Source organism: Enterococcus sp. DIV1090, from assembly GCF_050537975.1.
GTDB classification, from domain to species: Bacteria; Bacillota; Bacilli; order Lactobacillales; family Enterococcaceae; genus Enterococcus; species Enterococcus faecalis.
Map to the genome: position 1 here is coordinate 1,088,186 of NZ_CP172917.1, position 461,373 is coordinate 1,549,558.

General features: G+C 37.5%; 430 protein-coding genes, 3 tRNA genes, 8 pseudogenes, 5 riboswitches and 1 other annotated feature (2 of these 447 only partly in view). Of the genes and pseudogenes, 283 read left to right on the forward strand and 158 right to left on the reverse strand.

Features of this window, described 5'->3' with window-relative positions:
* A protein-coding gene (locus IGL48_RS05275; protein ID WP_002357869.1) for an LTA synthase family protein crosses the window boundary here: on the reverse strand, positions 1-582 show its 5' end (the start). 1,527 nt of this gene lie to the left of the window's left edge; only the first 582 of its 2,109 coding nucleotides appear in the window; the start codon lies at positions 580-582; its stop codon lies beyond the left edge, outside the window.
* Positions 583-839: 257 nt separating this feature from the next.
* Between IGL48_RS05275 and IGL48_RS05280 the strand changes: the two genes are divergently transcribed.
* Positions 840-2,012 carry a class I SAM-dependent rRNA methyltransferase gene (locus tag IGL48_RS05280; protein WP_282853326.1) on the forward strand — a complete coding sequence of 391 codons (1,173 nt, stop codon included), beginning with the start codon at positions 840-842 and terminating at the stop codon, positions 2,010-2,012.
* Between the two features lie 66 nt (positions 2,013-2,078).
* Here IGL48_RS05280 and rnhC read toward each other — a convergent pair whose 3' ends face one another.
* Positions 2,079-2,996, reverse strand: a complete 918-nt coding sequence (rnhC, locus tag IGL48_RS05285) for a ribonuclease HIII (protein WP_048949612.1) — start codon at positions 2,994-2,996, stop codon at positions 2,079-2,081.
* 218 nt (positions 2,997-3,214) lie between these two features.
* On the opposite strand from rnhC, the gene IGL48_RS05290 reads away from it, so the two are divergent.
* The 8 genes from IGL48_RS05290 to rbfA all read left to right on the forward strand — a co-directional run bounded on the left by IGL48_RS05290 (position 3,215) and on the right by rbfA (position 13,084).
* Positions 3,215-5,635 (forward strand): cation-translocating P-type ATPase, encoded by a 2,421-nt coding sequence (locus IGL48_RS05290; protein ID WP_002393199.1) that lies wholly within the window; start codon positions 3,215-3,217, stop codon positions 5,633-5,635.
* Between the two features lie 141 nt (positions 5,636-5,776).
* Positions 5,777-7,663 carry an Ig-like domain-containing protein gene (locus IGL48_RS05295; RefSeq protein ID WP_048949613.1) on the forward strand — a complete coding sequence of 629 codons (1,887 nt, stop codon included), beginning with the start codon at positions 5,777-5,779 and terminating at the stop codon, positions 7,661-7,663.
* Between the two features lie 205 nt (positions 7,664-7,868).
* Complete coding sequence (gene rimP, locus IGL48_RS05300; RefSeq protein ID WP_002357863.1) at positions 7,869-8,342, forward strand: ribosome maturation factor RimP; 474 nt, start codon at positions 7,869-7,871, stop codon at positions 8,340-8,342.
* 143 nt (positions 8,343-8,485) lie between these two features.
* Entirely contained in the window at positions 8,486-9,685 is a 1,200-nt protein-coding gene (gene nusA / locus IGL48_RS05305; protein WP_002357862.1) for a transcription termination factor NusA, read from the forward strand.
* Positions 9,686-9,705: 20 nt separating this feature from the next.
* On the forward strand, positions 9,706-10,005 hold the full coding sequence (gene rnpM / locus IGL48_RS05310; protein WP_002363794.1) for an RNase P modulator RnpM: 300 nt from the start codon (positions 9,706-9,708) through the stop codon (positions 10,003-10,005).
* Positions 9,995-10,300, forward strand: a complete 306-nt coding sequence (locus IGL48_RS05315) for a YlxQ-related RNA-binding protein (protein ID WP_002357860.1) — start codon at positions 9,995-9,997, stop codon at positions 10,298-10,300. The genes rnpM and IGL48_RS05315 overlap by 11 nt, the downstream gene beginning before the upstream one ends.
* Positions 10,301-10,312: 12 nt before the next feature.
* Positions 10,313-12,709 carry a translation initiation factor IF-2 gene (gene infB, locus IGL48_RS05320; protein ID WP_002357859.1) on the forward strand — a complete coding sequence of 799 codons (2,397 nt, stop codon included), beginning with the start codon at positions 10,313-10,315 and terminating at the stop codon, positions 12,707-12,709.
* A gap of 24 nt (positions 12,710-12,733) precedes the next feature.
* The gene (gene rbfA / locus IGL48_RS05325; protein ID WP_002360497.1) at positions 12,734-13,084 is read left to right on the forward strand and encodes a 30S ribosome-binding factor RbfA; all 351 of its coding nucleotides are present in this window, start codon (positions 12,734-12,736) and stop codon (positions 13,082-13,084) included.
* Between the two features lie 372 nt (positions 13,085-13,456).
* Here the strand turns inward: rbfA and IGL48_RS05330 are convergent, their stop codons facing one another.
* Together IGL48_RS05330 and IGL48_RS05335 are read right to left on the reverse strand one after the other, a co-directional pair.
* Positions 13,457-13,942: a toxin gene (locus IGL48_RS05330; protein ID WP_002382232.1), complete on the reverse strand. Its 486-nt coding sequence runs from the start codon at positions 13,940-13,942 to the stop codon at positions 13,457-13,459.
* A gap of 34 nt (positions 13,943-13,976) precedes the next feature.
* The gene (locus tag IGL48_RS05335) at positions 13,977-14,459 is read right to left on the reverse strand and encodes a helix-turn-helix domain-containing protein (protein WP_002361687.1); all 483 of its coding nucleotides are present in this window, start codon (positions 14,457-14,459) and stop codon (positions 13,977-13,979) included.
* Positions 14,460-14,627: 168 nt separating this feature from the next.
* Here IGL48_RS05335 and IGL48_RS05340 point away from each other — a divergent pair, with 168 nt between their 5' ends.
* The 23 genes from IGL48_RS05340 (at position 14,628) to IGL48_RS05450 (ending at position 34,281) form a co-directional block, all read left to right on the forward strand.
* Complete coding sequence (locus IGL48_RS05340; RefSeq protein WP_073459191.1) at positions 14,628-14,810, forward strand: hypothetical protein; 183 nt, start codon at positions 14,628-14,630, stop codon at positions 14,808-14,810.
* A 45-nt stretch (positions 14,811-14,855) separates the two neighbouring features.
* Complete coding sequence (locus tag IGL48_RS05345; protein ID WP_048949619.1) at positions 14,856-15,611, forward strand: DnaD domain protein; 756 nt, start codon at positions 14,856-14,858, stop codon at positions 15,609-15,611.
* 18 nt (positions 15,612-15,629) lie between these two features.
* Entirely contained in the window at positions 15,630-16,472 is an 843-nt protein-coding gene (locus IGL48_RS05350; RefSeq protein ID WP_002369527.1) for an ATP-binding protein, read from the forward strand.
* Between the two features lie 66 nt (positions 16,473-16,538).
* Positions 16,539-16,931 (forward strand): hypothetical protein, encoded by a 393-nt coding sequence (locus IGL48_RS05355; protein WP_002363798.1) that lies wholly within the window; start codon positions 16,539-16,541, stop codon positions 16,929-16,931.
* A gap of 19 nt (positions 16,932-16,950) precedes the next feature.
* A complete protein-coding gene (locus IGL48_RS05360) occupies positions 16,951-17,358 on the forward strand; it encodes a RinA family phage transcriptional activator (protein WP_002360491.1) in 408 nt (135 codons plus the stop codon).
* Between the two features lie 220 nt (positions 17,359-17,578).
* The gene (locus tag IGL48_RS05365; RefSeq protein WP_002382237.1) at positions 17,579-17,995 is read left to right on the forward strand and encodes a hypothetical protein; all 417 of its coding nucleotides are present in this window, start codon (positions 17,579-17,581) and stop codon (positions 17,993-17,995) included.
* 12 nt (positions 17,996-18,007) lie between these two features.
* A complete protein-coding gene (locus IGL48_RS05370; RefSeq protein ID WP_002369526.1) occupies positions 18,008-18,520 on the forward strand; it encodes a phage major tail protein, TP901-1 family in 513 nt (170 codons plus the stop codon).
* 32 nt (positions 18,521-18,552) lie between these two features.
* Entirely contained in the window at positions 18,553-18,912 is a 360-nt protein-coding gene (locus IGL48_RS05375; RefSeq protein WP_002357848.1) for a tail assembly chaperone, read from the forward strand.
* 17 nt (positions 18,913-18,929) lie between these two features.
* Positions 18,930-19,298, forward strand: a complete 369-nt coding sequence (locus IGL48_RS05380) for a hypothetical protein (RefSeq protein ID WP_002361692.1) — start codon at positions 18,930-18,932, stop codon at positions 19,296-19,298.
* Positions 19,288-22,221, forward strand: a complete 2,934-nt coding sequence (locus tag IGL48_RS05385) for a phage tail protein (RefSeq protein WP_048949614.1) — start codon at positions 19,288-19,290, stop codon at positions 22,219-22,221. The genes IGL48_RS05380 and IGL48_RS05385 overlap by 11 nt, the downstream gene beginning before the upstream one ends.
* A 1-nt stretch (position 22,222) precedes the next feature.
* The gene (locus tag IGL48_RS05390) at positions 22,223-23,149 is read left to right on the forward strand and encodes a distal tail protein Dit (RefSeq protein WP_010824573.1); all 927 of its coding nucleotides are present in this window, start codon (positions 22,223-22,225) and stop codon (positions 23,147-23,149) included.
* 12 nt (positions 23,150-23,161) lie between these two features.
* Positions 23,162-24,619, forward strand: a complete 1,458-nt coding sequence (locus tag IGL48_RS05395; RefSeq protein WP_010824574.1) for a phage tail protein — start codon at positions 23,162-23,164, stop codon at positions 24,617-24,619.
* Between the two features lie 32 nt (positions 24,620-24,651).
* Positions 24,652-26,421, forward strand: a complete 1,770-nt coding sequence (locus tag IGL48_RS05400; RefSeq protein WP_010824575.1) for a hypothetical protein — start codon at positions 24,652-24,654, stop codon at positions 26,419-26,421.
* A gap of 23 nt (positions 26,422-26,444) precedes the next feature.
* Positions 26,445-26,840, forward strand: coding sequence for a phage holin family protein (locus IGL48_RS05405; RefSeq protein ID WP_002357842.1), 396 nt, complete (start codon positions 26,445-26,447; stop codon positions 26,838-26,840).
* 118 nt (positions 26,841-26,958) lie between these two features.
* Positions 26,959-28,083: an SH3 domain-containing protein gene (locus IGL48_RS05410; RefSeq protein ID WP_048949615.1), complete on the forward strand. Its 1,125-nt coding sequence runs from the start codon at positions 26,959-26,961 to the stop codon at positions 28,081-28,083.
* 153 nt (positions 28,084-28,236) lie between these two features.
* On the forward strand, positions 28,237-29,157 hold the full coding sequence (truB, locus tag IGL48_RS05415) for a tRNA pseudouridine(55) synthase TruB (RefSeq protein ID WP_002406331.1): 921 nt from the start codon (positions 28,237-28,239) through the stop codon (positions 29,155-29,157).
* A 25-nt stretch (positions 29,158-29,182) separates the two neighbouring features.
* Positions 29,183-30,133 (forward strand): riboflavin biosynthesis protein RibF, encoded by a 951-nt coding sequence (ribF, locus tag IGL48_RS05420; protein WP_010824577.1) that lies wholly within the window; start codon positions 29,183-29,185, stop codon positions 30,131-30,133.
* Entirely contained in the window at positions 30,133-30,729 is a 597-nt protein-coding gene (locus IGL48_RS05425; protein WP_010824578.1) for a GNAT family N-acetyltransferase, read from the forward strand. The genes ribF and IGL48_RS05425 overlap by 1 nt, the downstream gene beginning before the upstream one ends.
* Positions 30,730-30,878: 149 nt before the next feature.
* Positions 30,879-31,202: a PadR family transcriptional regulator gene (locus IGL48_RS05430; RefSeq protein WP_002357837.1), complete on the forward strand. Its 324-nt coding sequence runs from the start codon at positions 30,879-30,881 to the stop codon at positions 31,200-31,202.
* 3 nt (positions 31,203-31,205) lie between these two features.
* Entirely contained in the window at positions 31,206-31,547 is a 342-nt protein-coding gene (locus IGL48_RS05435; protein ID WP_002357836.1) for a DUF1048 domain-containing protein, read from the forward strand.
* A 25-nt stretch (positions 31,548-31,572) separates the two neighbouring features.
* Positions 31,573-31,833, forward strand: coding sequence for a DUF2087 domain-containing protein (locus IGL48_RS05440; RefSeq protein WP_048949616.1), 261 nt, complete (start codon positions 31,573-31,575; stop codon positions 31,831-31,833).
* A gap of 158 nt (positions 31,834-31,991) precedes the next feature.
* Entirely contained in the window at positions 31,992-33,167 is a 1,176-nt protein-coding gene (locus IGL48_RS05445) for an FtsW/RodA/SpoVE family cell cycle protein (RefSeq protein WP_048949617.1), read from the forward strand.
* A complete protein-coding gene (locus IGL48_RS05450) occupies positions 33,133-34,281 on the forward strand; it encodes an FtsW/RodA/SpoVE family cell cycle protein (RefSeq protein ID WP_002357833.1) in 1,149 nt (382 codons plus the stop codon). The genes IGL48_RS05445 and IGL48_RS05450 overlap by 35 nt, the downstream gene beginning before the upstream one ends.
* Positions 34,282-34,342: 61 nt before the next feature.
* On the opposite strand, the gene IGL48_RS05455 is transcribed toward IGL48_RS05450, so the two are convergent.
* Both IGL48_RS05455 and IGL48_RS05460 read right to left on the reverse strand, forming a co-directional pair.
* A complete protein-coding gene (locus tag IGL48_RS05455; RefSeq protein WP_002357832.1) occupies positions 34,343-35,230 on the reverse strand; it encodes a LysR family transcriptional regulator in 888 nt (295 codons plus the stop codon).
* A gap of 23 nt (positions 35,231-35,253) precedes the next feature.
* The gene (locus IGL48_RS05460) at positions 35,254-36,129 is read right to left on the reverse strand and encodes a LysR family transcriptional regulator (RefSeq protein ID WP_240214304.1); all 876 of its coding nucleotides are present in this window, start codon (positions 36,127-36,129) and stop codon (positions 35,254-35,256) included.
* A 252-nt stretch (positions 36,130-36,381) separates the two neighbouring features.
* Positions 36,382-36,552, forward strand: a riboswitch (M-box (ykoK) riboswitch).
* A 112-nt stretch (positions 36,553-36,664) separates the two neighbouring features.
* Here IGL48_RS05460 and mgtA (IGL48_RS05465) point away from each other — a divergent pair.
* From mgtA (IGL48_RS05465) to IGL48_RS05520, 12 genes are all read left to right on the forward strand, one after another.
* Positions 36,665-39,325, forward strand: coding sequence for a magnesium-translocating P-type ATPase (gene mgtA, locus IGL48_RS05465; RefSeq protein WP_282853327.1), 2,661 nt, complete (start codon positions 36,665-36,667; stop codon positions 39,323-39,325).
* A 243-nt stretch (positions 39,326-39,568) separates the two neighbouring features.
* Positions 39,569-40,717, forward strand: coding sequence for a radical SAM family heme chaperone HemW (hemW, locus tag IGL48_RS05470; protein WP_016615757.1), 1,149 nt, complete (start codon positions 39,569-39,571; stop codon positions 40,715-40,717).
* A 225-nt stretch (positions 40,718-40,942) separates the two neighbouring features.
* Positions 40,943-41,986 carry a heat-inducible transcriptional repressor HrcA gene (gene hrcA / locus IGL48_RS05475; RefSeq protein ID WP_002357828.1) on the forward strand — a complete coding sequence of 348 codons (1,044 nt, stop codon included), beginning with the start codon at positions 40,943-40,945 and terminating at the stop codon, positions 41,984-41,986.
* Positions 41,987-42,040: 54 nt separating this feature from the next.
* Positions 42,041-42,580, forward strand: a complete 540-nt coding sequence (grpE, locus tag IGL48_RS05480) for a nucleotide exchange factor GrpE (protein WP_002357827.1) — start codon at positions 42,041-42,043, stop codon at positions 42,578-42,580.
* A gap of 59 nt (positions 42,581-42,639) precedes the next feature.
* Positions 42,640-44,469 (forward strand): molecular chaperone DnaK, encoded by a 1,830-nt coding sequence (gene dnaK, locus IGL48_RS05485; RefSeq protein WP_002357825.1) that lies wholly within the window; start codon positions 42,640-42,642, stop codon positions 44,467-44,469.
* A 114-nt stretch (positions 44,470-44,583) separates the two neighbouring features.
* Positions 44,584-44,706: a hypothetical protein gene (locus tag IGL48_RS05490; RefSeq protein ID WP_002357824.1), complete on the forward strand. Its 123-nt coding sequence runs from the start codon at positions 44,584-44,586 to the stop codon at positions 44,704-44,706.
* Between the two features lie 54 nt (positions 44,707-44,760).
* Positions 44,761-45,930 carry a molecular chaperone DnaJ gene (dnaJ, locus tag IGL48_RS05495; protein ID WP_002357822.1) on the forward strand — a complete coding sequence of 390 codons (1,170 nt, stop codon included), beginning with the start codon at positions 44,761-44,763 and terminating at the stop codon, positions 45,928-45,930.
* Positions 45,931-46,168: 238 nt separating this feature from the next.
* Entirely contained in the window at positions 46,169-46,903 is a 735-nt protein-coding gene (locus IGL48_RS05500; RefSeq protein WP_010824582.1) for a metallophosphoesterase family protein, read from the forward strand.
* Positions 46,904-47,000: 97 nt separating this feature from the next.
* Entirely contained in the window at positions 47,001-49,193 is a 2,193-nt protein-coding gene (locus IGL48_RS05505) for a Tex family protein (protein WP_002366578.1), read from the forward strand.
* 26 nt (positions 49,194-49,219) lie between these two features.
* Positions 49,220-49,681 carry a SprT family protein gene (locus IGL48_RS05510; RefSeq protein WP_002365561.1) on the forward strand — a complete coding sequence of 154 codons (462 nt, stop codon included), beginning with the start codon at positions 49,220-49,222 and terminating at the stop codon, positions 49,679-49,681.
* 69 nt (positions 49,682-49,750) lie between these two features.
* Positions 49,751-49,834: transfer RNA gene (locus IGL48_RS05515), tRNA-Leu, on the forward strand.
* Between the two features lie 246 nt (positions 49,835-50,080).
* Positions 50,081-51,298, forward strand: a complete 1,218-nt coding sequence (locus IGL48_RS05520; RefSeq protein ID WP_002357817.1) for a pyridoxal phosphate-dependent aminotransferase — start codon at positions 50,081-50,083, stop codon at positions 51,296-51,298.
* Between the two features lie 65 nt (positions 51,299-51,363).
* Here IGL48_RS05520 and IGL48_RS05525 read toward each other — a convergent pair whose 3' ends face one another.
* Complete coding sequence (locus tag IGL48_RS05525) at positions 51,364-51,540, reverse strand: hypothetical protein (RefSeq protein WP_002357816.1); 177 nt, start codon at positions 51,538-51,540, stop codon at positions 51,364-51,366.
* 177 nt (positions 51,541-51,717) lie between these two features.
* Between IGL48_RS05525 and IGL48_RS05530 the strand changes: the two genes are divergently transcribed.
* Both IGL48_RS05530 and nagA read left to right on the forward strand, forming a co-directional pair.
* Positions 51,718-52,545: a helix-turn-helix domain-containing protein gene (locus tag IGL48_RS05530; protein ID WP_002381942.1), complete on the forward strand. Its 828-nt coding sequence runs from the start codon at positions 51,718-51,720 to the stop codon at positions 52,543-52,545.
* Between the two features lie 100 nt (positions 52,546-52,645).
* Positions 52,646-53,794 carry an N-acetylglucosamine-6-phosphate deacetylase gene (nagA, locus tag IGL48_RS05535; protein WP_010824583.1) on the forward strand — a complete coding sequence of 383 codons (1,149 nt, stop codon included), beginning with the start codon at positions 52,646-52,648 and terminating at the stop codon, positions 53,792-53,794.
* 42 nt (positions 53,795-53,836) lie between these two features.
* On the opposite strand, the gene IGL48_RS05540 is transcribed toward nagA, so the two are convergent.
* A complete protein-coding gene (locus tag IGL48_RS05540; protein WP_002357813.1) occupies positions 53,837-54,223 on the reverse strand; it encodes a hypothetical protein in 387 nt (128 codons plus the stop codon).
* A gap of 13 nt (positions 54,224-54,236) precedes the next feature.
* Positions 54,237-54,896 carry a DNA/RNA non-specific endonuclease gene (locus IGL48_RS05545; protein WP_002357812.1) on the reverse strand — a complete coding sequence of 220 codons (660 nt, stop codon included), beginning with the start codon at positions 54,894-54,896 and terminating at the stop codon, positions 54,237-54,239.
* Positions 54,897-55,056: 160 nt separating this feature from the next.
* Here IGL48_RS05545 and IGL48_RS05550 point away from each other — a divergent pair, with 160 nt between their 5' ends.
* From IGL48_RS05550 to IGL48_RS05625, 16 genes and pseudogenes are all read left to right on the forward strand, one after another.
* Positions 55,057-55,758, forward strand: coding sequence for an ABC transporter ATP-binding protein (locus IGL48_RS05550; protein ID WP_002360463.1), 702 nt, complete (start codon positions 55,057-55,059; stop codon positions 55,756-55,758).
* A 9-nt stretch (positions 55,759-55,767) separates the two neighbouring features.
* Positions 55,768-58,404: an FtsX-like permease family protein gene (locus IGL48_RS05555; protein WP_048949402.1), complete on the forward strand. Its 2,637-nt coding sequence runs from the start codon at positions 55,768-55,770 to the stop codon at positions 58,402-58,404.
* A 413-nt stretch (positions 58,405-58,817) separates the two neighbouring features.
* A complete protein-coding gene (locus IGL48_RS05560; RefSeq protein ID WP_000420682.1) occupies positions 58,818-59,132 on the forward strand; it encodes a YdcP family protein in 315 nt (104 codons plus the stop codon).
* Between the two features lie 15 nt (positions 59,133-59,147).
* Positions 59,148-59,534 carry a YdcP family protein gene (locus IGL48_RS05565; RefSeq protein ID WP_000985015.1) on the forward strand — a complete coding sequence of 129 codons (387 nt, stop codon included), beginning with the start codon at positions 59,148-59,150 and terminating at the stop codon, positions 59,532-59,534.
* A 28-nt stretch (positions 59,535-59,562) separates the two neighbouring features.
* On the forward strand, positions 59,563-60,948 hold the full coding sequence (locus IGL48_RS05570; protein ID WP_000813488.1) for an FtsK/SpoIIIE domain-containing protein: 1,386 nt from the start codon (positions 59,563-59,565) through the stop codon (positions 60,946-60,948).
* Between the two features lie 177 nt (positions 60,949-61,125).
* Complete coding sequence (mobT, locus tag IGL48_RS05575; protein ID WP_000398284.1) at positions 61,126-62,331, forward strand: MobT family relaxase; 1,206 nt, start codon at positions 61,126-61,128, stop codon at positions 62,329-62,331.
* 42 nt (positions 62,332-62,373) lie between these two features.
* The gene (locus IGL48_RS05580) at positions 62,374-62,595 is read left to right on the forward strand and encodes a hypothetical protein (protein ID WP_001009056.1); all 222 of its coding nucleotides are present in this window, start codon (positions 62,374-62,376) and stop codon (positions 62,593-62,595) included.
* A gap of 116 nt (positions 62,596-62,711) precedes the next feature.
* Positions 62,712-63,209: an antirestriction protein ArdA gene (locus IGL48_RS05585; RefSeq protein ID WP_000342539.1), complete on the forward strand. Its 498-nt coding sequence runs from the start codon at positions 62,712-62,714 to the stop codon at positions 63,207-63,209.
* 88 nt (positions 63,210-63,297) lie between these two features.
* The gene (locus tag IGL48_RS05590; protein ID WP_000723888.1) at positions 63,298-63,690 is read left to right on the forward strand and encodes a conjugal transfer protein; all 393 of its coding nucleotides are present in this window, start codon (positions 63,298-63,300) and stop codon (positions 63,688-63,690) included.
* Positions 63,674-66,121 carry an ATP-binding protein gene (locus IGL48_RS05595; protein WP_000331160.1) on the forward strand — a complete coding sequence of 816 codons (2,448 nt, stop codon included), beginning with the start codon at positions 63,674-63,676 and terminating at the stop codon, positions 66,119-66,121. The genes IGL48_RS05590 and IGL48_RS05595 overlap by 17 nt, the downstream gene beginning before the upstream one ends.
* A gap of 2 nt (positions 66,122-66,123) precedes the next feature.
* Entirely contained in the window at positions 66,124-68,301 is a 2,178-nt protein-coding gene (locus IGL48_RS05600; RefSeq protein WP_000804748.1) for a CD3337/EF1877 family mobilome membrane protein, read from the forward strand.
* The gene (locus IGL48_RS05605) at positions 68,298-69,299 is read left to right on the forward strand and encodes a lysozyme family protein (protein ID WP_000769868.1); all 1,002 of its coding nucleotides are present in this window, start codon (positions 68,298-68,300) and stop codon (positions 69,297-69,299) included. Before IGL48_RS05600 ends, IGL48_RS05605 begins: the two co-directional genes overlap by 4 nt.
* Positions 69,296-70,228, forward strand: coding sequence for a conjugal transfer protein (locus IGL48_RS05610; RefSeq protein ID WP_001224318.1), 933 nt, complete (start codon positions 69,296-69,298; stop codon positions 70,226-70,228). Before IGL48_RS05605 ends, IGL48_RS05610 begins: the two co-directional genes overlap by 4 nt.
* A 313-nt stretch (positions 70,229-70,541) precedes the next feature.
* Positions 70,542-70,589, forward strand: a pseudogene (locus IGL48_RS05615) (hypothetical protein); the annotation flags it as partial.
* Positions 70,590-70,604: 15 nt separating this feature from the next.
* Positions 70,605-72,524 carry a tetracycline resistance ribosomal protection protein Tet(M) gene (gene tet(M), locus IGL48_RS05620; protein WP_000691749.1) on the forward strand — a complete coding sequence of 640 codons (1,920 nt, stop codon included), beginning with the start codon at positions 70,605-70,607 and terminating at the stop codon, positions 72,522-72,524.
* A 100-nt stretch (positions 72,525-72,624) separates the two neighbouring features.
* Positions 72,625-72,810, forward strand: coding sequence for a cysteine-rich KTR domain-containing protein (locus IGL48_RS05625; RefSeq protein WP_011058338.1), 186 nt, complete (start codon positions 72,625-72,627; stop codon positions 72,808-72,810).
* Positions 72,811-72,869: 59 nt separating this feature from the next.
* Here the strand turns inward: IGL48_RS05625 and IGL48_RS05630 are convergent, their stop codons facing one another.
* Positions 72,870-73,223: a helix-turn-helix transcriptional regulator gene (locus IGL48_RS05630; RefSeq protein ID WP_001227347.1), complete on the reverse strand. Its 354-nt coding sequence runs from the start codon at positions 73,221-73,223 to the stop codon at positions 72,870-72,872.
* A gap of 504 nt (positions 73,224-73,727) precedes the next feature.
* Between IGL48_RS05630 and IGL48_RS05635 the strand changes: the two genes are divergently transcribed.
* The 10 genes from IGL48_RS05635 (at position 73,728) to IGL48_RS05680 (ending at position 79,617) form a co-directional block, all read left to right on the forward strand.
* On the forward strand, positions 73,728-74,150 hold the full coding sequence (locus tag IGL48_RS05635; protein ID WP_000804885.1) for a sigma-70 family RNA polymerase sigma factor: 423 nt from the start codon (positions 73,728-73,730) through the stop codon (positions 74,148-74,150).
* Positions 74,147-74,377 carry a helix-turn-helix domain-containing protein gene (locus IGL48_RS05640; RefSeq protein ID WP_000857133.1) on the forward strand — a complete coding sequence of 77 codons (231 nt, stop codon included), beginning with the start codon at positions 74,147-74,149 and terminating at the stop codon, positions 74,375-74,377. The genes IGL48_RS05635 and IGL48_RS05640 overlap by 4 nt, the downstream gene beginning before the upstream one ends.
* A 460-nt stretch (positions 74,378-74,837) precedes the next feature.
* A complete protein-coding gene (locus IGL48_RS05645; protein WP_000814511.1) occupies positions 74,838-75,041 on the forward strand; it encodes an excisionase in 204 nt (67 codons plus the stop codon).
* A gap of 81 nt (positions 75,042-75,122) precedes the next feature.
* Positions 75,123-76,340 (forward strand): tyrosine-type recombinase/integrase, encoded by a 1,218-nt coding sequence (locus IGL48_RS05650; RefSeq protein WP_001291561.1) that lies wholly within the window; start codon positions 75,123-75,125, stop codon positions 76,338-76,340.
* Positions 76,341-76,625: 285 nt separating this feature from the next.
* Complete coding sequence (locus IGL48_RS05655) at positions 76,626-77,159, forward strand: hypothetical protein (protein ID WP_002357809.1); 534 nt, start codon at positions 76,626-76,628, stop codon at positions 77,157-77,159.
* 16 nt (positions 77,160-77,175) lie between these two features.
* Complete coding sequence (locus tag IGL48_RS05660; protein WP_002357808.1) at positions 77,176-78,645, forward strand: flotillin family protein; 1,470 nt, start codon at positions 77,176-77,178, stop codon at positions 78,643-78,645.
* Positions 78,646-78,791: 146 nt separating this feature from the next.
* Positions 78,792-79,025, forward strand: a complete 234-nt coding sequence (locus IGL48_RS05665; protein WP_002357806.1) for a DUF2969 domain-containing protein — start codon at positions 78,792-78,794, stop codon at positions 79,023-79,025.
* 96 nt (positions 79,026-79,121) lie between these two features.
* Positions 79,122-79,202, forward strand: a tRNA-Tyr gene (locus IGL48_RS05670).
* 9 nt (positions 79,203-79,211) lie between these two features.
* Positions 79,212-79,283: transfer RNA gene (locus IGL48_RS05675), tRNA-Gln, on the forward strand.
* A gap of 154 nt (positions 79,284-79,437) precedes the next feature.
* Positions 79,438-79,617 carry a hypothetical protein gene (locus tag IGL48_RS05680; protein WP_048949431.1) on the forward strand — a complete coding sequence of 60 codons (180 nt, stop codon included), beginning with the start codon at positions 79,438-79,440 and terminating at the stop codon, positions 79,615-79,617.
* A 55-nt stretch (positions 79,618-79,672) separates the two neighbouring features.
* Here IGL48_RS05680 and IGL48_RS05685 read toward each other — a convergent pair whose 3' ends face one another.
* Positions 79,673-80,284: a TetR/AcrR family transcriptional regulator gene (locus tag IGL48_RS05685; RefSeq protein WP_002357803.1), complete on the reverse strand. Its 612-nt coding sequence runs from the start codon at positions 80,282-80,284 to the stop codon at positions 79,673-79,675.
* Between the two features lie 175 nt (positions 80,285-80,459).
* Here IGL48_RS05685 and IGL48_RS05690 point away from each other — a divergent pair, with 175 nt between their 5' ends.
* The 33 genes and pseudogenes from IGL48_RS05690 (at position 80,460) to trxB (ending at position 116,865) form a co-directional block, all read left to right on the forward strand.
* Entirely contained in the window at positions 80,460-84,707 is a 4,248-nt protein-coding gene (locus IGL48_RS05690; protein ID WP_010824586.1) for a 2-hydroxyacyl-CoA dehydratase, read from the forward strand.
* Between the two features lie 205 nt (positions 84,708-84,912).
* Entirely contained in the window at positions 84,913-85,620 is a 708-nt protein-coding gene (locus IGL48_RS05695) for a GntR family transcriptional regulator (protein WP_010824587.1), read from the forward strand.
* Positions 85,621-86,024: 404 nt separating this feature from the next.
* Positions 86,025-86,318, forward strand: a complete 294-nt coding sequence (locus IGL48_RS05700) for a WXG100 family type VII secretion target (protein ID WP_002357798.1) — start codon at positions 86,025-86,027, stop codon at positions 86,316-86,318.
* 27 nt (positions 86,319-86,345) lie between these two features.
* Positions 86,346-89,822: a type VII secretion protein EsaA gene (gene esaA / locus IGL48_RS05705; protein WP_025190715.1), complete on the forward strand. Its 3,477-nt coding sequence runs from the start codon at positions 86,346-86,348 to the stop codon at positions 89,820-89,822.
* 2 nt (positions 89,823-89,824) lie between these two features.
* Entirely contained in the window at positions 89,825-90,322 is a 498-nt protein-coding gene (locus IGL48_RS05710) for a hypothetical protein (RefSeq protein WP_048949432.1), read from the forward strand.
* Positions 90,323-90,336: 14 nt separating this feature from the next.
* Positions 90,337-90,606 (forward strand): EsaB/YukD family protein, encoded by a 270-nt coding sequence (locus IGL48_RS05715; protein ID WP_010824590.1) that lies wholly within the window; start codon positions 90,337-90,339, stop codon positions 90,604-90,606.
* Positions 90,603-91,775 (forward strand): type VII secretion protein EssB, encoded by a 1,173-nt coding sequence (essB, locus tag IGL48_RS05720; protein ID WP_002385952.1) that lies wholly within the window; start codon positions 90,603-90,605, stop codon positions 91,773-91,775. The genes IGL48_RS05715 and essB overlap by 4 nt, the downstream gene beginning before the upstream one ends.
* Positions 91,756-96,186 (forward strand): type VII secretion protein EssC, encoded by a 4,431-nt coding sequence (essC, locus tag IGL48_RS05725; protein ID WP_430601662.1) that lies wholly within the window; start codon positions 91,756-91,758, stop codon positions 96,184-96,186. The genes essB and essC (IGL48_RS05725) overlap by 20 nt, the downstream gene beginning before the upstream one ends.
* Positions 96,183-96,593, forward strand: a complete 411-nt coding sequence (locus tag IGL48_RS05730; protein ID WP_010824592.1) for a DUF4176 domain-containing protein — start codon at positions 96,183-96,185, stop codon at positions 96,591-96,593. Before essC (IGL48_RS05725) ends, IGL48_RS05730 begins: the two co-directional genes overlap by 4 nt.
* Entirely contained in the window at positions 96,594-96,848 is a 255-nt protein-coding gene (locus tag IGL48_RS05735; RefSeq protein ID WP_002394400.1) for a hypothetical protein, read from the forward strand.
* A 12-nt stretch (positions 96,849-96,860) separates the two neighbouring features.
* The gene (locus IGL48_RS05740; RefSeq protein ID WP_002394401.1) at positions 96,861-97,217 is read left to right on the forward strand and encodes a hypothetical protein; all 357 of its coding nucleotides are present in this window, start codon (positions 96,861-96,863) and stop codon (positions 97,215-97,217) included.
* Positions 97,208-98,749: a hypothetical protein gene (locus IGL48_RS05745; protein WP_010824593.1), complete on the forward strand. Its 1,542-nt coding sequence runs from the start codon at positions 97,208-97,210 to the stop codon at positions 98,747-98,749. The genes IGL48_RS05740 and IGL48_RS05745 overlap by 10 nt, the downstream gene beginning before the upstream one ends.
* Positions 98,749-99,648: a hypothetical protein gene (locus IGL48_RS05750; protein WP_010824594.1), complete on the forward strand. Its 900-nt coding sequence runs from the start codon at positions 98,749-98,751 to the stop codon at positions 99,646-99,648. Before IGL48_RS05745 ends, IGL48_RS05750 begins: the two co-directional genes overlap by 1 nt.
* On the forward strand, positions 99,635-100,537 hold the full coding sequence (locus tag IGL48_RS05755; protein WP_010824595.1) for a hypothetical protein: 903 nt from the start codon (positions 99,635-99,637) through the stop codon (positions 100,535-100,537). The genes IGL48_RS05750 and IGL48_RS05755 overlap by 14 nt, the downstream gene beginning before the upstream one ends.
* Entirely contained in the window at positions 100,530-100,862 is a 333-nt protein-coding gene (locus tag IGL48_RS05760; protein ID WP_010824596.1) for a DUF4176 domain-containing protein, read from the forward strand. The genes IGL48_RS05755 and IGL48_RS05760 overlap by 8 nt, the downstream gene beginning before the upstream one ends.
* 92 nt (positions 100,863-100,954) lie before the next feature.
* Positions 100,955-101,932, forward strand: coding sequence for a hypothetical protein (locus tag IGL48_RS05765; protein ID WP_010824597.1), 978 nt, complete (start codon positions 100,955-100,957; stop codon positions 101,930-101,932).
* A gap of 9 nt (positions 101,933-101,941) precedes the next feature.
* A complete protein-coding gene (locus IGL48_RS05770; protein ID WP_239660136.1) occupies positions 101,942-102,790 on the forward strand; it encodes a hypothetical protein in 849 nt (282 codons plus the stop codon).
* A 209-nt stretch (positions 102,791-102,999) separates the two neighbouring features.
* A pseudogene (gene essC, locus IGL48_RS05775) lies at positions 103,000-105,552 on the forward strand (type VII secretion protein EssC); the annotation flags it as partial.
* A 14-nt stretch (positions 105,553-105,566) separates the two neighbouring features.
* A complete protein-coding gene (locus IGL48_RS05780; RefSeq protein ID WP_010824601.1) occupies positions 105,567-106,439 on the forward strand; it encodes a DUF6232 family protein in 873 nt (290 codons plus the stop codon).
* A 12-nt stretch (positions 106,440-106,451) separates the two neighbouring features.
* The gene (locus IGL48_RS05785) at positions 106,452-106,898 is read left to right on the forward strand and encodes a YwqH-like family protein (protein ID WP_002357790.1); all 447 of its coding nucleotides are present in this window, start codon (positions 106,452-106,454) and stop codon (positions 106,896-106,898) included.
* A gap of 19 nt (positions 106,899-106,917) precedes the next feature.
* Positions 106,918-107,190: a hypothetical protein gene (locus IGL48_RS05790; protein ID WP_010824602.1), complete on the forward strand. Its 273-nt coding sequence runs from the start codon at positions 106,918-106,920 to the stop codon at positions 107,188-107,190.
* A gap of 13 nt (positions 107,191-107,203) precedes the next feature.
* Complete coding sequence (locus tag IGL48_RS05795) at positions 107,204-107,848, forward strand: DUF4176 domain-containing protein (protein WP_010824603.1); 645 nt, start codon at positions 107,204-107,206, stop codon at positions 107,846-107,848.
* 15 nt (positions 107,849-107,863) lie between these two features.
* Positions 107,864-109,402, forward strand: a complete 1,539-nt coding sequence (locus IGL48_RS05800; protein ID WP_010824604.1) for a T7SS effector LXG polymorphic toxin — start codon at positions 107,864-107,866, stop codon at positions 109,400-109,402.
* Positions 109,390-110,121, forward strand: a complete 732-nt coding sequence (locus tag IGL48_RS05805; RefSeq protein ID WP_010824605.1) for a hypothetical protein — start codon at positions 109,390-109,392, stop codon at positions 110,119-110,121. Before IGL48_RS05800 ends, IGL48_RS05805 begins: the two co-directional genes overlap by 13 nt.
* 25 nt (positions 110,122-110,146) lie before the next feature.
* Positions 110,147-110,845 (forward strand): hypothetical protein, encoded by a 699-nt coding sequence (locus tag IGL48_RS05810; protein WP_010824606.1) that lies wholly within the window; start codon positions 110,147-110,149, stop codon positions 110,843-110,845.
* Positions 110,842-111,549 carry a hypothetical protein gene (locus IGL48_RS05815; RefSeq protein WP_048949507.1) on the forward strand — a complete coding sequence of 236 codons (708 nt, stop codon included), beginning with the start codon at positions 110,842-110,844 and terminating at the stop codon, positions 111,547-111,549. Before IGL48_RS05810 ends, IGL48_RS05815 begins: the two co-directional genes overlap by 4 nt.
* An 8-nt stretch (positions 111,550-111,557) precedes the next feature.
* Positions 111,558-111,930 (forward strand): annotated as a pseudogene (locus IGL48_RS05820) (T7SS effector LXG polymorphic toxin); the annotation flags it as partial.
* 743 nt (positions 111,931-112,673) lie between these two features.
* Positions 112,674-113,369 carry a hypothetical protein gene (locus tag IGL48_RS05825; protein ID WP_010824608.1) on the forward strand — a complete coding sequence of 232 codons (696 nt, stop codon included), beginning with the start codon at positions 112,674-112,676 and terminating at the stop codon, positions 113,367-113,369.
* Positions 113,357-114,076 carry a hypothetical protein gene (locus IGL48_RS05830; protein WP_048949361.1) on the forward strand — a complete coding sequence of 240 codons (720 nt, stop codon included), beginning with the start codon at positions 113,357-113,359 and terminating at the stop codon, positions 114,074-114,076. Before IGL48_RS05825 ends, IGL48_RS05830 begins: the two co-directional genes overlap by 13 nt.
* Before the next feature lie 239 nt (positions 114,077-114,315).
* Complete coding sequence (locus IGL48_RS05835; RefSeq protein ID WP_002357783.1) at positions 114,316-114,762, forward strand: hypothetical protein; 447 nt, start codon at positions 114,316-114,318, stop codon at positions 114,760-114,762.
* A gap of 8 nt (positions 114,763-114,770) precedes the next feature.
* Positions 114,771-115,220: a DUF5085 family protein gene (locus IGL48_RS05840; protein WP_002361728.1), complete on the forward strand. Its 450-nt coding sequence runs from the start codon at positions 114,771-114,773 to the stop codon at positions 115,218-115,220.
* A gap of 345 nt (positions 115,221-115,565) precedes the next feature.
* Positions 115,566-115,793, forward strand: a complete 228-nt coding sequence (locus IGL48_RS05845) for a hypothetical protein (protein ID WP_229236164.1) — start codon at positions 115,566-115,568, stop codon at positions 115,791-115,793.
* A 157-nt stretch (positions 115,794-115,950) separates the two neighbouring features.
* Positions 115,951-116,865 (forward strand): thioredoxin-disulfide reductase, encoded by a 915-nt coding sequence (trxB, locus tag IGL48_RS05850; protein ID WP_002357780.1) that lies wholly within the window; start codon positions 115,951-115,953, stop codon positions 116,863-116,865.
* A gap of 42 nt (positions 116,866-116,907) precedes the next feature.
* Here trxB and IGL48_RS05855 read toward each other — a convergent pair whose 3' ends face one another.
* The 3 genes from IGL48_RS05855 to IGL48_RS05865 form a co-directional block, all read right to left on the reverse strand.
* Entirely contained in the window at positions 116,908-117,369 is a 462-nt protein-coding gene (locus IGL48_RS05855) for a hypothetical protein (RefSeq protein WP_002355960.1), read from the reverse strand.
* A gap of 196 nt (positions 117,370-117,565) precedes the next feature.
* Positions 117,566-118,066, reverse strand: coding sequence for a plasmid sex pheromone cAM373 precursor (camE, locus tag IGL48_RS05860; protein ID WP_065420516.1), 501 nt, complete (start codon positions 118,064-118,066; stop codon positions 117,566-117,568).
* A 118-nt stretch (positions 118,067-118,184) separates the two neighbouring features.
* On the reverse strand, positions 118,185-120,524 hold the full coding sequence (locus IGL48_RS05865) for an ATP-binding cassette domain-containing protein (protein ID WP_048949368.1): 2,340 nt from the start codon (positions 120,522-120,524) through the stop codon (positions 118,185-118,187).
* 124 nt (positions 120,525-120,648) lie between these two features.
* Between IGL48_RS05865 and IGL48_RS05870 the strand changes: the two genes are divergently transcribed.
* Positions 120,649-121,158 carry a MarR family winged helix-turn-helix transcriptional regulator gene (locus IGL48_RS05870; protein ID WP_002365578.1) on the forward strand — a complete coding sequence of 170 codons (510 nt, stop codon included), beginning with the start codon at positions 120,649-120,651 and terminating at the stop codon, positions 121,156-121,158.
* A gap of 37 nt (positions 121,159-121,195) precedes the next feature.
* Here the strand turns inward: IGL48_RS05870 and IGL48_RS05875 are convergent, their stop codons facing one another.
* The 3 genes from IGL48_RS05875 to IGL48_RS05885 form a co-directional block, all read right to left on the reverse strand.
* Positions 121,196-122,059 (reverse strand): sugar ABC transporter permease, encoded by an 864-nt coding sequence (locus IGL48_RS05875; RefSeq protein WP_002360454.1) that lies wholly within the window; start codon positions 122,057-122,059, stop codon positions 121,196-121,198.
* Positions 122,060-122,062: 3 nt separating this feature from the next.
* Positions 122,063-123,406 (reverse strand): carbohydrate ABC transporter permease, encoded by a 1,344-nt coding sequence (locus IGL48_RS05880; protein WP_002357775.1) that lies wholly within the window; start codon positions 123,404-123,406, stop codon positions 122,063-122,065.
* Positions 123,407-123,491: 85 nt separating this feature from the next.
* Positions 123,492-124,742, reverse strand: coding sequence for an extracellular solute-binding protein (locus tag IGL48_RS05885; protein WP_002382263.1), 1,251 nt, complete (start codon positions 124,740-124,742; stop codon positions 123,492-123,494).
* Positions 124,743-125,001: 259 nt separating this feature from the next.
* Here IGL48_RS05885 and IGL48_RS05890 point away from each other — a divergent pair, with 259 nt between their 5' ends.
* The 9 genes from IGL48_RS05890 (at position 125,002) to lpdA (IGL48_RS05930) (ending at position 139,743) form a co-directional block, all read left to right on the forward strand.
* Positions 125,002-126,768: a glycoside hydrolase family 13 protein gene (locus tag IGL48_RS05890; RefSeq protein ID WP_010824611.1), complete on the forward strand. Its 1,767-nt coding sequence runs from the start codon at positions 125,002-125,004 to the stop codon at positions 126,766-126,768.
* A gap of 27 nt (positions 126,769-126,795) precedes the next feature.
* Positions 126,796-128,421: a glycoside hydrolase family 13 protein gene (locus IGL48_RS05895; RefSeq protein WP_010824612.1), complete on the forward strand. Its 1,626-nt coding sequence runs from the start codon at positions 126,796-126,798 to the stop codon at positions 128,419-128,421.
* 1 nt (position 128,422) lies between these two features.
* On the forward strand, positions 128,423-130,036 hold the full coding sequence (locus IGL48_RS05900; RefSeq protein ID WP_010824613.1) for a glycoside hydrolase family 13 protein: 1,614 nt from the start codon (positions 128,423-128,425) through the stop codon (positions 130,034-130,036).
* A gap of 170 nt (positions 130,037-130,206) precedes the next feature.
* Positions 130,207-130,788 carry a TMEM175 family protein gene (locus tag IGL48_RS05905; RefSeq protein WP_010824614.1) on the forward strand — a complete coding sequence of 194 codons (582 nt, stop codon included), beginning with the start codon at positions 130,207-130,209 and terminating at the stop codon, positions 130,786-130,788.
* Between the two features lie 81 nt (positions 130,789-130,869).
* A riboswitch (M-box (ykoK) riboswitch) is annotated at positions 130,870-131,037 on the forward strand.
* Between the two features lie 223 nt (positions 131,038-131,260).
* The gene (gene mgtA, locus IGL48_RS05910; protein ID WP_080349192.1) at positions 131,261-133,873 is read left to right on the forward strand and encodes a magnesium-translocating P-type ATPase; all 2,613 of its coding nucleotides are present in this window, start codon (positions 131,261-131,263) and stop codon (positions 133,871-133,873) included.
* Between the two features lie 598 nt (positions 133,874-134,471).
* Positions 134,472-135,587: a pyruvate dehydrogenase (acetyl-transferring) E1 component subunit alpha gene (pdhA, locus tag IGL48_RS05915; protein ID WP_002357768.1), complete on the forward strand. Its 1,116-nt coding sequence runs from the start codon at positions 134,472-134,474 to the stop codon at positions 135,585-135,587.
* Positions 135,588-135,589: 2 nt separating this feature from the next.
* Positions 135,590-136,567, forward strand: coding sequence for an alpha-ketoacid dehydrogenase subunit beta (locus IGL48_RS05920; protein WP_002357767.1), 978 nt, complete (start codon positions 135,590-135,592; stop codon positions 136,565-136,567).
* A gap of 142 nt (positions 136,568-136,709) precedes the next feature.
* Positions 136,710-138,329: a dihydrolipoyllysine-residue acetyltransferase gene (locus tag IGL48_RS05925; RefSeq protein WP_002357766.1), complete on the forward strand. Its 1,620-nt coding sequence runs from the start codon at positions 136,710-136,712 to the stop codon at positions 138,327-138,329.
* A gap of 7 nt (positions 138,330-138,336) precedes the next feature.
* Complete coding sequence (gene lpdA, locus IGL48_RS05930) at positions 138,337-139,743, forward strand: dihydrolipoyl dehydrogenase (protein WP_002357765.1); 1,407 nt, start codon at positions 138,337-138,339, stop codon at positions 139,741-139,743.
* 112 nt (positions 139,744-139,855) lie between these two features.
* Here the strand turns inward: lpdA (IGL48_RS05930) and IGL48_RS05935 are convergent, their stop codons facing one another.
* Positions 139,856-140,842 carry a PocR ligand-binding domain-containing protein gene (locus IGL48_RS05935; RefSeq protein ID WP_002382271.1) on the reverse strand — a complete coding sequence of 329 codons (987 nt, stop codon included), beginning with the start codon at positions 140,840-140,842 and terminating at the stop codon, positions 139,856-139,858.
* A gap of 160 nt (positions 140,843-141,002) precedes the next feature.
* On the opposite strand from IGL48_RS05935, the gene IGL48_RS05940 reads away from it, so the two are divergent.
* The 5 genes from IGL48_RS05940 to IGL48_RS05960 all read left to right on the forward strand — a co-directional run bounded on the left by IGL48_RS05940 (position 141,003) and on the right by IGL48_RS05960 (position 145,058).
* Positions 141,003-142,142, forward strand: coding sequence for a glycerol dehydrogenase (locus tag IGL48_RS05940; protein WP_002363858.1), 1,140 nt, complete (start codon positions 141,003-141,005; stop codon positions 142,140-142,142).
* 12 nt (positions 142,143-142,154) lie between these two features.
* The gene (dhaM, locus tag IGL48_RS05945; RefSeq protein ID WP_002357762.1) at positions 142,155-142,553 is read left to right on the forward strand and encodes a dihydroxyacetone kinase phosphoryl donor subunit DhaM; all 399 of its coding nucleotides are present in this window, start codon (positions 142,155-142,157) and stop codon (positions 142,551-142,553) included.
* Positions 142,554-143,537, forward strand: coding sequence for a dihydroxyacetone kinase subunit DhaK (gene dhaK / locus IGL48_RS05950; RefSeq protein ID WP_002363860.1), 984 nt, complete (start codon positions 142,554-142,556; stop codon positions 143,535-143,537).
* 12 nt (positions 143,538-143,549) lie between these two features.
* Positions 143,550-144,152 (forward strand): dihydroxyacetone kinase subunit DhaL, encoded by a 603-nt coding sequence (gene dhaL, locus IGL48_RS05955; RefSeq protein WP_002360441.1) that lies wholly within the window; start codon positions 143,550-143,552, stop codon positions 144,150-144,152.
* Positions 144,153-144,275: 123 nt separating this feature from the next.
* Complete coding sequence (locus IGL48_RS05960) at positions 144,276-145,058, forward strand: hypothetical protein (RefSeq protein ID WP_002398243.1); 783 nt, start codon at positions 144,276-144,278, stop codon at positions 145,056-145,058.
* Between the two features lie 72 nt (positions 145,059-145,130).
* On the opposite strand, the gene IGL48_RS05965 is transcribed toward IGL48_RS05960, so the two are convergent.
* On the reverse strand, positions 145,131-146,282 hold the full coding sequence (locus tag IGL48_RS05965; protein ID WP_048949637.1) for a hydroxymethylglutaryl-CoA synthase: 1,152 nt from the start codon (positions 146,280-146,282) through the stop codon (positions 145,131-145,133).
* Positions 146,283-146,467: 185 nt separating this feature from the next.
* Between IGL48_RS05965 and IGL48_RS05970 the strand changes: the two genes are divergently transcribed.
* Positions 146,468-148,879, forward strand: a complete 2,412-nt coding sequence (locus IGL48_RS05970; protein ID WP_080349235.1) for a hydroxymethylglutaryl-CoA reductase, degradative — start codon at positions 146,468-146,470, stop codon at positions 148,877-148,879.
* Between the two features lie 20 nt (positions 148,880-148,899).
* Here the strand turns inward: IGL48_RS05970 and IGL48_RS05975 are convergent, their stop codons facing one another.
* The 5 genes from IGL48_RS05975 to IGL48_RS05995 all read right to left on the reverse strand — a co-directional run bounded on the left by IGL48_RS05975 (position 148,900) and on the right by IGL48_RS05995 (position 153,634).
* Entirely contained in the window at positions 148,900-149,952 is a 1,053-nt protein-coding gene (locus IGL48_RS05975; protein ID WP_002357754.1) for an AI-2E family transporter, read from the reverse strand.
* A 16-nt stretch (positions 149,953-149,968) separates the two neighbouring features.
* Positions 149,969-151,174 carry a YdcF family protein gene (locus IGL48_RS05980; RefSeq protein WP_048949636.1) on the reverse strand — a complete coding sequence of 402 codons (1,206 nt, stop codon included), beginning with the start codon at positions 151,172-151,174 and terminating at the stop codon, positions 149,969-149,971.
* Positions 151,175-151,328: 154 nt separating this feature from the next.
* Positions 151,329-151,529, reverse strand: a complete 201-nt coding sequence (locus IGL48_RS05985; protein WP_002357750.1) for a cold-shock protein — start codon at positions 151,527-151,529, stop codon at positions 151,329-151,331.
* Between the two features lie 297 nt (positions 151,530-151,826).
* Entirely contained in the window at positions 151,827-152,948 is a 1,122-nt protein-coding gene (locus IGL48_RS05990; RefSeq protein ID WP_002365588.1) for a hypothetical protein, read from the reverse strand.
* A 335-nt stretch (positions 152,949-153,283) separates the two neighbouring features.
* Entirely contained in the window at positions 153,284-153,634 is a 351-nt protein-coding gene (locus IGL48_RS05995; RefSeq protein ID WP_002357747.1) for a helix-turn-helix domain-containing protein, read from the reverse strand.
* Between the two features lie 191 nt (positions 153,635-153,825).
* Here IGL48_RS05995 and IGL48_RS06000 point away from each other — a divergent pair, with 191 nt between their 5' ends.
* The 5 genes from IGL48_RS06000 to IGL48_RS06020 all read left to right on the forward strand — a co-directional run bounded on the left by IGL48_RS06000 (position 153,826) and on the right by IGL48_RS06020 (position 158,886).
* Complete coding sequence (locus IGL48_RS06000; RefSeq protein WP_002369482.1) at positions 153,826-155,259, forward strand: MFS transporter; 1,434 nt, start codon at positions 153,826-153,828, stop codon at positions 155,257-155,259.
* Positions 155,260-155,463: 204 nt separating this feature from the next.
* Entirely contained in the window at positions 155,464-156,138 is a 675-nt protein-coding gene (locus IGL48_RS06005) for a metal-dependent hydrolase (RefSeq protein ID WP_002377640.1), read from the forward strand.
* A 9-nt stretch (positions 156,139-156,147) separates the two neighbouring features.
* Positions 156,148-157,467 carry a DRTGG domain-containing protein gene (locus tag IGL48_RS06010; RefSeq protein WP_002357743.1) on the forward strand — a complete coding sequence of 440 codons (1,320 nt, stop codon included), beginning with the start codon at positions 156,148-156,150 and terminating at the stop codon, positions 157,465-157,467.
* Between the two features lie 13 nt (positions 157,468-157,480).
* Positions 157,481-158,434, forward strand: a complete 954-nt coding sequence (locus IGL48_RS06015; protein WP_002357742.1) for a DHH family phosphoesterase — start codon at positions 157,481-157,483, stop codon at positions 158,432-158,434.
* A gap of 113 nt (positions 158,435-158,547) precedes the next feature.
* Positions 158,548-158,886, forward strand: coding sequence for a zinc ribbon domain-containing protein YjdM (locus IGL48_RS06020; RefSeq protein ID WP_002357741.1), 339 nt, complete (start codon positions 158,548-158,550; stop codon positions 158,884-158,886).
* 60 nt (positions 158,887-158,946) lie between these two features.
* Here IGL48_RS06020 and IGL48_RS06025 read toward each other — a convergent pair whose 3' ends face one another.
* Positions 158,947-159,345 (reverse strand): hypothetical protein, encoded by a 399-nt coding sequence (locus IGL48_RS06025; RefSeq protein ID WP_002382283.1) that lies wholly within the window; start codon positions 159,343-159,345, stop codon positions 158,947-158,949.
* A gap of 55 nt (positions 159,346-159,400) precedes the next feature.
* Between IGL48_RS06025 and IGL48_RS06030 the strand changes: the two genes are divergently transcribed.
* The 33 genes from IGL48_RS06030 (at position 159,401) to IGL48_RS06190 (ending at position 196,105) form a co-directional block, all read left to right on the forward strand.
* Positions 159,401-160,582 (forward strand): VanZ family protein, encoded by a 1,182-nt coding sequence (locus IGL48_RS06030; protein ID WP_002377637.1) that lies wholly within the window; start codon positions 159,401-159,403, stop codon positions 160,580-160,582.
* A gap of 53 nt (positions 160,583-160,635) precedes the next feature.
* A complete protein-coding gene (locus tag IGL48_RS06035) occupies positions 160,636-161,994 on the forward strand; it encodes a DEAD/DEAH box helicase (RefSeq protein WP_002385937.1) in 1,359 nt (452 codons plus the stop codon).
* Positions 161,995-162,540: 546 nt separating this feature from the next.
* Entirely contained in the window at positions 162,541-163,224 is a 684-nt protein-coding gene (locus IGL48_RS06040) for a helix-turn-helix domain-containing protein (protein WP_002381934.1), read from the forward strand.
* A gap of 345 nt (positions 163,225-163,569) precedes the next feature.
* On the forward strand, positions 163,570-166,212 hold the full coding sequence (gene alaS, locus IGL48_RS06045) for an alanine--tRNA ligase (protein ID WP_002357736.1): 2,643 nt from the start codon (positions 163,570-163,572) through the stop codon (positions 166,210-166,212).
* A gap of 202 nt (positions 166,213-166,414) precedes the next feature.
* On the forward strand, positions 166,415-167,131 hold the full coding sequence (locus tag IGL48_RS06050) for a tRNA (adenine(22)-N(1))-methyltransferase (RefSeq protein ID WP_002357733.1): 717 nt from the start codon (positions 166,415-166,417) through the stop codon (positions 167,129-167,131).
* Positions 167,115-168,233: a Nif3-like dinuclear metal center hexameric protein gene (locus IGL48_RS06055; RefSeq protein ID WP_002374954.1), complete on the forward strand. Its 1,119-nt coding sequence runs from the start codon at positions 167,115-167,117 to the stop codon at positions 168,231-168,233. Before IGL48_RS06050 ends, IGL48_RS06055 begins: the two co-directional genes overlap by 17 nt.
* A 29-nt stretch (positions 168,234-168,262) precedes the next feature.
* A complete protein-coding gene (gene pepT, locus IGL48_RS06060) occupies positions 168,263-169,492 on the forward strand; it encodes a peptidase T (RefSeq protein WP_002384579.1) in 1,230 nt (409 codons plus the stop codon).
* A gap of 145 nt (positions 169,493-169,637) precedes the next feature.
* Positions 169,638-169,904, forward strand: coding sequence for a DUF1294 domain-containing protein (locus IGL48_RS06065; protein ID WP_002360427.1), 267 nt, complete (start codon positions 169,638-169,640; stop codon positions 169,902-169,904).
* Between the two features lie 19 nt (positions 169,905-169,923).
* Positions 169,924-170,952 (forward strand): lysylphosphatidylglycerol synthase transmembrane domain-containing protein, encoded by a 1,029-nt coding sequence (locus IGL48_RS06070; RefSeq protein WP_002360426.1) that lies wholly within the window; start codon positions 169,924-169,926, stop codon positions 170,950-170,952.
* Between the two features lie 140 nt (positions 170,953-171,092).
* Positions 171,093-171,668: a molybdenum cofactor guanylyltransferase gene (gene mobA / locus IGL48_RS06075; RefSeq protein ID WP_002361748.1), complete on the forward strand. Its 576-nt coding sequence runs from the start codon at positions 171,093-171,095 to the stop codon at positions 171,666-171,668.
* A 15-nt stretch (positions 171,669-171,683) separates the two neighbouring features.
* Complete coding sequence (locus IGL48_RS06080; protein WP_002357725.1) at positions 171,684-172,508, forward strand: formate/nitrite transporter family protein; 825 nt, start codon at positions 171,684-171,686, stop codon at positions 172,506-172,508.
* Entirely contained in the window at positions 172,498-173,079 is a 582-nt protein-coding gene (locus tag IGL48_RS06085; protein WP_002363879.1) for a hypothetical protein, read from the forward strand. The genes IGL48_RS06080 and IGL48_RS06085 overlap by 11 nt, the downstream gene beginning before the upstream one ends.
* Positions 173,067-173,555 carry an NAD(P)H-dependent oxidoreductase subunit E gene (locus tag IGL48_RS06090; RefSeq protein ID WP_002357722.1) on the forward strand — a complete coding sequence of 163 codons (489 nt, stop codon included), beginning with the start codon at positions 173,067-173,069 and terminating at the stop codon, positions 173,553-173,555. The genes IGL48_RS06085 and IGL48_RS06090 overlap by 13 nt, the downstream gene beginning before the upstream one ends.
* 11 nt (positions 173,556-173,566) lie before the next feature.
* Positions 173,567-174,865: a complex I 51 kDa subunit family protein gene (locus IGL48_RS06095; RefSeq protein ID WP_010777609.1), complete on the forward strand. Its 1,299-nt coding sequence runs from the start codon at positions 173,567-173,569 to the stop codon at positions 174,863-174,865.
* Positions 174,866-174,867: 2 nt separating this feature from the next.
* Complete coding sequence (gene fdhF / locus IGL48_RS06100) at positions 174,868-177,588, forward strand: formate dehydrogenase subunit alpha (RefSeq protein WP_282853329.1); 2,721 nt, start codon at positions 174,868-174,870, stop codon at positions 177,586-177,588.
* Positions 177,589-177,605: 17 nt separating this feature from the next.
* Positions 177,606-178,808 (forward strand): molybdopterin molybdotransferase MoeA, encoded by a 1,203-nt coding sequence (locus IGL48_RS06105; protein WP_010824627.1) that lies wholly within the window; start codon positions 177,606-177,608, stop codon positions 178,806-178,808.
* Positions 178,809-179,215: 407 nt separating this feature from the next.
* Positions 179,216-179,725 (forward strand): cyclic pyranopterin monophosphate synthase MoaC, encoded by a 510-nt coding sequence (moaC, locus tag IGL48_RS06110; protein ID WP_002397254.1) that lies wholly within the window; start codon positions 179,216-179,218, stop codon positions 179,723-179,725.
* Positions 179,722-180,696 carry a GTP 3',8-cyclase MoaA gene (gene moaA / locus IGL48_RS06115; RefSeq protein ID WP_080113401.1) on the forward strand — a complete coding sequence of 325 codons (975 nt, stop codon included), beginning with the start codon at positions 179,722-179,724 and terminating at the stop codon, positions 180,694-180,696. Before moaC ends, moaA begins: the two co-directional genes overlap by 4 nt.
* Positions 180,697-180,698: 2 nt before the next feature.
* On the forward strand, positions 180,699-181,133 hold the full coding sequence (locus tag IGL48_RS06120) for an MOSC domain-containing protein (protein ID WP_002357714.1): 435 nt from the start codon (positions 180,699-180,701) through the stop codon (positions 181,131-181,133).
* Complete coding sequence (locus tag IGL48_RS06125) at positions 181,126-181,608, forward strand: MogA/MoaB family molybdenum cofactor biosynthesis protein (RefSeq protein WP_010824629.1); 483 nt, start codon at positions 181,126-181,128, stop codon at positions 181,606-181,608. The genes IGL48_RS06120 and IGL48_RS06125 overlap by 8 nt, the downstream gene beginning before the upstream one ends.
* 3 nt (positions 181,609-181,611) lie before the next feature.
* Positions 181,612-182,583, forward strand: a complete 972-nt coding sequence (locus IGL48_RS06130) for a molybdopterin-binding protein (protein WP_002398257.1) — start codon at positions 181,612-181,614, stop codon at positions 182,581-182,583.
* 18 nt (positions 182,584-182,601) lie between these two features.
* Positions 182,602-183,402, forward strand: a complete 801-nt coding sequence (gene modA / locus IGL48_RS06135; RefSeq protein WP_002357711.1) for a molybdate ABC transporter substrate-binding protein — start codon at positions 182,602-182,604, stop codon at positions 183,400-183,402.
* 8 nt (positions 183,403-183,410) lie between these two features.
* Positions 183,411-184,082, forward strand: coding sequence for a molybdate ABC transporter permease subunit (gene modB / locus IGL48_RS06140; protein WP_002357709.1), 672 nt, complete (start codon positions 183,411-183,413; stop codon positions 184,080-184,082).
* Positions 184,079-185,083, forward strand: a complete 1,005-nt coding sequence (locus IGL48_RS06145) for an ATP-binding cassette domain-containing protein (RefSeq protein WP_010777613.1) — start codon at positions 184,079-184,081, stop codon at positions 185,081-185,083. Before modB ends, IGL48_RS06145 begins: the two co-directional genes overlap by 4 nt.
* A 121-nt stretch (positions 185,084-185,204) precedes the next feature.
* A complete protein-coding gene (locus tag IGL48_RS06150) occupies positions 185,205-187,307 on the forward strand; it encodes a heavy metal translocating P-type ATPase (protein ID WP_010822784.1) in 2,103 nt (700 codons plus the stop codon).
* 268 nt (positions 187,308-187,575) lie between these two features.
* On the forward strand, positions 187,576-188,019 hold the full coding sequence (gene zapA / locus IGL48_RS06155; RefSeq protein ID WP_010824630.1) for a cell division protein ZapA: 444 nt from the start codon (positions 187,576-187,578) through the stop codon (positions 188,017-188,019).
* A 19-nt stretch (positions 188,020-188,038) separates the two neighbouring features.
* Positions 188,039-188,587 (forward strand): CvpA family protein, encoded by a 549-nt coding sequence (locus tag IGL48_RS06160; RefSeq protein WP_002369463.1) that lies wholly within the window; start codon positions 188,039-188,041, stop codon positions 188,585-188,587.
* 110 nt (positions 188,588-188,697) lie between these two features.
* Complete coding sequence (locus IGL48_RS06165) at positions 188,698-191,064, forward strand: endonuclease MutS2 (protein WP_010824631.1); 2,367 nt, start codon at positions 188,698-188,700, stop codon at positions 191,062-191,064.
* Between the two features lie 97 nt (positions 191,065-191,161).
* Positions 191,162-191,476 (forward strand): thioredoxin, encoded by a 315-nt coding sequence (gene trxA / locus IGL48_RS06170; RefSeq protein WP_002357703.1) that lies wholly within the window; start codon positions 191,162-191,164, stop codon positions 191,474-191,476.
* 164 nt (positions 191,477-191,640) lie between these two features.
* Positions 191,641-193,437 carry an excinuclease ABC subunit UvrC gene (gene uvrC / locus IGL48_RS06175; RefSeq protein WP_002366633.1) on the forward strand — a complete coding sequence of 599 codons (1,797 nt, stop codon included), beginning with the start codon at positions 191,641-191,643 and terminating at the stop codon, positions 193,435-193,437.
* Positions 193,438-193,588: 151 nt separating this feature from the next.
* Complete coding sequence (locus IGL48_RS06180) at positions 193,589-193,846, forward strand: DUF3884 family protein (RefSeq protein ID WP_002366634.1); 258 nt, start codon at positions 193,589-193,591, stop codon at positions 193,844-193,846.
* 104 nt (positions 193,847-193,950) lie between these two features.
* Positions 193,951-194,850 (forward strand): ABC transporter ATP-binding protein, encoded by a 900-nt coding sequence (locus tag IGL48_RS06185; protein ID WP_002357699.1) that lies wholly within the window; start codon positions 193,951-193,953, stop codon positions 194,848-194,850.
* Positions 194,843-196,105: an ABC transporter permease gene (locus IGL48_RS06190; RefSeq protein WP_002357698.1), complete on the forward strand. Its 1,263-nt coding sequence runs from the start codon at positions 194,843-194,845 to the stop codon at positions 196,103-196,105. The genes IGL48_RS06185 and IGL48_RS06190 overlap by 8 nt, the downstream gene beginning before the upstream one ends.
* A gap of 35 nt (positions 196,106-196,140) precedes the next feature.
* Here the strand turns inward: IGL48_RS06190 and IGL48_RS06195 are convergent, their stop codons facing one another.
* Positions 196,141-197,139, reverse strand: a complete 999-nt coding sequence (locus IGL48_RS06195; protein WP_002360405.1) for a LacI family DNA-binding transcriptional regulator — start codon at positions 197,137-197,139, stop codon at positions 196,141-196,143.
* 141 nt (positions 197,140-197,280) lie between these two features.
* Here IGL48_RS06195 and IGL48_RS06200 point away from each other — a divergent pair, with 141 nt between their 5' ends.
* On the forward strand, positions 197,281-198,675 hold the full coding sequence (locus IGL48_RS06200) for a 6-phospho-beta-glucosidase (RefSeq protein WP_010712419.1): 1,395 nt from the start codon (positions 197,281-197,283) through the stop codon (positions 198,673-198,675).
* 25 nt (positions 198,676-198,700) lie between these two features.
* Here IGL48_RS06200 and IGL48_RS06205 read toward each other — a convergent pair whose 3' ends face one another.
* Complete coding sequence (locus IGL48_RS06205; RefSeq protein ID WP_002357693.1) at positions 198,701-199,207, reverse strand: hypothetical protein; 507 nt, start codon at positions 199,205-199,207, stop codon at positions 198,701-198,703.
* Positions 199,208-199,452: 245 nt separating this feature from the next.
* Between IGL48_RS06205 and abc-f the strand changes: the two genes are divergently transcribed.
* On the forward strand, positions 199,453-200,919 hold the full coding sequence (gene abc-f, locus IGL48_RS06210) for a ribosomal protection-like ABC-F family protein (protein WP_025190724.1): 1,467 nt from the start codon (positions 199,453-199,455) through the stop codon (positions 200,917-200,919).
* Positions 200,920-200,959: 40 nt separating this feature from the next.
* On the opposite strand, the gene IGL48_RS06215 is transcribed toward abc-f, so the two are convergent.
* Complete coding sequence (locus tag IGL48_RS06215) at positions 200,960-202,246, reverse strand: NAD(P)/FAD-dependent oxidoreductase (RefSeq protein ID WP_010824633.1); 1,287 nt, start codon at positions 202,244-202,246, stop codon at positions 200,960-200,962.
* A gap of 122 nt (positions 202,247-202,368) precedes the next feature.
* On the reverse strand, positions 202,369-203,427 hold the full coding sequence (locus IGL48_RS06220; protein WP_002357690.1) for a type I restriction endonuclease: 1,059 nt from the start codon (positions 203,425-203,427) through the stop codon (positions 202,369-202,371).
* A 239-nt stretch (positions 203,428-203,666) separates the two neighbouring features.
* On the opposite strand from IGL48_RS06220, the gene gdhA reads away from it, so the two are divergent.
* Positions 203,667-205,013 carry an NADP-specific glutamate dehydrogenase gene (gene gdhA / locus IGL48_RS06225; protein ID WP_010824634.1) on the forward strand — a complete coding sequence of 449 codons (1,347 nt, stop codon included), beginning with the start codon at positions 203,667-203,669 and terminating at the stop codon, positions 205,011-205,013.
* A 181-nt stretch (positions 205,014-205,194) separates the two neighbouring features.
* A complete protein-coding gene (locus IGL48_RS06230) occupies positions 205,195-206,544 on the forward strand; it encodes a glucose-6-phosphate isomerase (RefSeq protein ID WP_002357685.1) in 1,350 nt (449 codons plus the stop codon).
* 65 nt (positions 206,545-206,609) lie between these two features.
* Here IGL48_RS06230 and IGL48_RS06235 read toward each other — a convergent pair whose 3' ends face one another.
* Both IGL48_RS06235 and nrdI read right to left on the reverse strand, forming a co-directional pair.
* Positions 206,610-206,789, reverse strand: a complete 180-nt coding sequence (locus tag IGL48_RS06235; RefSeq protein WP_002357684.1) for a hypothetical protein — start codon at positions 206,787-206,789, stop codon at positions 206,610-206,612.
* A gap of 58 nt (positions 206,790-206,847) precedes the next feature.
* On the reverse strand, positions 206,848-207,291 hold the full coding sequence (gene nrdI, locus IGL48_RS06240; protein WP_010824635.1) for a class Ib ribonucleoside-diphosphate reductase assembly flavoprotein NrdI: 444 nt from the start codon (positions 207,289-207,291) through the stop codon (positions 206,848-206,850).
* A 208-nt stretch (positions 207,292-207,499) separates the two neighbouring features.
* Positions 207,500-207,547 (forward strand) — a sequence feature (sodium ion sensor (DUF1646 type); this cis-regulatory element may regulate processes involved in with the transportation of sodium ions).
* 116 nt (positions 207,548-207,663) lie between these two features.
* On the opposite strand from nrdI, the gene IGL48_RS06245 reads away from it, so the two are divergent.
* The 10 genes from IGL48_RS06245 (at position 207,664) to IGL48_RS06290 (ending at position 216,667) form a co-directional block, all read left to right on the forward strand.
* The gene (locus tag IGL48_RS06245) at positions 207,664-207,987 is read left to right on the forward strand and encodes a V-type ATPase subunit F (RefSeq protein ID WP_002381927.1); all 324 of its coding nucleotides are present in this window, start codon (positions 207,664-207,666) and stop codon (positions 207,985-207,987) included.
* Positions 207,977-209,956: a V-type ATP synthase subunit I gene (locus tag IGL48_RS06250; protein ID WP_010824636.1), complete on the forward strand. Its 1,980-nt coding sequence runs from the start codon at positions 207,977-207,979 to the stop codon at positions 209,954-209,956. Before IGL48_RS06245 ends, IGL48_RS06250 begins: the two co-directional genes overlap by 11 nt.
* A gap of 27 nt (positions 209,957-209,983) precedes the next feature.
* The gene (locus IGL48_RS06255; RefSeq protein ID WP_002363905.1) at positions 209,984-210,457 is read left to right on the forward strand and encodes a V-type ATP synthase subunit K; all 474 of its coding nucleotides are present in this window, start codon (positions 209,984-209,986) and stop codon (positions 210,455-210,457) included.
* 16 nt (positions 210,458-210,473) lie between these two features.
* A complete protein-coding gene (locus tag IGL48_RS06260; protein ID WP_002365627.1) occupies positions 210,474-211,055 on the forward strand; it encodes a V-type ATP synthase subunit E in 582 nt (193 codons plus the stop codon).
* 16 nt (positions 211,056-211,071) lie between these two features.
* Positions 211,072-212,073: a V-type ATPase subunit gene (locus tag IGL48_RS06265; RefSeq protein ID WP_002361773.1), complete on the forward strand. Its 1,002-nt coding sequence runs from the start codon at positions 211,072-211,074 to the stop codon at positions 212,071-212,073.
* A complete protein-coding gene (locus IGL48_RS06270) occupies positions 212,063-212,374 on the forward strand; it encodes a V-type ATP synthase subunit F (RefSeq protein ID WP_002357676.1) in 312 nt (103 codons plus the stop codon). The genes IGL48_RS06265 and IGL48_RS06270 overlap by 11 nt, the downstream gene beginning before the upstream one ends.
* 17 nt (positions 212,375-212,391) lie before the next feature.
* Positions 212,392-214,173 carry a V-type ATP synthase subunit A gene (locus IGL48_RS06275; protein ID WP_002371187.1) on the forward strand — a complete coding sequence of 594 codons (1,782 nt, stop codon included), beginning with the start codon at positions 212,392-212,394 and terminating at the stop codon, positions 214,171-214,173.
* The gene (locus tag IGL48_RS06280; protein ID WP_010824637.1) at positions 214,166-215,542 is read left to right on the forward strand and encodes a V-type ATP synthase subunit B; all 1,377 of its coding nucleotides are present in this window, start codon (positions 214,166-214,168) and stop codon (positions 215,540-215,542) included. The genes IGL48_RS06275 and IGL48_RS06280 overlap by 8 nt, the downstream gene beginning before the upstream one ends.
* Positions 215,543-215,546: 4 nt before the next feature.
* Positions 215,547-216,182: a V-type ATP synthase subunit D gene (locus IGL48_RS06285; RefSeq protein WP_002357673.1), complete on the forward strand. Its 636-nt coding sequence runs from the start codon at positions 215,547-215,549 to the stop codon at positions 216,180-216,182.
* 74 nt (positions 216,183-216,256) lie between these two features.
* On the forward strand, positions 216,257-216,667 hold the full coding sequence (locus tag IGL48_RS06290) for a hypothetical protein (RefSeq protein ID WP_002388088.1): 411 nt from the start codon (positions 216,257-216,259) through the stop codon (positions 216,665-216,667).
* Between the two features lie 50 nt (positions 216,668-216,717).
* Here the strand turns inward: IGL48_RS06290 and IGL48_RS06295 are convergent, their stop codons facing one another.
* The gene (locus IGL48_RS06295; protein WP_025190725.1) at positions 216,718-217,605 is read right to left on the reverse strand and encodes a serine hydrolase; all 888 of its coding nucleotides are present in this window, start codon (positions 217,603-217,605) and stop codon (positions 216,718-216,720) included.
* A gap of 154 nt (positions 217,606-217,759) precedes the next feature.
* Entirely contained in the window at positions 217,760-219,640 is a 1,881-nt protein-coding gene (locus IGL48_RS06300) for a fructose-bisphosphatase class III (RefSeq protein ID WP_010817263.1), read from the reverse strand.
* A gap of 197 nt (positions 219,641-219,837) precedes the next feature.
* On the opposite strand from IGL48_RS06300, the gene lysA reads away from it, so the two are divergent.
* Positions 219,838-221,148 (forward strand): diaminopimelate decarboxylase, encoded by a 1,311-nt coding sequence (lysA, locus tag IGL48_RS06305; protein WP_025190726.1) that lies wholly within the window; start codon positions 219,838-219,840, stop codon positions 221,146-221,148.
* A gap of 145 nt (positions 221,149-221,293) precedes the next feature.
* The gene (locus IGL48_RS06310) at positions 221,294-222,286 is read left to right on the forward strand and encodes an alpha/beta hydrolase (protein ID WP_015543720.1); all 993 of its coding nucleotides are present in this window, start codon (positions 221,294-221,296) and stop codon (positions 222,284-222,286) included.
* Between the two features lie 183 nt (positions 222,287-222,469).
* Here the strand turns inward: IGL48_RS06310 and IGL48_RS06315 are convergent, their stop codons facing one another.
* Complete coding sequence (locus IGL48_RS06315) at positions 222,470-222,814, reverse strand: metal-sulfur cluster assembly factor (protein ID WP_002357660.1); 345 nt, start codon at positions 222,812-222,814, stop codon at positions 222,470-222,472.
* A gap of 275 nt (positions 222,815-223,089) precedes the next feature.
* Here IGL48_RS06315 and IGL48_RS06320 point away from each other — a divergent pair, with 275 nt between their 5' ends.
* From IGL48_RS06320 to IGL48_RS06405, 18 genes are all read left to right on the forward strand, one after another.
* Positions 223,090-224,154 carry a dipeptide epimerase gene (locus IGL48_RS06320; RefSeq protein WP_010777623.1) on the forward strand — a complete coding sequence of 355 codons (1,065 nt, stop codon included), beginning with the start codon at positions 223,090-223,092 and terminating at the stop codon, positions 224,152-224,154.
* A gap of 16 nt (positions 224,155-224,170) precedes the next feature.
* Positions 224,171-225,547: a transglutaminase-like domain-containing protein gene (locus IGL48_RS06325; RefSeq protein WP_010777624.1), complete on the forward strand. Its 1,377-nt coding sequence runs from the start codon at positions 224,171-224,173 to the stop codon at positions 225,545-225,547.
* A gap of 17 nt (positions 225,548-225,564) precedes the next feature.
* A complete protein-coding gene (locus IGL48_RS06330; protein ID WP_010824639.1) occupies positions 225,565-227,217 on the forward strand; it encodes a peptide ABC transporter substrate-binding protein in 1,653 nt (550 codons plus the stop codon).
* A gap of 309 nt (positions 227,218-227,526) precedes the next feature.
* On the forward strand, positions 227,527-228,360 hold the full coding sequence (locus IGL48_RS06335; protein ID WP_002357655.1) for a PRD domain-containing protein: 834 nt from the start codon (positions 227,527-227,529) through the stop codon (positions 228,358-228,360).
* Positions 228,361-228,396: 36 nt separating this feature from the next.
* Entirely contained in the window at positions 228,397-230,394 is a 1,998-nt protein-coding gene (gene nagE, locus IGL48_RS06340) for an N-acetylglucosamine-specific PTS transporter subunit IIBC (RefSeq protein WP_048949490.1), read from the forward strand.
* A 241-nt stretch (positions 230,395-230,635) separates the two neighbouring features.
* Complete coding sequence (locus tag IGL48_RS06345; protein WP_048949491.1) at positions 230,636-232,117, forward strand: BglG family transcription antiterminator; 1,482 nt, start codon at positions 230,636-230,638, stop codon at positions 232,115-232,117.
* On the forward strand, positions 232,107-232,559 hold the full coding sequence (locus IGL48_RS06350) for a PTS sugar transporter subunit IIA (RefSeq protein ID WP_048949492.1): 453 nt from the start codon (positions 232,107-232,109) through the stop codon (positions 232,557-232,559). The genes IGL48_RS06345 and IGL48_RS06350 overlap by 11 nt, the downstream gene beginning before the upstream one ends.
* Positions 232,559-232,876, forward strand: coding sequence for a PTS fructose transporter subunit IIB (locus IGL48_RS06355; protein WP_002357651.1), 318 nt, complete (start codon positions 232,559-232,561; stop codon positions 232,874-232,876). The genes IGL48_RS06350 and IGL48_RS06355 overlap by 1 nt, the downstream gene beginning before the upstream one ends.
* Positions 232,877-232,895: 19 nt before the next feature.
* A complete protein-coding gene (locus IGL48_RS06360) occupies positions 232,896-233,345 on the forward strand; it encodes a PTS sugar transporter subunit IIA (RefSeq protein WP_048949493.1) in 450 nt (149 codons plus the stop codon).
* 108 nt (positions 233,346-233,453) lie between these two features.
* On the forward strand, positions 233,454-234,554 hold the full coding sequence (locus IGL48_RS06365) for a PTS fructose transporter subunit IIC (protein WP_048949494.1): 1,101 nt from the start codon (positions 233,454-233,456) through the stop codon (positions 234,552-234,554).
* A 137-nt stretch (positions 234,555-234,691) separates the two neighbouring features.
* Positions 234,692-235,381: a D-allulose 6-phosphate 3-epimerase gene (gene alsE, locus IGL48_RS06370; RefSeq protein ID WP_048949495.1), complete on the forward strand. Its 690-nt coding sequence runs from the start codon at positions 234,692-234,694 to the stop codon at positions 235,379-235,381.
* 291 nt (positions 235,382-235,672) lie between these two features.
* Entirely contained in the window at positions 235,673-236,290 is a 618-nt protein-coding gene (locus IGL48_RS06375; protein ID WP_002357646.1) for a lysozyme family protein, read from the forward strand.
* A gap of 128 nt (positions 236,291-236,418) precedes the next feature.
* A complete protein-coding gene (locus tag IGL48_RS06380; protein ID WP_002357645.1) occupies positions 236,419-238,755 on the forward strand; it encodes a cation-translocating P-type ATPase in 2,337 nt (778 codons plus the stop codon).
* Positions 238,756-239,071: 316 nt separating this feature from the next.
* Positions 239,072-240,958 carry a DNA primase gene (gene dnaG / locus IGL48_RS06385; RefSeq protein WP_010777627.1) on the forward strand — a complete coding sequence of 629 codons (1,887 nt, stop codon included), beginning with the start codon at positions 239,072-239,074 and terminating at the stop codon, positions 240,956-240,958.
* Positions 240,959-241,066: 108 nt separating this feature from the next.
* Entirely contained in the window at positions 241,067-242,173 is a 1,107-nt protein-coding gene (rpoD, locus tag IGL48_RS06390; RefSeq protein ID WP_002360364.1) for an RNA polymerase sigma factor RpoD, read from the forward strand.
* A 151-nt stretch (positions 242,174-242,324) separates the two neighbouring features.
* Positions 242,325-244,358 (forward strand): cell division site-positioning protein MapZ family protein, encoded by a 2,034-nt coding sequence (locus IGL48_RS06395; protein WP_048949496.1) that lies wholly within the window; start codon positions 242,325-242,327, stop codon positions 244,356-244,358.
* Between the two features lie 73 nt (positions 244,359-244,431).
* Positions 244,432-245,313 (forward strand): CvfB family protein, encoded by an 882-nt coding sequence (locus IGL48_RS06400; protein WP_002361792.1) that lies wholly within the window; start codon positions 244,432-244,434, stop codon positions 245,311-245,313.
* Between the two features lie 115 nt (positions 245,314-245,428).
* Positions 245,429-245,878 (forward strand): Fur family transcriptional regulator, encoded by a 450-nt coding sequence (locus IGL48_RS06405; protein WP_002357640.1) that lies wholly within the window; start codon positions 245,429-245,431, stop codon positions 245,876-245,878.
* A 50-nt stretch (positions 245,879-245,928) separates the two neighbouring features.
* Here the strand turns inward: IGL48_RS06405 and gap are convergent, their stop codons facing one another.
* Positions 245,929-246,939 carry a type I glyceraldehyde-3-phosphate dehydrogenase gene (gene gap / locus IGL48_RS06410; protein WP_002357638.1) on the reverse strand — a complete coding sequence of 337 codons (1,011 nt, stop codon included), beginning with the start codon at positions 246,937-246,939 and terminating at the stop codon, positions 245,929-245,931.
* Between the two features lie 287 nt (positions 246,940-247,226).
* Here gap and obgE point away from each other — a divergent pair, with 287 nt between their 5' ends.
* From obgE to IGL48_RS06435, 5 genes are all read left to right on the forward strand, one after another.
* Positions 247,227-248,543, forward strand: coding sequence for a GTPase ObgE (gene obgE, locus IGL48_RS06415; RefSeq protein WP_002384537.1), 1,317 nt, complete (start codon positions 247,227-247,229; stop codon positions 248,541-248,543).
* A gap of 138 nt (positions 248,544-248,681) precedes the next feature.
* Positions 248,682-248,984, forward strand: coding sequence for a hypothetical protein (locus IGL48_RS06420; RefSeq protein WP_002363933.1), 303 nt, complete (start codon positions 248,682-248,684; stop codon positions 248,982-248,984).
* Between the two features lie 26 nt (positions 248,985-249,010).
* Positions 249,011-250,309 (forward strand): PTS sugar transporter subunit IIC, encoded by a 1,299-nt coding sequence (locus IGL48_RS06425; RefSeq protein WP_002363934.1) that lies wholly within the window; start codon positions 249,011-249,013, stop codon positions 250,307-250,309.
* Positions 250,310-250,527: 218 nt separating this feature from the next.
* Positions 250,528-251,073 carry a TetR/AcrR family transcriptional regulator gene (locus tag IGL48_RS06430; RefSeq protein WP_002365644.1) on the forward strand — a complete coding sequence of 182 codons (546 nt, stop codon included), beginning with the start codon at positions 250,528-250,530 and terminating at the stop codon, positions 251,071-251,073.
* 142 nt (positions 251,074-251,215) lie between these two features.
* Positions 251,216-251,590 carry a YxeA family protein gene (locus IGL48_RS06435; protein ID WP_002357632.1) on the forward strand — a complete coding sequence of 125 codons (375 nt, stop codon included), beginning with the start codon at positions 251,216-251,218 and terminating at the stop codon, positions 251,588-251,590.
* A gap of 43 nt (positions 251,591-251,633) precedes the next feature.
* On the opposite strand, the gene IGL48_RS06440 is transcribed toward IGL48_RS06435, so the two are convergent.
* Complete coding sequence (locus IGL48_RS06440; RefSeq protein ID WP_002374887.1) at positions 251,634-252,383, reverse strand: peptidylprolyl isomerase; 750 nt, start codon at positions 252,381-252,383, stop codon at positions 251,634-251,636.
* 181 nt (positions 252,384-252,564) lie between these two features.
* Between IGL48_RS06440 and IGL48_RS06445 the strand changes: the two genes are divergently transcribed.
* The 8 genes from IGL48_RS06445 to IGL48_RS06480 all read left to right on the forward strand — a co-directional run bounded on the left by IGL48_RS06445 (position 252,565) and on the right by IGL48_RS06480 (position 260,614).
* The gene (locus IGL48_RS06445) at positions 252,565-253,656 is read left to right on the forward strand and encodes a DUF871 domain-containing protein (RefSeq protein WP_002360357.1); all 1,092 of its coding nucleotides are present in this window, start codon (positions 252,565-252,567) and stop codon (positions 253,654-253,656) included.
* A gap of 193 nt (positions 253,657-253,849) precedes the next feature.
* A complete protein-coding gene (locus IGL48_RS06450) occupies positions 253,850-254,779 on the forward strand; it encodes an alpha/beta hydrolase (protein ID WP_002357629.1) in 930 nt (309 codons plus the stop codon).
* 168 nt (positions 254,780-254,947) lie between these two features.
* Positions 254,948-255,838, forward strand: coding sequence for a site-specific tyrosine recombinase XerD (xerD, locus tag IGL48_RS06455; RefSeq protein ID WP_002398286.1), 891 nt, complete (start codon positions 254,948-254,950; stop codon positions 255,836-255,838).
* Between the two features lie 64 nt (positions 255,839-255,902).
* On the forward strand, positions 255,903-256,697 hold the full coding sequence (locus IGL48_RS06460) for a segregation/condensation protein A (protein WP_002381915.1): 795 nt from the start codon (positions 255,903-255,905) through the stop codon (positions 256,695-256,697).
* Complete coding sequence (gene scpB, locus IGL48_RS06465; protein ID WP_002357625.1) at positions 256,694-257,299, forward strand: SMC-Scp complex subunit ScpB; 606 nt, start codon at positions 256,694-256,696, stop codon at positions 257,297-257,299. The genes IGL48_RS06460 and scpB overlap by 4 nt, the downstream gene beginning before the upstream one ends.
* 3 nt (positions 257,300-257,302) lie before the next feature.
* Positions 257,303-258,019: a pseudouridine synthase gene (locus IGL48_RS06470; protein ID WP_002357624.1), complete on the forward strand. Its 717-nt coding sequence runs from the start codon at positions 257,303-257,305 to the stop codon at positions 258,017-258,019.
* Positions 258,020-258,170: 151 nt separating this feature from the next.
* A riboswitch (FMN riboswitch) is annotated at positions 258,171-258,290 on the forward strand.
* Positions 258,291-258,361: 71 nt separating this feature from the next.
* A complete protein-coding gene (locus IGL48_RS06475; RefSeq protein ID WP_002384530.1) occupies positions 258,362-259,027 on the forward strand; it encodes an ECF transporter S component in 666 nt (221 codons plus the stop codon).
* 255 nt (positions 259,028-259,282) lie between these two features.
* Positions 259,283-260,614 (forward strand): zinc ribbon domain-containing protein, encoded by a 1,332-nt coding sequence (locus tag IGL48_RS06480; protein ID WP_048949497.1) that lies wholly within the window; start codon positions 259,283-259,285, stop codon positions 260,612-260,614.
* Between the two features lie 22 nt (positions 260,615-260,636).
* Here the strand turns inward: IGL48_RS06480 and IGL48_RS06485 are convergent, their stop codons facing one another.
* Positions 260,637-260,855 (reverse strand): ferredoxin, encoded by a 219-nt coding sequence (locus tag IGL48_RS06485; protein ID WP_002357617.1) that lies wholly within the window; start codon positions 260,853-260,855, stop codon positions 260,637-260,639.
* Positions 260,856-260,890: 35 nt separating this feature from the next.
* Between IGL48_RS06485 and IGL48_RS06490 the strand changes: the two genes are divergently transcribed.
* From IGL48_RS06490 to IGL48_RS06535, 10 genes are all read left to right on the forward strand, one after another.
* Positions 260,891-261,925, forward strand: coding sequence for a helix-turn-helix domain-containing protein (locus IGL48_RS06490; RefSeq protein ID WP_002357615.1), 1,035 nt, complete (start codon positions 260,891-260,893; stop codon positions 261,923-261,925).
* On the forward strand, positions 261,926-263,368 hold the full coding sequence (locus IGL48_RS06495; protein ID WP_002385918.1) for a RecQ family ATP-dependent DNA helicase: 1,443 nt from the start codon (positions 261,926-261,928) through the stop codon (positions 263,366-263,368). It begins immediately after the preceding gene.
* Positions 263,369-263,443: 75 nt separating this feature from the next.
* Positions 263,444-264,067, forward strand: a complete 624-nt coding sequence (locus tag IGL48_RS06500) for a LysM peptidoglycan-binding domain-containing protein (RefSeq protein WP_002357613.1) — start codon at positions 263,444-263,446, stop codon at positions 264,065-264,067.
* A 235-nt stretch (positions 264,068-264,302) separates the two neighbouring features.
* Positions 264,303-264,983, forward strand: coding sequence for a (d)CMP kinase (cmk, locus tag IGL48_RS06505; protein WP_002357612.1), 681 nt, complete (start codon positions 264,303-264,305; stop codon positions 264,981-264,983).
* A 113-nt stretch (positions 264,984-265,096) separates the two neighbouring features.
* Positions 265,097-266,308: a 30S ribosomal protein S1 gene (gene rpsA, locus IGL48_RS06510; protein ID WP_002357611.1), complete on the forward strand. Its 1,212-nt coding sequence runs from the start codon at positions 265,097-265,099 to the stop codon at positions 266,306-266,308.
* A 173-nt stretch (positions 266,309-266,481) separates the two neighbouring features.
* Entirely contained in the window at positions 266,482-267,792 is a 1,311-nt protein-coding gene (gene der / locus IGL48_RS06515; protein ID WP_002357608.1) for a ribosome biogenesis GTPase Der, read from the forward strand.
* 247 nt (positions 267,793-268,039) lie between these two features.
* Positions 268,040-268,315 carry an HU family DNA-binding protein gene (locus IGL48_RS06520; protein ID WP_002357604.1) on the forward strand — a complete coding sequence of 92 codons (276 nt, stop codon included), beginning with the start codon at positions 268,040-268,042 and terminating at the stop codon, positions 268,313-268,315.
* A 306-nt stretch (positions 268,316-268,621) separates the two neighbouring features.
* Positions 268,622-269,662, forward strand: a complete 1,041-nt coding sequence (locus IGL48_RS06525; RefSeq protein ID WP_002398287.1) for a hypothetical protein — start codon at positions 268,622-268,624, stop codon at positions 269,660-269,662.
* 9 nt (positions 269,663-269,671) lie between these two features.
* A complete protein-coding gene (locus IGL48_RS06530; protein ID WP_010821615.1) occupies positions 269,672-270,928 on the forward strand; it encodes a tetratricopeptide repeat protein in 1,257 nt (418 codons plus the stop codon).
* A 9-nt stretch (positions 270,929-270,937) separates the two neighbouring features.
* Positions 270,938-271,477 carry a ReoY family proteolytic degradation factor gene (locus IGL48_RS06535; protein WP_002360333.1) on the forward strand — a complete coding sequence of 180 codons (540 nt, stop codon included), beginning with the start codon at positions 270,938-270,940 and terminating at the stop codon, positions 271,475-271,477.
* 37 nt (positions 271,478-271,514) lie between these two features.
* Here the strand turns inward: IGL48_RS06535 and IGL48_RS06540 are convergent, their stop codons facing one another.
* Entirely contained in the window at positions 271,515-272,399 is an 885-nt protein-coding gene (locus tag IGL48_RS06540) for a YitT family protein (RefSeq protein WP_002357595.1), read from the reverse strand.
* Positions 272,400-272,522: 123 nt separating this feature from the next.
* On the opposite strand from IGL48_RS06540, the gene IGL48_RS06545 reads away from it, so the two are divergent.
* From IGL48_RS06545 to queG, 32 genes are all read left to right on the forward strand, one after another.
* Complete coding sequence (locus tag IGL48_RS06545) at positions 272,523-272,873, forward strand: nucleotide pyrophosphohydrolase (RefSeq protein ID WP_002363944.1); 351 nt, start codon at positions 272,523-272,525, stop codon at positions 272,871-272,873.
* A complete protein-coding gene (gene dapB, locus IGL48_RS06550; RefSeq protein ID WP_002357591.1) occupies positions 272,866-273,645 on the forward strand; it encodes a 4-hydroxy-tetrahydrodipicolinate reductase in 780 nt (259 codons plus the stop codon). Before IGL48_RS06545 ends, dapB begins: the two co-directional genes overlap by 8 nt.
* Positions 273,642-274,862, forward strand: a complete 1,221-nt coding sequence (locus IGL48_RS06555) for a CCA tRNA nucleotidyltransferase (RefSeq protein WP_025190729.1) — start codon at positions 273,642-273,644, stop codon at positions 274,860-274,862. Before dapB ends, IGL48_RS06555 begins: the two co-directional genes overlap by 4 nt.
* Positions 274,862-275,236: a thioesterase family protein gene (locus IGL48_RS06560; RefSeq protein WP_002398291.1), complete on the forward strand. Its 375-nt coding sequence runs from the start codon at positions 274,862-274,864 to the stop codon at positions 275,234-275,236. Before IGL48_RS06555 ends, IGL48_RS06560 begins: the two co-directional genes overlap by 1 nt.
* Before the next feature lie 89 nt (positions 275,237-275,325).
* Entirely contained in the window at positions 275,326-275,781 is a 456-nt protein-coding gene (locus tag IGL48_RS06565; RefSeq protein ID WP_002357586.1) for a hypothetical protein, read from the forward strand.
* A gap of 487 nt (positions 275,782-276,268) precedes the next feature.
* The gene (aroE, locus tag IGL48_RS06570; protein WP_002363947.1) at positions 276,269-277,135 is read left to right on the forward strand and encodes a shikimate dehydrogenase; all 867 of its coding nucleotides are present in this window, start codon (positions 276,269-276,271) and stop codon (positions 277,133-277,135) included.
* A 36-nt stretch (positions 277,136-277,171) separates the two neighbouring features.
* Positions 277,172-278,197 (forward strand): 3-deoxy-7-phosphoheptulonate synthase, encoded by a 1,026-nt coding sequence (gene aroF / locus IGL48_RS06575; protein ID WP_002363948.1) that lies wholly within the window; start codon positions 277,172-277,174, stop codon positions 278,195-278,197.
* Positions 278,198-278,219: 22 nt separating this feature from the next.
* Entirely contained in the window at positions 278,220-279,296 is a 1,077-nt protein-coding gene (aroB, locus tag IGL48_RS06580; protein ID WP_002369401.1) for a 3-dehydroquinate synthase, read from the forward strand.
* A gap of 1 nt (position 279,297) precedes the next feature.
* Positions 279,298-280,464: a chorismate synthase gene (gene aroC, locus IGL48_RS06585; protein ID WP_002357582.1), complete on the forward strand. Its 1,167-nt coding sequence runs from the start codon at positions 279,298-279,300 to the stop codon at positions 280,462-280,464.
* A 33-nt stretch (positions 280,465-280,497) separates the two neighbouring features.
* Entirely contained in the window at positions 280,498-281,592 is a 1,095-nt protein-coding gene (locus IGL48_RS06590) for a prephenate dehydrogenase (protein WP_010824650.1), read from the forward strand.
* 6 nt (positions 281,593-281,598) lie between these two features.
* Positions 281,599-282,885: a 3-phosphoshikimate 1-carboxyvinyltransferase gene (gene aroA / locus IGL48_RS06595; protein ID WP_025190730.1), complete on the forward strand. Its 1,287-nt coding sequence runs from the start codon at positions 281,599-281,601 to the stop codon at positions 282,883-282,885.
* A 19-nt stretch (positions 282,886-282,904) separates the two neighbouring features.
* Positions 282,905-283,411 (forward strand): shikimate kinase, encoded by a 507-nt coding sequence (locus IGL48_RS06600; RefSeq protein ID WP_010777637.1) that lies wholly within the window; start codon positions 282,905-282,907, stop codon positions 283,409-283,411.
* Positions 283,412-283,418: 7 nt separating this feature from the next.
* Positions 283,419-284,267 carry a prephenate dehydratase gene (pheA, locus tag IGL48_RS06605; protein ID WP_002361812.1) on the forward strand — a complete coding sequence of 283 codons (849 nt, stop codon included), beginning with the start codon at positions 283,419-283,421 and terminating at the stop codon, positions 284,265-284,267.
* 143 nt (positions 284,268-284,410) lie between these two features.
* Positions 284,411-285,583, forward strand: coding sequence for an LCP family protein (locus IGL48_RS06610; protein ID WP_002365661.1), 1,173 nt, complete (start codon positions 284,411-284,413; stop codon positions 285,581-285,583).
* A 75-nt stretch (positions 285,584-285,658) separates the two neighbouring features.
* Complete coding sequence (locus tag IGL48_RS06615; RefSeq protein WP_002382324.1) at positions 285,659-286,507, forward strand: DegV family protein; 849 nt, start codon at positions 285,659-285,661, stop codon at positions 286,505-286,507.
* Between the two features lie 193 nt (positions 286,508-286,700).
* Complete coding sequence (locus IGL48_RS06620; RefSeq protein WP_002357574.1) at positions 286,701-286,895, forward strand: hypothetical protein; 195 nt, start codon at positions 286,701-286,703, stop codon at positions 286,893-286,895.
* Positions 286,896-286,906: 11 nt separating this feature from the next.
* On the forward strand, positions 286,907-287,383 hold the full coding sequence (locus IGL48_RS06625) for a hypothetical protein (protein WP_010777638.1): 477 nt from the start codon (positions 286,907-286,909) through the stop codon (positions 287,381-287,383).
* Positions 287,384-287,460: 77 nt separating this feature from the next.
* Positions 287,461-287,793 carry an ACP phosphodiesterase gene (locus IGL48_RS06630; protein ID WP_002357572.1) on the forward strand — a complete coding sequence of 111 codons (333 nt, stop codon included), beginning with the start codon at positions 287,461-287,463 and terminating at the stop codon, positions 287,791-287,793.
* Positions 287,794-287,828: 35 nt separating this feature from the next.
* Positions 287,829-289,883, forward strand: coding sequence for a cation:proton antiporter (locus IGL48_RS06635; RefSeq protein ID WP_002360309.1), 2,055 nt, complete (start codon positions 287,829-287,831; stop codon positions 289,881-289,883).
* Positions 289,884-290,253: 370 nt separating this feature from the next.
* On the forward strand, positions 290,254-290,547 hold the full coding sequence (locus tag IGL48_RS06640) for a WXG100 family type VII secretion target (protein ID WP_010824652.1): 294 nt from the start codon (positions 290,254-290,256) through the stop codon (positions 290,545-290,547).
* 25 nt (positions 290,548-290,572) lie between these two features.
* Entirely contained in the window at positions 290,573-290,839 is a 267-nt protein-coding gene (locus tag IGL48_RS06645; RefSeq protein ID WP_010824653.1) for a YiaA/YiaB family inner membrane protein, read from the forward strand.
* Positions 290,840-290,920: 81 nt separating this feature from the next.
* A complete protein-coding gene (locus IGL48_RS06650) occupies positions 290,921-291,175 on the forward strand; it encodes a hypothetical protein (RefSeq protein ID WP_010828798.1) in 255 nt (84 codons plus the stop codon).
* A 9-nt stretch (positions 291,176-291,184) separates the two neighbouring features.
* Positions 291,185-291,547: a hypothetical protein gene (locus tag IGL48_RS06655; RefSeq protein WP_002361821.1), complete on the forward strand. Its 363-nt coding sequence runs from the start codon at positions 291,185-291,187 to the stop codon at positions 291,545-291,547.
* Positions 291,538-293,064, forward strand: a complete 1,527-nt coding sequence (locus IGL48_RS06660) for a T7SS effector LXG polymorphic toxin (RefSeq protein ID WP_202518432.1) — start codon at positions 291,538-291,540, stop codon at positions 293,062-293,064. Before IGL48_RS06655 ends, IGL48_RS06660 begins: the two co-directional genes overlap by 10 nt.
* A 2-nt stretch (positions 293,065-293,066) precedes the next feature.
* Positions 293,067-293,537 (forward strand): DUF2247 family protein, encoded by a 471-nt coding sequence (locus tag IGL48_RS06665; protein ID WP_025186309.1) that lies wholly within the window; start codon positions 293,067-293,069, stop codon positions 293,535-293,537.
* A gap of 215 nt (positions 293,538-293,752) precedes the next feature.
* Entirely contained in the window at positions 293,753-293,884 is a 132-nt protein-coding gene (locus IGL48_RS06670; protein WP_258080186.1) for a hypothetical protein, read from the forward strand.
* 133 nt (positions 293,885-294,017) lie between these two features.
* Positions 294,018-294,932 (forward strand): EndoU domain-containing protein, encoded by a 915-nt coding sequence (locus IGL48_RS06675; protein ID WP_174098747.1) that lies wholly within the window; start codon positions 294,018-294,020, stop codon positions 294,930-294,932.
* Positions 294,933-294,950: 18 nt separating this feature from the next.
* Positions 294,951-295,262 (forward strand): hypothetical protein, encoded by a 312-nt coding sequence (locus IGL48_RS06680; protein ID WP_002361825.1) that lies wholly within the window; start codon positions 294,951-294,953, stop codon positions 295,260-295,262.
* An 832-nt stretch (positions 295,263-296,094) separates the two neighbouring features.
* Positions 296,095-297,984, forward strand: coding sequence for an ABC-F family ATP-binding cassette domain-containing protein (locus tag IGL48_RS06685; RefSeq protein WP_002365663.1), 1,890 nt, complete (start codon positions 296,095-296,097; stop codon positions 297,982-297,984).
* Between the two features lie 17 nt (positions 297,985-298,001).
* Complete coding sequence (locus tag IGL48_RS06690; RefSeq protein WP_002357569.1) at positions 298,002-298,949, forward strand: thymidylate synthase; 948 nt, start codon at positions 298,002-298,004, stop codon at positions 298,947-298,949.
* Positions 298,950-298,966: 17 nt separating this feature from the next.
* Positions 298,967-299,461, forward strand: a complete 495-nt coding sequence (dfr, locus tag IGL48_RS06695) for a trimethoprim-sensitive dihydrofolate reductase (RefSeq protein ID WP_002360302.1) — start codon at positions 298,967-298,969, stop codon at positions 299,459-299,461.
* A 23-nt stretch (positions 299,462-299,484) separates the two neighbouring features.
* The gene (gene queG, locus IGL48_RS06700) at positions 299,485-300,654 is read left to right on the forward strand and encodes a tRNA epoxyqueuosine(34) reductase QueG (protein WP_002382325.1); all 1,170 of its coding nucleotides are present in this window, start codon (positions 299,485-299,487) and stop codon (positions 300,652-300,654) included.
* A 13-nt stretch (positions 300,655-300,667) separates the two neighbouring features.
* Here queG and lexA read toward each other — a convergent pair whose 3' ends face one another.
* Positions 300,668-301,288 carry a transcriptional repressor LexA gene (gene lexA, locus IGL48_RS06705; RefSeq protein WP_002357566.1) on the reverse strand — a complete coding sequence of 207 codons (621 nt, stop codon included), beginning with the start codon at positions 301,286-301,288 and terminating at the stop codon, positions 300,668-300,670.
* A gap of 150 nt (positions 301,289-301,438) precedes the next feature.
* On the opposite strand from lexA, the gene IGL48_RS06710 reads away from it, so the two are divergent.
* Both IGL48_RS06710 and tkt read left to right on the forward strand, forming a co-directional pair.
* Positions 301,439-301,681, forward strand: a complete 243-nt coding sequence (locus tag IGL48_RS06710) for a DUF896 family protein (protein ID WP_002382327.1) — start codon at positions 301,439-301,441, stop codon at positions 301,679-301,681.
* Positions 301,682-301,752: 71 nt separating this feature from the next.
* Positions 301,753-303,747 (forward strand): transketolase, encoded by a 1,995-nt coding sequence (gene tkt, locus IGL48_RS06715; protein WP_010826936.1) that lies wholly within the window; start codon positions 301,753-301,755, stop codon positions 303,745-303,747.
* Positions 303,748-303,798: 51 nt separating this feature from the next.
* On the opposite strand, the gene IGL48_RS06720 is transcribed toward tkt, so the two are convergent.
* Positions 303,799-304,989, reverse strand: a complete 1,191-nt coding sequence (locus IGL48_RS06720) for an MFS transporter (RefSeq protein ID WP_002357563.1) — start codon at positions 304,987-304,989, stop codon at positions 303,799-303,801.
* Positions 304,990-305,343: 354 nt separating this feature from the next.
* Between IGL48_RS06720 and IGL48_RS06725 the strand changes: the two genes are divergently transcribed.
* From IGL48_RS06725 to IGL48_RS06740, 4 genes are all read left to right on the forward strand, one after another.
* Entirely contained in the window at positions 305,344-306,204 is an 861-nt protein-coding gene (locus IGL48_RS06725; protein ID WP_002357562.1) for a glucosaminidase domain-containing protein, read from the forward strand.
* Positions 306,205-306,432: 228 nt separating this feature from the next.
* Entirely contained in the window at positions 306,433-307,365 is a 933-nt protein-coding gene (gene cysK, locus IGL48_RS06730; protein ID WP_002357561.1) for a cysteine synthase A, read from the forward strand.
* Between the two features lie 138 nt (positions 307,366-307,503).
* A complete protein-coding gene (locus IGL48_RS06735; RefSeq protein ID WP_002357560.1) occupies positions 307,504-307,947 on the forward strand; it encodes a Fur family transcriptional regulator in 444 nt (147 codons plus the stop codon).
* 297 nt (positions 307,948-308,244) lie between these two features.
* On the forward strand, positions 308,245-309,585 hold the full coding sequence (locus IGL48_RS06740) for an NADH oxidase (RefSeq protein WP_002361833.1): 1,341 nt from the start codon (positions 308,245-308,247) through the stop codon (positions 309,583-309,585).
* 47 nt (positions 309,586-309,632) lie between these two features.
* On the opposite strand, the gene IGL48_RS06745 is transcribed toward IGL48_RS06740, so the two are convergent.
* The gene (locus tag IGL48_RS06745; RefSeq protein WP_048949285.1) at positions 309,633-310,241 is read right to left on the reverse strand and encodes an NUDIX hydrolase N-terminal domain-containing protein; all 609 of its coding nucleotides are present in this window, start codon (positions 310,239-310,241) and stop codon (positions 309,633-309,635) included.
* A 176-nt stretch (positions 310,242-310,417) separates the two neighbouring features.
* Here IGL48_RS06745 and IGL48_RS06750 point away from each other — a divergent pair, with 176 nt between their 5' ends.
* Both IGL48_RS06750 and IGL48_RS06755 read left to right on the forward strand, forming a co-directional pair.
* On the forward strand, positions 310,418-310,918 hold the full coding sequence (locus IGL48_RS06750; protein WP_016626668.1) for a GNAT family N-acetyltransferase: 501 nt from the start codon (positions 310,418-310,420) through the stop codon (positions 310,916-310,918).
* A gap of 19 nt (positions 310,919-310,937) precedes the next feature.
* Positions 310,938-311,465 carry a GNAT family N-acetyltransferase gene (locus IGL48_RS06755; RefSeq protein ID WP_002357555.1) on the forward strand — a complete coding sequence of 176 codons (528 nt, stop codon included), beginning with the start codon at positions 310,938-310,940 and terminating at the stop codon, positions 311,463-311,465.
* 54 nt (positions 311,466-311,519) lie between these two features.
* Here the strand turns inward: IGL48_RS06755 and IGL48_RS06760 are convergent, their stop codons facing one another.
* The gene (locus tag IGL48_RS06760; protein ID WP_002396334.1) at positions 311,520-312,338 is read right to left on the reverse strand and encodes a helix-turn-helix transcriptional regulator; all 819 of its coding nucleotides are present in this window, start codon (positions 312,336-312,338) and stop codon (positions 311,520-311,522) included.
* A gap of 136 nt (positions 312,339-312,474) precedes the next feature.
* Between IGL48_RS06760 and IGL48_RS06765 the strand changes: the two genes are divergently transcribed.
* The 5 genes from IGL48_RS06765 to IGL48_RS06785 all read left to right on the forward strand — a co-directional run bounded on the left by IGL48_RS06765 (position 312,475) and on the right by IGL48_RS06785 (position 319,396).
* A complete protein-coding gene (locus IGL48_RS06765) occupies positions 312,475-314,223 on the forward strand; it encodes an ABC transporter ATP-binding protein (RefSeq protein ID WP_002357553.1) in 1,749 nt (582 codons plus the stop codon).
* Positions 314,216-315,994 (forward strand): ABC transporter ATP-binding protein, encoded by a 1,779-nt coding sequence (locus IGL48_RS06770; protein WP_002363967.1) that lies wholly within the window; start codon positions 314,216-314,218, stop codon positions 315,992-315,994. The genes IGL48_RS06765 and IGL48_RS06770 overlap by 8 nt, the downstream gene beginning before the upstream one ends.
* Positions 315,995-316,082: 88 nt before the next feature.
* Positions 316,083-316,508: an 8-oxo-dGTP diphosphatase gene (locus tag IGL48_RS06775; protein WP_002385906.1), complete on the forward strand. Its 426-nt coding sequence runs from the start codon at positions 316,083-316,085 to the stop codon at positions 316,506-316,508.
* Between the two features lie 139 nt (positions 316,509-316,647).
* Complete coding sequence (locus IGL48_RS06780) at positions 316,648-317,658, forward strand: hypothetical protein (RefSeq protein WP_048949284.1); 1,011 nt, start codon at positions 316,648-316,650, stop codon at positions 317,656-317,658.
* Between the two features lie 301 nt (positions 317,659-317,959).
* Positions 317,960-319,396 (forward strand): catalase, encoded by a 1,437-nt coding sequence (locus IGL48_RS06785; protein ID WP_010777647.1) that lies wholly within the window; start codon positions 317,960-317,962, stop codon positions 319,394-319,396.
* Positions 319,397-319,611: 215 nt separating this feature from the next.
* Here IGL48_RS06785 and IGL48_RS06790 read toward each other — a convergent pair whose 3' ends face one another.
* The 4 genes from IGL48_RS06790 to IGL48_RS06805 form a co-directional block, all read right to left on the reverse strand.
* Positions 319,612-321,045 carry a cryptochrome/photolyase family protein gene (locus IGL48_RS06790; protein WP_048949283.1) on the reverse strand — a complete coding sequence of 478 codons (1,434 nt, stop codon included), beginning with the start codon at positions 321,043-321,045 and terminating at the stop codon, positions 319,612-319,614.
* 132 nt (positions 321,046-321,177) lie between these two features.
* Positions 321,178-322,059, reverse strand: a complete 882-nt coding sequence (locus IGL48_RS06795) for a helix-turn-helix domain-containing protein (protein ID WP_002363971.1) — start codon at positions 322,057-322,059, stop codon at positions 321,178-321,180.
* 272 nt (positions 322,060-322,331) lie between these two features.
* Positions 322,332-324,260: a sucrose-specific PTS transporter subunit IIBC gene (locus IGL48_RS06800; protein WP_010824666.1), complete on the reverse strand. Its 1,929-nt coding sequence runs from the start codon at positions 324,258-324,260 to the stop codon at positions 322,332-322,334.
* Positions 324,261-324,276: 16 nt separating this feature from the next.
* The gene (locus tag IGL48_RS06805; protein WP_010824667.1) at positions 324,277-325,950 is read right to left on the reverse strand and encodes a glycoside hydrolase family 13 protein; all 1,674 of its coding nucleotides are present in this window, start codon (positions 325,948-325,950) and stop codon (positions 324,277-324,279) included.
* A 242-nt stretch (positions 325,951-326,192) separates the two neighbouring features.
* On the opposite strand from IGL48_RS06805, the gene IGL48_RS06810 reads away from it, so the two are divergent.
* The 3 genes and pseudogenes from IGL48_RS06810 (at position 326,193) to IGL48_RS06820 (ending at position 330,126) form a co-directional block, all read left to right on the forward strand.
* On the forward strand, positions 326,193-327,653 hold the full coding sequence (locus tag IGL48_RS06810) for a sucrose-6-phosphate hydrolase (protein WP_025190733.1): 1,461 nt from the start codon (positions 326,193-326,195) through the stop codon (positions 327,651-327,653).
* Between the two features lie 18 nt (positions 327,654-327,671).
* Complete coding sequence (locus tag IGL48_RS06815; RefSeq protein WP_002366709.1) at positions 327,672-328,652, forward strand: LacI family DNA-binding transcriptional regulator; 981 nt, start codon at positions 327,672-327,674, stop codon at positions 328,650-328,652.
* 71 nt (positions 328,653-328,723) lie between these two features.
* A pseudogene (locus tag IGL48_RS06820) lies at positions 328,724-330,126 on the forward strand (IS3 family transposase).
* A gap of 101 nt (positions 330,127-330,227) precedes the next feature.
* Here IGL48_RS06820 and IGL48_RS06825 read toward each other — a convergent pair.
* From IGL48_RS06825 to cls, 4 genes are all read right to left on the reverse strand, one after another.
* Entirely contained in the window at positions 330,228-330,389 is a 162-nt protein-coding gene (locus IGL48_RS06825; protein WP_002361843.1) for a hypothetical protein, read from the reverse strand.
* Between the two features lie 108 nt (positions 330,390-330,497).
* Positions 330,498-331,907, reverse strand: a complete 1,410-nt coding sequence (locus tag IGL48_RS06830) for a glycoside hydrolase family 1 protein (protein WP_010824669.1) — start codon at positions 331,905-331,907, stop codon at positions 330,498-330,500.
* Positions 331,907-333,787 carry a beta-glucoside-specific PTS transporter subunit IIABC gene (locus IGL48_RS06835; RefSeq protein ID WP_010824670.1) on the reverse strand — a complete coding sequence of 627 codons (1,881 nt, stop codon included), beginning with the start codon at positions 333,785-333,787 and terminating at the stop codon, positions 331,907-331,909. The genes IGL48_RS06830 and IGL48_RS06835 overlap by 1 nt, the downstream gene beginning before the upstream one ends.
* Before the next feature lie 283 nt (positions 333,788-334,070).
* Positions 334,071-335,531, reverse strand: coding sequence for a cardiolipin synthase (cls, locus tag IGL48_RS06840; protein ID WP_002371124.1), 1,461 nt, complete (start codon positions 335,529-335,531; stop codon positions 334,071-334,073).
* 180 nt (positions 335,532-335,711) lie between these two features.
* Between cls and IGL48_RS06845 the strand changes: the two genes are divergently transcribed.
* Positions 335,712-336,263 carry a DUF2179 domain-containing protein gene (locus IGL48_RS06845; protein ID WP_002361848.1) on the forward strand — a complete coding sequence of 184 codons (552 nt, stop codon included), beginning with the start codon at positions 335,712-335,714 and terminating at the stop codon, positions 336,261-336,263.
* Positions 336,264-336,321: 58 nt separating this feature from the next.
* Here IGL48_RS06845 and IGL48_RS06850 read toward each other — a convergent pair whose 3' ends face one another.
* From IGL48_RS06850 to IGL48_RS06990, 29 genes are all read right to left on the reverse strand, one after another.
* The gene (locus IGL48_RS06850) at positions 336,322-337,206 is read right to left on the reverse strand and encodes a DUF1803 domain-containing protein (RefSeq protein WP_002379467.1); all 885 of its coding nucleotides are present in this window, start codon (positions 337,204-337,206) and stop codon (positions 336,322-336,324) included.
* 71 nt (positions 337,207-337,277) lie between these two features.
* Positions 337,278-338,204 (reverse strand): manganese-dependent inorganic pyrophosphatase, encoded by a 927-nt coding sequence (locus tag IGL48_RS06855; RefSeq protein WP_002360265.1) that lies wholly within the window; start codon positions 338,202-338,204, stop codon positions 337,278-337,280.
* A gap of 95 nt (positions 338,205-338,299) precedes the next feature.
* Positions 338,300-339,064 carry a pyruvate formate-lyase-activating protein gene (gene pflA, locus IGL48_RS06860; RefSeq protein ID WP_002357530.1) on the reverse strand — a complete coding sequence of 255 codons (765 nt, stop codon included), beginning with the start codon at positions 339,062-339,064 and terminating at the stop codon, positions 338,300-338,302.
* 76 nt (positions 339,065-339,140) lie between these two features.
* Positions 339,141-341,387 (reverse strand): formate C-acetyltransferase, encoded by a 2,247-nt coding sequence (pflB, locus tag IGL48_RS06865; RefSeq protein ID WP_002357529.1) that lies wholly within the window; start codon positions 341,385-341,387, stop codon positions 339,141-339,143.
* Between the two features lie 289 nt (positions 341,388-341,676).
* Positions 341,677-344,139: a DNA topoisomerase IV subunit A gene (gene parC, locus IGL48_RS06870; protein ID WP_002357527.1), complete on the reverse strand. Its 2,463-nt coding sequence runs from the start codon at positions 344,137-344,139 to the stop codon at positions 341,677-341,679.
* A 12-nt stretch (positions 344,140-344,151) separates the two neighbouring features.
* The gene (gene parE, locus IGL48_RS06875; RefSeq protein ID WP_002381887.1) at positions 344,152-346,209 is read right to left on the reverse strand and encodes a DNA topoisomerase IV subunit B; all 2,058 of its coding nucleotides are present in this window, start codon (positions 346,207-346,209) and stop codon (positions 344,152-344,154) included.
* Between the two features lie 204 nt (positions 346,210-346,413).
* Positions 346,414-346,842 carry a CoA-binding protein gene (locus tag IGL48_RS06880; RefSeq protein ID WP_002377361.1) on the reverse strand — a complete coding sequence of 143 codons (429 nt, stop codon included), beginning with the start codon at positions 346,840-346,842 and terminating at the stop codon, positions 346,414-346,416.
* Between the two features lie 87 nt (positions 346,843-346,929).
* Positions 346,930-347,373 (reverse strand): ethanolamine utilization protein EutQ, encoded by a 444-nt coding sequence (locus IGL48_RS06885; protein WP_002357522.1) that lies wholly within the window; start codon positions 347,371-347,373, stop codon positions 346,930-346,932.
* A 12-nt stretch (positions 347,374-347,385) separates the two neighbouring features.
* Entirely contained in the window at positions 347,386-348,486 is a 1,101-nt protein-coding gene (gene eutH, locus IGL48_RS06890) for an ethanolamine utilization protein EutH (protein WP_002357520.1), read from the reverse strand.
* A gap of 12 nt (positions 348,487-348,498) precedes the next feature.
* A complete protein-coding gene (locus IGL48_RS06895; RefSeq protein ID WP_002357519.1) occupies positions 348,499-348,762 on the reverse strand; it encodes a EutN/CcmL family microcompartment protein in 264 nt (87 codons plus the stop codon).
* Positions 348,763-348,774: 12 nt separating this feature from the next.
* On the reverse strand, positions 348,775-349,374 hold the full coding sequence (locus IGL48_RS06900) for a TIGR02536 family ethanolamine utilization protein (protein WP_002369364.1): 600 nt from the start codon (positions 349,372-349,374) through the stop codon (positions 348,775-348,777).
* A gap of 14 nt (positions 349,375-349,388) precedes the next feature.
* Complete coding sequence (gene eutD / locus IGL48_RS06905) at positions 349,389-350,024, reverse strand: ethanolamine utilization phosphate acetyltransferase EutD (protein WP_002357516.1); 636 nt, start codon at positions 350,022-350,024, stop codon at positions 349,389-349,391.
* A gap of 3 nt (positions 350,025-350,027) precedes the next feature.
* Positions 350,028-350,591, reverse strand: coding sequence for a hypothetical protein (locus IGL48_RS06910; protein ID WP_002379469.1), 564 nt, complete (start codon positions 350,589-350,591; stop codon positions 350,028-350,030).
* Positions 350,592-350,658: 67 nt separating this feature from the next.
* Positions 350,659-350,949 carry a BMC domain-containing protein gene (locus IGL48_RS06915; protein WP_002357513.1) on the reverse strand — a complete coding sequence of 97 codons (291 nt, stop codon included), beginning with the start codon at positions 350,947-350,949 and terminating at the stop codon, positions 350,659-350,661.
* Between the two features lie 123 nt (positions 350,950-351,072).
* Positions 351,073-352,551 carry an acetaldehyde dehydrogenase (acetylating) gene (locus IGL48_RS06920; RefSeq protein WP_002357511.1) on the reverse strand — a complete coding sequence of 493 codons (1,479 nt, stop codon included), beginning with the start codon at positions 352,549-352,551 and terminating at the stop codon, positions 351,073-351,075.
* Complete coding sequence (locus IGL48_RS06925; RefSeq protein ID WP_002357510.1) at positions 352,542-353,060, reverse strand: BMC domain-containing protein; 519 nt, start codon at positions 353,058-353,060, stop codon at positions 352,542-352,544. The genes IGL48_RS06920 and IGL48_RS06925 overlap by 10 nt, the downstream gene beginning before the upstream one ends.
* A gap of 13 nt (positions 353,061-353,073) precedes the next feature.
* Complete coding sequence (gene eutL, locus IGL48_RS06930; RefSeq protein ID WP_002357509.1) at positions 353,074-353,727, reverse strand: ethanolamine utilization microcompartment protein EutL; 654 nt, start codon at positions 353,725-353,727, stop codon at positions 353,074-353,076.
* A 13-nt stretch (positions 353,728-353,740) separates the two neighbouring features.
* Positions 353,741-354,652, reverse strand: coding sequence for an ethanolamine ammonia-lyase subunit EutC (gene eutC / locus IGL48_RS06935; RefSeq protein WP_002363986.1), 912 nt, complete (start codon positions 354,650-354,652; stop codon positions 353,741-353,743).
* Between the two features lie 17 nt (positions 354,653-354,669).
* The gene (locus tag IGL48_RS06940; RefSeq protein ID WP_002357506.1) at positions 354,670-356,034 is read right to left on the reverse strand and encodes an ethanolamine ammonia-lyase subunit EutB; all 1,365 of its coding nucleotides are present in this window, start codon (positions 356,032-356,034) and stop codon (positions 354,670-354,672) included.
* Between the two features lie 17 nt (positions 356,035-356,051).
* Positions 356,052-357,500, reverse strand: a complete 1,449-nt coding sequence (gene eutA, locus IGL48_RS06945) for an ethanolamine ammonia-lyase reactivating factor EutA (protein WP_016617362.1) — start codon at positions 357,498-357,500, stop codon at positions 356,052-356,054.
* A gap of 66 nt (positions 357,501-357,566) precedes the next feature.
* Positions 357,567-359,000 carry a sensor histidine kinase gene (locus tag IGL48_RS06950; RefSeq protein ID WP_002357504.1) on the reverse strand — a complete coding sequence of 478 codons (1,434 nt, stop codon included), beginning with the start codon at positions 358,998-359,000 and terminating at the stop codon, positions 357,567-357,569.
* Positions 359,001-359,573: an ANTAR domain-containing response regulator gene (locus IGL48_RS06955; RefSeq protein WP_002357503.1), complete on the reverse strand. Its 573-nt coding sequence runs from the start codon at positions 359,571-359,573 to the stop codon at positions 359,001-359,003. It abuts the gene before it with no gap.
* A 27-nt stretch (positions 359,574-359,600) separates the two neighbouring features.
* Positions 359,601-359,948, reverse strand: coding sequence for an ethanolamine utilization microcompartment protein EutS (gene eutS, locus IGL48_RS06960; protein WP_002345864.1), 348 nt, complete (start codon positions 359,946-359,948; stop codon positions 359,601-359,603).
* 159 nt (positions 359,949-360,107) lie between these two features.
* A complete protein-coding gene (locus IGL48_RS06965; protein WP_002369360.1) occupies positions 360,108-361,238 on the reverse strand; it encodes a 1-propanol dehydrogenase PduQ in 1,131 nt (376 codons plus the stop codon).
* Between the two features lie 292 nt (positions 361,239-361,530).
* Positions 361,531-361,680, reverse strand: a riboswitch (adenosylcobalamin (AdoCbl) riboswitch).
* Positions 361,681-361,724: 44 nt separating this feature from the next.
* Positions 361,725-362,306 (reverse strand): cob(I)yrinic acid a,c-diamide adenosyltransferase, encoded by a 582-nt coding sequence (locus tag IGL48_RS06970; protein ID WP_002360247.1) that lies wholly within the window; start codon positions 362,304-362,306, stop codon positions 361,725-361,727.
* Entirely contained in the window at positions 362,303-362,746 is a 444-nt protein-coding gene (locus IGL48_RS06975; RefSeq protein WP_010707557.1) for a EutP/PduV family microcompartment system protein, read from the reverse strand. Before IGL48_RS06975 ends, IGL48_RS06970 begins: the two co-directional genes overlap by 4 nt.
* A 141-nt stretch (positions 362,747-362,887) precedes the next feature.
* Positions 362,888-363,655 carry an ABC transporter ATP-binding protein gene (locus tag IGL48_RS06980; RefSeq protein WP_002357498.1) on the reverse strand — a complete coding sequence of 256 codons (768 nt, stop codon included), beginning with the start codon at positions 363,653-363,655 and terminating at the stop codon, positions 362,888-362,890.
* Positions 363,652-364,659 carry a FecCD family ABC transporter permease gene (locus tag IGL48_RS06985; RefSeq protein ID WP_010824671.1) on the reverse strand — a complete coding sequence of 336 codons (1,008 nt, stop codon included), beginning with the start codon at positions 364,657-364,659 and terminating at the stop codon, positions 363,652-363,654. The genes IGL48_RS06980 and IGL48_RS06985 overlap by 4 nt, the downstream gene beginning before the upstream one ends.
* Positions 364,652-365,680 carry an ABC transporter substrate-binding protein gene (locus IGL48_RS06990; RefSeq protein WP_002384486.1) on the reverse strand — a complete coding sequence of 343 codons (1,029 nt, stop codon included), beginning with the start codon at positions 365,678-365,680 and terminating at the stop codon, positions 364,652-364,654. Before IGL48_RS06990 ends, IGL48_RS06985 begins: the two co-directional genes overlap by 8 nt.
* Before the next feature lie 118 nt (positions 365,681-365,798).
* Positions 365,799-365,958: riboswitch (cobalamin riboswitch) on the reverse strand.
* Between the two features lie 205 nt (positions 365,959-366,163).
* Between IGL48_RS06990 and plsY the strand changes: the two genes are divergently transcribed.
* Positions 366,164-366,793, forward strand: coding sequence for a glycerol-3-phosphate 1-O-acyltransferase PlsY (gene plsY, locus IGL48_RS06995; protein WP_002360243.1), 630 nt, complete (start codon positions 366,164-366,166; stop codon positions 366,791-366,793).
* A gap of 41 nt (positions 366,794-366,834) precedes the next feature.
* Here plsY and IGL48_RS07000 read toward each other — a convergent pair whose 3' ends face one another.
* From IGL48_RS07000 to IGL48_RS07055, 12 genes are all read right to left on the reverse strand, one after another.
* Positions 366,835-367,710 (reverse strand): aldose 1-epimerase family protein, encoded by an 876-nt coding sequence (locus IGL48_RS07000; protein WP_002390651.1) that lies wholly within the window; start codon positions 367,708-367,710, stop codon positions 366,835-366,837.
* A 33-nt stretch (positions 367,711-367,743) separates the two neighbouring features.
* Positions 367,744-368,526, reverse strand: coding sequence for a GTP-sensing pleiotropic transcriptional regulator CodY (gene codY, locus IGL48_RS07005; protein ID WP_002357492.1), 783 nt, complete (start codon positions 368,524-368,526; stop codon positions 367,744-367,746).
* A 20-nt stretch (positions 368,527-368,546) separates the two neighbouring features.
* Positions 368,547-369,950, reverse strand: a complete 1,404-nt coding sequence (gene hslU, locus IGL48_RS07010; RefSeq protein ID WP_002366731.1) for an ATP-dependent protease ATPase subunit HslU — start codon at positions 369,948-369,950, stop codon at positions 368,547-368,549.
* 14 nt (positions 369,951-369,964) lie between these two features.
* Positions 369,965-370,513 carry an HslVU peptidase proteolytic subunit gene (gene hslV, locus IGL48_RS07015; protein ID WP_002357489.1) on the reverse strand — a complete coding sequence of 183 codons (549 nt, stop codon included), beginning with the start codon at positions 370,511-370,513 and terminating at the stop codon, positions 369,965-369,967.
* Between the two features lie 28 nt (positions 370,514-370,541).
* Entirely contained in the window at positions 370,542-371,441 is a 900-nt protein-coding gene (gene xerC / locus IGL48_RS07020; protein ID WP_002357488.1) for a tyrosine recombinase XerC, read from the reverse strand.
* A 211-nt stretch (positions 371,442-371,652) separates the two neighbouring features.
* On the reverse strand, positions 371,653-372,960 hold the full coding sequence (gene trmFO, locus IGL48_RS07025) for an FADH(2)-oxidizing methylenetetrahydrofolate--tRNA-(uracil(54)-C(5))-methyltransferase TrmFO (RefSeq protein WP_002357486.1): 1,308 nt from the start codon (positions 372,958-372,960) through the stop codon (positions 371,653-371,655).
* Positions 372,961-373,067: 107 nt separating this feature from the next.
* Positions 373,068-375,146: a type I DNA topoisomerase gene (gene topA, locus IGL48_RS07030; RefSeq protein WP_002357484.1), complete on the reverse strand. Its 2,079-nt coding sequence runs from the start codon at positions 375,144-375,146 to the stop codon at positions 373,068-373,070.
* 184 nt (positions 375,147-375,330) lie between these two features.
* Positions 375,331-375,984, reverse strand: coding sequence for a CPBP family intramembrane glutamic endopeptidase (locus IGL48_RS07035; protein WP_010824672.1), 654 nt, complete (start codon positions 375,982-375,984; stop codon positions 375,331-375,333).
* 90 nt (positions 375,985-376,074) lie between these two features.
* Entirely contained in the window at positions 376,075-376,938 is an 864-nt protein-coding gene (dprA, locus tag IGL48_RS07040) for a DNA-processing protein DprA (RefSeq protein WP_002382350.1), read from the reverse strand.
* Between the two features lie 60 nt (positions 376,939-376,998).
* Positions 376,999-377,766, reverse strand: a complete 768-nt coding sequence (locus IGL48_RS07045; protein ID WP_002369352.1) for a ribonuclease HII — start codon at positions 377,764-377,766, stop codon at positions 376,999-377,001.
* A gap of 1 nt (position 377,767) precedes the next feature.
* Positions 377,768-378,619, reverse strand: a complete 852-nt coding sequence (ylqF, locus tag IGL48_RS07050) for a ribosome biogenesis GTPase YlqF (protein ID WP_002357480.1) — start codon at positions 378,617-378,619, stop codon at positions 377,768-377,770.
* Between the two features lie 275 nt (positions 378,620-378,894).
* Positions 378,895-379,836 carry a 2-dehydropantoate 2-reductase gene (locus tag IGL48_RS07055; protein WP_010824673.1) on the reverse strand — a complete coding sequence of 314 codons (942 nt, stop codon included), beginning with the start codon at positions 379,834-379,836 and terminating at the stop codon, positions 378,895-378,897.
* 176 nt (positions 379,837-380,012) lie between these two features.
* Between IGL48_RS07055 and IGL48_RS07060 the strand changes: the two genes are divergently transcribed.
* Complete coding sequence (locus IGL48_RS07060) at positions 380,013-380,903, forward strand: LysR family transcriptional regulator (RefSeq protein ID WP_002357478.1); 891 nt, start codon at positions 380,013-380,015, stop codon at positions 380,901-380,903.
* Between the two features lie 8 nt (positions 380,904-380,911).
* Here the strand turns inward: IGL48_RS07060 and IGL48_RS07065 are convergent, their stop codons facing one another.
* The 8 genes and pseudogenes from IGL48_RS07065 to ptb all read right to left on the reverse strand — a co-directional run bounded on the left by IGL48_RS07065 (position 380,912) and on the right by ptb (position 388,778).
* Positions 380,912-381,964: a PTS sugar transporter subunit IIC gene (locus IGL48_RS07065; RefSeq protein ID WP_002384478.1), complete on the reverse strand. Its 1,053-nt coding sequence runs from the start codon at positions 381,962-381,964 to the stop codon at positions 380,912-380,914.
* Positions 381,965-382,107: 143 nt separating this feature from the next.
* Positions 382,108-383,043 (reverse strand): annotated as a pseudogene (locus tag IGL48_RS07070) (dihydrolipoamide acetyltransferase family protein); the annotation flags it as partial.
* A gap of 192 nt (positions 383,044-383,235) precedes the next feature.
* A pseudogene (locus IGL48_RS07075) lies at positions 383,236-383,406 on the reverse strand (biotin/lipoyl-containing protein); the annotation flags it as partial.
* A gap of 23 nt (positions 383,407-383,429) precedes the next feature.
* Entirely contained in the window at positions 383,430-384,416 is a 987-nt protein-coding gene (locus IGL48_RS07080; RefSeq protein WP_002357475.1) for an alpha-ketoacid dehydrogenase subunit beta, read from the reverse strand.
* 21 nt (positions 384,417-384,437) lie between these two features.
* On the reverse strand, positions 384,438-385,430 hold the full coding sequence (locus IGL48_RS07085; RefSeq protein ID WP_025190734.1) for a thiamine pyrophosphate-dependent dehydrogenase E1 component subunit alpha: 993 nt from the start codon (positions 385,428-385,430) through the stop codon (positions 384,438-384,440).
* Between the two features lie 10 nt (positions 385,431-385,440).
* On the reverse strand, positions 385,441-386,850 hold the full coding sequence (gene lpdA / locus IGL48_RS07090; protein WP_010824676.1) for a dihydrolipoyl dehydrogenase: 1,410 nt from the start codon (positions 386,848-386,850) through the stop codon (positions 385,441-385,443).
* Positions 386,851-386,855: 5 nt separating this feature from the next.
* Positions 386,856-387,938 (reverse strand): butyrate kinase, encoded by a 1,083-nt coding sequence (buk, locus tag IGL48_RS07095; RefSeq protein WP_002360224.1) that lies wholly within the window; start codon positions 387,936-387,938, stop codon positions 386,856-386,858.
* 18 nt (positions 387,939-387,956) lie between these two features.
* Positions 387,957-388,778, reverse strand: a complete 822-nt coding sequence (ptb, locus tag IGL48_RS07100) for a branched-chain phosphotransacylase (RefSeq protein WP_002405354.1) — start codon at positions 388,776-388,778, stop codon at positions 387,957-387,959.
* Positions 388,779-389,060: 282 nt separating this feature from the next.
* On the opposite strand from ptb, the gene IGL48_RS07105 reads away from it, so the two are divergent.
* Complete coding sequence (locus IGL48_RS07105) at positions 389,061-390,092, forward strand: YdcF family protein (RefSeq protein ID WP_002398315.1); 1,032 nt, start codon at positions 389,061-389,063, stop codon at positions 390,090-390,092.
* Positions 390,093-390,151: 59 nt separating this feature from the next.
* Here IGL48_RS07105 and IGL48_RS07110 read toward each other — a convergent pair whose 3' ends face one another.
* Positions 390,152-390,874, reverse strand: coding sequence for a TraX family protein (locus IGL48_RS07110; protein WP_002357468.1), 723 nt, complete (start codon positions 390,872-390,874; stop codon positions 390,152-390,154).
* A 104-nt stretch (positions 390,875-390,978) separates the two neighbouring features.
* Positions 390,979-391,731 carry a DUF7006 family protein gene (locus IGL48_RS07115; protein WP_002385886.1) on the reverse strand — a complete coding sequence of 251 codons (753 nt, stop codon included), beginning with the start codon at positions 391,729-391,731 and terminating at the stop codon, positions 390,979-390,981.
* A gap of 196 nt (positions 391,732-391,927) precedes the next feature.
* Between IGL48_RS07115 and IGL48_RS07120 the strand changes: the two genes are divergently transcribed.
* From IGL48_RS07120 to IGL48_RS07135, 4 genes are all read left to right on the forward strand, one after another.
* Positions 391,928-392,722 carry an SDR family NAD(P)-dependent oxidoreductase gene (locus IGL48_RS07120; RefSeq protein WP_010824677.1) on the forward strand — a complete coding sequence of 265 codons (795 nt, stop codon included), beginning with the start codon at positions 391,928-391,930 and terminating at the stop codon, positions 392,720-392,722.
* A gap of 128 nt (positions 392,723-392,850) precedes the next feature.
* On the forward strand, positions 392,851-393,279 hold the full coding sequence (locus tag IGL48_RS07125; protein ID WP_010824678.1) for a MarR family winged helix-turn-helix transcriptional regulator: 429 nt from the start codon (positions 392,851-392,853) through the stop codon (positions 393,277-393,279).
* Between the two features lie 10 nt (positions 393,280-393,289).
* On the forward strand, positions 393,290-394,252 hold the full coding sequence (locus tag IGL48_RS07130) for a ring-cleaving dioxygenase (RefSeq protein ID WP_033591911.1): 963 nt from the start codon (positions 393,290-393,292) through the stop codon (positions 394,250-394,252).
* 12 nt (positions 394,253-394,264) lie between these two features.
* Positions 394,265-394,867, forward strand: coding sequence for an alpha/beta hydrolase (locus IGL48_RS07135; RefSeq protein ID WP_002361880.1), 603 nt, complete (start codon positions 394,265-394,267; stop codon positions 394,865-394,867).
* 220 nt (positions 394,868-395,087) lie between these two features.
* Here IGL48_RS07135 and IGL48_RS07140 read toward each other — a convergent pair whose 3' ends face one another.
* The 14 genes from IGL48_RS07140 to IGL48_RS07205 form a co-directional block, all read right to left on the reverse strand.
* Positions 395,088-396,056, reverse strand: a complete 969-nt coding sequence (locus IGL48_RS07140; protein ID WP_025190737.1) for an NADP-dependent oxidoreductase — start codon at positions 396,054-396,056, stop codon at positions 395,088-395,090.
* Between the two features lie 90 nt (positions 396,057-396,146).
* Positions 396,147-397,430 (reverse strand): ABC transporter permease, encoded by a 1,284-nt coding sequence (locus tag IGL48_RS07145; RefSeq protein ID WP_010824680.1) that lies wholly within the window; start codon positions 397,428-397,430, stop codon positions 396,147-396,149.
* On the reverse strand, positions 397,431-398,111 hold the full coding sequence (locus IGL48_RS07150) for an ABC transporter ATP-binding protein (RefSeq protein WP_002357457.1): 681 nt from the start codon (positions 398,109-398,111) through the stop codon (positions 397,431-397,433).
* A 192-nt stretch (positions 398,112-398,303) separates the two neighbouring features.
* Complete coding sequence (locus IGL48_RS07155) at positions 398,304-399,035, reverse strand: hypothetical protein (protein ID WP_002357455.1); 732 nt, start codon at positions 399,033-399,035, stop codon at positions 398,304-398,306.
* Between the two features lies 1 nt (position 399,036).
* On the reverse strand, positions 399,037-399,891 hold the full coding sequence (locus IGL48_RS07160; protein WP_002409464.1) for an ATP-binding cassette domain-containing protein: 855 nt from the start codon (positions 399,889-399,891) through the stop codon (positions 399,037-399,039).
* Entirely contained in the window at positions 399,888-400,256 is a 369-nt protein-coding gene (locus IGL48_RS07165; protein WP_002357453.1) for a GntR family transcriptional regulator, read from the reverse strand. Before IGL48_RS07165 ends, IGL48_RS07160 begins: the two co-directional genes overlap by 4 nt.
* A 147-nt stretch (positions 400,257-400,403) precedes the next feature.
* Positions 400,404-400,853 (reverse strand): hypothetical protein, encoded by a 450-nt coding sequence (locus IGL48_RS07170; RefSeq protein ID WP_048949469.1) that lies wholly within the window; start codon positions 400,851-400,853, stop codon positions 400,404-400,406.
* 114 nt (positions 400,854-400,967) lie between these two features.
* Complete coding sequence (gene lepB, locus IGL48_RS07175) at positions 400,968-401,522, reverse strand: signal peptidase I (RefSeq protein WP_002382369.1); 555 nt, start codon at positions 401,520-401,522, stop codon at positions 400,968-400,970.
* Positions 401,523-401,540: 18 nt separating this feature from the next.
* On the reverse strand, positions 401,541-402,983 hold the full coding sequence (locus IGL48_RS07180) for a S41 family peptidase (RefSeq protein WP_048949470.1): 1,443 nt from the start codon (positions 402,981-402,983) through the stop codon (positions 401,541-401,543).
* Between the two features lie 87 nt (positions 402,984-403,070).
* Complete coding sequence (locus IGL48_RS07185) at positions 403,071-403,289, reverse strand: YozE family protein (protein WP_002357449.1); 219 nt, start codon at positions 403,287-403,289, stop codon at positions 403,071-403,073.
* A 5-nt stretch (positions 403,290-403,294) separates the two neighbouring features.
* Positions 403,295-403,810, reverse strand: coding sequence for a peptide-methionine (S)-S-oxide reductase MsrA (gene msrA / locus IGL48_RS07190; RefSeq protein WP_002357448.1), 516 nt, complete (start codon positions 403,808-403,810; stop codon positions 403,295-403,297).
* Between the two features lie 16 nt (positions 403,811-403,826).
* Positions 403,827-404,480, reverse strand: a complete 654-nt coding sequence (locus IGL48_RS07195; RefSeq protein ID WP_002377303.1) for a YpmS family protein — start codon at positions 404,478-404,480, stop codon at positions 403,827-403,829.
* Positions 404,473-405,372 (reverse strand): SGNH/GDSL hydrolase family protein, encoded by a 900-nt coding sequence (locus IGL48_RS07200; RefSeq protein ID WP_002365717.1) that lies wholly within the window; start codon positions 405,370-405,372, stop codon positions 404,473-404,475. Before IGL48_RS07200 ends, IGL48_RS07195 begins: the two co-directional genes overlap by 8 nt.
* A 103-nt stretch (positions 405,373-405,475) precedes the next feature.
* Positions 405,476-406,318, reverse strand: coding sequence for a DegV family protein (locus IGL48_RS07205; RefSeq protein ID WP_002357444.1), 843 nt, complete (start codon positions 406,316-406,318; stop codon positions 405,476-405,478).
* A gap of 131 nt (positions 406,319-406,449) precedes the next feature.
* Between IGL48_RS07205 and trhA the strand changes: the two genes are divergently transcribed.
* Both trhA and IGL48_RS07215 read left to right on the forward strand, forming a co-directional pair.
* On the forward strand, positions 406,450-407,103 hold the full coding sequence (gene trhA, locus IGL48_RS07210; RefSeq protein ID WP_002357443.1) for a PAQR family membrane homeostasis protein TrhA: 654 nt from the start codon (positions 406,450-406,452) through the stop codon (positions 407,101-407,103).
* 193 nt (positions 407,104-407,296) lie between these two features.
* Positions 407,297-407,494, forward strand: coding sequence for a hypothetical protein (locus IGL48_RS07215; RefSeq protein ID WP_002360203.1), 198 nt, complete (start codon positions 407,297-407,299; stop codon positions 407,492-407,494).
* Between the two features lie 105 nt (positions 407,495-407,599).
* On the opposite strand, the gene IGL48_RS07220 is transcribed toward IGL48_RS07215, so the two are convergent.
* The 9 genes from IGL48_RS07220 to IGL48_RS07260 all read right to left on the reverse strand — a co-directional run bounded on the left by IGL48_RS07220 (position 407,600) and on the right by IGL48_RS07260 (position 415,180).
* Positions 407,600-408,112: an adenine phosphoribosyltransferase gene (locus IGL48_RS07220; RefSeq protein ID WP_002357441.1), complete on the reverse strand. Its 513-nt coding sequence runs from the start codon at positions 408,110-408,112 to the stop codon at positions 407,600-407,602.
* A gap of 2 nt (positions 408,113-408,114) precedes the next feature.
* Entirely contained in the window at positions 408,115-410,427 is a 2,313-nt protein-coding gene (gene recJ / locus IGL48_RS07225) for a single-stranded-DNA-specific exonuclease RecJ (RefSeq protein WP_048949471.1), read from the reverse strand.
* 154 nt (positions 410,428-410,581) lie between these two features.
* Positions 410,582-411,049, reverse strand: coding sequence for a LapA family protein (locus IGL48_RS07230; protein ID WP_002357439.1), 468 nt, complete (start codon positions 411,047-411,049; stop codon positions 410,582-410,584).
* 16 nt (positions 411,050-411,065) lie between these two features.
* On the reverse strand, positions 411,066-411,854 hold the full coding sequence (locus IGL48_RS07235) for an SDR family NAD(P)-dependent oxidoreductase (protein ID WP_010824686.1): 789 nt from the start codon (positions 411,852-411,854) through the stop codon (positions 411,066-411,068).
* Positions 411,855-412,796: a ribonuclease Z gene (rnz, locus tag IGL48_RS07240; protein WP_002361891.1), complete on the reverse strand. Its 942-nt coding sequence runs from the start codon at positions 412,794-412,796 to the stop codon at positions 411,855-411,857.
* Positions 412,797-413,010: 214 nt separating this feature from the next.
* Positions 413,011-413,577, reverse strand: a complete 567-nt coding sequence (locus tag IGL48_RS07245) for a hypothetical protein (protein ID WP_002357436.1) — start codon at positions 413,575-413,577, stop codon at positions 413,011-413,013.
* Positions 413,578-413,697: 120 nt separating this feature from the next.
* Positions 413,698-413,943 carry a KH domain-containing protein gene (locus tag IGL48_RS07250; protein WP_002357435.1) on the reverse strand — a complete coding sequence of 82 codons (246 nt, stop codon included), beginning with the start codon at positions 413,941-413,943 and terminating at the stop codon, positions 413,698-413,700.
* Positions 413,944-413,954: 11 nt separating this feature from the next.
* Positions 413,955-414,230: a 30S ribosomal protein S16 gene (rpsP, locus tag IGL48_RS07255; RefSeq protein WP_002357434.1), complete on the reverse strand. Its 276-nt coding sequence runs from the start codon at positions 414,228-414,230 to the stop codon at positions 413,955-413,957.
* A 146-nt stretch (positions 414,231-414,376) separates the two neighbouring features.
* Positions 414,377-415,180 carry a GNAT family N-acetyltransferase gene (locus IGL48_RS07260; RefSeq protein WP_010824687.1) on the reverse strand — a complete coding sequence of 268 codons (804 nt, stop codon included), beginning with the start codon at positions 415,178-415,180 and terminating at the stop codon, positions 414,377-414,379.
* Positions 415,181-415,321: 141 nt separating this feature from the next.
* On the opposite strand from IGL48_RS07260, the gene IGL48_RS07265 reads away from it, so the two are divergent.
* Positions 415,322-415,876, forward strand: coding sequence for an NADPH-dependent FMN reductase (locus IGL48_RS07265; RefSeq protein WP_002377294.1), 555 nt, complete (start codon positions 415,322-415,324; stop codon positions 415,874-415,876).
* Between the two features lie 117 nt (positions 415,877-415,993).
* Positions 415,994-416,749 carry a MerR family transcriptional regulator gene (locus IGL48_RS07270; RefSeq protein ID WP_002377293.1) on the forward strand — a complete coding sequence of 252 codons (756 nt, stop codon included), beginning with the start codon at positions 415,994-415,996 and terminating at the stop codon, positions 416,747-416,749.
* A 74-nt stretch (positions 416,750-416,823) separates the two neighbouring features.
* Here IGL48_RS07270 and ffh read toward each other — a convergent pair whose 3' ends face one another.
* From ffh to IGL48_RS07285, 3 genes are all read right to left on the reverse strand, one after another.
* On the reverse strand, positions 416,824-418,242 hold the full coding sequence (gene ffh / locus IGL48_RS07275) for a signal recognition particle protein (RefSeq protein WP_002360194.1): 1,419 nt from the start codon (positions 418,240-418,242) through the stop codon (positions 416,824-416,826).
* Between the two features lie 4 nt (positions 418,243-418,246).
* Complete coding sequence (locus IGL48_RS07280) at positions 418,247-418,585, reverse strand: putative DNA-binding protein (RefSeq protein WP_002357429.1); 339 nt, start codon at positions 418,583-418,585, stop codon at positions 418,247-418,249.
* A gap of 83 nt (positions 418,586-418,668) precedes the next feature.
* Positions 418,669-419,133: a DUF523 domain-containing protein gene (locus IGL48_RS07285; RefSeq protein ID WP_010824689.1), complete on the reverse strand. Its 465-nt coding sequence runs from the start codon at positions 419,131-419,133 to the stop codon at positions 418,669-418,671.
* A gap of 162 nt (positions 419,134-419,295) precedes the next feature.
* On the opposite strand from IGL48_RS07285, the gene IGL48_RS07290 reads away from it, so the two are divergent.
* The 3 genes and pseudogenes from IGL48_RS07290 to IGL48_RS07300 all read left to right on the forward strand — a co-directional run bounded on the left by IGL48_RS07290 (position 419,296) and on the right by IGL48_RS07300 (position 423,251).
* Positions 419,296-420,006 carry a response regulator transcription factor gene (locus tag IGL48_RS07290; protein WP_002364032.1) on the forward strand — a complete coding sequence of 237 codons (711 nt, stop codon included), beginning with the start codon at positions 419,296-419,298 and terminating at the stop codon, positions 420,004-420,006.
* A complete protein-coding gene (gene pnpS / locus IGL48_RS07295) occupies positions 420,003-421,778 on the forward strand; it encodes a two-component system histidine kinase PnpS (protein ID WP_002413857.1) in 1,776 nt (591 codons plus the stop codon). Before IGL48_RS07290 ends, pnpS begins: the two co-directional genes overlap by 4 nt.
* 70 nt (positions 421,779-421,848) lie before the next feature.
* Positions 421,849-423,251, forward strand: a pseudogene (locus IGL48_RS07300) (IS3 family transposase).
* 84 nt (positions 423,252-423,335) lie between these two features.
* On the opposite strand, the gene IGL48_RS07305 reads toward IGL48_RS07300, so the two are convergent.
* The 4 genes from IGL48_RS07305 to IGL48_RS07320 all read right to left on the reverse strand — a co-directional run bounded on the left by IGL48_RS07305 (position 423,336) and on the right by IGL48_RS07320 (position 429,668).
* Positions 423,336-424,226 carry a phosphate ABC transporter substrate-binding protein PstS family protein gene (locus IGL48_RS07305; RefSeq protein WP_002357425.1) on the reverse strand — a complete coding sequence of 297 codons (891 nt, stop codon included), beginning with the start codon at positions 424,224-424,226 and terminating at the stop codon, positions 423,336-423,338.
* Positions 424,227-424,336: 110 nt separating this feature from the next.
* A complete protein-coding gene (locus IGL48_RS07310; RefSeq protein WP_002396269.1) occupies positions 424,337-425,515 on the reverse strand; it encodes a pyridoxal phosphate-dependent aminotransferase in 1,179 nt (392 codons plus the stop codon).
* A gap of 161 nt (positions 425,516-425,676) precedes the next feature.
* Positions 425,677-428,367: an alpha-mannosidase gene (locus tag IGL48_RS07315; RefSeq protein WP_282852421.1), complete on the reverse strand. Its 2,691-nt coding sequence runs from the start codon at positions 428,365-428,367 to the stop codon at positions 425,677-425,679.
* An 11-nt stretch (positions 428,368-428,378) separates the two neighbouring features.
* Positions 428,379-429,668 carry a glycoside hydrolase family 125 protein gene (locus IGL48_RS07320; protein WP_002377286.1) on the reverse strand — a complete coding sequence of 430 codons (1,290 nt, stop codon included), beginning with the start codon at positions 429,666-429,668 and terminating at the stop codon, positions 428,379-428,381.
* A 156-nt stretch (positions 429,669-429,824) separates the two neighbouring features.
* On the opposite strand from IGL48_RS07320, the gene IGL48_RS07325 reads away from it, so the two are divergent.
* Positions 429,825-430,871, forward strand: a complete 1,047-nt coding sequence (locus IGL48_RS07325; protein WP_002360181.1) for a GntR family transcriptional regulator — start codon at positions 429,825-429,827, stop codon at positions 430,869-430,871.
* Between the two features lie 188 nt (positions 430,872-431,059).
* On the opposite strand, the gene IGL48_RS07330 is transcribed toward IGL48_RS07325, so the two are convergent.
* The 16 genes from IGL48_RS07330 to IGL48_RS07405 form a co-directional block, all read right to left on the reverse strand.
* Positions 431,060-431,989, reverse strand: a complete 930-nt coding sequence (locus IGL48_RS07330) for a LysR family transcriptional regulator (RefSeq protein WP_002361904.1) — start codon at positions 431,987-431,989, stop codon at positions 431,060-431,062.
* Positions 431,990-432,007: 18 nt separating this feature from the next.
* A complete protein-coding gene (locus tag IGL48_RS07335) occupies positions 432,008-432,721 on the reverse strand; it encodes a carbonic anhydrase (RefSeq protein WP_002382382.1) in 714 nt (237 codons plus the stop codon).
* A gap of 182 nt (positions 432,722-432,903) precedes the next feature.
* Positions 432,904-433,536, reverse strand: a complete 633-nt coding sequence (pyrE, locus tag IGL48_RS07340; protein ID WP_010824692.1) for an orotate phosphoribosyltransferase — start codon at positions 433,534-433,536, stop codon at positions 432,904-432,906.
* A 1-nt stretch (position 433,537) separates the two neighbouring features.
* The gene (gene pyrF, locus IGL48_RS07345) at positions 433,538-434,251 is read right to left on the reverse strand and encodes an orotidine-5'-phosphate decarboxylase (RefSeq protein WP_002365730.1); all 714 of its coding nucleotides are present in this window, start codon (positions 434,249-434,251) and stop codon (positions 433,538-433,540) included.
* A gap of 1 nt (position 434,252) precedes the next feature.
* A complete protein-coding gene (locus IGL48_RS07350) occupies positions 434,253-435,179 on the reverse strand; it encodes a dihydroorotate dehydrogenase (RefSeq protein ID WP_048949332.1) in 927 nt (308 codons plus the stop codon).
* A complete protein-coding gene (locus IGL48_RS07355; protein WP_010824693.1) occupies positions 435,176-435,967 on the reverse strand; it encodes a dihydroorotate dehydrogenase electron transfer subunit in 792 nt (263 codons plus the stop codon). The genes IGL48_RS07350 and IGL48_RS07355 overlap by 4 nt, the downstream gene beginning before the upstream one ends.
* Positions 435,968-436,074: 107 nt before the next feature.
* Positions 436,075-439,257: a carbamoyl-phosphate synthase large subunit gene (gene carB, locus IGL48_RS07360; protein WP_048949333.1), complete on the reverse strand. Its 3,183-nt coding sequence runs from the start codon at positions 439,255-439,257 to the stop codon at positions 436,075-436,077.
* A complete protein-coding gene (locus IGL48_RS07365) occupies positions 439,257-440,336 on the reverse strand; it encodes a carbamoyl phosphate synthase small subunit (protein ID WP_002360175.1) in 1,080 nt (359 codons plus the stop codon). Before IGL48_RS07365 ends, carB begins: the two co-directional genes overlap by 1 nt.
* Before the next feature lie 2 nt (positions 440,337-440,338).
* Positions 440,339-441,622, reverse strand: coding sequence for a dihydroorotase (locus tag IGL48_RS07370; protein WP_002357412.1), 1,284 nt, complete (start codon positions 441,620-441,622; stop codon positions 440,339-440,341).
* 8 nt (positions 441,623-441,630) lie between these two features.
* Positions 441,631-442,557 (reverse strand): aspartate carbamoyltransferase catalytic subunit, encoded by a 927-nt coding sequence (locus IGL48_RS07375; protein ID WP_010824695.1) that lies wholly within the window; start codon positions 442,555-442,557, stop codon positions 441,631-441,633.
* Between the two features lie 13 nt (positions 442,558-442,570).
* Positions 442,571-443,851, reverse strand: a complete 1,281-nt coding sequence (locus IGL48_RS07380; protein WP_002357410.1) for a solute carrier family 23 protein — start codon at positions 443,849-443,851, stop codon at positions 442,571-442,573.
* 16 nt (positions 443,852-443,867) lie between these two features.
* On the reverse strand, positions 443,868-444,407 hold the full coding sequence (gene pyrR, locus IGL48_RS07385; RefSeq protein ID WP_411158734.1) for a bifunctional pyr operon transcriptional regulator/uracil phosphoribosyltransferase PyrR: 540 nt from the start codon (positions 444,405-444,407) through the stop codon (positions 443,868-443,870).
* Between the two features lie 338 nt (positions 444,408-444,745).
* The gene (locus IGL48_RS07390; RefSeq protein ID WP_002371061.1) at positions 444,746-445,651 is read right to left on the reverse strand and encodes an RluA family pseudouridine synthase; all 906 of its coding nucleotides are present in this window, start codon (positions 445,649-445,651) and stop codon (positions 444,746-444,748) included.
* Entirely contained in the window at positions 445,638-446,114 is a 477-nt protein-coding gene (gene lspA / locus IGL48_RS07395) for a signal peptidase II (protein WP_002360174.1), read from the reverse strand. Before lspA ends, IGL48_RS07390 begins: the two co-directional genes overlap by 14 nt.
* A 5-nt stretch (positions 446,115-446,119) precedes the next feature.
* Positions 446,120-446,824 carry a CBS domain-containing protein gene (locus tag IGL48_RS07400; protein ID WP_002360173.1) on the reverse strand — a complete coding sequence of 235 codons (705 nt, stop codon included), beginning with the start codon at positions 446,822-446,824 and terminating at the stop codon, positions 446,120-446,122.
* Positions 446,825-446,928: 104 nt separating this feature from the next.
* Positions 446,929-448,599, reverse strand: a complete 1,671-nt coding sequence (locus IGL48_RS07405) for a formate--tetrahydrofolate ligase (RefSeq protein ID WP_010824697.1) — start codon at positions 448,597-448,599, stop codon at positions 446,929-446,931.
* 178 nt (positions 448,600-448,777) lie between these two features.
* Between IGL48_RS07405 and IGL48_RS07410 the strand changes: the two genes are divergently transcribed.
* Positions 448,778-448,984: a cold-shock protein gene (locus IGL48_RS07410; protein ID WP_002357404.1), complete on the forward strand. Its 207-nt coding sequence runs from the start codon at positions 448,778-448,780 to the stop codon at positions 448,982-448,984.
* Positions 448,985-449,088: 104 nt separating this feature from the next.
* On the opposite strand, the gene IGL48_RS07415 is transcribed toward IGL48_RS07410, so the two are convergent.
* Positions 449,089-449,550, reverse strand: coding sequence for an EbsA family protein (locus IGL48_RS07415; RefSeq protein WP_002357403.1), 462 nt, complete (start codon positions 449,548-449,550; stop codon positions 449,089-449,091).
* A 100-nt stretch (positions 449,551-449,650) separates the two neighbouring features.
* Here IGL48_RS07415 and IGL48_RS07420 point away from each other — a divergent pair, with 100 nt between their 5' ends.
* Positions 449,651-450,058, forward strand: coding sequence for a ribonuclease HI family protein (locus tag IGL48_RS07420; protein WP_002364051.1), 408 nt, complete (start codon positions 449,651-449,653; stop codon positions 450,056-450,058).
* 129 nt (positions 450,059-450,187) lie between these two features.
* On the opposite strand, the gene ybaK is transcribed toward IGL48_RS07420, so the two are convergent.
* The 10 genes and pseudogenes from ybaK to tyrS all read right to left on the reverse strand — a co-directional run bounded on the left by ybaK (position 450,188) and on the right by tyrS (position 459,238).
* Positions 450,188-450,703, reverse strand: a complete 516-nt coding sequence (gene ybaK / locus IGL48_RS07425; RefSeq protein WP_025190739.1) for a Cys-tRNA(Pro) deacylase — start codon at positions 450,701-450,703, stop codon at positions 450,188-450,190.
* Entirely contained in the window at positions 450,700-451,461 is a 762-nt protein-coding gene (gene aroD / locus IGL48_RS07430; protein ID WP_010824699.1) for a type I 3-dehydroquinate dehydratase, read from the reverse strand. The genes ybaK and aroD overlap by 4 nt, the downstream gene beginning before the upstream one ends.
* A 155-nt stretch (positions 451,462-451,616) precedes the next feature.
* Positions 451,617-453,401 carry an ABC transporter ATP-binding protein gene (locus IGL48_RS07435; protein ID WP_010821642.1) on the reverse strand — a complete coding sequence of 595 codons (1,785 nt, stop codon included), beginning with the start codon at positions 453,399-453,401 and terminating at the stop codon, positions 451,617-451,619.
* The gene (locus tag IGL48_RS07440; protein WP_048949334.1) at positions 453,401-455,152 is read right to left on the reverse strand and encodes an ABC transporter ATP-binding protein; all 1,752 of its coding nucleotides are present in this window, start codon (positions 455,150-455,152) and stop codon (positions 453,401-453,403) included. The genes IGL48_RS07435 and IGL48_RS07440 overlap by 1 nt, the downstream gene beginning before the upstream one ends.
* A 197-nt stretch (positions 455,153-455,349) precedes the next feature.
* A complete protein-coding gene (locus tag IGL48_RS07445; protein ID WP_002357397.1) occupies positions 455,350-455,568 on the reverse strand; it encodes a YneF family protein in 219 nt (72 codons plus the stop codon).
* Positions 455,569-455,761: 193 nt separating this feature from the next.
* Positions 455,762-456,655, reverse strand: a complete 894-nt coding sequence (locus tag IGL48_RS07450) for a deoxyribonuclease IV (RefSeq protein ID WP_002357396.1) — start codon at positions 456,653-456,655, stop codon at positions 455,762-455,764.
* 10 nt (positions 456,656-456,665) lie between these two features.
* Positions 456,666-457,133: a DUF1801 domain-containing protein gene (locus IGL48_RS07455; protein WP_010824701.1), complete on the reverse strand. Its 468-nt coding sequence runs from the start codon at positions 457,131-457,133 to the stop codon at positions 456,666-456,668.
* Complete coding sequence (locus IGL48_RS07460; RefSeq protein ID WP_002369298.1) at positions 457,133-457,795, reverse strand: YdeI/OmpD-associated family protein; 663 nt, start codon at positions 457,793-457,795, stop codon at positions 457,133-457,135. Before IGL48_RS07460 ends, IGL48_RS07455 begins: the two co-directional genes overlap by 1 nt.
* A pseudogene (locus IGL48_RS07465) lies at positions 457,792-457,971 on the reverse strand (hypothetical protein). Before IGL48_RS07465 ends, IGL48_RS07460 begins: the two are co-directional and overlap by 4 nt.
* A 4-nt stretch (positions 457,972-457,975) precedes the next feature.
* The gene (gene tyrS, locus IGL48_RS07470; RefSeq protein ID WP_002357324.1) at positions 457,976-459,238 is read right to left on the reverse strand and encodes a tyrosine--tRNA ligase; all 1,263 of its coding nucleotides are present in this window, start codon (positions 459,236-459,238) and stop codon (positions 457,976-457,978) included.
* Between the two features lie 184 nt (positions 459,239-459,422).
* Here tyrS and IGL48_RS07475 point away from each other — a divergent pair, with 184 nt between their 5' ends.
* Positions 459,423-461,373: the 5' portion of a transglycosylase domain-containing protein gene (locus IGL48_RS07475; protein WP_025190740.1), read on the forward strand. 458 nt of this gene lie beyond the right edge of the window; only the first 1,951 of its 2,409 coding nucleotides appear in the window; it begins with the start codon at positions 459,423-459,425; its stop codon lies off the right edge, out of view.

Consider the following 461,373-nt stretch of genomic DNA (forward strand, 5'->3'; position numbering starts at 1 on the left):
ATAGTCACGAGAGAATTGACGTCCTAATAATTGGGGACGTTCTGTTTCAGCCATAAATAGATTGAATAAGAAAAAGACAACAGAAAGGAGTGTGACAGAGACTGCTACACGTGCGCGGACTGGACGCGCATCTGTTTTAATTTTTTTCGTTAATAATAATACGCCAATAATAATGAAGTCTAAGAAATAAATGACATCATAAGGTCTAAAGAGACGTAAGGCACTTTCGCCAAGACCGCTAGCTACTTTGCCAGCACCAAGCATCGTATTAACTGTGATGAAGTCAGTAAATTCTCGATAATACACGACATTTGAGAAGAGCAGTAAACTCATCAAGAAGTAAATAATCATCATTGTAATATAAGAAGCTTTTTTACGGCGAACATACAAAGCGATGGCTAATAAAAAGACCGTTGTAGCAATTGGATTAATTAAGAGTATGAAATACTCGTTAATATTTTCCAAACGTAAATGGAAATCAACGGCGTACGCAAAGAGGTTTTTTAGCCACAGTAAGATGGCGATTAGCGAGAATAACCCCAGTCGCGTGTTCAAAATATTTGTTTTAAATAATTTTTTCAAAATAAACGTCCTTTCTAAACGATGATTCTATAAAAGTAAAATTAGGTAAATTTCGTATTTTACAATATCGCTTTAATTTTACTCTTTCACAAATTTTATGTCAATTCTTACCGAAGTGAGGAATGGTGATGTTAAAGAAAACTTACTATTTCCTTAAACTTTTTAGTTCGTTAAATGACGTGAAGCTTGAATCCTTTAAAGACAGATGGGCCTTTTTTTGCTATACTAGATAGGACTTTGAAAAGTAGGTGTACAGAATGAAACTTCAAGTAACTAAAAAAGCAGAACATAAATTTAAAAAAGGATATCCTTTAATTCAGAAAGAAGATTTGCAACAAGTGCCGGCGCCGTTGCCAACAGATTGGCTTACTTTGATTGATAGTAAAGGCCAGCATTTAGCCGAAGGATATTTAGGCGAACAAAATAAAGGAATTGGTTGGTTGCTGTCATGGCATGGACCAATTAATCAATCTTTTTTTCAACAACTCTTTGAAATAAGTCGTGAGAAGCGGACGTCTTTTGAAAAGGATTCGCTAACAACCGCGTATCGATTATTTAATGGGGAAGGGGATGGCATTGGGGGTCTAATCATCGATCGCTATGCAGATTACGCCATTTTTTCATGGTATAATGAAACCCTTTATCAGAAAAAAAACGAACTTTTGACGGCGTTTCGCACAGTTTACCCTGACATTATTGGTGCCTACGAAAAGATTCGCTTTTCCACAAAAAATTTACCCGAATCACAGTTTTTGTATGGCGAACAAGCGCCCGAGCCATTACTTGTCACTGAAAATGGCGTTCAATTTGCTACCTATTTAAACGAAGGATTAATGACAGGCATCTTTTTAGATCAAAAAGAAGTTCGTGGTCGATTAGTAGATGGTTTTGCAGTAGGTAAAACAGTCTTAAATATGTTTAGTTATACAGGTGCTTTTTCAGTAGCTGCCGCTATGGGGGGTGCCGTGGCCACCACTAGTGTGGATTTAGCTAAACGAAGCTTACCGAAAACGACTGAGCAATTTGAAGTCAATCATTTAAATCTTGCCCCGCAAAAGATTATTGTCATGGATGTTTTTGACTACTTTAAATATGCTTCACGTAAAGACTTGCGTTATGACATGATCATTTTGGATCCGCCAAGTTTTGCTCGCAACAAAAAGAAAGTTTTTTCCGTTGCTAAAAATTATGGGGAGCTAGTGAAAGATTCTATTGATATTTTAACGGATAAGGGAACGCTTATTGCCTCAACCAATGCGGCAAATTTATCCTTAGCCAAATATCAAAAAATGGTGATTACTGCCTTGCAAGAGAAAAATGTCCGTTACAAGATTACGGACACGTATCAATTACCGGCAGACTTTCAAGTGAATTCTAATTTTCCAGAGGGGAACTACTTAAAAGTCCTGTTTATCGAAATTGAAAAATAATTTTTTACACCAAGCAAAAGTCCCAGCGCCGCTAATCGGCATTGGGACTTTTGCTTGGTGTTTATTTTATAGTAACTTTTGGGCTTTTTGGGTATTTGCAAAATGCAGCTTCGCGTAATTCGCTAATAAGTCTAGGCCGCCTTTTTTCAAAATACGGGCGGCTACTTGGTCTGATTTGCTGCCGGCACCAGAGGGCACAGAGAAACCCAATTCTGCAGATTCTTTGTCTAACTCTTCTAAAAAAGCAGCGCGGCTAATAATAGAGGCGGCAGCAACGGCAACATGATACTGCTCTCCTTTAGTGACGAAGAACAATTTTTCAGTGACTTGATTTTTTTCATTACGAACATATTTCCGATAATTATTTTCAGGCGTGAATTGGTCAATCAAAATCCCTTCTGGCTTTGTGGGAGCCAACTCTTGTAGCAACAGATAAATCGCTTGGTTATGCAAAGCAACTTTCATGTGTACAGCATTGTAGTTTGGTTGGATCTCATTGTATTTTTTTGGTTCAACGATTAATAACTTGTAAGGAATCAGTTCTTTAATGACATGTGACAATTGAATAATTTGTGGGTCGGTTAATTCTTTGGAATCACGAACACCTAATGATTTTAGTTTGCTAATCATGCTTTTGTCAACATAGGCAGCACAGACAGTTACTGGACCAAAATAGCTACCATTACCGACTTCATCGGAACCTATCACAGACCAGTTGCCAAAATCAGCAGGCAGTGTAGGAGTCTGGGGAGAAATTTTTTTCTTTGGTGTGGTACTCGTTCCTTCCCAACGAGCGGCCTCTTTTTCAGCTTGAGGTCCCTGAAACATGACTTTACCTGATTGATAAGCAGTGATGGTAGTGGTGCCAACCTTGGCCACAAAGACAGTATAAGGGACCGTTTTATTTAAACGATTGGGTTGATAAACAGTGGTCATCTCTGCTAATGTTTTTTTACTAACTTTAATTACGTGATTCTGTGCCATCAATTGTTCCTCATTTCTTGATATTTCTTCTTTACTATAGTAAAGGAAAAACAAGTAAATGAAAAGGTTTTGCGTTAGCTTGTTCCTGAAAATGACAATGTTTAGGAAATGTATAATTTTTTTCTATAGTTGGACGCTAGTTGTTATCTAAATTTTTATTCAGTGCTATACTGTGGGAGAGAAGGAGACGATGAAAGAGTCGACTAGAACAAGGGGTGATGTGTTTGAGAAGAAAAAAAGAAATGCAAGAAAATGAACCAATAGCAGTGACTGCTAACGCGGAACGCTATTATCCAGAAGATAAACAAGGCTTGACGGCCGCACAAGTTGAAGAAAGACAGCGAAAAGGCTTAGTCAATGCCGCCGTCGATACAGAGTTTATCACAACGAAACAGATTGTTATTAATAACGTATTTACGTATTTCAACTTAATTTTTGTGGTACTAGGTGTGTTATTAATGCTGGTACAATCTTATAAAAATATGACCTTTTTGCCAGTAGTAATCATTAATACGGTCATTGGAATTTACCAAGAAATTAAGTCGAAGAAAGTATTAGATAGCTTAAATATTCTAAACGCTACAAAAGTAACCGTTGTAAGGGATGGCCAAGAACAAGAAATTTCGCCAGATGAACTGGTTTTGGATGATGTGGTGCTCTTTAAATCGGGTGAACAGATTTCTGGGGATGCAATTGTCTTATCTGGTGAAGTCCGTGTGAATGAATCCTTGTTAACTGGGGAATCTGATGAGATTACCAAAGTAGCAGATAGCCAACTTTTGTCAGGTAGCTTTATTGTGTCAGGTTCTTGTTATGCAAGAATTGATAAAATTGGCGCTGAGGCCTATGTTCATCAATTAACGCTTGAAGCGAAGTCAATTAAAAAAGGGGAACAATCAGAGATGGTCGGTTCCATTAACCGTTTGGTGAAATGGGTAGGGATTATTATTATCCCGATCGGCTGTGTTCTATTTTTCCAAAGTTATTTCATCAACCATCAAGGGCTTCATGACAGCATTGTCTCCATGGAAGCTGCCTTGATTGGGATGATTCCAGAAGGGTTGTACCTTTTAACAACCGTTGCATTAGCTGCCAGCACAATGCGCTTAGCGAAGCGCGGCGTTTTATTGCACAACATGAAAAGTATCGAATCCTTAGCACGTGTCGATGTGTTATGTGTAGATAAAACAGGAACAATTACTGAAAACACGATGGAAGTCCAAGAGTTGGTTCCTGTGGTGAGTATCGAAAATGATGGTACAGACTTAACCAATGTCGAAAAATTAATTGGCGATTTTTGCCGAACAATGTCAGCTGACAACGATACGATGAAAGCGATGAAAGAATTTTTTGTTACTAATAATCAGAGGGAAGCCGTTAGCTATACCTCGTTTTCGTCTGTCGAAAAATTTAGTAGCGTGACTTTCCCAGAAGCGACGTATATTCTTGGGGCGCCAGAGATGATTTTGAGAGACAATTATGAAATGTATCAATCTGAAGTGGAACATTATACAAGTCAAGGCTATCGCTTATTGGTGTTCGGAAAGTATTTAGGAGAATTTCAGGAAACGTTGACAGCAGAGGTTCAACCTCTAGGCTACATTCTTCTTTGGAATCCGATTCGTAAAGAAGCCAAAGCAACTTTTGAATATTTCGCTGAACAAAATGTGGCCATTAAGGTCATTTCTGGCGATAATCCTTTAACAGTATCCAATGTAGCACAAGCGGCAGGCATTATTGGTGCTGAAAATTATGTGGACGCGCGAACATTAACTACAATGGAAGCCCAGACAGAAGCTTTAGAAAAATACACCGTTTTTGGTCGTGTCACGCCAGAACAAAAGAAACAATTTGTACTATTGTTGAAAAAATTAGATCATACAGTGGCGATGACAGGGGATGGAGTCAATGATATTTTAGCCATGAAAGAAGCAGATTGTAGTATTGCCATGGCTTCAGGAAATCAAGCTACAGCACAAGCCTCGCAAGTTGTGTTGTTAGATTCTGATTTTTCAACGATGCCGGAGGTTGTCTTTGAAGGCCGCCAAGTAGTTAATAACATTGAACGCTCTTCAAGTTTATTCCTTGTAAAAAATATTTTCTCCTTGCTAATGTCTGTCTTTGCTATGATTTTTGCCGTGACATATCCTTTACAACCGACACAAGTCACATTGATTAGTTTATTTACAATTGGGATTCCTTCGACATTTCTAGCTTTGGAACCAAATCATCGTCGCATTGAAGGGAAATTTCTTTTCAATGTGTTATCAAAAGCAATTCCTGGTGGGTTAACGGATATGTTAGTAGTCGGTGCCTTACTAATTTGTGGTGATATTCTTGCACTTCAAAAAACGGACATTTCAACGACTGCAACATTGTTGCTAGTTTCAGTCGGCTTTATGGTTCTTTATAAAATTAGTTCACCAATGAATCGTTACCGCAAGCGCGTAATGATTGGCTGTTTAATCGGAATGGTTATTACAAGTATTTCCATGAAAAACTTGTTCTCGTTAACTTCGGTATCGCCAACAGCCTTGTTACTTTTAGCCATTCTTTTCTTTGCAGCAGACTCAACTTTCCAACATTTATCAACCATTTCTGAAAAAGTTCAATTATGGTTTTATAAGAAAAGACATTAGGAGCAAAACACCGAGCCAAAATTATTTTGGTTCGGTGTTTTTTGTTTTTTATTGTTGGGAAAAATAAAAACACTTGTACCTAGTTAATCCTTGATAGTATAAACCTAACCAATTATTTTAGATAGGAAGGATTGAATAAAGATGAAAAAAAGAAGTTTTGTCTATTGGGGAATGTTTTTCATTCTTTTGTCGACGCTGATAACGCCTTTTCTGAAACTTGAAACAGGATATGCGCAAACGGAACCAACTAGTACCAGTGAAACCAATCAAATTTCTGCTACGCCAAACGTAGTACCGCGTAAACAAGTGGGCAACATTGTGACAGCGATTCAACTAACGGACAAAGAGGGAAACCCACTTGGGATCATTAATCAATATACCGACATCTACCTCCGAATTGAGTTCAACTTACCGGATAATACCGTTAATAGTGGGGATACGAGTGTGATTACTTTGCCCGAAGAGCTACGTCTCGAGAAAAATATGACCTTTAATGTAGTAGATGATACAGGTGCTGTGGTTGCAATCGCACAGACCGATGTAGCAAATAAAACGGTCACGTTAACGTATACAGATTACGTAGAAAACCATGCCAATATTAGTGGGTCTTTATATTTTACAAGTTTGATTGATTTCGAAAATGTCGAAAATGAATCCAAGATTCCTATTTACGTCACGGTTGAAGGGGAAAAAATATTTGCTGGCGATCTTGATTACCAAGGTGAAGGCGATGATGTTAACGAAAAATTTAGCAAGTATTCGTGGTTTATCGAAGACGATCCAACCGAAATTTACAATGTACTACGGATTAATCCAACAGGGCAAACGTATACTGATTTAGAAGTGGAAGATGTGCTAAAAACAGCAAGTTTAAGTTATATGAAAGACACTATGAAAATTGAACGAGGACAATGGACACTGGATGGAAATGCTATTTGGCAGTTCACGCCAGAGGAAGATATAACTGGTCAGTTGGCTGTCCAGTATGGTCCTGATGACCGTAATTTTTCGGTGCATTTTGGCAATATTGGGACTAATGAATATCGTATCACCTATAAAACCAAAATCGATCATCTTCCCGAAAAAGGTGAAATCTTCACAAATTATGCAAAATTAACAGAAAATCAAACGGTGGTGGAAGAAGTCGAAGTGAGTCGTGTCTCACAAACGGGTGGTGGAGAAGCTAATGGTGAACAATATGTTGTTGAAATTCATAAAGAAGATGAAGCAGGCCAGCGTTTAGCAGGTGCAGAGTTTAAACTCATTCGTAACTCAACCAATCAAACAGTAGCCAAAATCACAACAGATCAAAACGGAACAGCGATTGTTAAAGGCTTGTTAAAAGATAACTATACTTTAGAAGAAACCAAAGCACCTACCGGTTACCAGCTTTCGCAAAACAAGATTTCAATAACACCTGAAGACTTTGGTAAAAACTTAGTTGCACTGAAAACTGTTGTGAATCATAAGATTTCATATCAACCAGTCGCTGCTTCATTTTTAGCTGGAAAAGTTCTTTTAGGAAAACCACTGAAGGATGCTGAATTTCAATTTGAATTGTTAGATGAGAAAGGTACAGTACTAGAAACGGTTAGTAACGATACTTTAGGGAAAATTCAATTTTCACCATTAACCTTTGAAACTCCCGGAAACTATCAATACACCATTCGGGAAGTAAACACGCAACAGGCAGGTGTTTCCTACGATACGCACAACCTTCAAGTTCAAGTAACCGTCGAGGCGCTTTTAGGAAATCTTGTGGCGACTACTCAGTATGATGGAGGTCAAGTATTTACTAATCACTATACGCCAGAAAAACCTATAGAAAGTACCACACCACCAACGAGTGGGACAACAGATACTACCACGAATTCAACCACAGAAACTACTTCAATAACCATTGAAAAACAGGCGATTCGTAATAAGGAATTGCCAAAAACAGGAGAAACAAAAGAAAACGCGTTTCTTTTCTTAGGTAGCCTTCTTTTGATTCAAGGATTATTTATCTATTTTAAAACGAAAAAATAATCGCTTAGATAGTTTCAGTAATCGAGACAAAATGTGCAAATTTCGAGAGATTTAGCTTGTTCATTTGAGTTTGGAGTGGTTCTGTGCTATACTATCTTTAGCGTAATGATACTAGTTGGGAGTGAGCGGATTTCTGCTCACTCTTTTTGATGGAAAAGTCATCAGGACACGGTTCGTTACATCAATCTCGAAGGAGGCGAAAATTTTGAGTAGTGCTGTGGAAACTGTAACAAAGTTAGTCACACCAATCTTAGAAGAACAAAATTTTGAACTTGTGGAAGTAGAGTTTGTTAAGGAAGGAAAAAATTGGTTTTTACGAGTATTTATCGATAAAGAAGGTGGCATTGATATTGAGGAATGTGCCTTTGTCAGCGAAAAATTAAGTGAAAAACTAGATGCAATGGATCCAGATCCAATTCCGCAAGCGTACTTTCTGGAAGTTTCTTCTCCGGGAGCAGAACGTCCGTTAAAGAAAGAAAGCGATTATGAACAAGCGGTAGGCAAGTACATTCATATTTCTCTTTATCAAGCAGTTGATGGAGAAAAACAGATTGAGGGTACCTTAGTCCATCTTGATTCAGAACAATTAACATTAAGTGTAAAAATTAAAACCAGAGTGAAGGAAATGACTTTTGAACGTAAAAATATCGCAAAAGCTCGTTTAGCCATTCAATTTTAATCAACAGACTCGAATGTAAAAAAGGGTCCACTAAAAGTTTTACTTTTAGCTAGGCCTGTGACAAGTTTTAACGAGAAGTTTTTCCCTTGGAAGAAGAACCACTCGTTCAGCTTTAACGAATCCATAGGAGGAAAAGAAAAACAATGAGCAAAGAAATGTTAAATGCATTAGACGTATTAGAAGCTGAAAAAGGGATTCCTAAAGATACGGTGATTGAAGCGTTACAAGCAGCTTTAGTTTCTGCATATAAAAGACATTATGGACAAGCAAGCAACGTCGAAGTTGAATTTGAACCAAAAAAAGGCAATATTCACGTGTATGCTGTCAAAGAAGTAACAGAAGAAGTATTTGATTCACAATTGGAAGTTTCATTAAAAGATGCCGTTGCATTAAATGGTGCATATGAAATCGGCGACAAAATTCGTTTTGAAGTTACGCCAAAAGACTTTGGCCGCATTGCTGCCCAAACAGCAAAGCAAGTAATTTTACAACGTGTCCGTGAAGCAGAAAGAACAATTATTTATAATGAATTTAGCGAATACGAAAATGACATCATGCAAGGAATTGTTGAACGTCAAGATCGCCGTTATATCTATGTAAACTTAGGCAAAATCGAAGCAGTCTTATCAAAACAAGATCAAATGCCAAATGAATTTTACCAACCGCATGATCGGATTAAAGTTTACGTATCACGTGTTGAAAACACATCAAAAGGCCCACAAGTTTTTGTAAGCCGTAGTCATCCAGATTTACTAAAACGTCTTTTTGAACAAGAAATTCCAGAAGTTTATGATGGAATTGTTGAAATCGTAAGCGTCGCTCGTGAAGCTGGCGATCGTTCAAAAGTAGCCGTTCGTTCAACAGATCCTAATATTGATCCAGTGGGTACCTGTGTTGGTCCAAAAGGCCAACGTGTCCAAGCGATTGTGAATGAATTAAAAGGCGAAAATATGGATATTGTGGAATGGAACGAAGATCCAGCTATTTATATTAGTAATGCCTTGAATCCAGCTCAAGTATTAGATGTTATTTTTGATCCAGAAAATAGCAAAGCATGTACAGTTGTTGTACCTGATTATCAATTGTCATTAGCAATTGGTAAACGTGGTCAAAATGCGCGCTTAGCTGCTAAATTAACGGGCCATAAAATTGATATCAAATCAGAATCTGATATGGCTGAATTTTATGAACAACAAGCCAATCAAGAAGTTGCCGAAGTGGCAGAAGAAATGGATGAAGCAATTATCCATTCAGATATGACGGCAGATGATTACGAAAACTTGGCTGCTGAAGAAGCAGTTGTTGAAGCAGAAATTACAGAAGAATTACCTGAACAAGAATAACGTTTTTGGAGGGTGAAAAAATGAAAAAGAGAAAAATTCCAATGCGTAAATCGGTTGTTTCAGGCGAAATGAAACCGAAAAAAGAATTAGTCAGAATTACTCGCTCCAAAGAAGGCGAGGTGGCCTTAGATCCAACTGGTAAATTACCTGGACGTGGCGCTTACGTTGATTTGGATCCTGCGGAAGTCCAAAAAGCTTGGGATAAAAAAATTCTTGATCGTGTCTTAGAAACAAAATTAAGTGATGAATTTTATCAAGAACTATTGGATTATGTAACACATCAAAAAGCCCGCAAAGAGTTGTTTGGCGATGGAAAATAAAACCAAAATTTTGAACCTTTTAGGTTTAGCAATGCGCGCCGGTAAATTAGTCACAGGCGAGGAATTAACCCTTAAAGATATTCGTGCAAACAAAGCGAAATTTGTGTTTGTTGCGCAAGATGCCAGTGAGAATACTAGAAAGAAAATCAAGGACAAAAGTTCTTATTATAATGTTCCTGTTAGCGAACTGTTCAGTCAATTCGAGCTCAGCCAAGCGATTGGGCGACCACGAATGGTTATCGGAGTAACTGATGCAGGATTTGCCACCAAAATCAAGGAATTACTAAAAGGTTAGGAAGGTGATTGCATGGGAAAAAAAAGAATTTATGAACTAGCAAAAGAAATGAATAAAGCAAGCAAAGACGTTGTCGATAAAGCGCATCAATTAGGTATGGATGTTAAAAACCATATGGGCGCAATTAGTTCCGAGCAAGAAACAAAGCTTCGTCAAGCATTCGGAGGAGGAAGTACCGTAAATACTCAATCAAAAGCAACAAACAACCAAAAGCAACAAACAACACAAAATAAACCAGCCAATAAGAAACCAATGAACAATAAACCTGGTGAACAAAGAAATAACCAAAATCGTCCAAACAATCAATCAACGAATGGACAACAAAGAAACAACAACAACCAAAATCGTCACGGCCAAAGCAACACACAAAACCGTAGCAATCAAACAAATACAAACAATCAAAACCGCAATACCCAAAACAATAACGGTTCTACAACGAATCAAAATCGGACCAGCCAAAATAACAATGGCGGGAACAACCAAAACCGTGGCGGCCAAAACCGTAACAACAATTTTGGTGGCGGTCAAAATCGTAATAATCGGAATAACTTTAATAACCAAAACCGCAATCGTTTCAATAAAAAAGGGAAAAAAGGCAAACATCAACAAGAATCAGCGAAGCCAGCAGTACCAGCACGTAAATTCCGTGAATTACCAGATGTTTTAGAATATACAGAAGGTATGAACGTGGCGGATATTGCGAAAAAAATCCACCGCGAACCAGCGGAAATCATCAAAAAATTATTTATGATGGGTGTCATGGTTAATCAAAACCAAGCCTTAGATAAAGATACAATTGAATTATTAGCTGTGGACTATGGCATGGAACCGCAAGAAAAAGTTCAAGTTGATATTGCGGACATTGATAAATTCTTCGAACCAGAAGCAGTTGTTGAAGAAAACTTAACCACACGTCCCCCTGTTGTCACAATCATGGGACACGTAGACCACGGGAAAACAACATTATTAGATACATTGCGCCATTCTCGTGTGACTTCAGGTGAAGCAGGCGGTATCACGCAGCATATTGGTGCCTATCAGTTAGATATTGATGGCAAACCAATTACGTTCTTAGATACACCAGGACATGCGGCCTTTACAAGTATGCGCGCGCGTGGTGCCAGCATCACTGATATTACCATCTTAGTTGTTGCAGCGGACGATGGAGTAATGCCACAAACAATCGAGGCGATTAACCATGCCAAAGCGGCAAAAGTGCCGATTATTGTAGCAGTTAACAAAATTGATAAGCCTGGTGCAAATCCTGATCATGTGAAACAAGAATTAAGTGAACATGAATTAATTCCTGAAGAATGGGGCGGAGATACGATTTTCGTCAATATTTCAGCGAAATTCAATCAAAACATTGATGAGCTATTGGAAAATATTTTATTGATTGCTGAAGTAGAAGACTTAAAAGCTGATCCAACGCAAAAAGCAATTGGAACAGTGATTGAAGCGCGCTTAGATAAAGGTAAAGGTCCGGTTGCGACATTACTCGTTCAACAAGGAACTTTACATGTTGGTGATCCAATCGTTGTTGGTAATACTTACGGACGTGTTCGTGTGATGACCAATGACATGGGCCGCCGTGATAAAGAAGCAGGACCCGCAACTCCTGTAGAAATTACCGGATTAAATGATGTTCCTCAAGCGGGTGATCGTTTTGTGGTCTTTGAAGATGAAAAAACAGCACGTCAAGCAGGGGAAGAACGGGCTAAACGTGCGTTGCTTGAACAACGTTCAGCAAGTAGCCGTGTGACATTGGATAACTTATTTGAAAGCCTAAAAGAAGGCGAATTAAAAGAAGTTAATATCATTGTCAAAGCAGACGTACAAGGATCTGCCGAAGCCGTTTCAGCAAGTTTACAAAAAATTGATGTAGAAGGCGTTCGTGTGAAAATTGTTCACGCGGCAGTTGGGGCCATCAATGAAAGCGACGTAACTTTAGCCGCAGCAAGTAATGCGATTATTATCGGCTTTAACGTTCGCCCAACACCACAAGCGAAACAACAAGCAGAACAAGAAGAAGTTGATATTCGTTTACACCGTATTATCTATAAAGCCCTAGAAGAAATCGAAACAGCGATGAAAGGGTTATTAGATCCAGAATTTGAAGAAAAAATTACGGGTCAAATGACGGTTCGTGAATTGTACAAAGTATCTAAAGTTGGCACAATCGCTGGCTGTTATGTTACAGAAGGATTTATTCGCCGCGATAGTGGCGTGCGTGTCATTCGTGATGGTATTGTTATTTATGAAGGTAAATTAGCAAGCTTGAAGCGCTTTAAAGATGACGTGAAAGAAGTCAAACTTGGTTTTGAATGTGGCGCTATGATTGAAAACTTCAATGATTTACGTGTAGATGATGCGATTGAAGGCTTCATTATGGAAGAAATCAAACAATAATTTTAGTAATTGGAGGAAGACACTATGGCAAATTATCGTGACCGTCGTGTAGGTCAAGAAATCATGCGTGAAGTGAATGATATCTTGAACAAACGCATCAGAGATCCACGCGTCCAAGGCATCACTATTACAGATGTTCGTGTGACCGGTGATTTACAACAAGCAACGATTTATTACAGCTTGTTATCTGATTTAGCTTCCGAACAACAAAAAGCTCAACAAGGATTAGACAAAGCCAAAGGACTGATTCGTAAAGAATTAGGACAACGGTTAACCTTGTATAAAACACCAGAGTTGATTTTTGAAAGAGACGAATCTGTCCAATACGGAAATCACATTGATGAGTTGATTCGTAAGTTGAATCAAGGTGAATAATTAAAAAGAAAAAGCACACCAGACGAATGGTGTGCTTTTTCTTTTCATGATTTCTTGATAAAATAGTCATGGAGGTGCAAAGATGAAAAGAATTGTTGTTTTCTATAAAAATGGAGATCGTTATTTAAAAGAAATGGGTTCAGGCAAGAGTTCCCTGTACTTTTTTCTTTTCTTCTTTGTACTACATAGTATGCGGGAACATATTATTCAGTTCATCGGATTTTGGCCGTCATTTATATTCGTCCTCATACTTGTCCCAAATCTTATGCTTGGCGTCGGACATATTAACCATTGGTACCAAAACCGCTCTTGAATTTTCCAGAATACTTTTAAGCATGGAACAAAATCCTTATTGATTTTGTTCCATGCTTTTTAAGTTAACCCAGTATTTAATACCATCACAGAATAATCCCTAAATTCAAAAATCCGTCCTTTATAAAGATAAGTGGCGCCATACTTTTGTCGATAGTACGTAATCACATTTTTTAATGTTTCAACATCGATTTCCAAAAATTCAGCACAAGAATAATGGTTGCTTAAGCCAGCTTCAGAGCAACGAATTAAATCGTCTAATGTAACTAATTGCTCTAAGGCCACATTGCGGGCTTTCAACTCTTGCTTCCGATTTTCTGTACAATTTTGATTTAAAATAGTGCCAACGGATGTTTGATAATGCCCGTATTCCTCGGCTAAAATATTCTTCTTTTGACGGGTACTCAATGTTTTTTCAATATAAATTTTGCCATTTCGATACAACCCATAACAACCTGTTTGATTGTATAAATCAATTTCTAAAACCGTCACATCCTTTTGAATGGAACTGACGAGTTTTTCATAATCATTCACTTTACCATTCACCTGCCATTACTTAATAAAAAGAGTAGATGGGAAGTTAATCCTCTTTTTTGTCAGAAGAAATCGATTGTTGATATTTGGCATCAATTTCATCCAAGTAATCGTGAATTTTCTCGATTTCTTCTTTTGAAAATATCTTTTCTGGATCCCCAGCGTGGGCAGCCAGTGTCATTTCGTCACGGCGAGGGAATGAGAGAATTTCTGCTTGCGTTTGTTGTTCGTGTAATTGTTGTTCGGCAAATTGATAAACGATGGCTTGTCGTTGGGGCTCTAATTTTTTATAAATGCGGTCGATAGTTGAGGCATTTTTTTCCATGGGAACCTCTTGTCCCATCAACCAGGCCTCATTAATGTCTAATGCATCTGCAATGCGATAAACTTTGTCTTGTTTTGCTTCGTAACGACCAGCTAGCCAATCGCTGATCGAAGATTTACCGATGCCAGTTTTTTTCGCTAATTCACTAGGTTTGATGTTCTTGGCTGTTAAAGCCTCTTTTAAACGGACAGCAAAAATGTTCATATTTCCGAACCTCCTATTGCCTCAAAGTATACTATATCTGTTTAGAGAAGGCAAGTAACAATCGCAATTAAAATTAGAGGTTCATAAAACTGAACTTATGAGTTGACAGTGAAAATATTTGATGCTAAGATAGAGCCATTCGAATGTTCGGTTAACTGAACTATTTTTTTGAACATTTTGTTCGGAAAACCGTATTTTTGTAGAAAGGGTGAAGAAATGAGTCGGAATTATAAAAAAACGTTGTCGGATATGTTACTTTTAGCAATTATTTTATTAATAAGCAGTGTCTCAATAAAAATTGGGGCCATCGTGATTGGTATGATTGGCCTCATGGAATTACTAACAGAGTAACAATAATTTAGTCAAAAGGAGAGAAGCGGATTGGCAGAACGACGCATGTTTGCAAAAACGATTATTGATAGTGATGCGTTTTTAGATATGCCCTTATCAAGTCAGGCCCTGTATTTTCATTTAGCGATGCGTGCCGATGATGATGGATTTATCAATAATCCCAAAAAATTGCAGCGAATGGTTGGTTGTGGGGAAGACGATCTAAAATTGCTAATGGTTAAAAAATTTATTCTAGTATTTGAAAGTGGTGTGATCGTTATCAAACATTGGAAAATTCATAATTATATTCGCAGTGATCGTTACAAACCAACCTTGTATCAAGAAGAGAAAAATCAGATTGTTGAAAAAAATAGCAAAGCTTATACGTTTAAAGCAGAATCGTCTGTCAGTGGTCAACCAGCTGACTACCAACGGTTACCACAGGAAAGCATAGTCCAGTCTAAGCTAGGTCAGAGTCAAGGTAGTAGTTCAGAAAACGATTGTTTAAAGATGATTTATCATTTTTATGAGGAAAACGGCTTTGGTACACTGGCCTCAAAAACAAGCCAAGATTTTAAGTATTGGTTGCAAGATTTTATACAAAAAGGGGCTAGACAAGAGGAAGCATGCCAATTAATCTTGCATGCTTTAGGAATTGCCATCGATCGAAATAAACGGAATTATGGCTATGTAAATGCTATTTTGAAAAGTTGGGAGCAACAAAATTATTTATCCGTACATGAAGTTTTGGTAAATGATAAAAAACAAGTGTTGGAGCATACGCCGCAAATTACAGAAGAATATCAAGAGTTAGGTTTTTAAAGAAAGGAGGAAATCAGTATGCATGCGACAGATCAAACTTTTCAAATACTATTGAGTCAATTGTTAGAAAAAGTTGAAGACCGTTGTCCTGAATGTGGCAGTGAACAATATGTTTGGCAACAAAAAAATAAAGATGGCACAGAACGTTGTGCCCCAACTTGTTGGTCGTGTGGGTATAAAATGCTAAAAAAACATGAACAAGAAGCCAATCAACAACGTTCTCAAGAGAGTTTTATGGCACGTACACAAAAATTTTTTCATCAAGGGTCCTTAATTGCTGATGATGCGCTACGGCAATGTCGTTTAACCAATTACCAAACCACTGAATTAGAAACAAGACAAGCAAAAGAACGGGCCTTAGCAGCAGTTTCAGCGATTGTTGAAGAAAAGCCAATTCACGTTATTTTTTCAGGGAAACCTGGTGTCGGTAAAAGTCATTTGGCTATCAGTATTTTAGTTGAAGTCTTAGAACGCTCTGCATATCAAAAGTATTGTTTATTTGTCAGCTACTCTGAGTTATTAGAAAAACTAAAAATGTCCATGAATGAATCGGCCAAAAGCCAAGCAAAGGCTCAAGCGTATATTACTAGAATGAAAAAAGCAGATGTTTTGGTCTTAGATGATTTAGGTGCTGAATTAGGAATTAAAAATAAAGTTAGTACGGATTTTAATAATGACATCTTAAATCGAATTTTAGAAGCTAGACAGAATAAAGCAACTATTTTTACTACTAATTTTTCTGGAAAACAACTGGTGGAGGCCTATGGAACACGCATTATTTCTCGTCTAATGAAGCACGCCAGTGGCTATGTTTTCCAATATAAAGACACAACAGACAAACGAATGAGGAGTGTGAAATAAATATGTTAACAATTATTATTGGGTTTATCTTTTGGACAATGACACTGATGTTAGGTTATCTAATTGGTGAAAGAGAAGGCCGTAAACATGAGTAATTTAACAAAATGTAAAAAAGATTTATTTGAAATGAAAAGCGTTGTATTTAAAGATATTTCAAAGCAACAAAGCGAAAAAGCACAAAAAAGAAAACGACTCTTACAACTAATGAATCAATATCCCGATTGGGCAAGTCAAAAAAATAAACTTATTATGCAGGAAATTCAAGAATTAGGACAAGCAATCGGTAATTGGTCGATGGATCAATCAAGACCCATCCAATCCATCAAGGCCGCATCGTTTACAAAAAGCGAGTATCTCTATTTAATTTGGCTCGGTTATTCAGATGAAGCGATTCGTCACGGCTTAGACATGTCGAAAGAGTGTTATTTTATTTATCGATTAACACTTTTAAATGAATAAAAGTAAAGGAGATTAACCAATGCGTACGTCAACATTTAATTATATCAAAGATATTTTAGCAGACTTTTATAAAACAGATGAGTATATCCGGCAACGGGAAGAAGAATTACGGCACCCTTATCAAGAAGCAGATTTAAATGCTGGTATTAGAGGACAAGGACTTCACTCTGTAGTGACCGAACGAATGGCGATTACGATAGCTATGGATCGTCGTCTGTGGAACTTAGAGAGAAATCGAGACATTATCAAAAATTGTTTAGCTGAAGCGGATGAACAAACGCGCGTGATTATTGAAGAACTATATATGAAAAAACGGCCCTCTTTAACATTAATTGGACTTGCCCAGCAATTATTTATTAGTAAAAGCCAAGCCTATAAATTAAGAAATCATTTCTTTGAAGCGGTGGCGGATGAACTAGGGATGTAAACATGGAAAAAGCGTGGAATTTTTTCAGGTGTCAACATGGTAAATTAATAGTGTCGAAAGAGATAGATAAACGTGAGGCAACCAAAAAATGAAGACACGGAATTCTATAATTTTGACTGCTTTCTTGTGTCAGCTATGAAGGAGCAGAAAATGCCGGCTACTTTCAAAATCCTTCATTTTGACTAGAAGAGAGCCAATTTGTTAACCAATCCTGAATTTTTTGAATGGAAAGGTGGCGCTAAAAATGAATGAAGCGGAACAAGAGTTATATGAAGCCCTTGTTGCAATCTGCCAGACGTCAGGATTTTTGTTGCTAGAGGAACTGCCGACAGATTTACCAGATCAGCCATTTGTTTATTTAGGTGATAGTAAAGAATTACCTAAGCCAACTAAATCAGCTATTTTGGGAGAAATTGAATTAATAATGCATGTTTATGGTGCGTTATCTGAACGACAACAAATTTCTACAATTAAAGGAACGATTTTACGGCAGGCAACCAGTAACTTAAAACGAACGGCTCATTTTAATTGGGGTATCAAACATCAAGAAGTCAAAGCACAAATGGTAAAAGATACCAAACAAATGAAAAAAACAATTTGGCATGCTGTACTACCATTACACATGCAATTTTACTAGGAGGAATTATCAATGGGAGAAGTTATGCAAGGAAAAGACCGTATTTTATTAGTTCGTCGCTTGGATGAAGCAGCGACAAAGAAAGCAATGAAACCCTTATTTCAAATTGAACATGAATGGGAATTCTCACGTGAATCGAGCGGTACGCAAACAAAAGATGGCGTTGCGAATGCTGTTTCTGGTTTAGAAGTTACGTTATCGTTAAGCGGTTTAGCCTCTCGAGATGATGAAAATTTATACATGAAAGACGCAGTTGAAGATGGCATCTTAATGGAATTTTGGGATGTTGATTTAAAAGGTGAAAAAAATGCGGAAGGTAAATATCCAGCAATTTATGCCCAAGGTTATGTAAATTCATGGAGTTTACCAGCCAATGTAGAAGAATTAGTAGAAATCGAAACAGAAGCCTCTATTAATGGCAAACCACAAGATGGTTTTGCAACAGTAGAAGCAGATATTATTGCAGAAGCACAATATGCGTTCCAAGATACCGTTCCAGAGAAAGCACCACAACCTGGCGAATAATCAAAAAGTGTTGAATTTTAGGAGGATAAAAAATGAATTTAGAGATTAACGGAAAAACAATTGAAGTGAAATTTACGATTGGCGCGATTCGCGAATTAGATAAACGTTACCAAATTGAAAATGGCGCTGCCAAATTCGGCATGGGCATCAGTTCAGCAATGATTTATTTACGCCAATACAATCCAGTAATCTTAGTTGACATCATGGAAGCTTTACAAAGTGGGCAATTAAAAATAGGTAAGTCGGAAATTGAAGCATGGTTAATGACCCAAGATGTCAAAAAACTTTCAGATGATTTGCTTAAAGAAATGGGAAAGCAACCTCTTACAAAACCAATGATCGATCAGTTCAGCAAAGAAGCGAAGAAAGCAGAAGCGCAAGCGACAAACTAATTAAAACGAGCGATGACGTGTATCACGACATCGCTCTTTCTGCTTTTCGCTACTTAGGCTGTCGTTCATTTGAAGAAGTGGATCGGATGACCATGTCTGAATTTGAATTACGAATGATTGCTTTTAATTTAGCAGAAGTAGATGAAGAGCGGAAAAGGCACGAGCTTGCCTACTTAAATGTTAAAGCGCAAGCGACAAACAAAAAAGGAAAACCCGTTTTTGAAAGCTTTAAAAGTTTTTATGATTATGAAAAACGAGTTGCTGAAGTTCTGGCAGCTAACCAGCCACAACGAACGAAATTAAATGAGCGGAAAAAAACGCAACTTGCCACTGTGGCAGAGCGTCTACGCCGCTATCGAGAAGGGAGGAGAGTAGATGGAGAATGACAAAGAAAAAACGCCGTTATCGGAGGCAAAGAAAAGCCTTGCAGGCGTCCAACAAGCATTAAAAAGTATGAGCGGTGAGTATGCCTTATTAAGTGGATATTTAGGGAAAATTAGTGCGGGTGTCAATCAGTCAGCCACGGTCATGAACACATTTAAAACCGTCATGCAACAATCTGGAGAAACAGTGAAAAAAACAGGAGACGAAACAGCAAAGGCAGCAGATCAAATGAACACAGCGTTAACAGATTCTGCTGAACAAACCGGTGAAGCAGCTAAAAAAGCGGGGAAAGAAACCTCTGATGGCTTTACTAATGCACAAAATAATATGCTGAGCTTTGGGACGGCCATGACTAGTGCCGTTTCCTTACCTATGCTGAATGTTTTAAAAACAGCTATGGGCGTCGGTGCTGGGGTCAGTGGCGAATTTCAAGGAATGCAAGGACTGATTATGGCTAGTGCAGGAGGGATTTCTGATTCATTGCAGGGCGAGTTGCAAGGGGCATTGACTCAGATGAATCAATCATTTGAAGCGGCGGCACAAGTGATTCAAAGCGTGATGGCTCCAGGAATGGAAATTTTGGTTCAAGTGGTTATCACAGTCGTCAAAGGCATTACAGCTTTGGTGAATTTATTTATCAAATTACCAAAACCCGTCCAAGTTTTTATTGTTGCCATTATGGGCATTTTAGCCGCCATTGGGCCCATGTTGATTATGGTAACGATGGCTCAGCAAAAATTTCAACAGTTTAGTGATGGTTTGGTTCTTATAAAAGGAAACATTGGGAAGTTAGGTGGTGGCTTATCAAAACTAAGTGCTAGTTTTAGTGCCTTAAGTGGAGGACCATTAATTTTAATTGTAGCAGCCGTTTTAGCAGCGGTAGCAGCGTTTGTTTATTTCTATAAAACCAATGAAACATTTAGAAATAGTATCAATAGCTTAGCTAGTGCCATTCAAGGAGCTGTTTCAGCGGCGTTTGGCAAATTGGTAGGATTGCTACAACAGATCCAGCCGGCCTTTCAGCAAGTAATGGCAGTTTTTAAACAATTTTTTGCAGTAGGCTTAGAGAAAATGGCGACTATTTTTTCAACAATTGGTCGTGTGCTAGCAGGCGTTTTTGCCAGCGGTTTGCAATTAGGTAGTAACTTATTAGGGCAATTTGGTGGCACCTTTGACAAAGCTGGTTTAGCGGTTGGTCTTTTGGTAAAAGTTCTGACAAAGGTTGCACTGGCTGCATTAGGAATTTCTGGGCCGTTTGGTCTAATTATTTCCTTGATTGTTTCATTCGTGACGGCCTGGATGAAAACCGGTGATTTGAGTGCGGGTGGTATTACCCAAGTCTTTGATAATTTAGGTAACACGATTACATCGGTTACAACAATGCTTGCGGCTAATCTACCGAAAGTTATACAACTTTTTACAACCGTCTTAACCAGTATTCTCGGGAAAATAACAGAAGCTATTCCAAGCATCGTAACCGCGTTATCTAGTTTAATTACGTTAATTGTTGGTGCGATTGTTGCCAATTTGCCAGTCTTAATTGAAGCGGCAACACAAATTATTACTACGTTGATTCAGGGGATTACAACAGTCTTACCAATGTTGATAGAAGTTGGTTTGAGCTTATTAATGACTTTAGTTAATGCGATTGTCACCGCCTTGCCAACAATTACAACTGCAGCGATTAATATCATCACTACATTAGTGACAGCTTTTGTCACAGCGTTACCAATGCTAGTTACAGCAGGTGTTTCAATTATCACAGCCTTAGTCAATGCATTTGTTACTATGTTACCGTTGATTTTGACTGCTGGTTTACAAATTTTGATGGCATTAATCACTGGGATTATGACGATTTTACCTCAGTTAATTCAATCAGCGCTGACGATTATTCTAGCGTTAGTGACAGCGTTGATAGGTGCCTTACCACAGATTATCAGCGCAGGTGTCAAATTGTTAATGGCGTTAATTCAAGGAATTATTTCGATTTTACCAACCTTAGTTGCGGCAGCTATTACCTTAATTTTGACATTGGTAAATGCCTTAATTGGTGCCTTGCCACAAATCATCAGCGCAGGCGTCAAATTGCTAATGGCTTTGATCCAAGGGATTATTTCAATTTTACCGCAACTGGTTACTGCAGCAATTACGCTCATTACCGCTTTAATGGGTGCGTTAATCAATGCGTTGCCACAGTTATTAAGTGCTGGGATTCAACTGATTCAAGCCTTAATTAATGGTGTACTCAGTCTATTGGGTGCCTTGTTGTCCGCAGCAGGAACATTAATCTCACAAATGATCACGAAGATTGGTTCTTATTTTGGTCAACTGTTAGCTTCGGGCGGACAGTTAGTTGAAAATATCAAAAATGGGGTTACCAATGCAGCCGATCAGGTAAAAAATGCCATTGGTTCTGTAATTGAAGGTGCTTGGCAAGCAATCCAAGGTTGGTTTTCAAAATTCACCGATGCCGGTGCGAATATTGTCGGCATGATTGCTGATGGAATTACAGGCGCAATAGGAAAAGCCAAAGAAGCAATCGATGGGGTCGTCAGTAAAATTCGTAACTTTTTACCATTTTCACCAGCAAAAGAAGGTCCCTTATCTGATTTGCATAAATTGAATTTCGGCGGCACGATTGCTACGGGGATTTATGCAGGCGAAACAGCCGTTAGTAGAGCAATGGCTTCTATTTTAGATTTACCGCTGTTAAATGATTTTGCCTTGGACTTAGCTGGTCGAGGAAACTTCACGGCAACGATTGACCATCGTTTAGAAAATGATGCATACAATCGACCATTATTTGTGACAGTAGAGTCAACGTTAGATGGAAAAATTGTCGCAGCAACTACGGCGCCTTATTTAGCAACAGAGTTACAAAGACAACAAGTGAAACAAAATAACCGCTTAGGAAGGAGAGGATAACATGTATAAATTTATTGATACCAATCAAGCAACTCATTCAACGCCTCTTCCTTCAGAAGCGTTGAATTTTAACGGTCAATTTTTAGAAAAAGTCATCCCTGGCTATCAAACATTATCAGTTTCAGGACGAGAATTAGTTCCAAGCGAAATTGAAAGCTATCAATTAGGGATTCGTGATGGCAAACGCCACGTTTATGCGCGGATTCCAGAACGAGAATTAACAGTCAAATATCGACTTTCAGCTGTGAATAATGAAGCGTTTCGAGATGCATTTAATCATTTAAATGTTGCTTTGTTTGCGGAAAAAGACGTTTCTATTTGGTTTAACGATGAACCGGAAATGCTGTGGTTTGGTAGTAAGTCTTCAGTGAGTGATGTACCCGAAGGCGTTAACCAAGTAACAGGCACCTTTACTTTATTGCTTTCTGATCCGTATAAATACACACGGAGTGATGCGACTAGTGTGATGTGGGGTTCGCCAACCATTACATTTCAAGCAAATTACTTAATGGGGAATACAGGCTCAGGTGCAGTTGATTTTCCAATTTTAATTGAAGGCGGGGCTTATTGGGGATCAACCATGATTACCTTTCAAAATCGGGCCTACACGATGGGGGATTTAGGCAAAGAAGTTCGGCCAATTGAAATTTATCCTACGGTTGAAGGCTTAAAAGTCAAACCGACCATTATTTTAACAGGAACCGGACGTGGTGTTTGGATTAAAACACGGAACGATACAATTAACTTAGGAGACTTTGATCGTTCGGAAATTATCATTGATACTGAAAATTTTTATCTGACAAAAAATGGTGCACCGATGATTCGACCAATGAACGATTTTTACCTATATCCCAATGAACCGCTGTATATTCAAGCCAAAGATAGCGACTTCCGCTTGACGATTCGCTATCCTAACCGATTTGTGTAGGAGGGTGATTAAATGTTAATGGCGCTGGATTTGAAAAGAACATATACGGCAATCTTGGATAATGCCTATCAAGTCAGTTATGAAAAAATAGAGAACAAAATTGGGAGTTTAGATTTTACCATGCCACTAGATGATCCTAAAAATGAATTTATTGAAGAAATGCAATGGGTGGAACTGACCGACAATGAGAATGAATATATTGGTTTATATCGCGTGATGCCAACCACAATTAAGAAAGATGCGAACAATAATCAAATTCACTACTCTGCCACAGAAGCATTATGTACCTTAGGTGATACTGTCCTTTTTGGTTGTCACGAAATTAAAAACAAAACAACGAAAGAGGCCATTCAATTTCTATTGAATAAACAAAAAACAAAGCATTGGGTCCTAAAAAAATGTGATTTTTCAAGGAAATTAACCTATAAATGGGAGAATGAAAACGGGCTAGTCGAGCCTTTATTTAGCATCCCAGCCGATTTCGAAGAGGAATATCTTTGGCAATGGAATACAGAGGTCTATCCTTTTGAACTTTCATTAGTCAAACCGCCAACAGAACCAGTTGCGCGAATTCAAGAAGGTTACAACATGCAAGGATTTGAAATAGAACGTAATCCCAAGATGCTAATCAATCGGATTTATCCATTAGGTTCAGGCGAAGGTGTTAACAAAGTCAATATTCGCTCGGTCAATCAAGGGGTTCCGTATTTAGAGAACAAGGCCGCAATTGACCGTTATGGTTTATTGGAGTCAATTTGGGTGGAACAGCGTTTTTCTGATCCCAAGGCATTAAAGGAAAATGCTTTGCGAATGTTAGAAGAATGGACCAAGCCACAAGTTTCTTGGGTAGTGACTGCAGCTGATTTAATTAAATTAACAGATCAACCTTTAGCAATCGATCGTTTGCGGTTGGGCACGGTTATCATGATTAATACGAATGAGTTTGGGAGTGTCAACCTTCGTATCAAAAAAGAAAGTAAAAAAGATGTTTTTGGTGCCCCCCAAGACATTCAGCTAGAGTTGGGAAATCTGCAAGAAACAATTCATAGTACCATGACAGCTTTCAGTCGGAAACAAGAGATTAGCGAAACTTACGCACAAGGGGCGACGACACTTTTAAATCGTTCAATACAAGGAAAACTTAGCAAGACACAGCCAGTGGAGCTGAATTTATACTTTGACGAGGACATTCTTTATATAAACACCGCAGAATTAACGTTCAAGGCAACTGCTAAAGGACCTTCGCATTCTGTAACGAACATTGATTTGGTAGTGGATGGCAAAAAATTACCCCAACTATCATTGCAACAACAACGGCTAAACATTTTGAGTTATTTACGAAAAACAACAGATGGAAAAATCGAACGCGGCAATCACACGCTTCAATTTTTCTCTCATCAGCCACTATGGTTGGATGCTTCGGTCATCTGTCGTGTGTATATTCAATCCCAATTGGGTGGCCAGTTTTAATAAAATAATGAAAACTAGAGGAGTGTGACGAAATGTCAGTAGAACATATTGAAGAATTAGATACCCTGAATCAAGGTCGCCTTAAAATCAATGCAATCTTGGATCAGTCGAATGCATCAGCTGAGAAAGTAGATGCTTACCAAGTCCAGTTAACGAATGGAATTTCTGAAGCGAAAAACATCGCAGATGAAGCTGGCAAAGAAGCCGTACAAATTGCCACCGATGCAGGCAATCAAGCAAATGAAACAGCCAACCAAGCGATGAACAATGCCAAAACAGCCATCACGATGGCAGGAAATGCAGTTTCAACGGCAAATAATAATAAACAAGAATTTGATACTTTACGAAATGATTTCGATCAATTAGTAGCAGAAGCAGGTGATAGTAATCCAGAAATTGTCCAAGCACGCACAGATACACAAGGCATCAAACAAGCTACCTTAGCGAATCGTCTTCAAATTGATTTGAATGACCGTATGACAAAAGCAGATGGTATTTCTTTATTGGCTAAGCCAACCACTGTCAAATTGAAGTTAGACTTTAACGGTAAAACGGCCGGCAATACAGCCACCAATGCAAACAGTTATTCCACTGATTTTACGGCTAAAATTCTTAAGAAGCCAACAGACGTTTGGGAGGAAGTTTCCCAAGCGGACTACAATAAAATGGCCAGCCGTGATGATGAGGGTGTGAAAACAGGTTCCACCCAAAGCGGCGTGATTCCGCAACAATTAGCGGCCTTCAATCTCGTTGAAGCCGCAAAAAAATTAATTCCACAAATGTTTGAAACATTCACAACTGACGAGGCGGTAGCATTTATCCGCCAGAACGTTCAATTTTTTACGATTAATCAACGTGTGAAAGCTGCTGCGCCCAATAATCAAACGATTAAAATCGCTGCGTATTTACCAACTACGGATAATTGGGTAACTCAAATCCAAGAATCAGCAAAAGAGTTCAGCGATTTTTCAATTCAAATCAATGATCAGAATTTTATCACAGATGAAGGTTTCATTTATTTAATGAGCTATACAGACTCATCGAATGGGGTGACGCCAGCCAGCGTAGAAGTTGATTACGTGGGACTTCATATTGGTCTGTCTGTTGATGCCCAAGCGGTTTTAGCGAAGAGTGGTTTTGTTCAAGCAGAGCAACTCAATACCCATGTGGAAAATCAGGATAATCCGCACCAAGTAACCGCTGAACAAGTGGGGCTAGGCAATGTAGAAAATTATGGCTTCGCATCAGACAGCGAAGCAGTCGCGGGAACTTTAACGAGTAAATATATGCACCCGAAAAACGTTGCGGAAGCGATTAAAGGTCAAGCTGTGACACAAACAGGTGATCAAGAGATTGCTGGGGTGAAGAATTTTGTGACTATGCCAACCGTCAATGGTGTGCCTTTGGAATCCTCTAAAATGGCCATTTATGAAGCTAGTGGAGTCGGTGAAGTCGAGGCAAAATATCAGGCGGCCTTTAATAAAGACAATATGAAATTTGTATTAATTAGGGTAGGAAATCGTGTCGATGCATTTGTAAGATGTAATTTGAGTGATCCGACGAAATTGAATAATAATGTGGTTAAAGTGTTTACTGTTCCAACAGGATATACATTATCGACGAAGATTACAAAGGGAATATGGAATTTGGCGTTAACTGCTATGCAATATACATTCCCTCAACCGAATTGTGCAGGTTTATATGAGATGGGAAATCAAGGAATTCTTTTTGGTGCTAACCGTGCTGGAAATATTTACCTCCAAGGAAGTTGGTACACGGACGATCCGTTTCCGACAAAATAACAAGCTAGTTTAGGAGACTTTTTATGGAACGTTATCTCAACACAATAACAATGCTTTTAAGCATTTTCGGTGGGATTGTCGTACGTTTATTAGGCGGATTAGATCAATTGTTGGATGTCTTCCTCTTTTTAATTATTGTCGATTTCATCACAGGTTGGATTAAGGCAATCGCCACAAAAGAATTGTCCAGTCGGATTGGTATGCTCGGAATTGCGAAAAAAGTGACGATGTTATTTGTGGTTGCCGTAGCGGTTCGTGTTGAAAAAGTTGTGGGGAACAATTTGCCAATTCGGGAAATGGTTCTGATTTTTTACATTGCGAACGAAGGACTTTCTTTTTTTGAAAACATTGCGACCTTTATTCCTATGCCGAAAAAGTTAAAAGAGTTATTTATTCAGTTAAAAAATAAAGATGATTAATTAGAAGTGGTCGGGACAAACGTAGAACTTTCGGCTGATCGCCGAAGAAATTACTTCTGTCCCGCCATTTATCTGCAGTTTTAAGCCGTGGAAGGGAAGTCATTTTGATTTTCCTTCCATGGCTTTTTTTAGAAAGGAGTATGCTATGTTTAAAAAATTAATGATTCAACTTGCTTTAGTGATTGGCTTAAGTTTAACGATTCCGATGACAGCTTACGCTTACACCATCGAAGCGGATCCAATCAACTTTACTTATTTTCCAGGCTCTGCAACCAATGAATTAATTGTTTTACATGAATCAGGAAACGAGCGGAACCTAGGACCACACAGTTTAGACAATGAAGTGGCCTATATGAAACGAAATTGGTCAAATGCTTATGTCTCATATTTTGTCGGATCTGGTGGACGAGTGAAACAATTAGCTCCTACTGGCCAAATTCAATATGGCGCAGGTTCTTTAGCTAATCAAAAAGCCTATGCGCAAATCGAATTGGCTCGCACGAATAATGCGACGACATTTAAAAAAGATTATGCTGCCTATGTAAATTTGGCACGTGATTTGGCTCAGAACATTGGTGCTGATTTTTCGCTGGACGATGGAACAGGTTATGGCATAGTCACTCATGATTGGATTACAAAAAATTGGTGGGGAGATCATACAGATCCTTATGGTTATTTAGCGCGTTGGGGGATTAGTAAAGCGCAGTTGGCACAAGATTTACAAACGGGCGTTTCTGAAACAGGTGAGACTGTCATTATTCAGCCAGGTAAACCTAATGCGCCAAAATATCAAGTAGGACAAGCAATTCGTTTCACTTCAATCTATCCAACACCAGATGCTTTAATCAATGAACATCTATCAGCAGAGGCACTTTGGACACAAGTAGGAACAATTACAGCGAAATTACCGGACCGACAAAACCTTTACCGTATTGAAAATAGCGGACATTTGTTAGGTTATGTGAACGACGGCGACATTGCTGAACTTTGGCGCCCGCAAACGAAGAAATCATTTCTAATTGGTGTGGACGAAGGCGTTGTTTTAAGAGCAGGACAACCTAGCCTGTCAGCCCCAATTTATGGTATTTGGCCTAAAAATACTCGCTTTTATTACGATGCGTTTTATATTGCAGATGGGTATGTTTTTATTGGTGGAACAGATACAACAGGCGCGAGAATTTATTTGCCAATCGGACCAAACGATGGCAACGCACAGAATACATGGGGATCATTTACTAGCTAAAAAAAGCCACAAACTCTGATAAAAGCAGAGTTTGTGGCTTTTTTTGCATTTAGCAGAGATTTTGCCAAAGGGAATAAGCAACGGAGACTGCGAAGCTAGGTACTTTTATGCTATAATGACAAAGTTAGTATTATCGGAACTGGAGGAACTATAATGGACGGCATTTTACCGTTATGGAAAGAACGTGGCATGACAAGTCATGACTGCGTATTTAAATTGAGAAAAATTTTACATACCAAAAAAATTGGTCATGGTGGTACGCTAGATCCGGATGTCGAAGGGGTCTTACCCATCTGCGTTGGCAAAGGAACGAAAGTGATCGAATACATGGTAGATTCTGGCAAAACCTATGAAGGTGAAATTACACTTGGATTTGCTACGACAACCGAAGATGTTAGTGGCGAAATTGTTGAAAAAAAACCAGTTACAGCACCTTTGTCAACTGAACAAATCGATCAAGCAATGGCCGAAATGACGGGGGAAATCACACAAATCCCACCGATGTTTTCTGCGGTGAAAGTCAATGGTAAACGTTTATATGAATATGCGCGGAACGGGGAAGAAGTTGAACGGCCCCAACGAAAAGCAATGATTTATTCATTTGAACGCACTAGTGAACCAATTTTTAATGAATCTGCTCAAACACAAAGTTGGCGGTTTAAAGTGGTCTGTGGCAAAGGAACCTATGTGCGGACACTATCCGTGGATACTGGCAAAAAATTAGGCTATCCTGCCCATATGTCGGATTTAACGAGAACGGCAAGTGGCGGTTTGCAAGCTGCGCAATGCTTAACGTTAGAAGAAGTAGCCAAACAAATGGCTGCTGAAACAATCGATCAATGCCTGTTGCCCATTGAGACAGCAGTAGAACAATTCCCACGAATTGATTTATCAGATGAATTGTATCAAAAAGTAAAAAATGGCATGCGTTTGCACAAAAAAGAATTAGGAATAAAGGCAATGCCAGAATCCTTAGTTGCCTTATTTTACCAAAATCAAGTGGTTAGTTTATACATGCCACACCCAACGCATGATAAATTATTGAAACCAAGTAAAGTTCTACGGAACAATTAAATAAAAAAGAAGGAAGTTTTTGCACATGCAAGTTATTCAACTACATCATCCCTATGAACCCAATCAAATTCCTAATGAAGAAGTCGTGATGGTCCTAGGCTTCTTTGACGGTGTTCACAAAGGCCACCAAAAAGTAATTGAAACAGGCAAAAAGATTGCTGAGGAAAAAGGTTTGAAGTTAGCTGTGATGACCTTCAACCAACACCCATCAATCGTTTTTCAAAAAGTTTTACCAGAAAATATGAAATATTTAACTAGCTTGGAACAAAAAGAACGCCTAATGGCCAACTTGGGCGTTGATATTTTATATATTGTCGAATTTACTTCAGCGTTTGCTCAATTAAAACCGCAAGATTTTGTCGATCAGTATATCGTTAATTTAAATAGTGAAGTGGCAGTCTCTGGGTTTGATTATACGTATGGTCCTAAAGAAATCGCTGGAGTCAAACAGTTACCAACGTATGCGCAAGGCCGTTTTGAAGTGGTGACAGTACCAAAAGAAGAAATGACTGGTGCCAAAATTAGCTCAACAAGAATTCGCGAAAAAATGGAAGCCGGCGAAATGGAGGAGGTCACGGAGTTGTTAGGATATATTTATGAAACAGAAGGAACAGTTGTCCATGGCGATGCTCGTGGCCGTTTATTGGGTTTCCCGACCGCTAATGTCAAAGTGAAAAGCACCGTGCGCTTACCAAGAATTGGCGTCTATGCTGTGCAAATCGAAGTTGGTGGCAAATGGTATGTCGGCATGGGCTCAATTGGTCATAATGACACCTTTGGAGAAGGACGCGATTTAACCGTGGAAGTCTATATTTTGGACTTCCATCAAGACATCTATGGCGAACAAGTGGTGGTTCGTTGGAATCATTATTTACGTGACCAAGTGAAATTCAATGGGGCTGAAGCCTTAATCGACCAATTAAAACAAGATGAACGAGATACGGCTGACTATTTCCAACAATCTGAGGACAAATAATGAAGATTCGTCAAGAAAAACCTGCAGAGTATCAAGCTGTAGAGCGTTTAACGTATCAAGCGTTCAAGGAATTAAACTTGACCGAAAACTGGCGTCCCACAGAGCATTTTATCGTGCATTTATTAAGAGAAAGTGCCGACTTTATTCCGGAGTTGTCCTTAGTCTCAGAAACTGATCAAGGAAAATTAACGGGTCATATTATGTCTTCAAAAGCCAAACTACGATTACCTGATCATACAGAAAAGGCTGTTTTGACCGTTGGGCCGCTAAGTGTCCATCCAGAAGCACAGAACACGGGCGTAGGCTCAGCGTTAATTAAGCATTCTGTGCAGAAGGCCAAAGAATTAGGCGTCGGCGGATTGATTATCCTGGGCCATCCAACTTACTATACGAAGTTTGGTTTTGTTCCAGCGACTACTTTTCAGATTACGTTACCGGAAAAAGAAACATCAGAAGCATTATTGGCTTTGGAATTACTGCCAGGTTATTTTGGCACAAGTGGTGGGGAGTGGCATTTTTCAACATGCTTTGCTTATCCAGAAACACACCCTGCAGAATTAGAAGCCTTTGAAGCAGACCTCGGAATAAATGAATAAAGAATAATAAGACGCGACAACTACTAGTTAAGTACTGGTGGTTGTCGCGTCTTTACTACTTTTTATTACAAAGTAGTTGACAGAACCGGTACTCAGTATTATTATGTAGTGGTACATAGTACTAAAGAGTAGTTTAGGGAGGAAAAGCAGTGAAGCAGACAGAGTTGCTAAAAGGCATTTTAGAAGGTTTAGTTTTAGCCATCATCCAAAGGAAAGAAACATATGGTTATGAAATTACAAAAATTTTAAATGACCAAGGGTTTACTGAAATTGTTGAAGGAACCGTTTATACGATTTTACTGCGTTTAGAAAAAAATCAATGGGTTATAGCTGAAAAAAAGCCTTCAGAAAAAGGGCCAATGCGGAAGTTCTATCGCTTAACCTCATCAGGAGAAGCAGAACTCGCTGATTTTTGGCAGCGGTGGACGTTGCTTTCAAAACAAGTAAACAAGATGAAAAAAATGGAGGGATAGAGCATGTCAAATTTTAAAGCGTTGATCAAAAAAGTTGTTGGGGATAAAAAAGAGTACAAAGAATATAAACGACGGATTGCAGCATTACCAGCAGAGTATCGACAAGTATTTCAAGAAATTGAAAAATATGCATGGCATTTTTCAGATCATAGCGGAGCCAATATGTTCAATGCGTTGACTGATTTACTTGATTTATTTGAAGAAGGAGCTGCTAACGGAACACCTATCAAAAATATTACGGGAGAAAAAGTAGGTGATTTTGCTGAAACAATTGTCAATGAAGTCGCTGGCAAATGGACCGATAAACAGAAAGAAAAACTGAATCATCAATTTTCTAAACAATAGTCAAAACAAAAAAAAGAGAATAAACATGGTTGAAAATTTTTTTAAAGAAGGAAAGTTGCTAGTTATTCCCAAGAAAAATGCGAAAAAAGTCCAAGTGTTTCAACGTGTGGCCAACCAATTTGAATTTGGGAAAGAATATACGGAAAAAGAAGTCAATCATCGACTTAGAGAAATCTATGAAGATTATGCACTTTTGAGACGGTATTTAGTAGATTATCAGTATTTAGAAAGAGATAAGTTTGGAAAAATTTATCAAAAATGTGAGCAACACACAAAAATTATATAAATGGCTTTTTTTAAAAGTAGCGAAACTAGGTGAAATGAACCAAGTCTAGCTACTTTTTGTTATGTAAGCTTAGTAATAGTTCTATAAAAAACTCTCTATTTGTTTTCTAACTCAGACTGGTAAGATTGATTTAATTAGAAAAAGATAGAGGTGAGAGAATGAATCTACGTACTTTAGGTCTAACAAAAATTCTTTTGACCTTTATTATATTAAGTGTTATTGGCGCGTTAATGATTTATAGCGCCAGTAGTTATGACTTGTTGATGCAAGGCGTGAAGCCCACTGCTGTGTTTATTAAACAAGGCATTATTATGTGTCTCAGCTGGGTGCTAATGTTCGTGATCTACAAAGTTCGACTAGAAGTGTTATTTAATAAAAAAATTGCGATTGGTCTGCTTTTAGTTTCGGTACTATTACTGTTAATGGTTCGACTACCTTTTTTTGGTGTAGCAGCGAATGGCGCACAACGTTGGATTTCTCTCTTTGGAATCCAATTTCAGCCATCAGAACTTTGTAATTTTGCGATTATTTATTACTTGAGCTGTTATTTAGGTGAAAAAGAAAATGGCTTGACAACGAAGCAGTTAAGAAAACAATGGCTGTTTGTTTTGGTCGTTGCATTTTTAGTTTTAATTCAACCCAAAGTTGGCGGGGCTATTCTCATTTTAGTTATTGGCAGTGTCTTGATTTTCTCAGCAAGTATTCATGCAAAATTTAGTGTAATTGCTGCGGGGATTGTCGTTGCTAGCGCGGCGTTTCTTTCTAAAATAATTATTTTTCTAGGCGATCACCGCTACTTACCACATTTTTTTGCGCATGTGTATGACCGCTTAGTTGTTTTGAAAAATCCGTTTTTATCCTTTCATGATCGCGGATTTCAGCCTTCAATGGCCTATTTAGCAATGTATAACGGTGGGTTTTGGGGCACTGGATTAGCCAATGGCATGGTAAAAAAAGGTGGCTTGCCAGAAGGTCAAACCGATTTTATTTTTGCGGTGATTGTGGAAGAACTTGGTTTGATTGGCGGCTTACTATTACTATTTCTTTTGTTATTTTTAGCGGCCTCGATTTTGCGGAGTAGTTGTGTAATAAAAAATCATTGTTACGGCTTGTTTTTGTTAGGAGTTGGGACCTTGATTTTAGCTCAAACGGCGATTAACATTGGTGGCGTTTTGGGTTTGATTCCAATGACGGGAATTCCTTTACCGTTTGTTAGTTACGGTGGGACAAGTTATTTAATCTTTTCAGTGGCATTAGGAATCGTCATTAAAATTATTGCAAACGAAAGGCGGCAGTTAAATGGTCAATACAAAAAAATTCAACTTACATCTTAATTATGATTTATTATTGCCCATTTTTTTACTCACACTTTTATCTTCTGGTGTGCAATATTGGATTGCCGTTAATGAAGGAAAAGACGGAACTGTGCCAGCATTAAAACAACTTTTCTTTATTTTTGTTGGCTATGCAGGCATGTTTTTAGCTAGTCGGCTGTCACAGAAATTTATTTGGAAAGTAGCTCCTTTTTTCTATGGGTTTTCATTAATCTTAATGAGTGCTTTGTATTTTTCCTATGACAAAGGAATGTATTTATTGACGGGCACAAAGCGCTGGTTAGATTTAGGGTTTATTAAATTTCAGCCATCAGAAATTGCGAAAATTGCGTTTATTTTAATGTTGGCAAAAATTATTGTCCAACACGAGCAACAAGACTGGTCCGATAAATGGCGTTCAGACAAGCAACTTCTAAAAAAAATCGTTGCGGTTAGTGTCCCTGTTTTTTTCTTGATGGCGGTACAAAAAGATTTTGGAACATCCCTTGTTTTCGTAACGATTATTCTATCTCTTTTAGTTATTTCAGGAATTGATCGCAAAATTTTAATCATTATTTTCAGTGCTTTAGCAACGTTAGGCGTGGTCTTGATTCTGTTAGTCTTTACAGAGTGGGGGCACAAAGTACTCTTCTTTTTACATTTTAAACAATATCAATTGGATCGAATTTTAGCATGGATTCATCCCTATGATTATGTCGATAAAATCTCCTATCAACAAGTACAAGGTTTATTGGCAATTGGTTCGGGTGGTTTATTTGGCAAGGGTGTGCATGGGATTGAAGTGTATGTTCCTGTTCGTGAGTCTGATATGGTTTTTACTTTTATCGGGGAAGCCTGGGGCTTTGTGGGCAGTGCCACTGTTGTTTTTCTCTATTTTTACTTGTTTTATCAAGTTTTAGTAGCTGGCTTGCGGAGCAATTCGCGTTTCTGTATGTACATCTGTGTCGCCCTTATTTTTTCGCTGGTCTTTCAAACGGTGGAGAATATCGGTGCGGTGATTGGACTGTTGCCGTTAAAAGGCATTCCGCTTCCGTTTTTAAGTCAAGGAGGCACTTCGTTAGTGATGGCTATCACTTCTTTAGGATTTGTCAAAGGAAGAGAAGCCGCTACCTGAAAACACAAATAAAAACCAAGACTGGAACTCGCTTGCCGACAAGCTCTAGTCTTGGTTTTTACTATTGAAATTGTTTTTGGCATTCAGCCAAAAGTTGTTGAAGTTGTCGACTCATGTAACGTTCTTTTAAATAATAAACTGCCATGTTTCGTTTAGGTAGTTCTTGGTAAGTCAGTGTATGGATCGAATTGTCTAAAAGTTGAATATTTGTGTATTCGGGGACAATAGCGAAACTATCGGAATGAGACACCAAATGAGTAATAAGCGAAAGAGTATCCACTTGAATGACTTTCTCTGGAGAAAAATTAGAAAACGTAGTATCTAGCCAATTGGTTAATTTGTTTTGCTCGGAAAATTCGGTATTTAAACGGACGAAGGGGTACATTGTTAGTTCTTTTAAAATTTCTTCCGTCGTAGCTTTTGCCAAAGCTGGATGATCGTTTCTTAAAATGAATTGATAATTTGCTGTAAATAAATCAATTTTACCAATATGTTCAGGTAATGGTAAGTCAGCAAAGGAAATACCAAAATCTGCATCCATTGTTTCCAAGGATTGAAGAATATTTTCTGTAATAATAGTGTGGACTTGTAAGTTGGATGAACGATCCGTTAATGTTGTCATTAGTAAGTCATTCAATTTATATTCTAAATCACAGAGATAAGTGGCTACATAAATATGGTTGGAAGAATGATTAATTTCTTTTAGCTCTTCTTCAATTGAGACCAACTCATTGGTGATGCGCCAACAATATTTTTCTAAAATTAATCCAGCTGGTGTTAAGGTGGTAGTTTGGCCTTGGCGATTAAAAAGTTCAGCGCCTAACGTTGCTTCAAGAATTTTTATTTGCTTACTTAATGCAGCTTGAGAAATTGCTAAATTTTCGGCTGCTTTAGTAAATTGTTTCACTTTGCATAACTCTAAAAAATAATGTAAACGAAATAGTTCCATGGGAATTCCTCCTTTTTCTATTCCTAGAATAAATAACGTAATTGTTCAAATAAATAACGGTGTGCTTCACAATGTCCGTGATGATTATTCTGAACTAAATAGATGGCTCGTTCTGGACTATCTTCCAGAGGAATACCAACTAAGTTACGTCTGTTTAGTTCATCAGTGAGTGAATAGGGAAGGATGCTACAGGCTTTTTCTCGTTGGACCATGTCTAAGACTAAATGAAGAGAAGGAAGTTCGATGACGATTTGCCGATTTTCCCAATTGATTTTACGTTCCCAACGTTTAAACACTTTTTTTTCATATACTTGATCGGAATATGCAGCAAAAGGTAAAGAACGAATTTCGTCAATCGTTACGCTATCGGCATGGGCTAAAGGATGATTTTTATTGACACAAAGGAGATAGCTTTCTGTATAAATTAATTCTTTCTCTAATGGAATCGAGGTATCCAAAAATATCCCAATCCCAATGTCAATTAAATCTGTTTCCAAGGCTGTTTCAAGATCGTAATAATACTTAAAATCAATACTTACATACGGATAGGATTGATTAAATAACAACAAGACTTCTCCAAATGCTTTATCTATATCAATTAAGTTTGTTCCAATCCGAATGGTCGTTGTCGATCCTTGGGTCACTAATTCATTAATCTCTTCTTGCGCTTCCTTAATGAGTGCAAAAATCATCTCTGTTCGCTTGGCGACGACTTCGCCTGCTGGAGAAAGCCGACAATATTTCTTGTCTCTTAAAATTAATGAAGCACCTAATTCACGTTCCAACTCCTTGAGCTGGGTACTTAAATAAGGTTGACTCGTATGGAGCTTTTGAGAAGCTAAAGTAAAACTCGCATACTTTGAAACTGCCATAAAATATTCTAGTTGTTGTAATTTCATTTTCCTCACCGCCGTTTCTTTAACTATACAAAAAATAGCAGAAGAAAAGCTTCTCGACAAGGCTATCTGACGGTCTTTAGATTAATTTAACCAGTTATGATTCTATGAATAAATACGAATCATACCAGAAAACCATAGTAAATAAGCGGATTATTTTTCTTTTTGTTACTGAAGGGACAAAAAGTTATCTGCTAAAAACTTTTTCTATATCGTTATTTTTTCAAGGAAGAATTATACTTGCTGTTGTAATTAAATAAGATTTGTTAGGTGAGGCTCCTATACAAACATAGGCTACTGCCCAAAAATGTCGAGAGACGCCAATGGGTAGAACAGGAACTGTCGAATGAAGGCTTTTCTTAAGGTAGCTAAAAGCAATCGCTTTTTACGTTGTATAGTGCTAAAGCTCAACGATAAGAACGATTATTCTTTGACACGTTGAGTTTTCAGCGTGTTTTTTTTGTGGAAAGGGTGAGGAAAATGGAAGATGAACCGATCGTCAATTCAAGTCAACAACAGATAAATGAGGTGAAAGAAAATGGAAAAGAAAATGCGTCACTTGGGCCATGACTATAGTTACAAAAAGTTTGCCCATTCAGAAGTAGAAAAAGTTTTACAACGTTTCGGCTCAACTTGGGATGGCATTAAACACCAAGATATTGAAGAATTACAAGAACGTTATGGCCGCAACAAAATTATGAATGAAAAAAAAGCTTCACGGCTGCGACTTTTTATAAAATCGTATATCACGCCGTTTACTTTGGTGTTATTAGCACTAGCAACGATTTCATTTTTTACAGAATATGTCTATGCTGCGCCAGAGGAAAAAGATGTTACTGGCGTGTTAATCATGTTAGCGATGGTCATCTTAAGCGGCACGATGAGTTTTGTCCAATCAGTCAAATCAAGCAATGCAGTTGAAAAATTACAAAATATGATTAAAGTTACAGCGACAGTCATTCGTGACAAGAAGCAAATGGAAATTCCTATTGAGGAAGTTGTGTGTGGCGACTTGGTCCAACTATCCGCTGGCGATATGATTCCAGCCGATTTACGTTTAATCCAATCTAAGGACTTATTTGTTTCCCAATCATCCTTGACTGGAGAGAGTTTTCCCATTGAAAAACACGCGACTCATCAAAAAGATAGTGATCAAATTGATACAGAATACGACAATCTTTTGTTTTTAGGAACAAATGTAATTAGTGGCACTGGTTTGGGCATTGTCATTAAAGTTGGTAATCAAACTTTATTCGGACGGATGGCTTCTGATAACGGAGAAGAGCAGCAACAGACGAGTTTTGAAACAGGAATTAATAAAACAACCTGGGTGCTGATTCGCTTTATGTTGGTCATTACGCCAACTGTTTTTCTAATTAATGGGTTAACAAAAGGCAATTGGGTGGAAGCGTTAATGTTTGCGATTGCCACAGCTGTCGGCTTGACACCAGAAATGTTACCTATGATTGTAACAACCAATTTAGTCAAAGGTTCTCGAGAAATGGCTAAAGAAGGCACGATTATGAAAAATGTCAATGCCATTCAAAATTTTGGCGGGATGGATGTACTTTGTACGGATAAAACAGGTACCTTAACACAAGATAAAGTAATTTTAGAATACCACTATAATATTGGTTGCCAAGAAGATCAAAAAGTCTTGGATTTAGCATTTCTAAACAGTTATTTTCAAACAGGTTTGCGTAATTTAATGGATAACGCCGTTATTCAAGCGGCAACACAAGAAAGTGATATACAATCAGATGATTTTTATAAAGTAGATGAAATTCCTTTCGATTTCAATCGACGTCGAATGAGCGTGATTATCAAAGAGTTTAAAACGCGAGAAACACGCTTAATTACCAAAGGTGCGGTTGAAGAAATGCTCTTGGTCTGCACACAGGTACTTTTAGATGGCGAAATTGTGCCTTTAACAGAGACGCTGCGTCAAAAAATTACCAAAGACGTTGAAGCTTTAAATCGAGATGGTTTGCGCGTTCTAGCAATTGCCGATAAAAAAGTCGAAGCGGCTGAATGGGAGTATACAACTAAAGATGAATCAGAGTTGATTTTACAAGGTTATCTTGCCTTCTTGGATCCGCCAAAAGAAACAGCAGCGGCAGCTATTCACGCCTTGCATCAACATAATGTAGCTGTGAAAGTATTAACGGGGGACAATCAGTATGTGACGCATTCTGTTTGTAAAGAAGTTGGTCTGGCTGGCGAAAAAATTATTACAGGAAATGAACTTCAACAATTAAACCAAGAAGAATTAAGAAAAACCGTTCAAGCGTATAATATTTTCGCCAAAATTACGCCTGACCAAAAAGTTCGTATTGTAAATGCGTTAACTGAAAATGGTCAAACTGTTGGCTTTTTAGGTGATGGAATAAATGATGCTGGAGCAATGCGTGCTGCTGATGTAGGAATCTCTGTTGATACAGCTGTCGATGTGGCGAAAGAATCGGCGGATGTAATTTTATTGAGAAAAGATTTAATGGTTTTGGAAAAAGGGATTTTATCTGGACGGCGCGTGTTTACGAACACGATGAAGTACGTCAAATTAACAGCAAGTTCTAATTTTGGCAATGTTTTTTCCGTGATCCCAGCAAGTATCTTTTTACCATTTTTACCGATTGCTCCGATTCAATCGCTATTATTAAATCTAATTTACGATACTTCATGTATGTCAGTTCCTTGGGACAAAGTAGATGAAGAATACGTAGAAAAACCAAAAAAATGGGAACCAAAATCAATTGGTAATTTTATGCGTTGGTTTGGCCCAACGAGTTCTATTTTTGATATTGTTACCTATTTATTTATGTATTTCATTGTGTGTCCGGCTATCCTAGGTGGCTCATTCTTTGAATTAAATGGAGCAGATCAATTGCTCTTTATCGGTATTTTCCATGCAGGGTGGTTCATTGAGTCCTTATGGTCCCAAATGCTCGTCTTGCATTTCCTACGAACAGAAAAAATGCCTTTCCTTCAAAGTAGTGCTTCTGGAATTATGACGTTAGTCACTACAGCAGGGATTGTTCTCGGAACTGTTTTACCCTTTACCGCTTTCGGTGCAGAACTAGGATTTGTCGGTTTATCACCAAGCTATTTCTTGTATTTAATCCCGACAATTGTTGCTTATTTAGCACTGGTTGCGTTCATTAAAGTTTTATACGTCAAACGTTACGGTCAATTACTGTAACTGATTTGTACTATTATATATAGAAAAATTTTTTTACTTTTCTTTCAAGGTTGAGGAGGTGTCGGTTTTTATGACAGCTCCTCTTTGTTGTTTTAAGTGACTGTGCGAATTTTTTTATGGATTTATTTGTCATTTACAGTTAGTATGGCTAGTAGAGACTTTCCAAAAAGAACGAGCTTTTTGGTAATAAGGAGATAAAACGAGCTAATGACCAAAACAAACCAACTTTCAACTTCAACGCCGATGTTCGATCGGTCGGCCTATATTCATATTCCATTTTGTGAGCATATTTGTTATTATTGCGATTTTAACAAGGTCTTTTTAGAAGGACAACCAGTTGATGAATATATTCAGAGTTTATTAAAAGAAATTCAACTTACGCAAGAATTGTATCCAGAACAAGAAATGAAAACCATCTATATTGGCGGAGGCACGCCAACTTCATTATCAGCGAAACAGTTAGATGTGCTACTAAAAGGGGTTCGCGAACAGTTAACATTTGATGACCGAAATGAATTTACGGTGGAAGCAAACCCTGGTGATTTAACCCAAGAAAAATTACAAGTCATGAAAAACTATGGCGTCAATCGTCTTTCGATGGGCGTTCAGACATTTGATGATCGTTTGCTCAAAAAAATCGGTCGCAAGCATACCGCCGCAGATGTTTATGAAACAATGAAATTTTTAGAGAAAGAAAATTTTACCAATGTCAGTATTGACTTAATCTATGCTTTACCTGGACAAACATTGGAAAGTTTTCGCGATACTTTGACAAGAGCCTTAGCATTGGACTTGCCACACTATTCGCTTTATTCATTAATTCTTGAAAATAAAACAATGTTCATGAACTGGGTTCGTCAAGGACGGTTACAGCTGCCTGAAGAAGAAATCGAAGCACAGATGTTTGACGAAACGATTGAAGCAATGGAGAAAAAAGGACGTCATCAATATGAAGTCAGTAATTTTGCTTTAACAGGAAAAGAAAGCCAGCATAATCTGGCTTATTGGAATAATGACCACTACTATGGATTTGGCGCAGGTGCCAGCGGCTATCTTGGGCAAACTCGTTACAAAAATCACGGTCCAATCCAACATTATTTAAAACCCTTACGAGAAAATCAATTGCCAATTGTGGAGACCGAAGAATTAACTCGTCTAAATCAAATAGAAGAGGAGTTATTTTTAGGCTTACGTAAAAAAGTAGGCATTTCTAAACAAAAATTCCAACAAAAATTTCATGAACCAATTGAAGCAATTTATGGAGAGGTCATTCAACGCTTAATCAAAGAAGAATTATTAATTGAAGAAGCAGATATCTTACGTTTAACGAAAAAAGGACTATTTGTGGGGAATAATGTTTTTGAAGCATTTTTGTTAAGTGAAAAAGAGTAAAAAAATAAAAAAATCATCGAAGTGTGACAAAGCATTTCGATGATTTTTTTATTACAAAAGTTGGTATTGATGGTTTTTGAAGGTGGTTTGCAGCGATTAGCACTCTTGCGTTAAGAGTGCTAAAAAGTTGCGTATTTCCCTTGACAAAAAGGTAAGGACTTGTTATATTAGTATATGTAGTTAGCACTTAGATGTTATGAGTGCTAATGAAGGGTGGTAATAACGATGATTACAGAAAGACAACAAAATATCTTGAGACTTATCATCCAAAATTACACGAACACGGGCTTACCTGTCGGTTCTAAGAAATTGATGGAGGATGGCATTGCCTCTAGTTCTGCCACAATTCGTAATGATATGAAAGCATTAGAGGAATACGGCTTATTAGCTAAGACCCATTCTTCTTCAGGGCGAATCCCCTCAATGGCTGGTTATCGTTACTACGTGGATCATCTTTTACAACCAACACAAGTAGAAGAGAACGAACTTAGAAGAATCCGTCAATCTTTTGGAAAAGAATTTCATGAGATTAATGATATTATTCGACAATCAGCTGAAATTCTATCAGAATTGACAAGTTATACTGCTTTTTCATTAGGACCTGAAGTGAAAGAACGGAAATTAACCGGCTTTCGAATGGTTCCTTTGAATGATCGGCAAGTCCTTGCTATTATAGTGACAGATAAAGGCAATGTTGAAAACCAAGTATTTGCCATTCCTGCCGCTGTTTCTAGCCAAGATCTTGAAAAAATGACACAAATCATCAATGATAAGTTGGTTGGACAACCTTTGTTGACCGTTTATCATCGTTTGCGGACGGAGATTCCGATGATTTTACATCGCTATTTCCAAACGCCAGAAGGAATGATGAACTTATTCGATGAGATGTTAGGACATGCCTTTGAAGAAAAAGTCTTTGTCGGTGGTCGCATGAATTTGTTAGATTTTGGCATCAAACAAGATATTGAACAATTGAAATCTGTCTATTCCTTTATGCAAAATTCTGATGAGCTGACGCATTTATTAAATGGTTCTGCAACAACAGAAAATCCAATTGTTTTTCGTATCGGCTCAGAGATTGGCAACAATCTCTTAGAAGATATGAGCATGATCACTGCTACGTATGAAGTATCAGGACATGGCAAAGGAACAATTGCCCTGCTAGGACCAACCAGTATGCCGTATTCAAAAATATTCGGTTTGGTAGACACGTTTCGACATGAGCTAGCTTCACAACTAGGTGACTATTACCGTTTTTTAGGTAATTAAGCAAACCTTGTTAGGATAAGAAGTAGATGCATAAAGAGAAAGGAAGTTGCTGAAGTGAGTAAAAAAGAAGAGAAGCAAGAAGAATTACAAGAAGAAATGGAAGCTGTTGATGCTGCAGGCGTTTCTGAAGTAGAAGTTGAAGCAACAGAGATTGAAAATCTTAAAGCAGAGCTTTCCGAAATGGAAGACAAGTTCTTGCGGGCAAGAGCCGAAATTGCTAATATGAGCAATCGAAATAAAAACGAACGAGAATTATTAGTTCGTTACCGCTCACAAGATTTAGGTAAAAAGATTTTACCATCCATTGATAATTTAGAACGAGCAATGGCCATTGAAGTATCAGATGAACAAGGCGAAAGCTTGAAAAAAGGTATTTCGATGGTGCTAGAAAGTATTACTGTGGCTTTAAAAGAAGAAGGAATTGAAGAAATCCCAGCAATGGGCGAAACCTTTGATCCAAATTTACATCAAGCCGTTCAAACAGTCCCTGCTTCTGAAGAAACCCCAGCAGATACCATTGTTGAAGTTCTACAAAAAGGGTACAAATTACAAGATCGTGTGTTACGACCATCAATGGTCATTGTCGCACAATAACAAACGTTAATTAAAAATATATTATTATAGAAAACTAATACAGATTGGAGATATTCACTATGAGTAAAATTATTGGTATTGACTTAGGAACAACAAACTCAGCTGTCGCAGTACTAGAAGGCGGCGAAGCAAAAATTATTGCAAACCCAGAAGGTAACCGCACAACTCCTTCGGTCGTTTCATTCAAAAACGGTGAAATTCAAGTGGGCGAAGTAGCAAAACGTCAAGCTGTTACAAATCCTAACACGATTTCATCTATTAAACGTCACATGGGTGAAGCTGGCTACAAAGTTGATGTTGAAGGAAAATCATATACACCACAAGAAGTTTCTGCAATGATCTTACAATATTTAAAAGGTTTTGCTGAAGACTATTTAGGTGAAAAAGTTGAAAAAGCAGTTATTACAGTTCCTGCATATTTCAACGATGCGCAACGTCAAGCAACAAAAGATGCTGGTAAAATTGCTGGTTTAGAAGTAGAACGGATCGTTAACGAACCAACAGCAGCAGCTTTAGCTTATGGTTTAGATAAAACAGACAAAGATGAAAAAATTCTTGTCTTTGACCTTGGTGGTGGTACATTCGACGTGTCAATCCTTGAATTAGGCGATGGCGTTTTCGATGTATTATCAACAGCAGGTGATAACAACCTAGGTGGGGATGACTTTGATAATAAAATCATTGACTACATGGTTGCAGAATTTAAAAAAGAAAATGGCATTGACTTAGCTAACGATAAAATGGCATTACAACGTTTGAAAGATGCTGCTGAAAAAGCGAAAAAAGACTTATCAGGTGTAACAAGCACACAAATCAGCTTGCCATTTATTACTGCTGGCGAAGCAGGACCATTGCACTTAGAAATGAACTTAACTCGTGCAAAATTTGATGAATTAACAAGTGATTTAGTTGAACGTACAAAAGTACCAGTACGTCAAGCCTTGAAAGATGCTGGTTTAAATCCTTCTGAAATCGACGAAGTTATCCTAGTTGGTGGTTCAACACGTATTCCAGCTGTAGTTGAAGCTGTTCGCAAAGAAACAAACAAAGAACCAAACAAATCAGTTAACCCTGACGAAGTAGTAGCAATGGGTGCTGCAATCCAAGGTGGTGTAATCACTGGTGATGTTAAAGACGTTGTCTTATTAGACGTAACACCGTTGTCATTAGGGATTGAAACAATGGGTGGCGTATTTACAAAATTAATTGATCGTAACACTACGATTCCAACAAGTAAATCACAAGTCTTCTCAACTGCTGCTGACAATCAACCAGCTGTTGATATTCACGTTTTACAAGGTGAACGTCCAATGGCTGCTGATAATAAAACATTAGGTCGTTTCCAATTAACAGATATTCCTGCGGCTCCTCGTGGTGTGCCACAAATTGAAGTAAGCTTTGACATTGATAAAAACGGGATTGTAAATGTTCGTGCGAAAGACTTAGGCACTCAAAAAGAACAAACAATCACGATTAAATCTTCTTCAGGTTTATCTGATGATGAAATCGAACGTATGGTGAAAGATGCTGAAGCAAACGCTGAAGCAGATAAACAACGTAAAGAAGAAGTTGACTTACGTAACGATGCAGATGCTTTATTATTCACTGTTGATAAAACATTGAAAGAATTAGAAGGCAAAGTAGACGCCGAAGAAGTGAAAAAAGCAGAAGATGCGCGTGATGAATTAAAAGCAGCCATCGAAGCAAACGATATCGAACAAATGAAAGCAAAACGTGATTCATTGAATGAAATCGTCCAAAACTTAACAGTAAAACTTTACGAACAAGCTGCGCAACAACAAGCACAAGAAAATCCTGAAGCTGCCCAAGGTGGCGCTGATGATGTTGTTGATGCTGATTTTGAAGAAGTAAATGGTGATGACAAATAATCAATAACAATTGATTTTAGGGACTGGATCATTAGTACAATGACTAATGTCCCAGTCCCTTGTCTTTTGTGAGAAAATCAACCACAATCAAGTTAGCAAGAAACTATTTAGGTTTTGAAAGAACTGTGGTATGATTACAACGATGTTAAACAAGCTGAAAATACCTATTCACAGCTAGTAACACTGATTCAAGGTGTGACAGATAATCCAACCAGAGAGACCGAAAGCAATCGATGAATTTGGCTGGTTCTAAACACATTGTAAAGTTTGAAGAAAGTTGGAGGGAAGTCAATGGCGACGAAACGAGATTATTATGAAGTGCTAGGATTAGCAAAAGGTGCTTCAGATGATGAAATTAAAAAAGCATACCGCAAACTTTCCAAAAAGTACCATCCAGATATTAACAAAGAAGCCGATGCGGAAGAAAAATTTAAAGAAGTTTCTGAAGCGTATGAAGTATTAAGTGATCCACAGAAAAAAGCGGCCTATGACCAATATGGCCATGCAGGAACTGATCCTAATTACGGTGGCGGCGCTGGTGGCTTTGGCGGTTTCGGTGGCGGCGGATTTAGCAGTAGTGGTTTTGGTGGATTCGAAGATATTTTCGATTCATTCTTTGGCGGCGGCGGTGGCCGTTCTGTTGATCCAAATGCACCAAGACAAGGCGCCGATTTACAATATACAATTCAATTGAAATTTGAAGAAGCTATTTTCGGTGTCGAAAAAGAGATTAAGTACAATCGAGAAGATACTTGTGCAACCTGTGGCGGTAATGGCGCCAAACCAGGCACACACCCAGAAACTTGTCATAAATGTCATGGCTCTGGAACAATCAATGTTGAACGTCAAACGCCATTAGGTCGTATGATGAGTCGTCAAACTTGTGATGTGTGTCATGGCACAGGGAAAGAAATTAAAGAACCATGTCCAACTTGTCATGGCACAGGTCATGAGAAAAAAGCGCATACTGTCAAAGTAAATGTGCCTGCTGGAGTAGAAGACGGCCAACAAATGCGCTTAGCTAACCAAGGAGAAGCGGGTACCAATGGTGGACCATATGGTGATTTATATGTAGTCTTTCGTGTTGAAGATAGTGATATTTTCGATCGAGATGGCGCAGAAATCTACTATGATTTACCAGTAAGTTTCGTCCAAGCGGCTCTAGGGGACGAAGTAACTGTACCAACTGTTCATGGTGACGTGAAATTAAAAATTCCGGCTGGAACACAAACTGGCACAAACTTCCGCTTAAGAGGCAAAGGTGCGCCACGTTTACGTGGTGGGGGCAATGGTGATCAACACGTGAAAGTGAAATTAATAACACCAAAAAATCTTAATGAAGAACAAAAGGATGCCCTACGAGCTTTTGCAAAAGCTGGCGGACAAAATGTAACTGAACAACAAGAAGAAGGCTTCTTTGATAAAATGAAAGATGCGTTTGGCGGTAAGAAGAAAAAATAAACCAAACGAGTCAGAGACAAAAGCAGTTAGCTCCAAGTGTTCATCACTCTCGAAGGCTAAATTGCAACGAGTAATTGTAGGTGCTGCTTTTGTTCAACTGATTATTTTAAGATTTAGAGAGTGGGACATAAGTCGTTTTGACTTATGTCCTATTTTCGTTTTTTATTTCCAAACATTTTACGAGAATATTTTAAAATTTAGCGTATACTTAATATAAGCAAGTTAGGAGGGCTTATTTATGAAACCATATGTTTATGTAATCAGTGATATTCATGGACAAGCAGATTTGTTTGATGCCTTACTCACAGACTATGACCCAGTCGAGCATCAGCTAGTTTTAATTGGTGATTTAAACGACCGTGGTCCGGATTCTAAAGCCTGTTTTCTCAAAGGAAAAGAACTTGTCGAGCAACACGGCGCTGTTTATTTACGAGGCAATCATGAAGAATATTTTTTGCAGTTTCTTCAAAATCCAGAGGACTGGTTGGTAGGATATGTTCGCAATGGTGGCAAGGAAACAATTGAAAGCCTCTTGCATCCAGGAGCTACTGCAGAATACTCACCAACAGAAATGGCCTTAATGATCCGTAGTCGCTATCCAGAGTTAATTGATTTTTTAACAAAACGACCACTTTATTTTGAATGGCAGCATTACTTATTTGTGCATGCTGGGGTTGATTTAACGATGGAAGATTGGCGGCAAACAGCACCTAAGGATTTTTTGTGGATTCGCGAACCCTTTCATCAAGGGAAAAATAATACAGGCAAGACCATTGTTTTTGGTCATACCATTACTCCGATGTTACATGGTGATATGCAGACCACGGACCTTTGGCAAAGTGATGGAAAAATTGGGATAGATGGTGGTGCTATTTTTGGCGGCTCTGTGCATGGTGTGATTTTTAATGAAAAAGGGATTGTCCAAGATATCGAATATCAAAAACGCACCCCTGCGTGGCAACCAGAATTTTGATTCCTTAATCGTATGAATCAGTTACCTCACTTCTATATTTAGAAGCAAAAATATGCTAAAATAGATAAGTATGCATAAGAAAAGAGGTATCTAGTTAATGGCAGAAGCTTATAACGAAGAAGTAGTAGCGCTACTTCAAAAAGAATTGACAACGTATCGTTCAAAACAAATAACAACGGTTTTAACTTTATTAAATGAAGGAAATACAGTTCCTTTTATTGCCCGTTACCGGAAAGAAATGACTGGAAGTTTAGATGAAGTCCAAATCCGTGAAATAGAAGAACGTTATCATTATTTACAAAACTTGAAAAAGCGGAAAGAAGAAGTTCTCCGTTTAATTGAAGAGCAAGGAAAACTAACAAAAGAACTCAAAACAGATATTCAAAAAGCAGTAAAAATGCAACAAGTGGAAGATTTATATCGACCATATAAACAAAAACGTCGGACTAAAGCGACTATCGCGAAAGAAAAAGGGTTGGAACCATTAGCAGATTGGTTGCTCTCTTTACCTGAAAACGCGGATATCTTAGCTAAAGCGGCTACTTTTATTAATGAAGAAAAAGAAGTTGCAACCGCCGAGATAGCCTTGCAAGGTGCTCATGAAATTTTAGCAGAACGTATTAGCGATGAACCAAAATACCGAACATGGTTACGTGATTATATGGTTAAACATGCGCAATACGTTAGCGTAGTTAAGGATGAAGAAAAAGACGAAAAGCGGACCTATGAAATGTATTACGATTTTGCAGAACCAGTTAGCAAAATGGTGCCGCACCGTGTCTTAGCAACGAATCGTGGTGAAAAAGAAGACATTCTAAAGGTTTCCCTTGTCGCTGATGAAACAAAAATTAATGATTATTTCCAACGTCAACTAATCGGCAAACAAGCAACAAGCTTAGCTGCTCCATACATTGAGGCTGCTTATTTAGATAGCTATAAACGATTCATTGGACCAGCGATTGAACGGGAGATTCGCAATGAATTAACAGAAAAAGCTGATGAACAAGCGATTGCAATTTTCGGTGAAAATTTACGTAATTTATTATTACAGTCACCACTTAAAGGAAAAGTTGTTCTAGGATTTGACCCGGCTTATCGGACAGGCTGTAAATTAGCAGTTGTCGATGAAACGGGTAAAGTTTTAGCAATTCAAGTGATTTATCCACATAAACCAGCGACTGCTGCGAAACGTGAAGCCGCTGGTCCAGCCTTTAAAAAGATCATTGAAGACTATCAAGTGGACATGGTAGCTATTGGAAACGGAACGGCAAGTCGTGAATCTGAATTGTTTGTGGCAGAGCAATTAAAAGCGGTGAAACGGGACGTCTTTTACGTGATTGTTAATGAAGCAGGGGCTTCCGTTTACTCTGCGAGTGAAGTGGCTCGTAAAGAGTTTCCTGATTTACAAGTCGAAGAACGAAGTGCGGTCAGCATTGCACGTCGTTTACAAGATCCGTTGGCAGAATTAGTAAAAATTGATCCCAAAGCAGTCGGGGTCGGTCAATATCAGCATGACGTATCGCAAAAACGTCTTGCCGAGCAATTGGATTTTGTTGTAGAAACTGCGGTAAACCAAGTTGGTGTTGATGTGAATACAGCGAGTGCTCAACTTTTACAACATATTTCTGGCTTAAATAAAACAACGGCGCAAAACTTAGTCACTTATCGTGATGAAAATGGTGTCTTCACAGCACGAAATCAAGTAAAAAAAGTACCTCGTTTAGGACCAAAAGCATTTGAACAAGCAATTGGCTTTTTACGAATTCCTAATGGCAAAAATGTGTTAGATAACACTGGCATTCACCCAGAAAGTTATCCAGTAGCACAAGCAATTTTAGAAAAAGCAGAGATTGCTTCTAAAGAATTAGGGACAGCAGAAGCTATCGAAAAATTGAAACAGTTACCAGTGAATCAATTAGCTACTGAGTTAGAAGTAGGTTCAGAAACACTCACAGATATTATTGCTAGTTTAATCCAACCAGGTCGTGATATGCGCGATGAGATGTCCGCGCCACTTTTACGTAAAGACGTGTTGACAATGGAAGATTTGAAACCAGGAATGGAAATGCAAGGGACTGTTCGAAACGTAATTGACTTTGGCGCGTTTGTCGATATTGGAGTGAAGCAAGATGGCTTAGTCCACATTTCTAAGTTAAGTACTAAATTTGTTAAGCACCCAACGGATGTTGTTGCGGTGGGGGATGTAGTCACAGTTTGGGTAGAAGATGTTGACTTGAAAAAGGGGCGTATTAGTTTAACTATGTTGCCTCGTGCTGATAGAAAAGAGTAACAATGAAAGAGTCTCAACCAGTCTTGATGACAGATCAAGCGCTTCAAACGCTAGTGGAAAAAATTTCAATCGTATTTTTTCAGAAACCTTTTCTGCATCAAGCTACATTTAATCGGCGGTTAAAAACTACGGGCGGTCGCTATCATTTAGCTTCGCATCACCTGGATTTTAATCCAACTGTCTTTTTAAAGTATGGACAAGAGGAACTGGAAAAAGTCATTAAGCATGAGTTATGTCACTATCATTTACATTTAGCTGGCAAAGGCTATCAGCATAAAGATAAGGACTTTAAAGAGTTATTGGCTAAGACTGGCGGTGCCCGTTATGCACCGCCTCTAGTAGAACGGAAAAAAGCAGTTTTCCATCAGTACCAATGTCAGTCTTGTGGAGAAGTCATCCTCAGAAAACGACGAATTGATACGACACGATATGTCTGCGGAAAATGTCATGGGCGTTTGTCCTGGCAAGCGAAAAAAGAACAAATCTAATAATTACTGGTCTTTGTTATCTTGACAAAGACCAGTAATTATTTTAGGATAAATAAGTGCTCTTAAAATGCAGATGTGTTGGAATTGGCAGACAAGCATGATTGAGGGTCATGTGGACAGATGTCCGTGTGGGTTCGAGTCCCATCATCTGCATCAACTAGTATAACAAGAGGTCGGGACAGAAGTGTTTAACTCCGAGAAATAAGAAGGAGTTGCTTCTGTTCCCGCCGTTTATCAGTTTTTGAGCGTGGAGCAAAAATCCAAAGTGATTTTTGTCCTACGCTCTTGTTTATTACGGAAAAACCATCAATTTTTTATTAAATTCTGATATTTATTATTGCTTTTTCATTATAGTTGGCGTAACTTTAGAGTATAAATTTGTGAAGCGAGGGAGTCCGTGTGAGAAATTTTAAAAAATCTGATAAATTAAATAACGTAAGTTACGATGTCCGTGGTCCTGTTTTAGAAGAAGCAGAACGCATGCAAGAAGAGGGCATACGTATTTTGAAATTAAATACAGGGAATCCAGCGCCATTTGGTTTTGATGCCCCAAATGAAATTGTGCGCGACATGATTGTAAATGTTCGCGATTCAGAAGGTTATTCCGATTCAAAAGGTATTTTTTCTGCAAGAAAAGCGATTGAACAATATTGCCAATTAAAAAAATTTCCTAATGTAACGATTAATGATATTTACACTGGTAATGGCGTGAGTGAACTAATTACCATGTGTATGCAAGGCTTGTTAAATAACGGCGATGAAGTACTTGTGCCAATGCCAGACTATCCTTTATGGACTGCTTCTGTTTCTTTGGCGGGCGGTACACCCGTTCATTATATTTGTGATGAGCAAGCAGAATGGTATCCAGACATTGATGATATAAAATCAAAAATAACTTCGAATACAAAAGCAATCGTTATTATCAATCCCAATAATCCGACTGGTGCTTTATATCCGAAAGAGTTATTACTAGAAATTGTCGAAGTGGCACGTCAAAATGATTTAATTATTTACTCTGATGAAATTTATGATCGTTTGGTCATGGACGGTTTGGTTCATGTACCGATTGCTACATTAGCACCTGATTTATTTGTCGTAACATTGAATGGTTTGTCAAAATCACATCGAGTGGCAGGCTTTCGATGCGGTTGGATGGTGTTAAGTGGAGATAAATCACGAGTAAAAGGGTATATCGAAGGGCTAAATATGCTTGCTTCCATGCGGTTATGCTCGAATGTATTGTCCCAACAAATCATTCAAACCGCATTAGGCGGCTATCAAAGTGTCGATGATTTACTTTTACCAGGTGGCAGAATTTACGAACAACGAGAATTTATTTACAATGCCATAAATGATATTCCTGGTTTATCAGCCGTGAAGCCTAAAGCAGCTTTCTATATTTTCCCGAAAATTGATACGGCCAAATTTGACATTTATGATGATGAAAAATTTGTTTTAGATTTCTTACACAAACATCATATTTTATTAGTCCATGGTGGTGGGTTCAACTGGCAACAACCAGATCACTTCCGTATTGTTTATTTACCGAAGATGGAAGACTTAAAAACTACAGCAGATAAAATGCGTGAATTTTTAAGTACCTACAAACAAAAATAAAAGAACTACCAAAAAATAGCCTCTAACGAAGCTATTTTTTGGTAGTTCTTGTTTTATCAACAATACTATTCTGCGGTTTCACATGCTTTTTTACTAATAATCATTCGGTTGGTATATTTTTCTTCCATATCAGGACTAGGATTTGCTACTACGATGAGATAAGAATTTTCATACTCCTTCTCCACAAAGCCTGAATAATTTGTTTTTTCCCAAATGAAGTGAACCTTTTTCTCTTCGGCCATACAATAACACTCCTTTTTAATAAAAATGAACCTATTTATTTTCTAAGAAAACCTTAGATAATGTTCTTGCAGTATATTATGCAATAAAGTACAATAAAAGCATAATGCGAATTCGCATATTTTGACAAAATCCCCATTTTGCAAGGAAAATGGCCGATATAAATAGGAGCTATTGTGATGAATTCTTTAGGTGCAGTTATTAAAGAAATTAGAAAAAATAGAAAATTGACACAGAAAATGTTATCAGAAGACATCTGTTCGCAAAGTGTTTTAAGTCGCATTGAAAACAATGAGGAGTTGCCAAACGTCCTCGTAATGCAACAACTTTGTGATCGTTTAGGTGTGACTGTTGACCAGATTATGCGTTATAAATCTGGTGATGTGCACGTTGTTACGTATTCATTTGAAAAAATGGCTGAATATTTTCGCCATAAAAAATATCAATTATTATTAAATTATTTAAAGGAAAATCGTATTGAAGAACAATTGTATTTAGATACGGACTGGCAAAAATATTATTATTATTTAGGTAGTTGTGAATTGTTTGTTCTAAATGATTATGAAAAAGCTATTGCTAGCTTGCGTAAAGGGTTATCTTTCACCTATAAAGCCGATAAGTTAAATGTTTCTGATTTAGAGATTCAATTAATTAGTTGTCTAGGTGCTACTTATGGTTACATGGGCAATCGAGTAGAAGCAGAACGATTTTTAAGTTTGAGTATTCATTATTTTAATCAATTGCCAAATGAACGCAGTAATGCAGAATTAACGAAAATATTTTTTAATTATGCTGATTTCTTATTTAAAAATTATACAGAAAAAGATGCCGAAATTTATGTGGATCAAGGAATTACTTGGGCCCGCAAAAAAAATAGTTATTATTATTTAAGTGAATTATTAAATCTAAAATATTTAGTTTTAATGAGAAAGAATAAACACGAAGAAGCAGAACGTTATCTGAACTTAGCACAACAAATGAAAAATGTGGAAAGTGGCAATCTTTAAAAAATCCTCAGAATTGCTTAAAAGGTCTACACCATTTCTTGACTTTTGTACTGATTAAGAGTACTTTTGAAGTAAGTAAAATAAAGAAAGAAGGATGAAGATGAAAACATTTATCTTTGCAGACAAGTTCTTTTTAAAAAGCGATGTTAAAGGACCTGGTTATTTAGAAATCACGGATGGTATCTTTGGTAATTATACAAAAGATGAACCGCAAGGGGACGTAAAAATTATTCGTGAGGAAGGCAAATGGATTGCCCCAGGTTTAGTCGATACTCATATTCATGGTTACATGAATCATGACGTAATGGATAACGATGCAGAAGGCATTAAAGTGATGTCTGAAGGCTTATTATCTTGTGGTGTAACTTCATTTTTACCAACAACATTAACTTCAAGTAAAGAACGTTTAACAGACGTTGCACGTACGATTGGTCAAGTCTACCAAGAAGTACCTGGTGCAAAAATTCAAGGGATTTACTTTGAAGGACCTTTCTTTACTGAAGAACATAAAGGCGCACAAAATCCAAGTTATTTTGGAGATCCAGACCTTGATACATTCCACGAATGGCAAGAAGCTTCAGGCGGAATTATTAAGAAAATTGCGTTGGCACCAGAACGTAATGGTGTGAAAGAATTTGTTGAAACCGTTACAGATGAAGGTGTCGTTGTTGCTTTAGGCCATAGTAACGCGACCTTAGAAGAAGCTGATGTGGCAGTTGAAGCAGGCGCTAGCGTTTTTGTTCATGCATATAATGGGATGCGCGGCTTAAATCACCGTGAACCAGGAATGGTTGGTGCATTATTAACGTTACAACACGTTTTCTCTGAATTAATTTGTGATGGACACCATGTACATCCGCAAGCGGCTGAAGTATTGATGGAAAAAGCGGGCCATGATCACGTTGCGTTAATTACAGACTGCATGATGGCTGGCGGTATGCCAGATGGCAACTACAATTTAGGTGAATTTCCTGTTGTGGTAGCAGAAGGAACGGCTCGTTTGGATACTGGGAACTTAGCAGGTAGTATTTTAAAACTAAAAGAAGCAATTAAAAATGTAGTTGATTGGGGTATTGCAACACCTGCACAAGCAATTATGATGGCTTCATTAGTTCCTGCGATCAGCTGTAAAATTGATGATCAATGTGGCATAATTGCAAATGGTCGCGATGCTGACTTTATCGTATTAGAACCAACCATGGAATTAGCAGCCACTTATTTAGATGGCGTTGAACGTTATCGAGCATAAGACACAAGAAAAAGCTTGCGGAAATTTATCCGCAAGCTTTTTTTATAATTCTTTTGGTAAAATCGCAGAAGTGATTTCTTTGTTCTCGTAGGCAATAAAAAAATCGATTAATTGCTTGTCAAATTGCTCAATATCCTCTTTGTAAAGGGAGCTAGGAATCACAAAGGTTTGCTCTAGGGTGCCTGCTAGATAATCGCCATCTAAACTTTGGGCGACAACTAAAAATTCTTGTTCGCGCCAATGTTCCACATCTGTTTCAGAAATGGTTTCTGGAGAGGCTAAAAATTTACAATTTTCGACAAACTGTTCATCAATTTCTTCACTGAAGGTTAATTCAGCATCCTCTTCTTGAGGTTGAGAGAGGATTGCTTGCAAAAATGTTTGTGGTTTTGCATCGGGTAATGTTTCTTTTAGCTGTTCAAAATCCAATGAAAGTTCCTCCTTATTGTTTGTTTAAAATAGTTACTGAAAAATCAATGGGTGAATTTGTTTTAAGGCTTTTGGCTTCTAAGATGATTTTTTCAGCCAACAAATCGTTTCCGTTATATACAGGTGTCACGCGATAGCGAACAGTTTCTCCGCGATCAAGAGCTGCCCGAATCTGATTTTCATATTTCGTCATATAAGGAGTGTTGACAGGATTCTGATACAAGGTGGTTAAGTTACGTGGATCATCACCACTGCCTCCCATTTGACGGCCGATTAGGTGGCCACGCGAATGATTAGCTTTTCCTGAAATGAAACCAGCTGGTCGAATATCTTTATTAGCGGAAGTTCCTGTATTGACCATTGCGGGTTTTAATAGCGCATCAGCGCCTGTCGCTCGTTTTAGACGATCTAGAGAATGATAAGTAATCCAGCCGTTTGAGTTATCCTTTAATTCCTCTGCTGAAAATGTGGCTTTACCATTTTCAATGGGTCCGGGATTATCTCCTTTAGGTGCTGGTGTGCTTGAAGGGGTGGTTGTTTGTGGTTGAACATTAAATAAATCTTGTAAAGCATCAGGAACTTTAACGCCAACCGCGCCTAAAATTAAAATGATTAATGCGCCAATCAGCATGATGGTTGAATTAAATGGTGGTTTCTTCTTTCTGTTTGCCATAACGTGCTCCTCTAATTTTATACTTGCAATAGTCCAAATTTAAGTGGACCATCTTTTCTATTATACGTAAATTTGCTAAAAAATCAAAAAAGGCTTTTCTTTGAAAGACTTGTTTTCTCAGATATGTTACTATTTTAATGTAGAAGGGAAGGGATAGTGGATGGCCTATATTGAAGTCAAAAATGAATACAAGCGTTACCAAATGGGAGAGACAACTATTACTGCGAATGATGGCATTTCTTTTGAAGTGGAAAAAGGAGAAGTAGCGGTTATTTTAGGCCCCAGCGGTGCTGGAAAATCAACTGTTTTAAATATTCTTGGTGGAATGGACAGCTGTGATGAAGGGGAAATTATTATTGATGGCACAGATATCGCTCAGTTTTCAGAGAAACAATTAACCACTTATCGACGAAATGATGTCGGGTTTGTTTTCCAATTTTACAATTTAGTCCCAAATTTAACGGCAAAAGAAAATGTTGAATTGGCTTCGCAAATCGTTGCGGATGCGTTGGATTCGACCACTGTTTTACAATCGGTGGGTTTAGGGGAACGTTTAGATAATTTTCCAGCGCAACTTTCTGGTGGTGAACAACAACGAGTAACCATCGCCCGTGCGATTGCTAAAAAGCCCAAGTTACTTTTATGTGATGAACCGACAGGAGCACTGGATTATGAAACAGGGAAACAAATTTTAACCATTTTGCAAAACACTGCTCGTGAAACAGGAACGACCGTCTTAATTATTACCCACAATTCAGCCATTGCAGAAATGGCCGATCGGGTAATTCGAATTAATGATGCGAAAGTTCGTGAAATGACTGTGAATGATCAGCCTAAATTGGTTGCTGAAATTGAATGGTAGGTGCCTAAAATGAAGAAAACAGCGCTAATTAAAACAAGCTTACGTGAAATTAGACAATCTACTACACGGTTTTTATCGATTATGGGGATTATTTTCCTTGGTGTAATGGTCTTTGTTGGTTTGAAAGCTACTGGACCAGATATGATTAAAACCGCGAATAATTATTACCAGAAAGAGCAGCTTCCAGATGCGCGAATAATTTCTACAATGGGACTGGAAAAGAAAGATTTAACAACACTACAGTCTTTAAAAGATGTCGAAACAGTTGTGCCGCGGTATACAATAGATGCCACGATTGGGCCGCAAAATAATGCAGTAAAATTGTTTGGCTATCGAAAAAAACAAGCAGGATCGGTTAACTATCAAGTAGTTGACGGTCGGTTACCTAAACAAACAAATGAAATTGCATTAGATACATTAGCGAAAACTAGATATGACTATAAAATGGGTGATAAAATCACTTTAAACGATGCAGCGATTAAAGAAAAAGGGCTGACGCAAACCCATTTTACTGTTGTTGGATTTATCAATTCACCAGAATATATTGATAATACATCCAGGGGAACCACAACGGTCGGGTCTGGAACGTTAAACTTTTTTGGCGTGGTTTCGGAAAAATCCTTTGACAGTCAACGGTATCCAGAATTGCTAATCTCATTTCGTTCATTAAAACATCAAAATACGTATTCCTCTGATTATGAAAAGAAAAGAGAGCAGGCCTTAAATCAGGTAAAAGAGGCACTGAAAAATCGGCCAGAAGAACAGGTTGCCGCCCTGCGTGATTCGGCTCAGCCGGACATTAACCAAGGTCGACAAGCGCTGGAAACGGGAAAACAAGCGCTTGCGCAGTTGGAGCAACAACCAGGAATTCCAGCTGAGATGCTTGAAAAGCAAAAAGACGAATTGGCTAAACAGGAACAACTGTTGGCTGAAAAAGAAACAGAGCTAGCCAATTTGAAAGCCCCAACGTATTATTATTTTACCAGGGAAGACAATCCAGGATTTTCTGAATATCAAGATAACGCTGATCGGATTTCTTCTTTAGCCACGTTGTTCCCGTTGTTCTTTTTCCTAATTGCGGCATTAGTCAGCTTAACTACCATGACACGTATGGTGGAAGAAAAAAGAATGGAAATTGGTAGTTTGAAAGCTTTAGGTTATCGTAATCGTGAAATTGCTTCGATTTTTATTACCTATGCAACGGTTGCTAGCCTAACAGGTGCATTATTAGGATTGGCAGTTGGCTATTATCTATTCCCTAAAATAATTTTTGATGCCTACGGTCAAATGTACAATATTCCTGATTTAGTTACACCGTGGTACTTAAATTACAGTTTATGGGGCATCATTGTAGCCTTAGCTTGTACTGTGGGAGCGGCCTTAGTGACATTAAGAATCGATTTATTAAGTACACCAGCTACCTTGCTAAGACCCAAAGCGCCGAAAGCAGGACAACGGATTTTACTAGAACGAATCCGCCCTTTATGGCAACGCATGAGCTTTATTCAAAAAGTGACCGCTAGAAATCTGTTCCGCTATAAACGACGGATGCTGATGACTGTTATCGGAATAGCTGGTTGTATGGGGCTGTTAATTGTTGGTTTTGGTTTACGCGATTCAATTGTGGATGTCGCTACAATTCAATTTAATAAAATCTGGCATTACCAAGCAGTCGTGACTTTTAAAGAGCAAACAACATCTGAAGAGACAAAAGAGTATCAAGAAACGTTGCGCAAAATGGATGGTTTGAATAAAACAATTCCGTTATATTCAGAAATCTTTAAAACGAAGGGCAAAGGCGCACCAACTCAAAATATTACTCTTTATGTGCCACAAGCTCCTTCGAAAATGGCTGATTTTCAATTATTTAATGATCGAGTCACTGGAGAAAAATATTCCCTCAACGATGACGGTGTAATCATTAATGAAAAATTAGCTAAATTATTTGGCTATAAAGTCGGAGATCAATTAAATTTAGAAAATAGTGATAATCAAACCTATCACGTGAAAATTGCCGCGATTGCAGAGAACTACACGGGTCATTTTGTCTATATGACGCCGAAACTCTACCAGACGATGACGAAACAGAAGCCGGAGTATAATACAGAATTCCTACTTTTTGACAAAAAGTTATCCTCAAAACAAGAAACCTCAATCGGAGAGGCGTTGACAAAACAGCCGAAAGTGTTGAACATTACGTTTTTAACTGCGATGAAAGGTTCGTTTGATGATATGCTGAAAAGCCTTGATATTGTCATTTGGGTACTAATTGCTGTTTCTGGTTCTTTAGCGTTAATTGTGTTATATAATTTAACCAACATTAATGTTTCTGAACGGATTCGAGAACTTTCCACGATTAAGGTTTTAGGGTTTTACGATCGTGAAGTCACTACCTATGTTTACCGTGAAAACATTATTTTAACGTTCATTGGTATTATTGTTGGCTGCTTCTTTGGAAAAATTTTGCATCAGTATATTTTAGCAACCGTTGAAGTTGATTTAATTATGTTTTCGCCAATTATTCATTGGCCAAGTTATCTATATTCCGCAGTCATCACCATGTGTTTCACGTTGTTTGTGATGGTCATTATGCATCGGAAATTGAAGAAAATCAATATGATTGAAGCGTTAAAATCAAATGAATAGCACATTTTAAAAAACGAGGAGTCCGTAGAAGTTCGATAATTCTAGGGCTGCTCGTTTATTGTTGCTTCTTTTATGAGAAAAATAGCATAAAAATCTAGTTATCCGCATAAAAACTGGACTTATCACACTTTATCAAGGTCAAAACCACTCAATTTACTACTAATTTACTACTTATGAATGAGCTTTGATACGACGATTTATCCTTGAAAAGTGAAGATATAAAGATACTTCCAATAAAATTTGAATATTTAATAGGTAGACACTTCAAAAAATGAGGTGTCTATTTTTTTACCCGATTTTGAAAGGAAGTGAACTTATGAAAACAAAAAATCAAGAATCAAAAGGTCGTTCCCCACTCTTTAAGACCATCAAATATTCATTCAGCCAATAAAAAAGAAAGGATAGGTAAAAATATGGAACTTAAATTTGTGATTCCCAACATGGAAAAAACATTCGGCAATTTAGAATTTGCTGGCGAGGATAAAGTCGTTCAGCGAAGAATCAACGGACGGCTAACTGTCTTATCAAGAAGCTATAATCTCTATTCTGATGTTCAAAGAGCAGATGATATTGTGGTGGTGCTTCCTGCTGAAGCTGGCGAAAAACATTTCGGCTTTGAGGAACGTGTGAAGTTAGTCAATCCACGTATTACCGCAGAGGGCTACAAAATCGGCACTCGTGGTTTTACAAATTACCTTTTACATGCTGACGACATGATAAAAGAATAAAGAAAGAGAGGAAAAATGATGAGATTAGCAAATGGCATTGTATTAGATAAAGACACGACTTTTGGAGAATTGAAATTCTCTGCTCTACGTCGTGAAGTGAGAATCCAAAATGAAGACGGGTCGGTTTCAGATGAAATCAAGGAACGTACCTATGACTTAAAATCCAAAGGACAAGGACGCATGATTCAAGTAAGTATTCCTGCCAGCGTGCCTTTGAAAGAGTTTGATTATAACGCACGGGTGGAACTTATCAATCCCATTGCGGACACCGTTGCTACTGCCACCTATCAAGGAGCAGATGTTGACTGGTATATCAAGGCAGACGATATTGTGCTGACAAAGGATTCTAGTTCATTCAAAGCTCAACCACAAGCAAAGAAAGAACCGACACAAGACAAATAGTCGCTAGGTAGAAAGGAGACTTTTTCGCATGAAACAGCGTGGTAAAAGGATTCGCCCATCTGGTAAAGATTTAGTCTTTCATTTTACGATAGCGTCACTCCTGCCTGTTTTCCTGCTGGTTGTCGGACTGTTTCATGTGAAGACAATCCAGCAGATCAACTGGCAGGATTTTAACCTATCACAAGCAGATAAGATTGACATTCCCTATTTAATTATCAGTTTCAGTGTCGCAATTCTTATCTGCTTGCTGGTAGCGTTTGTATTCAAACGGGTTCGCTATGATACGGTTAAACAACTTTACCACCGTCAAAAACTGGCAAAGATGATACTTGAAAACAAGTGGTATGAATCTGAACAGGTCAAAACAGAGGGTTTCTTTAAAGATAGTGCTGGTCGTACAAAGGAAAAGATAACCTACTTCCCTAAAATGTATTATCGACTTAAAAATGGCTTGATACAGATACGGGTGGAAATCACGCTGGGAAAATATCAAGACCAACTCTTACACTTGGAAAAGAAATTAGAGAGTGGCTTGTACTGTGAGCTGACGGATAAAGAGTTAAAGGATTCCTATGTGGAATATACTTTGCTCTATGACACCATAGCCAGTCGTATTTCTATTGATGAAGTAGAAGCTAAAGATGGTAAACTTCGCTTAATGAAAAACGTATGGTGGGAATATGATAAGCTCCCTCATATGTTGATTGCTGGTGGTACAGGTGGCGGTAAAACTTACTTTATACTGACACTGATTGAAGCCTTGCTTCATACAGATTCAAAACTGTATATTCTTGACCCGAAAAATGCTGACCTTGCGGACTTAGGTTCTGTGATGGCAAATGTCTACTATAGAAAAGAAGACTTGCTTTCTTGCATTGAAACATTCTATGAAGAAATGATGAAACGTAGTGAGGAAATGAAGCAGATGAAGAACTATAAGACTGGCAAAAATTATGCTTACTTAGGTCTCCCGGCACACTTCTTAATCTTTGATGAATACGTCGCTTTCATGGAAATGCTGGGAACAAAAGAAAACACCGCAGTTATGAATAAGCTGAAACAGATTGTCATGTTAGGTCGTCAAGCTGGCTTCTTTCTAATACTGGCTTGTCAACGTCCAGACGCAAAATATTTAGGCGACGGAATCCGTGATCAGTTTAATTTCAGAGTGGCTTTAGGTCGTATGTCTGAAATGGGCTATGGCATGATGTTTGGCAGTGACGTACAAAAGGATTTCTTCTTAAAGCGAATCAAAGGTCGTGGCTATGTTGATGTAGGAACAAGTGTCATATCAGAGTTTTATACTCCCCTTGTACCAAAAGGATATGATTTCTTGGAGGAAATTAAAAAGTTATCCAACAGCAGACAGTCCACGCAGGCGACGTGCGAAGCGGAAGTCGCAGGTGTGGACTGATCTTGCTGGCTGGTGTGGCAATAGCCACGCCAGCACTTAACCCCCCGTATCTAACAGGGGGGTACAAATCGACAGGAAACAGTCAAAAAAACATTAGAAAATCCTTTGGTTACAAGGGATTTACAAAATTTCAGCGTATGTCAAATGGGCTTTAAAAGTTGACATACGCCTTTTTGATTGGAGGGATTTTTACTGAATGAACAAACTTGGTTACAGCATTTAAAAGAAAAACGCTTGGCTTATGGACTATCTCAAAACCGTTTAGCTGTTGCGACTGGTATTACAAGGCAGTATCTAAGCGATATTGAAACAGGAAAAGTCAAGCCATCAGAGGATTTACAGCAGTCCCTTTGGGAAGCTCTGGAACGCTTCAATCCCGACGCTCCCCTTGAAATGCTGTTTGATTATGTAAGGATTCGCTTTCCGACAACAGACGTACAGCAGGTGGTCGAAAACATCTTACAACTGAAACTGTCCTATTTTCTTCATGAGGACTATGGTTTCTATTCTTATTCAGAGCATTATGCTTTAGGCGACATATTCGTCCTTTGCTCCCATGAACTGGACAAAGGAGTTCTGGTGGAATTGAAAGGTCGTGGGTGCAGACAATTTGAAAGCTATCTTCTGGCACAACAAAGAAGCTGGTATGAGTTCTTTATGGACGTTTTGGTGGCTGGCGGTGTGATGAAACGCCTTGACCTTGCCATTAACGATAAGACAGGGATTTTGAATATCCCTGTACTCACTGAAAAGTGCCAACAGGAAGAATGTATCTCCGTCTTCCGCAGTTTTAAAAGCTATCGCAGTGGCGAACTGGTACGCAAAGAGGAAAAGGAATGTATGGGAAACACCCTCTATATCGGTTCATTACAAAGTGAAGTTTATTTCTGTATCTATGAAAAGGACTACGAGCAGTACAAGAAAAATGATATTCCCATTGAAGACGCAGAAGTAAAAAACCGTTTTGAGATTCGATTGAAAAATGAGCGTGCCTATTATGCAGTCCGTGATTTACTCGTCTATGACAATCCAGAGCATACCGCCTTTAAAATTATCAATCGGTATATCCGTTTTGTAGATAAAGACGATTCCAAACCTCGTTCTGATTGGAAACTGAATGAAGAATGGGCTTGGTTTATTGGGAACAATCGTGAACGATTAAAACTAACCACAAAACCAGAGCCTTACTCCTTCCAAAGGACGCTGAACTGGCTATCTCATCAAGTTGCCCCGACCTTAAAGGTTGCGATTAAACTTGATGAAATCAACCAGACGCAGGTTGTAAAAGACATTCTCGACCATGCGAAACTGACAGACCGACACAAGCAGATTTTGAAGCAACAGTCAGTAAAAGAACAGGACGTGATAACAACAAAAAAATAACTCAAATACAAATTCATTGAATATAGAGAGGAGAACATTTTTATGAATTTTGGACAAAACCTTTATAACTGGTTTCTATCAAACGCTCAATCACTGGTGCTTTTAGCAATCGTTGTGATTGGCTTGTATCTTGGCTTCAAGCGTGAGTTTAGCAAACTGATTGGCTTTTTAATTATTGCGATTATTGCGGTTGGCTTAGTCTTCAACGCTGCTGGAGTAAAAGACATTTTACTAGAGCTATTCAATCGCATTATTGGTGCTTAAATAAAACCGTTCTTTTGTGGAATATAAGTGGTTTTCTTATGTTCCGCAAAGGAATGGTACACCAAACGAAGTGCGGTAGGGATTTTTGAATCTCTACAAAGAAAGGACGTGAATATATGGACGATATGCAAGTCTATATTGCGAATTTAGGCAAATACAATGAGGGCGAATTGGTCGGTGCGTGGTTTACCTTTCCCATTGACTTTGAGGAAGTCAAAGAGAAAATCGGCTTGAATGATGAATATGAGGAATACGCCATTCATGACTACGAGTTACCCTTTACGGTTGACGAATACACTTCCATTGGCGAACTCAATCGACTATGGGAAATGGTATCGGAATTACCCGAAGAATTACAATCGGAGCTATCTGCTCTGCTCACTCATTTTTCAAGCATTGAAGAACTAAGCGAACATCAAGAGGATATTATCATTCATTCCGATTGTGATGATATGTATGACGTGGCACGCTACTACATTGAAGAAACGGGTGCTTTAGGCGAAGTACCAGCTAGTCTTCAAAACTATATTGATTATCAAGCCTATGGTCGGGATTTAGACCTTTCAGGAACGTTTATCTCAACCAATCATGGGATTTTTGAAATCGTCTATTAAATCTGTCGGTACATTACTACTGGCAGATTTTCTATTTTACGGGGTGGCTCAATCAGCTACCCCTATTTTTTATGAAAGGATTGATTACATGAAGAAAATACGAAGCTATACCAGTATCTGGTCTGTGGAAAAGGTACTGTATTCTATCAATGATTTTAGACTTCCGTTTCCCATAACCTTTACGCAAATGACATGGTTTGTCGTGTCACTCTTTGCAGTGATGATACTTGGCAACTTGCCCCCTCTTTCCATGATAGAGGGAGCATTTCTCAAATACTTTGGGATTCCTGTGGCTTTCACATGGTTTATGTCTACAAAAACTTTTGATGGTAAAAAGCCTTATGGATTTTTGAAGTCTGTCATTGCTTATGCACTGCGACCAAAGCTGACCTATGCAGGAAAAAAAGTAACGCTTGGCAGAAACCAGCCACAAGAAGCCATTACAGCAGTTAGGAGTGAATTTTATGGCATATCCAATTAAATACATTGAAAACAATCTCGTCTGGAATAAAGACGGGGAATGTTATGCTTACTATGAGCTTGTTCCTTACAATTACTCATTTCTAAGTCCAGAACAGAAAATACAAGTGCATGATTCTTTCAGACAGCTTATCGCACAAAATCGTGATGGCAAAATTCATGCTTTACAAATCAGTACAGAATCCAGCATACGTTCTGCACAAGAGCGTTCCAAAAATGAAGTCACTGGCAAGCTCAAAGCGGTTGCCTATGACAAAATCGACCAACAGACAGACGCTTTAATATCCATGATTGGCGAAAATCAAGTGAACTACCGTTTCTTTATCGGCTTTAAGTTGCTTCTCAACGATCAGGAGTTTTCTATGAAAAGTCTTACCGTTGAAGCAAAAAATGCTTTGTCTGATTTTGTCTATGATGTGAACCATAAGCTGATGGGCGATTTTGTTAGTATGAGTAATGATGAAATCCTGCGTTTTCAGAAGATGGAAAAGCTCTTAGAAAATAAAATCTCTCGTCGTTTCAAAATCCGCAGGTTAGATAAGGACGACTTCGGCTATCTGATTGAACACCTTTACGGACAGACAGGCACTGCCTATGAAGAGTATGAGTACCATCTATCAAAGAAAAAGCTGGATAATGAAACGCTGATTAAATACTATGACTTGATTAAGCCTACTCGCTGTTTGGTGGAAGAAAAACAGCGATATTTGAAAATCCAGCAGGAAGATGAAACCGTCTATGTAGCTTACTTTACCATTAACAGCATTGTCGGAGAACTGGACTTCCCGTCCTCTGAAATCTTCTACTACCAGCAACAGCAATTTACATTCCCGATTGATACGTCAATGAATGTGGAAATTGTAGCGAATCGTAAAGCCCTATCTACTGTCCGCAATAAAAAGAAAGAACTGAAAGACTTGGATAACCACGCTTGGCAAAGTGATAATGAAACCAGCTCCAATGTGGCGGAAGCTCTGGAAAGTGTGAATGAGCTGGAAACCAATTTAGACCAAAGCAAGGAATCTATGTACAAGCTGTCTTATGTGGTAAGGGTATCAGCAAATGATCTTGACGAACTCAAACGTCGTTGTAATGAAGTGAAAGATTTTTATGACGATTTAAGCGTAAAACTGGTACGACCATTTGGGGATATGCTCGGCTTACATGAAGAATTTTTACCTGCCAGCAAGCGTTATATGAATGATTATATTCAATACGTGACCTCTGATTTCCTCGCTGGTTTAGGTTTTGGTGCTACTCAAATGCTGGGGGAAAATGAGGGGATTTATGTTGGCTACAGCTTAGATACTGGACGCAATGTCTATCTGAAACCTGCTCTTGCCAGTCAAGGGGTTAAGGGTTCAGTAACCAATGCGTTAGCGTCGGCTTTTGTTGGTTCGCTGGGTGGTGGTAAATCCTTTGCGAATAACCTTATCGTCTATTATGCGGTGCTTTATGGGGCACAAGCAGTGATTGTAGACCCAAAAGCAGAACGTGGCAGATGGAAAGAAACCTTGCCAGAGATTTCCCATGAAATCAATATCGTCACTCTGACTTCTGATGAGAAAAACAAAGGCTTACTTGACCCTTATGTGATTATGAAAAATCCCAAAGATTCTGAATCACTGGCTATTGATATTCTGACATTCCTTACGGGGATTTCCTCTCGTGATGGGGAACGCTTCCCAATCCTTAGAAAAGCCATTCGTGCAGTAACCAATAGTGAAGTACGAGGGTTGATGAAAGTGATTGAGGAATTACGGGTTGAGAATACGCCACTAAGTACCAGTATAGCCGACCATATCGAAAGTTTTACAGACTATGACTTTGCACATTTATTATTCAGTAATGGTTATGTGGAGCAGTCTATCAGCTTAGAAAAACAACTGAACATTATACAGGTTGCGGACTTGGTACTTCCCGACAAGGAAACTTCCTTTGAGGAATATACCACTATGGAGCTTTTATCCGTTGCTATGCTGATTGTCATTAGTACCTTTGCTTTAGACTTTATCCATACAGACCGAAGCATTTTCAAGATTGTAGATTTAGACGAAGCATGGAGCTTTTTACAGGTAGCACAAGGAAAAACACTATCTATGAAGCTGGTTCGGGCTGGTCGTGCTATGAACGCTGGGGTATATTTCGTGACCCAAAATACAGACGACCTCTTAGATGAAAAACTGAAAAATAACCTCGGCTTAAAATTTGCATTTCGTTCCACTGACCTTAACGAGATTAAAAAGACCTTAGCCTTTTTTGGTGTAGACCCAGAGGACGAAAACAATCAGAAGCGATTGCGTGATTTGGAAAACGGGCAATGCCTTATCAGTGATTTATATGGTCGTGTCGGTGTGATACAGTTCCACCCTGTATTTGAAGAACTGCTCCATGCCTTTGATACCAGACCACCTGTGCGAAAAGAGGTGTAAATGTGAAACCATCAATAGTAAACAGAATAAAATCAAACTGGACGCTGAAACGTCTAGGTAAAGTGGCAATGACAGTGGCTTTCACACTTGTGATTGCCATTTTTCTTTTAGCCATGCTGGGAACGGTGGTTCAAGCTGCGGGCTTGGTAGATGATACGGTCAATGTGGCAAATGAATACAGCCGATACCCACTTGAAAACTATCAACTGGATTTTTATGTGGATAATAGCTGGGGCTGGCTTCCGTGGAACTGGTCGGACGGGATTGGAAAACAGGTCATGTATGGACTATATGCCATTACCAATTTTATTTGGACAATCAGTTTGTATGTTTCCAATGCGACAGGTTACTTAGTACAGGAAGCCTATTCCTTAGACTTCATTTCCGCTACAGCAGATTCCATTGGTAAGAATATGCAGACCTTAGCTGGTGTGAGTGCAAACGGATTTTCAACAGAGGGTTTCTATGTTGGATTCCTCTTACTCTTGATTTTGGTTCTTGGGGTTTATGTTGCCTATACGGGACTGATAAAGAGAGAAACCACAAAGGCAATTCATGCCATTATGAATTTTGTGCTGGTGTTTATCCTATCGGCTTCCTTTATTGCCTACGCTCCCGACTACATTAAAAAAATCAATGACTTTTCATCAGACATCAGTAATGCCAGTTTATCACTTGGCACGAAGATTGTCATGCCCCATTCCGATAGTCAAGGCAAGGACAGCGTGGACTTAATCAGAGATAGCCTGTTTTCCATACAGGTTCAGCAACCGTGGCTACTGCTTCAATACAACAGTTCAGACATTGAAAGTATCGGTATTGACCGTGTGGAAAGCCTGCTCTCCACCAGCCCAGATTCCAACAATGGCGAAGACAGAGAAAAAATTGTTGCGGAAGAAATTGAAGACAGAAGCAATACCAATCTAACCATTACAAAGACCATTAACCGTTTAGGTACAGTCTTCTTCCTATTTGTCTTCAATATTGGGATTTCCATATTTGTATTCCTATTAACAGGAATCATGATTTTCTCGCAGGTACTTTTTATCATCTATGCTATGTTTCTGCCTGTGAGCTTTATTTTAAGCATGATTCCATCATTTGATGGTATGTCAAAACGAGCCATAACAAAGCTCTTTAATACCATTTTGACACGAGCTGGAATCACATTGATTATTACGACAGCATTTAGTATTTCAACCATGCTCTATACCTTATCGGCTGGTTATCCGTTCTTTTTGATTGCTTTTCTACAGATTGTGACCTTTGCAGGAATCTACTTCAAGCTGGGCGATTTAATGAGTATGTTTTCTCTACAGAGTAACGATTCTCAAAGTGTGGGAAGTCGTGTGATGAGAAAACCTCGTATGCTTATGCACGCTCACATGCACCGTCTACAGCGGAAACTTGGACGTTCCATGACTACTCTAGGGGCTGGGTCTGCCATTGTTACAGGTAAAAAAGGACAGTCGGGTTCGGGGAGTTCTGCAAGGACACAAGCAGATCACTCCCGACCAGACGGAAAGGAAAAATCAACACTTGGAAAACGTATCGGTCAAACCATCGGTACAGTAGCTGATACCAAAGACAGAATGGTAGACACTGCTAGTGGTTTGAAAGAACAGGTTAAAGATTTGCCGACCAATGCAAGATATGCAGTATATCAAGGAAAATCCAAAGTAAAAGAGAATGTCCGTGATTTAACCAGTAGTATTTCTCAAACCAAAGCGGACAGAGCCAGTGGACGCAAGGAACAGCAGGAACAAAGGCGAAAAACCATTGCGAAGCGTCGCTCTGAAATGGAACAGGTCAAACAGAAAAAACAGCCTGCTTCTTCTGTTCATGAAAGACCGACTACAAGACAAGAACAATATCATGATGAACAGACCTCAAAACAGTCTAATATTCAGACTTCATATAAGGAATCTCAACAAGCCAAACAAGAGCGTCCAGCAGTTAAGTCCGATTTTTCAAGTCCAAAAGTGGAACGCCAAGGCAATACCGTTCAAGAAAAAACCGTTCAAAAGCCAGCAACTTCAACCACTACAGCAGATAGAACTTCACAACGTCCAATCACAAAAGAACGTCCGTCTACTGTTCAAAGAGTACCACTACAAAATACAAGAAGTAGACCACCAATCAAAACCGCCACCATTAAGAAAGTCGGTAAGAAACCATGAAGTTGAAAACTTTAGTGATTGGTGGTTCTGGATTATTCTTGATGGTCTTCTCACTGCTTCTGTTTGTTGCCATTTTATTTTCAGATGAACAGGACAGCGGAATTTCCAATATTCATTATGGAGGTGTGAATGTTTCCGCAGAAGTGCTGGCTCATAAGCCTATGGTAGAAAAATATGCCAAAGAATATGGCGTTGAAGAATATGTCAACATACTTCTTGCGATTATACAGGTGGAATCGGGCGGTACTGCGGAAGATGTTATGCAGTCCTCGGAATCCCTCGGTCTTCCACCTAATTCATTGAGTACAGAAGAATCCATTAAGCAAGGTGTGAAGTATTTCAGTGAATTATTAGCCAGTAGCGAAAGGCTCAGTGTAGATTTAGAATCGGTTATCCAGTCCTACAATTATGGTGGTGGTTTCTTAGGGTATGTGGCTAATCGTGGAAATAAATATACCTTTGAACTGGCTCAAAGTTTCTCAAAAGAGTATTCAGGTGGCGAAAAAGTGTCTTACCCCAATCCCATAGCCATACCTATCAATGGGGGCTGGCGATACAACTATGGCAATATGTTTTATGTGCAACTGGTAACGCAGTATCTTGTCACAACAGAGTTTGATGATGATACGGTACAAGCCATCATGGACGAAGCACTGAAATATGAGGGCTGGCGATACGTTTACGGTGGAGCTTCCCCGACTACTTCTTTTGATTGTAGCGGACTGACACAATGGACGTATGGAAAAGCTGGAATTAACTTACCACGAACCGCACAACAGCAATATGATGTGACCCAGCATATCCCACTATCGGAAGCACAAGCTGGCGATTTGGTTTTCTTTCATTCTACCTATAACGCTGGCTCTTATATTACTCATGTTGGGATATACCTTGGCAATAACCGTATGTTTCATGCAGGCGACCCAATCGGTTATGCCGACTTAACAAGCCCCTACTGGCAACAGCATTTAGTGGGAGCAGGACGAATCAAACAATGAGAAAGGAAGATTTAATGATGAAATTTAGAAAAAATCAGAATAAAGAAAAACAGATACCAAAGGAAAAGAAACCTCGTGTCTATAAGGTCAATCCTCATAAAAAGGTTGTGATTGCCTTGTGGGTACTTTTAGGGCTTAGTTTCAGCTTTGCGATATTCAAGCACTTTACAGCTATAGATACTCATACTATTCACGAAACAACTATCATAGAAAAGGAATACGTTGATACTCATCATGTAGAAAATTTTGTAGAGAACTTTGCGAAAGTCTACTATTCATGGGAGCAATCCGATAAGTCCATTGATAATCGAATGGAAAGTCTAAAAGGCTATCTGACAGATGAACTTCAAGCTCTCAATGTTGATACAGTACGCAAAGATATTCCTGTATCGTCTTCTGTAAGAGGATTTCAGATATGGACGGTAGAGCCAACTGGCGACAATGAGTTTAATGTAACCTACAGTGTAGACCAGCTCATTACAGAGGGAGAAAATACAAAGACCGTCCACTCTGCTTATATAGTGAGTGTCTATGTAGATGGTTCTGGAAATATGGTACTGGTTAAGAATCCGACCATTACCAACATACCTAAGAAATCAAGTTATAAACCAAAAGCCATTGAAAGTGAGGGGACGGTTGATTCCATTACAACCAATGAAATCAATGAGTTTTTAACGACGTTCTTCAAGCTCTATCCTACAGCGACAGCCAGTGAACTTTCCTACTATGTGAATGACGGGATATTAAAACCAATCGGAAAAGAGTACATCTTTCAAGAACTGGTAAATCCTATTCACAATCGTAAGGATAATCAAGTCACGGTATCGCTGACAGTGGAGTATATCGACCAGCAGACCAAAGCAACGCAGGTATCTCAATTTGATTTGGTACTTGAAAAGAACGGGAGTAATTGGAAGATTATAGAATAACAAATATTGGTACATTATTACAGCTATTTTGTAATCACGTACTCTCTTTGATAAAAAATTGGAGATTCCTTTACAAATATGCTCTTACGTGCTATTATTTAAGTATCTATTTAAAAGGAGTTAATAAATATGCGGCAAGGTATTATTAAATAAACTGTCAATTTGATAGCGGGAACAAATAATTGGATGTCCTTTTTTAGGAGGGCTTAGTTTTTTGTACCCAGTTTAAGAATACCTTTATCATGTGATTCTAAAGTATCCGGAGAATATCTGTATGCTTTGTATGCCTATGGTTATGCATAAAAATCCCAGTGATAAGAGTATTTATCACTGGGATTTTTATGCCCTTTTGGGCTTTTGAATGGAGGAAAATCACATGAAAATTATTAATATTGGAGTTTTAGCTCATGTTGATGCAGGAAAAACTACCTTAACAGAAAGCTTATTATATAACAGTGGAGCGATTACAGAATTAGGAAGCGTGGACAAAGGTACAACGAGGACGGATAATACGCTTTTAGAACGTCAGAGAGGAATTACAATTCAGACAGGAATAACCTCTTTTCAGTGGGAAAATACGAAGGTGAACATCATAGACACGCCAGGACATATGGATTTCTTAGCAGAAGTATATCGTTCATTATCAGTTTTAGATGGGGCAATTCTACTGATTTCTGCAAAAGATGGCGTACAAGCACAAACTCGTATATTATTTCATGCACTTAGGAAAATGGGGATTCCCACAATCTTTTTTATCAATAAGATTGACCAAAATGGAATTGATTTATCAACGGTTTATCAGGATATTAAAGAGAAACTTTCTGCCGAAATTGTAATCAAACAGAAGGTAGAACTGTATCCTAATGTGTGTGTGACGAACTTTACCGAATCTGAACAATGGGATACGGTAATAGAGGGAAACGATGACCTTTTAGAGAAATATATGTCCGGTAAATCATTAGAAGCATTGGAACTCGAACAAGAGGAAAGCATAAGATTTCAGAATTGTTCTCTGTTCCCTCTTTATCATGGAAGTGCAAAAAGTAATATAGGGATTGATAACCTTATAGAAGTTATTACTAATAAATTTTATTCATCAACACATCGAGGTCCGTCTGAACTTTGCGGAAATGTTTTCAAAATTGAATATACAAAAAAAAGACAACGTCTTGCATATATACGCCTTTATAGTGGAGTACTACATTTACGAGATTCGGTTAGAGTATCAGAAAAAGAAAAAATAAAAGTTACAGAAATGTATACTTCAATAAATGGTGAATTATGTAAGATTGATAGAGCTTATTCTGGAGAAATTGTTATTTTGCAAAATGAGTTTTTGAAGTTAAATAGTGTTCTTGGAGATACAAAACTATTGCCACAGAGAAAAAAGATTGAAAATCCGCACCCTCTACTACAAACAACTGTTGAACCGAGTAAACCTGAACAGAGAGAAATGTTGCTTGATGCCCTTTTGGAAATCTCAGATAGTGATCCGCTTCTACGATATTACGTGGATTCTACGACACATGAAATTATACTTTCTTTCTTAGGGAAAGTACAAATGGAAGTGATTAGTGCACTGTTGCAAGAAAAGTATCATGTGGAGATAGAACTAAAAGAGCCTACAGTCATTTATATGGAGAGACCGTTAAAAAATGCAGAATATACCATTCACATCGAAGTGCCGCCAAATCCTTTCTGGGCTTCCATTGGTTTATCTGTATCACCGCTTCCGTTGGGAAGTGGAATGCAGTATGAGAGCTCGGTTTCTCTTGGATACTTAAATCAATCATTTCAAAATGCAGTTATGGAAGGGATACGCTATGGTTGTGAACAAGGATTGTATGGTTGGAATGTGACGGACTGTAAAATCTGTTTTAAGTATGGCTTATACTATAGCCCTGTTAGTACCCCAGCAGATTTTCGGATGCTTGCTCCTATTGTATTGGAACAAGTCTTAAAAAAAGCTGGAACAGAATTGTTAGAGCCATATCTTAGTTTTAAAATTTATGCGCCACAGGAATATCTTTCACGAGCATACAACGATGCTCCTAAATATTGTGCGAACATCGTAGACACTCAATTGAAAAATAATGAGGTCATTCTTAGTGGAGAAATCCCTGCTCGGTGTATTCAAGAATATCGTAGTGATTTAACTTTCTTTACAAATGGACGTAGTGTTTGTTTAACAGAGTTAAAAGGGTACCATGTTACTACCGGTGAACCTGTTTGCCAGCCCCGTCGTCCAAATAGTCGGATAGATAAAGTACGATATATGTTCAATAAAATAACTTAGTGTATTTTATGTTGTTATATAAATATGGTTTCTTGTTAAATAAGATGAAATATTTTTTAATAAAGATTTGAATTAAAGTGTAAAGGAGGAGATAGTTATTATAAACTACAAGTGGATATTGTGTCCTGTATGTGGAAATAAAACACGATTAAAGATAAGGGAAGATACTGAATTAAAAAAATTCCCCCTCTATTGTCCGAAATGCAGACAAGAAAATTTAATTGAAATAAAGCAGTTCAAAGTAACTGTGATTACAGAGCCAGACGCAAAGACGCAGAGCCGATAAAATGAGATTAATACAATCTCATTTTATCGGCTCTTTCCGTTATGTATGGATTCTTTTAATTAGTCTTCGATGTTTCTTGCTTCGTTGATACCGCTGGCTAAAGATTCCATTAAGGATAGTTCTTTGTCTGTAAAGCTATCCATGTATTTCTCTATCTGTAATCGTCGGGTGCTTTTTACCAAGTTATTAGCAGGTAAGAAAAATTCATCAACGGAAACATGAAGTAACGATACAAGGTCATAAAGAACTTGTATGCTGGGGTGTTGCCCTTTATTTTCAATATTAGTTAAGTACCGTGGGTCAATTTCAATCAATGCTCCCACTTGTTCACGAGTTAAACCTCGTTTCAATCGAGCTTCTTTAATGGCTAAACCAAAGGCTCTAAAATCATATTTATCTTCTTTTTTACGCATAGTAGACCACCTCTATACATTTTATTGTTCCTACTGAATTAAAAACAGGTATAGAAAAACGTGTTATATGGTTTATAGGTTTATATTTAATAAAAAGCACTACTAAACGCCAATAAAAAAAACCGTTATATGGTAGTGCTATTTACGCTGTTAAAATATTGTATATTACTTCCAAATGGCGGTTTGTTGGAGGTCAACGTCGCCATGAAGTACATCATATACAATAAATTTCCTTACATTGGGTTCTTGTCAAAAAAAGTCGTCTATCTGCAATAGATAAGTACGTCCACCAATGTGGTTTTATAAATCATATAGATAGAATAACAGAAGCATGTAAACAGAGAAATAAATCTGTTTATATGCTTTTTTGGCTATTCAGAACTTTTTTACAAAGTTTATTTATCAGTAATGCAACAAATCCCCCTTTCACATTGGGACTAAGAGTGAAAGGAGATAAACGAGCAAGGCTCACTTCCTTTCCTAGACAGAAAGGGGGTGAGAAACATGAAACCATCTTCTTTTCAGACCACAATAGAAAATCAGTTTGACTATATCTGTAAACGTGCTATGGAAGACGAGCGAAAGAATTATATGCTTTATCTTTCAAGGATTGCAAAGCGTGAGGTGTCCTTTTCGGATGTTGGCGATTATCTTGTTAGCCAGTTTGCGACAACAGATAACTATTCAACTGACTTTCAGATTTTTACACTCAATGGGTTATCAGTAGGCGTTGAAAATGATTTGTTGAGTGAAGCATTACGTGAGTTGCCAGACAAGAAACGTGAAATTCTACTGCTGTTTTACTTTATGGACATGAGCGATTCAGAAATTGCAGACCTGTTGAAATTGAACCGTTCTACTGTCTATCGGCATAGAACCAGTGGACTAGCCTTAATTAAAAAGTTTATGGAGGAATTTGAAGAATGAAAACACAATATCCTATGATTCCCTTTCCTCTCATTGTAAAGGCAACAGATGGCGATACCGAAGCGATTAACCAGATTCTACATCATTACAGAGGGTACATAACGAAGCGTTCCCTACGACTTATGAAAGATGAATATGGCAATCAAAGTATGGTCGTTGATGAAGTCTTACGTGGAAGAATGGAAACCAGACTGATTACAAAGATTTTGTCATTTGAAATTAAGTAATATCCTCTCTCCTTTCGTGGAAGCGTGCTAAACCATTCCACGCTTCCCGAACAGGGAGGTTTGTTATTCCACCAAAGCATATTGAGCTTTCAATGTGTTTTGATAGGCTAACGAGCCATTGTTCTTTGAAAACTGAATAAAAGTAATCGAATACGTTTCGATAAGAAAAGAGCCAACGGAACTAACCGCCATGACCTATCTTATAAAGATAGCGAGCGATTCATGTTAGTGATCCGAGAAGCAATCTTTAGCAGGATTGCCTGCAACGACATTCTTATCGTGATAATGATACTCCCATACAGTCAATAGTCCGAGCGTGATAAAACCGTCGCAGGCAATGAGTATGGCTACATGAGAACCATGCAGGGGTGGAACTCCCGTGAGCTTTGCTAAAGCTGTTCGATTGCTGGTAAAACAACTTTTATGAAATCCAAATAAGTGATTTGGAAAGGAGGATTTTATGAAGCAGACTGACATTCCTATTTGGGAACGTTATACCCTAACCATTGAAGAAGCGTCAAAATATTTTCGTATTGGCGAAAACAAGCTACGACGCTTGGCAGAGGAAAATAAAAATGCAAATTGGCTGATTATGAATGGCAATCGTATTCAGATTAAACGAAAACAATTTGAAAAAATTATAGATACATTGGACGCAATCTAGCGTCGCCAAAGGGTCTTGTATATGATAAAATAGTATTAAGTCGTATCAAGGCTCTTTCCATAAAGGAAAGGAGCAAATGCCATGTCAGAAAAAAGACGTGACAATAAAGGTCGAATCTTAAAGACTGGAGAGAGCCAACGAAAAGACGGAAGATACTTATACAAATATATAGATTCATTTGGAGAACCGCAATTTGTTTACTCGTGGAAACTTGTGGCTACAGACCGAGTACCAGCAGGAAAGCGTGATTGTATCTCACTTAGAGAGAAAATCGCAGAGTTACAGAAAGACATTCATGATGGTATTGATGTTGTAGGAAAGAAAATGACACTCTGCCAGCTTTACGCAAAACAGAACGCTCAAAGACCAAAGGTTAGAAAAAACACTGAAACTGGACGCAAATATCTTATGGATATTTTGAAGAAAGACAAGTTAGGTGTAAGAAGTATTGACAGTATTAAGCCATCAGACGCTAAAGAATGGGCTATTAGAATGAGTGAAAATGGTTATGCTTATCAAACCATCAATAACTACAAACGTTCTTTAAAGGCTTCATTCTATATTGCTATACAAGATGATTGTGTTCGGAAGAATCCATTTGACTTTCAACTGAAAGCAGTTCTTGATGATGATACTGTCCCTAAGACCGTACTAACAGAAGAACAGGAAGAAAAACTGTTAGCCTTTGCAAAAGCTGATAAAACCTACAGCAAAAATTATGATGAAATTCTGATACTCTTAAAAACAGGTCTTCGTATTTCAGAGTTTGGTGGTTTGACACTTCCAGATTTAGATTTTGAGAATCGTCTTGTCAATATAGACCATCAGCTATTGAGAGATACTGAAATTGGGTACTACATTGAAACACCAAAGACCAAAAGTGGCGAACGTCAAGTTCCTATGGTTGAAGAAGCCTATCAAGCATTTAAGCGAGTGTTAGCGAATCGAAAGAATGATAAGCGTGTTGAGATTGATGGATATAGTGATTTCCTCTTTCTTAATAGAAAGAACTATCCAAAAGTGGCAAGTGATTACAACGGCATGATGAAAGGTCTTGTTAAGAAATACAATAAGTATAACGAGGATAAATTGCCACACATCACTCCACATAGTTTGCGACATACATTCTGTACCAACTATGCAAATGCAGGAATGAATCCAAAGGCATTACAGTACATTATGGGACATGCTAATATAGCCATGACGCTGAACTATTACGCACATGCAACATTCGATTCTGCAATGGCAGAAATGAAACGCTTGAATAAAGAGAAGCAACAGGAGCGTCTTGTTGCTTAGTAGTACAAATGAATTTACTACTTATTTACCACTTCTGACAGCTAAGACATGAGGAAATATGCAAAGAAACGTGAAGTATCTTCCTACAGTAAAAATACTCGAAAGCACATAGAATAAGGCTTTACGAGCATTTAAGAAAATATAAAAAGATAATTAGAAATTTATACTTTGTTTATTAAGAAAAAATAGGTCTTAAGATGTATCTTTTGAGATTTATTTGGAAATTACTACTCTTTTTATTTAAAAATTGGTACACTATTACTAGGTTATAGCACAGAAAGGAGTGTGGGAAAAGTGTTAGAAGGTCTACCATTGGAAACGGTTTATTTTTATGCATTAGTGGGGAGCGCGGTCCTCGCTTTTTTACTAATTATTTTTGGGGATGTTTTTAATTTTGATGGACCGGTGGACCCAATGCTGATTATTCCATGGATTGCTTTCACCTCGCTGTTTGGGTACCTTGGGGAAGAGTTAACAGCGGTGAATAGTTGGCTTATTTTAATTGTCAGTGGTATTCTTTCAACCATTATTGTTTTCTTCCTAAATTTTTATGTGTTGGTCCCTTTGAAAAATTCGGAGGCCACAATTTCTATTTCGGAAAAAGACATGGAGGGTCGTGTTGCTACTGTGATTACCCCAATTCCTGTCCGGGGAATGGGCGAGATTCAATTGAAGAGTGTCACAGGTTCGTTAAGTCGACCAGCAGCATTTTATGTGCCACAAGAAGTGGCTGCGCCAAGAGGTAGTGAGGTATTGATTATTGAATTGAAAGAACGGGTTTGTTATGTCATTCCTTACGAAGGCAGTCTAAAAATATAGAGTAGGAGAGAAGAAAATGGGAATTTTGTTACCGATTATTATTGCAGTTTTAGTATTATTAATGTTATTAATTGTGTTTGTTTCTAAATATCAGACAGCCAAACCTGATGAAGCGTTAATTATCAGCGGGAGCTATCTAGGCTCTAAAAATGTTCATGTAGACGAAGGTGGCAACAAAATTAAAATCGTTCGTGGCGGTGGTGCGTTTGTCTTACCAGTGTTCCAACGTTCAAATCGAATTAGTTTGCTTTCAAGTAAATTAGATGTTTCTACACCAGAAGTGTACACAGAACAAGGGGTTCCTGTAATGTGTGATGGGACATCAATCATTAAAATTGGTTCGTCAGTTGAAGAAATTGCGACAGCAGCGGAACAATTTTTAGGAAAAACAACGGAAGAATTAGAAAATGAAGCACGTGAAGTATTAGAAGGACATTTACGTTCGATTTTAGGTTCAATGACAGTGGAAGAAATTTACCAAAATCGTGATAAATTTAGCCAAAGTGTACAAGAAGTTGCCAGTGTTGACTTAGCTAAAATGGGCTTAGTTATTGTGTCGTTCACAATTAAAGAAGTTCGTGATAAAAATGGATACTTGGATTCATTAGGGAAACCAAGAATCGCTCAAGTTAAACGTGATGCAGATATTGCTGAAGCAGAAGCCTTGAAAGAAACTCGCATCAAAAAAGCGGAAGCAGAAAAAGAATCACAACAAGCGGAATTGCAACGTCAAACAGAAATTGCAGAAGCTTCAAAAGAAAAAGAATTGAAATTAGCGTTATACAAACAAGAACAAGATATTGCCAAAGCCAAAGCAGACCAAGCCTATAACTTGGAAAGCGCGCGTGCACAACAACACGTGGTGGAACAAGAAATGGAAGTCAAAGTCGTTGAACGTCAAAAACAAATTGAGTTAGAAGAAAAAGAAATTACGCGTCGTGAAAAACAATACGACTCAGAAGTGAAGAAAAAAGCCGATGCAGATCGTTACGCACGCGAACAAGAAGCTCTTGCTCAAAAAGCACGCGAAGTGGCAGAAGCCGAAGCAGAACGCTTCAAAGTTGAAGCATTAGCCGAAGCGGAAGCCAATAAAACGCGTTTAACAGGTCAAGCGCAAGCCGAAGCTATTTTAGCTCGTGGTGCAGCGGAAGCCGAAGCCAAACAAAAGATTGCTGATGCCTTTAAAGAATATGGTGAAGCAGCTGTGTTAAGTATGGTGATGGAAATGTTACCACAATTAATGAAAGAAGCAGCACAACCATTGGGCAACATCGACAAGATTTCAGTGGTAGATACAGGCGCAGGTGGCGAAAATTCTGGCGCCAACCGTATTACCAATTATGCAACAAACTTGTTGGCTGGTACACAAGAAACACTAAAAGAAACAACGGGCCTCGACGTGAAAGAGCTAATTGAAAACTTTTCTAAAAAAGGTACCTCAAATAGCGTGAACTATCATGCAACAGAAGGTTCAGAAAAAGAATAGAAATCAGCCTTTAAGGAGTAGCGAATCGCATTTCGTTACTCCTTAATGCTGCATTGAAACGATAAACGAACAATCTGACAGAGAAATAGCGAGTGCTTGTTTTGTTTCAAAGATTCTGATAACATAGAGTTCTTGGAGGGATAGAGATGTCAAAAAAGAATAAAGATATTGAAGTACGTGTTGAAGAAGAAAAAGCCCAATACAATGGAGCAAATGTTTTAATGAACAAATTATTTATTGGTAAAAAAGAAATCGGTCGTGTCATTCCGCAAAATGATAAAAAATTCATCATTGAAATTGATGGCAAGCAAGAAGGTACAGCAAAAAATCTGGACGAAGCCTTTGAAACAATTATTCGTCAATGGAATTTAAGTGAATAAAAAATAAATAACAATTTTTTAAAAAAAAGGGTTGCTTTTTTCTGGAAAAGATTGTATTATAACTAAGTCAGGTCGTTACAGCGACAATGACTTTTTGGAGGAATAGCGAAGTGGCTAAACGCGACGGACTGTAAATCCGTTCCTTAGGGTTCAGTGGTTCGAATCCACTTTCCTCCATTTTCTTTTTGGGGTATAGCCAAGCGGTAAGGCAACGGACTTTGACTCCGTCATGCGTTGGTTCGAATCCAGCTACCCCAGTTTTCAGAACATTTCTGGTAGAGAGATGTTCTTTTTTTGTATAATTATATAACAAAAATGAGGTAAGATTTTCCTCATGTACAGGCTAGAAAAGTTTTCATTTATATAAGAATATGCTAAAGTATTAAGAAAGAATAGTCTGGAGTTGATAAGAATGAACTTTAAAGAAAAAATTACAGAAATGGTTGAAAATGTTTACGATTTAGCACGCGATGGTAAGTATGATGTCAAAGTTGACTTAATTCCTCGTAAAAAAGGCAACATCAAAAGTGGTGTTAAAATCACTTCTTCAAGAAATACAGCCCACAATATCAAGTGGCGTTCAAAAAACTAATTCGTCTTTAACAGAAACACCGGAGCAGACAAAATTATTGTCTACTCCGGTGTTTTTATTTTTCTAATTCGATACCTAAGACAGTTAAATGCCCATTACCAACTAATTTGATAACTAATTGGGCTAAGTGGTTGGGTGTCATATCTGTTTCGCTAGTAATCCACCAATGAAGGGTACCGATGAAGATAGAGGTCATGTATTCAATAACAAAATCTATCGGTACATCAATATCATTTTCGGTAATACGCAACTGCGAAAAAATCGTCGCATATTTTTCTTCGATAATTTCAGCTAAGCGTTTTCGAAAGTGTTCGTTGAAATTATTGTCCATGATAGTTAAGAAGAAAGATTTGTTCTCTTGAATATTAATATAGAGTTGCGTCAGAAGTTCTTCAATGTGCTTCACACGGACACGGTTGCCATTAACCAGTTGTTGCGAATCAAGAATAGCGGTAAAAGCACTAAGCGTAAAGGTGAATATTGCATCATATAAATGCTGTTTGTCTTTAAAATGAGCATAAAAAGTCGCACGATTAATCATAGCTTCATCAGCAATATCCTGAATCGTCACCGCTTCGTAGCCTTTCGTTTCTACAAGTTTAAAAAAAGCTTCAATAATCATTTTTCTGGTTCGTTGTACTCTAAGGTCTGTTTTCTTTGCCATCATAAATTCCTTTCGAGATAGTCAACATTCGCGGAAACTTTGTTGTTTATCTCACAAAATAGGGTAAATTGCTTGTTGCAAATCATTTAGAACCTTTCTAAAATAGGTATATCTATTATAACAAACAGTTTGTATAATAATCAACAAACTGTTGGGAAATGAAGGGGTATTTTAATTGATGGTTATGAGAGCAGGGATTGATGTTGGGTCAACGACAGTAAAATTAGTATTTTTAAATAAACAAAATCAGCCTATTTTTACAAAATATGAACGCCATTTTTCAGATGTCAAAGCAGCAACGGAACGCATTTTAAAAGAAGGGCTAGCAAGGATCGGTGCAGACCAACCTGTGACAATGAGCATAACTGGCTCTGGTGGTATGGGGCTGGCTGAGGTATTAGGGATTCCCTTTGTTCAAGAGGTTATCGCGTGTACACGAACTGTTGAAACAATAATACCAGAAACGGATGTTGCTATTGAACTTGGCGGAGAAGATGCAAAAATCACTTTTTTTGATGGTGCTTTAGAGCAACGAATGAATGGTAGTTGTGCAGGTGGGACAGGCGCCTTCATCGATCAAATGGCTGTTTTACTTAAAACGGATGCCAATGGAGTGAATGAATTGGCGAAGAATTATCAAACTATTTATCCGATTGCTTCCCGCTGTGGGGTTTTTGCCAAAACGGATGTTCAACCTTTAATCAATGAAGGAGCAGCGAAAGAAGATATCGCGGCGAGTATTTTTCAAGCGGTAGTTAATCAAACAATCGCCGGGTTAGCTGCTGGTCGCAAAATTAAAGGTAAAGTAGCGTTTTTAGGGGGACCTTTATTTTTCATGTCAGAATTGAGAAAACGGTTTGTTGAAACCTTAGCAATTCAGCCAGAAGATGTTATTTTTCCAGAACAACCGCAACTGTTTGTAGCAATGGGTGCAGCACTTTATTCAGAAGATGCAGCCGAATGTACATTGGAAGAATTAATTCAGCGCTTAGTGAACAGCCAGGCTACTGATTTACAGCCGAGCGACACGTTACCACCGTTATTTAACAGCGCAGAAGATTTGGCAGATTTTCGAGAAAGACACGCGCAAGCTCAAGCAACGGAGAAACCTTTATCTCAACATACTGGCGTGACCTTTTTAGGGATTGATGCAGGCTCTACAACGACAAAAGTCACATTGATTGATGAAGATGGTCATTTGTTGTTTTCTTTTTATGGTAATAACCAAGGGCAACCTTTAGAAACCACCATGACAGTACTGAAATCACTTTATCAACAACTGCCTGAAGAAGTTTTTATCGGAAAAGCGGCTGTTACAGGATATGGAGAACAGCTAATAAAAAATGCGTTAAAAGTCGATATTGGTGAAGTTGAAACGATGGCCCATTACAAAGCAGCCAACCATTTTCAGCCAGGTGTGGATTTTATTTTGGATATCGGAGGACAAGATATGAAAGCGATGACCATTAAAAATGGCGTGCTTTCCTCGATACAATTAAATGAAGCTTGTTCTTCTGGGTGCGGTTCCTTTATCGAAACCTTTGCGCAATCTTTAAAATATAATGTGAAGGATTTTGCTTTGGCGGCTTTAGAATCGCAAGCGCCTGTTGATTTAGGTTCTCGGTGTACTGTTTTTATGAACTCAAAAGTGAAACAGGTTCAAAAAGAAGGGGCCTCTGTCGGCGATATTTCTGCTGGACTATCTTATTCAGTCATCAAAAATGCCATTTATAAAGTCATTAAGGTTCGCCGACCTGAAGAATTGGGAGAAAAGATTGTCTGCCAGGGAGGAACATTTTACAATGAAGCGGTCTTGAGAGCTTTTGAAAAAATTAGCGGTCGTGAAGTGGTTCGTCCATCTATTGCTGGTTTGATGGGGGCCTATGGAGCAGCGCTGATTGCTTTGGACGCTTATGAAATTGGGGAAGAAACCACGCTTCTTTCTTTAGAAGAGTTAGCGGCATTTACCTCTGAAAAGGAATTTACTCATTGCGGCTTGTGTGAAAACAATTGTCAATTAACGGTCACAGTGTTTTCAGATGGGCGCCAATTTATTACGGGAAATCGCTGTGAACGTGGTGCACGAATTAAAATTAAACGAGAAGAACGCAAAGTGAATTTGGTTGATTATAAGTACCGCAAGTTATTTAAGTACCGACCTTTGCGGGAAAATAAAGCGTTTCGTGGGCGCGTGGGTATCCCTAGAGTCCTAAACATGTATGAAAATTATCCTTTGTGGCATACATTTTTTACTGACTTGGGCTTTCGGGTCGAATTATCGCCACGTTCTAATAAACAAATCTATGAACAAGGCCTTGAAACGATTCCCAGTGATACGGTTTGTTACCCAGCGAAAATGGCGCATGGACATATTCAAGCATTAATTGATGCGCAAGTGCCAATTATCTTTTATCCTGGTGTCGTTTTTGAACAGCAAGAAACATTGGAAGCGGATAATCATTTTAATTGTCCAATTGTGCAAAGCTACCCAGATGTCATTCGAAATAATGTGGATGCCATCAGAGAGGGCCAAGTGGATTATCGAAATCCCTATCTTAATTTAGCGAATGAAGCTGCAGTTGCCAAAGTTTTAGCTGAAAATTTTGCTGATTTAGGGATTTCCTTAGAAGAAATTCAAACAGCGCTGCATCATGGTTATCAAGAATTAGCAGCTTTTAAAAAAGAAATTCAAGAAAAAGGCGAAGAAACGTTAGCCATGTTAACTGAAAAAGGCCAGAGAGGAATTGTCTTATCGGGACGACCGTATCACTTGGATCCAGAAATTAATCACGGCATTGCCGAAGTCATTACACAGGAAGGATTCCATGTCTTGACAGAAGACAGTATCTCGCATCTTGGAGACGTGCAGAATTTACGTGTGGTGAATCAATGGGTCTATCATTCTCGCTTATATGCGGCGGCTAAAGTAGTGGCTAAGACGAAAAATTTAGAACTTGTCCAACTGAATTCCTTTGGTTGCGGCTTAGATGCTGTGACAACCGATCAAGTAGAAGAAATCATGGATCGGTCTGGCAAAATTTATACAGTCCTCAAAATCGATGAAGGTGCGAATTTGGGCGCAATTCGTATTCGGTTGCGCTCCTTGAAAGCGGCTGTCAATGAGCGGGAGAAGCAACAGTTTGTTCCGCATATGCAAATGGAAGAGCCGGAGAAAATTGTGTTTACAAAACAAATGAAAAAAACACATACCTTACTGTTACCAATGCTTAGCCCGATTCATCAATCTGGATTAGTCGATGTAGCATTACAAGCTTCTGGCTATCATGTCGTCTGTTTGCCTGCGCAAGACAAAGAAGCTGTGAATGTCGGGTTAAAATATGTCAATAATGATGCGTGTTACCCAGCAATTATTTCCATCGGACAACTAGTTGAAGCTTTGGAAAGTGGTCAATATGATTTGGATAATGTCAGTGTCTTAATGACGCAAACAGGGGGCGGTTGCCGCGCAACGAATTACATTCCATTATTACGAAAAGCTTTAAATGATGCTGGTTTTTCTCAAGTTCCTGTAGTTTCAGTTTCGATGGGCAATAAAGGAGTCGAATCCAATCCAGGATTTAAATTTACGTTGCCAATGATCAAGCGCTTAGTAGTTGCCTTTTTATATGGTGACTTATTCGAACGAGTAGTTTATCGAACAAGACCTTATGAAACAGAAAAAGGAATGGTGGATCAACTGCACCAAGATTGGCTAAAAAGAGTGGAAGCCAATGTCCGGAATGGTTCGCTGACACAATTTAATCACTTCATGAAAAAAATTATTCGGACGTTTGATGAAATTCCTTTACAAGAGATAAAAAAACCAAAAGTCGGTGTGGTCGGGGAAATTTTAGTGAAATATTCGCCGACAGCGAATAATGATATTGTGCGTTTGCTAGAAGAAGAAGGTGCTGAAGCAGTTGTGCCAGATATTGTTGGCTTTATGAACTATTCTTTGTACAATCAAATTTGGAAATACGAAAATATGGGCATGTCAAAACAAAGCAAACGTTTAGCAGAATTTGCGATAAAAATCATTGAATTGGTAGAAAAACCAATGGATAAGGCATTGAGAAAATCTGTTCGTTTTGATGGTATTCATTCCATTTATGATATGGCAGCAGATGCAAGTAAAATTTTATCAATTGGCAATCATACGGGTGAAGGTTGGTTTTTAACAGCTGAAATGATTGAGCTCTTAAAACACGAGGTGAATAACATCGTTTGTATGCAGCCGTTTGGGTGTTTACCAAACCATATTGTTGGAAAAGGGGTCGTGAAAGAGCTACGACGTCAATATCCGCAAGCAAACATTGCGGCGGTGGATTATGATCCAGGGGTATCTTTGGTCAATCAGTTGAACCGAATCCGTTTGATGATGGCCACAGCGAACAAGTTGTTGAAAGAAGAAAATGTAAAAAGATAATAACTAATAGAAATTCGTTTAAAAACATTTGACTTGGTCACTTTTTACTGACTAAGCCAAATGTTTTTGTTATAAAAGAAAGTATGCAACTAGACCAACTTTGATAAAAATTCCAATTTCTCTTTTATTTATCATTTTTTGGTTGTTTACAAGGTCTATACCAGTTATAATAGAAGAGGAGATGAACGAAGAGGAGGAAGCGTAAATGGTTCAAAATATACCAATTTATATTCAAATTCACGATAAAATCAAAGAAGATATTGAAAAAGGTGTCTGGAGTATCGGGGATCGTTTGCCCTCTGAGCGAGAATTAGCCTTGAAATTTGATGTTAGTCGAATGACCTTACGCCAAGCCATTCAGACTTTAGCAGACGAAGGGATTTTAGAACGAAAAATTGGTTCAGGAACGTATGTAGCACGTAAGAAAGTTCAAGAAACAATGACAGGTACCACTAGTTTTACAGAAATTACCTTGTCTCAAAATCGCGTTCCTTCTAGTCGGACGGTGTCTTATTTTGTAGCGAAACCTAGTTCTAGTGAGATGGAAAAATTACAACTAGGTCCAGAAGATTCAATTTTACGAATGGAAAGAATTCGTTTTGCGGATGACATTCCGATTTGTTTTGAGGTGGCGAGCATTCCTTATTCATTGGTCTCGCAATATGGCAAATCTGAAATCACGAATTCTTTTTATAAAACACTTGAAGCCAAATCTGGCCACAAAATTGGCCACTCTAACCAAACAATCTCTGCTGTTCAAGCATCGGAACAGATCGCAGAATATTTAGAGATTAAACGAAGCGATGCGATTCTGCGTGTGCGCCAAGTATCCTATTTTGAAAACGGACTACCTTTTGAATATGTTCGTACGCAGTATGCAGGAAGTCGATTTGAGTTTTATTTAGAGAAGTAGAGAAAAAGAATGAATAAAAGATAGGAAAACTTATCACATTGATAAGTTTTCCTATCTTTTAATTTTTTTTGCTAAAGAAATAAATTGTTTTTTTTAATAAAATGTATATTTACTTATTAATTTATCTGACGTTAAAAAATAACGATTTAATGGAATTTATTTATTTTTTAAATATTTTTTAAATAATTTTTATTTATCAGTTATTTTTGTTTTTATTTTGATAAATATTGATTTGGATGGTTTTGTAATGTTGTTTTTAAGAGTTTTTATTTGTTTATTTTATTGTTATAATTATTTTTATGCGAATACGTATATTTTTAAATAGTTGTTGACTATATTTTTTATATATAGTTATAATATTTGTAACAGGTAATAAAACTATAAAAAATGTGGAGGGATTACTTATGGCAGGATCAATTGCTGTAACACCAGAACAACTGAAATCACAAGCGAAAGTATATTCGCAAGCATCGTCTCAAATTCAAGATGCAATTCGTAAAGTGAATTCAATGAACCAACAAATTTCACAACAATGGAAAGGGCAAGCATTTCAAGCGTATCTGGAACAGTACAATCAATTGGAAGGTAATGTCAAACAGATGGAAGAATTATTGATTAGTATTAATCAACAATTAAACAAATATGCAGACACTGTCGCAGAACGTGACCGTCAAGATGCAGGATCATTTGGCTTTTAATTGATCAAAGATTGAAGCGCTAGCGCAATGAATTGCACTAGCGCTTTTTCTAAAGGAGAGAAGATAATGGAAGGGAAAATAAAAAAAGGTATCCCTTTTGCCTTAGCAATTGGAGCAACTTTCTTGTTATTACTTTTTTTCATTCATTTAGGGTTTAAAGATGAGAACGTGACTCGAAGTAGCAAAGATCAGACAACAAAGATGCAGTACGCATTAGTTAATGAAGATAAAGGCGCAAGTTTTGAAGGAAAACGTTATGCATTAGGTTCTGATTTTGTCACATTAATTAACAAAGATACAGCTAATCGATGGGAAACAACGACTCGGAATATCGCAACATCTGGGGTTGAAAATGGACAATTCGATGCCCAAATTATTATTCCGCAAGATTTTTCGGAGAAATTATTGTCACTACAAGCTGTTAGTCCAGAGCAGGCTTCTGTTGAATACCAAGTGCGAGACGGACAAAATGAATTGACCAATCAAGCAATTCAAGACAAAGTAAATACTATTTTGAAAGATTTTAACCAACGCGTAATTCAGATGTATTTTTCCAGTATTGTTGGAAATTTAGTTATCGCACAACAAAACGTTAACCAAATTACTGATACGCAGTTGCTGTATCAAGATCAATTAGAAGAAACAATTCAGCAACCATTTAAAGAAATTCCCATGAATTATACGACAGTATTAAGTACGGCTAGTATTTTAGATGAGGACAATAAATTATTTACAAACGAGCAAGAAGCGTTTGTAAAATCAGTACAAACCTTATTAGAAAGCAATAATCAGAGCTTAGAATCAACTAGTAAGACAACGGAAGATACGAAAAAATCAGTGGGCGAGTATTCGAAAGAAGCAAATGAAAAAATAAAAAAATCAATTGCACAATTTAATGAACAGTTTGAGAGACAAAAACAAGAATTGACTAATCAATGGGAAAGTGACACGACAGTATACAAACAACAATTCGATCAACTAAATGGAACGGTAATCAATCAGTTTAGCTCCTTCTACACACCAAGTGAACAAGGAAGCTCAGGGATTTATGCTGACTTTTTATCAGAATCTAAATTATTTCAAGAAACACAAAGCAATCGCATTGGCGAACTACAAAAAGAAATCGCAGAACTACATATGCAAGTAGAACAATTAACTGCGTTAAAAAAGCAAATTGCGGCTACATATTATAATGATCTTGAAGCAACACCTGAGATAGCAACAGACACTCAAATTAAGCAAGCGATTATTCAGTTAATTACGAACGAAAAAGAAAATATACCTAACTTAGATAAAAATTATCAGGAAAGATTGGAAGAATCACTAAGTGAAATTTCTTTTGTAAGTTTAGAAAGACTCGTTAGTGAATTAGAAATGAATAATAGGATTTCAGTTGAACAAGGCAATCTTTTCCGTGATGAGTTACAAATTATTCAGCGATATGCAGAACAGCATGAACTTGATTTCACCAATTCAAGCCGCTTTATGTATTTGGAACCTAAACAACTTCATGAAGATACTATAGCGATTCCACAAGAAAAAGTAACTTTTTCACTAGCGACAAATCAAGAGTCGGTTATTTCATTACGACAAACCAATACACAAAATGGCGAATTGTCATTTCTTTTAGATGATTCAAAAGTTCAAACAATTAAAACATCTTTGAATCAGCAGTTAGCAGGTGCAGGTTACAGCATTGATATTTCAGCAATTACCCCGACACAGCTAACAATTACCAAACCAGTGAAAATACAAGCTGAGATTCCTGAGAATGATGAAGTGAACGAAGAAAATACGCAAGAAGAGTTGGCAGAAGAATCTGAAGAAGAATCTGAAAAAGTAACTGAGCCAGCAAATGATTTGCCCCCACTTCCAGAAAAACTTTCCTTAACGATTGACTTACCAATGGCTTGGCAACTGACACCAGAACAACAAAAAACAGCATTTAATCAGATTGATTATTCTTGGTGGGTAAATAATGAGCTTCAAAATGCACGTTCGTTCGCTGTGTATATTGCAATGGACCAACCATTAGTAACCGATATTCCTGAAATCATGAAGCAATTTCAACTTTTAGATACTGTATCACAACAAATTGTGACTTTATATGGTACGCCTAATCAAAGTCTATCTATTCAAGAGTATGCAGCAATGTTAACCGCTCCTGAAAATCAGGATAAAACAATTGAAGAGTTAGCAGGTGAGACATCCATTTATTGGATGTATGACAATATCACTGAAAACGAGCAAACCATGATGATTACAGATAAATTATTAGACGAATATAAAAAAACAGGAAATCAATTATATCGAGAAACAGATGAACAAATTAATCAATTAAAACAATTAATTGGTACTGAGACAGATCAAAATGCAGACGGACGACCTACAACACTTTACGGAACATTAAATTTAATGACAGTCCCTGAAAAATTATTACGAGAAGCGGAGAAATTAAATACATGGTTTGATGAAGCAACAAAACAAGTAAATGCGACATATGCTACTTGGCAAGAAGCTGGAAAAGTGGGAGCTACTTCTGTAATTGATGAAAGAAATCCACATCCAGAAGAAAATCAAACCACCACTTTAGATGTAGAAACAGAAAATTTAGTTAAAATGATGCAAACGTTAATGCAAACAACGAAAGAAACTAGTCTAACAACAGCTGATTCAGCAGCCAAAGTCAAAGATGTTGCCCCGACTATCAAAGAATTGAAAGCCTCAACAACCAAAGTTCAAGATCATGCGCAAAATATCTTAGCAAACTTAAATGATTCAATTGATGAGTCAAAGAAAACAACCAAAGAAAATGAAGAGTATGCCAAAACATTTGAAAAAGTATTGGCTAATACAAGAGACGGCGGTGCTGATAATCCACGGGTATTTAGTTTCCTTGCGAGCCCAATTCAAGGAGAAGGAATCTTTGGCGAAACACGACAAGTCTCTTTAATTCCCTATTACGCTACCTTGATTGTTAGTATTTTAACATTCGTTATTGCGCTAACTTTCCAAGGCTTTATGAAGAAAAGAACAGTTACTGTAGCGGATGCGTTGGTTGAACCAACCAGAGTTTGGCAAAATATACCAAATCTGTTATTACTCTTGATTACGGTTATTTTGTTTGGAAGTGTCTTTTCACTTCTACTGGTGTTCAATGTATCTCAAATAAATCGATTCGCTTGGTTTAGCTATAGTTTCTTAGTATTTGCTAGCGGTGCACTTTTGGTTTGTGCTTGTTTGCGCCAATTTAAAAAACTTACTTTATATGTTTATGGAGCTATGCTGGGGTTATTTTTCATGTTGACACCTTTATTAGGCATTGCAACAAAGGTAGGCTCATTAAGCAATTGGCTCTATCGTTTATCGCCGCTTCAAAATATCCAAAATGGCTTTACTGCTTTAGTAAATGGGATACAAATTAGTTGGGTTAGTTACCTTATTTTAATCGTTTTACTTGTTTTAGGTGTTGTCCTTAACTTGTTTGTACGACCGGAGGAATAGCCATGAGAAAATTAATAAAAATAGTGATTGTTTTAAGTGTTAATATGCTCTATTTGTCATTGTCATCAACAAAAACAAAAGCAGAAGAAGTAGGCGCTTTAAAAATAAATAATCAAGTGATCTACCAAGACAATCAGCAGAAAAAAAATGTAGAAGTGAATTTCATTATTCCAGATTTGTTTTTGCCGATAAAAGCAGAGAGAGAAAAAGAAGTCAATCAAAGTAAAGCGAGGGTTGTCAACGAAGCAAAAAATGATGTATTTAGGACAGAACAGAATGCAAAAACATTAGCAGTTGATAAAAAGGTAAGGCCTTTTCTGTTCAAAGAGACGGCAACGGTCACTTCTCCTGAAAGCATTGAATCTCTTGAGGTTCACCGAGAAATATCCATAAACTTTTGGTTGTACAGTGGTATTTTTTTAGGAAGTATAGTTATTTTATTCGTTGGTGTTTTTCTAGGAAACCGTTTTTCATATCATCGTGCACAAAGCGGAAATTAAGGAGTGAAAGAAACATGAACAAAAGAACATCGATTGGTATCGGCTTACATGTGTCGAATCAAATTATTGATTTGCAAATCCCTAATCAGGTATCAGTTGCACGTTTAAAAGAATTGTTACTCGAATCGTTTGAGCTGTTGCCAAACCGTTTGCCAGCATCATTTGAATTGGTTGTTTTGAATAAACCAATTCATTTAGCTGATAATCAATTAATTGTAGATTATCCATTAGGGAATGGCGACCAACTAGTAGTAAAAGAAATTATAAAGGAGACACATGGATGAGCGAGTTAAAGGATATTTCAGAGACAATCACTTTAGAAGCAACAAAAGAATATGTTCAAGTAACATTACAAGCAAATCAATATCAGTTAGAAAGACTAGAACAGTTTCAACAATTTTTAAAATCAAGTCGTGGATTTTTATCGGGAAAAATAATACAAGCAACGGAAGAAGCGTTAGTGATTCAATACCATAAGGATCAATATATGCAATCCATTTTACAAGCGATAAAAAAAATGGATCAATATGAGCGATTATTGTTAGCGCAAAGAGTTCATTATTTGGTTGATTTCTTAGGTACGCCGGTCCAACCCTTTATTCATCCAGAAAACATCTATATCTTGGGAGAAGAATTATTAATTGCTCATCGTGGTTTTATGCAGGTCATTGTGCCTTATTCAGCAGATGAAAGAGAATTTTTTAAACAATATCGAGCGCTGATTTTAGCAATCTTACATCCAAAGTATGAGTATGAACAATTGATTCAAGGGAATGGCACCCTGAAAGATACGCTATCTAAACAATTACAAGAGGCGAAAACAATTAATGAAATTGAGCAAATCATTGGTGAACAAATCATTCGTCAAAAAGCTAAGCGTGAAGCAGAAACCAAATTAGTGAGTAAAAAAAGTTATTTAACCTTTAAATGGGCCAGCTTAGTGTTATTGGCTTTAACGCTACTTTTTGCAACTACAACAGGTATTTATGTCTTAAAAAAATTACCAGCCCAAGAGCGAGTGAGTTTGGCAGAAGCGCAGTATATTTCTAATGACTATGCAAGTGTTACGAAAACATTAAAAGAAGATACACCAGAAGAATTACCGATAGGAGCTAAGTATGTTGCTGCTGTTAGTTCTGTCCAACTAGATAATTTATCAAATGAACAAAAAACAGCAATTTTAAATAATTTATCTCAAAAATCTAGTGAAAATACCTTACTTTATTGGATTTATATTGGCAAAGGAGACTTTGAAAAATCATTAGATATTGCCCAAAATTTAGGCGATAACCAATATATATTACATGCCTATACAAAATTATATGATGCAACCAAAGCCAATAACAAAATGAACGGCGAGAAAAAACAAGCATTGTTAACAAAATATGAAGAAGCGATTGATAAATACATGAAAATCTTGGGAGGAAAAACGGATGACAACGAAAATCAGTAAAAAATTGGTCTCTGTGAATGATCAAATTCATACATCTAGCATGATTTATTTTGACATTTTTTATTTTGGTCCCCAACTTCTTCACCGTCAAATTACGGCTAAAAACCCAAGTGTTTCAATCAATCAACAATTATTTTTTTACGAAAATGAAGAATTATTCTGTAATGGTGAAACCTTTAATTCTGCTGAAAATTTTTCTGTTTTTCCCCACGAAGAATTGATTACTGTCACCACCAATAAACCGCAGAAAGATTTTTTAATTGCCTCTGCCAAAAATGCTGCGATTTCATTAGAAACAGATGCCATCATCAATATTACACTAACATCAGAAACTGGGGAATATACAGCAACGATTTATCCCGGAGAAGATACGATTTATTACAATCATTATTTAGTTGAAAAAGGAAGCTATGCTTTTGCAGTCGGTGATCAATTAGTTGTCAATGGCTTAATCATTGAAGTTCGGGAAAAACAATTAAAGTTAACAAGTCTAGGAGTTACATATTCCCTGAATCCTTGGCAAATTGTAGAAGAGGAGGTTATTCCAGAATATCCTGTCGATTTCCCGTCATTTCGACGAAGCCCACGGATTCACTTGAAGGAGCCAAAAAAACAAATAGAAATTGCTGCCCCAAAAGCCAAGCAAACAGAAGGGAAAAATGAACTGTTACGGACGATTGTCCCACCTTTAGGAATGGTCGTTTTGAGTGGCGCAACAAGCTTTTTAAGTGGGGGCAATCCAATTATGATGCTTAGTATGGGCGGAGCGAGTTTATTGACGGCTGGTTTTTCAGTCTCTAGTTATTTCACCAATAAAAAAGAAACAAAGCAAAAGAATATCGAACGGACAAATAGCTACGAACAATATTTAATACAAGAGAAAGCTCATTTAAGTATACTGCAACAAGAACAAAAAGAGGCCTTGGAATATATGAATCCTGCCATGAACGAATTAGCCTTAATGACAAAAGAGTATCATGCGCGAATATATGAACGCATGATGACTAATGAAGATTTTTTGACAGTTCGCTTAGGGGTTGGTGAAATTTCTTCAAGTTTTACGACAAATTATCAGTCAACGGAAGATGATTCACTAAGTCAAGAAGCTGAAGAACAATTAGTATGGCCATATAAACAATTAGAAAAGGCGCCGATTGTTGTACCACTAATGGGACAAACCTTAGGATTGGCGGGAACACCTGCTGTTTTAAGGACAGCCATTCAAACGTTGTTATTTCAAGTGTCTGTTTTACATTCCTATCGTGACGTAGAGTTTGTTACTTTAGTACCAGAGGAAGATTATCAGAAAGATTGGCATTCTTGGCGTTGGTTGCCACACGTCAAAATCCGCAGCCTGAATTTGCGTGGGATTGTTCACGATCCTCAAACAAGGGATATGGTTTTAAATTCTTTCTATCAAATGATTACGAAACGTCGTCAACAAGTGCGCGAAGCCGGCAATGAAAAAGTTCACTTTCAACCACAGTACATTCTGTCGATTTTAGAAGAAAGCTGGTTGTCAGGGCATGGCTTAAATGAATTTTTAGCTGAAGATATGAGTCAATATGGTGTGACAGTTATTTGGGGAAAAGATGCTTTAAATATGTTACCAGAAACGACAACTACACTGATTGAGTATCAAAGTAGTGAAGCGGCGACTTTAATTAATCAAAATAATAAATATGTGAACCAAAACTTCGTTCCTAATCATTTACCGACTGCTTATCCGCTTGCTTATGCGATTCAGCGCTTGGCGAATTTGCAGCATGTGGAAGTGGAGAAGAATGCGGTGCCAGAAAGTCTGAGTTTACTTGAGCAATACGAAGTAACAAGGATTGAAGAATTAACTATCGATCAACGTTGGTTGAATGCGCAGCCAAATAAATCAATTCGTTCACTAATTGGCTGGCGTGGTAAATCAGATTATGTCTATTGGGACTTACACGAACGTTTGCATGGGCCTCATGCACTTGTTGGAGGGACCACAGGCTCAGGAAAATCAGAATTTTTAACAACTTATCTAATTGGCTTAGCGATTAATTTTTCTCCTGAAGATATCGGCATGTTGATTATTGATTGGAAAGGTGGCGGAATAGCCAATACATTAGATAAGCTACCGCATTTTATGGGCGCTATTACCAATTTAGACGGAGCCGGAACAGCTAGAGCCTTAGCCAGTATCAAAGCAGAATTGGATAAACGTCAACGAGAATTCGCCAAATATGGTGTGAATAATATCAACGGATATATGAGTTTATACAAACAACGACACGAACCGAAACCTGATATTATCTATCCTACTAAACCATTGCCTCATTTAATTTTGGTTTCTGATGAATTTGCGGAATTAAAAGCGAATGTTCCAGAATTTTTAGATGAGCTAACTTCGGTGGCGCGGATTGGCCGTTCATTGGGTGTTCATTTAATTTTGGCAACACAAAAACCAAGTGGTGTGGTAAATGATCAAATTGAAGCCAATAGTACCAGCAAAATTGCTTTGAAAATGGCTAGTGTCCAAGATTCTAATGAATTATTAAAAACACCAGATGCAGCTCAAATTACCAATCCTGGTCGGGGGTATTTAAAAGTTGGGGAAAATGAAGTTTATGAAATGTTCCAAAGTGGTTATGCGGGGGTTCCTTACGATCCTGACCAAGTGATGGAAGAAGTGGTGGATGAACGGCTATATCGGATCAATGATTTAGGACAAACTGAATTGCTTTATGATCCAGGTGAAGAAGTGGTTCAAGGAAAAGATAAGAGCGACTTACCAACCCAATTGGAAGCTGTTATTACTACGATTGGTGAAATTTTTGAACAATCAACACTGACGATTCCAGATAAACCGTGGTTACCTAATCTTGAAGAAAAAATAGCAACACCAAGTATTGGAAAATCAAATGATCGTAGCCTTAAAGTACCAATAGGCTTACTTGATATTCCTGCAAAGCAAGCTCAAGAAGTCTATGAATATGATTTGGAGAAGTCCAGCCATACAGCAATTTTTGCGAGTCCAGGATATGGGAAATCGACGATTTTACAAACGATAGCAATCAATCTTGCCCATAAGAATACCCCTGAACAAGTTCAATTTAATTTAATTGATTTCGGAAATAACGGCTTATTGCCACTAAAAGATCTACCTCATGTAGCCGATATTGTGACTTTAGAAGAAGCAGAAAAATTACAGAAAATGTTGGATCGAGTTAGCCAATTACTAGCGCAAAGAAAGCAGCTATTTAAAGAAACTGGTGTAGCTAGTCTAATCCAGTATGAAGCGAAAACGCAGCAAAAATTACCAATTATTATTAATTTGCTAGATAGCTATGATGGTTTAAGTTTAGAAGATCAACGGAAAGACGGGATTGACGAGCTACTTTTACAACTCTTAAGAGATGGTGCTAGTCTTGGCGTTTACTTAATTTTTACTGCGAGCCGTTCTGGCAGTATTCGGATGAATATGATGAGTAATATCGCAACTAAAGTCGTTCTTTATTTAAATGACGAAAGTGAAATAGGTAGCTTGTTAGGTAGAGATGCTTTAATGGCTCAAGCAATCAGCGGACGTGGGCAAGTCATGTTGGATACGCCAACGGCGATTCAATTTTACTTGCCAGCAGAGGGTGAAAATAGTGCAGAATTATTAGAAAATTTAGAAACCAAAGTGGCTACGATGAATCATGACTGGGTGGGAATTCGTCCTGAAAGAATTCCAATGGTTCCTGAAAAATTATCACATGAACAATTCCAACAATTTGTGCCAGAAAAAGAATTGAATCAGTTATATTTGGGATTAAACAAATTAAGTGCTGAACCAGAAACGTTACCCTTATTCCAAAGAAAAACGCTAGGTATTTTTCCAGAATCTACTAAACAATCCCAACTAATCTTTCCATGGTTTATGCAGCAAATCAGTGAATTAACTGTCAATTATGAAGTTGTCTTGATTGATGTAGCGGGGAACTTAGAAGAATGGTCTGAAAAAGTATCCCTTTATATTCAACGAACACAAGTAGTAAAACAGAACGTGGAATTGAAAGAAGCGTTAGAAGCAATGTTAATTGATGAAACGACACAACGAATTGTGATTATTAATGGCTTGGCAGACTTGGTCGATAAATTATCATTGGATATTGATAGTCTGGCTTATATAACAAATAGTCCTATCGGCAAACTACAGTTAATTTTATTAGATACTTCAACAAAGCTTACATCTACTTACAGTAGTTTTATTTCGACAATCAAAGAAAACACAGAACAAGTTCTTTTCGGAGGAACATTGCAAAATCAATCATTTGTTGAAAATGTTCCTTATGATCAGCAAAATCTTCCTGTCCCTAAAAATGTGTTACATCGCTTAAAAGAAGAAGTATTAGATAAAATTGTTGTGCCAATGGAGGTGAACAAATGAGTGAAGATTTAACTACCCCTTTTTTACCATTGGGGAGTGTGTTGAAGTTAAAAGATACAACCAATGATACATTATATTATTTCATTGTTGCTCGAGCGATTGCCAAAAATGGTAACGGAGAAATTGTTTCTCGTTATAAAGTTGCACCACATCCTTTTGGGGATATACCAACACAAGAAGTCTTTTCAATTGAAGTAGAGCAAATTATGGAGGTTTTGTTTGAAGGTTTTTCTGATAAAACGGATGAAGAGTTTTTGGAAAATTTACTTTCACAAATGAACGGGAGTGCAGAATCGTTTCCAAAGGATTCTGAATCGGAGGTTGAAAAAAGTAGTGAACTAGAAAAAACGGAAATGGAAACAAATGGAGACCCATTTTATTATTTTAGAAAAGGAGGAGAGGACTAGATGGGAAAGATTGCCTCAAATCAAGGAGCCGCACAAGCGGCGGTTTCTGGGATTAGTAATGTATCGGTGAGTGGAGGCGCTAAATGTCAATTAGGAAAGAGTAATCTTTCTGGTATGAAAAAAGGTGCGCAAGTCAGTAATCAGCTTGTAGCTAACGTATCAAAGATGGTGGAATGTGTAAATAATCAAGCAAGTAAGTTTCCTAAATTAGCCGCAGTCATCGCAGCACGTGATAGCAGGACAAGATTTAAATAAGAGGATTATAAAATGAAAAATAATGAGCAGTTACGAGCGGAATACAATCAAAAAATTATTGAAAAAGAGCAAGAAATATCTTCAATTTCTAGTGTAAAAAGACAAGTTCAAAACTTATTTGACACATTAGAAGGAGATTTAACGCGAAATATACGTAAGTTAGAAAATCTGAATCATGAATTAGCTAAGAATGGTAATCAAGAAGCAAGATGGCTACAAGAAGATTATCTTCAGAAGCAGCAAAAGCAAACCTCTACTTTTCAACAAGTTCATCAGGAATTTTATCAACAATGTGTCAGAAAAAATGAACAATTAAACGAAGAACGTCTTGAATATCAAAAAGAAAGGAATGAATTGCCATGGGATTAATCTATTCAAGTAGTGACAGCGATGCCATCAAAAGTTCATTAGCAACGAATCTCTCTATTGCTCGGACAGCAGTCAGTAATCTAAACTCTGGTAGTCAGCAATTAATCGCAGCAATCGATGGCCAGACATTAGCAGGAGCAGCGTATACCGCAGGGAAAGGGTTATTTTCAGAGTTAGTGATTCCAACAATCAAACGTGTTTCGAGTGCAGTAGATAATGTTCAAAGAGATTTGAATACGTTCTCTTCAGCGGACAGTTTTATTGCCAGTGAAGGTTATTTGGAAGAAGACAACTTAAATGAACAATTAACATTATGTAAAAGTTCAAAGACAGCTTTGGAGAACGCTGAACGTACAGCCAACATGATTGCCAATGCATTGCCAGAGCCCTTACTATCAGAAATGATAAGAGGGATGCAGCGAGATTTCGCGAGGCGAGCGCAAGACTGTCAAAAGGATATTCAACGGATTGAAAAAAAGTTGAATAAGCTAAGAGAATTTAATGGCAAAATAAGTGGGCTGTTTCAAGGAAGTCTAGCTGAATTTAAACTGGCTATGCAAGGCATAATGGTGTTGAATGGAACAACAATTCATGCGGATGGTAGTTATACATTGCCGAGTGGTGTGGATAAAAGTTGGTTTAATCAAATAAAACCTAAAGCTAAGGAGCAAATAGCGACAAATAATAGTAATGCTTTTTTAGAATTATATACACAAGTGAAACAATTGATGAACCCATTAACCAGTGGTAAAACGGATAACATGAAACGAATGGAACAATTGTTGGCTATGTATCCCAAGGCATTAGTAGATAAGCTGATGAAAAATGATGAATTTTGGATGCTTGCCAATAAATTACCGTCAAAAGTCCGAATAAAATTGATTAGTGGTTTAGAAAAATATAAGGCCTTTGGGCAAGCGATAGCACATGGAAAGTGGATTCCTAAAATAGATACCCTAGGTAAGGGATATCAATGGTTTAGTAAAATGACAAATCCAATAAAAACCTACGTAAGTGAAAGTCTGAAACATTCTAAATTTATTCAAAGGGCCAAAAGTTGGGGTGTAGCTAAAGGGCTAGGAACAGCTGCTCAAGTGGCAACATATGTACAATTAGGTGTGACATTTGTGTCTAGCACTGTTAATGAATACGGTAAAACAGGTAGTATCGGCAAAGGTGTTATTGGTGGAGCGATAGATACAGTGAAAAGTGTAGGTCCGTTGGAGGGGATGACGATAGGAGGAGCTGTGGCAGGACCACCTGGAGCTATACTAGGTGGAATAGTCGGAGGTGCAAATAAAGTTGCACAATTTATATGGCCGAATGCGTATGATGATATTAAGGATGGGGCTTACAAGCTATATGATAAATCAACTAAAATTATAAATGGTGTATCTAAGAAAGTGGGGAAAGCAGCAGAACAGAGTTTTAACACAGTAAAACAGGTATACGATGACGTTCAGGAAGTAGGAAAAACAATTGGAAAGGCACTATCTTCGGTTGAAATACCTAAGATTAGTTTTAGTTGGTGATGAGTGTGAAAAAAATATTCAATGCTACCTTTGAACAAAGTTTAAACTTATTAGATGATCAACTAGTTATGTATATGATAAAGGATACTGAAAAGAGATCGTTATATAATGGAAAAAGAAAATTCTTATTAGTAGTCATAGCTATCATTTTGGTAGCCGTTCAATATGGATTTGTATTAGCGACTGACTATGGAATGAAACATCCGGATAAAGATAGTTTTGTTCCAGCAGCCGAAGTAAATTTGTTGCCAAAAGCTATTTTTTGGATATTTTTATCTGGATACTTGTGTATATGGTTATATACAAGACATAAGAATGACAAAAATATTAGCACAAAAATCTTTGTTACAATGGGTACCTGTAATAACTATTTATTATGGTTTCTATTAGAAGCGAATTTATTCTTCATTACTTTTTTTCTAAAGGCACTAAGTTTAATTGGAATGGGAATTTATTTATTATTAATATGTATAATTGGATATCTAATTATCAGAAGTAAGGTAAATTTTCTAAATAAGAATATGCTTGAAATGAAAGTAAATGAAAAAACTAAAATAGATAACTTTATAGAAACAATTATTCAATTAGTAATGAAATACGGTTGGGTAATAGTTATAGTGGTTATCGTATGGAAATTTTTCTTTCCTAGTGGCGATGGGATAAAATCAGATATATTTGGTTTTATAAGTGTTTTAGGCATGTGGTTTGCATGTAATATAGCATTTATAGCAGCAGAAGCCTACCTATTCTTCCCATATCTTTTACACGGCTATTACAAATATAAATACCCAGAAGAGTATCGAGAATGGGAAGGCAAAACACAATTGGAATGGTATGGAAAAAAATACTTTAATAAGCATATTAAAGGTACGGAGAAAGAAGTGGATGAAGAAAAATAAATTATTCAATGCAACTTTTGAACAAAGTTTAAATTTAGAAGATGATCCTTTTATTATTTTTATGAATAAAGATGTGAATAGATTACCTGATCCAGAAGGTGGAAGAAAAATATTTGCTAGGATAATAGGGATTTTCTTACTTTTCTTTTTAGTAGGACTTAATTTTTTGCTAGCTTTTGTCTCTACAGAAGCTAGTGAAGGGAAATTTTGGGAGAACTCATTTCCTAAACCAGAGATTAATTTTTTACCAATGTGGTTATTCTATTTTCTATTTTTTATATGGGTCGTTTTAGTAATAGTTTTTAGAGATCGAGGTGAATACTACTTTTCAAGAATACGAGGTCAGTTTAATCTAAATCTGTATATAATTTGGTTATTTATAGAAATGAATCTTTTGTTCGCAACAGTGTTTTTTAAAATGCTAACAATAATAGGAATGATTGGTATATCAGGGTTGCTAGGATTATTAGGATATATCATCTTTAGAAGTAAAAAGAAATCGGTAGAAAAAATGCTATATGAAACAGAAGCAAAGAAAGAAAAAATTGATGAAATAGTGGAAAAGATACTAAAACTAATAATGAAATATGGCTGGATAGTTGTAATTATAGTTATGTTATGGAAACTGATTTTTTCTAGTGGTAATGAGGTACGAACAGATATTGTGGGTTCCATTGGAATAGTAAGTATGTGGATAGCGATAGATGTAGGGTTTATTGTGGTAGAAGCTTATCTATTCTTTCCTTACTTACTACACGGCTACTACAAATATAAATATCCAGAGAAATATCGAAAATGGGAAGATAAAACGCAATTGGAGTGGTATGGAGAAAAGTATTTTAACAAACATATTAAAGGTACGAAGAAAGAGGAGAGCGGAAATGATTGAAAATAAAGAGCTATTGCCATTGGGAAGTATTGTATTGTTAGAAGAAGGGCTACAGAAATTAGTAGTAGTAGGTCGAGGTGTTGTATACACAGATCAAGCGACGGATAAAGATACGTTTGCAGATTATATGGCGGTACTATATCCAACGGGTTTAAATCCTGAAACAACTATTTTCTTTAATCACGAAAATATTGATAAAGTAATTTTTAAAGGATTTTCAGATGAAGAAGAAACGCGCTTTTTAGAGGTTTATCTTGAATGGAAAAGTGATTTAGATAAATCCAGAAAGGAAGAAAATCAAGAAAGCGAGATTTTTGGTTTTTAGTTATTTACAGATAAAAAATAGCAATGATTTTCTAAAAGGAGAAGATTTTTTCTCCTTTTAGAAGTACATACACAAAAACAAGTAGTTATACATTGCCAGAAAGAACCAGTAAAGAATGGTTTACAAAAATTCAAGGGATTGAAAGCTTAGAAGAAGCAAAGAAAAATCAACAAAATATGGCAAAAATGATTAATGACTTATTTAAGAAGAATCCAGCGGCAGCTATCGAAAAAGTCAAAAAAGATAAACGATTGTTTAACTATATTATTACTGCCTTGGATTCAGATAAAGTACCAGAGAAACTGAAAATGGCAGCATTAGAAATATTTATTTTTCAAGAAAATGTGAATGATTGGCCTAAAGAAAAAGCGCTGAAAGTTTTAAGAAGCTCTGAGCTGGCTATTTTGGTAGAAAAATTACCGCTAGATAAACAAGCTCAGTTATATGGGGTATTAATTAAATTAAGTGAAAAGGGTTGGGAAGTTTTAGCACCAATGGGCCAGTTGACGGGTGTTTTGTCAAAAAGCTCATTGGGTTCACGAATCATTGCAGGTTCCAAAGTAGGTTTAGCTGAGTTTAAAAAATTGAAAGCTGTTTCTGATTTTTTAAAAGCATATCCCATACTGAAAGAAGGACTATTATATATAGGAGATGGTTTAACCTTACTTTCTTATGCCTATGAAGAATATATCAATCCAAAAAGTCCAGCATATGGAGATGTAAGTAAGGCCATTTATGGTGGGATTAATTCATTTGCTTGGGACATGGGGCCGCTAGAAGGAGCAGAATATGGAGGACCTGTTGGAGCTGTGTTGGGGATGGTGAATACTACTGGTCGTATGGGAAAAGATATTATTAATTCTATTCCCAAAATATGGGGAGATAAAGATGGATTTGGTTGGTCATCTTCTGCAGAAGATAAAAGAAAATGGTTAAATGAACAATATAAAAAACATGGAGAATATGAAGTGATTCCAACGGATAAAGAATATAAAATAGGGGTGCCTGCTCATAGTGGCAGCACTAATATTAACCCGCAAATGAATAACAAAATTTATAAAAGGAAGTGAGGTGCGTTTATGAAAAGTTTAAATAACATGATAAATATAATAACCTTTGAACAAGCAAAAAAAAATATAAACTACGACATACTTTTAGAAAATATATCAGGTGAAAAGAATACGTTGCTCAGCTATTCTATCAAAAAAAAAATAATTTTGCTTGGGTCGATGATAATTCCTACTATATTTCTAATTGCAATGTCAACATACAATTTTAAAGATGTATCAAAACAAGGATATCCAATTTTTATGGCAATTATTGAAATATTTATAGGCATTGTCATTTTGAGTTGCTATTTATATTTCAAAATTTCTAAAAAAAATCGTTGTATAGGATTGAATCGATTTAATTATAAAATGATACTGTTTTCATTGAGTGAAGTTAGCGTATTTGGCTATAGTGGGATAATCGTATTTGCGCAATTTCAACAGTTGAACACATATATCAGACTGTTATTGATAGTGCTTTACTATATTTTACTGTATAAGTTAGTAGTAATAATAATTGTTACCGATACAAAAAAAGTATTGAATGATACGTACGGTTTTGTATTACCCGTAAAAAAATGGCAACAAGGACTTCGTCGGTTTCCAGCTAGATTGATTATATTTACTATTGTGGGTATGCAAGTATATAGAATAACAAAATCTTTCTTTATATTATCTGATATAAATAACATAACTAATTTTCTTTACGGTGTCGTTGGAGGATTTGGTGTTATACTCGGTGGTTTTTGCGTAGGTTTACTTCCAACAACCTTTTTTGATGGGAATGAATTTATTCAAGGTGCATTAATAAAAAAATATTCAGAAGAATTTCGTAGAACGTTTTTTTTTGATAAAGAAGAATGGTATAGGAACAAATAATAATAGTTGCAAACATTTAAAATATATGAAAACTAACAGAAGATATTCATAACGATTTTTTCAGTAATAAATAAAAGTAATCCGGATAAACTTCTATGAATGAGACCAGAATAGTTATGCCAATTCTAAAAAAAGTTGAGATTTTGGAGTTGCAATATAACTTCTGGCCTTTCTACATAATATAGCATTAAAACATATACTATTTGGCAAAGAGCGATACTTCTAAGTCTTTAGCAGTTCCTCTTGGTGTTCGTGGCAAAGATGACATTGTTTACTTGAACTTACATGAACGTGCCCATGGACTTGTCGCAGGAACGACTGGCTCTGGTAAGTCTGAAATCGTTCAAAGTTATATGTTGTCATTAGCTGTTAATTTTGCTCCAGAAGATGTAGGTTTTTTACCTATTGATTTTAAAGGAGGCGGAATGGCTAACTTATTTGCAAAATTACCTCATTTGTTGGGTTCGATTACTAACTTAGATGGAGCTAGTTCAGCTAGAGCATTACAAAGTATTCGTGCAGAACTACAAAAACGGCAACGAAAATTTGGAGAATACGGGGTTAACCACATCAATGGTTATACGAAATTATATAAACAAGGAAAAGAAATTACTGACCCAGAAGAAAAGAAAAACTATCCAAGTGAGCCATTACCCCATTTATTTTTAATCAGCGATGAATTTGCTGAATTAAAAGCCAATGAACCAGATTTCATGGCAGAACTTGTCTCTACTGCACGGATTGGTCGTTCGTTAGGTGTACATTTAATTTTAGCGACACAAAAACCAAGCGGCGTAGTTGATGACCAAATCTGGTCAAACTCACGGTTTAAGCTGGCATTAAAAGTTGCTGACGCCAATGATTCCAATGAGATTATTAAAACCCCAGATGCTGCTAGTATTACTCAACCGGGTCGTGCTTATTTGCAAGTAGGGAATAATGAAATTTACGAATTATTCCAATCTGCTTGGAGTGGTGCTAACTATGATCCATTCGCTACCAAAGAAGAAAAAGTGGATGAAAGGATTTGGTCAATTAATCAATTAGGACAATACGAATTATTAACTGCCGACCTTTCCGAAGAAGAAGAGGTTTCTATTAAAACGGAGGAAGAGTTAACACAATTAGACGCAATTGTTGAAGAAATTGCCAAGCATGCGGAAGAAAGTCAAGCAACTTTACCAGAGAAACCTTGGTTACCTCCATTAGCAACAGAAATTGTTTCACCACTTTTTAAAACGCAATGGCAAGAACAATGAGAACTTTCTGTTCCTTTTGGTTTTATGGATATTCCAGCAAAACAAGAACAAGTCAATTTCAATTTCGATTTGCACGAATTAAATCATACTGCCTTATATGGTTCACCAGGGTTCGGTAAATCAACAGCTTTGCAAACCCTAGTAATGAACTTTGCTCGTAAAAATACACCAGAACAAGTTCAATTTAATTTGTTTGATTTTGGTACAAATGGGTTGTTACCATTGAAAAAATTACCACACGTTGCTGATTTAGTCCGTTTGGAAGAAGAGGAAAAATTAGTTAAATTCTTAAAACGAATTCGTAAAGAAATTCAAGAGCGTAAAGATGCCTTTACTGAATACGGTGTTGCTAGTTTAAATCAATACGAAGAAAAATCAGGACAGAAATTACCAGTGATTGTTACGATTGTAGATGGGTTTGATGCAGTCAAAGAAAGCCCATTAGAAGATCCAATTGAATCTGTTTTAAATCAATTGCTACGAGAAGGAGCAAGTGTTGGCTTGTATACCATTATTACGGTCCTAAGAACAAATAGCTTTAAAATGAGTATGACAAGTAATATCCCAACACATATCGGTTTGTATTTAGTAGAAGAAGATGCGATTCGTGATGTTGTTGGACGAGAAGCTTTGATTCCACAAGAAATTATGGGACGTGCACAAGTGAAATTGGAACAGCCGCAAGAAATTCAAATCTATCTACCAACAGAAGGGGAAAATGATATCGCTCGTTTAAACCGTTTAGAACAAGAAATTGAAAAGATGAGCCAAAAATGGGGCGGTGAACGACCGCTACCAATCCCAATGTTACCGAAAACAATCGCTATGGCGAATCTATACAATCATCCACACGCTCAACAAATGCTGGAAAATATGGAGTTCCCTATTGCCTTTGATAAAGAAACGACTAACATAGTGGGCTTCAAACCAACAGAACATGGTTATTTTGTGATTGGTGAGGATACACCACAACAAAATGAATCTGTTGAAAAAGTGATTATCGAAGACATGAAGCATTTTAGAGGGCGTGCCGAACGGATTATCTTTAACCATAGTGACCGTTTTGGCGGTTATGCAGATAGCTTTGATACAGTGATCGCAGGAACTGAATATGGAAACTTTGTCAATGAATTACTACAGGAAATTGAACAACGACAAATGATTAGTGAGTATGAACCGATGTTGATTTATATTCCCGAAGCGCAACAATTTGTCGAAAAATCCTTTATTAGTGCTGAAAACCTAAATATCCTACTGAAAAAAGGTAGCAAAGTCGCGATGTATTTTATTTTCCAAACCAATCAAAAATTATTGGAAAACAGTTTTAATGATGCCGATAAATTATTACGTGCTAATATCCCAGCGGGTATGGTTGGTACCAGACTCGCAGACCAAAGCTTTGTTAAAACGAAAAGTGATTATAATGAACCTGCCGTGGAATTGGATGAATCTCATTTCTTTGAAGGTCGAACAGCAATGCGGGTGAAGTTAGTAAGTGAATAAAAAGGAGTGGAATTATGAATAATGAATTGTCAAAATTAATTGATATGAAAAAGAGCGAAGAAGAAATTGAAACAAATCATTTTATTATCAAAGATAACATTTTAAGGTTTGATCATCTAACTTTACAATTAAGTAACATTTCCAGAATATATGCTGGAACTAAGCGGATGAGAATTCCTGTGATGGCGATAAGCATTTTTGTTTTAGCTTTTGGAACTATTCGGTTTGAAGGATTACGTTGGATTAGTTTAATTATTATGGGATTGACAGGATTGTATATCTATATGGTTTATCAAAGACATCAAAGTAATAAAGAATATTTAATCTTTCAACTAAATTCTGGAGATAATTACTCCCTTTATTTTCAAGATGCTGAATTTTTAAACAAAGTCCGTAATGCAGTTGAAGCAGCATTCAATCACAAAAATATGTATTCAGAAATCAATATTGCGGAACAAAAAATTATTCAAGGAAATCACCATGTAATTCATGGCAACCAGGCCAACCTAAACACAGGGATTCAACAAGGCAATACAATGCATTCGAATAATCATGAAGAACATTCGTCAACTACTGTTGGGGATATCACAGATAGTACTATTCATCATTCGATATTTGGCAACCAGAATCATCAAAAAAATGAACAACCTGTTTATGATTGGCCGGTACTTGAAGCTAATTTTAAAGCAGTCATCACTTCATTGAAAAATGAAGACGAAACAAAACAAGTCAACAGGCAAGCGCTAAAAGCTGTTGAAAAAAAAGACGCAAAACAATTTGAGACAATCATTAAAATGAATCGGAAAATTTTTACGTCCAATCTATTTTTAAATACTGCTAGTGGTGTATTGGCTCAAGTGATTTCAACGATTTTAGGGATTCGATAAAGGAGGAACCTCATGAGTGATGAAGCAATAAAAGCGCAAAAAAGAGCACTGGCAGCCGGAAAGCGTGCTGAAGCCAGTCATTTAAGTAGTCAGGTCAACATGGCACAAGCCAACAAAAATCAAATTGATCAGAAAATTCGAGAATTAGAAAAAGCAATTCGTGAATTAAGTCGAGAGATTCTTAGTATTCATCAATTGAAATCAACCGTTTCTAGTCAGTTAAAGAGTATTTCTGGAAGTAATTTTAAAGGCACACGACGGAATAAGTATAATGAAAAAGTTAGAAAAGTAGATAGTGATTTATCAAAATATGCCACAAAAAATCAAGAAAATTTACAAACGTTTCAACGGAAATTGTCTAACTTACAAGAAGAAGCGCAACGTGAAGCCATGACAATCAGTTCATTAAATTCACAAATTTCGGCACTATTATCAATAGCAATGAGTTTGGATTCTTAATAAAGGAGTGAAAAAAATAATGAAAAGCGGTGTAAATTTATCGGAATGGATGCAATCTGTCAATAAAGCAAACAGCACAATTTCAAGAATTGGCAAAATGAAAACTGTATCTTTTTCTCAAACAAATGCGCGACCTTTTACAGAATTCAAAACAATGATAGAGCAAATCAATTCTTCTCTAGAAAGTTACAAAGAATTTGCAAAAGGAAGCACCAATAAAATGATTGCTGCCGGAAAAAATAAAGCCAATGATGATAAAGCGGGAGCTGCTACTATGAAAATTAGTCAATAAGGAGTGAAGAAAAATGAATCAACAACAAAAGGAGTTGTGGGTGGCTACTATAGAAAGTAGTAACCTGACTGGAGAAATAACAAAGGACACCATAAACGAACTCGGTTTAATTTTGGGCGGTCAACCCCAATTAGCTCAAAATATTTATCAAAGTTTCCTCAATCAAACCACAAGTTATGAACATAAACAAAGAATTGGCGCGATTATTCATATTAGTTTTGATTACGAAAAGGAAAGAGTCACTTTTGCTTGGTTAAAAAAACAAGTTGTATTGACCGTGCCACAATTTAAACGATTTATGGGTTTCGTTGATACAATTTTTACAGAAATCTATCCAATTGGAACCATTGTCGAATTAGATGAAGAATTATTAACCGAAGATGTTAAAGCGCTTTTTACTACAGATGAATTAGGTTTATTTGTTTCTGTTCAAGGGAGAAAATTAACCATTCCAGAAACGCAAATGATGATTGATTACGTAGGAACTTTATGGCCATTTGGATTACAAGCAGAGGTGGAGCCAATTTATTTTAACTCGGTCATGGTAAAACGAGTTATCTCAGAAGGGCCTACTAATGCGTACGAGGAAAAGTTTACTTTTGAAGTTTTGAGAAAACAATTGGTGCAAGATGAAAAATATTCGTGTACGTATGTCTAATGAGGAGGTGGACAAATGAAAATTAATATGCGTGAAGTGATGGAAGCTAAAAACAAAATTACTTCTTCTAGAAATAAACTACAAGCAGAAATCAATCGTGCCAAAAGCGATTGGAAAACAGTCCAAGGAAGTGATGCTTTATCTGGAAAAGTCAAAACAGCTATTAATGGTGAAATTGGTAATTATCAACTACCGATGCTAACCAATTATTATGATCTTTTACATACAATAGCACAAGAAATGGAAAAAACAATTAGTGATTTTAAAGCTAGTGTGAAGGAAAATAGTGAATCAGCCATCATTGATACAGATGCCTTAAATGAAGCGAAAGGAAAATTTTCAACATCGTTATCAAATTTTGCGAAATTAGATAAGAAAATTAGCAACATCTACAGTTCTGTAGCACATATCGCCCCTATTTCCGCACCATCCAATCAATTTAATAAAAAAATGGAAGAGGCTAAGAAAATTTTGACGGAAACGCTGAAAGGCATGGATACCTTTAACGGACACAAAGCAGACAGTGCTGTTAAAGACAAACTAGCCCAACAATCCAGCCAAATCGCGAAAGTCGGAGGATTAAGCTATACCAATCCCAAATCATTGGAAATATTTACGGATAAAACATTTAAAAATGAAATAAAAGAAGCGCATAAAAAAGTCCAGGAAGAAGAAAAAGATAGACTTGCTTTTGAAAAAGACCATCAAATTTTAATGGCTATGGATGGTAATTTAACAGAAGAAAAGTTAGACGAACTAGATAAATTAATTAAGCATGCGATAGCAAAAGGTGTTGTTTCAGGAAAAAAATATATAAACCATATGAAAAAATTATACATTTCTAGTCGTATCAAACGTCTGCCAAATGGAAAATTGGTAATGAGACGAGCAAAAGGCTGGCTAAAAAAATTAGATCAATTAGCAGATATTGATGATTATGTGCCAAAAGGTCACCGGTCATTAAGTATCACTGCATCGGGGACCGCAAAGGAATTTACTAAACTAGGAGATAAATTATTAGGCAAATTAGATTTAGTAGATAAGAAGTCTATTCTAAGAGAATCTGGTGAAGCTTTTAGTAAAGCAAGTATTAAAGGAGTCGCAAAGGGAACTCTAAAATCAATGGGTAAATCGTTAAAGAAAGGGGTTTCTTTTGGCGTTAACGGTGTTGTGAAAGATGCCAAAGCATTAATCAATGCAAAAGGTGCAGGAAAAATTATTCCCGGATTAAACATAGCGGCAGGTGCTGTGGAGGTTGTGCAAGGAATAAGCAAGAGTGAGAAACAAGCCAGAAAAGACGGATTGAAAGGGCAAGAAATTACCGCAAGTAAAGTTGGCGGTGCATTGGTGGATGTCGGGAAAGTGGCGGTGACAACGGCGGCGATAGGAGCGGCTGGGGCAGCTTTGGCTACAGCACCAGTATGGGGTGTTGTAGTAGCAGGCATAGTTGCGGGTTCACTAGTTAATTATGTAGATTCTAAATGGAAAGTAACTAAAAAACTTAAATCAGGAGTTAATTCAATGATAAAAGGAGTGTCTGGATGGTTCAAATAAAAGAAATCTTTAAAAACTTCCTTCCAAACTTTTATAAAAAAACTAGCAAAAAAATATATACAAAAAAATCTTTTTTGATTGTTGTAGGATCTTATTTTTCCTTTCTTATTTTTTGGTTAGTGGGTAAGTGGGCAGGAAATTCAGAAGGAGTTATATCTAAGGCATCTAATAGTTTTATCAATACTTTTTCGTATTTAATGATATTAATTATTTTATTTAATATCATTGGCTTTCTTTTATTTGATAAAAAGATTGAATTTCAGAAATATTTTGCTTTAGGTTTGTATTTTTCGGGAATGTTCTTTTGTGTATGTATAGTCGCTTTATTAACTTCTTTAGTGAATGGGTCTTATGAAACTTTTATCTTTAAATTGTTTTTTGTAATCATTCTTGTAACTATAGAGGTTCTATATAATTTTATACTGGTGAGTATTTCGCTGTCTAAATCAAATTTGTCTATTCGAGATAAAGGAGCCAATTACTATATAAATTTGATAACAATAATAGGTGGTATTTTGATTGTTTTAGCAACTCAAATAAATAATGAAAATCTTCTTCATACTGGAATGTTAATGGCAATAAGTAGTTTTTTATGTGTTGGAATTTTCCATTTCCCTCGCGTAATACGATATTGGAAGAAACCACCAGAGATTGACCTAAACAAATCTATATATGGAAATTCCATTGAAATGATGAAGAACAAGAAAACAAAAAAATAGCTATATTTCTTCCAGAATTAAACGAATGTCAGACGGCACTTTAGTCATCAAAAAAGCCGGGAAATGGTTGAGTAAGTTTGATAAACTAACCGGAATTGATAAATATATGAGAAAAGGCAAAGACTTTACTCGGCTAAGCACCTCAGGCGGTTTAAAACAATTTACTGATTTAGGTGATTCATTACTGGATAAATTGAAGTTAGTGGATAAAAATGTTGTATTAAAAGGATCAAAACAAGCATTCAAAGAATCAGTTAAAGGAATTGGCAAAGGAACTTTAAAGAGTGCTGGTGGTGCGTTGAAAAAAAGCGTAAGTTTTGGGATTAATGGTGTTGTGAAAGATGCCAAAGCATTAGTCAATGCAAAAGGTGCAGGAAAAATTGTGCCAGGGTTGAACATAGCTTTAGGAGCTGTAGATGTCGTTCAAGGAATAAGCAAGAGTGAAAAACAAGCCAGAAAAGACGGATTGAAAGGGAATGAAATTACCGCAAGTAAAGTTGGCGGTGCATTGGTGGATGTCGGGAAAGTGGCGGTGACAACAGCGGCGATAGGAGCGGCAGGTGCTGTAGCAGGATTTTTTGGCGCTCCTGTTGTGGTTGTTGTAGGAGCAGGTATGCTCGTAGGGGCATTGGCTGACTTTTCTATAAAAAAAAGCAAAGTTGTTAATAAAGCAAAGAAAGGTGTAAACTCCTTAGTAAAAGGAGTTTCAGGATGGTTTAAATGAATAAAATTATAGACAATTTCATACCAGATTTTTATAAAAAAATTAGCAAGAAAGAATTTAAGATGAATTCGTTTTTATTAGCTGTAGGTGGTTACGGTACATTAATTACAATTCTATTAATCTTTCAATTGACTGATACAAGATCTATTTTTGACAATTCTTTTTCTAGAAATTTATTTGTAGGGATGACAGGAATATTATTAATAAATTTAATTTGTATATTTTTGTTTAAAAATAAGCATATACAAAAATATTTGGTAATAGTTGTCTATTTGTCTGGGGTAGTATTTTTATTTTTTATGCTTGCTACAGTAACGTTGTTGATAGAGAATTCTTTAGAAGTATTTTTAAAAGAAAGTATAGTTATTTTAATTGGAGTAGTAATTGGTTTTCTGTACAATTTATTTTTAGTAAAAATTTCTTTAAAAAAGCAAGATTTCTCAATTAGAGATTTATTTGCAAATTACTATATGAATATTTTAGGAGGAATAGGTACAATTATCTTATTATTATCGACAACAATTGATAATACAAAATTACTTTTTATAGGTGTGCCATTTGTTGTAATATCGTTATTATGTTTAAGCTTTTTTCACTTTTCACGAGTAGTAAGCTATTGGAAAAAAGAGTCAAATATAGAGTTAGATAAATCTATTTATGGAAATTCCATTGAAATAATGAAGAAAAGGAAAAATAAAAAGTAGTAACTACTATAAGTTTGGGGATTAACGGTGTCGTGAAAGATGCCAAGACCTTAGTCAATGCAAAGGGTGCAGGAAAAATTGTGCCGGGGTTGAACATAGCTTTAGGAGCTGTAGATGTCGTTCAAGGAATCAGCAAGAGTGAGAAACAAGCAAGAAAAGACGGATTGAGAGGGCATGAAATTACCGCAAGCAAAGTTGGCGGTGACAACGGCGGTGATAGGAGCGGCTGGTGCTGTAGCAGGATTTTTTGGCGCTCCTGTTGTGGGTGTGGTAGGAGCAGGTATTGCAATGTCCTGGGGAATAAATTTCTTAGATAAGAAGTTTAAAGCAACAGAAAATTTAAAACATGGAGTTAATTCAATGATAAAAGGCATTCGGGGTGGGGAAAATGAAAGATATAATAAAAAATTACATTCCAAATCAATACAAAATAAGGAGCAAGAAAAAAATAACAACCAGAACAATAAAAAGAGGCTTGTATATACTTTTAGCTACATTCTTATTGCAGATTTTTTATTATGTATTTGGTAATGATATAGTAATTGATAAGCTATTTCTAGATATATTAACCTTTATCACTATATTTATAATAGTTGTAAATCTAAGTATATATTTAAATTATGTTTTCAAAAGCAGTATAAATAAGTGGGCAGGAATTTTTTTCTATGTATCTATGATAGTGGATATATTTTTGATACTAGGTTGTATATCATTTTTATTAGATAATTCTTTTGAAACTTTTGTCGAAGTTAGTATAGCTACTTTAGTTACATTTGTAATAGCTGAAATTTTATATCTATTCTCTATTAAACGCTCAGTTATCAAAAATAATTATAAAATAAGAGATAAATTTTTTAACTTTCTGCTCAATGGAGTTAGTTTATTAGGGATAGTATTTCTGTTTATATCAGATTTTACAGATAATTGGTTTTTGGGAATCTTAGGTTGTGCATGTATTTTAATCATGACTCTTCTTTTAGCAACTATTCATTTAAATAGAATCCTTCTTCTGTGGAAACCAAATAATTCGAATAATGATCAAACGTCAATCTATGGTAATTCAATTGAAATGATGAAGAACAAGAAAACAAAAAAATAGCTATATTTCTTCAAGAATTAAGTGAATGGCAGATGGTAAGTTGGTCATAAATAAAGCTGGAAAATATCTAAGCAAACTAGATAAATTAACAAGGATTGATAAATACGTAAAACAAGGGAAATCATTTACACGCCTAAGCACCTCAGGCGGTTTAAAACAGTTCACTGATTTAGGCGATTCATTACTGGATAAATTGAAGTTAGTGGATAAAAATGTTGTATTAAAAGGATCAAAACAAGCATTCAAAGAATCAGTTAAAGGAATTGGCAAAGGAACTTTAAAGAGTGCTGGTGGTGCGTTGAAAAAAAGCGTAAGTTTTGGGATTAATGGTGTTGTGAAAGATGCCAAAGCATTAGTCAATGCAAAAGGTGCAGGAAAAATTGTGCCAGGGTTGAACATAGCTTTAGGAGCTGTAGATGTCGTTCAAGGAATCAGCAAGAGTGAGAAACAAGCCAGAAAAGACGGATTGAAAGGGCAAGAAATTACCGCAAGTAAAGTGGGTGGTGCATTGGTGGATGTCGGGAAAGTAGCAGTGACAACGGCGGCGATAGGAGCTGTATCGGCGGGTGTAGCTACATTTGCACCAGTTTGGGCTGTTGTGGGGGCAGGGATAATAGTTAGCCAAGGTTTAAACTGGGCTGATAAACAAATGAATATAACAAAAAATATAAAATCAGGAGTTAACTCTATGATAAAAGGAGTATCTGGATGGTTCAAATAATATCTAATTTTATACCAAAATTTTATGAAAAAAATAGCAAAAAGAAATATACTATAAAGTCTTTTTCGTCAATGTTGGTTTGTTATATAGTGTTTATCACAATTTTTTTGTTAACTTATTGGTCAGGAAATAAAGAAAAAATATATAATCGTCATACAATAATTTTTGCTAATGTTCAATTAGGGATACTTATATTTTTTGTTGTATTAATAGTAACGGGTACAGTCGTATTTAAAAGTAATCAAAAACAAAAGTATATAGTAATAATTCCGTATATCTCATTGGTAATGTTGCTACTTCTCACAGTATCATATTTCTCGATTTTACTAAGTAATACTGTTGAAAAATTTATTGTTGGTGAATTAATGGTTTTATTACTTTGGATATTAGGGATAATCATCAATAGTATATTAGTGTATCTCTCCCTAAAAAATAATAATTTTGATATCAGAGATAAGTATGCAAACTATTATATCAATTGTTTATCCATTTTAGCTATAATAGGTGCCATGGCTTCTACTGCATTGGATAATATTAATCTTTTTTATTTAGCATTGGTAGTAATGGTATCAGCCTTGCAATTTGCTTTAACTTTTCAAATACCAAGAATATTACAATATTGGAAAAAAGAATCAGAAAAAAATGAAAATACATCTGTATATGGGAATTCAATTGAAATGATGAAGAACAAGAGAACCAAAAAATAACTATATTTCTTCCAGAATTAAACGAATGTCAGACGGCACTTTAGTCATCAAAAAAGCCGGGAAATGGTTGAGTAAGTTTGATAAATTAACTGGCATTGATAACGATATGAGAAAAGGCAAAGACTTTACTTGACTCCAAGCACGCAAGGAGGCTTAAAACCAGCCTTCAAAGATTCAATCAAAGGAATTGGTAGGTATTGAAAAATTTAAAAATAGATCGATTTTAGGAAATTAATTTAATGAAAAGAGGGAAAAAGATGATTGAAAAAGTTTCATTGGAAATGAACAATTTAGTGTATATTGAAAAACGAGCAACAACAGATCAATTAGTGGATTTAATTTTACAATCAGAAGAATTAACTTATGAAGAAGGTTTTTATAAAAATGGACCAACAATGATTGAACTAAAACCAACTGAATTAAGTGAAGAAGAACAAACGTATAAATTTTATATTCCTGTGAATGAGCCAGTTGAAAGTGGCGAGATTTTTACTGTAGAAAATATTCATTATGATCATCTAGTTCGTAAAAGAATTCCTTTTGATGATGAACTTGGCGCTAATATTGAGGAAATGACGGATTACTTGCTGGAACAAAAGATTGAATTTGATGATAAATTATTGTTGGTAATGACCTTAGTTTATGATGAATATTGGGTAGATGTTTTAATCCCAACAAAAGAGTAGGTGAAAAAATGAGAAAAACGATTGGCTATAAACAATCATTACATTATCAAAATGTCATCAGTCGTTATTATGTAACGACTTCAGAGGAGATGGGTCGTTGTTTAGAAGATGCTTTGGAAACAATTTTTGAAGCAGATTATTCTTTATCAGACAGCTTTTTCTATTCAATGAATTCTGACATTCGTGAAGAAGAATTGCTGATTCAAGTTTTTTTACCTGTCAATGAAGAATGCCAAGAGAATCTTCCAGCAGAATATCGTTTCCAATCTTATTTTCAGGTGAACAATATGTTAGCAACTAGAGCAAAAGGCGATAAGTTATCTGAATTCTCTAAAGCATTAGAAGAGTTAATCACTATAGTTGTTCAGGAAGATTTGACAATTGTTTCACCAATTTTCTATTGTCCGCAAGTAATAGATAATAAGGTATACACTGATTTGATGATTGGTGTTAAATAGTTTTGTACTGATTAGAGTTTTGTCGTAAGGAAAGAGAAGATAAAAGTTTATAAATGAGGAAGAGATATTTGAAGTGAGACTGACTAAGGCAGATGGGTACAAAAAAATTGGTATAGGACTAGGTGTTATTTTTGTCACACTTAGTTGCTTGGTATGGTTTTACTTTCCACTCTATAAAAATCCAGTGACAAGTAATATAATTTTTTTGTTTTTTTAACAGTAGTGGCTATACTAATCAGTGCTTTATCCTTACTTAAATTAATATGTATGTTTGCTTTTTTGATAATCGAAACTGGGATTAATGAGACTAAGTATATCAGAAAATATGGTGGCATTTTATATAGAATGGACAGTCATGGTTTGTCATATCATGAAAAGGGATTTCTAATAGTGCGTGGTTGGTCGGAGGTCATTGATGTAGGACTTTTCAGACAAATGGAAAGTGAGGTTATTTATAATTATCAAATAAAATTTAGTGATGGTGATAGACACACTTTTGATTTAAGAGGGAATTATCCAACGATAGCATTCAAAGAAAAAATTGAAGAATTCTGGTTTAAATACAATAGCTAAATTAATCTTCCTTCCCCCTCCTAGAAAACACAAAACCGTGGTACAATAACTTACGTAATAGACACACCTACTCCGAATGTCAAAAAAGGGCAGAAAAGTAGACAAGAAATTGTTTAAGGAGTAAAGTAAACTTACTTAAAATTTTGGGGGAAATAAAATGTATGATGTAATTATCATTGGTGCCGGTCCTGCTGGGATGACGGCAGCACTTTATGCATCACGGTCTAATCTTTCTGTATTGATGATTGAACGCGGTGCGCCTGGTGGGCAAATGAACAACACTGCTGAGGTAGAGAATTACCCAGGCTTTGATTCTATTATGGGTCCAGAATTGGCCTATAAAATGTATGAAAATGTAGAAAAATTTGGTACGGAAAATGCGTATGGCATTGTGATGGGCATCGAAGACCACGGATCCTATAAAGAAGTGATTTGTGATGACAAATCTTATGAAGCTAAAGCGGTAATTATTGCAACAGGCTGTGAACACCGAAAATTGGGTGTAAAAGGCGAAGAAGAATTTGCTGGCCGTGGTGTTTCTTATTGTGCCGTTTGTGACGGTGCCTTCTTTAAAAATAAACGCTTAGTAGTTGTTGGTGGCGGCGATTCTGCAGTTGAAGAAGCAATCTATTTAACACAATTTGCTTCTGAAGTAGTGATTGTTCACCGCCGTGATGAATTGCGTGCGCAAAAAATCATTCAAGATCGTGCCTTTGCAAATGAAAAGATTTCCTTTGTTTGGGATACAGTTGTCGAAGAAATTGTTGGCAATGAAATGGTCGTGACAGGTGTGAAAGCCCGGAATGTCAAAACAGATGAAGTTTCTGAAATTGAAGCAAACGGCGTGTTCATTTACGTGGGGCTAGATCCATTAACAGAACCATTTAAGAAAGCTGGTATTACGAATGAGGCTGGTTGGATTGAAACAGACCAAGAAATGAGAACAAAAATTCCTGGTGTTTATGCCATTGGTGATGTCCGTGAAAAAACATTGCGTCAAATCACGACAGCGGTCGGTGAAGGCGGTATTGCTGGACAACAAGTATTTAACTATATTGAAGAATTAAAATAAAAAAATGCTTTTGCCTTTAAGAATAAGGGCAAAAGCATTTTTTTAATAGGTTCCTTTAATGACAAAATAAGAGCCGCGAATGGTTCCAGCTAATTTTGATTTTTGACGAGCAAATTTGAATTTTCCTTCAAATTCTGCAGGGATTGCCATACCATCTGAAAGTTTAAACCCAACGGCGCGTTTGCCTTCCTCAGCTAATGTGTACATCACGTTAACTGCTAAGCCGTTTTCATAAAATACATAGGCCATTTTTATGCCATCTAAAGTGAAAGAAGAAATTTCAAGTGGCTTGTAAGGGAAATGTAATTCTCGTTCTAATAAAATTTTTTCAATCCAGGCCAATGTTTCTGGAGCTTCAGAGGCAGGGACGGTCGTAAAGCGATGTTTGTATTTATTCCAAAAATAGCGAGCTTCATTCGCTCTTAGTCCAGCAAGGGCAGGTGCCACTGGTGAACTTTCTAAACCAATAGTGGCTACTTCTTTAAAATCAACTGTATAAACCATGAATTGATACTCCCATCTTTTCTTTTAAACTAAGTATAACGGTAGCAGGGGTAATGAACAATTATTATTACTTAAAAGAATGAAATTGGGACAGAACGATCGGCTTCAGAAAATGTTAAGGTTTCCGAATGCGTAGGTTCTGTCCCAAAGAGTATTTTAAGATTTGGTTATTTCGTGATAAGTTATACGCTTGTGCTTATTTATTGGCATCTAAGGTAACTTTTTCATCTGCCTTAGTCGTTTTAACATCTACTGTATAAACAAGTTTATTGTTATTTTTGGTTAACTTCCAAGTCAAAATACGTGGAGAAAGTCCTCCAACTTCTTTTTTTGCTTTGGCTAAGACGTCGTTAACAGCGCCTAATTCTTTGACTTCAGCAGCTGAAAAGGCTGTCTCGTTTTCGCCAAGTTGATTTGCTTCAGTATTTTTGGTGACTTTTCCTGTTTCAGGATTCACGTAAAGTGTTTCTGTATCGTTGGTAAAGATATAGCTGTAGTCACTTGCTGGTTCTGTATCAAATTGGACATTTACTAATGGTTTGCTGTTGCCAGCTTCTTTTTCGTAGATTTCAGCAGCTTGCTGCAAACTAACTTTGTACTTAGTATCTGTGACAGCATCTTTTCCTATGCCACAACTAGCTAAAATAAAAATAGCTCCTAAAAGTGAAAAAAATAGTAAAAATGGTTTTTTTAACATGAAATTACCTCGTTTCCTTTTATTAAGTATTCACAATCATTTAGTATACGGAGGTTTTATAAAAATTACAAACAAAAAATAATCCTTTAAGAGAAATTAAAGGATTATTTTTTGTTATTTATTCTGCACGTAAAGCAACTGCCGCATCTTTTTTCGCTGCCATTCGGGCAGGAATATGGCCACCAATCATGGTTAAGATTGTGCTAATTACAATCAAAATAATCCCGTGAATTGGATTTAAGGTGGCAACATTTTCTAAATCAGTCAGGTTATAGAGCACTGCATTGATCGGAAATGTTGCGAGAAAGGCAATGACAACACCAAGAATACCAGAGGCAACGCCTAAAATAGCAGTTTCGGCATCGAACACCCGGGTAATATCTTTTTTACGAGCTCCTAACGCTTTCAGAATACCGATTTCTTTGGTCCGCTCAATGACAGAAGTATAGGTGATAATCCCAATCATAATCATACTTGTAACAAGGGAAATCCCAGCAAATGCAATCAGCACATAGGTGATGGCATCCATTAAACCACCTGTTAAGCGGGTCATTGTTCCAGCTAAATCAGAATAGATGATTTGGTCTTTTTTATCTTTTCCTTTGTTATAAGCATCTAAATAATCAAGAATTTTATCTTTTGATTTGAAATCGTTTGGATAAATCATAATACTTGAAGGGATTTCGTTCGCTCCTAAATAAGACAACAGGTTTTCTTTCGCGGAAGCATCTAATGTTTCGTTAGTCATAACGTTAGTGTTGCTGGCTTCTTGCGCTTTAACAATGTCAGAGGTTTTGTTTTTGGCAATCATATTAGTTGAAAGTGCATCGCTATAAGCAATTCCAGGTGCTAATAGATTCATTGTTGAAGAATCTTTAATTCGCAAAATCCCTGAAATTGTTAATTCGGTATTTTCTGGATTACCGTAAACAGCTTGCAAATCTTGGTTAGGAATGAAGTTGCCTGTCGGTAATTTGGTGTAAAATGCATTATTATTGGCTAATTTCATTTTTGTGCCAACAATGTCTGAAAAGGCAATCTTTTGATTATCTTTCACGTCAAAGCCAAGATTTTTTAAAGCATTAATATTGGTGGTATTGTTACTATCGACGATTAAAACGACATCGGTTTCTTTTTCTGGATAATTTCCTTCAAGCAACGAGTAATTGTCTTTTAAGAAATTGTTTTTTCCATTTTCTAGTTGTTTAGGAAAAGCAGAAACGCCGACGCCAGTTTGGGCAGCCATCATAGAAGCCATCGCGTTTGATTGGCCGTCGGGTGCATCGTTTGAAAATTTGACAGCTTGTGCTTTCCCGTTGATTTCTCTTAATAAGTTCATATTGACTAGACGAGTATAGCCGATATTATTACTTAATTCAGGATCAATGTGATTGACATAGTCAATAAACTTTTGATCAATTAAATTCGTGTGTTGCGCACGGTCCGCATCGCTAATTTTAGCAGTCACTTCTTTTTCTTTCGGGAAGGTGCCTTTTTTGTCCTGATTATTGAAACTTTCTGGATCTTGATCTGTCGCTATTTTAGAAATGGTAATCGGAAATTGCGCTAACGTTTCCGACTGAGTTTTATCAATTTGTTTCTGGAATCCTGTTGAAAGAGAAAGGACAATCGCGATACTGATAATTCCGATACTTGAAGCAAAGGCGGTTAAAAAAGTTCGCCCTTTTTTAGTGCGGATATTATTAAAAGATAAACGCAGCGCAGTCGTGAATTTCATTTTGGTGCGTTTCAATTCGAAAGGTTCTTTTTTTTCATGTTCAATATGAGGACGCGAGTCATGACGAATTTGGCCATCTGAAAATTCAATAATTCGATCAGCGTATTCATGAGCTAATTCAGGATTGTGGGTCACCATAATGACTAATTTTTCTTTCGAAAGTTCTTGGATAAGTGCCATAATTTGCAGGCTAGTTTCTGAATCCAATGCACCAGTTGGTTCGTCACAAAGTAAAATATCGGGATCATTAGCTAAAGCACGAGCAATGGCAACCCGTTGCATTTGACCGCCAGATAATTGGGAAGGTTTTTTATGGATATGGTCCTTCAAACCGACACGGATGAGTGCATCTTCGGCTTTTTGGCGTCTTTCTGCTTTTGAAATACCACTCAGTGTCATACCAAGCTCGACATTATCCAAAATCCCTTGATGACTAATTAAGTTGTAACTTTGAAAAATAAAACCAATTGAGTTATTCCGATAAGCATCCCAGTCGGCTTCTTTAAAATTTTTTGTTGATTTGCCGTTAATGATTAAGTCACCAGAATCGTAATTGTCCAATCCGCCAATCACATTCAACATCGTCGTTTTACCAGAGCCGCTGGGACCCAGAATGGCTACAAATTCTTGTTTTCGAAAAGCGACAGAGACGCCATCTAAAGCTTTAGTGGTCGTTCCGCCGACAGTATAATATTTTTTTATATCTTTGAGTTCTAGCATATTTTTCGCATCCTTCTTCCAATTTATCAACAACACAACCTTAAGTTAGTGTATAACGTAACATAATAGTTAACAAAAATCAATCATTACCATTTGATAATCAAGTGAATTTAGTATACACTAGGTGGGAAACGAGGGAGAACATATGGATAAAGAGAAGCATTCATCAAATTTAGATATTAGTGTCTTTACTGAAATTTTTTCATATATGAGCCAATTGCTTTTTAAAGACCTAGACTTGGAGGATCTAAAATTAACCAAGTTAGACATGTTAATTTTATTAATTGTGGCAACAAATGAAGGAATTAGTATGACGGAGTTAGCCAACCAAGTAGGAACGTCGAAAGTTCAAGTGAGTCGCTCTATTGCGGGGTTAGAAGAACGAGCGATTGTTCAACGTCGCCATAATCAAGAAAATCGCCGCGTGGTTAATGTTTATACGACAAAAGAAGGCGAGAAGCTCTTTAAGCAAAAAGAAAATCAAGTAAAACAGCAACTATCTGAAACGCTTAGTGTTCTTTCCTTAGAGGATTATCAAGAGGTCAATCAACACTTTTTGGCGGTCATGAAAATTTTGTCCAATTATCAAGCGCTACGAAGAAAAACGTGTAAGGAAAACAACGCCAAAAAATAAAAAACATCGTTTGGCTATAAACCAAACGATGTTTTTTCTAGCCTTTGACAGAGCCAGAAGTCACGCCTTCTACATAGAAACGTTGCATTAATATAAATAAAATAGTAATTGGAATGGCAATCAGCACACATCCTGCTGTAAAAGCCATGAATAGTGAATTGGCTGTTGATTTGGTCATCATCGAAAAGAGACCAATCGCAACGGTGTAATTTTCAACTTTATCACCCATAATAACTTTTGCGAAAATAAAATCCATCCAAGGGCCCATGAAGGCGGTTAAAGAAGTATAGACAATAATTGGTTTCGACAATGGCAACGTAATTTTTGTGAAAATTTGCCACTTGTTGGCACCGTCAATCATAGCCGATTCGTCTAAAGCCATCGGAATGGTATCGAAGAACCCTTTGGCGATGTAAAAACCTAGCGCCGAGCCTGCAGAGTAAACCAGAATTAAAGCGAATAAACTTTCAGTTAAATTTAAGGCTTTTAAAATATAGTAAACGGCAATCATGCTCATAAAACCAGGGAACATATTTAAAACGAGCGCCACTTTTAAAAATGGTTTTCTTAAGCGGAAACGCAACCGTGACAGCGCATAAGCCATTGCGATTGTAATAAAAGTTGATAACAGACAGCTTGCGATGGAGACGAACAAGGTGTTCAAAAACCAACGGACAAAGGGGAAGTTGCCAGTCTGATTTGTTAATAATACTTTATAATTTTCTAAAGTGAATGTTTTGGGAATGATATAGGGAACAAATGCACCGCCTTCGCCACGAAAACTTGTTAAGATAATCCACACAATGGGGAACATCCAAAAAACTGCTAAAATGGTTAGAATGATATAAACGCTGGTAAGTGCAGTGCGTTGTTTTTTCTGGTAACTTTTTGCTTTAGCCATAAGTTACGCCTCCTTAAATGAATTCGTCCGTGTATAGGCAATTAAACTGAAGACTGCGGAGAGAATGAAGATTAAAATACCAATCACAGAGGCTAAATTGTAATCCATTGTATCGACAGTCAATTTGTATAGCCAGGTAACTAAAAGGTCAGTTGAGCCTGCACCGTAGAAGTTAGAATTGGCTGGCCCACCGCCTGTTAATAGATAAATGACATTGAAGTTATTGATGTTGCCAATAAACTGTTGAATCAGCGCCGGGGTCATCACAAATAGAATTTGTGGAAACGTAATACTTTTAAAAATTTGCCATTTATTTGCACCGTCAATTCTAGCTGCTTCGATTTGATCTTCAGGAAGGTTTTGGATAATCCCTGTAGAGATTAACATCGTAGCAGGAATACCAATCCACATATTGACAACAATAATGGTTAATTTTGCCCAATTCGGATCTGTTAAGAAGGGGATAGAAGAATCGATTAAGCCCCAGTTTAACAACAGAGCATTGATAGGTCCGGAACCATTTAAGAGGTTTCGCATAATTAAAAGTGAAACAAACGGAGGTACGGCCATCGTGATGACAAAAATAGTCCGCCAAAACGCTTTATATTTTAAGCCTTTTGTATTGATAAGCAAGGCTAAAATGATTCCAAAAAAGAAACAAGTTGCGGTTGCGAAAACAGCCCAAATCAAGGTCCAGCCAAGTACTGGAAAGAACGTTGAAGCCATATCGCCTGTGATTACATTGCCTAGATTTGCCAATCCAACCCAAGTAAAAAGGTTTTTCGGTGGCAAATGGTTATGGTCGTAGTTGGTAAAGGCAATGGAAATCATATATAACAACGGCAAGATGGTAAAGAAAAGAACGCCTAGTAAGGGAATCGTCATTAAAGTTGCATGGAAACGTTCGTTTAACAAGCTACGTAAATCATCCATAGTTGTTGGAATTTTTTTGCCGGCTGTCTTTAATTCATATAGGTGACGGGCGCTTTTTAAATTGATTACATATAAAATGATTAGCGATAAACAGACTAAAATTGCTGCAATTCCGAATAATAATAAGAGCATTGAATTATCGCCTTCTTTTAGAACTTCAATCCCTAAAGAATCATCATATACTAATCCTTGCTGTTGGGTCCCTAGTGTTCCTAGCATCATTAATGCGTGGAAACCATTACGGATTAACCAATAGATAAAGCCAATTTCAGCTGTTAAAAAGATGATTCCCTTTAACCACTGCTTGTTGGCGAAGTTTGCAGCACCCATAACTAAAAAAGATAGTTTTGTAGCGAAGTCGCCTTTTTTAAAGACCTCTCGAAATGACGTCTGGGCTTTCTTTTTCTTGAACATCTTCGTTCACTCACTTTCTACTTAAATAAAAAAGATAGAGGAAATGGGACAGCAGATTGAAGCTCGTCCCATTTCTTTACTCTTTTTATTCTTTTGCTTCTTTTGATGTGTCTTGGACTAATTTATCTAATTTTGCTTGATAGTCCGCAGGTTTGATATTGCCTTTGTACGTATCATTGATCACTGCATCCATCGCAGGCCAGAATGAAACGATTTCTGGGATTTTTGGCATTACCACAGAGTGGGTTGGTTGCGCCATTTCTAAGATAGCTTTTGCAACAGTATCTTGTGTGATTTCTTCGTTTGTTTGTAATTTTTTGTTTGAAGGGACAAAGCCGATTTCTTTGAAGTAAGTCATTTGTGCTTTTTCACTGGTTAAATAGTTTGCTAATGTCATTGCGGCCAATGGTGCTTGTGTTTGTTGGTTGACAGCAAAACTACGAACGCCCAAGAAAGCTTTCATTTGTTTTTCTCCATTGCCAAAATCAATGGTTGGGTAGGCAGCGGCCCCCATTTTGTCGCCAAGAGCTTTTTCTACATCGTTTTTAGACCAAGGGCCGGAAAGGAAGGCATCCGTTTTGCCAGAACCTAGATTAGACAATGCTTCTGTATTTGATTGGATCACACCAGGATTATTTTTTTGATCGGCAATCCATTGTAATACTTCTATACCTTGTTGGTTGTTAAAGTTGGTACCTTTTGGATCTTCGCCATTTTCACCATATAAGTAATCGCCGTTACTCATAAATAAAGGACCAAAGATATAATTTGCGCCATCTTCGCCAAAATTGGTACCGATTTTGCCTTTTTCAGTTAAAGACTTCCAAGTTTTGATTTCCTCTGGAGAATACGTATCTTTGTTATAATAAAGAACTTGTGACTCTACGGCATAAGGGTAGGCATAGACTTTGTCTTTCCAAGTGACCCCTGCAACTGCTGAGTCGATATTGTTTTCTTTGACTTCTTTTTCATATTTTGTGTTAGGGTAAATCAGACCAGCTTCTGCCATTTGACCAATTTGATCATGTGGCATCATGAAAACATCTGCGGCAGCTTTAGGATCTTTTGCAATGTCTTTTTTAGCATCTGCCGAATTTCCAGCAGTTAAGTTAACTTTAATATCGGGGTTTTCTTTTTCAAAATCGGCGACAACTTTTTTAAAGACGCCCATATATTCAGTATCAACCCATAATTTTACGTCACCAGCTGCTTTATTTGCTGAACCGCTTTCATTTTCAGCTTTCGTTTTTTCTGCACCACCACAGGCAGTAAGTAAAACCGCGGAAGCACTTAAAAGGATACCGCCCATTAAAATCTTTTTCCAATTCGCTTTCATTTTTGAACCCTCCAAAAATTATTTTTTACAAGTCTTATTATGCAACCGATTGCGGAAATAATCAAGTGTTTTTCATCGAGAAAGTTAAAAAAGTTTTTTTGTTATAAATAACATACTGTTTATTTAAAGTGGTGTATACCACTAATTGAGCATTTTAAATAAAAAAATAAAAAAGGGTATACAAATGCAATCGTTTGCGCTAAAATGTGTTCGAGTATTAGAAAATACACGAAAAGCGACAATTAAAGGAGAGAATTAAATGAACACTGCTGCAATCTACCATCGTCCAGAAAGTGAATTTGCTTATCTTTATACAGAAGAAACAATGCATATTCGTTTGCGTACGGCAAAAGGCGACATTGCCTCTGTCCAATTAGTGCAAGGAGATCCTTATCTTTTAGGGAAAGAAAAGTGGTACCAACAGTCGTTAACCATGGAGAAGTTAGTATCTACGGAGTTATATGATTACTGGTTTATTGCATTAAGTGCAAAATTTAAACGCCTTTCATATGCTTTTACTTTAGTAGGGACGGATGGCTTGACGGCGTTTTATGGCGAACACGGCATTTATCCTTTAGAAGAAAAGTATTTAGAGATGGCGAATAATTATTTTCGGATGCCGTATTTTCATGAAGTCGATCGTTTTAAAGCACCTGAATGGGTGAAAGAAACGGTTTGGTATCAAATATTTCCAGAGCGTTTTGCAAATGGTGATCCCACCAATGATCCTGAAGGGACGTTGCCGTGGGGATCTAAAAGACCAGATCGACAAGATTTTTTTGGTGGGGATTTGCAAGGGGTGCTAGATCATCTTGATTACATTGAAGATTTAGGTGTTAACGGCTTATATTTTTGCCCAATTTTTGAAGCGTTTTCTAATCACAAATATGATACGATTGATTATTTAAAAATTGATCCAGCTTTTGGTGATAGCACTACCTTTAAGCGTTTAGTCGAAGAGTGTCATCGACGGGGCATTAAGATTATGTTGGACGCCGTTTTTAATCATATGGGGGACACTTCGCCTCAATGGCAAGATGTGTTAAAAAATGGCCAGGACTCAATTTATGCCGATTGGTTCCACGTAAATGAGTTTCCAGCTAGCTATGAAGAAAGTGCTGATTTTGAAGAAGCAAGCAACATTACCTATGATACTTTTGCATTCACTCCGCATATGCCTAAATTAAATACAGCAAATCCAGAAGTGCAAGCCTATCTTTTAGAAATTGCTCGTTATTGGATTGAGGAATATGATATTGACGCCTGGCGTTTAGATGTGGCAAACGAAGTGGATCATGCGTTCTGGAAAAAATTCCGGCAAACATGTGATGACGCAAAAGAAGATTTTTATATTTTAGGAGAAATTTGGCACTCGTCGCAAAGCTGGCTCCAAGGAGACGAATTTCATGCAGTGATGAATTATGCATACACAGATGCGATTATGGGCTACTTTGTCAAGCAAGAACTGTCCTTGGAAAAGATGCTCTCTGAAATGAACAACCAGTTAATGCTCTATCGACAACAAACGAATCAAATGCAGTTTAATGTTTTAGATTCCCACGATACACCACGCTTATTGCATGAAACGAAAGAGGATAAAGAGCTGATGCGCCAAGTATTAGCGTTTACGTATATTCAACCAGGCGTCCCTTGTCTTTACTATGGTGATGAAATTGGTATGACAGGTGATATGGATCCTGATTGTCGTCGTTGTATGGTTTGGGAGGGAAATCAGCAAGATTTGGATTTGAAGGAATTTGTAAAATCATTGATTGCCCTTCGCAAAAAGTATGCGGCTGTTTTTTCTGGTGGAACAATCGATTGGACAGGAACTTCTTTTGAAACGGGGTTGATTAGACTCGCTTGTCGTTTGGAGGAACAAACGATCTATGGGATTTTTAATACTGGCCAAGAGACACAATTTGTTGATAGAACTGATCGAGAAGTTTTGCTAAGTTCTTCTATCGAAACTGCTTCAGAACAGATAATGGTTTTACCAAAAGGTTTTCTTTTATATCAAGCATAATAATTAAGCAAAGGAATGTGAAGAAGAATGGAAAAACATTGGTGGCAAGAAGTCGTGGTTTATCAGATTTATCCTCGCAGTTTTAAGGATAGCAATGGAGATGGCATTGGAGATTTACCAGGAATTATTGAAAAATTGGATTATTTGGAAACGTTAGGCATTGGGGCTATTTGGTTATCACCAGTTTATCAATCACCCAATGATGACAATGGTTATGACATTTCTGATTATGAAGCGATTATGACAGAGTTTGGGACGATGGCGGATATGGATCGTCTAATTGAGGAAGCGAAAAAGCGAAAGATTGAAATTATTATGGATTTAGTGGTTAACCATACGTCAGATGAACATCGTTGGTTTATTGAAGCGAAAAAAAGCAAGGAGAACCCCTACCGAGACTATTATGTATGGGCTGATCCTGCTTCAGATGGCGGTGTGCCTAACCGATTGAAATCTGCCTTTTCGGGTTCGGCGTGGACGTTTGATGAAGCGAGTGGGCAATACTATTTGCATTTGTTTAGTAAAAAACAACCAGATTTAAATTGGGAAAACCAACAAATGCGTCAGTCGGTTTACGAGATGATGAATTTTTGGATTGATAAAGGAATTGGCGGTTTCCGTTTAGATGTAATTGACTTAGTGGGTAAAATTCCAGGAGAAGAGATCACCGCGAATGGACCTCATTTACATCGTTATTTACAAGAAATGAACGCCGCGACATTTGGTGGCAAAGAGCTGTTAACTGTAGGTGAAACATGGGGGGCCACACCTGAAATTGCAAAAATGTACTCTAGTCCAGAGCGTCATGAATTATCCATGATTTTTCAGTTTGAACATATGAGCTTGGATCAACAACCAGGTAAAGAAAAATGGGACCTTCAGCCAATGGAAGTTGCCAAGTTGAAACAGGTTTTTGCAAAATGGCAAACAGAATTAGGAAATGATGGCTGGAATTCTTTATTTTGGAATAACCATGATTTACCGAGAATGATTTCACGTTGGGGAAATGATCAGGAACATTGGTTGGAAAGTAGTAAGTTATTCGCTATTTTACTGCACATGATGAAAGGCACACCTTATATTTATCAAGGGGAAGAAATTGGTATGACCAATACGCCGATTACAGATATTCGTGAAGCACGGGACATCGAAACGATTAACATGTACCATGAGTATCTAGAAAAAGGATATTCTAAAGAAGAAATTTTGCTGAAAATTAATACTAAAGGTCGCGACAATGCACGCCGGCCTATGCAGTGGACCGCTGAAAAAAATGCTGGCTTTACGACTGGAACACCTTGGATTGATATTAATCCCAATTATCAAACGATTAACGTCGCTGCTGCTTTGGCAGATAAAAATTCACTATTCTATACGTACCAAGAAATGATTCGTTTGAGAAAAGAACATCCTTTAATTGTTTGGGGCGACTTTGAATTGCTGGAAACAGTGGACGAAGTGATTAGTTTTTATCGTACCTATGGTGAGGAACGCTGGCTTGTTGTAACGAACTTTTCTGACAAAGTTCGGCCATTTTCTGCAGACGTTCATGTAGAACAAGTAATGATTGAAAATATGCCGACAGATGTCACTGCTTTAGCAGACTATTCGTTAGCGCCTTGGCAAGCATTTGTTGTGAAAGTGAGTCAATAAGATGGAACAATGGTGGAAAAATGCTGTCGGTTATCAAATCTATCCTCGGAGTTTTAAAGATAGCAACGGGGATGGCATTGGTGATTTGCAGGGAATTATTGAGAAATTACCGTATTTAAAAGAACTAGGGGTCGATTTTTTATGGTTAAATCCGATTTACACTTCGCCAAACGTTGACAATGGTTATGATATTGCGGATTATCAAGGGATTCAGCCAGAATTTGGTACGATGGAAGATTTTCAAGAACTTTTGGACCAAGCGCATCAATTAGGTTTGAAGATTATTCTTGATTTAGTGGTCAATCATACAAGTGATCAACATCCGTGGTTTGTAGAAGCGAAAAAAAGTTTAGATAATCCGTATCGTGAGTATTATTTATGGGCCGATGCGACACCAGATCGTATGCCGAATGAATGGCAAAGCTTTTTTGGTGGCTCGACTTGGACGTATGACGCGGGTACAAAACAAGCATATTTTCATGTGTTTGCAAAAGAGCAACCTGATTTGAACTGGAAAAATCCTAAAGTTCGTGAAGAGATTTATGCGATGATTCGCTGGTGGTTAGATTTGGGAATTGATGGTTTCCGATTGGATGCGATTAGCCATATCCAAAAAGAACCTTGGGATTTTAAAATTACCACGAATCCGTGGGCTCCCTTTATGAATGTAAAAGGCATTGAAGACTATATGTTGGATTTGAAAGCTATTTTTGCTGAGTATGACATCATGACAGTGGGGGAAGCTAGTGGCGTTTCAAGTAAAAAAGCGGTGGAATGGACCAATGATGCGGGCTATCTGAATATGATTTTTGAATTAGAGCACAATGTTCGAGAAGGGAAGCCAGGAGAAGAACGGTTAAATATTTTAGGCTATAAAAAAGTAATGGCTCGCTGGCAAAAGCATTTAGGGACAGAAGGCTGGAATGCATTATATGTAGAAAATCATGATAATCCCAGAATCAATTCAATTTTAGGCAATGAAACCTCTCATTCTGCTAAGGCGATTGGAACAATCGCCTTGCTCTTGCGAGGAACGCCGTTTATTTATCAAGGACAGGAAATCGGCATGGTTAATTATCCGTTTCAACAGATTGACGAGTTAGATGCTAAAGATTCCCATAACCATTATCGTTTGCTTATAGAAAATGGCTACGATGCGAAACAAGCATTGAAAGAAGTGGCGCATTGGACGCGGGACCATTCGCGTACGCCTATGCAGTGGACGAATCAAGAGGCAAGTTCATTCACCTCGGGGCATCCGTGGTTAGCAATTCATCCCAATTTCAAAGAAATAAATGTGGCTGACCAAGAAACGGATGCGCAATCCGTGTTGAACTATTATAAAAAGTTAATTGCGTTGCGGAAAGACAATCCGGTCTTTACAGATGGACAGTTTGAACTATTAGCGCCCAATCATCCGTCTGTTTTTGCTTTTTTAAGAAAAACAACTGAGGCAACAGCGTTAGTGATTGTCAATTTAAGTGGAGAAAAGTGCCAATTTGACTTGCCGAATAAATTACTGGGCAGAAAGTGGCAACAATTATTAGGGAATCAAGATTTTACGGTGAAGAAACGGATGCAGTTAGCACCTTATCAGGCAGGCGTATTCCGATAACTGATTTGTTCTATAACGAGTGCAAGAGGCTTACTTTTAAGTGGGGCTCTTGCACTCGTTTTTAGGAACTTCAACAACCGAGAGACTTCGTAAATAATTGAATTTTTACAGAAATGCGTTATACTTACTTTGAGTAAGTTATTTAATTTTTATGAAAGTAGGGGGAAATGATGCCGAAAACACGTGTAGAAGCATTTACAGATGCAGTGATTGCGATTATTTTAACGTTATTAATTTTAGAATTAAAAATTCCTGAAAAAGCAGATTGGTCTGCTCTGACTCAATCTGGACACAAAATCATTATTTATTTAATTAGTTTTGTTACTTTATTAATTTACTGGAACAATCATCATCATTTATTTCAAAGTGTCCGTAAAATTGATGGACGTGTCCTTTGGATGAATAATTTTCTAACTTTGACGTTGACGTTTTTCCCGTTTGTTACTGGTTGGGTGGGTGAACATCCGTTTTCTTGGCCGCCACAAGCTTTGTATGGCTTAGTAGTATTAGGAGCTGATGTTGCTTATTATCTAGTGGTGCGGGCATTGATTCAGGCAAATGGGCCCAAATCCGAAGTACAACGTTTGTTTGGCCACTATCCAAAATTAACGCTTTCGATTGTGTTGAATATTATTGCGTTGATTGTAGGCAAACTGGTAGCGCCAATCGCTGTCCTGATTATTGATACGATTGTTTTAGTCATGTGGTTTATTCCTGAGCGAAAAGCAGAAATAAAGGAAATTTTAAAGTAGTTATTTTTTATTTATAACAAAAAAGTCATAAATCTTTTGACAAGAATGTCAAACTCCTCTATTATAAGAAGTGGATAAAAATTGAATAATTGTTAGGTGAGGCTCCTATTTGGACAAATGCTGCTGCCGCGAAAGGATCGAGAGACCCTTAGTTGGTTGAACAGGAATAATCGTGAAGGTTATTCATAATGTAGCTGATACATGTTATCTACGCCCTATAGTGCTAAAGCTCAACGATAGAGAATCTTATTTAAAGATGGTATTTTGGGACGTACTCTATTGTTGAGTAGGTCCTTTTTTGTGTGTTTGGCAAAAAAGCAATTATTCACTGGAAGTATAAATAAGAAAAAGAAAGGATGACTGTCATGGAAGACCCTGGAAGTGAACAGAGAAACAAAATACAGTCACCAATGAAAGGAGAAGATTTTAGCACTCTTTTCGGCAGGTGACCACAACCTTGGAGGAAAAGAAAATGATGAACAAAAAAACAATGGATATGAGAAAAGCCACCAAAGATCAAGAATTACGTAAATTGGCGTTGCTTTCTGAACGGGAATTAATGATGGAATTACGGACATCTGAAAAAGGACTCTCGAATGAAGATGCCGAAAAAAGATTAGAGGAATTTGGACCAAACGAAGTTTCTGCACAAAAGCCAACCCCAGCAATTATTTTATTTTTAAGTGCATTCAAAGATCCATTTGTCTATGTCTTAGCCTTATTGATGGTCGTTTCAACTTTAACGAAAGATTTCGAAGCCGCTATCGTGATGGGCGTGATGATTTTAGCCAGTGTCTTGATTGCTTTTATACAAGAGTATCGTTCTCAAAAAGCGAGTTTGGATTTAAAAGAATTAATTGAAAACACCGCTGCAGTGACACGGGAAGGGATTACGAAAGAAATTCCAATGGACGAAATTGTTCCAGGAGACATTGTAACTTTAGCTACAGGAGACATGATTCCTGCAGATGCCGTGTTGATTTGGACCAAAGATTTATTCGTTAATCAATCGTCGCTAACAGGCGAATCCATGCCTGTCGAAAAATTTGTGGATGCAGGTGTGGATCGTCAACAAACAGAGGTTTCTGCATTAGATATGCAAGACCTAGTGTTTATGGGTACAGATGTCTTGAGTGGACAAGGAAAAGCGATTATTTTAAAAACTGGGCAACATACATTTTTTGGTGATATTGCTAAAAATGCTACAACACAACGAGGAAAAACTAGTTTTGACTTAGGCTTAGCAAAAGTCAGTAAGTTTTTATTACGAATGGTAATGATTTTGTTTCCAATCGTTTTCTTGATTAATGGTTTAACTAAAGGTGCTTGGGGCGAAGCGTTTTTCTTCGCGATTGCCGTTGCAGTTGGTTTGACACCAGAAATGTTGCCAATGATTGTTACGAGTAACTTAGCCAAGGGTGCATTATCCTTATCGAAACATAAAGTCATTGTTAAAGAATTAGCGGCTATCCAAAATTTGGGTGGTATGGATGTGCTCTGTACAGATAAAACTGGAACGATTACCGAAGATCGTGTAGTTTTGGTTCAACATTTGAATCCATTAGGTGATTTGAGTGACGAGGTTCTAAATTTAGCCTACTTAAATTCTTCTTATCAAACAGGTTGGAAAAATTTAATGGATATTGCCGTTATTAATTTTTATGAAGAGCATCAATGGAAAACGCCGTTTAAAAATGTCACTAAAATTGATGAAATTCCTTTTGATTTTTCCAGACGCCGCTTAACGGTTGTCGTGAATGCAGATGATCATCAATTGATGATTACGAAAGGCGCCGTGGAAGAAATGGAAGAAGTGTGCACGCATGCGCAAATTAATGGCGAAATTGTACCATTAAGCATTGCTGTACGAGAAGAACTACGCCGAGTGAATGTTCAAATGAACAAACAAGGGATGCGTGTGTTAGCGGTAGCTGTAAAAAAAGATGTCCATAAAGAAGCAGTTTATTCAGTTGAAGATGAAAAAGAGATGACATTGATTGGGTTTATGGGGTTTCTTGATCCAGCAAAAGAGTCAGCTGTCAGCGCTATCCGCTCCTTACATGAACATGGTGTCAACGTGAAAGTGCTAACGGGCGATAATGACATTGTCGCCAAAAAAGTCTGTAAAGATGTAGGCATTGAAGTTTCCCATGTGTTATTAGGTTCTCAAATTGAAGCAATGACAGATGAAGAGTTGCGGGCGCAAGTAGAAGAAACTAATTTATTTGCCAAATTAAATCCGATGCAAAAATCTAAAATCATTGAATTGCTACAAGCGAAAGGTCATACGGTTGGTTTTATGGGGGATGGCATTAACGATGCACCAGCATTACGAAAAGCTGATGTGGGCATTTCAGTAGATACTGCAGCTGATATTACTAAAGATGCTAGCTCGATTATTTTACTGGAAAAAAGTTTAAATGTACTGGAATCTGGTGTGATTGAAGGACGAAAAGTATTTAGCAATATGATGAAATATATTAAAATTACCATCAGTTCTAATTTTGGGAATGTCTTTTCAATTTTAGTAGCCAGTGCCTTTTTACCATTTCTACCAATGCTTTCCTTACAACTCTTGATTCAAAATTTGATTTATGATGTGGCTCAGTTGACAATTCCTTGGGATAATGTCGATGAAGAAGAGTTATTAAGCCCTGTTCGGTGGGAAACGAACGGACTAGCGAAATTTACAGTATGTATTGGCCCGGTAAGTAGTATTTTCGATATTCTAACGTATCTTGTCATGTGGTTTGTGTTTAGCGCCAATAGTTTGGCAACTCAACATTTATTCCAAACAGGTTGGTTTATGGTGGGACTTGTTAGTCAAACGTTAGTTGTTCATATGGTCCGGACGCGGAAAATACCATTCATTCAAAGTCGTGCGTCAATGCCTGTGATGTTAAGTAGTTTAGGCGCAATTTTACTCGGTTTCTTGATTGTAGCAACGCCTATAAGAGAGGTTTTTGACTTTGTGAAACTTCCGGCTAACTACTGGCCATGGTTCTTTGGAATCATCATTGCGTACATGTTAACTGTTGAAGTAGCTAAACGTTTATATATTAAAATTACCAAGGAATGGATTTAGTAAAATCTACTGAAAGAGAAAAGAATTTGCTAAGCTGTATTACTCGTTTTGCGAAAATTTGGTGATTTTAAGCAATGAATGTTCGTGATAAAACCTAAGGTAAAGTATTTGGCAAAAAAGCGAGCCGAAAAAAATAAAAATTAACGAAAAAAACTTTGTTCTCTAAAAAATAAAAAACCGCATGCTGAGTAGGTTACTCGGCTGACGGTTTTTATTTTTTGGTTTTTTCAAGATAATTTTCATGAAAACGCAAAGTTCGGAAATCAGATTACTAGCCAGCTCGGGGATGAGGGGGCTCGGATTAATAGAACTGTTATATAATATTTTCAAAATAGAATATAACAGTTAGGAGAAAAATAGTACAGAAGAAGTGTGGAACAGAAACCGTTTTCTTGTTTGTGAAAATCATCACTAAACTGCAAAAACATGCGGTTTTGCTCTTTTGTGAAAAAATGAAGAAATTAGAGTTTTTTTCTTGCGCTTTTTCGAATTTAGTGATAATTTGTTAAGTGTAGTCGATAAAAAGTAATACAGTTTCGCACTCTGTTTTACTTTTATCGAAATTAAAGAAACGTAATAGAGAGGATTGTGTGACAAAATGGCAAAGGCTAAGAAACAAAAACCTATTGACTTTAAAGAGCTAATGGCTAAAGTCGACGCTGATTTCCCAACTTTCCAAATCTTGGATCAAGATGGAAAAATTGTGAATGAAGATTTAGTACCTGATTTATCGGATGAGGAATTAGTTGAATTAATGACACGCATGGTTTGGTCTCGTGTGTTAGACCAACGTTCTACTGCATTAAACCGTCAAGGACGCTTAGGATTCTTCGCGCCAACAGCTGGACAAGAAGCAAGCCAATTGGCAAGTCAATTTGCAATGGAAAAAGAAGACTACTTACTACCAGGTTACCGTGATGTACCTCAATTAGTACAACATGGTTTACCATTAAGAGAAGCTTTCTTATGGTCTCGTGGTCACGTAGCAGGGAACTACTACGCGGAAGATTTAAATGCATTACCACCACAAATTATCATTGGTGCTCAATACATCCAAGCAGCTGGTGTTGCTTTAGGATTGAAAAAACGTGGAAAAGAAAATGTTGTCTTCACTTATACTGGTGACGGCGGTTCTTCACAAGGGGACTTCTATGAAGCAATTAACTTTGCTGGTGCTTACCAAGCAAACGGTGTCTTCATTATCCAAAACAATGGTTTTGCGATTTCTACACCTCGTGAAAAACAAACAGCGGCTAAAACTTTAGCTCAAAAAGCTGTTGCAGCAGGAATTCCTGGTATTCAAGTTGATGGTATGGATCCATTAGCAGTTTACGCAATTGCAAAAGAAGCACGCGATTGGTCAGCTGCAGGAAACGGTCCAGTTTTAATTGAAACATTAACCTATCGTTATGGTCCACATACTTTATCTGGAGACGATCCAACACGTTACCGTTCAAAAGAAATGGATGACGAATGGGTACAAAAAGATCCATTGACTCGTTTCCGTAAATATCTAACAGATAAAGGCTTATGGTCTGAAGCAAAAGAAGAAGAAATTATTGAAAAAACAAAAGAAGAAATCAAAGTAGCGATTGCAGAAGCGGATAAAGCGCCAAAACAAAAAGTTTCTGATTTCTTGAAAAATATGTTTGAAGTTCAACCTCAAACAATTAAAGAACAAATTGCATTTTATGAAGCGAAGGAGTCGAAATAAAAATGGCACAAAAAACTATGATCCAAGCAATTACAGATGCCTTAGCTCTTGAATTAGAGAAAGACGAAAATGTCTTAATCTTCGGTGAAGACGTTGGTAACAACGGTGGGGTTTTCCGTGCAACTGAAGGTTTACAAGAAAAATTTGGTGAAGACCGCGTCTTCGATACACCTTTAGCTGAATCTGGTATCGGTGGATTGGCTTTCGGTCTTGCCTTGCAAGGTTACCGTCCAGTTCCTGAAATCCAATTCTTTGGTTTCGTTTTTGAAGTATTTGACGAAATCGTTGGTCAAATGGCTCGTACGCGTTACCGTATGGGTGGAACTCGTAATATGCCAATTACTGTTCGTGCCCCATTTGGTGGTGGTGTTCATACACCAGAACTTCACTCAGATAACTTAGAAGGATTAATCGCACAATCACCAGGTGTTCGTGTTGTTATTCCATCAAACCCTTACGATGCAAAAGGACTATTAATTTCATCTATTCGTAGCAACGATCCAGTTGTCTACTTAGAGCACATGAAATTATACCGTTCATTCCGTGAGGAAGTGCCAGACGAAGCTTATGAAGTGCCTTTAGATAAAGCGGCTGTAACTCGTGAAGGAACAGACGTATCAATCATCACTTACGGTGCTATGGTTCGTGAAGCGATTAAAGCAGCTGATAGCTTAGCGAAAGACAATATTTCAGCAGAAATCATTGACTTACGTACAGTGGCTCCTTTAGATGTGGAAACAATTATTAACTCTGTTGAAAAAACTGGCCGTGTGGTTGTCGTTCAAGAAGCACAAAAACAAGCTGGCGTTGGCGCTATGGTTGTTTCTGAAATTTCTGAACGTGCCGTATTATCATTAGAAGCACCAATCGGACGTGTATCTGCTCCAGATACAATATTCCCATTCGGACAAGCAGAAAATATCTGGTTACCAAATGCGAAAGATATCGAAGCAAAAGCTAGAGAAATCGTCGAATTTTAATAGTTATTCGAAGTAGATAAACGAAGAATTAAACAGGTGGAATACGGCTATAGGCATGAAATGTTCAGCTACTATAGTCGTTTCCCCGCGTTTTGCTCCTAAGAAAATAGACAGATCCAACGAAGAAGGGAAGACTTAAAAAATGGCTTATCAGTTTAAATTACCGGATATCGGTGAAGGGATTGCCGAAGGCGAAATCGTTAAATGGTTTGTAAAACCTGGCGATACAATCAACGAAGACGATACGTTATTAGAAGTACAAAATGACAAATCAGTGGAAGAAATTCCATCACCAGTAACAGGTACTGTAAAAAATATCGTTGTACCAGAAGGAACAGTTGCAAACGTTGGTGACGTGTTAATCGAAATCGACGCACCTGGTCACGAAGATAACGATGCAGCACCAGCAGCTCCTGCACAAGAACAAACACCAGCACAACCTGCTGCTGTACCAACAACAGAAGCAGCTGGCGGATTTTTCCAATTCAAATTACCAGACATCGGTGAAGGAATTGCCGAAGGCGAAATCGTTAAATGGTTCGTTAAAGCTGGCGACACAATTAATGAAGATGATTCATTATTAGAAGTACAAAATGACAAATCAGTAGAAGAAATTCCATCACCAGTAACAGGTACTGTAAAAAATATCGTTGTACCAGAAGGAACAGTTGCCAATGTTGGTGACGTGTTAGTTGAAATTGACGCACCTGGTCATAATTCAGCAGCACCGGCAGCCGCAGCACCAGCTACTGACGCTCCTAAAGCGGAAGCATCAGCTCCAGCCGCTTCAACAGGCGTAGTTGCAGCCGCTGATCCAAACAAACGCGTTTTAGCAATGCCATCTGTTCGTCAGTATGCGCGTGAAAAAGACGTTGATATTACACAAGTAACTGCAACTGGTAAAGGTGGCCGTGTCATTAAAGCGGATATTGATGCCTTTGTTTCTGGTGGTTCTCAAGCAGCACCAGCTACTGAAGCTGCCGCAACAGAAGCAGCACCTAAAGCGGAAGCAGCTGCACCTAAAGCAGCGCCAAAAGCCTTTACTTCTGATTTAGGCGAAATGGAAACACGTGAAAAAATGACACCAACACGTAAAGCAATTGCTAAAGCAATGGTTAACAGCAAACACACTGCTCCTCACGTAACATTACATGATGAAGTAGAAGTTTCTAAATTATGGGATCACCGTAAGAAATTTAAAGATGTTGCTGCTGCAAATGGTACAAAATTAACATTCTTACCATACGTTGTAAAAGCATTGACTTCAACTGTTCAAAAATTCCCAATCTTGAATGCATCAATCGATGACGCAGCACAAGAAATTGTTTACAAAAATTACTTTAACATTGGTATCGCTACTGATACAGATCATGGCTTATATGTACCAAATGTTAAAAATGCTAATACGAAGAGCATGTTTGCTATCGCTGATGAAATCAACGAAAAAGCAGCATTGGCTATCGAAGGCAAATTAACTGCACAAGATATGCGTGATGGTACAATCACAATTAGTAACATTGGTTCAGTCGGTGGCGGCTGGTTTACACCAGTAATCAACTACCCTGAAGTTGCTATTTTAGGCGTTGGTACAATTGCACAAGAACCAGTTGTTAATGCAGACGGCGAAATCGTTGTGGGACGCATGATGAAATTATCATTAAGCTTTGACCACCGTATCGTTGACGGCGCAACTGCTCAAAAAGCAATGAACAACATTAAACGCTTATTAGCTGATCCAGAATTACTATTAATGGAAGGATGATTAACAAATGGTAGTAGGAGATTTCGCCATTGAACTAGATACAGTCGTAATCGGAGCTGGACCTGGAGGATACGTTGCTGCAATTCGTGCCGCAGAAATGGGTCAAAAAGTTGCGATTATCGAACGTGAATACATCGGAGGCGTTTGTTTAAACGTTGGATGTATTCCTTCAAAAGCTTTAATTGCTGCTGGACATCATTACCAAGAAGCACAAGATTCTTCAACTTTTGGTGTAACAGCTAAAGGAGTCGAATTAGACTTTGCAAAAACACAAGACTGGAAAGATAACACAGTTGTTAAATCATTAACAGGCGGCGTTGGCATGTTATTGAAAAAACACAAAGTGGAAATTATTGAAGGCGAAGCATTCTTCGTTGACGAAAATACATTGCGTGTTATTCACCCAGACTCAGCACAAACTTACTCATTCAATAATGCTATTGTAGCAACAGGTTCTCGTCCAATTGAAATCCCAGGATTCAAATTTGGCGGACGCGTGTTAGATTCTACAGGCGGTTTAAACTTAAAAGAAGTTCCTAAAAAATTCGTTATTATCGGTGGCGGTGTCATCGGTGCTGAATTAGGTGGCGCTTATGCTAACTTAGGTTCAGAAGTAACAATTTTAGAAGGTAGCCCATCAATTTTACCAACTTATGAAAAAGATATGGTTAAAGTTGTCACAGACGACTTCAAGAAGAAAAACGTAACAATCGTGACTTCTGCAATGGCTAAAGAAGCTGTTGACAATGGCGATAGCGTCACTGTTAAATATGAAGTTAACGGAAAAGAAGAAAGTGTTGAAGCAGATTACGTAATGGTCACTGTTGGACGTCGTCCAAACACAGACGACTTAGGCTTAGAACAAGCGGGCGTTGAAATTGGCGAACGTGGTTTAATCCCAGTTGACAACCAAGGACGTACTAACGTGAAAAACATCTTCGCAATCGGCGACATCGTACCAGGTGCTGCGTTAGCGCATAAAGCAAGCTACGAAGCAAAAATTGCTGCTGAAGCAATTTCTGGTAAGAAAGTTGCAGTTGATTACAAAGCAATGCCAGCTGTTGCCTTTACTGATCCAGAATTGGCAAGCGTTGGTATGACTGTTGCAGAAGCAAAAGAAGCGGGAATCGAAGCAAAAGGCTACAAATTCCCATTTGCTGGTAACGGCCGTGCAATCTCTTTAGATAAAACTGAAGGATTCATGCGTTTAGTTACAACTGTAGAAGACAATGTCATCATCGGTGCACAAATTGCCGGTGTCGGTGCAAGTGACATGATTTCTGAATTAGCTTTAGCTATTGAATCTGGCATGAATGCAGAAGATATTGCTTTAACAATCCACCCACACCCATCATTGGGCGAAATTACTATGGATACAGCTGAATTGGCTTTAGGTTTACCAATTCATATTTAATAGTATCACTTTGTCGCACGACAGATATAATGCGCCTTTTGCACTTGTTGCATTAGCCACAGCAAGAGCAAAAGGTGTAAAAAAACAACGACTTCTCGGAGTCGTTGTTTTTTTATGCTCTGTTCTTTCTTTTACGGTATTTAAGAGGTGTTTCACCCGTTTCTTGTTTAAAGATACGGACAAAATAGCTATCTTCAACAAACCCTAAATCTTCACTGATTTGGGCAATTGTTTTATCTGTCTCCAAAAGAAGCTGTTTAGCCCATGTGATTTTTAATTGTCGATAAAATTGACTAAAGGGAATACCAAACTCCTCTTTTAATAAACGACTTAAATACGTCGGTGTCAAATGAACAAGGTCTGCCAGTTCTTGTAAATTTAAACGCAGCGATTTGTTTTCCCAAAGGGCATCTAAAACCGGTTGTAATTGCTTATTTTTAGTTTGATAGGCACTTGAAGGAGTTAATTGAGCAGTTAATAAAGTTTGTTGAATATCTTTTTGGATCATATTCAATGGCTCCAGCTCTTCTTTTCGCGAACTAATCTGTAAGGATTGTTTGTACGTATTGATTAGATAATCTTTTTTGATGGCTTCAGAAATAATATATTGGCTTAAATCTGCGATTAATGTCGCGCTCTTTTCTAAGTCTGCTAGTTCTAAAACAGGGTATTGTTGATACAGCTCTTGGTGTGTTACTAAAAATTCTTGAATGAAGGCATCATTCATGGTTAAAACCTGTTCTAACTCTTCTTGGTGATCTTCGAGCAAAACTTCACCAGCCATAATGGCTCCTACATACTGGTCATCAACAATAATGGGGATGGCCATATCAACGATGTTAAAGTGACAACGGTAGATAAAAGGCTGACCAGTGCGAACGGCTTCCAAGCCACCACGAGCATCACATTTTTCACAAAGTTTCGAGAGCTCAGGGGAGTGACGTACCAGTTGGCAAAAGGGTTGAACTTGACTATGTTTCGTCACAGGTCGCCCTTTATAATCGACTAAAATAATGGCTAAACGAGTGCTTAAGGCCAATGATTCTTGCAATTTTTCCCACTTTTCTAAATCTAAAATATTTTTTAATTCTACAGTCATAAGGCAATCCTTCAATCTAAAGTTTAAAAATCATAATATTTTATTATTTCACAAAATAATTCTATCATTTTTTGCAAGAAAACGATACCAAAAGTTCAATGCTTTTTGAATGAAAGCGTTTTATACTATGTATGTAAACAAAATATAGGAGGCTATCAACATGAGAAAAGCATTGATTTTACCAACGAAATATGTTCAAGGGGAAGATGAATTACTAAACTTAGGTTACTTCGTTTCAACTTTTGGAAAAAAAGCGTTACTAATTGCAAATCCTGCTGACGTTGATCGTGTACGTCCACAATTGGAAGAAACAGCGAAAAAGTTTGACATTACCTTCGTAGAGGGTGGCTTTAGTGGAGAAGTAACGCGTGAAGAAACAAAGCGCTTGCAAAACGTTGGACAAAAAGAACAAGCAGACTGTATCATTGGTTTAGGTGGCGGTAAAGCAATCGATGCTTCAAAAGTCGTAGCAGAAGGTGAAAACTTAATTATTGTACCAACGATTGCGGCTCAAGATGCACCAACTTCGCATTCAGCTGTACTATATCATGAAGATGGCTCATTTGATGATTATGCTTACTTTAAACAAAGTCCAAGCGTCGTTATGGTTGATACAAAAGTGGTTGCCAAAGCGCCAACTAGATTTTTAGTTGCTGGAATGGGGGATGCCTTATCCACATATTTTGAAGCACGCGCAACACACAATTCATATTCTCGGGTTAATGCTAGTTTGCCAATGGGTTCAAGAGAAGGCTTAACGCCTGCTGCTAGCGGCACATATGCAGCTTTGGCCATGGCAAAACTTTGCTGGGAAAACCTCCAGGAAGATGGGTTAAAAGCGAAATTAGCTTGTGATGCAAATGTGGTTACTGAATCATTGAATAAGATTATCGAAACAAATATCTTACTTTCAGGCTTAGGTTTTGAAAGTGGCGGTTTAGCTGCAGCGCATGCGATTCATAACGGTATGACAGTCTTACCTGGTGCGCACAGTTATTTACATGGTGAAAAAGTAGCTTTTGCAACGATTGCACAACTTGTATTAGAAGATGCAGCAAAAGACGAATTAGAAGCTGTTTTAGACTTTAGCGCTTCTGTAGGTTTACCATTAACGCTTTCAGACATTGGTGTCGATGAAATCACTTATGAAGAAGCGTTGGAAGTAGCCAAAATTGCTTGCATTCCAGAAGAATCAATTCATTCAATGCCATTCCCAATTGTCGTTGAAGAAGTAGCGAATGCAATCATTGTTGCAGATAAAGTCGGACAAGAATATAAAACAAGACATAAATTAGATTAAGGAAGTGTCCACATGAAAGCAGATATTTTACTCGTTTCACATAGCAAAATGATTACAGATGGTATTAAAGAGATGATTGAACAGATGAACGCCAGTGAAGAAATTACAATTCATTCACTTGGTGGTACATCAGATGGTTCATTAGGTTCAGATCCAATGAAAATCATTGACACGATTAACGAAGCGGACTCTGACCGAGAATTTTTAATTTTTGCCGATTTAGGCAGTGCCGTTTTAAGTTCAGAATTAGCTTTTGATATGCTAGAAGAAGACCAACAGAAACATTATCATTTAGTCGATGCACCATTGGTTGAAGGTGCCTTTGCGGCAGCAATTACTGCAGGTGTCTCAGATGATTTGACGCAAATTTTAGCAGAAGCTCAAAATGCTGGTAAGAAAGGGTGGAACTAAATGAAAAAAATTATTAATGAACCTGGTAAAATTGTCGAAGAAATGCTCCAAGGAATTGTGAAAAGCTATGGAAACCTTGTTCATCAAGTCGAAGATTCTCGCGTGATTGCTCGCAACGACTCAAACAAACAAGTTGGGTTAGTATCTGGTGGCGGAAGTGGTCATGAGCCTGCACATGCTGGGTTTGTTGGTGATGGAATGTTAAATGCCGCAGTTTTAGGTGATGTCTTTACTTCACCAACACCAGATCAAATTTTAACAGGGATCCAAGCGGCAGACCAAGGGGCCGGTGTTCTGTTAATCGTAAAAAATTATACAGGCGATATTTTGAACTTTGAAATGGCCAAAGATATGGCTGATATGGAAGACATTCATGTAGAAATGGTCGTTGTCGATGATGATATTGCTGTCGAAGATAGCACCTATACCGCTGGAAAACGCGGCGTTGCCGGGACTGTTCTTGTCCATAAAATTTTAGGACATCATGCCCGCCAAGGTGCTTCTTTAGAAGAGCTCGTTTCTTTAGGAGAAAAGATTGTATCAGCCACGAAAACAATTGGAGTGGCTTTAAAAGCAGCCACTGTGCCTGAAGTTGGCAAACCAGGTTTTACTTTACCAGAAGATGAAATTGAATTTGGCGTAGGGATTCACGGAGAACCAGGCTATCGTCGTGAAAAAATCCAACCATCGAAAGAGTTAGCGAAAGAATTAGTTGAAAAAACATTAAGTAGCTATGAGCAACAACCACAAACAGTAGGGGTACTTGTCAATGGCATGGGTGGCACGCCATTAATGGAACAATTTGTATTTATGAACGACGTGCTAACATTGTTAGAAGATAAAGGTGTTCAAGTGACCTTCCATAAAGTGGGTAACTATATGACGTCTATTGACATGCAAGGATTATCTTTAACGATGATTGACTTGGCGACAAAAGACTGGCAAACAGCGCTAGAAAGCAATGTAACAACAATTTCTTGGTAAGGGTGATAAAAGATGGAATTAACAGTAAAAGACATTCAAACATGGTTAGACAATTATTCAAAAGTTATTGAAGAAAAAAAAGACTATCTAAGTGAATTAGACACGCCGATTGGTGATGGGGATCACGGTAACAACATGGCTCGTGGTATGGCTGAATACAAAATTGCGTTTGACAAAAAAGTACCAACAACAATCACGGAGACATTTAAAGTCCTATCCATGGCTTTGATTTCAAAAGTTGGCGGAGCTTCTGGTCCTTTATATGGTACTGCGTTTATGAATATGACTAAAGCGACAAAAGATTTGGAAACCATCAGTTCGCCAGAGCAATTAAAAGAAATTGTTCAGCAAGGTCTAGCTGGGATTCAGATGCGCGGCAAAGCTGAACCAGGAGATAAAACGATGGTTGATGTCTGGGCACCTGTTGCTGAAGTAATTGGAACGGAACAATTTAATGAAGAAAAAATTGAACAATTTGCTGAAGCAACAAAAGATTGGGTGGCGAAAAAAGGACGTGCCTCTTATTTAGGGGAACGAGCAATTGGTCATATTGATCCAGGAGCAGCATCTAGTGCATTATTATTTGAAGAACTAGTCAAAGTAATCAATCAATAACAGTGAGAAAAAAGTTTAGCAAGTGCCTCTCTTGAAGCGCTTGCTAAACTTTTTTATAAATAATGGTTTCTTTTGTTCATCTATGGGATAATTTAAGTAACAAAAAATAACAAAGATAGACAAATGGGGGATTTAAAGATGAAAAAGCATGTGATTGTGGGATGTTTATTAATCGTTAGCTCAATGTTTGTAAGTGCTTGTGGAAATTCATCAGACGTGACCACGGAAAAAACCAGTGTCACAAAACAAGTCGAAGCTACGGGACAAAGCACATCATCTTCCGTAGACCAAACCAAGTATGATGCCATTATTACAGAAGCTAAAAAGTTAACGGCAGAGGGGCAATATAAAGAATCAGAAGAAAAATTAGCTACGATTCCTGTTAGCGATTTAGGGAAACCTCATTATTCAATCGTTAAAGAAACGGTTGAGAAACTAAATAATCAAAATAATGAAGGTTTAAAAAGACAAGAAGAAGTCGCGGTTGAAAAGCAAACGAAGTCGAGTCCGGCACCAACGGAATCACTTAAACCAATTCCAGATGAATTTGCTAAATGGGCAACCACGTATCTTTTTTATTATCCACGAGGAGATCAAAAGCAAGCGGGGTTAATCATTGAAGCGAATGGAGCGGTCACGCAGACGAATACGAATGGCGAAATTTACACAGGAAAAGCCGAAATAAGTGGAGTTTCGGGCACTATTTTAAGTTATGATACGACTAGTTATCGCCCGACGACCCAACCAGCTACAAAATCGATTACTCCAAATGTTAAAATCACTGTTACTTGGAACAATGGCGGCGGTGTTGATGTTTATTATGGCTACGTTTCTTATTCACAACGTTTAGCTTTGACAGATGGTATCGCCGTGACAGACGGGGTCAAAGAAGTTTGGCTTTCATAAAAAGAGCTAGGCATTCAAGCAAAAACTTGAATGTCTAGCTCTTTTGTTGATTGAATCGGGGGATTTAAATACTTAGTTTCGATAAGAACGAACGGTATTATTAATAGCAGAAATACTATATTTTAATTCATCTTCTAACGTTTGATCAATGTCTGTGTCTAAAGTTTCTGCAAACATGGCTTCATATTCAGCGATAGAAAGTTCTGTCCGATTATCCAGCAGTGCTAAATGAGTTTCTTTTTGTAAATGATTTTGATAACCAGCTACTAATTCGCCAGTGAAAAATTCAGCGACAGCACCAGAACCATAACTGAATAAACCAATTTGATTGCCTGCGGTTAAAGTCGTTGCATTTTCTAAAAGGGAAATGAGTCCCAGATAAAGTGAACCCGTATACAAGTTTCCTACGCGGCGACTATAGATGATGCTTTCTTCATAACGAGCTAAAATTCGTTCCTGTTCTGCTTCAGATTGATCGGAGATTTTTGCTAATAAGGCTTTTTTACCCATTTTTGTGTAAGGAATATGGAACGCTAAAGCATCATAATCTGCAAAATCAAGACCGGTTCTTTTTTTATGTTCATCCCAGACTTGGGCAAAAGATTGGATGTAGGTTTCGTTTGACAAAGGACCATCGACCATAGGATACGGGTGGCCTGTTGGACGCCAAAAGTCATAGATATCTTGCGTCAGCATCACATTATCCTCTTTTAAAGCCAAGATGCGCGGTTCACTAGAAACTAACATTGCAACCGCCCCAGCTCCTTGTGTAGGCTCACCGCCAGAATTTAAGCCATATTTTGCAATATCTGCTGCTACAACCAAAACTTTTTTATCTGGATGTAAGGCGACGTGATTCTTAGCTAACTGTAAGCCTGCTGTTGCTCCGTAACAAGCTTCCTTGATTTCGAAAGAGCGAGCGAAAGGTTGAATCCCCATTAAACGATGTAAGACAACTGCGGCCGCTTTTGACTCATCGATACTGGACTCAGTCCCGACAATCACCATATCAATGGCCTCTTTATCTTCTTTGGTCAAGATCGCTTCTGCGGCATTGGCTGCAAATGTCACAATATCTTGGCTGATTGGGTTCACCGCCATTTGGTCTTGCCCAATACCAATATGAAATTTTCCAGGGTCTACATTTCTGGCTTCAGCCAGTGCCGTCATATCAATATAATAAGGGGGCACAAAAAAACTAATTTTATCAATCCCAATTGTCATTTCTTTAACTCCTTTACGATAAATAGATTCATTATATAAAATAGCACGAAATGAACCAAAATGGGGAATTTTTGTATTAACTTCATAGATTATTAAAAAATATCTTATAAGTCTGTTAACATTCAGTAATTGGCACTTGTGATTCTGGGATTTTATGATATATTTCAAGATGGAGGTGCATTTAGTTGAAAACAGTAGTTATTATTGATGCATTACGAACACCAATTGGAAAATATAAAGGCAGCTTAAGTCAAGTAAGTGCCGTAGACTTAGGAACACATGTTACAACACAACTTTTAAAAAGACATTCCACTATTTCTGAAGAAATTGATCAAGTAATCTTTGGAAATGTTTTACAAGCTGGAAATGGCCAAAATCCCGCACGACAAATAGCAATAAACAGCGGTTTATCTCATGAAATTCCCGCAATGACAGTTAATGAGGTCTGCGGATCAGGAATGAAGGCCGTTATTTTGGCGAAACAATTGATTCAATTAGGAGAAGCGGAAGTTTTAATTGCTGGCGGGATTGAGAATATGTCCCAAGCACCTAAATTACAACGTTTTAATTACGAAACAGAAAGCTATGATGCGCCTTTTTCTAGTATGATGTATGATGGATTAACGGATGCCTTTAGTGGTCAGGCAATGGGCTTAACTGCTGAAAATGTGGCCGAAAAGTATCATGTAACTAGAGAAGAGCAAGATCAATTTTCTGTACATTCACAATTAAAAGCAGCTCAAGCACAAGCAGAAGGGATATTCGCTGACGAAATAGCCCCATTAGAAGTGTCAGGAACGCTTGTGGAGAAAGATGAAGGGATTCGCCCTAATTCGAGCGTTAAGAAGCTAGGAACGCTTAAAACAGTTTTTAAAGAAGACGGTACTGTGACAGCAGGGAATGCATCAACCATTAATGATGGGGCTTCTGCTTTGATTATTGCTTCACAAGAATATGCCGAAGCACACGGTCTTCCTTATTTAGCTATTATTCGAGACAGTGTGGAAGTCGGTATTGATCCAGCCTATATGGGAATTTCGCCGATTAAAGCCATTCAAAAACTGTTAGCGCGGAATCAACTTACTACGGAAGAAATTGATCTGTATGAAATCAACGAAGCATTTGCAGCAACTTCAATCGTGGTCCAAAGAGAACTGGTTTTACCAGAGGAGAAGGTTAACATTTATGGTGGCGGTATTTCATTAGGTCATGCGATTGGTGCCACAGGTGCTCGTTTATTAACGAGTTTAAGTTATCAATTAAATCAAAAAGAAAAGAAATATGGAGTGGCTTCTTTATGTATCGGCGGTGGCTTAGGACTCGCTATGCTACTAGAGAGACCTCAGCAAAAAAAAAACAGCCGATTTTATCAAATGAGTCCTGAGGAACGCCTGGCTTCGCTTCTTAATGAAGGCCAGATTTCTGCTGATACAAAAAAAGAATTTGAAAATACGGCTTTATCTTCGCAGATTGCCAATCATATGATTGAAAATCAAATCAGTGAAACAGAAGTGCCGATGGGCGTTGGCTTACATTTAACAGTGGACGAAACTGATTATTTGGTACCAATGGCGACAGAAGAGCCCTCAGTGATTGCGGCTTTGAGTAATGGTGCAAAAATAGCACAAGGATTTAAAACAGTGAATCAACAACGCTTAATGCGTGGACAAATCGTTTTTTACGATGTTGCAGATCCCGAGTCATTGATTGATAAACTACAAGTAAGAGAAGCGGAAATTTTTCAACAAGCAGAGTTAAGTTATCCATCTATCGTTAAACGGGGCGGCGGCTTAAGAGATTTGCAATATCGTGCTTTTGATGAATCGTTTGTATCTGTCGACTTTTTAGTAGATGTTAAGGATGCAATGGGGGCAAATATCGTTAATGCTATGTTGGAAGGTGTGGCCGAGTTGTTCCGTGAATGGTTTGCGGAGCAAAAGATTTTATTCAGTATTTTAAGTAATTACGCAACGGAGTCGGTTGTTACGATGAAAACGGCTATTCCAGTTTCACGTTTAAGTAAGGGGAGCAATGGCCGGGAAATTGCTGAAAAAATTGTTTTAGCTTCACGCTATGCTTCATTAGATCCTTATCGGGCAGTCACGCATAACAAAGGGATCATGAATGGCATTGAAGCTGTCGTTTTAGCTACAGGAAATGATACACGCGCTGTTAGCGCTTCTTGTCATGCTTTTGCGGTGAAGGAAGGTCGCTACCAAGGCTTGACTAGTTGGACGCTGGATGGCGAACAACTAATTGGTGAAATTTCAGTTCCGCTTGCGTTAGCCACGGTTGGCGGTGCCACAAAAGTCTTACCTAAATCTCAAGCAGCCGCTGATTTGTTAGCAGTGACGGATGCAAAAGAACTAAGTCGAGTAGTAGCGGCTGTTGGTTTGGCACAAAATTTAGCGGCGTTACGGGCCTTAGTCTCTGAAGGAATTCAAAAAGGACACATGGCTCTACAAGCACGTTCTTTAGCGATGACGGTCGGAGCTACTGGTAAAGAAGTTGAGGCAGTCGCTCAACAATTAAAACGTCAAAAAACGATGAACCAAGACCGAGCCATGGCTATTTTAAATGATTTAAGAAAACAATAAAAAAAATAGTTCAGCAGAAATTATTCTGCTGAACTATTTTTTTTCACATTAGGTAGCCGTTTCAGGCCACGAATTGGTTTTACTTTTAAGACATCTAAGAAGAAAGTGAACACAGGGATTCCTACAATAAGTCCCCATACACCAAAGAGACGCTCACTAACTAATAAGATGACAAACGTATAAAAGATTGGTAACTCTGTTTTACTAGACATGAATTTAGGATTTAGCACGTAAGATTCAAATAAATGGACGATTGTAATTAAAGCTAAGATATAAATCACATCGTTCAAGCCACCTTGGGAATAAGCGATGAAACTTAGCGGAATGCAGGAAATAATCACACCAGCAACTGGGACTAAGCTCAAAATGAAGATCATAATGGCTAAACTAGGTAACTGAGTAAAGCCGATTATCGCCAAGGCCAAAGTAGTAATGACTGTGTTCACCACAGCAATGAAAAACTGAGCTTCCATTACGACACCAAATGTGTTGACGAACTTGTTGGCGAAATAATAGATATCCTGAAAAAACCAATCAAAATCACTTTTTAAAAATAACTTAGAAAAATCGGCCATTTGCTTCTTCTCAATCATAAAGAAGAAACTTAAAATAAAGGACATGACAAATGATAAGCCGACAGCGCCAATATCTTGAATGTAGCGTAAAATCATTGAAGCGCCATTCTGGAGTTGAGAGAGTAAGTTAGATTTTTCCAAGTATTGATCAATAAATTGCAATACTTGATTTGTATCTGTATGTGGACTTTGATAAAAATCAACTACAGAATTAATCATTTGAGTCGTTTGGTTAACTAGAACGGGAACATATTTAGTAATCGCTAAATAGATTAGAAAAACAACCAATGCATAGGTTAAGAGAACGATGACAATCGTCGGGATTTTCATATAGCGTTGAACAAAATGGACCAAACGAACAGCTAAATAGGTAAAGATAAATGTTAAAAGAATTGTTGTAATCATACTTCTGGATAAATAAAGCACAAAAATAATCAAAGCAAGGACGCAAAAACGTCGCAAACGTTCATTTTGAATAAATTTTTGATACAAACTCATAGGGGAAACTCCTTCTTTACTGAATAATCAATCCTGTTAAGAATAACATAACCATACCGATGGCAGCTAGGCCGCAAACAATAATATGGCGGCGTTTGTACATCACTACAATGGCGATGAACTCTCGAATAAACGCGTTAGGTAAAAAATAAAAAGCGGTTTTTGCACCAATGCCATCAGCTTTTAAGCCAGCCATTCGAGCGAAAAGACCCGCTCGGAAAAGGTGATAATTGTTTGTAGTAAAAATGGCTTGGAAATTAGCATTTCCAAAATCCTCAATCATTGTTTCTTTGGAAAAACGCATATTTTCTAGTGTGTTTTTTGAATGAGCTTCTACTAAAATATCATCATCAGGAATACCTTGTGTCAAAGCATACATTTTCATCGCGACACTTTCAGGAAGTAATTCATCGGGACCTTGGCCACCAGACATGACGATTTTTGGCGGATTTAACGTTGCGCGATTTTGAGCCTTGTAAAATTGAATGGCTTTGTTGATGCGGGCTTGCAATAACGGCGGCACAATCTCACCATTGATTAACCCCGAACCTAACACAACAATATAATCCTGTGTATATTTTGGCTGATTAAATTGATACAACGTAGAAACAGTTAAAAAATTATAAAAAACAAACGCGAAATAAGTCAAAATAAATGGCGCAATAGTTAATGGTAAGGAGAGCCACGTTGGTAACAACGATTGAAAAAAGAAATTATAAATTAATAGTAATGTTAAGCCAATTGCCAGCAACAACGTCAACAAGTTCCCTAGAGACCGACCTTCTTTTCTCATAACAACGACCGCATTCCAATAGAGGAAAATAATTAAGGCATAGAGTCCTAAAGCCAAAGCGATAAAAATTGCCAGCAGGGCAATAATTGCTAAGGTGATTAGAAAGTAGTTGTTTGTACGAATCGCAGTAATCCCTAAATAAGTCGCTAGAACCACAAGAAAAATATTAAATAATGTTCCATTCAGTAAACGCCTTTTTTCTTTGAAGTAGAAGAGCGCAAACAAGCCAAAAAAAGCAATGGGAATTAAAAAGAAGGCTGTGCCACGAATGATTTCTAAATATAAAACATATGAGAAGAACATAAAGACAGTCCAGCCAAACATCCACGGCAACCAATCGTGTTCTTTTTTCTTTTTCCGCCACGAGGGAATGAAAAAGAGACCCAATAAATAAACACCTAAAAAGGTTAAATCACTATAAAATTGCATAAATAAACTCCTTTAAAACATTTTTCCTCTTCAGTATAACGAAAACTCTTCAAAAAAAATAGAGGAAGCACTTAGTTTCAGAAAGTTTTCTTGTTCTTTTTTTATAAAAAAAACCTGACGATTAACGTCAGGTTTTTGAGTCAGTATTGTTTAATTAAGCTTTAGTAACGTTAGTTGCTTGAGGGCCACGTTGACCTTCTTCGATTTCGAAAGTTACTGCTTGACCTTCTTCTAAAGTTTTGAAGCCGTCACCTTGGATAGCTGAGAAATGTACGAATACATCGTTTCCGTTTTCTGCAGTGATGAAGCCAAAGCCTTTGTCTGAGTTAAACCATTTTACTGTACCTGTTTCCATAATAAATATCCTCCTAGATGTGTGTTATAACACATTCATATTTTGCAATTACTTGAAAGGTGAAAAATGTGGAAGATGTTTATTTGAAACAGCTACCCATATTACCGAACAAAAACTACATCTATTACTATAGCATACTAACTGGTTTTTGTATAGCGATAACCTTATTTTCTTTTTTATCGGATGTTTTTTAAAAACTAGAAAGTGAAGATAAGGCTGTTATAGTGCTGTTTCAATAAGGCTCAGAAAAAAAGCCCATTGTAAGGCGCTTTCTTACAATGGGCTTTTTGCCTGTTTTTAATAACGGAGGATAGCCGCTAAAGATTTTTCATCTGGTGCAGCTTTTTGGTCTAAAACAAAAACTTGACCGCCGTTTTGAATGACTTGGTAAGCAATGGTGTTTAAAAGTTTGCGACGATCATACTCTTCAGATGACATTTCATTGTTTTCAGTAACAAAGAGTGACGTTGCAATAAAAAGATGGGAAATTTTGCCGTCAGCTGCCGCTGGCGAAATATCTGTAAATTGATCTAAGAATTTACGATCTAGTAATTTGTTATAAGAAGCTGTTTCTTTTTCTGTTAACTCTGCAGCTATTTTTTCACTAGCGCTGCGGATATCTTGAATGGTTGCTTGTGCAGGTGAAGCAGCAACTGAAATTGAGCAATCATAATAAGGATTTTTAGCAATCTTTTTAAAGAGTGTTTGGTTTTCTGGTAAAGCATAAAGATAAAGCGGTAATTTTTCAGGATTATCCAGTTGATCTTTTAAGAAAGTATCGACTGCTTGATAGTAGTTCACCCAATCAATTTCAACTTCTTTATCTTTAGTATTGATGCTATGATAAGCGACACCTTCTTTAGAACCGTTAGAACTACCTTGAGTTGAAAAGTTTAAATTACCACCCGTTAATTCATCACCTAAAGCTGTGACCACGTCTGTTGGCGCGTCTTTAGGCAATTCAACAGGAGTCACAGTCGTATGATCAACCTTGTAAAGTTTCATTGAATCGCGATTTAGAGCAAGTAGGTAATAATGGTAGTTAAATTGTTTGTCTTTGACTAGTCCAAGTAAATAAGGAATCGTGTCCACGTAATATTGATCGTCAACGGGCACATCTAATCGTTGAACAAAGGTGTTTTCTGGAGATAAGATGATTGAAACACTTGCTGTGCCGTTGCGCCAGAAGGAAGCATCAGCTAGAAGTGCGTCAATTTTTTCTTGGAAAACAGACCATTTTTCCTCAGGAAATTTTTTTTCAAAGCGTGTTTTTGCCGCTTTTGCAAAATTTTTCAAAACAAGCGAATCTTTTTCTACGTTTTGATGAGCGACATGGGTGTTAAACAAGAAAGTAACAAACGGTCCATGAACTTCTTCAGAAAATAATGTTGATAAGCTATCTTTTTTTTGATTTGCCATAATAAAATCCCCCTTCTAAAAGTAAGTGTAGCACAGGAAATCGAATGTTTAAAACAATATGTTCAATAAAAGAAAACGCTTTAAATAATCTAAATAAAGGACTGTTAATGGTGTTCTAATAAAAGTTTTATAAAAAATATAGCTGAAACTCATGATAAAAAAGGCACAAACCACTATACTTACGTTATGCCAATTATCCCGAATTGGTTTTTTCATACTTACTCCTACCAAGAGTAAATAACAACCTTCATTTCCACCACAGACGACGGTCGTGGTGGTTTTTTTGTTTAGGTTCTAGTTTTTGCTATCAATTGACTAGGAGAAGTGAACGTTCTTTAAGAATTTGTCATTTCAAATTTACGGAACCGCAAGAAACGATTTGCTTCTTCCTCTAACTGAGTAATTTCTTCTTCTGTTAACTCTTCCGTAGTAATGTGAATATGTAACTCTTTTTGTGTGCTTGTCATAGGTGCCTGATGATTGATCTCTGTTTGTTGGGTGCGGCCCATTAAATAGTCCAAGGAGACAGAAAAATAGTCTGCTATTTTTAAAAGATTCTCTACTTTAGGCGAAGAGGTATCCCAACGACGAATTTGTCCATTGGAAATGCCGACGTTTCTTTCTAATTGGGCGAGGGTTAATTGCTTTGACTGAGCTAGTTGTTTAATGCGAGAAATTAAGGTCATTTCAAGTCCTCCTTGCGTTTTCCGTTTGCTAATTTTAAATTAGCGTAAAAGCGAATGGTTGTCAATTGCGAGCGTGTAATAAGAAGGTGAACATCTCATGAGTGATTTTTTAGAAAATTTCCGATGAAAAAAAGAAGAAATAGAGTTATTATTAGTAAGTAAACTGTTTTGGAGCGAGAGGGGATGAATCAATGGAGAAAATTAAAAGTTACCAAGAGGATTCTGAAGTGCAGAAAAATCGTTGGTGGATCTTAGTTTCTGTGGCTATGTTTACCTTCATGTCTACATTAGATTCCAGCATTGTAAATATTGCTTTACCGACTATTTCAAAAGAAATGTCCGTACCCATGAATCAAGCGGAATGGGTCGTATCTATTTATTTAATGGTTGTCTGTGCTTGTTTATTATTATTTGGAAAAATTGGCGACAGTTTTGGAAAAATAAAAGTTTATCGAATTGGCACGGTTATTTTTACGATTGGTTCATTACTTTGTGGCTTTAATCAATCGCTGAGCTTTCTATTATTTGCGCGAGTCGTTCAAAGTATTGGTGCTAGCATGACCATGGCGACCAATTCAGGAATTATTACGGAAGTATTCCCTTTAAATGAAAGAGGGCGGGCGCTTGGTGCAGTAGGTGCCTTTGTCTCTTTAGGCGCGATTGCTGGTCCTGGGATTGGTGGATTGATCTTATCAAACTTTTCTTGGTCGTATATTTTTTGGATTAATGTTCCTGTGGGGCTAGTTACAATTTTAATTGGCGAAAAGTTCCTACCAAAAGATATTACAAAAACAAAAGAAAAAATCGATTTTCCAGGATTTGCTTGTATTGCCATTGCGATTATGACATTCTTCGGCGGGATTTTCCTCGGACAAGAGAGCGGGTTTGGCTCGTTACAATCCTATTTATTGTTCATTATTGCAGTAATCGCATTAGGATTATTTATAATGGTTGAACGGAAAAGAAAAAGCCCGCTTATCAAGTTCGCAATTTTTAAAAACAAAATTTTTACTTTAAGTTTATTGTCCGCCGTTTTAATTTTTGCCTCAAACTTTTTTGTAAATGTTGTCATTCCATTTTATTTGCAGGATGCACGCAAACTAAGTGCTAGTTATGCTGGTCTATTAATGATGGTATTTCCGTTATTAATGGTGGTTGGGGCTCCTCTGAGTGGCTATTTGACGGATAAAATTGGCCCAGGTATTTTAACATTTGGCGGATTGTTGCTTTTATGCTGTACGTCGTTAATGTATATGTTTTTAGATATGAATTCGCCCATCTGGTATTATGTGATTGCAACAGCCATTATGGGCTTGGGAAATGCACTTTTCCAGTCTCCAAACAATACAATGGTTATGAGCAGTGTTGAAAAGCAAGATTTAGGTGTAGCAGGAAGTATGAATTCTTTTGCTAGAAACTTAGGAATGGTTATTGGGATTGCGTTGTCAACGACCATTTTATATCGTGGCATGAGCGAAGCCTATGGTGAACGAGTAACCACGTATCTGGCTAATCGCCCAGATATATTTATTGTGGGAATGCGTGAAACCTTTTTTGTCGCCTTTCTATTATGTGTGGCGGCCTTTATATTAACGATTTTACGTTTTCGGAAAACAACCAAATAAGTAAAAAGAAGCAGACGAGAAAGATTCATGATTTTTCTCGTCTGTTTCTTTACTAGCTAAGAAAATAAGCAAATGCGATTGTATATTTCTAATTCTCTGTTACAATAAAGAAAGTAAACTGTACTAAACTGTACTACTTTTAAGAATGAATTTGACGATTAATTATCATAAGAGTGTGTAGAAAATACCGTAGGAGGAATACAAATGGAACTGATAGGACATGGACATTCATGTATTGAAATTCGTCTAAACGACGGCACGAACCTTTTATTTGATCCTTTTATTAATGGCAACCCTTTAGCGGACGTTTCACTTGAAGATTTACACCCTGATTACATCTTAATCACCCACGGACACAGCGATCATATTGGCGATATGCTAGCAATTGCTCAAGCCAACAAGGCAACGATTATTGCGATAGCTGAAGTGGCTACGTATGCACAGTCGCAAGGGGTAAAAGCGCATGGAATGAATCTAGGTGGGCGTTATGTCTTTCCTTTTGGTTCGGTTAAATTTGTGCCAGCTTTGCATAGTTCCGGTTATGAAATAGACGGCGTAATGACCTACATGGGCGAAGCAAGTGGGATTATTTTAGAAGCAGAAGATAAAAAAATTTATCACGCTGGTGATACGGCGTTGTTTTCAGATATGCGCCTTTTTGCAAAAGACAAATCCATTGATGTAGCGTTCTTACCAATTGGCGATAATTACACGATGGGACCAGAGGATGCGCTAGAAGCAGTCTCTTACTTAAATCCCAAAATAACCATTCCAATTCATTACAATACCTTTCCTGTTATCCAACAAAATCCAGCAATATTCGTAGAGCAAGTAGTTGGCGGGAAAGTATTAAACCCAGGAGAGACGATCCTAGTTTAGGAGGAAATTATGGCGACGAAACATGATCAAATTTTAAAACATATTGAAGAATTACCGATTGGCGATCGAATCTCTGTTCGAAGCATTGCCAAAAGTTTAAGTGTTAGTGAAGGAACAGCGTATCGGGCCATCAAAGATGCAGAAAATATTGGGCTTGTTTCCACCATTCAACGTGTTGGTACGATACGAATTGAGCGGAAGTTAAAAAAACATATTGAAAAATTAACATTTGGTGAAGTGGTCCGTATTATTGAAGGGGATGTGTTAGGCGGTAGCTCTGGTCTAGACAAAGTCCTTAATAAATTTGTAATTGGTGCGATGACAGAAACCGCGATGACGCGATATATTACTCCCGGATCCTTAATGATTGTTGGTAACCGCCAAGGCGTGCAAAAGCTTGCTTTAGAAAATGGGGCAGCCGTTTTAATTACAGGTGGATTTGAAACATCTGAAGAGATTGCGCAGTTAGCAGATCGTCTGGGTATGCCTGTCTTGAGAACCACATATGATACATTTACTGTGGCTACTATGATTAACCGTGCTTTAAGTGATCAGCTGATTAAAAAAGACATTTTACTCGTCAGTGATATTTATACAGCGCTTGAAAAAACCAATTATTTGTTGACAACTCAAACGATTGCAGATTATCAGGCATTATCTGAAAGTACCCATCATTCTCGTTTCCCAGTAGTAAATAAGAAATTACGTTTAGTGGGGATTGTCACAGCCAAAGATGTCATTGGTAAAAGTGAACATTTAACCGTGGATAAAGTCATGACAAAGGATCCCAATGTTGTGAAAAAGATGATGAGTGTAGCGAGTGTCAGTCATCAAATGATTTGGGATGGTCTAGAAGTCATGCCGGTGGTGGAAGATGATTTAGCGCTTGTTGGGATTGTTTCTCGCCAAGATGTGATGAAAGCTATGCAATTGGTGCAACGACAACCACAAATTGCAGATACAATTTCAGATCAAATTTCCGGGGAAGTGATGCCTGTTGAAGAAAATGGCAAAGAAACAACCCGTTTTCGTTTTTCGGTTGCGCCCCAAATGGTTAACAGTGTTGGTACCATCTCGTTCGGTGTCCTAAGTGAAATTATTTCTAACGTGACACAACGAACAATGTTGATGAATCAAAAAAGAAATGTACTAATTGAACAAGTGAATCTACATTATTTGCGGCTAATCCAGTTGGAAAGTGAATTGGACATTCGTCCACGGATTTTAGAAATTGGTCGTCGCTCTGCAAAATTAGATATTGAAGTTTATTTAGAAAATGTCATTGTGGCAAAAGCAATTGTTGTTTGCCAAGTGATGGAGAGAACGTAGGAGGCTACAAAGAATGGACGTAGTAAAAGAAATTATGGCAGCAATTAAACAATATGAAACAATTATTATTCATAGACATCAAAGGCCCGACCCAGATGCAATTGGCTCACAGGTTGGGTTAGCAGAACTCTTAAGAGCGAGCTTTCCTGAAAAAAATATTTATCAAGTAGGCGGACCAGTGGAAGGCTTAGAGTTTTTAGCTGAAATGGACGTTATTACTGACGATGTCTATCGAGGTGCATTAGTCATTGTAACAGATACTGCAAATGCTCCAAGAATTAGTGATGCGCGTTTTTCTTTAGGCGATCAATTAATTAAAATCGATCATCATCCGAATGATGAACCTTATGGAGATTTAGTTTGGGTGAATACAAATGCAAGTAGTTGTAGTGAAATTATTGTTGATTTTTGGCAACAGCATTTAGCAGAATTAACGATGACAGATAATGCAGCTCGTTTATTGTATGCTGGGATTGTGGGGGATACAGGACGTTTTCTTTATCCTTCCACTTCGGCGCATACACTCGCTGTCGCTGCGCAATTGCGTACGTTTAACTTTAATGCCGCAGACTTAAATCGTGAGTTAGACCAAATGCCTTTAAAGGTTGCTAAATTAGCGGGTTATATTTATCAAAATTTAGAAATCGACGCAAATGGCGCTGCTCGTGTCGTTTTACCACAAAGTATTTTAAACAGTTATGATATTGTCGATTCTGAAACGGCAGCCATTGTTTCAATGCCAGGAAAAATTGAAGATGTTCTCTCATGGGCAATCTTTGTTGAACAGCCGGAAGGTTATTATCGCGTTCGGTTACGTTCCAAAGGACCAATCATTAATACAATTGCTAAAAAACATCATGGCGGCGGCCATCCTTTGGCAAGTGGCGCTAATGCACGTGATGCGGCTGAAATTGAAGTGATTTACCAAGAAATCCAAGCAGCTTGCCAAGAGTGGGCTCAAAAATAAATAAGTAATTAGAAAGTAGTTATCGGACGTTGATAAATCATTAGGACTACTTTTCATTCACTAGAAAATAAGGTAAAATGAAAAAGAATTATTTTTTACAAAGGAGAACGTTAATGACAGAGCAATTACCAAACTGCCCTGAATGTGGGTCGGCATATGCCTATGAAGATCGCGGATTATTTATTTGTCCAGAATGCGGTCATGAATGGTCACCAACAGAAGAAGTTGCAGAAGAAGGCTTAGTAGTCAAGGACTCAAATGGCAATCTTTTAGCGGATGGTGACAGTGTTACTGTAATCAAAGATTTGAAAGTTAAAGGTGCCAGTGGCGCAATTAAACAAGGCACAAAAGTGAAAAACATTCGTTTAGTGGAAGGTGATCATAACATCGACTGTAAGGTAGATGGCTTTGGTCCAATGAAGTTAAAATCAGAGTTTGTTAAGAAAAATTAAATTTCATTTGAATGATGAGACAGTAAGAGTCTAGGACACAACCATCGTCCTAGACTCTTACTAATGTTTATCGGTCTTGTATTTTATCATTGTACGAAGGCCGTGCCAAGCGTTGTAAAGTGTGAGGATTAACCCGATACCTAAAGGAATCCATAACCATTGCGGAGAATAAGCGGCATCTTTTAACGTTTCAGGGTTGATGGTCCATGATTCTTGCAATACTTGGAAACTAAAAACCATGAGAAATGTTGAAATAAGTAACAAAATAAACCGTAAATAATGAATCGTTGTTTGACGGTGAATCAGTGCAAAGAGTAAGTAGAGCACAAGTAAAAATAGCGGCACTCCAAACGCAAAATATGGCTGTAACATGAGAACGTCCTCCTTTTTCTTAATGATACTGCAAAGGAGAGGATTTGCAAAATAAAATTTATTGTTGGTACATTTTTTTAGAAACAAGTATAGTGTTATTGAGGCATTCATACTTGAAATTGTTTATCTTGGAGGAATTTTTATGGCAGTATATAGCGAACCAATTAAATGGGCAATCATTATTTTCCCGTTTCTAGCATTTTTTATTTCTGGGGCATTATTAATCTATGAATACCGCAAATATGGTTCCTTTGTTTGGACACGAGCAATGATTTTGTATTCATTTGTTTTTTATTTATTATGTGCCTATTTCTTGGTAATTTTACCGTTGCCATCTCGGGCAGAAGTGGCTCAATACACAGGACCAACAATGGAACTGCGGCCTTTTCATTTTATTTCAGGGATTTTAAATGAAACTGTTTTTTCGCTCAAAGATCCTAGTACGTATTTGCCAGCATTAAAACAGCATGCCGTTTTAGAACCACTGTTTAATGTTTTATTAGTTTTACCTTTTGGTGTGTATTTACGGTATTATTTCAAATGTTCATTTTTAAAAACAGTTCTTGCGAGTTTTTTATTGTCATTATTTTTTGAATTAACACAGTTATCTGGCCTTTATTTTATTTATCCACGTTCGTATCGCCTGGCGGATGTCAATGATTTAATTAATAATACCGTCGGAGGCATGGTCGGTTATTGGTTGACGCCGCTCTTTACCTTTTTATTGCCAACAAGAGAAGAAATTGATGCCACCTCTTATGAAAAAGGTCAGACAGTTAGCCTGTTAAGACGTTTCTTTGCATGGGGGATTGATTGGTTGGTGATTGGCTTTGTGCAAGGCCTGCTCGTTTTTGGACTAAATTTCATTCCAGCTTATAAAAATTGGGCAACCAATTATCCGATTTTTTCAGATCGGATGTGGTTCTTTATCATGGTGTTTGCGGTCTTTATCGTCATGATGAAACTGACAAATGGTCAAACGTTAGGGAAAAAAGTTGTTCGCATTCGGGTGGTTGAAACAGGACATGAAAAAATTCGTTTAAAAGCCTTGTTTGTTCGCTACGGTTATTTGTATTTTGTGTATGGTTTAATTAGTATTTATCTAGCTAATGCCACTGATTTATTGAATTCTTCTAATCGGATGTTGCAAATGGTGTCGTTGCTTCTGTATTTGTTCTGTTTAATTTTATATTTACTATTTTTGATCAACGTTTTGTTAACCTTGATTCGTAAAAAACGGCGGTTGTTTTATGAAAAAGCCAGCCATACTTATACAGTCAGTACATTAGAAGTTGCGAAAACAAAGGAATCAGCAGGTGAGTAAAAGTTGTTTTTGTGTTATAATGCCAAAGTGCATAAAGAATTTAACGAGAAGAGGTGAGGCAAGTGCCTTCATTTAAACAATTTCAATTTCAACCTTTTATCAACGAAGCACTCGCAGAAAAAGGGTTTGAAGAACCAACAGAAGTCCAAGAAAAATTGATCCCAATCATTAAGAAAGGGAAAAGTGTCATTGGACAATCGCAAACAGGAAGTGGAAAGACGCATACTTTTTTACTTCCATTAATGGATAAAGTTAAGCCAACTATCGACGAAGTACAAATTGTGATTACTGCGCCTAGTCGTGAATTAGCCAATCAAATTTATCAAGAAGCGCAGCAACTGGCTCGTTTCAGTCAACCAGAAATTCGAGTGTCAAATTTTGTTGGCGGAACAGATAAACAACGTCAATTAAATAAATTAAAGCATCAGCAACCTCATGTGGTGATTGGTACACCAGGGCGTATTTTAGATATGATGAATGAACAAGCCTTGAAAGTGCATACGGCTTTTGCCTTTGTTGTCGATGAAGCAGACATGACATTAGATATGGGCTTTTTAGCAGAAGTCGATCAAATTGCGGGTCGTTTGCCAGAAAAATTACAAATGCTCGTTTTTTCTGCAACCATTCCAGAAAAATTACGACCATTTTTAAAAAAATATTTAGAAAATCCAGTGATTGAACATATCAAACCAAAAGCAGTTATTTCAGAAACAATTGACAATTGGTTGATTTCCACCAAAGGAAAAAACAGCAATCAAATAATTTATCAATTATTGACTATCGGGCATCCTTATTTAGCGATTGTTTTTGCAAATACTAAACAAAGAGTTGATGAAATCACCGATTACTTAAAAGATCAGGGCCTAAAAGTTGCCAAAATTCATGGAGACATTACACCACGCGAAAGAAAACGTGTGATGCGTCAAGTTCAAAATCTTGACTACCAATATGTGGTAGCTACTGATTTAGCCGCACGTGGGATTGATATTGAAGGAGTTTCACATGTCATCAATGCAGAAGTTCCACATGAATTGGACTTCTTTATCCATCGGGTTGGCCGCACAGGACGTAATGGATTGAATGGGACTGCCATAACATTATATTCACCAGCAGATGATGAAGCGATTACTCAGATTGAGCAGTTAGGTGTTTCTTTCAAACCAAAAGAAATTAAAAATGGTGAGATTGTAGAGACGTATGATCGCAACCGTCGAACAAAACGAGAAAAATCTCGAGAAGAATTAGACCCAACGTTAATTGGTTTAGTGAAAAAGAAAAAGAAAAAAATTAAACCAGGATACAAGAAAAAAATTAATTGGGCAATTGAAGACAGCAATAAGAAAAAACGTAAAATTGAACGTCGTCAAAAAGATCGTTCTGCTAGAAAAGCAAAAAAGAATTCTTCTAACTAAAAACGTTGTGGATTATAAAAAGTAAGGGACTAGAATCGTAAAGATTTTAGTCCCTTACTTTTTATATGATAAATATTTAAGTCACTTTTAAAATAACTCTTTTTTAAAAGTAATTATCGTTAAAAGTAGAGAAAATTACCGATTAATTGTAAAGATTTTTGTCGAAAACATCAAAATGTTAGTGTTAAACATCAACATTTTGATGTTTTCTCAAGAAAAAAATAATAAAATTACAGAATTTTTGGCGTGTTTTAGCAAAAAGTAGGAAGTTTCGGCACTTTTTTTGTTAAAAAATCAGCTTTATTAGTTGATATTAAAGGAAATTCATTTTTTTTTACGGAGGATAAAAAAATTTTACACACAAAAAAAATCATTTTCTAATATAATATAAATAACCACCAAAATAAAGAATAAAGGAGCGAAGAGAGATGAAGATAAAAAGGTGTTTATTAACCAATCGATGGAGAAAACACGCGATTTGGTAACGTATTTTGATTGGTGCGTTTAGTTATTGGTAGCAGAAAGAGTTCTAGGAGGAAAGAAGAAATGAGAAGGATTTTGGTATTAACAAAGAACATTTTAGTTGAGCAAACATTTCAGCAGCAATTACAACATTTAAATTATGAAGTCTTTTGTACGAACTGCTGTGAAGAAACTATAGAACATGAGTTAACTTTTTTTAATTATTTTGATGCAATTGTATTAAGCGAAACACTTTCTCAGAACGATTGCTTGAGATTATTAGGAAGTCTTTCATCGTTAGAGAAGCCGATTTATCGACGTTCACAATCGATGTGTAATAAACGTGAAGCAGAGATTTGGCAGGAAAGAGGTATTATCCGGTGGTTAGGCCTCAAAGATTCATTGGAAGATATTCGTGAAAAAATTGACACTGTCGATCAAAGTTTTGCCGAAGTCACAGCCGAGCTACTTGATGACCAAGTAAAAAAGATTCGCTTTACAAAAAACGAGCAACGCTTTTTAAAAATCTTGTATCAGCATGCCCACGAAGGGTTGGATCGTGATCAAATTTGTCGCTTGCTTTGGCAGAAAGAGCCAGATGCTTCTACAAAATCGCAGCTGTCTTTCGTATGTAAACGAGTGAAACAAAAATTTAGTGATGCAGGTATGAACGAAGAGATTATTACAACCTCTTGGGGAAAAGGGTATCAAATAAATGAACAAATTTTGCCTTATTTAGAGCAAACGTTATTTGAAACAGCTCAGTAAGGAAAGATTCCTACGAAAACAATTGACTTTTTAGCAGATCTTTCTTATACTTTTGACTATAAGCTAAAGGATATGAGGAATCTTATTTTGATCACAGAAAGCCGTTCATTGCTGAGAGAAGGGCATCAGATAAATTTACTTGCTCCCTTTAGATGGACTTGATAGAAATATCAACGCGACTCTGCGTTATAGAGCTTAAGAGGTAATGATCCAACATCATTGCAATCAAGGTGGTACCGCGAGCAATCGTCCTTGACTGCAATGGTGTTTTTTGTGTTCACAATCTGCCACTTAAGAGGGTACAAAACATAAATAGTTAATTATTAATAGAAAGTAGGAAAATCAATGAAAGAATTAACAAGTAGTCAAGTTCGTCAAATGTATTTAGACTTCTTTAAGTCTAAAGGACATTCTGTAGAACCAAGCGCTTCTTTAGTACCAGTAAACGATCCAACATTATTATGGATTAACTCTGGTGTTGCGACCTTGAAAAAATATTTTGATGGCTCTGTTGTGCCAGAAAATCCAAGAATTACGAATGCTCAAAAATCTATTCGTACAAATGATATTGAGAATGTTGGGAAAACGGCTCGTCATCATACAATGTTTGAAATGTTAGGGAACTTCTCAATTGGAGATTATTTTAAAAATGAAGCGATTCACTGGGCTTGGGAATTTTTAACTGGTGCTGAATGGCTTGCTTTTGACCCAGAAAAATTATATGTGACTGTTTATCCGAAAGATACAGAAGCAAAACGCATTTGGCGTGATGAAGTTGGTTTATCTGAAGATCATATTATTGATGTAGAAGATAACTTCTGGGATATCGGTGCTGGTCCAAGTGGTCCGGATACGGAAATCTTTTATGATCGCGGCGAAGAATTTTTAGATATTCCAGAAGATGATCCAGAAAATTATCCTGGTGGCGAAAATGAACGCTATTTAGAAATTTGGAACTTAGTGTTCTCTGAATTTAACCATACACCAGAAGATACGTATGAACCATTACCACATAAAAACATTGATACGGGCATGGGCTTGGAACGTGTTGTATCTATCATTCAAGATGCACCAACAAATTTTGAAACTGATTTATTTATGCCAATCATTCATGCGGTAGAAGCTTTAGGAACCAACGTGAAATATGGAGATGCACCACAAACGGATGTTTCCTTTAAAGTGATTGCTGACCATATTCGTGCCTTATCCTTTGCAATTGGTGATGGTGCGCTTCCTTCAAATGAAGGTCGTGGCTATGTGTTACGTCGTTTATTACGTCGTGCGGTAATGCACGGGAAAAAATTAGGCATTAATGAAGCCTTTTTATACAAATTAGTGCCTGTTGTTGGCGAAATCATGGTAAGCTACTATCCAGAAGTATTACAACAAAAAGACTTCATCGAAAAAGTGGTTCGGACAGAGGAAGAACGTTTCCATGAAACCATCAATGAAGGTTTAAGCATGTTAAATGAGGTTATTAAAGAAGTTAAAGATGCAAAAGGCGATACATTAGATGGAAAAATTATCTTCAAACTTTATGATACTTTTGGCTTCCCCGTAGAATTAACGGAAGAAGTTGCGGAAGATGAAGGCTTGAAAGTCGATCATGCTGGGTTTGAAACAGAAATGGAAGCACAGCGTGAACGCGCTCGTTCTGCCCGCAGTAAAGAAACTTCAATGGGTGTTCAATCTGCTTTATTAACAGATATTAAAGTAGAAAGTAAATTTGTTGGCTATACAGAATTAACACATGATAGTGAATTATTTGTTATTATTCAAGGTGACGCACTAGTAAATGAAGCATCTGCAGGAACAGCCGAATTAATTTTTGCTGAAACACCATTTTATGCTGAAATGGGTGGACAAATTGCTGACCGCGGCTATGTAAAAAATACCGCAGGGGAAGTCGTTGCCAACGTGGTGGATGTGAAAAAAGCACCAAATGGTCAATTTTTACACAAAGTAGAAGTTTTGGCGCCATTAGCAGAAGGCCAAATTTATCAATTGCAAGTGGACGAACGGATGCGGACACGTATTTTGAAAAATCATACGGCAACCCATTTATTGCATCGTGCTTTAAAAGATGTGTTAGGGGAGCATGCCAACCAAGCAGGCTCATTAGTTGCACCAGGACATCTACGTTTTGACTTTACTCATTTTGGGCAAGTTACATCAGAAGAACTAGCGCGGATGGAAGCCATCGTTAACGAAAAAATCTGGGAAGCTATTCCTGTTGTCACAATTGAAACAGATATTGATACAGCGAAAAACATGGGCGCAATGGCGTTATTTGGCGAAAAATATGGCAAAGAAGTCCGTGTAGTTAATATTGGGGATTACTCTATCGAATTATGTGGTGGAACACACGTTGCTAATACAGAAGATATCGGGATTTTCAAAATTGTTTCTGAATCTGGAATTGGTGCAGGAGTACGCCGTATTGAAGCAGTGACGAGTAAAGAAGCGTATCAACTTTTACAAGAAGAAGAACGTCAATTGAAAGAGATTGCTACATTAGTTAAATCACCTCAATTAAAAGAAGTGGTTACGAAAACAGAGCAATTGCAACAACAATTACGTGATCTACAAAAAGAAAACGAACAATTGGCAGGCAAATTAGCGAACCAACAAGCTGGTGACATTTTTAAAGATGTCAAAGACATCAATGGTGTTCGTTATATTGCCGCTCAAGTCAATGTTAAAGACATGAATCAATTACGCCAATTGGCTGACCAATGGAAACAAAAAGAATTGTCTGATGTACTAGTTCTAGCAACTGCACAAGATGAAAAAGTAAGCTTGTTAGCGGCTATGACAAAAGACATGAACGGAAAAGGCTTAAAAGCCGGTGACTTAATCAAAGCAATTGCGCCAAAAGTTGGCGGTGGCGGCGGTGGTCGTCCTGATATGGCTCAAGCTGGTGGGAAAAATCCAGCAGGGATTGCGGATGCCTTAGCAGAAGTTGAAAACTGGTTGGCAAATGCCTAATTAAAAATGTTTTCCCTATTATTAATATAAGGAGAATGCTCTTTATAGCAATAATGACAGCCCTCTTCAAAGTTATGAAATTGATTTTGAAGGGGGTTCTTTTTTATAAGTGATTAAGGAGAGAAAACAGTAGATTGCACGAATGTGTAAGTTTTCATCTTCAATTGACAATGGTATAATAAGCAACGGAGGAATCAAAAATATGAATGAAAATCAATTATCAAAACGTCTCGCAACGGTTGGTGATTTAATCCCTAGAGGAAGTCGCTTAGCAGACATTGGTTCAGACCATGCTTATTTACCAGTTGCTTTAATGTTAGAAAATAAACTGTCTTTTGCTGTGGCTGGGGAAGTGGTAGAAGGACCTTATCAATCTGCCAAAACCCAAGTCAGTAAATCCAATTTGACGGATAAAATTATCGTACGTTTAGCGAACGGGCTAGATGCAATTGAACCTGAAGATCAAATAGACGTCATTAGTATTTGTGGAATGGGCGGCACATTAATCCGAGATATTTTAGAAGCTGGACGCAAAAAAAATCGTTTAACAGGGAAGGAACGCCTTGTTTTACAACCGAATATTGGTGAACCAACTTTACGCCGCTGGTTAATGGCAAACGACTACAGTATTATTGATGAAACAATCGTGGAAGAAAACCGTAAGTTGTATGAAATTATCGTAGCCGAAAAAACAGAGCAATCCGTTTCTTATACGGACCAAGAATTACTATTTGGGCCAGTTTTAATTAAAAAACAAGGACCCGTTTTTACCAAAAAATGGCAACGAGAATTAAAACAGCGCAAAACTGTTCTTGCACAACTAGCAAAAGCAAGTGGAGAACATATTGAAAAGCAAGCGAAACTACAGCAAGACCAACAATTAATTGAGGAGGTACTGGCCAATGGCTGTGAACGGTAAGACATTGATTCGACGCTTCAATGACTATTGTCCCGAATGGTTAGCAGAAACGGGAGATCCTGTGGGCTTGCACATTGGTACGTTAGATAAACCAATTGAAAATGTGATGGTTACCTTAGATGTTCGTCCTGAGGTCGTTGCAGAAGCAATTGAGAAGCAGGTTGATTTAATTATTGCGAAACACCCACCTATTTTCCGCCCAGTTAAGCGATTAACCACAGATAATTTTCAAGAAAAAATGTACGCTGATTTATTAAAACACGATATTGCTGTTTACGCAGCGCATACTAATATGGATATTATTGACAATGGGCTAAATGATTGGTTTTGTGAATTATTGGGAATTAAACAGACCACCTTTTTAACTAAAACACATACTGTTCCTTATAAAAAATTAGCCGTTTTTGTGCCAATTGATGAAGCTCCGCAAATGAGAGAAGCTTTAGGTCTAGCTGGCGCCGGGTCTCAAGGTGATTATTCTAAAACAAGTTACTCTTTAATTGGAACAGGACGTTTTACACCAACACAAGGAGCAAATCCCACGATTGGCGAAATTGGTCAAGAAAGTGTCGTTCAAGAAGCAAAAATCGAAGTGATTTTCCCTGAAACTAAGCAAGAACAAGTTCTTGCAGCTATGTTACAGGCGCATCCTTATGAAGAACCGGCGTATGATGTTTATACCATTGAAAATCAATCAAAAGAATTTGGTTTAGGTCGGGTTGGAGTATTAGACAAGCCTGTGAGACTCTCTGATTTTGTACAGCAAGTCAAGGAAGCTTTCCAATTGGATGGCTTGCGGGTCATTGCAAAAGATGATACTAAAATGATTCAACGGGTAGCCATTTGTGGTGGAAGTGGTGAAAAATTCTATCATGATGCATTACGTAAACAAGCCGATGTCTATATTACTGGTGATGTGTATTATCATACGGCACATGACATGATTGCTGAAGATTTACCAGTTATCGATCCTGGTCATTACATTGAAGCGCTTTGTAAGCCAAAACTTGTGGAATTAATGAATCAATGGAAACAAGAAAATGAGTGGGCTGTATCCATTTTTGAATCAGAAGCGAATACCAACCCATTTCGTTTTAAATAAAAAAATGAAGATTAAAGGAGTGTTCTTTTATGTATGAAAATCTATTACCTCGTTTTTTACGCTATGTGAAAACAGAAACACGCTCAGATGCAACAAGCACAACGACACCATCAACACAAACGCAAGTAGCCTTTGCACAAACCTTAAAAAAAGAATTAGAAGAATTAGGGATGAGCGATGTTATTTATAACGAAACAAATGGTTTTGTGATTGCTACGTTACCTAGTAACGTGGAGAAAGACGTTCGTTCAATCGGCTTTATTGCCCATATGGATACCGCTGATTTTAATGCAGTGAATGTTTCTCCGCAAATTGTTGAGAACTATGACGGAGAATCAACGATTCCTTTAGATAAAGAAGGCAAATTCACTTTAAATACGAAAGACTTTCCTAACTTAAAAAATTATCGTGGTGAAACACTTATCACAACCGATGGTACCACTTTATTAGGGGCTGATGATAAATCAGGTATTGCGGAAATAATGACAGCCATGGAATATTTAATTAATCACCCAGAAATTAAACATGGCACCATTCGTGTGGCTTTCGGTCCTGACGAAGAAATTGGTGTAGGTGCCGACAAATTTGATGTCGCTCAATTTAACGTGGATTTTGCTTATACAATGGATGGCGGACCAGTAGGTGAATTACAATTTGAAACGTTTAATGCGGCGCAAGCAGAAATTACAATTCAAGGGAAAAACGTTCATCCAGGAACAGCAAAAAATACAATGATTAATGCGTTACAATTAGGAATTGATTTCCATAATGCCTTACCTGCTGACGAAGTTCCAGAAAAAACAGAAGGTGAAGAAGGCTTTTATCATTTAGCAGCGTTTGCTGGAACGCCAGAAGAAGCTACAATGACGTATATTATTCGCGATCACAATCGCGAGATTTTTGAAGCACGTAAAGCTAAAATTAAAGAAATTCAGCAAACATTGAATGCACCATTTGATGAAGAACGAATCAAAGTTGATTTATTTGATCAATACTATAATATGCGAGAAGTGATTGAAAAAGATATGTCCATTGTCGAAATTGCTAAACAAGCAATGGAAGAATTGTCAATTCAACCAATTATTGAACCTGTTCGCGGTGGAACGGATGGCTCAAAAATTTCTTATTTAGGGATTCCAACACCAAATATCTTTGCTGGTGGCGAAAATATGCATGGCCGTTTTGAATTTGTTTCATTACAAGCCATGGAAAAAGCGACCAATGTGATTATTAAAATTGCTGAATTAAATGCAAAATAAATGAGGCACTCAATAGGAAAGTAAGAAAACGGGCAACCGAGAACTTACTTTCCTGTTGTAGTTTCATGAGTCATTGAAAATTTTTTTGCAATTAGAATCAGAACAAGGTATCCTAGTACAGTAACTAGTTAGGAGGCCAGAAAGGATGCTTCAGTGGATAGTAATCATTTATTTCCTCGTCATTAATTTAGTATTGTTTAGTATGATGGGTTATGATAAAAAACAAGCAAAACGTGGGAACTGGCGTATTCCAGAACGCCGCTTATTGACGATAGGACTTGTCGGTGGCGGTCTAGGTGGGCTAATGGGACAAAAGAAATTTCATCATAAAACCCAAAAACCAGTTTTTGCATTGTGTTATTCAATTGGCGTAATCGCGATGATTAGTTGCATCTATCTAACGTTTAAGTAAGAACAAAAAAGGAGAAGCGATGAAAGGAAAAGTAAAAATTGGCTTAAATATGTTGTTAATGATTATCGTTTTAGGCGTAATCTTTTATGTCATGGATAATTCATTAAGTGATATTTTTGCTCAACTGATGGAAACGAGTTGGCTGGTGCTGATTGCTGTTATTTTTTTTGGAGTAGTTTATCAATTTGCAGAAGGGCGCTCAATCAAGGAAATAGCTCGTTATTTTAACAAAGACTTTACGACAGTGGATGGTTTTTTTACTTCTTGTTATGTAGCATTTTATCGGATTATTTCATTTGGCACGGGAACCTTGCTTTCAGAAATTTATTTTTATAAGAAAAAGGGAATTCCTGTTTCTAAAAGTGTAGGGATAACGGCATTACATATGATTATGTACAAAGCAGCCGTGATTTTTTTAGCAATTATTGGTTTGATTATTCAATTTTCCCTGTTTTATGAAAATGCGCCTAAGATGATTCCATTCATTTTAGCAGGTGTTATTTTAACATTAGTAATAATTGCAGCATTACTTATTTTATCTAGTAGCTTAAAGTTGCAAGTTTTATTGGTTAAGTTTGCCAATCGTTGGTTTAAACGACCAAAACTAAGAGATTGGGTGGATAATTGTAATTTACAAATCTATTCCTTGCGGGCTGCTGTCCAAACAATTACACAAGATCGCTCAGCGTTGCTTCGAATCTTTTCATGGAATGTATTTAAATTATTATTTTGGTACATTATTCCTTACATTGTTTTAGTAGAAAATCACCCGAATATTGATTTATTATTAGTGATGTCCTTTACCAGTTTTGCTGTTATTCTTTCAGGAGTTATTCCAACACCTGCTGGCATTGGCCCATTTGAATTTGTTTACTTATTGTTGTTTAAACCATTGGTCGGCAATGTTGATGCTGTAGCATCTGTTTTACTGTATCGATTTGGTAGCTTTGTGTTACCCTTTTTGATTGGATTGGTTTATGTCGCCATTGAGAAACGAAAATCATTACGCATTGAGATTGAAGAAATAAAACGTCAAACAGATGAATAAGGTAGAACGAGAAAAAGAGTCGCTCTTTTTCTCGTTCTTTTTTTTTAAAAGGAATTGACTTGTACGAGGGATGTCTTATAATAGACTTAATACATGACTAAAAAATATTTTTTTGAACTAATAAAAATTATGGTAAAGGGGTGGCGAAAATTATTGCTGATTGTACAGCAGTGCTGTTATGCGGCGGGAAAAGTTCACGGATGGGATTTGATAAAGCATTATTGAAAATTCAAGGGCAATACGTGATCTTGCAAACAGCTGAAAAGTTAATGGAACTGTTCGAAGAGGTTATTTTAGTAACGAATGATAGTCAAAAATTTCCTAAGGCGTTTAGAAAATGCACAATCATTCAAGATATGTATCTTGGAAAGGGGCCATTAGGTGGGATTGTGACAGCAATGAACTATACTCAGAAAGCTGAAGTGTTTGTAATTGCCTGTGATATACCAACTTTTTCTCCTAAACTTGTGTATCAGTTAGCCTCTAAGCGTGGACAAAATCAAGTAACAATCTTTGATTTTGAAGGTCGTCAAGAACCATTATTTGGCTTTTATCGATGTTCTTGTTTACCAACATTTCAAAAACAGCTTGCGCAAAATAACTATCAGATTCGGCAAGAATTTGAGCATCTATCTGTAAAAACGGTGCAACTATCAAAAGAGAATCAACTTAAAAATGTCAATCGAAAAGAAGAATTGTCTCAGTGGTATCGATAAAAAGGAGGAATCGTAATGGATTTTTTCAGTAGTGAAGAAATAGTTGCAAGCTTAGGTGATAAGGCAGAAATGAAAGGGAAATTATCGTTTGTTCGACTCTGTATTTTAGGCATCATGGCTGGTTTTTGTATTGCACTGGGTTACTTGGCGTTTATTCGTATCACTGGAACCGCCCCCACAGAATGGGGAAGTTTTAACAACTTTCTGGGTGGAGCTTTATTTCCAGTTGGATTGATAGCGCTTACTTTTGTTGGTGGTGAGTTAGCAACAGGCAATATGATGGTAATGACATTAGGCGTATTACAAAAAAAGGTTCGAGTGGGCGCTCTTTGTTATAACTGGATAGTTGTTTTATTGACCAATTGTCTAGGCGGATTTCTTGTGGCGTATTTATTTGGCCATATTGTTGGGTTAACTGAAGGTGCGTTTCTGGATAAAACAGTCGCAGTTGCTCAGGCGAAAATTGCTGATCCACCGCTAGTTGCTTTTGTTTCAGGGATTGGCTGTAATATTTTTGTTTGTTTAGCGGTTTATCTCGGAGCGTTGGCAAAATCATATTTAGGTAAAATGTTTGGCTTGTGGTTTCCTGTCATGGTTTTCGTTGTTTGTGGGTTTCAACACGTGGTCGCCAATGCGTTTATTATTCCAGCGGCAATTTTTTCACAAAGCACCACAATTAGTTGGTGGGATTATTTGCAAAATACACTATGGGTATTTTTAGGCAATGCGGTAGGGGGCAGTCTTTTTATGGCTGTACCATTGATCTTTATGACAAAACCAGCAACTGTCAAACCAAGAGTTGAGAAAACGATTCAGACGGAGGAGCTCTATGGCAATTGAGGTACCAAATATGATTCAAATTGGATCTACTGGTCGGAATAGTGGCAAAACGACATTAGCCGAAGCTCTTATTAAACAGTACCAAGAAGTCTATCCAATTTATGGCTTGAAGATTATTACGATTAGTGGTCAACGAGGGGTGTGTCAACGAGGCACAAAAGGATGCGGAATTTGTACCAGTATTACAGCTGGTTATGAATTAGTAGAAGAGCAAGAGACGATTGGCAATAAAGATACCATGAAATTATTAGCTGCAGGCTGTCAAAAAGTTTTTCTATTGAAAGTTTTTCAAGAAAATTTGGCGGAAGCCATTCAGCAATTTCTGAAAGCTGTGCCGGCCCAAGCATTAATCATTTGTGAATCAAATTCATTACGTAATGTTGTGCAGCCAGGACTATTTCTTATGATGAATAACCAGAATCGTCAAAAAGAATCAGCAAAAAAAGTCATAGATAAAGCCGATTTTTGTTTACTATCTGCTGAAATACCAAAAGAATTGCGTATCTATTATCAAGGAGAACAACTTCAAGTTTCACTAAAAAGGGGGAATAAAAAGGAATGTGTGCATTAAGCTTAATTGAAAAAGAAGCGATTATTCTAGAAAACGATGCTGATCCACAACGAATTTTAAATATTTTAATTGAATTACAATTTGCTTCAGAGGAAGGGTATATCGATCAGGAAACAGCTCAATTAGTTGCAGAGCATCTACATTTAACGGAAGCGCGAGTCTATGAAATCGTCAGTTTTTATGCCATTTTAAAGACGGAACCGCAAGCGAAGTATGTCTTGAAGATTTGTAACAGTACGCCGTGTCATTATACTGGTGGAGCGATGGTTGCAGAGGTTTTAGAAACCATTTTAGAAGTGCCAGAGAATCAGCCGACACCAGATGGCTTATTTATGTATCACAGTATTCCTTGTATCGGGGCTTGTGATTTAGGTCCAGTAATTAAAATTAAGGACACCGTTTTTAGTCAACTAACAGAAGAGAAAATTTATCAATTAATTCAACATTTACAAAATGATTGCTATGAAGGATTGTAGGAGGTGAGTCAATGCTTAAGAGAAACCAACCAATGTTATTAGAGAGAATGGGGAAAATGCAATCTGCGACCGATGTTTCTGAATATTGTAAATACGATGGATTTGATGGTTTAAAAAGAGCAATTTCACTATCGGATGAAGAAATTTTAAACGAACTGGATGTTGCTCACTTAAGAGGTCGCGGTGGAGCAGCCTATCCTTTAGGAAAAAAATGGCGCCATCTTTATCATGCAAAAGGAACCACAAAGTACATTGTTTGTAATGCTGATGAAGGCGAACCAGGGACCTTTAAGGATAAAGTACTTTTATCTGAAGATCCATTGAGTGTGATTGAAGGAATGATTATTGCTGGCTATTTATTTTCAGCAAAAGCAGGTTATATTTATATGCGAGGAGAATATCGCAGAATCCAAAAAACATTTCAAGAAGCACTCGATAATGCACGACAAGCTGGCTTTTTAGGGGAAAACATTTTAGGAATTGAAGGATTCAATTATGATATTACGATTATTTCTGGTGCTGGCGCCTATATTTGTGGGGAAAATTCAGCACTTTTAAATTCAATTGAAGGAAAAACGGGGCGGCCGCGTGTCAAACCACCACACTTAGCAGATGTTGGTTTATATTTGCAACCAACATTAGTAAATAATGTTGAATCATTTGCAAGTGTTCCTGTAATTTTACGAGAAGGTGGACAAGCCTTTTTAGAGATGGGTACTGCCGATGGTGGCGGCACAAAGCTAATTTGTTTGTCTGGACATATTAAAAATCGGGGCTTATACGAGGTCAACCTTGGAACACCATTAGAAGAAATAATTTATGGCGAGCAATACGGCGGAGGCTCTGCAACTGGTCGAGCATTAAAATTTATTCACTTCGGTGGACAATCCGGTCCAATTGGTGCTGTCGCAACGTTAAGAGATTGTTTGTATTCCTACGAAGATTTATGGGCCCATGACTTATCTGTCGGCTCTGGTGCAATTGTAGTAATGGATGATTCAGTCAATGTTGTGGACTATTTAGTACACGTGGCGGACTTTTTTGCTCATGAGTCCTGTGGTAAATGCACCCCTTGTCGATTGGGAACAACTAGGATTTTGGAATTATTGAGTAAATTCAATCGGAACGAGGCAACAGCTAGTGATTTGCCGCGATTGGAAAAGATGCTCACGCATGTCACGCGATTATCAGCTTGTGGTTTGGGCCAATCCGTCGCAAATCCAATGAAGAGTGCATTGGCTTTGTTTCCAGAAGAATTTGAAACGACTGCTGAAACAGAAATCTATGCCACCAGCAAAGGAGGTTGGTAAAAATGAAAACAAAGTTGCATACGCAAACAGTTACGTTGTCTATTGATAACCAAGAAGTAACTGTGCCTAAAGGGACTACTATTCTCGAAGCAGCGAAAGCGCTAGGTGTTGAAATTCCAACGCTCTGTCATTTAAAGGAATTAGCACCTGATGGTTCTTGTCGGATGTGCGTGGTTGAGGTGGAAGGCGGCCGACGTGGTGGCTTAACAACTGCTTGTACGGCACATTGTCAAGAGGACATGGTTGTGTCAACACATTCTGAAAAAGTTGCTGATTCCAGGCGTTTTATTCTTGATTTATTATTGAGTAATCATAAATTAGAATGTTTTTCTTGTGGAAAAAACGGGGATTGTCAATTACAACAGTATGCGCTAGATTATCGGATTGATGCCACTAGCTTTACCGAGGGGAAAAGAATGCCTTGCCACCAAGAAGATACCAGTAATCCATTTTTCTCTTATGATCCAGAAAAGTGTATCATGTGTCGTCGTTGTGCCCGTGTCTGTCAATTGCGGCAGGGAAGAGATGTACTTAGTATTGCTAATCGTGGCTTTGAAACAAAAATGATGCCGAGTTATGGGCAGGCGTTTGATCAATCTATCTGTGAATCATGTGGCAATTGTGTCTCTTCCTGTCCTACAGGAGCGTTAACAGCAAAAGATACAAAAGAGTACCGCAAATGGGAAACCCAGAAAATTCCTACAACTTGTCCACATTGTGGGACAGGCTGTCAGATGAATTTACTCGTTAAAAACAATCGTTTGGTGGGTGTTGAACCCCTAGATGGACCAGCTAATAAAAATTTACTTTGTGTGAAAGGAAAATTTGCTTCATATAAATTTGTTGGGTCAGGAGATCGCTTAACGGAGCCATTAATTAAACGGAATGGGATTTTTGAACCTGCTTCTTGGGAAGAAGCCTTAACGCTTGTTTCGTCAAAATTTAACGAAATTAAAGCAGAAAACGGCGCGGATGCTCTTGCTGGTTTTTCGTGCTCTAGAGCAACAAATGAAGATAATTATGTCTTTCAAAAAATGGTGCGTGCTGCTTTTGGTACCAATAATGTTGATAACTGTGCCCGTGTTTGTCATTCGGCTTCGGTCCATGGTTTAGCCCAAACCTTAGGCTCTGGTGCGATGACCAATCCTATTGCTGATATCACTGAAGATGTCGACATGATTTTATTAGTAGGTTCCAATCCAGAAGAAGCTCATCCAGTTATTGGTGCGCAAATTCGCCAAGCCATCCAAAGAGGAACACAAGTTGTTGTTGTTGATCCGCGGAAAATTAACTTAGTGAAGGATAGTGCACTGCATTTACAAGTTCAGGCGGGAACGAATGTCGCATTTGCTAATGGCATGATGCATGTGATTTTGAAAGAAGATTTAGCAGATCGCCACTTTATTGAAGAACGGACAGAAGGATTTTCAGATTTAGAAAAAATGGTGGCTGATTATACGCCGGAAAAAGTCGCAGAAATTTGTCATATTCATCCAGAAGATTTAATTCAAGCAGCACGCATGTATGCAAAAGCAGAGAAAGCACCAATCATTTATTGTTTAGGCGTAACGGAACATTCGACAGGAACTGAGGGTGTTATGAGTATGTCTAATTTGGCAATGTTGGTTGGTAAAGTTGGAAAACCAGGCTGTGGTGTCAATCCTTTGCGAGGTCAAAATAATGTTCAAGGTGCTTGCGATATGGGCTGTATGCCTTATGATTTCCCAGGCTATCAAAAAGTCAATAATCCAGAAGTAATCGACAAATTTGAAAAAGCTTGGCATGTGCCGTTAAATCGAAACACAGGTTTAACTTCTACTAAAGTCTTGCCAGCAGCAGCGGCAGGAAACGTCAAAGGCCTTTATATTTTTGGAGAAGATCCAATTGTTACGGATCCAGACACAGGACATGTTCGTCAAGCTTTAGAAAGTTTAGACTTTTTAGTTGTTCAAGAATTATTTATGACAGAAACGGCTGCTTATGCAGATGTCGTTTTACCAGGCATCAGTTATGCAGAAAAAGACGGGACATTTACAAATACAGAACGGCGCGTGCAAAGAGTTCGTAAAGCTGTTGAACCAAGAGGACAAGCGCGAGAAGACTATGAAATTTTTTGTGAAGTCATGACACGAATGGGCTATCCTTGTGCGTATGAATCTGCAAAAGAAATTATGAAAGAAATTTCAGCTGTGACGCCTTCGTTTGGTGGAATTAATTATGAACGATTAGAGAAGGAGAGCTTACAATGGCCTTGTCGTAGCTTGACAGATCCAGGTACGCCGATTATGCATGTGGGCAGTTTTGCTCGTGGGAAAGGTTTATTTAAAGCAATTCCGTATAAGCAAGCACAAGAATTACCAGATGAAGAGTACCCGTATTTAATGTCGACAGGCCGAATGCTTTACCATTACAATACCCGAGCAATGACAGGACGAACGGAAGGGATTAACCAAATAGCGAATCACTCTTATATTGAGATAAATGCAGTCGATGCACAAGCTCTGGGAATCCAAGAAGGTGACAAAGTTGAAGTTCATTCTCGACGTGGCAAAATCGAAACCTATGCGGCTGTCGGAAATCGAGTATTTCCGCAAGAAGTCTTTATGACATTCCACTTTCCAGATGGGAATGTTAACGAAATCACCAATGCTGTATTTGATGATATCGCCACAATTCCTGAATATAAAGTTTGTGCCGTTGCGATTAAACCAGTGAATAAATAAAAAAGGATGGTTAAAACATGATCGAGTTGGAAGAAGCACGAGAGAAAATGACCCAACATATGAAGAGTCAATGTGAAACAGAAGAAGTGGCGCTGCTTGATTCCTTGGGGCGGATTAGCGGAGAAACCATTTTTGCAGAGACAGCGATTCCTCATTTTCCTCGTGCCGGGATGGATGGGTATGCCGTTCGTGCAGTAGAAACACGAGGTGCGACTGCTGAAAGCCCAAGTTGTTTAAAAGTCGTTGGTTCTTTAGTGGCAGGGGATTCCATGTTTTATTGTAATCAGACGAATAACTGTGCGATTAAAATAACGACAGGTGCTTTTATTCCAACCGATTTTGATGCTGTAGTGCCACAAGAATGGACGGATTTTGGGCAGGACCATGTTAAAATTTTTCGCTCTGTCACTGCGGGCCAAAACTATGCGGAAATTGGAGAAGATATTGCTTTTCAGCAAAAAATTTTAGCAAAACATCAACAGATTAATAGTCGCATGATTGGTCTGTTGGCAATGCAAGGGATTGATAAAGTTGTTGTATTGAAGCGCATGAAGGTGGGGATTTTAGCGACGGGTAGTGAGTTAGTTTCTTTGGAAGAACCGCTGTCAGTTGGGAAAATTTATAATAGTAATCTCTACATGTTAGCAGCTTTTGTCAAAGCGAGTGGCAATGAAGTAATCCACCTAGACCATTGTTCAGATGATCCTGAAGAATTAGCGAAGAGGCTGATTGAGATTTCACCAAAACTTGATGTATTAATTACTTGTGGTGGTGTTTCGGTAGGTGAAAAGGACAATTTACCTTTAGCGATTAAACGTATCGGAGGAACAGAGTTGTTTCATTTTGTAAATATGAAACCTGGAACCCCAGTTATGGGAAGTCAATTTCAAAAAACACTCATTTTAAGCGTTTCAGGCAATCCGTTTGCGGCAATGGTTAATTTACATCTTTTTTACTGGACATTATTAGCTACTTTTTTTAATTGTGTCGAGTTAAATCTAAAGGAACGAACAGTAATTTTAGCGCATGAATTAGCCCCCAGTAGACTACGTCGATTTTACCGAGCGAAAGAAATAGATGGCACAGTAAATTTAGTGACAAAAAGTCATCTTTCATCCAATTTATCAAATACTTTAGAAACAAATTGCCTGCTAGAACAACCAGCTGGTGTACTACTCAAAAAAGGCGCGCTTGTAAAAGTCTATTATTGGCAAACTTGATGACAACCTGACCTAAGATTAGTATGAAAGTAAGAGCCTGGAACAAAAATCACTTTGGATTTTTGTTCCAGGCTTAAAAATTGATAAACGGCGGGAACAGAAGCAACTCCTTCGGAAATAAGCCGAAATTCTCCAAAAATTAAAGAACAATTTTCGGAAATTACTTCTTATTTCTCGGAGTTAAGCACTTCTGTCCCGACCTCTTATTGCTTATCAAGTTTTAAGACTTAGACAAAAGTCTGGTCAGGCTAAGCGAAGCACGTAATTTTTGTCGCTTAACTTTTTTAACTTCGATTTCTCGCTAAAAAAAATTGTGGATGCCAGATTGTTTTTTTGATGCAAGAGTGATACACTTGAAAAAGAAGTATTGTGTAAACGTTAACAAATGTCAAATGTGAGGTGGAGAAATGGTTCAAAGTAAGGAATTTACGCACTTGAATACACAAGGAGAAGTGCATATGGTTGATATTTCGGAAAAAAATGACACTGAAAGAACAGCCCTCGCTTATGGAGAAATTCACATGTTAGAAGCGACAGCAGAAGCGATCCAGACCCAAATGATTAAAAAAGGTGAAGTATTACAGGTAGCAAGAGTCGCTGGGATTACCGCCGCAAAACGAACGTTTGAATGGATTCCTTTGTGTCATTTGGTTGCTTTGACAAAGTGTGAAATTCAGTTTAATTGGCGCAATCAAACTTGTTTAGAAGTACGTTGCTTTACAAAAACAGTGGGTTCAACTGGCGTTGAAATGGAAGCGCTAACAGGTGTGCAGGCAGCACTCTTAACAATTTATGACATGTGTAAAGCAATTGATCGAGGAATGACAATGACAAACATTGGTTTATTAGAGAAAAATGGTGGACGCAGTGGTCATTTCATTCGTTCTTCAATTAAATCAAAGGAAAGTGATGAGTGAACAGCATGAAAGATGCATTTAACCGTGAAATTGATTATGTTCGTTTGTCTTTAACAGATCGTTGTGACTTACGTTGCACGTATTGCATGCCAGCAACAGGTCTTTGCTTTTTAAAAAAAGAGCAGCTTCTAACAGATGATGAGATTATTTTTTTATTGAGGATATTAGCGAAAGAAGGCATCAAAAAAGTTAAATTAACAGGTGGTGAACCGCTTGTTAGACCGAATTTACTCTCTTTAATTAAAAGGATAAAGCAAATCTCAGGCATCGAAAAAGTAACCCTAACGACTAATGGCATGAAGTTAGCTCGTGAGGCTCAAGGATTAAAAGAGGCGGGCTTGGACGGCGTTAATATTAGCTTAGACACTTTGGATCCAGAAGAATTTCGAGAAATAACAAGAGTTGGTCAGTTAAGGAATGTTCTGGCGGGCTTAGAACAAGCGATTGATGCGGGACTACCTAATATCAAAATTAATACTGTAGCTAGGAAAGAGCTAAGTGAAGCAACAATTGTAGAACTGGCTGAAATCGCTAAGAAAGAGACTGTCCATCTTCGTTTCATTGAAATGATGCCAATTGGATTAGGAAAGGAGCATCCGGGTAAGCAGCAAGAAGAAGTAGAAGCCATTTTAACCAAACATTATGGAATGTTGCAACCATACCAAAAACCATTGGGCAATGGCCCTGCTAGTTATTACGCCTTAAAAGATTTTAAAGGGAAAATAGGTTTTATTAGTGCATTAGGGCATTGTTTTTGCGAGACGTGCAATCGAATCCGAATTACTGCAGACGGCCATTTAAAAACGTGCCTGCATTCTGCAGACGGCTACTCGTTAAAGGAAGCTTTAGCTAAGGAACAAACAGCAGAATTGTTAGGGATTATCAAGAGTGGCATTGCCTGTAAGCCTGAAAAACATCTTTTCTTGGAACAACAAGGAGAACAACGATTTATGTCACAAATAGGAGGGTAAGTATGAAAACAGGAGAAATTATTGCAATAAATATTAGCCCGCGAAGAGGCACACAGAAAAAGGAAATTCCTGAAGTCAACTTAATTAAAGGTTTCGGATTAGAAAATGATGCGCACGGCGGGAATTGGCATCGACAAGTCAGTTTGTTATCTTTTGAAGAAATAACGGCTTTCAATGAAAAAGGAGCTCGGGTTGGCAATGGTGCTTTTGGGGAAAACATAATCGTCTCAGGGATTGATTTACGTCAATTACCTGTTGGAACGAAAATGAAAATAGGCGATTCCGAATTGGTGGTTACTCAAATTGGGAAAGAGTGCCATAAACACTGTCAGATTTACGCGCGAGTGGGCGATTGCATCATGCCTAGAGAAGGAATCTTTGCAGTCGTTGTGACAGAAGGTCATATTAAAAAAGGAGACCAGTTAGACGTTGTTTAAAGTGGGCATTGTAACATTAAGTGATCGTTGCTTTCAAGGGCTTGCTGTCGACCAATCGGGTCCCTTGATTCGTGAACAGTTACCTGTGCTCTACCAGGTAACCAAACAAACCATTTTACCAGATGAAGAAAATCAATTAGTAGAACTATTGCAAGAGTGGTCTAAGACCTGTGATTTGATTTTAACGACAGGCGGCACAGGGTTGAGTGAACGGGATCGAACCCCAGAAGCTACCTTACGTGTAGCAGAGCGAATCATTCCTGGGATCAGTGAGGGCTTGCGTCAACTTAGCTTGGAAAAAACACCATTTGCTATGTTAAGTCGAGGCGTTTCTGTTCAAAGAGGACGCACGCTCATTGTTAATTTGCCTGGTAGCCCGAAAAGTGTAACAGAACATTTGTATTTTTTGTTGCCTGTTTTGCCCCACGCTTTGGATTTAATCACAAATAAAAAAATCATACATGATGAGGAATAAACCATGAAAACAATTCGAACAGAAGAGGCAGTTGGCCTTCCATTGAGTCATGATATTACGCGAATTGACTATGGGAAGACCAAGGAAGTGTGTTTTAAAAAAGGACATATAGTTGTTCAAGAAGATATTCCAATTCTTTTATCATTAGGGAAAAAACATCTGTTTATTTCCTTGGATCCAGCAGAAATACATGAAGAAGAGGCAGCGACATTTTTGTATAACCTGTTAACAGATGACTCATGTCAGCCGAGTGAAGTCCATGAAGGAAAAATTGTTGCTAAAGCTAGCACGAGAGGTCTTTTAAAAGTCAATCGAGAAAAATTAATTGCTTTAAATGAAATTGAAGGTCTCGCCTTGTCAACTAAAGTTACCAATATAGAAGTTCAGAAAGATGAAAAAGTTGCAGCCTTTCGAGTGATTCCACTAACAATTTCTAAAAGCCAATTAGAAAAGGCATGCCAGTTCAGCACGTCTGAGCCACTAATCTCTGTGAAACCTTTCAAAAAAATACGGGTCGGGATTGTAACTACTGGCAGTGAAGTTTACACAGGATTGGTTGAGGATGCTTTTTACCCTGTGTTAAAAGCCAAGTTCTCCGCGTATCCTTTAGTTACGATTGTCAAGCAAGAAATTGTCGATGATCAGCCGCAAAAAATTACTGTTGCGATCAAAAAGATGTTAGCACAAGGGCTTGATCTGATTGTTTGTACAGGTGGTATGAGTGTAGATCCTGATGATTTGACACCGTTAGCAATTAAGCAGACAGGTGCTGAAATCGTAACCCATGGGACACCAGTCTTACCAGGCTCAATGTTTTTGCTGGCTTATAAAGGAGAGCAAACGATCATTGGCTTACCAGGTGGTGTTTTATTTTCAGAAAAAACGGTTTTTGATTTGTTGTTACCAAGATTAATGGCCAAAGAAGTGATTAAAAAATCTGAAATTATTGACTTGAGTTATGGCGGGTATTTATAAAAGAAAAGAGGCGTTCAAATGTCTAAACAAAAAAAGACTGTGTTCTTGCTTAGTTTATTCAGTTTAGTTGCCCTAATTGCTGCATGTACAAATCAGCCGCAAAAAGAAACAGTTTCAACAAAAAAAGAAGAAATAACCCTTGCGGCAGCAGCTAGCTTAGAATCAGTCATGGAGAAGAAAATTATTCCAGCCTTTGAAAAAGAGCATCCAGATATTCAGGTAACTGGAACCTATGATAGTTCTGGAAAATTACAGATGCAAATTGAAAAAGGCCTAAAAGCCGATGTATTTTTCTCGGCTTCGACAAAACAAATGAATGCATTGGTTGCAGAAAAACTAATTAATAAGAAAAGTGTCGTTCCTTTATTGGAAAACCAGCTTGTTCTTATTGTGCCTAACCAAGATCAAGCAAAGTGGCATGATTTTTCTGATTTAAAAAAAGCCCAAATGATAGCAATTGGTGATCCTGCAAGTGTTCCAGCTGGTCAATATGCCGAAGAAGGCTTAAAAGCTTTAGGCGCTTGGTCTTATGTAGAAAAACACGCAAGCTTTGGCACGAATGTAACAGAAGTCCTTGAATGGGTGGCTAATGCAAGTGCAGAAGCTGGCTTGGTTTATGCGACAGATGCAGCAACCAATTCAAAAGTAGCGATTGTTGCGGCCATGCCTGAAGCTGCTTTGAAAAAGCCAATTATCTATCCAGTTGGTAAAGTTGCCGCCTCTAAGAAACAAAAATCAGCGGATGCTTTTTTAAATTTTTTACAGAGTCAACAATGCAGAAAATATTTTGAAAATATTGGCTTTAAGTTAACAAAGTAGGTGGGAAAATGGATGTTCGACCAATTCTTTTATCTTTTCAGACAGCAATAATCGCCATTTTATTTACTTTTGTTTTAGGAACAGGCGTTGCGTATATTGTTTTTCGTTTGAAAAATCGTAAATTAAAAATTCTTTTGAATAGTTTATTTACGTTGCCATTAGTTTTACCGCCGACGGTTTTTGGTTTTTTTCTCTTAACTATTTTTGGTGTTCAGCAACCAGTGGGCCAGTTTTTACTTGATTTTTTTGCCATTCAAGTTGTTTTTTCATGGCCAGCTACGGTTATTGCTGCCGTTGCTGTTTCATTTCCTTTAATGTATCGTTCAGCCTTAACGGCGTTTGAACAAATGGATAGTGAATTGTTGGCTGTGGCCCAGACACTCGGATTTTCGGAAAGTCGATATTTTAGAAAAATTGCGTTACCTTTGTCGATGAACGGTCTCTTGGCCGGTGGCGTGTTAGCCTTTGCCCGTGGGTTAGGCGAATTTGGAGCGACGACAATGTTAGCGGGGAATATTGCTGGCAAAACAAGAACGCTTCCTTTAGCTATCTACTCTGCTGTAGCAAGTGGGGATTGGCGTTTAGCCAATCAATATGTTGTGATTATGTTATTACTTTGCTTGATTATTTTATTTTTTACGGAATTTTTTAGTCAGCGCGCTTGGAGAAGATCGGAATGAGATTAATTGTTGATATTCAAAAAGAATTGAAAAGTCATACTTTGCAAATTCAGTTTGAAACAAAGACGCAAACAACGGGAATTTTAGGTGCTTCTGGTTGTGGCAAGAGTATATTATTAAAATGTATTGCGGGTGTTGAGACTGCGGATAAAGGTCAGATTGTTTTAAATGATCAAGTCTTATTCGATGCTGAAAAAAAGATCAATTTGTCGCCGCAACAACGAAAAATTGGTCTTTTGTTTCAACAGTATGCGTTGTTCCCTCATTTGTCGGTAGTAGAAAATCTGACGTGCGTGACAAAAGATTTACAATTGGTCACTCAATTGCTTGCATCTTTTCACTTAACTAAAGTCCAACAACAATATCCTAGTCAACTTTCTGGAGGACAAAGACAGCGAGTGGCTTTTGCACGAATGCTAGCGGCTCAGCCGGCTTACCTGTTATTAGATGAGCCATTTTCCGCATTAGATGCACCCTTAAAGGAAGAGCTGCAAATTGAACTTCAACAGCGATTAAGTAATTTAAATCAACATGCCTTAATTGTGAGTCATAGTTTAGATGAACTGTATAAGTTATGTCAGAGTTTAGTGATAATCACAAAAAACCAAACACTTTTTGGTGCAACAAATCAATTATTTAACCAACCTCAAACGATTGAAGCAGCTAAACTCACTGGTTGTAAAAATATTTGGCCTGTCAAACGCATAGATGCGCACAGAGTCCAAGTGATTGGCTGGCAACAAACACTAACGGTTACACAAGAAGTTCCTATTTCTTGTCATTCTATTGGAATTCGGGCCCATGATTTCACAACAGAACCGCAGGCAACCAATCAGATCGAAGTGCATCACTTACAAACATTGTCAGCACCTTTTGAACAAAGTGCTTGGTTTCAACACCAACAAACCAAAATTTGGTGGAAAGGCAGCAATAGACTCAATCCGAAAGTTATTACTCAGTTATCCATTCCACCTACAGCAATTATGCCATTATGTCTATAAAATAGAAAAAGATTACGTGAAGCGGTTGACATATGATTGCATCTTCATTTATAATAGATTCATGAAAGGTTATTCATGTAAACGGAATAATCGCTATTATATAGGGAGTGAAGGTGTTTAAATGCAAAAGAGTTATAAACTAGAAGGACTTGATTGTGCAAGTTGTGCAGATAAAATTGAAAAATCTGTCCAAAAAATTCACGGAGTAGAAAAAGCGCGTGTAGACTTCATGGCTGAAAAAATGACACTGGAAGTTGAATCAGGACATGATTTAGAAGTCGAAAATGAAGCGCGTGCAGTGATTGGTAAGTTAGAACCAGATGTCAAAGTTATTTCTTTAAAAGATGTCAAAGAAGAAGAGGGACGTAATCCAAATAAGAATCGCTTAATTCGTATCATTATTGCATTTGTTTTATTTTTAGCACTTATTATCATTAAGCCAAGTAATAATTGGGTTGCTTTGGCGTCTTATTTAGTCGTTTATGTCTTAATTGGTGGCGACATTGTCAAACGAGCGGTAACGAATATTTTTCGTGGGGAAGTGTTTGATGAAAATTTCTTAATGTCTGTGGCAACGATCGGGGCATTCTTTATTGGGGAATATCCCGAAGCTGTGGCAGTAATGTTGTTCTACCAAGTCGGCGAATGGTTCCAAAGTGCTGCGGTTGATCAATCCAGAAAATCAATTGCCAAATTAATGGATATTCGTCCAGATTCAGCAAATCTTTTAGTAAATGGACAAATAAAAGCGGTCGCTCCAGATACAATTGAAATTGGGCAACAAATATTAGTGAAACCAGGTGAAAAAGTTCCGTTAGATGGCCACATTATTGATGGATCAAGCATGGTAGATACCTCTGCGTTAACTGGTGAATCCGTTCCAAGAACGGTCAAAGTCGGCGATGAAATCTTAGGTGGTTTTATCAATAAAAATGGGGCCTTGACCATTAATGTTACGAAAAAATTTGGGGATTCAACAGTTAGCAAAATTTTAGATTTAGTTGAAAATGCTAGCAGTAAAAAAGCCCCTGCAGAAAACTTTATTTCTAAATTTGCTCGTTACTATACACCAGTTGTCGTTGTTTTAGCTGTCTTATTGGCAGTGATTCCACCATTTATTTTCCCTGATACTTCTATTAATGAATGGGTTTATCGGGCATTAACGTTCTTGGTTATTTCTTGTCCATGTGCCTTAGTCATTTCTGTTCCTTTAAGTTTCTTCGGTGGAATTGGCGGAGCCAGCAAACTAGGTGTTTTAATTAAAGGAAGCAACTATTTAGAAATTTTAGCGAATACGGAAACGATTGTTTTTGATAAAACTGGTACGCTAACAAAAGGAAATTTTGTGGTTCAAAACATAACTAGTGTTGTTTTACCTGAAGAAGAGTTGTTACGTTTAACAGCAACAGCAGAACAATTATCCACTCATCCTATTGCTATTTCTATTAAAGAAAGCTATGGCAAAGAAACTGTTCCAGCAACAGCAATTGAAGAGGTTGCCGGACACGGTATCAAAGCCACAATTGAAGGCAAAACAGTTTTAGTCGGTAATGCGAAGTTAATGAAACAATTTGGTATCGAAGCACCAGAAGTGAAGGAAGCGGGAACTTTAATTTTTGTCGCTATTGATAATCAATTTGCAGGCTACTTAGTGATTGCGGATCAATTGAAACCAGATGCCATTTCAGCAATAAAAGAATTAAAAGCTGAAGGGGTCAAACAAACTGTTATGCTGACTGGAGACAATCAACAAGTTGCAGAAGCTATTGCAAAAGAAGTTGGTGTTGACAAAGTTTATGCAGAACTTTTACCAGATGGCAAAGTGGATCGTTTAGAAGAGTTGTTAAAAGCATCCTCACCTAAAAACAAAGTTGCCTTTGTTGGTGACGGCATGAATGATGCACCTGTTTTAGCCCGGGCTGATGTTGGGATTGCCATGGGTGGTTTAGGAAGTGACGCGGCAATTGAAGCTGCTGATGTGGTGATTATGAATGATGAACCAAGTCGTATCGCCTCTGCGATTAAATTATCAAGAAAAACATTGAGAATTGTTAAACAAAACATTATCTTTGCGATTGCTGTTAAAATCATTGTTTTGGTACTAGGTGCATTAGGCTTGGCTTCAATGCAAGCAGCAGTGTTTGCTGATGTTGGTGTAACTATTATCGCTGTTTTAAATGCTATGCGTTGTTTACGTGTAGAAAAGATGAAAGATAATAACTAAGCCTTAAAAAGTACAGCTGAGACAAACGTTTTTAGCTGATTATCAGGTTTTGAGCGTGGGACAAAAATCACTTTGACTTTTTGTTCCACGCTTTTTCTCCTACACAATTTCTATTCGTTCTTAAATTGCCAGAGTTCTTGTAAAGAAATCTTTAAATTTTTCGCTTTGTGGCATATAATAAGAGAGAATTTGTACGAAAATTGCGCTTCGCTTTTTTTTCATGGTACAATAAGCAAGAATGGATTGATTTACAGGAGGGAACCTCAACATGGCATCAAATGAAAAAACACGATATAAAGCAATCATTGCAGACCATACGTATACAATTATTGGCCAAGAGTCAAAACAACATATGGATTTAGTCACAAAAATTGTCAACGAACAACTGGCGGAAATTAAACATCTTTCTCCGCAAACTGATACGGAACAAGCTTCTGTTTTATTAGCAATTAATGCAATTTCAGATCAACTAAAAAAACAAGAATATGCTTTAAAATTGGAAAAACAAGTAGCAGATTTAAAACAGAAAACCATTCGTTTGGCTGAATTAGAGAATCGTGTGCGCCGAATGGAAATTATCGAAGAAGAAGCACGGGATGTTTTGAAAAAGAATGGACAAGAAGATGTAGAAATTCATAATCATGTGGAAGCCCAACAAATTTTGAATGAAAATCGAAAACAGCGGATTCAAAATAAAGGTGTTTCGGAGTAGTTCCTGAAAGGATGACAAGATGTTAACAATACTTATTTTATTACTTTTAGCCTTTGGATTTTATACAGGAGCTAAACGAGGCTTGATTTTACAAGTGCTCTATTCGGTAGGTTACTTAATTTCATATTTTGTTGCTCGAACTTATTACAAAGAGGTCGCCTCTCATTTAGAATTGTATATTCCATATCCATCGGTTACGCCAACGTCAAAGCTTGTCTTTTTTAATCAAGAGATTTCTTTAGACTTGGACAAAGCCTTTTATTCAGCGGTTGCGTTTTTATTATTGCTGTTTGCAGGCTGGTTGGTCGTTCGTTTTTTAGCGATCTTTTTACATGGATTAACATTTATTCCAGTTTTGAAACAGGTAAATGGACTATTAGGTGGCGTATTAAGTGTTCTTGTGTTATACGTGGGTCTTTTTCTAGTGTTAGCTACGGCGTCAATGATTCCGTCAGATGTTGTCCAAAATCAGTTTCGGTCAAGTGGCTTGGCACGAGGCATTGTAAAAAATACCCCAATTCTAACAAAACAAGCATATGAATTATGGGTTGAACCAATTACGAAATAAAGCTGAATGGGACTGAGATAGAGATAAGAAGTAAGTGAGCAAAGCGAAACTTCTTATGTTATGTCTCAGTCTTTTCAACAAATGAAAAAGTTAGAAAAGTAGGTGGAAAAATGAATCAGCGTATTCTATCAACATTAGGGTTTGATAAAGTAAAACAACAGTTGTTGCAATTTATTGTGACAGCTCAGGGGACAAACGAAGTTTCGGAATTATTACCGATTGCTGATGAAAATAAAATTCAATCATGGCTAAATGAAACACAGGATGGTTTAAAAGTTCAACGATTACGTGGTGGAATCCCCATTCCTAAATTAGAAAATATCCAACCACACATGAAACGGATTGAAATTGGTGCGGATTTAAATGGCATAGAATTAGCACAAGTAGGCCGTGTCTTGTCGACTACTTCAGAACTGACTCGTTTTTTTGATGAGTTAAGTGAAAATGAAGTGGATTTTGAACGTTTATATATGTGGCGAGAGCAACTAGAAGTTTTGCCTGAATTAAATCGCCAACTCAAACAAGCCATTGATGATGATGGCTACGTCACAGATGAAGCTTCGCCAGCCTTAAAGGCAATTCGGCAAAATATTCGACGTAGTGAGCAGACCATTCGAGAAGAACTAGATAGTATTATTCGTGGGAAAAACGCACGTTACCTTAGTGATGCCCTTGTTACTATGCGAAATGAACGCTACGTGATTCCAGTCAAACAAGAATATAAAAATATTTTTGGTGGCGTGGTTCATGACCAAAGTGCTTCAGGACAAACCTTATTTATTGAACCTAAACAAATTTTAGAAATGAATAATCATTTGCGACAACAACAAATTGCCGAAAGAAATGAGATTACTCGCATCTTGGCAGAACTGTCGGCTGAGTTGGTTCCTTATCGCCGAGAAATTACGCATAACGCTTATGTCATCGGTAAACTTGATTTTATTAATGCTAAGGCGCGACTAGGAAAAGAACTAAAAGCAGTTGTTCCAGAAATTAGTCAAGCAAATCATGTAGTTTTTAAACAAGCCCGGCACCCACTATTGGATCCAGAAAAAGCTGTAGCCAATGACATTGTGATTGGTGAAGAATATCAAGCAATTGTGATTACGGGGCCTAATACCGGCGGGAAAACCATTACTCTGAAAACGTTAGGTCTTTTACAATTAATGGGCCAAGCTGGATTACCTATTCCAGTGGAAGAAGAGAGTAAAATGGGTATTTTTACAGAAGTATTTGCGGATATCGGGGATGAACAATCGATTGAACAAAGTTTAAGTACTTTCTCTTCACATATGACGAATATCGTGTCTGTCTTAAAGAAAGTCGATCATCAAAGTTTAGTACTATTTGATGAATTAGGTGCTGGGACAGATCCGCAAGAAGGGGCCGCTTTAGCGATTGCCATTTTAGATTCATTGGGCGCTAAAGGAGCCTATGTGATGGCAACAACCCATTATCCTGAATTAAAAGTGTATGGCTATAATCGAGCTGGAACAATCAATGCCAGTATGGAATTTGATGTAGATACTTTGAGTCCAACCTATCGTTTATTAATTGGCGTGCCTGGCCGAAGTAATGCTTTTGAAATTTCGAAACGTCTTGGATTAGACAACAGTATTATTGAAGCTGCAAAACAAATAATGGACGGTGAAAGTCAAGATTTAAACGAAATGATTGAAGACCTGGAAAATCGTCGCAAAATGGCCGAAACTGAATATTTAGAAGCTCGCCACTATGTCGATGAATCGGCCGCTTTGCATAAAGAACTGAAAGAAGCCTATCAAGTATTTTTTGAAGAACGAGAAAAAGAATTACAAAAAGCGCGGAAAGAAGCAAATAAAATTATTGCAGAAGCGGAAGAAAACGCAGAAACCATTATTTCTGATATTCGCAAAATGCAATTGGAAAGTGGCCAACAAGGTGGTGTCAAAGAACATCAGTTAATTGATGCGAAAACACAACTTTCTCAATTACACCATGAAGAAACCAAGCTTGCTAAAAACAAAGTGCTGAAGAAGGCGAAAGAGCAGAAAAAATTAAAAGCTGGCGATGAAGTAATTGTCAATACTTACGGCCAACGAGGGACCTTATTAAAAGACAACGGCAAAGGACAATGGCAAGTCCAATTAGGCATTTTAAAAATGAACGTATCTGAAGAGGATATGACGCCTGTCGCTCCACAAAAAGAAGCAAAACCAAGAGTTACAACGGTTCGTTCTGCAGAAAGCAGTCATGTTGGCACACAACTAGACTTACGTGGCAAACGCTACGAAGAAGCATTGGCAGAAGTTGACCAATACATTGATGCTGCGATTCTAGCGGGCTATCCACAAGTAACCATTGTTCACGGCAAAGGAACAGGTGCATTAAGAACCGGAATAACGGAATTTTTAAAAAATCACCGCAGTGTGAAAAGCTATGAATTTGCGCCACAAAACCAAGGTGGTAATGGTGCGACTGTCGTAAAATTCCAATAAATAAGGACTTACAATAAGTAAGCAGAACACTCGCTATCTTAGAGATGACGTGTTATACTAAGCATGTAATAAGAGTAAAGAGTAGGAGGTTTGTGAAATGACACAAGCAATTACCGATAAAGATTTTGCAACAGAAACAGATGAAGGATTAGTCTTAATCGACTTTTGGGCAACTTGGTGTGGCCCTTGTCGTATGCAAGCACCCATCTTAGAACAATTATCTGAAGAATATGATGAAGACGAAGTGAAAATCGTCAAAATGGATGTGGATGAAAATCCTGCAACACCAGCAAGTTTTGGAATCATGAGCATCCCAACATTGCTATTGAAAAAAGATGGCGAAGTTGTTGAAAAAGCAGTCGGTGTTCATACAAAAGACCAATTGCAAGCAATGATTGCCAAACACTTATAAACGTTGATTAGTCATTACGAATAGTCTGATTCAGTCTGAAGAGAAATCATTAGCGATTGTCTTTTCAGGCTGTTTCTTTCGTACATAAAGTAGCGGCTTTTTTTGTTTAATTACAAAAAGAGGTGTATAATAGACGAAGCATTTTGTTAGAAAGGAAGTATCGTATGAACGAACGAATAAAAAATAAATTAGCACTGCTTCCTGATCAACCTGGTTGTTATTTAATGAAAGATAAAAACGGCACGATTATCTATGTTGGGAAAGCCAAAATTTTGAAAAACCGTGTCCGATCTTATTTTCGTGGTAGCCATGATACTAAGACAGAACGATTAGTCAGTGAAATCGATGATTTTGAATATATTGTGACAGAATCGAATATTGAAGCACTTTTATTAGAAATTAATTTAATCCATAAAAATAATCCCAAATATAACATCATGTTAAAAGACGATAAAACCTATCCTTTTATCAAAATCACAAACGAAAAATATCCTCGTTTAATGATTACTCGAAAGGTTTTAAAAGATAAAGCGTTATATTTCGGGCCATATCCAGATGTAAATGCAGCGAATGAAACAAAGAAACTGTTAGATCGGCTTTTTCCTTTGCGAAAATGTAATCCGTCGCAAAAAACACCTTGTTTGTATTATCATTTAGGACAATGTCTGTGTCCCTATGCTTTTGATGTGGATCCGCAAGTCTACAAAGATATGGTGGAAGAGATTAAAGGGTTTCTCTCTGGTGGACATACAGAAATTCAGGACCGCTTACAAGAAAAAATGGCTTATGCAGCTGCACATATGGAATTTGAAAAAGCTGCAGAATTTCGCGATCAAATTAAAGCGATTGAAACAGTTATGACCCGCCAAAAAATGACGAATGTAGATTTAATTGATCGTGATGTGTTTGGTTATGCTGTTGATAAAGGCTGGATGTGTGTTCAGGTATTCTTTGTCAGACAAGGAAAATTAATCGAACGTGATGTATCGATTTTTCCATTTTATGATGATGCCAGTGAAGCATTTTTAACTTTTATTGGACAATTTTATCAAGAGAATGAGCATTTTGTGCCAAAAGAAGTCTTGATTCCTGATGACATTGATAAAGAAAGCGTCGAAGCTTTATTAGCTACGAAAATCTTGCAGCCGCAACGGGGAGAAAAGAAAAAACTGGTTAAATTAGCCAGTAAAAATGCTGCAGTTGCTTTAAATGAAAAATTCGATTTGATTGTACGGAAACAAGAACGAACAATTGGCGCAGTTGAAAAATTAGGCAATGCGATGAACATACCTGCGCCCATTCGAATTGAAGCATTTGATAATTCAAATATTATGGGAACAAACCCTGTTTCTGCGATGGTTGTGTTTATTGACGGACGGCCAGCTAAAAATGAGTATCGAAAATATAAAATAAAAACCGTCCAAGGTCCTGATGATTACGCTTCTATGAGAGAAGTCATTTATCGCAGATATTCACGAGTTTTAAAAGAAGGCTTGCCTTTTCCTGATTTAATTTTAATCGATGGTGGTAAAGGCCAAGTCGATGTTGCTAAAGATGTGTTAGCCAATCAACTAGGAGTCGATATTCCTGTAGCTGGATTAGCCAAGAACGACAAGCACAAAACGAGTGAACTTTTATTTGGTCCAAACTTAGAAGTTGTACCATTGGAAAGAAACTCACAAGAATTTTTCTTGTTGCAACGAATCCAAGATGAAGTCCATCGTTTCGCCATCACATTCCATCGTCAATTACGTAGTAAAAATAGTTTTGCTTCCAAATTAGATAACATTGAAGGCTTGGGACCGAAACGCAAAAAAAATCTTTTAAAAGAATTTAAATCGCTTAAAAATATTACGGCAGCCAGTGTTGAAGAATTAAGAAAAGCTGGGTTACCTGAAACTGTCGCAAAGAATGTGTATCGTCATTTGCACCAAGAAACAACCTCTGAGATAGAAAAATAAATGAAAATGAACCAGACCAATTAGGTGCTTTTCCTAATTTGTCTGGTTTTTTTATTCAATTTTTTCATGAAAAGTTGAACTATCAAGAAAATATGATAACGATTTCTTTCGTGATATACTAATACTAACTTAAAAGAGAGGACGTCTGATCATGAAAATACTAACACCCGTTTATCAAATAAAATTTAAAAAAGTACCAAATCAATTACTGATTGATGAGCGTTTAATGAATGAATTGGGTAGATGGCTGAATCGTACAGGTCGAATTTGGGCCTGCCAATCATCAAAATCGGCAAAGGAATTTAAAAATACATTTTATGAAAGCACAGGCTTGACCGCAAATGAAGTGCATATTTCTACCGAGACGGATGGCCTTTTTCGTTTAGCAGAAAATAAAGCGTCTGATTAAAGTGCAACATCTTTCCATAACGATTGTCATTGACAAGCCAACACAGGAAAGATACGATATGAGTAACTAAACAGCGGTTTAGAAAAAGTGAAGGGGGCGTTTATGTGTTAGAGGTAAAAGAGTTAGTCAAAACCTTTGGGGATTTTAAAGCAGTTGATCATGTATCCTTTACGATACCGGACGGGAAAATTTTAGGATTAATTGGCCAAAATGGTGCCGGAAAAACAACTACGTTTCGCTTGATTTTAAATTTTTTAACACAAGATAGCGGGTCGGTTTTATGGAATGGCCAACCATTAAACGAAAAAGAATACAATATTATTGGTTATTTACCAGAAGAACGGGGTTTATATCCTAAAATTACGATTGAAGACCAACTAATTTATTTCGCTTCGTTGCGGGGAAAAACTAAAAAAGAAATTGAACCTAAAATTGACTTTTGGATGGAAAAATTTCAAGTTAAAGGCAAAAAAACGGATAAAGTTAAATCTTTATCAAAAGGAAATCAACAAAAAGTTCAATTGATTGCGACACTTATTCATGAACCGAAGTTAATTATTTTAGACGAGCCTTTTAGTGGCTTGGATCCAGTTAATGCAGAATTATTAAAAGACGGCATTATTGAATTGAAAAATCAAGGTTCTTGTGTCATTTTTTCCAGTCATAATATGGACAATGTGGAGAAAATCTGTGACCATTTAGTCATGTTAAAAAATGGACGCATGGTTTTAGATGGTCAGGTTCATGAAATTCGACAACAATTTGGTCGAACAAAATTATTTTTAGAATCACCGTTATCTGTTGAGGAAGTTGCTGCTACAGCAGGTGTGAAAGAAGCACACTTGCGACAAGATGGCGTCTTAGAAGCGACATTAGAAAACGCTGAAGTGGGCAAAGTGTTGTTTGATAAAGCGACAGCCAACGGCTACATTCCAATGTTTAATCAACAACCACCAACATTGGAAGAAATTTTCAAAATGAAAGTAGGTGGGCAAGATGAGTAAATTTTGGATTATTGCGACTGATGTCTATAAGAAAAATGTGAAGTCGCTGTCTTTCTTAATCATGATTTTAGCGCCATTTCTTCTTGTAGGAATTGTTTACTTAGCGGGCTCTCTAGCTAGCGGTTTTTCAGGAGATACTACCATTGGTCTGGTTTCGGAAAACCAAGCGCTGGTTAAAGAGTTGACAAAGAATAAAACAGAGGACTTTTCTTTCAAAGCTGTTTCTTCTGAGAAAAAGGCCCAAGAACAATTAAAAGACGAGAAAATTGATGCCTATTTACTTTTGGACACTACAGATAATCAGATTTCTGGTCAGCTTTACTCTGAACGCTCTTTAGGAAATGCAACCGAGATGCTAATTCCTCAAATGTTAAACCAATTACAAACAATGGCGAATGCCAATCGTTTAAACCTAACAGCTGAGCAAGTTGCCATGTTGAATCAACAAGCAACATTTAAAAAAGCCAAAATTAGTTTTGATGAAAATGGCAAAATAAAAACAGGAGAAGATAACACAGGGATTCAAATGGCGTTAGCAATGGGGATAACAATTTTGTTATTTGTCTTCATCAGCAGTTATTCTTCAATTATTGCCCAAGAGATTGCTTCTGAAAAAGGCACTAGAATCATGGAAGTTATTCTCTCTAGTACAAAAGCGCAAACCCATTTTTATGGCAAATTAACTGGGGTTATTCTAGTAGCTTTAACACAAATTTTCATTTACGGAGTGGCGTTTGTTCTCGGCTATTCTCAATTGAAAAATCTTGATTTTATGAAAAGTCTATTAAGTGGTATTTCACCACAAAGTATTTTTTCATCAACCTTTATTTTTACATTAGGCTTTTTCATTATTGGTATTCTCGTTTTTGCTGTTTTGGCAGCACTTTGTGGTTCTCTTGTTTCCAAACCAGAGGATACAGCAAAAGCAGTTCAGCCCATCATGTATATTGGTTTAATCGGTTATATGATTGGCATTACGTTTGGGACGAATGATCCGCAAAATATCGTGGTGAAAGTGACTTCCTTTATTCCGCTGATTTCGTCATACATTATGCCAGTACGCTTGGCGACCGAAACGGCATCAACAATGGAAGCAATTGTCTCATTAGTGATTTTGGCAGTTTTTGGAATTATTTTAACAATCTTCTCTGCTCGTTTATACAAATCAAACGTTCTTGTATACAGCGAAGGCGGCATGATTCAATCCTTAAAACAGTCAATTTCTATTTTAAAAAATGAACAAAAGCATAAATAATTTTTGTTTAACTCTAAAAGGACCCGGTAAATCAGTCAAAGTGACTGATCTGCCGGGTCTTTTTTAGGCACCGTTCGTCGTTCAACTAGACGAACGGTTAATTTTTTTTCAGGAATGTTCGTCTGATTTAATTGGTTGTATAGGTAAATAAATGAGTTTTCGGCTTGATACTGAATGGCATAATCAACAGTCGTAATATGCATCAATTCACTGACATAACTATTATCAAAGCCAATGACAGCGACATCGCGAGGAACGGCATAATTTAGATTTTCAAGTTCTGAAATAAACTCAGCTGCTACGTGATCATTATAAAAGGCCAAAGCTTCTGGCTTTTCGGTTAATTGTTGCCAGTAATGGGCAATTTTGCGACCAGAATGGTTAGTATACTGATCATTAATCAGCCACTCAGCTTGCCAAGGTGCCTGAGTGTTTTCATAAAAATCTTTCATTGCACGTTTTCGTGCGTGCGTGTTTAAATTTTCGGGATTACCGAGGACATGACCAATTTTTTGGTATCCTTGTTGTTGTAAATATTCTAAGGAACGATAATAACCAGAGTAATGATCAATGTAGGAAGAATATATATTGGGTGAATCGATACGATGCCAGGTTGCTAAAGGGCCATACGCGCTGTAAGGCTCAATCACCGACCATTCATTTGTTCGTGTCAATAAAAACAAGCCATCTAATTGTTTGTATTTTAATTGGTTCAAGGCATCAATTTCTTTCTGCTGATCGCCATCTGTAAAAAATAAGGTTACGGAATAATTGTATTTTTTGGCAATTGAAATAAAGCGATTCAAGAAAATACCTAAGGAACCTAAATAGCTAGGGGCTAAAAAGCCAATGGTTTTTGTGGCACCTGCTCGTAAATTCCGCGCCACATAATTCGGGGTATAATTTAATTCTTTCATTGCTTTGAGAATTTTTTCTTGACTATCGGCACTTACATATCCTTTTCCAGAAATTAAGCGAGAAACAGTCGATTTCGAGACACCGGCAACTTTTGCTACATCAATGATAGACGTCATTTTTTACCTCCAAAGTGGAATGTATTCTTATAAGAAGTATAGCATACATTTTTTTGAAAATAGTGCTTGACATGGGAACATTCCCATAATTTATCCTAAATATGTAAACGATAACAATTTAATCAAGGAGGAAGAAGACGGATGACAAGAGGAGCATTAAAAATTGCAACAATTGGTGGCGGTTCTAGTTATACACCTGAATTAATTGAAGGATACATTAAAAGAAAAGATGAACTGCCAATTAAGGAAATTTGGTTAGTCGATATTGAAGCTGGTAAAGAAAAATTGGAAATCGTTGGTGCAATGGCGAAGCGCATGATTAAAGCTGCTGGTTTAGATTGGGAAGTTCATTTAACATTGGACCGTGAAGCAGCCTTAAAAGGGGCGGATTTTGTTTCAACACAGTTTCGTGTAGGATTATTAGATGCTCGCATTAAAGATGAACGGATTCCTTTGTCCCATGGGGTATTAGGCCAAGAAACAAATGGCGCTGGAGGAATGTTTAAAGCATTTCGAACAATTCCTGTCATTTTAGCTATTATTGACGATATGAAACGTCTTTGCCCAGATGCTTGGTTAGTGAATTTTACCAATCCAGCTGGAATGGTTACGGAAGCCGCAATTAAACATGGCGGTTGGAAAAAAACAGTTGGCTTATGTAATGTGCCGATTGGTCATAGAAAACAAGCGGCCGAAATGCTGGGAATTCCAGAAGAAGACTTATTCTTTAAATTTGCTGGAATTAATCATTTCCATTGGCACCGCGTTTGGGACAAAGAAGGACAAGAGCGAACACAAGAACTCATTGATTTAATTTACGGGCCTAAGCAAGAGCAAGAAAGTCATTTGAAAAATATTTTTGATGCGCCGTTCCATTATGAACAGTTGAAAGATTTAGGAATGTTACCATGTGGTTATCATCGCTATTATTATATTGAAGATGAGATGTTGAAGCATTCCATCGAAGAGTATGAACGGGGCGAAACAAGAGCACAAGTGGTTAAAGAAACGGAAAGTCGTCTGTTTGAACTATACAAAGATCCCAAACTAGATTACAAACCAAAAGAATTAGAAGAACGGGGCGGCACACACTATAGCGATGCAGCTTGTGAAATGATTGCATCAATTTATAATGATAAACGAACGGATATGGTTGTTTCTACTGAAAACAATGGGACAATTACTGATTTACCGTATGATTGTGTTGTAGAAGTGTCTGGTCCTGTGACAGCACATGGCCATGAACCTTACAACTGGGGAGCCTTTCCGCCAGCAGCACGAGGAATTATTCAAAATATGAAAGCTATGGAAGAAACGGTTATTCGAGCAGCCATAAATGGTGATTACGGCGCAGCATTGCATGCTTTCACTATTAATCCATTAGTTCCTGGCGGCGTCATGGCGAAGACCTTGTTGGACGAATTATTAATTGCCCACAAAGCGCATTTACCGAATTTTGCAGATGCGATTAATAAAATTGAAGAAACACAACCAGAAACAGTCACATATGTGGCCGAATTAATGAAAAGTAATTAAAAAGTATCGCACGCTAAAGATTCGTTTAGTGTGCGATACTTTTTTTAGAATAGGAAGCAAAGGATTCCGTTTTTTTCTTGACAGTAAAATGATAGGTTTGTTGGCGGAACAGCCACTGAATACCAGAGTAAATTAAAATTTCAGCAATAATAAATGTCGAAAGTTTCTGTGCGGAAAGGAATAATAGCGTTAAAATTAAAAATAAGACGACACAGGTATAAAAAACGTGTTGCAATTTTTTAGAATTGATAATCGTGATTTCTTTGGTATCTTCAGTAACTTCAATGCGCCGATAAAACTGGAACCAGCCTTCATAGAACGTTAAAACATCCCCAGGATCAGCCTCAATTTCAATAGGTACATTAGTAAAAAGTTTCCCTTGATGCACACCATTTTTATAAAATGTAAAATAGCGTAACGCGCCCCAAGCTGATGTTTTTCGTGTCAATGTAATCTTCATGGTTTTCACCTCCGTCTTTATTTTGCCATAGTTTCGGTAAAATTGTATCCTACTAAAGTCCGATTCTCTCATTTTAGGGTCAGAATTGACAAAAGAAAGCAGAGGTGTTAATGTGGGAGTAATTAAACGAGGAGGTATAATTGTATGTTGGCATCTATCAGAATTTGGATTGACTTTTTGACAAAATAAATTGAATAAATCTTATCAAAAAGTCTGAAATTAAAATTCATGGGTGGCGTGTGTACTTTTATACGAAACTACAAGGATAGCGATTAGGCTGTCCTTTTTTGCGTACCCAAGATTCTTTCGTTTCAGAAATGAAAGAAGAGGGCAAAATGAAAAAATTAAGTATTCATCTGAAAGACGTAAGTATTCACTTTTCGGGAAAACCAATTCTAGAAATTGATGAATTATTTGTATATGAAAATGAAAAAATTGGGATTATTGGTAAAAACGGCGCAGGAAAATCAACACTGCTCAATTTAATTATGGGTAAGATTCAATCAGACAAAGGAAAAGTTCAAAGATTGAACGACTTTCATTACTTGGCACAAGTAGCTGAAGAAATAACGAATGAATCAGAGAAAACTGATAAAAACTGTTTGCTAAATCAGAAAAATCAAAAACTAAGTGGTGGCGAAAAAGTCCAAAAACGCTTAGCAACATTATTTTCAGAGTATCCAACCGGGGTTATTTTAGATGAACCAACTACACATTTAGATAAAGAACATCGTCAGTTGTTAGTGGCAGATTTAACGTATTATTATGGGACTGTTTTATTTGTTAGTCATGATCGCTTTTTCTTGAATCAATTAGCAGAGAAAATTTGGGAAGTTTCGGATGGACATGTCAAAGAATATTTAGGAAACTACGATGCCTATTGTCGTCAAAAAGAATTGGAACAGCAAACACGATATAATGTCTATCATCAGTATCAAAAGGAAAAGAAAAAATTACAGGAATCTTACACAAAGAAACAAGCACAAGCGCAAAAATCTAGTCATGTTTCAAAAAAACAAAAACAAAAGCAAATTAAACCTAGTCGTTTAGCTGGTTCTAAACAAAAAGATACCGTACAAAAAGCACTCCAAAAACAAGCGAAAGCGATTAATGCCAGAATTGACAGATTACCCGATGTTGCGCAAGCAAAACAAGAGCGAAAAATTATTTTTCCTACTAATAATCAGTTCTCTTTATACAATCCATATCCAATTAGAATTGAAAATTTAACTTTCGCTTATGAGAATCGAACAATTCTTAACCAAGTGAACGTTCAAATTCCTTTAAACGAAAAAATAGCACTTTGTGGAAAAAATGGTGCTGGGAAGAGTACCTTCCTTCAACAAATTGAAGCTCGTCACCCGGCCATTTACTTTTCTCCCAAAGTCCGGTTAGGAACATATCATCAATTAGATTATCGATTAAAAAATGATGAACCACTGTTGACTTATTTATTGAAGCGGACAAATTATTCTGAAAAGATTGTGCGTTCACTTTTATATCGACTAGGTTTTCAACAAGAAAATTTACAGACAAAGATATCTTCTCTAAGTGGTGGCGAAGCCATAAAAATTACTTTGGCTCAATTATTTATAGAACCAAATAATATCATCTTATTGGATGAACCCACCAATTTTCTTGATTTAGAGACAATCCAAGCACTTGAAGAATTTATAAGTGCCTATCAAGGAACAGTAATTTTCACTTCGCATGATGAAACGTTTGTGGAAAAAGTAGCCACCCGCACTATTTATTTAGAAAACGGGAAAATTATTGATAAATAAAAAAAGTAAACAAAAAGTCGCTATTTTAGCGACTTTTTGTTTAGACTTCTTCAATTGGTAAATAGGTGTATTCTGCAATTTCTGCGGCATGGGAGCCAGCAACATGTCCAGTGACAAATGCAGCTGTAACATTGTAGCCTCCAGTATAGCCATTAATATCTAAAAGTTCACCAGCAAAAAATAAACCATTGACTAATTTGCTCTCCATTGTTTTAGGGGTCACTTCTTTGAGGGAAATCCCACCGCCTGTGACAAAAGATTTTTCCAAAGGCAATGTTTTCGTAACAGTGAACTGAAAGTCTTTCAGTAGTTCCACAAAGGAAAGACGTTGCTTTTCTGTTAGTTGTTTGGCAGGCACTTCTTCAATTGCTAGTTTCTCTAGATAAAAAATGAGCAGACGTTCTGGTATTAAAGAATGAAAGGCATTTTTTGCCACTTTATTTGGCTGTTCCTCAATCATGCAATCAACATTTTTCAGCACTTCTTCAAAAGATTTTGTCGGAAACACATCCAAGGCTACCGTGACAGGCTGATTGCCGTTGCGAGTTAATTCTTGGTTAATAAAACTAGAACAGCGGAGCGCCGCAGGTCCTGAAATGCCAAAATGTGTAAACAGCATATCCATTTGATGATTAACTAAAGGTTTTCCTTTTTGGTTCAAAACAGTTAAATTAACATCTTGTAAAGAGAGACCTTGCAACATTTTATCAAGGATAAAACGTTCTTCAGAAATAACAGGCGATTCGGTAGGGTAGAGCGGGCTGATGGTATGCCCCATTTTTTTGGCTAGTTTATAGCCATCACCAGTTGCTCCTGTGGAAGGATAAGTGCGGCCGCCAGTTGTTAATACAACACACGGTGCATAAATTTTTTCCAGTTCGGTTTCAACGCCAATTATTTGATCGTCTTTTCGTAGTATTTTTGTGACCTGTGTTTTTGTAAAAACAGTGACTCCTAATTCGTTAATGCGGTTAAATAGCGCATCAACAATTGACTTCGATTTATCTGTAACAGGGAACATGCGTCCGTGATCTTCTTCTTTTAAGTGAATACCATTGGATTCAAAAAAGTTCATGATATCATAGTTATCAAATTGTGAAAATGCGCTGTACAAAAATTTTCCATTCCCAGGAATAAATGAAATGATTTCTTCTGCGGGCCGATTATTGGTTACATTACAGCGGCCGCCACCAGTCATTAATAATTTTTTCCCAACACGGCGATTTTTTTCAATCAATAATACTTGAGCGCCAGCTTCTGCGGCCGCAATCGTGGCCATCATACCACTCGTCCCAGCACCGACAATAATTACATCAAATTTCTTCATAGTTCTCCTCCAATTCAATAGGTAGTGTACCATAATTACGGGATTTTTTCTGGATTTAAGGAAAAAAATAAATAAAACTAAGGAACCAGCTAATTGAAAATTTACTAACTGGCTCCTTAGTTTTATAAGAACTCGTTTACAATTTTTATTATTTTTTCTGAATGATTAGACACATCTAATGGTGATTCGATTGAAATTAATTCTTTTAATCCGTTGTTTAGTTCTATTTTCATACCATTATTATTCATGTAAAATCTTAAAATCCATTTTCTGATATTATTATCTAGGAGTACATTAAAGTAACTTTTATTATCTCGGTAAAATATCCTATCCAACACTACTGTATCTTTTAAAATGAGTTTAGAAATTGTGTAAACTTCTAATTCTTCAGGAGTAGTAACTATATTATTCTCGATTTCATCTTCAGGCTGTTCAGACAAATCATCTTCTTTGTCCGAAACAGAAGTATTTAATGCAGCACTTAACTTTTCATTTACTTTTTCATTGATAAATTGATTTATTCCTTTTTTTATTATAGGTGTAAACTTATCTAATGTTTGTTTAGTTTTTACTCCGCCATAAATTTCTCCAACAAAATATTTTACAAAATCTTCTGAAGGGTCTAAAAGCTGATCTGATAAGAAAGCTTTAAATTTATTTAAATATTTCAATTCAGAAGCGCTACTTGTAATTTTATCAATATCAAATGTGTCTTTATGGAATTTAGCAATTTCTGGTATTTGTGTATCCTTCAAATTAGTTATATCAATAGTTAAAAATGGAGAGACGTCCATTTTGTTGGGTTCTTCCAAATCGGTAAAAAATTTATATTCTTTACCATTTGTTAATATTCCAAATTTTGATGTCGTAGTCCCAAAATATCTAAATAATTGAGAATCATGTTTTGTTAATTGCTCGTTGACAGATTTTGCTTCAATTAACATAGTAGGAATACTATCAATTACTATCGCATAATCTACTTTTTCCCCTTTCTTAATCCCTACATCAGCAGTAAATTCTGGAACGAATTCCAAAGGATTAAAAATGTCATAACCCAGTATTTGAAAGAAGGGCATAATTAAAGAAGTTTTGGTTGCTTCTTCGGTAGCAATATTTTCCTTTAATTTTGTTACTCTTTTACCTAACGATTTTAAATCATCTTTAAATTTTTCCATTTCCATAAATATTCCTCTTTTCTTTAAATACATCTTGATGTATAAGAGTGTATTTAATGCAAAATATCAACAAATTTTTATCTTTGCTTACTAATTTTATATTACATACTTTACAAAAATATGTCAACGCTTTCATTAGCGCAATAAAAATGCAAAAAAGAAATAAATAAAAAAATAAACGTTTGACTATGGTAATTTTTGAATTTTCAGTTAAAATAAACCTATAACAATGAGAGGATGATTAAATGGACGCAAAACAATATGTTAAAAATATTCAAGAAAAAATTCACCAATTAGACCAAGGTCAAACAGAATATTTACAAGCAGTCGATGAGTTTTTACCAACCGTAGAAGGTTTTTTAGAAAAAAATCCTCAATACATTGAAGCAAATGTTTTAGGTGTCTTGATTGAACCTGAACGTATTTTTCAATTTCGTGTGCCGTGGCAAGATGACCAGGGCAATTGGCATGTGAACAGAGGCTATCGTGTCCAATATAATTCAGCGATTGGGCCATACAAAGGTGGTTTGCGGTTTCATCCAAGTGTGAATTTAAGTGTGATGAAGTTTTTGGCCTTTGAACAAATTTTTAAAAATAGTTTAACTGGTTTGCCAATCGGTGGCGGCAAAGGCGGTAGTGATTTTGATCCAAAAGGTAAGTCAGATGCTGAAGTGATGCGCTTTTGTCAAAGTTTCATGACCGAACTTCAAAAACATATTGGTCCAAGTACAGATGTTCCAGCAGGCGATATTGGCGTAGGCGCTCGTGAAATTGGTTATTTGTTTGGCATGTATAAACGCTTGCGCAACTATGATGCAGGAGTGTTGACTGGAAAACCTTTAGGATACTGGGGAAGCCAAGCAAGAACAGAAGCGACGGGTTATGGAACGGTTTATTTTGTTAAACATTTATTAGCAGATAAAAACGATACGTTTGAAGGCAAAAAAGTCGCTGTTTCTGGTAGCGGGAATGTCGCAATTTATGCCATGGAAAAAGCAACTGAGCTAGGCGCCACAGTAATCACATGTTCCGATTCGTCTGGTTTTGTCTATGATCCAGAAGGAATTGATGTGGCGTTAGTAAAAGAACTAAAAGAAAAAAATCGTGAACGCATTTCAAAATATGTTGAAACACGTAAAGGCGCAACTTATTATGACAAAGAATCTGTTTGGGATTTCGAAACAGCGTATGACATTGCGTTACCATGTGCAACACAAAATGAAATCAACGAAAAGCAAGCTGCTATTTTAGTGAAAAACGGAGTGAAAGTCGTGGCAGAAGGCGCAAATATGCCTTGTACACTAGAAGCAGTCGCCGTTTTTGCTAAATCAGCTGTAATTTATTGTCCAGGCAAAGCCGCTAATGCAGGTGGTGTTGCGGTTTCTGCCTTAGAGATGAGCCAAAATGCTGAACGTTTAGCTTGGTCCTTTGAAAAAGTTGACGGTATGCTAGATCAAATTATGCAAAACATTTATGAGATTTGTCGTGATACGGCTAACGAATATCAGGCACGAGATAACTTTGTTTTAGGTGCGAATATTGCTGGCTTTGAAAAAGTAGCGGCAGCGATGCTAAGTCAAGGACTCGTTTAATAACAAAAAATGCTAGGATTTCCTAGCATTTTTTCTTGGTTTGTTTGATTAAGAGAATAAATATCTCTAATTAAATAGTTAAAATTAAACAATTGGTCTATCCAAAAGAATTTGCTTGAAAAAATGTCTAAAAACACGTAAAGTATACATGTAGTAAGTTTACTTTCGAGGAGGAAAAGGAATGTCACACATTCAATTAGATTATTCCAAATTAGCACCATTTGTTGCTGACCATGAATTGGAATACATGCAAACACAAGTCACTGCAGTGGACAAAGCATTACGTGAAGGTACAGGAGCTGGTAATGATTTTACTGGCTGGATTGATTTACCAGAAAACTATGACAAAGAAGAATTCGCGCGCATTAAAAAAGCAGCAGCAAAAATTCAATCTGACTCTGAGGTATTAGTAGTCATTGGTATCGGTGGTTCATATTTAGGTGCCCGTGCAGCAATTGAATTTTTGACACATTCATTTAATAATCTATTATCCAAAGAAGAACGGAAAGCGCCACAAATCTTCTTTGCTGGAAATAGCATCAGCTCAACTTATTTAGCTGATTTAATCAATGTGATTGGTGATCGTGATTTTTCTGTCAACGTTATTTCAAAATCTGGAACTACGACAGAACCAGCGATTGCTTTCCGCGTCTTTAAAGAGTTATTAATTAATAAATATGGCAAAGAAGAAGCCAATAAACGTATTTATGCGACAACTGACCGTGCTAAAGGAGCAGTAAAAGTTGAAGCTGATGCGGAAGGTTGGGAAACATTTGTGATTCCTGATGATGTGGGCGGCCGTTTCACTGTTTTAACGCCAGTAGGTCTTTTACCAATCGCTGTTAGCGGTGCGGATATTGATCGTTTAATGGAAGGTGCAAATGATGCACGTAAAGAATACGGCGCAACGAGCGACTTAAAAGAAAACCAAGCCTATCAATATGCTGCGTTACGTAACATTTTATATCGTAAAGGCAAAACAACTGAAATGTTAATTAACTATGAGCCTGGCATGCACTATTTCTCTGAATGGTGGAAACAATTATACGGTGAATCAGAAGGAAAAGATGGCAAAGGTATTTTCCCAGCAGCCGCAGACTTTTCAACTGACTTACATTCTATGGGTCAATATGTTCAAGAGGGTATGCGTAACTTATTTGAAACAGTGGTTAAAATTGAAAATCCACGCCATAGCATTTCAATTCCAGAACAAAATGAAGACTTAGATGGCCTAGGCTATTTACAAGGAAAAGAAATTGACTTCGTCAATACAAAAGCGTTCGAAGGTACGTTGCTTGCTCACACAGATGGTGGTGTGCCAAACATGATCGTTAAAGTGCCAACAATGGATGCTTATTCATTAGGTTATGTTATGTACTTCTTTGAAATTGCGGTGGGCATCTCAGGTTACTTAAATGGGGTTAATCCATTTGATCAACCAGGTGTTGAAGCTTACAAACGCAACATGTTCGCTTTATTAGGTAAACCAGGTTTTGAAGAATTAGCAAAAGATTTAAATGCACGTCTATAATTTGTAAATAACAGAAGAAAAGAGCCAGAAACATTTACGTTTCTGGCTCTTTTCTTCTGTTTAAATTATTTTTCCAAAGGTTCGTTCCATTTTTTAGGACTCCAAATGGTTCCTTCCAATGCAACTTGAAGACTTTCATTATCATCTTCTAATTGTTCAATATATTTGATGGTTTCCTCGATAATAAAAGAGTTGGGTTCTTCGCTGATTGACTGAAGTTGTTCTGCTAACCATGTATTTCTCATTTTTCTTCACCTCAAAATGTAGTCTATCATAGGTGAGCTTTTTAGTAATGAAACTTGCTTATTGGTTTTCCTTTAAAATAGCATAAATTCGTTCAATATCCGCTTGGGTACCTCTTAATTCATAATCAGCTAAGAAGGGGAAGTTAAATTGTTCCGCATACTGTTTAGCTGTCAGGCAGTATTGGTGGTTAAAGTTTTTATTGCCGCTGCCCACCACGCCAGAGCAATAACGATAATTATTTTCAAAAGTAAGATATTCTCGCATGACTTCTGTTAAAATTTCGGTATTGCCGTTGTTGATGCCATCGCCACCATCTAAATAGGTAGGCACAAAGGTAAAAAATGGTTCTGTTTCTACTTCTAACGGAGAATTTTCCGAAATTTCTTTGAAAGTAATCGTAGGATTTTTTTCGTTGTGCTGATGTTGCTCTTCAGCATAAGTTGTTAAACGTTGAACAAATGAGCGTGTATTACCAGAGATTGAAATATATCGTATATTCATCAGAGATCCCTCCAAATAAATTTAATTGTTTACGTAAGTATAGCACATCTATGTGAAAAAAATTCAAGATCAATAATTATAAAGCGAAAAAAATAATGCCTTTTTATTACCTATTATAAAAGTGAAAATTTGTTATTTTAATTCATTTGGGTAAGTATTGAATTTTGCGAAAAACTTTGCTAAGATGGTAGAGTATTGAATAAAGAATGGTTGGGCGAAAGCTTCAAGGATTCAGTTCTTCAAGGGGTGAGAAGAACAATTTTTGAGTTTGCGCCTTTTTGCATACCTAAAACAAAAGGGCTGAGCGTATCTCTATTTCGCTAGTCCTTTTTCTTATATGCTAAAGGTGTAAAAACTAAGGAGGTGGAGACAATGGTACAAGAAGTACTAGAGCAAATCAAGGCAGCGGAAGATGCGGTGGAAGAGCATCGGCAACAAGCTAAGATGAATTGTCGTTTATATGAAGAACAGAAGCAAGAACGTTTAGCTGAACTACGTCAAGAGAGTGAAGAAGCTGTTGAAAAAGTGCTGACGGATTCACTAGCAACGCAAGAAAAGATGTTACAACTTGAAAAAGAACAACTTTTAGATGAAACAAAGCGCACAGAACAAGCGCTTCACGAACGTTACGAAGCGAACAAAGAACAAGTCATTGATTCAATTATTGAGAGGGTGAAAGACGTTTATGGCAGTTAGTAAAATGGAAAAAATGACAATAATTGCCGCTGCCGAAAAAGAAGCAGCAATTCTACAAGCCATTCAAGGCTTGCAAATTGTCGAAGTAAAACGGATTTTTCATTCGCCTGAAGAAGAACAAGCCTTAAAGAGTCAATATTCTTTTTTACAAGCAGAACAGTCAACTGAACAGCTACGTAAATATGAAACGATGCTACAACAATTGCAAGAGCTTCTTTTATTTTTGACACGCTCTTCAGGAAAAGGGTTAAAGATAAAAAGAAAAGTCTACACCTTAGAAGAGTTGGAACAAACCTTTGATGAAAAAACATTACAAAGCTATTTGACGGAATTAAAGAATATTCAAGAATCTTTGAAACAAATTCAAACGGATCGTCAAGGGTTAGAAGCAGAAGAAGAATTATTAGGCCGCTGGCAATATCTGGATGTTCTACCACACAAACAGCAGTTAAAAAGTAGTCATGTCGTTCATGGTTCGATAAATCTAGCCAATAAAGCCAGTTTCTTGAGCGTTTTGTCTCAATTGCCAACGGTTTATTTTGAAGAAATTTATCAAAGTATGCATCATAGTTATTTTACACTCGTTTACCTGAAGGAACATCAGCAGAGTGTAACCGAGTTATTAAACCAATATAGTTTTGAACCACTCCAATACCGTTATGATGTTCCGCCTAAAGAGGCATATCAACAAGTCAAAGAACGATATGAAATTTTACAAAAAGAAGAAAAAGCCTTAAAGCAACAACTGGCTTCTTATCATGATTTTTATGAAACGTTTTGCTTGGCTGAAGAAGTCTTATTGGCGGTTATCCAAAGAGAACAAGCGCGTCAACATTTGTTAAATGCTTCATCATTTTTCATCTTGCAAACGTGGATTCCAGTCGAAGAAAAAGCCGATATTTTGACAGCGATTGAAGAAAAAGTTCCTAAGGACGAAATAGCTCTTACTTTTGAAAATCCTACGAAGGCGGAAATTGAGACGGATATACCAGTTAAACTAGCGAATAATAAATTGGTGCAGCCGTTTGAAATGTTAACAGAGATGTATAGCTTACCAAAATATGAAGAAGTTGATCCGACACCTGCGATGATGCCGTTTTATCTAGTCTTTTTTGGCATGATGGTAGCAGATATTGGCTATGGCTTACTGATGCTGCTCTTGTCTATTATTGCGTTGAAAGCATTTGTTTTACCGAGAGGCATGAAACGTTTTGCCGACTTTTTCTTGATTTTATCATTTCCAACAATTATTTGGGGCTTCATTTATGGTTCGTTTTTCGGTGCAGCATTACCGCCAACAATGTTTGGAATCAAATCACCATTTCCGATTTTATCAACGACCGAAGATGTAAATACGATTCTTATTTTATCGGTTATTTTTGGGTTTATCCAATTGGTTGTCGGTTTAATGATTAATGGGATTCAGTTATCAAAACAAAAGCGCTATTTAGATAGTATTAACGAAAGTTACGCTTGGTTAGGGATTTTGTTTGGTTTAGCATTGTTAGTCGTTGGTAAATTAGTGGTTAAAAATGAAGGCTTATTTACAGCAGGTGCGATTTTAGCTAGCCTTTCTGCCATTGCAATTATTGTGATTCCAATGATTCAATCGAAGGCCAAATTAAAAGGTTTAGCCAAAGGACTGTATGGACTATACGGTGTGACAGGTTATGTCGGTGATTTAGTTAGTTATACACGTTTGATGGCGTTAGGAATTGCTGGGGGAAGTATTGCTTCAGCGTTTAATATGCTCGTTGAGTTCATGCCGCCAGTTGCCCGTTTTAGCGTGGGCATCTTGCTGTTAATTGTTTTACATGCGTTAAACATATTCTTATCGTTATTAGGTGCTTATGTTCATGGCGCACGTTTGCAATATGTTGAGTTCTTTGGAAAATTTTACACAGGCGGTGGCCGGGCGTTTAATCCGCTAAAAACAAAAGAAAAGTATGTCAATGTTGAGAAAAAATAGAAAATTATTTATTGGAGGAAAATAGAGATGATGGATTACTTAATTAATAATAATGGTGGAATTGTTTTTGCAGTATTAGGAATGGCAATGGCGACAATTTTTGCTGGGATTGGATCAGCCAAAGGGGTTGGCTTTACTGGGGAAGCAGCAGCAGCTTTAACGACGGAGCAGCCAGAAAAATTTGGTCAAGCGTTAATTTTACAGTTATTACCAGGTACACAAGGACTATACGGTTTCGTTATTGCTTTCTTAATTTATATTAACTTAGGAAACGATATGAGTATGGTTCAAGGATTGAACTATTTTGTAGCAGCTTTACCGATTGCCTTTGCTGGATTGTTCTCTGGGATTGCCCAAGGTCGTGTAGCCGCTGCGGGGATCCAAATTTTAGCGAAGAAACCAGAACATGCAACAAAAGGAATTATCTATGCTGCCATGGTTGAAACTTATGCCATCTTAGGGTTCGTAATTTCCTTCTTACTTGTATTGAACGTCAAATAATTGAGGAGGCAGATGGATGGATGCCATTGAAAAAATCATCAGTGAAATTAAGCAACAAGGAAAGCAAGAAGTCGAAGCCTATGTCACCAGTGAACAAACGCGCATCGATCAAGAATTCCAAGCAGCACAACAAGAAATTTTGCTGAAGCAAGAACATGAAATAGAAAAACGACAACAACAATTATTAAAAGAATTTAAACAACGCCAACAACGGCAAACACTAGAAATTCGTCAGGATGCATTAAATAAAAAACAAGCATATCTTAACCAATTATTTGATGAAGTGGTCTTAAAGATGAGTGAATGGTCAGCGGAAGAATTTCAACAATTTATGAAAGCACAATTAGGTTCACTTGAATTAACAGGAAAAGCGACCATTCTTTTAGGAGAGTATTCTCAAACGAAAGTGACGCAAGAATGGCTGACCGCTCTTTCTGATGCTACTGTTCAATGGGAGCTTTCAGAGGAAGTTGTTCCAAAAGAAAGTGGCTTTATCGTTGCAAAAGACGGTTTGGATTATAATTTTCTCTTTTCAGCATTAGTTGAAGAGATTCAAAAAACAGAAGGCTTTAAAGTAGCAGAAAAACTTTTCAGTTAAGAAGGGAGGACGTAGCATGAGAAAACCAACGTATCATCAAATTAATCCGCTGATTCGTTTAAAAGAAACGGAGCTGCTTTCTGAGCAACAGTTTCAACAACTTTTAGAAGCGGAAACAGTTGAAGACGTTAAAAATATGTTAAAAAGTACGGTTTATCAACCTTATTTAACCGAAACTTTTGAAGAAAAATTTGACTACCATTCTTCTGAAGCGCTGGGAAGTCTTTATCGCTGGTTATATGAAATGGCTCCAGAACCAGCTGTAGTAACGTTGTATACGATGCGTTTTACCTTCCATAACTTGAAAATTTTGACGAAAGCTGAGCAAACAGGTAAAGATTTTGATTATCTTTATTTAGAAGATGGTCGTTATTCTCTAAACACAGTCAAAAGTGCCATTCATACAAAAAACTCTTCCGAACTTGAGCCAGCATTATTAGAAGTGATCCGTGATGTTTTTGCCTATCTGGAAGAAGGCGGTTTGCCGCAAGCAATTGATATCCTTTATGATCGAGCATTTTTACAGCAACAGCGAAAATTAGCGGATGAATTGGGCTATGAAGAGTTAACGAAGGAAGTCATCGCTTTTATTGATTTAACCAATCTATCAACGATGGCTAGAGGGATTGTTCAACATCAAAACAGCAACTTTTTATCAACCGTGCTTTCTAGCGCTGGCAGTCTCTCAAAGAAAGAGCTGTTGACCTATGCGGAAAAGTCACTTGTAGAATTTACAGCATTTGTCAGAACAACGAATTACGGACAACTATTAGAAAAGATTATCAATAAAGAAACCAATGAATTAAATTTATTGGCTTTTGAAAAACTCAAAGATGATTACCTGACCTCAATGTATGAAAACGGGCGAACGGTTGCTTTTGGGCCGCTCCCATTACTAGCCTTTTTGAATGCGAAAGAGGTTGAATGGAAAAATCTACGTTTAATTTTGGTCGGAAAACATAGTGGGTTTTCAAATGAAAAAATTCGAGAAAGGATGCGAAAAGTCAATGGGGTATAAAATTGGTGTCATTGGAGACAAAAATTCAATCTTACCATTTAAACTGTTTGGCTTTGAGGTCCATCATGCCATTTCAGAAATGCAAGTTAGAGAAGCCATTGAAACTATGGCAAAAAATAAGTTTGGGGTCATTTTCATAACGGAAGAAGCCTCTACTTTAGCAGAAGAAACGATTGAACGATACAAAGAACAAGTGACACCAGCGATTATTTTAATCCCAAGTCATAATGGTACAATCGGAATCGGTTTAAGTGAGATTGAAAAAAATGTTGAAAAAGCAATTGGACAAAATATTTTATAATGCAAAGGAGAATGAGCGTGCAAATTGGAAAAATTGTCAAAGTTTCAGGCCCTTTGATTTTAGCTGAAAACATGTCAGATGCTAGTATCCAAGACATTTGTCATGTAGGAGATTTAGGCGTTATCGGAGAGATTATTGAAATGCGAGGCGACGTCGCTTCGATTCAAGTATATGAAGAAACAACAGGCATTGGACCAGGAGAACCAGTTATTTCAACAGGAGAACCATTATCTGTTGAATTAGCCCCAGGTTTAATTGCCGAAATGTTTGATGGTATTCAACGACCATTGGATACATTTCAAGAAGTAACCCACAGTAACTTTTTAGGCCGTGGCGTTAAAATTGATGCGTTAGATCGTGAGAAAAAATGGACGTTTGAACCGACTGTGGCAGTTGGTGAAGAAGTGTCGGCAGGTGACATCGTCGGTGTGGTTCAAGAAACACCGATTATTCAACATAAAATTATGGTGCCTTTCGGCGTTTCAGGAACGATTGCCGAAATTAAAGCAGGTGACTTTGCCATTGATGAAACAGTTTACTCAGTGGAAACGGCTAAAGGAACGGAAAGTTTTAGCATGATGCAAAAATGGCCCGTTCGGCGGGGACGTCCCATTTTAGAAAAACTAAGTCCCAAAGTACCGATGGTGACCGGACAACGCGTAATTGATACCTTTTTCCCAATTACGAAAGGCGGAGCGGCAGCAGTTCCAGGACCATTTGGCGCTGGAAAAACAGTCGTTCAGCACCAAATTGCTAAGTGGGCCGATGTCGACTTAGTCGTTTACGTTGGTTGTGGGGAACGCGGGAATGAAATGACAGATGTTTTAAATGAATTTCCAGAATTAATTGATCCAACAACTGGTGAGTCTTTGATGAATCGGACGATTTTAATTGCGAATACGTCAAATATGCCGGTAGCGGCACGGGAAGCCTCGATTTATACAGGGATTACCATTGCAGAATATTTCCGTGATATGGGTTACTCAGTCGCAATTATGGCGGATTCTACTTCTCGTTGGGCAGAAGCGTTACGAGAAATGAGTGGCCGGTTAGAAGAAATGCCTGGTGATGAAGGCTATCCAGCCTATTTAGGTAGTCGCTTAGCTGAATATTATGAACGAGCAGGACAAGTCATCGCGTTAGGAAAAGATCATCGTGAAGGAAGCATTACAGCGATTAGTGCGGTTTCGCCATCTGGTGGGGACATATCAGAACCTGTCACCCAAAATACGTTACGCGTTGTTAAAGTATTCTGGGGCTTAGATTCTCAATTAGCACAAAAGCGTCATTTTCCTTCTATTAACTGGTTGCAAAGTTATTCTCTTTACTCCACAGAAGTAGGGCAATATTTAGACTTGGAATTGCAAGGAAACTGGGCCGCTATGGTAGCTGAAGGGATGCGGATTTTACAAGAGGAATCTCAACTGGAAGAAATTGTTCGCTTGGTTGGGATTGATTCCTTGTCGGATAAAGACCGTTTAACGTTGGAAACAGCCAAATCATTACGGGAAGACTATTTGCAACAAAATGCTTTTGATGACGTGGATACGTTCACTTCTCGAACCAAACAAGCGAAAATGTTGCAATTGATTCTAACTTTTGGTGAAGAAGGTCAAAAAGCCTTAAGTTTAGGCACTTATTTCTCTGAGTTAATGGCGGGAACAGTTGAAATCCGTGATCGCATTGCTCGTAGCAAGTATTTACCAGAAGAAGAATTAGAAAAATTGGATCGTTTACAAGCAGAAATTAAAACAACGATAAAAGAAATCATTGCTGAAGGAGGAATGACGAATGATTAAAGAATATCGCACAATCAATGAAGTCGTTGGTCCTCTGATGATTGTTGAAAAAGTGGCAGGCGTAAAGTACGAAGAATTAATTGAAGTACGCATGCAAAATGGCGAAATTCGCCAAGGGCAAGTTTTAGAAATCAATGGAGATAAAGCGATGGTCCAAATATTTGAAGGAACGAGTAACATCAATATTCGTGATTCAAAAGTTCGCTTTCTGGGACATCCTTTAGAATTAGGGGTTTCGCCAGATATGATGGGGCGCGTTTTTGACGGCTTAGGTCGCTTAAAAGATAATGGACCAGAATTATTACCTGAGAAAAAATTAGATATTAACGGCGAAGTTATCAATCCAGTCGCTCGTGATTATCCCGATGAGTTCATCCAAACAGGGATTTCAGCGATTGACCATTTAAATACCTTAGTTCGTGGTCAAAAATTACCTGTTTTTTCAGCATCTGGCTTACCTCATAAAGAATTAGCGGCACAAATTGCCAGACAAGCCAACGTGTTAAATAGTGAAGAAGAATTTGCCGTAGTTTTTGCGGCCATTGGGATTACCTTTGAAGAAGCGGAATATTTTATGGAAGATTTCCGTCAAACAGGCGCAATTGATCGTTCAGTCTTGTTTATGAACTTAGCGAATGATCCAGCCATTGAACGGATTGCAACACCTAGAATGGCTTTGACAGCCGCTGAATATTTAGCTTATGAAAAGGGCATGCATGTCTTAGTTATCATGACGGATATGACCAATTATTGCGAAGCGTTGCGAGAAATTTCAGCAGCACGCCGTGAAGTTCCAGGACGTCGTGGTTACCCAGGTTATCTTTACACGAACTTAGCAACGTTGTATGAACGAGCAGGCCGAATTCGTGGCTCAAAAGGTTCCGTAACACAGATTCCTATTTTAACAATGCCAGAGGAGGATAAAACACATCCAATTCCCGATTTAACTGGCTATATTACAGAAGGGCAAATTATCTTGTCCCGGGAACTATATAAGAGTGGTATCCAACCACCAATTGATGTATTGCCATCACTTTCCCGTCTTAAAGACAAAGGAACTGGCGAAGGCAAAACGCGCGGGGATCACGCAGCGACGATGAATCAATTGTTCTCAGCCTATGCACAAGGGAAACAAGCCAAAGAATTAGCTGTCATTTTAGGAGAATCAGCTCTTTCCGATGTCGATAAAATTTACGCAGCCTTTGCCCAACGTTTTGAAGAAGAATATGTCAACCAAGGATTCGATATAAACCGTTCGATTGAAGAAACGTTAGATCTTGGGTGGGAACTATTAAGTATGCTACCGAGAACAGAACTAAAACGAATTAAAGAGGATATGCTCGATCAATATTTAACTGAAGGGAAGTAGAAAAATGGCTCGATTAAATGTTAATCCAACCCGTATGGAACTTTCCCGATTGAAAAAACAGTTAACTACGGCCACGAGAGGTCATAAGTTGCTGAAAGACAAACAAGATGAATTGATGCGACGGTTTATTGCGCTAGTCAAAGAAAACAATGAGTTACGTATTCAGGTTGAACAAGAAGTGACGGATGCGTTATCAAATTTTGTATTGGCAAACGCAACGTTGAACGAAGCCTTTATTGAAGAGTTAGTGGCAATTCCAGCCGAAAAAGTTGAATTAGAAATTATTGAACAGAACATCTTAAGTGTGCCAGTTCCTAAAATGATTTTTGATTACGATGAATCGGTTCAAGAAGCACCCTTAGATTATGGCTACGTGAATTCAAACAGCGAGCTTGATCAAGCTTTTGCTAAAATTTCAAGCATTTTACCGAAATTATTAGCACTTGCAAATGTTGAAAAGACGTGCCAATTATTATCAAAAGAAATTGAAAAAACGCGTCGTCGTGTCAACGCCTTAGAGTATATGACGATTCCGCAATTAGAAGAAACAATTTACTACATTCAAATGAAATTAGAAGAAAATGAACGTGGCGAAATTACACGTTTAATTAAAATTAAAAGCATGAACAAAGAAAATTAGTGGTTAGAAAGAACGAGTGCGAAGCCAGTTGGTAGCTTTCGTGCTCGTTTTTAATAAAAAAGGGAGTGGAAAAAATGAAAAACGAAGAACGCCGCAAAGCGATTGCACTGAATTGTCAAAAGTACGAAAGTGACTATGCTCGCTTGGTGGAACCAATCAATGAGCTACTGTTAAACTTGGGAGCGGCTATTTCAGAAGAAGCCGCGAAGCAAATCATTCTGAATGTAAAACGATATCATCACGGCGTGAAATATCTTCCTGAGTGTCATTTAGATGAAAGTAACCAGTTTATCGAAGATGGGCTTGAAGCTCTTAAAAAGGGAGATTTAGGCAACGGTGCGTTACAACTATTTGGGGCTGGCTTAAACTTTGCTAGTTTTGCAGCAAAAGCACAAGGAACCAAAAAAATTGATGCCCACCAAATGTTGGCAGAACGTTTTACGAAGTTGTTGTCTGTACAAATGGATAATGATAACAAACAATAAAAAAATACCCTTGGTTTATTAAGTCATCTTAATAAACCAAGGGTATTTTCTTAACTGTTATCATTAGGATATTCAGACACCTGTAATTGCCATAACTTATCTGTCACTGAAGCAATAAACGCAGCACTCTTAGCATTATCAGGTCCTTTAGTAAAAATTGCTAAAGCAAAGGGGTGAGGTGTTTCTAAAATCCCCATATCATGAATAAATTCATCATAGGAACCAATTTTATGAGCAACTTTTCCTTGAGTTGTGGGAGTTTCCATTCTTTCATGGAAAACACTTTGTTTCATAGAATCATAAATCGCTTGGTAATCTGGTTTTGTTGCTTTTTCAGTATATAATTTTTGTAGAATAACAAGCGCATCTTCAGAAGAAAATTGTGGCTCTTCAATCGAAGGTGTCTTGTGCAAATAACGCTGATACATTTCTCGTTTTGCTTTTGCATCACCACCCAATGTATCATAGAGCATATTTTTAGCGATATTATCAGAATAGGTGATGGCATATTCTTGTAACGTTTTTAATGGATATTCTGGTTGGATATTATAGGCAATGATCCCAGTTCCTTCTTCATAATCTTCTTCGGCGTTATAGGGAATCAGGTCTGTCCATTTTTTTTGACCAGAAGCAACCGTGTCGGCGACTAGCATCGTCAGGGGCACTTTAATAGTACTAGCTGTATAAAATTCATGTTGGCCATTCACAGAACGTTGTTCGCCAGTTTCCAAATCTAAATAACTAATCCCGACCGTTCCTTCAAATTCTTTGACAGAAGCGACGAGCAGGTCATTTATTTTATCAAAAAATACTGTATTTGCTGAATTGTTTTCTTCCTTGTCTTTCGTATGTTTCTCATGTTTGGAGGAATCAATTGTAACTTTTTGTTCAGATTCTTTGGCATAATCTTCGCCACGACTTGAGAAGAAGAAGCCCACAATTAGGAAAAAGCAAAGAAAGAAAATGGTGCCGTAAAGTGAGAGTTGCTGTTTCTTCAATGTAAAACCCTTTCCGTTTCTCTAATAGATATTTTTCTCAACTCCTCCATTTAATCATTTTTCGGATAAGAGCGCAAGCGTCTTTTTAACGGCACTACTGGTTTTGTTTCATTTGTTTTTGGAGTGCTTGCGATTGCTTTAATAGCTCTTTGCCGATAGTGGTATCTTTCACTAATAGCCGCTGTAAGGGGCGATCGATGACTTGTTTGATGGAATGAATGTCTTGATTATTTAAAATGGCTGTTTCTTTACTAGAAAAAGATTTATGCGCGGTCAGTTGTAACCCGAACGAGTTGTACAACAATGTATAACCAGCAATTCCAGTAATTGTCTGATAAGATTTTGAAAAGCCGCCGTCAATTACGAGAAGCGTGCCATTTGCTTTGATTGGCGATTCGCCTTTTGTTCGTTTAACTGGTGTATGGCCATTAATGATATGTCGATTTTCACCAGTCACTTCAAATTCATCTAGGATTCTTTCACAAACTTCAACCGTATCACGCAAAGAGTAGTAAGGATTCTTTTCTTCATGATGTGTTTCTTTTTCAGCGAGAAAATAACGCTCAAAGGTTTTCATAGCTCGTTTGCCAAATAATGAGGAACCTTCGCCACACCAAAGATACCATAAACAATCTGTCGCATAGTCATCTGTAATAGCAGGCTGAGCGTATGCTTCTTCTAACATTTTCTGAAAGAAGTCAACTAAAGCTTTTCCTGAATAGGAGTGGCCTTTAAATGTGTAAGCTTGAAAAGTACCGTCCGCATTCAGAGGCAGACAGCCATGAATCAATAAATTTTGATTATACACAAGGTAAAGAGAAGCTTTTTCCATTAGAAAGCGCATGTGTTTTGTTAACCGCGGCGAAGACTGAAATTGCGTTAATAAATCATCAATTATCTGTTTTTCCTCACGTGTTAATTGGTAAGGCTGCTCTTCAGAAACGGTTTGGAAACAGCTGTTAATTAATGTATAACGACATTCGTCAAAAGTAATAGTTTCCCCTTGAATCTTATCTAAGCGTAGCCGATGTGCCAAGTTAAAATCAGGACGTCGACCAATAATTTGGCCTTCTAGTTTTTCTTGAATAATGGCAATGGCTTGTTGCACACGCATCGCTACTTGTTTTTCATCTTCAGTTAACGCACGATAGGGATTTTTCTTGGGTGCAAAAGCAGGATTTTCTTTATACGTTTCTAAACTAAATTTTTTTAAGGCGGTTAAATCGATAGCATAACGTTCTTCTAACAGATCTAAATTTCCATAGCGAGCACAAATACGTACTACATTGGCTAAACAAGCCAGTGAACCACTATAAGCAGCCAGCCAAATCATATCGTGATTGCCTAGTTGAATATCCAAGGAGTGATAGGACATTAATCGGTCCATAATTTTATCTGGTGCTGGCCCCCGATCATAGATATCACCAATAACATGTAGGTGATCAATAATCAGACGTTGGATTAGATAAGCTAATTCTGTCACGAAACGTTTGGCTTCACCTAGTAAAATAATTTTTTCAATAATTTGTTGATAGTAACCGTTTTTGGTTGTTGTTTCATCATATTGATAAATCAATTCTTCGAGAATATACCCATAGGTTTCAGGAAGGGCTTTGCGAACTTTAGAACGTGTGTACTTCATCGAAGAAGAACGGACGATTTCAACCAGACGGCGAATCGTTAATAGCCACCATTCATAAGAGAGGGCGCTTTCATTTTCTAAAAGTGTTAATTTTTCTTCTGGATAGTAGATAATAAAACAAAGCTCGTCCATCTGATGGGCATTTAATTCTTGTTTAAATAAAAATTGAACTTTTTCTCGGATTCGCCCAGAACCATTTCTTAAAATATGGTCAAAAGCTTCAAATTCACCATGTAAATCACTGACAAAATGTTCTGTTCCTTTCGGTAAATTCAAAATTGCTTCCAAATTAATAATTTCTTCAATTTGTTGATCGCGGTTCAGTGTAGCCAAGTCATCTGCCTTCTTTCTTTTTCGTATATACCAATTTTGATTTAAAAGATTAAAGTCTTGATAATAAAGGTTTTTTATCCGTATGCCAATTATTGTAGGCTATTTGGCGAGAAAAAGCAACAGGAGAAAGTCAGAGAAAAATGTGGAAAATTATAGGAAGCTACTGGGTTTTATGCTATGATTTTTAATAAAACAAAATGAAGGGGCGGGAAAACATGTTATTTGGTACAGCAAAAATGAATCGGGAAAATCATTTAGAAGTCGGTGGTTGTGACACCGTAAAGTTGGCGCAAAAATTCGGGACGCCGTTATTTGTTTATGATGTCGCTCATATTCGCGCGCAGGCACGTGGTTTTAAACAAACGTTAAATCAATTAGGTATAAAAAATAAAGTGGTTTATGCAAGTAAAGCATTTAGTTGTTTAGCTATTTATCAAGTGTTAAAGGAAGAAGATATTGCTTGTGATGTTGTCTCTGGTGGAGAACTATTCACAGCTTTAAAAGGGGGCATGGAGCCAGCGGAAATTGAGTTCCATGGAAATAATAAAACCCCTGAAGAATTACGTTATGCTTTGGATAACAAAATAGGTACAATTGTCATTGATAATTTTTACGAAATTGACTTGTTGGAAGAATTATTAGCTACACGAAACCAAACACAAAAAGTTCTTTTTCGGGTGAGTCCTGGTGTGGATGCAGAAACACATGATTACATTTTGACAGGCCAAGAAGATTCAAAATTTGGTTTTGATGTTGCAAGTGGCCAGGCAACAGAAGCGCTCGTTCGCCTTTTATCAAATCCCTCTTTTGATGTGCAAGGGGTCCATTGCCATATTGGCTCGCAAATTTTTGCTGTGGAAGGCTTTTTAGCTGCTGTTGAAAAAATGTTCACTATTTTAGAAGACTGGCGGCAAGTCCATCAATTTACAGCACGTGTTTTAAATATGGGTGGTGGTTTTGGTGTGCAGTACACGCAGCAAGATGAGCCATTAGCACCAGCAACATTTGTTGAAAAAATTGTTTATTCCTTGAAAGGTCATTGTGAACAATTAGGGTATCCACTGCCTGAGCTTTGGATTGAACCAGGCCGCAGTTTAATTGCCGAAGCGGGCACAACGATATATACAGTTGGCGCGCAAAAAGAGGTTCCTGGTGTTCGTCATTTTGTTTCCGTAGATGGTGGCATGGGTGATAATATACGGCCTGCTTTGTATCAAGCGGTTTATGATGGATTTCTAGCGAATCGTGATGGGCATGATTCAATCAAGAAAGTCACAGTGGTTGGTAAATATTGCGAATCAGGAGATGTCTTACTTCGAGATATTTTATTGCCAGAAGTTAAAGCAGGGGATTTATTGGCCATTAGTAGTACGGGGGCTTACGGTTATTCAATGGCAAGTAATTACAACCGAAATCCTCGACCAGCGGTGGTTTTTGTCGAAGATGGACAAGCAAAATTAGTTGCTCGCCGTGAGACATATGAAGATATGACAACGTTGGATTGTTGATAGATTAAAAGTAGCCGCCTCTTTTTGAGCCGGCTGCTTTTTTTCAAAAAATAACAAAATGTAAGGGTGATTTCTTTCAGAAATGAAAAATCCATAGTATATTAAATGAAGAAGGAAATACTTTAGAAGAGGGTGTGATTTGCAGATGAAATGGCTCCTCGGGTTACTGATCATTTTTGCAATGATTGGCGTTGTTTTTTCTGTTTACATTGCCAATTATTTTTTGAAAATTGCGTTGCTTAAAGACAACCCTTGGTATCATAAAAAAGGGCATCGGTTATTAAATCCTGATAATTTTCAAGAACGTGAAACAAGATATACAAAAATAGAAGAACAACAAAAACAAGAAGGCGAAGCTTTTTGGACAGAGTCTTTTGCTGAAGATCGTTGGTTGAAAATTAAAGATGAAACATTGTATGCACGGTGCTTTATTCCTTATCCAGATAACCATCGTTGGGCGATTTGTGTGCATGGTTATCGTTCAAACGGAAAACGCGATATGGCATATACTGCATTACGTTTTGCAGAAGAAGGCTACAATGTTTTAGTTCCCGATTTGCGTGCGCACGGGAAAAGTTCAGGTAATAAAATTGGGATGGGATGGCTGGATCGGTTAGATTTATTAAGTTGGCTTAGTGAAGTTCTTGCCATTGATATGGAAGCAGAAATTATTTTAGTGGGCGGTTCCATGGGAGCGGCTACTGTCATGATGGCAAGTGGTGAAAAGTTACCAACGAATGTCCGCGGATTAATAGTGGATTGTGGCTACACTTCTGTTTATGATGAATTTAAATATGTCCTACATGAATCTTTTCATTTACCCGCTTTTCCTATTTTAACAATTGCTAATCAATTAGCATTAAATAACTATGGCTTTCAATTGAAAACCGCTTCTTCCGTGAGACAATTACACAAAAATACGTTGCCCACATTCTTTATTCACGGTACAGGTGATCGCTTTGTTCCAATGACAATGTTTGAAGAAAATTTAGCGGCAACTCAGGGGATAAAAAAAGGTCTCATTGTTGCTAAAGCACCACATTTATCTTCAAGTGTCTACGAACCTGAAAATTATTACAGTAGTATTTTTGAATTTTTGGAAGAAAACTGTCCTGCAGTAAAAACAACATCCGACTAAAAAAGACATGGATTTTCATGATTCCATGTCTTTTTTTTGCCTGACTCGTTTAGCTAAATTTAAGTGCTTAAAAAGAAAAATAATAAAAGTTGGACTAGCAAACTATTAGCTAAACAAAAAACCACATAAAAAAACTAATCAGTCAGTTCTTTCAGGCGGTTTTTATCATTAGTCTCGAAATAACTAGCGAATACCCAAAGCAATTCGTGCGTAACGGCTCATTTTATCCGTTGTCCAAGCAGGGTACCAGACTAATTTTACTTCGATATTATTCACTTCAGGAATATCTTTTAAAACACCATGGATTTGTTCTGTTAAAACATCTGCTAACGGACAACCCATTGTGGTTAAGGTCATTTTGATGACAGTATCACCAGTTTCTTCTGCAAATTCAACTTCATAAATTAGTCCTAAATTAACAATATCGATGCCTAATTCAGGGTCAATCACTGTTTCTAATGCAGTTAAAATATCTTCTTTAATTGCTTCAACTTCTTCGGTTGAACGTTGTTGAGGTTGTTCACTCATTCGTCTTCTACTCCTTTGCAAGTTGCCTCTTTACTATCATACCTTTTTTAAGAATGTTTGTAAATGAGAAGTATCTCACATGTCATGGAATTTACTGATTTACTAAAAAAGCTCATAAAATTCGAAATTCATTTTATTTTAATCAAAATCTCATTATTTTGTTGACATTAGAAAACAATGAGTTTAGAATGATCGATAACAATCTAAATTTAATTTTTGGATATTTTTAAAAAACTGAATTTTCAGTCAATTGAAAATATCAAAGGGAGGATTTTATGAAAATTAAGCAGGTACATGTTAGGGCATCAAAAATCAAGCTGAAAGAAACATTTACAATCGCTTTGGGGACGATTGAATCCGCGGATAGTGCAATTGTGGAAATTGAAACAGAAGAGGGACTTATTGGATATGGAGAAGGAGGGCCAGGCATTTTTATTACCGGTGAAACGTTGGCTGGCACGCTTGAAACGATCGAATTATTTGGCCAAGCAATCATTGGCTTAAACCCCTTTAATATTGAGAAAATTCATGAAGTGATGGATAAAATATCTGCTTTCGCTCCAGCGGCAAAAGCAGCAATCGATATTGCTTGTTATGATTTGATGGGTCAGAAAGCTCAACTGCCTCTTTATCAATTGTTAGGCGGCTATGATAACCAAGTAATAACGGATATTACACTAGGTATTGATGAACCAAATGTGATGGCACAAAAAGCCGTCGAAAAAGTCAAACTAGGTTTTGATACATTAAAAATTAAAGTCGGAACAGGAATTGAAGCTGATATCGCAAGAGTAAAAGCGATTCGTGAAGCAGTTGGCTTTGATATCAAGCTCCGCTTAGATGCGAATCAGGCTTGGACGCCCAAAGATGCAGTTAAAGCGATTCAAGAATTAGCAGATTATCAAATTGAATTAGTGGAACAGCCAGTTAAAAGACGCGATTTAGAAGGTCTAAAATACGTTACTTCACAAGTTAATACGACAATTATGGCTGATGAAAGCTGTTTTGATGCTCAAGATGCGTTGGAATTAGTTAAAAAAGGCACAGTCGATGTTATCAATATAAAATTAATGAAGTGTGGCGGCATTCATGAAGCGCTGAAAATTAATCAGATTTGTGAAACAGCAGGCATCGAATGCATGATTGGTTGCATGGCGGAAGAAACAACCATTGGCATCACGGCTGCTGCCCATTTAGCTGCTGCTCAAAAGAATATCACACGAGCAGATTTAGATGCGACATTCGGTTTAGAAACTGCGCCCGTAACTGGGGGCGTATCCTTAGAAGCAAAACCATTATTGGAATTAGGAGAAGCAGCTGGATTAGGCATTTCTCAATAAAAAAGGAGTAAAACAAATGAAGTATGATTTAAAGTATCTTAGTGTCCCTTTGCCTGAGGAAATTCAAAGGGTGAAAGAATTTGGCGATTTTGCAAGTGCGGATATTGCCATTGATTTTTGGTTGACAAAAGAACTTCCGCAGGCATTAAAAGAACGTTTGATAATTGAAAAAGATGTCATTAAAATGATGCGTATGAATGAGTATCCTCATAGCTTTGCAAAAGCTGATCAAATGATGAGAGACACTTTTCAGGATTATCAAACAGAGGAATTAATTCGTTTAAAAGAAACGGGTTTAGTGGACTGGGTTTATATTGACGGTGAACCGTATTTCCAACTTCGATTTTTGGCCAATTTAATTAAAACAAATGCGGCATATGTTGCACGTTTGCAGGAAGCAGAAAGCAATCAATTAGAAATTCTCCGCAAAAAAGAACTAAAAGAGAACATCGAACAAATGCAAAAAAACGGTGGTAGAAAAGTGAGAACAACAATTAAAGCCACCATTCAGGTGAAAAAAGAATTTGAGCGTCCAGGTGAGCGTGTTCGTGTCCATTTGCCGCTGCCCAAAGCGTGTCAACAACAATCAGAAATTGAAATCCTAGCTACGTCACCTGAAGCAACCTATATTGCGGCAGAAGATGCGCCTCAACGAACACTGTGTTTTGAAACAATCTTAAAAGAAAATCAAACGTTTACAGTTGAATATTGTTATGTTAATCGGATGGTTTACCAACAGTTAGAAAAAAATAACGTAGACAAAATGCAACCAAGCTTTGATTTAGAGGAACAGTTACCGCATATTCGATTCACGCCTTATTTAAGAAATTTAGCAGATGAGATTGTGGGCGATGAAAGTAATCCCTTAAAAAAGGCACGCTTGATTTATGACTTTGTGACGACAAAGATTCATTATTCTTTCATGCGTGAATATTTTACAATTTCCAATATTTCAGAGTATGCTGCAACTAATTTAAAAGGTGACTGCGGCGTGCAAGCGATTTTGTTTATCACGCTTTGTCGGATTGCAGGGATACCAGCCAAATGGCAATCGGGATTATATGTTTCTACACATTATACAGGCTGTCATGATTGGGCACAATTTTATATAGAACCGTACGGCTGGCTCTTTGCGGATTTATCTTTTGGCGGAGGTGCTTACCGAGACGGGGATAGACAGCGGTGGAATCATTATTTCGGCAATTTAGATGTTTTTAGAATGGTCGCAAATAGTGAGATCCAGGCAGACTTTCAGCCGGCAAAAATGCAATTGCGTGCAGACCCAATTGACAACCAGCGGGGAGAATTTGAGTACGAAAATGAGGGCTTGCCCTACGCATGCTTGATAGTTTCGCAAGAACGGCTTTCCATGGAAGAGTTGCCGTTTGATTGACACATAGGGGGAATAGTATGAAAAAGTTAAAAATGATGGGGATTATGTTATTTGTTAGTACGGTCTTGGTAGGTTGTGGCACAACAGCAGAAACAAAAAGAGACGAGAAAACAACTGAGAAAACCAGTGTCTCGAAAAAAGTTTTAAATTTAATGGATAACTCGGAAATCGGTTCAATGGATTCTATTTTTACACAAGATGAAGCCAGTATTAACGCACAGTCCAATGTCTTTGAAGGGTTATATCAATTGGATGAAAAAGATCAACTAATACCTGCTGCTGCTAAAGAGATGCCAGAAATTTCTGAGGATGGCAAACGATATACCATTAAACTAAGAGAAGATGGCAAGTGGTCCAATGGTGATGCTGTAACAGCCAATGATTTCGTTTTTGCTTGGCGTAAATTAGCGAATCCCAAAAACCAAGCCAATTACTTTTTCTTGTTAGAAGGAACGATTCTGAACGGAACAGCTATTACAAAAGAGGAAAAAGCACCAGAGGAATTGGGTGTCAAAGCGCTTGATGATTATACTTTGGAGGTTACTTTGGAAAAGCCTGTACCGTATTTTACGTCGTTATTGGCATTTTCTCCATTTTTCCCACAAAACGAAGCATTCGTGAAAGAAAAAGGACAAGCCTATGGCACTTCTAGTGAAATGATTGTATCTAATGGTCCGTTTTTAATGAAAAATTGGGATCAGTCAGCGATGTCGTGGGATTTTGTGCGTAATCCCGACTATTACGATAAAGAAAAAGTAAAATCAGAAACGATTCATTTTGAAGTTCTTAAAGAAACCAATACCGTTTATAATTTGTACGAATCAGGTGAATTAGATGTGGCTGTCTTAACAGGAGATTTTGCTAAACAAAATCGAGACAACCCAGACTATGAAGCAATCGAACGGTCAAAAGTCTATTCCTTACGTTTAAACCAAAAAAGAAACGAAAAACCATCCATTTTTGCAAATGAGAATGTCCGCAAAGCTTTAGCTTATGCTTTGGATAAAAAAAGTTTAGTCGATAATATTTTGGCAGATGGTTCAAAAGAAATTTATGGGTACATTCCAGAAAAATTTGTATATAACCCAGAAACGAATGAAGATTTTCGTCAAGAAGCAGGCGTCCTTGTCAAAACAGACGCCAAAAAAGCCAAAGAGTATTTAGATAAAGCAAAAGCAGAGCTAAACGGAGATGTAGCCATTGAACTTCTTTCAAGAGATGGTGATAGTGACCGAAAAGTTGCTGAATTTATCCAAGGCCAGTTACAAGAAACGTTGCCTGGTCTCACTATTAATGTCAAAACAGTTCCTTTAAATAATGCGATTGAATTAATGAGAAAAGGGGATTATGAATTGTCTGTTGGCATGTGGGGACCCGATTATCAGGATCCAATGACTTTCTTAGAAAGCTCAGTTAGTGGTAACCGTATGAACTATTCTAGCCCAACGTTTGATCAACTAATTGAAGAAGCAACAACTAAATACGCAAATGATCCTGAAACTCGTTGGCAAACATTAATTAAAGCTGAAAAAGTATTGGTGGAAGAAGATGCCGCTTTAATTCCTTTATACCAAGAGGCTCGTAGTCAGCTTATACGACCAGGTGTCAAAGGTATTCAGTATCATAACTTCGGTGCAACGAGCACATATAAGTATGCCTATAAAGAATAAATTAGTGAACAAAAGTACCTTTAGCTGAAGGTACTTTTTTCCCGATAAGAGCTTCTTTTTTGTTAATAGTCAACAATTAATAAAAAAATAATTGAAAAAGGTTGACAAAAATAATGATACTCGTTAGAATAAGCACTGTTAACAAATGAATAGCGTTTTCATGTGACTAGATAATACTAGGCATGGAAGAATTTCGTAATACAATGTGGTGTACAATGGTTACGCAACATGTTTAACGGGATTGTTCTATGCTTTTTTTGTTGTTTTCACTGAAAATGTTAGAATTACTTCTGCAGAAGAGGGTCATTTATGAAAATTAAAAAGGTGCTAAATCAAAATGCTGTACTTGTTCTTGACGAAGGACAGGAGAAAGTAGCTGTCGGTAAAGGCGTCGGGTTTAATAAGACTAAAAATGATGTCTTATCTCGACAATTGGTGGAGCGGATGTTTGTGATGGAGCCAGAAGGACTGAAAAAACTTCAAGTACTGCTATCACAAATTGAAGACAAATACTTTTTAGCGAGTGAAGAAATTATCCAACATGCTGAAACGGTATTGGGTGAAAAGTTGAATGAACATATTAATATTGGGTTGAGTGATCACATTGCTTTTGCAGCTGAAAATATTCAAAATAATATTATTGTTCGGAACAAGCTTTTAAGTGAAATTGAGATTTTATATAGTGAAGAATTTGCTATTGCTCAATGGGCTGTAGAATATTTAACACAAACCTTAGAGATTCCATTTAGTTATGATGAAGCGGGATATATTGCAATTCATATCCATAGTGCTCGCAGCGGGCGTACTGATAATAGTAAAAGTATCCGTGAAGTTACAATCGTTTCTGAAATTATTCATTTAATCGAGCAGGAATTGGCTATTGATATTCATGATGATAAAAATAGTCTCAGTTATTCACGTTTGGTGAATCATTTACGTTTGTTTATTCATCGTTTCCAACAAAATCAATATGCTGTTTTAGATGAAGAAATTTTGGAAGTCGTAAAGAAAAAGTATGCTGAAAGCTATGAAATCTCAAAAAAAGTACAAGTCTTATTAATGAGAAATTTTCATTATCAAGTACCAAATGAAGAACTTGGTTATTTATCGATTCACATTGAACGATTAAGAATGACCAAATAATAAAAATTAAATAGTTTATGTGAGGAGTTACGTATAATGAAAGCGTATATGCAAAGAATGGGACGTTCGTTAATGTTACCAGTTGCTGTATTACCAGCGGCTTCTTTATTAGTCGGTATTGCCAACTGGATCGTGGGAACAATCGGCGCTAGTCCAGCCACAACTTTTCTAATGAATGGTGGTTTGGCTATCTTAAACAACTTAGCATTGTTATTTGCGGTTGGTTTAGCGTTAGGAATGTCAAAAGATAAAGATGGATCGGCAGCATTAGCTGGTTTAGTCGCTTATTTAGTGCCAAAAACTGTTTTAGCGCCTGCTTCTATCCAAGCCATTAAAGGCTTCAAGGATATTGCTGAAGTAAACCCAGCCTTCAACAGCATGGACAACAATGTCTTTGTCGGGATTGTCGCTGGTTTAGTTGCCGCGGCAATGTATAATCGTTTCTCTGGTGTGAAATTGCCAATGGCTTTATCATTCTTTAGTGGAAAACGTTTAGTTCCTATTATGTCAGCTATTTCGATGTTAGCAATCTCAGCTGTCTTATTCTTCTTCTGGCCAGTTGTTTATAACGGATTAGTTGCTTTTGGTAAAGGAATCTCTAGCTTAGGTTTCATAGGAGCTGGCTTGTATGGTTTCTTTAACCGACTATTAATTCCAACAGGGTTACACCATGCCTTGAATTCTGTTTTCTGGTTTGATGTTGCTGGTATCAATGATATTGGGAACTTTTTAGCTGGTCAACAAGCGTTAGATACTGGTAAAGCAATTGTAGGACAAACAGGGATGTATCAAGCTGGTTTCTTCCCAGTAATGATGTTTGGTTTACCAGCAGGCGCTTTTGCTATTTATCAATGTGCGCGTCCTGAGAAGAAAAAAGTTACAGCTTCATTAATGTTAGCTGCTGGTTTTGCGGCCTTCTTTACAGGCGTAACTGAACCTTTAGAGTTCTCATTTATGTTCGTTGCTTGGCCTTTATATGTTTTACATGCAGTCTTTACAGGTATTTCTTTAGCATTCGCTGCGTTTATGCATTGGACAGCTGGCTTTGCCTTTAGTGCAGGTTTTGTAGACTTCTTCTTAAGTTTGAAAAACCCAGTCGCGAATCATCCAATGATGTTGGTGGTTCAAGGACTTGTCTTTGCAGCAATTTACTACTTCGGTTTCCGTTTTGCAATCACTAAGTTTAACTTAATGACACCAGGACGTGAAGAAGGCGATGGCGAAGAAACGCCAGATGTTGCAGAAGGTGACAACAAATTTGCTTCTCTAGCTCGTCGTATTTATGATGGTTTAGGCGCTGATGCTAATGTAACTTCTATTGATAACTGTACAACTCGTTTACGCTTAACAGTGAAAGATACAGGCAAAGTGGATCAAGCAAAAATTAAAGCAACTGGGGTTCCTGGTGTGAAAGTCATTGATGACACCAATATCCAAGTGATTGTTGGTACGGAAGTACAATTTGTTGCTGACGAAATGCAACGATTATATAACCACCAAGCGCCAGCAACACCAGTCAAAGAAACACCTGTTTCTAAACCAGTTGTTGAAGAAAAAGCACCAGTTTCAACAAAAGAAACTGAATTATATTCTGTAGCGAATGGGAAAGTTATTCCTATTTCTGAAGTACCAGATGATGTTTTCTCAGCAAAAATGATGGGTGACGGTTTTGCTGTCGTACCAACAGACGGCGAAGTTTCAACACCCGTTGCTGGTAAAATTACTAGCATTTTCCCAACAAAACATGCGTTAGGTATCCAAACAGATTCAGGCATTGAAGTATTATTACACATGGGTCTAGATACTGTTGAGTTACAAGGTGGACCATTTACATTACATGTTGAAGAAGGCCAAGTTGTAAAACAAGGCGATAAAATTGCAACCATTGATTTAGCCGCATTAGAACAAGCTGGCAAAAAATCAGATTTAATTGTTGTTTTCACAAATCAAGATATCGTTGCTCAATACGATTTACAAAAAGCAGGTCAAACGACTTCAATGAATGATGTAATCGGAAATGTTACCGTAAAATAAAAGTAAAAAAGGGCTAGCCGCAAGGCAGCCCTTTTTTTGTATTCTTTGAAAGTATTAGTGTCTGTAGAGACAGTAATTCAAAATCGCTTGCTCTACAGGTTTTTATTTATAAATAGCCTTAGAAAGTTTCGCATAATTGAACACTTCAACCACTCACAAAAATGGCCAATGTAACGGACAGAAAACAAGGAAGCGTTTTCTTTTATATGGATTATAATAAATATATCAAGGAGGGGTTGCTATGAGTTCGAAAAAAGAACGTGGACAAAAATTGTTGTTACTTCTCTCAAAAAAACAAGATTATATGACTGCAGAAGAATTGGCAAACTGCCTAAGTACTTCTCCTAAGACAGTTTATCGTTTGATAAAAACAATTAACGATGAATTTTCAGAAGGTTCACTCATATTATCTGAGAAAGGACGAGGATACAAGCTAGACTATGAACGATTTATGAAACAGAATCGACATTTAGTCGAAAAAGAAAGTGATTTTTCGCCAAGGGAAAGACGCAATCGAATTCTGGAGGAATTGTTGTTAGCTTCTCCACAAGCTAAAAATGTTTATGAATTATTTGCAAGATATTATGTTGGCGATTCTGTGATATTTAGCGATGAACAACAATTATCCGAAGATTTAAAGAAATATGATTTAACACTCAAACGGAAAAATCGAACGTTGGCAATTATCGGTGAGGAAAGAGCTATCAGGAAAGCCATTTCCGATAGAATACAACTGTTGAACATTATCGATATTGAGGACCTTCGAAACAACAAAGCATTAAATTTTAATAATTATGATGTCCTTTTTACGTTAGATCAAGTCAGGAACATTGAAAAGAAACTGGATATTACTATTCCACATCCATATAACGTAAACATCTTTTCGCATCTTTATATCTTAATTAGTCGTTCACGAAAAGTAGCTATTTCTGAAAAATACCAATTATCTAACGAAGAAGAACAAGAATTAACAAAGGACTTAGTACTCAAAAAGGTCGCGCAAACAACGATTCAACAGATTGAAACTTATTTAAATAAGAGACTGCCTAACGTTGAAATTTATTACTTATATCAATATTTGGTTTCTTCTAGGATGCAAGGTTCATTTAGTAAAGTAACTAATTTTTCTTTCAAAGTAATGCAAGTTACTCAATTTTATTTAGAGGAAATGAGTGCACAACTAAAAATTTTAACTGATAATGATCAGCTACTTCTTGAATTGGCTAGTCATATAAAACCAATGATAAATCGTCTTGAAAACGGCATACATGTTAAGAATAGTTTATTGGATCAAATAAAAATGACGTATGAAACAATTTTCGGAAAAATTGCGCAAGTTTCTAAGCAAGTAAGTAAAAACTATCAACTGCCGGCTATAAACGAAGATGAGAATGGGTTTATTACATTGTATTTTGCGCGAATGATTGAAACCAATCAGTTACCTATTCGTACTTTGATTATGTGTACCACTGGAATTGGAACTTCAGAACTATTGAGAGTAAAAGTTGAAAAGAAATTCCCTGAATTACAAATTGTTGAAATTATTCCCACACGAAATATAAAGAAATCATTAAAAGATTATTCTGATATTGAATTGATTCTTACAACGATTCATTTACAGGAAAAGGTCCCCATTAAATCATTGTTGGTAAGTGCCATGTTTACAATGGATGATCAGTATCGATTACAAAGAAAAGTTGAGGAAATCTATCATGAACGTTAATCCTTTATACCAAGTTTTCCTAAACCAAGAACTTCTTTCAAAACAGCAAGTATATCAATTCATTGCAGAAACAGCAGCACCTTTGTTAACGCCCGAAGAAAAAAAGCAGATTGAGGAATCTTTGGTAAATCGTGAGAAGATGGGAAGTAATCAGATTGCAGAGCAAATTGTCTTGCCACATTTAGAAAATGCACTCTTGAAAAAAAGTGAAATATATCTGATTGGCTTAAAAACAGAAATCCAAGAATGGACGGCAGACATTAAGCAAGTGAAATTAATTATTGTCATCTTACTAAAAGAAAATGAACGGTTAAAAGTAAAAAAAGAAATCAGTCGATTTACTAGAAAATTAGCAAATGAAGACTTCTTAGAAAAGTTGTTGCGTTTAAAAACAGAAACAGATTTTTATAAAAATATAGAAAGATTTGAGGAGGAAAAATAATGAAGATAGTCGGCGTAGCAGCCTGCACAGTAGGAATTGCTCACACATATATCGCACAAGAAAAATTGGAGAACGCTGCAAAAAAAGCAGGAGTTGAGATCCATGTAGAAACACAAGGGACCATTGGGATTGAAAACAAACTAACGGATGAACAAATTAAGGAAGCGGACATTGTTATATTAGCCATTGATGTAAAAATTTCTGGAAGAGAGCGTTTTGATGGGAAACGAATCATTCAAGTACCTACAGAAGTTGCTGTAAAATCACCCACTAAACTAATTGAAAAGGCAGAAGAAGTTATGACACAAGAAAAGTAACCTTCTAGGAGGAATTGTAATGGAAGTAAAGGATATCATTGACTTAAAAACCGTTAAAACGAATATGAATGTAAATACAAAAGAGGAAGCGTTAAAAGAATTAGCCAATCTTTTGCTTGAAAATGGCAATATTTCAGATGAAAAAGGCTTTATAAAAGATATCTATGATAGAGAGGCGGAAGGCCAAACGGGCATCGGAAACTATCTAGCCATTCCACATGGCAAAAGTGCGTATGTAAAAAAAATAGGCGTGGCCATTGGTATTAATAGTACAGAAATTCCTTGGGAATCTTTAGATGATAATGGCGTAAAAGGAATCATTCTTTTTGCTGTGGGCAATGATCATAAAGAAACAACTAGCCATCTTAAACTATTATCATTGTTTGCCAGAAAACTCGGAAATGATGAAGTAGTGAAAGAACTCCTTCAATCAAAATCGCCAGAGGATGTAGTGAAGGCATTCTCTTAATGAAATTACTGAGACAGCATATTGTGGATATTTTCTACAGAAGAATTCATAACAGCAATTTTTTTAAATAGAAAATAAAATAAAAGAACAATGTTTAGGAGGATAAAAATGAAAAAAATAAAAGAGTTAAATCTTAAAGGTCATTTATTAACAGCAATCTCATATTTAATTCCAATTGTCTGTGGAGCTGGCTTTTTAATTGCAATTGGTATGGGGTTTGGTGGCTCAAGTCAAGGAACCTTGGTACCAGGTGAATTTTCGCTTTGGGATGCTTTAGCTACTATGGGTGGCGCTGGCTTAGGCTTATTGCCGGTTGTTATATCTACTGGCATTTCCTTTTCAATCGCTGGTAAACCTGGAATTGCTCCAGGCTTTATTATTGGTTTAACTGCGAATGCAGTTGGCGCTGGCTTTATTGGTGGTATCTTAGGTGGTTACTTGGCAGGATATCTTGTATTAGCTATTTTAAAATATGTGAAATTACCAAACTGGGCGAGAGGGTTAATGCCAACATTAATTATTCCATTTTTAACCTCAATTACTGGTGGATTAATCATGGTATATATTATCGGGACCCCAATAACGGCATTTACTTCATTATTAACGAACTTTTTAGATAGCTTAGGTAACTCGTCATTATTAATTTTTGGTGGTGTAATTGGTTTATTAAGTGGTATAGACTATGGCGGACCCATTAACAAAACTGTTTTTGCCTTTGTTTTGACAATGCAAGCGGAAGGACTTAATGGACCAATTACAGCATTGCAATTAGTAAATACAGCAACGCCAATAGGCTTTGGATTAGCTTTCTTCTTTGCTAAATTATTTAGAAAAAATATTTATACAAAACTAGAAGTTGAAACGTTAAAGTCTGCCGTACCAATGGGCGTGATTAACATTGTTGAAGGTGTTATTCCTTTAGTTATGAATGATATTGTCCGAGGAGTCATTGCTACAGCGATTGGTGGCTTCGTGGGTGGCGCAACAACAATGATCTTAGGGGCAGATGCGACTGTTCCATTTGGCGGTGTTTTAATGATTCCAACAATGAGTAAACCGCTGGCTGGTGTTATTGCAATTGTTGTAAACGCTGTGGTTACCGGTTTAGTTTTAGCGATTATTAAGAAAGATGTAACTGAGAAAGATATGGAAGCTTTAGTAGAAAAAGAAGAAGAGGAGATAAACTTGGAAGATATTCAGATTTTCTAAACAAAATGAAAAAGCGCAACAAAATTAATGCAATTTATATTGCCTGTCAGAGATGTGTCAACGTCTGAATATAACGAGTTAGAAAAATTTTCAAAAACATCAACCAAATAATCAGATAGAAAGAGTTGAAAATTAGAATGAACAAAGTTGAATTTTCTCCGTCACTAATGACGATGGATTTGGACAAGTTTAAACAACAAATCACCTTTTTGAATGATCATGTTGCTTCGTATCACATAGACATTATGGATGGTCACTATGTGCCAAACATTACATTATCTCCGTGGTTTATTGAGGAGTTAAGAAAAATTTCGAAGCTCCCAGTATCTGCCCATTTAATGGTTACGAATCCAAGCTTTTGGGTACAACAACTAGTAGATATCAAATGTGAATGGATTTGTATGCATGCAGAGGTTTTAGATGGTCTAGCATTTCGCCTAATTGACCAAATTCACAATGCTAATCTTAAAGCAGGGATCGTCCTTAATCCCGAGACGCCTATTGAATCAATCTTTCCATATATTGAATTGTTGGATAAAATCACAATCATGACCGTTGATCCAGGCTTTGCTGGCCAGCGATTTATTGAAGGAACACTTGATAAAATTGTTGCTCTTCGTCATTTACGTGAAGAAAAAGGGTATCGTTATGTAATTGAAATGGACGGCTCATCGAATAGAAATTCATTTAAGCGAATTGATGCTGCAGGACCTGATATTTATATTGTTGGTAGAAGTGGATTGTTTGGATTGAATGAAGATATTGAAAAAGCTTGGAGAATGATGAGTAGAGACTATGAAGAAATGACTGGGAAAAAAATTCCATAAAACATTTGACTGTTTGTTAAAAGAATAGATAAGTTGTATAAAGTCAAGCCTAGAAAAGAATTTTGTTCATTCTTATCTGGGCTTTTTTTGATGCAATAAATAAGCGTCAATAGAACAAAATTACTTGTTATTCTATTCTAGGTGAAAACGTTCAATCTTGCGAAGTTACGGTTTGTTCACAAAAAAGTTACTTTTATTAAATAAAACTAAAGAAGTAACAAAAACTTCGCTTTTTTCAGTTATTTCAAGTAACATAGAACGTATCTTAAAAGAAAAAGTTTGGATGATTCGATGCGTAGAGTAAGAAAAATAATTTATAAAATCATGCTACTTTTGTTTGTTGGTTTAGTTGCTGGTCTTGGCTATCTTGGCTATAAAATACATCAAAATGTTGAAACGGTAATGACCTTTGAAAAACAAGTAGAAGCAGAAGTCAAAAAAAATAAAATACCCGAATACAAAACATTAGCTTTAGCGATTATCTATACAGAATCTAAAGGGAAATCTGGCGATATTATGCAGAGCAGTGAAAGTGTTTATGGACAACAAGAAGTGATTGAAACACCAGAGGAAAGTATCGCACATGGCGTCAAATTTCTCGCGGAAGCGTTAGCGAAAGCAAAAGAAGCTGGCTGCGATGAGTGGACAGGCGTACAAGCATATAATTATGGACTGGATTATATTCAGTTTGTTAAAGAACGCGGCGGGAAACACACGACAGAGTTAGCAGAAGAATATTCAAGAGAAGTCCTTTCACCGTTGCTAGGGAATGACCAAAATACGAAATATCGTTATTATCGTTGGCAAGCGTTAGTTTACAATGGTGGTTACCTTTATCAAAATGGTGGCAATATGTTCTATGCGGAAATTGTCAAAATGAATCGTTGGTTTATTGAAAAGTTAAATTAAAACGAGAAAAGTCTAAAGAATTCTTTCAACTTACAGGAATTTTTTAGGCTTTTCTTGCAGTTTCATGAAAATGCAAGTAAACTAGAAGGGATGTAACTGATTAATTGAAAAGGTAGGGAAAGAGCTGGATGTTGAATAAAGTCGACCTGAAAAAAGGGTTAAGTACAGAAGAAGTTGCCAAGCAGAAAGAGTTAGGCCTTCAAAATAATTATGAGGAAAATGTAGCAAAATCTACAAAAGATATTATTTTTGATAACGTCATGACGTTATTCAACTTTTTAAACTTTGCAATCGCTGTTTGTTTACTATTTGTCGGAGCGTATTCCAATCTGGCTTTCTTAGCGATTATTATTGTGAACATGTCAATCGGGATTTTCCAAGAAATTCATGCCCGTAATTTAGTTCAAAAATTATCTATTGTGGCAAAAGAAAATGTTCATGTTGTTCGAAATGGTGTACAACAAGAAATTGATACAAAAGAACTAGTTATGGAAGATATTGTTATTATCTCTGCAGGGGAACAAGTTCCTTCTGATATGGAAGTTATTGACGGTAAAGTCGAAGCGAATGAAGCGTTGTTAACAGGCGAATCAGATTTAATTGAAAAGGAAATCGGCGATACCTTGCTTTCTGGAAGTTTCATTGTTAGCGGACAAGCCTATGCCCGTGTTATCCACGTTGGTGCCGAAAACTATGCTGTGAAAATCACCCAAGAAGCCAAAGTGCATAAACCAATTCAATCAGAGTTAGTCAATTCGATTCGTAAAGTCTCTAAATTTACAAGTTGGGTGATTATTCCTCTGGGGATTATTTTATTTGTTGAAGCTTTTTGGTTAAGAGATGCTGGCATTAAAACATCTGTTGTTGCTTCTGCAGCTGCTTTGTTAGGGATGTTACCAAAAGGATTAGTACTATTAATTAGTATTGCGCTGACAACAGGTGTCATTAAGTTAGCCAAAAAACGTATTCTAGTACAAGATATGTACTCAATTGAAACATTGGCCCATGTGGACACTTTGTGTTTAGATAAAACTGGAACGATTACAGAAGGTAAAATGAAAGTGCAAAAGGCGATTATCTTGCATGACAAATATGAAGAACTCTTCCCGCAGATTATCGGAAGCTACCTATCTGAAAGTACGGATAATAATATTACAATGCAAGCAATTCGTGATCATTATGAAGTATCCAATCGATTTGGCGCAAAAGAAGTCTTGGCTTTTTCTTCTGAACGAAAATGGGGAGCTATTGAATTTCCAGAAATTGGGACAGTTTATTTAGGGGCTCCTGAGCGTTTGGTAGACGATAGTCGGTTGCCAGAAGCTGTTTTTACAGCACAAGAGAATGGGTATCGCGTCTTGATGTTAGCCATTGCGGAACAACAACCGTTAAACGAAACCAAAATGCCTTATTTAGAGCCATTAGCAATTCTAGAAATTGACGATCCAATTCGCCAAAATGCCAAAGAAACACTGGCTTATCTAAAAGAAGAAGGAATCGACTTAAAAGTAATTTCTGGTGATAATCCGGTAACTGTTTCAAATATTGCTCGTCGTGCTGGGCTACCCGGTTATGAGTCTTATATTGATTTGTCGACCAAAACGACAGAAGCAGAAGTGCGTGAAGCAGTTCAGCAATACACAGTGTTCGGACGTGTATCGCCTCAGCAAAAACGAACCATTGTACGTGAGTTGAAAGACACAGAGCATGTGGTGGCGATGACCGGCGATGGCGTCAACGATGTTTTAGCGTTACGAGAAGCGGATTGTAGTATCGCCATGGCAGAAGGAGATGGCGCTACTCGGCAAATTTCTAATCTAGTTTTGCTAGATTCTGATTTTACAACGTTACCAGATGTCTTGTTTGAAGGACGACGTGTGGTAAATAATGTAACCCGAGTTTCCAGTGTTTTCTTCATTAAAACGATTTATTCGTTTATTCTCTCAATCATTTGTGCCTTAACGGCCATCGCGTTCCCGTTCATTCCGATTCAAGTGACCTTGATTGATTTAGCAATTGAAGGGTATCCAGCCTTCTTCTTATCTTTCGAAGGGGACAAACGAAAAGTTGTCGGGAAGTTTTTACCAACGGCTTTGAAAAATGCGTCTGTTAATGCGCTTTTAGTTGTAGCGAATATCATTGCTGTTTATCTGATTGGACAAAATCAAGGATTTTCTTCTTTAGACACCACGACGTTAATGTATTATTTATTAGTTGGAATTAGCTGTATGGCTGTTGTTCGAGCATGTCTGCCTTTAAATCCATTACGCATTTTCTTGGTTTTCAGTACCATTATTGGTATTTATGTAGCAGCTATGTTATTCCACAACATTTTAGAAATTGGTTTCTTAACTTCGCAAACAATGGGTCTCTTCTTTATTATGATGGCCATTAATATTGTAGTGCGTGTAACAATTGGTTTCGTACAAATGAAACGTGCTGGAAAAACAATTAAAGATTTATAAAAAGCAGAGGTTGAGCTAAAAGCATTCGTCTCCAGAAATGCAGTTCTTCTTTAAATCTTGAAGGAAGTCGGAGCAAGCTTGATGTTTAACTGATTATTTTAAGAGTTAGTGTCTGGGGCAGGAGTCAGGATGACTTTTGTCCTAGATACTTTCTTTTTTTGTTGAGTTGAAACAAGATACTTGAAAAACAGCGATTATGTGATACAATAAATCATGTGTAAATGTGTCCATTGGAATTCGCACTGAAATGACAGTGCGTTTTTTAAACGGTCAATCACATGAGTTAGCACAATGCTATTCTTAGGAGGTGAGGACAATGGCACAACGCATTCCTCAGGAAGTCATTGAGGAAGTTCGTCACCGAACGAATATAGTAGATATTATTGGGCAGTATGTCCAGTTAAAAAAATCCGGTAAAAATTATATGGGTTTATGTCCGTTTCACGAAGAACGTTCCCCTTCATTTTCAGTAGCAGAAGACAAACAAATTTTTCACTGTTTTGGCTGCGGGAAAGGTGGAACTGTTTTTAATTTCTTGCAAGAAATTGAAGGCATTAGTTTTCCAGAATCCGTGAAACGTGTTGCAGATTTGGAACATTTATCTGTGGACTTTGATTGGTCAGAGCCGCGTGAAGTAGCGGATACCCCAGAAAACCAACAAAGACGGAGTTTGTTACAACTGCATAGTAAAGCCGCAGAACTTTACCATCATATTTTAGTGAATACTAAAATTGGCGAACCCGCATTAAACTATTTATTAGAGCGGGGGTTAACACAAGAACTAATTGAGACCTTTCAAATTGGATTTGCGCCGCAAAAACGTGATTTCTTAAGTCAAGTTTTTAAAAACGAACAACTGGATGAAACGCTTTTTGAGCCTTCTGGGCTGTTTGTCCAAAGAGATAACGGTACGTTTTTGGATCGTTTCTATCAACGAATCATGTTTCCAATTAATGATCCCCAAGGCAATGTTATCGCCTTTTCTGGTCGCTTGTTAAAAACAGCTGATTTTCCAGGGGATGAGATGCCTAAATACTTGAATAGTCCTGAAACAACACTTTTTAATAAGCGAGAAACGCTGTTTAACTTTGATAAAGCCAGAAAAGAAATTCGTAAAGAAAATACAGTCTTGCTTTTTGAAGGATTCATGGATGTTATCGCTGCTTGGCAATCAGGCGTAAAAAGTGGGGTGGCTTCAATGGGGACTAGTTTGACCAATGAACAAATTCGGCGTTTGGAGCGGGTCGCTAAGGAAGTAGTTATTTGTTACGATGGCGATAATGCCGGTGTTCAAGCCACAAACCGTGCGATTCAATTATTGCAAGAAAACAGTCATTTTGAATTGAGTATTGTCAGCATTCCTGAAAAGCTGGATCCTGATGAATATGTGCGGAAATATGGCGCAGAAGCTTTTCAAAATTTAGCCAATCATGGCCGAGAAACAGTTTTTAGTTTTAAAATGAATTATCATCGGTTAACTAGAAACATGAATAACGAAAAAGAACAATTGGATTATGTGAACGAATTGTTACGGGAGTTAACCAATGTTCAATCTCCCTTGGAACGTGATCGTTATTTAAACCAAATTGCTCAGGAATTTCAGCTTTCTGTTCATAGTTTAGAAGAACAATTCAATCAATTGAAGCAAGAGCAACGTTCAGTCCAACGGCAAGAAAGGCAACAATTTTATCAAGATGAAATGATGCCACCACCAATGGAAGAACCTGTTTTTGAAGAGAATCACGTCCAAAACAAGTTACCGTTAACACAAGTTCAAAAAGCAGAACGTTCTTTATTATTTCGTTTAATGAATGAACAAGGAGTACGGCAAACCGTTCAACAATTGCCAGATTTTTCGTTCGCTCATGATGAATACCAAGAATTATATTTCTTGCTAGAAAGTTATGCGACACTGCATCAAAGTTTCGACATTGCCGATTTTATTAATTTCTTGCAAGATAATCAAACCAAACAATTAGCAATTGAAATTGCGTATCAGAATTTATCGGAAGAAAGCTCTGAGCGAGAAGTTGCCGATTTATTACATGTAATTGCCTTATCAAGTATTGCAGAGGCAATTGAGCAGAAAAAGATTCAACAGCAAGAAGCAAAACGAGTGGGCAACCAACAGCTTGAAGCCGAATTAACAATGGAGATTATCCAATTGGCTCGACAGCTTAAAGCTCAACGAACATTTACTTAAGCAATATAATGAATAGAACTAAGCGTTTTGTTCATTTTATTTTGATAAGTCCCAGTGATTTATCAGTTATTTCAAGCGTGAACCGAAAAATGAAGGGGGCCTTCTTTCATGGAAAAAGAAACAAGTAAAAAATATGAAGCTGCAGTGGCAGCATTTATCAAAGAAAACAAGCCTAAAGGAACAGTGGTTTATGATGATTTAGCGAATCAATTAGCCACACCGTATACTTTGGATGCAGAAGCTATGGAAAAATTGATCCAAAAAGTTGAAGATGCTGGTATCAGCGTGGTCGATGAAAATGGAGACCCAAGTGAACATAGCTTGAAAAAAGATGAAAAAGAAGCGGAAAAGGCCCAAGCAGAAGACTTATCTGCGCCAACAGGTGTTAAAATTAATGATCCCGTGCGTATGTACCTAAAAGAAATTGGGCGCGTTCAATTATTAACTGCCGCAGAAGAAGTTGAATTGGCACTTAAAATTGAAGAAGGCGATCAAGAAGCAAAACAACGTTTAGCAGAAGCTAACTTACGTTTGGTTGTTTCAATTGCCAAACGATATGTAGGTCGTGGTATGCAATTCTTGGATTTAATTCAAGAAGGTAATATGGGCTTAATGAAAGCTGTTGAAAAATTTGACTACCGTAAAGGGTTCAAATTCTCTACGTATGCTACTTGGTGGATTCGTCAAGCGATTACGCGGGCAATTGCGGACCAAGCTAGAACAATTCGAATTCCTGTTCACATGGTTGAAACAATCAATAAATTGATTCGGATTCAACGCCAACTATTGCAAGATTTAGGTAGAGAACCAACGCCAGAAGAAATTGGTGCGGAAATGGATTTACCAACAGAAAAAGTTCGTGAAATCCTAAAAATCGCACAAGAGCCAGTCTCTTTAGAAACACCAATTGGTGAAGAAGATGATTCACATTTAGGTGATTTCATTGAAGACCAAGATGCTACAAGTCCTGCTGAACATGCAGCTTACGAATTGTTAAAAGAACAACTAGAAGATGTTCTGGATACTTTAACAGACCGTGAAGAAAATGTTTTACGTTTACGTTTTGGTTTAGATGATGGTCGGACACGTACGCTAGAAGAAGTCGGAAAAGTTTTCGGTGTCACTCGCGAACGTATTCGTCAAATTGAAGCAAAAGCGTTAAGAAAACTAAGACATCCTTCTCGTTCAAAACAATTAAAAGACTTTTTAGAATAAACATACCGTTTAGCGGCTCTTTTCGTGCATGCGAGAAGAGCCGCTTTTGTTTTTTAAAAAGTCTCTAAATGTCATTGCTAGTTATTGGAAGAAGGCGCAAGTTGTGGTAAATTAGAAGTAATGGAATATTAGCAGAATGTGAGGCGGAAGAATGACAAAAAAATGTCCGAAGTGCGGGAACGAATTCGATGCAGAATTAACGACCTGCCCAACATGTGGCTATTCACTAACTGACACAACAGTTGATAAAGAAGAAGTGGAAACGACTTCAACAAATATAGATTTTGAAACACAGGAAAATGAACAACACGAAGATCAATTAAATGAGAATATTGAATGGTCTGAGTTAAAAGATATGAGCTTAGGCCATGTGATGGAACTGTTTGGCGAATCACCAGAAGAAGAAAGTAATGATGACAAAAAAGAAGAGTCGATAGAAGATAACTTAATAGGCTCTGATTCAGAAGCAGCGCTTCAAGAAGGGGCTAGTGAGGAGACTCATGATTCGGTGGAGGAAACGATACCAGCGACAGAAGCGACGCCTACTCATTCAACAGAAGAAAAACTAGCAACGGACGAAGCAGTTAATTTAGAAGAAACAACTACTGTTGAAGCAGAAACAGCTGAGGTATCTGAGACGGTGAAGTCAGAAGAGGAAGCTTTAACAGAGATTTCAGGAACTGAAGTTATCTCTACCACTTCTGAAGAAGAAATTTTTTCACAACCACCGATAGAAGATCAAGATGTAACACCAAACGAAACTTTGCAAGCTTATATTCAAGCGCATCGAGCAGATACAGAAATGTCTGAAAATCCATCAGAAGAAACAGCAGAGACCCAAGAGTTAGAAAACAGCGGTGAGGCAGTATTAACCCAAGCCGAAACACCAACTGAATCCATTTCAGATTCTGAAGAAGGGTTAACAAGTGCAGCGTCGCTAGAGGCACCGAGCGACGCTGATGCAACCGAGGAAAAAGTTTCAGATTCAGGTGTGATACCACCGATGAATGAAACTGGGAATGCTCAACCAGCGCCTGCTCCGAAGAAACCATCAAAAAAAGTAGTTTTCGTTGCGCTTGCGGTTGTTTTATTAGCTGGAGGTAGTGCTTGGGCGTATCATGATCAAACGCAAAAAGCTGCCGCACAAGAGGCGGCGGCACTAACCAAGAAAACAGATACGCTGAAAGATGAACTAGCAGCCTTTTATACCACGAAGGAGCAAGTTTTTATTAAACCCGATATGGTGACTGTTAGTCCAGAAAAACTCTCAAAACAAGTCGCGGAAATTAAAGATTCAGAAGAGTATTCTCAATTAAATAAACAAATTCAAACATTGAAAGAGAAGCAACAAACCATTCAACAAATCAACCAATTATTTGAGGCGCCGATTGTCAATGGCAATGAGTTGAAACCGGCGATTCTAGCTGCTGATCAACCAATTTCCGTAAAGAAATTAACAGAAAATGATCCATTTGACCAATTGATGAACCAAGCAATCGATCAAGCGAACCAACAATACAACCAATTACAAAAAGCTAAAAAAGCGGTTGAGGTCATTTATAAAGATGGAAAAACTACCAATCAGCTGAATCGAGACACGTATCAAGCTGCTAAGGCAGAAGTAGATAAAGTAACAAGTGATAAGCTGAAAAAAGAACTGGTCAAACAAGTCACGACAGCTGACCAAGCGTTAACCAAGGTTGAAGAAGAACAGAAAAGAATTGCAGAAGAACAAGCTGCCGCAGAGCAAGCAAAACAAGCAGAAGAACAAGCAAAACAAGCTGCTGCCGCGAAAAAAGAGAACGCTAAGAAGGAAGAACCAGCAAAAACAGAAGCGAATGGCTACACGGCGCCGAACAGTGACGGGGTTTACACTAGTCCGCTTTATGCGCCAGATGCTGCTGATATCGCTGATAGTAGCAATCCAGCGTGGACATGGGCACCAGGTGTGAAAGAAAAAGTCTTAGACACAGTGATTGCTCGTGGCTATGTGGTTCCTGGCGGATATTCTTTAGAACCTGCCAAAATTGTGAATGGCGAAGGTTACTACAATCTTTATGCAACAAACAATCAATCAAAATTATTAGAAGGCACTACAGAGAAAAATGTTCACATGTATTTAGTTACAATCAATGCTAAAACAGGTTGGTTCAAAGGGAACGCTTCTCGTAATGCAGGGCAATAAAAGAAAATAGAAACAATCGAACGAAAGCGGAAATCTTTTGTTCGATTGGCTTTCCTTGAGGAGTTAATGATAAATGAGAGAATTACTAGCAACAACATTTACCGGCATTGTGGTCGATGAAAATGAACAATTTTATTTTGTTCAAAAAAATGGTATCACATTCCGTTTAAAAAAAGAAGAAGGTACGCATGCTATAGGGGAGGCTGTAGAAGGCTTTGGTTATTTAAATCAAAAACAAGAGCCAGCACTGACAACTACAATTCCTACTGTGCGCATTGGTAGCTATGGCTTTGGTACTGTCACAGGAACGAGACGTGATTTAGGTGTCTTTGTGGATGTTGGCTTACCAGATAAAGATGTCGTTATTTCGTTGGATGAATTACCAACCATGCGGGAACTTTGGCCTAAAAAAGAAGACCGAGTAATGGTTACTTTAAAAGTGGACAGTAAAGACCGCATTTGGGGCGAATTAGCAGATGAAAAAGTCTTTAAAGCCATGGCAAAACGCGGGAATGCTGAAATGCAAAACCAAAACTTAACCGGGCATGTGTATCGTCTGAAACTTGCAGGAACGTATATTTTAACTGATGATTTATACATTGGATTTATCCATCCTTCTGAACGATTCCAGGAACCACGTTTAGGTGAAAAAGTAGTGGGGCGTGTGATTGGCGTGCGGCCGGACGGCGTATTGAATCTTTCATTAAAACCAAGAAGTCATGAAGTAATCAGCGATGATGCGTTAATGATTCTAACTTTCTTAGAAAGAGCAAACGATCACCAAATTCCTTTCACCGATAAATCAAGCCCTGATGAAATTAAACAAACCTTTGGCATTAGTAAAGCTCAATTTAAACGCGCCTTAGGCCATTTAATGAAACAAAAATTAATTAAACAAGAAGATGGTAAAACAATTCTAATTGGCTCGTTGGAACAATCAAAAGAAAAAAATTAAGGTAGCTAATTGAGAATATCTTGCAAATTACAGTTATTTCTTTTATAATTATTTTAATTTGATTGATAAATTAAGTTTCTTAATTTGTAATCATTCTAAACAAGGAGCTGTAATAATGGATTCGACTGCTGCTTTAAAAAAGACAAAAAAACAATTACATGAATCAGGCTTTAAATTAACACCACAACGGGAAGCAACCGTACTTGTATTATTGGAAAATGAAAAAGATCATTTATCAGCAGAAGAAATTTACTTCTTGGTAAAACAAAAAAGTCCGGAAATTGGTCTAGCAACAGTCTATCGAACGCTAGAAATTTTAACAGACTTAAAAGTCGTTGATAAAGTGAGCTTTAACGATGGTTTAGCTCGCTATGATTTAAGAAAAGAAGGCGCCAAACACTTTCACCACCATTTGTTATGCTTAGAATGTGGCACAATTGAGGAAGTGGAAGAAGACTTGCTTGGTGAAGTAGAGCAAATTGTTGAAAGTCGGTATCATTTTTTAGTCAAAGATCATCGCTTAACTTTTCATGGTATTTGTCAAAGTTGTCAAAGTAAACATTAAAAAAACTGCCTTGCATTAATTTATGCAAGGCAGTTTTTTATTCATTGGAATTATAAATTAGCGAATTTTTCCAATAAGCGAATCATTTGGCAAGTAAAACCATATTCATTGTCATACCAAGCCACAGTTTTCACTAATTGGAAATCGCCAGCTGTCGTTACTTCTGTTTGCGTTGGGTCAAAAATCGAACCTTCTGTCGTGCCGATTATGTCTCCAGAAACAATTTCACGATCATCATAACCGAAAGAAGGGTTATCAATGGTGTGTTTTTTCATTGCTTCATTTACTTGATCAGCTGTTACTTTTGTTTTTAAAATGCTAACTAATTCTGTTAAGGATCCATCCACAACGGGAACACGTTGGGCATGGCCTTGTAATTTTCCATTAAGTTCTGGAATAACTAAGCCAATTGCTTTAGCAGCACCAGTTGAATGGGGAATAGTATTGTCTGCAGCAGAGCGTGCCGCACGAAGATTTCCGCCACGAACAGGGCCATCTAATAGCATTTGTGTTGATGTGTAGGCATGAACAGTTGTCATGGTACCAACTTCAATACCAAATTCATTATTTAAAAAGTAAGCCATCGGTGCTAGACAGTTTGTCGTACATGAGCCGGCAGAAATGATTTTATCGTTGGCATCAAGTGTATCATCATTGACGTTATAAACGATTGTTTTCATTGCGCCTGCAGGAGCAGAGATAACCACACGTTTCACACCTGCATCTAAATGAGCTTGTGCTTTTTCTTCAGAGGTATAAAAACCTGTACATTCAAGGACAATGTCTACTCCGTTTTCTTTAACCCAAGGGATTTTACTTGCATCTGGTTCTGCGTAGACACGGGTTTCTTCGCCGTCCACAACAATGCCATTTTCAGTGGCTGTCACGGTGCCAGGATAGGTGCCATGCGTAGAGTCAAATTGTAATAAGTGAGCCAACATTGTTGGGCTAGTCAAATCATTGATTGCCACAACTTCAATATCATCAGAAACTTCTTTTATTCGGCGAAAGGCTAAACGACCAATTCTTCCAAAACCGTTAATTCCTACTTTGACTGTCATAACAAAAATTCCTCCTTTAGATGTTTGTGTTTCTTTGGACCCTTGCTGAAAAAGTGATTTTCTTCAACTATCTATAGTATGAACCTCTAAAATTTTTTTGTCAAAAGACTGATAGCGAAGCGACAAAAAGAAAGCGAAAGATTCATGAGAAATTTTGCTTTTTCCAACGATAACTAACTAGAATTGCTAGACAAACGGTTGTTTTCCCGATACAATAATAAAGACTTTCGAATCACGCTTTTTGAGGTGATTAAAGATAGTAGAAGTAGAATAGGAGGACAAATTATATGTCCATGTTTTTAGATCAAGTGACGATTGATGTCAAAGCTGGTAAAGGCGGCGACGGAATGGTTGCTTTCCGTAGAGAAAAATATGTACCAGACGGGGGTCCCGCTGGTGGTGATGGCGGTCGCGGTGGCGACGTTGTTTTAGTTGTTGAAGAAGGATTACGCACATTAATGGATTTCCGGTTTAATCGTCATTTTAAGGCGACACCTGGAGAAAATGGTATGAGTAAAGGAATGCACGGTCGTGGGTCAGAAGATTTACTTGTCAAAGTTCCACCAGGTACAACAGTTCGTGATGCAGAAACTGGAGCCTTAATTGGGGATTTAATTGAGAATGGTCAAACCTTAGTAGTAGCAAAAGGCGGACGCGGTGGTCGCGGGAATATTCGCTTTGCTTCCCCAAGAAACCCTGCACCAGAAATTGCCGAAAACGGCGAACCGGGCCAAGAACGTAAAATCGAATTAGAATTAAAAGTCTTAGCAGATGTTGGCTTAGTTGGGTTTCCTTCTGTAGGGAAATCAACGTTACTCTCTGTTATCTCGTCCGCTCGTCCGAAAATTGGTGCCTATCATTTTACGACGTTAGTTCCAAACTTAGGGATGGTGACTACTAGTGACGGTCGAAGCTTCGCTGCAGCAGATTTGCCAGGCTTAATTGAAGGAGCTTCTCAAGGTGTCGGCTTAGGAACACAGTTCTTACGCCACATTGAACGGACGCGTGTTATTTTACATGTCATTGATATGAGTGGCATGGAAGGACGCGATCCTTACGAAGATTATTTGGCAATCAATAAAGAATTGGCTTCACACAATTTACGTTTGATGGAGCGACCTCAAATTATTGTTGCCAATAAAATGGACATGCCTGAAGCAGAAGAGAATTTAGCGAAATTTAAAGAGCAACTTGCGAAGGAACGCACCGATGAGTATGCTGATGAGCTACCTATTTTCCCAATCTCTGGGGTTACTCGTAAAGGTATTGAACCTTTATTAAATGCAACAGCTGACTTGTTGGAAGTAACGCCTGAATTCCCATTATATGAAGATGAAGTGGTAGAGGAAGAAACCGTTCGTTATGGCTTCCAACCAGAAGGTCCAGAATTTACGATTGATCGTGAACCAGATGCTTCATGGGTTTTATCTGGTGAAAAATTAGAAAAATTATTTGAAATGACGAATTTCGATCATGATGAAACAGTAATGCGTTTTGCACGTCAATTACGTGGTATGGGTGTCGATGAGGCATTACGAGCACGTGGCGCGAAAGATGGCGACATTGTTCGGATTGGTAATTTTGAATTTGAATTTGTCGAATAAGCATAAAACCAGTTCACTCAGTGAACTGGTTTTTTATTTTAAAATTAGTATTAAATCAGCGAATAGATTGAAATAATATTTTTAATAGCTTATAATTTTAAATGTAACAAAATAACAAACGAAAGGAGCGAAATTGAAATGGAAAACAATCAAGCAATGGTTCCTAAGTTTTCAGTTAAAAGTGCCGGTTTTCTTTTTAGTATGGGGCTCTTATGTGGTGTCCTGTTGCCGAGTGTTTTATTATGGACTTTCAGTCTGCCGTTTAATATTGGTGCCATGATTTTTTTGCCTGTTGGGATTGCTTTTGCGTTAGCGTATAGTCATTATTTTATTGAAACGAAAACAGGTTTTTGTAAGCGTTTTATTTGGTTGTTTTTAATTTCTCTTATTTTATTAGAGCTTATCTCTTATTTATGGCTGATTAAAGGAGTTATTTTTTAAGAGAAAAACAGAGGAGAGTGTTATTTATGTTAGATAAACTGACTGTTTGGATTGAAAATCATCTAGCTGGACCAATGGCTAAAATTGCCAATCAGCGCCATTTACGTGCGGTGCGGGATGGGATTATTGCGACATTACCTTTAATTATTGTCGGTTCTTTTTTTCTAATTATTGCGTTTCCGCCGTTACCAGAATCTTGGGGCATTACTCAATTTTTAACAAGTAATGCTGCTACAATCTTATTGCCTTACCGAATGACAATGTACATTATGGCGTTATATGCGACTTTTGGCATTGGCGCTAGTTTAGCGAAATCATATAATCTTGATCAAGTCTCTGGAGGGATTTTGGCTACGATTGCTTTTTTATTAACATTAGTACCTGTAGCGATTCCTGAAGAAGCCAGTAAAGCAGCTGGCGTTTCTGGGTTTGTTTTACCAATGGCTAATTTGGGTGGTGCAGGGATGTTTGTCGGGATTGTGACGTCAATTATTGCTGTCGAAATCTATCGAGTAACAGATAAGTCTAAGTTCAAAATTACAATGCCTGATAACGTTCCACCTGCTGTTGCTCGTTCATTTGAATCGTTGACTCCGACGTTAATTGTCATGTTATTGATTGGTTCAATCACTTATTATTTAGGCTTTGATTGGCACACATTTGTAGGGAACTTAGTAGGACCACTAGTTCAAGCAGCGGACTCTTTATTGAGTGTCTTGTTGTTAGTCTTTTTAACAACATTTTTCTGGTTCTTTGGGATTCACGGCGCTTCAATCGTAGGATCGTTGGCGCGTCCTCTATGGCTACAACTATTAGAGGAAAACACGACTGCTAAAGCAGCTGGCGAAGCATTACCTCGGATTGCGGCAGAACCTTTTTACCAATGGTTCATTTGGATTGGTGGTGCTGGAGCCACAATTGGTTTAGCTATATTATTAGCCTTTCGGGCAAAATCAGAATATGGTTCAAAACTAGGAAAAGCTATTTTAGCACCGTCTATTTTTAATATTAATGAGCCAGTTATTTTCGGTGTACCGATTGTCTTAAATCCGATTTTAATGATTCCTTTTATCTTTGCACCAATGGTTTTAGCAACGATTGCTTGGTTTGCCACAAAATTAGGTTTAGTAAGTGAAGTTGTCTTTACCGCTCCTTGGACCTTACCAGGACCAATTGGCGCCTTTATGGCGACAGGCGGCGATTGGCGTGCTGCTGTTTTGAATATTGTTTTAATTCTAGTGGCCATCTTGATTTACTATCCGTTCTTTGTAGCTTATGATAAAAATGAGCTTGCCAAAGAACAAGGCAAACAAATAGAAGAATAAAGAGTGCAGCCGTTTAGTGTCCAGAACAAAAGGTGATGACCTTTTGTTCTGGACCTATTTGTTTATAGGTGATGAAAATTCTCAATTTTTTCGAAATGTATAGAAAATTTTGAGAAAAGAAACGCATAAAAAAGTGTAAAATATTATATATATAATGAAAATGGTTTTCTTTTGTGTGAACATAATAAAGTTATTGTTAACTAAAAGAGAAAAGGGGTATGAAAATGGTTAGAACGAAGGTATATACAAAGGAAAAAATCTTAAACGTAGCTGAAAAAATTTTAGTAGATAAAGGTTTTTCTAATTTAACTGCTAGAAATATTGCAGATGCTATGGGGATTTCTACGCAGCCAATTTATTTAGAATTTGTCAACATGGACGATTTAAAACGAACCTTAATTAAATCGTTATTTCATCGTATGCAATTATTTTATAAAGCAGATGTCGGTGCCTCAGACCCAGTGATTGCATTGGGTCTGAACTTTATATTATTTGCCCAAAAACATCAAAAAATCTATACGGCGTTATTTATGAAAGCACATGGTTATGAAGAAGAATTGCAGCAAATGCTTCAAACTTTTTTTGAAGAGCGTTTATTATTGGATAAAAAATATGTACAAATGGACAAAGGAAAATTTGTCGAATTATTTCCTAAAATGGTGGTAATCTATTTAGGTTTAGCCACAGCGGTTACAATGAAAACAATTGACTTAACTAAGAATCAAGAAATTCAATTATTAAGTCAATTATTGATAGAAGAGTAGTGTTTTGTTATTTATTCAAAATAACAAAAATACGACATAAGTCTGAGGAAAAACTGGTCGTTGCGCCCGAGGAAGGATTGTTTAAAACTTGCTATACTTTGGAAGAAGTAACAGAGAATAATTACTCGGGAGGATTTATGTGATGAAATTTATTAAATTTTTAGTGGTGACAGCAATTGTTATTGGTGGTGGTTTATTTGGGGCCAAGTTTTACGCAGAGAAGAACTCTGGCGAATTAGCTGGTGTGTTAGATCAATTAAATCCATTGGTTAAAGAAGGAAATGTGTATGTTAAAACAAAGAAAGCCGATAGCGTTAATGGCTATGGAATTGCTAGTTATACGCAAGTAGCCGCAGATGAGGAAGGCAAAACGCGAGAAATAACTTTCACAGCGGACCATGAATTAAAAACAGATCATTATCTAAAAGTCTCAAATAAAGGGGCCCACATCAATACGTATGAAGAGGTCAATCAAGACCAAGTACCAGAAAAGGCATTACAAGCGATTCAAAAATAACAAAAAGTCAGAACGTATCTTCAGCGTACGTTCTGACTTTTTGTTATTTTTTTGCTTCTTGAAGAATATTGATTTTTTCAATTTTAACATCAGTTTTTGGTTTATCGTTGGCACCAACTTCGACTTTGGCAATTTTATCGACAATATCCATTCCTTTGGTTACTTGACCGAAAACAGTATGTTTTTTATCAAGAGAAGGATAGCCGCCTTTTTTGTAAGCATCAATGATTGCTTTTGGATAATCATCATATAAAAGACCATCAGATTGATCATCTGTATTTTGGACAATAAAGAACTGACTGCCGTTAGTATTAGGTCCTGCATTCGCCATTGATAACGCGCCACGAATGTTATATAACTGGTTTGAAAATTCATCTTCAAATGGTTTATTCCAGATGCTGTTTCCGCCAGTTCCATCACCGCTAGGATCGCCACCTTGGATCATAAAGTTATTGATGACGCGGTGGAAAGTCAAGCCATCATAATAGCCATCTTTGGCATGTTTCATAAAGTTCTCGACAGTTTTTGGAGCCTGTTTAGGAAATAGTTTGATTTCAATATTTCCCATTGAAGTAACCATTTGGACTAAGTCTTGATCTTCGGCAACTTTGTCATCTAGTTGTGGTAAATCTAGTGAATTTAAGTCGACCGAATCCTTTGTTTTGCTTTCACTGGATTTAGCGACAGAATCACTCGTTGCGGTCGTGCCTTTATTATTGGTTGTGTTACAGCCTGCTAAAAGCAAGGTGAATGCTGCAACTGAAGCAACAGCAAGCATTTTCTTATGTTTCATCTGTTTTCCTCTTCCTTTCACACTGACAATTAGGTTCTTTTTTATCATAACAAAAGAGAAGATAACAAACCAGTGGAATTTTTATAAGATTTCCTATAGGAAAGGTGTAGACCACTTTTGTTTTTTTTGTTACAATGTAAGCAGATACATTATTATGTTTTACAATTTAGGAGGCAATCACATGGGAAAATTAGGTATTTCAATTTATCCAGAACGTTCAACATTTGAAAAGGACAAAGCATATTTGGATTTGGCTCATAAATACGGCTTTAAGCGTGTCTTTACTAGTTTATTGCAAATCAATGATGATCGGGAAAAGGTATTAGCAGAGTTTAAAAAAGTCGTAGATTACGCCAACCAATTAGGTATGGAAGTGATGGTCGATATTAATCCTGCATTGTTCGAACAATTAGGCATCTCTTATGATGATTTATCATTTTTCCATGATATGGGCGCTTACGGTATTCGTTTAGATCTTGGTTTTACTGGGCAAGAAGAGGCGAATATGACAAGAAACCCTTATGGCATTAAAATTGAAATTAATATGAGTTCAGGGACAAGTTATGTAGATAATATTATGGCCTACTCACCAAACACAGAAAATTTACTAGGCTCACATAATTTCTATCCACATCGTTATACAGGCTTAGGCTATGAGCATTTTGTTTATTGTTCAGAAAAATTTAGAAAATATAATTTAAATACGATGGCGTTTGTGAACTCACACGATGCTACATTTGGGCCATGGCCGACACAAGATGGGTTATGTTCTTTGGAAGACCACCGCGATTTAGAAATTGCAACGCAAGTTAAGCATTTAGTTTTAACAGGATTAATCGATGATATTTCTGTCGGAAATGCTTATGCCTCAGAAGCAGAATTAGCAGCAATGGCAGAAGCCTTTCATGCACCGTATCCTTCGATCAAAGTGGATACAGAACCAGAAATCACAGAAGATGAAAGAATTGCATTGTTCGATAACTTACACAGTTATCGTGGAGATCGTTCTGATTACGTTTTGCGTTCAACAATGACACGTGTTTACTATAAAGATCGTCCTTTCCCAGCTCATACAACGAGAGATATTGTTCGAGGCGATGTCTTGATTGACAACGTTGGCTATGGACAATACAAAGGGGAAACACAAATTGCTTTAAAAGAAATGAAAAATGATGGCCGTGTAAATGTGGTTGGTCGTATTTCTGATGACGAACGTTTCTTATTAGAATTTTTGAAACCATGGTCAAGTTTTAAACTTATTGAAAATAAATAATTTTTAGTTTCCTATAAATAGATAAGTGGAGCATAGCGTAAAAGGTAATATTTTTGTGCTATGCTTTTTTGTCGCAACAAAATTGTCCCATTGTAGTGGTAAAGAAAGATGGCTGAATCTTTGAATGGTAGTTGTCAAAAAAAGGGCGACAACTTATAATGAATCATACAGTTTAAATAAAAGGAGTACGTAGATGAATCGATGGTTAAAAATTTTGATTGCGCTTATTGTAGTAATTGCAATTGGTTTAATTGCGGCAGGCTTATATTTTTATAATTATGCAGTAGTTCCAGGAAAGAAAGACTTTATAAATGAGAATACCCCAGGGTCAAAAGTGGTCCAGACACCTGAAGGCGCGTGGTTTAAAGATGACAAAAATCGACAAGAATGGTCAATTACTTCGGAAGATGGGCTACGTCTAAAGGCCATTTATTTACCAGCCGACAAAAAAAGTAATCGTACCGTTATTATGGCGCATGGTTATATGGGTTCGGCAGAAACGATGTCTGTCTTTGCGAAAATGTATCATGATTGGGGCTACAATGTGTTAGCGCCAGATGCGCGTGGTCACGGGAAAAGTCAAGGAGATTATATTGGGTTCGGCTGGCCCGATCGTAAAGATTATGTCCAATGGATTGAGAAAGTTTTAACCGAAAATGGTCAGCAAGAACAAATCACTTTATACGGTGTCAGTATGGGTGCTGCTACAGTCATGATGACGAGTGGGGAAAAATTACCAGATAACGTGAAAGCCATTGTGGAAGATTGTGGCTATTCTACAGTCAATCAGGAGTTGCAATATCAATTGAAAGAGCTTTTCAATTTACCAAGTTTCCCATTAGTTAATGTTACTAGCGGGATTACGAAACTTAGAGCTGGCTATTTCTTTGGGGAAGCAAGCGCTGTTAAGCAATTGCAAAAGAATCATTTACCAATGCTCTTTATTCATGGTGAAAATGATACGTTTGTGCCGTTTAGTATGTTAGACGAAGTTTATAATGCAACCCAAGGACCTAAAGAGAAATATGTCGTGCCTGGAGCAGAGCATGCGAAAGCTTATAATAAAAACCCAGAAAAATATAAGGAAACAGTAGCTGCTTTTCTAGATAAATATATAAAATAACAAATTTATTCTTTACTAATAGTAGCAAAAACAAAAGACTTGTTCTTAAGTTAACGACTTAGTGAACAAGTCTTTTGTTGTCAGTTGATTTTTTTTAATAAGTTGGAATTTACCCATGCAATCTAGGGCATAATCTGATAGGATAGTACTAGAAATGAGGGAAGGATAATGGAAGAACAATTAGTCGATTATTTACACTATTTACAAATAGAGCGGGGCTTATCAAATAACACACGACGGAGTTACGAACGAGATTTAAAAAAATACGTAGCCTTTTTACAAGAACAAGGCCTGCATTCTTGGGACGAAGTTGACCGTTACATGATTACAGAATTTTTGCAATCCCTTCACGAAGAACAGCAAGCTTCAGCAAGTGTGATTCGGATGATTTCTAGTTTGAGAGGATTTCATCAATTTTTACGTCAAGAACGCTTAAGCGAACATAATCCGATGCAACATATTGACTCCCCCAAGAAAGTTCAAAAATTGCCAAGTACATTATCTGTTGACGAAGTGACTCGATTAATTGAAACGCCTGATACAAGTAAACCACTAGGTATGCGGAATCGTGCTATTTTAGAAGTGATGTATGCAACGGGCCTGCGAGTTAGTGAGCTAATTGAAATAAAATTAGGGGATCTGCATTTATCCATTGGTTTATTGCAAACAATCGGAAAAGGGGACAAAGAACGAATTATCCCTTTAGGCGATTATGCGATTCAATGGATTCAGCGCTATATGAACGAAGCCAGACCTCAATTGATTAAAAACCATCCGAATGAAACACACCTGTTCGTTAATCATCATGGCGAACCGTTATCTAGACAGGGCATTTGGAAAAATTTAAAACAGATTGTCCGAGAAGCCCAGATAGAGAAAAATATTACGCCGCATACATTACGGCATAGCTTTGCGACACATTTGTTGGAAAATGGCGCAGACCTTAGAATCGTTCAAGAATTATTAGGACATGCAGATATCTCCACGACACAAATTTATACACATATTACCAAACAACGAATGGCAGATGTTTATAAGGAACATTTTCCTCGGGCTTAATTTGCGAGAATGCCCACAAACGAATAAATTTATGGTAAACTAGGAAGTCGAGAAAAGAAAGTAGGTGTCGTTTTTGCAAGAAATTAATTTAAAACTAGATGTCTTTGAAGGACCACTGGATCTTCTACTACATTTAATTCAAAAATTAGAAATCGATATCTATGACATTCCCATTACAGCAGTAACTGAACAATACATGTCTTATATTCATGCGATGCAAACCTTAGAGTTAGAAGTCGCTGGAGAATATCTAGTCATGGCTGCCACCTTAATGGCTATTAAAAGTCAGATGTTGCTTCCAAAACAAGAGCTTGAGATCATTGATGATGAAAATTTTTTTGAAGAGGAAGACCCACGGGAAGCTTTAGTAGCTCAGTTATTGGAGTATCGGAAATTTAAATATGCAGCGACTGTTTTACATGAAAAAGAAGAAGAACGTAAACTCTATTATACAAAAGAACCAATGGATATGGATGATTATAAAGAGGAAGATACAACACTACCGCCTAATCAAATCAATACAATTGATTTATTTCTAGCCTTTCACGCCATGTTAGAAAAGAAAAAAAATCGCCAGCCTGTTGAAACAACTGTTGCTAGTGACGATGTTTCCATCGAAGAAAAAATCACCGCTATTTCAGAGCGTATGCGCCAAGTACAGAAAGGGAAGGCAGTGTCGTTTGATTCTTTCTTCGATTCTTATTCCAAACAAGAAATTGTGACAACGTTCATGGCTCTTTTAGAATTAATGAAAACAGGCGTGATTTATGCTGAACAAGAAAATAATTATAGTGAAATTTTGTTATTTAATACAGAAACCCAGCAGGAAGATACAACAGAGGTGGAGGAAACACAGTGACATTAGTTAGTCAAATTGAAGCAATTTTATTTGTGGTTGGCGAAGAAGGAATTGGCTTGGAAGAGCTGGCGTACTTATTAGAGAAGTCAACAGCAAAAACCTATGAAGAATTAACGAAATTGAAAGAACATTATGCTTCTGACAATAAATCGGCGTTAAATATTTTAGAAGTCGGCAATCATTTTGTCTTAACAACGAAGAAAAAATATGCCTCATTACTAAAAAAATATGCGCAATCGCCTATGTCGAACGCCTTATCACAAGCGGCGCTAGAAACATTATCCATTATTGCTTATAAGCAACCAATTTCGCGTATTGAAATTGATGAAATTCGTGGCGTACAGACTTCTGGCTCTATCCAAAAGTTAGTTGCCCGTCAGTTGATAGAAGAAAAAGGCCGCGTCGATGGTCCTGGTAGAGCGATTTTGTATGGCACAACGAAGTATTTTATGGATTACTTTGGGTTGAAAAGTTTAGATGAATTACCAGATATCCAACAAATGGAAGATGAATTAGAAGAAGAACTACCAATGGATCTATTTTTTGATCGTTATCAAGAAACGAACCCAATGTCTGAAACAACAGAAGGCGAGGAAGCTTAAAAAATGGAAAGATTACAAAAAGCAATTGCTCATGCTGGGGTGACTTCGCGTCGCAAAGCAGAGGAATTAATTGTCAAAGGCCGCGTAAAAGTCAATGGCCAAGTGGTCAAAGAATTAGGAACGCAAGTAAGTAAACAAGATACTGTTGAGGTTGATGGTGTACCAATTTATCAAGAAGAATATGGTTATTATTTATTCTATAAACCAAGAGGGGTTATTTCTGCGGTGTCTGACGATAAAGGCCGTAAAGTAGTAACGGATTATTTTACAGATGTTACTGAGCGAATTTATCCAGTCGGTCGTCTGGATTATGATACTTCTGGGTTGTTACTTTTAACGAATGATGGAAGTTTTTCACAAAAATTAACCCATCCTAAACATGAAGTAGATAAAGTCTACGTAGCAAAAATTAAAGGTGTACCTACTAAACGGGATCTATTGCCATTAGCCAAAGGCATTCGCATTGATGGCAAACGCACAGCACCAGCCAATTTTCAAATTCTTTCAGCGGATATTAAAACAGGTAGCAGTGTCGTGGAATTAACGATTCATGAAGGACGTAATCATCAAGTGAAGAAAATGTTTCAAGCTGTTGGTTTCCCTGTTCAAAAATTAAAACGTGAACGTTATGGTGAGTTGACCTTACAAGGTTTGCGACCAGGACAATATCGTGATTTAACTAAAAAAGAAATCAGTCAATTATTAAATCAAGCTAAATAAGATAAAATGACTCGATCTCTTCGCGCTTATGGCGAAGGGATTGTTTTTTTTGAGAAATGAAACAATCAATGAAATTTAATAAAAAAGCTTAGTTAGTTGCATTCATTGTTCAAATCGGTTACACTAAGTAAGTAAAAAAATATAATACAAGGTTCGTCTTCAGGGGCAGGGTGTAATTCCCGACCGGTGGTTATAGTCCACGACTCGTTTTTAACGATTGAATTGGTGTAATTCCAATACCGACAGTATAGTCTGGATAAAGAAGATAGGGCTTATTTGAGACGCTTTTTCATCAGATAATCCTACTCTATTTTTCCCTGCAGAAAAATAGGGTTTTTTTGTATGACAAAGAAGCGAATCAAAAAGTTCGTTGAAGATGGGTCCTTAATTGGAGGATTTCAGATGAACAACAAGGTACAAAAAATGGTCAGCATTGCAATGTTGGCTGCAATCGGTACAGTATTACAATTTGTGGCATTTCCGATTATGCCGGCGTTTAGTTTTTTGAAAATCGATTTTAGTGATATTCCGATTCTACTCGGAATGTTCTTGTACGGACCGTTAGCAGGAGTAATTACTGCTTTTGTTCGTTCGTTGCTACACCTGTTCTTAACCGGACTAGCACCGCAAAATATGGTGGGAGATTTCGCTAGCTTTTTAGCAAGTAGTATCTTCACCTTGCCAATTTTTTATTTCTTTGGTAAAAAGAAAAATATCCGTACAAATCGGATAGTGGGCCTAGTAAGTGGGATCTTAGCCTTGACGATTTTCATGAGTATTGCGAATTATTTTGTCATTACACCAGTTTACTTACAATTATATGGTGTGACCACACAACAATTTTTAGGAACATCTTTAGCAAGCTATGTGGCGATTGGTATTGTGCCATTCAACCTTATTAAAGGCCTCTTAGTCAGTGGTGTTTTTCTAGTACTACATGCGAAGTTATTGCCATGGCTATCAAAAAAACAACATACTATTCAGAAAAAAACACCGTTAACAAAATAAATGATAAAAAACCTGCTGTTGAACAATGTTTGACAGTGGGTTTTTAAAATTTACGCCTAAAAGAAAAGAGGTTGTCATAATCTGTCATCATTCTGTTAAAAAATACTAAACCATCTGCATTGTAATTTTAACTTTCCCTTGGTATGATAGAAATCATCAAAGAAAGAGGAGTTTTCCTGAGTGAAAAAGTGTAAAAATTGTCGTCACGTGAATCGTGATACGGAGTCCTTTTGTGAAGAATGCGGCGCTCCGCTAATGAATGAATCAATGCATCAAGAGGAAAACCAAGCACAACCATCAATGAATAAAGGGAACGAATCTACTCCTCTCAGATCAAAAAGAAGCTGGATCTGGGCGTTTCTTTTTGTGTTCATCGTTCTTGGAGCGGGTAGCTATTTTCTCGGGACGCATTATTTTTCTAAGGAACAACAAATTTCTTATTTTATTGAAGCGATTGAGAATGGTGATGCCCAAGAATTAAGTAAAAAAATGAGGACGAACGAGTCTGAATTTCAAGTGAATCCGCAAAGCATTAAGCCTTTAATCACTTATTATCAAAAAAATCCAACTGAGCTAAAAAAATTAGAAAAAGCGCTATTAAAGGATAAAAAGTTACATGGTTTAACTATTCGTGAAACAAGTCAAACAGCATTTTTCTTTCACCGTTATCAATTCATTTTAACGCCTGTTTCTGTTCAGTTAACGACGAATCAGCGCGGTGTGACGCTGGCAATGAACGGGCGGGAAGTGGGCACTTCCGACTCAACCACTTATCAAAAGGAATTGGGCCCCTTAGCGCCAGGACAATATACTTTTACAGCCACAGTGAAAGATAGCACCGGCGAACCTGTTATCACAGAAGAGTACCGTTTATTAGAAGAGGAAAATTATATTTCTAGTATTCCTTTAGATTTTAAACGAATGAATTTTGTTGTGGAAAGCAATCTGCCAGACGCAGATATTTATATTAATGATCGGAAAGTTGGTACGCTAACGAATGGAAGCAAAACGATTGGCCCTTTGTTCTGGTCCAAAGGGATGACGATTCAACTTAAAAAGACGATTAATGGAGAAGAAATTCAAACATCAAAAGAAACGATTGGTGAAAATGATTTTGTCGAAGCGCTCTCCGATAATCCAACGCTACAATTGAATTTTCCGTTAGCTAGCGACTATGATGCCCGCAAAGCGCTAGAAACCTTTTATCAAGCATTTGCCAAACAAGTGAAAAGTCATACGGATAGTACAGAATTTGCTAAAAAATATCTCGTTGGTGGGGAAAATAATCCTCAATTTCCTTCTTTTATAGAAGCACTTGAACGATTACGTGAAAAGAAATCGACCGATGTTTCACCAGATTTTGAAGTGACCATTAATACGCTACAATTGGATGGTAAAGAAAATTACCATGTCAATTATTATTTAGAAGCTAAAAATTCTAAAGCAAAAGAAAATGGTCTTCGTTATGAATGGATCAATGGCCTAAATGATCAAATTCATCTAGTCAAAGAACCGCTAAAAGAAGGACAATTACAGTTTGTTTCGATAGATGAACAAACACTTGCTTGGCTCGAAAAAATACTCTAAGCAAAAATGAGTGCTAAATTATTTAGCACTCATTTTTGCTTATTTCTATTGCACGCGTGGGACATTTGCGGTACGCTTTTAACACATTCTCGCGTTCGTTTTCTGGAATAAATTGTTGTCGAGCATGCGGCTCGTCTTTAAAAAGGACAATCCCATGATCATCATAATCAAATATATTGGGCGCATAAACTTGACAAAGTCCACAAGCAATACATTTTTCAGGAACTAAACGTGATTGCATAAACAGTGACACATCCTATCTAAAAGAGGTTTACTATGGAAGCAACTTTTATTTTAGCGTTATTATCTCATGGATACAAGGTACGTGCATCAACTTTGTATCATCTTTTAAAAGGCAAACGGACTAGTTCTGTTTTGATTTATGGTTTTTTATATGATTGTTTACGGTTCATTGGCTGGTGGCCAACGATTTCCGAACAAGCCTTTTTTCAATTTCTTGAAAAACTTTCGAAGGCGAAACAAATTCAGTATCACAAAGAGACAAATGAAATTCAACTAACAAAAGAAGGGCAACTATTTTTAAAGGAGCACCATTTTTCGTTGCTGGATTATCCTGCAATTGATCTTTATCGTTTTGGCAGAAGTGATCGAGAAAGTTGGCAACTCATTCAATTTGCCGTGCAAGTGACTTCGTATTTATCATTTGAGGAAAAACAGTATATTCCACTTTTATCAACACCGATTCCGCAACTATATTTGAAACGATGGTTACAACAAGACAAGAAAGAGCAGCGCGTTCAATCAATCAAAGAAGAACTGTTGCGAGGGTTTGAGTTACTACCTGAAGCAGAAAGCGACTATTTGGTTGCGCAACTTTCTGGTTATCAGCAAACTGGCAAAGTTCCTCAGCAATTAACAAGCCATAAGACAGCTCTTGAACAGCGTTTGTGGCACACGCAAGCGGTTCATCATTTACTGCAGTTGATAATGTACGGAGGAAACTATCCTGCTTTACAAACGCTTGTATGGCCGTATCTAGAAAAAAATCTAAACCAAAGTATGCAAGAAACCCAACGATTGTTAACGGAAGGCAAGACGCTTCAAGAAATTGCTGAGCAGCGAAAAATAAAACCGAGTACCATTCATGACCATCTATTAGAGTTGGCTATTCAAGGGCAGCTGCAGGCGTCTGTTTATCTTGAAAAGGAGGCAATGCTCCAAAAATTGGCTCAAATAGAACAAGATCCGCGGTTGTGGGTGTATCGGGATTGGCGAGCGCAAGAAGCGACGCTTTCTTATTTAGATTTCCGCTTATATCAAATCCAACAAATTTGGCAAGAAAAGGAGTGAGTGTTGTTGACATTAGAACAAGAATTATTCACTCGATTTGGTTATGCAGCGTTTAAGCCTGGTCAAAAAGAAGTGATTACAAACTTACTTGACGGTATGAATACATTGGCTGTTTTGCCAACAGGCACCGGTAAATCATTGTGTTATCAATTTGTGGGCCAGAAGTTAGAGGGACTAACGGTAATTGTTTCTCCTTTACTTTCGTTAATGGAAGATCAGGTGCGTCAATTACAAAGACAAGGAATTAAAGGTGCGGTTGCCTTAAACAGTACGTTACAGTATTCAGAAAAGCGTTATATTTTAGCGAAAATGTTCCAATATGATTATCTGTTTTTAAGCCCAGAAATGCTTTTGCAGCAAGAAGTACTTAGTGTGTTACAACGCCAAAAAATTGCATTATTTGTGGTGGATGAAGCCCATTGTGTTTATCAGTGGGGCGTCGATTTTCGCCCTGAATATAGTAAATTAGATCTGGTCCAAAAACAGCTAGACTTTCCTTTGACCTTGGCGTTAACTGCCACAGCGACACCCGTTGTACAGCACGCAATTATAAAACAATTATTTTCTCATGGTAGCTATCAAGAAGTTCTTTCTTCAGTGAATCGAAAAAATATTGGCTTGTTCGTGAAGGAAACGTTAGAAAAAGAAGAAGTATTACTAGATTACTTATCTAAAACGGCTGGTAAAATCATTATCTATTGCGCCACGCGCAACAAAACAGAACAAATCAGTCAACTTATTCAGGCGAAAACCAGTTTTAAGGTAGCCTATTATCATGGGGGCTTGGAGGCTAGTGAACGTAGTCGCTTGCAAGAACAATTTATTGATAATCAAATCGATATTCTTTGTGCAACGAATGCTTTTGGGATGGGAATCGACAAACCTGATGTTCGTGGAGTGATTCATTTTGATTTGCCTGATAGCTTAGAAAATTACCTGCAAGAAATCGGGCGAGCTGGACGTGATGGTCAAAAAAGTTGGGCGCTATTATTGTATAAAAAAGGGGATGAATTTATTCATCGGTTTTTCTTAGAAGAGACAAGAGCGAATCGAGCGACATTAAAATCGCTGATTGAAGGAGAAGAACAAGCAGGTTTGTTAGAAAATGCCACCGAGTTACAACAAAAATGGGTTCAAGGCTATTTAGCCAAGGATTATTCTTTTGAAGAGCTAGAGCATCGTTTAGAGGAGAAAGAAAAAGATCGTCAAGCGCAATTAAGAGGGATGCTGACGTATATTGAAACCACAACCTGTCGAAGAACGTTGATTCAAACTTATTTTCAAGAACCGATTGTCAAACAATCACCGGAAACTTGTTGTGATAATTGTGCGTTATTCTTTGACATTTACCAAGATTCAATAGTAAAATCGAACAAGACCAGCAATCAAAATGAAGGAGGTTGGCGTTCTAAATTTCTAAAATTATTTAAAGAACGTGATTAATTCATTTTTTTAGTCGGCAGTTGGCAAAAGCTATGATATAATAACAAGCGAGAGAAGTTTAGGAGGAAATTAGCAGTGAGTAAAAAGGACAAAAAGAAAAACCAAGCTCGTGAGCCATGGGAACAATCAATTTATGAACCTGATCAAAATGGTGGTGGTTCTCGTTTAGCAAAACGCCAACAGCAACGAGGAAATTCATTATTTCTAACTGTTTTAGTTATTTTGCTATTATTAATTATTGCCATTCCAATTGGGACTTTCTTATGGATGATGCAAGACAAGAAACCGAACGAAAGTGCTAGCAAAAATAGCCAGCCATCTTCTTCATTAGTCCAATCATCATCAAAAGAGAAGAAAAAAGAAAGTACGTCAAAATCAGTGGAAAGCTCAGAACCAGCAAGCAGCCAACCAGCTGAAAATACAACACCTTCAAGTTCTGATGCTGCTGCACAGCAACAACAGGACCAACAAGCACAACAGCAACAACAACAACAACAAGAGCAGCAACAACAAGAAGCTCAAAATCAACAACAGCAACAAGCGCAGAACCAACAACCTGTTTATGATACCGTTCAAAGTGGCGAAGGGGCACGTCAAGTTGCCGAACGTAACGGAATGACATTAGAACAAATTTTAGCGTTAAATCCTGGGATTGATACATCTGTGTTTTATCCAGGACAACCATTACGTATTAAATAATCCAGAAAAAGAGGTTTGGACAGCACTTTCAAGGCTAAACCGCGACGAATGATTACATGAGAATGCCAATAAGCAGAAATTTCCGAAAGATGTTTTGCGTCTTTCGAGGGATTTCGGCTTATTGCTTTTTCGTTAGAAACTCGTCATCAGTTTAAATCCAAGTTCTTTTCTTCTGATTTTAATATAAAAGAAGAAGCGCATTTTAAAGGATGCATATCAGTTAAGGAGTTTTTTCATGGGGAAAATCAGTATTGCTATTGACGGACCAGCTTCGTCAGGCAAAAGTACAGTTGCAAAAATTTTAGCAAAACAATTGAATTATGTGTATTGTGACACGGGGGCCATGTACCGAGCGATTACGTATTTGGCCTTGCAAAATCAAATCGACATTCAAGCGGAAGAGCCATTAGTAGCGCTTTGTGTCAACCACACTATTTCTTTTCAGCAAGCAGAGAATGGCCAACGTGTTTTTATCGATGGTCATGAAGTGACCGAAGCGATTCGCCAGCCAGATGTAACGAATGCTGTTTCAGCTGTTTCAAAACATGCAAAAGTTAGAGAAGAAATGGTGGCGTTACAACAGAAAATTGGTCAAGCCGGCGGAGTTGTCATGGATGGTCGAGATATTGGTACTGCAGTTCTACCAAAGGCCGAAGTAAAGATATTCTTGGTGGCTAGCGTTGAAGAACGTGCAGAACGTCGTTTTAAAGAAAATCAAGAAAAAGGGATTGAGACGGATTTTGAAACCTTGAAGGCGGAGATTGAACGTCGGGATTATTTAGATTCAACCAGAGAAGTATCACCCCTTGTCCAAGCAAGTGATGCTGTGAAAATCGATACAACAGGGTTGACGATTGAAGAAGTCGTCGCCGCCATACAAAATGTGATTAAACAAAAAGGTTTTGAACTTTTTTAAAGAATTTTAAGAAAAATAGAAGAAATCGCTTTATTTTTTTACAAAAATCTCGTACTATGTAAGTATATATAGCTAAGTTTTGGAATTTTTGTTGGCATAGGAGGATAAGAGGCATGACAGATTTTGAAGACAAACAAGTAGCAAACAACGAAACAATGGAAGATGCAATGAACAGCGTTCAAGAAGTCAGTGTTGGCGATATTGTTAAAGGCGAAGTTTTAGCCATTGAAGACAAACAAGTTGTTGTCGGCATTGAAGGAGCGGGCGTTGAAGGCGTTGTTCCTGCAAAGGAATTATCGACTTTACCAGTTGAAGATGTACACGAACTTGTGAAAGTCGGTGATGTGTTAGATTTAGTTGTTATCACATCAATTGGCAAAGATAAAGAAAACGGCAGTTATTTACTGTCAAAACGCCGTTTAGATGCTAAAAAAGTTTGGGAAGAAATTGAACAAGATTTCCAAGCGGGCAAAGTAATCGAAGCACCTGTTACAAATGTTGTTAAAGGTGGTTTGGTTGTTGATGTTGGTGTTCGCGGATTTGTTCCTGCCTCAATGGTTGAAGATCATTTTGTTGCAGATTTTTCTGAATATAAAGGTCAAACACTAGCATTTAAAATTATTGAAATCGAACCTTCAGAAAACCGCTTAATTCTTTCACATAAAGCAGTTGTTGAAGCTGAAAAAGAATCGAAAAAAGAAGAATTACTTTCTTCTTTACATGACGGAGACGTTGTTGAAGGGAAAGTAGCTCGTTTAACAGATTTCGGCGCATTCATTGATTTAGGTGGCGTGGATGGTTTAGTTCATGTTTCTGAAATTGCTCATCAGCATGTGGGCAAACCAAGTGATGCGTTAACTGTTGGCGAAGACGTTCAAGTAAAAATTCTTTCAATTAATCCAGATGAAGGACGTATTTCTTTATCTATTAAAGAAACATTGCCTGGACCATGGACAGATATCGAAACAAAAGCAGCCGCTGGGACTGTTTTAGATGGCACAGTAAAACGCCTAACAAGCTTCGGTGCCTTTGTGGAAGTTTTCCCTGGTGTGGAAGGATTAGTGCATATTTCTCAAATTTCTCACAAGCATATTGCAACGCCTCATGAAGTCCTTCATGAAGGGGATCAAGTACAAGTGAAAGTTTTAGAAGTTAATCCAGAGGAACATCGTATTGCTTTAAGTATCAAAGCGTTAGAACCAAAACCTGAGTCTCAAGAAGAACCAAAAGAAGAACAGGAATATGAATTGCCTGAAGAAAATACTGGTTTTACCATGGGCGATATTTTAGGTGACGCTTTATCTGACGCGAAAGAAGAGGAATAACCCGTTACTTTCTTGAAATTTATGAGTTTGACATAGCCGTAAACAGATCGGCTATGTCAAACTCATTTTTTCTTGAATTGGTTAGAAAATCAGCAGAAACTAAAACTTTTCTTGCACTTTAAGGTTTGATTAGGTAAACTAGTAAGGATTGAAATTCTCAAGGAGGGAATCAAATGGCAAATCCAACTATTGCGATTGTCGGTAGACCGAATGTCGGTAAATCGACTATTTTTAACCGCATTGCCGGTGAGCGTATCTCGATTGTAGAAGATACTCCTGGCGTAACACGCGACCGTATTTATACAACTGGAGAATGGTTAGGGCGTGAATTTAGTATTATTGATACCGGTGGGATTGATTTAGGTGACGAACCATTTATGGATCAAATCAAACACCAAGCAGAAATTGCGATTGATGAAGCAGATGTGATTATCTTTGTTGCTAGTGGTCGTGAAGGAATTACTGATGCAGATGAGTTAGTAGCAAAAATTTTATATCGTAGTAATAAACCAGTGATCTTAGCTGTTAATAAAGTTGACAATCCTGAAATGCGTAATGATATTTATGAATTTTATGCTTTAGGACTAGGGGATCCTTTCCCAGTTTCTGGTAGTCATGGTTTAGGCATTGGCGATGTGTTAGACGAAGCAGTTAAACATTTTCCTAACACTTCAGAAGAAGAGGACGAAGATACAATTAAATTCAGTTTAATCGGGCGTCCAAATGTCGGTAAATCATCATTGATTAATGCTATTCTTGGTGAGGATCGCGTGATTGTTTCAGATATTGAAGGAACAACGCGAGATGCAATCGATACGTATTTTGAATCTGAAGAAGGTCAAAAGTTCTTAATGATTGATACGGCTGGTATGCGTAAACGTGGGAAAGTATACGAATCAACTGAAAAATATAGCGTCATGCGCGCAATGCGGGCGATTGAACGCTCAGACATTGTTTTAATGGTCTTGAATGCAGAAGAAGGTATTCGTGAGCAAGACAAGCGTGTGGCGGGCTATGCCCATGAAGCAGGTCGCGGTATTATTATCGTGGTCAACAAATGGGATACAGTCAAAAAAGATACAAATACAATGCGTGATTTTGAAGCGGAAATTCGTGATGAATTCCAATATTTAGATTATGCACCCATTATTTTTGTGTCTGCATTAACCAAACAACGTTTAAACAAACTGCCTGAACTAATTGAAACAGTAAGTATGAATCAAAACTTACGGATTCCTTCAGCGTTGTTAAATGACGTTGTAATGGATGCTGTAGCAATTAATCCAACACCAACCGATAAAGGAAAACGTTTGAAGATTTTTTATGCAACACAAGTGGCAGTCAAACCACCTACATTTGTTATTTTTGTCAACGAAGAAGAACTAATGCACTTTTCTTATGCCCGGTTTTTAGAAAATCAAATCAGAAAAGCATTTACGTTTGAGGGCACGCCAATTAAAATCATTCCGCGACGCCGAAAATAGTGCATTCTACCATACTTTTTTTAGATATTCAAATAAATTTATCAACTTTGAGAAAAAATGATTATTTTTTGAAAAAACTGGTTAAAATACACTAAAAACCTTGCTATTACAACTTTCTTATGCTATCTTGTTAACAGAATATTGAACCAGATCAATATTTGCTGTCTGTTTTTGGACCACTCAAAAATAGACGGAACTTTAGGTGTGTAAAAACATCGTATCTCTTATAGAGGAGGTGAAATGATCCATGGCAAATAAAGCAGAATTAATCGAAAACGTTGCATCTTCAACTGGTTTAACTAAAAAAGATGCTACTGCAGCAGTAGACGCTGTCTTTTCAACAATTCAAGAAACTCTTGCTAAAGGTGAAAAAGTTCAATTAATCGGTTTTGGTAACTTTGAAGTTCGCGAACGCGCAGCTCGTAAAGGACGTAACCCACAAACTGGACAAGAAATTCAAATCGCTGCAAGCAAAGTACCTGCATTCAAACCAGGTAAAGCATTGAAAGATGCAGTGAAATAAGACAGACAATTAGAACCCTTGGTTTCCAAGGGTTCTTTTTTGAATCATACATAAAAAATGTTATTTTAAGAGGTGGTCGAAACAGCACGCTAAAAGGCTAAATTGTAACGAACCTTGGGTGAGAAAAACGTGCTTCGCTCCGAGAATCAAGCGGGAACGGTTCGACACTCGCTCCTTGCTTTTTTGATAAAAAGAGAAAGATTTATGAATGAAGGACAAAAATAAGTTGTTGCCAGTAGCTGTTTTTTAGTGGTTATGCTAGACTTGGGGTGAAGGAAGAGGAAACAGTCTTAAGGTGGTGAATCAATGAAATACAACTATTCTAGAGGGGAAAACAAGGTCGCTATTATTTATGGAGAAACATTTGCTTCCGTCCTAAAAAAACGACCAGTAACGACGGAGTCAATCGTTGTTTTGGCGAATCAGCGTTACTATGATCTTTTTTCGGAGAAGATTAATTATGCCTTTGGGGAACAGTTGGGATTAAACTGGTATATTTGTCGCAATGATGTTCATTGCAATGACTTATCAGAATTAGAAAGTGTGTTACGTTTCTTAGCTGATTGGCCAGAAAATCAGGATGTTTTATTGATTGGTTTGGGTAATGAAGGGGTACTACAATTAACCGCATTTTTGCACCAAGTAAGTGAGTGTTCCTCCAAATGTTGGCTGATGCCTGTGTCTGTTCAAGCGTTACGCCAAGGACTTTTACCAAGTGTCACAATTCAGCAAGCACAGCATGCAACTATGCATATAGAAAATCATTCAGAAGAAATTTTGTTTGATAGTACCTTGACCAATAAAAAAGGTGCCGCTCCTTTAATTGATTTGCTCGTTTTTATTCGAGCGAGTCTTGTCTGTGATTATGCTTATTTACAAATGCTATACCAAACGTATCCAGATAAAAAACGGTTGAATCAAACGTCATTTAATGGTATTTTAGACGAGTTGTTATCCTTTTATGAACAAGCAGGGGAAAAAGTGGATCAATTTGGCCGAGTTTTTGAAGCGGCCTTTGCTACAACCGAAAATGGCCATTTGTTATCAGGTCCCATGAAACGATTATTGGGATTATTGTTACAAGTTTTATGGAGCCAGCAAGTCAATCACTTTGACTTTCAATTTAAAAATTTTATCGTTTGGTTTATTCGCTTAGGTTTTCCGGTGGCGTTTCCAAAAGAAATTTTAAGTGCTGATTACGCAGAACAAGTCTTGGCTCACACAGAAACACTAGGTCCTCCTATGGTGTTGGAAAAAATCGGTCAACTAGGAGCAACTTTAAAGCCAACGCCCGATCAACTGTTAACAACGATTGAAAGATACCAAGAAATTTTAAAAGAGATTTGAGGGGAAATTATGTCATATAGTGAAAAAATGGTTCAAGCATTACAAGCTGAAAATTTAGCAGAAGCACAGTTGATGTTTGAAGAAGCATTAAAGAAAGATGATGAAAATACCTTAGCTGATTTAGGGGAAACGTTATTATCTTTAGGTTTTCTAGAAGAAGCCAAACAAATTTTCCAACAATTGTTGGAAAAATTTCCCGATGCAGATGGCTTAAACATTCCATTAGCAGAAATCGCCATTGAAAATAATGAAATAGATGACGCATTCATCTATTTAGAAAAAATTCCAGAAACTAGTGACAGTTATGTCCAAAGCCTCTTAGTTACTGCGGATTTGTACCAAGTTTTAGGGATTCCAGAAGTCAGTGAAGCGAAATTAAAAGAAGCAGCCAATCTTATGCCAGAAGAGCCGTTAATTCAATTTGCTTTGGGAGAACTATACTTTACAAATGGTCAATTTGTCGAGGCTATTACTCGTTATCAAAGCATTGTAGAAAGCGGGACAGCACAAATCTCTGCTATTTCCTTGAATGAACGCTTAGGAAGTAGTTACAGCATGTTAGGTGATTTTGAAGAAGCAGTTCCTTATTTGGAAGCCGCGGTCAAAGAAGAACAAACAGACGATCGTTTATTCCAGTTAGCTTTCACTTATTTACAGTTACATGAGAATCAAAAAGCCATTGCGTTGTTCCAGCAATTAAAAACACTAAATCCACATTATCAATCACTTTATCTATATTTAGCGGAAGCGCTCCAAGAAGAAGAGCAATTAGAGGAAGCAAAAGCGGTGATCGAAGAAGGAATTGCGGAAAATCCCTTCCAAGTAGAGTTATACCAATTTGCCTCTGAAAATGCCTATCGCTTACACGATATTGCTGGTGCTGAAAACTGGTTGTTAAAAGCTTTGGAATTAGGTGAGAAAACAGATGAAAGTCGTTTGACCTTAAGTAATCTCTACATCACGGAAGAGCGTTTTGAGGAAGTAATTACTATTTTAAATGATTTAGAGGAAACGGATCATCCTTATGCTGAATGGAACTTAGCAAAAGCGTACAACGAATTAGAAGACTTTGCCGTCGCTAAAGTTCATTACGAACAAGCAGCGCAAGAATTGTCTCACGAACCAGAATTTCTAAAAGAATACGCATTGTTCTTACGAGAAGAAGGCGAACTTGAAAAAGCAAAACACTTGTTGCACCATTATTTGGAACATGAACCTGGTGATGTCGACATGCAATCTGTGCTAGCAGATATGGAAGAAAGATAGGAAACGACGATGTTTGTTAGTTTATCAGAAAAGAAAAAATTTTTAACTTGGTTAGTGAATACCGTGCCTTTTGGAAGAAGAGAAGTACTGTGGATTTTAAATTACTTATTAACGCACGATGCGATTTTAAATAATGTTCATTTTGTTGAGAACGTAGAAAAAACCGATCGGGGGATTCGTGTGGTAGCGGATGGTTTAGGTAAGGAGCCGTTATTGCTTTTTATCCAAGCACAAGAATTTACAGATCCGGAACAAATTTTTCACGAGATTCGGATGAATTGGCGGAAAGCTCTTTATTTAGAATGTGTATTTCCAGAGGCTTGGCAAACGAGCCAGTATTTATCTGTTTTAGAAGATAATCCGTTTGCGCCATGGAATGAACAAGTGGATCAGGAAGTTGCCAGAGCGATTGATCAATACTTTAAGCAAGAAGAACAAACGCAACGAATGGCATTACTTAAAGCTCAAATTGATGATGCTTTAGAAACAGGCAACAAAGAAGCGTTTTTAGAATTATCCGATGAATTAAATCGTTTGAAACAACAATAAATAAAACCCAGCATTTTCAATAAATGCTGGGTTTTATTTATTGTTTTAATTTAAAGCGCCGTTGTTTGCTGGGTTTTGCATAAGTAAAGCCTTCGCCAATTGCTTCATGTACGTTAATGATGGACACAAAGGCTTTTTCATCTATTTCATTAGCAATCCGTTTGACTTCCATTATTTCTCGAGGACTGACTACCGTGTAGAGAACCCGTTTTTCCACTTGTGAATAAGCACCTTCACCATTTAAATATGTTACTCCGCGTTCTAAAGAAGCCATTAAACTTTGACCGATTTCTTCGGAATGATTGGAAACAATTAAAATTCCTTTCGCAGCATAGGCTCCATCGAGTACAGAATCAACAACACGACTGAAAACAAAGGACACAATTAAAGTATACATCATTCGTTTGACATCAATATAGGTTAACGAGAGGAGTAAGACTGCAACATCAAAAAGTAACAACGAACGGCCCATGCTAATCCCAAAGTATTTTTCGAAAATGCGGGCAATGACGTCGGTCCCACCAGTGGTTCCGCCTACGCGGTAAACAAGGCCACTCCCGAATCCTGCGGCCAAACCAGCTAAGAGAGCAGCAATCAATAAATCATGATCTAAATTAATTTCAACAGGAAATTTTTGCCAAAACCACAAAAATACCGATAACGACACGGTACCAATTAGCGTATAATAGAGGGAACGTTTGCCTAAAATTTTACCACCAATTAATAAGAGCGGAATATTGATTAATAATGTCGTATATGCTGGGTTAAAATGAAATAAGGCTCTTAAAATCAAAGTAATCCCCGTGACACCACCTTCGGCCAGGTCATTGGCAATATTGAAAGTAACCAAACCAAAGGCATAGATACAGCTTCCTAATACAATAAATAACACATCTTTAAAATAAAATCTTTGTTCTTCCATTTAATCACGTCCTTTTACAGTATAAACTGTATCATTCTCTATATAAAACAACAAGTAGAACCTTTCCAGATAGCCAAGTTTTTGATAAGATGTAGGAGGTAGAGTAAGAAAGGTTGGGGTAAAATGTCAGAATCAGAACAACGTAGTTTGCAATCGATGCAAACAGAAGTTGATGATTATATTCAACAGTTTAAAACAGGCTATTTTTCACCATTAGGACAAATGGCTCGTTTGACGGAAGAGGTCGGAGAATTAGCCCGTGAAGTCAATCATTATTATGGTGAAAAACAGAAAAAAGCAGACGAAAAACCAAAGACAGTATCAGAGGAACTTGGAGATGTCTTTTTTGTATTGATTAGCATGGCAAATTCTTTAGAGATTGATTTAACCGAAGTTTTTGAAGAAAATATGGCCAAATTTAACAAGCGGGATCGCTATCGCTTTGAAAGAAAGGATGGGAAAACACATGATTAAAATAATTGTCGCTGGGTTTAAAGGACGGATGGGCAGTACTGCTACACAAATGGTCTTAGAAACCGCAGACTTTGAATTAGTAGGTGTGTATGATCCTCATGAAGCACAAGAAACTGTTTCTTTCAATGATGAAACAGCAATTCCCGTTTTTCAGCGCTTAGAAGAAGTCCTAGCTGTCAAACCAGATGTTTGGATTGATTTTACGGTTCCTGAAGCCGCCTATCCAAATACGCGTTTTGCGTTGGAACACGGTATGGCGCCTGTTGTTGGGACTACAGGCTTTACGGAAGAACAAATCAACGAATTGACAAACCTATCTCGAGAAAAAGCCATCGGCGGCTTAATTGCGCCAAACTTTGCAATTGGGGCAGTTTTAATGATGCAATTTGCCCAAAAAGCGGCGCAGTATTTTCCAGATGTGGAAATCATTGAATTACATCATGATAACAAATTGGATGCACCGAGTGGAACGGCTATAAAAACTGCAGAAATGATTCAAGAAGTTCGGCCAGCAAAAAAACAAGGGAATCCGCAAGAGGTAGAATCAATACCAGGGGCACGCGGGGCTGATTTCGAGGGTCTGCGAATCCATAGTGTCCGCTTACCTGGTTTAGTGGCACACCAACAAGTCCAATTTGGCAGTGTAGGTGAAGGGCTCACTATTCGGCATGATTCTTATGATCGGCGTTCATTCATGACAGGAGTAGCGTTAGCTTGTCGGCAAGTGGTACAGAGAACAGAACTACTTTACGGATTGGAACAGATGCTATGAAATTGACAACTATTCCAAACGAATTTAAAGAAGCCGATCCCGTTATTCGTGAAATCAATGCACAGGGCTTTGAAGCGTATTTTGTCGGGGGCAGTGTCCGTGATGCTTTATTAAATAAACCAATCCATGATGTCGATATTGCGACAAGTGCCTATCCAGAAGAAATCAAGCAAATTTTTAAACGAACCGTTGATGTGGGTATCGAACATGGTACAGTCCTTGTATTGATGGAAGACCAACAGTATGAAGTAACAACCTTTCGTACCGAGTCAACTTATCAAGACTTTCGCCGACCAGATGAAGTCACCTTTGTTCGCTCCTTGAAAGAAGATTTAAAACGGCGAGATTTTACGATTAATGCCTTGGCGCTTGACAGCACAGGCGAAATCATTGATTTATTTGATGGTATCGAAGATTTAACTAATCAAACCATTCGTGCAGTCGGTAATCCCCATGAGCGGTTTCATGAAGATGCTCTGCGGATGATGCGGGGCTTACGCTTTGCTAGCCAATTAGATTTTAAAATTGAAGAAAAAACCTTAGCCGCTATCGCTGAATTTCATCCTTTATTGGAAAAAATTTCAGTAGAACGCATTACAATTGAATTTGTAAAAATGCTTTTAGGGGTTAATCGACAAGGTGGCTTAGCTCCGTTTATTGAAACAGAATGCTATCAATACTGTCCAAAATTACGAGAACAAGGGGCTGGACTTTTTCGTTTAATGGACTTGCCTGCTCGTCAAATTGAAACAGAAGCAGAAGCGTGGACGTTACTTATCCAATCATTGAATTTACCAGAAGCAGAAATTCGCTCCTTCTTAAAGGCTTGGAAACTTTCAAATCAATTAATCCAAAACGTTTCACAATTAGTACGCGGTTTGCGTTTTCGCTTGAGTAACGACTGGCAGCCAATGATGCTTTATGAATTAGGCGAAGAATCAGCAGTACTTGTTGAAAGGCTTTTATATTATTACCAACAAGAGAGTCAAGTACAAGTAACAAAAGAGTTAGTTAAGGCATTACCCATCCACCAAAGACATGAATTGGCCATAACAGGAAAAGACCTTTTAGCCGTCTTAGAAGAAACACCAGGCAAATGGTTAGGGGAACTGATTGCTGAAATCGAGCAACACGTTGTTGAAGGTAGCTTAGAGAATAAACAAGAAGTTCTGCTTTCGTTTGCCAAAAAACAACGTTCAAAAGGAGAGAAAGCATAATGCCAACAGAAATGTTTACAAAAGAATTTTTGGTGAAAGAATCACAAACGGCTAAAATGCTCGGTTCTGGTGACTTAGAAGTTTTAGGAACCCCTGCTTTAGCTGCCATGGTTGAACAAACAGCCAAAGAAGCTGTGAAGGAGCAATTATCAGTTGGGGAAACAACTGTCGGAACGGTGTTAGAATTGCGCCACTTATATCCATCCGCGGTAGGGGCGACAATCGTTGTTACGATGACCAGCATTGAACAGACTGCACACAAAATACGCTATGAATTTGTTGCTTATGAAGGAGAACGACAAATTGCCAAAGGTTCTCACCAACGTGCAGTAGTTGAGATTGATTCTTTTTTAAAAAGAATAACAAAAGATTAAGAATCTACAGCGAAAGTTTGTGACCGTTTATCAAAAGTATGGTAAACTAATAATGTAAGAAATTATTTTTAAGTAAGGAGATTTGTGCTATGGCTAGAGAAATGACAGGACTTAAATTTTATTTCAGAAATGGTGAAACTTGGACGATTGATCGTCGTTTTATTGGTGATTTATGGATCAAACATATTACAACAAGTTTTGGCCGTATCCATGGTAGTGAATTTGTTGAAATTCATCCATGTGAAGGGTTCAAAATTGAAATTTTCCAAGAAGGAGATCATGTTCAAACCCACGATATTAACTTAGGTGGCTTAGAATTAGGGATGTTCTCTCGTGCTTTAAAATATGAAGATATCGAACGTATGGAAATTCTTTACAAAAATGGCACACCAGATTTAGTTTATTTCCCTTACAAAGATAAAACAGATGAGGGCTTGGATAACATCTATCAATCTACAAAAGTCAGCGAAAAAACTAAAAACTTATACATTGTTATCGACCCAACACAAACAGTTGACGATGTATACGCTGAAGAATTAAAATAATTTTTGCCCCACAGGAATCAGTGAAATGACTGGTTCCTGTGGCTTTTTTAGTCTTTTGGCGAATAAAATAACATTGGTTTTAATGAAATAGTCAAAAAAATAAGGGAATAAGTGTTGACACATGTTTTTTCTAGCGGTATACTGTTAACAATTCTTAATTAAATCAGTTTTGGAGTGATTCTTATGACAACAACGAAGAAAAACCATACACAACTGAATAACTTTTACTTTAGCTATTTTAGATAGGTTTGTATTCATAACATTATGGGTACAGACAACAAACGTTTGTATCTATAATGGCTAGGGAAATTTAAGATGACTTTCAGCCATGTAGATTTAAGAAAATCTATAGTGGCTTTTATATTGCTTTTTTGTAGGGTATTCACTGTAGATTTTTCTTAAAATTTACTGTGAATATCCTTTTTGTTTGGCCAAAAATTAGGATTTCAGAAACTTACTAAAAAAATTTCGTAAAGGAGCACACAGGATGAAAGAAATAACTGGAGCCACTCGTTTAGCTGGGCTATTCGCGAAACCCAGCCGACACAGTATTTCACCGTTGATTCATAATACAGCATTTCAAAATTTAGGAGTTGATGCTCGGTATCTGGCGTTTGACGTTGGACAAGAGACATTGCCACAAGCAATTGAAGCGATTCGAACGTTTCACATGTTAGGGGCCAACTTATCAATGCCCAATAAAGTGGCGGCTGTAAGTTATATGGATGAACTAAGTCCTACCGCTCAACTGGTTGGCGCAATTAATACGATTGTCAACAAAGATGGAAAACTTTACGGAGACAGCACGGATGGTACTGGTTTTATGTGGAGTTTGAAAGAGAAAAAGGTTGACGTTTTTCAGAATAAAATGACCATCTTAGGAACAGGTGGTGCAGCCTTATCAATCATTGCCCAAGCTGCTTTAGATGGCGTGAAAGAAATCGCCGTTTACAACAGGAAAAGCGCGGGCTTTAACGACAGTCAAAAAAAACTGGCAAATTTCACTGAACGAACCAACTGTGTAATTCATTTAAACGATTTAGCGGATACTGAAAAACTAGCAAAAGATGTTGCTGAAAGCGTCTTGTTAGTTAATGCAACGAGTGTGGGTATGCATCCACATGCGCATAGTAGTCCTATAGAAAATTATGCAATGATTCAACCGAAGTTATTTGTGTATGATGCTATTTATAATCCCAGAGAAACACAGTTATTAAAAGAAGCCCGTTTACGTGGTGCAGAAACAAGCAACGGCTTGGACATGCTACTTTATCAAGGAGCTGCTGCTTTTGAACAATGGACAGGACAAAAAATGCCTGTATCAGTCGTAAAACGTAAAATTGAAAATAGATAAAAAGAGCGCCGTTTAAAGGCATGAGGAGAGAATATAATGATCGTAATTATGAAAGAAAATGCAACCGAAAAGCAAATGAAACAAGTCATTGATTTAGTAACAGGTGCAGGCTTAACTACTCAAACAAGTCAAGATAATGGAAAAACAGTGATAGGCTTGATTGGTGATACAGAAAAATTAGTTGAAGCAGAGTTAACAGCATTAGAAGGCGTGGAAAAAAGTGTTCGCATTTCGTTGTCTTACAAACTAACGAGTCGTTTATTTCATCCAGAGAATACAGTGGTTGATGTGAACGGTGTTAAAATCGGTGACGGCAGTATGACCATGATGGCGGGCCCTTGTTCAATCGAAAGCTTAGATCAGATTCGTGAATGTGCGCGAATTGCTAAAGCTGGAGGTGCAACAATTTTACGAGGTGGTGCATTCAAACCTAGAACGTCGCCATACGCTTTCCAAGGACTAGAAGAAGAAGGACTGAAATACATTCGCCAAGCGGCTGATGAATTAGATATGCAAGTCATTACAGAAGTGATGGATGAAGCGAATTTAGAACTTGTCGCAAAATACAGTGACATTTTACAAATCGGTGCGCGCAACATGCAAAATTTCAAGTTATTACAAGCGGTTGGTAAAACTGGAAAACCTATCGGCTTAAAACGCGGGATTGCTGGTACGATTGATGAATGGCTAAACGCAGCTGAATACATTGCTGCGCAAGGAAATTTCAATGTGATCTTCATTGAACGTGGGATTCGTACGTACGAAACCGCTACGCGCAATACACTTGATTTAAGTGCGGTGCCTTTAATTAAAAAATTAAGTCATTTTCCAATTATTGTTGATCCGAGTCATGGTGTTGGTATCTGGGATTTAGTACCGCCAATGGCCCGAGCAGGTGTTGCTTCAGGTGCGGACGGCTTGATTGTAGAAATTCACCCAGATCCAGCGAATGCGTGGTCAGATGGGCCACAATCCTTGAATGAAAAAACTTACCTACGTATGATGAAAGAAGTTCATATCATCGAAAAAGCAATGAAAGAAATTAATGCTTTAGAAGATTAGTAAAGACAGAGGAGTAGAGGACATGAAATTAACCGTAACGTTACCTACACATTCATATGATTTAACCATCGAAACAGGTGCCTTAGATAAAATTGGCACCTGGGTACGTAGCCTGTGGCAGCCACAACGGGTAGCGATTATTACCGATGAAACGGTGAATAAATTATATGGCGCAGCTGTTGAGAAAGAATTGCAAGCTGCTGGTTTTGAAACATCATTGATTGCTGTAGCGGCAGGTGAACAAAGTAAGAGCCTCGAAACAGCTCAGCTTCTTTATGATTTTTTAGCGGAACAGCAATTGACTCGAAGTGATGGTCTAATTGCTTTAGGTGGAGGCGTTGTGGGAGATCTAGCTGGATTTGTCGCTTCAACCTATATGCGCGGTATTCACTTTTTGCAAGTACCAACAACCTTACTGGCACAAGTAGATAGTAGCATTGGAGGTAAAACAGCGGTTAACACTAAAAAAGCCAAAAATCTTGTCGGTACTTTTGCCCAACCAGATGGGGTTTTAATTGATCCTAATACACTTAAAACATTAGAACCTAGACGTGTGCGTGAAGGAATTGCAGAAATTGTAAAATCAGCAGCTATCGCTGATGTTGAATTGTGGCACCGTTTATCCTCTTTGGAAAATGAACAAGATTTAGTGGCACATGCAGAAGAAATTATCACGGCCTGTTGCAAGATTAAACGTGATGTCGTCGAAGAAGATGAATTAGATTTGGGCTTACGTTTGATTCTGAATTTTGGGCATACGATTGGCCACGCATTAGAAAATACAGCTGGTTACGGGGTGATTGCTCACGGTGAAGGCGTTTCTTTAGGAATGATTCAAATAACTCAAGTCGCAGAACAACGAGGGCTTTCCCCACTTGGGACTACCCAAGAGTTGGTCACCATGCTAGAAAAGTTCGATTTACCAGTAACGACAGATCGTTGGCCAGAAGAACGTCTCTATCAAGCAATTACACATGATAAAAAAACACGTGGGGGACAGATTAAAATCATTGTCTTAGAAAAAATTGGTCAAGCGAAAATTGTCTCTTTACCAACGGAAGAAATTCGAGCATTTTTAAACAGAGAAGGAGGAATTTAAGATGCGCTTTATTACAGCAGGTGAATCACATGGACCTGAATTAACTGCTATTATTGAAGGCTTACCAGCCGGCTTGCCTTTAAGTAGCGAAGAGATTAACCGAGAATTAGCAAGACGTCAAGGCGGTTACGGTCGTGGGGGACGGATGAAAATTGAAAAAGACCAAGTACGTATTACTTCGGGCATTCGGCATGGTAAAACACTTGGCTCACCAGTAACGTTGATTGTCGAAAACAAAGACTGGAAAAATTGGACCTCCGTGATGTCAGTAGAGCCAGTTCCTGAAAAACAAAAGAAAATCCGCCGCGTCAGCAAACCACGTCCAGGACATGCTGATTTAGTCGGTGGCATGAAATATCAACATGATGATTTACGGAATGTTTTAGAACGGTCTTCGGCACGAGAAACAACGATGCGTGTGGCGATTGGTGCGGTTGCTAAAAAACTCTTAGCTGAACTGGATATCCAAGTCGCTGGGCATGTCGCGGTATTAGGCGGGATTGAAGCTACGATTCCTGAAAATTTAACGATTCGTGAAATTCAAGAACGATCTGAACAATCTGCCGTTCGCGTATTAGATCCTTCCGTAGAAGAAAAAATGAAAGAACTAATTGACCAAACCAAGAAAAATGGCGATACAATTGGTGGGGTAGTAGAAGTACTTGTGGGCGGCGTTCCAGCTGGTTTAGGTAGCTATGTTCAATGGGATCGTAAACTAGATGCCAAAATTGCGCAAGCTGTTGTAAGCATCAATGCTTTTAAAGGTGCTGAGTTTGGCATTGGATTTGAAATGGCGCAACGCCCTGGTAGTCAAGTGATGGACGAGATTGTTTGGGACGAAAGTACTGGTTATACCAGAACTTCCAACAATTTAGGTGGTTTTGAAGGAGGAATGACCAACGGAATGCCAATCATCGTTCGTGGTGTCATGAAACCTATTCCAACCCTTTATAAACCATTACAAAGCGTGAATATTGATACAAAAGAGCCTTATAAGGCCAGCGTTGAGCGCTCTGATAGCACGGCGGTACCGGCCGCTAGCGTTGTTTGTGAAGCCGTTGTTGCAACGGAAGTAGCGAAGGCTATGCTCGAAAAATTTGATAGTGACTCATTTGAACAAATGAAAGAAGCAGTGAAACGTTATCGTCTATATACTCAAAACTTTTAATGGAAGAAAGTCGCAAGTATATGGAGGGAAAAAATGAAGAAACGTATTTTAATCGTAGGATTAGGGCTAATCGGGAGTTCACTGGCTTTGTGTATCAAAAAAGGGCATCCAAACAGTGAGATTATCGGTTTCGATAATCAAGCGGAGTCAACTGAATTTGCTAAGAAAACGGGTCTAATTGACGAGGTAGCTGAATCTTTAACAAGTGGGGCAAGACGAGCAGAGATTATTTTTCTTTGTTCCCCAGTTAAAGCAACTTTAGTACAACTAGAAGAATTAAACCAATTATCACTAGAAACTGCTCTGATCACAGATGTGGGTAGTACCAAGGTGGAAATTAATCAGTTAGCAACAAAGCTTAACATGAAAAATTTTATTGGTGGTCATCCAATGGCTGGTTCACATAAATCCGGCGTAACAGCCGCTGATGAACGTTTGTTTGAAAATGCCTACTATATTTTTACCGATGACCATGGCGAAAAAAGCAAACAGATTCAGGAGTTACAAACGTTACTAAAAGGAACGCATGCGAAGTTTATTACGATGCCTGCACAGGAACATGATGAAATTACTGGTGCTCTAAGTCACTTGCCACATATTGTTGCCGCAGCTTTAGTGAACGAAAGTCAGCAACTGAATACCACTTACCCTAGAGCACAGCAGCTAGCGGCTGGAGGATTTAGAGATATTACTCGAATTGCTTCCTCTGATGCAACGATGTGGACGGATATTTTATTAAGCAATCGCTTAGTATTATTGGACTTACTAGAAAATTGGCAAAAAGAGATGACTACTGTTTGCCAATGGTTAACAGAAAAAAATGCCCCAGCTATTCGTAATTTTTTTGATAAGGCCAAAGAAACACGTGCTCAGTTGCCCATTCATAAAGAAGGCACAATCCCAGCTTTCTATGATCTGTTTGTTGATGTACCAGATCAAGCAGGAATCATTGCTGAAATTACGCAAATTTTAGGCGAAGCGGACCTTTCTCTTACAAATATTAAAATTTTAGAAACGAGAGAAGAAATCTATGGGATTCTTCAATTGTCTTTTAAAAATCAACCAGACTGCCAAGCTGCAAAACAAATTTTATTTAAAAAAACGAACTATACGTGTTACGAAAAATAAGAGGTGATGAGGGTGCAACTACGTACAAATGTGAAACATTTACAAGGGACTCTGATGGTTCCTAGCGACAAATCGATTTCCCATAGAAGTATTATGTTTGGAGCGATTTCTTCTGGAAAAACGACGATTACAAATTTTCTAAGAGGCGAAGATTGTTTAAGTACCTTAGCGGCGTTTCGTTCTTTAGGTGTGAACATTGAAGATGACGGGACGACAATCATCGTTGAGGGGCAAGGATTTGTAGGCTTAAAAAAGGCGAAGAATACAATTGATGTTGGAAATTCAGGGACAACAATTCGTCTGATGCTGGGCATTTTAGCTGGCTGTCCCTTTGAAACGCGCCTAGCTGGTGATGCGTCTATTGCCAAACGACCGATGAATCGTGTGATGCTTCCTTTAAACCAAATGGGAGCGGAATGTCAAGGGGTTCAGCAAACGGAGTTTCCGCCAATTTCTATTCGCGGGACTCAAAATTTGCAACCGATTGACTACACAATGCCTGTTGCAAGTGCTCAAGTGAAATCGGCTATTTTATTCGCCGCTTTGCAAGCCGAGGGCACTTCTGTAGTGGTTGAGAAAGAAAAGACACGTGATCATACAGAAGAGATGATTCGACAATTTGGTGGGACACTTGAAGTAGACGGTAAAAAAATTATGTTAACTGGACCGCAACAATTAACAGGTCAAAATGTGGTAGTTCCTGGTGATATCTCTTCTGCAGCTTTCTTTTTAGTTGCGGGTTTAGTAGTCCCAGATAGCGAGATACTTCTGAAAAATGTTGGCTTAAATCAAACGCGGACAGGTATTTTAGATGTGATTAAAAACATGGGTGGTTCCGTCACTATTTTAAATGAAGATGAGGCCAATCACTCTGGCGATTTACTTGTAAAAACGAGTCAATTAACAGCTACAGAGATTGGTGGCGCTATTATCCCACGTTTAATTGATGAGTTACCGATTATTGCTTTGTTAGCTACTCAGGCTACTGGCACGACAATCATTCGAGATGCAGAAGAATTGAAAGTCAAAGAAACCAATCGGATTGATGCAGTAGCGAAAGAATTAACAATTTTAGGCGCCGACATCACGCCTACTGATGATGGCTTAATTATACATGGACCAACTTCTTTACATGGTGGAAGAGTTACCAGTTATGGGGATCATCGTATCGGGATGATGTTACAAATTGCTGCATTACTTGTAAAAGAAGGCACTGTTGAATTAGATAAGGCTGAAGCAGTTTCAGTTTCTTATCCAGCATTTTTTGACGACTTAGAACGTTTAAGTTGTTAACGAAGGAGGATAACGAACCATGGAAAGCATTGTTTTAATTGGTTTCATGGGTGCGGGTAAAACAACTATCGGCCAAAGTTTGGCCAATAAACTAAAGATGCCTCATCTTGATTTAGATACAGCGTTAATTGAAAAAATAGGACGCTCAATTCCTGACTATTTCGAAAAATATGGTGAAGCAGCTTTCCGAGAACAGGAAACCCAACTTTTAAAGGAGCTGTCAAAAAATACAGCCGTCCTTTCAACTGGTGGCGGGATTGTTGTCGGACCAGAAAATCGTAGCTTATTAAAATCTTTTCAGCAAGTGATTTATTTACATGCGACACCAGAAGAGCTGTCAAAAAGAATCGCAGAAGATACTGAAAACCAACGCCCCTTAGCTATAGAACGTTCTTCAAAAGAAATCATTACTTTATTTGAGTCTCGTAAAAATTTTTATGAAGAATGTGCGAAGATGACAATTGATACGACCAATCGCTCACCAGAAGAAATTATCAATGAAATTCTGCAACAATTAAAGGAGTAGAGAAACGATGAAAGTTGGTTATTTAGGCCCGATTGGTTCCTTTACGTACAGTGCAACGTTGGCTGCTTTTCCTGATGCTACATTGATACCGTACGCATCGATTCCAGCTTGCTTGAAAGCAATTGAACAGCAAGAAGTGGCATGGAGCATTATCCCAATAGAAAACACGATTGAAGGAACCGTTAATGCATCGATAGATTATTTGTATCATCAAGCGCAGTTACCTGTCCAAGCAGAGTTGGTTTTACCAATTCAACAACAATTAATGGTGGCAAAAGAGAATCAATCGATCTGGCAACAAAGTCAGAAAATTTTATCACACCCGCAAGCATTAGCTCAATCGCAGATGTTTCTAGCGAAAAACTTTCCTGAAGCGATTTTAGAAGCAACGCCTTCAACAGCTTACGCCGCCAAATACATTGCAGAACATCCAGAATTACCTTTTGCAGCTATTGCACCAAAACTTTCTGCGGAAATGTATGATTTGACCATTGTTGAAAAAAATATACAAGATTTATCGGTAAATCAAACCCGATTTTGGGTTCTTGGTTCTGAAAATTTAGCGATTTCTTTCCCGCTATCTGAGAAAAAAATAACGCTGGCGATTACGATGCCAAGTAATGTTCCTGGCTCTTTACACAAAGCATTAAGCGTGTTTAGTTGGCGAGGGATTAATCTTAGCAAAATAGAATCGCGGCCGTTGAAAACAAAGCTAGGAGAGTACTTCTTTTTAATGGACTTAGTGAAAGATCAACCAGAAAAATTAATTGAAGCAGCTTTAACAGAACTGGAACTGATTGGCGCAGAAATAAAAATTTTAGGGGATTACCCGATCTATGTTTTGTCCACACTTTAAAGAGTTAAAAATGAAAATGAAGCTTACTTATTAGATAAAGTGAGTTTCATTTTTTATTAAATTACATATTTGTAATAGGAATTTCCTGCGAAATGAGGTATCCTAAGAAAGGTGATAAAACACAGAGGTAAAGGAGTGACACGATGAGTCGTGTAGATCGTTATAAACATATTCATGAAAAATCGAGACCAGCAGAGCATAAAAAGACCTTTAATCCCCGAAAATCAATGGGTGAACATAGAGAAGAAGAACCAGAAGAGCTAGCTGAAAGCCTTCAAGAGCCAGTTTACGAAGACAGCTATACTGAGGACAGTCGCAGAAGTGAGAGGCGACATCAAACAGATTCAGGTGGTGGCAACGGTTCTGACCAACCACCCCGCGGAAAAAAAGACAAGAAACCAAAAAAGAAACGTAAAAAATCAAAAACAAAACGCTTTTTCAAATGGCTAGTGATCCTATTGATTCTGTTATTTGCCTATAGTACAGTCATGTTTTTAAAAGGAAAATCTGCAGCAGAACATGATGACTCGTTGCCTCAAGAAAAAGTAGAAACATTTAATGGTGTCAAAAGTAGCAACGGGGCTAAGAATATTTTAATTCTTGGCAGCGATACACGTGGGGAAGATGCTGGACGAGCCGACACAATAATGGTTCTCCAACTAAATGGACCATCAAAAAAACCGAAATTAATTTCATTTATGCGTGATACATTCGTGGACATTCCTGGTGTCGGGCCGAATAAAATTAATGCCGCATACGCTTATGGCGGTGCTGAATTGGTTCGTGAAACGTTAAAACAAAACTTTAATTTAGATACGAAATATTATGCTAAGGTAGATTTCCAATCATTTGAAAAAATTGTTGACTCTATGTTTCCAAAAGGTGTCAAAATCGATGCAGAAAAATCACTGAATTTAGATGGCGTTGATATTGAAAAAGGGCAACAGGTCATGGATGGACATGTCTTACTTCAATACGCTCGCTTTAGGATGGATGAAGAAGGCGACTTTGGTCGGGTTCGTCGCCAACAACAAGTTATGTCAGCTGTAATGAGCCAAATGAAAAATCCAATGACTTTATTAAGAACCCCAGAATCACTTGGGAAATTAGTCGGCTATATGTCGACAGATGTGCCTGTCAGTTTCATGTTAACGAACGGACCATCATTGCTGATTAAAGGAAAAGCAGGGGTTGAGTCATTATCGGTTCCGGTACCAGATTCTTGGAATTTTGGTGAATCCTCTTATGCAGGCAGTATTTTAGAAGTAGATGAACAAAAAAATGCTGACGCCATCGAAAAATTCCTGAACGAATAAGGAAAGCATTTTAAAATATCCTTTTTTATGCTATATTAGAAACAACGTGGAAAATTAGTGAAACGAGGTTACAAAATGAAAATTGCTATTGTGACAGATAGTACAGCTTATTTACCCGAGCGCATTAAAGATCATCCGAATCTTTTTGTAATTCCCATCCCAGTCATTTTAGATGGAAAAATATACAACGAAGGCATTGACATTGAAGCAGATGAATATTATGCATTGCTAAATAATAGTAAAGAATTTCCGACGACTTCACAACCTGCTTTAGGAGAAGTGTTAGAGCTTTACAAATCAATCGCTGAACAAGGGTACGACACCATCATCAGCATTCATCTTTCTTCAGGAATCTCTGGTTTTGTTCATACATTGCACGGACTTACTGATGAAATCCCAGGCGTTGCTTTGTATCCATATGACTCAAAAATTACAAGTATGCCAATGGGACACATGGTAGAAGCTGCTTTAGATTTAACAGAAGAAAAAGCCAGCTTAGAAGAAATTTTTGCCAAATTAGATTTAATTCGTGATAATACGTATGCATATCTAATTGTAGAAGATCTGAACAACTTAGTTCGTGGCGGTCGCTTAACGAATGGCGCAGCCTTGATCGCTGGGCTATTGAAGATTAAACCTATCTTGACTTTTGAAGATGGAAAGATTGTATTATTTGAAAAAATCCGTTCAACAAAGAAAGCTTTTGCTCGTGCAGAAAAGATTATTGGTGAACGAAACGCAGGGATTGAAGCGCCAGTTAAACTGTACGTGATTCATGCCAATAACCGCATCGTTGCTGAAAAAGAACAAGCAAAATTACAAAAGCTATACCCAAATGCAGAAATTGAAATCGGTCATTTTGGTCCAGTTATCGGGACCCACCTAGGGGAAAAAGCAATTGGTTTAGCGATTTCAGCTCAATAATAAAAGATGAGACAAAAGTAAACTACTTCTGTCTCATTTTTTATTCTATTATTTTATCGTTCGCTGCTGTTACTCAGCCGGATACTTTTTGTTTATAAGAAAATGTAAAATTACTTCTTTTTATTAGAAAATATCTTGCAAATTAAGCAATTCCTTACAAAGTAATGTATACTAAGGAAGAGGAGGCGGTTAAATGAAAAGAAATATAGCCTTGTTGCAAAGCGAAAAAATGAAAAAAGTTCAAGCTTTAGCAAACTACTACCAAGAATCAATTGACTTACCGCCTGGAAAAAACCGTGAGGCGGTTATCAAAAAGATTAACGAATCAAAAAAAGAAATTAAAGAAATAAATGATATATTAACAGATATTCAAAAGAAAAAGAAATAAAGGAGTCGTTTGTGATTATTGATGGATTTACGTTATTGCTATTTTTATTTGTCGTCGTTATGTATGGTTACTTTTACTTCGTACGTAAAAGTATTGTAATTCCGGCTGTAAAACATCCTACAACAAAATATTTAGTTGCTTTTTTTAGTTTAATGATTCTGGCCAATGCATTTTCGGCAGGAGATAAAATTGAAATGATTCGAAGTGTGTTATATATTTTGATTATCTTCAGTTTTCTTTACGATGCAAGAGGTTTTGCGGAGGACTGTATTATTACGCATCCTTTTGACAATCGGGGTACGGCCTTTAAAGATATCGAAAAGATTGTCCTTGTTCAAAAGCCGAACGGTATTCGTTTAGGGTATTTAAAAAAAGGCAGAAGAGGGGTGGTTTTACGCTTTTCTGCGCCACTAGAAGAAATGGTTCTTTTTCTTTCAACACGGATGAATGAAGAGGCAGAAATTGATATTATTGTTAATGAAGATTAACCATGTTCAGCTCCTAGAAATCAGCTTTTCCCGCGTTAAGTTTTGTCTGAATTTCTTTTGAAAAAAAGAAAGCAATTTTGCTTGTACTTTTGGTAAAATTTGTTATAATTAGTCAGATTAAATTTTGGAAGGAAGTTGTTTCGGTGAGTGAAGAATTTGAAAAGTGTGTCGCTGACTTGAAAAAGAAATATCAAGCAATCCCTGAAGAAAAACGACAACACTTTGCAGAACGTATGCAAAAGAAAAATTTCTTACGCTACAAAAAAATTGAATTAATTAAAGGAGAACTTCTTCGTTTAGAAGCACGACGCGCTCAATTGGAACTTTGCGAACGCAGTTCTGAGTTAGAAGAAGTCGAAAAGAAAATTATTCTTAAAAAGAAAAAATTACTTAAATGTTTTGATCGGTAAGTCAATAAAAATTTAATATAGAAGGGAATGATAGGATGGAATTTACCTTTCTAATCATTGTTTTTGCACTGTCTATTACCTTCTCAAACATATTCAACCGGATTGTTCCCGTCATTCCGCTGCCAATTGTGCAAATTATTGTAGGCGTTCTAATTGGTTTAACTAAAATGGGGCAGGAAATTGAATTTGAGCCTGAAGTGTTTTTAGTAATGATTATTGCACCGCTTTTATTTAGAGAAGGGGAGCTAATCAATCTGAAAGCAATGATGAAAAATTTCGGGATGATTCTTTTCTTGGCCTTTTTTGGTGTGTTAATTACCTTAGTCGGAGTCGGCTGGACCCTGCATATGATTTTGCCTACTTTACCATTAGCCGCTTGCTTCGCTTTTGGAGCGGCTCTAGGGCCAACGGATGCGGTGGCGGTAGGTTCGTTATCAGGTCGAATTGACATTCCTGAACGTTCGATGAACATTTTATCTGGTGAAGGACTCATTAATGATGCATCAGGCGTTACAGCCTTTCAATTTGCATTAGCGGCTTTATTAACGGGGTCATTTTCGCCGGTGGAAGCGGCAGGGACCTTGGTTATTTCCAGTATTGGTGGAGCGGTAGTCGGAATCGTGTTAGTTCTATTAAAACAGCAAATTGTTCATTTACTTGAAACTGCAGTGGCAAAAGATGTTACAGGCTACTTGTTGATTGAATTACTCTTGCCATTTATTGCTTATTTAATTTCAGAGTTGATTGGCGTTTCTGGAATTATTGCTGCTGTGATTGCTGGAATTATGCAAGCGTCTAGTTTGAAAAAAGTTTCGCTTTTTGAAGCAGAGCTGTCAAATGTTGGCGAAAGTATTTGGAGTATGATTGAGTTCACTTTAAATGCCTTAGTTTTCTTATTCTTAGGAATTGAACTTTCTCAAGTGTTTTCGCCAATTTGGATTGACCAACAATATTCAAACTGGTTCCTACTAATGGTTGTTCTAATTATTAGCGCCGTTGTCTTTTTGATTCGTTTCTTAGCCATTTTCAGTGTTTACACGCTTCAACATGGACTTAAGAAAGTTAAAAACGCAATGAATGAAATGCTGATTTTAACTTTTGGCGGTGTTAAAGGAACAGTGAGTTTAGCCACCATCTTTATTTTGCCAACAGCGATTAACGGGGAGCATTTTAAAGAACGACCGTTATTACTATTCATTACGGCTTGTGTTATTTTGGTGACTCTGATTGGTGGGATTCTAGTTTTACCATTTTTAACTGATTCAGAGACGGAAGTGGAAAATGAAGAGTCAGTCGAAATTGATTTATTACGTGATGTCATTGATGTCTTAAAACAGCAAAATGAAGAGAATCCTCGTGGTGAAATGAATGCGGTCATTGAAAATTATCAAGATCGTTTAAAAGAATTGTATACCGAGCAGCTAAGTGCGGAACGAAAACAAGAAGTGCAAGAGTTGCGGACGTTAATTGTGTCCATTGAACGAGACGGCTTAGAAGAAAGTCTAAAACAAGGAGAAATTAGTGTCAGAAGTTATCGTATGTATCAACGCTTGATTACACGGATGCAACGGTCGATTGCCAAACAATTATTATCGATTGTAGGCTTTTGGTTATTATTTGCTCGACAAATCATTTCGATTCTTTTACATCCTAAGCTATTTTTCAATCGTGGTGAAGCTTCTGAAGAAGAAAAAGAATTACGAAATGAAGAACTAGAAAATATTCGCCAAGTTTTTCTAAGAAATTCTCAAGTTATTCTGAAGAGTTTAGATAATTTGCGCGGTGTTTATGATGATGATTTAATTGATTTCTTCATTGACGGACGCTTGGATTTAGCCCATAAGTTTGAAAAAGGCGAATTTATTGATTCGTATATTGTTCATACGGAGACAGACTATGTCAAAGACCTATTATTAGGCTTCCAAGAAGAACGACGGATGATTGATCATTACGAACAATCTGAACGCATTTCAATTATCGAAGCGAACGAGTTACGAAAAAATGTCAATTTATTAGAGAGTTATTCGATTAGCGGCGAAGTGAATAACGTTCCGCTGAAACGATTTGTTAAAAATTTTAATAAAGAATAAGTAATAGTGTATGAGAAGAGTTGATATCTCCTTCAAAATTTAAAAATCCTATAACTAAATTTTAAGTACAGACTAAAAACCACCGTAAAATTTTTTATTTTAAAGAATTTTTACGGTGGTTTTTTCTTTATAATAATTATACATTTAATTAAAAATAATAACAAAATCCATTGATAGATATAATTTTTAATAAAATAAATATTTTAATGATTATTCGCAACGTTTGTTTATATTTCTTGATATATGCCTAAAACGTTATTTAATAACAATTTTTAATATTTCGTTAAAAAAACCCTTTATTTATGTAGTGTTTGTGTGTACAATTTAATTATTGTAATAATAAATATACGATTAAAAAGGAGTGGTGAAAATGGTGGGGACAGTTGCGGTAACTCCAGAACAACTTAAGAGTCAAGCTAAAGTTTACGCACAAGCCTCGAATCAAATTAACGATGCAATTCGCAAAGTTAATTCAATGAATCAACAAATTTCGCAACAATGGAAAGGCGAAGCATTTCAAGCGTACTTGGAACAATATAATCAATTAGAGGGTAACGTGAAAAAAATGGAAGAATTACTTATTAGCATCAATCAACAATTGAACAAATACGCTGATACTGTCGCACAACGAGATCAACAGGATGCACATTCATTTGGTTTTTAAATAATTATAGTTGTTGGAGGGGAAAATGAATAATCATTTAAAGAAAAAAGCTTATCGAAACACACCAGCTTTTGTGATGTTAGCATGGGGTTCGTTTCTGTTCTTTGTGGTATTAATTTTGGTGGGACTTTATACATTAAAGGAGCCTTTAATGGTAAAGGGATATTATTTAATGGGATCGGTAGGGTTAATTTCTTCTTCATTCACTTTATCTAAAGTCATTAGAGATAATCAAGAAGATGAAGAAAGATATAATCAGATGTTTCGAGCACATGAAGACTCAGAAGAGTAAGAAATTTCTTCTGATTTTTAATGAATTGAAAGGGCATTCTTTTGAATGCTCTTTTTATATAATAATTAAAGGAGGAAGTTGATGGTAAAAATTGCATCCAATCAAGGCGCTGCCCAAAAGGCAATTGCCGGGATCAAGAATGTATCTGTGAATAAAAATCAAACATGTCATTTAGGAGAAAGCAATATTTCAAGCATGAAAAAAGGGGTTAAAGTCAGTAATCAACTGCTCAATCAATTAGCAAAAGTAGTCAATGGTGTCAACGCACAAGCCAATAAATTCCCCAAATTAGCGGCAACGATGGCGGCTAGAGATAGCCAAACAACGTTTAAATAAGGAGAATCGATGGGAAAGGATACGAATGAAAAATTAAGAAGGAACTATGCGGAACAGATTGTCGAAAAAGAACGAGCGATGGATCAATTGTCGAAGGAAAAGAAGCAAATCCAAACCATTTTTGGTACACTAGAGTCTGAACTAACTAGAAATTTTCGCGAACTTGAGCAACTCAACGCAGAAGTGATTCATAAAGGCGGTAAGTCGACGCGTTGGGAGCAAGAGGAGCTCGCTGGAAAACAACGCTATTTAAGGGGCTTTTTACAACAACAGACACATGAATTAAGTCAAAGATACACAAAAGCAACCGCACAATCGAATGAAGAACGACTACAGCTCCAAAGAGAAAGGAGTCGGTTGTCATGGGATTAATCTACTCCAGTAGCGATTCTTCAGCAATGATGCGCGCGCTGTCCAGCAACCTAGCAGTTGCCCGAACAACCACCAGTGAGCTAACAGCAGGTTGTCAGCAACTAATCGCAGCTATCGACGGTCATACATTGTCTGGTGCTGCCTATAATGCGGGAAAAGGGCTATTTTCAGAATTAGTGATTCCGACGATTCATCGAATGACTGCCGCCGTTGATAATGTCCAAAGTGATTTGGCCAAATACAGCGCTGCGGATGCGTTTATTGCCAGTGAAGGTTTTTTAGATGAAGATAAACTCAAATTGAAAATAAAAATCATGAAAGCCAACCAACAATTATTGCACGATTCTGCTAGGGCAGTCGCCACGCTAGCCCATAGTCAGCCAATTCCAGGAATTTATGAACTCTTACAAAATGCCCAACGGACCTTTATTAAGATGGCAGAAAGCATGCAACAGGACATTGATAAGCTCCACAAGCAAATACAAAAGCTCAATGAGTTTGACCGACAAACCAAAAACCTATTCGCCACTAGCTTAGAAGAAATGCAGTTGGCGATGCAAGGCATCTTAGTCCTAAATGAAACAACTGTCAAAAGCAACGGCCTCTACACCTTGCCAAGTGGTGTTGATAAAAGTTACTTTACGGAAATTAAAAAAGATACTAAAAATGAAGTGACTGACAAACAGCTGTTAGCGGGTTGCACCATTCTTTATGTTCATGATAAAAAGAACGGTTTCAATTATTACATGCTAGAAAAGGACGGCTATTCCTACCGAATAGACGAGGAAAAACTATCAGGAGACTTGGCTTCTCTAGTAAAAAAATACGACTTAGATGTAGTAGAATTGACCCCGAAAGAACTGACAACACGAGCCAATAACCAACAGAAAAAAGGCTATAATTACTTTGAAAAAGATGACAGAGTAAGAGGATTAGGTCTCCTGTCAAAAGGCCAAGGAGTCATGGATGAAATCCAAGAGTCAGGTTTGTGGGATTCCTTGTGGACGTTAGGAATGGGCGTTGCATCGGTAAGGAATGCGCAGACATTTTCTAACGGAGTTAAAGGAACGGATAACGCTGCTTTAAGAGGAAGCAAAAACGGAAAGACTTATGTGTTAGATAAGCCTAAAAGTACTGGGAATGTGACTTATAAGAAAGCTAGTGTACCTGAAACAACTTCTAAAGACTTGTCTCAATTTGAAAAGCTAAAAGGAGAGTATGCTTCTAAAGAAATACCTAATGCTGATAGGATTGGTAGTGGATTAAAAGATGATTCAAGCCATAGAGCTGCAAGTTTTATCACAGAAGAACAGTTGGCAAAAGGAAGAGTTACGAGTTTTACTGGTAGCGATAATAAATCTTACTCCATACTTCAAATAAATGAAGATTTTAATGGACTAGATGGCATATATGAGTATATTTTAGATTCAACAGGAAAAATAACTCATCAAAGATTTATTGAAGGTGGCAAAATCACAGGTTTTCCAAATCAAAAAGTTCCTAAAGGAGGATATTAAATTTGAGTAACAAGTATGATTTTTTTAGTTTTTCTCAAACAAAAACTAACTGGAGTTGGCAAGAAATACTATATGGGATGGAAAACAAAATAATTGCCCGAAGTGATGTTATAAATTATGCTACACGTATTCTCGATGAAGGCATACTAGGGTTTGATTGGGTTCTAAAAATAGCGATAGCTGATGAATATGAGGACATATTACCATATATTTATGAATTGGGTAATTTAGAAGATAGTGAAGATGATAGCACGATACAAGATAAATGGAGATACTTTATTTTGAAAGAACTATATGCTAAGAAATCTAATTATGAAAATTTTAACGAAAAAGTTGAAGAAATCTATGCTGATTTTGATTATCCAGAAGACATGGCTGGATTTATTGGATATATGCCTTCATTAGATGGAAAAAGTATGGAAGAATCTTGGCAAGAATATTTAACTAGTTCTAAGGGGGAATTTGAAAACTAAATAAAAAAGGCACTCTATCACTCGAAGAGAATCGAGAAGATAGAGACTTGAATAGTAAGCCATAACTCACTAATCAAGTTGCCAATGGCACTTATACCTTACTTATAAATATACTAACAGGTACGTTGCAGGAGATGGGTTTATCTTATTAGTAAACTTATCAATTTGTTGGAGGATAAACATAGTTTTAGACTTTAAAAGGGAGGAGGAATCTCATGGAACTTTTTATGAAAATTATTCCATTAGCAATGGTTCTAGCAATTGTCTATTGGCTAGTGAAAGTATCGAAAGTATATAATAAAAGTGAATATGCAAAGAAGAACGATGAAGAAACTAATTGTGAATAGAAAGAAATAGCTAAAGAAAATGATAAGTGATTCTAACTGTAATTATGGTTAGAATCACTTATTTAAATATATAAGTGAAATACATAACAAATGTTAGTTTTTTTATACTAATATCAACAGATAGTTATCTAGCTTGGTAGATATAGCAGACAAATTACCAAGTGATGTCGATAAAAGTTACTTCACGGAAATAAAAAAAGATACTAAAAATGAAGTGACTGACAAACAATTATTAGAAGGCTGTACGATTATTCGTGTTCAGGATAGATCACGCGGCTTTGAGTATTACATGTTAGAAAAGGACGGCTATTCCTACCGAATAGACGAGGAAAAACTATCAGGAGACTTGGCTTCTCTAGTAAAAAAATACGACTTAGATGTAGTAGAATTGACCCCGAAAGAACTGACAACACGAGCCAATAACCAACAGAAAAAAGGCTATAATTACTTTGAAAAAGATGACAGAGTAAGAGGATTAGGTCTCCTGTCAAAAGGCCAAGGAGTCATGGATGAAATCCAAGAGTCAGGTTTGTGGGATTCCTTGTGGATGTTAGGAATGGGCGTTGCGTCGGTAAGGAATGCGCAGACTTTTTCTAAGAAAGTCAGTGAAAGTAAGGTGCCTAAAGTTGAAATTCCAGAACAAAGTTTGAAACATTCGAATGTTGGAGATTTTACTGTTAATCCGTCAACAGGAAAAGTGTCTAAAATGAAAGGTGGCGGGCATGGTCAGTCTAACATTAATTACCTAAAAGAAAATGGGTTTGAAGTAAATATTGAAAAAACTTATCCTAATGGTGTTAGGACTGGGAATGTACCAGACCATAAGGTTAAAGTTAAAAGAACTGGAAATAATCAATCATGGTTTCCAGAAAATTGGACGAATAAAGATATAGAAAATGCAGGGCAACATGTTGCTAGTCAACAAAATTTTGCTAGTGCTAAAGACGGGGAAGCTGTTTTTGGTGAGTTTAATGGTGTACGAGTTGGAGTAATAAAAACTGATGGAAAACCTGCAACTGTATTTCCAGATGGAACAAAACAGCCATAAAGTAGGAGGAGAAGATTCATGGAATTAAAAAATAAAATGGAAGCTATTTTAAAAGAAAGAAAAGGTTTAAATATAAATGATGATTACGGAATAGAAAAGTGTTGGAATGAAATGACGATACTTTTAACTCAAAACGAAGATGAAACAATAGATTATCTTAATGAATGCAATGAGGAGAATCTATACTATATCAGTGAAATTTTTGAAGATATATCTGAACAACTTCAAAGTAAAAGATTTATTACTTGTTTAAGAAATCTTGATAAAAAATTTCCTAAGTTAGACATGACTAAAGATATTGATATTGCTGAAAGTTACATTGGAAATTAAATAAAAAAACACTTCACTATCTGATAGTGAAGTCTTGATTAATAAGGCTAAATTTACTAATCCAGTTGCCAATGGCTAATAAAATATAGCTGTATCTATCAGAAAAAACAGAGTGATTGTGGTCAATTTAAACCGCAATCACTCTGTTTAAAATAAATATAGAACCTGGATTTAAAAATTATTAATACACGATAACAAAACTTACATAATACCAATCTACAAGTCGCAACCTTCAAGACATTGACAAACTCCACAAGCAAATACAAAAGCTCAATGAGTTTGACCGACAAACCAAAAACCTGTTCGCCACTAGCTTAGAGGAAATGCAGTTGGCGATGCAAGGCATCTTAGTCCTGAATGAAACAACTGTAACTTTTGGGATGGACTGTTCTCCTATGAAATCTTATCTGAAAAGAGCATTTCAGAAATGATTAAAAAACATGCAGGAAATGAAAAAGAACATTACGGACTTGGAATTTGATTGGTAAATCCAACAAAAAATCATACGCATATTTATATTGAAGGTTGTGATCCCAGTGTTTCCTGTATTTCACTGTTCAATCTTTTGGGAAAAGATATATACACAGTTTTTAGTAATTATGAAGACAATGTTTGGGAGCTTGCTCGAGGCTATTTATCAAGAAAATAAAGAACATACAGAACCTTGGACAAAACGGGTTTGAATTTTTATCCAAGGTTAAGGTTCGCTACATATGAAATTCTCTCTTGACGAAGATTATTCTGAACGTCTATAATTTATTTTTTTGGTAGCCGCATACGCTGATTTTTGATACAATAAGCAAGACCAAAATAGAAGGAGTTGGTAGTGTCGGTGAAAGAATTAAAAGTAACAGATTTAACCAAAACATATGGGGAAAAAACACTATTTGATCATCTTTCTTTTTTGATTCATGAAAAAGATCGCATTGGTTTAATTGGGATTAACGGCACAGGGAAAACCAGTTTATTAAATATTATTGCTGGCGTAGATAGCGGTGATGGTGATCTTGCTGCAATTCAGCAGCCAAGTGATTATCAAATTGGGTACCTTTCCCAGAATCAAACATTTGACGAGAATATTACGATTGCAGAAGCCGTGTTTCAGGGAGACAGCCCGATCATAAAAGCGGTCAAAAATTATGAATTAGCGTTAGCTGCTTTAAGTGAGAATGGTTTAGACGAAGGGGTTCAAAGACGTTACACGCAAGCAGAAGAAGCCATGAATAAACAAGATGCTTGGACAGCAGATACCAATGCAAAAATTATTTTACAAAAATTAGGCATTCCCACATTGGAAAAGAAAATAGGTGAGCTTTCTGGCGGGCAGTTAAAACGAGTAAGCTTGGCGCAAGTCTTAATTGAAGCGCCCGATTTACTGTTATTGGATGAACCAACGAACCATCTGGATTATGAAACGATTGAATGGCTGGAAAACTTTTTAAATAACTATCGTGGCGCGGTTTTAATGGTGACCCATGACCGCTACTTTTTAGATCGAGTAACCAATCGGATTTTCGAACTTTCTTTTGGAAAACTGTATGAATACAAAGGAAACTATGAAACGTATGTGATGGAAAAAGCCGAACGTGAACGTGTCGCTGTAGAACAAGAAGAAAAAAGAAAACGCCTCTTCAAACAAGAACTTGCGTGGATGCGAGCAGGCGTTCAAGCACGAGGAACGAAACAGCAAGCAAGAATTGATCGGTTTCAGGATTTAAAAGAAAACTTGCATCAGGTACAAACCAATGGCACCTTAGAAGCAGACTTTGCCACGCAACGTTTAGGGAAAAAAGTTCTGGAAATCAAGGAAGGAAATTATGCCATTGATCATAAACAGCTTTTGAAAGACTTTAATTTACTCATTCAAGCAAACGATCGAATTGGCATTACTGGTAAAAACGGTGCAGGCAAATCCACATTATTAAATATTTTAGCTGGCCGCATTCCTTTAGAGAGTGGCCTATATAGTATCGGTGAAACCGTCCGAATTGGCTATTATACCCAGCAAAACGAAGAAATGGACCCTAATCAACGGATGATTGCTTATTTGCAAGAAGCAGCAGAAGAAGTGAAACGAAGTGATGGAAGCAGCGTTGGGGTCGCTGAAATGTTAGAGCGCTTTTTATTTCCTCGTTTTATGCATGGCACACTGATTGGCAAACTGTCTGGTGGAGAAAAACGCCGGTTATATCTCTTAAAATTATTAATTAGTCAGCCTAACGTGTTATTATTGGATGAGCCAACCAATGATTTGGACATTGATACGTTGACCATTTTAGAAGATTATATCCAAACGTTTAAAGGAGCGGTAATTGCGGTTTCTCATGACCGTTATTTCTTGGATAAAACAATGGATAAATTGTTAGTTTTTCAAGGAAATGGTCAGATCCTATCATTTTATGGCACGATGAGTGAATATTTGGCGAACCAAAAAGAACAAGAAAAGGTCAAAGAAAAACCGCTCAATAAACCAGTAAAAGAAGCATCGACAGAAAAGAAAGAAAAAACAAAGCTGACTTATATGGAACAAAAAGAGTGGGCAACAATTGAAGAAGACATCACACAATTAGAAACGAAATTAGAAACATTAACTGAAGAAATGAATCATCAGGGTGATGATTTTGTTCGTTTACAAGAATTGCAAGAAGCAGTAACAGCAACGGAACAATTGTTAGAAGAAAAAATGAATCGTTGGGAATACTTGAGTGAATACGCGGATTAAGAGACGGAGGGAATAAGATGGAAGAAGCATACTTAGCGCTAGGAAAAAAGATTTTAGAAGAAGGTCATTTTAAAGAAGACCGTACAGGAACTGGGACGTATAGTTTATTTGGCTATCAAATGCGTTTTGATTTGGCCAAAGGATTTCCCTTACTAACAACCAAACGAGTACCGTTTGGCTTGATTAAAAGTGAGTTATTGTGGTTTTTAAAAGGCGACACGAATATTCGCTATTTGTTAGAGCGAAATAATCATATTTGGGATGAATGGGCGTTCGAACGTTACGTAAAAAGCGCAGATTATCAAGGACCAGACATGACGGATTTTGGGCATCGTGTCTTACAAGATCCAGCGTTTGCAGAACAATACAAAGAAGAACATCAAAAATTCTGTGATGCCATTTTAAATGATGCAGAGTTTGCAGAAAAATATGGTGAATTAGGGAATATTTATGGTGCACAATGGCGTCACTGGGAAACCAAAGATGGTAGCTTTATCGATCAATTAGCTAATGTGATTGAAATGATTAAAACCAATCCTGATTCTCGCCGTTTAATTGTTTCCGCTTGGAATCCAGAAGATGTGCCTTCAATGGCGTTGCCGCCTTGTCACACTATGTTTCAATTTTATGTAAATGAAGGAAAATTAAGCTGTCAACTTTATCAGCGCAGTGCCGATGTTTTTTTAGGTGTTCCTTTTAACATTGCAAGCTATGCTTTATTGACACATCTGATTGCGCATGAAACAGGTTTAGAAGTGGGGGAGTTTGTACACACGCTAGGAGATGCCCACTTATATCAAAATCATGTGGAACAAATGCAAGAACAATTATCACGAGAAGTTCGTTCTTTCCCAACGCTCGTTTTGAATCCAGACAAGGCTTCTGTTTTTGATTTTGATATGGAAGATATTAAAGTAGAAGGCTATGACCCACATCCAACGATTAAAGCGCCGATTGCCGTATAAAAAAGGAGAGAGAAGCTATGTTAGCAGCCATTTGGGCCCAAGATGAACAAGGAGTGATTGGTAAAGAAGGCAAATTGCCTTGGCATTTACCCAACGACTTGAAATTTTTCAAGGAAAAAACAATTCATAATACATTGGTTTTAGGACGTGCAACTTTCGAAGGTATGGGATGTCGTCCGTTACCAAATCGAACAACGATTGTTCTTACCAGTAATCCGGATTACCAAGCTGAAGGCGTTTTGGTTATGCATTCCGTAGAGGAAATTCTTGCGTATGCTGACAAGTATGAAGGCGTGACCGTTATTGGTGGAGGTTCTGTCGTTTTTAAAGAATTGATTCCCGCATGCGATGTCTTATATCGGACGATGATTCATGAAACGTTTGAAGGCGACACCTTCTTTCCAGAAATCGACTGGTCTGTTTGGGAAAAAGTTGCCACTGTTCCCGGCGTCGTGGACGAGAAAAATCTCTATGCACATGACTATGAAACGTATCATCGAAACGATAAATAATAAAATGAAGGGAGTCATGAGCAATGCCGACATTGAAAGAAAAAATTATTCAAGAGAGTCAACGTTTAGGCATCGATAAAATCGGCTTTACTCATGCTGAACCATTTATTGAATTAGAAGATTCTCTGCATGAACAACGAGAGCGAGGATATAACTCGGGATTTGAACATCAAAATGTGGAAGAACGAATTTACCCAGAAAAAACGTTTGAGCATCCTAAAAGTATTATCTCCATTGCTTTAGCTTATCCCACCAAAGCTCAGGAAAAAATGCCTAGAGATGAAAAGCGTGGACAATTTGCGCGAGCCTCTTGGGGAATTGATTATCATCACATTTTGCAGGATCGGTTGCAAAAATTAATTGCTTTTATTGAAGAGCAAGCTGCCACTGAAGCAGAAAAAGAACACTGGCGCTTTCGGCCGCAAGTAGATACTGGCGAATATGTTGACACCGCTGTTGCTCAGCGGGCGGGTTTAGGATTCATTGGTAAAAATGGTCTACTGATTACCGAAGAATTTGGTTCCTTTGTATATTTAGGTGAGGTGACCACCAATATTCAATTTGAACCAGATGAACCTGTTCCAAATGGTTGCGGTGATTGTACTCGTTGTATCACAGGGTGTCCTACAGGGGCTTTGTTAGGGGACGGTCGAATGAATGCTCAAAAATGTTTGTCTTATCAAACGCAAACAAAAGGCATGATGCCTGAAGACTATCGGAAAAAAATGCGTAACGTCATTTATGGTTGCGACATTTGTCAGCTGGTTTGCCCTTATAATAAAGGAAAAGATTTTCATTTTCATGAAGAGATGGAACCAAAGATTGAAGAAGTTTATCCCAAATTAGCACCGTTATTAACTATTTCCAATAAAGAGTTTAAACAGCAATTCGGACACTTAGCAGGCTCTTGGCGTGGTAAAAAACCATTGCAACGGAATGCTTTAATTGCGTTAGCGAATTTGGGCGGCCGTGAAGCTATCCCACAAATTATTCTCTGTTTAAATGATCAGCGTCCTGTCATTCGCGGAACAGCTGCTTGGTCGTTAGGTCAGCTCGCAAAAAGAGAACCCGAGCAAAGTTTAGAAGCTTTAAATTATCTACTTTCTGTAGAAACTGAAGAAGAGGTTATCGAGGAAGCCCAAAAGGCTATTCACTTGTTAACAAGCAAAAAAGGAAGCCGCTCAACGGAGTGACTTCCTTTTTTTATTAAATATGATTGCGATATAAACCAACAACTTTACCTAAAATTGTAACGTTATCTAAAAGAATAGGCGCTAATGCATCATTTTCAGGCTGCAAGCGGATATGATCTACTTCTCGGAAGAATCGTTTACAGGTTGCTTCATCTTCATCGGTCATTGCGATTACGATGTCGCCATTATTGGCATTCGATTGCTTACGAACAATCACTTGGTCGCCATCTAGAATACCTGCGTTAATCATACTTTCTCCTCGAATCGTCAACATAAATAAAGCATTTTCTTCTGTACGTAAATCAGGAGGTAACGGGAAGAAATCTGATGCTTCTTCCACCGCTAAAATTGGTTCACCAGCAGTTACGACACCTAACATCGGAATAGTTGTCGGCTGAATTCCGATCTTTTCCAAGCCTTCTGGTGTTAATTCGATTGCTCGCGGTTTTGTTGGGTCACGTAAGATTAGACCCTTTTTTTCAAGACGAGCTAAATGTCCGTGAACGGTAGAAGTTGAGGATAAATCAACAGCCTTCCCAATTTCGCGAACGGTTGGCGGATAGCCCTTTAATTCGACTTGTTCGTATATATATTTAAGTACTTCTAATTGTCTTGTTTCTGTACGTTTCGCCAAAACCCGCACCTTCTTTCAATTGATAAAATTAGTGTACCATAAAATGCGAACGAAATCAAACAAGCGTTCGTGTTTTATAAATATCAGAATATAGTTGTTTTTTTAAGGCAGTTCTTATAATATAGACAGTGAGAGTAAGGAGGGATTTTGATGTTATCGAAAGAAAAAATTGCCCGTATAAATGAATTAGCGAATAAAGCAAAAGTGGAAGAACTTAGTGCGAAAGAAAAAGTCGAACAACAAGAATTACGTAAAGAGTATTTAGAAGCATTTCGTGGAGGGATGCGTCACCATATCGAAGGAATGAAGGTCGTGGATCAAGAAGGGACCGATGTGACTCCTGAAAAACTAAAAAAAATTCAGCGTGAAAAAGGACTTCACAACAGAAAGTAATTGCTTTCATTGTCGAAATAAGCTACACTATGAATAAAGGTAAAAAAAACCTAAATTAGGAGATGATTTTTTTGTTTGACAAGACAGATCAATTGGGCGTTAATACAATCCGGACATTAAGTATTGAAGCCGTACAAAAAGCGAACTCAGGACATCCTGGTTTACCAATGGGTGCTGCCCCAATGGCGTATGCACTTTGGACAAAACATTTAAAGGTGAACCCAACAACTTCTAGAAACTGGGTTGATCGTGATCGTTTTGTACTTTCAGCAGGCCACGGCTCTGCAATGTTGTACAGCTTATTACATCTATCAGGATACAACGTAACAATTGACGATTTGAAAAATTTCCGTCAATGGGATAGTAAAACACCAGGGCATCCAGAAGTGCACCACACAGATGGTGTTGAAGCAACAACAGGACCTCTAGGACAAGGGATTGCTATGGCTGTTGGTATGGCAATGGCTGAAGCGCATTTAGCTGCAACTTATAATCGTGATAGTTTCCCTATTATGGATCATTATACGTACGCAATTTGTGGTGATGGTGATTTAATGGAAGGTGTTTCTCAAGAAGCAAGTTCAATGGCTGGTCATATGAAATTAGGTAAATTAATTGTCTTGTACGATTCAAATGACATCTCATTAGATGGACCAACTTCTAAAGCCTTTACTGAAAATGTTGGGGCTCGTTATGAAGCATACGGATGGCAACATATTTTAGTTAAAGATGGCAATGATTTAGATGAAATAGAGGCTGCGATTGAAGCGGCTAAAGCTGAAACGGATAAACCAACATTGATTGAAGTTAAAACAGTCATCGGTTACGGAGCACCAAAAGAAGGAACATCTTCCGTTCACGGCGCGCCAATTGGTGAAGAGGGCATTACAGCGGCTAAAGCTGTTTATGGTTGGGAATACCCTGACTTTACTGTGCCAGAGGAAGTCGCTGCTCGTTTTAAAGAAACGATGATTGACGAAGGCCAAAAAGCTGAAGAGGCTTGGAATGAGATGTTTAAGAACTATGAACATGCGCATCCAGAATTAGCCAAACAATTTAAAGAAGCTTTTGCCAACCAATTACCTGAAGGTTGGGAACAAGAATTACCTAAATATGAACTAGGAACAAGTGCCGCAAGTCGTGTAACAAGTAAAGAAACGATTCAAGCTATTTCAAAAGTTGTTCCAAGTTTCTGGGGCGGTTCAGCTGATTTATCTGCCTCAAATAATACAATGGTTGCTGCAGAAAAAGATTTCGAACCTGGTCAATACGAAGGCCGTAATATTTGGTTTGGTGTTCGCGAATTTGCAATGGCTGCAGCAATGAACGGGATTCAATTACATGGTGGTAGCCATGTTTATGGCGGGACATTCTTCGTCTTTACTGACTACTTACGTCCAGCAATCCGTTTAGCCGCTTTACAAAAAGTTCCTGTAACTTACGTCTTAACGCATGACTCTGTTGCGGTGGGTGAAGATGGGCCAACACACGAACCAATTGAGCAATTAGCAAGTGTTCGTTGCATTCCAAATGTTCATGTGATTCGTCCAGCAGACGGCAATGAAACTGTTGCTGCTTGGAGAATTGCTATGACTTCTACGGAAACACCAACTATTTTAGTTCTAAGTCGTCAAAACTTACCTGTTTTAGAAGGAACGTTAGAACACGCTTCTGATTCTGTTCAAAAAGGTGCTTATGTATTGTCACCACAAAAAGGTGAACAACCAGCAGGGATTTTAATTGCGACTGGTTCTGAAGTAAATCTAGCGGTGGAAGCACAAGCGAAATTAGCGGAAGAAGGCATCGATGTATCTGTCGTGTCAATGCCAAGTTTTGATTTATTTGAAAAACAATCTGCTGAATATAAAGAAAGTGTGTTACCTAAAGCTGTGACAAAACGTGTGGCGATTGAAGCTGCAGCAAGCTTTGGTTGGGAACGCTATGTAGGGACGGAAGGCAAAACAATTACAATTGATCACTTCGGCGCTTCTGCACCTGGCGGTCTAGTTCTTGAAAAATTCGGCTTTACTCCTGAAAATGTGGTTAATACCTATAAATCACTATAAATAAACGATAAAAAACCTGAATGCTTGTGATAGCATTCAGGTTTTTTTGCTTCATTTCTTTTTGGGAGCAAAGAGCATAAAGTGAAAAAATAATGCGAACAATTGGAACCCAATACCAGTTAAAGTAACACCAGACCAACCATAGTTTTGCCACATTAATGTACCAATCAATGAACCCAGTGAACCGCCGATGAAATAGAAAAACATAAAGACGGTATTGTTACGATTGCTGGCTTCTTCTCCCAAATTTTGGACGCGTGTTTGATTGGCTACTTGCCCAAATTGAGTACCGATATCTAAAACAATAATTGCTAAGATTAGTAAGACCACATGTGTTCCACCTAGAAAAAGTAAGATAAAACTACCGAACTGCATCAACAGGCCAATCAAAACAATCTTCCGCTCTGGATAATAATCGGATAGACGACCAATGATGGGTGCTACGAATGCTCCCGATAAACCAAAAATTGCTAAAATACCGACTTCTTTCGGTCCCCAATAATAAGCTGGACTACTAACAAAGAAAATTAATGTAGACCAAAAGATTGAAAAGGTTGCAAACATAAAAAAGCCATTGACAGTTGCTTCTCTTAACAAAGGTTGCGATTTGATTAGCTTAGGAAGACTTTTCAAAGAACCTAAATAAGTTAATCGATTTGAAGTTTGAGTATGTATCACTGTTTTGGGCAATTTTAATTGAAGTAGAACGACCAATGCTAACACGAATATTACGGCGATTAGGTAGACTGTTCGCCAAGAAGCTGCACTAGCAATGAAACCCGAGATCGTTCGAGACAATAAAATTCCTGTCAATAGTCCGCCCAGCATTCGACCTGTTACTTTACCACGGTTCGCTGGTCCCGCCATGACCGCAGCATAAGGAATAATAATTTGGGCGACAATAGAGAGCAGCCCGATAAAAAAAGAAGAGAGTGCAAACAGGAGAAAACTTGGTGCAAAAAATGCAGCACTTAGAGACAGCGAGGAGAGCGCGGCTACTCGAATGATTAATTTGCGACGATCAACGACATCGCCTAATGGAACAAGAAAAAGTAAGCCTAGCGCATAGCCTAATTGGGTCAGCATAGTAACAAAACCAATAGAACCAATACTGACTTGAAAGGCCTGAGCAATTTGGGTGCCAATTGGTTGAATATAATACATATTGGCGACCACGACCCCGCAAGTTAACGCTAATAAAAACGTCACTTGATTTGTTAAACCCGATTGTTGTTTCTTCATCTAACCACCTACATTTCTATGTAATTCATTTTGTAATACAACAACTACTCGGCAATAGTTGTTTTGATTACAAAAACAGACTTCTCTTATAAAGTTTGTTCAAAAAGTGACAAGTCCATTAAAAATTTTATCACAATAAATAAAGAAAAGTAAGAGGATAAATAACAAAAATCTCATCAAATTGAAAAGAAGAAGTGGTTGTTTTCACAAGTGTGAAGAGGGTTAATTAAATACAAACAAGATTTCAATTACATTACAGAAATTTTAAAACTCAAAATTTAATACGTTTATTTCTTGTTTCAATAGGAAATTAACGGTAAAATAGAAAAGTGAGACAGTGAGGAGGAAAAATGAATGAGCGAACAGTTAACAAGAAGTAGTAAACATATTCAAAAAGCTCTTAAAAAGCAAAAAGCTTATAAACGTGCTACCGCCGTTGCGGGGACTTCAATGATTTTAGCACCTGTGGTTGGTGCTGCGGTACCTGCCCAAGCAGAATCAAGCCAGCAAGCATTTATTAATGAAATCGGAAATTCAGCAGCAGCCGTTGCCAATAGCAATGATATGTATGCTTCCGTCATGATTGCTCAAGCGTTGCTAGAAAGTAGTTATGGTAGTTCTGGGTTAGCATCTGCACCGAACTATAACTTGTTTGGTGTAAAAGGAAGTTATAATGGACAATCTGTTTATATGCCAACAAAAGAATATTTAGACGGACAATGGGTGACCGTCACAGCAGCATTTAGAAGTTATAATTCTTATGCGGAATCGTTCCAAGATCATGCCAATGTTATTCGTTCCACTGCTTTTGGGGATACATACCATTATTCAGGCGTTTGGAAGAGTAATACTAGCAGTTATCGCGATGCAACAGCCGCTTTAGCTGGAAGTTATGCAACTGATCCAGGCTATGCCGAAAAATTGAATTGGTTAATTGAAGCATATAATTTAACTCAATATGATTGGGGAGCACCAGTCGCTCAAACCACTAGTTATTCAGATACAACGGGAACCGTTGATACAACAATCGATACAGCGGCTTCTGCAACAGCAACAGCAGAAACTGTAGCTAGTCAAAGTTACACTGTCGCAAACGGCGACACATTGTGGGACATTGCTGCACGTTTTGGAACGACAGTTGATAATTTAATGTCACTAAATGGATTAACATTGGATTCTGTTTTATCGGTGGGTCAAACCATCCAAATCGGTTAATTCTGCAATTATTTAGTTGAAGAAAGACCTTACAAAAGCAGTAGTTTTTGTAAGGTCTTTTATCGTGAAAATAGGTAGGGCTAGCAGCAATTATTTGATGAGCCTAATCCGTTTTTTTATTTAATTTTTCACAAACTAAAATTCGTTTTTCTGGTAGAAATCGTTTTTTTGAGCTATGCTTAGAGAAAGAATTATTATATTGTTTGTAAAATTGGAGGATGTAGGATTATGACTAAAGGTTATGTAAAATCAGTAACAGAGTTAATTGGTCAAAGCCCAGTTGTGAAATTAAAACGGATGGTACCAGAAGGAGCTGCAGATGTTTTTGTTAAACTAGAGTTCTTTAATCCTGGTGGCAGTGTGAAAGATCGAATTGCTTTAAGCATGATCCAACAAGCCGAAGCAGATGGTCGCCTAAAACCTGGACAAACGATTATTGAGCCGACTAGTGGTAATACAGGCATTGGGTTAGCAATGGTAGGTGCTGCGTTGGGATATCCAGTTAAGATTGTGATGCCAGATACTATGAGTATTGAACGCCGCAAATTAATGCAAGCATATGGGGCTGATCTATTATTAACCCCTGGTGCCGAAGGAATGAAAGGGGCAATTGCAAAAGCTACAGCATTAGCAGAAGAACACGGGTACTTCATGCCTTTGCAATTTAATAATCCAGCTAATCCAATGGTACATGAACAAAAAACAGGAAAAGAAATTGTTGATGTCTTTGGTAAACGTGGCTTAGATGCGTTTGTTTCTGGTGTTGGCACTGGAGGAACCGTTACAGGAGTTGGCCATGAATTGAAACGGATTTTTCCAGATATTGAAATTGTTGCAGTAGAACCAACAGAGTCGCCTGTTTTAGAAGGTGGCGAACCAGGTCCACATAAAATCCAAGGAATAGGCGCTGGTTTTGTCCCAGAAGTTTTAGACACCACCGTTTATCAAAAAGTTGCCGCTGTTTCTAGTGAAGACGCATTAGAAACTGCTCGTTTAATGGGGCCAAAAGAAGGTATCCTTGTGGGGATTTCAGCAGGGGCAGCAATTAAAGCTGCCATTGATTTGGCAGTCGAATTAGGCGCAGGCAAACGTGTCTTAGCGCTGGTTCCGGATAACGGTGAACGTTATCTTTCGACAGCTCTTTACGAATTTCCAGAATAAAAAACACGCCAAAAAACGAGCATTTCTCTTAGTTTAGTAAAATGCTCGTTTTTTCCACGAGAATCCTACAATAATTCTTGTCAATCGTAATAAGAAATAGTATTATTTAAGAAAGATAGACAGGGGAGGGATACAAAGATGGACAACGTATTGGTTAAAAATGCACTTGCTGAATTAAAAGAAGCCAATATCCGAATTACTCCGCAACGTTATGCTATCTTGGAATATTTAATCGAAAATCATACACACCCAACAGCTGATGAAATTTATCGCGCACTAGAAGATCATTTTCCAAATATGAGTGTAGCAACGGTTTACAACAATCTACGTTTATTTACTGAAATCGGTTTCGTTCAAGAAATGAGTTATGGCGATGCATCTAGTCGTTTTGATTTTAGTTCGAAGAAACATTATCACGTGATTTGTCAAAAATGTGGTAAAATCGTTGATTTTCATTATCCAGGGTTAGAGGACGTTGAAATGGCCGCTAGTAAATTAACAGGCTTCGAAATTAATGAACATCGTTTAGAATTATATGGATTATGTCCAGATTGCCAACAAGCACAACAGGAGAATGTGTAAAAAATTACATACTGTTAAAAATTTATCAAAAGATAAGTCACTTGTCTAGGCAAATTTCACAAGCGTAAGAGTTTTCACTCTTATGCTTGTTTTTTTGTGTGGTTATTGACTTTTAAATTCTTAAAAACAAAAAATTAACTAGCTATTATTAAGAATTAGCAACAGTTTGTGAATTTTTTTATATGCGATTCACAAGCATAGAACTCGAATAAGCTTGATTCCTCTGATATATTTTAAACAGACAGAGGGAGACGTCACCTCTGCAAAACAAAGATTGTGAAAGAAGGGATTTACAACATGAAAGTCGTAGTCGTAGGATGTACCCATGCTGGAACTTCAGCAGTTAAAAGTATTTTAGCAAATCACCCGGAGGCGGAAGTCACTGTATATGAAAGAAATGACAATATTTCCTTCCTATCTTGCGGAATTGCCTTGTACGTTGGAGGCGTAGTTAAAAATGCTGCTGATTTATTTTATTCAAATCCAGAAGAACTGGCTTCTTTAGGAGCAACAGTGAAGATGGAACACAATGTTGAAGAAATCAACGTGGACGACAAAACTGTTACAGCGAAAAACTTACAAACGGGCGCAACTGAGACCGTTTCTTATGATAAATTAGTAATGACAACTGGTTCTTGGCCAATTATTCCACCAATTCCAGGAATTGATGCTGAAAATATTTTATTATGTAAAAACTATTCACAAGCCAACGTGATCATCGAAAAAGCGAAAGATGCCAAACGTGTCGTTGTCGTTGGTGGCGGTTATATTGGTATTGAATTAGTAGAAGCTTTTGTAGAATCAGGTAAACAAGTTACTTTAGTTGACGGGTTAGACCGCATTTTAAATAAATATTTAGATAAGCCATTCACAGATGTTCTAGAAAAAGAATTAGTTGATCGTGGCGTTAATTTAGCTTTAGGTGAAAATGTCCAACAATTCGTAGCAGATGAGCAAGGAAAAGTAGCAAAAGTCATTACACCAAGTCAAGAATTCGAAGCAGATATGGTGATTATGTGTGTTGGTTTCCGTCCAAATACAGAATTATTAAAAGATAAAGTTGACATGTTACCAAATGGTGCAATCGAAGTCAATGAGTATATGCAAACAAGCAATCCTGATATTTTTGCTGCGGGTGATAGTGCAGTTGTTCACTACAACCCAAGTCAAACAAAAAATTATATCCCATTAGCAACGAATGCTGTTCGTCAAGGTATGCTAGTAGGTCGTAATTTGACTGAACAAAAATTGGCTTATCGTGGCACACAGGGAACTTCTGGTTTATATTTATTCGGTTGGAAAATTGGTTCAACAGGTGTGACAAAAGAAAGTGCCAAATTAAACGGACTAGATGTCGAAGCGACTGTTTTCGAAGATAACTATCGTCCAGAGTTTATGCCAACAACTGAAAAAGTTCTGATGGAATTAGTCTATGAAAAAGGAACACAACGCATTGTTGGTGGTCAATTGATGTCTAAATATGATATCACACAATCTGCCAATACTTTATCATTAGCGGTCCAAAATAAAATGACTGTCGAAGATTTAGCGATTTCTGATTTCTTCTTCCAACCACATTTTGATCGCCCTTGGAACTACTTAAACTTATTAGCCCAAGCCGCTTTAGAAAATATGTAATTAATAATAGAAAAAGGATGAAGAACAGAAGTTCTTCATCCTTTTTGTTAGTCACTAAGCGCTCCAGTTGTTTGGTTCATTAATGCCATTAATTGCTCTTTCGTTGTTCGTTTGATAGAAAGAGAGGGGAGATTATCTAAAGAAAAATAAGCACAATTCGAGGTTTCAATGTTTTTTTCAAAGGGATGATTTTCTAAAATCTCACAAGAAAAGATCATTTTATAGTACTGAAATAGTTGAGGAATGTCTTTTCGTTTATCTGTATCATAAACAGCAAGCAATTCTTTTGCTGTAACAACTAAGCCAGTTTCTTCCAATACTTCTTTTTCAATATTTTCTTTAGGGGAGCAGCCAATTTCGGCATAGCCACCAGGTAATGACCATTCTTTGGTCCGTAAATCTTCAACTAATAAAAAACGATTCTCTTTTTTTATTAAACCGCGAACATCTACTTTCGGTGTTGGATAACCTTCCTCTTTAGTTAAGATTTTTTCTAAGTCGGGCAAAACAGCCGCTTCGTGTCCGGTTGTGCTAATAAGTTGTAACGTAAGTTCTCGTAGTTCTTGGTAACGTTCTTGATCAAAAGCATCTTTCCCGTAAAAAAGACCTGCATCTGCCAATGCTAGCAACCGCTTATAGGTGTTCAGATAATCCATATACGCACGCTCCTCATAGACTTAATACGTTTAGTTTAACAGAAAAAAACAAAGGAAGGGCAGATTTAGCGAGAAAAGGCGTCGTTTTAAGGAAATAATAAAGAATAAATGACTAACTTACATTTTTAAACTACCTATGCTATTATTTAATAAAAAAGATTGGGTATACAATAATTTTGTTATGTAAACAAAAAGGAGGTTGTAAATTGAAAGAATTTATAATTATAAGGGAAAAAAATGCAGATAAAAAGACTCAGGCAGCACAAGAAGTATTGTTTAATCTTCCAGAATGGTTTGGCCTTGAAAAAGAGACCCGCAAGTATATCGATATAGCTAGCACTTTACCTATGTGGGTGGCAAAGGATGTAGAGAATAAAATACTCGGTTTTATAACACTTTCAGAAACAAGTAAAGATACAGTAGAAATCCATTGTATGGCAGTTAAAAAGCGGTATCATCGCAAAGGTATCGGCAAGTTATTGATAGAAAGCGTGGAAACGTATTCTAAAAATAACTATTTTTTTATTCAAGTCAAAACAGTTGACGAAGGAAATTATTCCGTGTACGATCATACTATTCGTTTTTACGAATCATTGGGTTTTAAGCGCCTTGAGGTTTTTCCGACATTATGGGACGCTTGGAATCCTTGTTTAATTTTAATTAAACAGTTGATTTAATCTACAAAGGAGTTTTAGTATGTCAGTATTTATTAGAGAGTGTACCGTCGCAGACGTACCAGAATTAGAGGCCATTTGCCAAGAGACTTTTGCAGATACTTATGGAGATGGCGAAAACGAAGAGGATTTACAGGCACATTATGAGAGGAAATTTAGTCCAGCAGTTTTAGAAAGCGAAATCTTACATAAAGATTCGCAATATTTCTTTGCTTTTTATAATAATGAACTTGCAGGTTATGTGAAATTAAATCACGGTGATGCTCAGATTACCTATCAACATCCACAAGCGTTACAAGTTGAGCGCATTTATATTCGTAAATCTTTTAAGCGTTTAGGCTTAGGCAAACATTTGATTACGAAAGCAATTGAATTAGCAGAAGAAGCAGAAAAAGAGACGGTTTGGTTAGGTGTTTGGGAACATAATCATCCAGCGCAAAAATTCTATCAATCATTAGGCTTCGTCAAAACAGATGAACATGATTTTTATATGGGAAATGAACGCCATACCGATTATACAATGACGAAACAGTTAAAAGAGTCAACGTAAAGCAAAAACAAGGAAACGGACGCAACGAAGCCGACGATTCCTTGTTTTTTTATCTTAAAATTGTGAAGGGGATTTTCCATAATATTTTTTGAATAATTTACTAAAATGATAGGCATCTTCGTAACCAACCGTTTTTGCCACTTCTTTGACACTTAAGGAATCATTTTTCAGCAATTCTTTCGCATGGTTTAAGCGGATTTGAATTAAATAATTGATTGGCCCAACGCCTGTGGCCGCTTTAAAGGTTTTCGACAAATAAGTCGGGGTCACATATAACATTTCAGCTAACTGTTCCAAAGTAATTTCTTCGTCATGGTGCGTTTCCAGATAATAAATCGTATGATTGACTAAATTTCGTTTTCTTTTTTCCGTTTTCGATAGCCGAGTTTCAATTTTATTTTCTTGATCAACTACTAAACTTCTTAAAATATAGACCAATAGTTCAATAACTAAAGCTTTAATTTGTAACGCTGATTCAACTTCTTGATGGTTTAATTCATGAACAATTTGCCAAGCTTTTTCTAAAAAAGCACCATGTAAATGACTTAAATCTAATAAAGCTGATTTATTTGGAAATACGTTTCGCGCTAAGCCTTCTAAATAGAGATTTGAAATGCCAATGTGTAGTTGATGTGAGTAAGTTCCTGCTTTTTGTTGCTCACCATGTTCCGTTCGCGGATTAAAAAGAAACACCGTACCAGCAGTGGCATGGTACTGTTGCCCTTGAACAATATATTCAGATTCACCTTCTAAAAGAATAGATATTTCCAGAAATTCATGATGATGACAATTATAAGGGTGGGTCTCTTCGTTCCAAGGATCGAAGGCATATAAAATTTCAGGATTAAACGTTCGACTATTTGTGTAGTTCATAAAAAATCACTCCTACTTGTATCCGCTTTCTATACTATATTGTACATCAAAATATACAAGAATGCCCATTTCTTTTCCTATAAAAAAACAGTAATCTTATACACGTCCATAAAAACAAGAGAGAGTAGGGGAGAAAATGAATAGTTTTGAATGGATTTGGCAATATGCTAAAAAAAATAAGAATAAGTTACTGCTAGCTGTTATTTTTGTCGTTATTAACGCTATTTTAATTGTTATTATTCCATTGTTATCTGGCAGAATTGTAGACCAAGTAATCAATCAGGGGAAAACTGAAGAGCTTGTCCCAATTCTTGGGATTATGATTGGGGTGACCGTTATTCGGACAGTTGTTCGTTATAGTTATCAAGTCTTGTTTGAATCGGTTGGACAATCTGCGTTATTTGACTTAAGAAAAGATATGTATGTCAAACTTCAAGAATTAGATTTTGATTTCTTTAATCATACACGTGTTGGCGATATTATGGCGCGAATGACAGGGGATACAGACGCTATCCGCCATTTTGTTTCTTGGGTCACTTATAACCTCTTAGAATGTATTTTATGGTTCATCGCAGCCGTGATTGTGATGGGGACGATCAATTGGCAATTGATGCTGGCATTAATTTTAATTACACCTTTGATTTTTCTGTTAACACAAAAAATGTCGAAGGAATCGCATCCGGTATTTTTTGAGATCCGGGAAAGTTTTTCTCGGTTAAATTCAATGGTCGAAGAAAATATTGGTGGAAATCGGGTGGTTAAAGCTTTTTCACAAGAACCTTATGAAATTGAAAAGTTTAACAAGCACAATGAAGACTATAAAAAATGGAATATGGCTTCCGCAGATGTCTCTAAAAAATATTTACCGTGGTTAGACGGTTTTGCAGGTAGTTTAAATGTTATTGCCTTAGTTCTTGGTGGCCTCTTTGTAATTCAAGGTCGGATGACAATTGGTGATTTAGTTGCCTTTAACGGCTTTCTCTGGATGTTGAACATGCCGATGCGAATGAGTGGCTGGTTGATCAATGATGTGCAACGCTTTACGGCATCGTCCATTAAAATTCGTCAGTTATTAGCAACGAAACCGAAGATTCCCATTGCTCGGGAAAAAGAAGCAGAACCAATCCAAGGTTATGTGACGTTTGATCACGTGTCCTTTCATTTTTCAGATGATCCAGAAACCCCTATTTTATCGGATGTTTCATTTTCAGCAAAACCTGGTGAAACAATTGGTATTTTAGGGGAAACTGGTTCAGGCAAAACCACTTTAGTTAACTTAATCGCTCGGTTCTATGATCCAACAAAAGGCACTGTTTATATTGATGGAAAAGATGCTAAAAGCTATTCTGTTCGTAAATTGCGAGAAAATATCTCCATGGTTATGCAAGATGTCTTTCTTTTTTCCAATACAATAGAAGATAACATTGCTTTTGGTAACACATTGGCTAACTTGGAACAAGTGCAAATGATGGCTGAAATTGCTGATGCCCATAGCTTTATTTCCAGAATGCCCGAAGGTTATGCAACAATTGTTGGTGAACGCGGCGTTGGCCTATCTGGTGGCCAAAAACAGCGGATTTCACTGGCCCGTGCCTTAACCAAAGATCCAGCTATTTTAATTTTAGATGACACAACTTCCGCTGTTGATATGGAAACAGAATCAAAAATTCAAAAAGAACTAGGTCGTTTGACGGAAAAGAAAACGACATTTATTATCGCCCACCGAATTTCTTCTGTGAGAGAGGCCAATTTAATTTTGATGATGGAAAAAGGCCGTGTGGTGGAAAGCGGTACGCATAGCGAATTAGTCGAACAAAAAGGCAAATATTTTGACGTATATCAAAAACAATTAGGTCTGACAAAGGAAGGTGAGTCGCGTGGCTAGAAATACGTTTGATGTGGATGAGACTTTAGAAAAAGAATTTAATTGGTCCCACTATAAACGATTAGGCGCCTATATTAAGCCTTACAAAAAAGCTGTTTTTAAAACATTATTTGTCATCATATTAGCTAATCTGGCAAGTATGTTAGGCCCTTACTTTACTAAAATTGCGATTGACCAAGTAATTCCACAAAAGAATCTCTCGTTACTCTTGATACTAGGAGCTATTTTCCTATTTTCCTTGGTGATTATTGGTTGGTGTATGCGTTATCGGATATATGCCATCACAGAAATTGGACAAGATATTTTAAAAGATATGCGTTTTTCAATTTTTGAGCATCTACAAAAATTACCATTTTCTTACTTTGACAGTCGGCCGCATGGAAAAATCTTAATTCGGGTGGTCAATTACATCAATACGTTAAGTGATTTATTAAGTAACGGATTGATCAATTTAATTTCTGATTTATTTAATGTGATTATTACCTTAATTTTCATGTTATTTATTGATGTGAAATTAACCTTATACAGTTTACTGCTATTGCCTGTGTTGTTCGTGATGGTTCTGTTTATCCAAGGGAAACAACGGAAAGCTTACCAAGAGCTTAGCAATAAACAATCAAACTTAAATGCCTATATTCATGAAAGTATTTCAGGAATTAAAATTACACAATCTTTTGCACGAGAAGATGAAAATTTCCAGATTTTTAACGAGGTAAGCGAAGAATATCGTCAATCCTTTATGAAAGCTGTGCGTGTCCAGTATTTATTATGGCCAGCAGTGCAAAATATATCCGTCATTACGACTTGTTTTATCTATTTCGTAGGAATCCGTCAATTAGGTGTGTCCGTTACCACTGGGACGCTAATTGCTTTTATCGGTTATATCAATAACTTTTGGAATCCAGTCATCAATATTGGTAACTTCTACAATTCTCTGATTACTGCAACTGCCTATTTGGAAAGGATTTTTGAAACGATGGATGTTGTTCCAGAAATTCAAGATGCGCCGCACGCTATTGCGTTGCCGCCAATTAAAGGAACCGTCGACTTTCAGCATGTTTATTTCCGTTATGAAGAAGGAAAAAATATTTTGACCGATGTTAGTTTTCATATTGAGCCAGGACAAACAATCGCCTTGGTTGGGCCAACAGGTGCGGGTAAAACAACAATCATCAATTTGTTAAGTCGTTTTTATGATGTGAATGAAGGGGCCGTTAAAATTGATGGTTATGATGTTCGCGATGTGACACTCCGTTCGTTAAGGAAACAAATGGGGGTAATGCTTCAAGATACGTTTATTTTTTCAGGAACAATTATTGAAAACATTCGGTACGGAAATTTAACAGCCACAGAGGAAGAAGTTATCCAAGCCGCAAAAATTGTTCGTGCGCACGACTTTATCAAGGATTTAAAAGATGGCTATGAAACAGTTGTGGAAGAGCGGGGTAGTACACTCTCGGCAGGACAACGCCAATTAATTTCATTTGCTCGTGCTTTACTGGCAGATCCCAAAATTTTAATTTTAGACGAAGCAACCTCCAGTATTGATACAAAAACAGAAGAATTGTTACAAGAAGGACTACAACAACTTCTAAAAGGACGGACATCGTTTATTATTGCTCATCGACTTTCTACCATCAAAAATAGCGATAAAATTTTCTATATTGATGGTGGTCGTATTGTGGAAGAAGGATCTCATGATCAACTAATGGCAAAACATGCGTTATATCATCATTTATATCAATCGCAATACGACTTATTAAAGAGTTAGATGATAAAACAGAGAAAATTATTAGTTGAATCTTTCTCTGTTTTTCTGTATCGTAACCTTAACAAAGGAAAAAATGATGAGGTGCCAAATGAATCGGAATTTTGAAGTAGAATTAACAACATTATGTATGATTAGAAATCAGAAAAATGAAATCCTTGTGCAAGAACGACAAAAAAAGGATTGGCCTGGTTGGACGTTTCCTGGCGGACATGTTGAAAAAAACGAGGGCATGGAAACAGCCATGGTTCGCGAACTCCTTGAAGAAACAGGATTAGTGCTGAAGCCACAATTAGTAGGTGTTGCAGAATGGCTGAATGATTGTTCAGGTGCGCGGGAATTAGCCACATTATTCATTGCAGAAACAGCGGATGAACTACCAGAAGAAACGGAACAACCCTTGTTTTGGGTCACTGAAAAAGAATTGCGAGAAGGTCCTTTAGCTGGCAGTTTAGCAGAACTTTTCCCAGTATTTTTTGGCGAAAAGCAATTTTATTTTAAAAATAATACAGCTTAATGATTCAAACCTAAAAGATTAAATCAATCCCACTTATTAAAAGAGAGGAAATCTAAAATTAAACATTGCTATTTATAAGCAATGTTTGCTATTCTTAATAAAAGGGAATTAATTTTTTATATAATGAGGGGGAAAAAGTGTGTTAAAAAGAAAAGTGGGGATTGTCGCAGGCGTTTTCTGTTCAGCTTTGTTACTGACAGGTTGTGGCAAAAGTGCGAAAGATGAGTTCATTCAAGGGATTGGCAATCAAAACGCACAAGAATCTGGGGTTTGGGATTTCTCTATGTCAATTAGTGACATGAAATTTTCACAAGAAGATAGTGCACAAACGAATCCTATGATTGGGATGCTCATCACGCAAATCAAAAACGCATCGCTTTCTGGGAAGATTCAAGTAGATGCCAAAAAAGAAAAAGCATTCAACTTAGAGATGAAATTAAAAGCGATGGGAATGGATGTACCGATTTCATTGGTTGGATCAGTAGATAACGAAGGCAAAGAGCCAAAACTCTATTTAGCAACAGATATGATGGAATATATTGTCGCTGTCGCAGACTCAATGACTGACGGTGCTATCGATAGTTCTCAGTTAGATACAGAAAAACTAAAAGGAAAATACATTGATCTTTTAGCCATGAACGAGGAAAGTACGAAAGAATGGCAAGATACAATCAAAGAGTATCAAGAATCGGAAAAAGAACGAAAACAGTCTGCTAAGGAATACAAAGAGTTTTTAGAAGGATTAGACAAGGATACGTTCGAGAAAAAAGGGGACACCATTACCCATACGTTTACAAAAAAAGAATTACAAAAGTTAATCAAAATTACGACAGAAACATCTGAAAAAGGTAAAGAACAAGATCCTTTCGAAAAAATCAAAGATGTTTCTGCCAAAGTTTCTGTTAATACAAAAGAAAATAAAACAAATATGTTGATTAATGTGAAACCGCAGCAAGACAAGAACGTTGACATGGGACTTGAATCATTATCTAGTAAAATTAGCATTACACAAAAAGCCAAAAAAGCGACAATTTCAATGCCTAAGAAAGAAAATATTTTATCAGAACAAGAAGTTGAAAAAATATTTTCCGATAGCACCTCTATGACAGGTCTATCGACTGAAGACACGACTGTTGCGATCAATCAATAACGCTGAATGACCAATAAAAACGGTCGCTCAAAAAAGTAACGAAAGACCTAGCATGATTGGGATGCTAGGTCTTTTTTGAATAAAAAAACAGCATTTTAGTTTTCTTTGAATTATTGGTTGTTATTTTTAATGGCGTAAACAGTTTAAAGTTAATACATTTGTTTTTGATTTAAATTCTACTGCTATTTTTAATCATTCTATTAAATAACAAATGTTTTCGAGTGTTTTTAAGCATTATTTTTGTTATGCAGAGTGGTTTTTTTATACAATGAGTATAATTTTAGATGAAGGAGTGTTTTAGGTGAAAAATCAACATTTAACTACGTCACAAGGAAGTCCAGTTGGCGATAATCAAAATTCGCTAACTGCAGGAGAATTTGGTCCTGTCCTAATCCAAGACGTTCATTTATTAGAAAAATTAGCTCATTTTAATCGTGAGCGCGTGCCAGAACGGGTTGTTCATGCCAAAGGTGCTGGTGCTCATGGGATTTTCAAGGTGAGCCAATCAATGGCACAATATACTAAAGCCGATTTTTTATCTGAAGTTGGCAAAGAAACACCTTTATTCGCTCGTTTTTCAACTGTAGCTGGAGAGTTAGGTTCATCAGATACATTGCGTGATCCTCGCGGTTTTGCGCTTAAATTCTATACAGATGAAGGAAATTACGACTTAGTTGGCAATAATACGCCCATTTTTTTCATTCGTGATGCAATTAAGTTTCCAGATTTTATTCATAGCCAAAAAAGAAATCCGCGGACGCATTTGAAAAGTCCAGAAGCAGTTTGGGATTTTTGGTCTCATTCACCGGAAAGCCTTCATCAAGTAACAATTTTAATGAGTGATCGTGGCATTCCGTTGTCGTTCCGTCACATGCATGGTTTTGGTAGCCATACATTCAAATGGGTCAATGCTGCTGGAGAAGTATTTTTTGTTAAATATCACTTCAAGACGAATCAAGGAATCAAAAATCTAGAGAGTCAATTAGCAGAAGAAATTGCTGGGAAAAACCCAGATTTCCATATTGAAGATTTGCATAATGCAATTGAAAATCAAGAATTTCCTTCTTGGACATTATCTGTGCAAATTATCCCGTATGCAGATGCGTTAACAATGAAAGAAACACTTTTTGATGTAACAAAAACGGTTTCTCAAAAAGAGTATCCGCTGATTGAAGTTGGCACGATGACTTTAAATAGAAATCCAGAGAATTATTTTGCAGAGGTTGAACAAGTAACCTTTTCACCAGGGAATTTCGTTCCTGGTATTGAAGCTTCTCCAGATAAATTATTGCAAGGACGTTTGTTCGCTTATGGGGACGCACATCGTCATCGCGTGGGCGCTAATAGTCACCAATTGCCAATCAACCAAGCAAAAGCGCCTGTAAATAACTACCAAAAAGACGGCAATATGCGTTTTGACAATGGCAATAGCGAAATTAATTACGAACCAAATAGTTATACTGAAACACCAAAAGAAGATCCTAAGGCGAAAATTAGTTCCTTTGAAGTTGAAGGAAATGTTGGTAATTATAGCTATGATCAAGATCACTTTACACAAGCAAACGCTTTGTATAATTTGCTGCCAAGCGAAGAAAAAGAAAACTTAATTAACAATATAGCGGCATCTTTAGGTCAAGTGAAAAATCAAGAAATCATCGCGCGTCAAATTGATTTGTTCACTAGAGTAAATCCAGAATATGGAGCACGTGTCGCACAAGCCATCAAGCAACAAGCATAATTTATATAACGTACGTGACAAAAAACCAGTCTAGATAAACTTAAAGACTGGTTTTGTTTGCTTTTCAATGCTTTTTACTCTACTTTGTATAATGTATATTATGTAAACTAGAATAAAATAAAAAACTTTAGCCGATAAATTGCACTTCTCTTTCGACTAATTAATTTACCCAACTAACCTTACAAGTTGTTTGCTAAGCTAGTTGGGTTTACTGTTTATTGAAACCTTGGATTGTTCATTTCTTGATGAATTTCTTTGCTCGCTTCATATAGAAACAATGTTTGTTTTTTACTTGATGCATAATCGACAATGGGTTTTGGATAATTTTCTCCTAAATGTACATGATATTGCGTTTGTAAGGCTTCGTTCATTAGATTTGGTTGATGAATATACTTTTGTGGCACTTGCTTAAGTTCTGGAACATATTTTTTGATGAACTGGCCGTCATTATCAAATTTTTTTGACTGGATAATTGGATTAAAAATCCGAAAATACGGGACAGCGTCCGTTCCTGTCGAAGCAGCCCATTGCCAGCCACCGATATTATTGGCGGCATCATAATCAATCAACATTTTTTGAAAGTATTTTTCACCCCAACGCCAATCGATGTGTAAATTTTTAACTAAAAAAGAGGCAGTTATCATTCTTAAGCGGTTGTGCATCCAACCAGTTTGATTCAGTTGTCGCATGGCGGCATCAATTATAGGGTACCCCGTCTCCCCTTTTTGCCACTTGACAAACATTTCTGGGTCATTTGTCCATTGAATATAACGAAATTTTTCTTGAATAGCTTCCTCTTTTTGTTGTGGAAACGTACTATAGATCATATTGTAAAAGTCGCGCCAAGCTAATTCTTTTTTGAAGGTTTCTTTACTTAAGCTAGAAGGCGCAGATGCAAGCTCTTGCCAAATAGTGCGAATCGAAAGTTCTCCCGTTCTTAAAAAAGTAGACAGATGACTCGTTTGATCCTGATAAGGAAAATCACGCTTATTTTCATAGGATTGAAGTTTTTGATCAATAAAAGTATTTAAGCGCCTTCTGGCTGTTTTTTCGCCGACACTATAGTGCTTTAAAGGAATCCTCGCAATCTGTTCCCCATATGCTGCTTCCTCTTCTGGAAAAAGACACGCACTAAAAATTTTTTCAGCTGTATAGGAAACAGGAATCGGGGTTTCTTTAGGCGCCTCTTTCCATTTATTGTAATAGGGCGTAAACACTTGGTACTTGCTGTCATCGTTCTTCTTAATTTCTTCAGAGCCATGCAAATAGGCATCTTGAAAAGAGAAAGACTGAATATTATTTTCTTCAAAAAAGCGCATAGCTTGCTGGTCCCGCTTTGCCCCAAAGCCACAAGTATCTTCATTAAAATAAATGACCTGCCAATCGGGTAATTTGCGTTTCAAACGTGAAAATAAATCTAATGGTTCGCCGACCATGATTTGTAAATGTGCCTCTTGATCGATTCGTTCTTTAAACGAGGCTAAACTTGCAAAAAAAGCGTTATAATTAGCACTTTCTTGAATAAATTGTTGAGGATTCATTTGGAATAATAAAATCAATTCATCAGCTGCAGAATTTTGTAACGCGTGTGCTAATGCTTTATTATCTTGTAATCGTAAATCACGTCTAAACCACATTACTCTTTTCATTTTTAAATCCTCCTAAATACTTCGTCTTGCTTATCGTAACCGTGACTGCTGATTTTTAAAAGCAACTTGCCTAGACTTTTCAAAAAGCCGATAAAAACTGGATTTTCAGCTTTTATCGGCTTTTTGATTAAATTAATAGGAAATATTAAAAGCTTTCATATCTTTCTCAATATATTGTAGGACTTCTGTATTGCCAAAAAATTGTGTAAAATAATAGGCTTGACGATAGTCATCGGCTGTGTCTTCCCCGAGCATTTGTTTGTTAAAGGCTTTTTCATATAAAAGATAATCTAGCAAATAAATGGAGTGTTTGTCACGACAAATCTGAATCCCTTTTTCGCTTAAAATGACACTTTTTTGGTAGTCTTTCATTTCCGAGTAGAATTTAGCAGAATTATAATAAATTCTACAACGCTCCAAGGAACATTCTAATTTAAATTGTTCCAATTCTTGTAATGATTTTTCGTAATATACTTGCGCTTTTCTCATATCTTTTTCCAGTTCATATAGCGTACCTAGCGCATTAAGGCTTAAAATGTTGTAAATATTGACTTTACGGTCAATTTCCGCGCCCCGGTATAGGTAAAACAAGGCCTCTGCTTTATCTTTTTTTCCTAATAAACAAGTAATTCCCTTATAATATAACAATTTAGTCGTTAGTTCATTATTAGATAAGATAAGACCTTCAGGCACTTCTTGTAATAAATTGTAGGCCTCTAAGTGAAATAACCGTAAAGATAAATCCTCGACTTTGTTTAGTAGATTTTCAATTTTCTTTTCTTCAGAAATCATCATGCATTCTTCTACTTCTAAATCTAATCGGAGGCAAATAGATGAGAAAATATCTAAACTGTCACATAGATTACGGTTTTCAATATTACTAATTGTTGCTTGCGTACAGATGCCGTTAGCCAGCTCTGATTGTGTGATTTTTTTAAGTTTTCTCGCTTGTTTTATTTTGTCTCCTGCTACCTTCACGAACAGACCTCCACTTGTATTATTATGTAAATTCATTAAAAGATGTTATACTTTGATTATCAATTAAAGGAGGTACATGCTATGTTTGATTTACTTGCATTATTGACTGGAACATCAACTTATGGCAACGTTCCCCATGTTTAATTAGTCAATGCGTGTCAAGTATGGTTTTCCATACTTGGCATGTTTCCTTTAAAACTGACTCAATCATACTACAAACGGATAGACAAATACAACTGAAAATCATTGGTTTTTTATTAAGAAAAAGAACAGCAAGAAGTGAAGAATACTTCTTGCTGTTCTTTTGTTTAGTTAGGTGTATTTAGATTTAAAATGATTTGTTCCGGCGTAATTTCATTATGATCTGACATCGTTGGCTCTACGCTTAAATAACTTGAAGTATTTGTAATAATAACCATGACAGTTGAGTCAAGCCCAGCTTCTTTAATGGCTTTTCGATCGAACGTTCCTAAAAGATCTCCTTTTTTAACACGGTGACCTTGGGTTACTTGTGTCTGAAAGACCTCCTGCCCCAATGTGACAGTATCAATTCCTATATGAATTAATACTTCAGCTCCTGCGTCCGTTTGGATACCATAAGCGTGTCCAGTTTCTGCAACCAAGTTTAATAAACCATCTGCAGGCGCGTAAACCTTGTTCGCTGTTGGCATGATTGCTAAACCTTTGCCCATCATCTCGCTTGAAAATACCGGGTCATTAACAGCAGTAAGATTCATTGCGTAACCAGTTACTGGAGAAAAAAGTTGTTCATCTAAGGTATTGTGTTGCATTTCAAAGACTTCGCGTTCTTCCTCTTCGATTACTTTATCTGAAATCAAAACTTCTTGCGGAATTGCAAATAGACTGGTTAATGCATAACATACACCGACAGATAAAAGTGCGACTAATAAATAGATCACTAATTGATGTGCACTATAGATATACATTAAGAAAGAAGGAATAACGGCTAATCCATAAGAATTTGATTGAATATGAAAAATAGCTAAAATTGCTCCGCCTAAACCTGATGTAAACAAGACACATAGCAGCGGTTTTAAGTTCCAACGAATAAGTAATCCGAATAACACAGGCTCACTAACTCCAAATAATTGAGACAACATAGAACCGATGGCCGTCGACTTCACTTTGCTATCTTGCGCTTTTTTCGCAAAAGCTAAACAACTGCCAACGTTGGCAAACCCATACATGGCACATATTGTAATCAATGCATTAAATCCTGTATTTGCTAATAATGATGTTTCTACCATAGTTAGTGTATGATGAATACCAATCAAAACCATTAAAGGATATGAGGCACCAATCACGAAACCACCTAGTCCTAAGGGCAACCCAATCAACCATTGGACAACATCTACCATGCCTAACTCAACGGTATGCAAAATTGGGCCAATTCCGAGAATCATGATTAAAAAAGTAATTAACATAGTCATAAAAGGTGTAAAAATTTGATCAAGAATATTCGGCATCTTTTTTCGGAAAAAAAGTTCAATCTTTGCGCCAATTATACCAGCAGCAATTGCACTTAAAACGGAACCTTGTGCACCGACAACTGGGATAAAACCAAAAGCCATAATAGCTTTCACGCCAGAATCTGGTGTTGCAACTGCATAAGCGTTTGGTAAAATGGGTGATACCATCATTAAACCAATAACAATCCCGATTACAGGTGTCGCATTAAATGCTTTAAAGGTAGACCAAACAATCAAAGCTGGCAAAAAGGCAAAGACGGTATCTGTAATGACAGAGACAATTTGTTGAAAGCTTTCAGGAATATTGGCTACACTTGCTCCGAATAATTGTAAAAAAGTGTCGTTAAAAATAACACCTTTTAACCCTAGGAACAATCCTGTTGCTGCAATTACTGGAACAATTGGAATGAATATTTCACTTAAAATGCGCATTGTTTTGCGCATGCCCGTTTCATTATTTTTTAAAATTGCTGTTTGCTCTGCTTTTGACACAACATTGATTCCAAGTTTTTCTATTTCATCATACACTTTAGTCACAATACCAGTTCCTAAAATCACTTGGTATTGACCACCATTATAAAAAACACCCTTGACTAAATCGATTTTTTCTAGTTGTTTACCATCTACTTGTTCGTGGTCCTTCAAAATAAAACGTAACCGCGTTTGACAATGGGTGACCGATATAATGTTATCCATACCGATTAATTGAATAATGTCTTTGGCTGCCTGCTGATAATTTTCTGCCATGTTATACTCCTCCTAGCTACTCATTTATAGTAATCAATAGTCCTTGATAGCTTTTTAATAATGTTCCCTGCTGAACTAATTGCTCTCGTTCTTCAGACTGTGTATCAAAAATAACTGTGCCATTAACTAAATAATGAGGGATTGGAACCGCCTCACCAAAATTAAAAAAGGCGTAAATCGTTTTTTCATTTAATTTGCGTTTATAAGCAATAACATTATCTGGAAGATTTGATAGTCCCTCAAATGTTCCATAAAGTAAGATGTCTGTATAGGGACTCTTTTGACGAAATGCAATCATCCGCTTATAGAAATGAAAAATACTTTGACTATTTTTTATTTCTGCTTCGGCATTGATTTCTTTATAATTATCCACCATTCCTAACCAAGGTTTGACGCTTGAAAAACCGCCATACATAGAATCATTCCATGGAAAAGGCGTGCGGGCATTGTCTCGACTACGCAAATTGACAAGTGACAAGGCTTCTTTGGGCGTAAATCCTTCTTTTATTGCTCGATAGTATTGATCAATGCTAGAAATATCATCGAATTCATCAATCGAACCCCTTTCAAAATTGGTCATTCCTAATTCTTGTCCTTGGTAAATAAAAGGCGTGCCCCTTAAAAAGAAATACATGGCGCCGAATGTTTTAACCGCATTTGGCTGTTGAGCCTGTTCTTTTAAATATTTCGTTGTCGCTCGAGGTTGATCATGATTTTCAATAAAATTTGCACTCCAACCAGCCTCTTGCATGGCTTCTTGCTGTTTGAAAATTAATGTGCGTAAATCATTCCAAGACCAATTGATTCTATAAAACCATTCGCTTCCTGATTTCACATCCAAATCAGCCCATTTGAAGTCAAAAATCATGTCGAAATACCCTGTTTCTCCAATAAATTCTGATAAATTTGGATAATTGACGCCGGCCGCTTCAGCAACTGTGACAATATCAAAACCAGCAAAAGCTTTTTCTCTTAATTCGTTCAGAAAGTCACTCATTCCTGGCATGTTTCTACTAGCTTTTGTTACTTTGGCTAATTGATCTGCCCCATCAGCAGGTAAGTTTGTCCAAGTCAAATCTTTCTTAATAAAATTAATCGCATCTACACGAAAACCAGCAATTCCTTTGTTTAACCAAAAACGAATCATTTGATAGATTTCTTTGCGTAGTTCAGGATTTTCCCAATTTAAATCCGGCTGTTTTTTATGAAAGGCATGAAAGTAGTAGGCATCTTCCCCAGGTAATTTTTCCCAAACACTACCACCGAAGTTAGACCGCCAATTTGTAGGTGCTTCTTGTCCTTCTTTTATAATATAAAAGTCTCGAAAACGACTTTGAGGATTTTTTAAAACATCTTGAAACCAAGCATGTTCATCAGATGTATGGTTTACCACCAAATCTAAAATAACTTTTATGTTTCGTTTTTTTGCTTCTTCAATGAGTTCATCGAAGTCTGCCATTGTACCAAAATCGCTAGAAATACCATAATAGTCTGAAATATCATATCCATTGTCAGCCATTGGCGACGGGTACATTGGACTCAGCCAAATCAGCGTAATTCCTAAATTTTCTAAGTAATCCAGTTTTTGAATAATGCCTTGTAAATCACCAATTCCGTCATTATTACTATCCGAAAAGCTACGTGGATAAATTTGATAGGCCACTTCTTTTTTCCACCAATTTCTGTTCATTCTGGTTCTCCTCACTCTTAAACTAGTCCTGTTAACTTTTTCTGTAACCGTTTTTACATTTTGTATGATACTCGTTTTTGCGTAATATGTCAAACGTTTATCATAAATAAATTTAAATTATAATATTCTTTTGATTTAAATAGATTTATATATGTTATACGTTTGACTTTTTTCTGATTTGTTTATACTATTAGACTAACTACTATTTTCTAATAAAGGAGACATTACTTATGTCAAGCATCATGAACCAATGGACTGATGAATTACGTTATGCGCCTTATTCTTCTTGGACATCTGCTCACCTCGAAAATCTAACTTCTATTATCGCGCAATCTAGTTGGCGTTTTAAGTATCATATTCAACCACAGACAGGACTACTAAATGATCCCAACGGTTTTTCGTATTTCAATAACCAGTGGCATTTATTTTATCAAGCGTTTCCTTTCGGGAGTGTTCACGGACTAAAAAGTTGGGCCCACTTAACTTCCTCCGACTTAATTCACTGGGATTATGAAGGAATTGCCCTTTATCCCGACTCTGAATATGATTCTCATGGCGTCTATTCAGGCTCAGCTTTACCAATAGATAACCAACTATGTTTATTTTATACAGGAAATGTTCGTGATCAAACTTGGCAACGATTTGCATATCAAAATATTGCATGGCTGAATTCTTTAGGTGCGATCACAAAGGAATCAACACCATTCCTACCTATTGACCCCAATTATTCTTCCCATTTTCGTGATCCGATGGTATTTCCTTATCAAGAAGGACTTGTTTTATTAATTGGTGCTAGTGATTTAAATGGACAAGGAAAAATTGTGGTCTATTTTTCTAAAGATCGAAACGTACACAATTTTCATCAACTTGGCGAATTGACGTTCACCGACCAAGAATTAGGCTACATGGTTGAATGCCCCAATTTGGTATTTATTGATGGCCAGCCTGTCTTATTATTTTGCCCACAAGGTCTATCTCCATCTGTAAAAAGTTATCAGAATATCTATCCGAATATGTACACATTGGCCGAAACGTTTGATTTGGAGAATCTTTCTTTAGTTCAGGCTAGGCCTTTTGAAAATTTAGATGAAGGATTTGATGTCTACGCCACTCAAGCCTTTAATGCGCCAGATGGTCGTGCACTTGCGGTCAGTTGGATTGGATTGCCAGAAATCACTTACCCAAGTGATGTGGAGGGTTGGGCAAATGGCTTAAGTCTGGTTAAAGAACTCACAATTCACAACGGGAAACTATTTCAATATCCAGTTTCTGAAACAAAAATGCTTCGTCAATCCGCCACTACTTTATCAAATGGCTGCCATTTTTTATCTACTGCTTCTTTTGAATTAGAAGTGGATATTCCCAAAAATGAGATTGCTTTTATTCGGCTTTTAGCGAACGAAACGGGTTCAAAAGGACTTTTAATTACAATTGATACGATTCATGGTAAAATAACCCTTGATCGAACATTTGCTGGCCAACCTTTTGCTGAAAAGTATGGCACAATTCGTGAAACTAAAATTAGGAAAAATAAGTCAGTTCAGTTAACTATTTTTGTTGATTGCTCTGTTGCAGAAATCTATGTAAATAAAGGTGAAAAAACGATGACTGGTCGCTTCTTTCCAGATAAAGCGCAACAGTATCTTCATCTATCCAAGACGGCAAAAGCTTGTTTTTATGAGCTGGAAAATACGAATAATTAGGAATGATGGTGAATTTTGATGGTGGTTAAATTAACGGATGTAGCAAAGCTTGCTGGGGTGAGCCCGACAACGGTGAGCCGCGTGATTAATAATTATGGTTATCTTAGTCAAAAAACAATTGATAAAGTTCATCAAGCGATGGAAGAATTAAATTATCAACCTAATGGATTAGCCAGAAGCCTCCAAGGAAAAAGTACGCAGCTGATTGGTTTAGTCTTCCCTTCTGTTAGTCATCCATTTTTTGGTGAATTAATTGAAACACTGGAAAGAAAGCTCTTTGTTCAAGGATATAAAGTGATTTTATGTGATAGTGAAAAAGATCCAGAAAAAGAGCGCGCCTATTTACGAATGCTCGCTGCAAATAAAGTGGACGGTGTAATCACTGGTAGCCATAACTTAGCTATTAACGAATATGAAAATGTTTCACTACCTATTGTTTCCTTTGACCGTTTCTTGGCACCTGGCATTCCAATTGTCTCTTCGCAAAACTTTCAAGGTGGCCAAAAAGCCACTGAAGCCTTATTTGCAAGTGGTGCACAAAAGATTGCAATTATTACTGGTGCTAATAACACAGGCGCACCTAGCGATTATCGATTGGCTGGTTATAAACAAACGATGGAAAAATATGGCGCAGAAAAAACGATTCTACAAATTGATAATGGAACCTCTACAACATTAAAAAATCTAGAAATCGAACGTTTGCTTCAAAATAAAACTGTAGACGGCATCTTTTGTACCGATGATTTGACAGCAATTACAGTTATGAATATTGCTCAAAAATTGAAGATAGCCATTCCTGAAGAATTAAAAGTAATTGGTTATGATGGGACAAAATTAATCAAAAGAATTGCCCCACAACTATCAACCATTGTGCAGCCAATCGACGAGATGTGTGACGTTATGATTGACTTACTGCTTCGTAGAATGAAGGATCCTGATGTTGCGCTCGAGGAAAATTATCCTATTCCAATTCAGCTATCATTGTCTGAATCCTGTTAAAAAAGACACCTGAAAATGAGCCGACCCCCAAAAGTTAGACCTAGAAATCTAACTTTTGGAGGTTTTTTTGTATGGCAAAATACAGTTTTGAATTTAAACTTAAACTTGTTCATGACTACTTATCTGGTCAAGGAGGTCTAAGGTTTCTCGCAAAGAAGTATGGGTTTAAAGATAGTTCTCAAATAAGCAAATGGATAAATGCCTATAAAGAACTTGGTGAAGAAGGCCTACTTCGCAGTCGAAAAAATAAGAATTACTCTGTTCAATTTAAGCTAGATGCGATAGAGTTATATTTAACAACAGAGTTGTCCTATCAAGAAGTAGCTAATCTTCTAAAAATGAACAATCCATCATTGATTGCGAATTGGCTTAGAACGTATCAGAAGTTTGGTATAGAGGGACTCTCTAAACAGAAAGGACGTCCACCTACCATGTCTAAAAAGAAACGAAATGAACCCCAACCACTACCAAGTGAACGATCTCAAGTAGAGAAACTAGAAAAAGAAAATAGAATGTTAAAAATTGAGAATGCCTATTTAAAAGAATTGAGGAGACTGCGTTTAGAGGACGAACAAAAAATGAACGAATCGCACGAATCATTCACAGTCTCCGAAGACACTTTCGATTAAAAGATATTTTGGAAACCCTAAGGTTTCCAAAATCTACTTACATGTACTGGCAAAAACGCCTCGACAGAACAGCTTCAACACAAATCATTGAAGAAGAAATTCAAGCGATTCGTAAAAAACATCAACATTATGGCTATAGAAGGATGACCCAAGAATTGAAACGACGTGGATTTCAAGTGAATAAAAAGAAAGTCCAGCGATTAATACAAAAGTTAAAGTTACAAGTCAAAGCTTTTACTAAGAAATCAAGAAAATATAATTCCTATAAAGGAACCGTTGGTAAAATCGCTAAAAATTTGATTCGTCGCCGATTTAAAACTTCTGTTCCTCATCAAAAAATTACAACTGATACAACTGAATTTAAGTACTTTGAAGCAGATAACGCAGGCATCTTTCGTCAGAAAAAACTATACTTAGATCCATTTATGGATATGTATAATAGTGAAATTCTAAGCTATAGCCTTTCTACTCAACCAAATGGTAAAACAGTTATGGAAGGTCTGAAAGAAGCAATTTCTCAAACAAATGATTGTCCCTATCGGCGCACCTTTCACTCTGATCAAGGCTGGGCTTATCAAATGAATGTCTATATACAAACATTAAAGGACAACAATATCTTTCAAAGTATGTCTCGAAAAGGAACCTGTTTAGATAATTCTCCTATGGAGAATTTCTTCAGTATCCTAAAACAAGAAGTGTACTATGGAAAAATCTATCAAAGTCAAAATGAATTGAGAGAAGCAATTGAGAACTACATTTATTATTACAATCATCACCGAATCAAGGAAAAACTTAACTGGAAAAGCCCAGTAGAATTTCGACAATTCAATCAAAAAACTGCATAAAAATAGAGTGGAAAAATCCACTCTATAAAAAGTCTAACTTTTTGGGGTCACTACAAAAGGTGTCTTTTTTTATTCTTAATTCCTCATTTGCCCATTTTCCCTTAATTCCAAAGCACAGAGATTAAATAATACAACAACATGATCCCTACAAATACACCGAGCATTAGTAAAACATACCACCAATTTTTGGCGCTATAGGTTTCATTTTTATCTTTTTCGGTTCGTTTCCCGGCAGCCCATTTCCATAAATCGTAATTATTCATCTCTCTCACCACCTTTAATGGGTTTATTAATTTAAGTCTAACACGGAATGACAGAACTTGAAAACAAAAGGATCACCCACTTATGCAATGGATGATCCTTTTTGGTTACTATTCTTCTGGTAACCCATTATTTTTAATCACTGATTGGTACCAATAAAAACTATCTTTTTTAATGCGTCGTAAATCTTTTAACTCATGGTCTTCACGATTGACGTAAATAAAACCGTAGCGTTTTTTGAATCCTTGATGAGAACTTAAAATATCCATGACCGACCAAGGGCAATAGCCAAACAACTCAACGCCGTCAGAAATAGCCGCATGACAAGCAGCAATATGATCATGCAAATACGCAATTCGATAATCATCATGAATTTTTCCGTCCTCTGTTAGGTGATCTGGTGTGCCTAAGCCGTTTTCTGTAATGATTAACGGCAAACGGTATTGACGATAATAATCATTTAAAACTAAACGTAGACCAGTTGGATCAATTTGGGCACCATACTTAGAGGTTTTTAAATGTTGATTTTTTTCGATTTTAAAATAACCGTATAGATCAAAATCAATGTCCTTTTCTTTCGTACCCAATGGGTGTTGCTCATCTGTCGGTAAATAGCTAGCGACTAACGTCCGATAATAATTAAGAGCGATAAAATCTGGTTTAGCGGCTTTCAAAATTGCTTGATCTTCTGGCTGTGTTTCGGGATAAATGCCACATTTGGTCAAATACTCTTGATAGTAACCTGGGTATTCGCCAAAACAATACATTTCTAGAGCGTAATTCGTTTTAAAGTTATCATTCATACGAGCCGCCCAAACATCTTCAGGCTTATTAGAACTAGGATAAGTCATCGTTGAGGAAACAGAGGGACCGACTTTTCCCCCAGCGACCAATTGGTGACAATCATTCGTCGCTAACGCATGGGCAACAAACATATGGTAATCCATTTGTGCACGAATTTTTTCAGCATTTTCTGGTGCAACGTCGTACATATTCATTCGTTCATCGACACGAATCATTAAGTTTTGTTCGTTTGTAACTTGCCAATTTTTGACTCGATCACCAAACGCTTGATAACAGACTTGCGCATAGCGTTGAAATGCGGAAACGCAGCGACGATCCGCCCAACCATTGTATTTTTCCACCAACGCAAAAGGTAAATCAAAATGATAAAGTGTGACAAACGGCAAAATATCGTTTTCTAAAAGTGTATCAATGACGGCATTATAAAAATCGATGCCGGCTTGATTGCTTTCGCCATCACCTGTTGGAATGATTCGTGCCCATGAAAGAGAAAAACGATAGGTTTTTAAGCCTAATTCTTTCATTAACGCAATGTCCTCTTTGAAACGATGGTAAAAATCGCTGGCGACTTTCGTATCTGCTTGTACAGCTGACTTTTTAAAAGAATTGTAATCAGCAACTGTTAGGCCTTTGCCGTCCTCATTCCAAGCGCCCTCAATTTGAAAAGCGGAGGAAGAAGCTCCCCATAAAAAATCGTTCTTAAATTGTTTAACCATTAGTTTTGCTCCTTTACTTGCATGAAAAATAGATTTGTTTGTGGTGTAATCTCTGTTTGTTTGGTTGTCTCAATTATAGCCATTTCCGCAGTATTTGTTACGATGACTAAGACGGTTGGATCATAACCAGCAGCTTGGATGATTTGTTTATCAAAAGAGAGCAGTTTTTGTCCTACTCTGACCCTTTCTCCTGCTTTTACGAACGTTTCAAATCCCCGCCCTTTTAATTCGACTGTATTGATTCCAATGTGAAGGAGGATTTCAGCACCATTGTCTAACTTTAAGCCAATTGCATGATGAGTTGGATATAAAGCCGTCACTTGCCCATTTCCTGGTGAAACAATTTGTTCCTCTGTCGGATAAATAGCTAGTGTTTTTCCCATTTGTTGAGAAGCAAAGACTTCATCGTTGATTTGGTCTAAAGATACGAGTTGTCCTTGAACAGGTGCTTGAATCCGTTGTTTTTCTTTGACGGTCGTTGCCTCGGTCTTTAAGCTGGGTTCTTGACGTGACTCGTCAAGCGGTAAATCATTAAAGCCTAGAAAAATCGTTAATAGAAATGCACCAAAAAAAGCAATGCCACAACCTAATAAATAACAAATAAAGGCTTTGGTTCCTGCTTCTGCGTAAACTGGGATGGTCAAGAGTCCTTGGTTAGCGAAGGCTGTCCCGTAGGAACCGCCCCAGCCCATTAAGGCCCCACCTGCTGCTCCGCTAGCCACCGCATAAATCATCGGTTTTTTTAACCGCAAGTTTGCCCCATAAATGGCTGGTTCTGTGATACCAAATAATGCAGTCACTGTTGCAGAGGCAGCAACAGCTTTCAAGTCTTTATTTTTTGTGCGGACAAACACGCCAAATGCGGCGCCCGCTTGAGAAAAGTTCGCTGCACCAGCAAACGCTAGCAAATTTTGCCGTCCTGTTCGAGCGACATCATTAATCCCAATTGGCACAAGCCCACGGTGAGCCCCAAAAATGACTAAGACACACCAAATTCCGCCGATAAAACCGCCTAACAAGATGGGACTCAAATTCATTATATAATAATACAACCAATTCACGCCGTCACCTAAATAAATCCCTATTGGTCCAAATAATAATAAAGTGGCTGGAATCATTAAAAGTAATGACAGCGTAGGAACCATAATGATTTTTAGAACTTCTGGAATCACTTTTTCCAAAAAGCGTTGCACATAAGCTAACATAAAAATTGCAAGAATAATTGGAATTACCGTGGAAACATAATTGGCTTTGGTCACATGTAATCCAAACAAGGTAACCGCTGATTTTTCAGTCATTAATGAAACGATGGTCGGATAACATAAGGTAGCACCAATTACCATGGCGATATATTCGTTTGTTTTGAAAACCTTAGCAGCTGAATAACCTAAAATAACTGGCATAAAATAAAAAAGTGCATCGGAAGCGGCGCTTAAAATAATATACGTATTCAAAGGTTTTAAATCGACCTCGTAAAAATTGTTTGCGACCATCACAGCAATAGCTAAAATTCCTTTTAACATGCCAGAAGCGGCAATTGCTGGTACGACAGGCGTGAAAATCGCGGCAACAGTATTTAAAATTCGATTGCCTAATGAATTTTTTTCTTTTGTGGATGTTTTGGTCGTAAGTTGCTGAGCCAACAAAGGTTCTAGAGCATTATAGACATGCGCGACTTTATTGCCTAAAACCACTTGATACTGCCCGCCGCTTTCAACAACAGAAATGACACCTTCTGTTTGTAGTAAGGCTTCTTTGTTCGCTTGTTTCGTGTCTCTCAATACGAAACGCAATCGTGTATAACAATGTGTGACATCCACGATATTGTCTTTGCCACCTACGTCTTTCAAAATTTCTTTTGCTATTGCTAGGTAGTCCATGGTGACCACTCCTTATCTATAAAATAACAGCTCAATAAAAAAGACCAAATCACACATGCACGTTTCAGCAAACACACTCAATATTTGCTCGTCGTGAATGTCCCTTTGATCTGATCTACGTAATAACTATGTTTCTCACGATAGAATAGCTGATTGAATTTATTTTTAATTTACCATTATTTAGAGGGATTATCAATGAATTAGGTAGACCACCTCAGTGTTTTGTTACTAAAAATCAGCAGTGAAAATAGTAGTTTACTACATTCACTGCTGATTTATTTGATTACAAGACTGGGGACAACAAGCGTGAAAAGTTTTGCTTGAAGCGTAGCCAGTACCCTTGTTTTTTAATTATCTCGTCGGTTAGTAAGACACTTTTTTCTATATCTTCTTCAAAGACTTGCGCTAACATCCACGCAATGTCGGGATTGTAAATAAACGTACTTACCTCGAAATTCAATGAATAACTGCGAATATCTTGGTTTGTTGTGCCAACCATAGCTAATTCATCATCAATTACCATTGTTTTTGCATGAATAAACCCACTATCATAAATATAAATTTTAATGCCGCGTTTGTGTAAGTAATTTGCGTAATATTGTGTTGCACGGTAAATAAAGGGATGGTCAGGCATACAAGGAATCATAATTCGCACGTCGACACCCGAACGAACCGCCACTAACAACGCATTAATCATACTATCATCAGGGATTAAATACGGTGTTTGAATCCAGACGCTCTTTTCTGCAGAAAAAATCATCCGAACAAACCCGCTTTTCAAAATTTCTTCTTCTGAATCAGGACCATCTGAAACAACTTGTAAGGACAAATGCTCCACTTCATGATCTTCTGGTAATTTAAAATATTTTTCATGATACGTCATACGTTCTTCAGGATATTTGACTGAAGCATTCCAATCCATGATAAATATCTCTTGCAATGAAAATACGGCCGTCCCGACCAAACGAATATGGGTATCTCGCCAGTAACCAAATTTTTCGGTGACATTCAAATATTGATCCCCAACATTGAACCCGCCGGTCCAGCCAATTTTCCCATCGATGACAACAATTTTCCGATGCAAGTGATAATTTAGACGTGTTTTACGGATCATATCACGAGAAGTAATAAAGGGAGCTACTTTTCCTCCAGCGTCAACGTAACGAGCAAAAAACTTTTTATTTGCGCCGGGTGAACCCCAAGGATCGTAAATTAAGTAAACTTCCACGCCTTCATGCAACTTTTCGATTAATACATCTAAAAATTGATTGCCAATTGTGTCATTAAAAAACGCATAATACTCCACATGAACGGTTTCTTTCGCTGCACGAATATCTTCAAATAATGCTTGGAATTTTTCTTGGCCATCTGTGAATAATTGCAAACTATTTCTTTTGGCCAACGGTGATGCGTCCATATTCCGGAAATAACGATTTAAAACTTTCGCATCATAAAGTAAATCATAACGTTTATCGCGCCCTGCTTTTTTGTTATCAACGTCCACTTTTTCTTTAATTCGTTGAACCATTTGTTTTTCATCATCAGACAATTTAAAAACTTCTTGTCCATCGATACCTCGCCCACAGAATAAGTAAATAATAAAGCCGATACCAGGCAAGAAAATCAACGTCATCATCCATGCTAAAACGCTGGAAATACTACGAGGTTTTCTAAAAACAGTAATTAAGGCAGCAATAACGTTAATTACTAATAAAAATAACAAAATCCAAACAAAAATTTTCATCGCTTACCTCCTTCTTACTTCATACTAAGATTATATCAAATAACAGTTAAATTAGGCGAATAATATGAGCGAGTATTCAAAAAAGAATTCATTTCTATAAGTGTTTCGCCTTTGATTCTCAGTTTTTCTGTACTATAATGAGGGCTGGATGTAAAGATTTTGAAAAGAGGTACTTATTTTATGGTCGTTGATTTGAAAATGTTAGCTATGATTTTTATCATTAATTTTGCGTATATTACCTTAAATACTATTCGTTTTATGTTAACGATGAAAGGTTATCGGGTTATTGCACCGCTGGTTAGTATGGCTGAAATAACAATTTATGTCTTAGGGCTGAGTATGGTTCTGAATCGGTTAGACAATCCTTTAAATTTACTTGTTTATGCGCTTGGTTACGCTGTTGGCATTAGTGTAGGAATTAAAATCGAAGACTATTTGGCCTTGGGTTATATTATGGTATCGGTTATCCTCCCTTCTACTACTGAACAATTTCATTTACCAGAAACACTTCGTGAACACGGCTATGGTGTTACGCAAAGTGTCGCCTACGGACGCGAAGGAGAACGAATGGTTTTAGAAATCCTTTCCCCAAGAAAAAACGAACGTACATTGTACAAATTAATCAATCAATTAGAGCCGAGAGCATTTATCATTTCCTATGAGCCTAAGTTCATTTCCGGTGGTTTTTGGACGAAAAAAGTTCGCAAAAGAAATGACGCCATTTCTCACTAAGAAGCGGCGCCATTTCTTGTTATTGATTTTTAGTTTACATAATAAAATTATCGTAACTTTAATTTATTCTAAGATAACTTAGAGAGTTCGTACCTAGTTGCTCAATCAATTGTTGCATAAAAACTAAGCGTTCGATGGCCGATCGGTTAGCAATTTTTTCATAATAAAATGCTAGAATATCCGACTGTGCTTCTAAAGGCTCGGCTTGTTCCGTTGCTACTGGTAAAAGGAGTTTTAAGTGGTCCTGGTCAATCGTAATCACTTGGGTCAAGTGCAAACTTTCTTGAAAAATATTAGGCACAGTACTGACTTTGCGGCCTCGCAGAGCTTGTTTAATGACTCTTCTCGCTTGCGAAAGATAGTATTCAGGATTTACGTCCCCTAGCAAGTCATATAAAGCGCTGAAGGCTTCTGGCAAGGATTGCTCTTTGCCCAAGTAATCAAAATAACGAGGCATTGTTGGAACCTCTGTCTTTTCTTTTTCAAGCGTAATTATAGATAGTTGTGCCGAGGCCAATCTTTGTTTTTGATAAAATGTGAGGCCACCGCTCACGCCAAAAAAATAGTCTTCCTCTTCTGGAAACACTTGTGGCCAAAAAGATTCAGCTAGCCAAAATAATTGCTCTGTTACAGTTCCTTTAAACTTAGGAAGTTCGTCTTCAGCCAAGGGCAAACTCGCAACTTCAGCTGCCGTATAAATAGGAAAATTCAAACGATATTGACGATTTTCCCGAATGATTAACTGACAATCAATCATTTCTGATAAAAATTGTTCTAACTTGGCTTCTGTTGCAAAAGCCGCTTTTAATTGTCTTAAAATGATTCTTTCTTCCCGATGTTCATACATAAAAGTAACAAGAGGGAAAAAAAGTGATTGGTTGAGCAAATGATTGTATTGTTTCGTTTGTTGCGGAGAATGATAGTAAATTGCTAAATCATTCATGTTAACGCCCCTTTACTATTGAAGCGCCTAAGCAACAAGGAATTTATCGCGTTGCTTAGGCGCTTACGGTTTTAGTTAAAGACTTCTGTTAATTGTGGTACTACTTGTTTTTTACGAGAAACAACGCCGGGTAAGAACGCACGATTGTTAACTAATGTTACATTGAACGCTGCTTCAATTTTGGCTTGTTCCGCACCAATCGCTAATAATTCAGAATCACTGTCTAGGATATTCGTAATAATTAAGACAAACAAGTCATAATTATTGGCTGCATTTTCTGCGGCCATAGCTGCTTCTAATTCAGCTTGACGATCTAAAACTTCTGCTAAATCGACGGTATTTACTTGGGCAACGCGAACTGTTTTGCCGTTCATTGGGAAGCTCTTAGCATCTAAATCTAAAAGGACTTCAGCTGATTTATCGCTTAAATTTGTTCCTGCTTTTAATAAGTCAAGACCATAGCCTTCTAAATTGATTTCAGCAATATCAGCTAGGGCGTGCGCTGCATCGATGTCTTCTTGTGTGCAAGTTGGTGATTTAAATAATAATGTATCAGAAATAATCGCTGAGACCATCATACCAGCAATTTGAGCTGGAATTGTCACGTTATTTTCTTTAAACATTTTATAGATGATTGTACTGGTACACCCTACTGGTTCTGCACGATAATACAATGGATCTGCTGTTTCGAAGTTGGCAATCCGGTGATGATCCACTACTGCTAAAATGTTTACTTCAGCGATATCTGAAATGCTTTGTTGGAATTCGTTATGATCCACTAACATGACTTGGTTTGTTTCGCTAGCTGCTTCAGTGACAACACGTGGTGCTTCAATATTAAAATAATCTAAGGCATATTGAGTTTCTTCACTTGGTGTTCCTAAAGCGACAGCTTCTGTCTCTTTTCCTAATTCTTTTTGTAAGTAAGCAAAACTAATTGCTGCTCCGATAGCATCTGTATCAGGATTTTGGTGTCCAAAAACTAAAATTTTTGACATAATACACACTCCTTGGTTTTGATTCACTCTTAATGATAACAAAAAATAGAAAAGAAACAACAAAAAAATTGTCTTCTTTTCTATTTTTTCGTTTGTTAACGTGCTAGATAACCTTGATAGTCCTCGACATGTAGTAGTTTTTTCGCATTTTCAACACGATCATTTTTAGGAGGCTCAATTCCTTCTAATGGATAAGGAATACCTAGTTCTTCCCATTTGTACTTGCCCATCGTATGGTAAGGAAGCACTTCAACTTTATCTACATTGTTTAATGTTTTTATGAAGGCATCCAGACGGATTAAATATTCGTCGTAATCACTACGTTGAGGCACCAATACGTGGCGAATCCAAACAGGTTTGTCAATTTCAGATAAATAGGTAGCCATCTCTAAAATATTATCATTTGATTGCGTTGTTAACAGTTTATGTTGCTCGTTATCAATATGTTTGATGTCAAATAAGAGTAAATCTGTATACTTCATCAATTCATCAAATTGACTAATGAAGGGTTCTTCCCGAGTAAAAGGCTTGCCACACGTATCTAAGGTTGTATGAATGCCTTGTGCTTTGGCTTTTTTAAATAAATCGATCAAAAAGTCCATTTGCAATAGCGGCTCACCACCACTGACAGTGATACCACCCTTTTCGCCCCAATAAGAGCGAAAACGTAATGCTTCCTCTAATACTTCGTCAGTCGTCACCACACGACCACCGGAACCAATTTTCCAAGTATCTGGATTATGACAGAATTGACATCTCATGCGACACCCTTGTGTAAATACGATAAAACGGACACCTGGGCCATCAACGGTACCAAAATTTTCTGTTGAATGAATTCTACCTGTAACTGGTGTTGTCATAATGATCCCTCTTCTTTCAAACGAAAAGGATGACACGTTGAATGTCACCCTTTCAGTTAAATAATGTAAATGTTTTTTATAGTCTGTCGTGTGAAGTTCTTGAGATAACGTCTGCTTGTTGTTCAGGAGTTAAGTCACGGAATTTCACGGCATATCCAGATACACGGATAGTTAAGTTTGGATATTTTTCTGGATGTGCTTGTGCATCTAATAATAATTCGTTTGTAAATACGTTTACGTTTAAGTGGTAACCACCTTTATCGAAGTAGCCATCTAATACGTTACGTAAGTTGTTAATTCTTGTATCGTCGTCTTTACCTAAACCATTAGGGTTGATGGTTTGTGTATTAGAAATACCATCTAAAGCGATTGTATATTCTAAACGAGCTGTTGAGTTTAATGAAGCTAACAAGCCATTTTTCTCACCTAAGAATTTACCGTCTTGATAACTTGGGTTCGCACCTGGTGCAAGAGGTTTGCCGGCACGACGTCCGTCAGGCGTGTTCCCTGTTGCTTTACCATAAACAACGTTTGAAGTGATTGTTAATAATGAAGTCGTTGGTTTAGAGTTACGGTATGTGTGTTGACGTTTAATTTGTGTCATAAAGTAATCTAAAATCCAGTTAGCCATTGCATCGGCTTCTTCGTTATCGTTTCCGTATGTTGGGAATTCTTTTGTTGGTACATAATCAATTGCCATACCATCTTCGTCACGGATTACTTCTACTTCACCGTGTTTAATTGCCATGATACTATCAGTCGCATGAGAGATTCCGGCAATACCAGTTGCGAATGTCCGTTGTAAATCAGTATCCATTAAAGCTAATTGTGGTGCTTCATATGCATATTTATCATGCATGTAATGAATAATATTTAATGTGTTAACGTACAATTCAGCTAACCAGTCTAAGATGTCTTTATAGCGTTCCATGAATTCGTGGTAATCTAATTTGTCACCAGTCATTGGACGATATTTTGGTGCTACTTGCATTTTAGTTTTTTCGTCGACCCCGCCGTTAATTGCATAAAGAACAGCTTTCGCTAAGTTCGCACGAGCGCCGAAGAATTGCATATCTTTACCCATAACTGTTGCAGAAACACAACATGCGATTGCACAGTCGTCAGAGCCCCAGTTTTCACGTAATAAGTCATCGTTTTCAAATTGGATAGATGAGCTTTCTTTCGCGATTTTAGCTGCATATGTTCTGAAACCTTCTGGTAAGTGAGAAGAATACAATACAGTTAAGTTAGGTTCTGGAGATGGTCCCATGTTTGTTAAGGTGTGTAAGATACGGAAGTCATTTTTGGTAACTAATGAACGACCGTCAATACCCATACCAGCAATAGATAATGTTGCCCAAATTGGATAACCAGAGAATAATTGGTTGTATTCTGGTGTACGTGCAAATTTAACCATACGTAATTTCATGATTAAATGGTCAATCATTTCTTGTGCTTCAAATTCAGTGATTAAACCTGCTTCTAAGTCACGTTGGATATAGATATCTAAGAATGCTGAGATACGACCAATTGACATTGCCGCACCATTTTGAGATTTAATGGCACCTAGGTAACCAAAGTATAACCATTGGATTGCTTCTTGCGCATTTGCAGCAGGACGAGAAATATCGAAACCATAAGAAGCAGCCATTTGTTTTAAGTCATTTAACGCACGGTATTGTTCAGAAATTTCTTCACGTAAGCGAATAACATCGTCTGTCATTTCTTTGTTACCAGTGTTATCATGATCTTTTTTCTTTTGTTCCATTAAGTAGTCGATACCATATAATGCGATACGACGATAGTCACCGATAATACGGCCACGGCCATAAGCATCTGGAAGACCAGTAATGATTTTGTTTTTACGTGCTAAACGCATTTCAGCTGTGTAGGCATCAAAAACACCTTGGTTATGTGTTTTTCTGTATTCTGTGAAGATTTTTGTCATTTCTTCGTCAGTTTCATAACCATTTGAAACTAAGGCATTGTTCGCCATTTTAATACCACCGAATGGCATAAATGCTTGTTTTAATGGTACATCTGTTTGTAAACCGACAATTTTTTCTTCTTCTTTGATTAAGTAACCAGGTTCATGTGACGTAATAGTTGCTGGGATATCGCTATCCATGTCATAAACGCCATTTTTTTCATGTTGGATTTCAAATAATTCTTGTAGTTTTGTCCATAATTTGTCAGTGCTCGGAGCGATTGGTTCTAAGAAACTGTCGTCGCCTTTGTACTCTGTGTAGTTGTTTTGAATAAAATCACGAGTGTCAACGCTTGTTCTCCATTTGTCGCCTTTAAAGCCTTCCCATTGTTTCATGAAGTGTTTGCCTCCTTAGTTAACTGCTACTTGATTGTATGTAACAGCTTTATGTGATTAGTATAACACATAACCTTTTAGATGCAAGCGTTTTTTTATTATTTATTGCACTTTCTTAATAAATAAATGGGGAACGAAGATTCTAAACGCTGATATATAAACATTTATACTTGTGAAAATAAGAACGATTTATAGTTGTTATCACTTGTGAAAAATGTACTTCTGTATTAAAAACAGCAGCCATCTGTATTAATACAGATGGCTGCTGTGGAGATATTTATAACACAGTTTAGTTTGTTTGTTCTTCTTCAATCACTGCAGAATGCATCTCGTGGACTTCCATTACTTGGCCATCTTTTTGTTCATCGATGACAAAGGAACCGTTGGATGTTCGTTCACTGATTGGATAGTTTTTCGACTGAATAACTTCTTGTGTGCCTTTTTGCGTAGTAACTAATAAATCTAAATCGGTACTTTCAGACATAAAGACAACACGATGTGGATTTTTCTTCAATTCCCGCAAGACCATTAGTCCACGTTTTGCTCGTCCTAATTGTGTTAATTCTTGGGCTAACATGCGTTTAACACCGCCACGTTGGGTAACGATGACAATCGGTGTATCCCCTTCAGAATGAACCAGTAAACCATTAACGACATAATCGTCTTCTTTGAGGTTCATTGATTTAACTCCAGCCGCTTTACTACCCACGACTGGTACTTCATATAATGGATAACGTAAGCCAAAACCGCGATTGCTAACGAGGAAAACATCCAATAAGTCTTGATCATTTGTTAAATAAACATTGGTAATTTCATCTTGGTCTGATTTTAATTTCATACAAGATGTCGGGCGGCTCTTATAAGTGCGCCAAGGCTCAAAATCAGCCATTTTGGTCTGTTTAATCATGCCAGCTTTTGTAATGAAAACAAAGGTTTTTGTCGGACTTAACTCTTTATAAGGATATACAGCAATAATCGATTCATCGATAGCAAGATTTAAAATGGTTTGAGAAATATGTTCGCCAATTTCTTTCCAGCGTAAATCTGGCAACTCATGGACGGGGCGATAGATCATATTCCCTTTATTTGTTACTAGTAAAAGATGATCTAATGTATTGACTTCGCCAGCATATAGTAAAAAGTCGCCTTCTTTCATGCCGATTTCTTCTGGTTTTGATGCTGTATAAGAACGAATACTACTCCGCTTGATATAGCCTTCGTGCGTCACGGTTACGACCACGTCTTCCTGCGCAACTAACACGGCTGTTTCAATCTTGATTTCTTGGATTTCCTCTTCAATTTGAGTTAAGCGCGGATTGCCATATTGCTTTTTAACTTCGCGAAGTTCTTTTTTCATGACTGAGAATAGTTCTTTTTCATTGTTTAAAATGTTCAATAACTCAGCAATTTGTTGTTCTAAAGTTTTCGCTTCTTCTTGTAAATCAGTAATATCCGTATTGGTTAAACGGTATAGCTGTAAAGTAACGATTGCTTCAGCTTGTTCTTCAGTAAACGCATAGTCGGATACTAAGTTCTTCTTCGCATCTTTTTTATCTTTACTTCCACGGATTGTTGCAATCACTTTATCTAAGATAGACAATGCTTTAATTAAACCAGCAACAATGTGCTCACGTTTGCGAGCTTTGTCCAACTCAAATTGACAACGGTTAATGATAACTGATTTGCGGTGCGTAATGTAACTTTCTAAAATCCGTTTTAGGCCCACTTGTTGCGGGGTCATGTTGTCGATGGCTACCATGTTAAAGTTGTAATTGATTTGCAATTCAGTGTTTTTAAATAGATAATTTAAAATACCTTCTGCATTGACATCTTTTTTTAGTTCAACAACAATTTGCAAGCCAGTTCTGTCACTTTCGTCACGAACTTCGGCAATGCCGTCTACTTTTTTATTTAAACGGATTTCATCCATCTTCTTCACTAGCGTTGCTTTGTTGACTTCATAAGGAATTTCAGAAATGACAATTTGTTGTTTGCCGCCTTTTAAGGGCTCAATCTTTGTCTTCGCACGTAAAATTACTTTACCACGGCCGGTTTCGTAGGCTTTTTTAATTTCTGCTTTTCCTTGTAGGATCCCACCTGTTGGGAAATCTGGTCCTGGAATGTATTCCATTAATTTCTCTAAACTTGCATTAGGATGATCAATTAAATACACAGTTCCATCAATGATTTCCGCTAAATTATGCGTAGGAATTTCTGTTGCATAGCCTGCTGAAATCCCCGTTGAGCCGTTTACCAATAAATTAGGATATTTGGCTGGTAAAACAGTGGGTTCTTTTTCTGTATCGTCAAAATTCCAGACGAAATCGACGGTATTTTTGTCGATATCTTTTAACAACTCACCACTTAACTGTGATAAACGAGCTTCTGTATAACGCATCGCCGCTGGTGGGTCGCCATCCATACTTCCGTTGTTTCCGTGCATTTCAATTAGTACTTCCCGTAATTTCCAGTCTTGACTTAGACGCACCATCGCTTCATAAATACTACTGTCGCCATGGGGATGATAATTCCCCATAATGTTTCCGACAGATTTTGCTGATTTACGAAAGCCTTTATCAAAGGTATTGCCGTCTTTATTCATTGAAAAGAGAATGCGGCGTTGTACTGGTTTTAGCCCATCTCGAATATCTGGTAGGGCCCGTTCTTGAATGATGTATTTGGAATATCTTCCAAAACGATCGCCCATTACTTCTTCAAGGGTTAATTCTTGAACTTCTTGGCGTTTTTCCAAAATTGTCACTCCCTACTCTATGTCAAACAAACTGATTTCAGTGTCATCGGTTTGTTCTGCTTCTTTTGTTTTTTCCGCATCTAAAAGACTTTCTCCTGTTGGTGCAGAAGTGTCTTCTTCTGAACGATCTAAAATACTGCCATCTTCTTCCAATGTAAATTGAACATGTTGTTCAATCCATTTTCGACGAGGTTCGACTTTGTCGCCCATTAATGTGGTCACACGGCGTTCTGCTTGAGCTGCATCATCAATCCGAACACGAATTAAGGTTCTAGTTTCAGGATCCATCGTTGTTTCCCAAAGTTGTTCTGCATTCATTTCCCCCAGACCTTTATAGCGTTGGAGCATATAGCCTTTACCAACTTTATCAATCACTTCTGCCAATTCACCATCGGTCCAAGCATACTCAATGACTGATTTTTTTCCAGTTCCTTTAGAGACTTTATAAAGTGGTGGTAAGGCAATGTAGACTTTGCCAGCTTCAATTAATGGTTTCATATAACGATAGAAGAACGTTAATAGCAACACTTGAATATGGGCACCATCGGTATCCGCATCGGTCATGATGATGATTTTATCATAATTACAATCTTCAATTGAAAATTCAGGACCAACGCCTGCGCCAATCGTATAGATCATAGTATTGATTTCTTCATTTTTCAAGATGTCTTGCATTTTCGCTTTTTCCGTATTAATGACTTTTCCTCGTAGCGGTAAAATGGCTTGAAACTTCCGATCGCGTCCTTGTTTTGCTGAACCACCGGCCGAGTCTCCTTCGACAAGATATAGTTCATTTTTCTTAGGATTTCTGGATTGAGCCGGGGTTAATTTTCCAGAAAGTAACGATTCACCTTTTTTCCGTTTTTTACCGTTCCGGCTTTCTTCACGGGCTTTACGAGCCGCTTCACGGGCTTCACGGGCTTTAATCGCTTTCCGAATTAATGATTGACTCATTTCACTGTTTTCTTGTAAATAGAAGCCCATTTGTTCGCCTACGACGTTGTCGACAACGGTTCTTGCTAAAGGTGTACCTAATTTCCCTTTGGTTTGGCCCTCGAACTGTAGTAAGTTTTCTGGTACTCGAATAGAAAGGACGGCTGCTAAGCCTTCACGGAAGTCGCTACCTTCTAAATTTTTATCTTTTTCTTTTAATAGTCCCACTTTCCGTGCATATTCATTGTACGCCTTTGTCATTGACGTTTTCATACCGACTTCGTGGGTACCGCCATCTTTTGTGCGGACATTGTTAACGAAAGATAAAACATTTTCAGAATAGCCATCGTTGTATTGGTAAGCTAATTCAACTTCAATACCTTCTTTGGCTCCTGAAAAATAAACAACGGGTGTTAATGTATCTTTTTCTTCATTTAGATAGGCAACAAATTCTTTAATGCCTTCTTCATAGTGGAAGACTTCTTCTTTGGGTTCTTCCCCACGTTCATCTGTTAAAGTAATTTTGACGCCTTTTAATAAGAAAGCTGATTCTCTCAAACGTTCTGCTAAAATTTCGTAAGAAAAATTTGTCGTAGAGAAAATGGTGTCGTCAGGTAAAAAAGTAACGGAGGTGCCGTTGCGTTTTTTTGTTTTGCCGATTTTTTTTAAGGTACCAACTGGTTTACCGCCGTCCTCAAATCGTTCCATGTATTCTACGCCATCACGAACAATATGAACTTCTAACCACTTAGATAAGGCATTAACAACACTGGCACCTACCCCATGGAGTCCGCCTGAAGTTTTATAGCCACCTTGGCCAAACTTACCACCCGCATGTAAGACAGTAAAAATTACTTCTACTGTTGGGATACCAGAAGCATGCATCCCTGTTGGCATTCCGCGGCCAGAGTCTGCAACACAAATACTATTATCTTTTTGGATAGTTACGTTGATTTCATTCCCGTAGCCAGATAACGCTTCATCGACTGCGTTATCGACAATTTCATAGACTAAGTGATGGAGTCCACGGCTATCGGTTGAACCGATATACATACCAGGTCTTTTCCTCACTGCTTCCAATCCTTCTAGGACTTGGATAGAGGCATCATTGTACTCATTGTTAATTTTTTTAGCCAAAGAAAAAACTCCTTATACTTAGATTCTCGTTTAGTTAATAAGCGTACATTAACTATTTCTTAAAGAATTAGAAGAAGAGTGAGCGGGTTTCTTGCGTTTTCCGTTCGCTCCTTCTAAAACCATCATTACAATAATACTCTATCTGGGTCAAAAAAAAAAGAGCTTTCCGTTCAGGACGCTCTTTCTTTATAAAATTACACGTGTTTATTCAGCATCTGCCATTTTTGCCAATTCAATTTTAATACAACGGTCCATAATAACTTGACGACCTTCATTTAATAACAAGTTCGCTGCCTCTTCATTTTCCAAACCTAGTTGGGCCCAAAAGACAGGCGCTTCTGTTTTCAATGTTTCTGCGGCCACTTCTGGCAAAAATTCACTCCGCCGAAAGACGTCAACAATATCAATCTTTTCAGGAATCTCTGTTAATGCCCCATAAACCGTTTCGCCAAGCACCGTTTCGCCTTTTAAAACTGGATTGACAGGTAACACACGATAGCCATGTTGCTGTAAAATTTCTGCAATTTTGTAACTTGTGCGGTCGGGCTTGTTACTCAAACCAACCACCGCAATATTTTTTGCTTGTTTTAGAATATCAAAAATTTGATTTTGACTTGGATTCTCAAATGTCATTCACTCAACCCCTTTTTTCGTTCTTATTTATTATAACGCTGAGTAAAGGGTTTTGGCAAAATTATTCTCTGAATACCGACAAAATAATTATTGGCTTTGCCAATCTGCTGGATAAGTCACGTAGACAAAGCGGGCATCACCCGTCACTGAAAATTGAATTTTGCTACTTTTCGGGATTAAAATAATTTCGCCGGCTGTTGCAGAAATTTTACGTCCGTCAATCAGTATATCCAGTTGTCCTGAAATAATATAATCAATTTCATCGTATTCTAGTGTCCAATCGAAGGTGGTATCTTTCATCACCATTAAACCGCAACCAAGGCGCGGGCTTTCTTCTAAAGAAAACAGATCTTTTGTGTAAACAATGTCCGCTGGGTTGCCTGTATCTAAGCGATCGTCTTCTGTTACGTCAATTTCGGGTAATTTGATGGACATAATTCCACTGGGATCCACTTGTTTAGTCGGCATTAATTTTTCTGTGACAATTTGTCGAACAAGCGTTTCAATCATTTCACGATTTAATTCTGTCATATTTACACCTCATTATTTCACTTCTGTTTCGGGTTTCCCTAGCATTCGATTTGCCATAAAGATAGCCACAAAAATGGCGGTAATCCCTCCAACTAATTTGCCAACAATCATTGGAAAAATCATTTCTTTTGCTACGCCTGCAGTAAAACCAAGGTGGTCACCTAAAACGAAAGAAGCCGAAACAGCAAAAGCGATATTAATAATTTTTCCTCGATTATCCATGTCTTTTAACATTTGGAACATAGGAATATTGTTAGCTAATGTAGCAACCATTCCTGCAGCCGCTACTTCATTCATTCCTAAAACTTTTCCTAGTTTCATCAATGGTTTATTAAAGACTTTCGTAATCACTGCTACTAAACAGAAAGCGCCAGCTAAAGTTAAAGCAATCCCGCCAACGACTTCAATTCCTTCAGTAACTGGTGCGATACCAGGAATAACTGTAATTCCTAATAATAGTTGAATCGCCCCGACAACTAAACCAAAGATAGCGACAATCACTACGCCTTGGCCAAAAATTTGGAAGCCTTTAATCATGCCCTTTGGCGCTAACCATAAACCTAAAATAATTAAAGCGGCAACAATAATAATTGGAATTAAGTTAGGAATAATCAATGACAATGGCATGCCAGCTGTTAAACCACCTGCTAATAAACCAAAAGGAATTGTAATAATCCCGCTCAAAACACCTGTTGCTAAGAATTGTTGGTCGTCCTTTTGGATAATGCCAAGCGCTACTGGAATTGTAAAGACTAACGTTGGCCCCATCATTGCGCCTAAGATTGCCCCCGCAAATAAACCAGCTTGTGGATCATTGGCTAATTGTTGCGCTAACGCAAAGCCGCCCATATCATTGGCCAATAAGGTTGTGGCAAACATTGCTGGATCAGCCCCTAGTAATTCATAGACAGGAACGACAATCGGACTTAAAAGATTGGCTAAGACAGGCGCTAAAGTGATAATCCCTACCATAGAAAGCGCTAGAGAACCCATAGCCATAATCCCTTCCTCAAATTGCTCCCCTAAACCTAGTTTGTTGCCAATACATTTATCGATTCCTCCAATAATCATGAAAAGAACCATAATATACATAATAATTTCATTAATGCTCATGTCTCGTCCTCCCTATTCTTCCTCTGTAGAATCAATGACACCAACAATCATTGCATCAATTGGGACATTCGGATCTTCTGCCGAAATACGGGCAGCATTGCCTTGACTAATTAACACTTTGTCCCCGACACCAGCTCCAGCGTTGTCAGCAGCAATTAGAAATCCTTGCTTTTCGTCCTCTTGATTCAAAATATCAACCATCATAAATTTCCAGCCATTTAATTTTTCATCTTTTCTTGTTGACCAAAGGCTACCAGTCACTTTTCCTAAAAGCATCGTTTTTCCTCCTTACGTCAGCAATTGATGTTTCCTAGCATAATCTTTCGCTAACGGGGTTAAATAGGCGTTTTTACTTAAAGAAACACCTGATTCTGTCATTCTTATCAATTGTTTTTCAGTAATGTAGGTTCGTTTGGTCTCAGCTAAAGAACGAAGTTGTTTTTGACAGGCCGCCTGAAACACAGCGTAATTTTCTGAATCATGATAAAAAATCAGCCCAAACTGTTGGCACATGTCCACGTTTTCCTGAATCGTTTGTTTCAAACGATACTTCAATCGTGAATTTTTACTCACTGAAGGTATTGGGGTTAAAACCAATACCGGCTTACCTTCAAATAAGAATGCTAAGATGTTTTTGACTAATTCATCCGTTTCCTGTAAATGCGCAATCGCATTTACTTGGGAAATCGTTAGCCTCTTTACAACCAAGCCTCGTGCTAGCTTCTGCTCCTTGGTTACCCAATTTACATCAGGAAAACGAACAAACATTTCTTCAGGAAATGCTTCTTTTGCTTCTGCTAAAGCCACTGAATAAGACGACGACAGCAATTGTTGGCAAATTCGATCAGTAATCTGTTGAATCAAATTTTCCATTTCAGAAACGTTCATTGTCTTGCCTCCTTTTACTTAAGAATATAGCCACGAGCTCCTTTGGTTAAGCCGCAAGCGTTGGCTTCATCGTAGTCAATGTGCATGTACGTTGCAAATCGCGGACTGATTCGCACAACCACATCATCAAAGATTAACGGACGTGTGCCTTCCACTTTGACTTGCACAATTTGGCTATTGCTTACTTTATTTTTCAAGGCGTCTTCAGGTGTCATGTGAATGTGACGTTTGGCAACAATTAAGCCGTGACTTAATGTCACAACTGCTGATCCGTTCATCAGCGTGACGCCAGGTGTCCCTTCTGTCTTGCCACTCTCTCTAACTGGGGCATTAATTCCTAAAATACGCGTATCCGTCATAGAAACTTCGACTTGTGATTCGCTACGTTCAGGGCCTAAAATAACCACATTTTGAAAAAGTCCTTTAGGTCCAGCAACCGTAATTCGTTCTTTACAAACGAACTGTCCAGGTTGTGATAAATCTTTCACTTTTGTTAGTTGATATCCTGGTCCAAATAATGCATCAATCTCTTGACGAGACAAATGAACATGTCGGCCAGAAGCTTCAACTTCAAAAGTATTTTGTTGTTGTTGCTGAATTCGTTTAACAACTTCTTCAACAATTTCATTCATTGAATCCAATTTGTTCATCTCCTAGTTTCGTGATATTTCAGCCATGGTGCTAATTAATTCTGTAGCCCAAGATTGAAAAAGGCCGAACAGTTGTGATTCTCCTTTTAACTGGAGAATAATTTTATCTAGTTGTAATTGAATTTCTTTTGAGGAATAGCGCCATTGTCTCTGTTGGTTAGTTAGAATAGTTACCTTTGATTCCAAAATGACTGGTTCCATTACAAGCGACTGTTCTAAAATAAATTTCTCTAACCACTGTTGTTGTTGTTCGAAATATAACCAACCTTCTGTTGATAACGCTTCATTCGTTAAGAAAGGCAAATACAATAGATGGCTTAAGTGCCGAATCTCATAAATTGTTTCTTTCGATAAATGTTCTTGTTTTTGTGAGGAGGCCTTCACTGAATGAACCTCAGAAAGCAATGGGTTTGTTGAAGAGAAGCTGCTATTAATCTGATGCTCGCGTAGATAGCTTTTGGCGGCTGGCGTCAGAAAACTGCCTACAGGAAACACAAAATCCGTGCCATCTTCTAGTTCTTTTTTTAGCCTTTTGATGCGAAGCATATCTTCTGTAATAACTGTCATAACACCCCTCCTCAATGAAAGTTTAGGACAGAAGTAATGAACCTACCTCTGCCCCAAAAAATCAAAATTATAATTCAGTTGTTGCGTGTGGTAAAATAGCGTCTACTTCCGTATGTGGACGTGGAATTACATGGACAGATAATAATTCGCCAACACGTTCTGCTGCAGCAGCACCAGCATCTGTTGCTGCTTTCACGGCACCAACGTCACCGCGAACCATTACTGTAACTAAACCGCCACCGACTTGTTCTTTTCCAATTAAAGTAACGTTTGCCGCTTTCACCATTGCATCGGCTGCTTCAACAGCACCTACTAAACCACGAGTTTCGATCATTCCTAAAGCATTTGTACTTGACATTATAATTTCCTCCTAAGATGTATGTTTTATTTTTAAAAATTTGGGACAATTATCAATTTGACTTAGGTCCCAAACCCTAAATCCAATAATTCATTTGTTTTACTCTTACTCGCTCGTTTCTTGTTAGTTTAAGCGAGCTAAAACTTGAGCCACCACGGCATTTACTAGTTCTTCTTGATTGGTTGTTTCGCAAGAAGTAGCCACAGATGTGGTTGATGTTTGACCAAATTCTTGACGAATCTCTTCTAAATCACGCACGCCATATGCAACACGACGTAAATTGAACAGATTTTCAACTCCAATATTATCAGAAGTTGAGCTGCCACCAACTGCGCCACAACCTAGTGTTAATGCTGGCACTAAGTTAGTTGAAGCACCAATTCCGCCAAGTGTACCAGAGGTGTTAACAAGCAAACGAGAGACGGGTTTTCTTAAGCCAAATTCACGAATGACTTCTTTGTTTTCTGTGTGAATACCCATCGTATGACCCGCACCTTCACCTTTCAAAATTTCAATTGATAACGCGCAAGCTGCTTCCCAGTTTTCAACTGTATAGAAAGCAATAATCGGTGCCAATTTTTCTCTTGAAAATGGATATTTCAAGCCTACATGTGTTTCCTCGGCAACAATTAAGCGGCGATCTTTTGGAATAGATAAACCGACTAATGAAGCAATATGTTGAACGGAACGTCCTACGATTTGCGGGTTCATTGTACCGTTTGGTCGTAAAATAAATTTAGCTAATTTGTCGGCTTCGGCTGGACTTAAGAAATACGCTCCCTGCTTAATTAACTCTTCTTTGACCGCTTCACGGTTGACAGTTTCAACAATAATTGATTGTTCCGATGCACAAATTGTACCGTTATCGAAAGTTTTTGAATCCATTATTTGTTTCACTGCATGAGGAACATTTGCGCTTCGTTCGATGTAGGCTGGTCCATTACCAGGCCCAACACCGATTGCTGGTGTTCCAGAAGAGTACGCGGCTTTAACCATTGCGTTTCCACCAGTAGCTAAAATTAAATTTGTTTCTTTATTTTTCATTAATTCGCTGGTCGCTTGCATAGTTGGCGTTTTGATGACCGAGACACAACCTTCTGGTGCCCCTGCAGCAATAGCCGCTTTTTGGATAATTTCCACTGTTTCAATAATCGATTTCAACGCATTGGGATGTGGTGAAAAAACAATGCTGTTGGCAGCTTTTAATGAAATTAATGCTTTGTAAATGACTGTTGATGTCGGGTTGGTAGAAGGAATTAATCCTGCAATTACACCCACTGGGACAGCAATTTCAGTGACTTTTTTGGCAGCATCATCATGGATCACACCAACTGTAGCTTTGTCCTTCATTTCGTCATATACTACTTTTGAAGCGAAAGCATTTTTGATGATTTTATCTTCATAGATACCAAATCCTGTTTCTTCATTGGCCATTTTCGCTAACTTTTCTCGTTGGTTAAATGTAGCCTCTGAAACCGCTTGAACAATCGCATCGATTTGTTTTTGCGAAAATGTTGCTAATACTTGCTGTGCCTCTTTGGCTTTTCTGATTAAATTTCTTGTTTCTTGGATGGAACGTAAGTCTTTATCTACTAATTCCACTCGTCTTCACTTCTTTCTATTTCAGCCATGATTGCTTGAATTAAAGCTTCTTTATTGGCAAATTTAATCTCACTTTTCTTTAAACTACTTAGGTTCATTTTGTAGGCTTGTTTGCGTAAATCAACCACGCGTTGTGTTTCTAATTTTTGGCGTGTGCCTGTGTGTTCTTCCAAATCTGGTGTTTCAATCTCTTCTTCAATTACTTCTACTTGTTCCATCGGTTCAGGTGCTGACTTGGGTTCTGGATCTGATAAAATCACTTCCGTTTGAGCATCAACCCGTGAGATCACATGATGAGCAATTAAACAATTTAATTCTTTAGCTACTTCCGTACCTACTTCAACGGCAGCTTGAACCGCGGCAACGTCACCAATCAGTTCCACAGTTGTTAAACCGCCATTAATAATTTCAGCTTTTAACAAAGTAACGTCGGCGGCTTTCAATGCCGCATCGGCCACACTAATGGCACCTAAAAATCCTTTGACTTCGACCATTCCTAATGCTTTCATTCAGGTCACATCCTTAATAACTCAACGGATTGTCAGCGATATTTTGAATGACTTGTTCAAACGCACTGCAAGCAGCTTTACATGCAGATTGACTACCTGTCAATAAGGCGCCGCCAAAGTTCGTTTCAGAAGGTGGGCCATAAAAGACACCCATTTGAACATCGGCAGCTTTCATTGCTGCATCTAAGCCAACCATTGCTTCTAGCGGTGGTGCAATCAGATAAGCAATCGCTTCACCTTCAGGAATATTCGCTTGTTCAGATAAAAAGCTACCCGTTCTTGATACTACATGTGCAAAATAAACAATGCTGTCATCTTCGTTAGCACTATAGAAGCTGGCTTCTTCTTCAATGACTTGCGTAATGACACTCAAGCCACTATTGACTTCGGCAGGACTCGGACCAGCAATAATGCCAATCACTTCACCGGCTAATTTGGTTGAAGCATTTGCTGCGCCAGCATACATACTTTTACCGTAAACTACAGTAACATCGGCGGCTTTGGTTGCTTCATCTAATGCAACATAAGTGACATCATCACAATCGGAAGTAACAATTCCTAATGAGCGATGTTCTGGTTTCAATGATAATTCTTTTGCTAATGCCGGATCGACATTGGGAATGACTTTCATACTTAGGACATTTGCGCCTAGACGATCATTTTTCATGAGAAATCCTCCTTTATTCAGCTTCTTTTAAATCAATACCAGATTTTTTCTTGTCTAACATTTTTTTAATAATTTCGGCAATGTAGGCCCCTGCTTCAACAGCCGGTGTCCCACCTTTGTGAATATTTGAAATAACTGTCCGCCGTGCTTCTGGCATACCGACAGTTGGTTTGTAAGCAATGTAGGCACTCATAGATTCAGCTGTTACTAAACCAGGACGTTCGCCAACTAGCAAGCAAACAACATCAGCGTCAGTGATTTCACCAATTTTATCCATTGCTGGCACGCGACAATATTTAACAAAAACTACATTGTCGAAATCTAAGTTGTACATGTTTAATCCTTGTTTAATTGCTGGTAGGACTTCTTTAATATTCGCTTCGATAGCAGCTGAACTAAGGCCATCCCCTACGACCATTTGGATTTTGGCTTTTGGTGTCGTATTTTTCCGAATGATTTCACTATTTTCTTCATCAAATTGACGACCATAATCTGGACGTGTTAAATATTCATCTTTACTGTTACAGATTGTTTTTGTAGAAATAAAATTCATTTCTTTTACCAAGTCTTCGCTTACGTCTGAAAAGACTGCATCTTGTGCTGCCGCATGGTCTGCTCGGAAACGTAATGTTGAACTAGTCATATAACGCGTCCCTGCACGACCAACGCCTAAACGAGCTGGCGAGAAAGCTTTCATTTTTAATAGTGCTTCAGGATCTACGGCATTTTTCAATAGTAATTGTTTACGTAAATCTACTTCAGTAATGTCAGGAATTAGGCCTTCTTCAATTTCTGTCGTTTCAGTGACGTGTGTTGTGACTGGTTTTTCTTCAGCAGTCACAGTGGCAGTCGAAACCGCTTGATTGTCAGCGACCATTTCTGTTAAAATTCCGGCAATCATTTCTTTTAATTCTTTTTCGTTCATTTGTATTCTCACCTCGTTTATTTAATAAATACAGATGCATCGCCAGCGCGACTTGTTAATTTTCCGTTTTCCATTAAGCCCATTTTTTCCATCCATTCTTCAAATTCTTTAATTGGACGTAAGCCTAATGTTTCACGAATCGTCGCAGTTTCATGGAACCCAGTTGTTTGATAATTTAACATGACATCATCGCCATGAGGAATCCCCATGATATACGTACAACCAGCTGTTGCTAATAACATTGCTAAGTTTTCCATATCATTTTGATCAGCTTTCATATGGTTGGTGTAGCAGACATCACAACCCATTGAAATTCCTGTTAATTTGCCCATGAAATGATCTTCTAAACCAGCGCGGATGACTTGTTTTGAATCGTAAAGATATTCTGGTCCAATAAAGCCAACAACGGTATTTACAATATACGGATCAAATTTTTTGGCTAAGCCATAACAACGCGCTTCCATTGTCACTTGGTCTGCGCCAAAGTTCGCTTCAGAAGAAAGTTCTGAGCCTTGACCTGTTTCAAAATACATCACATTAGGACCAGCTGCTTGACCACTGTGAAGCGCTAAATCTTGTGCTTCAGCTAAAATTTCTGCATTTAAACCAAATGCTGTGTTCCCTTTTTCTGAACCAGCGATGGATTGAAAGACTAAGCCAGTTGGCGCGCCTTGACGCATGGCTTCCATTTGTGTCGTTACGTGAGCAAGCACGCAAGTTTGTGTTGGAATTTCCCATTCGCTGCGGAACTCTTCAAATTTGTTTAAGATCCGTTTAACACTTTCTGTAGAATCATCAACAGGATTCAAACCAATTAAAGCATCACCGGCGCCATAAGAAAGACCTTCCATAACTGATGCCATAATGCCATCGACATTATCGGTTGGATGGTTCGGCTGTAAACGATTTGAAAAAGTTCCGGGACGGCCAATTGTTGTGTTGGCGGTTTTTTCAATATTGATTTTTTTTGCGCCAACAATTAGATCCATGTTGGACATTAATTTACAGACAGCAGCAATCATTTCTGAAGTTAGTCCACGGGAAATTCGTTTGATATCAAAATCGGTTGTTTCCGAAGATAAGATAAATTCGCGTAATTCTGCGACTGTCCAATGTTTAATACTTTCAAAAATTCGCATATTGACTTGGTCAATAATAATGCGTGTCACTTCGTCTTCGTCATAATCAACAACGGGATTGTTAAACAAGTCATTTAAGGACAATTCCGATAAAACGACTTTTGCTGCCACGCGTTCTTCGGCCGAATTAGCAGCTACGCCAGCTAACTTGTCGCCAGACTTTTCTTCATTGGCTTTGGCTAAGACTTCTTTAACGGATGTAAATTGATAGACTTTGCCAAATAGTTTGGTTTTTAAAATCATCTTTGTGTCGCTCCTTTTTAATTAAATACTAAGGTCTTAACAATGACTGGAAGGACGGCTCCTTCTGCCACTGGTAAACCGATATCTACATAATCACCGTTTTCTACTTTGACCGAGTCAAGACAGATAAACGGATAGTCTTTTGGCAGATGGGCACTTAAGGCATGCCCTAAAGCTTTCGCCATGTCTTCATCCACCATAACAATAATGGGAATTTGTTCAGCAACTAAACTAGCTAATCCTTCCACAATCCCTTGACCATAGCGTTGAATATCAGCAAATGTTGGATTACTCATGCCTCTAATTGCTAGAGCAATCTGGGGCGTTTCTTCAATACGATGCCAATTGAGTTTTTCTTGGATTCGCTGGCCTAATTCTGTCACAGTAAGGGTTTCATCCTCTTGCGCTAATTTTAGAATTGGGATATTTTTTACCGGCAAAATTTGCTCACGATAAGCGATCGTACTTCCGCTAATTTCAGCAGTATGTGAACCTGCTCCGACGACCGTCGCTCGGATTGTTTCTGCGCTTTCTAAGACTTCTTTTTCCGAAAAAATTAGTGACTTTCTCAAGTATTTCCCTAAAAGTAAGCCGATGTCCCCATATTTAAAGAGATTCGTACTTGTCGTATTTAAGCAATCAGCCACACCACCAGAAAATGTTACAATTGGTAATTCCTCAGCTTTTCGTAGTGGATGGTTGGTTACTAATAACTGGTAGAACGGACTTTGTGTCCCCAAGCCAATGCTATTTTCTAACACGGCAACTAATTCCGAAATAATTGGCAGTAAGTTTTGTTCGGTGGCTTGGTCACCAAGGTGCAAGGTTAGCCCTTTTTTATTTATAATTTCTTGAATCTTCGGAGCTATATAGGTGATTTTTTGTTGTTGATCTAATTTAATTAAGCGTCCGCCAATGTCAAAACAAGCCGTGTCAATCACTTCGCCATCTTTAAAGACAGCTAAATTTGTCGTTCCCCCACCAATGTCTAAATTAACCACCGGTTTGCGTTTCGTTTCAGAATAAGTTTGAGCACCAGCGCCTTTCCCGGCAATGATACTTTCTAAATCAGGACCAGCCGTAGCAACGACAAAATCACCTGCATAGCCACTAAGTGCTCGTAGCACATTGTTGGCATTGCTTTTTCGAGCAGTTTCACCTGTGATAATTACCGCACCCATTTGAATATCTTGTTTATGAATGCCTGCTTGGCGATATTGCTCCGCTACAAACGCTTTGATAGGTTCTGCATCAATTTCTGATTGGTTAAGTAAGGGTGTAAAGATAATGTCACTTCGGTAAATGACTTTTTTATCAGAAATGCTGATACGTGGTACTGTAAACGCAGAGGCAAAATTTTCAACAGTTAATTCTGACAAGACTAATTGGGTTGTAGACGTCCCTAAATCAATCCCTACGGTTAAAAGTGTTTCCTTCGACATCGCCTGACTCGCCTCCTTTTGCATACAAAAAGGCACTTAAAGAATCGTTAGAAAATTTCTTTCTACTTTTCTTTAAGCGCCTTTGCTTAATCAATGAACAACATCACTGGTGTTCTGTTCGAAATAGAAACAGGTTTTAGTTCCCTGTTTATTGGATTCAATTGTAATTTTTCCTTTTAATTTATCTTTTACGTAGCTTTTGACAATCATCAAACCTAAACTGGTCTCGTTACTTTGATGAACGTCATAGCCTTTACCATTATCTGTAACAGTAATGGTAATCATTTTATTATCTAATGTTCCACTAAGTTTAACAACGCCACTTGTTTGTGGCTCAAATGCGTGATCAAAAATGTTTTGTAATAGTTCGTTGACAACAAGGGAAATGGTGACCATTTGTTCGCTAGAAACCATAATGGCTGGATCAACATCCATCATCATCTCAATGGGTTGTGCGCCTTGAAAAAGATGTCTAAAATTATACATCACTGCTTCCAATGTTTGCCGTAAAGCAACGTCATCTTTGACTTGTTTTGACAGCAATTCATGGGTGGCTGCAATCGCCATAATTCGATTGACACTTTCATGAAGGACTTTCTTTGCTTCGGGGCTTTGCGTTCGCCGTTCTTGAATACGCAATAAGGAAACCACCGATTGCAAGTTATTTTTAACACGATGATGAATTTCACGAATCGCAACAGATTTGGAAATAATTTCCGCTTCTTTTTCTTTAAATTCTGTATTGTCTTGAATAATCATAATCAGTTGTTCTTCTGATGCCAACCACACTTTCCGAACCTTAAAATAATAATTAAGGTAGGTCGTTTTGCTTTCAATTGGTTGATTACTCATTTTATATTTCATTTGATACAACACATATTCAAAAGTTGTATAATCGATGGACAAATTGTCATAGCTCATTCCAATGATATTGTCCCGATAACCAAGTTTGCGATAAAGCTCTTGTGCATTGTGATTGGTAATTAATAAGTGACCCGCCGCATCAAAAATCAAAACGGCTTCTGCCAATTGATCAATAAATAATGCATCGACTTGACTAGTTGATTTCGCTACTTTTGCTAACTGGCAGTTATTTAGCTCCTCTTTTTGTAAGTCCGCTTGAATCTCTTCATCTGCCGCAATCTCGACAATAATGACACCAATCGTTCGATGTTCATTGCGAATGGGATAGATATTTTGCTTAATCAAACGATTTTCCTGAGTCACTGCTAACAAACCAATGCTATTTAAGCTAGTCTGCATGGTACGAAGAACACCAGGTTCATTTTTTAATAAAGCTTCCATCCCGACGACATCTCCGCTATATAAAGAAGTTGTCTTCGCAGGCGGCTTATGATAAACGACTAGTGCTTGCTGTGACATTTCCTTATACACATCAATAAAAACATCTGCACTTTGATAGAGTGTCGTCGAAGAAAGATAACGTGCTGTACGTTGTAATTCTTTAATGTCTGATTCTGAAAGATTGGTATATTGGTGACATAATTGCTCTAATCGTTTCATTTATTCATCATCCATTACAATCAATTCTGCAATTTCACTCATACGTGCGCGTTTGTTCATACTTAACGTACGCAACATTTGGTAGGCTTCTTCTTCCGATATATGATTTTCTTTTACAAGAATACCTTTGGCTTTTTCGATAATTTTACGTTCTTCTAATTTTAAACTTAATTTATCGATTTGATTTAGTAACAGCTGCGTTTGTTTGCCTCGTTCAATGCTCATTTCAATTGTAGGTATTAATGATTTTTCATCTAGAGGTTTAACTAAATAACCCAGTGCGCCTAATTTTTTAGCCTTGTCCGTATTTTGTACGTCACTGTATGCAGATAAAAAGACAATACTACTGGCTAGTTGGTCTTGAACAATTTTTTTACCTGCTTTTAGACCATCTAAAATTGGCATTTGAATGTCCATTAATACTAGGTCAGGTTGTGTTTTTTTACATACTTCAATTGCTTCAAAACCATCGGCTGCTTCACCGACTACTTCGTACCCTGCTTCTATCACAATATCACGAATATCGAGTCTCGTAATAGGTTCATCATCGACTATTACAATTCGTCCATCCATTTTCTTCACGCCCTTGTCCTTTCAACGCTATGTTCTGGTAATTTTACAAGTTACAGAAAAGTTTAAAATCTGTTGTAAACCTTCAATCACCGCTTGTAAGGCTGCTTCCACTGAGCTTACGTCACCAGAAATGACTACCGATCCAGAAAAACGATCAATAAAACCGATTTGGATATCTCCGCTTTTAGTCGCAATATCAACAGCGATAATTGCCGCTTCGCTCGGAGTGATTGTCAAAATACCTAGTGCATTGCTGGTGCCTTCTGGCAACCCTAATTTTGTATAAATTTCTTTATTAGGACTAGCAATGATGTGCGCTAACGTTACTTGTTTCCCAGGAACATATTCTTGAATCATTCGTTGTTTTTCTTCCAACCAGACTCGCTCCTTTAATTTAGCAAATAAAAAATCCTCAATAAAAAACGTAAAGGTTCCACTTTCGCTTTCTACTAAGGAGCTTCTTTGCTCTTAAATTTTGAAGCACGCCGTTGTGCTACCCACATTATATGTTATCGATTTCATCCTGTCAATCGCTTATAAGATAGAATTTAAAATTTTTGTCACTTCTGCTGCTGTTGGTTGGACAGGATTTGTTTTGGTGCAACCATCCATCAATGCGCCTTCAGCTATTTTTGGGATCGCAGCTTGGACTTCTTCTTTTGGTAAACCATAGTCACTAAAAGTGGCAGGCATGTTTAATTTTTGACGGAGTTGCTTGATTTGTCGAATAAATTGTTGAACACCAATCCGTGCATTGGTTGTCTGTGTATCATTTAGACAATTTGCTAACTGCGCATAACGTTTAGCTGTTGGTTCGTTGGTGACTTTGCCATTCGCTAAGCCACTGTTATATGCAATGACTTCCGGTAAGAGCATTGCATTCATTCGTCCATGTGGCACATGTAAACGCGCACCGGCCGCATGAGCAATACCGTGATTCAAGCCTAACGAAGTAACATTAAACGCCATCCCTGCCATACATGAAGCTAAATGCATATTTTCACGGGCTTGTTGGTTGCTACCCTCATTAAAGGCTATTTCTAAATTGTCGAATACTAAGCGAACGACTTTTTCGCACAACGCATCTGAAATCGGATTTGCTTCTGTTGAAACATACGCTTCAATAACATGCGTTAAGACGTCCATTCCTGTATCCGCTGTGATTTTTGGTGGCACACTCATCACTAAATTTGTATCTAAAATCGCAATTTCTGGTTGAATTTCATCCGTTACAAGCGGGATTTTGGTGCCAGTTTCTGCAACCGTAATCACTGAAAAATTCGTAACTTCTGAACCAGTTCCACTAGTTGTAGGAACCGCAATAAACTCAGCAATCTGAGTTTGCAAAGTACGTTTGCCAAAAAATTTCATTGCTTTGGCCGCATCAATAGCGGATCCCCCACCTAAAGCTAATATCGTATCTCCTTGAAATGCCGCTAACTGCTTAATTCCCGCAGCAATCTTATCAATTGGTGGATCGGGGATGATGTCACTAAAAATTTGCCATTCACTTTTTGTTAAATGCTTTGTCACTTCATTCACAAATCCAGAATCAACCATGAATGGATCTGTGACAATGAAAACACGTCTATCATGAAGTGTTTCCAAATTGGCTAATGCGCCTTCTCCTACCCATAGTTCGGTAGGGAAATGAATTGTTCTCATCTCAATTCCTCCTTAATAAAATACAAAAAGACACTTCAAACAAACGAAAAATCATCTGTCTGAAGCGTCTTTGCTTCCTTATGTATACGCCATTGTACACGAAACCTTATCCATAGAGTACAACGCCTTTAATTAATTGTCAATAAAAAAAGGGAATATAGCAGTACGTCATTGTACCTGAAATCTCCTTCAACATTGAAAGACCAGCCCAAAATTCCCAAAAGCACTTCCTCGTGCCATTAATTGGATTAATACAAATATCTTGGGCTGGATTTTCAACACAAGCGTTGTTAAGAAACATCCTGTTTTGCCTCGAAACAGCATGCCCAATAATGAAAAAATGAAAAGACCTGACTTAAAAGCAACCTTGCTTCTTCACAGTGGCGGGACCGTGCCAGATTCTCACTGGCTTCCATTCATATTTTTCATAAAATATTCGTTTAATCTATCTGAAATTTACCATAAGTTTTTTAGAAAAGCAACTGTTTACAATCCATCTTCTTTAATTTTATGGAAAACCTTTTCGCTTCGTTCATAAAAAACATCAGGTCGTTGTGCTTGAACATTTAAATAGCGAGCCAACGCATAAAAATAATCTGATAAACGATTGGTAAAAATTAATACCTCTTCGTTAATTTTGGCTGTCCAATTTAAACGAACAATGATGCGTTCTGCGCGCCGTGCAATCGTCCGAGCCACATGAACCATACTGGCTGCTGGGGTTCCGCCAGGTAAAATAAAACGATCAATATCTGGTGATTGTGCAGTGTAGAAATCAATCCGCTGTTCTAGCCAATGCACACTTTCCTTTTGTAATTTAAATGGTCGTTGTGCTTCAATCGGTGTTGACAAATCTGTTCCCGCATCAAAAAGTAAATGTTGTAAAGCTTCTAGTTCTTCTTTAATTTCTTGATTTTCTTGTGGAAGTTGGCTGATAATATAGCCGACCCAAGAATTCAATTCATCAATCGTTCCATAACTTTCAACTCGATCAGAATCCTTAGCGACGGTTGAGCTGCCGACTAATTTCGTCATTCCCTTATCGCCAGTTTTTGTATAAATTTTCATTCTGCTTCATCCTCCTCTAAATAATCTACTAATTCTTGCAAGCCAATTTTTTCAACAGAAGAAATTTCAAAAATTCTTGTTGCACCTGCACTTTTTAATTGTTGCCGAACAATCTCTAACTGCTGAGAATCTTGTGCTAAATCAATCTTGGTTAAAATACCAATGATTTCTTTCGGGAAAATACTACCAAATCCTGGTGAAAAAACTTGTTGTGTTTCTACAGCACTTTGAACCAAACCGATCACATCTGCTTCTGCCGCTGTGACGTTTAACGCATTATAATATTGCCGATGCAAAATAAACTCGCCCGGTGTATCAATCATTTCTGCATGAAATTCCACCGCCTGTGTTTTATCATAAATTAATTCTTTGCCTTGCAGAGCTTGACATAACGTGGTTTTGCCACACCCGATAGCTCCCATTAAAATGATTCGTTTCATCGCTACCTCCATAAAAAAGGAGCCCAAAGCAAGTACCATCACGTACTTAGTCTTGGGCTCCTTTGCCGATTTGTTAAAACACGCCATTGTGTTTCTGATTCTTTGCCTTTATCTTACCTGTTTCCAAAAAACTTGTCAAAATTATTGAATAGTTTCCCAAACTTTATGTTGTTTCTGAAAATAGGAGACAATATCTGTTTCAAAAATTGTTTGTAAAAATTCTTTGGAAGCCAACGTTTGAAAATCACCTTGCGCGGCCACTTTCCCTTGCTTCATAAACACAATTTTTTCACTTAGCGTTAACGCTAAACGGATATCATGAAACACCCCGATTAACGTTTTCCCTTCTTGCGCACTCCACTCATTTAACTGCTGAATCAATTCTTGTTGATACCGAATATCCAAATGATTATTGGGTTCATCCAATAAAATAATTTCTGGATCTTGTACAAATAATTTAGCCAAAAATACTCGTTGTTGTTGTCCTCCTGAAAGCTGATTGACAACTTTATCTTTTAAAGGCAATAAACCCGTGCGTTCTAAATAATAAAGGACTCGTTCTTTTTCTTGTTTAGAAACAATAGGTAAAAAACGTTGTGCTTGTTGTCGATACGCCCCCATCAAAACTGTTTCGTAAACCGTATAATCAAAAGCAACTGTCGTGAATTGACTCATCATCGCTACTTTCGTTGCCAATTCCTTCCGCTTTTGTCCATGAACTTCTTGACCATCAATTAAAACAGAACCACTATAAGGGACAAGTCCGGCAATCGTTTTTAAAAGTGTCGTTTTACCGCAACCATTTGGACCTAAAATACAAGTTTTACTACCTGTCGGAAAAACGAGGGAAATATCTTTTAAAATGGGGGTTTGTTGGAGTGTTACAGCTGTTTTTTTTAATTCAATCATGCAGCAACGCCCCTTTTTTTAAAGTAAATATACAAGAAGAATGGCGCTCCAATCAAGGCTGTTACGGCCCCGATGGGAATTTCTCTTGGTGATAAAATCGTGCGAGCAATTGTGTCCCCTATTACCATGATGGTCCCACCTAAAATTGCCGAACCGGGAATCAGCCAGCGATGAGTCGCCCCTAAATAGCGACGGACAATATGTGGTGCTATTAAATCAACAAAACCAATCACACCGACAAATGAAACCGCACTTCCTGCTAGTAAACTAGCCAAAAGAATAATGCGTAGTTTTGCTGTTTTGACTTCTACTCCCGCTAACATCGCATGTTCTTCTCCTAAACCGAGAACATCCAATGCGTTGGCATCAAACCAAAGAAACAGACAGCTGACAAGCAAGATTGGACAATAAATAGCAATTTTTTGCCAATTACTGCCAGAAAAACTACCCATTTGCCAAAAGACTAATTGTTTCAAATAATCTTGGAAAAGTGCTGTAATCAACGTCAAAATAGCACCGACAAATAAGGTCATAATCATTCCCACTAAAACAACTGTTTGATTGGACATTTGACTATCCATTGTTTGCGTAAATAACAAAACTAAAAAGACCGTTGCTAAGCCAAAGATAAAACCAGTTAAAGGCAATAAAAATGCCCCTAAGATCGAAGCAGTTACTCCAGTTACCATGATTAACGCAGCGCCTAAGGATGCTCCCGCTGATACACCCAAAGTATACGAAGAAGCTAAAGGATTACCTAAGAGTGATTGCATCACCGTGCCACTTACTGCTAAGCCTGCGCCCACGAGATAGGCCATCACGACACGTGGTAACCGAACATTCCAGATGATTCCCTCTAAAATCCCGTCTTCTGAAACCGTCTTTTTCACTAAAATTTGAAGCAAATCCGTTAACGAAATCTGAACACTTCCAATTTTAATACCCAAAAAGAGCATGCTCATACTGATCAAGAGCATCAGTATGAGACACGTTTTTTTACTCATCTTTTAAATCCTTGTATTCCTCTGGATAAACAGCTTTTGCCATTTGTTTTAATGCTTTGGTAATGTGGTTATTTGGTAAAGAGCTAGACATGTTATCGATTTCGAAAACTTCTTTGTTTTGAACTGCAGGAACGTTTTCCCAGTTTTTACGAGCTAAAATTTCTTTGGCGGGATCTTTCATATAGTTAACATTGGTTAAAATGACTTCTGGTTTTGCAGCAATGGCCGCTTCTTCTGTCACTGGTAACCAGCCTTTTTCATTTGCCAAAACATTTTTTGCCCCAATTGTTTCAATCATTTCATTTAAAAACGTCCCATTACCAAAGCTATAAATGTCTGGTAAGGCAGCTACTTCAAACAAAACAGTTTTTGGTTTTTTAATAGTTTTCCCAATTTTGGCTACTTCGTCGATTTCTTGATCCATTGTTTTGATTAACTTTTGTCCTTTTTCATGTTCAGATAAGCTATCCGCGATGAATTGGACGTCTTCTTTGATTGCTTTGATACTTGTACTAGTGGGGATATTAACGACTGTAATTCCAGCATCTTCCACTTGTTTCCAAACACTTTCTGAGCTAGCTAAATTGATGTCATTCACATAAACAATTTGTGGTTTCAAGGCAATCAATTTTTCTGCATCGACAGCCATCATATCCATTTGTGGTAATTTTTTTAAATCAGTCATCATTGTGCTACTTTGAGTATCAACTGCGATTAATTGATCGGTTTTACCTAAGTCTTCAATCACTTCTGTTGTTGATGGCACTAGGGAAATAATTTTGGTTGCCTCTTTGGGTAAAGTAATTTCTTTGCCGCTACGGTCTTTGGTTGGTAACGTTACTTCTGTTTTTTCAGAAGAGGTAGTTGCTTTCTTTTCCTGTTTACCACACCCTGCTAAGCCAAGTGTTGCTACTAAACCTAAAGTCATCATTGTTAAAGTAAATTTTTTCATTTTTTCATCCTCGCATTCGTCTATTTTATTTTGGGGAAAATTTTCTGAAATGAACCTCCTTTGTCTCAACGTCAAAACAATACAAAAAAACCACTTTTTTCTCCAATAGAAAAAAAGCAGTCACTTAACTATGCTAATGATATACTCAGCCAGTTATCTTCAAAGCCCCTTCTTTTTCCTACAAAAGAATGATTAGACTTATCAAGCCGGTATCCTGACTTAGCTTCTTCTTACTCCCAATCCTTCCAGAATAATCTGTGGTCTTATTGGTTTCATCCACCATACAGTAGGTAGGTCTGTAGAGGATTCGCACCTCTTTCCCTGACACTTCATAAGTACATATATATTGTATCTTCGTTGATAACTAATTTTCAAACCAGTGATTAGACGTCTTTGTCTAATGACACACATTTATTATAACGGTTATCAACCATTTGTCAACGCTTCCTCAAGCAAAAGAAAAACTTTTCTTGTTTTAGTTATTAGACGTTGTTCCGTTTTTCTATTCATGATAAAATAAATCCTAGTTTGAATAAGAAAGAGGTTAACTTGATGAAAATCGTCATTTTGTTACTTGTTGCCTATTTATTAGGTTCGATTCCCTCAGGTGTTTGGATTGGTAAACTTTTCTTTAAAAAAGATATACGCCAATTTGGGAGTGGGAATACAGGAACAACCAATACATTTCGTGTCTTAGGGAAACCTGCCGGAATTACGGTATTATTAATGGATATCTTGAAAGGAACGTTAGCCACTTCATTACCCTATTTGTTTGGTTTACAAGGCGTGAATCCGCTCTTCTTTGGGGTAGCAGCTGTTTTAGGGCATACCTTCCCTATTTTTGCCAATTTCAAAGGTGGTAAAGCCGTAGCCACTAGCGCTGGCATGTTATTAGCATACAGCCCCACATTTTTTATTTATTCTGCTCTTATTTTTGTGATTTGTCTGTATCTAACCAGTATGGTGAGTTTAACAAGTATGATTAGCGCTGTACTAATTACACTTTCTACTATTATTTTGCCTTTCACTGTCCCAGCAATTTTACCAACATTTAACTGGTTATTAACCGTGATTGCGATTGCTTTGACTACTTTTATCTTTGTCCGTCATCGTGAAAACATTCAGCGAATTAAAAATGGAACAGAAAGTCGCCTTTCTTTTGGCTTACGTGCAAAAAAATAAAGAAAAAGGCTGTGAGCAAATAATGTTCACAGCCTTTTTCTTTATTTTACACTAATCATATACTGTGTTTTAAATAGTTCGTTAGCTGGTAACTTATTGATGCCAAATTTTTCAGCAAGTTGGCCAGTTGCGTCGACAGCATCAGCAATCCCGCACCAAGGTTCGATACAGACAAAAGGCGCTTCTTTCGGTGTCGGTGACCAAATCCCCACAAAAGGCATTTCTGGATAACTCAAAGTGACTTGATGGTCACTTTCGTCTGTGGCAATCGTAATTGCTGTTTGACCTTTTGTTTCAAAAATCATTGCATCATTTTCAAATAATTGATGCGTTAAGTCAAAGCTGGTATTCGTTTGGGCTAGCGTTTTATTCGCTAAATCAATAAACGGGCCTGCTAAGGGAATCTGTGTCCGTGATTTTTTAGGTGAAAAACTTAGATAATAATCTTCAAACGTTAGTGAAGATTCTAAAGGTACATTAAAGGCGGGATGACCACCAATCCCAAAATACATCTCTTCTTTCCCTGTGTTTTCTACTTGGTAGTTTACAGTCAATTCTTGATGTTCTAATGTATAAGTAATCACTAGTTCAAAATCAAAAGGATACTTCTTCTTGGTTGCTTTTGTTGATTTTAGTGAAAAAGAAACTTCTTCTCCACCTTTTTCAATCACATCAAATACTTGATCACGAGCAAAACCATGTTGAGTTAAATGATACGCTTGATTTTGGTACATATACGTATCTTCTTTTAGACGACCGACAATCGGAAAAAGTACGGGCGCATGGCGGGCCCAAAATTCAGGATTTCCTTGCCAAATATATTCAATGCCGGTTTCTTTTGATTGTAAACTTACTAATTCTGCTCCTTCTTCAGCAAATGTTGCGATTAGAAATTCATTTTCAATTTGTACAGTCATTGCGTTGTCCTCCTAGTTGATACGAGCTATTGCTTATTTTTCCAACTCTTTAATAAATTGTTGATTTAATACTTTTAAATAAGTCCCTTTCATACCAAGAGAACGTGATTCAATAATTCCAGCTGATTCTAATTTTCTTAAGGCATTCACAATTACGGAACGAGTAATGCCTATTTCGTCTGCAATACTTGAAGCGGTTAAACGACCTTCTTCGCCATCTAAGGCTTCAAAAATAGCATGGACGGCTTTTAATTCACTATAGGAAAGAGTGTTGATGGCCATTTGCACGGCAGTCGCACTGCGAACTTCTGCTTCAATTGTTCTGGATTGATGATACAAAATTTGCATGCCGACAACGGTCGCACTATATTCAGCTAACACTAAATCATCCTCGTTAAAGGATTTTTCAACACGCGCTAAAATAATCGTACCCAAGCGTTTGCCAGCACCGTACAAAGGCACAATAGTGGTTAACCCAAACGGATACAGCTCTCGTGATTCAAAAGGAAATGCAGTTAAATCACTGTCTATTGGAATATTGGCTTCGGTTACTTTGAGCATATCCACGGCCTCGGTGTATCCTTGAGGAAATTTTTTCTCTTTAAACATATTTTTGATACGGGCATTATTAACATCTAATTTTTCAGTATACCCCAACAAATCCCCTGAACTGCTAATAATATACGCATTACTTTCTAAAATATCCCCTAAAATCATTGCCATTTTGTTGTACGGAAGTTCTGCTTGTACGTCAAACAAATTATTTTTTTGCAAAAGCTCGTTCACTTGACGTGTTTTTTCTAATAATGTAGCCATCTTTTCTCCTCCAGCCTTTTTTATAAGATGTAACGACTTAAATCTTCATTTTGAACAATGTCATTCAATTTTTCATTGACATATGCTTCGGTAATCGTAATTTCACCCATTTGCATATCTGGTGCTTCATATAATAAATCTTCTAATAAACGTTCTAAAATTGTGTGTAAACGACGCGCCCCAATATTATCTGTATCACGGTTTACATCATAAGCGATGTGTGCTAACCGTTCAATTGCTTCTTTTGTAAAGATGACTGAAACATTTTCTGTACCGATTAATGCTACATATTGTTTAATTAAAGCATTATTTGGCTCAGTTAAGATACTTACGAAGTCATCAGCCGTTAAATCATCTAATTCAACTCGAATTGGGAAGCGGCCTTGTAATTCTGGAATCAAGTCACTTGGTTTTGACAAGTGGAAAGCACCTGAAGCGATAAATAAAATGTGATCCGTTTGTAAAGGACCATACTTCGTGTTAACTTGGGAGCCTTCAACAATCGGCAAAATGTCTCTTTGTACTCCTTCACGAGAGACTTCGCCCGAATTTTGTTGACTTTTAGAGGTGATTTTATCAATCTCATCGATAAAAATAATTCCGCTTGATTCAGCTAAACGAATCGCTTCACTATGAATATCAGCATCATTGACAATTTTTGCTGATTCTTCTTTCACTAATAATTCTTGTGCTTCTTTCACCGTTACAGTACGTTCAATTTTTTTCTTTGGTGACAGAGCGCCTAACGTTTCATTTAAGTCGATACCCATTTGTTCTAGGCCATTGTTCATAGCTGGCATCGTTTTCTTCGGTTCTTCAATTTCAATTGTTACTTCACGATTATCTAATAGACCTTTTTCCAGCTGTTCCAAAATTGTTCGGCGATTCGCTCGAATATCTTCCGTTACTTCTTCTTGTGCTTCTTGCTGTTGCTGAGCCATGTTAAACATGTTCATCATTTGTTCAAATTGATTACCGCCAGCCTGTTTTTGTTCTTTTTTAATTCCAGGCACTAATACTTTGACTAAACGTTGATTGGCCTTTTTCAACGCTTGCGCGTACACGCGACTGTATTGTTGTTTTTCAACAATTTGGATCGCATTTTCTACTAAATCCCGAACCATTGATTCGACATCCCGACCGACATAGCCTACTTCTGTAAATTTGGTTGCTTCAACTTTTACAAAAGGCGCATTGACAATTTTTGCGAGACGACGAGCAATCTCAGTTTTACCAACACCTGTTGGTCCAATCATTAGTAAGTTTTTAGGCGTAATATCTTGTTGCATATTTTCTTCTAATTGCAAGCGACGATAGCGGTTACGTAAAGCTACCGCCACTGATTTTTTGGCAGCTTGCTGTCCAACAATATATTGATCTAGTTCTTTGACTATTTCTTTTGGTGTTTTGTTTAATTCATTCATGGATTTTCCCTCGCTTATAATTCTTCTACAATGATATTATGATTCGTAAATACACAGATATCTGCAGCAATATTTAAGGCATTTTTAGCAATCTCTTTCGCTGGCATTTCTTTATCGCCAAAGTTTTTCATGGCTCTTGCAGCGGACAAAGCAAAATTACCGCCTGAACCAATTGCTAAAATACCATCGTCTGGTGTAATGACTTCCCCAGTTCCTGAAACTAAGAGCATTTCTTCCTTATTCATCACAATCAGCATAGCTTCTAATTTTTGCATAGACTGTTGTGTACGCCACTCTTGGGCTAACTCAACCGCAGCTCTCGTTAAGTTTCCGTTGTATTCATTTAATTTTCCTTCAAACTTTTCTTCTAATGTAAAGGCATCTGCCACACTTCCTGCAAAACCGACAACGACTTCATCATTGTAAATACGGCGCACTTTTTTGGCCGTACCTTTCATAACGACAGATTCGCCCATTGTTACTTGGCCGTCACCAGCCATTGCAAATTTTCCATCTTTTTCGACTGCACAAATTGTTGTAGAGTGAAATTGTGATTCAACCATTATTGTTCCTCCTAGACGTTTACCTCCATTATGCACGAGGATGAAACGTTCGATAATTTTTTTGTAAACTTTCTTTTGTCACATGCGCATATATCTGAGTTGTTGATAAATTAGCATGTCCTAATAATTCTTGAACTGTCCGCATATCGGCGCCATTATTTAATAAATGTGTCGCAAATGTATGGCGTAACATGTGGGGATGAATTTCCGCATTTAATGAACTTTTTTTAATTAGTTGGTTTAAGACATATTCAATCCCTGTTGGCGTGATTTGTTCACCATGATGATTAACAAAGACATACGGATGTTTTTTTTGATATTTTGTCATTAATAGCGCGCGGCCATTCTCTAAGTAATCCTTTAAGGCGTCTTGTGCAAATGAACCAAAAGGCACATAACGGTCTTTATTTCCTTTTCCGTGAACCAATAAAACAGAAGCTTGAAAGTCAACTGCGTCCACCGTTAAGTTCGCACATTCACTGACCCGAATACCAGTCCCATACAGAACTTCTAGCAACGCTTGATTTCTCAAATCAAGCGGTTGCTCGCCTTGTGCGCTCTCAAATAATGCATCCATTTCTTTTTCATAAAAAAAACGGGGCAACCGTAACTGTTTCTTTTTCATATGAACATAGGAAAAAGGATTCTCTTGGATTGCTTCATTTTTTAATAAGAATTGATAAAAAGAACGCAAACTGGCAATTTTTCGACTAATCGAATTACGGCTATATTCCTGATCGTACAATTCGCTCAAATAAGCCCGAACATCCAAATGTTCCACAGTCAAATAATTGTCATTACCTGAAGTCTTTAAAAACGAAAAAAAATGTTGTATATCTTCTTGATATGCTTTTTTTGTTTTTTCTGAATAGCCTCTTTCGACAATAAGATAACGAGCAAATAACTCAGGCCAATTCTTTTCTTCCATGTGATAGCCCTCCTCATTCGATTACAAAGTAACTTTAGCATAACCTTTTTCAAAAGACAATTAAGTTGTCAGAATTTAATCAATATTTCTAAATATGTTCACAATTTTAACTATTCTTTAGCTTTTGTTATTTTTTTCTAAAAATTAAAAGACTGAGTATCATCGCATTTCTTAGCAATGATGCTCGGTCTTTTCTCATATTTTTTCTACTTTAGTCTAAAGATTGGATAACTTGAGCTTGGACATCTAAGGCCCGATTAGCAATTGCTTCATAGCGTTCTTTTTTGTCACGAATTCGTTCAGGTAACTCTGGGAAAAGCCCAAAGTTTGCATTCATTGGTTGGAAATGTTTGCCTTCTGCATGTGTAATATAATAAGCCATACTTCCTAAAGTCGTTTCGCGAGGGAATTCAATCGGCTCTTCCCCTTTGGCAAGACGAGCTGCGTTAATACCTGCGAGTAAACCACTTGCCGCGCTTTCAACATATCCTTCAACACCAGTCATTTGTCCAGCAAAAAACAGATCGTCACGTTTTTTTGATTGGTAGGTTGGTTTTAGCAACTCTGGAGAATTCATAAAACTATTACGATGCATGACGCCATAGCGAACAAATTCAGCATTTTCTAATCCCGGAATCATACGGAATACTCGTTTTTGTTCACCCCATTTTAAATGCGTTTGGAAACCAACAATATTGTATAAAGAAGCTGCAGCATTGTCTTGACGTAATTGAATTACAGCATACGGGCGTTTACCTGTTTTAGGGTCTTCTAGTCCGACAGGTTTCATTGGGCCAAACAACATGGTTTTAATGCCACGTTGCGCCATTACTTCGATGGGCATACAGCCTTCGAAAAACTTCTCTTTTTCAAACGTGCGTAAAGGAACCACTTCTGCATTGACTAGCGCTTCATGAAAAGCATTGAACTCTTCTTCAGTCATCGGACAATTTAAGTAAGCCGCTTCCCCCTTGTTATAACGAGATTTTAAATAAACTTTATCCATGTCAATTGTTGATTTATCAATAATTGGTGCTGCTGCATCGTAAAAATAAAAGCCTTCAGAACCATTAAATTCTTGAATTTTTTGAGATAAGCTTTCAGAGGTTAAGGGACCCGTTGCAATAATTACAATCCCTTCCGGAATATCGGTGATCTCTTCATTTTTGATTGTAATTAATGGATGACTTTTAATTTTTTCAGTGATTGTTTCAGAAAAAGAATCACGGTCAACTGCTAAGGCGCCGCCAGCTGGTACAGCGGTTTGATCTGCACTACCAATAATGATTGAATTTAAACGGCGCATTTCTTCTTTCAAAACACCTACCGCATTGGTTAAACTATTTCCACGTAATGAATTAGAACAAACTAACTCTGCAAAATTTTCTGTTTGATGCGCTGGTGTCTTTTTGACAGGGCGCATTTCATATAAATCAACTGGTACGCCAGCATTGGCCACTTGCCATGCCGCTTCACTTCCAGCTAAACCGGCACCAATAATTGTGACTTTTTTTGTCATGTATAAAAATTCCTTTCTATGTCAAGAAGTTAAGAGCTGTCTCTTACAAACTCAATTCATTTTACTAAAAGAGAAGACCGAAGTAAATTCTTCGGTCTCAATTTTTCTTATTTTTGGACGTTTTCTTCATAATCGCCATTGATACAAACGACTTGTTTGCCGCCTTTAACTTTTTTCTCTACTAAATATTGCCCACATTTTGGACATGGTCGGCCTACTGGTTTGTCCCAAGAAGTGAAGTCACACTCTGGGTACCGACTACAGCCATAGAAAATCCGATTTTTCTTTGATTTGCGTTCGATAACTTGTCCTTCGTGACACACAGGGCACGTCACGCCAATTTCTTTAACGATCGCTTTTGTATTCCGACAATCTGGGAAATTACTACATGCATAAAATTTCCCGTAGCGACCCAGCTTAATCACCATTGGATGTCCACATAGTTCGCAGTCAAAGCCTGCTGGTTCATCTTTAATTTGGATTTTTTCAATTTTTTCTTCGGCATTTGTTAATTCTTTTTCGAAGGGCTTGTAGAAACGATCGACAACTTCAACCCATTTTTCTTGGCCTTCACCGACTTTATCTAGGTCCGTTTCCATTGTCGCTGTAAAATGTGTATCGACAATTTGTGGGAAAAACTCTGAAACTAGGGAATTCACAATTTCACCTAATTCCGTTGGTTCAAACCGTTTATTCGTTAGCTTCACGTAATAACGCCGTTGAATGGTTTCTAATGTTGGCGCATACGTTGATGGTCGGCCCACACCATTTTCTTCTAAAGTCCGGATTAACGTGGCTTCACTAAAACGAGCCGGTGGTTGAGTAAAGTGTTGTTTCGGTTCGATATCGACCGATTTAACAACGTCACCTTCTACTAATTCAGGTAAAATATTTTCCTTGTCTTCTTTACCATCATCGCGTCCTTCAACGTATACTTGCATAAACCCTTTAAATTTCACTTTGGAGCCATTGGCAATAAACGTTACGCCGTTTTGTTGAAGCGTGACCTTCATGGTATCTAAAATCGCTGGTGTCATTTGACTAGCAACAAAGCGCGACCAAATAAGAGTATATAATTTTAATTGATCTTTATCTAAATACTTCTTCATTTCATCGGGTGTTCTTAAAACGCTTGACGGACGAACCGCTTCATGGGCATCTTGTGCACCTTGCGTATTTTTTGCTTTGCGGCCGCCATGTGCTGAGAACTCATCTCCGTAGGTCTTTTCAATGAATTCAGCAGCTTCTGCTTTGGCGGAATCAGCAATTCTGGTTGAGTCTGTACGCATGTAAGTAATCAGCCCCACAGTGCCTTGTTTCCCTAAAGCAATTCCCTCATACAATTGTTGCGCAACCATCATGGTTTTACGGGTACGGAAATTTAATTTACGTGCCGCTTCTTGTTGTAAACTACTGGTTGTAAAAGGTAATGCAGGATTACGTTTCCGTTCTTTTTTCTCAACTTTTGTAACATCGTAATCTTTACCGTCAATCCGAGAAGTGATTTCTTTCACCGCTTCTGCATTTGGTAATTTTTTCTTTTTACCATCTACGCCCCAGAAATTTGCTTTGAATTTCTTGCGACCTTTTTGGAAATTCCCATCAATGCTCCAATATTCTTCAGGTTTAAATTCTCGAATTTCATTTTCTCGATCAATAATCATTTTTAAAGCAACAGATTGCACACGACCAGCACTCAAACCTTTTTTGACTTTACGCCATAAAATAGGACTAATCGAGTATCCAACTAAACGGTCTAAAATGCGCCGTGCTTGTTGTGCATCAACTAAATCAACGTTGATGGTTCTAGGTTCTTTAAATGCCGCTTTTACTGCTTCTTTAGTGATCTCATTGAATACCACACGGTTTTTATCTTTTAAATCAAGGCCAAGAAGATAAGCTAAATGCCAAGCAATTGCTTCACCTTCTCGGTCCGGATCGGCTGCGAGATAGACTTTTTCAGCTTTTTTTGCAGCCGCTTTTAAACTTTTGATGACATCGCCTTTTCCGCGAATCGAAATATAATGAGGTTCATAATTATTTTCAATATCAATCCCCATTTTACTTTTTGGTAAATCGCGAATGTGACCAACACTGGCAACCACCTTGTAGTTTCTTCCTAGATATTTTTCAATTGTTTTGGCTTTGGCAGGTGATTCTACAATCACGAGATACTTATAGGCCATTCAATTAGCTCCTTTCGCGTTCGCTTTCCTACTATATAATATATGTAAAAAACGCACAAATCGTAATACATCATATGCTATATAGAATAGGTTTGTCAAGACTAGGCTTTCTAACATTTCTGTCATTTCTGTTTGACTGTCCGAATTTATAAATAAAAAATGCCTATGATTTATAGATTTTATCCTAAAGCATTAAAATACCCAAAACATTCCAAATAAAATGAGTCAAGACAGTAGCTTCAAAGCGACCCGTGCGTAGATAGACCCAACTTAAAGCTAAACCCATGCCCCAATAAATAACAAAACTACCTATATCTGTGGGCGTGTGCACAAGTGCAAATAAAATAGAAGAAACGAGTATGCCTATTTTTGAAGCTGGCTTGAAAAACGCTTGAATCCCGACACGAAAAATTCCCTCTTCGAAAATTGGCCCAATCACACCTGCAAAAATAAGTATAAGTCCTTTAGGAATGGCTTGGACAATTTCTTCAACACTTTGTTGGTTAGAGGTCGTCTCTAGTCCTTCCAGACGTAATAAGAAATCACCAAATATTCCCACACAAAAGATTATCACCAAACCTAACAAGACCACTGGCAAGGTTTCTTTGATTCCTAAAAAAGTCCAAGTTATGAGCTTTTTCTTTTTCAAAAAAGCAACAAATAGATAGACGAAATAGGCACCAAGTCCAACAGCCACTAATCCACTAACAAAGCGAAACCAAAAATTTTCTGTAGAAAATTGAACAAGTGAGACCATCATCAAAGGAATTTGATCCAAAATCAAAAAGCCCAGTAGCTGCATACCAAACAACCATCTTTTTCTAACAACCGTTTCCATTTAGACACTCCTAACTACCAACCAAAAGATTAAAATCTGATTAAATAGTACCGAAGTGAACGTAGGTTGTCAATTCACAATTAGTAAAAGTCACAATTCTTCACAAATATCATCAATTGTCTGAACACATTTAGCGCCGTCCTGAATTAATTCATGGCAGCCTGTTGAAAAAGACTGGAAAATACTTCCCGGTACGGCAAATACCTCGCGCCCGTAATCCATCGCCGCTTGTGCAGTAATTAAAGAGCCACTATTCTTACGAGCTTCCATCACGCAGACCCCTAAAGATAATCCAGCAATAATGCGATTACGTGCAGGAAAATGATATTTTTTCGGCCCACTCCCATTCACATATTCTGTTAAAACAAGCTGATTCTGCTTCATAGTTTGCTGTAATTCTTTCTTTTCATACGGATAATATACATCTAATCCAGTGCCTAAAATTCCAATTGTCTGACCCCCGTTCTGGATGGCCATCTCATGGCTACGACTATCGATACCTTTGGCAAGACCGCTGACGATTGTGAACCCTTCTTTGACTATTTTAGGAACCAGAGCTTCAGTCACTCTTAACCCATACGAAGTGGCGTAGCGAGCGCCGACGATGCCAATTTTCCTTCTGCTCAACAATTGTAAATTTCCTCTATAAAAAAGAATTGCTGGTGGATTATAAATTTCTCGTAATAATTTAGGATAGACGGCATCTAAAATTGTCATAAATTGGTGTTGGCATTGTCGTATATATAACGCTTCACTATGAATCGTATGGTGTAACCAAGATTGTTCAAATAATTCACGATATTTCTTGATTTCAGCAATTCTAATAATTTCTGTACTGGAAAAATCAACACGCTTTTGTGCGATAGCTTCTTGTAACACTTTTAAGATCCCTAAATTGCCAATTCCTTGGCATACCGCTAATTTAAATAATAATTGTCGTTGTAAAATTTCCAACAAAAAACACCTCTTTCACATCTTCTTAAAATAAGAATACGTAAAAAAAGTGTTTTATTTTTAAATCATATCTTTTATTGGCGCAAACGTACGTCGATGAATGGGTGTTACACCGTATTTTTCTAACCCGAGAAGATGTTCTTTTGTTCCATAACCTGCATTGTTTTTAAATCCATATCCAGGATATAATTCATCATATTCTTCCATTAATCGATCTCTTGTTACTTTTGCAATAATACTGGCTGCTGCAATTGAAATGGACCGTGCATCCCCTTTAATCAAACTTTCTTGTGGTTGGGGAACGTCTAACTGCATTGCATCAATTAATAAATAATCTGGTGTAAAAGCTAAATCGTCAATTGCCATTTTCATCGCTTGTTTAGTTGCTTGATAAATATTAATCTGATCAATAACTCCTTGATCAGCGATACCTAACCCGATAGCGACAGCCTGTTCTTGAATCTGGTTATATAACGTTTCCCGTTTTTTAGCAGATAGTTTTTTTGAATCATTTAAGCCTAATAATTGACAATCTTTCGGCAAAATAACTGCAGCTGTCACAACAGGACCAGCTAATGGTCCGCGGCCTACTTCATCAATTCCTGCAATTAAACGATGGCCTTTTTTATAGGCCGCTTCCTCAAATTGACTCATTTCTTTAAAAAGTTGCCACTCTTTTTCTTTGGCTAACTGGCGACGTTCCCATTGTTTGATCGCTTGTTGCACTCCTGAACGTTCATCTTCTCGCCAGCTTGCTAATCGTTCATCGGTTGCATCAGTGACCGTTAACAACGCTTCTTTGATTGCCTGAATCGACTCTTTTGCCATGTTATTCGTCTCCTAGTTCTTCCCAGCGGTCCAAAGTATACGTACCTAATTTTCCACTGCGAATTTCTAAAATAATCATTTCGCTGGCTCGATTATAATCATCTCTAAAACCACGTTTTTGGCTAATTAACATCAACTGTTCTGGGGCAGGTAAAAATAGCTCTTCCTCTGTTAAACCATATCGTTCCGTCAAACGTTGCGGATAAAAACGTGCAAAAAATTCTAATCCATAAATCGCCAAATCATCTAAATGCAATAATTGATCTTTTATAGCGCCAGTTAAAGCTAATTTTTTCCCAATTTCTTCATCTTCAAATTTTGGCCAAAGAATTCCTGGTGTATCCAGTAATTCCAATTGGGAACCAGAGCGTAACCATTGTTGTCCTTTTGTCACACCTGGCTTGTTCCCAGTTTGCGCAATTTTTTTTCCGACTAAACGATTCATTAAGGTTGACTTACCAACATTGGGGATCCCAATACACATGGCACGAATCGCACGCGGTTTCAAGCCTTTCGCCTGTTCACGAGCCAATTTTTCTTTTAACGCTTCCTTGGCTGCTGGCACAATTTTATTGATTCCTTTATTTTGTTGGGCATTGATGACTAGGGTTTGGTATCCTTTCTTTTGAAAGTAATGTTGCCATTTTTTATTTTGGTCGTTATCTGCTAAGTCCCCTTTATTTAAAAGGACTAATCGTGGTTTTTGTTGGACAATTTGGTCCATCATTGGGTTACGGGAAGAAAGCGGTAACCGCGCATCAACTAGTTCAAATACAATATCGACATATTTGATTTTTTCAGAAACTTCTCTTCTTGCTTTGGCCATATGGCCGGGAAACCATTGAATGGTCATAATCTGTTCAAATCCCTTCTTTAACACATTGTTTCTTTGATTCAATTCTTCAACGAGTCCTGTGTTCCGCGTAGATTCTTGCGAAAAAACACCTTCTCTAGTTTAACATATTTTTCACGGATTTGATGTATTTTCTGTAGTGTTCTTAAAAAAACAAAAAAGCTGAAACAAACTCACTTTGGATTTTGTCTCAGCCTTGTACACTGGCAAAGTATAGAAAGAAGTAGGTCAAGCTCTTCTCAAGCCCGACTCAAGAGTATTTCTGTTTTTACTCGTTATTTCGCATGAAGTAAATTTTCTTTACAATGAATTAACTCTGTTAAAAACTGACAGTACGGTGTAGCAATCCCATAGGCTTTCCCTTTGCGAACAATTGCTCCATTGATATAATCAATTTCGGTTAAACGATGATTGGTTATTAAGTCCTGATACATCGATGGATGGTGCAAACCAATTGTTTCTCGATTATAACACGAGCGGATTTGTTGAAGAACTGCTTGTTTATCTAACGTAACTTGTTCCACTTCAGCGACTGCTAAAAATTCATTAACTATTTGTTGAACAATTTGATCTGCTTGCTCTGTTTCGCCAAAGTCTGCCATATTACAATCCAACAAAGTACATAAACCATTCATTGTTCCATTCACACAGGCCTTCTTATAAATGGATGATAAAATATTCTCAGAATAACGTGCATTTAAGCCAGCGTTATTTAATACCTTAATGACTGCTTCTGCTGCTTGTTCACTTTGCGCTCCTAAATTTTGTAAATCAATCGAACCATTGCCAAATAATTTTACTTTACCCGGTCCTTCTAAACCAGCGGTCCACATTGTGTTTCCTAATAAAATATTTTCGTAAGGCACGTATTTTTTGATAATATCTTCGTGACCAATTCCATTTAACAAGCATAAAACTTTTGTATTTTTATTAAGGAAATGTTCTAATGCTTCAAGCATTCCTTCCAGTTGCATTGCTTTTGTAAATAGGATAACTAAGTCTGCTGTAAAATCGATGCTTGCTACTTCTGTCTGAGGATAGATAGGAATTTTAGCGGTCACCACTTCGCCATTAAAATCAGCAACTAACCCGTTTTTTCTTATTGCTTCAATATGTTCTGGCCAACCATCGACAAAAATAACATCATTTCTTGCTTGATGTAACATTAGTCCAAAGCGACTGCCCATAGCGCCAGCACCTGCGATAATAATCTTCATTTCTTTTCCTCCGTTCAATTTTTTATTTTTAGGTAAAAATCTGCTAAGAAAATCTCTATCTCTTACTTTTATAGCAATAAAAAGGCAAAACATATGTTATATTATAAGTGATCTATTTGTTATTTTTTATCCAAGCGCATTTGTGTAAGCGCTTTTAAAAAGAAAGGGAGTTTCTGATGAATATTCAGCTTTTAAAGTACTTCATTGAAATTGTTAATACCCGCAGTTTATCGGCGGCCGCTCGCAATTTATTTGTCACCCAACCAACACTTTCTTTAGCATTGAAAAAAATGGAATCTGAGTTAGGCACAGCGTTGTTTGATCATTCTGATCAACCGTTTCAATTAACTGATACAGGTGTTTATTTATATGAACATGGCCAAGAAGTTGTTTTTCAATTCGATCAATTGGTAACAGATATTCGTGAAATGAACCAGAAACCAGTTAAAAAGCAATTGCGTTTAGGGTTAACTACTTTATTTGCTGTACAATTTATGAAAGAAATTTCACGATTTTTAACAACCCATCCACATGTGAATTTAATATTACAGCAAGACGGCTCGCCAAAATTACAAACGATGTTAGCAAATAAAGAAATTGATATGGGACTAATTTCTTTCCCAAATACCTTACCTGAAATTATTCATATTGAACCTTTAGAAACGACTACCAAAGGCTACCATGTTTATGTCGTGGTACCAGAATCAAATCCTCTCTCCCAATATGAAAAATTAACTTTTAAAGATTTGAAAGATCAACGATTTTCATCGTTAAGTGATAATTTTATGATTGGTCGCCTACTACTAGATCGGACTCGGAGCTTCGGTTATGAGCCGAATATCATTTTGCATAACGATGATTTACAAGTACTTCTTTATAGTTTACAAAAAAATAATTCGATTTGTTTGCTGCCGATTGAATATTATGAAGTGGGAAAAAGTCAGGGACTGAAATGGATTCCTTTAAAAGATAAGTTTGACTATTTCCCCATCGGCATTGCTTTGCGCCGCGATTTTAGTATGACAGAAGATGTTAGAGATTTTATCCAAATCATTAAAGAAAATTAATGGATAGCCTAGCCTTGATAAGCAAAGACGACTTTACTATCATAAAGTTTCAACACTTTTTCAAATAAGAATTTTGAGAATAAACCCGCGACAATTGGAACAACAAACCAAGAAAAGAGTAAGGGTAAGATCCCTAAGCCCGCATCCAATGAAGCAAGTGGCCCCACGAGTCCAACCAAGCCAAATCCAGCCGATTGTGGGGTTCCTGAAATGTTGAATAGAACCACAGGAATTGCTGAAATAGTCGCTGTAAATAAACAAGGAATTAAAATAATTGGGTATTTAAATAAGTTAGGCATCATCATTTTCATACCGCCCAAAGAGACAGCCAGTGTCACTCCCGATTGGTTGACATTCCAAGAATTAATCACAAGAACAACAGTTGTGGCTGCAATTCCCATTGCGGCAGCACCTGCAGACAAGCCATTCAACTGAATCGCCAAACCGATTGCCACAGTAGTGATTGGTGAAATAATCAGTGCAGCAAATGAACAAGCAATTAAAATACTCATGATAATTGGCTGGAAATCAGTAAAATTGTTAATCACTTTCCCGATGGCGACCGTGATCTGTGTCACATATGGGTAAATCAACATGCCAAACAAGCCTGCACCTACTCCAACAACGATCGGTAAAGCAATGATTTCCACTGAACCGAATTTTTTATCGATGACTAATAAAAGTAAGACTGCAACAGAAGCGGTAATCATAATATTAATGATGTCACCAGTGCCTGCACCAATAAAGCCTTTCACTTCTGAATTAAATTTAATCACGCCAGAGCCAGCAAATGCTGCACCGCCAGCAATCATCATTTTTTGTGGCGTTAAGCCAAATTGAAAAGCAATCAGTCCACCAATAATTAAAGGGGTGGCTAGTTGGAAAATTTGCGCCGCATGAATAATCATTTCGATAATCTTGTATTCTGCAAAATATTTTAAAATGGCTCCTAATACAGCATTGGGAATTAAGGCGATAATGGTGCCGGAAGCTGTTCCAGCTAACACTTTGTTAAAAAATATTCTTGGGGTTAATTGAGCATCCAGTTTATCAGTGGGCATTTTCAACACTCCTATTGATTATTTTTGTTTTTTTAGAACAAGTTTGAGAATGATTGAACTTTCTATTAGATAAAGAGCGGCCTCAAAGAAGAGCGCTTATTTCTTTGAGGCGCTTTTTATTTAACTAAAGCAAGGAACGATTTTTAATATACATCCGTATCCGCATTATATTTCGCTAAATTATCTTTAACATCTCGCAAGAACTTACCTGCTTGTTGTCCATCTAAAATTCGATGATCAATAGAAAGACATAAATTAACCATATCTGCCACTTTAAAGCCTCCATCTGCGGTTGGCACAAGGCGTTTATTAATTGACTCTACTTGTAATATCGCAGCTTGTGGATGGTTAATAATTCCCATCGATTGGACGGAACCTAGTGTTCCAGTATTATTAAGAGTAAAGGTCCCTCCTTGCATTTCTTTGCTTGCTAGCGTTCCTTGTCGGACTTCTTGTGCCAAGCGATTGATTTCTTTAGCTAGCCCTGCAATCGAATAGTTATCCGCTTGTTGAATCACTGGCACGTAAAGATGCTCGTCTGTCGTTACAGCTATGGATAAATTAACATCTTTATGATAAATAATTGAGCCATCATCCCAAGATGTATTGATTTTTGGATTTTTCTTTAACGCTTGAATGACTGCTTTGGCAAAAAATGGGAAGAAGCTTAGAGACAGGCCTTCTTGTTGTTTAAATTCATCTTTTAATGAATTTCTAAGTTGGACTAAGTTGGTCACATCCGCTTCCACCATTAACCAAGCGTGAGGGATTTCGTTGACACTTTGGACCATTTTTTTAGCAATTGCTTTACGTACAGGATCTGCAGAGACAATTTTATCTGTGGTTGTTTCAGTTGGACTAGCTGTTGCGGCGCTTTCATTTTGCGAAGCAACTGGCTCCTCTGAAATTGAAGGGCTAGTTCCTGGACTCACTGTTTTCTCAGGCGTTCTTGCCTGTGTTGGTGTAAAGTTTGTAACATCTTTTCTAGTAATTCGACCATCACGACCTGTCCCTGTAACTTGTGTTAAATCAATCTTTTTTTCTTGGGCAATTTTAAGGACTGCTGGGGAATAACGACCATTATTTTTTTGATGGGACGTCGCAGTGCTTGTTGTTTCAACCGTTTCATGTTCTTGTGCTTGTTCCGCACTTGCTTCTTTCACTGGTGCTAAAGTAGCTTCTTCTGTTTTTTCGGTTGTTTCTTCTGTCTCTAACGTCATCACCGCTGTTCCGATGGGCACATCTGTATCTAGAGAAATCAGAAATTCTTTTACTACACCATCAAAATCTGATGGGACTTCCGTGGTGACTTTATCAGAAACGACTTCCATTAAGGGATCATAACGTTTCACTGAATCTCCTGGTTTAACTAACCATTGGACAATGGCTGCCTCTGTGACACTTTCGCCTAGATGAGGCATTTTGATTTCTTTTGTGGCCATTTATTTTTTCCTCCTTGCTTCAATTAAAATTCTGCTAATTCTTTCATTGCTGCTAATACTTGCTCTTCATTGATTAAAAATTCTCTTTCTAAAGGTAATGCATAAGGCATGCTTGGACAATCAGGTCCTGCAAGTCGTTGAATCGGTGCATCTAAATCAAAGAGAGCATCTTCTGAAATCATTGCCGCAATTTCACTCATCACGCTGCCTTCTTTATTGTCTTCTGTTACGAGTAAAACCTTCCCTGTTTTCTTAGCTGCAGCTACTAATGTTTCGCGATCTAAAGGATATAATGAGCGAACATCGACGATTTCGGCATCAATTCCTTCAGCGGCTAGTTTTTCCGCCGCAGCTAAAGCTAATTGCAAGGTCATGCCGTAACTAATCACGGTTAAATCACTACCCGTTCTAACGACATTGGCTTTGTCAATTGGTACGATATAATCATCTGCAGGCACTTCATCTTTTAGTAAACGATATAAACGCTTATGTTCGTAAAAAATGACTGGATCATCGGAACGAATCGCTGCTTTAATCATCCCTTTTGCATCATAAGGATTAGAGGGGGTCACCACTCTTAATCCTGGTTGTCCACAAAAAACTTTTTCTGTAGACTGAGAATGATACAGCCCACCACGAACACCGCCGCCATAAGGGGTCCGATAAACGATCGGCGCAGTCCAATCGCCTTTTGTTCTGTAGCGCATTGTCCGAGCCTCTGATAACAATTGATTGGTTGCAGGCAAAATGTAATCCGCAAATTGAAATTCACCAATTGCGCGATAGCCCATTAAACCTAAGCCGACAGCTAAACCACCAATTAAGCCTTCTGTTAACGGTGTATTAAAACAACGCTCGTCACCGTATTTAGCAGCCAAGCCCTTTGTTACACCGAACACGCCGCCTTTGTCGCCGCCGACATCTTCCCCAAAAATAACTACTTTTTCATCACGAGCCATTTCTTCAGAAATTCCTAAGTTAATTGCTTCTAAATAAGTCATCTCAGCCATTATATTTCTTCTCCTCTTCTCTTATTTTGCATACACTTCTTCTAAAATTGATGTCGGTACAGGATCTGGCATTGCTTCTGCTTCATCCGTTGCTTGATTGATTTCTGCACGAATTTCTTCATCAATTTTGGCAATGTCTTCGTCTGTTAAATAGCCCTCTTCTAATAATTGTTTTTCAAAAAGCTTCACTGCATCGTTCTTTTTCATCTCTTCAATTTCTTCTTTTGAACGATAAACAGATTGATCATCATCAGCGGAATGAGAAGTCAAGCGAGAAACCATTAATTCAATCAATTTTGGTCCTTTTTTCCCGCGAGCCGCTTTTACTGCTTCTTTAAATGCTAGATAGACTGCAGTAAAATCACTACCATCAACGGTCACACCTTCAAAGCCATAAGCTTTCGCGCGATCGGCCATTCGTTTATTGGCATACTGTTCTTCAATTGGGACAGAAATCGCATATTCATTATTTTCAACAACAAAAATGACGGGTAATTTTTTTACGCCTGCAAAGTTCATAGCTTCTTGGACTTCTCCTTGATTGGCAGAGCCTTCCCCAGTGGTGGTCAATGCAACAAAATCAGTTTTTTGAAGTTGCGCTGCATAACCAACACCTGTCGCTAATGGCATTTGTGTACTTACTGTTGAAGAGAAGGAAACAATATTATGCTCTTTTGAACCATAATGATTCGGCATTTGACGACCATGGGAAGAAGGATCCGCTTCTTTTCCAAAAGAACCCATTAAAATATCTTTGGAGGTCATGCCCCAAACCAAGCACGCGGTCATATCACGATAATACGGTAAAAAATAATCTTTTTGAGGATCAAAAGCCATCGCCATCGCTACTTGTGCAACTTCTGCCCCTTGACCAGAAATATTGAAAGAGGTCTTACCAATCCTTGTTAATTGCCACAACCGTTCGTCTAAACGACGTCCTCGTAGTACTTGACGATATGCCTGAATCAATTCTTCTTTTGATAAACCTGTTTTTTTAAGCGCTTTCATTTTCATCAACCTTTCTCTATTTGTGAATCGCTAAGCCATAAGTATCTAAGGCTGCTTCTTGCAATACTTCTGTCATTGTTGGATGCGCATGGATTGCTTCACCAATTTCAATGGGCGCGGCATCTAAATACATGGCAGTACTTGCTTCGGCAATTAAATCCGTGACATGTGGCCCAATCATAGAAACCCCTAATAAATCATCGGTCTTCTTGTCACGAATTACTTCTATAAAGCCATCTGTTTCTCCATAAACAAGTGATTTACCATTACCATTAAAATTAAAGGTACCAATCACTACTTCTTTATCTGCTGGTAAAGTTTCTCTAGTATAGCCGACACTTGCTATTTCAGGATTTGTATAAACACCTCGAGGCACGTTTGTATAATTTAAAGGTTCAACTGTCTCGCCTAAAAGATGCTGAACAGCTAGCTCTCCTTCTTTCATAGCCACATGCGCTAGTTGAAGTGTATCGATACAATCGCCAATCGCATAAATATGTCCTTCTGTGGTTTGATAAAATTCATTTACTTCAATGCCTTTGTCAGTATATTTCACTGAGGTATTCTGTAACCCTAACTTATTGATATTGGGCTGACGTCCAATTGCTACCATGACTTTGTCAACGGTGAGGGTTTCTTGTCCTGCAACTTCTATTTGAACCTTCTGCCCGGTAACTTTCGCTTCTTGGACTTTGCTACCTAATAAAATGTTAATTCCTCGTTGCTCTAAACGTTTCTTTAATTCTTTAGAAATTGTTGCACTCTCATTTATAAGTAACCGATCCAAAAATTCAATGATAGTTACGTTGACACCTAAACTATTTAATAAAGAAGCCCACTCGACACCAATAACGCCACCACCAATAATTGCAATTGATTCTGGTAGCTCTTCTAATTCAAGCATCCCATCAGAAGATAAGATAAATTCTTCATCCAATGGCAAATTAGGTAACGTTTTAGGACTAGAACCTGTCGCAATAATGACATTTTTAGGAACGATAATTTCTTCTTCCCGTGTTGGATCATTAAACGTAACTGCCACTGCGCCAGAGACTGGTGAAAAAATAGAGGGACCTAAAATCGCACCTTCGCCTGCTAAAATTTTGATTTTATTTTTTTTGCATAAGCCTTCAACACCTTTGTGTAACTGCTCAATAATTCCTTCTTTCCGTTGTTGTATTTTAGAAAAATCAATGGACGCTGCCTCTGTTTCAATCCCAAAAGAAGCCGCTTGTTTTAAGGTATCAAAAACCTCTGCGCTTCTTAATAAAGCTTTTGTAGGGATACAGCCTTTGTGCAAACAAGTGCCACCTAATTTGTATTTTTCAACAATTGTGACTTTTAGCCCTTTTTGTGCGGCTCGAATTGCTGCTACATAGCCTCCTGTTCCGCCACCTAAAATCAGTAAATCTGTTTGTTCCGCCATTTTGATCACTCCTGCTCAATTTTTGCTTCACTATAATTTAAAGCTTGTTCTTCCCCTGTTAATACTCGATTGACGCCTTCATATAAAGCAGCCATCTCCATTTCACCTGGGTAAACCTTAATTGGTGCAATCCAAGTGACTTTTTGACTAATTTCTTGAACAACGGTTTGCGAATAGGCTGCGCCCCCTGTTAAAATAATTGCATCAATTGTGCCTTCAAGAACCACGGCCATCTCGCCAATACTTTTTGCGATTTGGTAACACATTCCTTTTAAATAGTAATTTGCTGTTTGATCACCTGCAGCTATTTGTGCTTGGATATGCCGTAAATCTGTTTCACCTAGGTATGATTTAAGTCCGCTATTTCCCGCAATTAGCTTTTTCACTTGGCTAATCGTCAACTCCTGTTCAAGTATCCATTGTGCAAATTCAACGAGCGGTAAGGCACCACTGCGTTCTGGCGTATAAGGACCTTCACCATCAAGCCCATTTACCACATCCACCATGCGGCCTTTTTGATGCGCCCCCAAGCTAATGCCCCCACCTAAATGAACAACGATAAAATTGCTTTGCTCATATGTTTTTCCTAAATCCTCAGCGATTTTTCGAGCGACCGCTTTTTGATTTAAGGCGTGACCAACGCTACGCCGGTGAATGCCTTTTAATCCGGAAATCCTGGCTAATGGCTGTAGCTCATCTACAACAACAGGATCGACAATAAAGGCTGGCACGTGATATTTTTCTGCAAACTCATTAGCTAAAATCGCCCCTAAATTTGAAGCATGGGTATTAAAGCGTTCTGTCCGCAAGTCTTCTAGCATTTGTTGATCGACAAGATACGTACCGCCAGGAATAGGCTTAAGCAAACCACCACGCCCTACGACAGCGGCTAATTGTGTGATGTTATGTGTTTCTAAAAATTCCGCGATCATTTGTTTTCGAAATGGTGTTTGACTGACAACATTTTCAAAAGGTGCCAATTCTTGGACGCTATGTCTAAGCGTTTCTTCCGCCAAGCAATCATGATTAGCAAAAAGCGCTAACTTCGTGGAGGTCGATCCAGGATTAATAACCAATACTGTTTCCATTGTTTTCTGCTCCTTTTTTTAAACTTGTCTCATGGCAAATCTTAATGAATGAAATTTGCTTTCTGTCGAATCACTTCTAGATGTTAAAACGACTGGGACTTTTGTGCCAACAATCGTTCCTCCCACCTTGGCGTGCCCAAACAAGGTTAATGATTTGTATAAACAATTGCCAACATCAATAGTTGGGACCACTAAAATATCTGCATCCCCCATGATAGGACCGCTGTAACGTTTATGCGCAACCGCTTCTTCAGAGGTCGCTAAATCAAGCGAAAGTGGCCCAAAAACCGTAGCCTCTTGTTGATCATTAAAATGTGCCGTGACTTCTTTTGCTAAAACAGACGAAGGCATTTTAGGATTAAAATTTTCCGCTGCGCTTAACAAAGCAATTTTCGGGTGGTGCAGTCCCAATTTTTGGGCGACTTCTTTAGCATTTGCAACAATTTCAATGAGTGTCGCTTGAGTGGGGGCGATATTCATCGCACAATCGGTTAACAAGAAGGTTTTTCCCGCAGGCAGCTCCACCATTGCTACATGGGAAAGAATCGGTTTATTTTTTAATTGATGCTCGCTTTTCAACATTTCTTTCAGTAATGTGTGAGTCTGAATAATTCCTTTCAATAAAATTTGTGCTTGACCGGTTGCAACTAGACTGACAGCTTCCTGTGCTACCGCGGCCTCATCTGAGCAATGAACATATTTCCAGAGATTTTCAGTATCAAGATTTTCATTTGTATCAAATACAATAAACTGCAACGGTTGCTCGGCTTCTTTTAGCGCTTTTTTAACTAGCTGTAAAATCTCTGGTTGTGAACCTCCTGCAATTGAAACAGTGATCATTTTCTCACCTCATTTTTTCTTCTTTACACTTTAAATCTACCTTAGTATGTAAGCGCATACAAATTGTTAATTTTTATGTCCTTATTAATATTTTTTATAGAGAAGGAAAAGCTCAGTAAATCAAGCTTTTCTTTCTCTAAACAATTGTTATCTAATTTACTTTTCATGAAAAAACTTCTTTTCTAAGAATGAAAGGAAAACTTATGCTTCGGCACAGCTGTTTATTCATGTCAGATTCTAAACCATGTTATACTTTAGATACTTATTTTTAGGAGGAATTAAATGGCACTACTATTCTTTTTGTTTATCGCCCTACTAGGATTTGGTATATTAAAAATTAATAACCGCAGTATCCTCGGCGGTATCACTTTGGCTTCTGGCACCTTATTGTCATTAGTCACCTTACTATTTATCGGACTAGACAAAATTTATTTACATTTTAAGAATGGCGACCTCATTACCTTAGCCATTGCTTATCTATTAATTCCCGCTGTGTTTATCGGCATTTGCCTTTACTTTATTTTTAACTCACGTACGATGCAAACGAAAGAAGGCAAAAGTGTCACGGCTAAATTGTCGGCGGGCTTAGGGTTGAACTTATTAATTGCTTTACCAGCCTTTCTTTATTTATTATCGATTGGTACAATGCAAGTACCCTATGTCCTTTTTCTGTTCTTACTTTTTCTATTGTTAATGGATCTTTTGCTGACCTTTCTATTTGCTGCTTACGTCTTGTATTCATGGATGTACCAAATGATTCCTTTAAAAAAAGCGGTTGACTATATCATTGTTTTAGGCTCGGGAATTCGTAGCGAGGAAGTACCTCCACTTTTGAAGAGTCGATTAGATAAAGGGATTGAATATTATGAAAAAAATCCCACCGCTAAATTTGTAGTCAGCGGGGGTCAAGGTCCTGACGAACCTGTGGCCGAAGCTTTCGCAATGAAAAAATATTTGCTTTCACAAAATATTCCTGCAGAAGCAATTTTGATGGAGGACCAATCCACAACCACTTATGAAAATATGTTGTTTTCTAAAGCAATAATTCAGGCAGATTGGCAAAAGATGCCGTCTGATTCTAAACAACCCTCTGTTATTTTTTCAACAAATAACTATCATGTCTTACGAGGAGCTATGTATGCCCATCGTGTCGGCTTAAAAGCTGAAGGTGTCGGGGCGCCAACTGCCTTATATTTTTTACCAACTGCTCTAATCCGAGAATACATTGCCTTACTGGTTCATGATAAGCGAATTGTGCTTTTTGTTTTTCTACTTGTCACTCTTCTTTTAGGAATCAGTATCTTACCCATCTAAAAAAATAGCGACTCACATTTTTGTGAGCCGCTGTTTTTATTCTTTTAATATAAAAAGGTTTAATGAACGTAATTGGCTATCAATGCAATCAGCCATAAATGAAGCGGATAGAATCCGTAAAATAAATATTTGAAAAATGGTGCTTTGCTCCCTCTCTCACCATTGTAAAGCGATATAAATGGTAACACAGTGATAAACATAAAATCAGAATTATAAGCTAACATTTCAATTGTCGTTGGCCAATCTCCCAACCATTGAAAACTTGTAACTAAGAAAAAGAGCGCTAATGCACCATATAAACAGTTCCGTAAGACAAGTCTCTTTCTGGCTAGATACGTAATCAACATAAAAGGTAACATCACAATGCCACCTTCAGCAAACATTGCTCCTATTCCTAAAATTGCTAATATACTAATCAATAAAACAATTTTTAAACTGATTTTTGGCATCTCTAGCATCGCTTTTGTCACAATTAACATACTGACACCAAGGGCTAAGGTGAAGAAAATATTGTTGTGAACAGCGACAGCTGGATTATTCACTAAATGATTTAGAAGCGTATTTCCAACAAACATGATTGCTGCCCAAATATACAAACGACCATTGTAGCGATAAACATTCCGTGTATAGTTGAAACCTTCTACAGCCATGTAACCAAAAAACACACCGACACAACGAGTAATTACATGAAAAATCAGTGCCCATTCTGGCGGAACAAAATAACTAATATGGTCAAGAACCATTAACCCCATCATCAATAACTTTAAGCGATTTGCGTTCATGAATCGTCTCCTTTATTTTTTCTACAGAAACTATCATATCTTTTTATATAACAGAAAACAACGAACATTCTTGTTAGATTCAACCATTCTTTTTGTCACTTTCGTTAAACTTGGTACCGCAAAGATAAATCTTCAAATAAATAATGTTGGTATTTAAATTGTTCAAAATGAATTTTTCGAATTTCTTGCTTAATGGCTATTAAGCATTCATCGACCGTCATCAATGATTCTTCTTTTAGAAGCGCCTCTTCTATTAATAATTTACATTGGCAATCAATCAATAAAAGTTGACTATAAAATGTGTAAAATGTTTCTTTATTTAATTTTTCAATCAAATTTTTAGCTTGATTCTGTAGCTTTTGATAACATTTGGTCAATTTTTGGTAATCCATTAAATCAACTAACTGACCTTGTTTTAACATGTTACTAAAGTCTAAATCCCAAAGCATTTCTTTAGTCGGCTGTTGCAATAAATAATACATAGAATGACTACTAATAATTTCAGTGGTCGGTTCTTCAATTGTTTCATAAAAAGTCACAAAATATTCTCGCTCAATCACAGTAATAATTTCTTCTTCTGAAAGCTCACAATCTTCTAAATTTTGATAGAATATCAATAATTTAATCCGCTCATCTATTTTATTCAGCGAAGCGACTAATTCAGGAAAAAGAACCGACTGACAATTCTCTACTAATTCTCTTGCCTTATTTTGTTCATTTTTATAAAAGTTGTATAACTTTTTCCGCTGTTTTAACGAGTTTAATAAGTTATCGGGTATATTCCAGTAATATTGTTTCTTCATAGCATTCCCACTCTTCTTTTTTATGTACAATTTTACAAAATTGGTCTTAGCCAATTTCGTCTCTAGTTATTCTATCAAAAAAGTGACGCTTTTTTACTGACAATAATTACTCGTTTTACGCCCAAAAAGTGAAAACTCAGCTGTTAAGTAATTATTGGGGCTTGTTTCCCTAGGGCCGAAAAAACTTTTTCCTTTTAAAAGTCCAGAAAAAGACCTACACTAGAGATAGACAAACGTTGGAGGGATTTAAATGGATTTACACTTAACGAATAAATTAGCATTAATTACTGGTTCAACCAAAGGAATTGGCAAAGCAATTGCGATTGAAATGGCTCGTGAAGGGACCGATGTCATTATCAATGGGCGCAATGAAGCCGAAGTAACTAAAGTTGTTAAAGAAATACAAACAATGTTTCCAGACACTCATCCTCAAGCAGGGACTGCCGATATTTCCATTGAAAGTCAACGAGCTACTTTGCTTGAAAAATTCCCTAAAGTCGACATTTTAGTGAACAATATGGGGATTTTTGAGCCAATGGAATACTGGGACATCGATGACGCCACTTGGGAAAAATTTTTTACTGTGAACGTGTTGTCAGGCAATGCATTAGCAAAAGCTTATCTACCTAAAATGCTTGCACAAGATTTTGGTCGCATTATTTTCATTGCTAGCGAAGAAGCGGTGATGCCTTCTGGCGAAATGCCCCAATATAGCATGACAAAAACGATGAATCTTTCCTTAGCTAAAAGTTTATCCAACTTAACTGTCGGCACACATGTCACCGTTAACACGGTTATGCCTGGCTCAACCCTTACCGAAGGTGTAGAAAAAATGTTGGAAGATATGTACACTGATTCAGACATTCCCAAAGAGGATTGGGAAAAAGATTTCATGAAAAATCATCGTTCTCGTTCACAAATCCAACGGCTCATTCGACCAGAAGAAATTGGTCGTTTTGTTACCTTTGTGGCCAGCCCGGATTCTTCTTCCTTCTCAGGCGAAGCCTTAAGAATCGATGGCGGCTTAGTTCCAACGATCTTCTAAATTAAACAAAAAAGACAGCCAGCAAAAATTCACATTTTTTGCTGGCTGTCTTTTTAAGCATATTAATTGATTGCTTACCAAAAGTAAGTTATATTTATCTCGAATTCGAAATAAAAAGAGGTGAAACAATGAGCCAACAGCAAGAAGCTTTAAAAGCCTATATCGGTTTATTAAGAACCAGCCATCAACTAGAGCAACTTGCCAAGCAAGATGTCACTTGTTATGACTTAAACATTACAGAATTTTCAGTATTAGAGCTGTTACTCCATAAAGGTCCTCAGACCATCCAAAAAATTAAGGAGAAAATTTTAATTGCTAGCAGTAGCACCACTTATGTTATTGACCAATTACATAAAAAAGGCTATGTAACGCGCACCCCCAGTGAAAAAGACCGACGCATTACTTACGTTGAATTAACAGAAGCTGGAAAAACATTAATTAAAGAAATTTTCCCGACGCATGCAAAGCGAATTGCAGAAGCATTTGAACAACTCTCTTCCGAAGAATTAACACTTCTTCAAAAAACTTTACGAAAAATAACAAATGAAACGAAATGAGGAAATAATGATGAAAAAAGAAGATCAATTATTAGGAATCCACCACGTTACAGCTATGACAAGTGATGCAGAAAAAAACTATCACTTCTTTACGGATGTTTTAGGGATGCGTTTAGTCAAAAAAACAGTGAATCAAGATGATATCTATACTTACCATACCTATTTTGCTGATGATTTGGGTACACCAGGTACAACCATGACCTTTTTCGATTTTCCCAATAACCCTAAAGGATTAAAAGGAACCAATACAATTTCAAGAACAGGGTTCCGGGTTCCTTCAGATGCAGCTTTGACTTATTATGAAAATCGCTTCAATGAATTTGCGGTCAAACACACAGGTATTTCTGAAGAATTTGGCAAAAAAGTCCTTCGCTTCTGGGATTTTGATGATCAAGCGTATCAATTAATCTCTGATGAATTAAATCAGGGCGTTGCAGCGGGCACCCCTTGGAAAAAAGGACCTGTTCCAACAGAATTTGCGATTTATGGCTTAGGACCTGTCGAAATAGCTATTTCCTATTTTCATGAATTCAAAGAAGTCTTTGAAGAAATTCTAGGCTTTCACCTAGTGGCACAAGAAGGCAATCGCTATTTACTAGAAGTTGGCCAAGGTGGCAATGGTGCCCAAGTCGTTTTGGTAGACGATGATACTAGCTCACAAGCGCAACAAGGATATGGTGAAGTACATCACGTTGCGTTCCGCCTAGCGGATCGTAAATCACTTGGGACTTGGCAAGCGCTCTTTGATCATTTAGGCTTACAAAACTCTGGCTATGTCGATCGTTATTATTTTGAATCATTGTATGTTCGCATTGGGCATATTTTAGTCGAATTAGCCACCGATGAACCAGGATTTATGGGGGATGAACCTTACGAAACATTAGGAGAAAAGTTATCTCTTGCACCATTTTTAGAAAACCGTCGTGAGTATATTGAGAGTGTTATCAAGCCTTTCAATACAAAACGAGCCTAAGGAGGAAAAAACATGCATTCAATTTTTAAAAAAGGACATCCTGAAGCACCTGTCTTTGTGCTACTTCACGGTACAGGTGGTGATGAAACATCTCTCCTACCAATTGCCCAAGAACTAAATAAACAAGCTACTGTGCTAAGTATTCGTGGTGATGTTTCAGAAAATGGAATGAATCGTTATTTTAAGCGCCTAGCGGAAGGTCATTATGACTTAGAAGATCTAGAAAAACGCGGCGAGGCGCTTCATAAGTTTATTCAACAAGCCGCTAACGAGCATCAATTTTCATTGGATAAAATTATTTTTATTGGCTATTCAAATGGGGCCAATATCGCTATTCAATTATTGCTTACTCATCCCGATAGTTACCATCAAGCTGTCCTCTATCATCCCATGTTTCCTGTTGAATTGACCAATCAACCAGACTTGACCGACACTTCTGTTTTATTATCTCTAGGAGAGCATGACCCGATTGTCCCACTTCCTGAGAGTATGCGTGTGATTCAACTATTTCAGAATCATGGAGCAACCGTACAAGAGGTTTGGACACAAAGTCATCAATTAACTTATCAAGAAATTAAGGAAACACAAACTTGGTTGGCACATCTGTCCTCTTAACAAAAAAGTGAGGTCGGGACAGAACCGTTTAGCTCCGAGAAATAAGAAGAAATTTCCGAAAATTGCTCTTTAATTTTTGGAGAATTTCGGCTTATTTCCGAAGGAGTTGGTTCTGTTCCCGCCGTTTATCAGGTTTTGAGCCTGGGACAAAAATCTCTTTGGATTTTTGTCCCAGGCTCACTTTTTCTATTTTAAGATAATTCACTGTCTGATCTTCTTTTTATTCTGCCATTTGAACAACTATTTTACCAACTGCATGGTGCGTTTCACTGAGTGCATGTGCATCATAAATCCCTTGTCTAGAAAAAGGGAAAACTTCACCAATAATTGATTTCACTTTTCCAGCTGCCATCAAATCAGCAATTTTTTGTAATTGTTCTCCATTTGGTTGAAGCCAAATACTTTCAGCAGAAATATTTTTTTCGGCTGCCAATTGTTTATCTTCAATGCCCACAATTGAAACAAGACGACCTGTGTTTGGTTTTAAGACGTCAAAACTATTTTTTTGAACCTCACCACCCATTGTATCAAAAACCAAATCAACATCAGTTAATACCTCTGCAAAATTCGTTGTATGATAATCAATCACTTCATCTGCACCAATTTTTTTCAGTAAGGCATGATTTTTTGCGCTAGCGGTCGTGATGACATGTGCGCCCGCTTCTTTTGCTAGTTGAATCGCATAAGTACCGACCCCACCTGCACCAGCATGAATTAAAACAGTTTCTCCTTCTTTAAGGTGACCATGATCAAACAATGCTTGCCAAGCGGTTAAACCAGCCAACGGAACGGCAGCCGCTTCTTCAAAGCTAATTGTTTCAGGGATTTTTGCTAATAAATAATCATCCACAATCGTTACTTCTGCATAGGTACCAAAACGAGTAGTTTCAGGACGAGCAAAAACTTTATCGCCAACTTGCCAATCCGTTACTTGACTCCCCACCTCTGTAATCACACCAGCGACATCCCAACCAAGAATAATCGGAAAGGACCAATCAAACATCTGTTTTAAATATCCTTCACGCAATTTCCAATCAATCGGATTAATTGATGTCGCGTATTCTTTTACCAACACTTGATGTTCCGATAATTCTGGCAGTGTTACTTCTGCTTCTTCAAGTACCTCTTTACTTCCGTACTGATTAATCACAACAGCTTTCATAAACCAACTTCCTCTCATTTGTTTCATTTTTCACACTTTTAGTATACGCCTATTGCCTTCTTTTTATATAAGAATATGCTTTAGTTAAATTGAGAGAAAGTGGCTGTTTTTAGTCTATTATTCATAACGTAAAGATTCAATTGGATCTAATTTTGCTGCTCTTCGAGCTGGTAAAGTTCCTGCTAAAAAAGCAATAAACATAATAACTAAGATAATCGTTAATGAAGATGGCAATGAAAATTGAATTAATTTAAATCCTGTTAAAGCCTTTAAAAAAGAATCCGTTGACAAACGATTAACTAGATTTCCAACCCCAACAGCTCCTAAAATGCCTAATATTGAGCCAAAAAAGCCAATTAAAGCCGCCTCAACACTAAAAATTGTAAAGACTTTCCCATTGCTAAGTCCCATGGCTTTCATTAAACCAATTTCTCGCGTTCTTTCTTGGACAGACATATACAGCGTGTTAATAATGCCAAAGCTTGCAGCTAACAAGGCAATTGCACCAAACATGGTTAAAACGCCAGTGATTGCATTGATTATATTACGAATCATGCCAATTTCATCTTCGACAGTAGTCGCCAAATAGCCAGCTTTGTCTAAATCTTTTTTGATGTCCTTAATCTGCTCTGGCGTGCTGTCTTTTTTAACTTCAGCAATAATCATCGCGTATTGATTTTTTAAATGTTCTGGAAGATCTGCTTGATTGATTGAGACAACTTTATCAATCAATGCTTTATTCATCAGCGAGAGCCCATTTTGAATGACACTGGCATTTCTAACTCCAACAATTTTTGCTTCAATAACTTGCTCTTGTCCTTTCAAGGAACTTGAGATACCTAATTGAACTGTTTCTCCCACGGCAGCTTTACTAGATGTATAGCCGAGCGCTTTTACATATTCTGGTGACAAATTAATTTCGAAGTCCTGGCTCGTTTGCGAAACTTTACGGCCAGCCTCTAAATCAATGGTCATCTCATCTAGCGCAGAAGTTGCTGAAAATACATATTTATGCTTATCTGCTCCTTTTATATAATCGATAGCAACGGATTTCATTGGTTCAACTGATGTAACATCCGAGATTTTTTTAATCTTCTCAATATCTTTTTCAGCAAGCATACTTTGTTGTTGAATCGTACTGGTTTTTTTCTCTGGATTATATTTACTTGGTTCTGTTCCGTTACCAACATTCATCTCCATTTTTGGCTGAATAAATAACTGATTTGCACCACCGACACTGCCGACTTGTTTGTCAATATAATCATTTACACCAATATTGACTCCTGTAGTTAAAGCTATGGTAAATGCTCCAATAAAGATTGCAATAATGGTCAATACGGTTCGACCTTTATTACGCATTAAATTGGTACTAGCTGATTTTAAAATATCTCTAAATTTCATTTACTCATCTCCTCCTACAATCAAGCCGTCTCGAACATGAACTTGCCGATCACAACGTGCTGCTAAGTCTGGATCATGTGTCACAATAATTAAGGTAATTCCTTTATTTTTATTTAAATCAAATAACAATTCTTCAATTTTCTTCCCAGTGGCAGAATCTAAATTCCCTGTAGGTTCATCTGCAAAAATAATTTGCGGATTATTAACTAAAGCACGCGCTATACATACCCGTTGTTTTTGGCCACCAGATAAATTATTCGCTTTATTTTGAACTTTATCTTCCAAACCGACTGCTTTTAACGCATCTAAAGCCATCTTTTTCCTCTTGCTACCGGAAATACCACCAATTTTTAATGGTAAAAGAACATTATTTAAAACTGTATCCTTGGCATTCATAAAGAATTGTTGAAAAACAAAACCAAATTCTTCATTTCTCGTTTTATTCAGCACTTTCTTTCTAATACTAGTAACATTTTTACCATTTAAATAAATATCTCCTGAAGTTGGTTGATCTAACAATGCCAAAATGTGCATAAATGTTGATTTCCCAGAGCCACTTTTACCAATTATGGCCACAGATTCACCTTTTTCAACTTTTAAATCAACACCTTTTAACGCATCAAATTTTGTTTCGTTCTTTCCATAACTTTTTTTAATATTTTTTGCTTCAATTACCGCCATGTTACCCCTCCATTTTTCATTCTTTGTCGTTTACTTATTTACAAAGTTTTTTACTCTTTTCATACTCCTTTCTTCTCTTTCTATTTTGACGGAAGCCCTTTCCTTTGTCATGGTACTTCCGATGTATCTCTTAATTAAAACAATAAGAACATGTTCCAAATTCACCTCATTGAACATGTTCTTATTAATTAGTTATGCATTTACGCGTTTAATTTCACGATGTTTATTCAATAAATAGGCCAAACCAAGATTAATGCCAACAAAGCAACTGATTGTCAGAAGAAGTGGTAGGACAGTAAAACCAGTGGATTGATAACCAACCATTGCTTGCAAGACATGGAGCATTCTCAGGCGCATTGGTGCCCCCCCTAATTGTGCAATCGTGCCCAGTAAAATAGGAATCATTAATAACAGCAATAAAACAATGAGTTTTTTTACGCCATCTATCCGATCATTAAAGACACCTGCTAACAAGCCAAGTGAGCCACTAAGCATTAGTAAGATAAAAAAGAGCAACCACGACATGAAAAAGTTTCCTTGCGCATAGACATCAATTAATTTCATTGATAATTGAAAATGAGAAATGAAATTGCCGCTAAATACTTTAATCAGTACAAGTACAGCCAAGGATCCAACCAAAGATAAAATAGCATTACTTACAAAATTCACCAAAAAAATCGTCCAGCGGGAAAGCCCGTTTTGAATAAACAGTTTAAAATCTGTGTTTACCCCTAAAAATGATAGTATCCCCATAAAAACCAGACAAGGAATTACTGCATCAGAGCTGACAGTATTTACGTCGTTAGAAAAGAGCAAGCCAATAAGAGGAAAAAGAATGCCGAACAAAGCATAAAAGCCAAAATAAATTGCTAAAGAACGGACTTGATAAATAACACGATACTGCAAAGCTGTTTTAAATTTCATTTTACTTTTCCTTCTTTCTATTGGTTAATTGCACAAAATATGTTTGTAAATTTAGCGGCGCAATTTGAACCTCTGCTTTTTCAGTCGGCAAGTCGCCGTACACGTAAGCCGTAACTGCCCCACCTAAAGTGTCCATGCCTAAGATTTCCAATGACTGAGTATAGCGCTCTACTTGTTCTTTCGGCCCAGAAACAATGCGACCGTTTTTCAAAATTGTTTCAATAGATTCTGCGCGAATCAATTTTCCTTGATCAATGATGATAATATCTTCTAATAAATTCGCAATTTCTTCAATCAAATGGGTAGAAATCACAAACGTACGGGGACGTTCTTGGTATGTCTCAATTAAATAAGTATAAAATAATTCCCGATGATTGGCGTCTAAACCTAAGACTGGCTCATCTAAAAAAATATACTCACAGGGGACGGATAGCGCCACTATTAGTTTAGCAATACTCCGATAACCAGTTGATAATTTTTTGAATGTCTTTTTACTATCTAAACCAAAATCGCTTAACATTTGTTCGGCTAAAGACCAGTCAAAGGATCCATAAAAACCTTCAGTCGTTTTAAAAATATCTTTAATTTTTAACTGAGGAGGAAACAAATTATCTTCACTCATTAAGTAAATATGAGTCAAAGCAGCCTCATTATCGGTCACTGTTTCTCCCGCCAATTTAACGGAACCTGAAGTGGCAAAACTTCGATTATTTATGATATTTAATAACGTACTTTTACCAGCCCCGTTTCTGCCTAAGAGCCCATAAATCGTTTCTTTTTCAAAAGTAATTGAAATATTATCTAGTGCTTTTTTTTGATGATATTTTTTGCTTACTGATTCCACCCGCAAACTCATGCGTCATACCCTCTTTCAATTAGTTGTTTTAATTGTTCAGCTGTAATCCCTAATTTTTTAGCTTCTGCGACAACTTCTAAGACTTCTTTATTTAAAAATTCTTCTTTCCGTGCACTTCTTACTCTCTCTTGAGCGCCTGGTAAAACAAACATGCCAATCCCCCGTTTCTTTTCAATCAGCTGTCGTTCTACTAATAAATTCATTCCTTTTAAAACGGTGGCTGGATTGATTTGGTAACTTTTTGATATTTCTGTGGTTGAGGGAATTTGTTCGCCTTCTAAGTAAGCGCCATTAAAAATTCCTTCGGCAATCTGATCGGCTACTTGCTGAAATAAAGGCTTTTCCCCCGAAAAATTAAATTCCATTTTTACACCTCGCTTAAATGGTTAACTGCTTATGTAACTAACTATATATCCTAGAAATTCTTTTGTCAATAAAAAACCATTGTTTCCAAAGAAATTTTTCTTTGAAAACAATGGCGATACTTTTGAGTTTATTGAATGGTTTCGTTCTTATAGGGTTCCATTGTATAACAATTCATCGGTTGTTTCGTTGACAATTTTTAAGCGATTTTGCTTTTTTATCAAAATACTTTTATAGGTCGTTCCTGTAGCCTTTTCTTCCATCACAAGAACGCGTTTATACTCATTATCAGTGACTTTCTTAATCGTTGTTTGATTTAAGGACGGAATTTTTTCTTTTAGCGTTTTTTCTTCCGCCAGACCTTTTAACATTTCTGATTCTGTAGTGGAACTTGTGGATTTACTAGAATCGCTTGATACACCTTCGTTATTAGACGCACTTTCAGATGACTTGCGACTTGATTCGGTTACTTTAGACTGTGATGATTCACTGGTATTGGTTGAATTCATTTGGTTTTGGGTTTGGTTTCCACATGCACCAATCAGTAACCCAACGCCTAAGATAGAACTTGCTAAAATTGTTTTTCTAATCACTTGCATGACCTCCTACATCTATCATTACTTTAACCTTAACATTTTTCAGCTAAGAGAACAATTTTTCAGATTAGAAAAGACCACTAGTCGTTATTTAAATAAACGAACTAATGGTCTTACTTATTTAGGAATGATCTTCATATGAGTGAGTGGGTAATAAACAAATTGTGCTTTCCCTAAGATTTGATCTGCATGTATTGCACCAAAAGAACGGCTGTCTTTGGACATACGGCGATTATCACCAAGCACAAAATAGCTATCTTTAGGTAATTTTTCTTGCATTAACAATTCTTTTGAATCAAAATTCGTAGTGTAAGGCATCGTTTCATGATCTTTTTTTCTGTTTTTAGTTAAATACGGTTCAGCGATTGGCTGATTATTGACATATAATTGATCGTTTTCGTAACGCACAGCTTCTCCTGGTAAACCAATCACACGTTTAATCAGAATCGATCCTGTGTCTGTTTTAAAGACCACCACATCAAACCGTTTAATGGCGGAGAATTTTTCCATCACAATCATATCTCCTTGATTCAAGGTTTTTTGCATGGAATGGCCATCCACCCGAACAGGAATCAGGAAAAATCCTCTTAAAATAAAAACGGCTACGATTGCAGGTACTAAGATTTTCAGAAAGTACATTAAATACCCAACATAATCACGTTTCTTCTTCAACTTCGTGCCACCTTTTTTCTAGTTTTTTTGAATTTCTTTGACTGCTGTATCGTAGGCAGCGTCATTTTCAAGAATTAATTTACCTAAAGTGGCTTCAATTTTTGTGGCTGTTTCATTGTCGATTTCTCCAGTTACAGGCAAGCCATTTTTCTGTTGAAGATCGCTAACCGCTGCTTTTGTTTCTGCGGTGTAGTTTGCATTGTTTTCATCAACAGGATACGCTAATACAGCTAAAATAGCATTTAAGTTCTGAATATCTTCAGATTGATCTCCTTCTTTTAGCGTTTTATCGCGAGGAATCAATTTTAAATAGGCATACTCGGGGTAATCAGCTTTGATGGTTGGTTCAATTCCTTTTTCGTTGATCCATTCGCCTTTTGGTGTTAACCATTTTAAAACAGTCAATTTTATTTCGGTTTGGTCATTTAAATCCTTCACCGTTTGGACCGTTCCTTTGCCAAATGTTTTCGTTCCAATTAATGGGAAATTCGCAGATTCATGCAGTGCTGCAGCAAAAATTTCGGATGCACTGGCACTATTGCCATCAATGATAACTGCAACAGGTTCTTTTACTTTAAAGCCGTCGTCTAATTCTTTGGAAGCAACTTCTTTCATCGTACGACCTTTTTTGTCTTCAAATTGAACAATTGTTTCGCCATTTTTTAAAAACATACTGGCCATTCGCTCTGCTTGATCTAGCAGTCCACCAGGGTTTTGGCGTACATCAATTACAAAGGATTTAGCTCCTTTGTCACGTAAATTCGTGATTGTTTCTTTCAATTCTTGATATGTTTTTTTACCAAAGGACGAAATTTTAATCGAGCCAATTTGTGCATCTTTTTTGTCTAACTCACCTGTCACTGTTTTAACGGGAATTTTCCCACGTTTGATTAAGATATTTTTAGTTTCTCCCTCTCTTTGGATAGTCAATTCAACGGAAGTTCCTTTTTTACCTCGGACTTTTGAGACGACTTCTGCTAGTTTCATCCCTTTTGTAGCTGTACCATCAACTTTTTCAATAATATCGCCTTCTTTGATTCCCGCTTTTTCAGCTGGGGAATCTGCTACAGGGGCCTCTGCTACAACTGGTTCGCCATCTTTCATTGTCATAGTGGCACCAATTCCTTCAAAATCGCCAGATAAGCTTTCGTTTAAATCATTGGCAGCAGATTCATTTAGATAAGTTGAGTATGGATCTCCAATGGCTTCAGACATGCCTTTTAAGGCGCCTTCAACTAATTCATTTTTATCTACTTCACCTACATAATTGGTACTAATTTCATTATATAAATCCTGCACTTTGCTTAAATCAGCATTGGTAATTGCCCCTTCTTGACTCATCTTTTTAACACGATGATCAAAATAAATATAACTACTTCCTCCAGCTAAAAATGCGACACAGAGGAGCGAAATAATATATTGATAAAAAGGAACAGTTCGTTTGTTCTTCATAGATTTCATCTCATTTCTAACAAATTCGTCACTACTTTTGTTTACTATAACATGAATGAAAAAAGAGGAAAAGCTTTGTTTGCTTTTCCTCTGGATTTATTTATTGTTTTCAAGGTACTTTTCCCATAACTCATCAAAGATGTCCATGTTACTTAAATAGTCAGCATTCATTTCTAAATAAGAAGAAAGTTCATGATAATCCTCGGTTTGTTTTGGAAACTGAATATCTTTGGCCGCTTCATTGGCAAAATCAGTTTCAGGATCTTTAGCCGGACCTTTTAATGTCATTAAGTAATGGTAAAAGCTTCGTCTCATGTAAATTAATCACTCCATTTTTCTTCGATAAATTCACTTCTACGTTGATGGGACAATCCATAACGCAAAGCGTCTTTTTTATAAAAGTCTTGATGGTATTCTTCAGCAGGATAAAATGGTGCTGCTGGTTCGATAGTGGTAACAATTGGTTCTGTAAAACGGCCGCTATTAGCTAGACGTTCTTTACTTTTCTCAGCAATTTCTTTTTGTTCTTGAGAACGATAAAAAATAACTGGCCGATAATTATCGCCGCGGTCTTGAAACTGACCGAAAGCATCAGTAGGATCCGTTTGTTGCCAATAAATATCCACTAATTGTTCGTAAGAAATAATCGCTGGATCAAAAGTGATTTCTACTGCTTCCGTATGGCCTGTTGTGTGTGTTAGAACCTGTTCATATGTTGGATTAGGCACATGCCCACCTGTATAACCCGAAACAACTGAGATAATCCCTGGTTGTGTGTCAAAAGGCTGCACCATACACCAGAAACAGCCGCCTGCAAAAATTGCTTTTTCTTCCATCTCTAACACTCCTTTTTTATTTCTCTTTTGGCAAGTATATATTCATCCGAATGTCATCGTCAACTAAATTAATCTTTTCTGCTCGAACAAATAGACCATTTTGCATTCTAAACTGATCTAAACGTAATAAAACAGTTTGATCATCTGGATTGATTTCAACCCATTTAGGTAGTTTGTAAGAACGTTTAGCAAATTTCAATACTTCTTTAATTGGCAAGCCTAACGTTCCTATAGATAAACTTTTTGCTTTTAATTGTACATTACCATTCGCCATCACGTAAGGATCAAAATATAAGTAAAAAGGAATGTCATGCCCTAACACCTGAAATGTTCCATTTAATAAAGCATCATTTTCTAAATAAAATTTATATTTGATCTCCGAGCCTTTTTGAAAGTCGGCTAAATAAAAGTCAATCAGTTTGTTCACTTGTTGTTTTTTTGACTGAATGGTGACGACTGGCTCGCCTTCTTTTTCAACAATTGCTGGTATTTTCTTTAAATCTGGTTCGCGAACTTGTGTTGCTCGAAATGTCACGAAAGCTACACTACCAATGACTAAACCCACTAGAACAAGAAAAGCGATTTTCCAGGGATTTCGTTTAGGATTGGTTGGTTGTGTCTTTTTAATTGATTTACTTGTTTTTGGCTTTTCTTCATTCATTTTATTCACTACCTTCTGATTTTGTTATCCATTCTTTCTCTGTCTTGACCATTTCATCCCGGACAGCTCCGGCCATAATTTGGTAGCCAAGATTATTTGGATGGAAGCGATCTTCTTCATATAACAAATTGTTTAAATCCTCTTTGCTAGCACTACTTCCTGTAGTTTCTGAGTCGCCACCAGTTACGCCAACTTCATCGCCACGACCTTTATAGAGTAAATCATTGATAGGAATGAAATAGGCTCGTTTTTGCTCTTGAACCATTTCTTCGGTTGCTTGATTCCAGTTATCAACGATTTCTTGCATTTCTGTAATTTCGGAAAAGTTTAAGTAGAAGGGATTGTAAATTCCTAAGACATAAATAGGGGCCTTCTCGTTGTACTCTCGGATTTCTTCAAGTAGTCGTCTTACTCGGCGTTGATAGGCTTTTTGTGGACGATTGAACGAGCTGACTTTCAAGTCGAAAATATTACTACTAATTACTTTCATTAAGTCATTTCCACCAACCGTTAGCGTAATCACGTCCGCAGAGGCAAGGCCCTTTTGAATTTCAGGTTTTTCTTTGATTCGTTTTAAAATTTGGTCACTACGATCCCCATTTTTCCCAAAATTGTCTGTTTGAACACCGTTCAAGTTGTAGTGTTCTTTTAAATCATCTGCCACAATAGGAACAAAACCTCCACTATTCGTCAAATCGCCAATTCCTTCAGTTAAAGAATCACCGATTGCTGTATAATGAATGACTTCTTTTTGATTTTTTTGAGCAGTTGTGGCCACTTTCTCTTGCTTTAATAGTGGCTTTGCTTTGGGGATGGCCACACTTAACAATGTAAAAACACCTAGCGCAATGAGGATAGGTGTTAAGACGGTCAGCAAAATATGCTGTGTTTGTTTTTTCATCTTCGTCACTTCCTTTTAAATAAACTAACAAGAAATTTTCCTTTTCTTGTTAGAAAGAGGTTGCGTCTACTCATTTAAGAGTGAGACCCAACCTCGTTATTTCTTAGTCTGTATAGTACATAATAGCAAAGGCATTTTTTCCTGTATGTGTTGCAATGACTGGATTCGTATGTAATACGGGAATATCCATGTCTTTAAAGATTGCTTGTAATCCTTCTTTGAATCCATTTGCTAGTTCTAGCCCATCCGCATGAGAAATGCCAATTTGTCGAACATTTGGAATCTTACTTAATTCTGATTTCAATTCGTCAAACCATTTATTAAACGTTTTAACGCCGCGGCCTTTCGCTACAGGAATCAATTCCGTATTTTCAAAGTCCATGACAACTTTCATATTAAAAATGTTTGATAATAATCCTGTTGTACGGCTGATTCGTCCACCTTTAACCAAATTATCCAATGTTGAAATGCCAATGTATAATTTAGTATTTTGTTTGACGCGTTCAATTTCAGCTAAAATTTCTGGAACACCCGCTCCCGCTTGTGCCAATTTTGCTGCTTGAATGACTTGGAAAGACAAACCTTGGTCTGTAAAATCGCTATCAATCACCGTTACTTTACTTGATGATAAGTTGCTAGCTTGACGGGCCGCTTCAACCGTTCCACTTAAGCCTTTTGTCATGTGAATCGAAATTACTTCACTGCCATCTTCACCTAAGCGATCATATAATTCTACAAATTCACCAATTGGTGGTTGACTGGTTTTGGGTAAGGCCTTCGCATTAGCCATCATGTCCATAAATTTTTCGCCTGGCAAATGATCATCATCTGGATAAACAACGCCATCAACCATAATTGATAAAGGCATCATATGGATATTTAATTCATCTCTAAGACTTTTTTCCATCGTACATGAAGAATCCGTTACGATTTTAACGTTTGTCATAAATTTATCACTCTTTCTTTAAAAGGAACCTGTTTTCATGGTAGAATACCATTAAACGGTTAATTATCTAGTTATAGTATAACAGACACTGCCGAATTTTTCATCAAATTAAAATAAAGGAAGTGAATTTATTGGAAAAAACGCATTTCTCAAAAAAATACCTAATCGTGAACGAAGTCTTAAATGCAGTTACACATGGCATAGGCGCAGGTTTAAGTATTGCTGGCTTAGTCATTTTACTTGTTAAAGGAGCTCGTTTAGGCTCACCGATTCACGTGGTATCTTATGCTATTTATGGCTCCATGTTGATTCTACTTTTTTTATCTTCAACGTTATTTCATAGTTTAATTTTTACAAGAGCCAAAAAGGTCTTTCAGGTCTTCGATCATAGTTCTATTTTCTTATTGATTGCTGGCAGCTATACGCCGTTTTGCTTAATTAGTATTGGCGGTTGGTTAGGTTGGACCTTATTTAGTTTAGTCTGGTTAATCGCCATTGTCGGTATTGTCTATAAATCCCTCACGTTGCATAAACAAGAAACAGTGAAAAACATTTCAACGATTATTTATATTGTTTTAGGTTGGCTCTGTATCATCGCTGCTCGTCCGTTATATGAATCTCTTGGGTTTACAGGAACAGCGTTATTGGTCGCAGGGGGTGTGTCTTACACATTAGGTGCAGCCTTCTATTCATTGAAAAATGTGCGGTTTATGCATGTGGTTTGGCACTTGTTCGTCATGCTTGCAGCGATCCTCATGTATTTTTCTGTTCTCTTTTATACGTAATCACAGCACAATAAGAACACGATGCTCAAAGCATCGTGTTCTTTTATTGCCCTAAATCTCTTTATTATAAAGGATTATTCTTCTTTTCGAATTATTTTAACATAAATTAGTAGAAAAGACTTTACAAAACGAACATACATTCGTATAATAACAATACGAACACTCGTTCGAATCAAATGAAGAGGTGATACACATGGAAGCAATTCGTCGTGTTGGATTTTTATTTTTTGTATTGGTTATAGGTATTTTTTTGGGAACATTAGGATTACGTCTTGCTTTTATGATCGTGACGCCGTTATTTATTCTTTGGTTTATGTCATGGGATGAGAAGCGTTATACACGTACACGTAAACAACAGCAAGCAAGATACGTTTATCGTAAGTTCCCTTAATAAATAATAAAACGGTGTGTTCCCCCCAAGCTACGCTCCGTTTTTATAAATATGTCAAAGAAAGAGCGAAGGATTAAATCCTTCGCTCTTTCTAATTAAATTAGATTAGTATTCCATTAAGGTAACAATATCGTAGCCATCAATTTTATCGCGGCCATGTAAATCCATTAATTCAATTAGGAACGCACAACCAACCACAATACCACCTAATTGTTCGACTAATTCGATGGTTGCTTTAATTGTACCACCAGTTGCTAACAAGTCATCACAAATCAAAACACGTTGACCTGGTGTGATGGCATCTTTGTGCAACGTTAATGTATCTGAACCATATTCTAAGTCATAAGTCACTTCGATGGTTTCACGAGGAAGTTTTCCTTTTTTACGAACCGGAGCAAAGCCAACCCCTAGTTCATAAGCCACTGGACAGCCGACAATAAAGCCACGAGCTTCCGGTCCTACAACCATATCAATTCTTTTTTCTTTCGCGTAATCCACGATTTGTTTTGTTGCTTCACGGTAGGCATCCCCATTAGCCATTAATGGAGAAATGTCACGGAACACGATCCCTTTCTCAGGATAATCTGGAATGCTTGCAATGTAATCTCTTAAATCCATTTTTATTTGTCCTCCTCATTCCACAGCCATTGTTGTATTGTTTGACAATCACTGTAAAGTAGAAATTCTTCTGTTTTTATTTTTTTCAATCGTTGTTGGTACACTTGACTTTCAGTCAATGGTCGATTGTCGGGTTTCTCAATACTGTTTAAAACACCGCTTTCTATTGTAACAAATCCTAAGTCAAAAAACACCTGTATCATGAAAATTAATAATTTTTCTTGGATATTTAAGTAATTTGCCACCTTCGATAGCTGGGAACGTAGATTTACTTCTTTTTGCTGCAAAATAAATTTATACAATGTTGCAAATTGTTCACGTGAAGCCATACCGTTTAAATAAGCTTCTTCTGGTGAAATAAACATCATGTATATACGTTGTATCTCAGTCGCTTCAACAATTTCTTTAACCGTGATTGCTTCCACAGGACAGTCGACAAAAACCAGTTGTTCGATTTGATTTTGAGAAACAGCTTCCACCAATTCTTCTTGGTTTGACCAAACAATAATATTAGCGGTTGGATCTGAAATGAATTTTTGATTTTTTTCATCAAACAAAAGATAAGCTGTTGCTTCTGAAGGAATTGGTTTCGTTTGATTATTTTTGCCACGAAAATCAAATAATTGTCTTCCCGATACAGCAAAATCAGTCACCATTAATTGTGGTTTCTTACGACCATTCCATTCATTGATAGAAAGTTGGCCTGCCACATCGGCGGTTCCTTGTGCTAGTTCATCCGCTTGAGGCCCCATTTGAAAAGCAATTGCATCCAATTGTGCCCCTTCTTGATTCATTTGAAATTTCAGATGTGCATTATCTGCACCAATTTGACGAATTTGCGTAGGCGTGATTTCCTTAAATACAAAAGTTGGCACAGTATTATCAGTCCCAAAAGGCGCCAAAATACGCAATTGATCAATAAAAGCAGTCGTTGCCTGCGAAACCGCTAAGCTCTCACTAATGAGCAACTCTTGTCCATTAGCCATATCAATTTGATTTTTTTCAATAAAGTGTGCCAAATGTTCTTGAACAAAAGGAATATTTTCAACAGGTAAAGTCATTCCCGCTGCCATATGATGCCCACCAAAATGAGTGAATTGCTCACGCACTTCGTTCAACGCCTCATAGAGATTCAATGCGCTAATGCTACGTCCAGAGCCTTTAGCGGTCGTACCAGATTCATCTATTGCTAAAATAATGGTTGGTTTCCCTGTTTCTTGCATAATGCGGCCCGCGACAATCCCTAAGACGCCTTCATGCCAGCCTTGTTTCGCTAAAATATGGACCGGCGCATTCGGGTCGATTAAATCCAGCGCTTCTTTGGCAATCGTCGTTACAATGTCTTTTCGTTCATTGTTTTGTTGATCAATATATTTAGCGATTTCCAGTGCTTGCTCTTCATCAAATGTAGTCATCAATTCAACACCTGGTGCGGCTTCCCCTAATCGACCTAACGCATTTAAACGGGGTCCGATGGTAAAGCCAATTGATTCTTCTGAAACAGCTTCCTTTTTCACACCCGCTTCTTGTAGTAAAACGTCTAAACCAATTCGATCACCAGTTTGAATCATTTGAAGGCCCATTTTGACAAACGTTCTATTTTCATCGGTTAATGAAACCAAGTCAGCAATCGTCCCAATTGCTACCAAATCTAATAACTCAATTGGCAATTCACCAAGTAACGCAGTAGCGACTTTGAAAGCCACGCCAACACCAGCTAAATCTCCAAAAGGATAGTCACCTTGCGGATGTCTAGGGTGGACAAGCGCATAGGCCTCTGGTAATTGTTCAGGCAATTCATGATGGTCAGTAACGATTACATCTACTCCTTGTGCCATAGCGTAGTTAATTGCTTCATGTCCGGCTACACCATTATCAACGGTTACAATTAATTGGACTCCTTGTTCAATTTGTTCGGCAAATACGTCTTTATTAGGTCCATATCCATGAACAAAACGATTTGGTAGAAAGTACTGAACCATGCCACCGACTAATTCGATTGCTTCTTTCATAACCGTGGTACTAGTGATGCCATCTGCATCATAATCCCCATAGACAAGGATTTGTTCACCCGCTTCGACGGCTTGCTGGATACGGGCTACCGCTTTCTCCATATCATGCATTAAGAACGGATCATAAATATCTTCGATAGTCGGATGTAGAAACTTACGTAATGCTTCTTCTGTCCGGATATTGCGGTGCCATAAAAGTTGGCCAATTAATGGATTAATTTCTTCTTTTTTTAATTGTTCTATAAATTCTACAGGTAATTCTGTCTTTGTCTGTAACTGCCATTGATAGTTTGATTTTTTCACGACGTCACTCCTAACCAAGTAATTATAGCAAAATTTTTCCAAAAACTAAAGAAAGCATTTTTTTAAATCTGAGAAAAAAACTGTGATATCTGTTAGATAAATAGCAGATATCACAGTTTTATTTTAAAAGAAACTTAGTGATAAAGTCTCTTCCTTATTTTTGTTCCTCTTCATTCACACGAGGTTTCACATAACGATCAATACGACTACCTGACACAGGCGTTGCGTCTACTTCTGTGTTTGATGTTTGTTCGTTGACCACTGGTTCTGCGACTTGTGGTGCTGCCGCTTGTTTGGCTTGCAAATCAGCCAATTGATTATCAAAAGAACGTTGAACTTTTTCCGTTTCTTCTTTGACTAATTTATCCATATCATTTTTATAAATATCCAACTCTTTTTGTACAGCTTTTAATTCCTTACGTTGGTTCCAAATGGTGGTTGTGGAGGTTAGTAACCCAACTAGTGCGCCAATAATTGCAGAACCTAAAATAATTAAGATTAACGGTCCACTAATTTTAGTAAAACCAAAGTTTACTGGAACAGCTTGATTATTTAAAACAGCAAAAATAACAACAATTAAGACCAACACAAGGCCCAAAATAACACGCCATTGATTTTTCATGACTTGATCGACTCCTTTATTTTTTATTTAAAATATTTCCCGCTATGAAATCTCCTAAATGTGGAAACAATGTATAAAAGCGGGCAGCCGCTTCCATGACAAACGGACGATTAATCTCACGTCGAGAAGTCCCCATACTCCCAACCACTTCTCTCGCTAATTTCGTAGGGTCTAAAACAATTTTATCCACCGCAGCTAGATAAGTGCCTGTCGGGTCCGCTTTATCAAAGAATTCTGTTTGGATTGGTCCTGGATTGACAGTCGTTACTGCTACACCCAACGGTTTCAATTCTAAACGTAAAGCATTTGAAAAACCTAACACAGCAAATTTCGTTGCAGAATAAACGGTTGATTTAGCTGTAGCCATCTTCCCAGCCATTGAAGCAACGTTGATAATATGTCCTTGTCCAGCTTCAATCATTTTAATAGCTACTTTTTGAGTAAACGTCATCATTCCTAAAACGTTGACATCAAACATTTGGCGCGCAACAGCCAAGTCAATCTCAACAAAATTTTCAAACAAGCCAAAACCAGCATTATTGACTAAAACATCTATAGAACCAACTTCTGCTGAAATAGCTTCAACCACACGTTCAACGCTTTCTGGATCGGCAATATCTAATTGATAAGAAAATGCTTCTCGTCCGCTTAAAGCGGCACACTGCTCGCGAACTTTACCAATCAAATTAATTCTGCGGGCGCAGACAACGACGACTGCCCCTTGTTTAGCTGCTTCATAACAAATTTGTTCACCTAAACCAGCTGAACCTCCAGTTACGACAACGACTTTATTTGTTAAATCCATCTAAGCTCCTCCTTCATTGGCAAATGGAATCTCAATGATATCCATATCTTTCACGATTTTTGTATTGGGGAAAATTTCTTGGGCTTCTTCTTGAAGCTGATAGGCCTCTTTGGTTAAATAACGGGCACTAATATGCGTTAAGATAAGTTGTTTTACTTGCGCTTCTTTTGCAACTTCAGCTGCTTGTTGACTGGTTGAGTGGAAGTAGGCTTTTGCCATTTTTGCTTCGTGTTTATTAAACGTACTTTCATGGACTAAAACATCCGCTCGTCGTGCTAAGGTTACGCTATTTTTGGTTTTGCGAGTGTCTCCTAAAATCGTCACGATTCGTCCAGGTTTACGCTCTCCCACAAACGCTTGTCCATTAATTTCCTGTCCATCAAAAACAATCGTTTCACCACGTTTGAGTTTGCCATACAATGGCCCAGAAGGAATCCCTAAAGCTTGAAGTTTCTCTACTTGTAATTCTCCTTCATGCGCTGCTTCCTCAATTCGATAGCCAAAGCTCGTGATGCCATGGTCCAAGATATTACAGCGAACAGTGAATTGTTTATCTTTAAAAATAACGTCATTTTCTTTCGTTAATTCAATAAATTTCAGTGGATAGGACAACCGCGATTGCGAGACCCGTAAAGAAGTCTTGACAAAGTCAGCAACCCCAACTGGTCCATAGATTTCTAAAGGTTCTGTCCCGCCCTGAAAAGAACGACTACTTAACAAACCAGGTAAACCAAAAATATGATCCCCATGTAAATGTGTAATAAAAATCTTTTCAATTTTTCTTGGGCGAATACTACTTTTTAAAATTTGCAATTGCGTCCCTTCCCCACAATCGAAGAGCCAAACTGCATTTCGTTCATCTAATAATTTCAACGCAATCCCTGTGACATTGCGATGTTTTGCTGGCACACCAGCGCCTGTTCCTAAAAATTGTATTTCCATCTGCTACCATACTTTCTTTTAAACTTCCTTTTTATTTTAGAAGAAGTTTGCTCCTTTAGCAAATAATAATTTATCCATTTTCTCAAAGTTTTCTTCTTAGTTTACCGTATTTTACGATAAAATAACAAAAAATTAGCAAACTACCATAAAAAACCGTGATTTCTTAGTATTTTAAAAGACTGTTTCCCTTTATTCAGAAAACAGTCTTTGCTCCTTATTCTTCTTTCGATGTCGCTTCTTTATGTTGTTCTTTTTTTGCTTGCCACGATTGTTTCGCTTCATTTGCAACTTCGTTCGCATCGTTAATTTCTTGTTGGACTTCCTCTAAATCAAGCCGCGTGATTTCGCCACCTAAGTCAAACATAACCAATTGGTTGAGCGGACGATTGTCTTCTTCTTCTGCAATTAATAACAATCCCGTTTGTCCTTCATCAATCTTTTGAATCACATGTTCAAAAACCGTTTGTGCTTCTTGAATTTCTTTGGCGTCTTTGCTTGCACCATACATACTTCCAGCAAACCAGCCAAAAAGAATGCCCAGAGGACCACCTAATATGCCTACTAGCATTCCAATCATGCTATCTTTTGATGTATGATTGTTGCCTGTAAAATCGATAAAATCATTGATTTTAAATTGATGCTGGCCATCATTAACATGCGTAACAACCGCCATTTGCTCACCTTTAAGCTGTCTTTCTGCCTGCATCTTTTTTATTTCGGAAAATGCTTGGTACGATTTACTTTCAATATCAAAGTTCATAATGATAATTCGTTTTGCCATACAAATCGCTCCTTTATTCTGGATACATCTATTTTAGCAAGAAAGGCCTGTTTCTAGCAATGAAAACTTTTTGGTTATGTATAAAAAAAGAAGATAGCTAGGCTACCTCCTTGTTAATGCTTATTTACCATCAAGAATATTTAAACGGACCTTTTTCGGACCATCGATACGTACACTATAAACAATTGTCCGAATTGCTTTTGCAACACGCCCTTGTTTACCAATGATACGTCCAATATCTTCTTTGGCCACAGTCAAATTATACTCGAGGAAATCAGTTGATTCCTCAATTTCTAATGAGACTGCTTCAGGTTGACTGACTAACGGACGGACAATAGTTAAAATTAACTCTTTCACATCTGCCATATTCAATCACCTTATTTCTTAACGTTTTTAGCTTCATGATGTTTTTTCATAACGCCTTCTTTTGAAAGGATGTTACGAACTGTATCAGAAGGTTGCGCACCTTTAGATAACCAATCTAAAACTAAATCTTCTTTTAAAACTACTTCTGCAGGGTCTTTCAAAGGGTTGTAAGTACCTACAGTTTCGATGAAACGTCCATCACGAGGAGAACGAGAATCAGCTACTACAATACGGTAAAAAGGACTCTTTTTAGAACCCATACGTTTTAAACGAATTTTAACTGCCATTATTAAATACACCTCCATTAACTTAATCACAAGAGTTAGTTTAACAGATTAACAACAACCTGTAAAGAGTTTTTTCTTGACACCTTTACTTTTTTTCAATTTTTTTAGCCAATTTGCAGGAAAACAAACGAAATAATGAAGAATTTTTACAAAATTTGATAATAGTTGTACTGGTTTCTCACTTGAAAGCCTTCTGTTTGATAGAGATGAAGCGCTGCTTGATTTTCTGTTTCAACTTCTAAAAAAATAGTCGCTGAGGCTGAATTTTCTAAAATCATTCGGAGTGCAGACTGTAACACTTGACGGCCAAGGCCACGACCTCGTTGCGTTTTTGTCACAACAAAGCCATAAATCCCCCATTCGTTTTCAAAATGATCCAAACGTAGCGTGGCTAAAAGTTGATTGTTTTCTTTATAAATAAGTGTTCGTTGAAGGTCCTCCGGCAAAGGCGTACCTTCGAGTAACCTAGCCAAGGAATCCAAATCAGCCACTTGTGGTCGGAGAAGTGTCAGCTTCGCCAACGCCTGTGAGTAAGTTTCTCTTTGAAAAACCAGATACTGTTCTGAAAAAGCTGGCACAATTCCTTGTCTATTAAAATAATTCAGGCCAACAGATTGCTTGTCGTCCATCACGAGAAAGACTTCTTTCATTCCCCACAAAGCTGCTTGCTTTTCGAGTTCTTGAACAAGTTCTTCAAAAAATGGTCCTACATTTGGCGCAACAATCGTCGCTTCCAAGGTTTCCCCATCAAAACAATACCCTACGATATATGCTTGAATGGTTTGTTCCTTCCTGTATAAACCATAATAAGTATAAGCTGATTCCTCAGGAAATGTTTGTTCCAATTTATAAAAAGTTCCTTGTTTAATCATTTCCTTGTTTTTTAATTCAGTCAATGTCTGTTTCTCCAACTGTGTTAACTGTCGGCGCCATTTTATTTTTTTATTCAAGCAGTTGCTCCTTTACTCGTCCTTTTACTAGCTATTATACGTGAAGTTACGAAGTTCAACAATGTACAAGGATAAAACGTTTGCGCTTTTTTTGAAAAAGTACTATCATAAAGTAAGTAAAAGAAAAATGGAGGGATTTACATGACAAAAAAAATTGGTATTTTTGTAGGGAGTTTAAGAAAAGATTCATTTAACAAATTGGTAGCAAAAACAATGGCGGACTTATTTCCAGCTGATTTCGAACCTGTTTTTATTAACATTGGTGATTTAGAGTTATACAACCAAGATTTGGATGATGAAGGAACCCCCACCGAAGCTTGGACAACATTCCGTGAAGAAGTTAAACAAGTAGATGGCGTGATGTTTGTAACACCAGAATATAACCGTTCAGTACCAGCTGTTTTAAAAAATGCATTGGATGTCGGTTCACGTCCGTATGGCGAAAGCGTTTGGGATAAAAAACCCGGACTTGTGGTGAGTGTTTCACCAGGTGCAATTAGCGGATTTGGTGCAAACCATCATTTAAGACAATCATTAGTCTTCTTAAATGTTCCAACTTTACAACAACCTGAAGCCTATATTGGCGGTATTACGAACTTAATTGATGAAGATGGTAAAATTATTGATGGCACTGTTGGCTTCTTACAATCAATTGTAGATGCTTACGTGGATTTCTTTAATCGCTTAACTGCCTAATTGAATCAATCGAGAAAAAGTGAGGCAACTTTTTACAGGTTGTCTCACTTTTTTTATTTTTTTGCTTGACCTTCTCGTTACGTAAAGGTTTATGATAGATTTTGTCAGGAGGAATGAATGATGGAATATACAATTAAAAAAATGGCTTCACTATCTGGCGTCAGTGCACGGACGTTACGATATTATGATGAAATTGGTCTTCTTCAACCAGCCAGAATTAATTCTTCTGGTTATCGAATTTACGGGCAAGCCGAGGTGAATCGTTTGCAACAAATTCTTTTTTACCGTGAATTGGATCTGAAACTAGATGAAATTAAAGAAATTTTGGAGCAACCTGACTTTAATGTTGAACAGGCTTTATACGAGCATCAACAAAAACTATTGGAAAAGCGCAATGAAATTGATCGTCTTTTAGCCTCTGTTCAACAAACCTTACACCATTACAAAGGAGAGATAAACATGTCAGATCAGCAAAAATTCGAAGCATTCAAACAACAACGAGTTCAAGAAAACGAAGAAAAATATGGTAAAGAGATTCGGGAAAAATATGGCAACGAAACGATTGAACAAGCCAACAAAAAATATTTAAACTTGACGGAAAAAGACATGCAAGCAATGCAGAACGTGGAAAAAGATTTATTTTCTAAGTTAGCCATGTATCAAAAATCACCCAAGTTGACTAGTCAACTTGCGCAAGAAATTTTCCAATTACACAAAGATTGGTTAATGTACTCTTGGTCAAGCTATTCGCCAGAAGCACACAAAGGCTTAGGCCTTATGTATGTTGGCGATGAACGATTTACGTCATATTATGAACAACACGGCGCTGGTTTTGCCGAAGCGTTAAACGCAATTATCCAAAACTACGCTTAAACAGAAAGTGCGCCATCAGTCGAAGAGACTGATGGCGCACTTTCTGTTTATTATGATAATTAACTAAAGCCTGTTTATCTTTTTTTCTTTTTCTTCTTTTTGTTTTTCTTCATCATACGATTCATGGCCATTTTACCTAGCTTGCCTTTAACGCCGCCACCTAGCATTTGATCCATACCAGGAATGTTCATATCCCCTTTGGACATTTGTTGCATCATTTTTTTGGATTCTTTAAATTGTTTAATCATACGATTGACTTCAACCACACTATTTCCTGAACCAGCTGCAATTCTACGGCGGCGACTAGGATTTAATAGATCAGGATTTTCACGTTCTGCAGGGGTCATTGATAAGACCATCGCCCGTTTCCGTGCCACATCTTTTGGATCGACTTTGACATTTTCAATACCAGGCATGTTACTCATTCCAGGGATCATTTTTAATAAGTCTTCAATCGGTCCCATGCCCATAACTTGATCCAATTGCTCAATGAAATCGTTAAAGTCAAAACTGTTTTCTTTCATTTTTTGAGCAAGTTCTTCTGCTTTTTTCTCATCGTAATCTTGTTGCGCTTTTTCAATTAGCGTCAACATGTCCCCCATACCTAGGATACGACTTGACATACGATCGGGATGGAAAATTTCTAAATCGGTTAATTTTTCACCAGAACCGACAAATTTAATCGGAGCCCCCGTTACTGCCCGAATTGACAGCGCAGCCCCCCCACGAGTATCGCCGTCCATTTTGGTAATAACAACCCCAGTAATTCCAAGCTGTTCATTAAAACTATCTGCAACGTTGACAGCATCTTGCCCCGTCATCGCATCAACAACTAACAGAATTTCATTGGGATTAGCCAACTCTTTAATTTGTTTCAATTCGTCCATTAAAGCTTCGTCAATGTGTAAACGGCCGGCCGTATCAATTAAGACATAATCATTTTTCTTTTCTTTTGCTAACGCTAACCCTTGACGAACAATTTCCACTGGATTAGCATCGGTTCCCATATCAAAAACGGGAACTTCTAATTGTTGACCTAAAACCTTCAACTGATCAATCGCTGCTGGACGATAAACGTCACCAGCGATTAAAAGCGGACGAGCGTTTTCAGTTTTCATTAAGTGTTTGGCTAATTTACCAGTAAAAGTTGTTTTACCAGCCCCTTGTAACCCTGTCATCATAATCACTGTTGGGATTTTTGGAGATTTATTCAGTTCAACCGTTTCTGAACCTAACGTTTTCGTTAATTCTTCATCAACAATTTTTACAATTTGTTGGGCTGGTGATAAGCTTTCTAATACTTCGACTCCTACTGCCCGTTCTCTGACACGTTTTGTGAAATCTTTGACCACTTGTAAATTAACGTCGGCTTCTAATAAAGCCAAACGGATTTCTCGCATCATTTCTTTTACGTCGGCTTCGGAAACTTTTCCCTTACGACGGATTTTACTCATTGCCTGTTGTAGGCGGTTTGTTAAACTCTCAAAAGCCATAGTTTCATTCCTCTATTTCTTGAATTTGTTCAATATATTTTTTGATTTCACTATCTTTGGGATAAGTTTCTTGAACATACTGCTGTAGTTGTTCAAGATATTCTTTCCGTACAACATAGTTTGAATAAAGATGTAACTTTTTTTCGTATTCTTCTAAAATTTTTTCGGTTCGTTTAATGTTATCATAAACCGCTTGGCGACTAACCTCATATTCTTCCGCAATTTCTCCTAAAGAAAAGTCATCAGCATAGTAAAGCTCCATATAATTCATCTGCTTTTCCGTTAATAATGTCGAATAAAATTCAAATAACGCATTCATGCGGTTTGTTTTTTCCATTTCCATGAGCCGTGCTCCCATCTTCAATCCCTTATAGGTTACCGATTTCATAGGGAATAGTCAATCTTTTTTTACTAAGTTTTTACCTTTTAAAAAGAAATGTCCGCAAGTTGCCATGTTTCTTCAGAATAAACGGTCATTCCTTGTTGAATAAAATAAGCAGTTGCGACTCCAACTCCAGCTTTTTTAATGCCAGAAAATTGTCCATCATAAATCAGCTGGCTGCCACAGCTGGGACTTTTTTCTTTCAAAATTAAGGTTGTAATTTGTTGGGCTTTTAATTTTTGATACGCGCGTTGTGCCCCTGCTTTAAATGCCACAGTCACATCTTCCCCGTTATCCGTATATACATAAGCAGTATTCGCCCAAACATCAAAGCCGTCCCCGCCAATGATTTCTGCTGGCGGACGTGGAATGGGCAACTCTCCTAAAACTTCGGGACAAATCATTATTGCTTTTCCATTAGTTACAAGTTGTTTTAACGCTTCTTGTTCTTGAGATTTTCCATCGTAACGGCAACAAATCCCACCTAAGCAACTACTAATACCAATCATTCGCTTCTCCTCATTTCATTTCTCTATTATACCATGAGTTGACTTTTCTCAAAAGTAGCATTCTCGCTTACTTTAAAGTACGTTCTTCCTCTAAAAATATGTTAAACTAACAATAGTGAAATATACACTTATTTTCAGAAATTTCTTGAAGGAGTTATGTAAATGAAAAAAGTTCTTGTCGTCGATGATGAACCATCGATTTTAACTTTGTTAACCTTTAATTTGGAAAAAGAAGGCTATCAGGTGACTACTTCCGAAAATGGTAAAAACGGCTTCGAATTAGCTTTGTCTAATCAATATGATTTTATAATTTTAGATGTAATGCTTCCTGGTATGGATGGCTTAGAAATTACCAAGGCACTTCGTCGAGAAAAAATTGACACGCCTATTTTGATTTTAACTGCCAAAGATGAACAAGTAGATAAAATCATCGGCTTAGAAATTGGGGCAGATGATTATTTAACAAAACCTTTTAGTCCCAGAGAAGTCCTAGCACGCATGAAAGCTATCTTTCGTCGTTTAAAACCTACCACGACCGAAACGCTTCAAGAGGACACACCTAAAGCTCCGCTTGTGATTGGCGAGATTCGTGTGGATGAACAAAATTATGAAGTCTTTGTGCGCAATCAGCCCATTGAGCTAACACCGAAAGAATTTGAATTACTCGTTTACTTCATGAAACGCAAAGATCGGGTCATTAATCGGGAAACCTTGTTGGAGCGAATTTGGCAATATGACTTCGCTGGACAAAGTCGCATCGTCGATGTCCACATTAGTCATTTACGTGATAAAATCGAGCCCGATCCCAAACGGCCCGTTTACTTAGTAACTGTCCGTGGCTTCGGCTACCGTTTTCAGGAGCCAAAACGATGAAAAAGAGACTGCGGATTGAATATTTTTTAGTTGCGGCAGTCATGCTTTTATTATTTGTCGGGAGTATTGCAGCGACCAATTTTTTCTTTCAAAAAGAAATGGTTGCTCAGCAAGAAACCTATTTAAGAAGAAAAAATACCCTTTTAACAGACCAGTTGCCCCCTTCCGTTTTCGAAAAAGGGCAACTGACAAACCAACAACAACTCCTTGTCACCCATGCGTTAGATGATGCAGAAGAACGGGTAACTTTGTTGCAAAAAAATGGTACCGTCTTTTTTGACAGCAGCCAAAATGAACCGCTAGAGTCGCACAAAAAACGGCCTGAAATCGCTGCGGTTCTATCAGGAGCTACCTATGGTTCAGCTTTACGAAAGAGTAAAACGTTAAATAAAGAACTTCTGTACGTTGCCACGCCTGTTTTAAAATCAGGAGAAATCGTTGGCATTATTCGGATTTCGGAACAAACTGCGCTATTTTCTAAAAATATCCAATCTTTTCGTCGCTATATTATCTTTACATTTGGCATCTTGTTCCTCCTAATTACCTTGTTTATCTTTTTACTGTTACGACAAAAAAATCAACCGCTAGTGACTGTCTTACCGATTCTGAAACGAATGCTTAAACATCCAGATGAAAATCGATCCATTATCCAGCAATCTTCTGAATGGAATGAACTTTACGAAACTATTAACTTACTGAGTCAACAAGTAAGTCAAACGTATAAAGCGTATACGTCTGCGGATGAGCAATTTCACGAACTTTTAGATGAGCTGATGATTGGTGTCTTTATCATTGATACGCAAGGACGGCTTCGTCTGTTGAATCCTAAAATGCAAGAAATGTTAGGACTCTCTGCTAAAAATATGCAAAGCAATTATCTTGAAGTGATTCAAGACGCCGATTTGATTCATTTAATCCATCAAGTCGTTGCTGAAAAAAACAGTTTACATCAAGAAATCACTGTGACACAAGGACCAACACCTTTACGATTAGATCTCTCTCTTCGTTACTTGGATGATCAAAGCGCCAATGATTATCAAGTGTTAGGAATTGCCTATGATTTAACGCGCGTTCGCCAACTAGAAAAAATGCAAAAAGATTTTGTATCAAACGTGTCTCATGAATTAAAAACGCCTGTCACTTCTCTTTTGGGCTTTACCGAGACACTCATAGATGGCGCCAAAGAAGATCCGAAAGTCCTTGATCAATTTTTGCACATCATGCAAAAAGATGCCCAGCGTCTGCAACAATTAATTCAAGAAATTTTAGAACTTTCTCGGGGCAGCGCAACAATTCCTTATGCAGAACAAGAAATTACTTTAGAAAAATTTATTACAGAAATTCTCGGTTCTTATCAGCAACAATTGGCAGCAAAACAGCTGAAAACAGTCGTTCATGGTCTGCCAGAGAGCCAGTTTTTCACCAAATACGAATTGTTTTATCCAATCGTGAAGAATCTAATTGAAAATGCCATACAGTATTCCCAAGAAAATGGACAGATTACTATTTCTTATGCTATTGAAAATCAGCAATTACGTTTATCTGTTCAAGATACTGGCATTGGCATTAGTCAAAAAGACCAAGAACGGATCTTTGAACGGTTCTATCGTGTCGATAAAGCACGTAGCCGTCATTCTGGTGGCACCGGTCTAGGTCTAGCTATTGTCCAAAATTACACAGAATTATTAGGCGGTAAAATCGCCATTGATAGTCACTTAGGCTTAGGGACCACTTTTACAATCACCTTACCTTTAACAAAAAAAGAAGCCTAAAAAAACTCAGCCAATTGAGCCGACCCCCAAAAGTTAGACCTAGAAATCTAACTTTTGGAGGTTTTTTTGTATGGCAAAATACAGTTTTGAATTTAAACTTAAACTTGTTCATGACTACTTATCTGGTCAAGGAGGTCTAAGGTTTCTCGCAAAGAAGTATGGGTTTAAAGATAGTTCTCAAATAAGCAAATGGATAAATGCCTATAAAGAACTTGGTGAAGAAGGCCTACTTCGCAGTCGAAAAAATAAGAATTACTCTGTTCAATTTAAGCTAGATGCGATAGAGTTATATTTAACAACAGAGTTGTCCTATCAAGAAGTAGCTAATCTTCTAAAAATGAACAATCCATCATTGATTGCGAATTGGCTTAGAACGTATCAGAAGTTTGGTATAGAGGGACTCTCTAAACAGAAAGGACGTCCACCTACCATGTCTAAAAAGAAACGAAATGAACCCCAACCACTACCAAGTGAACGATCTCAAGTAGAGAAACTAGAAAAAGAAAATAGAATGTTAAAAATTGAGAATGCCTATTTAAAAGAATTGAGGAGACTGCGTTTAGAGGACGAACAAAAAATGAACGAATCGCACGAATCATTCACAGTCTCCGAAGACACTTTCGATTAAAAGATATTTTGGAAACCCTAAGGTTTCCAAAATCTACTTACATGTACTGGCAAAAACGCCTCGACAGAACAGCTTCAACACAAATCATTGAAGAAGAAATTCAAGCGATTCGTAAAAAACATCAACATTATGGCTATAGAAGGATGACCCAAGAATTGAAACGACGTGGATTTCAAGTGAATAAAAAGAAAGTCCAGCGATTAATACAAAAGTTAAAGTTACAAGTCAAAGCTTTTACTAAGAAATCAAGAAAATATAATTCCTATAAAGGAACCGTTGGTAAAATCGCTAAAAATTTGATTCGTCGCCGATTTAAAACTTCTGTTCCTCATCAAAAAATTACAACTGATACAACTGAATTTAAGTACTTTGAAGCAGATAACGCAGGCATCTTTCGTCAGAAAAAACTATACTTAGATCCATTTATGGATATGTATAATAGTGAAATTCTAAGCTATAGCCTTTCTACTCAACCAAATGGTAAAACAGTTATGGAAGGTCTGAAAGAAGCAATTTCTCAAACAAATGATTGTCCCTATCGGCGCACCTTTCACTCTGATCAAGGCTGGGCTTATCAAATGAATGTCTATATACAAACATTAAAGGACAACAATATCTTTCAAAGTATGTCTCGAAAAGGAACCTGTTTAGATAATTCTCCTATGGAGAATTTCTTCAGTATCCTAAAACAAGAAGTGTACTATGGAAAAATCTATCAAAGTCAAAATGAATTGAGAGAAGCAATTGAGAACTACATTTATTATTACAATCATCACCGAATCAAGGAAAAACTTAACTGGAAAAGCCCAGTAGAATTTCGACAATTCAATCAAAAAACTGCATAAAAATAGAGTGGAAAAATCCACTCTATAAAAAGTCTAACTTTTTGGGGTCACTACAAATCCTGTTTATTGGCTGAGTTTTTTTGTTTATTTTTCAGTTACTTTTCCATTTACATCACGTTCTACTTGCATGTCTGTGATGGCTAAATAACCTAAGTCTTTGACAATTGTCTTTTGAACATCATCGGTGACCATATAGTCTAAGAAGGCTTTTACTTCTTTATTAGGCTCCCCTTTTGTATACATATGTTCATAAGACCAGATTTTCCATGAATTGTCTTTCACGTGTTCTTCTTTTGGTTCAACACCATCAATGCTTAAGGCAACGGTGGAATCATCCATATAAGAAAAAGCTAAATAGCTGATTGCTCCTGGTGTTTGTTCAACAATTTTACGAACTGTTCCCGAAGAATCTTGTTCTTGTGATTGAACTGGTTTAGCTCCATCTAAGCCCCATTTTTCAAATGTTGCTCGGGTGCCACTTCCGTTTGCGCGGTTTATTACGACGATTTCTTGATCTTTGCCGCCCACTTCTTTCCAGTTTTTGACTTTGCCAGTAAAGACATCAATCAATTGTTGCTTCGTTAAATTCTTCACGCCGACTTCTTTGTTGACCACTGGTCCCATACCGACCACGGCCACCCGATGATCGACTAATTTAGAGGCATCCACGCCATCTTTCTCTTCGGCAAACACATCGGAATTTCCAATGGTCACTGCGCCATCTGCAACTTGCGAAAGTCCTGTTCCGCTACCGCCACCTTGGACAGAAACTGTATAATTAGGATGTTCTTGTGTAAATTGATCTTTCGCAGCATCTACTAACGGTTGTAAAGCGGTGGAACCAACAGCGACAATTTTAACTGGTTTGTTACTATCCGCTTCGCTGGATTTTTCAGTTGTGCCTCCTTGAGCTCCGCACCCAGTTAATAATAACCCTAGACTCAGCATAGTTGCTGCAATTACACGTTTTTTCATCTTTGCACTTCCTTTTCAATTAGTTACAAGTTTAGTCTACCAAGACTCTGTTAATTCTGTTTCAATTAAATGTAAATAAAAGGTAAAGGTGTGTAAAGAATCTATAAAGGCTAGTGCGTTATGCGTTGTGTCGCCATGTAATGTGCGATTCGTTCCATGGCCGTTGTTAATTTATCCATATCGGACGCATAACTAATTCGGACGTATCCTTCTGCTTCTGGACCAAAAGAAATACCTGGAATCAACGCTACTGCTTCTTTTTGCGCTAAATCAATACAAAATTTCATAGAATCTTGTTCATAACCAGTAGGAATCTTAGCAAAAATATAAAAGGCGCCATTTGGACGTGCAACCTCAAACCCCAATTGAGTCATCTGTTCATAAACAAAATCGCGCCGTTTCCGATACTCTTCTTTCATAATTTCAGCATCATGCATTCCTTCGATTAGGGCACGAACAGCCGCTTTTTGAGACACAGTTGCAGCCGCAGTAACTAAATACTGATGAACTTTAATGATCTCCGCTGTTAAAATCGCTGGTGCAAAAATAAAGCCAATCCGCCAGCCTGTCATAGCATGTGATTTCGACAAACCGTTAATTAAAATCGTTTGGTCACGTAACATTTCAGCAATCGAAACATGACTCTCATCATAAGTTAACTCACTATAAATTTCATCACTAATCACAAAAATGTCGTATTTTTTTAGAACATCAGCAATTGCTTGCAACTCTTGGCGGTTATAGGTGACACCAGTTGGGTTGCTAGGATAATTTAAAATAATTGCTTTGACTTGTTCCCCATGCTCGGCCATTGCCGCTTCAATCATTTCAGGGGTCAAGACAAAATCATTGTCTCGTGTATCCAAATATACCGGTTCCGCCCCCGCCAATGTAATAATTGGTTCATACCCTGGGTAAATAGGTGCTGGCAATAGCACTTTGTCACCTTGTTCTAAAATTGCTAATAACGAAGCTGAAATCGCTTCTGTTGCTCCAACTGTTACTAAAATTTCTGTCGCAGGCTGGTAAGTCAAATGATACTTTTCTTTCATAAAATAAGCGGCTGCTTCACGAACATCTAACAAACCAGACATCCCTGTATAATGAGAAAAATTCGCATCAATTGCTTCTTTGGCTGCTTTTTTGACATGCTCAGGTGTGTTAAAATCCGGCTCTCCTAGCGTTAATTTTAAAATACCTTCAATTCCTGAGACTTGTTCGTCAAATTGACGAATTAAAGAAACAGCAATTTTATTTACTTGACGATTAAAACGATTGGTTAAATCCATTTAGCTTCACTCCTTCAGTTGACGTTATAGTAGCACAAATTGACCGTAAAATGAATGATTTTCTCATTGTTTCGCTAGATTTTTATTATAAATATCTCAAAAAAACGGCAGAGAAGAAAATAGGAGAACTTTGTCCTTTTCAACAAAGTTCTCCTATTTATTTATTTTTCGAAACGCCATGTCCGAATTTCAAACGGACGTAATGGTGTATCAACTTCTATCGCTGGTGTCAACGGTTCTTCTAATACATTTGTTAAACAAGTCGCTGGTTGTGTCTCTTTGTGAAGTTCACAAGGAATATTTTGCGCTGTTAGATTAAAGCCACGAACGACTAAATGATTCGTTTGCTCTTGACGTTTAACGGCTGTCCAACCAATCGGTCCTTCTGCCGTTGTCAAATAAACATGGTTCGGTGCTAGTTTACCTTCATGACGCGCAGTAGTAGCTGCAGTAAAAGGAATTTGTGCACTATAGGCTTGTTGATACGTAGCAAAGCGTTCTTCTGGTTTTCCATGCAATGACAAACCATATTTAAAGATATATTCTCCTTGGCATTGTGCTTCTGGTGTCGCAAAATAGCCCCAATCACCTAGTTCGCCAACACAACGAATTAATGTGACCGCAATGGTTCCATCTGCCAAGACTTCATACTCATTTAAGCCTTCATTGAAGATAGTCACGCCTTTGTTTTGGTCATGAACATTCACAAACGCTTGTTGGTGCTGCGGGTTTGTTGGATTTTCCCATGTGTCGCTTACTTGATTTGGTCGTGTCACGACTTCATAAATACTATCCGCTTCGTGTGTTTCTGTGACCATGCCAGTTGGGAAAAGCACGCGTAAACGATGATCTTTGATTTGATTATTAATGGTTGTTTCAAAGAATAATTGGTTACTTTCTTTGATCATTGTAACCACTGTCGTTATTTCGAACGGGCGAAGCGTCGTTGAACGTTGTGCTTGGCGTTCTCTAAACTCACGAACAGCCTTTTGTTCTTCTTCTAATCGTTCATCTGCTGAAACTGGTAACATGACGGTTTGTTTAATTTGATAACTTGCTTTTACAGGGGAATTTTCTTTATTCGTAATTTCAGCCGTTACATTTTCGGTTGTAATTCCTTGGTCTTCGGTCGGTTTGAAAAAGATATATTCATTCCCAATGTCGCCAGTATCTTCAAATGTTAACAATTTTGAAAATGTTTCTCCTGTTTTTTTGTCAGCAATGGTTAAGCTACCATTGTTTTCAATTTTCACTTGAATAAATTCGTTTTCCATTTCATTTGTTGCTGGTTGAGCCAAAAGACTTCCTTCAAAAGCTTTCGTTTCTCCTTGAATCAATGCAAAGCTATCCCAAGAGAATGGCGCCATTTCTTTGACAGATAATTCGACCGTTAAGTATTTAGCCATGTACGGTTGACGGAAAGCATCTTTAGGTAAATCGTAACCAAAACGAACATCTTCTTTGACAATACGGCTTGCAACGGCTTTTCCAGTTGGATCAATCACTTGATAATCTGGGGTGGCTTTTTGTTTTAATTCATGATAAAGATCTTCAGGTTTTCCTGTATAAAATGGCAATCGTTCAATCTCCACTTCCACAGTGACAACCTCCGTTTTCTGATAGCCACTAGTATTAAACAAAACAAACGGGTGCGCTTTTTCTGGGAAAACACTTGTATTAATTGCTTCTGTTAATTGTCGTGTTGCTTCATCTGCTAAGAAATGCCCGACATCATTGGCATTTTCAAAGCGAGTCATCATGCCTCGGTGAACCTCGTCGACAGAACAGCCACAAATACTATCGTGCGGATGGTTTTGAAGCAATGTTTTCCAAGCATAATCAAATTGGTCATGTGGGTAGTCGCCAGTTACTTCGTAAGCCATTGCTGCTAAAGGTTCTGCGATATTTTCTAATTGGTGTTGCACTTTTGTGTTCCACTGTTTTAAATAGACGCGAGCAGAAGAAGTATTGGCTAATGTGTACCAGCCATCCGTTTCTTGACTCGTTAATTCGCCTGTTACTGTTCCTAAATCTTCTGGTAACTCCTCTTGAACAGCTTTCAAATAGTCATCGAAATTGGAATGAATAAATTCATATTCTGGGAATAGTTCATTGGCTAAAGCGATGGCCTTAGTAATATCTCTTTGTACAGGTTGGTGGTCGACCCCATTCATCATCAATAAATGGTTTGTGGAAGCGTAACGTTCCACATCAGCCAATTTTTGTTTCCAAAAAGCGATTGCCGCTTCTTTTTCTGAAGGAATTTCGTTCCCGTTACTATACCAGTTCGCAAAAAGCAAGCCGAAAATTTTCGTTTGGTCAGGACCTTCCCACCACATTTCAGAATATTGTGAGCTATAGTCGCTTTCTAAGACTTGATTATCAAAGCCAATCGGTTTCACCCCGCGTCCAAAGGCAGCCGCAGGCAGATTTGCTAATTGCATCATTTGAGGCGTTTGACCCATGTTACCAAATGTATCCGGGAAGTAACCTAATTGAACTGGTGCTCCCCATTTTTGACTTTCTAAATGCCCAATCAGCATGTTTCGAACATTGGATTCAGAGCTAATTAAAAAGTCATCTTGTAAAATATAAAATGGTCCGATTTTTAGTTTGCCTGCTTGGACAGCTTTTTTCACGGCTTCTTTTTTCTCTGGGCGAACTTGTAAATAGTCGTCTAAGATAATCGTTTGTCCATCTAAATGGAAACTGTTAAACTCTGGATCATTTTCAATTAAATCTAATACATTATCCACTAATTCAATTAAGCGCATATGATGTTCTTCATAAGGAAGATACCATTCACGATCCCAATGACTATGGGAAACAATATAGACTTTTTTCTTTATCATCACTTTTCCTCCTATTTTTCCACTCGGATGTCAAAATAATCCATAACTAATTCACAAAACATCATATTAGCCCATGAAAACCATTCTCTTGTATAATTTTCAGGATTATCTACGTCAAAACCTTCATGCATCAAATGAGTCCCCGCATCTGTGGCAACTAATAAATCTAAAATTCGTTCTTTTTCAGCTTTATCTTTGGTTGTCATTCCTTCCATTGCTAAAGCAATCGGCCACACGTAATTTTCTGGTGTATGCGAGCTACCAATCCCTTTCGCGTATTTGCCTTCATAGAAGTAAGGATTTTCTTTACTTAATAAGGTTTGACGCGTTGTTAAATATTGTTCATCCTCTGTTGAACAATAACCCAGATAAGGGGCTGCTACTAAATTGGGAACATTACTGTCATCCATCACGCTAGCATTGCCTAAGCCATCCACTTCATACGCATAAATCGTTTCGTTATTTTGATTTTTTGTTCGTCCAAATGTTTGAATGCCTTCTTCAATCTCTTCTTGTAATTTTTTAGCAATCGCCACAATCGTAGCATCTTCTAAAACATCAGAGAAAATTTCTTGAATATAGCCTAAAATTACGACTGCAAACATGTTAGAAGGAACTAAGTAACCATATTGGCAGGCATCATCACTAGGACGGAAGCCTGACCATGTCATCCCTGTTTTGCCAACTGGTGTTCCTTTCCCTGCTTCAACCAACGTATCTTCTTGACGCCACGTATCTCGTTCAAATAAATAAGGTGACTGTGCGTGATCTTGTTCTGTTGTGAAAACGTTGAGAATTTTTTTAACGCCTTCCACAAAATCTGAATTAAATTGTTCGGTCATCCCAGTATTTTTATAAAGTAAATAGGCTAATTGGACCGGGTAACATAATGAATCAATTTCATATTTCCGTTCCCAAATCCAGCCATTCATTTCGGTCTTATCAGTTTGATGGCCTGCATGATTATCTGTTTCATTAAACGCATTGGCATAAGGATCAATGCAAATATAACGAAACTGGCGTTTAACCAAACCAGCAATCATTTGAGCAAGGTCTTCGTCTTCTTTCGCAATCACTAAATAGGGACGAACTTGTGCTGTTGAGTCTCTCAACCACATTGCTGGAATATCGCCTGTTAATAAAAAGGTAGTACCATCTTCTTGACGTTTCACTGTTGTTAGTAAAGTATTGGCAAAGGCCGCCTGAAAGTTTTTTGCCCAATCTTGATGTGCTTCACCGCATTTTTCTGTAATTTTCTCCATAAATGTTGCTACGGATTTTGGAACTTCTGTATAAACCATTCTCGTCACCTCTTAAATTTGATATATCATTTCACACTTGAATTATAGCGTTTACATTTCACTTTGTCTAGTGATTTCGATCATTTTTTTCATTTTAAAACCAATTAATTTATGGTAAACTATAAATAAGATATATCTTATTGTGAGGTGAAATGAATGAAGCAACCATTATATCAACAAATTATTGATTATTTACAAAATGAAATTGATTCAGGGCGATTGCCTGTTGGAGCGCAAGTGCCTACCGAAAAAGAATTATCGGCTCAGTTTAACGTCAGTAGAATTACGTCCAAACGAGCGCTAACTGAGTTGGAAACGCAAGGCGTAATCCAACGTCACCAAGGAAAAGGAAGTTTTGTTCAAGCACCAAAGCATCCTCTTCATACCTCTTTAAATAAAGTTCTTTTTTTATTGCCTTTTGCAGACGATTTATCAGTAGGAAATTTCTATAGCGGTTTGGCCCCTACTATTCAAGCAGCTGGTTTAGAAGTCTTTATGACCTCGCCTAATTTTTTGAGAGAGAAAAATGCTGCGGACATTGTGAATGAGTTTGCCGGGCTTGTCTATTATGCTGCTACTAGTAATGACTACCTCGACTTACTGTTCGAGTTGGCTTTGATGAATTTTCCAGTCGTTGTCTTGGATAAAAAGATCCATGATTTACCTTTTGCAACCATTCAATCAGACAACTTTGCTGGTGGTAAAACAGCAACCGAACGCTTAATTGGCTTAGGACATACAAAAATTGGATATATCCTTTCAGGAAGTCCGGCCCTACAATCCGTTCGGCAACGTTATTTAGGTTATCTCCAAGCTTTAAAAGAAGCCAATCTGGCGTTCCATACAGCAATCACGGAAACCAATCTCTTAGATGAACACAACTTTAAACAGTATTTTGAGGCGCACCAACTCACAGCCGTGGTCTGCGATAATGACTTCAGCGCGTTACATTGTTTACGAAACTGTAAAAACCTAGGTATTCATGTGCCAGAAGAATTATCGATTATTGGTTTTGACGATATTCAAGCAGCAGCATTTGTCGAACCGCCATTAACAACCATGGCGCAAGACTTTAAAGAAATGGGAAAACTAGCTGGTGAAGTGTTATTACAAACGATGCAACAAGACATTCAAATCATAGAAGACATTCAAGTACCTGTCACATTAATTGAAAGAGAAACCATTTCTACTGTTTCAAAATGAGCCAAAAAAGAAGAGCGTGGGACAAAAATCACTTTGGATTTTGGCTCCACGCTCAAAAACTAATAAACGGCGGGAACAGAAGCAACTCCTTCGGAAATAAGCCGAAATTCTCCAAAAATTAAAGAACAATTTTCGGAAATTCCTTCTTATTTCTCGGAGTTAAACACTTCTGTCCCGACCTCTTCTTTTTATTCCTTAGTGCTAAACGTTTTGGTATCTACCTCTTTTTTAAACAACGCTTTTAGTTCTTTGATAAAGTAGCGACCAATCGGACTGATTTCCCGATTTTTGGGAAAGAGTAAACAAATACGATTTTCCAAAGCTGGCGCCAATGGCACTAACCGAATTTCTTTCTTCGTAAAACCCGTTACGACACCTGAACCAGAAGCATAAGCATTGGTTTCTACCAACAAATTCATCAAGGTTCCACGATCCGTAGTATGAATGACCGATTCCTGTTCAGGAATTTCAACTAAATCTTCAGAAAAATAGGAAAAATTGCTTCCTTCTTGATTAAAGCGAACTTGTGGATAGGGAACTAATTCCTCTAAATGAATTTCTTTTTGCTTGGCTAAAGGATGATGATTTCCTAAAAAAATGTGTGTATTAAAAGTACTAATTACCTCGTAGGCTAGATTAGCTTGTTCTAAATACCGTTCAATACTGACACTATTTTGTTCATTTAAATAAATAATCCCCAATTCACTGTGAAATCCTTTGACGTCTTCAATTACTTTTAAGGTTGTGGTTTCAAAGACACGAAAATCTTTATATTGATCCCCATACTTTTTAAGAACTTTGGCAATTACCTCACCTAAAAAATCGTAATGTTGTGAAGAGATGGAGAATCGTTCGCTGGTCACTGTCTCGCGATAGCGATTTTCCAATAACTCCATTTGAACTAAGACTTTCTCTGCTTGTTCTAAAAAAACCATTCCTTCTTCTGTTAAAAAAGCGCCCTTATTGGTACGTAAAAAGAGGGAAATTCCTAGTTCTTCTTCTAATTCCCGAATACTATTTGACAAGCTAGGTTGTGTAATAAATAGTTTTTTGGCTGCTTCCCGAAAACTCCCATTGTTAGCTATGGCAGCAACATACTTCATTTGTTGAATATTCAACACTTTTTCCTCCACACACTAATCATTTGAAAAATAAATCTTACGCCCATTCAACGGCTGAAGGGGCCGATTGTTAAAGGCCAACATACCTTCCTTGATCTTATTTAAAAAAGCTTGATCCATTTTTTGAATGGTATCAAATACAAACCATTTCACTGGACCCTTAGTTGGCGGTGTTGTTAACGAGCCTACATAATGGTAGTGTAGACGCTCCTCTGGTAAAAAGATTGACGGATTAAACCATTGTTGGTGCGTGCCGTTTTCCCAGTCCATCGGATGATTCGCTTCTGAAAAACGATTTTCTTCCTCTGTGATGGTAAACAGGCAACCGACAACTAAATTTTCGCCAGCATCATTCATATGAACCAAATGGAATTCTAGCGGATACTGCTTTCCCGACAGCAAATGTTCGCTAGGCATATGAAAATGGATATCGGTTAAATGATACGCAACATTTTCAAACATTACGTAACTTTCCGTATTTGGTGGTACAAAATGAAACGTATTTTTGAATTCTTTTTCAGTGAATTCTTCTTTTTTATAATGAAACGTAATCTGAGAATTTACTGTCTCAGCACTTTCTTTTTCTAAAGCAATTGGCGATTGATAAGCAAACTTAGCACCTTCTGCAAACCAGTCACATAGCGTATGCCAATGTTCCGGTCCATCGTTGCCTGTATAGCTCCATTCAACGTCCATATTTTTTATTTTTTTCATACACTCTTCCTTCATTTCCACATAGTAATCAGGTAAAACTCATGTTAAAACTCTATCCTAACATCTTTTCTACGTCAAACAAAAGAACTTAGATCATTACGCTCCTCGGCAAATGACCTAAGTTCTCCTACCGTTAAATCTGGTTACTGAAAATGACACTAAAAATCAGACGACAAGAACTATCTTTAGTTCAACGTTTATTTGCCCCAGTTTTCAGGATCTTTTTTCCATTCTTGTAATAAGGTAACATCTTTTTCTTCGATATAATTTGCTTCTAATGCAGCATCAATTAAAGTTGAGTAATTGGTTAACGTTAGTAACGTCATCTGTTTATCTGCAAAATTTACCGTTCCTTTGGGTAACTCATAAGTGAAGATTGCCGCAACGCCTAAAACCGTTGCTCCTTCACGTTCCGCCGCTTCTGCCGCTTCTAACACGCTACCGCCGGTTGAAATTAAATCCTCGATAACTACCATTTTTTGTTCTTCAGAAATTCGGCCTTCAATTTGATTCCCTTTGCCGTGGTCTTTGGCTTTACTGCGGATATAAACCATTGGTAATCCTAAAATATCGGCTACCCATGCCGCATGTGGAATCCCTGCGGTAGCTGTCCCAGCAATCACTTCGACTTCTGGGAAAGTCTCTTTAATTTTTGCCGCTAAGCCTTCTGCAATTTCTTTACGCACAGCAGGATAACTCATCGTGATACGGTTATCACAATAAATCGGGCTTTTTATGCCACTAGCCCAGGTAAACGGCTCATTAGGGTTTAAAAATACCGCTTCAATATCTAATAAATCTTTGGCAATCTTTTTTGCTACTTTTGTCATGTTACTTTCCGCTCCAGTCTTTTTTGATTTCTTGATAGGCTTCATAAGGATTTTCTGCTTGGGTAATAGGTCGGCCAACAACGATATATGTGGACCCGATTTCGCGAGCATGTTGCGGCGTAACGACCCGTTGCTGGTCACCTACCGCACTTCCCGCTGGGCGAATACCAGGTGTTAAGCAAATAAACGTCTGCTTGGTTGCTTCTTGAATACCACGTGCTTCTAAGGCCGAGCAAACCACTCCATCCAGACCCGCTTTTTCCGCACATTTAGCATAATGAATGACACTTGTCTCTAAAGAAACGTTGATTAATTGATCGTGGTGCATCTCTTCTTCACTAGTAGAAGTCAACTGGGTTACAGCAATTAACTCAGGAACCTTAGCGCCTGGCTGAGTCCCTTTGATTAGACCTTCCTTAGCTGCTTGCATCATTCGAACGCCCCCTGCTGCATGGACATTGGTAATGGCAACGCCTAATTTTGCTAAATTTGTCATCGCTTTTTCCACAGTATTCGGAATATCATGTAATTTTAAATCCAAGAAAACATCATGTCCTTGTTCTTTAAGCCAGCGAACAATCGCTGGTCCTTCTGCGTAAAAAAGTTCCATCCCCACTTTAACAAACAAGGCTTCTTCCTTAGGAAATTTTTCTAAAAAAACAGCCACTTCTTTTTGCGTGGGAAAATCTAACGCAATAATTGGTCTATCGTGCATTTTACTGCCCCTCTCTCACTTCTTTAATTAATTGTTCCAACGATTCAATACCTAACTCTTCCATTCGCTTAGGTAATCCGTCAATCAACTTCGGACAAATATATGGATCTGTAAAGTTGGCCGTACCAACACCGACAGCGCTAGCACCTGCCATGAACATTTCCAAGACATCGTCCACTGTTTGAACACCGCCCATTCCAATAATTGGCAACTGAGAAACACTGGCGACTTGTCGGATTAAGCGAATGGCAACAGGTTTAATGGCTGGGCCAGATAGTCCACCAGTTTGATTGGCTAAAATAGGTTTTCTCGTTTTTAAATCAATGCGCATCCCTAGCAATGTATTAATCATAGAAAAACCGTCTGCGCCCCCTGCTTCAATTGCTTGGGCGATCGGCACAATGTCCGTTACGTTTGGTGATAGTTTAACATAAATCGGAACAGAGGCGACTTTTTTGACTGCTTGTGTTAATTGAAAAGCAACCTCTGGATCTGTACCAAAAGCTATGCCGCCATGTTTCACATTGGGACAGGAAATATTCAGTTCAATTGCTTTGACGTTAGGCGCTTGCCCAATTTTTGCGCAAACAGCCACATAGTCTTCTTCGCAAGCACCTGCAACATTTGCGATAATCGGTAAGTTAGGGTATTTTTCTAATTTCGGTAATTTTTCTTGCATAACCACGTCTAAGCCTGGATTCTGCAATCCAATGGCATTTAGCATACCACTAGGTGTTTCAGCTACACGTGGTGTGGGATTTCCATATCGTGCTTGGGGCGTTGTTGCCTTAATCATAATTGAACCTAATTGATCAAGGTCATAATAGTTAGCATATTCTTCCCCGAACCCAAAGCAACCACTGGCGGGAATAATTGGATTTTTTAATGTTAAACCTGGAATTGAAACAGCTAAAGGATTTTTCATCATAAGATAACCTCACTTGCTTTAAAAATCGGACCTTCATCACAGACCTTGACACTTTTTGCTCCAGTAGTGTCTCCTTTTTTATGGCAAACGCAGGCATAGCAAGCCCCAATTCCACAGGCCATCCGTTCTTCTAAAGAAAGGTAAACGTGTGGATGTGTTGGAAATAAAGAATCAATTGCTTTTAACATACCATTCGCACCACATGCATAAACTGCATCAGGGATCCGTCCTTTTGCTAACGCTTCTGACAATAAACGGCCCACGTTGCCATGAGCGCCAAACGAGCCGTCATCTGTGGCAAAATGTGTTTCTCCTAATGCCATAAATTCTTGTTGGTAATAAGAAACCTCTTTTGATGCATAACCAAGAAAATGAATCACTTTCACGCCTTTTTCATTGAGTTGCTTTGATAATTCATACAATGGGGGAATCCCGATTCCTCCGCCAACGATAAAAGCAGTTTGACCAGCTGCTACGGTAGTTATATCAAAGCCGTTTCCTAAAGGACCTAAAATATCTAATTGTTCACCAGCCTTCATGGTGGCAAACACTTCCGTTCCAGCGCCTTCGACTCGATAAATCAAACGACAGGTTTCGTTCGAATGATCAATTTGGTTGATGCTAATCGGTCGCCGCAAAAGTAAATCTGCACGCGGAACCTTGATATGCACAAACTGTCCAGGTCGTGTCATCTCTTTCACTAACTCGCCTTGTAAGTCTAACTGATAAATCCGTGGCGCTAACTGTTTTTGAGCTACAATGGTCATCATTTCTTGCTTTCTCTGCATCAGTATCCTTCACTCCTTTATTCTCTGATTCCCCTATAAATGATTTTCTATTTCTTCGTAAAAGAATCTGGAACAGTCCTCCTCAGACGATTGTTCCAGATTTTTGCTTAAATGGCTTCTGTCGTAAAGGCTCTTGATTCTAAAACTTTTAAAATCGCATTCGCTGTGTCAAGTGAGGTAAACAATGGAATCCCATGTTCGACTGCTTCCCGACGGATTGAAAACCCATCTTGGTTGGCACTGGAACGATTTTTATCCATGGTATTGATTACCACTTGTGCATTCCCATTACGAATGACATCCAGCACGGTTTCCCCTTCAGGATTAGAAATTTTCGTCACTTTCTTAACAGGCAACTGATGCTTCGCTAAAAAGTCAGCGGTTCCTTCCGTTGCGACTAAACTATAGCCAATTGCTGAAAAACGCTTAGCAATTTCTAACGCCTCTTCTTTTGTTTCATCAGCAATGGTGAAAAGTACAGCCCCATAACTTGGCAAATGCAAGCCAGATGCTTCAAAGGCTTTATACAAGGCTTTTTCTAAATAATAATCACTACCCATAACTTCCCCAGTTGATTTCATTTCAGGCCCTAAGTACGTATCTACTTTTTGTAGTTTCGTAAAGGAGAATACAGGGGCTTTCACATGAACTTGTTTACTTTCAGGGTATAACCCATCTTGATATCCTAGGTCAGTCAGTTTCTCACCAAGAATCGCTTTTGTAGCAACTTGGGCCATCGGAATCCCTGTGATTTTACTTAAGAAAGGAACTGTTCGACTCGCACGAGGATTCACTTCAATCACATAAACACGATTTTCATGAATAACAAATTGAATATTCATCATGCCTACACAGTTTAAACCAAGTGCCAGTTTTTTTGTATAATCGGCAATCGTTGTTTGAATTTCTTGAGAAAGATACTGCGGTGGATAAACCGCCATTGAATCACCAGAATGCACGCCAGCTCGTTCAATATGTTCCATAATCCCTGGAATTAGTACTGTTTCACCATCACAAATGGCATCAACTTCACATTCCTGTCCCAATAAATAGCTATCAACCAAGACAGGATGTTCTGGAGAAGCTTTGACTGCGTATCGCATATAATCTTCCAAATCCTTTTGATTTTCGACAATTTCCATTGCACGACCACCTAAAACATAACTTGGACGCACTAAAACGGGATAGCCGATACGATCAGCAATCACGACTGCTTCTTCTGCACTTGTGGCCGTATCTCCTGGTGGTTGAGGAATCGCTAACTCTTGCAAAGCTTGTTCAAATAAATCACGATTTTCCGCACGATCTAAATCTTCAATCGTTGTTCCAAGAATTTTAACGCCTTGTTTTGTGAGCGGCTCAGCTAAATTAATCGCTGTTTGTCCACCAAATTGGACGATCACGCCAATCGGATTTTCTAAATCAATCACATTCATGACGTCTTCTAAAGTTAATGGCTCAAAGTATAATTTATCAGAAACAGAGAAATCTGTTGAAACTGTTTCAGGATTACTATTCATAATAATTGCTTCATAACCAGCCGCTTGGATCGCTTTGACAGAATGAACCGTTGCATAATCAAACTCGACCCCTTGACCAATGCGAATGGGACCAGAACCTAATACTAGTACAGAAGGCTTTTTCGAAACATTGCTTTCGTTTTCCACTTCATACGTGCTATAAAAATAAGGCGTGTGTGATTCAAACTCTGCAGCACACGTATCGACCATTTTATAGACGGGCACAATTTGATTGGCTCTGCGGAAGTCAGCAATGGCTTGTTCTGTTTGTCCCCAAAGTGCCGCAATTTTCCGATCAGAAAAACCATTTTGTTTGGCTTCTTTCAAGACAGCTACGTTGTCCACGTGACTTTCAAGGGTCGTTTCAATTTCGATAATGTGTAAAAGTTTATCCAAGAAGAATAAATCAATTTTCGTTAAACTTTGTAATTCTTCGATGCTATATCCTCTGCGAATGGCTTCTGATAAGTAGAACAATCGATCATCTTGCGCATGAACCATTTTCTTCGTTAATTCCAGATCACTGACATGACTTAGTTCTGCTAATTCGTTGTGATAAGCACCAATTTCTAAAGAACGAACTGCTTTTAATAAGGATTCTTCAATATTGCGGCCAATTGCCATGACTTCCCCGGTTGCTTTCATTTGCGTTCCTAGTTCTCGAGCACCTTTTTCAAATTTGTCAAAAGGCCAACGAGGAATTTTGGAAACAACATAGTCCAAAGCCGGTTCAAATTCGGCATAAGTGGTTCCAGTAACTGGATTTTTCATTTCATCTAATGTTAAACCAACAGCAATTTTTGCGGCTAACTTCGCAATGGGATACCCTGTGGCTTTACTAGCAAGTGCAGATGAGCGAGAAACACGAGGATTCACTTCAATCACATAATAATTAAAGCTATGCGGGTCCAAAGCTAATTGAACATTACAGCCACCTTCAATTTTTAATGCACGAATAATTTTCAAGGACGCATCTCGCAACATTTGGTATTCATAATCTGATAAGGTTTGACTCGGAGCAAAAACAATCGAATCCCCAGTGTGAATGCCGACAGGATCAAAGTTTTCCATGTTACAAACCACAATCGCATTATCAGCCGAATCACGCATCACTTCATATTCAATTTCTTTAAAACCAGCAATACTTTTTTCAATTAAACATTGTGTAACTGGTGATAATTTCAGACCGTTTTCGGCGATCTGACGGAGTTCTTCTTCCGTATCACACATGCCGCTGCCTGTTCCACCTAAAGTAAATGCGGGACGAACGATAATTGGATAGCCAATTCGTTTGGCAAAAGCCACGGCTTGTTCCACCGTATTGACAATTTCACTTTCTGGAATCGGTTGTTCTAATTCTTCCATCAATTGTTTAAATAAATCACGGTCTTCCGCTTGGTCAATCGCACTGAGCTTTGTTCCTAGCAATTCTACATTTAGCTCATCTAAAATTCCTGATTCCGATAATTCCATCGCCATATTTAATCCAGTTTGACCACCTAATGTTGGTAGAAGAGCATCAGGACGTTCTTTTCGCAAAATTCTTGAAACAAATTCTAAAGTAATCGGTTCAATATAAACATGATCCGCGATTTCTTTATCGGTCATGATGGTCGCTGGATTTGAGTTTACTAAAACAACTTCATACCCTTCTTCTTTTAACGCTAAACAGGCTTGTGTGCCTGCATAGTCAAATTCTGCTGCTTGTCCAATAATGATTGGTCCTGAACCAATCACCATGATTTTCTTGATGTCCGTTCGTTTTGGCATTAGTTTTGCTCCTTCCATGCATCCATTAATTCCATAAATTCGTCAAATAAATGAAGACCATCGTGCGGTCCTGGAGCCGCATCTGGGTGATATTGCACAGTAAAAGCTGGATAATCTCGATGACGCACGCCTTCAACCGTTCCATCATTGACTTCCACGTGGGTCACAAGTAATTTTTCTGGATCAATTGTTGCTTCATCTACGGCATATCCGTGGTTTTGTGAAGTGAAATCAATGCGCCCTGTTGCAATTTCTCGTACAGGATGATTCAAACCGCGATGTCCAAACTTCATCTTATACGTATCCGCACCATTCGCTAATGAAAATAACTGATGACCTAAGCAGATGCCGAAAATTGGAACTTTTCCTTGGATTGCTTGAATCATTTCAATAGCTTCAGGCACATCTTTGGGATCTCCAGGCCCATTTGTCAACATGACACCATCGGGACTTAATTCTAAAATCTCTTCGGCCGTTGTATTATAAGGCAACACGGTTAAGTTGCATTGCCGTTTTGATAATTCTCGCAAAATACTATGTTTCAACCCAAAATCAACGACGACTACATTACGCCCAATACCTGGACTCGGATAAGGCTTAGTGGTGGAGACTTGTGCCACTTGATTTTTCGGCATGACTGTCGCTTTTAATTGATCAAACGCATGCGGCAAATCATCCACGGCATCAATGATGCTCCCTTTCATTGTTCCAGCTGATCGTAATTTACGAGTCAGCGCACGGGTATCAATTCCTGAAATTCCCGGAATCCCTTTGCGCTTTAAAAATTCATCCAAGGTCATTTGTTGACGCCAATTTGAAGCAACCCGCGCATGCTCTTTAACAATGACACCTTTACAGGTTGGTGCAATGGATTCATAATCATCTCGGTTGACCCCGTAATTTCCAACTAATGGATACGTAAAAGTAATCATTTGTCCATTAAAACTTTGGTCAGTAATTGCTTCTTGGTAACCTGTCATGCCAGTAGTAAAAACAACTTCTCCTACTACATTGCCTTCTGCACCAAACGCTTTTCCTTCAAATACTGTTCCGTCTTCTAAAATCAATAACCTTTTCAAACCTACTGCGCCTCCTCCGACCAAGCTAATGCTCCGTCAACAAATGTCATAAGTGTCTTTCCTTTGACTGTCCACCCTGTAAATGGTGTATTGACAGCCATTGATTCAAATGCTTCTGCATCAATTGGTGCAGCTGTTGCTAAGTCAAAAACTGCAATATCTGCTGGTGCACCAATTGTTAGTGTTCCTGCGTTTAATCCAAAAATTTCTGCCGGTTTCACTGCCATCCAATCAATCACTTGTTCTAATGTGAAAATGCCTGTTTCGACAAAGTTCGTATAAATCAATTGGAAGGCCGTTTCACTACCGACAATACCAAAAGGTGCGTTTAAAAATGATTGTTGTTTTTCTTCTAAACCATGGGGCGCATGGTCGGTAGCAATACAGTCAATCGTGCCATCTAACAAGCCGTCAATCAATGCTTGTCGATCTGCTAAACCACGTAATGGCGGGTTCATTTTCCAAAACCCTTCGTCACCAGGAATATCCTCATCGACTAAAATTAAATGGTGTGGCGAAACTTCGGCTGTTACGTGAATCCCTGCTTTTTTAGCATCTCGAATAACGCGCACGCTTTCTTCTGTTGAAACATGACAAACATGATAATGAACGCCTGTTTCTTTCGCTAAAGTAATATCCCGAGCAATTTGTGAAGCTTCCGTTGCACTTAAAATCCCTGGTAGGCCTAATTTCTTAGAAACTTCTCCTTCATGCATCACACCACCAAATAATAAAGATTCATCTTCCGTGTGCGCAACAAGCGCCATATTTAATGCAGCCGCTTCTTTCATGGCTAAGTACATCGTTCCTGCCGTTTGGACACCAACACCATCATTCGTAAATGCAAAGGCGCCCGCTTCTTTTAAGGCCTTCTGATTGGTTAAAACTTCACTCCGTAGCTCTTCTGTAATGGGGGCATATTGTAAAACTTTTACGACTGCATCTTTTTGAATTAAGTCGTAAACCTCACTTAATTTTTCAGCCGTATCTGGTACTGGATTCAAATTGGGCATTGCGCAAACCGTAGTAAAACCACCGCGAGCAGCAGCTTTACTACCCGTTTTAATCGTTTCTTTATACGTAAAGCCTGGTTCTCTAAAGTGAACATGCACATCCACCAAGCCTGGCGTGATTAGTTGCCCGTTCGCATCAAACACTTGCTCAAAATCTGCTTCGTCAAACGATTCTCCGATTGCGTGAATCACACCATTTTCTAGCCAAAGTGCTGCCTCAATCAATTGATTCTCTTTTTTGATGATTTTTCCATTCTTAATTAACGTCTTCATTTCTCCACCTAGGCCTTTCCATGTAAAATTGCTTCTAAAATTGCCATGCGCATAAAGACTCCGTTACTCATTTGCGCGACGATTCTTGATTGCAGACTTTCCACTAATTCATCTGCCAGTTCAACATCCCGATTGACTGGCGCTGGATGCATAATAATTGCGTGTTTCTGTAAACGAGTTGCCCGTTCGTTGGTTAAACCATATTCCAAATGATAGCCTTCTTTTGAAAAACTTTCCTTACCATCATGACGTTCGTGCTGCACGCGAAGCAACATCATCACATCGACTTTTTCAACAATTTCATCTAATGCCACATATTGTCCATAGACATCAAACTGATGATCATACCACTCTTCTGGACCTGAAAAATAAATTTCAGCGCCTAAACGGTTTAATAACTGCATATTTGATTTAGCAACGCGAGAATGTGTAATATCTCCCACAATCGCCACTTTCAAGCCTTCAAATCCACCAAATTCTTCATAAATGGTCATCAGATCCAATAAACATTGTGTAGGGTGTTGTCCACTCCCGTCCCCACCGTTAATAATAGAACATTGAATCGTTTTACTTTGAATCAATTCATCGTAATAATTTTCTTTACCATGACGAATGACTGCTACATCTACACCAATTGCCGACATCGTTAGTACTGTGTCGTATAACGTTTCTCCTTTTTGAACAGAACTTCTACTTGCTTCAAACTCAATCACTTCTAAGCCTAATTTTTTCTCAGCTACCTCAAAACTTTTATGTGTTCGAGTACTATTTTCAAAAAACAAGTTTGTTGCAAAATATTGACGTTCTTCTGGGTGCCATTTTGCCCCCTGTTTAAATTCTCCTGCGCGACGGATTAACCCCATGACTTCACGGTCGGTTAAAGCCTCAGCAGTTAAAAGATGTTTTAAACTAATTCGTTCAGATGTAATAATCATTCGTCCAGTCCTCCTACTGTTCTTCGCTACGTGCGTTTTCCGGTAAAATTAAATTCAAAACAATTCCTAAGACGGTTGCTAATGCCATTGAAGACAATTCAAAGGTTCCTACTTTGAAGACTAAGCCACCAATGCCGATGACTAAAATTACTGAAGCAATCAATAAATTCTTTTTCTTATCAAAATTAATCTTATTATCGATTAAGATTTTCAAACCACTTGCGGCAATCACACCGAACAAGACGAAACTAATTCCTGAAATAACTGGTCCTGGGATACTTAGAATCAAGGCACTTAATTTCCCAACAAATCCTAAAGCTACAGCGAACACCGCGGCTCCACCAATTACGAAGACACTGTGTACTCTTGTAATTGCCAGCACGCCGATATTTTCACCATAACTTGTAACTGGCGGTCCACCAACAAAACCTGCTACAATTTGCGCTAAGCCATCTCCCATTAAAGTTTTAGATAAGCCTGGGTCTTGGAAAAAGTTGCGCTTGGTTAATTTATTCAAGACCATTAAATGACCAATATGTTCTGTCATTGTTACAAAAGCAATTGGTGCCATTGTTGTAATAGCATTTAAATACAATTTCGGTTCATATTGAACAAAAGGTACTTCAAAATTCGGTAAAGCAAACCACGCAGCTTCTTTAATAGGGGTTAAGTCAATAATTCCGAAAGCTAAAGCGACCAGGTACCCACTAACAATTCCCAAAAGAATTGGAATTAATCCTAGGAAGCCTTTGAAAAACATGTTGTAAAAAATGGTTAAGCCTAAAGTAATCAAGGCTACGGCAATATATTTAAAATCATAAACGTTGTTGTTATACATTGCGTTATTTGCGGCATTAGCTGCCAAGCCTAAACCGATAACCATCACGACAGGTCCTACAACGATAGGCGGTAAAATTTTATCCAACCAGTCGGAACCAATTTTTTTAATGATTAATGAAACGATTAGGTATACCAAGCCGGTTGTCATAGCACCTTGGGCAATGGCTGGATAACCATCACTCTTCATTAACATCTGCATCGCTGCAATAAAAGCAAAGCTACTGCCAAGATAGGCGGGGATTTTTCCTTTTGTAGTAATCAGATAGACCATTGTTCCTAATCCTGAACTGACTAACGCAATCCCTGGGTCAATTCCCACTAAGATTGGTACTAAAACCGTTGCACCAAACATCGTAAATAAATGTTGTAAACTTAGGCCAACCCAGTGAAAAGCTTGCGGTCTGTCTTTAATATCTAAGACTGCATCCTCATTTCGAAATTCTTTTTCTGACAACGTTGTTCACTCCTTTTTATTCGTTTCCTTTACTGATCATAATACGATCTGCGCCGTCACGCTCTTCCATTTCCACAATAATTTCCTCAGTTTTTGATGTTGGAATATTTTTTCCTACATAATCGGCACGAATCGGTAGTTCCCGATGCCCACGATCTACTAAGACTGCTAAAGAGATTTTTCTCGGACGACCTAAATCCATAACAGCGTCCATCGCAGCACGAATGGTCCGGCCCGTGTACAAGACATCATCCACTAAAATAACTTCTTTACCTTCAATTGAGACTGGTACGTCAGAAGAATGTAATTCAGGTTCCTCCATATCTTTCACATCATCACGATACAAAGTAATATCTAATTCACCAACTGGCACGTCAATCTCTTCTAATTGTTTTAAGCGTTCGGATAGACGTTGTGCAATGTATATCCCACGTGTTTTAATTCCTACTAAAACAATGTCTTGAATTCCTTTGTTTCTTTCAATAATTTCATACGAGATTCGAGTAAGCGCTCGTTTCATTGTGACTGCGTCAACAACTTCTTTCTTTGGCATAATAATTTCCTCCTCATTTCTTTTTTATCTACGTCCTCGCTGTCTTGGGGTCAGCGATTCTTCCTTCAATTGAGCAGCTGAAAAATAAGTGGATTTTTATTGAAATTGTCCTGTTATTTTTTCCAACAAAAAATCCTCCTACCCGTATGAGGATAGGAGGATGTTGGTTACAGTTTAAAAAGGTACAAGGGTACCATGTAGCCCACACAACTTACTAACTAAGCGCACCTAGTGTTCTTTTGCATGATTCCTTCTTAGCCTCACGGGACTAAACTTAAAGGTTACAGTTATTTAGTTATTTTTCTTCTTAAAAAAGAGTTTACCTCTTCTTCAGAAAAAAATCAATGATTATTTCTTAATTGGTGTAAAGTTTTTTCAAAAACTTCTGGTAAAGGTGCTTCAAAGACTAATTGTTCACCTGTAGTAGGATGTGTAAAGCCTAATAACTTCGCATGTAAAAATTGTCCATTGCCAGGCAATGTTTTTTTCGGTCCATACAATGGATCTCCAGCTAATGGATAACCGATATATTTCATGTGAACACGGATTTGATGTGTCCGGCCTGTTTCTAGTTGTAATTCAACTAAGGTAAATGCATCAAAACGCTCTAAAACAGTAAAATGCGTGACTGCTTCTTTACCGCCTTCAATGACCGCTTGCATTTTACGGTCAACCTTGGAACGACCAATAGGCGCATTTATTTCTCCCTTATCGTGAGGAATAACACCGTGGACCAAGGCAACGTATTTACGTAACGATGTTTTTTCTTTTAGCTGTTTCGCTAATGATTCATGGGCTTGATCATTTTTAGCCACCATCAATAGCCCCGAAGTATCTTTATCAATTCGATGAACAATTCCGGGTCGCACCACATCATTAATCGCCGATAAGTGATCCGCATGATGAAGTAACGCGTTCACTAATGTACCATTGGGATGCCCTGCCGAAGGATGAACAACCATGCCTTGAGGTTTGTTGACGACAATCACATCATTGTCTTCATAAACAATGGTCAAAGGAATATCCTCTGCTACCATATCTAGCACTTCTGGTTCAGGAATTGTTACCACAATTTCATCGCCTGCTGTAACTTTGTAATTTGCGCGGACCGTTTCACCGTTAACTGTTACGTGTTTTTCTTTTAACCATTGTTGAATTTGCGAGCGGGAATGATTGGGTAAATGTTCACTTAATACTTTATCAATCCGGCCTTTTTCTGTTTGAATCGTTACGTTAATTTGTTCCATTTTTGCCTTCCTTTGCTGCTTTTTCATCTAAAATCAAATAAATAAATATACAAATAACGCCGACCACTAACGTACTATCTGCAACATTAAAAATAGGAAAATTCATAAAATCCGTTTGGAGCATGTCCACCACGTAGCCTAAACGTACACGATCAATAAAATTCCCAATGGCACCTGCTAAGACAAAAGATAAACCTACAGAATACCAGATACTTTTTTTATAATTCTTAATTAATAAATAAATAATCACGACACTAACAATTACTGTGATGACATAAAAGAATATCATCTTTCCTTCTAATAAGCTCCAAGCGGCTCCGGTATTTCTTAAATGGGTCAGCGACAAAAATCCAGGAATGAATTCTTTTGTTTCACCCAAAGAAATGTTTTGGACCGTCAAATATTTGCTCCATTGGTCAAGCCCTACTAATAAGGCACTGATTAAAAAATATACTACTAACAATCGCGTCATTCCTTTTCTCTATGAATACTTGCTAAATCTCTTGGTCGAACAATGCCTACTAACTCACCATTAGGATGGCCACTTTTACTAATAAGCACAGCTTCTAAGCGTGGCTGCTCCCGAAACATTTGTTCAACTTCAAAAACGGTTGCTTCAATTGAAACAAATTGATAGTTGCTGCGTTTATAATTTGATGCCAACAATTCTCGCACCGTTCGGTTGGCAATGTGAACTTCGCCTTTGGTGCTCTCAATGGCAAACCATACACCAATCCCTCGAACCGTGATTAATCCTTTAAATACACCTTTTTCATAAATCGGAAATTGAGAATATTGTTTTTTTGCAATAATCGTTAATAACGTTTCTAAAGAAGTGGTGATTTCAAAAGCTGTAACACGTTTCGCAAATTTAGGCACTACTTTTTCTGGTTTTGTTAAAGCTTGTTCAATCGTTTCAATTCGTTGAACTGCCCATTCGTTTGGCTCTGCAATTACAAAATCATCAGCAATTCGCTCATGAACGATGGCATTTCTTAACTGAGCCATTTGAAGCAAATCCTCTTCAAATTGAGCAATCTGTCCTTTTTCTTTTCGGGAAAGACGTCTTGTCATTTCACTGAATCCCATGTTGACAGGATTGTTCAGTCTCTCTCTCATCCACTTTTCAATGCGATTAAAGTGTGCTAAAAATGTATCTGCTCGTTCCCCCATAGTCGTTGCTCCTTATAATAAACTACGCAATAAATTTCCGTCATTATTTTTTATTGAGCTACTTTCAAGTATATACTAAAAATAGGTCTCAGGAAAGAGCGGCTTTAAAAGAGACCGCTCGCTTGACCCGTTTCGTCCACATCCATATTTAACGCAGCTGGAACTTTCGGCAAGCCAGGCATCGTTAAAATGTCACCCGTTAACGCCACGATAAACCCTGCACCGATTTTTGGAACTAGCTCACGAATCGTAATCGTAAATCCTTCTGGCCGTCCTAATTTTTGAGGATCGTCAGAAAGTGAATACTGTGTCTTCGCCATGCAAATTGGTAATTGATCCCAACCATTTTTTGTAAAGTCTGCGATTTGTTTTTGCGCTTTCGGAGAAAAAATCGCCTGTTCCCCGCCGTAAATCGTTTGTACAATGGCTTGAATTTTTTCTTCAATAGTTTGGCGAGGATTATATAAAGGCTGAAACTGTTTTGTATTGGCTTCAATCTCTGCTACTACTGTTTCCGCTAGATTCGTGCCACCTGCGCCACCTTGCGCCCAAACACTTGTTAACTCGACGGGCACGCCTAACGCTTGGCAAGCTTCTTTCAACAGTTGAATTTCCTTCTCTGTATCCTGTGTAAATTCATTAATTGCAACAACTACTGGTACATCATAACGTTGCATGTTTTGAATATGTTTTTCTAAGTTGGTAAAGCCTTTTTGTAACGCTGGTAAATTTTCTTCTGCTAACTGATCTTTCGCCAAACCGCCATGCATTTTCAACGCGCGAATCGTTGCCACAATCACAACGGCATCGGGTGCTTTTCCTAAAGAAGGTACTTTAATATCTAAAAATTTTTCGCCACCTAAGTCGCCACCAAAACCTGCTTCTGTTACGACATAATCCCCTAGATGCAAAGCCGTTTTTGTCGCTAAAATACTGTTACATCCATGAGCGATATTGGCAAAAGGACCACCGTGAACAAAAGCTGGAGTTCCTTCAATCGTTTGAACTAAATTAGGTTTTAAGGCGTCTTTTAATAATAAAGTCAGGGCACCTGCCACGTTTAAATCTTTAACCGTCACCGGCTCTCTTTGGTCATTATAGGCGACAATAATCCGACTTAAGCGTTCTTTTAAGTCCGTTAAATTTTGCGCTAAACAAAGAATCGCCATAATTTCGCTCGCCACAGTAATATCGAAACCGTCTTCTCTTGGTACACCTTGGAAAGGACCGCCTAAACCAACAACGACCTGTCTGAGCGCACGATCATTTAGATCCACTGCCCGTTTCCAAATCACCCGTCGAGAATCAATCTTTAATTCATTTCCTTGCTGTAAATGATTATCTAGTAACGCAGCTAAGGCATTATTGGCTGTCGTAATCGCATGCATATCACCAGTAAAATGCAAATTGATTTCTTCCATTGGTAATACTTGTGCGTAACCGCCACCTGTTGCGCCACCTTTAATCCCCATCACAGGACCTAATGATGGTTCTCTTAGGGCAATAACTGTTTTTTTATTGATTTGATTTAATGCATCTCCTAAACCAATGGTCACGGTTGACTTTCCTTCTCCTGCTGGTGTTGGATTAATCGATGTAACGAGGATTAATTTACCTTCTGGTTGCGCTTCTAAGGATTGAAGCGTTGGAAAATCTATTTTCGCTTTGTATTTTCCATAAAGTTCGAGCGAATCTTCTGAAAGACCGATTGTTTCGGCAATCTCTTGAATAGGTTTTAATGTTGCTGCTTGTGCAATGTTAATATCTGTCTTCATAACGGACCCCTTTTCAATTCTTTATCGTCTTTGTGACACATTGTTTCTTTTAAATTATAGCTTGTATTGAATAGAATGGCTAGAATAACCTTTTTTAAACAACCCAACCATTGACGTTTGGTAGCCTTTTCTCGTATAATGAAAGTGTCTTTACAAATCTAAAAGGAGCGTGAATTGGATGCAAAAAGGAATTGTCAAATGGTTCGATAACAGAAAAGGTTATGGTTTTATCGTTTACAACGAAGAAGATGAGATTTTTGTCCACTTCACTGCTATAGAAGGTGACGGATTCAAATCACTTGATGAGAATCAATCTGTAGAATTCGAGATAATGGAAGGCAATCGTGGGCTACAAGCAGCACATGTCAAAAAAATAGATAACTAAAAAAGCTGAACCAACAGCGCTTAGCTCCAAAAAGTAAGTAAACGTAGCGTTTGTTTCAGCTGATTATTTTAAGATTTTGAGAGTGGGTCACCAGTCGTTTCGACTTATGACTCACTCTTGTTTTTTTCTTCTTTTTTATGAAGGCCCAAAGAATGATCTTCTGCTACCTTCAATTCAGGCTTTTTTACCTTAAGTGCCTCAAGAAATAACGGAATCGTTTTCTTTTTCATTAAAAAGACTTTTGAGCCTTCCTTAAATTCTGAGGAAAAAATTTCGATGCTTTTTTCATTGTAGGTTACTTTTTCTATCTGAGAAAGCGGAAGTGCTTTTTTACGAAACCATAAAACATCTCTGACAATTAAAGATGTTTCTGTCATGTTAAAAGACCGCGCAATTCCTAGATAAGCAAACACAAAAAATGGAACCATCACCAGATTACTAATCAAGTAAGGACCATTATTTTCCAATGCTAAAATTAAACTAATAAATAATATACAAAATGTGCAAGACCAGTAAATAATTGTTGATGCTAATTCTGGCTGCCAATAAAATTTCTGTTTTTTCATAAAGTGCCCTCACTACTTCTGGATCAACGCCGCTAAATTTAAATATGTTATAATAGTAACATACTTTTTTTAAGAACAAAAAGAAATTAGGAGTAATTTTATGTTAAGAATTTATGTAGATGCTGCAACAAAAGGCAATCCAGGTGAATCTGGCGGCGGTATCGTTTACCTCACCGACCAATCGCGGCAACAATTGCATGTGCCTTTAGGCATTGTTAGTAATCACGAAGCCGAATTTAAAGTGCTGATTGAAGCTTTAAAACAAGCGATTGCCAATGAAGACAATCAACAAACCGTTCTTCTCCACTCAGATAGTAAAATTGTTGTCCAAACAATTGAAAAAAACTATGCTAAAAATGAAAAGTACCAGCCTTATTTAGCAGAATATCAACAACTAGAAAAGAATTTTCCTTTGCTCTTAATCAAATGGCTACCTGAAAGTCAAAACAAAGCGGCCGATATGCTTGCACGGCAAGCATTACAAAAATTTTATTCCAATAAAAAGTAGCACTGTTTACTTAATGCTTTTCCTTTATTAATTTGATAATTAAACACGTGGAGCAAAAATCCCTAGCGATTTTTGCTCCACGTTTAAAAACAGATAAACGGTTCTGTCTCGACTTCTTCTTATAGCCACTTATTCTTTTGTCGTTATTTCCGCAAATTGTCCATTGGTTAGCGAAAGGATTGCTTCAGGAGCTAATTCAATTTGCATGCCACGTTTGCCTGCAGAAACAATAATTGCAGAATATTGTTGAGCTTTTTCAGCCAAATAGGTGGGAAATTGTTTTTTCATCCCAATTGGTGAACAGCCCCCACGAATATAGCCTGTGGTTGCTTCTAAATCTTTTAAGTGAAGCATTTCTACCTTTTTGTTGCCACTAGCTTTCGCTAATTTTTTTAAATCTAATTCTTGATTACCAGGAATGACAGCCACGACTGGACCTGTTTTATTACCTACTGTAACCAAGGTTTTAAAAATTCGTCCTTTGTCAATACCTAAACTTTCAGCGACACTTTCTGCACTTAAATGATCTTCACTCCAAGCGAATTCATATTCTTTATATGGTACTTTATGTTGTTCTACCATGCGCATCGCATTCGTTTTTTGTTGTGTTTTTTTCTTTGCCACTTTTTTCACCTTCTGAATCACTTGTTTTGTTCGAATGTCTTTAAATAATTTCTTAATACTTGTACGGATAGTTGGCCTGGTGCAGACGCTTGCTGGGCGGAGCCAAAAGTTAGTGCCGATCCGAACAGTTGACCTGTTACGCGACTAATCATCCCTAACTGTCCCATTGACATAGTAACGATTGGGACGGATGCATAATGGGTGTACATTTCATTGGTTGCTGAAAGTAACGTAAGTACATCTGTCGCATCTTGTGGCATCACAGCTATTTTACAAATATCCGCCTGACGCATTTGCATTTGGCGTAATCGCGCGACAATCTCCTCTTGCGACGGTGTTTTCTGAAAGTCGTGATTACAGAGAACAATTTTAATCCCCATCTTTTTAGCTTCGTGAATTAACGTATCTGCCGCCAGCGGATTCGCAAATAATTCAATATCCAATAAATCCAACGCACCCTTTTTCACTAATTCATGATACAAAGCAAAATAATTTTCCTCGGAAAAAGCCATTTCGCCGCCTTCTTTTTGTGTACGAAAAGTTAACAATAACGGTTTTTGCCCCAACCGTTCCATTACTTGTTGTGAAAGATTACATACATCGGAAAAATCAGCGACATTTTCATAATAGTCTAAACGCCATTCCACCAAATCACAATCTAGTGTTTGGCTCGCCGTTGCTTCGGCCAAAATATCCTCGGCTGTTGGAGCAACAATGGGCACCACAATTTTGGGATTCCCTTCACCTATTCGCACATTTTTGACTATAACTGGCTTCACAGTTCCACCTAACTTCCTCGTTTGTTTTTCTCTCTTCATATCATACCATTTCTATTCTTTTTTGCAATTTAAAGAGCTACAAAGACACCTAGAATTAGGAATTTCCTAACACTAAATGCCTTTGTTTGGGTTATTTAACTCTTTCAGTTGTTACGTTAAACTTCCGTACTTTGTAACTGATACATATCCGCATAAAGGCCACCTTCTGCCAGTAACGTTTCATGCGTTCCTCGTTCTACAATCTGCCCTTTGTCTAAAACTAAAATCAAGTTTGCGTCACGAATCGTCGAAAGGCGATGCGCAATCGCAATTGTCGTTCTCCCTTGACGCATTTTGGCTAATCCTTCTTGAATCAATCCTTCTGTTTCTGTATCAATATTAGCGGTTGCTTCATCTAAAACTAAAATTTTGGGATCAGTCACAATCGTTCGTGCAAACGAAATTAATTGACGTTGTCCGCTAGAATAACTCGCTCCTCGTTCAATGACTTTCGCATGATAGGTATTGGGTAACGTGTGGATAAATTTATCCGCCTGAACAAATTCCGCAGCCTGTTTAATTTGTTCATCTGTGATAGTTGGATTCAGTAAACGGATATTTCCAGCAATATCTCCATAAAACATGAAAGCATCCTGTAATACCAAGCCCATCTTTTCCCGTAATTCTGTCATGGGAAAATCACGAATGTCTCGATCATCAATTAAAATCTGCCCTTCATAAAATTCATAGAAACGCATGAGTACATTAATAATTGAACTTTTACCACTTCCTGTATGACCGACTAAAGCGACGGTTTCCCCGGGATTTGCAACAAAGCTAATATTTTTCAATACTTCGTTTTTGCCGTCATAAGAAAAAGTAACATTGCGAAATTCAATTTTCCCGCGAATAATTTCCCCACTCGCACCTACTGATTGTTGCGGCGTTAATTCTTCCGTATCCATAATTTTTAAAATACGGCTACCTGCGACAATCCCATCTGTAAAGATACTTAGAAAGTCCATCATTTGTGTCATCGGATTAAAAAAAGCTTGTACATACGTTACAAAAGCATAAATCATCCCCGCTTCTACAGGAGAATGTAAAGCATCGATGCCAAACATAGTTAAGGCCAATGCAATCGCCAACGTATACAACAAATTAATGATGGGACTTAATAATAACGAATTCATACGAATCATTGCTACTCGTGTTTTTAAATAATCATCATTGGTTTCCTCAAATTCTTTTTCCAAACGCTTTTCTTGGCGAAATTGTTGAATGATTTGCATACCAGAGATGTATTCATTTAGTTTGGTGTTTAATTGACTTAATTTTTCCCGCATACTGCGATATAATTTTGAACTAAATTTTTGGTAATACCAAATCACAACTAATAAAATTGGCAAGAAAATTAGACAATAAAATGAGATTTCTGGACTGAGTTGAAACATTGCAAAAAATGACGAGATTACGGCAAAAATTCCTGTAATCACCATTAGGAATACATACCAGAATTCAAACAATGTTTCTGTGTCATTTGTAACACGAGACACCGTCGAACCCGCTGGTGTTTGATCAAAATAACGCATACCTAAAGTGTGTAATTTTTCAAATAATTTCACTCGTATATATTGATACGTTTTTAAAGAAGCCATCGAATACAAATACCATTGGAAAAACCAAACAATACTTTTGACAATGACACCCAAAAAATAAATAGCAGCAAAAGTTAGAATCACTTGCATTGTAGCAGTTTTAGGCGTTAAATAATTATCCATAAAAACTTGAATGACTCTAGGCAAAAGAATATTGATAATTGATAAGCCAAATGCAAAGAGAATAGCTGTGTAAAACATGCGTCGAAACGGTTTGGCAAAACGAAACAAACGCTGAACAATCGTTAATTGTTCTTTCATCGGTAACTCTCTGGACCATTCGGATTGATACTTTTCTTCCATTAACTCTCACTTCCTTCAATTTTCGCTTCTAATTGCTGTTTTTCCCACATCCGCTGATACCAACCCTTCTGAGCCAGTAACTCTTGATGCGTCCCCCGTTCAATAATTTTCCCTTCATCCAACACTAAGATTTCTTTTGCATGCATGACACTACTTAAACGATGCGCTGTAATGATAGTGGTTTTTTCTTGGCGCGTTTCTTTTAGATTTGATAAAATCGCATCTTCAGTCTTCGCATCGACTGCAGATAAGGCATCGTCTAAAATTAACAATTCTGGTTCAACAATCAAGGCCCGTGCAATAGAAATCCGTTGTTTTTGTCCTCCAGAAAGCGAAACGCCACGTTCCCCAACCATTGTGTCATAGCCTTCAGGGAATGCTTTAATTTCTTGGTTAATAAATGCTAATGCTGCCGCTTGTTCAACTGCCGCTTGTTCCAAGTCTGGTTTAGCAAAACGAATGTTATCTCGTACCGTCATGGAAAAGAGAAAGTGGTCCTGTGGCACGTACCCCATTGCACCCATTAATGCATCTAATGTGTAATTTTTAATGTCATGTTTTCCAAAGGAAATCGTTCCTTGGTATTGGTCATATTCACGCATCAACAACTTCAAAATAGTGGTTTTACCAGCGCCTGTTTTGCCAACAATCCCCAAGGTTTCTCCTTCTTGCAACGAAAATTGGATATTTTCCAACGCCACCGTCTCTTCTTTTGGATAAGAAAAAGAATCAATCTTCATTGAAATTGTCCCTTGCGCCATTGTTTTGATGGCATCTTTTCGTTCGATAATATGCGTTTTTTCATGTAATAATTCGTTCACACGATCGTAACTAGCATTCCCACGTTCTAACACATTAAATAAGCGCCCAATCGCAAACATTGGCCAAACTAGCATCCCAATATAGGCAATGAAAGAGACCAACTGACCTAAACTAATCGTTCCTTCCATGATGAAACGACCACCAATAATAATTGTCAAAACATAAGAAACACCAATAATCAGCGTAATAAACGGATCAAATAGTGCATCTAAAAAGTTCGTTCGTTTATTTTTGACGATAGCATCATCAATTTTCTCTGTAAAATCAGCAAGATCTTCTTTTTCTTGCCCAAATGTTTTAATGACTTTAATTCCAGTAATACTTTCTTGTGTTTTATCATTAATCGCTGAAAAAGCAGCTTGTGAATCTCGAAAGGCATCATGCAACTTAGAACCTAGAACTCGTGAAGTGACGGCTAATAAAGGCAGCGGTAATAAAGCAATTAATGTTAAGCGCCAATCGACAAATAGAACCATTGCGATAATCGTTGTTCCTCCCGTAATCACAGAGTCGGCAAACGTTAAAATCCCAGCTCCAGCCACATTTTGGATGGCATTTAAATCATTGGTTGCATGCGCCATCAAGTCACCTGTCCGATATTTCTGATAAAAGATGCTATCCATTTTTGTGAAATGATGAAATAATTGAGTCCGTAGCTCTTTTTCCAAACGAGCGGCACTCCCCCAAATATGCATCCGCCAAATATAGCGAAAAAGATATTGGGCAAGCCCAGCACCAATCAAGAGTACAATCCACACGATAATTTTCGTTAAGCGAATTTCTTTGTTAACGATTTCATCTACAACGACGCCAATAACTTTGGGCGGGACTAATTGAACAAGAGCGACCATCATTAATGAGAAAACCCCAATAATATAACTTTTTTTCTCTTGCTTAAAAAACCAGCCTAATTTTTTGAATATGGACATTCAGTTGTCCCTCCTTTTACTTTGTTGTTCTACGAAGACTACTTTCGAGCTAGAAGGTTTCTTCGTTATTGTTGTTTTTGATTAAACGTCTCGCTCTTTTCCTCCTAGATTATCCTATTCTCCCGCAAAACAACAAAAAAACGGACTGAAAATCAGCCCGTTTTTACACTTATTCATGATTACCTGAATAACCTTTACTATTTTCCTTGGTTTTTCATTTGTTGCATCATTTGTCTAACCTTTTTCTCTGACGGTTTTTGACCCATTGATGCCATCATCATGCGTAACATATCCTCATTAACGGGAGGATTTTTTTTGAAATAATCTTGCATATATTTGCGTGCAAGGAAAAAGCCCCCTGCAGCGCCTACTAATAAAGCGATTACTGCGATTAATACTACCCAACCTGTTGCCATTGAAACTCTCTCCTCTCCGTATAGTTTTGCTCTCAATGAATTATTTTACTAGAAATAGCAAAAAAAGAAAAGTTCTTTTTGCGGGATTTCTCTTAAATAATGAAAAAAGTCTGATTTTTTTGCAAAATAGTGATTAAAAGTCAAAAATATACGCTCTTAAATGTCAATAGGACCTTTAAGAGCGATTGTTGCTTTAGTTTTGTCCTTGAATTTTTTCTAATAATTCTGGATCAAATGTTTGATTTTTTAACATCGCAATTTCAAAGCCGTAAGGGGCCTTTTTATTTTTTTTGTCTTCTCCGACATAAGGTGTTTCTAAAATTTTTGGTAAAGCAGTTAATTTTTCATGGTGAACCACACCGTTTAAAGCTTCAAAACCAATAGTGCCAAAGCCAATATTGGCATGACGATCTTTATGTGAGCCCATAGGATTTTTAGAATCATTCACATGAATAACTTTTAAACGATCCAATCCGATAATTTTATCAAATTCAACTAATACGCCATCAAAATCATCTTTTACATTATACCCTGCATCATTAATGTGGCAAGTATCCAGAGTGACAGAAAGCTTATCATTTAGCGTAACTCCGTCAATAATCGCAGCTAGTTCGTCAAACGTACGGCCGATTTCGGTTCCTTTACCAGCCATTGTTTCTAAAGCGATTTGAGGGATTTGCTCTTTCCACAAGACTTCGTTTAGACCTTTAACAATTTGTTTAATGCCGGCTTCTGGACCTGCACCAACATGCGCACCTGGATGTAACGTGATTTGCGTTGCTCCCAACGCTTGTGCTCGCTCAATTTCTTGACGCAAAAAGTCTACGGCAAAACCGAAATTTTCCGTTTTAATTGTATTACCTAAATTAATAATATACGGGGCATGAACGACGATATTACTTAAATTGTGTTCCTTCATAAAAGCTTGCCCAGCTTCAATATTCATTTCTTCAATCGGTTTCCGGCGCGTGTTTTGTGGCGCGCCTGTATAAATCATAAAGGTTGTTGAGCCATAACTAGCCGCTTCCTCGGCAGAGCCTAATAGCATTTTCTTGCCACTCATACTAACGTGTGATCCTAATAACATGTGGTTCCTCCTAATAATTCTTCTTTTTCTTTTGGTAGTGTTGATACTGTTGCAGCCATTCTTCTAGCGTGATTTTTGTTACTAATTCGCCAATTAGTTCATAGGGTATTCGCTTAGGATTAGTGAAGCGAAGACAACTTTTCCCCATGTTTAGCTTTGTTGACACTTGTTCCTGATAGGCTTCTTGAAACCAACTTCGGATGGCTTCATTTCCCATTAATCCCATGTGATATAAAGCTACTTGCCTTTTAGTAGCCCCTAAGCTGATAAATGGTAACGGTTCATCACCACGGTTAAGATAGCCTTCTGGAAATACTGAAAGCGGCACAACAAAGGTTGGCATGCCATATTGCATTGTTAATTCAAATCCTGCTGGCAAATTTTGCGAAACGACATCTAATACTTGCTGATAAGCAATTCGCCAGTTTGGTTCAACTGTTTCGATGTATGCTGTAACTGTTTCAATTGACTGCGCCATTATTTCTTCCTTTGCTGATAAAGCGCTTTGGTTTTATAGCCTTCTTTTAAAATGACTAACATTTCAGTTTGCCGCTTTTTCCGTGTCTCCGCTCGCTTTGCACTAAATACATACCGCGCCCACTCTTTTTGATAACCAGGCGTTAATGCAGCGAATGTCGCTGCAGCAGCTGGTTCTGTTTGTACCAACGCTTCAATTTCCGGTAAATATTGAACATAATCCCCAACAGCAGAACTGGTCTGATTCTTCGCTAGCTTTTTAAGAACATTCTTCATGCCGACAACCGTAAAAGTCTCATCTAAACTAACCATGCGATTAAATTTTAAGGTTGAGCCTTTAATATACCCATCTGCCTCGTTTACTTGTAATGTTGGAAAAATTTCATCTCGGTGGACAAAGGTTGGATACATTTTATTGCCTTTTTTCGGATAAGCCACATATAACAACCCATTTTCTACTAAATGTTGACCTTCAATCACCATTGAAACAATCTCTTGAAATTCCGCCATTGTTTTCACAAATGCAAAAATCAGCTCAACTGGTTCTGAGGGTAATTGCTGCGCGGCTGAAGCAAATTCAGATAGATACTCTCCCTGTGGTCTATTTAAAATAACTAGTTGCTGATACTTCGTTAAGTTTAACTTTTCGACAATTGATTTCATAACCTACTCCTTATAGCGACTGCACTTTTTATTCTAGCATAGCACAAGTTATCTGTAATTGAATATGCCCAATAGTAAAAAAGAGTTTTTTGTAACAGAATTAATCCCTATTTATCTTTTTTAAAAGCGAAAGCTTGGAACCTGTTGTCTAAACGACCTTCGTCCCAAGCTTTCATTTTTTTAGTATTTTAACAAGAAATATTTTTTCTTACCGCGACGAATCACAGTAAATTGTCCTTCGATTTTATCAGTTTCTGTCAATTCAGCTGCTAAATCTTGTCTACGTTCTCCATTGACGTAAATCGCTCCATTTTGAACATCTTCACGGGCTTGACGTTTGGATGGTTCTATTTTTGAGGTAACTAATAAGTCGACTAAACTTAATTGATCCTCTGGTTGCACCTCGTACGTTGGTACATCTTTAAAGCCTTGTTTAATTTCTTCTGCTGTTAAGCTTTGGATATCCCCGCTGAATAAAGCTTCTGAAATTTTAACCGCTTGATGATAGGCTGCTTCACCGTGGACTAAAGTAGTGACTTCTTTGGCTAACGCTTTTTGCGCAGCACGTTGACCTGGGTTCGCTGTAAATTCTTCTTCAATTGTTGCAATTTCATCCAATGTTAAGAAAGTAAAGTATTTCAAGAACTTCACGACATCACGATCATCTGTGTTAATCCAGAATTGATAAAATTCATATGGCGAAGTTTTTTCCGCATCTAGCCAAACTGCGTTTCCTTCTGTTTTACCAAATTTGGTGCCATCTGCTTTTGTAATTAAAGGCATAGTTAAGCCAAATCCTTGAACTTCTTGTTCTCGGCGTAATAATTCAATCCCTGAAGTAATGTTTCCCCATTGATCACTGCCGCCTAATTGCAATAAACAGCCTTCTGTTTCGTACAATTTCAAGAAATCATACGCTTGTAATAATTGATACGCAAATTCAGTATAAGAAATTCCTGTTTCGATTCGGCGTTTCACGCTTTCTTTACTCATCATATAATTAATTGTAAAGTTTTTTCCCACATCACGTAAGAAATCAATTAATGAAAGTTCTCCAAGCCAATCATAGTTATTTGCTAGAATCGCTGGATTTTTTTCATCTTCAAAATCGATAAAACGTGACAACTGGCCCTTAATACTTTCAGACCAAGCTTTCACTGTATCAAGTGTGTTTAAACTACGTTCTGCATCTTTGAATGATGGATCACCAATCATGCCTGTTCCACCACCAACTAAAGCAATGGGCACATGACCATTTTGTTGGAAACGACGTAACATAAGAATTGGCAGTAGATGCCCGATGTGTAAACTGTCTGCCGTTGGATCAAAGCCGATATATAATTTAACAGATTCTTCATTTAATTGTTTTTGTAAGGCTTCTTCATCTGTGACTTGGTAGACCAACCCACGGGCTTTTAATTCTTCAAAAAAAGCTGAATTCATGATTTTCCTCCTATAGTAAAACATAATAATAGATCAAATTCCCCTATTCATAGTAACCGATTCTGTCACACTTGAAAAGTCAAAAAATGAGATTTCCCTATTTTCTCTTAAGTTTTTTCAACAAAAAATGGCAATTGGTGTAGAAACTATTCATAGAAGCTTTTTTTTGCTATAATAACACAGAATGTATCATTTTATTGAGGTGAAGCTTTTGAAAAATAATTCAAGTAACAATAAGCAAAAACCAACGACCTCTTCTGGCGGCAATGTCTTTTTACTTATTTTAAATGTCATTATTCGCGTTTTTCAGTCATTAGTGGTTTTTGGGGTTATTCTGATTGTCTTAGGTGGCTCTCTTGGCTTAGGTATCGGAATGGGCTATTTTGCTTTTCTAGTTGAAGATACACAGCCCCCAACGAAGGAAGAATTGCAAAAAGAAATCAGTGATATTACCGAAGTGTCAAAAATGACTTACGCAGATGGTACTCCGATTGCTAACATCAAATCAGATTTAATTCGGACACGAATTAATGGCGATCAAATGTCTCCATTGCTAAAAAAAGCCATTATTTCAACAGAAGATGAATATTTTGAAGAACATCATGGGGTGGTACCAAAAGCGCTAGTTCGAGCGTTGATTTCTGATGCGACAGGTATCGGCGGTTCTTCTGGTGGTTCAACATTGACTCAGCAATTGGTCAAGCAACAGATTTTAACTGATGAAACGACCTTTAAACGGAAAGCCAACGAAATTTTATTAGCTTTACGTATTGAAAAATACTTTTCTAAGGACGAAATCGTGACAACTTATCTAAATGTCTCCCCTTTTGGTCGTAATAACAAAGGTGAAAATATTGCAGGCGTGGAAGAAGCAGCCAAAGGACTCTTTGGTAAAAGTGCCAAGGACTTGAATCTTCCTCAAGCGGCCTTTATCGCAGGACTTCCCCAAAGTCCCATTGTTTACACGCCCTATACTAACACTGGTGCCTTGAAAGACGATTTGTCTTTAGGAATGAAGAGAAAAGATTTTGTTCTTTTCAGTATGTACCGAGAAAAAGCAATTTCACAAAAGGAATATGAAGAAGCCAAAGCTTACGACTTGAAAAAAGACTTTTTACCAACTGAACAGGCCAATGTCAATACAGAAGGCTATCTATACTATACGGTGTTAGATAAAGCAGTTGAGATTGTCATGGATTTAGATATGAAAAAAGCTAAAGTTAATCGTGATGATTTAGATCAAGTTGGTTTAGATCAATATGAAGAACAAGCACGTCGCGAAATCCAGTCGCAAGGCTATACAATCCAATCGACCATTGATCAGAACATTTATAACACGATGCAAACCGCTGTCGCAAATTATGGTTATTTGCTTGATGATGGCACTGCAGATGTCAATGGCAATACAATGATTGAAACTGGGAATATTTTAATGGATAACGCTACTGGTCGTATCCTCGGTTTTATCGGAGGCAGAAACTTCGATATTAATCAAAACAACCATGCCTTTAATGCCGATCGTCAAGTTGGTTCTACGATTAAACCAATTTCTGTCTATGGTCCTGCGATTGATCAAGGACTCATTGGTTCTGAAAGTCGTCTGGCCAACTACCCAACGACTTATGCTGATGGTACAGAATTTGTTAATTCCACAAATGTGGATTTAAATCAATTCGTGACTGTTCGGAATGCCTTGAATTGGTCTTTCAATATCCCTGTCGTTCATGTTAATAATGAACTAAGGAAAAAAATGGGTGATGATAATTTCTCTTACAATCACTACTTAAGTAAAATGAACTATCCAGCTTCAGATGCTTGGGCTTACGAATCTGCGCCATTGGGTTCAGTAGAAACAAATGTTGTAACACAAACAAACGGCTTCCAAGCGCTTGCTAACAAAGGTAAATATCAAAAAGCCTACATGATTGAAAAAATCACAGACAATAGCGGACATGTGGTCTACGAACACAAAGATGAAGGAACGCAAGTTTATTCACCGGCGACCGCTTCTATTATGAATGACTTGTTGCGCTCAGTGGTGGATTCTGCGAATACGACAAAATTCAAACCAACATTAGCTGGCTTGAATCCTCATTTAGCCAGTGCTGATTGGGTTGGAAAAACTGGGACAACTA

Coding starts and splice junctions, on each gene's coding strand:
- IGL48_RS05530 (WP_002381942.1), top strand. CDS start 51,718: ATGAATTCTTTAGGTGCAGTTATTAAAGAAATTAGAAAAAATAGAAAA.
- IGL48_RS06200 (WP_010712419.1), top strand. CDS start 197,281: ATGACAAGAGGAGCATTAAAAATTGCAACAATTGGTGGCGGTTCTAGT.
- IGL48_RS06885 (WP_002357522.1), bottom strand. CDS start 347,373: ATGACAGAATTAAATCGTGAAATGATTGAAACGCTTGTTCGACAAATT.
- IGL48_RS06680 (WP_002361825.1), top strand. CDS start 294,951: ATGGAATTAAAAAATAAAATGGAAGCTATTTTAAAAGAAAGAAAAGGT.
- IGL48_RS05980 (WP_048949636.1), bottom strand. CDS start 151,174: ATGCAATTTTATAGTGATTTAACCTTTTTAGGTGTTTATTTATTGGGT.
- IGL48_RS07185 (WP_002357449.1), bottom strand. CDS start 403,289: ATGAGACGAAGCTTTTACCATTACTTAATGACATTAAAAGGTCCGGCT.
- rnhC (WP_048949612.1), bottom strand. CDS start 2,996: ATGGCACAGAATCACGTAATTAAAGTTAGTAAAAAAACATTAGCAGAG.
- mgtA (WP_080349192.1), top strand. CDS start 131,261: ATGATGAACAAAAAAACAATGGATATGAGAAAAGCCACCAAAGATCAA.
- IGL48_RS05395 (WP_010824574.1), top strand. CDS start 23,162: ATGTTAATGGCGCTGGATTTGAAAAGAACATATACGGCAATCTTGGAT.
- IGL48_RS07150 (WP_002357457.1), bottom strand. CDS start 398,111: ATGGCGGTAATTGAAGCAAAAAATATTAAAAAAAGTTATGGAAAGAAC.
- IGL48_RS06760 (WP_002396334.1), bottom strand. CDS start 312,338: ATGAACTACACAAATAGTCGAACGTTTAATCCTGAAATTTTATATGCC.
- IGL48_RS06720 (WP_002357563.1), bottom strand. CDS start 304,989: ATGAAGAAACAACAATCGGGTTTAACAAATCAAGTGACGTTTTTATTA.
- IGL48_RS05580 (WP_001009056.1), top strand. CDS start 62,374: ATGAATTTTGGACAAAACCTTTATAACTGGTTTCTATCAAACGCTCAA.
- dapB (WP_002357591.1), top strand. CDS start 272,866: ATGATTAAAATAATTGTCGCTGGGTTTAAAGGACGGATGGGCAGTACT.
- lpdA (WP_010824676.1), bottom strand. CDS start 386,850: ATGGCGGAACAAACAGATTTACTGATTTTAGGTGGCGGAACAGGAGGC.
- IGL48_RS06180 (WP_002366634.1), top strand. CDS start 193,589: ATGAAAATACTAACACCCGTTTATCAAATAAAATTTAAAAAAGTACCA.
- IGL48_RS06055 (WP_002374954.1), top strand. CDS start 167,115: ATGGCTGTGAACGGTAAGACATTGATTCGACGCTTCAATGACTATTGT.
- IGL48_RS07250 (WP_002357435.1), bottom strand. CDS start 413,943: ATGGCAGATGTGAAAGAGTTAATTTTAACTATTGTCCGTCCGTTAGTC.
- IGL48_RS05785 (WP_002357790.1), top strand. CDS start 106,452: ATGAGTGATGAAGCAATAAAAGCGCAAAAAAGAGCACTGGCAGCCGGA.
- IGL48_RS06825 (WP_002361843.1), bottom strand. CDS start 330,389: ATGAATAATTACGATTTATGGAAATGGGCTGCCGGGAAACGAACCGAA.
- IGL48_RS07035 (WP_010824672.1), bottom strand. CDS start 375,984: ATGGAAACGGTTGTTAGAAAAAGATGGTTGTTTGGTATGCAGCTACTG.
- pnpS (WP_002413857.1), top strand. CDS start 420,003: ATGAAAAAGAGACTGCGGATTGAATATTTTTTAGTTGCGGCAGTCATG.
- IGL48_RS06560 (WP_002398291.1), top strand. CDS start 274,862: ATGCCAACAGAAATGTTTACAAAAGAATTTTTGGTGAAAGAATCACAA.
- alaS (WP_002357736.1), top strand. CDS start 163,570: ATGAAAGAATTAACAAGTAGTCAAGTTCGTCAAATGTATTTAGACTTC.
- IGL48_RS06635 (WP_002360309.1), top strand. CDS start 287,829: ATGGAATTTACCTTTCTAATCATTGTTTTTGCACTGTCTATTACCTTC.
- aroE (WP_002363947.1), top strand. CDS start 276,269: ATGAAAGAAATAACTGGAGCCACTCGTTTAGCTGGGCTATTCGCGAAA.
- IGL48_RS06540 (WP_002357595.1), bottom strand. CDS start 272,399: ATGGAAGAACAAAGATTTTATTTTAAAGATGTGTTATTTATTGTATTA.
- IGL48_RS06800 (WP_010824666.1), bottom strand. CDS start 324,260: ATGGCAGAAAATTATCAGCAGGCAGCCAAAGACATTATTCAATTAATC.
- IGL48_RS06915 (WP_002357513.1), bottom strand. CDS start 350,949: ATGTCAAGTACAAATGCTTTAGGAATGATCGAAACTCGTGGTTTAGTA.
- nagE (WP_048949490.1), top strand. CDS start 228,397: ATGAAAGCGTATATGCAAAGAATGGGACGTTCGTTAATGTTACCAGTT.
- IGL48_RS06130 (WP_002398257.1), top strand. CDS start 181,612: ATGAAAACAATTCGAACAGAAGAGGCAGTTGGCCTTCCATTGAGTCAT.
- xerC (WP_002357488.1), bottom strand. CDS start 371,441: ATGGAAGAAAAGAATTGGCCTGAGTTATTTGCTCGTTATCTTATTGTC.
- IGL48_RS06255 (WP_002363905.1), top strand. CDS start 209,984: ATGATGGATTACTTAATTAATAATAATGGTGGAATTGTTTTTGCAGTA.
- IGL48_RS05595 (WP_000331160.1), top strand. CDS start 63,674: ATGGCATATCCAATTAAATACATTGAAAACAATCTCGTCTGGAATAAA.
- hemW (WP_016615757.1), top strand. CDS start 39,569: ATGTTCGATCGGTCGGCCTATATTCATATTCCATTTTGTGAGCATATT.
- tyrS (WP_002357324.1), bottom strand. CDS start 459,238: ATGAATTCAGCTTTTTTTGAAGAATTAAAAGCCCGTGGGTTGGTCTAC.
- essB (WP_002385952.1), top strand. CDS start 90,603: ATGAGCGAGTTAAAGGATATTTCAGAGACAATCACTTTAGAAGCAACA.
- IGL48_RS07085 (WP_025190734.1), bottom strand. CDS start 385,430: ATGAAAATGAAAGCGCTTAAAAAAACAGGTTTATCAAAAGAAGAATTG.
- IGL48_RS05800 (WP_010824604.1), top strand. CDS start 107,864: ATGAAAATTAATATGCGTGAAGTGATGGAAGCTAAAAACAAAATTACT.
- IGL48_RS05880 (WP_002357775.1), bottom strand. CDS start 123,406: ATGTTCAAGAAAAAGAAAGCCCAGACGTCATTTCGAGAGGTCTTTAAA.
- IGL48_RS07245 (WP_002357436.1), bottom strand. CDS start 413,577: ATGGCAAAACGAATTATCATTATGAACTTTGATATTGAAAGTAAATCG.
- IGL48_RS06220 (WP_002357690.1), bottom strand. CDS start 203,427: ATGGAAATGGAAAAATTTAAAGATGATTTAAAATCGTTAGGTAAAAGA.
- IGL48_RS07145 (WP_010824680.1), bottom strand. CDS start 397,430: ATGAAATTTAGAGATATTTTAAAATCAGCTAGTACCAATTTAATGCGT.
- IGL48_RS06740 (WP_002361833.1), top strand. CDS start 308,245: ATGAAAGTCGTAGTCGTAGGATGTACCCATGCTGGAACTTCAGCAGTT.
- IGL48_RS06260 (WP_002365627.1), top strand. CDS start 210,474: ATGGATGCCATTGAAAAAATCATCAGTGAAATTAAGCAACAAGGAAAG.
- IGL48_RS06735 (WP_002357560.1), top strand. CDS start 307,504: ATGGACAACGTATTGGTTAAAAATGCACTTGCTGAATTAAAAGAAGCC.
- IGL48_RS05630 (WP_001227347.1), bottom strand. CDS start 73,223: ATGCGTAAAAAAGAAGATAAATATGATTTTAGAGCCTTTGGTTTAGCC.
- IGL48_RS05960 (WP_002398243.1), top strand. CDS start 144,276: ATGGGGGATTTAAAGATGAAAAAGCATGTGATTGTGGGATGTTTATTA.
- IGL48_RS06965 (WP_002369360.1), bottom strand. CDS start 361,238: ATGAGAACAATTCATTTCCCTACCGAACTATGGGTAGGAGAAGGCGCA.
- IGL48_RS06020 (WP_002357741.1), top strand. CDS start 158,548: ATGACAGAGCAATTACCAAACTGCCCTGAATGTGGGTCGGCATATGCC.
- ylqF (WP_002357480.1), bottom strand. CDS start 378,619: ATGACCATTCAATGGTTTCCCGGCCATATGGCCAAAGCAAGAAGAGAA.
- IGL48_RS07320 (WP_002377286.1), bottom strand. CDS start 429,668: ATGGTTTATACAGAAGTTCCAAAATCCGTAGCAACATTTATGGAGAAA.
- IGL48_RS06105 (WP_010824627.1), top strand. CDS start 177,606: ATGATCGAGTTGGAAGAAGCACGAGAGAAAATGACCCAACATATGAAG.
- IGL48_RS06280 (WP_010824637.1), top strand. CDS start 214,166: ATGATTAAAGAATATCGCACAATCAATGAAGTCGTTGGTCCTCTGATG.
- lpdA (WP_002357765.1), top strand. CDS start 138,337: ATGGTAGTAGGAGATTTCGCCATTGAACTAGATACAGTCGTAATCGGA.
- IGL48_RS06795 (WP_002363971.1), bottom strand. CDS start 322,059: ATGAATTTACATAATAATACAAGTGGAGGTCTGTTCGTGAAGGTAGCA.
- IGL48_RS06545 (WP_002363944.1), top strand. CDS start 272,523: ATGTCAGAATCAGAACAACGTAGTTTGCAATCGATGCAAACAGAAGTT.
- IGL48_RS06755 (WP_002357555.1), top strand. CDS start 310,938: ATGTCAGTATTTATTAGAGAGTGTACCGTCGCAGACGTACCAGAATTA.
- ffh (WP_002360194.1), bottom strand. CDS start 418,242: ATGGCTTTTGAGAGTTTAACAAACCGCCTACAACAGGCAATGAGTAAA.
- IGL48_RS06645 (WP_010824653.1), top strand. CDS start 290,573: ATGAATAATCATTTAAAGAAAAAAGCTTATCGAAACACACCAGCTTTT.
- IGL48_RS05745 (WP_010824593.1), top strand. CDS start 97,208: ATGGGATTAATCTATTCAAGTAGTGACAGCGATGCCATCAAAAGTTCA.
- IGL48_RS05895 (WP_010824612.1), top strand. CDS start 126,796: ATGGAAAAACATTGGTGGCAAGAAGTCGTGGTTTATCAGATTTATCCT.
- IGL48_RS06600 (WP_010777637.1), top strand. CDS start 282,905: ATGGAAAGCATTGTTTTAATTGGTTTCATGGGTGCGGGTAAAACAACT.
- IGL48_RS07335 (WP_002382382.1), bottom strand. CDS start 432,721: ATGAAGGAAGAGTGTATGAAAAAAATAAAAAATATGGACGTTGAATGG.
- IGL48_RS06980 (WP_002357498.1), bottom strand. CDS start 363,655: ATGATTGAATTAAAAAAAACAGCTGTAACACTCCAACAAACCCCCATT.
- plsY (WP_002360243.1), top strand. CDS start 366,164: ATGAAAATCGTCATTTTGTTACTTGTTGCCTATTTATTAGGTTCGATT.
- IGL48_RS06535 (WP_002360333.1), top strand. CDS start 270,938: ATGTTTGTTAGTTTATCAGAAAAGAAAAAATTTTTAACTTGGTTAGTG.
- IGL48_RS07410 (WP_002357404.1), top strand. CDS start 448,778: ATGCAAAAAGGAATTGTCAAATGGTTCGATAACAGAAAAGGTTATGGT.
- IGL48_RS05645 (WP_000814511.1), top strand. CDS start 74,838: ATGAAGCAGACTGACATTCCTATTTGGGAACGTTATACCCTAACCATT.
- IGL48_RS07045 (WP_002369352.1), bottom strand. CDS start 377,766: ATGGCAAAAGAGTCGATTCAGGCAATCAAAGAAGCGTTGTTAACGGTC.
- IGL48_RS05390 (WP_010824573.1), top strand. CDS start 22,223: ATGTATAAATTTATTGATACCAATCAAGCAACTCATTCAACGCCTCTT.
- IGL48_RS05360 (WP_002360491.1), top strand. CDS start 16,951: ATGCGTACGTCAACATTTAATTATATCAAAGATATTTTAGCAGACTTT.
- IGL48_RS06145 (WP_010777613.1), top strand. CDS start 184,079: ATGAGATTAATTGTTGATATTCAAAAAGAATTGAAAAGTCATACTTTG.
- IGL48_RS06120 (WP_002357714.1), top strand. CDS start 180,699: ATGAAAACAGGAGAAATTATTGCAATAAATATTAGCCCGCGAAGAGGC.
- IGL48_RS05865 (WP_048949368.1), bottom strand. CDS start 120,524: ATGCTAGAACTCAAAGATATAAAAAAATATTATACTGTCGGCGGAACG.
- IGL48_RS05660 (WP_002357808.1), top strand. CDS start 77,176: ATGGGAATTTTGTTACCGATTATTATTGCAGTTTTAGTATTATTAATG.
- eutD (WP_002357516.1), bottom strand. CDS start 350,024: ATGAACAAATTGGATTCAATGAATGAAATTGTTGAAGAAGTTGTTAAA.
- IGL48_RS05760 (WP_010824596.1), top strand. CDS start 100,530: ATGATTGAAAATAAAGAGCTATTGCCATTGGGAAGTATTGTATTGTTA.
- msrA (WP_002357448.1), bottom strand. CDS start 403,810: ATGGAAGAAAAAGCAATTTTTGCAGGCGGCTGTTTCTGGTGTATGGTG.
- IGL48_RS07460 (WP_002369298.1), bottom strand. CDS start 457,795: ATGAAATCAATTGTCGAAAAGTTAAACTTAACGAAGTATCAGCAACTA.
- cysK (WP_002357561.1), top strand. CDS start 306,433: ATGACTAAAGGTTATGTAAAATCAGTAACAGAGTTAATTGGTCAAAGC.
- IGL48_RS07285 (WP_010824689.1), bottom strand. CDS start 419,133: ATGATTGGTATTAGTAGTTGCTTAGGTGGGATTTGTTGCCGTTACGAT.
- IGL48_RS06315 (WP_002357660.1), bottom strand. CDS start 222,814: ATGAGTGAACAACCTCAACAACGTTCAACCGAAGAAGTTGAAGCAATT.
- IGL48_RS06165 (WP_010824631.1), top strand. CDS start 188,698: ATGAATCAGCGTATTCTATCAACATTAGGGTTTGATAAAGTAAAACAA.
- trmFO (WP_002357486.1), bottom strand. CDS start 372,960: ATGACAAAAAAAGTCACAATTATTGGTGCCGGTTTAGCTGGAAGTGAA.
- IGL48_RS05455 (WP_002357832.1), bottom strand. CDS start 35,230: ATGGAACTATTTCGTTTACATTATTTTTTAGAGTTATGCAAAGTGAAA.
- IGL48_RS07350 (WP_048949332.1), bottom strand. CDS start 435,179: ATGATGAAAAATCCTTTAGCTGTTTCAATTCCAGGTTTAACATTAAAA.
- IGL48_RS07435 (WP_010821642.1), bottom strand. CDS start 453,401: ATGGAAGAAAAGTATCAATCCGAATGGTCCAGAGAGTTACCGATGAAA.
- IGL48_RS05570 (WP_000813488.1), top strand. CDS start 59,563: ATGAAACAGCGTGGTAAAAGGATTCGCCCATCTGGTAAAGATTTAGTC.
- IGL48_RS07155 (WP_002357455.1), bottom strand. CDS start 399,035: ATGAAATTTAAAACAGCTTTGCAGTATCGTGTTATTTATCAAGTCCGT.
- IGL48_RS06450 (WP_002357629.1), top strand. CDS start 253,850: ATGAATCGATGGTTAAAAATTTTGATTGCGCTTATTGTAGTAATTGCA.
- IGL48_RS06355 (WP_002357651.1), top strand. CDS start 232,559: ATGAAGATAGTCGGCGTAGCAGCCTGCACAGTAGGAATTGCTCACACA.
- dnaK (WP_002357825.1), top strand. CDS start 42,640: ATGAGTAAAATTATTGGTATTGACTTAGGAACAACAAACTCAGCTGTC.
- IGL48_RS06895 (WP_002357519.1), bottom strand. CDS start 348,762: ATGCTTTTAGGAAAAGTGACTGGTAGCCTTTGGTCAACAAGAAAAGAT.
- IGL48_RS06290 (WP_002388088.1), top strand. CDS start 216,257: ATGAAAAACGAAGAACGCCGCAAAGCGATTGCACTGAATTGTCAAAAG.
- IGL48_RS06590 (WP_010824650.1), top strand. CDS start 280,498: ATGAAGAAACGTATTTTAATCGTAGGATTAGGGCTAATCGGGAGTTCA.
- IGL48_RS05740 (WP_002394401.1), top strand. CDS start 96,861: ATGAAAAATAATGAGCAGTTACGAGCGGAATACAATCAAAAAATTATT.
- IGL48_RS06365 (WP_048949494.1), top strand. CDS start 233,454: ATGAAAAAAATAAAAGAGTTAAATCTTAAAGGTCATTTATTAACAGCA.
- IGL48_RS05840 (WP_002361728.1), top strand. CDS start 114,771: ATGAGAAAAACGATTGGCTATAAACAATCATTACATTATCAAAATGTC.
- moaC (WP_002397254.1), top strand. CDS start 179,216: ATGGTTCAAAGTAAGGAATTTACGCACTTGAATACACAAGGAGAAGTG.
- IGL48_RS05685 (WP_002357803.1), bottom strand. CDS start 80,284: ATGATGGCAAAGAAAACAGACCTTAGAGTACAACGAACCAGAAAAATG.
- IGL48_RS06005 (WP_002377640.1), top strand. CDS start 155,464: ATGGAACTGATAGGACATGGACATTCATGTATTGAAATTCGTCTAAAC.
- IGL48_RS06490 (WP_002357615.1), top strand. CDS start 260,891: ATGGAAGCAACTTTTATTTTAGCGTTATTATCTCATGGATACAAGGTA.
- IGL48_RS06925 (WP_002357510.1), bottom strand. CDS start 353,060: ATGAAAGCATTAGGAATGGTCGAAGTCAAAGGATTTTTAGGTGCCATT.
- IGL48_RS05805 (WP_010824605.1), top strand. CDS start 109,390: ATGGTTCAAATAAAAGAAATCTTTAAAAACTTCCTTCCAAACTTTTAT.
- IGL48_RS06325 (WP_010777624.1), top strand. CDS start 224,171: ATGAAGTATGATTTAAAGTATCTTAGTGTCCCTTTGCCTGAGGAAATT.
- dfr (WP_002360302.1), top strand. CDS start 298,967: ATGTTAGCAGCCATTTGGGCCCAAGATGAACAAGGAGTGATTGGTAAA.
- IGL48_RS07160 (WP_002409464.1), bottom strand. CDS start 399,891: ATGAGTTTGCGGGTGGAATCAGTAAGCAAAAAATATCATCAAAAAAAA.
- IGL48_RS07215 (WP_002360203.1), top strand. CDS start 407,297: ATGGAAGCAATTCGTCGTGTTGGATTTTTATTTTTTGTATTGGTTATA.
- IGL48_RS06485 (WP_002357617.1), bottom strand. CDS start 260,855: ATGCAATCACGTTTAGTTCCTGAAAAATGTATTGCTTGTGGACTTTGT.
- nrdI (WP_010824635.1), bottom strand. CDS start 207,291: ATGAATATACGATATATTTCAATCTCTGGTAATACACGCTCATTTGTT.
- IGL48_RS06095 (WP_010777609.1), top strand. CDS start 173,567: ATGCTTAAGAGAAACCAACCAATGTTATTAGAGAGAATGGGGAAAATG.
- IGL48_RS07420 (WP_002364051.1), top strand. CDS start 449,651: ATGTTAAGAATTTATGTAGATGCTGCAACAAAAGGCAATCCAGGTGAA.
- IGL48_RS06430 (WP_002365644.1), top strand. CDS start 250,528: ATGAAAATGGTTAGAACGAAGGTATATACAAAGGAAAAAATCTTAAAC.
- IGL48_RS05985 (WP_002357750.1), bottom strand. CDS start 151,529: ATGGAAACAGGTACAGTAAAATGGTTTAACTCAGACAAAGGCTTTGGC.
- IGL48_RS05835 (WP_002357783.1), top strand. CDS start 114,316: ATGAAAAGAGGGAAAAAGATGATTGAAAAAGTTTCATTGGAAATGAAC.
- IGL48_RS07235 (WP_010824686.1), bottom strand. CDS start 411,854: ATGGATTTAACAAATAAAGTCGTTGTCGTAACTGGAGGTTCAGCTGGT.
- IGL48_RS05855 (WP_002355960.1), bottom strand. CDS start 117,369: ATGGTTTATACAGTTGATTTTAAAGAAGTAGCCACTATTGGTTTAGAA.
- IGL48_RS05295 (WP_048949613.1), top strand. CDS start 5,777: ATGAAAAAAAGAAGTTTTGTCTATTGGGGAATGTTTTTCATTCTTTTG.
- IGL48_RS07105 (WP_002398315.1), top strand. CDS start 389,061: ATGGCACTACTATTCTTTTTGTTTATCGCCCTACTAGGATTTGGTATA.
- IGL48_RS07400 (WP_002360173.1), bottom strand. CDS start 446,824: ATGGGGGAACGAGCAGATACATTTTTAGCACACTTTAATCGCATTGAA.
- aroC (WP_002357582.1), top strand. CDS start 279,298: ATGCGCTTTATTACAGCAGGTGAATCACATGGACCTGAATTAACTGCT.
- IGL48_RS07415 (WP_002357403.1), bottom strand. CDS start 449,550: ATGAAAAAACAGAAATTTTATTGGCAGCCAGAATTAGCATCAACAATT.
- trxB (WP_002357780.1), top strand. CDS start 115,951: ATGTATGATGTAATTATCATTGGTGCCGGTCCTGCTGGGATGACGGCA.
- IGL48_RS05425 (WP_010824578.1), top strand. CDS start 30,133: ATGAAGATTCGTCAAGAAAAACCTGCAGAGTATCAAGCTGTAGAGCGT.
- hrcA (WP_002357828.1), top strand. CDS start 40,943: ATGATTACAGAAAGACAACAAAATATCTTGAGACTTATCATCCAAAAT.
- IGL48_RS06330 (WP_010824639.1), top strand. CDS start 225,565: ATGAAAAAGTTAAAAATGATGGGGATTATGTTATTTGTTAGTACGGTC.
- IGL48_RS06375 (WP_002357646.1), top strand. CDS start 235,673: ATGCGTAGAGTAAGAAAAATAATTTATAAAATCATGCTACTTTTGTTT.
- essC (WP_430601662.1), top strand. CDS start 91,756: ATGACAACGAAAATCAGTAAAAAATTGGTCTCTGTGAATGATCAAATT.
- IGL48_RS06850 (WP_002379467.1), bottom strand. CDS start 337,206: ATGAATGATTTAGCAATTTACTATCATTCTCCGCAACAAACGAAACAA.
- IGL48_RS07180 (WP_048949470.1), bottom strand. CDS start 402,983: ATGAAATCTATGAAGAACAAACGAACTGTTCCTTTTTATCAATATATT.
- IGL48_RS05510 (WP_002365561.1), top strand. CDS start 49,220: ATGACAGATCAAGCGCTTCAAACGCTAGTGGAAAAAATTTCAATCGTA.
- IGL48_RS07280 (WP_002357429.1), bottom strand. CDS start 418,585: ATGGAAATGGAAAAAACAAACCGCATGAATGCGTTATTTGAATTTTAT.
- IGL48_RS06380 (WP_002357645.1), top strand. CDS start 236,419: ATGTTGAATAAAGTCGACCTGAAAAAAGGGTTAAGTACAGAAGAAGTT.
- pyrE (WP_010824692.1), bottom strand. CDS start 433,536: ATGACAAAAGTAGCAAAAAAGATTGCCAAAGATTTATTAGATATTGAA.
- fdhF (WP_282853329.1), top strand. CDS start 174,868: ATGAAAACAAAGTTGCATACGCAAACAGTTACGTTGTCTATTGATAAC.
- IGL48_RS07325 (WP_002360181.1), top strand. CDS start 429,825: ATGAAGCAACCATTATATCAACAAATTATTGATTATTTACAAAATGAA.
- IGL48_RS06335 (WP_002357655.1), top strand. CDS start 227,527: ATGAAAATTAAAAAGGTGCTAAATCAAAATGCTGTACTTGTTCTTGAC.
- IGL48_RS05410 (WP_048949615.1), top strand. CDS start 26,959: ATGGCTTTTTTTAGAAAGGAGTATGCTATGTTTAAAAAATTAATGATT.
- esaA (WP_025190715.1), top strand. CDS start 86,346: ATGAATTGCACTAGCGCTTTTTCTAAAGGAGAGAAGATAATGGAAGGG.
- IGL48_RS05695 (WP_010824587.1), top strand. CDS start 84,913: ATGGTTCAAAATATACCAATTTATATTCAAATTCACGATAAAATCAAA.
- IGL48_RS05735 (WP_002394400.1), top strand. CDS start 96,594: ATGGGAAAGATTGCCTCAAATCAAGGAGCCGCACAAGCGGCGGTTTCT.
- IGL48_RS06440 (WP_002374887.1), bottom strand. CDS start 252,383: ATGAAACATAAGAAAATGCTTGCTGTTGCTTCAGTTGCAGCATTCACC.
- camE (WP_065420516.1), bottom strand. CDS start 118,066: ATGTTAAAAAAACCATTTTTACTATTTTTTTCACTTTTAGGAGCTATT.
- der (WP_002357608.1), top strand. CDS start 266,482: ATGGCAAATCCAACTATTGCGATTGTCGGTAGACCGAATGTCGGTAAA.
- IGL48_RS06400 (WP_002361792.1), top strand. CDS start 244,432: ATGAGAGAATTACTAGCAACAACATTTACCGGCATTGTGGTCGATGAA.
- IGL48_RS05405 (WP_002357842.1), top strand. CDS start 26,445: ATGGAACGTTATCTCAACACAATAACAATGCTTTTAAGCATTTTCGGT.
- IGL48_RS07265 (WP_002377294.1), top strand. CDS start 415,322: ATGACAAAAAAAATTGGTATTTTTGTAGGGAGTTTAAGAAAAGATTCA.
- rnpM (WP_002363794.1), top strand. CDS start 9,706: ATGAAAAAGAGAAAAATTCCAATGCGTAAATCGGTTGTTTCAGGCGAA.
- abc-f (WP_025190724.1), top strand. CDS start 199,453: ATGAAAGAAGAGGGCAAAATGAAAAAATTAAGTATTCATCTGAAAGAC.
- IGL48_RS05770 (WP_239660136.1), top strand. CDS start 101,942: ATGAAAAGTTTAAATAACATGATAAATATAATAACCTTTGAACAAGCA.
- IGL48_RS06245 (WP_002381927.1), top strand. CDS start 207,664: ATGGTACAAGAAGTACTAGAGCAAATCAAGGCAGCGGAAGATGCGGTG.
- IGL48_RS05795 (WP_010824603.1), top strand. CDS start 107,204: ATGAATCAACAACAAAAGGAGTTGTGGGTGGCTACTATAGAAAGTAGT.
- obgE (WP_002384537.1), top strand. CDS start 247,227: ATGTCCATGTTTTTAGATCAAGTGACGATTGATGTCAAAGCTGGTAAA.
- IGL48_RS06845 (WP_002361848.1), top strand. CDS start 335,712: ATGGTCGTTGATTTGAAAATGTTAGCTATGATTTTTATCATTAATTTT.
- IGL48_RS06940 (WP_002357506.1), bottom strand. CDS start 356,034: ATGATTTTAAAAACCAAACTATTTGGCAAAGTCTATCAATTTACATCC.
- IGL48_RS07055 (WP_010824673.1), bottom strand. CDS start 379,836: ATGAAGATTATTATCGCAGGTGCTGGCGCTATGGGCAGTCGCTTTGGA.
- IGL48_RS06000 (WP_002369482.1), top strand. CDS start 153,826: ATGGAGAAAATTAAAAGTTACCAAGAGGATTCTGAAGTGCAGAAAAAT.
- IGL48_RS05900 (WP_010824613.1), top strand. CDS start 128,423: ATGGAACAATGGTGGAAAAATGCTGTCGGTTATCAAATCTATCCTCGG.
- IGL48_RS05665 (WP_002357806.1), top strand. CDS start 78,792: ATGTCAAAAAAGAATAAAGATATTGAAGTACGTGTTGAAGAAGAAAAA.
- IGL48_RS05790 (WP_010824602.1), top strand. CDS start 106,918: ATGAAAAGCGGTGTAAATTTATCGGAATGGATGCAATCTGTCAATAAA.
- mgtA (WP_282853327.1), top strand. CDS start 36,665: ATGGAAAAGAAAATGCGTCACTTGGGCCATGACTATAGTTACAAAAAG.
- IGL48_RS07065 (WP_002384478.1), bottom strand. CDS start 381,964: ATGCCCACTGATAAACTGGATGCTCAATTAACCCCAAGAATATTTTTT.
- IGL48_RS05460 (WP_240214304.1), bottom strand. CDS start 36,129: ATGAAATTACAACAACTAGAATATTTTATGGCAGTTTCAAAGTATGCG.
- IGL48_RS06345 (WP_048949491.1), top strand. CDS start 230,636: ATGAGTTCGAAAAAAGAACGTGGACAAAAATTGTTGTTACTTCTCTCA.
- IGL48_RS05445 (WP_048949617.1), top strand. CDS start 31,992: ATGAATCTACGTACTTTAGGTCTAACAAAAATTCTTTTGACCTTTATT.
- IGL48_RS06970 (WP_002360247.1), bottom strand. CDS start 362,306: ATGAAAATTTATACAAAAACTGGCGATAAGGGAATGACGAAATTAGTC.
- IGL48_RS06230 (WP_002357685.1), top strand. CDS start 205,195: ATGTCACACATTCAATTAGATTATTCCAAATTAGCACCATTTGTTGCT.
- IGL48_RS06810 (WP_025190733.1), top strand. CDS start 326,193: ATGAACCAATGGACTGATGAATTACGTTATGCGCCTTATTCTTCTTGG.
- IGL48_RS06900 (WP_002369364.1), bottom strand. CDS start 349,374: ATGAACGTTTCTGAAATGGAAAATTTGATTCAACAGATTACTGATCGA.
- IGL48_RS05435 (WP_002357836.1), top strand. CDS start 31,206: ATGTCAAATTTTAAAGCGTTGATCAAAAAAGTTGTTGGGGATAAAAAA.
- IGL48_RS06910 (WP_002379469.1), bottom strand. CDS start 350,591: ATGACAGTTATTACAGAAGATATGCTTCGCATCAAAAGGCTAAAAAAA.
- IGL48_RS05890 (WP_010824611.1), top strand. CDS start 125,002: ATGAACACTGCTGCAATCTACCATCGTCCAGAAAGTGAATTTGCTTAT.
- IGL48_RS06085 (WP_002363879.1), top strand. CDS start 172,498: ATGGCAATTGAGGTACCAAATATGATTCAAATTGGATCTACTGGTCGG.
- IGL48_RS06615 (WP_002382324.1), top strand. CDS start 285,659: ATGAAAATTGCTATTGTGACAGATAGTACAGCTTATTTACCCGAGCGC.
- queG (WP_002382325.1), top strand. CDS start 299,485: ATGCCGACATTGAAAGAAAAAATTATTCAAGAGAGTCAACGTTTAGGC.
- IGL48_RS05560 (WP_000420682.1), top strand. CDS start 58,818: ATGGAACTTAAATTTGTGATTCCCAACATGGAAAAAACATTCGGCAAT.
- uvrC (WP_002366633.1), top strand. CDS start 191,641: ATGAACGAACGAATAAAAAATAAATTAGCACTGCTTCCTGATCAACCT.
- IGL48_RS06195 (WP_002360405.1), bottom strand. CDS start 197,139: ATGACGTCTATCATTGATGTAGCAAAAGTTGCCGGTGTCTCGAAATCG.
- IGL48_RS05500 (WP_010824582.1), top strand. CDS start 46,169: ATGAAACCATATGTTTATGTAATCAGTGATATTCATGGACAAGCAGAT.
- IGL48_RS05280 (WP_282853326.1), top strand. CDS start 840: ATGAAACTTCAAGTAACTAAAAAAGCAGAACATAAATTTAAAAAAGGA.
- IGL48_RS07270 (WP_002377293.1), top strand. CDS start 415,994: ATGATGGAATATACAATTAAAAAAATGGCTTCACTATCTGGCGTCAGT.
- IGL48_RS05920 (WP_002357767.1), top strand. CDS start 135,590: ATGGCACAAAAAACTATGATCCAAGCAATTACAGATGCCTTAGCTCTT.
- IGL48_RS05780 (WP_010824601.1), top strand. CDS start 105,567: ATGAATAATGAATTGTCAAAATTAATTGATATGAAAAAGAGCGAAGAA.
- IGL48_RS07310 (WP_002396269.1), bottom strand. CDS start 425,515: ATGGATTTAACCAATCGTTTTAATCGTCAAGTAAATAAAATTGCTGTT.
- IGL48_RS05345 (WP_048949619.1), top strand. CDS start 14,856: ATGTTTGCAAAAACGATTATTGATAGTGATGCGTTTTTAGATATGCCC.
- hslV (WP_002357489.1), bottom strand. CDS start 370,513: ATGGTTGAATCACAATTTCACTCTACAACAATTTGTGCAGTCGAAAAA.
- IGL48_RS06445 (WP_002360357.1), top strand. CDS start 252,565: ATGGGAAAATTAGGTATTTCAATTTATCCAGAACGTTCAACATTTGAA.
- IGL48_RS06745 (WP_048949285.1), bottom strand. CDS start 310,241: ATGGATTATCTGAACACCTATAAGCGGTTGCTAGCATTGGCAGATGCA.
- IGL48_RS07375 (WP_010824695.1), bottom strand. CDS start 442,557: ATGATTATTACATCTGAACGAATTAGTTTAAAACATCTTTTAACTGCT.
- IGL48_RS07445 (WP_002357397.1), bottom strand. CDS start 455,568: ATGGCAACAGGTTGGGTAGTATTAATCGCAGTAATCGCTTTATTAGTA.
- IGL48_RS06520 (WP_002357604.1), top strand. CDS start 268,040: ATGGCAAATAAAGCAGAATTAATCGAAAACGTTGCATCTTCAACTGGT.
- IGL48_RS07440 (WP_048949334.1), bottom strand. CDS start 455,152: ATGTCCATATTCAAAAAATTAGGCTGGTTTTTTAAGCAAGAGAAAAAA.
- IGL48_RS07200 (WP_002365717.1), bottom strand. CDS start 405,372: ATGAAAAAACAAACACAGCATATTTTGCTGACCGTCTTAACACCTATC.
- IGL48_RS05440 (WP_048949616.1), top strand. CDS start 31,573: ATGGTTGAAAATTTTTTTAAAGAAGGAAAGTTGCTAGTTATTCCCAAG.
- aroB (WP_002369401.1), top strand. CDS start 278,220: ATGAAATTAACCGTAACGTTACCTACACATTCATATGATTTAACCATC.
- nusA (WP_002357862.1), top strand. CDS start 8,486: ATGAGCAAAGAAATGTTAAATGCATTAGACGTATTAGAAGCTGAAAAA.
- xerD (WP_002398286.1), top strand. CDS start 254,948: ATGGAAGAACAATTAGTCGATTATTTACACTATTTACAAATAGAGCGG.
- IGL48_RS06405 (WP_002357640.1), top strand. CDS start 245,429: ATGGATTCGACTGCTGCTTTAAAAAAGACAAAAAAACAATTACATGAA.
- modA (WP_002357711.1), top strand. CDS start 182,602: ATGTCTAAACAAAAAAAGACTGTGTTCTTGCTTAGTTTATTCAGTTTA.
- rpoD (WP_002360364.1), top strand. CDS start 241,067: ATGGAAAAAGAAACAAGTAAAAAATATGAAGCTGCAGTGGCAGCATTT.
- dnaJ (WP_002357822.1), top strand. CDS start 44,761: ATGGCGACGAAACGAGATTATTATGAAGTGCTAGGATTAGCAAAAGGT.
- IGL48_RS06070 (WP_002360426.1), top strand. CDS start 169,924: ATGAAAGGAAAAGTAAAAATTGGCTTAAATATGTTGTTAATGATTATC.
- IGL48_RS06050 (WP_002357733.1), top strand. CDS start 166,415: ATGAATGAAAATCAATTATCAAAACGTCTCGCAACGGTTGGTGATTTA.
- IGL48_RS05635 (WP_000804885.1), top strand. CDS start 73,728: ATGAAACCATCTTCTTTTCAGACCACAATAGAAAATCAGTTTGACTAT.
- IGL48_RS06855 (WP_002360265.1), bottom strand. CDS start 338,204: ATGTCAAAAATTTTAGTTTTTGGACACCAAAATCCTGATACAGATGCT.
- IGL48_RS07220 (WP_002357441.1), bottom strand. CDS start 408,112: ATGGATTTAAGAGATTACATTGCAAGCATTCCAGATTATCCTGAGAAA.
- eutC (WP_002363986.1), bottom strand. CDS start 354,652: ATGAACGAAAAAGAATTAAAAGAAATGATTGCCGGAATTTTAACAGAA.
- IGL48_RS06015 (WP_002357742.1), top strand. CDS start 157,481: ATGGACGTAGTAAAAGAAATTATGGCAGCAATTAAACAATATGAAACA.
- pflA (WP_002357530.1), bottom strand. CDS start 339,064: ATGACAACACCAGTTACAGGTAGAATTCATTCAACAGAAAATTTTGGT.
- IGL48_RS07060 (WP_002357478.1), top strand. CDS start 380,013: ATGAATATTCAGCTTTTAAAGTACTTCATTGAAATTGTTAATACCCGC.
- cmk (WP_002357612.1), top strand. CDS start 264,303: ATGGGGAAAATCAGTATTGCTATTGACGGACCAGCTTCGTCAGGCAAA.
- IGL48_RS06480 (WP_048949497.1), top strand. CDS start 259,283: ATGAATGAATCAATGCATCAAGAGGAAAACCAAGCACAACCATCAATG.
- zapA (WP_010824630.1), top strand. CDS start 187,576: ATGGCATCAAATGAAAAAACACGATATAAAGCAATCATTGCAGACCAT.
- IGL48_RS05995 (WP_002357747.1), bottom strand. CDS start 153,634: ATGACCTTAATTTCTCGCATTAAACAACTAGCTCAGTCAAAGCAATTA.
- pdhA (WP_002357768.1), top strand. CDS start 134,472: ATGGCAAAGGCTAAGAAACAAAAACCTATTGACTTTAAAGAGCTAATG.
- IGL48_RS06065 (WP_002360427.1), top strand. CDS start 169,638: ATGCTTCAGTGGATAGTAATCATTTATTTCCTCGTCATTAATTTAGTA.
- truB (WP_002406331.1), top strand. CDS start 28,237: ATGGACGGCATTTTACCGTTATGGAAAGAACGTGGCATGACAAGTCAT.
- IGL48_RS06420 (WP_002363933.1), top strand. CDS start 248,682: ATGGAAAACAATCAAGCAATGGTTCCTAAGTTTTCAGTTAAAAGTGCC.
- rnz (WP_002361891.1), bottom strand. CDS start 412,796: ATGGAAATACAATTTTTAGGAACAGGCGCTGGTGTGCCAGCAAAACAT.
- IGL48_RS07135 (WP_002361880.1), top strand. CDS start 394,265: ATGCATTCAATTTTTAAAAAAGGACATCCTGAAGCACCTGTCTTTGTG.
- IGL48_RS07405 (WP_010824697.1), bottom strand. CDS start 448,599: ATGAAGACAGATATTAACATTGCACAAGCAGCAACATTAAAACCTATT.
- IGL48_RS06725 (WP_002357562.1), top strand. CDS start 305,344: ATGAGCGAACAGTTAACAAGAAGTAGTAAACATATTCAAAAAGCTCTT.
- eutH (WP_002357520.1), bottom strand. CDS start 348,486: ATGAGCATTAATGAAATTATTATGTATATTATGGTTCTTTTCATGATT.
- IGL48_RS06830 (WP_010824669.1), bottom strand. CDS start 331,907: ATGGTTAAACAATTTAAGAACGATTTTTTATGGGGAGCTTCTTCCTCC.
- IGL48_RS05640 (WP_000857133.1), top strand. CDS start 74,147: ATGAAAACACAATATCCTATGATTCCCTTTCCTCTCATTGTAAAGGCA.
- rbfA (WP_002360497.1), top strand. CDS start 12,734: ATGGCAAATTATCGTGACCGTCGTGTAGGTCAAGAAATCATGCGTGAA.
- IGL48_RS07305 (WP_002357425.1), bottom strand. CDS start 424,226: ATGAAAAAACGTGTAATTGCAGCAACTATGCTGAGTCTAGGGTTATTA.
- IGL48_RS06555 (WP_025190729.1), top strand. CDS start 273,642: ATGAAATTGACAACTATTCCAAACGAATTTAAAGAAGCCGATCCCGTT.
- IGL48_RS06435 (WP_002357632.1), top strand. CDS start 251,216: ATGAAATTTATTAAATTTTTAGTGGTGACAGCAATTGTTATTGGTGGT.
- IGL48_RS06955 (WP_002357503.1), bottom strand. CDS start 359,573: ATGGATGGACGAATTGTAATAGTCGATGATGAACCTATTACGAGACTC.
- IGL48_RS05315 (WP_002357860.1), top strand. CDS start 9,995: ATGGAAAATAAAACCAAAATTTTGAACCTTTTAGGTTTAGCAATGCGC.
- pflB (WP_002357529.1), bottom strand. CDS start 341,387: ATGAAACAATGGGAAGGCTTTAAAGGCGACAAATGGAGAACAAGCGTT.
- IGL48_RS06640 (WP_010824652.1), top strand. CDS start 290,254: ATGGTGGGGACAGTTGCGGTAACTCCAGAACAACTTAAGAGTCAAGCT.
- IGL48_RS05975 (WP_002357754.1), bottom strand. CDS start 149,952: ATGAGTTTGTATCAAAAATTTATTCAAAATGAACGTTTGCGACGTTTT.
- gdhA (WP_010824634.1), top strand. CDS start 203,667: ATGGACGCAAAACAATATGTTAAAAATATTCAAGAAAAAATTCACCAA.
- IGL48_RS07230 (WP_002357439.1), bottom strand. CDS start 411,049: ATGAAAAATCAATGGCGTGTTATTTTGGGCCTTGTGTTGGTCTTAATT.
- IGL48_RS06805 (WP_010824667.1), bottom strand. CDS start 325,950: ATGAACAGAAATTGGTGGAAAAAAGAAGTGGCCTATCAAATTTATCCA.
- IGL48_RS05715 (WP_010824590.1), top strand. CDS start 90,337: ATGAACAAAAGAACATCGATTGGTATCGGCTTACATGTGTCGAATCAA.
- cls (WP_002371124.1), bottom strand. CDS start 335,531: ATGAAAATTTTTGTTTGGATTTTGTTATTTTTATTAGTAATTAACGTT.
- IGL48_RS06985 (WP_010824671.1), bottom strand. CDS start 364,659: ATGAGTAAAAAAACGTGTCTCATACTGATGCTCTTGATCAGTATGAGC.
- IGL48_RS05750 (WP_010824594.1), top strand. CDS start 98,749: ATGAGTGTGAAAAAAATATTCAATGCTACCTTTGAACAAAGTTTAAAC.
- IGL48_RS07140 (WP_025190737.1), bottom strand. CDS start 396,056: ATGAAACAAATGAGAGGAAGTTGGTTTATGAAAGCTGTTGTGATTAAT.
- IGL48_RS06620 (WP_002357574.1), top strand. CDS start 286,701: ATGAAAAGAAATATAGCCTTGTTGCAAAGCGAAAAAATGAAAAAAGTT.
- rpsA (WP_002357611.1), top strand. CDS start 265,097: ATGACAGATTTTGAAGACAAACAAGTAGCAAACAACGAAACAATGGAA.
- IGL48_RS07355 (WP_010824693.1), bottom strand. CDS start 435,967: ATGCAGAGAAAGCAAGAAATGATGACCATTGTAGCTCAAAAACAGTTA.
- IGL48_RS06080 (WP_002357725.1), top strand. CDS start 171,684: ATGGATTTTTTCAGTAGTGAAGAAATAGTTGCAAGCTTAGGTGATAAG.
- IGL48_RS07370 (WP_002357412.1), bottom strand. CDS start 441,622: ATGAAGACGTTAATTAAGAATGGAAAAATCATCAAAAAAGAGAATCAA.
- IGL48_RS05925 (WP_002357766.1), top strand. CDS start 136,710: ATGGCTTATCAGTTTAAATTACCGGATATCGGTGAAGGGATTGCCGAA.
- IGL48_RS05935 (WP_002382271.1), bottom strand. CDS start 140,842: ATGACTGTAGAATTAAAAAATATTTTAGATTTAGAAAAGTGGGAAAAA.
- IGL48_RS06815 (WP_002366709.1), top strand. CDS start 327,672: ATGGTGGTTAAATTAACGGATGTAGCAAAGCTTGCTGGGGTGAGCCCG.
- IGL48_RS05385 (WP_048949614.1), top strand. CDS start 19,288: ATGGAGAATGACAAAGAAAAAACGCCGTTATCGGAGGCAAAGAAAAGC.
- IGL48_RS05825 (WP_010824608.1), top strand. CDS start 112,674: ATGGCAGATGGTAAGTTGGTCATAAATAAAGCTGGAAAATATCTAAGC.
- IGL48_RS06880 (WP_002377361.1), bottom strand. CDS start 346,842: ATGACATTTGAGAATCCAAGTCAAAATCAAATTTTTGATATTCTAAAA.
- infB (WP_002357859.1), top strand. CDS start 10,313: ATGGGAAAAAAAAGAATTTATGAACTAGCAAAAGAAATGAATAAAGCA.
- IGL48_RS05885 (WP_002382263.1), bottom strand. CDS start 124,742: ATGAAAGCGAATTGGAAAAAGATTTTAATGGGCGGTATCCTTTTAAGT.
- lysA (WP_025190726.1), top strand. CDS start 219,838: ATGAAGGGGCGGGAAAACATGTTATTTGGTACAGCAAAAATGAATCGG.
- IGL48_RS06190 (WP_002357698.1), top strand. CDS start 194,843: ATGAGTAAATTTTGGATTATTGCGACTGATGTCTATAAGAAAAATGTG.
- IGL48_RS05810 (WP_010824606.1), top strand. CDS start 110,147: ATGTCAGACGGCACTTTAGTCATCAAAAAAGCCGGGAAATGGTTGAGT.
- gap (WP_002357638.1), bottom strand. CDS start 246,939: ATGACAGTCAAAGTAGGAATTAACGGTTTTGGAAGAATTGGTCGTTTA.
- nagA (WP_010824583.1), top strand. CDS start 52,646: ATGAAAACATTTATCTTTGCAGACAAGTTCTTTTTAAAAAGCGATGTT.
- IGL48_RS06235 (WP_002357684.1), bottom strand. CDS start 206,789: ATGAGAAATACATGGTTAGCAGAACAACTTCAGTCAATCAGCGAAGAA.
- ptb (WP_002405354.1), bottom strand. CDS start 388,778: ATGATCACTGTTTCAATTGCAGGAGGTTCACAACCAGAGATTTTACAG.
- IGL48_RS07315 (WP_282852421.1), bottom strand. CDS start 428,367: ATGATAAAGAAAAAAGTCTATATTGTTTCCCATAGTCATTGGGATCGT.
- IGL48_RS06790 (WP_048949283.1), bottom strand. CDS start 321,045: ATGAAAAGAGTAATGTGGTTTAGACGTGATTTACGATTACAAGATAAT.
- IGL48_RS06350 (WP_048949492.1), top strand. CDS start 232,107: ATGAACGTTAATCCTTTATACCAAGTTTTCCTAAACCAAGAACTTCTT.
- IGL48_RS07450 (WP_002357396.1), bottom strand. CDS start 456,655: ATGTTATTAGGATCACACGTTAGTATGAGTGGCAAGAAAATGCTATTA.
- IGL48_RS06470 (WP_002357624.1), top strand. CDS start 257,303: ATGGAAAGATTACAAAAAGCAATTGCTCATGCTGGGGTGACTTCGCGT.
- IGL48_RS07120 (WP_010824677.1), top strand. CDS start 391,928: ATGGATTTACACTTAACGAATAAATTAGCATTAATTACTGGTTCAACC.
- IGL48_RS05830 (WP_048949361.1), top strand. CDS start 113,357: ATGGTTCAAATAATATCTAATTTTATACCAAAATTTTATGAAAAAAAT.
- IGL48_RS06475 (WP_002384530.1), top strand. CDS start 258,362: ATGACAAAGAAGCGAATCAAAAAGTTCGTTGAAGATGGGTCCTTAATT.
- IGL48_RS05700 (WP_002357798.1), top strand. CDS start 86,025: ATGGCAGGATCAATTGCTGTAACACCAGAACAACTGAAATCACAAGCG.
- IGL48_RS06320 (WP_010777623.1), top strand. CDS start 223,090: ATGAAAATTAAGCAGGTACATGTTAGGGCATCAAAAATCAAGCTGAAA.
- IGL48_RS05545 (WP_002357812.1), bottom strand. CDS start 54,896: ATGGCAAACAGAAAGAAGAAACCACCATTTAATTCAACCATCATGCTG.
- IGL48_RS05680 (WP_048949431.1), top strand. CDS start 79,438: ATGAACTTTAAAGAAAAAATTACAGAAATGGTTGAAAATGTTTACGAT.
- IGL48_RS05650 (WP_001291561.1), top strand. CDS start 75,123: ATGTCAGAAAAAAGACGTGACAATAAAGGTCGAATCTTAAAGACTGGA.
- alsE (WP_048949495.1), top strand. CDS start 234,692: ATGAACAAAGTTGAATTTTCTCCGTCACTAATGACGATGGATTTGGAC.
- IGL48_RS06090 (WP_002357722.1), top strand. CDS start 173,067: ATGTGTGCATTAAGCTTAATTGAAAAAGAAGCGATTATTCTAGAAAAC.
- IGL48_RS05565 (WP_000985015.1), top strand. CDS start 59,148: ATGATGAGATTAGCAAATGGCATTGTATTAGATAAAGACACGACTTTT.
- IGL48_RS05730 (WP_010824592.1), top strand. CDS start 96,183: ATGAGTGAAGATTTAACTACCCCTTTTTTACCATTGGGGAGTGTGTTG.
- IGL48_RS07290 (WP_002364032.1), top strand. CDS start 419,296: ATGAAAAAAGTTCTTGTCGTCGATGATGAACCATCGATTTTAACTTTG.
- IGL48_RS05590 (WP_000723888.1), top strand. CDS start 63,298: ATGAAGAAAATACGAAGCTATACCAGTATCTGGTCTGTGGAAAAGGTA.
- eutL (WP_002357509.1), bottom strand. CDS start 353,727: ATGAAAAATGATCGTCTAGGCGCAAATGTCCTAAGTATGAAAGTCATT.
- trxA (WP_002357703.1), top strand. CDS start 191,162: ATGACACAAGCAATTACCGATAAAGATTTTGCAACAGAAACAGATGAA.
- buk (WP_002360224.1), bottom strand. CDS start 387,938: ATGGAAACAGTATTGGTTATTAATCCTGGATCGACCTCCACGAAGTTA.
- IGL48_RS07455 (WP_010824701.1), bottom strand. CDS start 457,133: ATGGCGCAGTCAATTGAAACAGTTACAGCATACATCGAAACAGTTGAA.
- IGL48_RS06205 (WP_002357693.1), bottom strand. CDS start 199,207: ATGAGAGAATCGGACTTTAGTAGGATACAATTTTACCGAAACTATGGC.
- IGL48_RS06525 (WP_002398287.1), top strand. CDS start 268,622: ATGAAATACAACTATTCTAGAGGGGAAAACAAGGTCGCTATTATTTAT.
- IGL48_RS05610 (WP_001224318.1), top strand. CDS start 69,296: ATGAGAAAGGAAGATTTAATGATGAAATTTAGAAAAAATCAGAATAAA.
- IGL48_RS05350 (WP_002369527.1), top strand. CDS start 15,630: ATGCATGCGACAGATCAAACTTTTCAAATACTATTGAGTCAATTGTTA.
- IGL48_RS06040 (WP_002381934.1), top strand. CDS start 162,541: ATGAGAAGGATTTTGGTATTAACAAAGAACATTTTAGTTGAGCAAACA.
- eutA (WP_016617362.1), bottom strand. CDS start 357,500: ATGCAAAAGGAGGCGAGTCAGGCGATGTCGAAGGAAACACTTTTAACC.
- IGL48_RS07000 (WP_002390651.1), bottom strand. CDS start 367,710: ATGACTGTACAAATTGAAAATGAATTTCTAATCGCAACATTTGCTGAA.
- IGL48_RS05400 (WP_010824575.1), top strand. CDS start 24,652: ATGTCAGTAGAACATATTGAAGAATTAGATACCCTGAATCAAGGTCGC.
- IGL48_RS07110 (WP_002357468.1), bottom strand. CDS start 390,874: ATGAACGCAAATCGCTTAAAGTTATTGATGATGGGGTTAATGGTTCTT.
- IGL48_RS06565 (WP_002357586.1), top strand. CDS start 275,326: ATGGCTAGAGAAATGACAGGACTTAAATTTTATTTCAGAAATGGTGAA.
- IGL48_RS05525 (WP_002357816.1), bottom strand. CDS start 51,540: ATGGCCGAAGAGAAAAAGGTTCACTTCATTTGGGAAAAAACAAATTAT.
- modB (WP_002357709.1), top strand. CDS start 183,411: ATGGATGTTCGACCAATTCTTTTATCTTTTCAGACAGCAATAATCGCC.
- IGL48_RS06530 (WP_010821615.1), top strand. CDS start 269,672: ATGTCATATAGTGAAAAAATGGTTCAAGCATTACAAGCTGAAAATTTA.
- IGL48_RS06655 (WP_002361821.1), top strand. CDS start 291,185: ATGGGAAAGGATACGAATGAAAAATTAAGAAGGAACTATGCGGAACAG.
- IGL48_RS06360 (WP_048949493.1), top strand. CDS start 232,896: ATGGAAGTAAAGGATATCATTGACTTAAAAACCGTTAAAACGAATATG.
- carB (WP_048949333.1), bottom strand. CDS start 439,257: ATGCCAAAACGAACGGACATCAAGAAAATCATGGTGATTGGTTCAGGA.
- topA (WP_002357484.1), bottom strand. CDS start 375,146: ATGGCCTATAAGTATCTCGTGATTGTAGAATCACCTGCCAAAGCCAAA.
- IGL48_RS05940 (WP_002363858.1), top strand. CDS start 141,003: ATGAGAAAAGCATTGATTTTACCAACGAAATATGTTCAAGGGGAAGAT.
- dhaL (WP_002360441.1), top strand. CDS start 143,550: ATGGAATTAACAGTAAAAGACATTCAAACATGGTTAGACAATTATTCA.
- IGL48_RS05755 (WP_010824595.1), top strand. CDS start 99,635: ATGAAGAAAAATAAATTATTCAATGCAACTTTTGAACAAAGTTTAAAT.
- IGL48_RS05875 (WP_002360454.1), bottom strand. CDS start 122,059: ATGGCTAAAGCAAAAAGTTACCAGAAAAAACAACGCACTGCACTTACC.
- IGL48_RS05710 (WP_048949432.1), top strand. CDS start 89,825: ATGAGAAAATTAATAAAAATAGTGATTGTTTTAAGTGTTAATATGCTC.
- IGL48_RS06610 (WP_002365661.1), top strand. CDS start 284,411: ATGAGTCGTGTAGATCGTTATAAACATATTCATGAAAAATCGAGACCA.
- dhaM (WP_002357762.1), top strand. CDS start 142,155: ATGAAAGCAGATATTTTACTCGTTTCACATAGCAAAATGATTACAGAT.
- IGL48_RS06835 (WP_010824670.1), bottom strand. CDS start 333,787: ATGGACTACCTAGCAATAGCAAAAGAAATTTTGAAAGACGTAGGTGGC.
- IGL48_RS05335 (WP_002361687.1), bottom strand. CDS start 14,459: ATGAACATTTTTGCTGTCCGTTTAAAAGAGGCTTTAACAGCCAAGAAC.
- IGL48_RS05450 (WP_002357833.1), top strand. CDS start 33,133: ATGGTCAATACAAAAAAATTCAACTTACATCTTAATTATGATTTATTA.
- IGL48_RS06150 (WP_010822784.1), top strand. CDS start 185,205: ATGCAAAAGAGTTATAAACTAGAAGGACTTGATTGTGCAAGTTGTGCA.
- IGL48_RS06950 (WP_002357504.1), bottom strand. CDS start 359,000: ATGAAACGATTAGAGCAATTATGTCACCAATATACCAATCTTTCAGAA.
- aroA (WP_025190730.1), top strand. CDS start 281,599: ATGAGGGTGCAACTACGTACAAATGTGAAACATTTACAAGGGACTCTG.
- IGL48_RS06160 (WP_002369463.1), top strand. CDS start 188,039: ATGTTAACAATACTTATTTTATTACTTTTAGCCTTTGGATTTTATACA.
- IGL48_RS06030 (WP_002377637.1), top strand. CDS start 159,401: ATGGCAGTATATAGCGAACCAATTAAATGGGCAATCATTATTTTCCCG.
- IGL48_RS06660 (WP_202518432.1), top strand. CDS start 291,538: ATGGGATTAATCTACTCCAGTAGCGATTCTTCAGCAATGATGCGCGCG.
- IGL48_RS06425 (WP_002363934.1), top strand. CDS start 249,011: ATGTTAGATAAACTGACTGTTTGGATTGAAAATCATCTAGCTGGACCA.
- hslU (WP_002366731.1), bottom strand. CDS start 369,950: ATGAATGAATTAAACAAAACACCAAAAGAAATAGTCAAAGAACTAGAT.
- IGL48_RS06690 (WP_002357569.1), top strand. CDS start 298,002: ATGGAAGAAGCATACTTAGCGCTAGGAAAAAAGATTTTAGAAGAAGGT.
- IGL48_RS06310 (WP_015543720.1), top strand. CDS start 221,294: ATGAAATGGCTCCTCGGGTTACTGATCATTTTTGCAATGATTGGCGTT.
- codY (WP_002357492.1), bottom strand. CDS start 368,526: ATGGCTACATTATTAGAAAAAACACGTCAAGTGAACGAGCTTTTGCAA.
- IGL48_RS05370 (WP_002369526.1), top strand. CDS start 18,008: ATGGGAGAAGTTATGCAAGGAAAAGACCGTATTTTATTAGTTCGTCGC.
- IGL48_RS07205 (WP_002357444.1), bottom strand. CDS start 406,318: ATGACAAACGTTAAAATCGTAACGGATTCTTCATGTACGATGGAAAAA.
- IGL48_RS06270 (WP_002357676.1), top strand. CDS start 212,063: ATGGGGTATAAAATTGGTGTCATTGGAGACAAAAATTCAATCTTACCA.
- IGL48_RS06215 (WP_010824633.1), bottom strand. CDS start 202,246: ATGAAGAAATTTGATGTAATTATTGTCGGTGCTGGGACGAGTGGTATG.
- IGL48_RS05605 (WP_000769868.1), top strand. CDS start 68,298: ATGAAGTTGAAAACTTTAGTGATTGGTGGTTCTGGATTATTCTTGATG.
- IGL48_RS06250 (WP_010824636.1), top strand. CDS start 207,977: ATGGCAGTTAGTAAAATGGAAAAAATGACAATAATTGCCGCTGCCGAA.
- ribF (WP_010824577.1), top strand. CDS start 29,183: ATGCAAGTTATTCAACTACATCATCCCTATGAACCCAATCAAATTCCT.
- IGL48_RS05905 (WP_010824614.1), top strand. CDS start 130,207: ATGCCGAAAACACGTGTAGAAGCATTTACAGATGCAGTGATTGCGATT.
- IGL48_RS05815 (WP_048949507.1), top strand. CDS start 110,842: ATGAATAAAATTATAGACAATTTCATACCAGATTTTTATAAAAAAATT.
- IGL48_RS07165 (WP_002357453.1), bottom strand. CDS start 400,256: ATGGAATTTAATTTTTCGGGGGAAAAGCCTTTATTTCAGCAAGTAGCC.
- dhaK (WP_002363860.1), top strand. CDS start 142,554: ATGAAAAAAATTATTAATGAACCTGGTAAAATTGTCGAAGAAATGCTC.
- IGL48_RS07170 (WP_048949469.1), bottom strand. CDS start 400,853: ATGCAAGTGATTAGAAAAACAATTTTAGCAAGTTCTATCTTAGGCGTT.
- rpsP (WP_002357434.1), bottom strand. CDS start 414,230: ATGGCAGTTAAAATTCGTTTAAAACGTATGGGTTCTAAAAAGAGTCCT.
- IGL48_RS05965 (WP_048949637.1), bottom strand. CDS start 146,282: ATGACAATTGGGATTGATAAAATTAGTTTTTTTGTGCCCCCTTATTAT.
- IGL48_RS05690 (WP_010824586.1), top strand. CDS start 80,460: ATGGTTATGAGAGCAGGGATTGATGTTGGGTCAACGACAGTAAAATTA.
- pheA (WP_002361812.1), top strand. CDS start 283,419: ATGAAAGTTGGTTATTTAGGCCCGATTGGTTCCTTTACGTACAGTGCA.
- IGL48_RS06010 (WP_002357743.1), top strand. CDS start 156,148: ATGGCGACGAAACATGATCAAATTTTAAAACATATTGAAGAATTACCG.
- IGL48_RS06670 (WP_258080186.1), top strand. CDS start 293,753: ATGGAACTTTTTATGAAAATTATTCCATTAGCAATGGTTCTAGCAATT.
- IGL48_RS06710 (WP_002382327.1), top strand. CDS start 301,439: ATGTTATCGAAAGAAAAAATTGCCCGTATAAATGAATTAGCGAATAAA.
- IGL48_RS06285 (WP_002357673.1), top strand. CDS start 215,547: ATGGCTCGATTAAATGTTAATCCAACCCGTATGGAACTTTCCCGATTG.
- IGL48_RS05290 (WP_002393199.1), top strand. CDS start 3,215: ATGTGTTTGAGAAGAAAAAAAGAAATGCAAGAAAATGAACCAATAGCA.
- IGL48_RS05585 (WP_000342539.1), top strand. CDS start 62,712: ATGGACGATATGCAAGTCTATATTGCGAATTTAGGCAAATACAATGAG.
- pepT (WP_002384579.1), top strand. CDS start 168,263: ATGTATGAAAATCTATTACCTCGTTTTTTACGCTATGTGAAAACAGAA.
- IGL48_RS06975 (WP_010707557.1), bottom strand. CDS start 362,746: ATGAAACGAATCATTTTAATGGGAGCTATCGGGTGTGGCAAAACCACG.
- IGL48_RS06395 (WP_048949496.1), top strand. CDS start 242,325: ATGACAAAAAAATGTCCGAAGTGCGGGAACGAATTCGATGCAGAATTA.
- IGL48_RS05505 (WP_002366578.1), top strand. CDS start 47,001: ATGGCAGAAGCTTATAACGAAGAAGTAGTAGCGCTACTTCAAAAAGAA.
- IGL48_RS06765 (WP_002357553.1), top strand. CDS start 312,475: ATGAATAGTTTTGAATGGATTTGGCAATATGCTAAAAAAAATAAGAAT.
- IGL48_RS07080 (WP_002357475.1), bottom strand. CDS start 384,416: ATGGCTGAGATGACTTATTTAGAAGCAATTAACTTAGGAATTTCTGAA.
- aroF (WP_002363948.1), top strand. CDS start 277,172: ATGATCGTAATTATGAAAGAAAATGCAACCGAAAAGCAAATGAAACAA.
- IGL48_RS06650 (WP_010828798.1), top strand. CDS start 290,921: ATGGTAAAAATTGCATCCAATCAAGGCGCTGCCCAAAAGGCAATTGCC.
- dnaG (WP_010777627.1), top strand. CDS start 239,072: ATGGCACAACGCATTCCTCAGGAAGTCATTGAGGAAGTTCGTCACCGA.
- IGL48_RS06265 (WP_002361773.1), top strand. CDS start 211,072: ATGAGAAAACCAACGTATCATCAAATTAATCCGCTGATTCGTTTAAAA.
- IGL48_RS05990 (WP_002365588.1), bottom strand. CDS start 152,948: ATGGCAAATCAAAAAAAAGATAGCTTATCAACATTATTTTCTGAAGAA.
- IGL48_RS06775 (WP_002385906.1), top strand. CDS start 316,083: ATGAATCGGAATTTTGAAGTAGAATTAACAACATTATGTATGATTAGA.
- IGL48_RS07130 (WP_033591911.1), top strand. CDS start 393,290: ATGAAAAAAGAAGATCAATTATTAGGAATCCACCACGTTACAGCTATG.
- IGL48_RS05375 (WP_002357848.1), top strand. CDS start 18,553: ATGAATTTAGAGATTAACGGAAAAACAATTGAAGTGAAATTTACGATT.
- IGL48_RS05550 (WP_002360463.1), top strand. CDS start 55,057: ATGGCCTATATTGAAGTCAAAAATGAATACAAGCGTTACCAAATGGGA.
- IGL48_RS07390 (WP_002371061.1), bottom strand. CDS start 445,651: ATGGAACAAATTAACGTAACGATTCAAACAGAAAAAGGCCGGATTGAT.
- IGL48_RS05555 (WP_048949402.1), top strand. CDS start 55,768: ATGAAGAAAACAGCGCTAATTAAAACAAGCTTACGTGAAATTAGACAA.
- IGL48_RS07125 (WP_010824678.1), top strand. CDS start 392,851: ATGAGCCAACAGCAAGAAGCTTTAAAAGCCTATATCGGTTTATTAAGA.
- IGL48_RS05845 (WP_229236164.1), top strand. CDS start 115,566: ATGGACAGTCATGGTTTGTCATATCATGAAAAGGGATTTCTAATAGTG.
- pyrF (WP_002365730.1), bottom strand. CDS start 434,251: ATGCACGATAGACCAATTATTGCGTTAGATTTTCCCACGCAAAAAGAA.